This window comes from Chryseobacterium sp. RU33C (assembly GCF_900156015.1).
Taxonomy (GTDB): Bacteria; Bacteroidota; Bacteroidia; order Flavobacteriales; family Weeksellaceae; genus Chryseobacterium; species Chryseobacterium candidae.
The window spans coordinates 57,672-409,597 of record NZ_FTMT01000001.1 but is presented as its reverse complement, the minus strand read 5'-3'; the positions used below and the strand labels follow the sequence as shown (position 1 = coordinate 409,597).

Here is a 351,926-nt window from a genome sequence, read left to right as displayed (position 1 = left end):
AGCTGTTCCAATAATTTACAAAAAGAGGATGGAAAAACCATCCTCTAAACTATTGTTTACAGCGTTGATTGTATTGCTGGTAAGTTGCTCCTCAGCATTGCTTACTTCCTCTTCCAATCAACTGTAAAATATTACGAATTATTTTTGACAAAAACACCAACTATTTTTGACCACATTACCACAAAAAGAGACTACCGTTCGGATAGTCTCTTTTATTTTTATCTGAATAGATTCTTATCTATTAGTTCCTGAACTCCACAACGGAGAATAATCGCTATAAATCACTAAGTTTCCGTCATTTTGTACAGAAAGCTTATTGGCTCCTCTGCGAGAAGTATTTGAACTCCATACCGCCTTATTATAAGAATCATAAACAACCAGGTTTCCATCTGCCTGAAATTCAGCTCTGCTTCCTTTATTATCTGTTCCGGATGCCCAGATAGCATCACCATTATCATAGGATAAAACCAGATTTCCGTCGTTCTGGAAAGTCAAATAATAGCTGCCATTAGGAGAAAACACTTTTCCTCCTTTACGGAATTTGTACCCGGTACTGATATTTCCGTTTCCACGGCCAAAACCATTATCTCTTCCACTGTTTTTCAAATCACTTTTTGACGCCCATAACGGATTGGAACCATTATAAATAACAAGGTTTCCATCGTCCTGAATCGTTAATCTTTCAGCTCTTCTTCCGTTAGTATTAGAGCTAAAAGCCACACCATTTCCCGGAGTATAAACCACTAAGTTCCCATCATCCTGAAAAACAGCTCTCACTCCCTTGTTATTTGTACCTGTATCCCACATTGCAACTCCGGCTCTGTTATATAAAACCAGGTTACCATCATTCTGGAAAGTCAGATAGTATCGGTTATTACTTGCCCAGTATTTTCTGTTTTGCTCTATATTCTGTCCTGGATAAATGTTTTGTGCATTGATTAATAATCCACCAAACACCATCATTAATGCTAATAAATGTTTTTTCATTATAATTACTTTTTGATTGATTGATAATTTCTAAAATTATGCCAAAACATCATTATATTCCAACCCCGATTATAATTAAATGATTTACTGGAAATTAAATTCCATAAAAAAAGCGGCTTAAAAGCCGCTTCATATTTTTACCAACGATTTCCGCCTCCGCCACGGTTGTTACCATAGCCTCCGCCTCTATTGTTGTTGTTACCATAACCTCCACCTCTGTTGTTATCAAAGCTTCTTCTTGGCTTTTCTTCTCTTGGCTTAGCTTCAGATACATTTAGAGCTTTTCCGTTGAATTCTTTCTGGTTAAGAGATTCAATAGCTTGCTTTCCTTCTTCATCACCCATTTCTACGAAACCGAAACCTCTGGAACGACCAGTTTCTCTGTCTGTAACGATTTTAGCTGATGATACATCCCCAAATTCTGCGAATAGATCGTGCAACTCATACTCTTTAGTTGCGTAATTGATGTTTGAAACAAAAATGTTCATTTTAAATAAATTAAAAAATTAATAAAAATTTGGTATATAAAAGAAAAACAACATAAATTAATGAACAAATATTGATTCCAAATATAAACGTATGCAAGATACAATTAAAAATTTCAAATCAAAGCTTTTTTTAAATATTTCTTACATTATGTTTAATCTAAAAATAAAACAAGCACATAAAACAAAATAAAACCTCTGAAAATCAAACACTTAAATAAAAACATATTTAATCATAAAGTTAGTTAAAGGTTTAAAAACAAATGCCAATACTGAGCACTCAAAATCAAGTTACTAAGATACACATCATTCTATTTATCAACTTCCTTGCCCCCCTATTCTACTTAACATTTAAAATGCTAAAACAAAAATATAAAACCATACATCACCAATTATACTAACACACTCATTGAAATTACCGAAGACTGCTCTGTTTTCCAGGCACAGGTTCATCCTGAAAAGAAAGAAAAAACACTCGCCAATCTACCATATGAGAAACTTATAAAAGTTCCTATCAATGTTCATCCGATCATCTAATTTTTAAATGCTATGCTATTAAAAATGAAATTTCAGACAACGAAAAAGAGAATGAAAGACAAAAGTTCTTTTCTAAGGGCCAACGCTGCCTCAGATGTTCTCCTTTAGCGAAAAAGTATGGATTGGGATTCCATCATAATCCGGAATGAAAAGTAACGATGATTGCCATAGAAAGTAAAGAATATCAAACACTGCTGAATGATTCTTCTATAACAAAAACGAAAGCCACGCGCTCCAAAAGAAAATGATTGAGAAAATGAATGATTCTTTTCAGATCAATAAATACTATTCTTTTGAAAAGATCAGCTTTTAACACTAAATTTGTGCTGCAAATTATTAACAGATGAACTACCATACCAGAAAATGGGTAAAGCCCGAAGATTTAAACCCCAATCATTCACTTTTCGGAGGAAGACTTCTTCAATGGATAGATGAAGAGGCTGCTCTTTATGCTATTATTCAGTTAGAAAATACCAAAGTAGTAACCAAATTTATTTCTGAAATCAACTTTGTCAGCTCAGCCAAACAAGGAGATATTATAGAGATAGGAATTGAAGCTACTCATTTCGGATCTTCTTCTATTACTTTAAGATGTGATGTAAGAAACAAAATGACTCATCAAACCATCATTACTGTAGAAAGAATTGTCATGGTGAACCTTAACGAAGAAGGCAATCCTGCTCCTCATGGCAAAACCCAGATAGAATTTGTAAAAGACAGGTTAAACAACAACCTATGAAGATCTTTATAAAAAATATGGTCTGCAACAGATGCATTGCGGCGGTAGAAACTATTTTCCGTAATGCAGAGGTAAAGACAGCGAATGTTTTACTGGGAGAAGTTGAAACAGAATCTGATATTTCTGCTCAAACAATGCATATCATAGAAAAAGAGCTGCTTGATACAGGTTTTGAAAGGATTATGGACTCTGCTCATCAGATCGTAGAAAAAATTAAAAACCTGATTATTGTCAAAATAAGTGATCTTGATATCCCGGAAGACTTCCTGCTTTCTGAATTTTTAAGTTCAAAACTTCACAAAGATTACAGCGCTCTTTCAAAAACATTTTCACAAAACGAAAATATCACATTAGAGCAGTTTTTCATTCTTCAGAAAATTGAAAAAGTGAAGGAGCTTCTTTTATACAACGAATTCAATCTTACCGAAATTGCAGGAAAACTCGGTTATAAGAGTGTACAGCACCTTTCTTCCCAGTTCCGTAATGTGACCGGATTCACACCCACTGAATTCAAAAAGCTCAAAGAACATCATCGCAAACCGCTTGACAATCTATAAGTTTGAGTGTTTAGGAGTAAAGGAATTAAATATTCCTATTTCACTTACAAACTCTCATACCTTACAACTCTCAAACCCTCTTACTCTTATAATCTCCCACCCTCAAACTCTTCCACTCCACCTAATTTTATAACTATTATCCTTAAATTTATAACAACCTTCGTTTTCCATTGTGGAAATTTGCAGTATAAATTTAAGAATCATGGAACAACAGTATAAAATACTCGGAATGACCTGTTCCGGCTGCCAGAAAAAGATATCAAATCAACTGAACAGTGTTGATGGTGTTAAAGCCGATGTTAATCTGGAAAACAATACAGTCACCATCACTTCCGATCATGAAGTAAAACTTTCAGTATTAAATGATGCTCTGGCAGAAATAGGAAAATACATACTTGAAGATCCCAATACTCCTGAGACAGCCTTCGCAAAACCTCAGGACCGTGTATCGCCTTCTTCAGTATACTATTGTCCAATGGAATGCGAAGGAGATAAAGTATATTTCAAACAGGGTGAAAGATGTCCTGTCTGCAAAATGTATCTGGTTCCTATTGAAGAAAAGCTGGCTAAAGATCCTAATCATAAACCAGCTTATTCATCAACCAACCTTCCTGAAAGCTTTAAAGATAGTATAGGGAAGCATTATTGTCCAATGTTTTGCGAAGGCGACAAAGTATATGATGAGAAAGGAAGTTGCCCTGTTTGTCATATGGATTTAGAACCGATTACGGAAGAAATTGCCCAAAAAGCAAATTCGCACCAGCATCACTCTCATTTTCAAAGCCATAGTTATGAAACGCCTAAAGTAACTGATGAAATGGCAGGAAGATATTACTGTCCCATGTATTGTGAAGGCGACAAAACCTACGATTCCAATGTAGGATGTCCGGTTTGCGGAATGGACCTTGTAAAATATCCTGAAAAGAAAACCGCAAAATACACCTGTCCTATGCATCCGGAAGTCATTTGTGACGAACCGGGAGACTGCCCTATCTGTGGAATGGATCTCGTAAGAATGCCCGACAGCAGTGATAATGATGAAGATGAAACTTACAATATATTAAAAAGAAAATTCATTACTTCCCTGGCGTTTACTATACCGGTTTTCATTCTCTCAATGGGAGGAATGTTAATCAACTTTCCTTTCTCTCATCAGATTCAGGGATTTATTGAACTTGCTTTAACACTTCCGGTGATGTTTTATTCAGGCTGGTTCCTGTTGAAAAGAGGCTGGGTTTCATTCAAAACATGGAACCTCAATATGTTCAGTCTTATTGTTCTTGGGATTGCTGCAGCATTTATTTTCAGTATTGTTGCTCTGATATTTCCAGACATTATTCCACATGAAATCCGTGGACACAATCATGAAATCCCATTGTATTTTGAGGCAGTCTGTGTGATTTTAACCCTTGTCATTTTAGGTCAGCTGATGGAAGCCGCAGCCCATAAAAAAACAGGAAATGCCATCAAAGAATTAATGAACCTTTCACCGGATGAAGCTAACCTTATGGTGAATGGTGAAGAAAAGAAAGTGCTGCTTTCTCAGGTAAAAATAGGAGATTTATTAAAAGTAAAACCTGGTGAAAAAATTCCTGTAGACGGAAAAATCACTGAGGGTAATTCTATTGTAGACGAAAGTATGATTACAGGAGAACCTGTTCCTGTTGAAAAAAATATAGAAGATAAAGTATCTTCCGGAACCATCAACGGAAATCAGGTATTCATTATGAAGGCAGAAAAGGTAGGCGATGAAACTCTGCTTTCCCAAATCATTAAAATGGTGAATGAAGCCAGCCGCAGCAAAGCTCCTATCCAGAAACTTACAGATAAGGTTTCAAAAGTATTTGTCCCTGCAGTCATTCTTATTGCTGTGCTTACTTTTGTTTTGTGGCAATTCTTCGGTCCGGAAGGAAAAAGAACCTTATTTGCTTTTGTGAATGCGGTTGCCGTTTTAATTGTGGCTTGTCCCTGTGCACTTGGGCTGGCAACTCCCATGTCTTTAATGGTAGGAATCGGGAAAGGTGCTAAAAACGGAATCCTTATCAAAAATGCAGAAGCTCTTGAGCAGATGAATAAAGTAAATGTTTTGATTACTGATAAAACAGGAACTTTAACAGAAGGGAAACCTTCAGTAGAACATATTGAAACAGTAAACGGAGATCAGCATCAGATTTTAAAACTGGCTTTTTCTTTGAATCAGAATTCTGAACATCCGCTTTCCAATGCTGTCATAAAAAGAGCAAAAGAAGAGAATCTGACGGCTGAAAAAGTAGATCAGTTTGAAAATATCTCCGGAAAAGGAGTCAAAGGAAATATCAACGGCAAGACCGCTTATCTTGGAAATGAAAGTCTATTGACCTCGCATCAGATTATGATTCCGGAGAGCTTAAAACGGAAAGCATTAGAAGTTCAGTCTAAAGCCCATACGATTTCTTATATCGCACAGGATCAGCAGGTGCTGGGATTTGTAAGCTTTACAGATAAAATCAAAGAAAGCTCTAAAAAAGCCCTAAAACAGCTGATGAGTGAAGGAATAGACGTCATCATGATGACAGGAGACAATGAACATACTGCCAAAGCCGTTGCTGATGAGTTAGGAATTAAACATTTCAAAGCCAACTGTCTTCCTGAAGATAAACTGAATGAAGTAAAAAAACTGCAGCAGCAGGGTAAAATCGTAGCGATGACCGGAGACGGGATTAATGACTCTCCTGCCCTTGCACAATCTGATGTGGGAATTGCGATGGGAACAGGAACAGATGTTGCGATTGAAAGCGCTGAGATCACATTATTAAAAGGAGATATCTTAGGTGTTGCAAAAGCTAAATTACTGAGTGAAAAGCTCCTCAAAAACATTAAAGAAAATCTGTTTTTCGCATTCATTTATAATGTTTTGGGTGTTCCGGTAGCGGCAGGATTATTGTATCCATTCTTTGGAATTCTGCTATCTCCGATGATTGCAGCTGCAGCAATGAGCTTCAGTTCATTATCTGTCATCCTGAATTCATTAAGGTTAAATTCTGTAGATCTGGATATACAATAATATCTTCTACATAATATGAATTTATGTGTCCCTTCCAGTGAAAACAGTTTCAACAGGTTTAGCCTGACAATGCTTAAAATTTAGGTTGGTATTCGGGTTGTCACCCTGAGCCTGTAGAAGGGCTGTCAATAAGAAAACCTTTGTTAATCATTAATCTCGAGTATTAATTAAAAGGATAAGCCAATAAATGAGTTTTGTCTTTCTGTAATAACAAAACTCATTTATATATTGATATGCATTATTTTTCCATTAAAACATCAACATTGATGGACGGTTCTCCTGAAGAATATTTTTGCCATTCTCCAAAATAATTTCTGTAGTATGTGTTTTTTGAAAAGGCAAAGATATTTCCCCCAAAATAAAGCTCTCCTTTAAAATCTTCAGAAACACGAAATGAAACAAAAAAATCTTGATCTATCCAGATATTTTTATCTGAAACATCAAGACTTAATGTATTATTTTTAATATCATCCTTGGTAAATGTAAGTTTTAAAGTTTCATTCACCTGAGACTCACCTGGAAGATCATTTATAGAATTTTGAACATCAAAGATAATTGCAACAGGCTGTTCAAAAGAAAAATAAGCTAAGCTGATATTAATATTCTTTATTTTAATTCTTTTATTATTCTTTACCTTAATAGCATATTCCCGGAATAGCCTTTCTGGCTTATCAGAATTGTACCCTCCATAAGAACGCTTTGAATTTTTAGTTCCGAAGTTTTTCGTTATATATTTTTTAGAGATAACATCGATATTGGGAATTTCAATGGATTTATTTTTAAGTAAAACAGTATGATCTGGCAAAACCAAAAAATCAGAAAGTTTCATACGGAAAGTTTCATATCCACTTATCTCTACTTTTACAACTTTACTTTTTGCTATATCCGTAATATCAATAGTATAGTTTCCTGCATGATCGGTAATATCACCTACATTCTCATTTTCCACTCCAATTCTTGCATCCGACACCGGGCCTTCTTTATCTGTTAAAATTCTTCCAGAAATCTTCTGAGCAGAAAATTGCCCGGCCAAAAGAACAATAATTAAATATCTAAAACTCATCAATATCAAAATAATCATGCAATATAGTAACAATATTGAAATTCCAGCATTAGTAGAAAAAAACTATCGTTTTCATATTTATAAATGTTAAATTTTACAGAAAAGCAGATCATAAATTTACAATTCATCAGGTAATGCAAACATCGTTTAAAATAAAGTTCTTAAAATAAACTTAAAAAGAAAAATACCTGCACAGCATGGCATATAATTTGTTAATTTTCAGCTGTTATTTTTAACGATTTTTAACAATTTAATACTCCATTATCTTTATGAAAAAAATTTTTGCGGGAAAGTCAAAAAATATGACTTTTCTAGGGATGGTTGCATTGATGAGTGCAACTTCGGCTTTATTAAACAGCTGTAATTTCAAGAATGAGGTGAACAATGTCCCCGTCGTCAGTTCACAGGAACATCCTTCCGCAGAAATAATCCCCAATAATATGGATGATGAAAGTGTTGATCCGGATAAAAGAGTAATCTACCTTACCTTTGATGACGGCCCCAATCAGGGAACTGAAAATCTTTTAAAAATCCTGGACAAAAGAAATGTTTGCGCCACTGCCTTTCTGGTAGGGAAACATGCTTATGGCAGTAAAAAACAGAAGGATGATCTTCTCTTGCTTAAGCAAAACCCCTTGATAGAACTGGCGAACCATAGCTTTTCCCATGCCCACAACAAATACACAGATTTTTATAAAAATGCTGATGCTGTAGTTCACGATTTTGATATCGCCAAAGACAGCCTGAAACTTACCGATAAAATAGCACGAACTCCCGGAAGAAATATCTGGAGGCTCAACAATATTAATGTAACAGATATTAAAAGTTCTACTGTGGCAGCAGATGGTCTTAAAAAAGCCGGTTATAAAGTAATTGGCTGGGATCTTGAATGGAGGCCTTCTCAAAAAATGACTTTAAAAGGAAGTCATGAGGCCATGATCAAGAAAGTAGACAGCATTTTCCTGAACGATCTTGAGAAAACATCCAGACACCTGGTATTCCTTACTCACGATCAGTATCTGAGAGATGCGGATTCTATCAATGAGCTGGACATGTTTATTGAAAAACTGCAGAAGAGCAACAGGTTTGTCTTCAGAAAAATCTCTCAGTATCCAAAGATCAATGAGGTTCTGAATTAATTTTACTGTAAAAGTACCGTGTAAAATGTATTCATCACTGGCAACTGTCAGGGAATTTTCGGAAATTTGCAACTATGAGTATTAAAGAAAATTATAAAACTATAAAAGACCAGCTGCCATCGGATGTCCAGCTGGTTGCTGTTTCAAAAACACATCCGGCTTCTGCAGTACAGGAAGTATACGATCTTGGACAAAAGGTTTTTGGAGAAAACAAAGTACAGGAACTGATGGAAAAAGCCCCTCATCTTCCTCAGGATATACAATGGCATCTGATTGGTCACTTACAGACCAACAAAGTGAAATACATTGCTTCCTTCATAGATACCATACAAAGTGTGGATTCTGAAAAATTATTAACAGAAATCAATAAAGAAGCAGGAAAGAATAACAGAATCATTAAAGTTCTTCTGCAGGTAAAAATTGCAGCTGAAGAAAGCAAGTTCGGGCTTGATATTTCCGAAGCCAAAGATCTTTTCCAACAATACACTGAAGGCAGATTTCCTCATGTTGAAGTTACCGGACTGATGGGAATGGCTACATTCACTGACGATGAGCAGCAGGTTAGAAATGAATTTTTAACATTAAAGATGCTTTTTGATGAATTAAATCAATTAAAAACTTTAAATATCTTATCAATGGGAATGAGTGACGATTTCCCTATAGCCATTGAGTGTGGGGCTAACTCTGTAAGGGTTGGATCTGCCATTTTTGGGAGAAGAGACTACTCCAAATAGAATATTTAGGTACAGTTTTTGCTAATAATTGAAACAAAAAATTTAAATTTGCAACTATGCAAAAAATCCTTATAGTAGAAGACGAAAAAGCAATCTCGGGAGTACTTCACAGTATTCTTTCGGATGAACTCACCGATTATGAATTTGTTATCGCCGAAGATGGCCTTGAAGGTTACAAACAGGTAGAAAAAGAAGATTTCGCACTGGTGATTTCCGATATTAAGATGCCTAAAGTTTCAGGAACCGAACTTTTGAAGCAGAGCCTTGCATTAAAACCAGAAACTACTTTTATCATGATCTCAGGCCACGCAGATATTGATTCTGCCGTTTCCTGTTTAAAGGAGGGTGCATACGATTTTATCTCCAAACCAATTGATATCAACAGATTGATTACAAGTGTGAAAAACGCATTGGTTAAAGAGACTCTGAAGAAAGAAAACAAAAATCTTCAGACTGAAAATAAAACCTTAAAGAAAAAAGTAAGCAAAAAATACCAGATGATTGGTACATCTCCTGCTCTTCAAAAGATTCAGGATATGATCGAAAAGGTAGCTGTTTCCGACGCCAGAGTTCTGATCACAGGGCCTAACGGTGCAGGAAAAGAGCTGGTTGCTCATGCTATCCATAATCAGAGTGACCGGGCAAGAGGTCCTATGATAGAAGTAAACTGTGCTGCGATTCCGTCTGAACTAATTGAATCTGAACTTTTCGGGCATGTAAAAGGATCTTTTACGGGGGCTATTAAAGATAAACAGGGAAAATTTGAGCAGGCTAACAACGGTACGATCTTCCTTGATGAGATTGGAGATATGAGCCTTATTGCTCAGGCTAAAGTACTGAGAGCGCTACAGGAAAGCAAAGTTTCTCCTGTGGGAAGTGATAAAGAAATCAAAGTTGATGTAAGAGTAATTGCAGCAACGAATAAAAATATGCAGAAAGAAATTGAGGAAGGAAAATTCAGAGAAGATCTTTATCACAGACTTTCTGTTATTGAAATCTATGTTCCGCCATTGGATGAAAGAAAAGAGGACATCAAATTATTGGTTGAGCATTTTTCAGGCATGATTGCTGATGAGCATGGTACTGCTACGAAAAAGTTTGATGATAAAGCTATTGATGCTTTAAAAGCACTTTCATGGACTGGAAATATCAGAGAGTTAAGGAATGTTGTCGAGAGATTGATTATTCTTGGTGGAAACACTGTTTCTGAAGGTGACGTTGCAAGTTTTGTAAGGAAATAATAAACTATTATTTACCATATTATAAAAATTTGCAGTGTTACCACTGCAAATTTTTTTTTGACCCTATTTGAATGATAAACTATATGAATCTTAAAATATTATGAACTTTTTAAACAAAAACTATACAAAGGAATGCCTGACTTTGGCTCTGCCTGTGATGCTTACCCAGGTGGGGCAGGTTTCAGTAAACTTATTCGACAATATTATTGTCGGAAAACTGTTGGGTGCTGATGCACTGGCATCCGTTTCATTGGGAAATGCTGTTTTTTTCTCCATATTTGTGTTAGCCCTGGGGTTTTCATTCGCCATACCGCCATTGGTTTCGGAGGCGCATTCCAAAGAGGATCATGCTACGATCAATTCTGTATTCAGCCACGGTTTTATTATCAATATGTCTGTCGGAATTATTCTGATGGTTATTCTCCTTTTGGGAATGCCACTCCTCTATCATTCAGGACAGCCTGCCAAGATTATTCCTGATACCGTAGGTTTCTTAAGTATTATGGTAGTCAGTATGATTCCATTCATGGCATTTCAGACGCTTCGTGAAGTTTCCGAAGGTTTATCCTATACCATTGGAGTTACCAAAGCAACCATTATTGCGAATATCATCAATATTGCCTTAAACTATGTCTTTATCAAAGGACTTTGGGGAATTCCGGCAATGGGGGTACAGGGATCCGCACTGGCCACCTTGATTTCCAGAATCTTCATGGTGGTTTTCCTTTATTTTGTGTTGGTAAAAGAAGAAAGAACAAGACGTTATATCAAGGACTTTTCTTTAAAAATTCAGGATTTCTCAAAGCAGATGTTTGATAAAATGGTGAGACTTGGATTACCTACAGCTTTACAGATGTTCTTTGAAGTAACCGCTTTTGCCGGAGCAGCATTTATTTGTGGACTGATCTCTGCTCACGATATTGCTTCTCACCAGATTGCTTTAAGCATGGCTTCATTTACCTTCAATTTATGTGTAGGCTTCAGTGTTGCCTCTACGGTAATGATTGGCAGAAAACTGGGGGAACAGAATTTTGTGGAACTGAGAAAAGTAGGAATCAACAACCTGAAAATTGCCTTTATTTTCATGTGCATCTGTGGATTGGTATTTATTTTAGGCAGAAATATCCTTCCGACTTTCTTCACGAAAAAAGAAGAAGTGGAAGTTATTACCCTGGCTGCAAAACTGATGATCATCGCTGCTTTATTCCAGCTTTCTGATGGAATTCAGGTAACAGCTTTGGGAATGCTGAGAGGTTTGCAGGATGTGAAAATTCCTTCTATTTATACCTTCATTGCCTATTGGGTAATTACTATTCCATTAGGATATTTCTTCTGTGTTACTTTGGAAATGGGCGCATTCGGAATGTGGATTGCACTTGGGCTGGGATTAACAGTCTCCGCTGTTTTCCTGGTGAAACGATTCCTGAATATGTCTGCGAAAAGAATTAAGCAGAATTCATAAAACAAAATAGCTGTTTCAGATTTGAGACAGCTATTTTTATATTCTTTCGCTTTTTTGCTTAACCGCAGATTTCACGGATGAGCACAGATGATTGTGCATAATTCTTTTTTATAGATTAAATGATTATAAACCCGTTTTACAAGTTTACCTTTTCTCTTTCTTCACAATTATAATTAATCTATTCTTTTTCCTAAAATCTTCAGACTTCTCTCCACGCCATCCAGAATCGCTACATTAGGAAGACTCCCCCAATCTTCAAATCCAAAATGCCTGAACAGTTTTAAACTGGGTTCATTATGAAGGAAAATAAGCGCTACAAGGTTTTTTACTCCAAACTTTCCGGCGTTATCAATGCAATACTGAAGAATAGTTTTTCCATACCCTTTTCCTCTGGAGGTTTCATCCAGATAAATGCTCACTTCTACCGTCCCATTGTAAGCCGCTCTTTCATGGAATGAACTGAAACTTACCCAACCAACGGTTTGCTCCTGGCTATCTTCAACTACCCAAAGAGGTCTTGTCTGAGGGTTGTGTTCTTCAAACCACTTTAGTTTGCTTTCTACAGAGACTTCTTCAATATCTGCAGTGACCATTCTTGAAGCAATGGTTGAGTTGTAGATGGACACGATTTTATTTAAATCTGCCAACTCAGCATTTCTGAATTTTAATGTTTCCATGAATATTGTAATTCAACTTATTCTCATACAAAAATACTAAATTTTAAAAACACCCTTTCAAAACACATACTTAATTTATTAAATTTTAATATTTAAACCAGCATACCCCTTTGAAATACTATTAAAATACAAGACATTGTATTTGCGAAAAAATTATTTCAAATCTTTTAAAATTCTATTTAAACTTCTTACTGCAATTCCGAGGTAAGCCGCCATATCTTCTTTGGAAATCTGAATATTCTGCTTAGACTGCATTTGAAGCAATTGTTTTAAAGTATGTTCTACCGTATAGAGTTGTTGATAGGAAGCTCTGCTGGATGTATTGATAATTCGTTCCGCAAAAGACTCTAAAAGAAGATTATTCAGTGCGAGATCATTTTTTATCAAAGATCTGAAAGCAGGAATTTTTACTGCGTATGCTTCAACTTCCGTAAGAGCCTCAATACTACACAGGCAGTTTATATTTTTAATCAATTCCACTTCACCGATTATTTCTCCACTTCCCAGAAACTCAACAATATATTCTTTTCCGTTCTCTTCTACTAAATAACATTTGACAATGCCTTCTTTAATCAGCATGACATGAGAAAGCTGATGATCCTGTATAAGCACTTTATCCCCTGCAGAAAAGAGTTTTACTATAATATTATCACTATCATTCTTCTTTTCATACAGATCATTGAGATAGTTTAAAAATGCCTGATTCGTTCTTAACATATTCACCCGGGACAAATGTCCTTTTGTTATTGAGTTTTTATATTGAATTTTGCGGAAAGAAAATTACAAAACAAAAATGAATAATCATATTACTACGATTGCCTTTGATGCAGATGACACACTTTGGATCAACGAACCTTATTTTCAGGAAGCAGAAAAAGAATTCTGCAGGCTGCTTGAAGATTATCTTCCACAGCATTCAATATCACAGGAATTGTTTAAAACAGAAATGCAGAATCTTCATTTATATGGCTATGGAGTAAAAGGATTTATGCTTTGCATGATTGAAACCATCGGTAGAGTTTCTAATAATACAGCATCATTGGAACTAGTAAACAAAGCTATCCAGCTAGGTCAGGAACTTCTTCAGAAACCCATTGAATTGCTTGATGGCGTTACTGAAACCCTTGAAAGCTTAAAGGGAAAATACAGACTGGTTGTCGCTACAAAAGGGGATCTTCTGGATCAGGAACGTAAACTTAAAAATTCGGGATTACAGGATTATTTTCATCACATTGAAATCATGAGTGATAAAAAAGAAAATGACTATAAAAAGCTTCTGGAGCATCTGGACTGCCAGCCTGAAAACTTTCTGATGCTTGGAAATTCTATCAAATCAGATGTCTTGCCGGTATTAGAAATCGGTGGATCTGCCGCTCATATTCCTTATCATATCACCTGGAGTCATGAACAGCATGATGTAAACCTGGAACATCCGAATTTTATGGAGCTTAAGAGTATTGATGAGATTTTGAAGCGCTTTTAACTACAATATAACTAACACCCCAACTTCCTTATTATTTTTTTTAATCAAAAAAAGAGACTGTTGATAGGAAACAGTCTCTTTTATTATTTATTTCTTCAAGCACTTTTCAAGGAACTGATCCTGCTCCCATAAAAGGTGTAAAATATTTTCTTTCGCCTGGTAACTGTGGGCTTCTTTTGGAAGAAGAACCATTTTTACCGGAGCGCCCAGATTTTTCAATGCCTGAAAGTATCTTTCAGTCTGCAATGTAAATGTTCCCGGGTTATTATCTGCATCACCGTGAATCAGAAGAAGCGGAGTCTTCATTTTGTCGGCATGCATGAAAGGAGACATTGTGTTGTAGATTTCCGGAACATCCCAATAGTTTCTCTGCTCACTCTGGAACCCGAATGGTGTCAACGTTCTGTTATAAGCACCACTTCTTGCAATTCCACATGCAAAGAGGTTAGAATGGGTCAGAAGGTTTGCCGTCATAAATGCACCATAAGAATGTCCTCCTACAGCCACTTTCTTTCTGTCGATATATCCTAAATGATCTACCGCATCAATAGCTGCCGCTGCATTGGCAACCAACTGGGGAATAAAAGTATCATTAGGTTCTGTTTTTCCTTCACCGATAATCGGGAAAGCGGCATCATCAAGAACAGCATATCCTTTTGTTGTCCAATACACAAAAGATCCGTAATATGGGAAAGTAAAGTCATTCGGGTTTTGTGTGTTCTGGCCTGCTGTATTCTTATCCTTATATTCAGTTGGATAAGCCCATATTAGCAACGGAAGCTTCTCTTTTTTCGCTTTTCTGTCGTAGTTGGCAGGCAGATAAAGAGTTCCCGTCAAAGTAACGCCATCATTTCTCTTGTAAGTAATCACTTCTTTGTAAACATCTTTGATGCTTTCAAAAGGATTGGCAAAGTTGGTTACAGCTTCTGCTTTATTAGATTTAATATTTTTTTTGAAATAATTAGGATAAAGGCTTGGTGACTGTTGAGTCGTAAGGACTTCACCCTTAGAGGCGTTAAGGATATCAATAATTTCTTCCTTACCGTTTTTTATATTGGAAGTGTAAAGCCTTTTCTTTTTCAGGGATTTTACATCCATTTCATCAATAAAAGGATGCTGTCCGTCTTTGGTAAATCCATCTCCGATCAGATAAGCTTTTCCTCCTTTCATATTGATTACATACCGTCCATATTGGTTTTTCGTTGTGTTAAATCTTCCCGGATCACTGTATACATCCTGATAATTTCTGTCATCAAAAACTTTAGATTCTCCGTTGTTAATATCTATCAGGTAAGACTTTGTATTTCTTGTGTCATACCAGCCTTCAGAAACAATCGCATAATGATCATTGGTCCAGACTACATCTTGATATCTCTGCTTGGTTTTAAAGAAGGATTTTGGTGCTGCTGTGAATGGGGCTTCCCATGTAAATATCTCATCTCTGAAATCTGCTGTTTTAGACTGATCTCCTCCGTCCAAAGCTTCAGCGTAGGTAAGTGTTGCAGGCGCGTCGCTTCTCCACCCCATATTTCTTTTCCCGGTTCTTACCGAAGAGAATCCTTTAGGCATGATCTCATTTAAGGGAACATCATTTACTGTTTTCACAATATTTCCTTTCATATCATAGACAACCGTTGTGGATGGGAATCTACTGAGCGGAACGATATAGGAAAATGGTTTTTTGATCATAGTAGCCAACAGGTAATTTCCATCCGGAGAAAAACTTAAGCCGGCATACATATCCTGATCTTTCAGTTTCTTAAGATTTCCTGTAAGATCTACCTTATAAATTTCAGAAGCAGTAAGGGTCTCAAAGTTCTTTTCGTCCTGAGGATTTTTCAAAAGGTCCTGATACGTTCTGTTTTGAGAAACTTTGCCGTCTGCTGTTGAAACAATAGGGCCTGTAGGAAGATCTTTAGCGGCATCTATAAGAACAGCTCTGTTCTGTGGAAGTGTTCTGATCAGGAAACTTTGAGAATCATTATACCATACATAAGGCATTCCCAGATTGGCATTCAGATTATCTGCTGTAATTTTTTTGGCAGACGCAGTTTCCATATCCACTACCCAAAGTTCTACTCCTTTAACAGTGGTATTGGTAAAAGCCAGTTTTTTTTCATCCGGTGAAAAAGAAACGTAGGTAATTTTTGGATTGGATGGCAGATTTTTTACCTGAATTTCATTTTTATCATTGATTTTTCTGATCTTCAGATTATTTGAATAAGTTGCAGTGCTAGAAATATTAGTCACCGGATTGATTCTTAGTCCTCCAAGTTTCATTTCCTGCTGGCTGAGATCTTCCAATGTTTTATATGTTGGACGATAGGTAAAAACTACCCAGTCTTTTTTGCTGTTCATCAAAACACCCGGAGGTCTGTCATAATCTGCCAGCTTTAAGATCTCAGCAGAAGGTTTTTGATACGTAATATTTTCCTGTGCATCATAAAAATTGAGAAATGCCAGAAGGCAAATAGTCAGTTTTATCTTCATAAAAAATTAATTTTCTACGAATGTAGTGAATTTTAAAAGATTTTTAACACTGAAAATAAGACTCCTTTTAGTGTCATATTTCTTTTTTTTATTATTTATCTTACAAATAATAATATGAGAAATTAAAAAAAATGATCAACGGAGGAAATGCTCCGTTATGTGATAACGGTTTGATGGCTTGCAGAGTAAGAGATGAAAACAGAGCTCTGATCTGAAAATGCTTACCACAGTGCAATTATTAATAACAGAAAAGGCACTTCATTTCGTGAAGTGCCTTCTTTATTTTGTGTTGTTGTAAAATTACCAGTCTGAAGCTCTTTTTCTTCTTTCAATCATATGATCTACTGAAAATTTTCCAGCACCAATTACCATAAGCAAAAGATAAACGGAAAGATAGATAAGGCTCATTTCTCTTTTTTCGAATGAATCTGCTCCATGTACTACAAAAGCAGCAATGATCATGGTAAAGATCAGAAATCCCAGAGAAATTCTTGTAAAAAGTCCTAATATCAGTAGTATTGAACATACAAACTCAGCAAAAACCGTCAGAATCAGAGATACCTGCGGTCCTAATCCCATAAAATCAAAAAACTCAATTTTACCACCTGCCAATAGCATCTGAAGCTTTGGAAAACCATGAGAAAGCATGGCAAAACCAACAAACACTCTCACAGCCAGTAAAATAATATCTTTAGGTATTGAGCTGAAATTTGAATTATTATAGTTCATGTACTAAAAAATTTACACTAAGGTACTAAAAAAATCTGTTAATACAACGGGATTACAGGCTATTTTAGTCTATCTGTAACCGAAATTTTTAAGATCTCTGTCGTTCTTTCTCCAGTCTTTTTTCACTTTTACAAAAAGGTTTAAGTGAATTTTTTTGGTGAAAAACTTTTCAAGGTCTATTCTGGCTTCTGTTCCAACTTTTTTGATAGCTTCTCCTTTATGCCCGATAATAATTCCTTTCTGAGTATCTCTTTCTACATAAATAATAGAGTCTATAAAGATAATTCCTTCTTTCTCTTTGAACTGTTCAGTCACTACTTCTACAGAGTATGGAATTTCTTTATCATAATTCAAGAGAATTTTCTCACGAATAGCCTCATTAACAAAAAATCTTTCAGGTTTATCTGTATACTGATCCTTATCGTAGTAAGGAGGGTTTTCAGGAAGTAAAGATTTTATTTTAGGTAAAATAACGTCTGTATTAAAGGCATTCAATGCAGAAATAGGTAAAATTTCAGCCTTAGGAATTCTGTTATGCCATTCTTCTACCAATTTTTCAAGGCCTGCCTGATCCGTCTGGTCTACTTTATTAAGAAGAAGAAGAACAGGTACCGGGATTTTATTCAGTTTATCTATTAAAAATTCTGATGGTTCTGCTTTATCGGTAACATCTACAATAAACAGGAAAACGTCAGCATCCTGCAAAGAGTCCTTTACAAAATCCATCATTTTTTCCTGTAGTCCGTATTTTGGATCCAATACTCCCGGAGTATCAGAAAATACGATCTGAAGATCATCTTCATTATAAATCCCAAAAATTCTGTGACGGGTTGTCTGCGCTTTCTGCGTTACAATCGCCAGCTTCTCCCCCATTAATTGGTTAAGCAAGGTCGATTTTCCCGCATTGGGCTTTCCAACTATATTTACAAATCCAGCTTTGTGCATAAAAATAATATTACGAACTGCAAAGTTAGTAAAACAAAATTGGTCTTTACGGTTAATCTTAATTTTTAAAGGAAAAAAGAGAGTTATATTTCTAAATATGGGATGAGAAAAGGAGATTTACAGAGAGTAGATTGCTGCGCAAACCACCCCGTCAAAAATTCGTTAAATTTTTGCAACCGCTCCAAATGGAGCAATTACTGTTCTTTCCATTGTAATTTTGACAATAAATAGGTTGAATTCGGAATAATTTTGATCATCTTTATAATAATATTTCTTACAAAAACTAGCGGATAATTTTGTATTGCATTAGTTAAAACTGATATTTTTGACTATTAGAATTCACCTTTATGAATATAGACCAGATTCTTGATAAGGTTTACCTTCTTCCTGAAACCTCAAAAAACAGCTTAAAAGAGCATATTAGTGAAGTTTCCCATCCTAAAGGTTTTTGTCTTATGGAAGCTGATAAAGTGATTCCTTATCTTTATTTTATAAGAAAAGGGATCGCACGTGCTTATTCTTCAACAGCTGACAATGATATTACTTTCTGGTTCGGAAGCGAGGGACAGTGTATTCTCTCGATGAAAAGCTATGTGGAGGACAAACCCGGCTATGAAAGCATTGAACTTCTGGAGGACTGTGATCTGTACAGAATGGAAACAGAAAACCTAAGAAAACTGTTCAATGAAGATATCCATATTGCCAACTGGGGGCGAAAGCTGGCAGAAGCAGAAATGATAAAATCTGAAGAACTGATTATTTCCAGACAGTTCAAAACTTCTCTGGAACGTTATAAAGATATTATGGCGTATCAACCTGAACTGCTAAAAAGGGTTCAGCTGGGATATATTGCGTCGTATCTTGGGATTACTCAGGTAAGTTTGAGTAGGATACGGGCCGAAATCAAGTAGATTAAAAATTGAAGGATTAAATGATTAAAAAATTCTGCGATCCTTAATTTATGTTTGGGTTAAAGCCAACGGAATGATTCTTATATTATAAGCGGACTAAAGTCCGCCTCTATTGATATTGATACTGATATTATATATTCTGTTTTTTCTTCCAGCTTCCAGCTTTCATCTTTTCCTCCGTCTTCATTTTTTAACAATTGTAAAATTTTTTCTCCTGTCAAATTCTGAAATTTGCATTAGAAAAATTTAAAAAATGAATTGGTTAATATTAGTTATCGCAGGATTATTTGAAGTTGCCTTCGCATCATGTCTGGGAAAGGCAAAGGAAACCTCAGGAACTGAAATGTACCTGTGGTATGCGGGATTTTTGATCGCACTGACAATCAGTATGCTTTTGCTGATCAAAGCGACTCAAACACTACCTATTGGAACTGCTTATGCGGTATGGACAGGAATCGGAGCAGTGGGAACTGCCTTAATGGGAATTATGTTCTTTAAGGATCCTGTAAGCTTTTGGAGAGTATTTTTTATTGTAACACTTATTGGCTCTGTGGTAGGATTAAAGGCTGTATCTTCCTCACATTAAAAAGCGCACAAACTTATATCTATAATTAAAAATGGAAACCGTCTTCGTATTGAAGGCGGTTTTTTATTTTATATGGCTGAATATATGTTTTTTTGTTATTTTTAATTTTACCCTGAAGCAAAAGTATACAAAAGTTCAGAGGATTAGATAAACAAATATTCTTTTGTACAATTAACTTCCAGAAGCATTCACCCATTTACTGGTCATTCTTCATATAAAAACCCGTTTCAACTACTGAAACGGGTTTTGCTTTATTTTTTATAAACTACAGGTAAGATTTCATTATGCCTTAACCCGAATTTTTTTATTTCTTCTTCAGAGAATTTCTGTGAATAGAAGTTCGGTTCTACCTGGAAGCCTGCCTGTCTTAAACGGTCAAAATAATCCATTCCGTACCAACGAACGTGATCGTACTGCCCGAAGTGTTTCTGACGTTCTTTTGGATCTTTAATTGTGAAATCTTCATAGGTTTTCTCCAATGAATTTTTCATCGGAACCTGAAGAATTCCCCACCCGCCGGGTTTCAATACCCTGTACAGCTCGCTCATTGCTTTTGCATCGTCTTCAATGTGTTCCAGAACATGGTTACAGAAAACAATATCAAAACTGTCATTTTCAAAAGGTAAATCCAGAATATCGGCCTTCACATCCACAATGGGAGAATATAAGTCTGCCGAGATATAATTCAGATTGCTCATTCTCTTGAATTTCCTTAAAAATTCCTGTTCGGGAGCAATATGGAGAACTTTATAATTCTTAATGAAAAAATCAGTTTCGTTCTGAAGATACAGCCACATCTGGCGGTGTCTTTCCAAACTTAACGTTCCCGGAGAAAGAGCATTTTCTCTTTGTTTTCCATATCCGTAAGGAAGAAATTTTCTGTAAGATCTTCCATCAATAGGATCAAAGAACTGATCTCCTTTGAAAAACTGATAAATAAGCGGTCTTGCCCAGATACTCATTTTAATAAGCATAGGGCGAGGAATTTTATTCAGTAAAAGCTTCGTTACCTTTTTCATTAAAAATCCAGTTGGAACTGCTTTTCTTCATCACTTACAATCCCTAAAGCTTCGTATACATAATCAAATGTAGAAAGCAATACCGGCTTACCATTGATGACTGCCACATCATGCTCGAAGTGAGCAGATGGCATGTTATCTAAGGTAGTTACTGTCCATCCGTCATTATGGAACTTCACTTTTTCAGTTCCCATGTTAACCATTGGTTCGATTGCAATTGCTAAACCGTCTTTAATCACTTTTCCGCTTCCCTGTCTTCCGTAGTTAGGAACCTGTGGATCCTCGTGCATTTTTCTTCCCAATCCGTGTCCTACAAGCTCTCTTACCACTCCATATCCTTCTTTTTCACAATGTGCCTGAATCGCATGGGAGATATCTCCGATCCTCTTTCCTCTGACACACTGCTCAATCCCTTTGTATAGAGATTCTTTGGTAATCTGCAGTAATTTTTTAATTTCAGGCTTTACTTCCCCAATTTCAAAAGTATAGGCATGATCTCCTACGAAACCGTTCAGAATAACTCCACAGTCTACAGAAAGAACATCTCCTTCTTTTACTATGTCATTGTTAGGAAAACCATGAACTACCTGCTCATTGGGAGATATACAAAGAGAGTTTGGAAACCCTCCGTATCCTAAGAATGCAGGTTCAGCGCCATGATCTTTAATAAAATCATGAGCCAGTTTATCTAAATATAAAGTAGTAATCCCCGGTTTAATTTCTTTTGCCAACATTCCCAGTGTTTTCGAAACCAGACGGGCACTCTCCTTCATCAGACGTAATTCGTCTATCGTTTTTAATTGAATCATTGTATTAATTTACCAATGTATTAATGTATCAGTGTAACAATCTTAATTGATAAATTGGTACACTGCTAAATTGTTATATTTTACCAGAAAAGTCCTTTTTTCTTTTCTTTTTTAAGTTTTGAATAGGCAAGAACTTCTTTTCCTTCTACACGGAATTCTATTCTTTCCTGAATAATATTATAGATCTCGCCCCATCCCGGAAATCCTCCTAAGTTTCTGTCATCGATAAACCAGTCTGCATCCAATTTTCTGGACTGATTTTCAGGATCAAAAACTTCTCCTTCAAAGCTTGAGTTCACAGCATAAAACTCGATTCCGTTTTTTTTACAGAATTCTACCGCTTCATCTAATGTTTTTCCGTGTCTGTATGTCCAAAGTATCAATCTGAATCCTTCAGACTGAAGTCTTTTTAAAGTTTCGAATGCAAAAGTTTTCGGTTTTCCAATGGCCGGGTAAGCGTCATCAACAATAGTCCCGTCAAAGTCAACAGCAATCTTTTTATTATTTAACATTTTGTTCTTTTTTTAGCTTTGCAAAGATAAGAAATAAAAAGAGTGCCAAAAAGAAAGGCACTCAATACTTTTATATTTTAAATAATAATACAGATCTTATTAGCTTTTTACCCAGCTAAACTGGAACTGAAGATCCGGAGTGGAAACTCTGTCTGTTATCTTCTGTAGCCTAGCAGGAAGCTTCATCAGGTATTCCTGAGCTTTTTCTGCTTTTTCTGTAAGACCTTTTACGTGCTCAATTTTCCATTCATCTAGAAGGTCTTTCATAATATTGATATAATCCTGACCTGTGTAGACCATACATCTTTGTGCAGCATCTGAGAAATGTCCCCAAAGTTCACCAGCTTTTTGTCCGGACTGTCTCATTAAGTGAGCAGGCATTACAATTTTCTTACGCATCATATCTTCAAATGCAAGAATCATTTCTGAGGGGTCTACTTCCAAAATTTTTGCTACGAAATGTTTGTACGCTTTAGCGTGTCTTGCTTCGTCTGCAGCAATAACACCACACATTTTTGCTAATTTCCCGTTTCCGGATTGTTTTGCCAATGTTCCTACTCTTCTGTGAGAGATATTGGTAGCTGTTTCCTGAAAGCTTGTGTAAATGAAATTTCTGTAGGGGTCCATACTTGTTCCCAAATCAAATCCGTCATTGATAAGATATTGAGTTGTGATTTCCACTTCTCTCATGTTTACTCTTCCGCACAGATAAAGATATTTGTTTAATAAATCTCCGTGTCTGTTTTCCTCTGCGGTCCATGCTCTTACCCAGTTCGCCCAGCCTAATTTTTCTTCCTGATTGATTCCGTCAACACCCATCAACCAAGACTCATAAGAAGGAAGAGCTTCTTCTGTGATACAGTCACCAATCAATGTTACAAAAAGATCGTAGGGCATTTCGCGGGCAAAAGTCTGAATTTCTTCTAAGTCATGTTTAAATTCTTCACTTGAAGGATCTGGTAAATAATCGGAAGGCTGCCAGATTTTTTCAATTGGCGTTAAAAATTTATCAAGAAAAGAACCTACTTCCTTTTCCAATAATCCCATTACTTCTTTCCTAACAAGCTTTTGATACATTTTACTATTCAGTTTTAATTAACAAAGATATGATTTATTTATTATTTAACGCATAATAAATTATGCAAGTCATACATTTTCTGACATAAATCATAAAAAAATGCCGCTACTAAAGCATAACGGCATTTTTTTAATAATATTATTGAATTTTAATTAACCAAAACGTCTCCTGTCATTGCATCTGGTATTTCAACACCCATTACTTTAAGAATTGTAGGCGCTACATCGCCAAGTTTCCCCGGCTTGAGATTCCATGTATGCTCTTTATCCATCACGATAAAAGGAACCAGGTTTGTGGAGTGCTGGGTATTAGGAGTTCCGTCTGCGTTGATCATAACATCAGAATTTCCGTGGTCGGCAAGAATGAAAACAGCGTAGCCATTTTCATAGGCAGCTGCAGCCACTTTTTCAATACACTGATCCACAACCTCGGCCGCTTTTACAGCAGCTTCAAAAACGCCTGTGTGCCCTACCATGTCTGTATTGGCGAAATTTAAACAAACAAAATCAGCGGTTCCCTGCTCCAGTTCAGGTACGATAGCATTGGTAATGTCATATGCTGACATTTCCGGTTTCAGGTCGTAAGTGGGAACATCTTTCGGGCTTGGACAAAGAAGTCTTTTTTCTCCTTCAAACTCCTGTTCTCTTCCTCCTGAGAAGAAGAAAGTAACGTGTGGATACTTCTCTGTTTCTGCGATTCTGATCTGGGATTTTCCATTTTTTTCAAGAATTTCGCCCATAGTTTCCGTCAGTACATTTTCATCAAAAACTACCTGTACGTTCTGGAATGTTTTATCATAATTCGTTAATGTGATATAATAAAGATTCAGCTTTTTCATATCATATTCCGGGAAATCTTTCTGAGAAAGAACTTCTGTAATCTCTCTACCTCTGTCTGTACGGAAGTTAAAGCAGATCACTACGTCATTATCAATGATTTTTGCCACTGGCACTACATTTCCTGTAGCCTCAGTATTCATTAAAATGATGGGTTTCAGGAATTCATCGGTAACGTTGTTATCATAAGAAGTTTTAATAGAAGCCAACGCATCTGTTGACGGCTCGCCTACTCCTTCTACAAGGGCATCATAAGCCAGTTTTACACGTTCCCATCTCTTATCTCTATCCATGGCATAGTATCTCCCAACCACTGTTGCCAGTTTTCCTGTAGTAGCTTCCATGTGCTTCTGAAGCTCATCGATAAACCCTAGTCCAGAGTGCGGATCACAGTCTCTGCCATCGGTAAATGCATGAACAAAAACATTTTCATTTAGTCCGAACTCTTTTGCAGCGGTCAGTAATCCTTTTAAGTGATTGATATGTGAATGTACTCCTCCATTGGAAACCAACCCGATAAAGTGTACTTTTTTATTTTCCCTTTTAGCATATTCAAAAGCATCCTGGATCACTTTTTCCTGCCCCAGTGTTCCATTTTCAACGGCCATATTCAGCTTTACCAGATTTTGGTATACTACTCTTCCGGCTCCCAGGTTCATGTGTCCTACTTCGGAATTTCCCATTTGCCCTGCAGGCAGCCCAACAGCCAATCCACTTGCTTCAAGCGTAGTGTGTGGAAATTTTTGGTAACAGCTGTCTATGAATGGTGTGTTTGCTTTATCTATTGCAGAAACGTTAGGGTTTGTTCCCAATCCCCATCCGTCAAGAATGGCAAGTATTGCTTTTTTCGACATTTTGTAAAACTTTTGTTAGACAAATTTACCTAATTTCCTATGAATAGAAGAATTTGGACTCCTGAATTTTATTTGCCCCCGGTTTCTTTATGAAAAGGCATAAAAAATCTGCGTCTTCAAGAGGATCTACAAGCTCTATTTTTTTTCTATTAGCAGATTTTAATGATGACGCAGATTGGAATTTTATCTTCTATTGGTTATTCTTTAAAAAAGTCATCGAATTTCATATTGTTTTTCTTTGTATATTCTTTTATATAGCTATCCAGAAAGCCGCTTTCTTTCAGAAACAGCAATGGATTTTTAATATTCAGGATATCATGAATTGCCTTATGCTTGTCTGCCCGTTTATTGAAATAAGATTCGGTTATTCTGTAACCTATCCAGTATCCCAGGTCATTGGGGCGATCATCTTTTTTGCTCACTCCGTACAACCAGTCTTTCTGCTCTTCCTGTTTCAGAATGGATACAAATTCTTTAAACAACTGATCAGAATGCGTTTCCCCGTATTGGAACGGTACGGGATTGATATGTTCTCCGGAGATAAACTCCCCTATAAAATCTGCTCCGCCTTCTACCAAACATTGCTTCAGTAAGGTATTCTTTCCTTCTGCGTTCTGTTCGAAATGAATCAGCTCATGGGCAATAAGTCCGGTAACGCCGTCAAGATTTTTGAGCATTTCAGTTCCGATGATAATTCCATCGTCAGAGGTTGTTCCGCCTGAATTGAATCTTCCGTAAACAAAATATATCGGTGGGAATTTTGCCTCCGGATACCAGTATTTCAGGGCACTGTAGATCGCTCTTATCTTTTTTTCCTTTTGCTTTATCCCAGCCAGCACATTGCGGCTTTTCAAATAGTCTTCCCTTCTCTTTTTTACTTTTGAATATAACGAATCGGCATTGATGATTCTGAATTTCGTAAATCCTTTTACTCCCTGGGATCCGTTTTTGACATAATCTGCAAACGGGTTTTCTTTAGAGGTTTCCATCTTGTCAAATGCTTTCCAGAAGCAGTCGGTATCTCTTGTTTCAAAAACTGTACTCAGTGGATCGGTGGAGAAATTTGTCTGCGCTTTGGCAATTCCAAAAGTTAAAGGAAGAAATGCAAAAATGTATCTGGCTTTCATACTAGTTTTTAAATATATTGTATATAACGATCAAAAATATAAAAACTTATGTCTGATTTTTAATTGATTTGTTGTTTCCATACAATTAGCTCTCTCAAGGTTTAAAATCTTAACAGTATTGAAAAATTGAAATTTCGTTACTCATTTCAGTCTATTAATCAGTAAATCTTTTTAATTTTGCTTTATGGATTTACGAGATCAATTGAAGAATCTTTTTCCTGATCATGAAGAGCAGGATTTTGAGATGCCTGAAGAACAATTCAAGCAGAAAGAGCCTTTGGTATGCAAGTTTGAGAAAAAAGGGAGAAATGGTAAGCCTGTAACGATTGTTGAAGGCTGGGAAGGCAGCGAGGAAGACCTGAAAAAAATCTCAAAGAAAATAAAAACCACCTTGGGTATAGGCGGCTCTGAGAAGGATGGAACGATTATCATTCAGGGAGATAACCGTGATAAAATAATGAATATCCTTAAAGAAATGGGATATAAAACCAAACGTGTTGGCGGATAGTTCTAGAAATAGATCTGGGTTTCCGGCAGTAAGGTTTTTAAATTCTCAATGGTAGATTTTTCTATAGGATTTCCTGTGAGTATCAATGTTTTCAGCTTTTTAAGTTGTTTGATTTCTACAGGAATATCTTTCAGATTATTATTGGCCAGATTCATGCTGACGATATTTTTCAGCCCTTTTATTTTGGGTGAAATTTCTGTGATATGATTTCCGCTTACATTCAGAAATTCAAGATTCTTTGCTTTGAAAAGATTCTCAGGGAGTTTTATGATAGCGTTCTGCTGCAGTTCAAGATATTTTAAATTTTCAGGAAAAGACAGGTTTCCAAGATCATTGATCTGATTATCTGAAAGGTTCAAAAATTTCAGGTTTTTGATCTGATCAAGTTTGTCTGCAATAAAGCTGATCTGGTTTCCCTGAAGATTGATTTCTTCCAGTGCGGGAATTTCCATAAGGACTTCCGGAAAGGTATTTAGATTATTGGCATCAAAATGTACTGCTCTTAATTTCTGAAGTTTTGCAAGATTGGGATTAATGCTTGTCAGACTGTTCAGATTCATTGAAAAGGTAGTCAGTTTCTTCAGATTGCCTACCTCATCCGGAATATATTTAATGCTGTTTTCATTCACATTTAATATTTCCAGTTCTTTTAGGGCAAAGAGTTCGTGATCCATTTTCTCAAGCTTATTCGCCATAATATTCAAAAAGAATAATGAATCCAGTTTTACAATCTGAGGAGGAAGGTTAAAAAGACCTTTTTCTCTGAAACTCATACTATAGACTGTTTTTTCACTATTTAAAGCATCTTCAATATTGGTAAACGTAGGATACTTCACCGGATCAATCTGTGCTTTAACCTGTGAAAGGGAGATCATGGAAATCAATAAGAAAAGCTTTTTCATAAACATAAAAAGGTCTGCCGGCAACCCAAGCTGCCGACAGACAAGAATTATAAATAATTTATTTCTTTACAAGTTTAACTGTTTTCTGGAATCCTCCTTCAGCTTCAATATTTAAAACCAAAACTCGCGATCCTTCCAACTGTTGTGTGAAATCAAGGTCCAATGCTTTGTTGGTTCCGTTGAACTTCTTGGTGTAAACGATTTTCCCATCCATGCTGTAAGCTGTTACAGAAATATCTTTCAATCCTTTTACAGAATTGATTTTCACGATTCCTGAGGTTGGGTTTGGTGCTACCGTTACTGTATTTTCTTCAATTTTGCTATCAACAGTTCCTAAAGTTCCTTCAGTTCCAAGGTTATTTTTAAGGGCAATTACAATTGTTGCCGATTTCCCTCTGTAATCAATCGTGTTCCCTGTAGCATCCACATCGGTAGAGATCGTTGAATCCGGATGCTGAATAGAGAAGAAACCGAATTTGTGATCTGGTGTAAATGTAAGTCCTGTAGGTTCTGCACCTGCCGGCATAGAAGCAAATAATCTTACTTTAGGGTTGGCCTGCGTATGATCAGGAGCAATGACCCAGATATAGTTTTTACCTCCATCCTGAAGCACCCAAAGGTTTCCAAGTTCATCGAAAGTAAGGTTGTCATTTCCGTCTCCCCAGGCTTCAGACTTCGTTCCCTGAGCTGTATTGAAAGAATATACAGAAGAACCTCCTCCTACAAATGTTTCTACCTGAGACGCTGTAGTTCCGTTATCCTGCAGACGATATACCCTGTCTAATCCTTTGGCTGTAAAATAGATCTTTCCGTCTAACGGACTGATGTCCACGTCTTCTACTCCATTGAATTTTGTACCCAAAGATTGTGCAAGTGATGCGGTATTGTTCTGGTCTGCTTTCATTTTGTTTGGAACCTGAACCCATGTTGCCGTAGTTCCTGCCGGATCTCCCACTGCAGTTAATCCCTGATCTAATTTTAAAACATAAAGATTTCCGGAAGAAAGATCATTGGGAGTATCCATTACATATTTGTATACCATGTGAGTTCCGCCGTCTTCTCCATAGTAAGCTATAGTTCCTGCATTATTAATTACTACATTTTCGTGGTTCATGATTCCCATCTGCCAAAGTTTTCCTTTGGAACCATCAGTATTTTTAGAAATAACCTGTGCTGTTGCAGGATCAATTTCCACTAACCATCCGTAGTCTTTGTACCCGTCATTATTCACATCATTAGATGTAACAGATTCTTCAGCTGTCACCACAGTTCCCCATGGCGTAATTCCTCCTGAGCAGTTTCTGATGGTTTGTACCAAACTTGGATCTGAAAAACTTACGGCTCTTGATTTTGTCAGCTGCCAAAGCTTTGAAGTTGCATTATAATTAATTTCGGCCATGGTAACTCCTCCAGGATTCGTTTCATGGTTTACCGAAAGATATCCGTTGGTACTGCTTCCTGTTTTTGGAACGTAGCCGGTAAAGTCATTCTGACCTCCTACCATTCCTCCTCCTTCAGTATAGCTGTCTCCTTCTTTTAAAATAAGCTGATATTTATGCTCCGCAGGGATAATTAATTTATTGGTTTGTGCTGTAGGAACAATTGAAGTAAAGCAGCTGATATGTGTTCCGTTACAAGCTACAGGTGTAGTTGTATTGGTGGTTGTTTTCAGATAAGCATCAATTCTTAAATCTGAGCTGGTTGTACTTCTGTTGTGTAATTCAATAGAAAATCTGTTGACACCGTTTACAAATTTTGATTTTGGAATGGAGAAAATATTATAAACACTCTCTGCTGCTCCATCTATAGTAGTACTGGAGAAAGTATTAAATGTAACAGCACCTGCAGGCATATTATCTCTTACAACTTCTTCTCCGTTAAGATATACAATAATACCGTCATCTCTCATTACTCCAAGTTCCATAGTATCGGAAAGTGTTGAAAGATCTACTGTAAAATCTTTGGCGAAATAAGCTGTAGTAAGCCCGGAATTGATGGTAGTCGTTACCGGATCTCCATATCCTAAGGGACCGTTTCCGGTTGTCCAGGTTGAAATATCATATGTTGCAGCATTCCATCCTGCCGGCTGAGCCTGGTTATTATCTTTATACTTCCATGACGCATTCTTATTGAATATCAGAGTCTGCGCCTGAATACCAGAACCGGCCAGTATGGCCAACGCTCCCACTGTGAGTAATTTTTTCTTCATTTTTTATTTTATTTATTAGACTTTGCAAAACTATTTTTTTAGAACTTTTCCTCTGTTAATAGGATTTTAAATCTAAATCACCCAATATTAACTTATCAAAAACCTAATGTTAATGGGATTAATTTTGTGTTAAGTAATCCGGGATACGAGGTGCGGGATCTCGGGTTGGGAGCGAAATGCAATTATTTTATTTACTAATTGTTACCAAACAAGATCTATTTAACACGATAAATCTGCCAGAAAAGAGAAATTTTTATTCGAAACATGAGTATTTTAGAAGATAATTTATTTTAAAAACGAGTTTTATTCTTATCTCTTAAAACTTTATATTTGTTATTATGATTGACACAGCTATGCAAAACAAAAAAATACATCAGGGCAGAAATATTAAACGTTTCCGTGAAATGCTTGGTATCAAACAGGAAGCTTTAGCTTTTGAATTAGGTGACGACTGGAATCAGAAGAAAGTCTCTCTTTTGGAACAAAAAGAAATTGTAGAGTCTGATGTTTTGATGCAGGTAGCTCAGATTTTGAAGGTTCCGGCAGAAGCGATTGAGAATTTTGATGAAGAACAAGCGATAAACATTATTTCTAATACAGCCTCTTTTGATAATTGTCAACAACCAGCCTTTTTTAATAACCAACCCACATTCAATCCCCTTGACAAAATGGTTGAACTTTATGAGCGTATGCTAAAACAACAGCTGGAAATGATTGATAAGTTGGAAAAGCTGATCCAAAACAAATAAAAAGACAGGTTGAGCCAATCTGTAAAGCTTTAGGCTAAATTTTGAAACCTTCATAGATCACATCTATACAAGTTTCAAAATTTAGCCTGTTTTTTATTAAAACCATATCATTCCTACCGAATCTCGGTCTTCAGAAACCCGAAACCCCGAATCTCCATCTTCTCACTCTCAAACCCTCAAACCCTCAAACTCCACCTACTTCGCTTTACTCACATCTGTAAGAGCATTCAGAAAGGCGATAATTTGCTTCTTTTCTTTTTCGTTGAGGTTTAATTTATCCGGTGCCAGCGTCTGGTTTTTAATTTTTAATCCTAATCCTTCTCCGCCGCCTTCATTATAAAAGTCGAGAACATCTTCCAGGGTGTTGAAAGCTCCGTTATGGAAATAAGGTTTTGTAAGCGCAATATTTCTAACGGTTACTGTTTTGAAAGAGTAATCATAAATCCATGATTTTTCTTTTTTTACCGGGCTGTTTCCTCTTCCCAAATCTTTGTCAAGTTCCACAGGAAGCTGTTTGATGGGTCTGGTAGTTATTCCCAGTACTTCGGATTCATTTTCATTAAAAAACGGAGGTACCAATCCGGAAAAAGTGGGTGCAAAATGACAGGTTGCACAATTGGCCTTTCCCATAAACAGGTTGAATCCTTTTTTCACATCATCGGAAACATTGTTTTCATTCCTCATAAAACGGTCAAAATCGCTGTCAAATGAATAGAGTGAAGCCACGTAAGAACTTAAAGCTTTTGAAAAGTTTTCTTTGCTTATTCTGCCATCTTTGAAGGCATTTCGGAATGCTTTTCTATATTCTGGTTTTGTTTTTAATTTCTGAATAATGCTTTCATAGCTTGTATTGAATTCCTGCTCATTATAGATGACATGTTCTGCCTGCTGCTCAAGGTAAAAGGCACGAAGATCATAGAAAAATCTTTTGGCAAAAACAGCATTATACAGAGAGGGAGAATTCCTCAGAACCGTCTTCCCTTCTACATTGCTTTGTGATTTTGCTTTAAGATCTGTAAAAGCATTTTCCTGAAGGTGGCAGGTTGCACAGCTCATTTTCCCATTACCGCTTAAGTTCTGATCATAGAAAATAGATTTTCCTAGTTTACGGAGTTCCGGGTTATCTTCCGGGGACTTCAGTAAAGTATAAAAATAAGGATCTAAAAAGTTGCTGCTGAAAAAGTTTTTGCTGCCCGCATTCCAGCCTGAAAATTCTTTAAGATCGTCCGGTCTTCCGTCCCATTTCCCCAACTCTTCATATAAAGGTTGTATATATTTTTTATAAAACTCAATCCTGTCAAAGGTTTCAAAATCGGTATTTTTTGAAAGGTAGTTAATTGCTTCTGTTAAAGTTTGATTGGCTTTCTGAGTATTATAATTTTTAAAATAAAGATCATCATTAATATACTTCTGCATTCCCGAAAGAGCATGGCTTGTCTCCTCAGAAATGTTAAGAGAACCCGGTGTATCAAAGCCTGAGACTCCAAGCGAGTAGATCCTGATCAGCTCTACACGTAAAGGCAATGTTTTGTTGTTTCCTTTGCTCAATCCATTTTTTAAAGCACTTAGATAAAATCTGGAATAACTGTTGTATAAAAAGGCGGTAATGGTTTTGATCTTTTCTTTCTCGTTTCCTGCCTCTTCTGAAAATATCAGTTCATCAAGCACCTGCAATCCTTCAGGAGGAAGTGTATATGCGGATGTTCCCGCTGCTTCAATATGGAACAATGGCGCTGCGTTAAGGTGGGTTTTTGTAAATTCCGGATAATGGTAAGCAATGTAGAATTCTATTTCTTTGAATGAGTTTCTTGTACTGCTCAGGGATTTCTGCAGTTCTTCTATAGAAATACGGTCTTCAGAGAACTTATCAACATCTGATTTCAGCTGTTCAAGCTTCGTTTTAAAGTTAGACAACCCTTTATTGATAAATGTATTTTCGCTTTCTTTTCCTTTATAAACAGGATTAAAAGACATTACTGCAAATGCTATCAGAAGGACAATTACAAGCAGTGGATAAGCTCTCATGAATTTTTAGCGGCAAAAGTATTGATCTGATGTTATCTCAGTTTTAATAGCAGATTAAATAATGTTTATATTTCTGATAACATATTTTTTACTAATTTTAAACCCCGAAATCAAATTCATTATTCTAAAGAAACGGTTCTTCGAAATACCGAAAAAAATAATGGCGGGAGATTATTGGGAGAGGATATTTTTAATTTAAATTCAACACATCAAAAACAAAAAAATATACATATTATGCTAAACAAACTTGCTGCCTCAGAACTTGTTCTGAATGAAGACGGAAGTGTATACCATCTGAATCTTTTACCTGAAGATATTGCTGACAAAATCATCCTTGTAGGTGATCCTGACAGAGTGGCAAAAGTTTCAAAATACTTTGATACCGTAGAAATCAAAAAAAATAAAAGAGAATTTTATACGCATACAGGAACGCTTCGTGGAGAAAGAATTACCGTAATGTCTACCGGTATCGGAACTGAAAACATCGATATCGTAATGAATGAACTGGATGCTTTGGTGAACATTGACCTTCAAAACAAAGAATTCAAGACTGAACACAAAGCTCTGGAACTTTTCCGTATGGGAACTTGTGGAAGCGTAAACCCGGATGTACAGGTAGACAATATGCTGGTTACTCAGAATGTTGTAGGTTTGGACGGACTGATGCACTTCTATCAGGATTACAACTTCGAAAATGAGTTTTCTAAAAGCTTTATGGAAAAATTCCCTTACGAAAGAATCAAGCCAATGCTTTATTTCTCAGACTGGGCAGAAGAAATGGGAGAATATTACAAAGATGCCAAATACCACGGAAATACGGCAACATTCCCGGGATTCTATGCTCCACAAGGAAGACAGCTTCGTTTAAAGGCAGTAGATGATCAATTCCTGGAAACATTAAATGACCTGGGAATTACCAATTTCGAAATGGAAACCTCTGCGATCTATGCTCTTTCAAAATTATTAGGACACAAAGCCATTACCGTAAACAACGTTATTGCCAACAGAAGACGTGGAGAATTCTCCGCAGACCACCATGCTTCTGAGAAAAACCTTATTGAATGGGTATTGGAAAAAATTATTAAGTAATTATTTTATTTATATAGATAAAAACTCCGGAAACTGTTTCCGGAGTTTTTTGTTTCTTATCCATCCAGCTTTCCATTCCGATTTCCAAATACCGGTTTTTAAAAATAACATAGAGATTCCTGCAGAGTGACAAAGGGGTTTAAAGAAATTCTGGAGGCAAAATAAATCAGGTATTACAAATGAAACGTTCTCGGATCCGGATACTGAAATACATAGTTCAGCTCTGAAACCAACTTTGAAGACAGAACCTTCTTCCCTTTCACCTCAAGCTCTTCATCTTCCGTTATATTTTTCTGAGCATTAATCACCTGACTTTTTGCCGGATGAATGGGAGCTGTAACATTATATAGTTTTGATTGAGTTTTCTTTTCAATCATTTCAGAAATAATCCCGCTGATATCTGCATAATGAATATGATTTACCGCATGATCCAGATTACTAATATTATAGTTTTTCAAAAGTCTGTTATCTCCCATCACACCACCAAGCCTTAAAATATTAAGCTGCGGATATTTATTTCTCAGCATTCTTTCACCCGGTACATTCTCCCAAGGAATATCTTCTTCTGTAAATTCTTTGGGAAAATCTGGATAAACACCCGTAGAACTCATGAGGAACATCTGTCCTTTAAAATCTCCGATAAATGATGACAAATTCTGAATCCGGTTGTACAAAGAGCTTACACAGCATCTTTTTTCAGAAATATGGACTGTAATAATCAAAACATCAATATTTTCAATATCTGACCATTGAGAATAAGGCTCTGTGAGCTGATAATCCGGGAAAGAAGCTATTACCGTATGGATTCCTTTATTATTCAGCTGATCTGATTTGTTTTCTGTTGTGGTTGTTGCTGATAAAACGTATTTTCCGGATAAGGAGGATGCTATTCTCTCTCCCAGCCATCCATACCCTATAATTCCTATTTTCTTCATATTTCAGAGAAGATTTTTCATTTTTTAATAACACAAAAATAGTCTATTTACCCGTGTACAATATCTTATTCAAAAAAAATTCAGATAAGTAATCCCCGGGGCAAGCCCACGAGGTATTTAAATACGCTTAATTATTAAAATTATATAATTAACAATAAACTTCACTAAATCCTGAATAAAAAGCAACTATTTTCCCCGGGTAAAACATTCTTTTATGTGATCATTAACCATTCCGGTAGCCTGCATATGGGCATAAATCACTGTAGATCCGACGAATTTGAATCCTCTTTTTTTAAGCTCACCGGAAATAAGATCAGAGATCTCTGTTGTGGCAGGAATATCGGACAGCTTTTCAGGGTGATTATCAATTGGTTTCCCACCAATAAAATTCCAGATATAATTGGAAAAGCTTCCAAACTCCTTCTGAACTTCAATAAATTTTTGAGCATTGGTAACTGCTGACAGAATTTTAAGTCTGTTTCTGATAATTCCGGGATCATTCATTAATTCCTCAATCTTTTTATCCGAATAGACAGCTACCTTTTTATAATCAAAATGATCAAAAGCTTTTCTGAAATTTTCCCTTTTAGACAAAATAGTATACCAGCTCAGGCCAGCCTGAAAACTCTCCAGAATCAGAAATTCAAATATTGTTTCATCATCATGAACTGGTTTTCCCCATTCTTCATCATGATACTTCCGGTAGAGGTCATCTTTTTCACACCAAGCACAACGGATTTTTTCCATAATTATCATATTTTACAGGTTAAAGTTACTACCGATTTTGAAAGAATATAACAAAACATTATGAAAAGTTTAACACAGGTGTTTAGTTTTAGGAATGGTTATTGTTTATTTATTGATACCAAACTAAAATTTATACTATTATGAACAATTCAGAATACAACAAAGCGGAAAATGCAGTAAACAATGTAGAAAATTCTTTACAGAATGCAACGGACAAAGCCCAATGGAAAATCAATGAATTGGCAGACAAGGCTAAAGATTATATCAATGAGAAGAGGAACAATGATCAGGAAGCCAGCCAGGAAGACTGGCTAGACAGGGTAAAAGCTAATGTATCCGATGCCTGGGAGGATATCAAAGATAAAGCAGATGAAGCATGGGAAAAAACCAAAGATGCGGCAGAAGATGTAAAGGCAGAATGGAATAAGAAAACCAATTAGTATTTCAGTCATATAAATATTTTCAATAAAATGGAGTCTTAAATTGATAAGGCTCCATTTTTTATTATGCCATAAGCACAATTATTGTTACATTTGTAGTATAATAAACATTAAAAAATTATGTCATACGGTTTACTTAAAGGCAAGAAGGGAATTATTTTTGGAGCCCTTAATGAACAATCTATCGCATGGAAAGTTGCTGAAAGATGCCATGAGGAAGGTGCTGAATTTATTTTATCTAACGCTCCTATTGCTTTGAGAATGGGAGAACTTAATGGTTTAGCAGAAAAAACAGGTTCTGAAGTAATAGGTGCTGATGCTACTTCTATAGAAGATCTTGAAAAACTTTTTGATGCCGCTGTTGCAAAATTTGGAAAAATCGACTTTATCCTTCACTCTATCGGTATGTCTATCAACGTAAGAAAAGGAAAACACTATACAGAAATGAATTACGACTGGTTGGAAAAAGGCTGGGATATATCCGCTGTTTCTTTCCATAAAGTAATGCGTGTAGCCTGGGAGAAAGACTGTATGAACGAATGGGGAAGCATTTTGGCACTTACTTATATTGCAGCTCAGAGAACATTCCCGGATTACAATGATATGTCTGATAATAAAGCGTATCTTGAAAGCATCGCAAGAACTTTCGGAAACTATTGGGGAGAAAGAAAAGTACGTGTAAATACCGTTTCTCAGTCTCCAACAATGACTACTGCTGGTAGTGGTGTGAAAGGTTTCGGAGGATTCCTTGGATATGCAGAAGATATGTCTCCGCTAGGAAATGCTACCGCTCTTGAATGTGCAGACTACTGTGTAACTTTATTCTCTGATCTTACTAAAAAAGTGACCATGCAGAACCTTTTCCATGATGGAGGTTTCAGCAGTTCAGGAGTTACTCAGAGAGTAATCAGTAAATATGATGCTGAATAATTAGCAGATTTTTTTTTCAATATAATAAAGGAGTAATCCTATTCAATACAAGCAATGCATTTATGATGCATTGCTTTTTTTACGACAGTAAACAAATATGATGCTGAATAATTAGCAGTTTTTTTCAATACAATAAAGGAATAATCCTATTCAATATAATCAATGCATTGTAAATGCATTGATTTTTCACAACCATAAACAAATACATATTAATAATACAGGCAAATAAAAATATTTATATTAATATTTTATAAGATTAATATAAATTATTTACAAATACTTCAAAATATCCATAAATTAGTATTACCAAAACAACCTATTTTATGGAAAAAAAATTTAAAGCTTGCACTGCAATAGTACTTATTGCTGCATCTTCACTCTTCAATGTTTCCCAAGCTCAGACCTGCCCAAGCTGGGGCCCTTACCTTGAAGGATTTGATATGACGAACTCCGGAGAACTCTGGTATTCTGAAGTGATGGCAGACAACAGTTGTAAAAAGGTTAATACCTACTACTCTACGCTGAATTTTTCTTTGGGTCCGCGGGGCGGATATGCTGGAATTCAGTACAAACAAAACGAAATCTACAATAACATTTTTTCTATGTGGGATCTGCAGGATGCCAACGTTCCTCAGTGTACTACAGAATATACTGCTCCGAATACTTTTGTAGATGGTTTCGGAGGAGAAGGAACAGGTCTTCATACGGATAATCCTATGCCATGGACGCCAGGAATATGGTACGCTACAGTTGTCAGAAGATGGTCTACCGGTGATGGAAAAACCAGAATCGGGTTCTTTATGTTTGATTACGGCACCGGAAAATGGAAACATTATGTTACGATTATCACTCCTGAAAACGATGCAAAATTCACAGGAACCAAACTGGGAGGTTTTGTCGAAAACTGGAATACAGCAGCAAGCAAGGCAACCCGCTGCGGGTATTTCAGAAATTTTTGGAGCATGAATGCACAGGGAAACTGGTCTAAACCTTCAAGATATACCGCTTCTGCCGGAACCGGTTCCTGGGGAGCAGTAACAGCATTCAACAACACAGCAATTAAAGTAACTTCATGTGGAACTGCTCCTGCACCTGCTGGTAGTTCGGTAACATTTAACGGAATTACTCAGAATGGTACTAAACCTTCAACAACGACTCCTGTGACTGTAACAACCGTCACTCCATCTTACAATACCTCTAACAATTCGGTGAATGTCAATTGGACTAACTCAGAAACTACAAGTCCGCAGCTTACTTATAAAGTTTCATTATATACTGAAGCAAGCTGGGCAAATTCTTACACTCCCGTTGCAGTGGTGACAGGTATTCGTCCTGATCAGAGAAGTGCTCAGGTACCACTTCCTGCAAATTCACAACCGGGAAAATACTATGTGAGTGTTGTTTTGGAAGATATTTTTAAACAAACTTCGAATTTCGGGTATAATAATTTAACGATCAGCAGTATTGTAACTGCACCAACTATTGATCCAAATGCTTATTACCGAATAAAATGTGTGGGAAGCGGCCAATACATCAGTCCTGCCAATTACAGCACTGCATCCAATACTAAAATGGTTCAATACCCTTTTAACAGCAATATGGCTCAACAATGGAAACTTCAAAAAACCGAAAATAATTATATTATTATCAATCGTGCTTCCGGGTTAGCTATTAATGTTCCGGGATCCAATATAACTAACGGCACTACGCTGGTACAATATCCTAAACACGGCGGCAACAATCAACAATGGGTATTAAGACCTTATACCTCAAATACGCTTGTCATAGGAACCGCATTATCCAATATGAAAGCCATGGATAATCCCGGCAATTCACAAAATTCGGGTACTAATATCAACATCTGGGATCAGGATATAAACGGTACCGCTGGAGTAAATCATCAGTGGGTGCTTGAACAGGTAACAGCATCCAAGATGTCAGCGAAACCGGAAATGACTTCTACCGCTTATCCCAATCCTGTAAAACAAGGTGAAAATATTACGATCAGTCTTCCAGAAAATGGAAATAACTATGAATTGACAATCATTAACGCGGAAGGATTAATGATAAAATCCCAACAGGCGAAAGCAGGTACAACAATCATCTCAACTTCAGGAATGAGAACCGGAATTTATTTCTATAATGCTCAAAACAGTAACGGAACTATTTCCGGAAAATTTTCGGTACAATAACTTTTACCTGTTTCTAAAGATATTTTAAATGCGAATAATGCGAATCGGCGGCCTCTTCGAGGCCGCCGATTCTGTCAAAAATAATGTTAATATGAAATTATAAAATTACGGTCTGTATAGAGTGTGCGGGGGCATTCAGTTTGGCAGCCATTCCTTCAATCCATAGATTGGTTTCGATATCATTATCTGAATCGTTCATGATAACCGTTACCAGCTGTCCATTTTCATTCATAAATGCAGAAGACGTAAGAGCTGCTCTGTTGGAAGAACTTCCGATCCTCTGCGCATTTGGCTTGATATATTTTGAAACGTGGCCTATATAATAGTATTCATACGTGTAGAACACTTCTCCAGTTTTGGTATCTGCAATAATTGGGGCAAAGCAGAAATTTCCTTTATGATTAGGTCCTCCGGTTTCATCCAGAAGAATGTTCCAGTCTGTCCATAGTGCATTTCCTTTGTTGAAATCATTCAGCATATTTTTGCTGTAAAGCTCTCCCAGGCTTACATCATAGATTTTATCCATACTGAATTGTTCTTTACATCCTTCAGTAAAAGCCAGGAATTTATCTGGAAAAGCTCTGTGTGTTTCTGCTAAATTATCAAAAAGCTGAGTTTTGTTATTCCATGTTTCATACCAGTGATAGCCGATACCGCTGGCATATTTTGCTGTTTCAGGATCACTCAATGTGGTGGTTGCTCTTTGATAAATAAGGTCCCTGTTATGATCCCAGATCATTACTTTTTTATCTTTATATCCGTTTTTCCAAAGGGTTGGGCCAAGATTCTTTTTCAGGAATTCTCCTTCTTCTTCAGCAGTATAGATGCATGATTCCCAGCTTTGGGTAGCCATCGGCTCATTCTGAACGGTTAATCCCCAGATATTGATTCCTCTTTTTTCGTATTCTTTAATGAATTTGATATAATAGTCTGCCCACGTCTGATAGTACTGATTTTCCAATCTTCCACCCTTGTATAAACTTTTGTTAGATTTCATCCATGCCGGTGGGCTCCATGGAGAGAAATAAAAGGTAAAATCATTTCCTATCGCTTTCTGAGCTTCTTTAATCATAGGAATTTTATATTTCTCATCATGAGCAATATTGAAGGTCTTTAAAGACGTATCATTATCCTGTACATACGTATAAGAATCGCTGGAAAAATCACAGGAGTTCATATTGGTACGAACTACGGTATATCCCAATCCGTTTTTCCCAAAATAGGCATCCAGAATTTCCTTTTGCTTATTCTTTGGCATCTTATAGAAAGTCTCTGCTGAAGCATCTGTAATAGCACCACCAATTCCTATCAGTTTCTGATATTTAAAATTAGGAGCCACAAAAATACAGGCTTCAGTTTCTTTAGGCTGCCCGAATTTTTCAAATGTAACAGCTCCTTTATCCACCATCTTCTCATTTGCTTTTGAGTTGGTAAGGATTACTTTAGCTGTTTTTCCTGCATTCTTCTTCCAGTAATGCTGAGCATTGACATTGATGACAACACCTATTACAAAACAACTTACAATTAGTTTTCTCATGATTTTTTCTGTTTCCTGACCCGTCTGGTCCTCATTTTCATTATTTATTCTGGTAGACTCTTACATAGTCTATATAATACTTCTGTGGAAAAATAGAATCATCGATTCCTTTTTGTCCTCCCCACATTCCACCTACAGCGAGATTTAAAATGATATAGTAAGGTCTGTCAAAAGGCCATGCTTCATTACTTTTCTCTTTATTTTCATAGGTGAAAAATTTCTTATCATCGATGTAAACATCAATCTTTTCGGGAGTCCAGTCTGCTTTATAGACATGGAACTTTTCACTGGCATCTTTTACAAACAAAGTATCTGTTTTCTGCGTTCCCTGGATATGGTTGTACTTTTTGGTATGAACGGAAGCATGGATATACCCTTGGTTATAGCCCACATGTTCCATGATATCCAGTTCACCGTCATCCGGCCATTTCTTCATATTTTCGCTCATCATCCAGATGGCAGGCCATGTTCCACGGCCTTTGGGAAGTTTTGCTCTGACTTCTACTGTCCCATATTGAAAGGCAAATTTTCCCTTGGTTAAAAGTCTTGCAGAAGTATACTTACTGTTTTCCCAATTTTCTTTTCTGGCTTCAATGATCAGATTTCCCCTTTCCATTCTGGCATTTTCAAGCCTGTTTCTGGTATAAAACTGAGCTTCTTCATTCCCAAAACCGTTTCCTCCGGTATCATAATTCCATTTTAAAGAATCCGGAAGTCCTTTGCCATTAAATTCATCATTCCAGATCAGGGTTCTGCCAGTATCCGGCTTATGTGATGCACAATTGAGAGCCGAAAGAAAGAATATTCCTCTTGCACAGATACTTATTATATTTCTGAATTTGATTTTCATGTATATTAAGTTTTGGCTAAAGCCAGTTTTTCTGACTTCTTTATTAAGCGGACTAAAGTCCGCTCCTATTGAATTCAATTCCAATCAATTTATTTTGTCCAGTTAATTCTTTTGGTCTGAACATTTTGAGAATTGGTTCCGATCATAATATCGAATTCTCCACCTTCCCAATCAAAATTCAGATCATCATCAAAGAATTTCAGATCTTCCGGTGTCAATTTAAAATCTACTTTTTTGCTTTCTCCTTTTTTGATGAATACTTTCTGAAATCCTTTCAGTTCTTTTACAGGTCTTACTACTTTTCCGAAAAGATCCCTGATATAAAGCTGTACCACTTCTTCCCCGTCATATTTTCCTGTATTGGAAACATTAACGCTGATGTTCAATGTTTGATTTCCTGTAAGAGTTGTGGAACTTAAAGCCATATCAGCATATTTAAAATCTGTATAGCTTAAACCATATCCAAACGGATATTTCGGGTCATTATCCAGATCTATATAGGCTGAAACATAGTTTCTGTCTGTATTATTTTTTGCCGGTCTTCCGGTGTTATAATGATTGTAGTATACAGGAATCTGACCTTCTGTTCTCGGAAAGCTCATTGGAAGCTTACCTCCGGGATTCACAGAACCAAATACAACATCTGCAATAGAGTTTCCTGCTTCTGTTCCCAGCCACCATGTGTACATAATGGCAGGAATATTGTCGGATGCCCAGTTGAAAATCAGAGGTCTTCCGGCATTGATCATCAGAATGACAGGTTTACCTGTTTTGGCAATTTCTTTCAATAAATCTTCCTGAACACCTGTAAAGCCAATGCTACTTCTGCTTTTTGCTTCCCCGCTCATTGCATGACCTTCACCCAGCGTCATGATGACAACATCTGCTTTTTTCGCCGTTTCTATCGCTTCTGCAAACTGGCTTTTATCCTGATCGTCCACATTGCAGCCTTTTGCATATAATAAAGTGGAGTTTTTATCCAGCTGTTTTTTAATTCCGTCAAATTGTGAAACAATTCTTTGGTTGTCATCTTTGAAAGCAACAGACCAAAATCCGTGGTTCGCTACCGTTTCTTTCCCGAAAGGGCCAATCAGCGCAACGGTTTTTGTAGTTTTTGAAAGCGGAAGAATATTTCCCTGGTTTTTAAGAAGAACAATACTTTTGGAACCGAATTCTCTTCCGAATTTTCTGTTTTCCTGATTATCAGTCTGTTCTTTTTGTCTTTTCTCATTACTGAACCTGTAAGGATCATCGAAAAGCCCCATTTCAAATTTCTTGGTCAAAATCCTACTCGCTGCATCATCTAACAGTTTAGGATTTACTTTTCCTTCTTTAACCAGTTTTGGAAGTTCTGCCATATAGACACGGCTTTCCATATCCATATCACTTCCCCCTTTTATAGCTCTTTCTGCGGCTTCATTAGCATCTTTAGCATAACCGTGAGGAACCATTTCCCCGATGCTTCCCCAGTCTGAAACCACAAAGCCTTTATAATTCCATTTTCCTTTTAAAAGATTTCTCTGGATATATTGGTTGGCTGTTGCAGGAATTCCGTTGATATCATTGAAAGAGTTCATGAAAGTGGCCACTCCTGCTTCTGCTGCCGCTTTGAATGGCGGAAGATACGTTTCATTCAATTGTCTGAGACTCATATCTACAGAATTGTAATCTCTTCCGCCTACGGCCGCTCCGTAGGCTGCGAAATGTTTCGCACAGGCCATCACTGAATCCAGACTTCCCAAACCTCTGCCCTGAAATCCTTTGATTCTGGCTAAACCTATTTTTGTCCCAAGGTAAGTATCCTCGCCTGAACCTTCCATCACTCTTCCCCATCTCGGATCTCTGGCAATATCCACCATGGGAGCAAACGTCCAGTGAATGCCATACGCAGCAGCTTCCGTTGCAGCGATTCTTTCTGATTTCTCAATCATTCCAAGATCCCAGATCGCTGCCTGCCCCAAATTTACAGGAAATGTGGTGCGGTATCCATGGATAACATCCTGCGCGAACAATAAAGGAATTTTCAGTCTTGACTGCATGGCCAGCTTCTGAAATGCTCTGGTTTCTTCTGATCCCGCAACATTCAGCATTGAGCCTACCTTTCCTTTTTTAATTTCGTCCAGCACCGCAGCGGAATTAGAATGCTGAGGTCCTGTGGCATATTCAAACCCACTATATTGTACCATCTGTCCTACCTTTTCTTCCATGGTCATTTTAGACAGGAGCTCTGCTACTTTCTGATCGATTGTTTTTTGTCCGTAAGCATTCAGTCCCAATACGGAAAATGCCAGTAAGAAATATACTCTTTTCATGGTATCAAATTAAAAAATGTAGGTTGCGGTAGAACGCCCTGAAATTGTTACAGCAGCGGTTTTCCCGGCAAATTTAATATTAAAATTTTCATCTTCTTTATTATCGTTCTGAACAATTAATACTATTTTCCCAAATTGAGTCTTAAAAGCCGCCGTGGAAAGGTTATCGGTTTGTGAGGAAGCAATACGCTGAGATCCTGCCGGAATAAATTTTGAAGCATGGGCAATAATATAATAGGAAACATTTCTGGTGAAGTTTTCACGATCATAAACTGTGATAGCACCTTTACATTCCGTACATCCGCCCTCTGTATGCGGGGCAAATTCCGGATCGTTGGCAAGATTCCATTCTAAAGCTATCTTGCTCCAGTTTCTCATAGAGCCAATAATTACATTCTTCGTATGCCAGTTGAGGTCTTCAGTAAAAGTTCCTTTTGAACCTGTCCATTGTTCAGTAAAGTATAAATTCTTGTCCGGGAAAGCATCATGTACTGTACTTAAAGCGGAAATATCTCCTTCATACAAATGAAAAGCAGATCCGTCTATATATTGGTGGGCTTCAGAATCTTTTAAAATATCAATTGCATACTCAGGTTTATTGCAATTGTGATCATAGACAACAATTTTGGTGGTAATTCCGTTGGCTTTAAAAACCGGACCCAAATGATTTTTGATAAAATCTCCCTGTTGCTCAGAAGGCATATATAAACTAGGATTATTTCCCGGATGTAAAGGTTCATTCTGCGGAGTTACAGCATCAATGGTGATCCCTTCTTTCTTCATTCCCTGGATGTATTTTACAAAATATTGAGCATATGTACCATAGAATTCGGGTTTTAAACTTCCTCCTTTTGACTTTCCATTGCCTTTCATCCAAACCGGAGCAGACCACGGTGCTGCAATGATTTTAATTTTCGGATTGATTCCTAAAATTTCTTTCAACATAGCAATCAAAGCTTTATCTTTTGCCAGACTGAATTTTGAAAGAGAAGCATCGGTCTGTCCTTCAGGAAGATCATCATAAGAAAACACTTCTCCATCAAGATCAGAAGCCCCAATACTTAGTCTTAAATAGCTGATGGAGATTGAATTTTTATCATTTCCAAAAAGTTCGTTAAGCAGTGCTTTTCTTTTGGAAGGCGACAACCGGTTGATGACCTCAACACTTCCTCCTGTTAATGTATATCCAAAACCATCAATATATTGAAACTTTTGAGTGTCATCAATTTCAATATTCTGAAAGCTGTTGGTGTTATTTACAAATTTAACAGAGGGCTGCTGCTGCAATTTTACACTTTCATTTCCTTTTGTAAGCCAGTACTGCACTTCATTTCCTTTATGTGATGTCAATGATGTACATGATAAAGGAAAAAGTGCCACACCACTAAGCAGTGCGGCACCTCTAAAGAAACTATATAAGTTGTGAAACTTCATATTTTAGTAACCAGGATTTTGTTTTAAAACTGTATTCGGCAATTCATTGAACGGAATTGGAAGAATTTCATTTTTATTGGCTTTAAATCCTTTAAAGGCCAGCTTAGAAGGAGCGTCTCCCCATCTTACCAGGTCAAACCATCTATGCCCTTCTCCTGCAAGTTCTCTTCTTCTCTCATCTTTTATGGCTTGTAAAGAAACAGGAACTGATGCTAAGCCTACTCTCGCTCTTACTGCATCTAATAAAGCCTGGGCTCTTGCTCCTGCTCCTCCTAAGGCTTCAGCTTCCATCAGATAAGTATCTGCTAATCTTATTGCAATATAATTCTGCCGGAAATTAAGCTCTGCCGGACCTGGAAGTGAACTTTTTAAAGCATTTGTAGGTAAGTATTTATTTAAGAAATACCCTGTATCCGCAAAAGCAGGACTGTAAGAGATTTTACCATCTGTTACCAGTTTTTTTGCATTGAAAACAGTAACATCCAGCCTTGGATCTCCCTGCATGAAAGTAACAAAATTCTCTGTTACAGTATTAAATGCCCAGCCTGAATAGATATCCGGAGCATCATTATTCGGGATGTCTTTTAGTGAATAGGAACGAGGTCCTACCATTACGTTGATAGAGTTTCCTTCATCTTTGCCCTGTCCCCAGAATCCCCAATCGGAATTTCCTTTATTGGTATGCATTACTTCCAGAATAGATTCTGTTGAGAACTTGTAAGGATCTGATAATTCAGGTCCTACTTTAAATAAGTCTGCATAATTGGCTACCAGTTTATATCCATATTGGCTGGTTCCTCCGGGAGTACCGTTCACCTCAGCAAACTGAGCTGCTGCTTGGGGCATTTTTTTATCATAAAGATAAATTTTACCTAAAATGGCTCTTGCAGTTCCCTGTGTAATTCTTCCTTTATCATTCCCGCTTGACACCATCATCAGATCCGGAATGGCAGCATTGATATCACTTTCTATCTGAGTATAAACATCACTAGGATTAGCCTGCGGAATATTCCAATAATCATCATCAAATTTTACAGACTTAAGAATTAAAGGAATATTTCTAAACATTCTTAACAGCTCAAAATAATACAAGGAACGAAGAACCTTTGCTTCTGCGATATATCTTTTCTTAAGATCATCACTCATATTAGCTCCGGGAACTCTTTCTATTAATAAGTTAGCCCGTGCAATCCCCTGATAATAGTCTCTCCAGTAGCTTGCCGGCATTGTATTGGGGTTAATCATATAATTATTCAGCCCTTGGATACCTGCTCCGTCATTTGAGTTTCCTCCTCCTGAATAAAAATCATCAGATCCTGCATTAAAGAAAGTAACGCTATTCTCGAACCCACCTGAATATTTTCTTAAAAGATCATATACAGAAACCAATGCACTAAAAGATTGCTGTTCGTTCTGAAAATATAAATCAGTATTAAAAGATCCTGAATTCTGTACATCATCCAGATAGGAATCACTACATCCCATATTGGTAAAACTCAGACCTGTCAGAAAAGCTACAGCAAGTCCTTTATATATAAAATTCTTATTTTTCATTTTGTTTATCATTAAAATTGAATATTAGCACCTATCAGGAATGTTCTCGCCTGCGGATAGTAAGCTCTGTCTACACCAATAATATCCTGTTCGGAATTATTTCTTCCTGCAATTTCCGGATCATATCCTGTATATTTCGTAAATGTAATAAGGTTCTCTCCCGTGATATACAATCTTACTTTACTCATTCCGAAACGTTGGGTAACATCTTTAGGAATGGTATAGCCTAACTGAACAATTTTCAAGCGTACATAATCTCCTTTCTGAAGGTAATAACTGGACATCCATGAATAGTTATGGTTAGGATCATTACGGGTAACTCTTGGATTATCATTGGTAGATCCTTCACCTGTCCATCTGTCTAAGATTCTGGTCTGGTAATTGGCATCAAGCATATCCAATCTTCTTAAACCCTGGAAAATTTTGTTACCAGCCTGCCCTTGCGCGAACATCATTAAATCAAAATTTTTATAATTAAGATTCACAGTAAGTCCGAAAGTATATTTCGGGATAGAGCTTCCCAGGTTTACTTTATCATTGTCATCAATTTTTCCGTCTCCGTTGTTGTCCTGCCAGATAAAGTCTCCCGGCCTGGCATCAGGTAATAATTTTACTCCGTTCGCATTTACATAATTATCAATTTGTGACTGATTTTGAAAAACACCACTATAAGTTTGTCCGTAGAATGATCCGTAAGGCTGTCCTACCGCTACTCTTGATACAGCTCCCATGGTTTGGAAAGAAGCCAGGTTGAAGTATTTAATATCATCTTCCAGCCTAAGAACTTCATTCTTAATGGTAGCGAAGTTACCATTAACTGAAATTCCGAAATCTTCCCAGTTCTTTTTATATCCCAATTCAAGCTCCAGACCTGTATTCTGCATATCTCCTACGTTTGACCAAGGTAAATTCGGAACTCCTACGTAACCAGGGATATTGATTTGTCTAAGAATATCGGTTGTTTTCTTTTTGTACCAATCTGCTGTAAGGGTAAAATTGTTAAATAGTTTCAAATCAGCCGCAATATTCAGCTGGCTGGTCTGCTCCCATTTCAGATTTGGATTTTCCAGTGTACTTGGTGCATATCCAATGATGATATTATTTCCAGAATTGGTATAATTACTTCCTGAAACCATGAAACTTGCAAACCTGAAATTATCCATCTCATCATTTCCTAAAACACCATAACCTCCTCTTATTTTTAAGTTATTAATTACTCTGTTCTCCGGCCAGAAGTTCTCTTTATGAACATTCCATCCAAGGGACATCGACGGGAAAGTTCCCCAATGCTGGTTGGTCGCAAATTTTGAAGACCCATCTCTACGGATCGTTCCTGTAAATAAATATTTATCGGCATAATCATAAATAATTCTACCAAAATAAGACGCTTTACGTGTTTCAATACCATCCCATCCTGTTGCGGTAATATTATCCTGTGGAATATTAAAATTGAAAGAAGCATCCTGCCAATTATCAATAGGAAGATTACTATAGGTTAGACTCGCCCCTCCAGCAATATTGTATCGGTAAACTCCCTGCCCAATCATAATGTTGATATTATGATTTCCAAACTTATTCTGATAGGTCAACGTATTTTCCATGCTCCATTCGAATTTATTTTCGTCTACCTTATTCAGACTGTTGAAGCTGGTATTGTTATAGTTTGGACTTAAATAATATTTCGGAGTAAAAGAACGGCTTCCCCAATAAGATTTCTTACCATTCAGGCTGGTTTTAAATGTAAAATGATCAAGAAACTTAAGCTCTGCAAAAACATTTCCTACAAAATCATCTGACCAGTTATAATTTCCCTGTTGTATGTGACGGAAAGCCTGTGGGTTAGTCATTTCCTGATTTACATATCTTGAAATTCCATAAGGATTGCCATTGGAGTCCCTAATAATGTAGGGATTGGTATAACCACTAGGATCTACCATAGACCAATCTGTTACAACAACCGGCGTGGTAGGATCCAGGTTTACTGCTGAAGCCAACGGTCCTCCAAATTCTTCGTTTGCACTTACTCCCTGAGATTTCACATGGGTATAGGCAAAGGTTTGCCCTATTGTCAGATAGTCTGTAACTTTATGTGTTGAATTAAATCTGGCATTGATTCTTTTGTAATAAGAAATATCACTCAGTACAATCCCTGACTGATCAAAATATCCGAAGGATGTATAATAGGTAGACTTTTCGTTTCCTCCTGTAATGCTTACTTCATGAGAAGATTTTTCACCTGTTCCAAAAATGGCATCCTGCCAGTTGCTTCCTTTTCCAAACGATTCAGGATTTGTAAACCTGGGTACTTGTCCATCATTAACGAAACCTTCATTAATGATTTTAGCATATTGTGTAGCATCTAAGAGATCCAGTTTTTTAGAAGCGTTGGAAAAGCCATAAAACCCATTATAAGAAAGGCTTAGCTTTCCTCTTTTCCCTTTTTTGGTGGTAACCAGAATTACTCCCTTCGCAGCAGAAACTCCATAGATGGCAGATGAAGCACCGTCTTTTAAGACTTCGATACTTTCTATGTCAGACTGGTTAAGCCATCCGATATTATCAACAACGATACCGTCTACTACCCACAAAGGACTGTTACTTCCCGCCCCAAAACTGGTAATCCCTCTTACCCGTACAGTTGCTGCAGCTCCCGGCTGCCCGGAATTAGTCACTACAGAAACCCCGGCAGCCCTTCCTTGTAAAACCTGTTCCGGCTTACCAGAAGGAATATTTTCTATGTCGCTGGCTTTAATGCTTGCTATAGCTCCTGTCACATTACTCTTTTTCTGAGTACCGTAACCGATAACTACCACTTCGTCTATTTTGTTTTCTTTAGCAAGTGTGTCCTTCGCCTTGGTGGTCTGGGCACTGAAGTTGGCCGTAAAATAGAGGACGGCAACCACTCCTACACTTCTTGATATTCTTACATTCATATACAGCTATTGTTTAATTCTCAAATTGAGACAATAAAAATATATTTTTTTTTAATTAATTAACATTCTATTCACAACTATTTTAATTTTTCTTTTATTTTTCAGGGTTAGAAGCCCTATCTTCGCATCAATATTTCATAAAATATCATAAAAAATTAATAAAGTTATCTCCCAAAATGATCGTCAAGCCTTCAAAAATTTCTCTTCCATTAAAACTTACCTTTCTCATTTTTTCAATGGTTCTAAACTGTATGGGACTTGTGATTCTACAGTTGTCAGAAGAAAAAATCACCTATGGAGAACTGGGACTTTTAGAATCTTTCAAAGACTTACCCATTGCTTTTATTTCGCTTTTTGCGGTTAGCTTTATCAATAAAACCGGACCTAAAAAAGCATTGATTCTGGCCCTGGCTATTGTTGGATTCTGTTGCTGCCTCCTTCCTTTTGTAAAAGTTTTCTGGTTTTATAAACTGTGGTTTGCGATTATAGGAGCGTGTTTTGCCATTGGAAAAATCTGTGTTTTTGGAATTATAAGGAATAATATTTCGGATGAAAAATCACTGGCAAAGACCATGAATAATGTAGAAGCTTCTTTTATGATCGGGATTTTCCTAGTGAATACGGGTTTTGGATGGTTAATTTCCAGCCAGTACTCGGAATTCTGGAAGTTTGGTTTCCTGCTGATTGCTTTATTATCTGTATTGACTATTTTTTTGCTTTCAAAGATAGAAATAGTAGAGTCCAGGTCTATGGAAAGCAAGAGTATTTTCTCAGAACTGTCAGGGTTTATCACACCTGTGGTAGCTTTATTTTTAGCAGTGGTCTTTTTTATCGTGTTTGTAGAACAGGGATTCAATTCATGGCTTCCCTCTTTTTATAGAAACCACCTGAAGGTCAATTCTTTTTTTGCACTTCAGGCGACTTCTTTTCTATCTATTTTTTCTTATGCCGGGCGAACAGCTACGGCGAGTATAATTAAAAAGTTTTCATTACCCAGGTATTATATTACTTGTATGGCTCTTATTATCGCCTTACTGATTATTATACTGGGGATACAGTATTTTGATTCCGAAGACTCGAGATTCTTACTTTTTTTATTTCCGGTTATCGGATTGTTTCTTTCCCCCCTCTATCCTGTAATCAATTCAAGAATGATTGCGCAGGTGGATAAAGATAAAATTAATCTTTTCACTTCGCTTATTGTCATTTTTTCTTCTCTGGGCAGCTCCGTCAGTTCTATTATTATGGCAATTTTATTTGAAAAACAATTATTAAACTACTATCCTTTATACATCTTATCTTCCGTAATTCTGCTTTTTGTGATTAGTTTTATATATTTTACTGTCACAAATAGAAAATAGTTTTATTTTTACTGCCATGAAAATCAAAGACACAAAAAGTAAAGAAACGCTACAGGAGCTTATTGACACTAAAGATTTCGTAGCGCATATTTCTGTTGACTGCACTATATTCGGCTTTCATAATAATATTCTGAAAGTTCTGCTTTTAAAATATCATGATCTGGATCTATGGTCACTTCCGGGTGGTTTTGTTTTCAATGACGAAGACCTTAGAGAAGCAGCTGAAAGAGTTTTATTTGAAAGAACCCATCTTAAAGGATTATTTTTGAAACAGTTTCACACCTTTGGAAGAATAGACCGTACAGAGAATAATGTACATCAGATTCTCCTTAAAAATAAAGGAATAACCGTTCCTGAAGATCACTGGATTTTCCAGCGGTTCGTCACAGTAGGATACTGCAGCCTAATTGATTTTTCGCTGGCTGACACTTTTCCTGACGCATTTAATGAAAGCTGTGAATGGTTTGAGGTCAGCAAACTGCCCAAAATGGCATTCGACCACGACAGAATTATAGAGACAGGTCTTGAATATCTGAGAATGAATATCAATACAGAAGTAGCGGCCAGCAATCTGCTTCCGGAAAAGTTTACCATGAAGGACCTTCAGGCTCTTTATGAAACTATCTTAGGCCAGAAATTCAGAAGAAATAATTTTCAGCGAAAAATTTTAAGTTTAAATATTCTGGACAGAATGGAAAAACTCTATGATGGTTCTGCCAATAAAGCACCTTATCTGTATAAATTTAAAACTGAAGTTCATAATTCTACCAATCAGTACCCCATCTCTAATGATGAGGAGTCATAAAAGGCCAAATTTATCTTAATAAATAAAGTAAAAAACCATTATCTGTCTGAAAACCAATACCAAGATAAGTTTTTAAAAAAATTTTCAGGACACCACGAAAAATGTTACTTTTAACCAAATCAAAAAATCATGTCATATTATCCTCTTACAAGCATCCCTGACTATTATGGAATTGATGCTTTGCTTACTGAAGAACATAAACTAATCCGCCAATCTGTAAGAGACTGGGTTGAAAGTTTTGTAATGCCACAGATAGATCAGGCCGCTCAAAATCATACAGATATTCCTAATCTTATGAGAGAATTGGGGAAAATCGGAGCGCTGGGACCTTATATCCCGGTTGAATATGGCGGTTCAGGTTTAGACCAGATTTCTTATGGTTTGATTATGCAGGAGTTGGAAAGAGGAGATTCTGCAGTACGTTCTGCTGCTTCGGTACAAAGTTCATTGGTGATGTTTCCTATCAACGAATTCGGTTCTGAGGAACAGAAAAAGAAATATCTTCCTAAGCTTGCTGCCGGAGAAATGATCGGATCTTTTGGATTGACTGAGCCTAACCACGGTTCTGATCCGGGTTCAATGGAGACTTATTTTAAAGATATGGGAGATCATTATCTTTTGAACGGGGCTAAAATGTGGATCACCAACTCTCCTTTATGCGACATCGCAGTAGTATGGGCAAAAAATGAAGAAGGAAAAGTACAGGGATTAATCGTTGAAAGAGGAATGGAAGGTTTTACCACTCCTGAAACCCACAATAAATGGAGCCTGAGAGCTTCTAAAACAGGAGAACTGGTATTTAACAACGTAAAAGTTCCGAAAGAAAACCTGCTTCCGGGAGTAACAGGCCTGAAAGGACCTTTATCTTGTCTGAATTCTGCAAGATACGGAATTTCATGGGGAGTAATCGGTGCTGCTATAGACTGCTACTGTACTGCTGTTCAATACTCTAAAGAAAGAAAACAGTTTGGAAAGCCAATCGGTTCTTATCAGCTTCAGCAGAAAAAATTAGCCGAATTCCTGACAGAGATTACAAAAGCTCAGTTATTATGTCTTCAGCTGGGAAATCTTAAAAATGCCCACAAAGCAACTCCTGCTCAGATCTCTATGGCTAAACGTAACAACGTACATATGGCAATTGAAATAGCCAGAGAATCCAGACAAATTCTTGGAGGTATGGGAATCATGGGGGAATTCCCAATGATGAGACATGCTGCAAACCTGGAATCTGTAATTACTTATGAAGGAACACATGATGTTCACTTGCTAATCACCGGATTGGATATTACAGGAATCAACGCTTTCTAAAAAGATAAAAATATAAATAGAGAGTCTGGCCAATGGTCAGACTCTTTTATTTTACTCACTTTTTAGAGAATTGATATTCAGTGAATAATTATTGATATTATAAAGTTTTTGTTGTTTTATTAAAATTATTACTTTAATACCACGCAAAAACAAACAATATGAAAAAAATCACAACTTTTTTACTAAGTCTTACAGCTTCATTCTATTTTGCACAGCAGGCTGGTGATATTGTAAGTGCCGAACAGAAACTGGATTTAACGCCTCAGGGAGTCATCAATTTTATCGCCAACAATCTTGGTGATCAGAATACTCCGGAATTTGCAAACTACCTGAACAGCTTCAATCTTGGGCTGAAAGGATACAAAATCACTTATTACACCAAAAATGAAAACAATGTTCTTGTAAAAGCAACAGGATTGCTGATGTATCCTAATGTACTCTTTAAACTCTCAACAGTAGTGTCGGATCACGGAACTACAGACAGCAGGCATAATGTCCCGTCTAATTTGAAAGGAGTATTAACCGCTGGATTTGTTGTTGAGCTATCCTATGTACTCAACGGTTATATTTTGATGGCACCCGACTACGTAGGAATGGGAACCGGAGACGGAACTCACCCTTATGTAGATTATGCCACCGAAGCCGGAGCTACCATAGATTTTATAACGGCCGCGAATAAAGTATTGGCCCAACTGAACATTAAACGCTATGATGAGTATTTCCTGGCCGGATATTCGCAAGGTGCTCACGCTGCTATGTCTACCCTAAAAAGATTAAGCATTTCAAATCCCACTCAAATAAAATTCAAATATGCTTACATGGGAGACGGACCTTATGATTTTTCCGGAGTAACGTTAAATAAAGGAGTCCTGGAAAAAGATATTTATCCGTTCACTTCATTTCTGGCAAATGTTCTTCATACCTGCAACAATACAGGATATAAAACGTATAATAATGATATTTCAGAAGTTATATCTGCTGAATATCTTGACAAATACAATTATCATGTGGTTCAGGATAATGGCGGACTTCTATGGGGTCCTGTTATATGGAGAAAGCTTTTTACAAACAGCTTTGTTAATGATGTTACTAATAATCCTAATAACAAACTAAGACTATGTATGAAGCCTAAGGATGTCTACGACTGGTATAATAAAACACCTATGACACTGGGACATTCTACCATAGATTTAGCTATTCCACCAGAAAACACCTCCAAAACTATTGATGTTCAGCGCGGCTATTATCCATGGTGGGATCTGAATAAATATAAACTGGATTCTTTTTACTGGGGACCATTAGGGCATGTAGGAGGAATTCTGCCATTCACTTTAGCTTCCAATGCTAAATTCAATATGCTGAGAAGTGGCGGACTTTTTAATGAATGGGCGATTGCAGGATCAGTTTTCGGTAAACAGTCAGCAGAGAAAACTTCTGACAGATCTACCCTTTTATCTTCACAGATAAAACCGGATCTGGGCAATATGCAGCTGGTTGAAATTACAGATTTCAATAAAGAAAAAGCTCAGAGCAGAACGGCCAGCAATCAAAATTTATCCACTCTAAAAGATGGAGTCTATTTATTGAAAGTATCAGAAAACAATGAAAATAAAATAATTCCATACATCAAAAACACGCCTCAGCAAGTTGCCGAAAACGAAATTGTACAATCTGTGAATGAATCGGTTTTACAATTAAAAGTAGATCAGGAAGAACTTACTGTTGTACATATTTTTGATGAAAATAAAACGCTGATCAAAAGTATTTCGCAAAAACAATATCGTGAAACCGGAGGAATCAACATTCAGGATATGGAAAACAAAAACTATACGTTTGAAGTTGTTACTCCTTATTACAATCTTCAGTTCAGCAAGGTTGCTGGAGGAACTGTATCATCAGAAAACAGTACTGATATTTATACTCTCAGACAACAAATTATAGCTAAATCCGGGAATGGTATTAAAAACATTAGCATTTACAGTATTTCTGGTGCTCTGATTGTTCAGCAGGAAATTAACAAAACAGTATTTGAATCCGGAAACCTGGAATCAGGAGTATATCTTGTGCAAGTCACACTTTCTAATGGAAAAACTATCAGCAAAAAGATAAAACTGTAAAATCAATCACTCTTCATATCTCATTTCAAGTTAATTTTTGGCACTTCAGCAATGAAGTGCTTTTTGCTTCAGTAATTTAATTATAGATGGTACATTCCCTTAAAACTTAAATCCGACACTAAAATAGATTCTTGAGAAATCAAGCTGGCTGTTTCGGGAAATATTTAAACCAATAGGACCGATAAGAGATTCGTAACCAAGATTCAATCCGTAGCCAAACATATCAAAACTGTCATTAAAAGGCGAAAACTCTTCACTTACCTTTCCATAGCTGAACGAAGGGGTGATATAAAGTTTTTTCATAATTCTGTACTGAAATGAAATGGCTGCCTTCGCCACCGAAGTCATCGGAAGCTCTTTCTGACGAAGACCATTAAATTCAGGGCTTAACAGATCGTAATTGTATTCGCTGCCTCCCAGATTATACTTTTGATTCAAAAACAGATAGGGAACCTGATCTTCTTTCTTTGATCCAAAACTTGTCCCCAAAAATACGTTAGCCTTTACCGTCAGCCTTCTTGTGATCGGATAGAAAAAATTTTCATTTAATGTGAATGAAACAAGGTTTTTAGGCTCGGAATAGTAAGATTCTTTCGGGTTAAGGATCAGATACAGAAGAGGCTGAACCGTGTTCAGGTCATAAAGCTCATACTGATCTCCGTAATAAAATCTTGTACTCAGCTGAAGATGATTTCCTTTTGTAGTAAAATATCTTTTATTGAGATTGTTCTGTTCAAATTTCAGGAAAGTATTGAAATTACTGTGGTTATATAGCTTTTTACTGTAATTGTCCACTTTCGACTGGTCTACTTTATCCAGTAAGCTGTACATTCTTTCTGTACTGAATTCCGTTCCCAGAGACAGATAAGAATTGGGGGTTATATTATAATTCAGAGCAATTTTTCCGGTTATATTACGATACATATGGTTAGGAAAACGGTCACTACCATCTTCACTTATATCATACAGCCTGAAGTTCAGGTCATTACTTTTCAGGTGAACCATCTTGGCTTCCAGATCCAGCCATAGACGCTCTCCGCTATCCAGAAACTGCTGATAAGCAAGTTTAGCTTTAAAACGTTCGGAAACATCTACTGTTGCGAGAAACCTTGATCTGTTCAGCAGGATATTCCTGTACGTATAATTGATGATAATTCCTACAGACTGTTCTGTATCATAGTGCAGTGCCAGTTTAAAAGCTCCTTTTTTTGCTCTTTTCACAAATACATTCATCACAAGACCATCATTTACATTCGTGTAGGTATAGTACACTTTAACGTACTGGCGCATTCCGAATACACGGTCTATGGCTTCATTAACCGTTTTTGCATCGTAATACTTCCCTTCCGTAAGTCCCATCTGCTTTTTCAGTACTTCAATTTCAGCCGCATCAGTAATAGGCGTTCCGTCTTCTTCGTTAAAAGTAAATTTTGTTGTAGGCAGTTTCACCTCTTCAATCATCCTATGCTCATATTGGATTCCGGCTTTTCGCTGCGCCTCTGCCAGAGCTACAAACTCAGGCAGGTGTTTTCTGGCTTCAGTCTCTCCTATTTTGATAATCTTTCTGAATCTGGCAAAATCCTTTGTGGTAATTTCTCCCAATGGATCCACAAAGTCTACGAGAATATTAGAGAGCTCTTTTTGATGTTTAAAATCTTCCACAGAACGGATGGCATGAGTCTGATAAATCATCTTCATCGGATTCTCAATCTCTTTTTTCGTAAAAAGCCTGAAACCGGTATAGCCTCCAATCACAAAATCTGCCCCCATCTCACGAACTTCATTAGCTGGGTAATTACGGTCCAAACCACCATCTACCAGAAGTTTTCCATCAATATAGACAGGAGCAAAAGCAGCAGGAATGGCCAGTGTGGAACGAATTGCCAACGGTAATGATCCTTCTTTCTGCATCACCAGACCTCCGTTTTCAATATCGGAAGAAGTAAGCTGAACGGGAATCCTCAGTTTGCTGAAATCATTAATATGTTTAGCATTGAAAGTAAGCGTATTAAGCACTTCTCCCATGTACTGTCCTTCAATATAAGAACTCGGAAGAGTAGGAAATCCTTTGACAACAGGAAATTCGAGAATATACTTATCATATTCATCTTTCTCGCTGATATTGACTTTATTATAAGGAATTTTATTGCTTAAAATCCTGTTCCAGTCCATTTTATAGATCGTATTCTTCAGCTGGTCAGCATTATACCCCATTGCATACAGACCTCCCAGGATTCCTCCCATACTGGTTCCTGTAATATAATCTACTTTGATTCCCAATGAGTCAATCATTTTCAGAATTCCGATATGGGCAAACCCTTTTGCACCGCCACCACTGAGAGCAAGACCAAATTGGGTATCCTTGGTTACATTCTGAAGCGCAATATTCAGGGAATCGTTTTTTTGCTGAGATTTGATAATAAGAGAGAAAGCAATAGCTAAAAATATCAGGATCTTTTTCATTGGTTCTGCTTAATGTATCTGATTTAAACTTTATAAGTTTTTAATATGTAGTAAATATACACAAAAAGTTACCTGCTTAATGGACTATTCTACGAAGTAAATAAATGTATTTCAGTCTATAAATTAAAAAAATATTCCCTCATTTTTCAGATCAGGCATGTTTTCCAATGCATGTCAGCTATTTTTAATACGTTTTTATGGTTTCCACAAAATTGATATCCGGATTCAGGATTTCAAGAATAAGACTTTTGACAGATTTCATGGCATCATCAATATTTCCTTTATCAAACTGTAACGAAACCATTCCCTTTTTAGCGTCTGCAAAACTCCAGATTCCTGTTTCAATCGGGAACCCCAAAAACTCAGGAAGGTGCTGAACAACGTAATGATAAATACAAAGCTGAAGGGCCTGTTTTCTTTCGCTGTTATGAAAATATTTATCTGCATTATCCTGATCAATCTTTACATTGAGATTTTTAATCTTCGCTGTTTTATAATCAATAATTCTTAGAGTACCGTTCAGTTTATCAATCCGGTCAATGAATCCGAAGAAAGAAATCTTATCATTTCCTTCCAGAGGAAAATCTATATTTTCAAATCTTCTTTCGATATCAATAATCTCCAGTTTATTGCCTTGTTTTATCAGCTTAAGATCATGATTCAATATGTTTTCAATTACTTTTTTGGCAATGGCTTTATGGATATAGTTCATCCCTTTTTCATAAAATTCCGGCTGGTGTTTCAGCTTTTCAATGGCAGTATTTATATATTCATCTATTGCTTTAACTGAACTCTTTAAATCACTTTCCTTTAAAACCTTACCCTTCAATACCTCATATACTTCTTGAAGTGAATAATGGACCAGATTTCCATAATTTTTTATCGACAGTTCTTCTTCAATTTCATCTGTTTCCGAGGTATTTAAAATCTTGGAAAGGTAGAAATCGATCGGATTATAAAGATAACTCGTTAAGTGGGAAGCTGATACTTTTTCCTTCCATTTCTGAAGACGCTGCTGCACAATATGTGTCTTTGCAATTTCGATAGGTTTGGTAGTAATAGGCTCCGAAGAATTTTCAATAATGAGATGTTCAATGTCATGAGAACTTTCCATTTCTATCTGTGTAATGAAACGGCTTTTTTCTCCGGTATTTACTCCTGAACTTAATGCGTTGTACAGCAAATGTACATTCTTCGCATCCTGAATCAGCCTGTAAAAGTGATAGGCATAAATGCTGTCATTTTCCAGGAAAGTATGAAGATCAAAGAACCTTCGGATATCAAAAGGAATATAGGTATTCTGAGAGTTTCCAAGCGGAAGTTTTCCTTCGTTTACAGAAAGCAGAATAACGTTTTCAAAGTTCAAAAGACGCGTTTCCAGTAATCCCATGATCTGTAATCCTCTCAATGGTTCTCCCTGAAAATCGATACTTTCAGAGTTGATATGCTGGTTGATCAGAATTTCCAGCGTTTCCATTTTGATCTCAATATTGTAGGGAGTCAGCTGGTTTTTGATGATTCTGAATGCATTTTCAAAGTGAGAGACATTCTCATACTGAATATCGTCTATTTCAAGCCATTTTACCTGCTGGCAGAACCCAATAAGCATATCCAGATAACCATTGGTTCCTGTTGCTTTTTGAAGAAGGCCGTAGTAAGACAGGCCGCCCAGCAGTTCATGTAGAAGTTTCCTGGAAATATAAACAATATTTCTCTCTTCTATTTTAGCTTTAAAATCATTGATAATCTGTTCATCTTCTACAGATTTTGGCAGTTCTTCCAGAATAGGGAAAACATCTCTGTAATAATAAGACAGTTTGTTTTTCTCCAATTGTTTCTGCAGGTAGAAAAGGCGTTTCACGGCATTGGAGAAAGATAAATTTTTCAACGGAAATCCCATTGTAATATTCAAATTATCAACATCATGCATCACATCAAGACTGGCAGGAAGAAGATTTTCATCAAGGAGTACCACTGCCGTATTGGAATAGGTTTTATTATTGATCTCTTTAAAGATCTCAGGTAATACTTTGGTCTGGGTTACATTTCCGGACACTTCGTACACCTTAATTTTTTTAGGCTGATTAAAATCGTCTTCTATCCACTGAAAAGCTCTGTCATCATCAAATTCTTTCCAGGTTTTATGATTCCTGAGAAATTTTCCGGCCTCCTGTCTTTCATCATTGAAGTAATAGCGGTCTGCCTGAAAGAAACACTGAGCTTTATTCCACTGCAAAAGGCTTCTTACAAGCTTTTCCTCTACCGGAGTAAAGGCATTGAAACCACAAAAGACAAATTCTTCTTTGGTATTTTTAGCAAAGTCTACAATCCTGGCTTTAGCCGCCTCGTGAATCATTCCGGTAGTTGCCCAGTTTTTCTCCTGTAGTTTTTCTTTTAAAACAGGGAGAAAAACGTTCATATTCTGCCAGAAATTAAGAAACTTCTTTCTCGGGACATCATCATCTTCTCCAAGGTCCTGCGCCCATTCTTTGATTCTTTCCTCATCAAACATATACTGCAGAACTGCCTGATCGCTATCTGAAAATTTGAGAATATCATCCCAGTCTTTCTGTAAGGTGGGAAACCATTTCAGGAAATCTGAAAAATCATCTCTTGGAATAAGATTCAGGCTTCGGTACACATCAAAAGAGAAAAGCCACAGCGGAATCCCCTGAATCGTCTGTTGATCGGCAATTGTGTTGATGAGTTCCTCAATCGTAAAAAAGTTGGGAAGAAACCCTGAATAATTATTTTCTTCCAGGATCTGTCTGATAAAAACGATAGGACGTTTTCCGGGCAGAATAATATTAAACGCAGAAAGGTCAGTGTTTTGTGCCAGCAGTTCGTGGATGATCTTATTGAGGAATTTCAAAGGGTTTGGTAGCTTTTTAAGTTGTCGAGTTGTTCAGAAATTGAATGATTATATTCGGTTTGCTTTTCTTTATCGAGTCCGTGACGGGTTTCTCTGTCATACGCCATCTGAAAGTTTTTATAATCAACGGATATCCCGTTATAAATTGCTTTGAAATATTTGTTGTAGTCTCCGGAATTTTTAATTTTTTCAGCGACTGCTTTTCGGAATTTTCTCACAAATAATTCTGCAATATCAAAATGCTTCTGCTCATGGAGGAGAATATAATCATCCATTCTTTTGACATCTTTCCATGATTTATCTTCGTGAAAAAGCGTCTTAATAGTAATGGTAACCGGTGCTTTGGGATCGGAAGATTTTACAGAATAAAATTCCCAGCCACAATGGGTGTATGCTGCCACATCAGGATTCTTTTTCTTGTTAACCGGACTTTTAAAGTTATCCCAGGTTAGCTTTCTGCCTTCCTCCCAGAAAATTTTCTGCCCGGATACAGCCTGAACAGCCAATACACATAATACAAAAGTCAATCTCATTATTCCACTACAATTGTTTTGGTAATCCAGTTGTTGCCTCCACTCCAGAATTTAAAAGTATAAGTCCCTTTTCTTTGCGGGCTGAAGTTAATCTGATTTACTCCTACATATTTGCCTTGTGTACAAGGTCCGTCGGTAATGTATTTATAGGAAGTAACTGTTCTTTCCAGACTGGTATTATAAATATAATCATATCCATAAAAACCCTCACAATGAGACGGATACGTGGAATACGTTTTGATGCTTTGTATCGAAAAAACACTCATGGTATCATGAACAATCTTTACGCTGTCTATTTTGATTTTATCAATAGATTCAATGGTATGATAATCGTCATCATTACACGAAACCAGAAGCACGCTCAACACGAATACTGAAAATCCAATATTTAAAAGTTTTTTCATAACCTTTACTTTTCTGATTATTAATAAATATTAGCAAAAATTATTCCTTATTTACATAAAAATCAGGAATTAAAATTACCTTTTGATACATAAACTACTTTCTTGGTATCAAAAAATTCTTCATCAAAATAGTGTTTGAGATTGAAAATTTCACATTTAAGTCCGGCAAGCTCTTCTGCAAGATCACCTCCTTTTAAATATAAAATTCCGTTATGTTTAGGGTTAAACTGTTCTTTTTCAAACTTTCCTTTCAGCCATCTTAAAAATTCAGGCATTTGGGTTACCGCTCTGCTGACAACAAAATGGAATTTTTCTTTCAGCTTTTCTGCTCTTCCATGGATAGCCGTTACATTGGTTAATCCTACTCCTTCCGATACAGCCTGTACTACACTGATTTTCTTACCGATAGAATCAATCAGAGTAAATTCTACCTCAGGAAACAGAATAGCCAGAGGAATCCCAGGAAAACCGCCTCCGGTTCCGATATCCAATACTTTGGTTCCCGGTGCAAATTCCATCACTTTTGCAATTCCCAAAGAGTGCAGAATATGCTTTTCATACAGCGATTCCATATCTTTTCTGGAAATTACATTGATCTTTTCATTCCATTCATTGTACAGATTTTCCAGTTTTGAGAACTGCTCTTTCTGTTTTTCAGTAAGATCCGGGAAATATTTTAATAGTAACGATGCAGACATGTGAATTATTATAAAGCGCAAAAATAAGTTTTATTTCTCTTGTATTCAAATCTACTTTTCCTGATGCAATTGTAAATTCTGGTTTTTATCAAAATCCATTACTTTGCAATACCCGGAATTACAGGCACACTCAGGTTTCCTGACGGACTCACGCTCTGTACAGCAAAAATGTAATTGTCTTTTGAAAGCGGAAGCTTTACAGAAAGTCCTGTTGTAAATATTCTTTTCTGCCATACCGCACTGTCCGTTTCCCTTGCCAGCACATAATATCCTGCCGGAATTCCGGATTTCGGTTTTTCCCAATGTAAAGTTGTTGAGTTGGTCAGCTCTTTCACATCCATTTCAACTTTCTCCGGTTTTGAAGGAGATTTTGCAAGATTGGCAAGGACTACAATATTGGCTGCAACATTCTTTTTCAGGTATTTAAAATCTATAAATTCAGGAAGGTCACCATACTGCTTATTGTTTTCTGTTCTTATATCCTGATGCTGATGGTCGTAGTTTTCATAATATTCAGTCAGTCTTACAGAAGGAAATCCGTTATTCACGAAACTTGTGTGGTCTCCTCCGCGCAAAAATCTGTCATTTCTGTAGATCAGCTTTATCTCCAATCCTTTGACATATTGTTCTGTAATTTCTTTGATATAACGTGCCAGCTGTCTGGATTCACTGTCGTTTTCAAATCCCAGATTCCTGATTGTCATTGCTTTTTTATCGAGGTCTTTGTAAGGCAGCCCTTCACTGAATACACGAAGAATCCGGGTATTGACCTCTCCGGTTTCTCCTTCTTTGGGATTACCGATCATATCATTGTTCAGAACCGCTTCCAGCTGTAAATTTTCTTTTTTCATTTTTTCTGCCAGCTGCTTAGATCCCAATAACGATTGCTCTTCTCCGGAAAAAGCCACAAAAATAATAGATGCCGGAAATGAAGATGTACTCAGTATTCTTGCAGATTCTATCACAGCACTTACTCCACTTCCGTCATCATTGGCACCAGGCGCAGAGGAAGTTCTGTTCATCACATCGCTCACTCTTGAATCCAGATGTCCTCCGATGAGAAAAATCCTTTTGTCGTTCGGATCTGTTCCTTTCAGAAAAGCAACAGCATTTCCAAGATTTACTACGTTGTCTATTCGTTTTCCATCAGGCTGAATATCTTCCTGCTGAAGATATACTTCCATTCTGCCACCGGAATTTTTAGCATAATCGTTGAATTTTCCGATCACCCATTTTCTGGCCGCTCCTATTCCCTGTTCAGGATCATTTGTAGAGCTTAACGTATGCCTTGTTCCAAAACTTACCATTTTCCGGATATAAGATTTTAGAGAATCTTGATTCACCTGACTCACATATTTTTTCACTTCATCATCTTTTGAATGTTTTTGAGAGAAAAAAGAACATGAAATGAGCAATAAAAAAACAGAATATTTCATAGAACTGATGTTAGATTGTTTAAAGATACAAACGCTAAGCTGCAAAATTATTCCCTACAATAATTTATTTTGAATTACGTTTTTTGAGCTAAAATAGTATTAAATTCAATCTCTTACTTCAAAATAAAACATTTTTATAATCCAATATATGATTTGACAAAAAACTGATAAAAATCTTTAAAACACCCTTATTTTTATTACCTCCACACCACGTTTTTATTATATATTTGTTCAAATTCAAAAAAATACAATGGATAAACTTTCAGATAGAGTAAAAAGATTAGGATACTCCCAGACATTTGTAATGTCTAACAAAGCCAGAGAAATGAAAGCAAGCGGAATAGATGTGATCAGCTTAACTCTTGGTGAACCGGATTTCGATGTTCCGGACAATATCAAACAGGCAGCATTCGATGCCATCAATCAAAATTACAGCCACTACTCTCCTGTTCCAGGATTTCCGGAACTGCGTGAGGCTATTGCATATAAATTAAAAAGAGATAATAACCTGGAATACAAATCTACCCAGATCTGTGTTTCCAATGGAGCTAAACAGGCAATTATCAATGTTCTGGCAGCTATTATCAATGATGGTGATGAAGTTCTTCTTCCTGCACCTTACTGGGTAAGCTATGATGAAATGGTAAAAATGATGGGTGGAACTTCTGTAATGCTTTCTACATCTTATGTTACCGATTTCAAAGTGACAGCAGAACAAATTGAAGAAGCTATTACAGAGAAGACCAAAGCAATACTTTTCAGCTCACCGTGCAATCCGTCAGGAGGATATTATACTTATGACGAATTAAAATCTATCGCCAAAGTAATTGCCAAATATCCTCAGATAACGATAATTTCTGACGAAATTTATGAATACATCAATTATGAAACGAATACCACTTCAATTGCCCAGTTTCCTGAAGTCTATGAACAAACGGCCGTAATCAACGGAATGTCAAAAGCATTTGCTATGACCGGATGGAGAATTGGGTATTCTGCATGTCCTGAATGGCTGGCAAAAGCTTGTGAAAAAGTTCAGGGGCAGATGACCAGCGGGGCTAATACAGTAGCACAGAGAGCTTCTATCGTTGCATTGAAAACAGATCCTTCCGAATACAGATATATGATTGATGCTTTCAAAAAAAGAAGAGATCTTGTCTATGAACTGATCAAAGAAATCCCAGGATTCAAAGTAGTGCTTCCAAAGGCAGCTTTCTATTTCTTCCCGGATATTTCGTACTACATCGGAAAAACCCTTGATGGAACAGAAATTAAAGACTCTGACGACTTTGCCATGTTCCTTCTGGAAAATGCTCACGTTGGGTGTGTAGGCGGATTCTCTTTCGGAAGCCCGGAATGCATCAGATTCTCTTATGCCGCCTCTGAAGAAGATTTAAGAGAAGCAATGAAACGAATTAAAGACTTATTGGAAAAATTCAATTAACAAATTAATAATCCAAAATAAACACGACAGCAATGAATCTGTTAAAAAAACTAACCATCGTTACAAGTATTGCCGCTGCAAGTTTTGCAGGGTATGCTTTTGGCCAGGATTTTCAGTGGAAAGAAGCTACTTCCAATGGCTACAAGTACAAATACGTAACCAATGACCCTACTTCTGCAAGGTACTACACTTTGAAAAACGGACTAACGGTTATTTTAAGCCCTACCAATAAGGATCCGAGAATCCAAACGTATATCGCAACAAAAGCGGGAAGTAAAACCGATCCTGCAGATCATACTGGTCTTGCCCATTATCTGGAGCATATGCTTTTTAAAGGAACAAACCAGTTCGGATCTAAAGACTGGGCAAAAGAAAAACCTCTGCTGGATCAGATTGATGCTCTTTACGAAAAGTACAATCAGACCAAGGATGAGGCTAAAAGAAAAGAAATCTATAAAGAAATTGACAGAGTTTCCGGAGAGGCAGCAAAATTTGCAATCGCAAATGAATATGATAAAATGATGGCCGGGATGGGAGCTGATGGAACTAACGCCTTCACTTCTTTTGAACAGACAGTGTACACAGAAGATGTGCCTGCAAATGTTCTTGACAAATTCCTTGCTGTACAGGCTGAAAGATTCAGAGAACCGGTTTTAAGGCTCTTCCACACGGAACTTGAAGCTGTATATGAAGAAAAAAACAGATCACTTGATGATGACGGAGATAAGGTTTTCGACACCATGTTCGCCAATCTTTTCCCTAACAACAATTATGGTAAGCAAACCACCATCGGAACGATTGAACACCTGAAAAACCCTTCTCTACATGCTATCAGAGAATATTATAACAATTATTATGTCCCTAATAACATGGGAATCATTATGTCCGGAGATTTTAATCCGGATGAAGTAATTGCAAAGATTGATAAGGCTTTCTCTTATATGAAGCCTAAAGCCATTCCTGAATATAAAGTGGGACAGGAAAAACCGATTACTGCTCCGATTGTAAAAGAAGTGGTGGGACCGAATCCTGAAAACGTAATGCTTGGGTTCAGATTTCCGGGAGCTTCTACCAAAGATGCAAGAATGCTGAATCTTGTCGGAAATATGCTTACCAACGGACAAGCAGGATTAATTGATCTTGATCTGGTAAAAAAACAGAAATTACTGGGTGCTTACGCCGGATCTTATGCGTTAAAAGATTATTCCGTTTTACTTTTACAAGGAAAACCGACCGAAGGACAGTCTCTGGATGAAGTAAAGAATCTTCTTCTTCAGGAAGTGGATAAGTTAAGAAAAGGAGAGTTTTCTGATGATCTGATTCAATCTATTGTTAACAACGAAAAGAAAGGTATTATTCAGAAAGATGAAAAATATTCGTCAAGAGCAAGTATTCTGATGGATGAATTTACTTCGGATGTTGACCACAAAGCATCGTTGGAATATGTTGACGAAATTTCAAAACTTACCAAGAAAGATATCATGGATTTCGTATCCAAATATCTTCAGAACAATAACTACGTTGCTGTTTACAAAAGAAAAGGAGAAGACAAGAGCATTGTAAAAGTTGATAAACCAACAATTACTCCGGTTTCTGTTAACAGAGAAGACCAGTCTCCTTTCCTTAAGAAGATTGACGAGATGCCTGAAAATCCTATCGCTCCGGTATGGTTGAACTATGACAAAGACATTGCCAAAAATAAATTAGCTGATGTGGATGTACTTTCTGTAAAAAACACAGACAACGCTTTGTTCAGAATGTATTACCACTTTGATTCAGGAAAATGGAACAACAAAATTCTTCCATTGGCAGCTGAATATCTTCAGTACTTAGGAACTAAAGACAAATCTTCCGAGGTAATCAGTAAAGAATTTTACAAACTTGCTTCAAGTTTCAATGTAGGAGCCGGAAATGAAGAAACGTATGTATCTCTGGAAGGCTTAAATGAAAACTTCGATAAAACAATTGCTTTATTTGAAGATCTGATTAAAAACTGTCAGGCAGACCAGGGAGCTCTGGATGCTTACAAAACAAGGCTGAAGAAGGCCAGAGCCAACGCTAAGCAAAATAAAGGAACCATTATGGCCGGATTGAGAAGCTACGCTCAATATGGTGCACAGAATCCTTTCAACAATGTACTGAGCGATGCTGAACTTGATGCTTTAAAAGCAGAAGATCTGATCAATGTTCTTCATGATCTTTTTAATTTCAAGCATAAAGTATTGTATTACGGACCAAAATCAGGAAATGAAGTGGTAGCATCTTTGAAACCTGTCCACAAACTTCCTGCAAGTTTAAAAGATCTCCCTAAGTCTAAAACTTTCGCTCAGATTCCAACTGATAAGAACAAAGTATTATTTGCTCATTATGATATGGTACAGGCTGAAGTGTTCTGGGTAAGAAATTCTGACCAGTATAATCCTTCTACGACTCCAACAGTAAGTTTATTCAACAACTATTTCGGAGGCGGCATGGGATCTATTGTTTTCCAAACGATCAGAGAATCAAAAGCACTGGCTTATTCTACGTATTCCTATTTTGCACTTCCTAGCAAGAAAACAGATAAGGATATGGTAATGGCTTATGTAGGAACACAGGCAGATAAATTCAATGAGTCTACAACGGCTATGAATGAGCTTTTGACTACCCTTCCGAAATCTGAACAGTTATTTGAAACCGCGAAAAGCGGATTGAAAAAATCTATTGCTTCTGAAAGAATCACACAGGACGGAATTATTTTCTCTTATCTGAAATCTCAAAAGCTTGGAAACAACTTTGATATGAGAAAGAATGTCTATGAACAGGCACCAAAATTGTCTTTTACAGACATCAATTCTTTCCACGACAAGGAAATGAAAAATAAGAATTACACATATTGTATTGTCGCTTCCCAAGACAAAGTGAACGAGGAAGATATGAAGAAATTAGGTGAAGTAAAAAAACTTAATTTAACTGAAATATTTGGTTATTAAAATAAACAAAAAGCCCTTATAAACAGGGCTTTTTTATTTAACAGTATACCAAAAACAATTATAGATTTTATTTATCGATTTCAGCTTGTTCGATAGATGAATCTTTTGTATATTTGCACAAGAAATTTAAATATAAAAACAGAAAAATTATGTCTTTAGTAGGAAAAAAATTCCCAAACTTAACAATTGACGCAATGTCTGAGATGGGTGACGATTTAAGAATCAACATCCTTGATGAAGCAGTAAACAACCAGCAAAAAGTTCTTTTATTCTGGTACCCTAAAGATTTCACTTTCGTATGCCCTACTGAGCTTCACGCTTTTCAGGAGGCTTTAGGTGAGTTTGAAAAAAGAAACACTAAAGTAATCGGTGCATCTTGTGATACTAACGAAGTACACTTCGCTTGGTTGAACACACCAAAAGATAACGGAGGGATTGAAGGAGTAACTTACCCGCTTTTAGCTGATACTCACAGACAATTGGCTAACACATTAGGAATTGTTGATCAGGATTTTGAATATGATGAAGATGGAAACGAAGTTTTCACAGGTTCTAACGTAACGTACAGAGCAACTTACCTTATCGACGAAACTGGAAAAATTTTCCACGAAGCGGTAAACGATATGCCTCTGGGAAGAAACGTAAAAGAATTCTTAAGATTAATTGACGCTTACACTCATGTACAAAAGCACGGTGAAGTATGTCCTGCAAACTGGGAAGAAGGAAAAGATGCTATGAAAGCAGACAGAACTTCTACTGCAGAATACTTAGCAAAAAATTAATATCTTAATTTAAATATAACAATGTAACAATCTAACAGTATAACAATTTGAAAAGTCATTTCTTGAATTGTTAGATTGGTCAATTTTTTAGATTGTTACATTGTTTATTTTTTAAAAAATAAACTTATGTACACAGAATTAACCGAAGATACATTACAGAATATAGTTAATGACAACGAAAAAGTAGTTGTTCAATATGGCGCAACATGGTGTGGAAACTGCAGAATAATGAAGCCGAAATTCAAAAAATTAGCTTCTGAAAATGATTCTATTCCATTTTTGTATGTAGATGCTGAAAAGCTTCCTGAAAGCAGAAAATTAGCAAAAGTAGATAACTTACCTACTTTCGCCATCTTTAAAAACGGAGAACTGGTTAATCAGGTTCAATCTAACCAGGCAGAAAGTTTAATTAACCTATTTAACGAATTAGCATAATGAAATTACCCGTAATCAGACAGTTTTATCAGAATCAGACTCCTGAAAACCTTGAAAAAACATTAGAAGTACTGGAAAGTTTCTGCGAGTTCAGAGGAACAAGTGAAGAAGATCTGAATGTTGCAGGAGAGTTGATTACCAACATCTGCGGAGCTTTGGAAGTTCACGCCAACGTACAGAACGGAATGAGCGAGAAAGATGCTTTGAACTCATTTGCACAAAAGGTTTTAGGATCAATCGACAAATAAGATCCTGCGATTTTTCCTAATCAATAGATGATAAAAAACACAATATACAATACCTGAGGTTTTCCTCATTACTATACTTTTTTCTATTCTTTAGAATCTTTATTTACAACTGTAAAATGTACTTCAGAAGACCTTAACCAGTCACATGACGCTGGAAGTTGCATGAAAATTTCAAAAGAATAACCAATTAAAATCCTGGTGAAAATATCACCAGGACTATAATTTTAAAAGATAAGAGACAGCTCCTATTAGTTTCTTCTGTTCATCAGAATACTTAGAATATACCAGAATAAAAGCATAATGGAAGCAAAAAGCTGTAATGCCGCTCCTACATATTGGTTCGTTCCATAAGAATCTTTCAATTTACTTGTCTGATATAAAATAGTAGCTGAAGCCAAAATTACCATTCCAACAGAGAACCACAATCCAAGGTTAAAACCGAAGATCATCCCTCCTACAATAAGTCCGATAGAAATAAATCCACCGATTACAATGATATTTCTTAAAAAAGAAAAATCTCTTTTAGAAGTGAATGCTACTGCAGAAATACCTGCAAACATTGCAATCGTTAAAGTAGCAGCCTGGAAAATTAGATTAGCTCCTCCTTCAATATTAGTCGCAATAAAAAGCAGTGGCATGAAAATAATTGCCTCTAGTAAAATGTAAAATCCTAATCCCATATATTGGGTAGATTTACTTTGTGAAAGAGACCATTTGGAGGCTAAAACAGAAGCCAGCCAGAAAACCCCGATAATTAGTAACCAGATATATTTTTGTTCGAACATCATGAAAATGACTTCTTTCGGAACAGTTTTTAATAATATGGTTTCAACTCCAATAAATGCAAGAATCGATAATGCAACATGCAGATACGTCTTCTTGTAAAAATTCGCTTTCTCCACATCCGAAGAATGAGCGACTAAAACATCTGTCATCATAGTTAATATTTTTTTATTTAATCGAAAATAAGTTTATTTTGCCGGCAATACACCCAAAATCTTTCCATCATCTTCAAATACAGCCGTTATAGCTTCTTTCGAAGAAGATTCTCCTGAATATTTATATTTAATACTTGGATGATTCAAACCATCCATCGTTTTATAATATCCTGCCTTTAAGATTTCAAGCTTTTTATTGGGATCAATGCCATCTTTAACTTTTTTAAGAACATTATCCGTCACAATTTCCTTCACTTTCTCAGAAAGCAGCCCATCAATAGTCTTTCGGTCAGATGCCTGTAAAGCATCAATAAACTTAAGAAAGTTATCATTATACAAACTGATATTTTCCTTACTGATACTAGCCTGCTGCTCTTTTTTGGGTCCGTTTTCAACCTTTGCTCCGGCGACTTTCTGTGCAAAAATCAACTGCCCGCCCACAAGAGCAAGTCCCAGCAATAATTTTTTCATAGTATTCATTTTGTTCTGGTGAAATAAGTGATGGAAGATACGAAAATCAGACCAGTTCTAAAAATTTCATTGTATCTACATTATCTGCATACGTATCAAGTCCCGGATTTTGTGCTTCACCAAAAGGAATGGCATTCATTTTCAATTCCTCTTTTGCCACTACACACTGAATATTTTCTTCATTTTCTGCAATAAAGTTTTTCACATCATCTAATGATTCATATCTGCTGAAATTGATTACAGAAAGCGGACTGAACAGCTTATCATCCTCTTTCAGCATGACAAAATTGTTATCCCAGAACTTATCCTGATTTAAAAGATAAACCGCTCTGTTATAATCATAATTGTTGGCATATTTATTATGGTTGATAATATCCTGGTATCCTAAGAAATTTTCAAACAATCTGTCTATCACAAAATCCTGCGGAATGAAAATTCTCGTCACATTTCTGCATCCTAATCCAAAATACTGGAAAATATCTTTCGCCAGAAGCTGCAGTTCCTCATCCGTTTCATCACCTTTCAAAACCGCAACAGAGGTTCTGTTTTTACGGATAATACTTAAATGATTCTTGAAATAATATTCCAGATATCTCGCTGTATTATTACTTCCCGTAGCAATAACTGCATCAAAATTCTCCAATTTTTCAACAAATTCAAAAGCTACATTTCCATTGGAAAGCTCATTCCACTTCTTTAATAAAAACGGAATCATATACTTATCCTTTGAAGATAATTTAATGACAGGGATATGATTGCTCAAGATAACAGAAAGCACGTCATGAAAACCAACCAAAGGAATATTTCCCGCCAGAATAAGTCCAACTCTTTTTGAAATTTTTGATATTGAATAATTTCCAAGCCAGTTCTTAATGTTTTCTCCAGTGAGAAGATCTGTCCATTGCTGTAAAGCAAATTTCTGATTATCAATGGTAAACCACGGATTCTCTATTTCTGATCTTTTTAACAATAATTCAATATCAGAATCATCTTCATTGTGATCTTCCGGTTTTTTCGCTAAAAACGCTTTTATATAATCACTTAATTTAATAAGTCCTAAAACTTGATTTTCGGTATTCATAATTACTTTAAAATTGGGTAAAATTTTGTAATTTTGTGCAAATTTAAAAAAAATTAGCGATGGCTATTAAAATAACTGATGAATGCATTAACTGCGGGGCTTGTGAACCAGAATGCCCAAACAATGCAATATATGAAGGAGCTGTAGATTGGAAAGCTTCTGACGGTACGGCTCTTCAAGGTACAATTACTCTGCCGTCCGGACTTACTGTAGACGCCAATTCACCACAGGAACCCGTAAGTGATGATGTATACTTCATTGTAACAGATAAATGTACAGAATGTAAAGGATTCCACGAAGAGCCTCAGTGTGCAGCGGTATGTCCTGTAGACTGCTGTGTGCCTGATGAGGATCACGTAGAATCTGAAGAAGCTCTTCTTAATAAAAAAGCATTCTTACACGGCGAATAAAAAATTCCGTCTCATTTCCGTGAGGCGGTTTTTTTGACCCAAAATCCAATAAATCAAAATAAAGCAAAGGGGATTTAAAACCCTGAAGCATCAAAAAAAATAAAATATGAACAAAAAGCACAACTTCAGCGCAGGACCATGTATTTTACCACAAGAGGTATTTGAAAAATCAGCAAAGGCTATCCTGGATTTTAACGATATCGGATTGTCTCTTCTTGAAATTTCTCACAGAAGCAAGGATTTCGTTGCGGTAATGGACGAAGCGCGTGCCATTGTAAAAAGATTGATGAATCTTGGTGATGATTATGAAGTACTTTATTTAGGGGGTGGTGCCAGCCTTCAGTTTGCAATGGTTCCTTACAACCTGATGAAAGTAGGCGGAAAAGCAGCTTACCTGGATACGGGAACATGGGCAGCCGGAGCCATCAAAGAAGCAAAAAAAGTAGGAACAGTAGATGTGGTAGGTTCTTCAAAAGAAGAAAACTATTCTTTTATTCCTAAAGACTATACGGTAGGTGCAGAATATGATTATTTCCACTGTACCTCCAACAATACCATCTACGGAACTCAAATGAAATCTTTCCCTGAAGTGGATACCCTGATGGTATGCGATATGAGTTCTGATATTTTCTCAAGACAGCTGGATTTTTCCAAGTTTGACCTGATCTACGCCGGTGCTCAAAAAAACATGGGGCCTGCAGGAGTTACTCTTGTAGTTATCAAAAAAGAAATTCTTGGTAAAACAGGAAGAGAAAATATGTTTTCTATTCTGGATTATTCCCAGCACATTGCTAAAGAATCTATGTACAATACTCCACCGGTATTCCCTGTATATGCTTCTTTACTTACCCTTCAATATCTTGAAAGAAATGGAGGAATTGCTGCTGCGGAACAAAGAAATGAAGCTAAAGCACAACTTTTATATAACGAGATTGACAGCAACCCGTTTTTCGAAACTTTCTGCGTAAAAGAAGACCGTTCACTCATGAATGTTTCTTTCAAAATTACAGACGAAAGCAGGAAAGAGGAATTTGACAACGCATGGAAAGCAGCCGGGATCAGCGGATTGAACGGACACAGAAGCCTGGGCGGATACAGAGCTAGTTTATACAATGCTTTACCTATCGAAAGCGTACAGGTTTTGGTGGATGTAATGAAGTCAATAAAATAGCTTATATTAGGCGACCGAAAAATAAAAGGATATCAGACAAAAGATGTCGGATAACAGACCTCAAAATCTAACTTCTGACATCTTCAATCTAACATCAATAAAATACTCATGAAAGTTTTAGCAAACGACGGAATTTCAAAAGCAGGAGAAAATACTCTAAAAGAGGCAGGAATTGAAATTCTCGACAATAGAGTGGCTCAGGATCACGTTATTAATTTTATCAACGATAATAATGTGGATGTTCTTCTGGTAAGAAGTGTAACGAAAGTAAGACAGGATCTGATGGATGCGTGTCCCGGCCTTAAAATTATCGGAAGAGGCGGTATCGGAATGGATAATATTGATGTAGAATATGCCAAAAGTAAAGGTATCAAAGTAATCAATACGCCTACAGCATCTTCAAAATCAGTGGCAGAACTGGTTTTTGGCCACTTTATTTCACTGGCGAGATTCCTTCACGAATCTAACAGACTGATGCCTCTGGAAGGAGAAACTCACTTCAACGCCATGAAAAAGTCATTCAGCAATGCCTATGAACTTTCAGGAAAAACATTAGGAGTTATCGGTTTTGGAAGTATTGGCCAGGAAGTTGTAAAAATAGGAATTGCTTTGGGAATGAAAGTAACCGTTCTGACCAGAAGCCCGAAAACAGAAGTTCTTACGCTGAACTTCTTCGACGGACAGTCTGTGAACTTTGAAATCACCTCCACCAATGATATGGATGCATTCCTTAAAGAGGCGGATTTCATCAGTATCAATACGCCGAAAACGAATGAGTATATTATAGATACCCCTCAGTTTGAAACAATGAAAGATGGTGTCTATATTGTAAATACTGCAAGAGGAGGTGTCATCAATGAAGTGACCCTTATCGATTATATCGAATCAGGAAAAGTAGCAGGAGCAGCATTGGATGTTTTTGAAAATGAACCGAACCCTGAACTACCGCTGCTGATGAACCCTGCATTATCACTTTCACCTCATGTAGGAGGCAATACAGTAGATGCGCAAGAGAAAATCGGTATCGAACTTGCAGAACAAATTATTAAGCTACAAAAAGAAACTATAAGATAAATATGCCTGTTTTTAAACCTTTCCGTGGAATAAGACCTCATAGAGACTTTGAGAGTACTTTCCCTACCCATCCACTGGATAATTTCACCCAGGAAGAGATCGCAGAGAAGGCTCAAGTTGAAAATACTTACATCAATATGATTAAACCTTATGTTGTAAGTAAATCCAAAGATATTGACCGAAACCTTCGAAAGATCCGTTCTACCTTTGAAGAACTTCTGGAAGAAAAGAAATTGGTCCAGGACAATTCGTCTTACTATCTTTATGAGCAGATCTACCCCAACAAACAGATGTTCAGAGGACTTCTGGGGTTGGCAAGTATTGAAGATTTCTGGAATGGAAAAATCAAAAGACATGAAAGTACCATCCCTCAGAAAAAGGAAAAACTGGCTCACTACCTTGAAAAAGTAAACCTGCAGGCAGAACCTGTACTTCTTACCTACCCTGCCAATTCAAAAATTGAATTGCTGATGAACCATGAGGAAAAAAATGTTCCTATCTTCAATCATGTGGATTCTATGGGGATCAGACATAAAATCTGGAGAATAGACAATCGTCTGAAGCTACAGCAGTTTAAAGAAGTTATTGATCAGATTGATTCATTTTATATTGCTGACGGACACCATAGAATTGGTTCTACAGCAATGAATGCCAAACATCATAAGGAGAAAAACAAAAAACATAATGGTACAGAGCTTTACAACTTTGTATATAGTTTCATTGTTTCCAACCAGTCGATAAAGATTCATGATTACAACAGAATCTTACATGATCTGAATGGTATTTCTCCGGCAGATTTCCTGAAAGAACTTGAGAAATATTTCCTGATTCACGAAAAAGGAGAAGCATCATACTACCCTTCTCAAAAATTCCATATTTCAATGTATATGGATGGGAAGTTCTATTCTCTTCACGTGAAGCACGATCTTCGTTCCAAAGAAATGTCTCTGGACAATCTGGATCACCATCTTTTAGATAAGTATATTTTCAAAAATATTCTGAAAATTGAAGATCCGGACAGCTCTGAACTCATCTCTTACGTAAAAGGAACGTCAAACATTAATGGAATCAATCTTTTAAAAGAAAAAGTAGACAATGGTGAAGGTAAGGTTGGTTTCGGAATTTATCCTGTAAGTTTTAATGATATGATTAAAATTTCAGACCTGAAATTAAGCATGCCTCCAAAATGTACATTTATTGAGCCAAAATTAATTACAGCTCTTTTAATGTACGATATGAAACCTTAATAAATTCCTATTTTTTCCCTACTTTTATCAACGGAAAAGATAAGTAAATAATAAATGAAAAAAATATTCATTATACTTCCACTCTTTTTGAGTGGATTTTTATTTTCTCAAAAAAAACCACAAAAAAACCCGGCAAAAAAAGGGACTATTGCCAGATTTAACTATCATGATGAATTCCGAAAAATTTCAGATGAAATTATGACCAACGGCACTGCTTATGATAATCTCGGGGAACTTACCAAAGGCATAGGCCCACGTTTCAGTGCAACTCCCGGATATGCAAAAGCCGTAGAATGGGCAGAAAAAAAGTTCAAAGAAATCGGGATTAATATGATCTGGAGACAGGAAGCCAAAGCACCAGTCTGGATCAGAGGAAAAGAATCTTTACAAATCAAATCCGGAAATGGAGATTGGAAAAGCATCAGAATGCTTTCTTTCGGAAATTCTGAAGGAACAGGCGGAAAAGATCTTGTGGGCGAAATCGTTTTAATCAATTCCACATCAGAGCTGAATGCCATGTCAATAGGCCAGTTAAAAGATAAAATAGTTTTTGTGAATGTTCCTATGGATCCGAAAATTATTAATACAAGTGATTCCTATTTACAGGCCGCAAAATCAAAACTAATTTCCGCTTCAGTAATTGCTAAAACAGGTGCAAAAGCATTAATCATAAGATCACTGACAACAGCCAATGATGATACTCCTCATGCCAAGATGATTTACTACGAACCTGATGATAAAGTTAAAATTCCGGCTTTATCAATTGGTGTAAGATCTGCAGATGAGTTGGAGAAGACATTAAAGAAGCAAAAAGTTACGGCTAAAATCAACATGACCGCCGAATCAAAAGGTGATACTACAAACCCCAATATCATTGCTGAAATTGGAGGTAAAAAAGATTCTAAAGTAATTGTTTTAGGTGCTCAGCTTGATTCTTGGGACGTTGGCGAAGGTGCAGTGGATGACGGAACAGGAGTTGTGCAGTGCATCGAAGTATTAAGGACACTGAAAGCGCTTGGATATGAAAACAACCACACTATCCGTGTCGTTCTGTACGCCAACAGTGAAAACGGAGGACAAGGCCGTGAGATGTATGCTGCTTATGTAAAAAAGAAAGACGAAAAACATGTATTTGCCTTAGGGACTGATGCGGGAGGATATTCTCCACGAGGTTTCTCTTTGGACATGCCACCTCAGAGAAGAAGACTGGTGTATCCCTGGAAAGAATATTTTCTTCCTTATGGGGTTTATGATTTCGACCAGACAGAAGCCATTCAGGATATTTCACCTTTAAAAAAACTGGATATTCCTTTAGCAGAAATTGTCGTGGACACACAGAGGTATTTTGATTATCACCACTCCGAACAGGATACTTTTGACAAAGTAAATAAAAGGGAGCTTCTTCTTGGAGCAGTCGCCATCACACAGATGATTTTTATGGTTGATAAAAACTGGTAACAATGAAAAAGATAGCAGGAACGGCATTATTATTTTTCGGAATGGCTGTTTTTGACCAGACTAAAGAAGATTATATCCAGTTCAGAAAAATCTCAACAGAAATCCTGAACAACGGAAAAGGTTACCATGAGCTGAAAGAGAAACATATTTTCGCCCTGAATCTGATGCCGGAGGTTTTTCTCCACGTGGAATGTATACGAAAATGAATGAACCTCAATTAAACCAGATCAAAAGATCGCTATTTTAACAGCCACCATACCGAACAGGATACTTTTGAAAAAGTGAACCGAAGAGAATTACTATTAGTTTCTGCGGTGATGACACAACTTATTTATATGATTGATAAAAATTGGTAAACAATGAAAAAGATACTAGGAACTTCATTATTGCTTTTTGGAATGGTTGCTTTTGGCCAGTCTAAAGAAGATTCTGTCCAGTTCAGAAAAATTTCTACAGAAATTCTGAACAACGGAAAAGGATATACAGAGCTGAAAGAGCTTACAAAAAATATAGGCCACCGCTTAAGCGGATCCGAGGCCTATGAAAAATCTGTTAAATGGGCAGAACAGAAACTTCGTGATGCCGGAGCTGATAAAGTATGGCTTCAGGAAGTCATGATTCCGGTATGGGAAAGAGGAAAAGAATCTCTGAACATTCAAACCTCCAGTGGAAAATGGAAAAGCCTTAAAATGCTTTCCCTTGGGAATTCTGAAGGAACCGGCGGAAAAGATGTTTCCGGAGAAATCATCATGGTGAAATCTATGGAAGAATATGACAAACTTCCTGCTGAAAAAGTGAAAGATAAAATAGTATTCTTCAACTACCCTTTCAGCCAGTCATTTGTAGAGACTTTCAAAGCCTATGGTGATGCTTCAAAATACAGAACAACAGCAGCTTCGTTAACCGCTAAAAAAGGAGGAAAATTTGCCATCGTAAGATCTTTGTCTTCTGCTTTTGATGACGTGCCTCACACCGGAGCAATGCGCTATGAAGAGAAAGTTTCCAAAATACCTGCGATAGCCATCGGAAGTACGACCGCAGATGAACTGGAGACCTTACTGAAAAGCCAGAAAGTTACGGCAAAACTTAACTCCAACTGTGGAATGAAAGGAGAAAAACTATCCCATTCTGTGATTGGGGAAATTACGGGTAAAAAGGATCAGAGTGTGATTGTTGTTGGTGGCCACCTTGATTCCTGGGATGTTGGTGAAGGTGCTCATGATGACGGAGCCGGAATTGTACAAAGCATTGAAGTTTTGAGAACCTTTAAAAAGTTAGGCATTCAGAATAACCATACCATCAGAGTGGTCTGTTTCGCCAATGAAGAAAACGGAGTAAAAGGCGGTATTCAATATGGAAAAACAGTAAAAGAGAAAAACGAAAAACATCTCTTTGCGATAGAAACAGATGCCGGAGGTTTTGCACCGAGAGGAATTGCCCTGGATATGGATGATGCGAAAAGAAATCAGATCAAAAGCTGGTCGAATTTATTCCTTCCCTACGGAGTTTACAATTTTGAAGAGCGATTTTCAGGAACAGATCTTTATCCGCTTCACGATATGGGAATTCCGGCAGCCGAGCTAATGCCGGATTCGCAGCGATATTTCGATATTCATCACACGGAAGAAGATACTTTCGAAAAGGTGAACCGAAGAGAACTTTTACTGGGAGCCACTGCTTTGACCCAGATTATTTATATGATTGATAAAAACTGGTAAAATATGAAACCGTCTGTAAAGGCGGTTTTCTTATTATAATATTATATCACTCTTTAATTCAATAGGAACGGAATTTATTTTTTAATCAATGAATTTCACATTATTCCATTAGTGAAATTTGTGGAAAAATATTGGTGGTATTTGTGGTTATTAAAATTAAACACAAATTACACCAATGATTTCACGAATAACACAAATTCAATAGGAACTGACTATAATCCTCAGCTTACACGAAGGAAGCCTGTTGATCTTTATAGAAATCTACCACCTGCTTTAACCAAAACATAGAACCAACTTGTTTAAAAAGCTGTGATCTTTCAAATAAAAAACTACTCTAAAATCTGCGTGATATTATTTCACAATCAGTAATTACCTATTAAATGATCTTTTAAATCTTCCTCATTCATTTTTTCATTATTCTACAAATATTTTAAGTTACATAAAAATATAATCTCACCGTAATATTTTCTTCACTTCAGATCATTCAAGTTTAAAAATAGAAAATTTTTCTTTGTTTAAGGAAATAATAGATGAAAACATGCTTCAATACTGACCTCATCAATCCCGTGAAACAAAGTGTTAATCGCAAAAACAGAACTTTGGCATGATATTGGCATCTGATTTTGTGAAAAAAATTTAAAAAAAACACTAAGGATGAAAAAAAAGGTTTTCTGTGGATTTTCAGTTTTTCCACCGATTCAAATTCATATCTAGTATATGATCCTTTTTTTTCTACGATGCCGTAAAAGATACGGGTCCGTGATTAGCTAACCCCCGTTAGTTTTTCACAGCAGTTTTGCACCCCGTATCTAACTGGTATCACAATAACCAAGAATCTTTATTGATTCGAAAAAACAAAAATATCCCGGACTTTGTGCCCGGTGTTATGATATAAATAAATGGCAAAGTCATCGTGAACCTTAGCCCAGTAAAGGAATTTATTCTTTTTACCGTGATGAGTGTGCCTTTATACTATAAATTAATGTATAACCCTTAAAATGTTAGTAATGATGAGAGACTTTTTTGAAATGATTTTTAAGAGAAATGAAGATGCTGCAAAATTGCATATATGGAGCCTAATGCTGGTGTTGAGTTTTGCTGCATTTTCAGTGTTGGTATACGCCTTAAAACCAAGCTTTAACAGCTTAATTATATACCTGACGGCATTTGCCGCTTATATCGGGTTTGGCCTTGTATTCATCAGTTCTTTAGCGGGAACGCGTATGAAGAAAAGATAGCAGAACATATAACTTTTCAATTTATTTTACTGAGAAAACCGTCCTTTTTTGGGGGCGGTTTTTGTTTACAGTCTTACCTCATTTAGTATTATAAATAAGAATCCAGTAATTCCTAACAAAAAAAGCTACTCCTTCCGGAGCAGCTTCCGATAACAAAGTTATCTTAACATCGTAAAAACTTATTCTTTAAACAGATCCTTTCTTATTTCTTCAAGGATTTTCCTGATTTCTGATTTCTTCTTCAACCTTTTTCAACAGGCTCTTCTCTGAAAGTTTAGCAGAGGGCTTTTATTCCAAAGGCTTCGTCTGTTTTTGCAAATTCAGGATGCATACCGTGTTCTTTACACACTTCAGATTCTATTTCGTTCTTTATTTGAGTATAGTTCAGGTCAAACATATTCTTGTATTTTGTTCTTTTAATTGCATGATAAAGATAGAAGTAATAAAGCCTTGCCGAAATCCGTATTTCTACGGTATTTACAAAACAAAAAAACTGCTTTTTCAAGCCATATAATCTCAACTATAAAGCTAATGCTTAACCCCTTTAGAATTTATCCAGAATTTTCTTCGGTAAAACGTTCAAAAGTTCTTTCTTATATTGCTTTTCAAGAATCACAAATTTCCATGCTTTTTTATCTTTTGAAACTGCACAGGCCTTCATATTAGCATTGATGAGATACGAACCTTCATTGGCCAGATATTTAACATTATTTGCACCATATTTAGCTTTTAAAGCACTGTTCATTTTCTTTTTTATTTCATCGTTTAATGAACTTACATTACATTTCAGTTTCAAAAAATAATGGGTAATAGAAAAATATTCACCGGTAATGAGTTCAGGTTTTTCAATATTTCCAAACTTCAGATCCTGTACTTCAATTTTCATGAATGGATTGTTATAGGTCATATTCAAAATCTGCGTCATTTGTTCTTTTGAAACTATAGTGAAGTACTTTGGATATATACAGCTTACTGCCTGATCTATCTGTTTAGATTGAATACCGTTTATAAAATAGGTAAGCGACTTTTTTATCGCAGCGTCATCAGGATTTGCCTTAGTCTGCGAAAAAGTCATAGACGACAGCAGAACGAACAGAAACAGAAGCGATTTGGTTTTCATTTTTTTGATTGTTACGAGTTTTAAGATTAATTTGTATCAGAAAAACAATTAGCCTTTCCAGATAGTCAATGGGTCGTAATCTGTACGCCAATCGTTACAGAATGTATTTAAGTCCAATAAAAAAAGCCATCCTTTCGGACGGCTTTTAATACTATGCTGAAGATTCAATTATTTCACTTTTACAAGCTCAACATCGAAAACTAACCAGGAGTTTGGCGGGATCACTCCTCCTGCTCCTCTTTCGCCGTAAGCCATTGCAGGCGGGATCAATAATGTAGCAGTTTCACCTTCTTTCAATAAAAGGATACCTTCATCCCATCCTTTGATTACTCTTCCCATTCCGATTGGAATTTCGATTGGCTCGTTTCTCTTGAATGAAGAATCGAATTCAGTTCCGTCTACCAATTTACCTGCATAATGTACAGATACGTTATCACCCGCTTTAGGAGCTTTTCCGTCAGCTGTTTTTGTAATTTTATAGTAAAGACCTGATTCAGTTTTTTGCATACCAGCTTTTAGGTTTTCCACCAATTTCTCCTGGTTAGCTTTGAATTCTTCTTCTCTTTTCTTCTTTTCAGCTTCTTCTTTAGCGATAAAAGCTTTATTGTTTTCTGCAATTTTAGCTTTTCCTTCATTGAAAGTTTTAGCCGCATCGTAGTGCTTGTACTCGTCACCTTTGCTGAAAACAGAAACTTTTTCTAAAACGATATCAGTTTTAGGTTTATCCTGAGCTCCTTTCTCAACGTTGGCAATCGCATCAATCACATCATTTCCTTTTACCACTTTTCCGAAGATCGTGTGTCTTCCGTCTAACCAAGGTGTAGCCACTTCAGTAATGAAGAATTGAGAACCGTTGGTATTGGGTCCAGAGTTCGCCATAGAAAGAATACCTTTTCCTGTATGCTTAAGATCGTTTTTTTCATCCTCGAATTTATACCCGGGATCTCCCATTCCAGTTCCCTGAGGATCACCTCCCTGGATCATAAAATCTTTGATTACTCTGTGGAAAATAGTTCCGTCATAGTAAGGAACTCCTTTAGCCTTGGCTTTGTTGTCGATTTTCCCTTCTGCAAGACCGATAAAGTTGGCTACAGTTACTGGTGCTTTCTTGTCCTCAAACTTTACAATTAAGTTACCTTTTGTAGTTTGAAGATTGGCATAAAGTCCGTCATTAAGACCTTCGTAAGTTTCTTTGTCTACGTTCATTTTTTTATAAATTGGGGTACAACTCATCAGCGAAATACTTGCCGCTGCCAGAATTATATTCTTGTTAAACAATTTCATATTTTTATAAAGCTTTTAATTTTATGATTAATGGAATATCGTTGTCTATTTTCTTTTCGTCTCCGTAAGTTCCGTAGGCCAAAGAAGACGGCACCAAAAGTGTTACTTCCTCTCCATCATGTATAAAACGCAAAGCGTTCTCCACTGCTCTCAGTTCATCAAAGTGCCCGAATCTGGCATCTCTTCTTTCAAAAGGCTGATCATAGATTTTAGTCTGATCAAAATCATACAGATCATAAGAATAGGAAATTGTAGTTTCATCTTTCCTTCTTTCCCTTTCATCATAACCTTCTACTGTTACCCAATAATTAAGCTGTGTTTGATAATACTTTACAGACTGGCCGCTGATCCAATCCTGAATCTGCCCACGTTCTATAATGTTAAGATTTTTCATCCTGTTCTTAGAAACATCCAGATCTTTCTGGCTCAAAACACCACCTACAGGAGGATGGGCCGTCTGTGCATTTCTGTTGCAGCTCAACAGGCTTATGGCTGATATGAAGATTATTTTTTTCATAAACTTTTGCGAAAATACACATTTCGCGAATCAATTACAAAACTTGACACACAAATATGTAAATGTTGTAATGTATTGATCTCCGCTAAAACGCTTTGTAAATTTTATGTGAATACTTCAATACGAAAAAGCCGGGAAAACCCGGCTTTCATATCGTTATATCAATAGTATTACACTGTTTCCAATACGTGATCTACCATCACTCTCCATCCGAACGGATCTTCAGACAAGTTGGTCTGCAAGTCTACCAAATCTTTCTTAAGAAGAGCCGCATAGCTTTCATCATCAGATAATCTTGGAAGTTCAAGTTTTTCTCCCTGATATCCTAATGCCTGGAACTGAGTGGTTACTACTGCTGTACCTACTCCCCATACTTCTTTAAGCTCACCTTTCTTTAAAGCTTCAATTACTGTTTTCACAGGAATTGGTTCTACTTTTACTTCGATACCTCTTTTCTTAGCTAACTGAATGAAGCTGTCTCTTGTTACTCCGTCAAGGATTTTCTCAGATGTCGGAGGGGTATAAATTGTATCGTTAATTCTTACAAACACATTCATTGTACCACTCTCTTCGAAATATTCGTGAGTAGCATCATCAGTCCAGATGATTTGCTCATACCCTTCTTCAATCGCCAACTGTGTTGGATAGAAAGAAGCCGCATAGTTACCTGCAGCTTTTGCAGAACCTACACCTCCGTTTGCCGCTCTTGAATAGTGATCAGAAATTTTCACAGATACCGGCTCAGAATAATAGCTCTTTGCAGGTGTTGCAACAATGGCAAACATATATTTATTAGATACTCTTGCTTTCAAAGCTTCCTCAGTGGCAAAAATCAAAGGTCTGATATAAAGTGACATTCCTTCCCCCTGTGGAATCCACTCTCTGTCAATATCTACCAAAGCTTTCAATCCGTCTAAAAACATTTCTTCAGTCACTTCCGGCATAGCAAGACGCTTCGCTGACTTGTTGATACGTTCAAAATTCTTTTCAGGCCTGAAAAGGAAAACCTGCCCGTCTTTGTCTTTATAGGCTTTCATACCTTCAAAACAAGCTTGTCCATAATTTACTCCCATCATGGCAGGTGTAAATGGAATCGGACCGTAAGGAACTAATTTTACATCACCCCATTTTCCGTTTTCATACTCACAAATGATCATATGATCAATGAAAGTACCACCAAATGAAAAATTGTTAGGGTCAAATGTAGAAATTCTGGAGTTTTCAGTTTTTTGAATTATCATTTTTTAAAATTTTTACGATGTTCTACAAATTTAACATAATTTTCTAAATATAAAAATTTTAGAGTAAATTTGACAAAAAAATAGCTTGAAAAGAGAAATAAAGACCACTAACGACGGTAGCAAAACATTGTTTATCAATGATTTAAATGAGAACTATCATTCTCATCACGGAGCCCTGCAGGAAGCCGAACACGTGTTTATCAAAAATGGACTTAATTTATTAAATGATTGCGAAATTAATATTTTAGAACTCGGTTTTGGAACAGGTTTGAATGTTTTGGTAACAATTAATGAATATTTAAAAACTGACAAAAATCATGTCATCAATTATTTTTCGCTGGAAAAATACCCCATAAATGAATCCGAAGTTAAGGATTTGGCTTACTTTGAACTTTTCGATAACCCAGAGTTTAAAAATATTTATCAGAAAATTCATCTGGCAGATTGGGAAAAGTCAGTAGAAATCATTAGTGGATTCAATTTAAAAAAGATAGAATGTGATTTTTTCGATCTGAAAGACATTGATCTGCCAAAAATAAACCTTGTTTACTTTGACTGTTTTGGAGCCAGAGTACAGCCAGATCTTTGGGAAAAGCCATTATTTGAAATGGTTTCTGACAAAATGGCCATTAACGGATTATTAACTACCTACTCTTCTAAAGGCAGTGTGAGAAGAATCCTTCAGGAACTGAATTTCCAGGTTGAGAAAAAGCAAGGACCTCCTGGAAAGAGAGAGATGATTAATGCTATCAAATTATAGGATGGAAGATGGAAGATGGAAGTTGGATGTTGGGTGTTTACAGCCCGCTGCTTAATTAATTTGATTTTTTATTTAAAAATAACAATATATATAAGATATGGTACTTCAACATTATTAAGAATGAATAGTGTTAAAACTTCCGGCTTCGCACTTACAGCTTTTTCTCAACAAAATTTCTTACATTAGCTATACAAATATTATACATTATATATATGATAGATAAGATCAACATTAGAGTGTATGCGTGTGCAGTAAAAGATAAACAAGTTCTGACTTTATTTGAGGAATATGCCGGCGAACCTTTAATGAAATTTCCGGGGGGTGGATTAGAATTCGGTGAAGGCGTACTGGAATGCCTGCATCGTGAGTTTGATGAAGAACTTAACGTGAAGATCAATGTTCTGGAACATCTTTATACTCAGGAAAACTTTCTTGTATCCCGTTTCAGAGAGAATGAGCAGCTTCTTACCATATATTATGTAGTAGATATTGTTAACGAGGAAGATTTCATTATTTTGGATCCCTGCATCGAAAAAACAGAATGGATTGATATAGACAGACCAGACAATCCCTTCCCTCTTCCAATAGATAAGATTGTATTCGATAAACTAAAAGAAAAATTCCTGTAAGTGTTCTTACAGGAATTTATATTATTTCTTTACTTTAAAATCATTGGCTCCTGAATAAGGCTGCAGATAACCTGAGTTCCAGTTGGATTGCAGTAATGATTCTATAAATTCATCACTTCTGTTAGTGTGAGGATTATAGCGTTCTTTCAGATCAATATCAGCCATTTTTCCTTTTACATTCCACCAGAAAGCACTCCATCCACCTCTTAATTCCTTGATAATTTCAAATACATTTTTACCGGTTGCCCTATTCATCAGCTTTGCAAAAACCTGCCCTTCGGTAGTCGTAAGATCTCTTAATTGTTTTTCATATTGGTCAGCAAGCATATTCTGTCTTTCTCTTACAAATTTTCTTTTGGCTTTACTGTCCATGTCATTCATATCTTTCTGGATATCTCTGTACTGCTGGAGTGCAGTAACAAACAAAGGATAAACTCTGTACAGCTTTTTATTCAGGAAGTAATAGTAATTCTTATCCAGCTGGTTATTAAATCGTGGTTTATTTACTAAAACCAACTCATCTAAAACGACTACAGGCTCACCATTGATTTCATACACCTTAATCTTCTGCTGTTCGTCATAATAATATTTATTACCAAACTCATCCACTTTCAGGGATTCAGGCGGGTACTGATTAAGCGGTTTTGCGACAATACCATCCTTCTGGCCAAAAACATTGACTCCAAAAAAGAGAATAAAAAGGCAGATAGTCTTACTAAAATTCATTATTTTTACACTTATAACAACGAAAATTAAACGCAAAAATCATTCCTTTTTATGAAATTTGAAAAGAAATCTTTGAAATTTTTAGAGAAATATTTAAACACTTCATCACCAACCGGTTACGAACATAAAGGACAGGAAGTCTGGATGGACTACATCAGACCTTATGTAGACAAAGTAGAAGTAGATCATTATGGAACCTGCTATGGGATCATCAATCCTGAAGCTGAATTTAAAGTAGTAATTGAAGCACATGCTGATGAAATCTCATGGTACGTCAATTATATTACGGATGACGGATTGATCTACGTGATCAGAAACGGAGGTTCTGACCAGACGATTGCTCCTTCAAAAGTTGTTCATATTCACGGTGAAAACGGAATTGTAAAAGGAGTATTCGGATGGCCGGCTATTCACACAAGGACCAATCAAAATGAACCTACTCCAAAAATCGAAAATATCTTTATAGACTGTGGCGCTACTTCTAAAAAGGAAGTAGAAGAAATGGGAATCTTTGTAGGATGTATGATCACTTACCCGGATGAATTCTTTGAAATGAATGACAGATATTTTGTCTGCAGAGCTCTGGACAACAGAATCGGTGGTTTCATGATTGCTGAAGTTGCCAGACTTTTAAAGGAAAATAAGAAATCTATCCCATTCGGACTTTATATTACAAACTCTGTGCAGGAAGAAGTAGGTTTATACGGCGCGGATATGATTGCTGACACCATCAAACCGAATATTGCTATCGTAACTGACGTTACCCATGATACTACCACTCCGATGATTGAAAAGAAAAAAGAAGGAGATCAGAAATGTGGTGCCGGACCGGTCGTATTTTTTGCACCAAGTGTTCATCATACCATCAGAGAGTTAATTACTGATACTGCGAAGACCAAGAAAATACCTTTCCAAAGAGCTGCCGCCAGCCGAGCTACCGGAACTGACACAGATGCTTTTGCCCATTCTAACGGCGGAGTACCAAGTGCTTTAATTTCCTTACCTTTGCGTTATATGCATACTACAGTAGAAATGGTATCTAAAGAAGATGTAGGTAATGTGATTAAACTTATCTATGAAACGGTACTTAAGATCAAGCCGGAAATGAAACTGAAGTATCATTAATAAAAATGAAAAACATCTTTTATCATCTAATCCGAAAACCAACTTTTATATCAGTTTTAACTGCTGTCTTTTTTAGCTATATCATCTTTTTAGCTGTATATAAAATATTTTATCCTCCCAAAATAGGGTCTGCATATAACATGATCCTTGAGATGTTGTTAATTGTCAGTTTTGTACCTTTAGGATTATTTATAATTGACAGATTATTAGTTATTAAAATTAATCATATCAGATTAACAATCGTAGAAGCTATTATATTCGGATGTATTTCCCTGTATTATTTTTTGGTTGTTAATCCATTTTAAAGAAAGAAATCTAAGTAAAAGTATAAAAAGTAAAAATGAAAACGAAGCTTATTGCTCCATCCCTTTTATCGGCAGACTTTGGGAATCTGCAAAGAGACATTGAAATGCTGAACAATTCTCAGGCTGACTGGTTTCACATTGATGTAATGGACGGAAGATTTGTGCCTAACATTTCTTTTGGGTTTCCGGTAATGAAAACCGTTCAGCAGCATGCTAAAAAATTTGTAGATGTTCACCTGATGATCGTAGAACCTGAAAAGTATGTTGATGAATTCATCAATCATGGTGCTGATCTTGTTTCTGTACATTATGAGGCATGTACTCACCTTCACAGAACCATCCACCACATTCAGAGTAAGGGAGCAAAAGCAGGTGTTGTTTTAAATCCTTCTACTCCTGTATTAATGCTTGAAGACATTATTGCTGATGTTGATCTTGTATTATTAATGAGTGTAAATCCTGGTTTTGGAGGTCAGAAATTTATTGAGAATACTTATAAAAAGATAGCAGAAACCAAAGATCTGATCTTAAGCAACAACTCTACAGCACTTATCGAGGTAGACGGAGGAGTAAATCTTGACAATGCTTCCAAATTATTTGAAGCCGGAGCTGATGTTCTTGTTGCAGGAAATGCTGTTTTCTCAGCTGAAAGTCCGGAAAGAACAATTGAACTTTTAAAGATATAAAAGAATCAAAATAATAAACAAAAGGCAGCCATTGGCTGCCTTTTCTCTTGTCTGGAAATTTAAGTCGTCTTGGTTATAATCTTTTTTCAACTTATTTGAAAATGTTTAAAACTATCTTGCTAACAACACAAAGATCCGAATAAAACCATACGTACACATCCGTATAAACACTTAATTTAGCAGTAAGTATTTTCACTTAATTCCATTATATTTTTCAAAATTCTTTGTTCCAGATACAGGCACAGACCACAAAAATGATAGAAATAACTGAAAAGACTGTTCTGATATTATTCAGAAAATTCCATTTGTTTTCAAAGCTCTCCCGCATCTGACTGAAAATCATCCTGTCAGAGCAGTGAGAACAGCAGCAGTAATGATCAATACCAATATTGTCATTTTCATATCATTTGATTTTTTTCGCCAGAGAATGAAATTAATAGGGATTCCATTTTTTAATGATATTCTGGGCAGTAAGAATCATTTCAGAGTCCCAGTTTTCAGTTTTAAAATAATAAAAATCCAGGTCTTTAATGGTTTCAACATCTGCATTATCATAAAGAAGTTGGGTAAGCCTTGATTGTTCTTCATATAAAACCGGGTCTTCCAAAGGTTTCTCCGAAAGTTCCACTTTCATCTTGCTCCAGTTACTTTTTTCTTTCCCATTCAACTCTGAAGTTTCAATAATGGTCTTAACTTTACTAAAATCATCCAGGAAGTGATCTCTTTCTTCGTCTGTCTTTAAAGTGTGGCCGAGTCTTTCAATGATTATATATTCAAGATTTTCGCATTGTGTAAGTACAGATGGCAGTACAGAAAGAATATCCCGAGGAATAACATCATCATGAGTATCTCTTCTCACCTGTTTTTTTCCATATACACTATCCTGCCAGCTTCCTCCCGAAAGATGAATTTCCTTAACTTTATCCAGCGGGTACAAATCAATGATCTCCTGCATCTCTAATTCAAAATTACAGGATTGACAGTAAATATTATGAAGGTCAAGAATTAGAAAACCGTTTGTATCTTCCGTGAGCTTGTCAAGAAAAACACCTTGTTCTTTCACATCATCAATGGAAAATGAAAATGCCAGATTTTCTATCCCCACGGGAATATTTACGGCTTCCTGCAGCCTGTATAATCTGTCTTTTCCTATTTGTAAAGTTTTGGGGTGTAAAGATACCGGCAACGGTACTCCCTGATGAAAATTTTCGGTATTCATAAAACCAAAATGTTCCGTGATATGATTGTATTTCCGCAGATTAACTTCTTCTTTTAGTTTTTTCAGCCATTCTTCCTGTCTTTCCGTCCACCTGGCATCAAATAAAGAGTAGTAAACCCCATGTCCTATCAAGCGGTTATTTTCAGCGTAAAAATTCAACAGATCCCTAAGCCAATCCGGTTCATTGGCATGATAAAGGGTGTCAAAAGACCACTCCATCACGTCGATGGAATTGTTCTGCAACAATGGCAAAACAGCAGAAACAAAATCCGCTTCTGCCATCATTGATACTCCTAACATTGGTTTTTTCATCTTCTACCCCATTCCGCAAGCCGGGCAGCCATGTCCACGGAGCACAAGTGTATCTTTTTTAACAACCGGCTTGGGTGTTCCTGGTTTTTTCTTTTCAACCGTATCTGTAGAAGTGGCTTTCTTTGCTTTTTTAACGGACTTTTTTGTTTTACCTTCCGGTTTAGTAGTCTGCGCAGATACACTCACCGCTAATAAACTTGCCATTAATATTGCTGGAATTTTCATAATTTCTTTTCAAATCAATTTTACAATAAACGTTCCATTTATAAAAATACAATAATAAGAAACGTTTTGATAACAATTATCAGAAACTATTTTATACTATAATAATTTCTTTATCTATATTTAATGCTAAAATAAATCTGGATATGAAAAGTAGTCTGATTAAAGCTGTTTTCCTTGGGTTGATGTTATCTGCACACAGTATCGACGCACAGGTTCAGGCAGTGGACAACAGCAAAAAAATGGAATGGTTCAACAATGCAAAACTGGGTATTTTTATTCATTGGGGAATCTACTCTGTCAATGGAATATCCGAATCATGGTCCTTCTTCAATAATTATATTAATCACGAGAATTACATGAAACAGCTGAATGGTTTTTCAGCTTCAAAATACCAACCCGAACAATGGGTAAATCTTATTAAGGAATCCGGAGCAAAATATGCTGTCATTACAACAAAACATCATGACGGAGTTTCACTGTGGAACTCCAGAGCAGAAAAAGCGACAAGCATCCCTCAAAACGCTCTGGCAAAAAAGGATGTTTTAACCCCATTTGTTTCAGCTCTGAAAAAATCAGGATTAAAAACAGGACTTTATTTCTCGTTACCGGATTGGACTCATCCGTATTATGATATCAATACCCGGACAAAAAAACGTTACGAATTTAAAAGTGATCCGGCACGCTGGCAGAATTTTATAAGCTATTATCAGGATCAGCTTAATGAGCTTTCTAGACAATATTCTCCGGATCTTCTTTGGTTCGATGGAGACTGGGAACATACTTCCGAAGAATGGAAAGCTTCTCAAACCCTGGATTTACTCAAGAAATACAATTCCAATATCATCATTAATTCGAGGCTTAACAATCACGGAGATTACGATACTCCTGAACAGGGTATTCCTGTTGTCCCACCACAAAATCCATACTGGGAGCTTTGTTACACTATGAATGATTCCTGGGGATATCAGCCTTTTGATAAAAATTATAAGACACCCAACATGATTGTAAGAACACTTGCAGATGTGATCAGCATGGGAGGGAATCTTCTGCTTGATATAGGACCCAGGTCGGACGGAACCATTCCGGAAGAGCAAATTGAAATTCTTAAAAATCTGGGGCGATGGACTTCCAAAAATCAGCATGCCATTTATGAAACCACCCGAGGTATTCCTTTTGACAATTATAAAGGAAAATCTTCTTTATCAATCTCCAAAAAATCTTTATTCCTTTATCTGGAAGAAGCCAAAAACTTTACAAAAATCTATGGAGTGACAACAAAACCTATTTCCGCAAAAATCCTGGGAGATCCATCTGCTGTTATCACAATGGCTTATAATGCTGAAAAAACACTGACACTAAATTTCTCCAATGTAAAATTTGACAAAGATGTCACCGTGGCAGAAATTACTTTTGACACACCTCCTGCATTTCTGAAAGATTTTAAGAAAGAAGATCATCCTCTTTCCGAAATACTGGAAAACAAAAATACCCGGGAAGCAACCTATGATATCGCCAATGCTCTGAACTATGATCAAAATTTACTGACACAAAAAGGTCTTACCTATGATGGTCTCGACATGAAAATTAAAAAAACGCCTAAAACAAATCCAGAAACCACAGAATGGATAAGCAAACATGCTGAAGCTTTATTTGAGACAGGAAAAGGACTTCCTGCTGGTCATTACTCAGGAATGAGCGCTCTGTCAAAAGACAAACAGACTCTTTATCTTTTTGTGGAAGGAGTGCCTACCGGCCCTATTGCTCTGAAAGGAATAAAAAATGAGATTGCCAGAATAAGAGTGGTTGGTGAAGGCACTATGCTGCCTCATACCATCTACAATAAACTGTACTGGAGCGACAGACCGGGAATTATTTATATTGATGTTCCAAAGGAAAAACTTGATAAACAAATGACTGTCATTGCTGTTTTACTGAATAAACCTATGGAACTCTACAGAGAAAATGTGGGAGCTATTGAAAACAACCTTTAATAAATGAAACACCCATTCATATCAAAACAAAATCCGGAGAAATCTCCGGATTTTTTATTTTGTAAGATGATTTTCTTAGAAAATCTCTCTTCCTGAAAAATGAAACTGAGCTTCGATTAATGCATTCTCATCAGAATCTGAACCATGAACCGCATTTTCTCCGATGCTTCTTGCAAACATTTTTCTGATAGTACCTTCTGCAGCTTCTGCAGGGTTAGTAGCACCGATTAATGTTCTGAAGTCTTCAACTGCATTGTCTTTTTCTAAAACTGCTGCAACGATAGGACCAGAGCTCATGAATTCTACTAATTCTCCATAAAATGGTCTTTCAGCGTGTACTTCATAGAATTTTTTTGCATCAGCAACTGTAAGCTGAGTTAATTTTAAAGCTTTGATTTTAAAACCTCCTTCAGCAATCTTACCCAATATAGCACCGATATGTCCGTCTGCAACAGCATCAGGCTTAATCATAGTGAATGTAATGTTAGACATAAATGTATATTTTTTTAATGGCGCAAAATTACAAAAAATATCTTTTATTTTTATTTTAATTTTTTTTTAACATAAAAATAACTTTTATTAAGAAATTGTAACACAAACTTTGGCACAGTAATTGTTTATTATTTTTCGATTCTCATGTTTAATTTGAGTTTTCATGGTTATTAGTTTTTACCCAGCTTCGGCTGGGTTTTTTATTTTCAAAAAATAGTAGTTTTTTTTATTAATTATTTAATTTTATATCTAAAATCGGATTATATTTAATGATTTTCTACATTTTATTTCAATTAGCAAAATAATTTCATTTTTTGAAAATACAATTTCAGAATTGGCAAAAATATGACAAAAGTGGAGTTATCTGCCAAAATTGTAAACCTGAAAAGTAGAGTTATTTAAAAACGAATATTTTTTGGTCTTAAATAAAAAAATATTCGCAGTAAATAATATCCTTTAAAAGCAAGAAGTTTTGAAATCTTAACAAGGGTTTATTTCAGTAAAATAATTTTTAAAACAAAAAAAGAGACCATCCAATGAGAGTCTCTGTATATTTTATTTATAACGAATACATCAAAATCATTTCTGCAGCCAGAGGAAGTTCGTCATTTATCTAATTAGTCTGTAACGTTTAAAATAAAAGATTTTATTGATTATTTTTGAGAAGCTTCTTCTGCCTCATCCATCAGTTTAATATAAGTAGCGTAGCGGGAATGCTGAATCTCCCCTGTCTCGAGAGCATCAATAACGGCACATTTCGGTTCATTGATGTGAAGACAATTGTGAAACTTGCACTCTTCTCTCTTCTTGAAAATCTCGGGAAAGTAATGCTGTACTTCTTCTTTTTCAATATCAATCATTGCAAATTCACGAACGCCGGGAGTATCGATAACGTTTCCGCCAAAATACCAAAAGTGCATCTGTGCAAAAGTTGTTGTGTGCTTTCCTTTCAGGTGAGTGTCTGAAATTTCAGATGTTTTTAAGTTTAATCCCGGCTGTAAAGCATTCACCAATGTAGATTTTCCACAACCTGAGTGACCGAAGAATACAGAGGTTTTATCTTTAAGAATCTCCTGAAGCTGATCCAGATTCAATTTTGAATAGGACGAAATTTCCAAAGTATTATATCCAATTTCCTGGTATAGGAATTCAATGTCCTTTACAATTTCAATTTCTTCTTCGTGTAAAACATCGATCTTATTAAAAAGAATGAGTGGAGTAATATTATAAGCTTCACAACATGCCAGAAACCTGTCCAGAAATCCTAATGATGTTTCAGGATGTTTCAGGGTAAAGATAAAGCAAGCCAAATCAATATTGGACGCAATAATATGGGCTTCTTTTGAAAGGTTTACTGATTTTCTGATCAGATAATTGGAGCGCGGTTCAATTTTTGTGATCCATGCGATATCATCCTGTTCCAGTTGAAACTCAACAAAATCTCCTACAGCAAGTGGATTGGTAAGCCTGGTTTTTATCAATTTGAATTTTCCCCGGATTCTGGCCTCGAAAATTTTATTAGTTTCCAATTCCAAAACCTGGTACCAACTGCCTGTAGATTTAATGATTTTTCCTTTCATAGATAATGCTGGTGCAAATATACGCAATTAGGGCTTAGCATTCAGGAAATAGGTTTAAAAACACATGTTTCAATTGCCCTAAATACCAATGCATAAGCCCTAAGTTGTATTTTTTCTAAAATTTTGGTTTTAATTTTCAGGAATTAAAGCAAAATCCCAATCTTTAAAACGCGCTCCAATTTATCTTTTGTCGATCATAATATTATTCTGAACTTCAATAGACTCTTCGTGAATAGCTTTGAATACTTTTTCAATGAATTCCTGAGACATTCCTGTTTCTTTTGCTTTTTGAGTAGCGTATTCTGTGATTACTTTCCAACGTTCAGGCTGGAAGATCGCAATGTCATTTTCTTTTTTAAGCTTACCGATCTTTTCAGAAATTTTCATTCTTTGAGAAAGAAGTTCAATTAACTGGAAATCAAGATCAGAGATCAAAGTTCTGTGTCTTCCCATCTCTCCTTCAAAACCTGCAAGATTAGAGCTTCTCACTTTCAGATTTCCGATAAGCTCTGCAAGAACTTCAGGAGTAATCTGCTGGGAAGCATCGCTCCACGCTTCATCAGGATTACAGTGTGATTCAATGATTGCTCCCTGGTATCCTACGTTAAGTGCTTCCTGGGTGATATCCGCAAGACCTGTTCTGTTTCCGCAGATGTGAGAAGGGTCGATTAACATTGGAATGTTGGGAAACTGGCTCTTGAAATCAAGGGCAATCTGCCAGTTCGGGTTATTTCTGTATTTTGTTTTCTGGTATGTTGAAAATCCTCTGTGGATTACGCCCAGGTTTTTTATATCCTGTCCTAAAAGTCTCTCCAAAGCTCCGATCCATAATGCTAGATCCGGATTCACAGGGTTTTTCACAAACACAGGCTTATCTGTTCCTCTTAAAGCCATTGCTATTTCCTGTACTGTAAAAGGGTTCACTGTAGAACGTGCTCCAATCCAAAGAACATCTACATCTGCTTCCAGAGCTGCAAACACATGGTGTGCGTTGGCTACTTCAGTTGCTGTTTTAAAACCATACTCTTCTTTTACTTTTTTCAGCCAGTTTAAACCAATCACTCCTACTCCTTCAAAACCGTTTGGTTTGGTACGGGGCTTCCAGATTCCTGCACGGAAAACCGATACATTAGCATTGGATTCCTTAATTCTCCTGGCCGTTTCAAGCATTTGAGCTTCACTTTCCGCACTACATGGTCCTGCAATCATTAGAGGCTGTGTAAGCCCATCGATCCACTCATTTTTTAAATCATTTAAATTCATTATTCTAAATTTTTGTTGTTTTTTTATATTATTTATTCATTGACAGCAATAGCCCTTTGGATTATAAAATTTAATTTATAATTCTTTTCAAAAAATGCCGTTCAAAACTGTTTAAAGGAATCAGGAAAATAATAGGGCTCTACTTCTCCTGTATTTTTTGGAAAGAAATTCAGTTAACAGTACCAATAAAATCGGTAATACGTTCTGAAATTTCTATAATAAGAAGCAGAAAAACTAAAATAACCGCTAAAAAAGTAATTAGCGGGTGCAAAAAAAGACTGATATGTGTTAATCAATTTTTCCATTCTATTCTGGAAATGTCTTGTTTCAGCGTTTCTGGTTGTAATTTGTTTTTGTCAAAAACTTATTTCTGACAGAAATATTTGACAAATATATAAAAATTATGTCAAATCAAACTTCATTAAATCATCAAGATCTTTCAAAAGCGGATTTTTTTCTATAAATTTTTCAAATAGTTTTCTCTTCGTCACTACCTCAATCTTCAGATTATCAACGTCTCTGAAGTATTCTACTTCAATAATATGATTCTGAATTTTTCTTTTAAAATGATTAAAAAATTCTCCACTTATTTTATCAAATTCTACTTTTGCAGAATCTGAAGGGAATAAAACTTTGATTTTATGCTCTCCTGCTTTTTCCAGCTTGAAGGTTTTTACTGCATTGAAAACAAAGTTATTTTTTACCTGGAGCTGCTTAAGCATAATTTTCCATTCCATCTGCAGATCAGTATCTGTAAAATGGTTTTGGGGAAGGTTTTCAGTTTTCACCACAACATTCTCTGCTGTTTCAACTTTATCCTCCTTATTCAGGAAAGAACTGATGCTAAAACCAGAAGAAATTCCTTGTCTTGATAATGGTTTGGTTGTTTTTGTTACTGAAACTGCCTGAACTTCCTGAGAAGCTGCAGATTGTTGTTCTGCTTTAACGTCTTTCTTCTCCGGAGTTTTTTCCGGCATCTTCACCTCCTGTTTCTCACTGAAAAACGGAGCCAGTATCAGGAATTTTTTTTTTTAGTATCGCCTAAATTAGCTGTCAGTGAAGCCAGCTGCATTAATGCAATTTCAACCGTAAGTCTAGGGTTTTTGGAATTTTTATAATTAATATCTGCATGATTGCAGATTTCAATACCATCAATAAGCTGCTGGGCGGCCCATTTCTGTCCCTGCTCTACAAATCTGGCCTTGGTTTTCTCTCCTACTTCTATGAGTTCCATTGTGGAAGCATTCTGTGCCATCATCAGATCTCTGAAATGATTTCCTAATCCGGCAATAAAAATATGAGGATCAAAACCTTTTTTTACAATTTCATTAAATGCGAAAAGCACTTCAGGAATTTTATTTTCCCTGGCGAGATCCACGATATTGAGATATTGATCATAATCCAGAATATTCAATACCTCGGCGGCTTTGGCCAGTGTAATATTTTTCTGGGAGAAAGTAGAAAGTCTGTCGAAGATGGAAAGTGCATCTCTTAATGCGCCGTCGGCTTTCTGAGCAATCAGATACAATGCATCATCTTCATACCGGATATTTTCTTTTTGGGCTATGTTTCTCAGATGATTCTGAATGTCTTCAATGACAATTCTTTTGAAGTCATAGATCTGACAGCGGGATAAAATTGTTGGTATAATTTTATGTTTTTCCGTAGTCGCCAAAATAAAAATGGCATGAGCAGGCGGCTCTTCCAGCGTTTTAAGGAAAGCATTGAAAGCGGCAGAAGACAGCATATGAACCTCATCTATGATATATACTTTGTATTTACCCACCTGAGGTGCAAAACGTACCTGATCTATAAGTTCTCTGATATCATCCACAGAGTTATTGGATGCTGCATCCAGCTCATAGATATTATAAGCAAAGCCATCTTCTGAAACCGAGCCATCTTTCTCATTGATCTTTCTTGCCAGAATTCTGGCGCAAGTAGTTTTACCCACACCACGAGGACCGCAAAAAAGCAATGCCTGAGCTAATTGGCTTTCTTCAATTGCATGTTCTAAAGTATCCGTAATATGGGATTGCCCTACAACCGTATCAAACTCCTGAGGACGATATTTTCTTGCAGATACTATAAAATTTTCCATTGGCCAAAAGTAAGAAATATAGTTTTAATTTGAAAATTAAAAGTTTTCAAATATCAACAAAAACGTATTTTTGCTCAAATCGGAAAACTTTTAATTTCTACTTTTTTTTGCTGTATGCAAAGTCGATCAACTCAACAATAGCGCCTTCAATCTCTTTTCTTCCTTCTTCGGTCTTCAGGTCAATACCGCAGAACTTATTGGCGTTGTATCCTGTATAAAGATTAAGATAGTAAGCACCGGAAACTATTAAAGCCATAATTGCTCTATGCCTTGTTGCTACCCCTTCTCCGAAATAAGGATCTGAGATGTTTCCAAATAAGACTTCTCCTACTTCTTCACGCTGCTCAACCAGTTTCTTAAGAATAGGCTTACTTTCTGAAAGCTCCCAAAGGATAATTTTCTGAAGTTCTTTATTTTTCTTCAGGTTTTCGAACTGATTTAACACTACCATTTTGGTAAGTTCGTGTCCACCGTCAGAGAAATCCATATCAACATCCTGGTTGACCTGGCTCCAGTAATCCTGAGATTTGATATACTCATCGATCAGCTTATCAGTACTTCCAAAGTACTCATAGATTAATTTTTTATCAAATCCGGCTACTGCGGCAATTTTACTTACTTTCAGTCCGGAGTATCCTTTTACTCTTAAAATTTTACCAACTGCAGCAAGCAGTTTCTGTTTTGTTTTTTCTTTGTCCCTAATGGGGCCCTGCACTACTTTTCTAGGCATAATTATTATTTTTTCGCAATATGCAATTTTTTATTTATATCATCAAACGCATTAAGCGTTTTGTCGAGATGTTCTTTTTCGTGTCTTGCCGTTACACTCATCCTGATACGCGCATCTTTTCTTGGTACAGCCGGATAAAGAATCGGATTGGTATAGATTCCTTTTTCTATTAGTAGTTTTCCGGCTTCTCCTGTTACATAGGGATCTCCAATTTTTACGGGGATAATGGCAGAGCAGGTAACACCGGTATCTAATCCTAAATCGTCAAGTCCTTTTTTGAAATAATTGATGTTATCCCAGAGTTTTTCTCTCCAGATAGGTTCTTCGTCAATTAAATCAATGGCTTTAACAATTCCTGAGGATGATGGTGGAGCTGTAGCTGAGAAGATCTGCTGTCGTGAATGGAATCTGATGAATGCAGCTATTTTTTTATCTGCAATGACATATCCTCCAAGGTTTCCGAATGTTTTGCTGAATGTACCTGTGATGATGTCTACTTTATCCAATAACCCAGCCTGTTCCAAAGTACCTCTTCCGGTTTCTCCAAGGATGCCAACCCCATGTACGTCGTCTACCATCAGAAAGGCATTATACTTTTTCACAAGGTCATAGATCTCATTAATACGGGAGGTATCACCATCCTGGGAATACACACCATCCACAATAACGAGTTTCGTACGGTACAGATTTTCAGATACCTTCAAAATGTGTTCCAAAGATTCCAAATTATTGTGCGGAAATGTTTTTTTATTAGTAAAAGCACATCCTTCGTGCACGCTGGCATGTACTGCCATATCTAAAATAGCCAGATCTTCCTTTTGCATTAAACATTGTAAACTCGCACTATTAGCAGTATAACCTGTTGTAAATACTACGGCTTCATCTTCTGTTCTTTTAAAGAAACTTGAAATTTTCTTTTCTAACGCATTGTGGTAATCAAAATACCCGCCGATAAGAGGAGTTGCCCCAGTACCGGTACCATATTTTTCTATTCCCTCAATGGCAGCTTGTTTTACTTTCGGGTGCTGTGTAAATCCCAAATAATCACTTGATACAAAACTAACAAATTCTCTGTTATGGTTTGCAATATTTACATTCAGTATTGCATTGGTTCCTGAAGTATTCTTCAGTCGGTAATTCATGTGTCCATTAGACTTTACATAGTCTAAATATTCATAAAAAATTTCAGCCCTTTGAGCCATATTATTGTCTGGTATATTCTCAAAGTCTTTGATAGTTGCTGTTGTGAAATTGATGCTCATCCTTAATCTTGTTTGTTGTGGTTTTAAAAAACAAATATATAACTATTTAAAGGGGTTAAGCTCCCTTACTAAGATTAAATATTATTAAAGACACAATAATTTATTCTTATACTCTGGAAACCAAACTCAATTGTATATACATGTTTCTTTTTAACATTTATCTTTTTGAATTAATTAGTTTTTTCTTACCTAAATTTAATAAAAAAAGTAAACAATAAAGAAATATTAATAAATAAATAATAAAAAAAGACAGTTATTTTTCACAACCGTCTCATTTATAAAAGATTATTTTCCGGTAATTTTAACATTATAATTCACTAAATTGCCTTTTACAGCAGGAATTCAGCACGATTAAATCCCTACCCAGAGACGAAAAGGGCATCGAAACTCCTGTGGCAGGAATTTTAAAGAATAAAAACAGTCAGTTCAGACGGTATGGGAATCTCTGAATTTTCCAGGAGTGCAACCAGTCATTTTTTTGAAAAATTTTGAAAAATTGGATGGATCGTAAGTAAAAATACGGGCAATTTCTGCTACAGATTTATCCGTAACAATAAGCATATGTTTGGCTTCCCCGATAATTTTCTCATCATAAAAAAAACAGGGATGCTTTCCGGTTTCTTTTTTAATGGTATCGGTAAGATGTTTGTGAGAGACAGCAAGTTTTCCGGCAATTTCATTCAGTTCCAGAAATTCAGGGGCTGTTCCCGAAATAACCTCATGGATATGTTGGTCTAAAAAGGTAAAATACTGATGGGTAATTTCTTCACTTCTTTTCATCATGTATGGTTCTTGCTAATGTGTATTCAAGATATAAAATTAAATATAAGTTACAAAATATTATGGTAAACTTTTCGGATGTTTGAAGCTAAATATTTAAAAAAAACTATCTTTAAAAGCCTGGGTAGAATTTTTCACTTTCAACTTTTCCAGGATATTCTGACGGTGCCTGTTTACGGTATTGATGCTTATAGAAAGAATACCTGCAATTTCTTTACTGGCATATCCCTCTCCTAAAAATTTTAAAACTTCCAGTTCTCCTGGGCTTAAAATATTCTTATAATCAAGTTTATTTTTCACCACCACTTTCCCTTTTATTATATTAACAATCATGAAATCGGGAACATTAGATGAAGTCAGAGCCATATGATAAAGACAGAGAGCAAACCTCAATCGTCCGTTATCAGGTGAATAAATATAAAACATACGGTGTTTTACCCATCTGTATGTATGATTTTTATCTTTCATTCTGATTTTTGAAACGACACTATATCCCGTACGTTCCTGCGTTTCCACTGTATCTTTTTTTGATTAAAAAGATATCCTGAGTGTTTAATAACAAAAAAGAGACTGTTTACTTTTGTACAGTCTCTTTTGTTTTTGAGATAAAAACCGTTTGTGTTCTTAGAATCATTATTTTGACAATAAATCTTCTTAATTGCTGCGAGAATATTTTTGCAAAAATATGAATATCCATAAGCCCTGACAAAGCTATCATGTAGAATAAACCGTCTTTTTTTTGTCGAATTTTTACTACAAAATCATTTAAACAAAACTTCAACTGTTAATCAAAAATTGATAAAATTATTCAAACACAACAATAATTTTTGTTCATAAAATTCTAAAAAAAGCCACAAATCCAGTACAATACTAAGATCTTTAGACGAAAATTTACAATGAATACGGCATAAATTTATCACATATTATTGAAATACGACAAGATTGAAAAAAATTTTGAATCTCTTATTGTCTGCAATACATGATAAAACTTACAGAAAACAGGACACTCAATACCAATTTATCTCCATAATTTCACTATTTTTACACGATCAAAAAATATAAAACACAAAAGACCAGAAAACTTCAATGATAAAAATTTATTCTCAATCGTTCCTACCCTTAAAAAAAACATTGACTTGTACAAATACTATTATTAACCGTCTTCTGCATTAGCAGCAGATATAGATCAGTTTTGCACATATATGAGAGTTTGGGTATTTATTTTTGCTTGTATTTATCTAAATATTTCCGGGCAGCACTACACCTCTATGTGGTACAACATAGACAACGGACTGCCGCAAAGCAGTGCAAAGGCCATTGTAAAAGACAAATATGGCTTCATTTGGATTTCTACTGAAAACGGACTCGTACGGTATGACGGAAGTTCATTTATTACCTTTAATAACTTCAAGGTAAATAATCTACATTTTGGTGAATTTATAGGAGATCCGTGCCTTGACAGCATAACAGTTCTTAATAATTTCCAGAAAAATAAAATTATTATTAAAAACAGGTTTCCCAAACTGGCAGATCTTACTGCCGGTGATAAAATGACCTACTGCAGCGGTAATGATATTCTCCACCGCATTGCCAATAATATCATTACCTCGGATTTCTATAATGACATCCAATATTTTATTCAGCTCAAAAATTCTGTTTATCATTTTACAGAAAAGAATGCCATCATCTATAAGGAAGGAAAAAAGGAAATAAAAATTGTCCTTCCTTTTACCAATGAAGATCTGAATTATATTTTTGTACTGAATAATCACCTGTTCATCAATGATCTGAAAAAAAGAAAAACCTACTCCATCTACAAGGGACGTCTTTCTGTTTCTGATCAACCTACACTTTTTAATCACCCAGACACTAAAATATATTGGCAACAGATTACCAATCAGACATTTATTATCAACCATGATAATATTTACCTTTTGGAAGGAGATGAAAAGGATCTCCGTTTGAAATTTCTTGTCAATTTTGAAGAAATCGGCAATCACTCTTATTGCTCTATGTATTATGATGAGAGTTTCAATAAATTGTATCTGGGAACTCTCAATAACGGACTGAACGTACTTCAGCTTTCCAATTTCAATGTTTCAAGGAAAAATGCTGATTTCTCAAGTAATGTATATTTTGCATCTCTCCCTTTCAGTCAAAATACAATTATTGCTGAGGATGGTACAGAATTCGGAAGAAATGGGATTGTAAACAACCATTTTTTCGGAAACAATGACAACTATGTGATGATGTATGATAATTCCGGAAACATTCTGATCAGGAAACGAAACCGTATTATCAGGTTTTATAAAAATTCTGGATATAAAAAGAAGGATTCATCTTTTGTAAAAAAAGGACTCGAAACGTTTATGAAAAGCGGAAACCTTTATGGAACAACCTTTACAGATCTTTCAGGAACAAAGCTTCATCTTTACAGAAAAGATATATTTAGCCAACCGGATTTCACCTATACTTTTAAAAGTTTTATCAATACTTTTTATCAATACAATGAGAATGAAATTCTGACAGGAAACAGTGACGGACTTTATTCCATAGCATTGGGAAGCAATACTATAACTCCCTTAATTAAAAACATCAATGTCAAAAGTATTATCAGAACAAAGGATAATCTGATATGGATTACTACCAACAAAGACGGATTTTATCTTTTCAGGAATCACCAACTTATCAAGATGCCCAACGACATCAATGATTATCTCCAGTCGGCTCATTATATTCTTGAAGACCAAAAGGGATATTATTGGATTTCTTCAAATAATGGGATGTTTAAGGTCTCTAAAAAACAATTGCTACAGTATGCAGAAAACAAAAAAACTGCGGTTTTTTATTATCGCTTCACTAAAAAAGACGGCTTCCTGACCAATGAATTTAATGGAAGTTCAGAACCCAATGCCTACGCTCTTGAGAATGGGGATTTTGTATTTCCTTCAATGGACGGTTTTGTGTTTTTTAACCCGGAAAGTATTCAGACTTATTATCCGAGAAGAAATAAGATTTACATTGAACGGGTAAAAATAGGAAATTCTGAGCCTCAGTATTTTCACCAGATTCTTAATTTGAAAAATAATTACAAAACTGCAGATATCTTTATTGATATTCCTTATTTTTCCAATCCTGAAAATCTTTATATTGAAGCAAAGATATCAGGAAAAGAAAATACTGAATGGGAAAAGATTGCAACAGGAAAAGAATTAAAATACACGATCAGCAACCTTTCTCCCGGTGATTATACTCTGAGTGTAAGGGTATTGATTTCTGCAGATGGAAGATATGAAGAAAAGACTGTACGCTTCAAAATTCAGCCACTTTTCTATCAGACCTTGTTATTCAGAGTATCTGCTTCCATTGTTATACTTATTTTGATTATCATCATCGTTCAGTTAACCACCAACTTTCTAAGAATAAAAAATAAAGCTTTAAAACAGATTGTTCATAATAAAAATTCTGAACTGAGAGAAACCTCTCTTCACCTGGAGGTTGTTAAAAACAACCTGCAAAAAGAAACCGAATATCAGAAAAAACTGGTGGAAACCATCAGCCACGATATCACCACTCCGATCAGATTTATTGCTATGCTTTCTCAGAAACTTCATGAATCTGATGATGTGGAGCTTCAGAAAAAATACTTTGACAGTATTTATAAATCTTCCGAACAGCTGTATCAGTTTACCCTGAATTTGAAAGAATATACTGAACTTTATAAAGCTGAAAATATTTTTGAAGAAAATGAATATCCAATCAACAGAATTCTGGAAATCAAGAATAAATTATTCTGTGAAATTGCAAAAGAAAAAGGGACTGTCATTACCAATCTTACCAAAGGAATCGTATATTCTAAAGTAAATGAAAGTATTTTAACAGCCATTATTCATAATATTCTTGATAATGCTGTAAAAAATACCTTTGAAGGAAATATAACCCTTATGGTTACAGAAAATTTACAAAAAACCACAATAATAATTACTGATACAGGAACAGGGATGTCTGAAGAGCAGATTTCTGTTTACATGAACCTGTTCAGAAATCCTACATTGGAAACACCTAGTTTTAAAGGAAAAGGATTGGGTCTGCATATGGTTATCCATCTGGTAAAAAAGATCAATGCTGAAATGAACTTCAGACAAAACCAACCTAAAGGAACAATTGTGGAAATAACACTCAATAAAAACTAATCTTTATGAATGAAAGAATTCTAATCGCTGATGATCATTATGTGGTAAGGGCGGGAACCTCTTTGGTTCTTGAAACAGCTTATCCGTTACTGAATATAGATTTTGCGGAAAATTATGAACAGGTGAAAAAGAAGCTGGAAGATCAACGGTATGACCTTATTATTTTAGATATTGATATGCCGGGAACTCAGTATAAGAAGATGGTTCCGGAGCTTAAAGATATACAGAATGACCTTAAAATTCTTATATTCTCAGGATATGACAAAGATGTTGCGATTCAATATATCAGAGAAGGTGCTGAAGGCTATCTGAATAAACAAAGTAGTGAAGAAGAAATTAAGAACGCTGTGAAAACAGTAATTGAGAAGGGATATTTCTACCCTGCAGAACTGATTGGCCTTATTATTCAAAACAAAAGAGATAATCCCGTAGAAAAGTTATCATCCAGAGAATACGAAATTTTCAAACTTCTGGCAGACGGGAACGGCAATCTGGAAATTGCCAACAGGCTTAATATTCAGATGTCTACGGTAAGCACTTATAAAAAAAGAATTTTTCAAAAGCTTAATGTCGGAAATATTGCAGAGCTGATTAAAGTCTATGAAATGATGCATTAAGAAAATGGGGCTGAATTTCTTATCATTCCAGCCCCGGAAAAAACACAAATCTCATTAGATTTTTAAACAGCTAACCCATTGATTTTGTATAGCTTTATATAATCACTGTATTTTTAGAATCTTCGGACAACCTATTAGTACAGCCTCTGTACAGAGAGAAACAGCTCCCTTGTGTTATCAGAAGTATTGGAATCTGTGGTGGTAGCATCGCTGCTTCCCGCTGCAGATTTATTATCCACACGAAATGCATAATACACTCTGTACCATCTTGGTTCCGGCTCTTGTATTGTAATATCAAATGTTACGGTCTCATTATGAGTCTGAGTAAGATAAACTCCATCATCAAACTGCCTGTAAGCTCCCGGTGATAATTTAATATTTCCGTTGTCAGAATCACCGGTATGGGTAGACATTTCCGAAACCCAGATTTTCACATCTGAAGTTCCTACATTATAAAGTCTGGGATTAAAAGTGGTAGCCGCTCCTGTTCCTGCTGAACTGCTGTTAAATTGGGCATCAAGTCTCAGGAAACCTCCCAGAACAGGAAGATCAGTAAGATAGGTACTGGCTAATGTGCTGGCTCCGGAAGGGCCTGCAGGAATACTTCCATGATAGTAGATCAGGTCTCCAATGGTAATGTCGTCATCTTTTCCTCCAAAAGCAAACTTCCAGGTAGTCCCGTTGAACATATAATAGCCGGCTTTATCTACTTTTGCTGTTTTTACAGAAGGGGCAGTTACAGCCTGCGTTACATAGACCAACGCTCCGGTCTGATCTGCCAGATACACATTATCTTTAGCTCTTAACTGATCTCCTGTCATTCTTGGAGCAATCACTCCGTCTGCCGCAGTAGCAACATCTGGTTTCCCCTCTACATGTAGCGTTACTTTAGGAGAGCCTGTATTAATCCCTACCTGGGAAAATACAGCTGCTGAAAAACACATCATTATGCTGGCAAAAGGTAATTTTATTTTTTTCATTTTAGTATATTTGTTTAAAAATTATTTGATTTATTTAAGAATTGAATAAATCATGCAGACCAATTAATCTATCATCAATCAGCCTATGGCTAGCTGGTGCAAAGTTATCTACATTAATAAATCAAATTCACGAATAATCAATGAAAAACCGGAAACAGTTTTACAAAACGCAAACAACTAATAACCAACATATTAAATCAGTCATATTTTGATATTTGACTTTTATAAAACATATTGAAATGATTTAAATTACCTACCGCCACAAATGATTACCGAAAAAGACATAAAAATTGAACAGTACAAAAGACAGCTGGTGTATTATTATAATATTCTGATGTCTGTGATTCTTGCCCTATTTGGATTGATATTTACCTTTATCATTCCGGATAAAATAATGGCATGGTATCTTTTTGGAGGACTTTTTTTACTGGTTTATACTTATCTGATTGTTCGTAAAACCTATTCGGTTAATGTAATGGTGCATTCTTACATTATTATTGCAACACTTTATAATTTTTACATCATGCTGGCTTTCTGGAACAATTCTATAGCAAGTTTTGTATGGCTTATTCCCATTCCTCTGGCAGCCTATGTCTTTTTTTCAAGAAAGTATGTATTTATTTACAGTATGTTTGTTTTGCTGAATATTATTATAGGATATCTTATTTCCAAAACCTTCAGTTTTAAATTTCCGATACACCGGCCTGAAGATGTGAGAATTACCGACACCATCCTTATGATTTCCAATGTAGCCGTAATATCACTTCTGCTCTATTTTAAGGATAAAATAAAACGAGTTGAAATTTACCATGAAATTGAAGAAAAGAATGCTAGTGCTGTAATTCAACCGGTTTCTGTGGCAGAGAAAGCTCCTTTTGCAGATGAACTGTTTGAAAAAATTGAATCTGTGATGAGAGAAAAACAGCTTTATAAAGACGTTAATTTTAATATTTCCAAGCTTTCCGCGGAAATAGAAATCAACAGTAGTTATATCTCAAAATCAATTCGTGCTAAAGGATATCCCAACTTCAATAATTATCTGAATATGCACAGGATTGAATGTGTAAAAAGACTTCTCAAGGAAAATGATCTTGAAAAAGTAACCCTCATGTATATTTATACTGATGCAGGATTCTCCAATCAGTCTACCTTCAACCGGGTATTCAAGCAGATGGAAAATATTACTCCTTCAGAATACATCAGCAGTTTGCAGCTTTAATGATTTATTTCACCAATCAATATCATTGCGATAATGATTTTTAAATTCGGAAAATAATCAGGAAATTTACAGAACTTATTTTTCTGTCAAACCACTGCATTTTAATTGCAAAAAATCATGAATTCATCTGAAAAAGCTCTTAAGGGAAGCTCACGCTTCCAATCTATAAAACTTTGTATTTTTTTTTCAGGACTCTCGGTTTTCGCACAGCTTTATCTTTTCCAGCCGATGCTGCCTATGGCTGCAGAACAGTTTGGGGTATCTGTAGGTGATACTTCCCTGCTGGTATCATCATCTACAATAGGTATGGCATTGGGATTACTGTTTTTTGCTTTTAAAGCCGACAGTTATTCCAGAAAAAACCTCATGGTTTTCTCGTTAATTTCATCTGCAACCTTAACTATTGTTTCTACCTGGATTCCAGACTTGAGCCTCCTTATTGCTATCGGAGTACTGAAAGGCTTTGTTGTTTCCGGGGTTTCTGCAGTTGCTCTCGCTTATCTTACAGAAGAAGTGGATGCGTTGGTAGTACCAGCCGCCATCAGCATGTATCTCAGTGGCAATACAATTGGAGGAATGAGCGGAAGGATAATGGCTACCTTGTTTGCAGGGGAATTCGGTTGGCGGAATGCTGTTCTTCTGATTGGCATAGAAAGTTTTATTCTCGGTGTTGTATTCTGGAAACTGTTTCCGGAGTCAAAATTTTTCAATCCACAGAAAACGGATTATTATCTTAAGGTAAAACAGATGAAGTTTTTCCTTACCAATCCTTATATTCTTCGCTTATATTGTACCGCAGCATTACTGATGGGAGTTTTTGTAAGCGCTTATAATTACCTTACATTCAGACTGGAAGCAAGCCCTTTTTCATTAAGCCACTTTATCATTGCTTTTATCTTTCTGATGTATATTTTTGGAGTTTTCGGAACGATGATTGTAGGCCGTCTTTCAAGAAAATTTCCTATGAATAGCATTCTGAAGGCTTCTATTCTGTCCATGCTTACCGGAACCTCCCTACTATTATCTGAAAATATTTATATCCTTATTTTCGGACTTGGGCTTTTTACCCTTTCATTTTTCGCTGCACATACCATGGCCAGCCAGATGACAGCTTTGTATGCCAAACGTGGGAAATCTTCAGCCACATCTATCTACTGGCTGTTTTATTATTTTGGCTCAAGCATTCTGGGAAGTGGTACCGGTTATCTGCTTCATGCCTATTCATGGACCGTTTTCATAGCAGTTCTTATGATATCTGTTATAACCGCCCTTCTTCTGACCACTTTTAATACAGCTCCAAAAGCAGGAATAAAAAACTAGTACCACATACATACCACACTCTATATTTCATATTCATGTGATAATTCGCTAATAAACGTACTATTTTAACGTATTATTAAATTTTCATATCGAAAATTTAACCTAATCTTTTCCAAAACACGGCATAACAATACAATGTCGGGCATACTATTTGCTATTTTACCGGAGACCATATCACCATTTAAAGTCAAAATATTATGAACGTAGCAGATCTAAAAATCAAGAACTTGGTTGAGTATAAAAATCAGATTTATACCATTACTGAGATCTTTCAAAATGTCGAACAGGCTTATTTTGTTAAAATTGAAAATGATATTCAAAGTATTTCAGTACCGGCAGCAGCAATAAAACCGATTAAAATAACGGAAGAATGGCTTGAAAAGCTCGGATTTTCAAGGACAGACAGTTCAGACCAGAGTATACGGTATGAAAGACCGGAAGCTTTTATAAAATATGATATAGACTTAAGTTCAAGAAAAATAATGGAAGGACTTAAAATATATGGAAATGCTATAAAATGTAAATACATTCATGAATTTCAGAATATTTTCTCAAGTTTATTCGGAAAAGAAACAGCTTTGCATTATGGTTATTTGAAAACAGAATCGTAGTTAAATAGTCCTTAGCTGTTGAAGACCACAATTTATATTGTAAATTGTGGTCTTCTTATATACAATCGATTCATACAATCCCTTAATTTAATATTTACGTAAATTTGTACCTGCCGCTATACGTACAAAATCTAATGATAAATAGAGATCCAATCCTTTTACAGCTGATAGAACATTTTAAAGAAATAGTTACCTTAGAAGATAAAGATATTGACTGTATTACTTCCAAATTGGAAATCATACAGCTTAAAAAGAAAGATTTTCTGCTTCGTGAGGGGCAGGTTTCCAGGCATATGAGATTCATTGCAAAGGGAAGCCTGTCTGCTTATCATATTGATGAAAAGGGAAAAGAAAATACCACTCAGCTGGGTATTGAAAACTGGTGGGTAAATGATCTTTACAGCTATCTTAGCGGGCTGCCTTCAAGAATGTTTATTCAGGCTAATGAGGATAGCATCATCATACAGATCAGTAAAAATAATCTGGAACTATTATATAAAGAAGTTGCTGCTGTTTCAGAATTCTGGCGTCTGAAAATGCAGTCTGCGTATGTTACTTTACAGGAAAGAACCTTTGAACATTCCCGTGTTGATGCCTACACCAAATACAGAACATTTGTCACTACTTACCGTAATATCGAGCAGCGTTTTCCTCAATACATGATCGCTTCCTACCTTGGAATAACTGTAGAATATCTGAGCTATCTGAGAAAAAAACACTTGTCTGACGTTTCTTAAGATTTCTTAAGTTTATTCCGTTCCGGCCTGAATAATTTTGCTCACAGAATTTTAATGAGTGAAATATGAAGGCTAAATTTATCGCCATAACAGCTCTTGCATCAGCATTCCTGAATCTGAATGCACAGAAGATTTCCTATACTCCTGATCTGGTTTTGGGAAACCGTTCCTATACTTATATGCACAATGTCAATTATCAGCTGAATGAGCGGTTGAAATTAAACAATCTTACCCTGTTTGATACAGAATATACCAAGGATAAAGAAAACATATTCTTCATCAGAAATACCCTTTCGTATCATCTTACCAAAAGGCTGAGTGCCAATGCGGCATTTGGAATGAAAAATCCCGGAGCATTTTTCAGTGCTTATCTACAGTACAAAATTATCCGTCCTTCCTATTATCTGTCCTACTCTATAGGAACCACTTATCAGAAAGGATTTTCTCTGGAACAGTCTGTATCTTTTGAGTACACACCTCATCTGACAGAAAATTTCAAGGGATATTTCAGTATTCTGGCTATTGGAAACCTAGATAACAGCGGATATCCCAGAGGCCTTCAGTTTATAAGACTGGGAGTAAAACAGGATAAAATGATGTACGGACTTGCTTCCAACTTTGATCAGTTTAATAACGGAAAAAAGACCCTGAAAAATATCGGGGCATTTGTAAAATATAACTTTTAAAAATGAAGACGTTCCAACTTTTTTTAACTATTAAGATGTTAAGATTATGAAGACAGTTTGCTTAAATTTTAAGTCAGAATGGTTCTTAACTATACTTTAATTATTCAAAATAACAGATCGTGTTATGATTTTCATAGCACGATCTGAATTATTGAATCTAATTATTTTAAATTTTTCTAGACCGCATATTCTACTGAGGCTTCTTTAGCGGCGGCAACCATTGCTATTAAAGCTTTTTCAGTTTCGTCCCAGTGTCTGGTCTTCAGTCCGCAGTCCGGATTTACCCAAAGCTGATTGGCAGGAATTACATTCTGAGCTTTTCTCAGCAGTTCAATCATTTCTTCTTTCGATGGTACTCTTGGTGAATGGATGTCATATACTCCCGGACCAATTTCATTCGGATATTTAAAGTCTGCAAAAGCGTTCAGCAGTTCCATCTGAGAGCGGGAACACTCTATCGTAATCACGTCGGCATCCATATCGGCAATATTTTCAATAATATCATTGAATTCTGAATAGCACATATGCGTATGGATCTGGGTAGCATCTTCCACTCCGCTTGCTGAAATTCTGAAAGCTTCTACAGCCCATTTCAGATAGTCCTGCCAGTCGGTTTTTCTTAATGGAAGACCTTCTCTTATGGCAGGCTCATCAATCTGAATAATTCTGATTCCTGCTTTTTCCAGATCTACCACCTCGTCACGAATAGCCAAAGCAATCTGCTTACATGTTTCTGAGCGGGGCTGGTCATCACGGACAAAAGACCACTGCAAAATGGTAACCGGGCCTGTCAACATTCCTTTCACCCATTTTTCAGTCTGGGATTGGGCATATTGGGACCAATAAACCGTCATCGGAGCCGGGCGGGAAACGTCACCGAAGATCACCGGAGGTTTTACACAGCGGCTTCCGTAGCTTTGTACCCATCCGTTTTTGGTGAATACAAATCCTTCCAACTGTTCTCCGAAGTATTCTACCATGTCGTTACGCTCAAATTCTCCGTGAACCAGTACATCGATACCAATTTCTTCCTGCCAGCAGATTGTTCTCTGAGTTTCCTCTTTCAGTAAAGTATCATACTGTTCTGCGGTCAGTTCCCCTTTTTTGAATTTCGCTCTCCAGCTTCTTACCTCTGTGGTTTGCGGGAATGACCCTATTGTAGTGGTTGGGAATAAAGGAAGCTGCAATACTTCCTGCTGCTTTTTTTTACGGATTTTGAAAGGGTTTATTCTCTGAGCATCTTTTTCAGAAACAGCATTTGCTCTTTGCTTTACCTGGTGATTATGAATAAGAGAAGAAGTTCTTCTGCTTTCAATTGCTTTTTTATTTTCTTCAAATGCTTTAAGAATCTGTTCATTTTCTGTTCCGGAAGCAAGTTCTTTAAGTGTTACGACTTCTTTTACTTTTTGTTTAGCAAAAGCCAGCCAGCTTTTAATTTCCGGGTTAAGATGGGTTTCAAAATCCAGATCACAAGGTGAATGAAGCAATGAACATGATGGAGCGATCAAAATCCTTTCAGATCCTAATTTTTCAACAGCTTTTGTAATGAAAGACAGCGACTTTTCATAATCATTTTTCCAGATATTCCGGCCATCAATTACCCCTAATGAAAGGCTTAAATTTTCCGGAATACTATTCAGAATATCATCCAGTTGTTCAGGATTTCTCACCAGATCAACATGCAATGTATTCACAGGAAGTGAAACGGCAAGTGATGCATTATCTTTTAATCCGTCGAAATAAGTGGCTACAATAAATTTCAGTTTTGGGAATCGTTTTCTGATTTCGGCATACACAAAAAGGTAAGTTTCTTTGGCTTTTTCTGTTAAATCCAAGGCTAAAAAAGGTTCATCAAACTGAATCCATTCCGCACCCTGATCCTGAAGTTTGGTTAAAATCTCCGTATAGACCGGAAGAAGATTTTTCGCCAGATCCAGTTTATCAAATCCTTCTTCTTTTTCTTTTCCCAATAACAGATAAGAAACCAGTCCGATAATCACCGGTTTTGCATTGATTCCCGCTTGTTTTGCTCCTGCAAATTCATTGAAAATTTTATCTGAATTCAGCTTAAACTGTTGGTTATTATAAAATTCCGGAACGATATAGTGATAATTGGTATCGAACCACTTGGTCATTTCCATTGCGGTGATGTCCAGTCCGTCTTTCTGATATCCTCTTGCCATGGCAAAATAAAGATCAAGCTCAGTATTGTTTTTTTTAAGCACTACTTCATGATACCGTGTTGGAATTGCTCCTACTACAAGGCTCATATCCAATACCTGATCATAGTATGAAAAATCATTACACGGGATAAGGTCTATTCCGGCTTCTTTCTGGATATTCCAGTTTTGGGTACAGATAGTTCTTCCGGTGTTCAGAAGCTCTTCCAGAAGGATTTTACCTGACCAATACTGCTCGCAGGCTTTTTTGAGTTCTCTTTTGCTACCAATACGCGGATAGCCAAGGATGTGAGTTTGCATTTTTTTAAACTTTTTAATTAAACTTATTGTGAAAGTCCTTTAAAATGCTTCGTTATGTTTTTGCGGAGGAAATTTCAGGAAATAATGATATAGCAGGCAATGCATTTCCAATTGAGATAAAATACATATCTGATATATCATCTGTATGACCCAAAAGCTTCAGCCCGCGAAAGCATTGTCAATTCAGTAAAGGCAGGTCTCCTGACTTGTAACAGTTTCCGTCATCCTTCCCGTTTTTGGCAGTGGATATGCAAGGACAGAAACTTTTGGCATGTTACTTACAGTTGCGCGACAGCTCGTGATTTGCACACGATTCCCTATTAATCTACCTTAAGTAAAACCTTTCCTGTTTGATGAAGTATCTGCAAAGAACTGTACTTTTACCTCTAACAAAGATTATCAGTAAAAGTTTTTAATTTTGTGTAAAATTAGGAATACCGAATAAAAATACAATTAACAATAAATAATTAAGCAAATTAAACTTTTAAAAATAAAATTAAAAGCATATAATTCTGTAGATTTGACTGTTTTAATCATTTAAAAGAATAATATTCTGTGGAACAACTCGATAATAAGGATTTACAGCTGCTCAGGCTGCTCCAGAAAAATGCAAAATTGACCGTTAAGGAACTTGCAAAAGAAGTGAACCTTTCTACCTCTCCGGTTTTTGAAAGGGTAAAAAGGCTTGAACAGGAAGGTTTTGTCAAAAGGTATGCAGCCATTCTCGATGCTGAAAAACTGAACCGCGGATTTACGGTTTTCTGCCAGATCAAGCTCAAAATTCACGACCGGTCTGTAGGCTATGATTTTGTAAAAGAAATTTTAGAAATTGAAGAAGTTGCCGAATGTTACAATATTTCCGGAGATTTTGATTTCCTTCTGAAAGTTCAGGTAAGAGATATGAAACATTATCAGGATTTTGTATTTAACAAGCTGGGATCTGTAGATTCTATAGGCAGCACTCACAGTACTTTTGTGATGGCTGAGGTAAAAAACAACTATGGATTAACAATATAATTAAATTTATATTAGGGCTTCATTATAAGAATAAAACACCGCCAGATAATGACAGGTCTTATATTGTTTTGAAGCCTCCCTTAGGTTAATTAGCTGCCGGATCAATCATTTCTTCTGTAAGTCCTAATGATTTTAAAAGGTTTTTGCTGTCGAAAAATAATGTTGCATAATGTTTTCCTTTTTTAAAAACCAGTTTTGATCCATCTGGAAATTCACTGTCTGCTGCTAATTTCTGTGTTTTGGCATTGTACTTACTGAACTTCGTTTTACTGTCCTGTAATGTACTTTTATTCAGAACAAGACCAAAAGGAAGTCCCTCAACAATTACAGGTTTATTATCTGAAGCAACAAAAAACATCTCATTCACAGTATTATCTTTTCCCAAGCTGCAATAAAGTTCCAGCCCTGTTTTAATGGGCCATTTGGCATATTTTTCTTCATTGGCATCTTCATAAAAGATGGCTTTTACGTTCAACGCTTTTGAGATTTTATCAGGAGCTTGCGGGAATATAAATTCTGAATTTCTATCCAATAAAGAACCCAAAGCGGCTGTTTTTTGTGAAAATACAGTCACACTTACTACCAGAAAAAGTATGGTTGCAATAAAATTGAATGGTTTTGTCTGCATGAGAATATTATAAAATTTTAAGGATTTGATGGTTAAAGGTATTAAAATTTTGGATACAGCCTCATTTTAAGCAATTCTTACACATTGTATTTCTGTTTTTTACTATTTTCTTTCCTGCAAATTGAATACGGTGCCGGCAGGATCGGTAATCCAGTGCATATTTTCAGGAAGTTCTTCAATTTCGTCACAGGTTTCCATACCGTTTGACAGCAGATATTGTGTAGCGGCTTCTACATCGGGTACGGTGAGCTGAAGCCATGTTTCAGAATGAGTGTAATTGTCTACACAATCCAGCCATATCATATTATGTCCAAATTTCACTTCATGTGTTCTGGAAACAGTGGGATTTTGTATTGGTTTTTCCTCAACCTCCAATTTTAAAATATCCCGGTAAAAAGCAACTGTTTTTTCGTATTTATTTTTGGGAATTTTTATAGCAATATTAATTCCTGCTTCAAATTTTGTATTCATTTTGTAGATTTTGAACGTTATAAATAGATTTCAACCCTCTAATGGCCTTAATTATTTCAAAAAGCCATTCAGATAGTTTAGAATCATTGCCGTCTGCATCATCAGACTTACATGGGTTTGCCCCGGAGCAATAGCCAACTGAGATTTTGGCATTGCACCCATGTCTGCAAAAACGTCACCTCCCAATAATTTATAGGTTTTTGTAAGTTCTGTTTTATCCAGTCCATCATTATCACCGGCTATAATTAAAACCGGTACCGGAATTTTAGAAATATTATCATCACCAAGGTCGAAAGGCTGTCCGGCAGAAGCCATCATCTGCTCCAGAAATTTCGGCCATTTTGTTTTATCAGGTGCTACAGCATTGTAGGCGGTATGCATAGGGCTGTTTGTAAAGAGTTCAGGCTTCATTCCTTCCAGGGCTTTATTCACTTCAGGCAGCCAGCCTTGGGTTTTATAGGTTGATGAGATAATAACCAGTTTGCTAAGTTTTTCCGGACTTTGTATAGCCATCTGATAGGCCACTTCTCCTCCAAAACTGTAGCCTGCAACATCTGCTTTATCAATTTTCAGATAGTCCATTACCTTTGTTACATCACTGGACAAAGTAGCATGTGATAATTTCCTTTCGGAAAAAGGAGTATGTCCATGTCCCTGTAATTCAAGTGCAATTACTTTTCTGTTTTTAGACAATTCCGGGATCAGCTCCCCCCAATTCATATCGATTGTCATAAAGGCACCATGTAGCAAAACAAGAGGTTTTCCTTCGCCATAGACTTCGTAGTAGACTTTGATGCCATTAACAGATGCATAACCGCTTTCAGCAGGTTTTATTTTTTGTCCATATACCTGAGAGTTGGCAAGAATAATAATGAAGAACAATACTGCTGAGAATCTAAATAAACTTTTCATCATATAAGATTTAGAGGATTAATATTAAGTCAAAGTTACCAATCCGATCGGAAAACGGACTTGTCACAGGACAAGATTTTATGAAAATGAGAGAACTCTTTGGGAAGCCGTTTCAAAGCTTACGCAAAAAAATAATTTTACTTAGTTTTATGAAATAAACATAAAAAATACTGCAATTGAAAAAAATAAAATAAATATTTTTTTAATAATTCTAAAATAGTTGATAAAATTTCATTAATTTCGAATTAAGCTAAACGTAAAAATTATTATGAAAAATTTAAAGAAAATCGAAAGACAGGAACTGAAAACAATTAAGGGGGGAATTGACTGCAGAGGCGGTCAGCTATGTTTAATTGGTGGTAAGTGGCAATGTATGCCTTACGACGGATGTGGTGGCGGAAACCAGCCTTAATTTTAAGTTTAACGCAATTACTTGACTATGAAAAATTCTAAAAAAATTTCAAGAGACCAATTGAAAAGTATTAATGGCGGAGCAGCAACCTGCTCTGAAGCGTGTTGCCCACCCCCGGAAATCAAAAGATGCCCTTGGGTGTATTGTGTAGCGCCATGTGAGATTTTAAGCTAAGAGAAGAATCTATTCTCATACTAAGTCCTGTAATTTTGCGAATTGCAGGGCTTTTTATTGCTAGTTACTAATGTAAAAAAACCCTTAAATCAATTGATTTAAGGGTTTTCTTAGCGGAGAGTGAGGGATTCGAACCCCCGGACCTGTTACAGTCAACAGTTTTCAAGACTGCCGCAATCGACCACTCTGCCAACTCTCCTTTAACTCCGGTAATACCGTTGTTTTCAGTGGTGCAAATATAGAAAGTTTTTTATTACTGACAAAATATTTCTTCAATAAAATTCGGATTTCCGGAGTTTTAAAGAGACAGTTCTGTTCCCAGCAAAAGAAAATATGAATATTAAGAACTCAACATCAAACATTTAGATACACACATGAAACATTTCTACTTCACTAATTTTTTTCAAATAATTTTATAAGATTCAGACAGATATATAATTCTGCTCTGTGATGGATTTCATATTTTATTATGGCTAAAGTCTCATCTGATCATCAATGGTTTCAGTAAATATGGTTATTTCTCTTATTTCCCCATAATAATCAAGGAATGACCGGACAATTTTTATTTCCATATCTCCCGTTTTAGCTTCTTCTGTAAAGTGAATGTAAGAAATCTAATGATATCTGGTTTAATGTTAAAAAAATCCCCAATATGTGAGTCCATAATTTGGAAGCTTAGTAAATAAGCAATATTTTAGTTAAAAAATAACCATGATGAAAATAGGAATATGTTTGTGTATTATTATGTCAGCATTTAACAATATCACGGCTCAATCTGCAAAAATTGATACTGAAAAGCTTCTTGAATATTATGAAACACAACGTTATGCTGATGCTGCCCAATATCTTCAGACCATATATTCCGGAGATACACAGGATATAAAGGCTCTTTCACAAATAGCTTATTGTCATATGATGGCCGGAAAACTTCCGGAAGCTGAGAAAAGATATCTGAAAATAAACACCCTTCAACCCAATAATCTCCCTACTTTATTCAGTTTGGCCAGTATTAATTCCAGACGGGGAAATGCTTCTAATGCCAGGAATTATCTTCAGCAGATCATTCAAATTGACAGTCTTAATTTCAATGCTTATAAACAGCTTGCTATCTATGCAGAAACGCCTGAATCTAAACTTAATTATCTCAAAAAAGCCAATGACCTTAATTCTACCGACCCTGATGTGGCTTATGATCTTTCCATTACCTACAGCGGTCTCAAACAATATCTGCCTGCTTATGATGTATTGAAAACAGCCATTGCTGCCGATACTGAAAATTTCACTTTACAGCAGGCTCTGCTACCCGTTGCCAATCAGTTAACCAAGTATCCGGAAGTAATTGAAATCGGTGAAAAGCTCCTGAAAAATCATGCTGATGTTAATGTAATGAACGATATGGGACAGGCTTATTTTTATGTAAAAGATTATCAGAAATGCATTATGCTTTACAAAATGCTGGAAGATATGGGAGTACAAAATGATGGCACATTATATTTTATGGCACTGAGCTATCGTGAACTGAAAGATTATAACAATGCTGCAATCTATGCGCAAAAGACTATTGATGAAGCTATTTCAGACCATACCAATCTTTACTATGCTGCGCTGGCAGGCATTTATGAAGCTAAAAACCAGTATAATGAGGCTTTAACCGCTTATAAAAAGGGATTGACTTTTGGGATCAGCAATATTATTTATTACCGTTTAGGACTTCTGTATGATCTCAACCTGAAACAGCCTAAGAATGCAGCAATATACTATCAGATGTACCTAAAAAATAATCCTGACCAGGAAAAGGAAAAAGACCAGATTGCCTATGCAAAAGGAAGAATGCTTGTCCTAAAATAATACAAAAAATAATGCAGAATTTTGTGACGGGAAGTCATTTTATATCTATGATGTTTATGATGTGTGTCTGGAAGAGGCCGGATTGCTCATCATGGTATTGAAAATATAATATCACCGAGCATTATAGATTTTATCCCGGCACTTATTATGTTTATTATTAAAAGTAAGTATACAAAAGCTAAATTATCATATAACAATATAATAGCCTCAGAAAAACGAAAACCCTTGCCGTTTGGTAAGGGTATATCATTGTTATGTCATTGCAAAGCTTTCTATATTACTCCTGCATAATCTTTTGAACTTCATTAAACTCTTTTTCAATCACATCATCTGGCTTATAAGTGAATAAAGAAACGATCACATTGGTTAATAAAGAAAGTGTAAACCCGGGAATGATTTCGTACCAGTCTTTCAGTGGATGCTGAAGATAGACCCAGGCTAATACAGTAATTCCTCCTACCATCATTCCGGCAAAACCTCCCTGCCATGTTGCCTTTTTCCATAAAAGAGACAGCAGGATCAATGGTCCGAATGCAGAACCAAAGCCAGCCCATGCATTTCCAACAAGATTAAGAATACTATCCTTAGGGTTGAGGGATAAAAGTACCGCAATGACCGCTACAAGTAAAACAGAAAGTCTGCTCGCCATTAATAATTGCTTAGAAGTTGCTTTTTTATTCAGAAAAGCTTTATAAATATCTTCTGTTAATGAGCTTGAAGTTACCAATAACTGAGAAGAAATAGTACTCATTACCGCTGCCAGAATTGCTGTAAGTAAAAACCCCGCAATAAACGGATGGAATAATATACGGGAGAAATAAATGAAAATAGTTTCTGCTTCCGTCTTTGATCCGTCAAATTTCAACATCATATTCATGTCAAACTTTTGCAGATAAGCGATTCCTACCAATCCTATGGCCAAGGCTCCGGCAACAGTAAAGATCATCCATGTAATTCCTATACGTCTTGCTTTGATCAGATCTTTTGGTTTATCAATGGCCATAAAGCGTACCAGAATATGGGGCTGCCCACAGTATCCTAATCCCCATGCCAATAAAGAAACAATACTTACGGTTGTTGTTCCTCTGAACAAATCCAGATATTTTGGATTTTTTGCTTCAATCAGAGAGAATGTCTCTCCCACGCTTCCGATCTGGGTAATCGCTACAATCGGAACAATCACCAATGCCAGTACCATGATGGTGCCTTGTACAAAATCAGTAAGACTTACTGCCAGAAATCCGCCTAGAAATGTATACAGTACTACGACCAGACTTGTCAGGAGTAAGCCTGCCGTATAATCCATTCCGAAAGCGGATTCGAATAGTTTTCCTCCGGATACCATTCCTGCAGAAGTGTACAGGGTAAAAAATACCAGAATGAAAACAGACGACGTGATCTTCAGAAGCTGATTTTTATTTTTAAATCTGTTTTCAAAAAATACAGGTAACGTAATGGCATTCTGTGCCACCTCCGTATAAATTCTGAGTCTTGGTGCTACAATAATATAATTGAGATAAGCACCAATGGTTAGCCCTATCGCAATCCAGGAGCTTGAAATTCCGGACAGATACATCGCTCCCGGAACTCCCATCAAAAGCCAGCCGCTCATATCAGCCGCTCCCGCAGACAATGCTGTTACGGCAGCTCCCATTTTTCGGCCGCCAATTAGAAATTCTTCTGAATTACTTGTTGATTTTCTATAAGAATATATGCCTATACCTATCATTAGTAACAGATACAACCCCACAGAAATCCCTTCATATACTTGCATATCATTATTTTTACGAAGCCGAATATACTTTTTTTTTGAAAAATAGCGAATTTCCTTCTATCACTAAAATCTCATGAAAAGCCTAAAAAAGTCAGAAAACCAATAAAACTTTAAGACATTAAAAACAATAAAACCAAAGATAAACGAAATTCATTCTCAAATCCCAATTATTAAATATCCGCTTACGAAAAAACTACTTATTGCCGGTTTTAAACCTGATAAGAAACTTCTCATCTTTCAGGAGATACCCTTCTTTAGACCTGAAACTTTTATTGGTGAGTATAAATTTATATTCTTTGCCGGGCTTTACATCTACTCCCAAGACCAACGTTTTATCATTATTTTCCATTCCTTTCACTTTGGTCATCGGCATATATTCTTTTCCTTTATCAGAAAGATTGAAAGAATAATATCCGGGAACCATTTCCTGTGAAAAAGTAATTCTGAGCTCTTTGATGTCAGCACTCACGTCTACGGAACCATTGGCCGGCTCTGTTTTCACTACATACGGTAATTGATTTTGATATTCTTTAGCAAGTGTATTGGCTTTTTCTCTGAAAAATCTTGATTTGTCGAGAAAGTCTTCAACCGCTTTATTATCACCATAGTTCAGTTCAATAATATCTTTGATAGCCTGTTTTTTATTTTTTGTATTCTGGTAATACATTTTACTGATTTCATACCCCACATAATATCCTAAATCGGCTCCTTCTCCTTTTTGTCTTCCATTATAAAACCAGTTGGCAAGATTGCCGGTAAACATTTCTTTTTTAAACCGGGCTTTAATTTCAGCTGCATGAGCCATTCCGTAAGAAATATATTTCCTTTGCGGAGATTCCTTCATCACAAGTTCGGCAATCAGATCACATGATCCTTCCTTGATAGCCTGGTTTAAAACCCTGTTTTGATTTCCGTTCTGCTGGGTATGGATGTATTCATGAATATTCAGGGAAACGATATTATCCAGAGACTGATGGGCAAATATACCCTTCAGCCATTCATCTTTAAACTCCGAGACCTCTGTAGCCCCAATTCCGGTGGCAAGTTCAGCACCTACCAATACCATATTTCCGCTCACGGCTCCACCAGAGTTAAGTGCACCAATAGTAAAATACATTTCAGCATCTTTAAGTTCAGGATACAACTCCTTCAGTCTGGTAACACTGGCTTCCAACTCTTTGGTCTTGGTTTTTATCGTTAAGGTATTCGGTCTTACTGAATTCCAGAATTTTGGATACTTTTCTATGACTTTTACATACACACTATCATTATAATCTCTGGCATTCATAAAAGCTTTTAACCCTTTTGTTGCTTTATCAGTATACAATCTTTTCATAAGATCCAGCTTTCCGGAGTAATCATTTGTTTTTTGGATGCTGTCATAAGCCACCCAAAAGTTATCAATATCTGAAGTAAAAATCCTGGTTGATTTTTGTGAAAAAGCAGTTGCAAATACGAGTGAAAAAATAATGGTAGTAAAACGTTTCATGGTTATTTTAATACAGCAATTATACATACAATTATTGTATTTTACAAATATCTTTTACCTTATAAACACTATAGATTTTAAAAGAACTGAAGATAAAATCATATCATAATAACTCAAAAAAAACGGAGCTAAAATTGGTGCCTTATTATTTATTTATATTAATTCCAAATAATTTTAATTCTTTCCATTTTTTTGTCGCAAATATTTAATACTTTAGCTTAATAATTTGAACGAATGGGAATAATCCTTAAACCAATTGATATTGTAGATGACATTTCACAAGAAGATTTCCGTGAAAAATATCTAAAGCCATGTAAGCCAGTGGTAATCAGAAATATGGCAAGAAAGTGGCCCGCCTATCAAAAATGGACGATGGATTACATGAAAGAAGTAGTAGGCGACGTTGAAGTTCCCCTTTATGACAGTGCCAAAGCAGATCCTGCCGCCCCTATCAATACTCCGACTACGAAAATGCCCTTCCGTGATTATGTTGATCTTATTCAGAGAGAGCCTACTGATCTGAGAATTTTCTTCTTTGATCCTATAAAATTTGCCCCCAAACTCTTGGACGACTATGTTCCGCCAAAAAACCTTATGGGTGGATTTTTAGATAAATATCCAAGTATGTTTTTCGGAGGTAAAGGTTCTGTAACTTTCCTTCATTACGATATCGACATGCCGCATATTTTCCACACTCACTTCAATGGAAGAAAACATGTCCTTCTGTTTGAATACAAATGGAAAACACGTCTGTATAAGCTTCCTTATGCCACCTATGCACTGGAAGATTATGATATTTCCAATCCTGATTTTGAGAAATTCCCGGCATTGGATGGTATAGAAGGAATTGAGTGTTTCCTGGAGCATGGAGATACTTTATTCATGCCTACAGGTTGGTGGCACTGGATGAAATATCTGGATGGATCTTTCTCTATTTCACTGCGTGCATGGGATAAAAGCTGGGCTGTAAAGGCACATTCTCTTTGGAATCTTGCCGTTCAGCGTAATTTTGATAATTTTATGAAAGGCCGATACAAAAAAAGGTATATGGACTGGAAAGAAAGAAAAGCCGTAGAAAAGGCCCATATTGCTTTAAAAAAAGGGCTTCCGAAATAGTGATACGCTTTTTTAGATAATAAATGAGTGGATGATTTAACATGAGTCATCCACTTTTTTATTATGTTTTAAGATGTAATACAAAAATTAGTTAAATTGCAAAAACGTTCCCTTAATATCCTTCTATATGTTTGAAAAGTTGATTGATAGTTTTGAAAAGCTGTGCCTGCAGATTATTATTGAAATATTGCTGGTTCCCGTAACCATCTTCAAATTGTTTCACGATCCCCGTCGCTGCTATGATTTGTCTGTTCACGAGATGGAAAAAGAAGAGACTGAACGCTTTCACGACTTCCTCTCTCCTATCAAACTTTCTGTTTATACCTCTGTGATTGTTTCGGTACTTTTAATGGATTATGGTGGTCAGCACAATATTATTTCCAAAATCAAAGGGCTAAGCATGGTAGAAAAAGCGCTCTTTATATTTTTGATGAATAATATTACTGCGGTAGTATTTACTGTTATTATATTATGGTATAAAAAAGAAAAAGTGAATACAGTCACCTTCCGGACGTTATTATTTTCTTTTATTTATACAACGGTGTATACATCTACCCCTCTTTTTATATTAATCAGCTCGGCTATGTTTCTGGGACAAACTATGAATGTAGATGCTTATGTTGACAACCTGGGTAAGATAAAAAACCATGGAACAAGAGATTATATATTTTTTACGGCTTTTCTGGTTTTTATCATCATTGCAATTATCGGGATTTTCAAGCTTTTCAAAGCTTTACACTATATCCTCAAGAATAATTTCAGCTACCACCCTTATATTCTATGGTTTTTTACAGTACTTTTCTTCGTCGTTCAGCTTTATTATACCATGGTATTTATTTAAAATTAATGTATTTTCAAACATACCAGTCTGTTTATTTCTACATTTGTAAAAAGTTTATAACATGCCCAAACCTCGCGAAAGAATAGTAAGCAATGCTATGGTGTTCTTCCATAGACAAGGTTACAACAATACGGGGATTAATCAAATTATTGACAAAGCTAATGTATCCAAGGCCAGTTTCTACCAGTATTTTAAATCTAAAAATGAACAGCCAGCTTTACAGATCGAATGAATTGATAAAAAATGTAAAATAATTGTACAGGATTTACTGAACGCCTCCCATTAATCCTTCATATATGCACATTCCGGATCTTCACTTTTTCTTGAAAACTGACCTTCATTTATTGGTTGAGGTTACTTATCCTGCTAAAACAATCCTGCTTGAAGAAGGAAAAGTTTCAGAAAAAATGTTCCTAGTAAAAAACGGAGCGTTAAGAGTATTTTTCTATCAGGACGGAAAAGAACTTACCTTGGATTTTATAACAGAAAACCAGGCTGTTTCATCTTTTGACAGCTTCCTGAATGGCATTCCATCTGATTTTGTAATTGAAACTCTGGAATCAACTACCGTTTACGAATTACACACTGAAAACTTTCACAGGCTCATGGAAAATCAGGAATTCCAGCATACTTTTCAGCCGCTTTTTTACCAACGTTTCAGTGAAATCAATAAACGGCTGATCTCTTTTATCAGAGATTCTCCCCAGAAAAGGTATCAACAGCTTCTCAAAAACAGACCGGAGCTTCTTCTGCGCTTTCCACAACATTATATTGCCTCTTATCTTGGCATTACAAGTGTTTCATTAAGCAGAATACGCAACCGCAGATAATTTCTTTACAATTGTTATCGTTCAGTCATTCATCTGTAAGGTAATTTTGCTTCAAAATAATAAAGTTATGAAACATTTTATCCGGCAGGTATTTAAAGAAGTATTAGAAAACCCTGTATTTGATGAATTATTAATTGAAAAATATTTTTCAAAGGAATACATTCAGTTTGTAAACCATTCTCAACTGAACTATGAAGAATTTGTTCTGCACATCAAAAAACTCAAAGAAAAAGTAACTGAACAAAAACTTGAGATCATTAACTATGCGGAAAACGGTACTGTCATATTTACCAACCACATCGCAAAATCAAAACTAAAAGACGGAAGTAAGGTGGTACATAAAGTATTGGCGGAATTTACCATCCAAAGTCATCAGATTATACGATGTGATGAATTGACTTTACTTGTAGAAGGAAATCATACTGAAAAGGATTTAGGATCCGAAAAATAAATGACAGCTCTACTACCCTTCAGTATTGCGTTTCTATATTAACAATTCTTAAGAAAACCTTAATTTTCTCTTCAACACATTCACCAAACAGAGGTCTAATTTTGTGGGATTTTTATGTAAAATATTAAAAGTAAAGAAAATTTTTACATCTGCTTTATTTTGTGCCTCTGTTTTTTATATGCCCAAACCGGTTCTTTGTCCGGAAATATCAATGACGACTCAAAAATTGCTCTGCCAAGCGCCAGGATTTCCAACGAATAAAACCAGTATCATCACTCAGAATCCTATCGTTTCAAAAGGATAAAGAACAAAAAGGCTCAAAAAATTGGTACTGACATGTTCTTGATGTTTTCCATGCAAAACTTTGTAGATAAAAGGTAAATGTGCTGCAAAATGAAAGAAAAACATCAGAAGATGCATTAAGAAAAGTAGCACAGCAACTTCCATAATTATTCCCATGAAGGACTCTGTCTGACCCAGCACTATCCATCCGTTTTTCCATAAAAAGCTCCGAGTAACATGACAAAGCTATTGTATAATATGGTAAGCAGCCTAAGATAAAAATCGGATCTTGTAACAGGATGTTTTTTTTCCTGTAACTGACATTTCCGGCAGGTCTTTTCGATAAAAACATACAAACCTATGGAAAACAGGTAAAGGAGAATATTAGCCATCAGACTGAATATGATCCATTCCCGCCATGAAAACTGCCAAAATATCTGTAAATAAACGGAAAGTTCTGCCTGGATAAAATTCATAAGTCCTTCATCCTTCTGTTTGATGTTATAAAGGTATGAATTTCACCGTAAAATCATCCGATAAAGTACATTCCTGATCTTATTTCTGTCTTGCTTTTCTTCTGAGCTCCCGCAGTCTTGACGTGAGTTTTTTTCTCAAATCGTTATGATAGGCGCGGTAATTTTTAATACTGTTTTCCAGATTTTTTTTGTTAAGCAGATATTCCTCATACAGATGACCCAGCTCTGAAATCTGTGTAATCACCTCCGAAGGCTGGCTTTCAGGGTCTTCTGCTGCTTCTATCAGCAGACGGTAATATTCAATACGGCTGGTCAGGTTCATGTGAAGTTTTGGTTCTATTCCATGCATGATTTTATGATTTTATTGTGTTTCTGAATAGGTAAAAGGGTAAAAAAAATTTATACTTTTACTATTCGATATATTATTTTACTTTTGAGTTTGGTTAAAATTTTCTTTTTCTGCCCTTTCTATCCGCATTACTGCTGCATCATAACCGGAGGCACATCACTCTGAAATAAAATTTTGATATTTCCATTCTTTTCGTGAGCTGGCAATTTGAAATATCCTCCGTTCAGAGCAGAAGAGATAAGGGTTTCATTGGGATCTCCCAAAGGTAATAATGGCAGACCGGCAAATTCATTGATACTGATCTGCGGGGAAATTCCACTGCTGTATTCTCCTTCTCCGCTGGCATTAAATACTTTATAAATCACCGGATGAATCTGCCAGGAAATTTTTCTGGGTTTACGCCTGTCTTCCACTACAAATCCTGCCATATCTTTCCCCAGTGTAGTATCTCCTATTTGAATTACCTGCATGTATGGTTTCAGATTGTTCACCACAATTTCGGCTGCAGAGGCTGTACTGTTTGATGTGAGGATGAATACTTTCTGTAATCCTAATGCATTGGCGCGTAAGGTTGCAAAGTCCAAAGCTTTGGGATCATAAGTAATCTGTTGGGCAAATGTTCTTTTTACTTCGCCTCCGTTTTTATTTCCTTTAAAAATGATGAATGGTGAGCCGGAGGATAATCCTGAAGGAATAAGTGAGCAGAGTGCTGCGGCAGAGGATACTGAACCTCCGTAATTGTACCGGAGATCCAGAATTAATTCCTTCACTCCGGCGGCTTTCAATTCCCCAAACTTTTGGTACAAAGTCTGCGTCATTCCGTCCGGAAAATCATAGATGTACAGATAGCCCACTTTTTTACCGTTTTTTTCAAAAATTTTAGATAAAACAGATTGTTCAAAAGAGAAACCATAGTAAACAGTGATGGTTTTTTCCTCCGCAATGCCTCCGTTTTGCCACTTTCCAACGGTAAGTTCTACAGCGGTCTGATCTTTAATGGATGAAGCCATTGCTTCAGCATTCGCGGCAGTCATTGCTTTTCCATTCACTTTGGTAATGATCATTCCTCTTTCCAGCCCGGAATTAAAAGCCGGAGAATTTTGAAGCACCAGCTTAATTACAGTAACCACTTCATTATTGGCAAGCTGAACAACCGTGTAATCAAAACCGTACATATTCCTTATAGATCGTGGATAGGAAGAAGAATCTTCAGTATTTACCATGAAAGAAAACCGATCCTCGGAAGACAGCAGAGTTTTGAAAAAATCTTTTACGGGAAGCTTATAATCCGGCTTTGCTGGCATCTGATCTGCCCAGTAATAGTATCTTTTCATACTGTCCTGAACCCATAGATTCACAGATTCTGTACTTCCCTCAGGAAAAACAGGTACGCTTTCTTCATTAGTATTCGTACACGAAATGAGAAAGACAGCAATAGCAATACATTGAAGTTTTAAAAAATTTTTCATACGTAATTACAGATATTCTACTACATCGATATCTCCTTTTACCACCCATTCTCCATTTTCCATTTTTTCCTGAAGAACAATCATATTGGCACCTGTGTGTTGTTTTATTTTCACCTGAATCATTTTAGATCCTGCGTAAGGCTCTGTAGTTCCCGGCTTGTATAACTCAAGGTATACAGGAGCTGTTGAACTGAAAAAACTATAGATTTTCACTGCAGTAAAATTGTCTTTCCCAATGCTGTCAAACTCAGCAAGCACTACTCCGTTTTCTCTTTTCAGAACGCCTTTTACATCTTTAAGTGAGGTTCCGGAAAATTCGCCAAGATTGGGAAAAATAAATTCAAAACCTACTTTCCCGAAGTTCACCTGCGGTTTTACAGCATAGGTCTGCAGATAAATTCCCGGAAGATTAAAAAAGTAGAGGTCTTTATAATCATTTATATTGTCATATGTAATATTGTATTTTGCAATTTCAGTACCTGTTTCATTGTTATAGACAGATAGTTTATTGGTTTCTCCCTGATCCAGAACAAACTGAAGCTGGGTTTCAATTTTGTTGGTATAAGAAGTTTTACCATCTATAGATACAGGTTGTCCGTTGAACCTCAGCTGAAGAACATCAGGTTTGGAAAATCCTTTGATATTAACCTCTCCGGGTTTCTGTACTTTATCATACAACTCCATTGTATTGTTGTCTGTACATGAAAAAAGTACGGTGAAAAATAGTAGCAATGCGAAGATTTTATTCATCTTTCTTTAATTATTTCATTGTAAAACTTAAAAATATTGCCCAACCCGTGAGCCGGGCAATATATAATTATAAAAAAACTAGTTGGATATGTTCTGGATAGTATTTTTTCAACTCCTATCCATTATTGTATTTTAAATTTCTGGTGTTTCTAGAATCAGTTTCTAAGGCCAGAAAAATTACTTTTTAATAAACTTCAGTCTTTCCGTAGTCTTTCCGTCTGTAATTTCTGCAATATAATGCCCTGCAGTAAGCCCTGCCACATGGATAACCCCGGAATACTTAGTGGTAAGTACTTTCTGCCCTGCTGCATTATAAATATTCACTGCAGTTGTATTTTCTTTCAATGCCGGATTAAGCTGCAGCTGTAAAGATTCTTTTACCGGGTTTTCTGCTATTTGTGTTACAATTTTGTTTCTTTTTACATCCTTAGTTCCCAAAAATGAAGTAGCATAAATTCCTATTTCATCAATATTAATGTTCTGAACGTTATTTCCGCTTGTTTTTCTGTTTGACCACATTCCGATATAGATCTTTTTCCCGGCAAAAGCAGAAAGATCTACAAGGGACTGTACAAACTGGGTAAGATCCGCCGGAAAAGGATTGGCTGAATCACCTACCTGTATTTTGTAAATACTCTGAACGTCATTTCCATCTGCATCTACTGTCATCGCCTGGAAATCCGTTAGCGTAGGAACTTCTTTCTGCGGTGTGCTTACATAGATAAAAAGCTCTCTGGCAACAATAGTATGAGTAGATCTCTGTCTTCCGATATTTGCCGCCAGGGTAATAGTCCCGGTAGTGTTGGTAAGATCAATCTGAGGGGAAATAATCCAGTCATTTTCTGTAGTAAATCCGTTAGCATTTCCAGTTGGAACCGAATTGATAGAATGGCGGAGAACTCCGGCAGTTCCATAGGCCAGGGTAGTTCCGTTATGATAGATATTCTGTCCCTGTACCCATCCGTTGCCATTGTTGTTCAGGTCATGAAAGGTCCATCCCTGCAGATCGGCAGGAGTATCAAAAGAATTACCCCATACCAGAGACTGTGCTGCAGCCAGTTGGGATAAAAACAGAACAGATGATAAAATTATTTTTTTCATAATGCTGATGATTAAAATTTTTGAGATAAAAGCAAGGAATCAGCGTTTGCTGTTCCCTGCTTTTTAAAAGTTTTTATTATTCTACAATGGAGAAATTGTATTTTGTCCAAAGTCCCTGGAAGTTTCCACAGTTTCTTGGAGATACATTCCAACCACCTTCGTTGAAGAAAGGCTGGCTCATCCCCCAAAGAGATGCAGGAGTACCAGTCGCCAGATTAGCTGCAGGGATTCCTGCTGTACCTGTACCTGTAACTGAAGTAGCAAATCCGTGGATCTGGATGGTGCTGTATGCTGAAGCTGAAGAAAGTTCAGAACCTGTACCTTCTACTTTGATTCCCACAGGATAACCTGTTACCACAGCGTTATTTAATGTTAATCTTCCGTGTCTTCTGATATGGATACCGTTTTCATATAAAACGCCTTTAGAAGAATTCTTAGCACCGATAATAGTAAGGTTGTTGATCACCGGATGAGTCAGCAATGTTGTAGAAGAACCGTCTGCATTATTATCAAGCTCGATACCGTTAGAATCCGGGCTTGCTCCGCTAAGACTGTGTGTAGAGTTGTAATCTGCCAAAGCTAATGCACAAGTAATCGTTCCTGTATATCCGTTATCGAAGTCGAAGTTATCATCATCAGCTGCAAAAGAAACCAGGTTTGAAGCGTTTACCGTTCCTCCGAAGAATTCAAAAGAGTCATCTTTTCCGAAAGATACCTGAATATGATCCAGAGTAGTTCCGTTTCCTACTCCTCCTAACGTAAGACCGTTGATTTCGTTACCTGAATTCGGAGCTAAAAGATCATATCCTGCAAACTCGATACGTACATATTTCAATGTTCCCCCGTTATGAGAAGCATTGGTACCTCCGTAATAGAAATCAGGACCGGATAACCCTTCAACTGTTTTTGTAAAAGGAGTGTTTGTAGGCGCATCACCTAATATAACAACCCCTCCGAAATCACCAGGAGCAGCAGTTGTATCTTCGTTTCCGTCTAACAATTTGTAGCTGGTGAAAATGATCGGCTGAGCTTCTGTACCTACTGCGTTGATTTTTCCTGTTTTAGCAATAACCAAAACTCCTGTAGCTGTATTGTTTGCGCTTGGCTTGGCTTTAATGAATGTACCCGGCTGAATTGTTAATGTAGCACCATTTTTTACGGTTACAATTCCATCTAATTCAACTACTCCGCTCCATGTAGTATTTGAAGTAATAGCACCACTTACGGTAGTTACCGGAAGAGCAGAAGCTGTAAGGTACTCAGCAGAAGTAGATTTCATTTCGAATGGAGAAGATGCATCTGCCAGTTGATCGTTTTGACAAGCTGTAAGAGATAATGCTGCCACTGCAATTAGAGTTAGTCTTTTCATTGTTATAATTTTTAATAAATCCGGTTGTGTTGTTTTATACCAGATCAGTTTTTTATTCAGGAATATCTTCCTCTCTATTCCTTCGATTTGTTTTTTGGTGTTCATCCCATCGCTGCAGGAGGAACTGCATTGCGGGAGTTCCCATGGAAACCGTTAAAGCGTGGGAAAAGCTGTTAACGTCCGGTTTTTTCAGAACTTTACTGCTGTGCGCATCATCAGTATTCTTAGTTTTTGACCAGGTTACCGAAACCTGTACGCTGCTATCATGAAGATATCTTTCTGTATTGGTATTTGATCTATTGCTTTCTAAAACATATAGTTTACACTCAGGCTGAACATTCTGCCACTGTAGGCCCTGAACATAATCTTATCAATATTCTTGTCATACCTGTCGGTTGCACCCGGTAAAAGTCCCCATGCTTCCCGTTCCGTTCCGATAGCACTCCCAAGTCCCAGTGGTATCACATAGGAATTGTAATTATTATAGTATTCCTTCACCCTGTTGAATAAGTTTCTTGCATTGAGTTTTAATTCAAGGTTTTTATTGCGTAAAAATTTATACGAGATCTGTGCATCTGCTACGGCGTAAGGGCGCTGTATTTCTTCTCCTTTGTAAGCATATCCAACGGTAATGTACTGGTCACCCTTTGCATTGTATAAAAAGCTCAGTCCCAAGCGATCGCCATCATACGTCAATCCAAGATTATAAGCATAAGGAGTCTGCCCGAACAAAGGACGTTTTACTTCATAGGTTTCATCATTGTCACCTGTTTTGTACAGGTCTTTAAAAGCTACTACCTTCGTGTGATTATAGGTAAAGTTTCCGCTTATGAAAAGTTTTTCCAGAAAAGTTCCTCCCGCAATAAATCCTAAGTTCTTTCTGACTTCTGCCTCAACTCCTGCCAATTTTGCATTTTTTGAATTACCGTTATAGAGATATAGATTCCCTTCACTGGAGATATGCCCTTCACGTTCTATAGGCCTGTCTATATTTTTATAATACAATCCTGCTGAAAATATTTCTCCAAGGCCGGGAAACCATTCAAATTTGAAATCATAATTATTAATAACAGAAGAGGTCATTTCTGTATTATAAATCAAACCATTGGCAACCGGATCAAAATAAGGAAGTCCTGTTCGTTCATTAAACTGCGGACGGATGACAGATTTATTATAGGCAAGTCTGAAATTGATTTTATTCGTAGGGCTGTAAGTAAAATTCGCAGAAGGCATCCATTGCCACGGTTTATCCTCAATGGCCGCCCTTTCAACATTCTTTGTATCACTTGAGTCCAGTTGTTGGGAAATAAGATCATACTTAAAATATTCTGCACGAACTCCCCATACCAATCTTAATTTCTTCCAACGGTTATCAAACATCACATAAAGAGCGTGTTGTTTCACTTCTCCTTCATATTTATCGTTTTTATACAATGCTTTGGTTTCCCACCCTATACCTCCCGGTGCATAGTGAGATCCATTGAACCAATCTGAAAGAGTTCCATACATCGTCAGGTGATTTTTTTCACTATTCGGAACATTTCTGTTCTCATCCACTCGCAGAAAGAATTTTTGTTGTTGGTTGGTATTATTCTTCAATGTACCTGCGTATCCTGTCTTCACCGTATTTTTTAAGTTTCCGAAATCCAGATCCCACTTCACTGAAGCTCCGTAATTGTAATCTGTTTCTTTATTGGCGATATATCCTCTGTAAAAATTTCCTCCGGTATTATAGATTTTATGATAGGTCAGAATTTCACTTCCAATAAAATCATAAAGAGTCAAGTATTGTGTATAATCTTTCGTATCAGAGGTTATCCCGGTTCTTGCTGCAAACCAGCTGACTTCTGTATTGCCTATTTTGTGGTTCCCTTCCAGTTTATTCTGCAAAAGGGTTTGAAAAATCGGGTAATTGGTGTTATCAGTATATGGTCTGTCTAAGTTTTTGATCTGAGCAGGATCATTATTGGGGATGATTCCGTTATAAAAATAATTGTAGGCTAATTCTGCATTGGAAGCCATGGCACTTCCGGTAGTATATTCATTCCAGCCGGTAACTCTTGTCAGGGTATTATCAAAAATATGGGTGTAGGAATTACGGAATGAAATTCTGTTCTTGCCCAGCTGCAGTCCAAAATTTAGCATTCCTGCCAACGTAGAGTTATAATTGTAGGAAGCCCCCTGATTTTTAAAATTATAAAATGGTATAGGAGCTACTCCTTTTGTTTCCCAGTCAGCAATATAAGGTCCGGTGGTATCCAGCCAGTTTCCCCTTCCTGTGTGGTCAATGTCCAGTTTGTTTTGCTCATTTCTGATGACAAATGCTCCGGCAAAACCCCATTTATTATTGTTTTTAAGCGCATACGTTCTTCCTAATGCCAGCTGTATATTAGATCCCATGTCACCTTTTGTTTTATAGGTGCTGAAATTATCATGGGTAAACTGTCTGGACTGTTCAAAAAATCTTGGGTCTGTCCAGTTCATCGGTTCTAATCCTTTGGGAAAATCCCTTGTTCCGTCATCATACCCGAAATAGTCATACTTTCCGCGCTGACGGGTCAGAAATTCTTTGAAGGCCGACTGATCATTATATGAAGTTCCCAATGTTACGGTTGTAAAGTTTTCGTTGGGAATATCCTTGGTTCTTACTTCTACATAACCTCCTGCAAAACTGGCATTCATATCCGGGGTTGCAGATTTGCTTACCACCACACTTTCTACCATGGCAGTAGGAATGATATCAAATGAAAAGTTCTGGTTATAAGCTTCTGTACTTGGCAGGTTGATTCCGTCCATTGCAGCAGTGTTCCAGCGTTCTCCCATAGATCGTACTACTACATATTTATTATCAATGGTGGTAATTCCCGTCACCCTTTTCAAAGTTCCTCCCACATCGCTGTCTGGTGTTTTGGAAATCTGTTCTGCCGAAATACCATCACTCATCTGGGCTGCTTTCTTCTGCTGGGCAAGAAGTCCCGCCTGAGTATCTGCTTTACGGGCTGCTGTAATCACAACTTCTTTGATATCTGTAATTTTATCAGAAGCTTTGTTTAAAGCAAATGAAACCAAGATTGTTTCTTTATTGCTAACAGAAAGCTTTTCAACCCTCAGCGTATTATATTTAGGAGCTTTTATGATCAGATTATGAGATCCCGAAGGAAGCTCTATGGTAAAATCTCCGTTATTGTCAGTCACAACCGTCCTTTGAGCTGCAATAACTTCTGCTCCTGTAATGGGATTTCCCACCTCATCCACTATTTTACCGGAAATTCGTCCGTTTCCCAATACGGAAATAGTAGAACTTTCATATTTTACCGAAATAAGGTCACCATGCAGCCGGTACACAACAGGAAGTCCTTTGGTAATATCTTTAAGACAGTTATTGACGGAAGTATTTTCACATTTTATCCCTCTTATCTTCAGCTCTTTAATATCTACTTTGGAATAAGCCAGTCTCATCCCTGTTTTTCCGGCAAACTCTTCTAAAACTTCAATCAGCGGTCTGTTGGCAGGTACAGAAAATGTTACTTTCTGAACCAGCTCCTGAGCTTCTGCGGCTACAGTAAAAAATAAGGCTGCTATGGTAATCCCACATTTCAAACTTTTCATACTTAATAGTGTTCTCTTGATTATGATTATTTTTTTTTGAATAATGATTTATTTCTTAAGGATATAGGTATTTTCTTTTTTATGTACTTCTAATCCCAGGATGAAGGCTAATGACTCAATATTCTCACCCACAGTACCACCAGTGAAATCTGCAGTGATCTTCTTATCTTCAGCTTCCTTAGGATACTGAACCTTTGTATCATAATTGCTTTCCAGGACGGCTGCTACTTCTTTTAAAGGAACATCGTTAAAGCTCAAATACAATATTGCAGGAGCTTTGTTTACTGGGCTTTTCACAGGTTTCAATGAAATAATTGCTGTAGTATGAGCAATTCCGAAATTGGTCCATTTCTGATTAGGCTTAAGGAAAGAAACCGGAACACCCGGGGAAGAAACAGCCACCTTCCCTTCATAAAGATCAACCGCTTTTTTCTTGCCTGACTGTGAAATTTTAAATACTGTTCCCAATACTTTAGTACTGAAACCATCCGCACGAACGATGAAAGGATGCGTTTTAGATTTTGCCACAGAGAATATAGCATCTCCTTTTAAATCCACCACTCTTGTAGAAGCAGGAAAAGATTTTTCTACAGTCAGTTCAGCGCCAGGCAAAAGAGTAACTACAGATCCGTCTTCAAGATGAACAATTCGGCTGCCGGATCCTGCAAGATAAACATCCGGCTTAATGAACATGGTGTAGGTAAAAACTCCGCCCAATGATAAAAGCAGGATAATAACCGCAGCTATTTTATACAGATGTGTGGTAAAGCTTTTTGCAGATCGGATAGAAATAATATCTGTTTGAGGAAAGTAATACTCCAGTCCGGACAATACTCTTTCTTTGGATTCTTTAAGATGAACAATATCCAGATCTTTTTCTGCAAGATTTTTCCATTGCTTTAAAAGTTCGTTTTCTTTTTCAGAAATTGAGTCTTCCGTAACTTCCCGTTCCCAAAGTCTGAAAACAAAGGCTTCAATATTTTTATAGGTTAAACGTTTTTTCATAAGGTCTTGTCATGTATTCACTGATACTTCTATCTATAAGACCGTGAAAATGAAAAACTTCCCCGGGGCATCCTTAACGTTATATTCACATTACAACCAAATTGTTAATAATTTTCATCAATTTTCACATTTACCCAACATTAGCACCCTATTTAAGTGCTGTTTTTCAGAAATATTTAATCTTATCACACCCAAAGTTCACAAAAAGTTAATTTTACTTTAGGTAATTTTGTATCACAATATGAACCCAACAGATTATACATTATTAAAGAAAATAAAATCAGGCGACCGTCCTGCATTTATGCTGCTGTATGACCGGTATTGGAATAGTCTGTATCGTTTTGTTTTTATACGGACACGGGATAAGGAAGCCTCTGAAGAAATTCTTCAGAACTTATGGATGAAGATTCTTGAGAATACGGATGCCATACAGACCGATGATACAGAAAGTGCCAAAGGCTACCTTCTACGCCATCTTCATTATCGGATTATTAATTTTTATAACAGCTATAAAAAAGCGCCTCCAACTCTGAGTATTGACGAGTTTGATATTCCTAATGAAATAGAAATTGCAGATTCAGAGTATTTTGAAATCCTTGAGGAAAATGAGATCAGTGCTTTATTAACCATGATTGATGAAGTAGTTTCCCAGCTTTCCTCAACGGAACAGCAGGTCTATGATATGAGAATCCGGAAAAACATGTCAGTTAATGAAACAGCAGAAGCTCTGGGCATCAGTAACAAGACAGTGAGTAATAAATTAAGCAAAGCTTTGGGAGAAATCCGTGAACAGCTGAATCCTGAGTATCAGTCTTCTAAAAAAATGGCATCCATACTCTTGCTGATGGAAATCATGATAACATATTGATTTCCAGTTTTATATCAATCAACATTTTTGAGTTTTCTGATATACTCTGAAGGAGTCGTCATGGTTTTCTTTTTAAATGCACTGATAAAAGTTGTTGTACTTTTATAACCCGCTTCTTTCGACATTGTCTGTATGGTATATTTACGGAGAACCGAATTATTCTGAAGTTCACTCACAATATAATCTATTCTCAGATCATTTACGTATTCAGAAAAGCTCATTCCTTTATGCTGATTAATAATCTGTGACAAATAAGCAGTGTTGGTATTGAGCTGCTTGGCAAGATTTGAAAGCTTAAAATTATTGGATAGAAATTTTTTTCCCGACTCAAGATCTTCAAGCTTTTTTAATATCTGATTTACCAGCTCATTATCTATGATAAGCGGTATACCTTCTGTGAAGGGAATTGCATCATGCTCTCTCTCCTGATACGCAGTTCCGGAATATGTATTGCTTTTTCTTTTATAATGATAAATAAACAACACAATAGTAAGTGTTGAAATAAATATAATGACAGTAATCAGTATAAAACTTTTCTTTTCATTTTCTTCAATCATCTTTTTTGAGGATAATATTATTTCCTGCTGTTCATATTTTCCTAAAAAGTAATTTCCAACATGTTTTTGCTGATTTATTCTATCAATCTCAGACAAGCTTATTTTGGCATATTTATATGCATTTTTATTATCTCCGATGTTCTCATAATTAAGACTTAGCAAATGAAGTATTTTAAGCTTATTTTCATAGCTGCATTCCGAATTTTTCTCATTATCTATTTTATTGATATAATAAAAAGCAGAATCCGTCTTTTTAAGATAGGTGCAGGTTTCAGCCTTTCCAACCCATACACATTCTCTGGATAAATTCTTATTCATAAGTTCAGGATTTTTCTCACACCTAGTGAAAAGTGTACCTGCATCATGATACTTCTTTTGCAGTAAAGCAGTATTGGCCTGTCTGTAAAGATGCAGCGCTTTGGAATAGTTTGAAAAATAGGGTGAATCCTTCATTATATTAAACGCCATATTATAGCTGTATCTGGAAGAATCAAGATATTTTTTTTCTCCTGTGCTTTTATACCATTTTATAAAAGCATCTCCTTTAGTATTATAAGTTGCCGCAGTTTCTTTATCATGCAAAAATTTACTGAACAGAAGATGATTGTAATCTTCTTTTATATCTTTCAAACGGCTGTTCAAGATTTCGATTCCCTTTTTATAATTTCCCAGCTCTATATGAGCCACTCCAAAAAGAAGTTTTTGCTTTTTCCTGTAAACAGATTCCATTTCAGATGAAAAGAAAGATAGATATTTGAGTCCCTGCGAAACATTTCCAAGTCTTTTTTCTATATAGAAAAGTCTTGTTACAGCAATATGATTCAATGGTGAATAATATGATTTAAGCTCTTTCTTATTATCGTGTATTTCTTTAATGATACGAAGCAAAGCTTCTCCGGATTGAGGATATTTTCCTTTTTTGTATAAAACTGTTACAGAATCAAGCTTAATCAGCAGGTGATAATGAAGCGGATATCTGGAAAGCCTTTTGAATTGGGTATTCTCATCAGTCAGCTTATAATGTGCCAGATCCCATTGGTCTTTTTGTATCAGGCTGTCTATTTCCCTTGAACTTCTATCCGAAATCTGGCAGTATACTTTTATAGACAAGAGGAAAAATAAAATAAATACTTTTTTTAATACGATCATTGTGTGTTTTATTTTTACAAATCTATGCAGAATTCAAAAAAATAATCAAAATTGAGACTTATAATAAATAAACAGCAATAAAACAAAAGTATATGTTATAACAAATCATCAATTTTATTTCCAAATACTTACCTAATTCATCATTATAAAGTTAAGATATTTTAAAAATATCCCCTGCTTTTTATATGGAACCCCATAGAGAAAAAAAAGAACACAACAATCTATATATCAACTAATTAAATTATTTTTAATTTATAAATCCAAATATCATTTTTATAAATTTGGTCAACTATTTATTTCACTTCCCGATGAATCTATATATGTTTGATAAAAAATCATCAGCAATGAAAAAAATTATCTCTTTATTTGGATTCATACTGGCAATGCATATTTATGCTCAAAGCCCGTTATCCAAATTTTCAGTCACAGTTGCCGGCAGTAATACGGTTAATTTTCTGGATGAAAGTACCGGATCACCAGCCGCTTTTTCGTGGGAGTTCACCGGAGGCAATCCTTCAGTTTCATCCGTTCCAAATCCCAGCGTTACATATAACACGCCCGGGATTTATAAAGCTAAGCTCACTGTAAGTAATGCATCAGGAACTTCAGCTTCTGTAAGAACCATCAAGATTACATCCGGAAGCATAGTAGATCTGGGATCGGGAAGAAATGATGACGGAACCATGATGTCTGATGCCGGCATCCCAGATCCGGATTGGACATACACAGATCCTAACGGAGCTGTAAGTGTACCTGTAACACGTTATACAGCTACTGCAGCAGGATGGTCTTCAGCTTCAACAATAGGGACTGGGGCAGGAATTACAAGATGGATAACAGGTAATAATGTGATTACAGGCTATCATTTTTATGTAAGCAAAGAATTTGAAATCCCTGTAGGAGTTACAACAGCAGTCTTAAATCTGAGATCATTATCTTTTGTCAGAAACTGGACCTACCTTGTTAAAAAAAACACAGACGGCAGTGAAACGGAAACTCTCATTACAGCTACGGCATGGATGAGCGATGGAGCTAGAGGATGGCTAAACAGCCGTAGCCCGGAAGTTCTGAACTATCCATTAACTCCCGGAAAATATTATATCCGGGTGAAAGCCTATACTAATACTGCAGGACAAAGGCAGGCAATAGACGTAAATGCCAGTGTAAATTTTGGAAACTCTGTTTCCATATCTCCTGCCGTAGAGTTTTCTGCAGTTCCTACCTCTTCATATATAGGCAGCAATATACAATTTACCAATCTGTCTCAAGGAAGTCCTTTATCTGTACAGTGGAAATTTGATGACGGAGCAGGATTGATCCATTCAACAGAAAACAATCCGGGAATAACCTTCACTACAGCAGGAAATCACTATGCAGAATTAGAGGCAGATTATGCGGATAATCTTACCTCATCCCTGAAAATTGACAACTATATTCAAATAGCACAGGTAGATACACCCACTTTATCTGTAACACAGCCTACATGCAGTATCCTGTCTGGTTCTATTACTGTAACTTCTCCACTTGATGGAGTAACATATAGTTTTGATAACGGAGTCACATTCCAGGCTTCCAATACCATCTCAGGCTTACCGCAAGGCACCTATAAGGTAAGGATTAAAAATTCTTCAGGAGCTGTTTCGGAAGCTGTTTCCGCTATTATAGAATCTGCTCCATTAATACCTGCTGCTTTTTCAGCTGCTATTACAAATCCTACATGTACTGTAAATACAGGGAGTATTACAGTAAACACTACGGATACTAACCTTCTATACAGTTTTGACGGAGGTGCTACCTACCAGCAGAGTAATACTAAAACCGGATTACAGCCGGGAATCTATCAGATTGTCGTAAAAAACACTAATGGATGCACTTCAAATACAAATGCTATTATTAATGCTGCAGACTGCAGAGACTGGACTAAAGCTCCCAACAGCTATATTTTTGACTCCGGACAGAATAATAATGGCTTATATATCCCTGTAAAAAAAGCATATGCGATGTGGAGTGACGTCAATGGTTTGCTTAATGATCCTTCAACGCTAAACGGATCTTTGCAGGCCGAAGTATATTGGGAAGATGTTCCGGGGTTAATTCGTTCTTCCAATTATATTCTGCCGGTTGAAGGCTCAGGAGATGCTGCAAAAATAAAAGTGGAAGTAGATAAATCAAAAGGAAAAGGAAATGCTGTTATTGCTTTAAAGATAAACAATAAGGTTGTCTGGAGCTGGCATGTCTGGGTTACTGATGATCCTACTAACGGAACTACCTATGGATTTGTTTCTGACAATAATACAACTGCGGGCAGTCCTAATGCCAAATTTACAGTGAATGGCGTAACCCAATCTTTTGTTCCCAAATGGATGGACAGAAATATGGGAGCTACCAATAGAGACTTTATAGGATATGACTGGAATAAATCGGGAGGTCTGGTATATCAATGGGGAAGAAAAGACCCGTTTCCTCCTTTAGAATATAAAGATGGATCAATGTATGAGATCAACGGAACCTCAGGAGTGAAAAAGCATCTGTACGACTATGCTGATGCAGGCACGGCAGATGATATTAAATCCGTACAAAGACCTTTTGATGACATAAATAATAATGTAAAGTACTCCATTAATAATCCTCTGGATCTTATTTATAACAATAAAGCAGGAGGCAGCGCATGGTTCCAGAAAACATTAGATACAGATAACGCCTCAAGAAAAAAAGCAAATTTATGGGGAGATAATTCTGAAAATGCAATGGGAACATCCGGATCAACAGTGAATACCTTCAAGCCTAAGGCACCATACGATCCTTGTCCTAACGGATGGAGAATTCCTTCTCATATCAACAATACTGCAGGAACAACAAATCATTTTTCACCATGGGGAAGAAACAGATACCGGTTTACAGGAGCCAGTAGTGATGTACAGTCAGGATTCAATCTAATAAAGCCAACTACTGTACATCCTCATCTAAACGGAATAAAAATATATGGTGGTCTGGGAATGGATTTTACCAATACCGTTACCGCTTACAGCATGGGTGATTTTTCCAGAAATATGGGAATATATCCTGGAAATGGTAAATATGTAGTTGGAAGTACCGGAGGAACTTATCATCAGGATCCGCATGAGATTGTGGCACATTCTTCAACAATGCTTAATCTCAGCACTGTACAGACTTATTTCTTTTATGCCTTTGCTGATCCGGGAAGGATTGACGTAAGTCCTGATTCAGTAACATTCCCCGGAATGAAAGGAAAATATTATCTTAATCCATTCGAAACGACCAGTACAATGGGAACCGGAGCCTGCAGATGTATGGAAGACAAATACGCTTCAGGTTATGACTTTCCTACTGAGTTTTTTGTAAATCCTTCCATAGTAAATTATACAGAAGGTCTTAATACCCCTAACTCTTATGTAGTGACCAAAGCCGCAACTGAACAAGAAATTCAGGTTCCTGTAAGTAAAGCATTTTCAGTATATAATCAGTATCTTTCTGATCATGGGATGAGAGACTTTGGTAATCTGAAGGTGAATGTTTACTGGACCGACAATACCGCTCTGGTTTCCAATATTAAAATCGTAAACCCTCCTGCAGATGTTAATGCTATAAAAAATGCATATATCTCTGTAAAAATACCGGCCAATCAGTCAGGTAATGCATTAGTGTCTTTACATAACGGTAATGTTGAAAATCCTGTTTACTGGAGCTGGCATATATGGGTGAGCAATACAGATATAGGAGAAATAGCTTATCAGACAGAAGATGTGCTTTTACCATCTAATGCAAATTATGTAAACTTTACCAATTCTGGCTCCCAGCCAATGAAGAGTACGTTTATGGATAGAAACTTAGGAGCAACAGATGTCTTTCCCGTTGTAATTAATCCTTCAGCTCCTACAGGGAATGAACTTTTAATGATTGGCAACTCTGCAGGAATGCAATACCAATGGGGAAGGAAAGATCCTATACCTACTTTCATAAAACCGGGAGTAAATGTATCAGGCGGCTACACCAATACCGGAACATACAGTATATGGAAATCTTCAGGACCTGATACCAATGGAAATATTATTCCATCATCTTATACCGAGATTACAGGCACTTCTTATACGAGTACCTACACGAAACGCCGGGATATTGATTATGGCACAACAGGAAGTACAAAAGCAGAAAAAATCACAAACACCCTGAAATATTCTTCAGAAAACCCACTTGCATTTATGATTCCTGGTCAGAAATATACCAATAGGTCATCATTTAATGCTGCCTATGGACAGGATTGGCTTTATTCTATTCCTAACCAGATGATGGAAAGATGGGGACATGCTACCAGCAAATCTCCTTTCGATCCATGTCCCGGTGGATGGAGAGTTCCTGATATTTCAAACGGCGTTACAGACACTAACGGGAAAGGAGATAAAGGCAGTTCTCCCTGGTTCAATGGATTCTATGCTCCTAATGCAACTGTAGACAAATATAGGATTTTCAGTATGGGAGTATTGCAGAATGTAGGCTATGATATCAAAGAACCTACAGACATCTATAACGGAGGTATTCCTTATTATACCGGTAAAACAGTAAAAAATGCTAACACAGTATGGGGATATCAGCTGGGATCCGACAATACGAATAATCCTAACTCTAAGTACAAGATCGGGAATTATCCTGTAACGGGATACAGAGGTTTCTACAGTAATGAAGCCATATCTTCTGCTATGAGACTTGGAATCTCAGGAGTATGGACAGCTGCTTTACGATCAGCAAATTCATACGGAGCAGCATTCCATTTAGGATTTGATACTCAAAATATTACTACCTCCAAACTTATCTCTTTAAGTGATGCTTATACCGGACATCCTATGAATGCAATGAATGTAAGATGTGTGAAAGAGGAACCAAGATTCGGTCAGGTTTTAGAAATGGCATCGAATATGGGTATGACCAATAAAATCCTGAAAGCAGCGAAAAATAAAATGTCATCTGCTGCTGCCGAAGAAAGAAATTCAGATGTTAAAGTATATCCTAATCCTTTTAATGCGTCCTTTACAGTGAAAGGAGATAATCTGGAATCCTATGAATTGTACGATATGTCCGGAAAACTGATTAAGAGTGGGAATCTTTCTCAAAGCACCATTCAGTCAAACAATCTTAGCCAGGGAGAATATATTTTAAAAATAATAACCATTCAGCATACTATAATTACAAAAAAATTAATAAAGAAATAGAAAATCTGCTTTATTAATTTACTTATCGATGAAGAGAGTGTCCTCAAAATCAGATACACCCTCTGAGAATCAAATATCAATATACTCCTGCTGTATAGGGGTACGAATAAAATCAGCAAATAAAGTGGTTGTCCAAACTTTCAGGACAGCCTCTTTATTTTTATACGAAACCCCAATCATTATAAACAAATTGATTTTCAAATCTTTATGGATTGATACATGCGAACTACTGACTGATTTTATAGACACAGCGCTGCCCTCCCGAAATAATATGGTCTATTCTTTCCACTTTATACTCTTTTCCTATCAGCGATTGGAAATTGGACAATTCTGCACGGCAGAAACCCTGACATTCTTTTGCTGCAGCGCATATCGGGCAATGATTCTCAATCAGATAATAGTCATCACCTTCTTTTTTCCATTCTGCCATATAGCCTTCTTCACTACGCACTTCTGAAAGAGATTCAAGGCGCTGTTCCAGTGATTTTGCCTTTGAAAGTACTTTTTCATAACGTTCATGAGTATTCTTCTCACGGTCACTGATTAATAGATCCAATGCATTTTCACCCAAAAGATTTTTTACTGATTTCAAAATCTGAACTGTTACATCTGCATGGGTATCAGGAAACTGAGCCAATCCTTTTTCTGTAAGAGTATAGTAAGTAGATGGACGACCAACGCCTTCGCTTTTTACCGAAGACCGGATCAATCCTTCCTGAGCAAGATTCAGCAAATGCTTCCTTGCCCCTTCCTTGGTAATCGACAATTCTTCAGCAATAAGAAGCGATGTAGCCTCACCCCTCATCTTTAAAAACATCAGAATACGATCCGCAGCCGGCTTCTTCATTTGACAATATTTAGGTTGTTTTATTTTTCAACAACAAATATAGTCATTTTCTATAACCTCAAAAATTAAAGCTTAAAACAAAGATTTACAATCTTTTATTCATTTCAAATGCAAAATAAATAAAACAACTAAAAAGTTGTTTTATTAAAATATATTTTTACCTTTGTACCACATTAATCAAAAAAATAAATACAATGACTCCATTTTCGTTACCCCAGTTACCTTATGCTTATGATGCTTTGGTACCTTTTATAGATAAACAAACGATGACCATTCACCATCAAAAACATCACCAGGCTTATGTAGACAACCTGAATGCTGCACTGGCACAAACCAATGAAGCCAATCCTGATCTGGATTCTCTACTGCAGAGAATAAGCGAGTATAGTCCTGCTGTAAGGAATAATGGCGGAGGTCATTATAATCATTCTTTATTCTGGGAAATTCTTTCACCACAACCTAAGCTGAATCCTGCGGGCATACTTGATGAAGCTATTGTTTCAACTTTTGGTAGTCTTGAAAATCTTAAGGCAGAAATGAAGAAAACAGGTTTATCACAGTTCGGTTCCGGATGGGTGTGGTTATTTGTAAAATTCAACGGATCACTGGCCATCAGTTCTACTCCTAACCAGGATAATCCGATGATGGATATTCTTTCGATGAACAGAGGTTTCCCTATTCTTGGGATAGACATTTGGGAACATGCCTATTATCTGAATTATCAGAATAAACGTGCAGATTATCTGGATGCTTTCTGGTCTGTACTTGATTGGTCGGCTGTTGAAAGAAAATATGAAGAAGCTTTGTCGAAAGTAAGATAAGTAACACTGAAAGTAAACCAACTATGACTGAGGAAAATTTTATCAATAAAGCAAAGGCTTCAGGCATTATTGCTCTTGACCTTTCAGATTACAAACCGACTACGGAAATTGTAGAACTGGATATCAAAGATCACCTTTTCATGGGAATGATTGTTAAGGAAAAAGAATTTAAAGAATCAATTGCTGCGGTAGACTTTTCTGTTTATGACGAAAAAGCAGTAGCAATCATCTGTTCTACGGATGCTGTCATTCCTCCCTGGGCCTATATGCTGATCATGGAAAAATTGTCTCCCTATGCTTCTTATGTTGATCTAAACAATGCAGAAACTGTTCTCCTGGATCTCTGGAAACGACGTTTCATCTATGCAGACCTGAAACAGTATAGAAATCAGAAAGTGGTTGTACGGGCAAGTACCTCTCATGATCCTTCTCTATATTTATTAGCAGCGGGATTATTGAAACCTCTGGTTAAAACACTGATGTATGGTGAGATTGGCTTACCCAAAGTAATTTTTAAACAATAAAAAATGAAAGCTATTATACTCAACGGATCGCTGGAAAGAAGAACTGTATCTACTTCCGGACTGATTTCAGACTATTTTTCAGAACGTATAAAAATGCTGGGAATTCAGACTGATATTTTTACCCTTGCTGATTCCGGCATTCCTTTATTCGATGTTACACTCACCAAAACTCCTTTGGCAGTAGAGCGTATGATACAGATGTTCACAGATGCTGATCTGCATATCTGGCTGGCTCCTCTTTACCATGGAAGCATTCCGGGAGTGATGAAAAACTGTCTGGACTGGCTTGAAGTAACCGCCAACAGGTACGAGCCTTATCTCACGGATAAAACCGTAGGACTGGTGTGCTGGGCAGACGGGCTGCAGGCCATGCAGGGAATCAACACTATGGATTCTATAGCCAAATCACTGCGTGCCTGGCCACTGCCATTCAGCGTTCCGATTGTCAGATCATCATTATTTGCAGCTGACCCATCCACTCAAATTTCAGAACTCTATTCCGGGAAGTTTGATAAGCTTATCAGCATTGCAACTTCTAAAAAAATTGCCATTATCAACTAAATTACTGCATATTAAAGATTTAAAATAAAAACAGCACACTTTATGCTGTCTATTTCCAAAGAACAGTGTTAAACTGCTGTCATTAAGTTTAGCGGGGATTTCCCAATCGTTCAAGGTTGAAGAAATCTCTTTTTTAAACCCTTTAAATTCAAACCATATGGCTATAAAAATAACAGATGCCTGTATCAACTGTGGAGCCTGCGAACCTGAATGCCCCAACTCAGCCATTTACGAAGGTGCTATCGACTGGCGCTGGAAAGACAAAACAAAACTTTCAGGACATATAACATTTCCTGATGGTACTGAAGGTGATGCCGATGCCTACCATCCGGCTGTCTCAGATGAAGTGTATTATATTGTATCCGGAAAATGTACAGAGTGTAAAGGTTTTCATGAAGAACCTCAATGTAAAGCTGTTTGTCCTGTAGACTGCTGTGTGGATGATCCGGATCATCGGGAAACTGAAGAAGTACTATTGGATAGACAAAAATTCATGCACAGTGCTTAATAAACTTCTATCTTTTATATTTAATTTCAATGGAGGGCGGGCTAAAGCGCGCCCTATTATATTTAGATTCTTTTTCGGTTCAGCTAAAATTTATTTCTCTTTAATTTCAGTACAGACTTCTTGTGTAAAAGGGTTTCTACTCCAGGAATACCGTATGAGAAAGAGAACTGCCGCTACCAAACAGGAATCCCAGGAAAATGGAGAACGGATGCATTCGGAAAAATCAATAATGACAATGCTTTAATTTTTTAACAGTCACCTGAATTCATAAGTAAGAACAAAAGGCTGCCCCATGATGAGACAGCCTTTTTCAGTTCAATAAATCTTTTTTCTCCCCGCTTTTTTAGATCCTGATGTGCGGAGTTTCATTTGTGTTATTTCTTGATCAATTTAGTATTATAAGTATTCTTATCATCTTTTATAGTGATCACATACATTCCTTTTATCAGAGAAGCAACGTTGATCTTTCCTTCAATTTTACCTTGCTGAACTAATCTTCCGTCTGCACTGTAGATTTTGTAATCTGCTTTACCTTTAAGGTTCTTCACTTCTATAAATGTATCCGCAGGGTTAGGATAAATAGATACTTCGGATGATTTTGTGTCAACTATATCTTTAACAGCAAGGTTAGCATTTTCCGAAATTCTAACAGAAAAATCTCTGAAAGACCCTACAGAAACAATTCCTCCACCATTTACAGGTACCGTAGGGCTTCCACAAGGTCCGCTGGCTGCATTAAAGAAAGTACTTGCGACTCTCATTCTCAGCAATTTTTCACCAGAGTATGCCGTATCAGGTACTGTAAATGTTACATTTCCATCACGAAGATAAGCCTGTGCTGCAGCAACATAGGCAGGAAGTGCTCCGTCAGTTGCTACTTTTTCAGAGCTTTCAAATACTCCGTTCCTGTTGTAATCTATCCAGATTTCAAGCCAGTCATTATAATTTCCTCCAGCAAGGTTTCTAAAGCTTGCGGTATACTGAGTTCCTTTTGTTAAATTAACAACTTTGGTTGCATCTTCACTAAAGTCAAGATATGTTTTGTAAACATCCAATCCGGTAAATACATAAGCCAGGTTAGATAATGTCAATCTTACAAGACCGCTATTAAAGCTTCCGCCATTTCCTCCTGTAGTCATTAAACAATAATCTGTACCAGTTCTCAGCCCTTTTGTTTTAAAAGTATAATTAGTTGAGAATGCACCAGGAACAGTGTTCACAACAGCAGCTACCTGTACTTCATAATTGGTTTCATCTTCGAGGTTTGACAGCAATACAGAGTTGACAGCGCTTGTTGTATTCGACCAGCTTGCGGTTCCTACTTTTCTGTAATTGACAGAGTAAGTAGCTCCCGGTACTTTATTCCATGATATTCTCGCCGTTGTTTTTAAAACTTCTGTGTCTATTACAGAAACTCCTGTTGGAGCAGCTGTAGTAGAAGTAGGAGCTGCCCCTACAGTTACAGCAGGAGATACAGCATAGAAAATATTACCTATGGCTGATATTCTTAATTTAACAGCACCTGTTAGATTAGCCGGCATTTGTACAGTATAGCTTCCCGTATTAGGTGTAGAGGCTACCAGATCTGTCCATGTAGTTCCATTATTGGTTGTATAATCTATTTTTACAGCCGCTACATTATAAGGAGCGTTATTGGTGTTTGCAGCATCCCATGTAATGGTGTTGGATGCATCATTATATAAAACAGATGTTGTTGTAAGTCCGCTGAACTTGAAAGGTCCGTCATTACCTACCGTTACAACTGTCTCAGCAGTAGAAGTCATGGGTCTTGATGCATTCTGATCTCTTACGGTTACTGCATAGTTCAGTGTTCTTGGGATATAGGAAACGGTTTCCCATACTTGTTTGTCTGTCAGCACACCATTCATTACGGTTTCCAGTTTAGGAAAATATCTTCTGCTGTTAGCTGTTCCCGGTAAAGATCTTGCGATAGCACCTTCTGCATTATATCCCCATCCGCTATCTCCGGAAATGGTATTTCTGTCTCCTACACTGTTGTATTGTTCCCATGTATAAGTAAAAGGGTCACTTTCTGCATCAGCTGCTACAGCATCAAGATAATAGGCAGTTCCTTTAGGTATAGAATAATTAGCCAGTGGGGTAATCACCGGTGCGGTATTGTTGATGATATCAACAGCAACACCACATCCTACTTTAGCTTCAAGGTTATTTAATACCTGAGAAATAGATTTATAATGGAAATATCCATCCATATTGGCCTGAATATTATCCTGAGTAATTCCCGGATATCCCATGATCGTTGTTCCTCCCCAAGGCTCAACATTGGCACCTGAAGCTTCAGTTCTCATAGAGAAGGTATGGTTGGCTCCCAGCTGGTGTCCCATTTCATGAGCGGCCATTAAATCAAATACTTCTCCTACAGGGTCAGGGCTCATTGAAAAAGCGGCACCTTTTCCTAAAGAAGTATTAGTGGCAGGATTTGTACAAACAATTCCTATTCCTCCGGCATTTCCATTTCTGCTTTGTCCTGCGTTGCAATGAAATACGTGTCCAATATCATAATTGGCATTTCCAACATCATTTGTCAGCTTTTGTTGCAGCTGTAAATTTAATGACGGATTACCCGCCGCCTGAGGTATGTAAAAATCGTTAGCAGGATCTGTATAAATAATTCCAGGAAGATCCAACACATTAAAATGAGCTCCAAAATCTCTCTCAAAAACCCCATTGATCCTTGTCATTGTGTTATTGATAGCAGCGACAGCTCCGGCAACTGTACCCCCGTGAAATTGTGTATATTCACCGGTAACAGCCATAGCCATTCTGAAAGTTCTGTATTTGGTATTGGTAGGTCTGTTGGTAATGCCTACATTAGAAAGCATTTTTTTCCCGTTTTCCTCCAATTTACCAATCTCTTTAAGATCATGCTCCGTATCACATTCAAACCCATGCATGTCTCCTTTCTCCTTTGTTTTATAAAAAACACCATAAGTTTGTTTATCAGCACTTATTGGCTCTATAAACTGGAATATACCGTCTTTAATGATCATAGACTGCATATCTGTAGGGGATGTACTGAATCTTAAATACTTAGAAGCATCATCCACACCAATCCCGACATATGAGCCTAGCTGATATCTGTCTGCAAGTGATTGATCCATTACAGGATTGCTATAGACCGCAAATTTTTCAATCTTGCCTTCTGCTGTTGGTAAAGAAATAATAACAGGACGTGCATTTTTTCCAGTCTCTTCAGCATTTTTCAGCATTTCTCTCAGAGATTTCAAATCCACTCTGTAAGAATGCTGCACTTCTACTCCATCTCTTATCTGTGAAGTTTTCTGAGAGACAGACTCCCATCTCTGGGCATTGAAAACCGTAAAACAAGACGCTAATGCGCAAACAAATAAAATTCTTTTTTTCATAGATTTATTTAAAGTTATTTTGAGAATATAATTTAAAATATTATACAAAAATCTGTTTTAACTTTTGTTTTTTAGAGATCTTAATGACAAATACATTATTATCATAAATTCAACAAAACAAAAAATATTATAAAACATTCACAATAAAACGCAGTACAAAACTTATATATTTTTAATAAAAAACAAAAAAAGAATATACTACACAGATACACTTTTATTCTAAACAACTAAATATCAACAATTTACATTTTGCTTCTTTTGTATTCATTAATCAGCAAAAATTTTAATGATAAAATACTTTAGATATTCTGATCAATATATCCCCGGAAAAACAAATTGAAAATCAGAAAGAAAGTAATACTTATATGTTACTTAAGTACATGAAAAAAGATAAATTATAAATATATGGACTTACAAAATAAAGCAATTTCGAATCGTTATGTCTTTTTTTTTCATAAATAAACTTCAAAAACGCCAAATAGAAACAACTGACTACATATCAATAACTTAAAAAAGCAAACACATGGTGTAGTACCCGTGTAGTAGAGTATTTTTTTCTGTTTACGTTAAAAATTTTCATATTTGAGTACTGAGACCACAAAAAAAACCGAGTGGTGAAAAGAGAATATTTTCGAGTACTGTCTGACCTGATAAATCAGACAGTTTTTTTTTGATTATTTTAAGGTATCAAAAAAATGATAAATATCTGTTTCTCCGGGAATATTCAATTTTTTTCTGATCCTGTATTTTTTCTGCTGAATACTCCTGTGCTGAACCATAGTATAGCTTGCTATTTCTTTAGAAGTAAAATGGAGTTTAAGCATCGCACAAAAAATCAGTTCAGAATTTTCAAGACCTGGATTAATCGTCAAAAGCTGGGCTATAAAGTCAGGATAGGTTTCTTTAAAACGGTTCAAAAATTCAGGATCATTCTTTTTGCCGAGTTCTATGATTTCTTCCTGCTTGTTGTCATTCATACTTATTTTCAGATTTTCAGCTTCTACAGCAAGAATTTTTTTCCGTTTTTTCAAGCCAAGAATAATTCTCCAGGCATATAATCCCAGCAGGCAAAGACCCATAAATGAAAGGGAAACAATCCAGTATATTTTATTTTTATGATGATGGGCATCCTGCTGAGTTACTGTAATAAAAGACTCCATATCCTGATTGATGGTAGCCAGTAAGGATGTATTTGTTCTATAAAAAGCATCTGAATATGCTTTCAAATAAAAATAAGCCTTCTCTTTATCTCCGGTACGTTCATATAAAAATCTGAGATCATTATAAATATACTTGGCATAATACGCATAAATACGCTTCGTTTTCTCATTGATTTTCAAAGCTTTATTAAGAGCTATTTCTGCCTTATCATACTGTTTATAATTAAGGAAATATTCTCCCATAATAGTATTGGCATAGAGTGCTATTCCATCTTCTTTGCCACTGATATTAGCTTTGTTGTAAGCCATCGTTATGTACTTATATGCAGAATCTTTATTTTTATACATATAGACATAATCGCTTATCGCACAATCTGCAAGTCCGGTATTATTTAATTTTTTTGCTTTATGGAAATAGTCGAGTGCTTTTTCATATTCTTTTTTTTGGCTGAGATAAATACCCTGTCTCAGATAAATACTGAAAAGGATATCGTTTTTAAGTCCTGAATTGTTGCTTTTCTTTATATAATTCATTGCTTCATTATTATATTGAAAAGCTTTATCAAGCCTTCGAAGATCCGCATTAAAGCGGCCGTAAACGTTATAAAACCTTGCTTTATGCAGATTGTCTTCCGAATTATCCAGAATCTCTTTTGCGTTATCAAAAAGAATCTGCGACTTCTGAAAATTTTCCAGTGATATATTGAGTTCTGCCAGATTAATATAACACAATGCCTTTCCATCTTCATAATTCATCTTATCGGCTTGTTTATAATATCTTTTATTAAGATTAATCAACGAGTCATACTCTCCGCCAAGTCTGAACTTTTCATTCTGTTTCAGTAAAGCAGTATCAAATTTTTTTTCATCCTCTTTCTGTGTTTGAGAATGGCACGAAACTAAAAGAAAAAGTACAACAGAAAGAAAAATACGTATCATATGTTTCTCTAATTAAGCTAAATTCCTATATACATCTATGGTTACACAATGATCTTCTTACTATAACAATTTTGTATCTTTTAAAAATCCTCACTGGTTATTTCTGATAAGATCAACAAAAAATCTCTTCATAAAACAAGATCCTGCTGTTTTTATTGTGATCTGTTTAATTATTCTTCCAGGTTTTCAAAAAAGTCATAAATATCTGTTTCTCCGGGAATATTCAACCTTTTTCTGATCCTGTATTTTTTCTGTTGCACAGATTTGTGTTGTACAAAAGTATAATCCGCAATCTCTTTGGATGAAAAGCGTAATTTCAGCATTGCACAGAAAGCCAGCTCTGAATTCTCAAGATCCGGATTGATCTCCAGAAGCGACTTAATAAATTCAGGATAGAATTCTTTGAATTTCAACAAAAAAGAAGAGTCATTCTTTTTAGCAAGCTCAATCACTTCATTCCGCTGCTTTGTCCGGACATGGTTTTTCAATGTATCGGTTTGCTCTTTTAAAGTATTTTTCTTTTTTTGTAACCTATTTATTATCTTCCGGACATATACTCCTGAAACCGTAAGTACAGTGATAGACAATGCAATAAATAACGGAAGATCATTTTTATGCCAGTCCGATTCCTGTTTCATTTCCGAAATAAAATCTTCGGTAGCTTTATTCATAACGGCAAATCGTTCTGCATCAAACCTTCCTTCCTCTTCCATATATTTCTTCAGATAAAAATAGGCCTTGCCTCCGTCATTTTTTTTCTTGTATAATTCCGCAAGTGCTTTGTAAACTTCTTTTATATGTGAAGAATAGGTTCGTCTTGTTTTAATATTGATTTCCAGCGCTTTTTTAAGTGCTATTTCAGCTTGTTGACTATTGTCAATTTCATTATAGTAATATCCCATTGTATAATATACCCAAAGAGATTCCACATCTGTTGTTTTCTGGTTGATCATTTTTTCATCTGCTCTGGCAATATATATTCCGGCAGAATCAGGTTTATGGGTAAATAAATAGTATTGGGCTACCATACAATTGGTATATGCCGAATTTTCCAGCACATTTGCTTTTGTAAAGCATTTTAAAGAAGTTCCGAACCATCCTTTCCATGCATAGTAAATTCCTTTGTTGACATACAGTCTTGGCAGAAGTTTTTGGGTGAGTTCCGTTTTTTTTGCCTGCTTTAAATAGTAAAACGCTTTTTTATTGCATTCTATAGCCTTATCATTTATTTCAAGATGAGAATAATACAGACTGTAATCATCATAGAAGACTGCTTTATGATAAGCATTTTCAGAATTGATCAGATCTTTTTCTGCTTTATTGAAAAAAACACGGGCTTTTTCATAATTTCCGGCAGAAACATTTACCCCTGCCATATTCAGATAGCAGAGTCCTTTTCCCTCTTTATATTTTATTTTTGCTGCTTTCTTCAGATATTCCTTATTAAGCTTAACAAAAGCCTCATATTCACCGGAAAGCTGAAGCTCAGAACTTTGAGTCAGCAGAGATAGATCAAAATTTTCCTGGTCCGTATGATGAGATTCATTATGGCATGAAAACATAACCAGAAGCAGAAGCATGCAGGTTGTAAAGGCTGTTATATTTTTTATAGCCTTTGAGTGTATCGTTTTATTTTTAATAATGATTAAATTAATTTTTCCCATCAGCCCCACTTTTCCCTATGTATCTACATATCTACCTATTCACTTATTCAAAAAATAAGTTGATAATTTTCTACCGTTATTTAAATATTATTCCCCAATTAGTGTTATAAATATACATAAATTATCATGTTCATTGTGAAATAAACAAATTATTTCGCAAAAATGTAACATTCAAATAAATAATGTAATATTTCCCCCTTTACACAAAGATTTATAAATCCGGCAGACTGCTTTTATAGGCTTTCTGATCAAAAAATATATGTTGTGTTTACAATAAGACTATCTGAATTGAAATTTGTTACAAACGGATTAAATCGATTTAAAATTTTAATGAATTATTTAAACTTCCGTGGAGGCAGACAATTTAATGATATTGATTTTTTTTTAAGTCGCATCCGGAAATGATAAATATTATCATTTATACAGAAAGACAGGATTTCAGGAGATCTAAGCATCTGTAGTAAGTTTGAGACTACAGGGCATTTCAAGAATTATACATTTCCCATTCATTTATTCTGGACTACAGACGATACCATTTCAGGCCAGAAAAAAACTGAAACTTATTGGCAGCACATCAGCAGTTAAGAAGAGATTACTTTCACCAAACTGATCCCTTCAGAATTAGGATTAAAAAAACTGAGCATTTCGGCTTTTTCAAAAAAATATAAAAGACAGTCTTTGGGAGAATGTGGTGGACAAATTAAACAGTTTTCTTTAAGTACTCAATTATGAATATTTTTTAGAATTGACAATTTATATTTCAGATATTCTGATCTAATTAATTCGCTAAAAAATAAATTTAAAGCAAATAAAAACGGACAGACCATTAAAAAATGATTTGTCCGTTTATGTAATCGTAGAAATACAGTTTTCAAACACGTTTATAGCAGATCTGATGGAAATCGCTCAACTTACTTATAATCAAATATTTATCCGATATACATAGGTAGGATTACACGTTTTAATCCAAAGATCCAGAGTTTTCTAAAAAAGTTTAGACATTTTTATTACTACTTGAATCTGAGATTCAGAGAAATAATATCTGAACTCATTCCTACAGATTTTGTATAATGCCCATACCTGATTTCCAACATATTCAGACGCTCTATTCCAAACAATCCATTTTTAGGATTAAACCGTATTCCTGCTCCGTAAAAATTACTTTTAAAAGTAGAAAGGTCATAATTGCTCGTATAATAATCATCAAAAGCTGTATGCTGTTCATAAGGCGCAAAATATTTTGTCCCTTTCTGTGAATAATACCTATAGAACGGACTTACTGAAACAAAAGGAGATATTTTTACCGGAGTCTCAATATTGAATGTATTTGACCTGATGCCCCAGCTGTCTGTATAATACCGGTAATAGGTTCTGAGGATAAAGCGGTCTCCCAGAAAATAATTGGCACGCACTCCCAGTGGAAGTTTAAATCTCTTATCCGGAAGTGTTTCCTGATGTACAGAGCCATCTGTGAAATAGACCCTGTGAAAAGGCAGACTTAAAAAACCGGTCTGCTGTACAGCATCCGTCAGAAATTCAACCTGAAAATTCTGGTTGATGATCTGAGAATAGGCTAAAGACAATGCAAAAGTATTTCTTCCGCTCGTTCCATAGTTTTCATGCTCTCTGCCTGTTGAATTTCCTGTACGAAGTTCTATAGGAGTTACCAGCTTTACCTGATCAAGATAGGTCTGAAACTTGGCGGTAAACTCCCCCATCCTGTTGGCTGTTTTCTGGGCAAAACCAATATTGGCCCCGTAAGACTGATAATCAAATTCTGTAGAAAATGAGAGTCCTCCGAAGATGGTACTTCCTTTACTTTCATTCTCCCGGCTCCACTGAAACGAAGGATATATTCTTGTATCCGCATGAGAAGCCGAAGAATTGGCTTTAAGATCAATCATATCGGAAGAAGCTGACGTATAATGATCTACTCCAACACTAAGATTGAATTTATTTTTTCTCTGCTTATTGTCATATTTTACCATCGTAACGTCAATTGTATTGGAAAAATCACTAAGCTTTTCCGATCCTACACCTCCTGTCACAGCAGAGTTGTTGCCGTCCTGATGGTAATAGCTGGATACCAGATTGGCTTCATCAAAACTTAATTTTTTTGAAAGTGCTGTATTGGTATTTTCCTGAGCTTTAGAGGTCATGAATCCAAAAAGGATCCAAACACTCATTACAATTTTTTTCATGTGAGATTCTTCTAAATTTTATAAACTGTAACAACTCATTAATTACATCCACATCCACCTCCCACTTTTCCGGAATTAGCTCCTGAAGAACCTTCCCGGTAAGATTGGAAACTAAGTTCTGTTTTCTCTATAGTCCTGTTGCCCAATGCCATTTCAGCATCATTCAGCTTTCCTTTTTCATATTCTTTCAAAGCAGTACAGGAATTAATCAGGCTTATGATAGCAACAGCTACCAGACCTTTTTTTATTTTTTTTATATTGTTTTTCATTGTAAATTAATGTTTTGAGACGAATAGACAGTATTGTCATCATCTATAATGATACATTCCAGCTGGTGGATCTGATTCACCAGATCCAATGCTGCTTTAATTCCCATAATACCGACAGGAGTTGCTATGGCATCTGCTATTTCTGCATTAGGACAGAAAATAGTGACGCTTTTAATTCCTGAAACTGGCATTCCGGTTTTGGGATTGATGGTATGAGAATACTTTTTGCCGTCAATCATGACAAATTTTTCATAATTACCGGATGTTGCCACAGCCATATCTGTAATATTCATGTAAGAAAAAGGTTGTCCGGAATGATCCGGGTCTGCAATTCCTATCGTCCATGGCTTTCCGTTACTCTGCACTCCCCATGCGGTAAGATCACCGGAAGCATTGACAATTCCTGATTCCACACCTCTTTTTTGAAGCATTCTTTTCGCCATCTCAGCGGCATACCCTTTTCCAATGCCACCAAAACCTATCCTCATCCCCTGCTCCTTAAGAAAAACACTCTGATCCCTGGAGTTGAGAATAATATTCTCATAATTTACCAGTTTCAAATGCTCCTTAATAGTCTTCGGATCAGGAAGCTGCTTCATATTACGGTCAAAATTCCAGAAACCTTTATCTATTCCTCCGTATGAAATATCAAAATATCCGTCAGTAATGCGGCTGATGCGAACACTTCTTTCAATCAGATCAAAAACCTCCCTGTCAACCTTTACAGGTTCTAATCCTGCATTATTGTTGATCAGGCTGGTCTGGCTGTTCTCACTGAAAGTAGTCAGCAGGTTTTCAATTCTTTGAATTTCTGCTACCGCCGCATCTATATGCAAATAAGCATTTTTTTCACTTTCGTCTACTACAGTAATTTCAAAAGCATTTCCCATCAGCCTTTGAGGCTTTCTGAATTCTCTAAGCATCTTTTTCTTATTTTCTTTGCTGTTGTATATCCCTTATTTCTTTACTAAAAGCCAATGCGCTTTCAGCAGGCAGCCCTTCCCAGCTTTTCAGCACTTTCCCATCCTGATCCAGCAGAAGAGTATAAGGAAAAAGTCCTTTTGGGTTATATTGATCGGCAAGCCCTGCATTTTCCTTTTTCATATCGGCAGAAAGCTGATTTTTTTTATTTCTAGGAAAGTCGGCATTGACATAGACGATAATATTTTCCGTTTCCAGCTTTTTAAATTCATCGGTTTCGATGATATTCTTATGGAGCTTTATACAAGGTATACACCAGTCGGAACCGGAAAAATTAAGTAAAATAAGTTCTTTATTTTCCAAGGCCTGTTTTTTTGCATTATCTAAACGGTTCTGAGCCTTAATGCTAACGGCAGTTATAACCATGAATATGGCTAAAAATATTGTTTTCATTATTTAAAATGGATAACGATTGTTATAGTAAGTTGAATAATGTACACCTAACATGGCATACAGTACATAACGGCTGACAACAGATGAAAGCCGGTTTTGAAAAAATATCAGGAAAATAAATACCTTGGTGGTTCCCAGGCTGTCCTTAGAAACCCCTTATAACAGAAGTTGTTATTTTTTGATGGTATTTTCCTCGACTTTACTTGTTTAAATTGATCATTCTTAAGTTCAAAATGAAATATGTTCCCAATGATAAAGACCAATGCAAGTGGTGGTGTATGAATAATAAAGGGTAATTTCTGATCTTTACCATAATCACCATCTTTAACGGGATGATCATAGTGTGTTCTCAGAAATGCTGTAAGCGTCATATCCGGGTTCAATTCTTTATGCTCGATGTAATGCTCAATCAGTTCCGGGATTTTCAAAAGCTGATACAATTCGGTTGTAGAAACCAAATATAAAAATAACAACAATATGGAAATCAACTTTTTCACTAATCAAAATTATGAAATATTTTATTACAAATGATTTTTTTATTTTCTTCCCAAATGTCTCTTCACCAACTTATAAACCTCGAACCACAAGACCGAAATAACAGCAACAATCAATGTCATTCCTAATTCTTTTATACTAAGAGCTTTCACACTAAAGAATCCAGATACCGGCTTTACATAAAGAATAACAAACAATAATACAAGTACCAGCACAGAAATTCCTGCCAATAAAAAATTACGATTTTTAAAACTGTCAAAAATACTGTAATAGAAAGACCGGTTTACCAAACTCAGTAATATATTAGCAAATATCAAAGTACTGAACACCAAAGATCTTGTTTTAAACTCATCATTGCCGAGATCAACAGAATATTGATATATCCAAAGTATTCCTGCGGTGATCACCAATCCCTGGATAATACTTACCATAAGCTCTCTCCAGCTCAGAAATGTATCTGTTAGTGCCCTCGGAGGTCTTTGCATAGCATTTTTTTCCATAGGCTCATTCTCATATACAATAGAACATGTAGGTCCCATAACCAGCTCAAGAAAGATTACATGCACCGGAGTAAATATATGTGGAAATACCCAACCCAGAAATAATGGTAAGGAAACAGTAAGTATAATTGGGATGTGAATGGAAATGATATACTGAACGGCCTTCTTTATATTAGCATAGATTCTGCGTCCGGCAGCTATACCGGTAACAAGTTTATCCAGATCATCATTGGTAATGACCAGAGCTGCGGCTGATTTAGCAATTTCAGTTCCTTTATTTCCCATTGCCACTCCGATATGAGCAGCTTTCAATGCAGGTCCGTCATTTACGCCATCCCCAAGCATCGCCACTACATGACCTTGTTTTTTTAATGCTTTAACAACTTCAAGCTTCGCTTCCGGAAACATTCTTGTAAACAGGGTTGCTTTTTCAGAAAGTTTTAATAAATCTTCTTCAGAACTTGTAGTAATTTCACTTCCGTTAATAGCCGGAGCATTGTTTTCAATTCCCGCCTGCAATGCAATAGCCTTTGTAGTATCTGCATTATCTCCTGTAATGACTTTTACCTGAATACCGGCATCGTAAATATGCTTAAATACTTCTTTTATTCCTTTTTTAGGAGGATCATAAAATACGGTCAATCCTAAAAAGTCAAATTTAAAATCCTGTTGCTGATCAGGAAAATCATTTCCTTCAAAATGAGATCTGGCAACACCAAGAACCCTGTATCCCTGCTCTCCAAAGTCTTTAATTAGCTTTCTTATTTTGTTTTTTTCTTCTTCTGAAAGACTGGAAACACTGATGATAGCTTCCGGAGCTCCTTTAGCTGCAATAATCCGGTTTTTCTGTTCGTTTTCAAAAAGATGGGTCATCATCGGTGGTTTGCCTTCCAGCGGATATTCATGAAACAATTGATAGTCTTTTCTCTGATCTGGCTTCCGGGTCTGTTCATAGATCTTATGCAGCGTTATTTCCATGGGATCAAAAGGTACAGGTTCACTGCTCCACATCGAATAATCAATAAGCTCATGCAATTCTGTTGCTCCAAACTCTGCTTCTTCATAAATCCTGTCGGAACAGTAATCATAAAGATGCTTCAACTGCATGGAGTTTTCTGTAATCGTACCTGTTTTATCTGTACAGATCACAGAAACGCTTCCCAGGGTTTCTACAATACTGCTTCTTTTAATGATGATTCCTTCCCTCATCAGCTTCCATGCCCCCAAAGCCATAAAGGTGGTAAAAGCTACAGGAATTTCTTCGGGAAGTACAGACATTGCCAATGTAAGTCCGCTGAGTAAACTGGTCACAAAATCTCCTGTTTTAACAAAACTGAAGATGCATACCGCAAGAAAGATAATGACCCCGATAACAGCCATCCCCTTTACAAAGTTTCTGATCTGAATCTGTAACGGAGATGCTTCTGTTTTTATACCCAGAATAGACTGTCCTATTCTTCCTACTTTAGTTTCCTTTCCAATATTTTCAACCTCAAAAACCGCAAGTCCGGAAACCGTAATTGTTCCGCCATAGACTTTATTATCTTCAGATTTGCTGTCCTTGAAAACAGAAAAACTTTCGCCCGTAAGGGAAGACTCATTGACAGAAAAATCGTTGCTGTGAACAATTCTTCCATCTGCATTGATGAGGCTCCCTTCTTCGGTAATGCACAAGTCTCCGACTGCTATTTCAAAAGTAGGAATCTCTATAATCTTTGAGTCCCTGATCACCTTGCTTAAGGGTTCATTCAGTTTTTCAAGTTCTTCCAGTGCCTTTTTGCTTCGGTTATCCTGATAAAAAGAAATGGCGGTAACTCCAACAATAGCAGCAAACATAAATAAAGCCTCGCCATAATCTCCTGTAAGCACATAAATAAAGGAAACACATATAAGAAGAATCAGCATTGGCTCTTTCAGGATGTTGAGAAGAAGGTCTGCCCAAGATTCTTTCTTAACCGATTCAAGGCGGTTATATCCGTATTTTTTTCTGGAAGCGGCTACTTCAGATTCTGTAAGCCCTTTCAAATCTTCCGGTATATTGTAATTCATACGAAATGAATATGATATTAAATTTACTGATTGTTTTGTTATATCAGGGTACTATTCCTGTTTTTTTAACAGCCTGCTATTCAATCTGCTTTTTCACCTCTTTCACCCATTGTTCTATTTCGGACTTTTGGGTATCAGATAACTTTGCATTCTGATGAACAAAGGTATAAGAGGTAAGAGGCATTTCACCTTCTCTTATGGTTTCTGCAACTTCATCAAGTTTCTTTAATTTTTTTTCTTTTGAATAGCAGTTAAATTCATCAAAATTGAGATGCCTTTTTCCTGAGTTCACATGATCTGCCAGCCACCATTTTACAGGCTGTATGTTATTGTACCACGGATAAGCTGTAGTGTTAGAATGACAGTCATAACAGCTTGTTTTTAATAATCCCTGTACATGATCCGGAACCTGGTAATGTTTTTCAATAGCATTTTCTGAAGGAACCGCCGCTATATTTTTATCAGTATCAAAAAACTGAATCACAATCAGAAGCAGGACTATAAAACCTGCTCCTGTTTTTATTAAAGATGATGTTTTCATAATTTGTATTTATTTATAAATTCTTTTATTTTACTATAATTTTTATTCATCTGCAGTGTTCTTAAGTTTCATAAGAAGTGTATATGCATTCCTGATGACAACTTTTTTATTCTTAAAATCATTAGCATTCATGATCTGTACAAATCCATTTTCTGTTTCACCTACTATTACAGGTGTTAACCGATAGACCTGCTTTTTTTCTTCAACAAAAACAAAGTCTTTTCCTTCAAAATTGACAATACTCTCTTCAGGAACAGCATTGGAAAAAGAAGTATTGGTCTCGATCTCGGCATTCATATACATTCCCGGTACAAGGCTCTGGTCATATTTTTCAAAATGACAGTGTACCTCAGCCCATCCGCCCGGGTTTACATCTTTGCTGATCAGCAGGATTTCTCCATAATATTTTTTATCAGGTTCGGCATTGGTATAGGCAGCAAACCTCTGCCCCTTCTTCAGATTCGCCAGATCTTTTTCATATACTTTAAGATTTAGATGAATATCATCCGGATTAATGAGTTCAAAAAGAACATCGGAAGGATTCACATATTTACCGATATTCACGTTGACCTTGCTTACAAAGCCATTGATACTGCTGTAAACCGGTACACTTTTCTGAATATTTCCCGAATTCAGAGATCCAGGATTGATATTGATAAGACGGAGCTGCTGAGCCAGGGAGTTCATCAGGATCTTCTGGCTGTTCATTTCAGACTGAGCCTGCTGCATCACCTTATCGCTGGTGGCCTGACTTTGGTTAAGGGTTTTCTGGCGGTTATAATCCAACTGGGCAAAATGATTTTTAGACTTTGCCATTAAATAATCCTGCTGAAGCTGGATAAACTGCGGATTTTCTATCACAGCAATCACCTGCCCTTTTGACACCGGTTTTCCCGGAAGCAGGCTGCTCGATTTCAAGTATCCGCCTAAAGGAATACTGACAGAAACCAGATTTTGTGGCGGTACATCTATCATTCCGTTAAGTTTTAAAACAGAGGAAATCTTCTGTAGAGAAAGTACTGTTGTTACTACAGGTGCATTTTTCAGTTGAGCATCGGTAAGTGTTACAACGTTTTCATCTTTCGGACTGGCAGCTGGCGGTTCCTGTTTTACATGATCTTTACACTCATAAAACATGAGCAATCCTATTATTGACAGGGAATATGATATAATTTTAAATGTACGTTTCATTGTTATGGATTTAAAGTAAGGTATTCCAGCTCTATAGCACTCTGATTAAGTTTCCAGACTGCATCGGTGTAGCTGCTTTTTAAAGTAACTGCCTGATTGATGAGGATGACAAATTCCAGATAATTGATCTCGCCTGCAAGAAACTGTCTTTTAGCTGTTTCAGTGATGATATCGGCGTTTTTCAATTCCGAGTTCTCATATTGGGAAACAATGTCAAGGTTAGCCTGATAAATCCCGGATGCCTTTCTGTACTGATTCTGCAGATTGAATTCCATGTTGGCAATATCACTTTCCACAACAGATTCAGCAATTTTTGCGGCCTGAATTCTGGCTTTCTGCCCGCCTGAAAAAACAGGAACCGAAACCCCAAGCTGTACAGAATGAAACTGTGGTGCCCCGTTGTACACTTTATCATCAGCACCCATCCCTCTGAAACTGTTGAGGTTGTAGGCCAACTGAAGTCCGGGAAGCATTTTTGCCTTTTCAAGAGCAATCTGCTGTTCTGAAATGTTTTTCTGTTGCTGTAATACTTTAATAGCCGGATGTAAGCTAAGCTCCTCTTTAAGACCTCCATGATAAATTTTCTGATCTTCAGGAAGAAAATCTGTTTCTGCATTTAAAAGCCACTGAAGCTGATATCCCAGCACAGAAAGCTCCTGGCGTAATTGCTTTAGCTGAATTTCAATGGAAGATTTCTGATTGGAAGCTGTAGTTTTTTCCAGAATATTACTTTCTCCTGCTTTCAGACGGATGTTTGCCTTATCCAGAAAATCAGTGTACAGCTTTAATGTTTCCAGAAGAAGCTTTTCTTTTTGTTTCCCATACAGAATATTATAAAAGGTAAGGCTCACGCTTTTTTTTAGCTCATATTCTTTAAGAGAAACATTCAGCAGAGATTTTTTCCATTCTTCGGTATATACGTTCTTCTGCTTTTTATATACGGTCGGAAATGCTATATTCTGGGATATTCCGAATTTCATATCCGTCAGAGCACTGTTGATCTGCCCATAATCTACTGTGACTCCCGTCTGAGGAATATCAGATGATGATCTGATAAGCGCTTTTGTATATTCTGATTTTAATTTTTCATTTTTAAGATTTCTGTTATTTTTCAAAGCAATATCAACAGCATCCTGCAATGTAACGGGAGTCTGAGAGTTGACCAGCTCCGCAAAACCGAAGAATACAAAAAGAGCCAGAGCGGAAATCTGTTTTTTATTTTTTATTTCTTTCATTTTTAAATCCTTTTTCAATAGTTACATACAATAATGGTAAAACAAATAAGGTAAGAAAAGTTGCCACCATCAGCCCTCCAATAACAACCGTTGCAAGAGGCCGCTGTACTTCTGCTCCCGCTCCGTTGCTGACAGCCATCGGAATAAAGCCCAGTGAAGCGACAAAGGCCGTCATCAGCACCGGCCGAAGCCTCGATTCTCCACCATCAATAATGATTCTTACAATATTTTTAATTCCTTTCTTGTGAAGACGGTTAAACTCTGAGATCAACACAATTCCGTTTAGCACTGCTACTCCGAAGAGCGCAATAAACCCCACTCCCGCACTGATGCTGAAAGGCATTCCTCTAAGCGCCATCAGAAATACACCGCCAATAATAGAAAGAGGAATCGCAGTGTAAATAAGTAAACTTTCTTTAACAGAATTAAAGGCCAGGAAAAGCATGACGAAAATAAGAGCCAGAGCAATGGGAACTGCTATCATGAGGCGCTGTTTGGCGTTATTGAGATTTTCAAACGAGCCTCCATACGTCATGTAATATCCCGTAGGAAGTTTCATCTTCTGATCTACCTTATGCTGAAGTTCTTCTACAATACTCTGAACATCCCTTCCTTTGATATTAAAACCTACAACAATTCTTCGCTGGGCATTTTCCCTCTGAATCTGATTGGGACCATTCTTCACTTCCACTCTGGCAAGCTGAGACAGCGGAATCTGATTTCCAAACGGTGTAGGAACCAAAAGGTTTTTAATATCGGTCACATTTTTCCGGTCTTTGGTGTCCAGACGTACGACCATATCGAAGCGTTTTTCACCTTCAAAAACCAGTCCGGTGCTTTGTCCCGCAAATGCAGTATTCACCACCCGGTTGATATCTGAAACGGATAAATGATACTGAGCAATCAGAGGACGGTTGTATTCTATAATAACCTGTGGCATTCCAGAAACAGGTTCTATGTAAAGGTTCTGGGTTCCTTCTACTGTTTCTATAATTTTCCCGAGCTTCTGGGCATTTTGGGAAAGTACATCAAGGTCTTCTCCAAAAATTTTGATCACGACATCCTGTCTTGCTCCGGTCATTAATTCATTAAAACGCATCTGTACAGGATATTGAAAACTGGCAGTAATACCCGGTACATCCTGCAGCTGTTTACCCATCTTATCAGCAAGCTCCGGGAAAGTGGATGCAGAGGTCCATTCTTTTTTATCCTTTAAAATAACCATCATATCAGAAGCATCCATCGGCATCGGGTCTGTAGGAACTTCCCCACTACCAATTTTTGTGACCACTTTTTCCACTTCGGGAAATCTGGATTTGAGAATGTGTGCCGCCTTTTGAGTACTTTCAATCGTTGTTGTCAGGTTACTTCCAGGTAAAACTCTGGTATCTACGGCGAAATCACCTTCTTCAAGGGAAGGAATAAATTCACCACCCATTTTGGACAAAATGAAAACAGCAGTTATAAATAAGACTGCCACTGTACCAAAAACTATTTTGGGCATTCTGAGAAGTTTGAGCAAAACTGCCAGATATACCTTTTCTACCTTTTTCATCATTCTGTCTGATAATGTAGGCTTACCGCTTCTTTTTCTCAGCAATAACGCGCTCATCATTGGAATATAGGTCAGTGAGAGCAAAAATGCTCCCAGCAGTGCAAAAGCTACGGTCTGGGCCATAGGCTTAAACATTTTGCCTTCGATTCCCTGCAGGGTAAGGATCGGGAGATAGACAATCAGAATGATAATCTGTCCGAAAACGGCACTGTTCATCATTTTTCCTGCAGATTCTATAACCACAGTATCCATTTCTGATTTCCCGACAGAGAAAATCTTTTTAAACTTCGGATTATGACTGAACTGATGTAAGACAGATTCCACAATAATCACAGCTCCATCGATAATCAGTCCGAAATCCAGGGCTCCAAGACTCATCAGATTTCCACTGACTCCAAAGAGGTTCATCATACATATTGCAAAAAGCATCGCCAAAGGAATAACAGAGGCAACCAGCAAACCTGCTCTTATATTCCCCAGAAATAAAACCAGTACAAAGACTACAATCAAAGCTCCTTCCGTAAGGTTTTTTTCTACTGTTCCGATGGCGTTGTTCACCATTTTGGTTCTGTCCAGAAAAGGCTCTATCACCACTCCTTTCGGCAACGATTTCTGAACCTGGGCAATTTTTTCCTTTACATTTTTTATGACCTGATTACTGTTCTCGCCTTTGAGCATCATTACTACAGCTCCTGATACTTCTCCCTGGTCATTAAAGGTCATCGCTCCATAACGGGTTGCAAACCCCGGCTTTACCTCAGCAATATCCCGTATAAACAGCGGTACATCGTTTGTTTTTGTCGCAATAGAAATATTATTGATTTCTTCAATACTTCCTACTAACCCTTCACTCCTGATGTATAGAACAGTAGGCCCTTTCTCAATATAAGCACCTCCGGTATTCTGATTGTTGGCCTGCAATGCATCAAATACGTCATTGATTGTTATTCCATAGGCATTAAGCCTGTCCGGATTTACAGCAATTTCATATTGTTTCAGCTTGCCTCCGAAGCTGCTCACCTCTGCCACTCCCTTTACTCCCAAAAGCTGTCTTCTTACAATCCAGTCCTGAATGGTGCGGAGTTCTGTGATATTGTATTTTTTTTCATATCCTTTTTCAGGCCTCACTACATACTGGAAAATTTCGCCGAGCCCCGTGGAAATAGGTCCAAGCTGTGGATTTCCAATTCCCTGCGGAATAACCGCCTGTATCTGCTGAAGTCTTTCGGCAACCTGCTGCCTTGCCCAATAGATGTCTACATCATCTTCAAAGACAATGGTAACCAGGGAAAGCCCAAATCTGGAGAAACTTCTGATCTCTTTTAATCCTGAAATATTATTGTTGGCCTGCTCTATAGGAAAAGTAACAAGCCGTTCTATATCTGTTGCACCAAAAGATGGAGCAGTGGTAATAACCTGTACCTGATTGTTGGTAATATCGGGTACCGCATCTATTGGCAGCTGGGTTACCTGATAAGATCCCACACCAATGAGTCCCAATACCAACAATGCAATTATGAGTTTATTCTTTACAGAAAACTCAATGATTTTTGTAAGCATATTATGATTAATTAATCTTAATTATCGTGATAAAATTTCCGGTATTCTGATGCATAGATCCATGCATCCGTATTACATACAGATACTTATTAAAAAAAACAGAATACCCTCCCAATCAAAAAATGACTGAGAAAAATAGATTAAGATTGACGAAATCTTGGCGGCTGCCAGATAGAATTAAGAATTTCCTTATTGTAAAGCGCACTTTTGTAAAAAGTCTTCTTGATTTCAATAGGAGTAAATACCTTCTCAATACAATGAAAATCTAAGGAAGGATTAACAGTAAAAACCACAGACAGCAGGCTTGCATGTGATACAAAAGGCAATCTCTGGTCCTGATCATGGTCACTGTCTTTCACAGGATGATCGTAATGGGTTTTCAGAAATGCAGTAAGTGACATTTCAGGATTCAGGTCTTTATGCTGAATATAATGCTCAATGAGCAGAGGCATTTTCAAAAGCTGATACAGTTCGGTTGTAGAAACCAAATACAATGTTAATAACAATATAGAAATCAGCTTTTTCACTCTATCAAAATTACAACTTTTTTCATTAAGAATGATTTTAAATAAGCAATTTCCCGTTCTAGCTTTGTTTCTTCCAATTCATTGCAAAGCCTCAATAACTTTTCCCTTACCGGGTCAGAGGAAATTTGCTTTTCTTTTGTAAGTTTACCCTCTCTGTGAAGTTTTCTTCAAGTGACCAAAATTTCTTTACAGATTCTAAGCTCCTCGGCTACTGAAGAAACATAACCTCTTTGCTCACTTAATGAAACTGCTTGGATCTTAAATTCTAAACTGTAATTTTTCTAACTCTTTTTATAACATTAAATTTAAATAGTATAAGAACCGTGTCCTACAAAGGTAGCAACTCCAGTGCAGAAAGAGTTTCATCTGGAAAATTTTGATTAAATAACTCCACACAAAATATTCAACAATAATAAATTATTATTTCAAATTATTAATCTTTATGACAAAATAGTTCATCACATAATTAAAATTCATTATTTTAGTAGTAAACATAAAAACTAAAACCTGCGCAAATGTGTAAAATATTTATAGTTGACGATGATATTTTCATAGGAGAAATGTTAAAGTATCATCTCCAACTAAATCCTGATTATGAAGTTCTGCTATTCAGCAATGCAAAAGACTGTCTTTCCAATCTTTACCATAATCCTGATATCATATGTATTGATTTTGGATTACCAGACATTCAGGGGGATGAACTTTTTAAACAGATTAAAAACCTATATCCTGAACTTCCTATTATTGTTATAAGCGGACAGGAAAATATTGAAGTTGCCATCAATTTTCTAAAGCAGGGGGCAAAAGATTATATTGTAAAAAACGAGCATACCAAAGAACTTTTGTGGAATTCTATCATGAGATTGAAAGAAAACATCAACCTAAAGCAGGAGGTTGAAGACCTTAAAGATGAGCTCGAAAAAAAATATACGTTTGAAAAAACAATTATTGGGCAAAGCGATTCCATAAAAAAAATATTTTCTAAAATTAATAAAGCACTTACGTCCAACATCAATGTTTCCATTACCGGTGAAACAGGTACTGGTAAAGAAGTTGTTGCTAAGGCAATCCATTATAATTCATCAAGAAAAAACAAACCTTTTATTGCGGTAAACATGGCTGCTATTCCTAAAGAATTAGTGGAAAGTGAGTTTTTTGGCCATGAAAAAGGGGCTTTTACAGGGGCTACAGAAAGAGCCATCGGAAAGTTTGAGCAGGCTAATGGAGGAACTATTTTTTTAGATGAAATTGCAGAACTGGATCTTAATATTCAAAGTAAATTACTACGTGCCCTACAGGAAAGAGAAATCACAAGAGTAGGCGGAAAGCAAAAAATTGAACTCAATGTCAGGATTATTACAGCTACGCACAAAAATCTTGTACAGGAAGTCAAAAAGGGCAACTTCCGGGAAGATCTCTATTACCGGATTATTGGTCTTCCTATTGAACTTCCTCCTTTACGGGAAAGGGATCAGGATATTTTGATTCTGGCCAAACATTTTATAGAGCTTTTCGCAAAAGAAAACAAGGTTAAACCTTTGTCTTTATCTTCGGATGCAAGGAAAAAACTTTTAGCCTATCATTTTCCGGGAAATGTAAGAGAATTAAAGTCTGTTGTTGATCTTGCTTGTGTTATGTCTGATAATCACGAAATAACAGCAGAAGATATTAATTTCTTTAATCTGGAAAAAAAATCAGAATCTTTTCTCAATGAACAAAAAACACTAAAACAATATACTACCGATATCATTTTACATTTTCTGAAAAATAATAATAATGATGTCATTAAAACCGCAAAACTATTAGATATAGGCAAATCAACTATATATAATCTTATTAATAACCTTGAAATTGAAAATAGTTAGATGAAAGTTGCTAAATTACTTTTTACAGACGGAGCATTCAAATCAGAAAGAAATGATGAAAAGCTTAACTACGAGGAAGCTCAAATCATTATAGGATATGGAGCCAGAAGTATTATTGAAGAGGATAGCTTTTATCTTCTTTTAAAGGAAACGTTTCCTAATGCAGAGATAGCCCTGTCTTCTTCTTCGGGAGAAATTTTCTGTAATGAAGTGTATGATGATACGGTAGCTTTAACTATAATCAGTTTTTCAACATCTTACATAAAGACTTCACAGATTGATATTGAAGATTTTTCCTGCAGCTATGATGCAGGAAAAAAATTAATTGAAAACCTTCCTTCTGAAGATCTTAAATGGGTTTTTATTTTATCTGACGGCAGTAAGGTTAACGGCAGTCAATTAGTTCGCGGGCTTAATGCCAGTAGGCCCCAAGAAGTTTTAATTTCAGGCGGTCTGGCCGGGGATGGGGATAAATTTGAAAAAACTGTAGTAGGACTCAACCAGGTTCCGAAACCTAATAAGATTCTGGCCATTGGATTTTATGGAGCGAACCTTGAATTATCTCATTCTTCAATTGGCGGCTGGGAAAGCTTTGGGCTTGAAAGAGTGGTCACCAAGTCACATGATAATATTCTTTATGAAATTGATAATAAAAATGCATTGGATCTTTATAAAAAATATTTGGGAAGATACGCTGAAGAACTTCCCGGCTCTGCCCTTCTTTTTCCATTATCTCTCACCTTATACCAGGACTCTTTATCTGTAGTGAGAACAATTCTCTCCATTAAAGATAACACGATGATTTTTGCAGGAGACCTGCCGGAAGGAAGTAAAGTAAGGTTTATGAAAGCCAACATGGACAGACTAATTGATGCAGCTAATGATGCAGCCCATCAATGTCTTAAAATGAATACACATAGCCCTAAACTGGGAATCATTATAAGCTGTGTAGGAAGAAAAATGGTATTGGGAGACAGAGTTTATGAAGAAGTGGATATAGTGCGGGATGTTTTCAAATCAAATACAGCGCTAACGGGATTTTACTCATACGGAGAGCTATCTCCTTTAAGCCCGTTTGGCGACTGTGCTCTGCACAATCAGACTATTACCATCACCACAGTTAATGAAATTGAATAACTATGGAAATCAAATTTCACAATTTACTCGAGAGACAGATCAATAAATATCTTACGGAAGACTGCAAAAATCATCCGCAATTTAAACGTTTTATTCATGCAGTTAATGAATCTTACAAATCATTTGAAAGGGATAAAGAACTTATGGACTACGCTTTCAAACAAAGTGAAGAAGAATATCAGGAGCTGTATCAAAATCTTAAAAATGAAAATACACTTAAACATGAATCTATCAGCAACCTCTATGAATCATTAAAAATTATTGATTCTGATATTGAAATAAAAAAATCGGAAGATCTTAAAGAACTGTCACTGTATCTCTCTGAACAGCTAAGGAAAAGAAAAAGAGCAGAAGATTATATAAAGCAGCAAGAGGAAAAATATCGGAATATTATTGCTAACATGAACCTGGGACTCATTGAAGTAGATAATGATGAAATTATTCGCTATGCAAACCAAAGCTTTTGTAATGTATCAGGTTTTGAACTGGATGAAGTAATTGGTAAAAACCCAAGTACACTCTTTTTGTACGGAGAAAACCACGTCCGGTTTTTGCAAGAGCAGATAGAACTGAGAAAAAAAGGAATTTCCAGTGTATATCAGCTTCCTGTAAGAAACAAGAGAGGAGAAATAAGATGGTGGGCAGTAAGCGGAGCTCCCAATTATGATGACTTGGGAAATTTGTTAGGTTCCATAGGAATCCATCTTGATATCACTGATCAAAAAAAATTGGAAGAAGAATTAAAACTTGAAAAAGCAAAAGCATTGGAAGCGTCAAAGGCTAAAGAGGTTTTTCTTGCCAATATGAGCCATGAAATACGAACCCCTCTTAACGGTATCATTGGTTTTCTGCGAGAGCTCAAAAGAAGTGACCTCCCTGATGAACAGAAACAATTTGTAGAAAACAGTTATAACGCTTCACAGCACTTATTATCAATTATTAATAACATACTCGATATTTCTAAAATTGAATCTGGAGAAATGTCTTTAGAGCACAAGAGTTTTTCTTTAAAAGACAGCATTCAAAAAGTCATTTCCGTTCTTAAGCCAAAAGCAGAAGAAAAAAACCTTAAAATTATTACAGATTTCTCTGCGGATATTTTCCCGGTTTTAAAAGGAGATTCTCTAAGACTTGAACAGGTGTTATACAATATCATTGGTAATTCTTTGAAATTCACCAACGAAGGGCATATCAAAGTTGAATCTAATGTGCTGAAAAGTTTTTCAAACCAGCAAACCATTTCGATCAGTATTACTGATACCGGTATTGGAATGAGCGAAGAATATGTACGTAATATATTCAATAAATTTAATCAGGAAGACAGTTCAATTTCAAGAAAGTATGGAGGTACAGGTCTTGGAATGTCTATTACCAAAGAACTTGTTCACCTTATGAAAGGAGAAATTAATGTAAAAAGTGAAAAAAACTCAGGAACATGTATTACAATAATTCTGATTTTAGACAGGGGTGATGAAAAAGCCTTAAAAGAAAGCACCTGGAAAAATCAACATATTTCCATTGCAGGTACAAAAGTTCTGCTGGTAGAAGATAATGCACTTAATCAGCTGGTGGCAGAAAGATCTCTTAAACATTTTGAATGTAATGTCGTTAAAGCTGAAAATGGTAAAATAGCCCTGGAAATATTAAGCAGAGAACAATTTGACATTATTCTGATGGATTTGCAAATGCCAGAAATGGATGGTATTGAAGCAACTAAAATATTACGGAATGAACTTGGAATTAAAGCCCCTGTGATCGCACTTACCGCTAACGCTTTTAAAACAGAAATAGATAACTGTATTAATGCGGGAATGAATGATTATATCACCAAACCCTTTAATGAAGAAAATTTACTCAAAATAATTTACAAGTACGTTAAAATCCCTGAAAAAACAATAGAGACAATGTCGGACGCAGGCGAAACTTTCTACAACCTCAAAAATATACAGGTTCTCAGCAGAGGTGATAAAGATTTTATGCGGAAAATGCTATTAATATTTATTGGACAGACTGAAACAATACTTCCATTAATGAAAAAGGCATTTGATGAAAAAAACTATGTTGAAATTGGAAGACTGATGCATAAAATAAGACCTAGTATACAAGCCATGGGAATAAATTCTATTGAAAATGAAGTAAAGCAACTTGAATTACTTACCATAGAGGAAAATAAAGAATTCCCGGAATTATCTTCCTTGTTTGAAAAAATAAAGGAAACCCTTGAAACAGTGGTCACTCAATTGAAAGATGAAATAAGCCAATCTATTTAATCCAAAATCAAGAAGCTATTCCATATTCTGGAAAAAACCATAAACATAAACAACTGACAAACAATAAATTACAAAAAAGGTATAGAAATAGAGATATTGTTTTCAAAATAAATAAAATGGAAGTAAATAATCAAAATTTAAAACTTTTTATTGTAGATGATGACAGGTTTTGTTCAAATGTTTATCAGCAGTATCTGAAAAACCATCATTATGAAGACATTACCTCCTTTAGCTGTGGAGAAGATTGTCTTGATGAACTTTATCAGAAGCCGGACATTATTTTTCTAGACTATAATATGGAAGATCTGAACGGATTTGAAGTTTTAAAAAAAATAAAACGTTTTGATCCCAATATTTACGTTATCATGGTTTCCGGGCAGGAAAATATAGATACAGCAGTAAATGCACTTAAATACGGGGCATTTGATTATTTAACTAAAAATACAAACGTCTGCGAAAAAATGGTAAAAACCATAGAAAAAATTTTAAAAATAAAAGAAGAAATCTCTCAAAGCAAATTAAAAGGCTTTCGCAAATTTTTCTCAATGATATTTTAATAATCTATGACAAAAAAACTCATCATATCATTTATCTTTCTCTTACTGCTTAGTTCTTGTAAGACATATAATGTACTGGAAGAAGAGCAGGCATCCAGAGATATGCAGGATTTCAAATTTAATCCGGAGTACGAATACAAAATACGGAAAGATGATAAAATTACTCTGTCTGTGTGGGGCCAGGATGATTTAAGCGTAGGCTCAGTCTACGGAATTTATAATTCTAACGAAGTATATGGCAAATGGCTTCTGGTTGATAAAAATGGCAATATTGAAATTCCCAGGCTGGGAACCACTTTTGTCGTTGGAAAATCGGTTCCTGAACTGAAAGAGGAAATTAAAACCAGGTTAAAAAAGTGGCTTGTAAATCCAGTCATCGATGTCAAAGTCCTTAATAAAGAAATAACGGTAATGGGTGAAGTAAGAAACCCGGCTGTTATACAGGTAGATAAAGATCAGAATACATTACTTGAGCTGGTTTCAAAAGCAGGAGGTTTTGAAATGTACGCCAACCTCAGGTTAATAAAAATTTTAAGACAGGAGGGAGAAAATGTGAGGGTTACTAATATTGACCTTAGTAAAATGAAAGATGTTCCCAATCAGAATATTGTTCTTCATCCTGGAGATTACGTGATTGTGCCCTCTAAGAAAAGTAAAGATTTTGATAAAAGAATCTCAACCATTATTCCTTTTGCAACCGTTACCTCTGCAGCTGCCATTTTAATAGGTCTGTTATAAAACTTATACCATGAACAACGAAAATGTACGATTCCTGAAACCTCTTTTAAGAGGACTGCCTATAATAGTTCTTGCAATGATAATTTCTGTTTTGGCCATAAAAAAATATCTTAATTACGTTACACCAATGTATGAAAGTACGGCCAAACTAAAACTTGCGGATACACAAGAAGGAGTTCCCAGTGCAAATCTTTTCAAAGACTTTGATGTATTTGCATCAGCCAACAAAATCAGTACAGAAATTGAAGTTCTCAAATCCTCTTCTCTCATCGAAAAAACTTTAAAAAAATTATCCTTTTCCACAGAAATATACCGCAAAGGAAAAATGCAGTCAGTAGAGCTTTTTAACGACTCTCCAATAAAAGCTGAAGCAACAATTGCTGACAAAAAAAACTTTGATAAAAAATTCTCCTTAAATATCCTATCCTCTGCAAACTATATCCTCACTACTTCAGACTCCCCAAAAGAATTAAAAGGGGTATTTGGTATTCCCACCAATATTGAAGGAGGTAAAATCCTGATTACAAAAAATGAAGAATATCTGCTTTCCAAACCTAATGCAAAAATCATTGATCATTACGAACTGGTATTTTTAAGCAGAGAAAAGCTTCTCGAAAAAGTTAATAAAAATCTTGACATTGTAGCCGTAGACAAAGATGTACCGGTTATCAGAATCAATTTTAAAAGCAATGTACCCGCCAAGGCAAGTCTCCTTGTCAATACTCTGGCTGAAACATATATTGAAGATTATATTGAAAATAAATACCGGGCAGCCAATACTACTGTTGATTTTCTAAAAGGAGAAATAGGACAGGCTAACAATAAATTATCCGAAACAGAAAACCGTATTGAAAATTACAGAAACAAAGAAAATATTATCAATATTCCACAAGAGACAGAAACGGACCTGAGAAAGATAGCCCAGCTTAAAATCCAGCAAAGTAATCTCAAAATGAATCTTGATGCCATCAAAAATCTTAACAGCTATATTACAGAAGGAAAAGATAATTATCTTGATCTGGCTACAAACTTTGAAGCATTCAACGATCTTCTTTCTACCGAAATTGTAAAAAACATGAAACAGCTACAGGCAGAAAAAAAAGAATTATTACTTACCTACACTCCTGAGCATGAAAAAGTAAAAATCATTGACACAAAAATTAAAGACCTTACCGATTATCAAACCGAAAGCATAAAAAACACTCAGAAAAATTTACAGATAAAATACAATGATATAGAGCGCGATATTCAGACTGCAGAAAGTGCTTTCATTGGTCTTCCTGAAAAAGAAAAGCTATTGAACATTATGAATAGGGAATTTAATCTCTATGAAAAAAACTATAATTTTCTGAATGAAAAAAGAATAGATGCCGAGATTGCAAAAGCTGCCAAGATCTCATTCCATAAAATTATTTCCCGAGGGGAACTGCCACAGGAACCTGTATCACCAATGCGTTCCATCATTATTATTGTTACTGCCATTATGAGTATGGTTGCTTCTATTTTTCTGATTTACGCAGTACATTTTGCCAAAGCCAAAGTAAATGATATTTCCATCATAGAAAAAAACAGTTCCATACCGATAGCATTCACTACCCCATTTATCAAAAAGAAAGAAAAAATAATGCACCATTTTCTGGAAAATGTCTTGGAGATGGAGCTTAAAGAGATAATAAAGGATAAAAAGCAGATTTGTATTACTTCATATGATAAGGCACAACAGCATGCATTTCATGCAAAAAATATCATCAGAGCACTACAACTGCAATCCAGAAAGGTTTTGTTGGTAGATGCCGCCGGTGTATTAAGCAATTCAGAGGGTGATCATTATATCAATTTATCTGCCGAAGAAAATCTACGGCTGACAGCTAGGGAAGTGAGAGATCTTATCGATGAAAAAATGAAAGAATGTGATATCTGTGTCATCAATAATCAAGCAATAAAGCAGGGCAAGCTTCCTTTACTTTTCATGAATATTTCAGACCAGAACCTGTTCATACTTGACAGCCGGAAAACTGCCGTTAAAAATATAATAAACATTGAACTCTTAAAAGATGAATATAAACTGTCTAATCTTTGGTTTGTTCTGAATAAAGAAGGATACAACCCTAGTCTGATAACTACCATTAAAGGAATTATAAACAAATACAAATCGTGAAAAGATTCCATGAAATATTTAAAAGCGCCTCTGTTTTGGTTTTTACAGATCAGCTTATATTCAGCGGGAGCAATTTTCTTCTGACCTTTTTACTGGTGAGAAAATTAAGTATTTCTGAATTTGGAATATTTTCATCTATCCTTTTAATAACCTATTTTCTGGTAGGTATTTCTAACGCTTTTATTGTTCAGCCTTTTCAGATTTTATCAGCAAAGAATTTCAGTAAAAAATCGCTGGGCTTTGCATTTCTGGCTTCATTGGTTTTGATCTCCATATTCAGCCTCATTATTTTCTTTATTACCCTTCTCCCTATTCCTGCCATAGCATTTTTAAAAAACAATCTTTCTGCTATCATAATTTTCATTTCAGCTTATATTTTACAGGACTTTCTCAGAAAAATATTACTGACCATAGATCATATTAAAATTGTCCTTTTTATCGATACTGTCTTTATTATTATTTTTCCTTTACTTGGATTTGAGACATCCCTTACCTTATGGAAAAGTTTATATATTATCGGTATGGTAAACTTTGCAGCATCTGTTCCCGGCATAGTATACCTTATAAAAAATGCAGACTTCGGTCTTAAAAACACTTCACTTTTACACTATTATTTTGCCGAAGGCAAATGGCTTTTAAGTGCCTCTGTTCTTCAATGGCTTTCGGGTAATTTTTTTACTCTTGCTGCAGGGGTATACCTAGGGATCAATGCCTTGGGAGCATTAAGGCTTGTTCAGTCCTTCTTCGGAATTATCAATGTTATCTTACAAACCATTGAAAACTATTACCTTCCTAAAACAGCTCAGCTTTATTATCAAAATAAAAACCAGGAGAAAAAGGAGCTTCTTCTCAAGATGATGAAAGCAATAGCCGTATTAGCCATTATAATCATTGGTTTTTTCACTTTTTCAGAATCGTTGATTATTATGCTCGGAGGAGAAAAATATCATCAATATGGATTTGTCATTAAGCTGGTTTCAGCATTATATATTGTAATTCTATACAGTTATCCAACCCGGATTTCCATCAGAGTTTTAGAACAAAATAAGGCATTCTTTATCGGATATAGTATATCCTTTGTTTTTTCGGTTCTGAGTTTCCATTTTTTGTTAAAATACGGGCAGCTATATGGTGCTGTAACTGGCTTAGCTATGAACCAGATTATCATGATTGTGTATTGGAAAATAATTCTCAACAAAAAACAAATTTCGGTATGGGCATAGTACATTTAATATTAGGAAAAGCGAATCCCGAAAAAATGAACGGCGTTAATAAAGTCGTGTATAATATCGCTACAAAACAGGCACAAAACAAAGAGAACGTAGAAGTATGGGGTATTTCTGAAAATACAGAAATCAACTATCCCGAAAGAATATTTGTAACCAGGATTTTTAAGAAAAAAAGAAATCCTTTTTCTATTCCTGATGATCTTAAAAAAGAAATTCTGGCCGCTGATCAGGCAACAATTTTTCATTTTCATGGAGGATGGATTCCCTTATTTTCTTCTTTAAGTAAATTATTGAAGAAAAATAACTACCGATACGTAATAACTCCTCATGGTGCATATAATAGTATTGCCATGGAGAAAAGCAAATATACAAAGAAGATCTACTTTGAAATATTTGAGAAAAAAGTCATTGAAAATGCTTGTAAAATCCATTGTATAGGAGAAAGTGAAATAGAAGGTCTCCATTCTGTTTTTCCAACCTCAAAAAGCGTTCTGATTACCTATGGCTATGATAGAATAAATACAGGCTTTTATTCCGGCAATCTCAAAGAACCTATCATTTTCGGATTTGTTGGCAGATTGGATATTCATACAAAAGGTCTGGATATTCTCATTGAGAGTTTCGCTTCTTTTTCCAGCAAAAAACCTAATTCCAAACTCTGGATTGTAGGAGACGGAGCTGAGAAAAATGAGCTCATCCATCTACTGAAATCATATCATATAAGTGATAAAGTAGAATTGCTAGGAAGTAAGTTTGGAGAAGAAAAAAATGATCTGATCAAAAAAATGCATGTCTTCGTACATCCTTCCAGAAATGAAGGCCTTCCTGTCTCAGTCATTGAAGCAGCTGATTTTGGAAAACCCTGTATTGTTACCAAAAATACGAATATCGGACATCTGGTAGAAAAATACAATGCCGGCATCAGTATCGCTGCCCCGGATTCTGCTCTGCTTACCAATTCTTTTATTATGATGTCTGAAATATGGGAAAATCAGGATGAATATAAGAAGATGTCTGAAAATGCCATAAAAATGGTGGAAGAAGCTTTTGACTGGAACAGAATTCTTGAAGACATGAATACCCAACTCTACAACAGATGATATGGAATCCTTAGCGCATAAACATCAGCACTTTCTCAAAAAAACGAATAATCAGCTTTTTATTATCCTGCTGCTGATGGTAGCTTGTTTTTTTACCTGGAGTGAAAATGTTGCCATCACCCGGGGAATAAAAGTAGTGGGAAGAATGGGCGTAATGATCTCTTCTATTCTCGTCTACCAGAAAATTATTAATTATGGAAGTGTCAATTCTTTAGCCTATAAAAATATCTTCTCTCCTATTCTATACATGGCCTATCTTACATTAGGCTTTATATCATTTTCATGGAGTACCAATCCGGGATTCAGTGCCCTGCAGTGGTTTATGACGTTTCAGAGTTTTGTCTTTGCCTACTTCTTTGTAAAAAGTTTAAAAATACTGGATGTGTATTTTGAGGGCCATAGTATTCGTCTTTATCATCTTTTAGGCAACACGGTTTTTGTGCTGCAACTTGTCTTTGTTATCGGAATGTGGATTGCACCAGATGTTTTTTTCCGTCTCACCGACGGAGGTGAAGAAGCCAGACTTGGCGGTACATTAATGAACCCCAATGAACTAGGAATGCTCGCCGGTGTTGGCTGTGCATGTCTTATTTTTGACCTTTACCGCTTCAAAAATAAAGCCTGGACGATTATAAAAATACTGGTCATTATGTATGCCCTTTATATGACCGGTTCAAGATCTTCTCTGATCGGAATCCTACTCATTATCTTTTTTCATATTAATCAGACTAAAAAAAAGACATTAAAATTCGCTATCATTGGGGTGGTGGCTGCAATTACACCTTTTGCTGTTTACAGCATAATCTTAAAAGGCGGAGACCAATCTCGTCTGGAGGAAGTGATGAGCCTTACAGGGAGACTTCCTTTCTGGAAAGCTCTGATTAATGAAGGATTGCCAAGAGAACCCCTTTTAGGCTTTGGATTTATGAGAATAGACTATAAAGAGTTTTTTCAGAGTGCCCACACCTATCCGGGAAAAATGACCCATAACACATTTATGCAGGTTCTTATGAACCTTGGTTTTATCGGGCTCACCATTGTTCTTTTTCAGGTATTTTTTACCCTGAAATCAATACTGTCGCAACCAAAAGAAACGAAGCTTATGCTCATTGGAATTCTAATTCCCATCATAATCAACTCTTTTACTGAGTTTGGAATATTTGGAGAAAGCAACTACGGAATTTTATTTTACCAAATTATTATCTTTTCAGTGACCCTCAAAAACAGTAACTATCTTACCCGGCTGCAAAAAATTGTTCTTAAGAGAAAAAGGCCGGATCTCATAGAAGAAAATTCCATTCTCTAGTTTTTTTTCCATTTTCTGGAAAGTCTAATTTATTTCAAACACTACAAATTACTCATTATCAATAATTTGCATAAATGGCAAGATGTTTATATCCTTTGTTAATATAAAATGGTACATCATGAGAAACTTATTTAAAAACACAGGATACAAGCTGTATTTAAAACAGCAGTCAGGAAGTAAAAGAATCTCGTTTTCTTATATTCCCAACCAGGATGGAAGTGTACGATGGTTTTGGAATTCCGGATCAAAAAAGCCTCTATTCCTAAAGTTTTATAATATAACAACAATTAAAGGAAAATTATTTGCGTTCGTTGTACATATGATATTCTTTCTGTGTCTGCAGAGACTATTATTCAAAAAAGAGACTTTATATTATACTTCAGAAGAAAACCCTTTATTTGACATCATGAATGACTGGGCCATATTTACCGGAACTCAAGGGCCTAACAACAAAGCCGTTTTATTTGCAGACAATTGCTTCTTCAAAATTGCTTCAACAAAAAATGCAAAAAATCTCATCAACAAAGAATATAAAATCATTACCTACTCCGGAATCAACACATTGTATTCAGCACCTTCTGCATATTTAATTAATGATTGTGTACTAAAACTTTCTGATATTTCAAATAATGGAAAGAGGCAAAAAAAATTCAGTGAAGTTCATGCTAAAGCTCTTCATGGAATCAAAGAAAAACATCAGAATATGATTAAAATTTCCAATTGGAAGCATTTTGACACATTGATAGAAAACTTTAGCACCATTGATGATAACCGGATTCCTCCCAATCTGACACGAAAATTGAAAATAATTCTGGAAAATATTGATAAAGATGAAATGATACACTTATCCTTTTCTCATGGCGATTTTACTCCCTGGAACTGCTTTGTAAAAGACGATACACTTGGAATATATGATTGGGAACTAGCTTCATTTGAAAAGCCCAAAGGGTTTGATTTCTTTCACTTTATTATACAGAACGGTATACTGGTACAGCATATTCCCTGGAAAGAAATCTTGGTCCAGATCAGGAAACATAATAAAATTACATTTAATTTTGATGACAATGATCTTAAAAAGTATCTTAAATTCTATCTGCTTACCAATGTACTTTATTACCTGAAACTGTATTCTGAACAAGAGCAATGGCACCTTCAGGTTCATTGGCTTTTAAAAGTATGGTCAGAAGCTTTGAATATGTATCTTACTGAAATCAAAACTGAAAGAGAGCTTCTTATTATGGATATTTTTGATTATCTGTATCATGAGAAATATGCAACCCTGAAATTTCATGATAAAGAACCTGAAAATCTCCCTCTGAACTCTGATATTGATATCGTTATCTCCTGCAATGATGCTTCAAAAATGGCTTTATTTCTAAAACAGAACAGCCTGGTCAACAGAATGAAAATAGTAAAAAAATCATTCATGTACAAAATAAGACTTATAACTCATGATCTTCAGATTCTTAATCTGGACCTTATTTACCAGCTAAAATGGAAAAGTCTTGAGTATATGGAAACAAATGGAATGATAAACCATGCAGAAATGAACAGGTATGGAGTTAAAATATCATCCCCCCAGGATACTGCAAAATACATCTATTATTTTTATACTCTTAATAATAGTGAAATTCCTGATGCATATAAAAATTTCGTATATGAGAATACCTCAGAAAAAATGAGAAAAAGTAAAACAGAATGTATTACAATGATGAAAAGGAAAAGATCTAACAGAGGATTTTTATTCCTTAAGAATCTCTGCTGCTACTTTAAAGATTTTTTTTCAGAAAAAGGATTCATTATTACTTTCAGCGGTGTAGATGGTGTTGGAAAATCAACAGTTATTTCTGAAGTTTCAGAGCTTATTGAAAAACGTTACCGAAGACCTGTAAAAGTTCTCAGACACAGACCTTCTCTCCTTCCGATATTGAGTGTATTTACGAAAGGAAAAGAAAAAGCGCATCAGGACATTGTAAATTCTCTGCCAAGACAGGGCAAAAATGATCATTTTTTCTCCTCATTGCTAAGATTTACATATTACTATACAGATTATATCATCGGGCAATTTATTATTTATCTGAAATATGTATTAAGAGGAAAAATTGTATTGTATGATAGATATTATTTTGATTTTATTGCAGATAGCAAAAGAAGCAATATCAAACTTCCGGAAGGTATCACAGAAAACGGATACCACCTGCTGTTAAAGCCCAAATTCAATTTTTTCCTTTATGCTGACCCGGAAAAAATTCTTGACAGAAAAAAAGAACTCTCCTATCACTCAATATGTGATCTGACGGCATCATATGGCAGATTATTTTCAAAACTGGAAAAAAAAGATCCTAAGATCAAATATCTTTCCATTGAAAATAATGATTTGGACACCACTTTAAGCACTATAATGAACACTATAACTGCTGCAAAATGAAAACAATTGTTGAAAAAATCATTAAACTCAGAAATCCGGATTTTACTTTAGATAAAGCATTAAACTCCGGAGCTGTATTCCAGCTGATTTGGGTTCAGTTCTGGAGCCTGTTCAGAGGACTAAAGATGATATTCTTTTTAAGAAATCCGAAAGGAATGCTTTTGGGAAAACGTGTAGGACTCTTCAATATTTCAAAAATACAATGGGGAAAATTTCTGAGGCTGGGAAATGATGTTTACATTTCTGCACTGGCCAAACAAGGAATAGAATTCGGAAATAATGTTTCTATAGGGGCTTTCAGCAGAATTATAGTTTCTACCTCATTGAATAATATCGGAGAAAAAATAAAGATAGGAAATAATGTGGGTATTGGAGAATTTGCTTATCTGGGCGGTTCCGGAGGTCTTGAAATTGGTGATGACTGTATTATAGGGCAATACCTCAGCTGCCATCCGGAAAATCACAATTATCAAGATCCTGATATTTCCATACGCCATCAGGGAGTAAACCGAAAAGGCATTAAAATAGGCAAAAACTGTTGGATTGGAAGTAAAGTTACAATTTTGGACAGCATAGAAATTGGCTCCGGCTGTATTTTAGCCGCAGGAAGTGTTATTACAAAATCATTTCCAGACAACAGTATTATAGGAGGTGTACCTGCAAAACTAATAAAAATGAGAACTTATGATGACTATCAATCAGACTATACTGGCGACCTGCTATGCCGTAAATCCATTTAAAGGTTCGGAAGATGCCATGGGCTGGAATTTTGTATATCAGATTGCCAGATTCCGAAAAGTGATCGCCATTACAAGGGAAAATAATAAAATCCATATTGAAAAATATATGGCAGAAAATCCTGATCCTGTATATATGAATATCCAATTCCTATATTTTGATCTTCCCTACTGGATGCGTTTCTGGAAAAAAGGAAACTTCGGAGCTATGCTTTATTATTATCTGTGGCAGAAGAACGTTGTTTCTTTCATCAGAAAACAAGAACTGGATTTTGATATCGCTCATAATGTCAATTTTCATAATGACTGGACTCCGAGTTTTTTATGGAAACTTCATAAACCTATGGTTTGGGGACCGGTAGGACATCATCCCCTGATTCCAAAACAATATCTCAAAGACTATTCAATAAAATACTTTAGTAAAGACCGTCTTATCTGGCTGATTAAAAATTGTTTCTGGAAGTTTTCAGTATCGTTGAAAAATACAGTTGAGCATTCAGATCATATATGGTGTATGAATAGTAAAGTTCCCGAAAAACTAAAGATTAATAAAAAGAAATATTCAATCTATCCTTCAGTTGCATCAGAAGACTTTTTCCCAAAAAAAGAACTACTTCCAAAATCAGAATTTAAGGTGATCAGTGCAGGAAGGTTTGTTCCGTTAAAAGGATTTGACTTAACAATAAGATCTTTTGCCCAATTCATTGATCAGATTTCCGAAAAGGATAAAGCATTATGCAAGCTTACTCTTATTGGAACAGGTGAACAGAAAAAATTTTACCAGACCCTTATCAGCAGTCTTGAAATGAATAAATTCATTGAAATCAGGGAATGGATTGACAGAAAAGAACTTATGAAAATCTATGAACAGTCATCCGTATTTTTATTTCCATCACATGAAGGAGCAGGGATGGTAGTTCCGGAAGCACTTTCTTTCGGGTTACCTGTGATATGCCTCGAAAATGAAGGTCCGGGAGAGTTTATTCATCATACCTGTGGTTTTACCATTCCCCAGCAGGAATATAACCAAACTATAGACGGATTAAGTAACGCATTACTCAGATTGTTTCTGGACGAAAAGCTGCAGAAAAAAATGAGTATTGGAGCCAGAAATCATTATCTGGAAAAATTTTCCTGGGAAAAAAGAGGTGAACATCTTAATACAATTTATAATCAGATCTGAAATGAAGAGAATTGTTGCCATCCATTTATTAAATGACTACAGCGGAAGTCCAAAGGTATTGATGCAGTTATTAAAAACCTGGACCCAACACGGTATTGAAACCCACCTGTTTACTTCAGGCGGAAGAAAAGGCTTTCTTTCTGATATTTCTCAAGTGAAAAATCATTCTTTTTGGTATCGTTTTTCGTCCAATCCTATCATAAGAATATATAATTTCTTTGTCTGTCAGTTCCTATTAATGATAAAGCTATTGTTTTTTCTGAATAGAAAGGATATTCTCTATATCAATACTGTTCTGCCTTTTGGAGCGGCTGTTGCCGGAAAAATAAAAGGCTGCAAAGTAATCTATCATATCCACGAAACTTCAATCAAGCCTGCTATCTTTAAGAATTTACTTTTTGGAATAGCAAAATTTACCGCTCATAAAGTTGTTTATGTTTCAGAATTTCTTATGAAACAGGAATCCCTTATCAAAAATCAGGTTCTTCTTTACAATGTATTGGAAAAAGATTTTGTTGAAAAAGCAAATCAATTTCAAAGCCAGGAGAAGACAGTTCCTATAGTTTTAATGATATGTTCTTTGAAAATTTATAAAGGAGTAAATGAATTTTTGCAGCTGGCTCAGAAAAACGCCCATTATATTTTCAAACTGGTTGTCAATGCTTCTGACAAGGAAATTAAGGATTATTTCGGAATGAGAAAAATACCGGAAAATCTAAAAATCTACTCTACCCAAACCAATACACACCCTTTTTACCGTGAAGCCAGTCTCATTGTTAATCTGTCTCATACTGATCAGTGGGTTGAAACTTTTGGGCTGACTATTCTGGAAGGAATGCGATATAGACTTCCTGCTATTGTTCCGCCCATTGGGGGAGTTACAGAGCTTGTGACCAATGGTGAGAATGGTTTTTGGATTAATTCTAAAAATATAGATGAACTATCTGAAAAAATAAACTATATATTGGAAAATAAAATGGTCTATCAATCTTTCAGTAATGCATCTTATGCTAAAAGTCTAATGTTCTCAGAGGAATATTTTGAGAAAGAGTCAATCAATATTATTTCCAGTTTATAATAAATTTTCCATTTTCTGGAATTACGCACAACCTATTTAAAATTATAAAAATTTGATTATCAGATAATTAAACACTAATTTACTTTTGGAACATGAATAGTTATACTATTTTTAAATATAAATAATTATGAAAACAAAAGTAGCAATAATCGGAACTGTGGGTTTACCCGCAAAGTATGGAGGCTTTGAAACTTTGGCGGCTCATCTTGTTGAAGAACTTTCGAATACGTATGATTTTACAGTATACTGTTCGTCAAAAAAATATTCTGGAAAAGAAAGGTGTAAAAGCTGGAAAGGAGCACATCTGAAATATATCCCTTTAGATGCCAATGGAATTCAAAGTATTCTTTATGATACATGGTCTATTATTCATTCTTTATTTTTTAGTGATGTTTTATTGATTTTGGGAGTAGCAGGAGCATGGCTGCTGCCCTTTGTAAAGCTGTTTACCAATAAAAAAGTCATTATTTCTATAGATGGAATTGAATGGAAAAGAGATAAGTGGTCCTTACCTGCAAAATTATATTTATGGTGGGCAGAAAAACTTGCTGTAAAATTTTCTGATATTGATATTTCTGATAACGAGTCTATTCAGGATTACACTTCTTTAAGATACAATACCATAAGCCGGGTCATAGAATACGGTGCAGACCACACAAAAATAAACCTGATGCCTACCCCCGAAAATATTGAAGAATATCCCTTTTTACAGGATGAATATGCCGTAAAAGTATGCAGGATAGAGCCTGAGAATCACGTTCATACTATTCTAGAGGTGTTCAGCGAATTTCCTGAACGTAAACTGGTAATGGTGGGTAACTGGAACAACAGTCAGTATGGGATAGAATTGAAACGGCAATATTCAGATTTTGAGAATATTTATCTCTTAGACCCAATTTATGAACAGGAAATCATAGATCTTATTCGTGGAAATGCTTCCCTTTATGTTCATGGCCATTCTGCTGGTGGTACCAATCCTTCTTTAGTAGAAGCCATGTTTTTAGGACTGCCTATTATCAGCAACGGTGTTTCCTATAACAGAACCACTACAGAAAATCAGGCTTACTATTTTTCAAATGCAGAAGAGCTGAAAAAAATTGTAGCACAACTGAAGAAAGAAGACCTTCAAAACTGTGCCATCAGGATGAAAAGAATAGCAGAACGGAGATATACCTGGAAAAAGATCGCAAGGAAATACCACAATCTTATTGAAGAAGCATTTGCTGCAAAAAGCAAGACAAAAGTATATCCCGCAATTGGTAACCTGGAGAAAAAAATCCTTGAGAAGTACAACTTAGAACATCTGAAAAACATACAGTTATTCAATAATTCCAGTGAAACAGCTTAAAACAAAATACTATGAAAAATTTTATTGAATTATTAATATCGGGAGTTCTTGCATTCGTTTTATCAATTTGTATAATTCCCATAATGAGAATCATGGCGCAAAAATTCAGATTGGTAGATGTTCCCAATACAAGAAAAGTACATTATACTCCTATTCCATTAATTGGAGGTTTGGCTATTGGAATGATTATTTTACCATTAATTGAAATTTCCGGAGACAATGGATGGAAAACAATACTTCCCATTATTGTAACATCTTATATATTACTTATTGTGGGAGTCTTAGATGACAAAACTGATATTAAAGCAGTTCACAAACTAATCATTCAAATTTGTGTAAGCATTATTATAGCAATTTCCGGAATAAGAATTTCATCTTTGTACGGACTCTTTGGGATCTACGAAATCAGCACATACTTCCAATATCTGCTTACCATTCTGGTTATTGTAACAGCAGTTAATGCTTTTAATCTTATAGACGGTGTGGATGGACTGGCAGGCAGTGTAGCAGGAGTAGGATTCTTTCTGTTTTTTATTATCATGTTAATAGAAGGCAACTTAGGACTGGCAAGAATAGCCATACTTTTTGTCGGAAGTATTATAGCTTTCCTGAAATATAATCTTTCTCAGAAAAATAAAATTTTCTTAGGGAATTCAGGTTCTTTATTTTTAGGATATCTGCTGATATGTCTGGGAATTTATATCACAAAGTTTGATAACAATACAACAACATTTCCTTATGGTGTATTTTTTATACTTTTTGTATTTGCTATTCCTGTAATTGATTCTATACGAGTATACATTGATAGAGTATCAAGAGGGAAATCACCATTTAAAGCAGATAAGACACATATTCATCACCATCTGCTTTTATTGGGCTTTTCCCATAAAAAAATAAGTGCCACTTTTATTTTAATTAATATTCTAACATTTGTTATTCAATATATTTTTTTTAAAAGTTATCCTATTTATTCTTCACTTATTTCATTTTGTACATTTATATTAGCTTTCAAAATTATCAAGAGCATGAATCTTTTTACTATATGGAAAAAAAAGATAAAAGATTTGGAATACAGCTAAGGTTGTTTTCGTTATTTATATTTTCATAAGGTATCCATCATAAAGATATTTACTATCATTTTTTAGAACCTCTTGTATAAATTTTCAGGAGCTGTGGAATTTATGGTAATGTTAAAGTTTGTATTATTTTAATCCCACTTATTACTGAAGGAAGATTAAAAACACCATCCGAACTTCCAGTGCAAGAGATATGGAAATATGATGTGGCTAAATTGTATGAATTTGTACAGACAGCATTATAATTTGCTACTAGTGACCCGGCTGGGATTCGAACCCAGGACCCATACATTAAAAGTGTATTGCTCTACCAGCTGAGCTACCGAGTCGGCCACTTACTTTTTTAAGTAAATCCCTTTGTTTAAGGGACTGCAAAGATAGAAACTTTTTCTTTATTTACAATACTTCCGCAACATTTTACGTACTGAATTCTGCTAACATTTACAAAATCAGAGACAAAAATTTCGTGCTCCGGAGCAGGTCTGTTAATTAAACTTCAACAATGAACAAAAAAGCTTCCAATGAAAAAATGAGCAGTTCACGAAGCTCTTGTTTCTCCTGCTCTATTACTACAACAATCTTATTTTCTTAAATTTAAAACAATCTTAAAATCAATAATTTGTTTTTTTCAAATAAATTTACTATATTAACATATGAAAAAAAATGAGCGTCAGGATAATATAACACATGCTGGCAAAATTAACGAGCGAACAAAAGCATTGGAGGTCCTTGAAAAAGCGAAAAAAGTACAGGGAAAAATTACATTTCTCCGTCAGGGAGTCGGAAGAAACTTTAAACCGAAAAATGAAGAGTAAAGATATTGCTAAATTTCAACTGCAATAGAACAAGTACAATCAAACTGGTCTGTAATGAAAATTTGTAATTATCAGCCATTTTGAAACATTATAGTTACCCTATAAATAAAAAACCTGCAAAAATAATTTGCAGGTTTTTTATTGTTTTCTGATGTTTTTAAAAATTTTCATTTTCACATCTTTTGGATTGTGACCCGGCTGGGATTCGAACCCAGGACCCATACATTAAAAGTGTATTGCTCTACCAGCTGAGCTACCGAGTCGGCCACTTACTTTTTTAAGTAAATCCCTTTGTTTAAGGGACTGCAAAGATAGGAAAACACTTCTTAAATCCAAATTTTTCTAAGCTTTTTTACAATAAAATTCACATCAAAAAAGTCAAACACCTGTTTATAAATTAATTACGTTTATTATTTTTTAATGACAATTTCAGAATCTGCAGTTCTTTAATTAAAAATAAAATTTTAACCGATTTTTACAATTCACGAAAATTTTAAAATCTCTCTATTTTTCTTTTAAACTTAACTTTCAGATTTCTTATTCTGATATTCAAAAATATGAATAACCTTATCCATTATTTCCTGACCATGATGTTTTCCAACCAGGTAAAGAGCAGCGTCAATTCCAGCGGTAATTCCAGCAGTAGTTATCAACTGTTCCTGATCCACATAACGAACATTTCTGATCACATTTGCCTGCGGATTATACTGTTCTAAAGTATCTAAAAGCATGCTATGGGTTGTAACATCGTGGTTTTCAAGGATTCCTGTCCCGGAAAGCAGCATACTTCCTGTACATATTGTGAACACAACAGTTCCGCTATCATAATGAGTTTTAATCCATTGTAAAACGGTTTCCTGAAAATCCTTATCCTCAAGATACTTCGTAATGTGTTCAGGATTTGCTCCGGGAACCACAATCATATCCGGCTTAGGACATGTATGGATATCGTAGGTAGGAATAACAGCCATCATATTGGCTTCCATATACACCGGTTCTTTTGTTTTTCCAACTGTAAAGCAATGATAAGAGTTGGGATGTATAGCATCCGCCTTAACGAAAACATCCAAAGGACCATTTAAGTCAAGAGCTTCTACCTGATCATAAATTAAAAATGCTACATTCATTGTTTTAGTGTCTTGTTTCATAATTTTTATATTTTTAAGATGATTATTTTTTGGATAAAGGCATAGTTCTTCCCTACCGACCTTTGAAGATGATCGGTTTCATTTTAAATCCTTAAGAGAAAAAATATTATTCTGTAGTTTTAAATCCTTTCCGGTATTGCGCCGGAGAAAGGAAAATATTTTTAAGGAATACCCGGCGAAGCGAAACGGCGTTGCTAAATCCACATTTAACGGCAATCATATCAACACTCATCTCAGTATATTCCAGCATATTTTTAGCCTGATCCAGCCTCATTTTTTCCAGAAACCGGCCGGGAGTCATTCCTGATTCTTTTCGAAATACTCTGGAAAAATTACGGGGGCTCATGTTCAGTGACTCAGCAATATATTCTACTGTTACAGCTTCATTCAGCTTATCTTTCAAAAAGTCACGCACTTCTTTTGTAAAAGGAGACCTTATTTCATATTCCGGCAGCGCATCTCCAAACTGCGACTGCATTCCGGCTCTTTTTAAAGGCAGAACAAGATGACGGGCAACTTCTATGGCCAATGGCTTTCCAAAATCCTCTTCCAAAAGAGCCAACGCAAGATCCATCCCGGAAGAAACACCTCCCGAAGTATAGATAGGCTTATCCCGAATAAAAAAAGGATTAACATTCACTTCCAGCCTGGGATAAGATTTCTGCAGTGTATCTGCAAATTTCCAGTGGGTAGTCACCTGCTTACCATCCAAGAGCCCTGCTTTGGCCAGAACAAATGCGCCTACGCAAACAGATCCCAGCCGTCTTACGTCTGATTTTATGTTCTGAAGATAATGATAGAGATCGTGGCTGATTTCCTCCAGTACAGTCAACGTTGTCCCTGCTACAAGTAAAGTGTCTACAGGGAAATCGACATCATAAATAGTATGGCTGCATGATAATGGCATTCCTGAACCGGAATAGATAACCTTCTCTGAAGTTCCGGAAACGAGATACACATGATAGCCTATATCTTTTTGATCAATATTCAGAAAACGGTTGGCTGCTGTAAAAACGTCCCATGGCCCGGCGATATCAAGCAGCTGTACCTGTGGCAAGGCCAGAAGTACTATATTTTTCATTCCTGTGTGTTGTCCTTCTTTCTTCATATCTCGTTCTGTATGAGTACAAATGTAGAGAGAAAGTATCTTGTCTGCAATGACAAAAAACATACAATTCCGGCCAGAAGTGCACATCCATTTTCGAACAAAATAAAAGAGACTGCCCTATCAGACAGTCTCAGCACTCTACTATAAAATTAGCTGACAAGCTATACTTTTAAACTATGATTGTCTCACTTATGCAGGTGACAGTCTGCGGGATTTCAGATAAAGAGCGGTACGGTTGAGATAGGGAAAAAGAAAAATCAATAACAGTGAAGCAGCAAGAAGCCACACCATCATTTCATAATAATCCATCGCAAAACGCACATGATCCTGAACATTCATTCTTGTTACCAATAACTTATTGGCAGCTTTTACAGCCTTTTCTTCAGGCATTCCTCCTGCAATAAGCTTAGCCGTCTGCAGACGGAGAAAACTTTTAACTTCCGGATCTGCAGCACTTAAATGATCCTGAAAAGCATTGTAATGACGACTTTTTTCAAAGAGTTCAAAAAAATTGATCAGGGCAATGCTGATACAAAACCCGAGATATCGTATTGCTAATGCTGTTGCAGCAGCGGAAGGCCCAATAACAGCAGGAACGGAAGAAATAATATAAATAATCGTCGGAACCATAATCAACCCCACACCCAATCCCTGAATAAATAACGGAATGTAGTAATTAAACTCATCAGCCTGAACATCAAAAGAATAGTACATTAAGCCATGAAAGATCAACAGCATTAAAAATCCAGGTCCCCAGATATACCGAATATTTTTCTTTTGTAAAACCATACAGCAGGCGATAATGACCCCAACCACCAATCCTGCAAGGTTAAAAATATTAATATAAGAAATATGAAACGGATCCAGATGCAGTTCTGATGCAAAATAAGTGTTGACAATTCCTGAAGCAAACCGGCAGATATACATCACAAAAAGGATAAGCAGACCTACTTTGAAGTTCCTGTATCTGAAAACCTGCAGATCAATATAAGGCCTTTTAATCGCCTGCTGGCGAACTATTGATATCGCCGCCAAAACCATAATTCCGACCACACTTCCCAGAATCCGGTTATCTTCCAGCCAATAATATTCCTGTCCAAAAATAGTTATATACCCGATTAATACCAATAAAGCACTGAATAGCCCAAAACTCTGCCAGTCCAGTTTATACAGATGAAATCTTGCATGGGTTCTGTAATGGCTCATGGCTAAAGTCAGAAAAATAAGTCCCGGAAGATAGGAGAAGATGGCTGTTTTATAAACGATATTAAAATTATAGGAATCGATAAGATCTGCGGTAATGAGATTATTAAACGGCAAAGCACAAATTAAGATTCCAAAAAATACTGAAAAACTGATTTCCCGGCCTCTTTCACTGCTCAGTCGTGTAAAAATAAGGGTTAGTGAAAGGTTTACATTTCCTGCGAATAACATTCCCTGTATGAAACGAACCGGAAATAAAATATAGACCTCCCGCGTGAAATAACAAATGAGACAGGCCAGAATCTGCAGGGTAGTAAAAAGAAGAAAATATTCTTTTGCGGCGAGAAAACTGAAAAATCTTCTTTCCAGGCTGTAAAACCCTACATAACCAGCATAAAACAACGCTACTGAAAACTGGATATCTGCCGGTTCACATCCATAATATCCGGCAGCGGCATTTACATTAGACAATGGCAGAAAAAAGATAATGATTCCCGGAAGCGTCATTGAAAAAAGAATAATCTTCACCAGCCATTCCGGAGCCCATTTTTTGAAATAGGGCATTTTTCTTTTAACCATTGGAATGCTTTTTATTGGCGTATACATTCACATTCATTCCCACTTTCAGAACATCAATCTGACTTCTTTGCCCATCCACTCTGATTCTTACAGGAATACGCTGTACAATTTTCACGTAATTTCCAGTGGAGTTATCCGGTGGAAGCAGTGAAAAACTTGAACCTGTTGCCGGAGAAAGCGAGATGATTGTTCCTTTAAATTCCCTGTCAGGATAAGAATCCGCAACAATTTTCACATGATCTCCGATATGCATATCCCTGATCTGCGTTTCTTTATAATTGGCTACCACCCATTTATCAGTTTCATTATTGACAATAAAAGCCAGTGTCTCTCCGGCATCAATCATCTGCCCAACTTCTACAGTTCTTCTTCCCATTCTTCCGTCATAAGCCGCGGTGACAGCTGTATAACTTACATCCAGCTTATGACGGTCCAGCAACGCTTCCAGTCTTGCAATTTCTGCTAAAACAACTGTTTTTTCTGCTCGTATATCATTAATCTTAGATACCGAAGCCGCATAATTATCCTGTGAAGATTTATAATCGCTTTCATTGACATCCAGTGTTGCTTTCACATCTTCAAGCCGCTGTTTCGTGGCAGATTCTTCATCATACAGCTTTTTATACCGGTTATAATCAAGCTGTTGTTTCCAGACTTTTGCTTTATTGGCATCTACCTGAGCCATTGCTGCTGCTGCTTCCTTTTCTGTAGTGCCAGTAGTACTTTCCAATACTCTCAGTTGAGCACGGGCTTTCTGAATGGCTGCCTGAGTCTGTTTTTCCTGAAGTACATATTCACGGTTATCAATGATTAAAAGAGTATCTCCTTTTTTAACTTCCTGATTCTCCTCAAACTTTACGGCAACAATAAACCCTCCGGCTCTTGAAATAACGGGGTTAACATATTCCTGAACCTGTGCATCATTGGTTTGCTCATATGCATAATAATTTTTTAAGGTAAAACCGCCCCAGACAGCAAGTGCAGCAACAATTACAACTGAAATCGATCCTGTGATCTTCGTGATCATTCTATCGGTGGGAGTATATTTTTTTTTCATGGTATTATAAAACGCCTGTAATGTTTTGTAGTAAATAATAATTGTTTTGTGCCACAATTTTGGCGGCTTCCAGTTCAAATTTTGTCTGAAGCAACTGTATATCTGCATCCAGCAGTTCTGTAATAAGAGAAGTCTGGCTGAAGTATGTATTTTTAATAATACGTGCATTTTCCTTTGCCTGAGCAACATTGGCTTCTGCCACTTTTATCTGTTCTAAAGCTTCCTGGTAACGCAGATAAGCTTCTTTCACCTGTTGTCTTACCTTATCTTCAGTATCCTTGTGTACTTCCTCTTCCTTTTCAAACTCCAGCTGGGCAGCTTTTACTTTATGAGTATTATGGTAAAGAGAAGAGATCGAAAATGAAGCTTTAATTCCAACGATTCCCAATGAATACCAATAAGGATTATAGGGATACAGAAAAATCTGTGGATTGGCGTAATAAAATTCACCATACATCCCGATTTTAGGTCTTATATTCGCTTTTACCTGTTTCAGTCTGATCATACTCAGCGCTGTCTGCTGTTCAGAAACATGATAATCAAAAGAATGATCCAATGCCAGTTTCAGAAACTCATTATAAGTTGTACTCTCATTCCACTGATTAAACGGGGCTTCAGGAATAACAATCTGCTCATCGGGAATACCCAAAATAATATTCAGTTTCTGCATCGCGATAAGAATATCATTTTCTATGGTCACCAGCGCCATTTTTCTTTTGGAAAGTTCCAGTTCAATCCTTAAAACATCACTTTTTAATACCACTCCATTTTTATAAAGAGCCTGTATCTCTTTAAGCTGTGTCTTCTGATCAGTGATATCCTGTTTGATAAGATCTCTGAAAATCAAAGTTTTCTGGAGTTCAAGATAAAGCGCTGCAGTTTTGTAATGAATATCAGAAACTGATTTTTCTTTCTGAATATCCTTAATTTTCTGAAGCGTCTGATTTTCCTTAATCTTAAGATTCAGCTTATTTCCGTTATAAATGTTCAGGTAAAAATCTGCTCCGGCTCTGTAAAGCGTATGAATTACTTCATGCTGTGTTGGCTTGGAAAAAATTCCGTTCTCATAGATGGGAATGTTGGAAGCCTTTTCTGCAGAGCCTTTAACTTCTATTTCCGGAAGGCGCTCTCTTTTGGCATCTTTTACTTCGGCTTCGGCAATGTCTGCGTTGATGGTATTGATTCTGATATGACGGCTGTTTTCTTCCGCTCTCTGCCATGCATCTTTTAAGGAGATTCGTATGGTATCCTTTGCTGGACTGCCGGTCTGAGCTGATATAGTGGAGGAAATCCCCAACATCAGCAATCCGGCGACATAAATTTTCATTTGAATTTTTGAATTATTGCACTGCAAATTTATTGGCAATCCGGAAATTTTATTTATCTAAAATAGTCAACTTTTACATGATTCCGGCCAAATTATTATATTTGTATATTCTTTGGGATTTTAAACTTTTTTATGGGATTAATTGCTGCACTTCCAGACATTGATAAAGACGATAAAAGTGTATTTGTTATGCATGAAAAATCAGAAAAACTGATTCCTTTTCACAAACATACGAAAGGGCAGCTGAGTTATGTAGAAGGAGGCATCGCCTATATTACGATTGACAACAAGACCTATGTGGTTCCGGCAAGACATTTCTTCTGGATTCCGCAGGGAATGGAGCATATTTTAGAAATCGGATATACCGCCACTGTTCTGCGTTCTCTTTATTTCTATGCTCATGATGATATTTCAGATCCTTTCTACAGCAGACTGGGCATTTATCCGGCATCAGAACTCCTGATCCAGATGATCAAATATTCTGAAATCTGGGATGAAAAACACGTAACACTAAAAGATGAAAACTTCGAATTTTTAGTGGCTCTAAAAAAAATCCTTCCTAAAACCCATCAACAGCCCTTGCCTATTATTCTTCCTGCCACCCACAACAAACAGATGATGAAAATTGTATCTTATCTGGAACGGAATATCGGGGAAAAATTGACACTGTCCAATGTAAGCAGCAGATTTGGTTTGAGTGAACGTTCCCTGTCACGCCTTTTCAAGGCGGATATGGATATTTCTTTCCTTCAGTATCTGAAAACATTAAGAATCATCAAAGCCATTGAACTGCTTTTAAATACAGACAAACCCATCAATGAAATTGCCGATGATGTGGGCTACAGTTCCATCAGCGCCTTCAGCGATACCTTTCATGAATTTACCCAGTCGAGACCCTCTGATCTTAGAAAGAGTAATAAGGCGACCCAAAATATTATAAGTTAAACCCATGATAGATGATCTTCATCAGATTTAGAAAAAAATAAAAGACTATTTTATCTTTTATTAAAAATATCTTTCTATATTTGTTCCATAAAACTCAGTAAAATGTTTTCAAAAACGTGCGAATATGCTTTAAGAGCCTTAATCTATATAGCCCAGCAGTCTAAAAATGACAGCAGAGTTGGTATTAAGGACATTTCAAAAAGTATCCATTCGCCGGAGCATTTTATTGCTAAAATTTTGCAGGATCTGAGCAGAAAAGGATTTGTACAATCTGCCAAAGGTCCGAACGGAGGTTTCTATATGGATCATAAAAACTTGAACACTTCCATTGCTGATATTGTCAGAGAAATTGATGGAGATAAGCTTTTTACGGGTTGCGGACTTGGACTTGATCAGTGTTCAGAAACGCATCCGTGCCCGCTTCATGATCAGTTCAAAAGTATCCGACAGGATCTTCGAATCATGCTTGAAACCTCAAAAATTCAGATGTTTGTCGATAATCTGGACTTACAGCTTACTCATTTGAAGGCTTAAAAAAATTTAAACAAATAAAAGATAAAAAGATCTTTTAATATTAAATTATATATAATGAAATCAGAACTTAAAAATCCTCTTGTACTGATGTTATTCTGCCTCATGACCGGAATGTTTATCACCATCAGCTTTCTGGAGACACCATTAAAGTTTCAGGTTCCTGGAATTACCCTTCCGGCGGCATTAGGATTAGGAAAACTCATGTTTGGACTTTCTTCAAAAATACAATGGGGATTTCTTATCGTAATACTGATATTGATGTCCGTCAGTTGGAAAAATTATACGAAGACTGACTTTATCATTCTGGCTGTTATATTTTTATTACTTGCCTTAGAACAGTTCTGGATGCTGCCTGTATTGGATTCTCGTGTCGATTTGCTTTCATCAGGAAAAGCACTATCTCCTACTCCATTACATGACTATTTTATTTATTCCGAAACAGCAAAAGCACTAATGTTCATAACAGCCATCATTTTACAATTCAAAAGAAATACAGTTTAATAATAAAACTATTTATCATGAAAACATTTGTTCAAAATACCATTATTGCATTGACTTTAACTACATTATTATTTTCCTGTTCCAAACCGGAAACGACTCCCATTCCACAGGCTGAACCTTATTCTGAACAACAGGTTATCCAACCACAGACAGTAGAAACACCTCCTGAAATTTCCTCCTCCTCAAATACACCGAAACATGAAGGATTGAAATTAATTGAAGGAACAGATTGTCTTACCTGTCATACAATAGATTCAAAATTAATAGGTCCCTCTTACCAGGAAGTTGCAGCAAAATATTCGGATGCTGATCTTGATATGCTGGCACAGAAAATCATTGACGGTGGCAAAGGCAATTGGGGCGAAATCCCCATGACTCCTCATACAGGATTAAGTAAGGAGAATGCCCGGCAGATGGTAAAATATATTTTATGCCTTAAAAAGTAAAAAAAAAATTTTAAAATAATAAAAGACAAAAAAGTATTATATTATGAATACAAGAACAGACTTTATAGGCAATATGGTTGCTGAAGATTTCAGAACAGCCGCAATTTTTAAAAGACACGGTATTGATTTCTGCTGTAAAGGCGGAAGAACCATTGAAGAAGCATGCAGCCATAAGAAACTTGCTCCTGAAAAAATTTATGAAGAACTGGATGCGCTTCCAAAAAATGAAAGTTTTTCAATCGACTTCAAAAGCTGGCCTCTGGATCTTCTGACAGATTATATTGAGAAAACCCATCACCGTTATATAGAAGAAAAAACTCCTGTTTTGCAGGCATTCCTTGATAAACTGTGTAAAGTGCACGGAGGAAGACATCCTGAACTGTTTGAAATCAATTCTTTATTTAATGAATCAGCATATGATCTGGCTGCTCACATGAAAAAAGAAGAACTTATTCTGTTCCCATTTGTAAAAAATATGGTGAAGGCTAAAATATCCGGAAGTCCTCTTCCAAAGCCTCATTTTGGAACCGTAGAAAATCCTGTTCATATGATGGAACATGAACATACCGTAGAAGGTGACCGTTTCAGAAGGATCGCAGAAATTACAAATGAATACCTTCCCCCTGCAGATGCCTGCAACACTTACAAAGTAGCTTTTGCCATGCTTCAGGATTTTGAAAATGATTTGCATCAACACATTCATCTTGAGAATAACATTCTTTTCCCAAAAGCGATCCGACTGGAGAAAGAATCTGCCGTAGAATCTTAAAAAGAATACAAAATGACACCTAAAAAACTTTGGATATGGCTTGCTGTAGTAATGGCTGCCTCGTTTGCTGTTCTTATCTTCTATGGGACTGAAATTTACAGGAAAATCCCACCCATTCCGGAGAAAGTAGTCAGCACAGACGGAACGGTGATTGCAACCGCACAGGATATTAAAGACGGACAGAATGTCTGGCAGTCTATTGGCGGACAAACAGTAGGAAGTATATGGGGACATGGTGCTTATATTGCACCGGACTGGACAGCTGATTATCTTCACAGGGAATCTCTTCTGCTGCTTGATGAGCTGGCTAAAAAGGAAGGTAAAGTTTACAAAGACCTTCCTGATGATGAACAGGCTAAATATCAGGTACTGCTGAAAAAAGAACTTCGTACCAATACTTTTAACGAAAGTAAAAATGAAATTGTTTTCTCTCCGGAACGGGCTGAAGTGCAGAAACAGCTTTCACAGCATTATTCAAAATTATTCATGAATGATACATCCATGGCAACACTTCGGGATCAGTACGCCATTCCTGAGAATACCATCAAAGATACCGGAAGAATGGCTAAAATGAATGCCTTCTTTGCATGGAGTACATGGGTATGCATTACGGAAAGACCTGGAGATGATGTGACCTATACCAATAACTGGCCGTATGATGAATCGGTGGGAAACGTTCCTCCTCCTTCTCTGCATTTATGGTCGGGATTCAGTATATTGCTTTTACTGGGTTGTGTAGGTCTCCTGGTATTTTACCATGCCCGAAACAAAGAGGAAGAGATCAGCGAGGCACTTCCACACGAAGATCCTTTACGAAATATGAAGCCTACTCCTTCTATGAAAGCCACTTTGAAATATATTTGGGTCGTTGCACTGCTGATCCTTGTTCAAATGCTTGCCGGAGTAGTAACTGCCCATTATGGTGTGGAAGGAAGCGGATTTTATGGAATTCCTCTGGACCAGTTTTTACCACAGTCGGTTTCCAGAAGCTGGCATGTACAACTTGCAATATTCTGGATTGCCACCTCATGGCTGGCCACAGGACTTTATATAGCTCCCGCAGTTTCAGGGCATGAACCGAAATATCAGAAACTGGGAGTGAATATATTATTCGGAGCTTTATTGATTGTTGTCCTGGGATCATTAACCGGACAATGGCTTGGCGTAATGCAAAAGCTTGGCCTGGTAGATAATTTTCTTTGGGGGCATCAGGGTTATGAATATGTGGAGCTGGGAAGAGTGTGGCAGATCTTACTGCTCATCGGGCTTATTCTTTGGTTGATTTTAATGGTCAGAGCATTGCTTCCTGCTTTGAAACGTAAAGATGGAGACCGTCATTTGCTGATCCTGTTTACCCTTTCATCTGTAGCTATTGCTTTATTTTACGGAGCTGGATTAATGTATGGAAGACAAACCCATATGGCCATTGCAGAATATTGGAGATGGTGGGTAGTTCATCTTTGGGTAGAAGGATTTTTTGAAGTTTTTGCAACGGTAGTGGCAGCCTTTTTATTTACAAGGCTGGGATTGTTAAGATTGAAATCTGCTACGAATGCAGTGTTATTTTCTACCATTATTTTTCTTGGCGGAGGTATTCTGGGGACATTCCACCATCTGTATTTCAGTGCTACGCCTACCGCTGTACTTGCTTTAGGAGCAACTTTCAGTGCATTAGAAATTGTTCCGCTTGTTTTAATAGGCTATGAAGCGTATCAGAATTACCAACTGAGTAAATCTACCCCATGGATTCAGGCGTACAAATGGCCTATCTACTGCTTTATTGCCATGTGTTTCTGGAATTTCCTTGGTGCCGGAATCTTCGGATTTGCCATCAATCCTCCTATTGCATTGTATTATATCCAGGGGCTGAATACTACAGCTGTACACGGACATGCAGCTTTATTCGGAGTTTATGGAATTCTGGGAATCGGATTGATGATGTTTGTTTTGCGCGGGCTTTATCCTGACCGACAGTGGAATGATAAATTAATAGGCTGGGCGTTCTGGATGATCAACTTAGGATTGCTGGTGATGGTAAGCATAAGTCTTCTTCCCATAGGAATTATGCAGTCTGTAGCCTCTATAAAAGAAGGTTACTGGTATGCACGCTCTGCAGAATTTATGCAAACAGATATCATGCATTTTCTGAGATGGATGCGTGTGCCCGGAGATATTTTACTGGCCGCTGGTGAATTGCTTTTGGTTATTTTTATCATTGGATTGAAATTCGGCTGGTCGCTGAAAGAAAAACGTTAGGATGAATGATTCAAATCTGATTAAACTTATTTTAATAAACGCAAATTTTCATCTGCAATTCTTATAATTTTAAGAGAGGAAAGATGAGCGAATTTGTCGCAGATTAAGCTTTCTGGTAATACATTCGCTTAAAAATGATCAATGAAATTGATCAAACCCTTTTGCTCCCTCAATATATAGAATCAAGTATTTAATTCTTTGCGTTGATAAAATGAGATTCTATTAATTCATTCTGATTTACATTAAAAAGAGGCTGTCTCAAAAGTCAAACAATCTGACTTTTGTCATTCTGACGAAGGAAGAATCTCCTTGATAACCAAATATATGAGATTCTTCACTACATTTCATTTCGTTCAGAATGACACTTTTGAGACAGCCTCTTTTATTTAAGTTTTATCGTGTCGCTTTCATCATCGCATTCGTGATTTCAATTTCTTTTTTCCCGGAATAGGTGGAATCAAAAGGTTCCATGACATTGAATAAGTACTGATAAAAAGGAGCAATCTGGCGTACATTTTCAGCTTCCTTACCCGCTTTTTCTTTACCCATCTGCTCAAGTCCTTTTATAAAAATACTGAATTTCTTATCAACAGGCTCCATTGATTTTAATACGTAAGCATGGGCTTTTTCATTCTGTCCTAAAGTTTTGTAAGCTTCTGTAACGGCTGCGACAACGAGTGCATATTCCATCGGTTTAGACCTCATCTGTCTTTTGGCTGCTGCTTTAAATGAGGGAGAAAGATTCTGATAATAATCATATTCTTCAAATATTGTTTTTTTGAGCTCTTCTGCCAGCTGAAGTCCTTTTTGATCCTGTCCGGCGACAATATACCCGGTAACCATCGCACTTAGTGAACGTGGATCATTGTATTTTTCCACAGGAATTTCTTTTGCGGCAAGATCCAGCAATTCCAAAGCTTTAGCTTTCTGCCCGCCTGCAACCAATGCGGATACTGCCCTGCTGACAGACATTCTGTAACCCAGAATATTAGAAGTTGCCGTTTCATCATAATAAATACTCAGATCTTTAAAATTTCCCCATCTGAAGTTTTTCACCACCTGATAAAGAGAATTGGCATCTACTCTTCCTTTGTCTCCATCCGGACTCTGAGGGGTATGAATAGGAACCAGCCTGTAGCTGAAACCATCAAACTGAAGATATTCATCCAGATAAAAGATATTTTCACTGTCGTACATTCCGCCTGTAGAGAAATTGACAGGCCTTTTCCAATCAAAATTGGCAAGCATATCCAGCATCATCAGATTGCTTTTGTAAAGGGTATTCGCTTCATAATTGATCATAATCTGATCCACAGTATCCGGAAGATCGGACTGATTAATAATTCCTGCTTTTACTGCATTTTCTTTGTTGACGGGAAGGATAAATTTACTCACCGGAAGGATATTGTATTTTTCATATTGCTTTTCTCCAAAGTACATCTTCAGCAGTTCATCTTTTGCGGATGATTGTAATTTCAGGAATTTCAACGCATCCTTAAGAGTCATTGAATCCTGAGTCAGATACTTTCTGAATTCCTGAAAAGCAGTTTCCGGTGCTCCCTGTTCTTTCAGCATTTGGAAAAGTCCTTCCCAGTCTTCTTTTTTCATCAGATACACCTGATCATTTATCCCGTCTCTATATTCGTCATGCGTTAATTCACCCGGAATTCCTTTTGCATTGTAAGTTCTTCTTTTCACCTGATCAATACTCCATGGAGTAGCCAGGAGGGTAAAGTTGACCGTTTTCACGTCATCTCTGAATCTTTCCGTTTCCTGAATTGCCCATACCGGAAAGGTATCATTATCACCATAAATGAAAATAATATCATCTTTCGGCAGCGATCTTAAAAATGAATAGGCGTAATCACGGGCTGCTGTCTTCTTACTTCTGTCATGCGAAGTATAATTCTGGAATCCCATCATCAAAGGAATTCCTAATAAAATGACTCCCAGAACAATATTAGCAGCATTAGATTTAACCTTAGACTGAATCAGCCAAAGTAATGCTCCCGCTCCAAGACCTATCCAGACGGCAAAGGCATAGAACGAACCTACCATGGCATAATCTCTTTCCCTTACTTCAAATGGTTTTACTCCGGTGTAGAAAACAATTCCCATACTTGTAAGAACAAACAGTGAAAGCATGGCATAAAATCTTCCGAAATCTCTGTTGAGCTGGAAAAAGAAACCAATCAGCCCAAGAATCAATGGCAAAAAGAAAAACCTGACGGTACTTTCATTTTTAAATTGGGCAGGCATATGATCCTGATTACCAAGCAAAGCATTATCAATAAAAGAAAATCCCGAGATCCAGTTTCCATTGGTATTCTCCATATGCCCCTGAAAGTCATTCTGCCTTCCTGCGAAATTCCACATCAGATATCTTACAAAATAATATCCGTTCTGAAATGATATAAAATACTCCATATTCTGAGCGAAGGATGGACGCTGCACCTTGATAAGATCATACGGCTTCACTTTCAGATAATCTTCTGCCGTGATAGAATCTCCTTCATATTTTGCTCTCAGTTCTTCAAAAATCCTTTTCGCTTCCGGATTGTCTGCAATGTCTTCATTATCATAATTAAAAGTAAAATCAGGAGCTCCATATAAAGAAATGTAATTGGCGGTCACCTCTTTATCTTCATTGAACATCCTAGGCATGAAGCTTATGTGAGATTTATTAAACACATAGTTGAATCTTTCCCCGGTTTTTCTGTAAGTTCCGGATTTTTCGTCTTTTTCGTAAATATCTCCGGTGATGTCTCTTTTATAACTTCCGTCTTCGTCTTTTTCCAGTCCGTTTTTATCTAGAAATGCAGTGTAATTCTGTCCGTAAATAGTAGGCCAGTCACCGTATTGCACTCTGTTATAATAATCTCGCATCCCAATGGCTGTATCCGGATCATTAAGGTTCATCGGAGGATTGGCATTGGCTCTTATCGGAATTACCAGCCAGCATGAAAAACCAATGATCATATAGACAATAGATAAAACGATAGTCTGGTATACGTTTCTTTTGGTTTTTCGTGCATATTTAATCAGGAGATAACTGATTGCTGACATAAGAACAAAAGCTGCAATTGTTCCTGAATGAAAAGGAAGTCCTAAACCATTTACAAAGAAAATTTCAAGCTTTCCGAACATTGTCATTATCAAAGGGAAAATGATCTTGAATACGAAGGCAAGAATTCCCAGCGTAATCAGATTGGCCAGTATAAAACTCTTCCACGAAAAAGTATAATTTCGGGTATAATAAACCAGACATATGGCCGGAATAGCCAGCATGCACATCATATGCACTCCTACGGAAAGCCCAATAATAAAGAAAATAAGAATGATCCATCTCTCGCTGTCTGCTGCTTTATATTCATTTTCCCATTTGGTGATGAGCCAGACCAGTAATGCAATAAACATAGAAGCCATCGCATACACTTCTCCTTCTACTGCTGAAAACCAGAATGTATCTGAAAATGTAAAGCATAAAGCGCCAATCACTCCGGCAAACAGGATTGAGATTTCCTGATGTTTTGTAATTTCTTCAACATCTTTATGTAAAAGCCTTCTTACAAAATGGGTAATCGTCCAGAATAGAAAGAGAATCGTAAATGCACTGAACAATGCTGACATAGCATTGATTACAATAGAATAATTTTCAGCATTCCCTAATGCAAAAATACTTGCTACAGCTCCCATAATCTGAAATAAAGCAGCCCCCGGAGCATGGGTTACCTCCAGTTTCACTGCTGAAGAAATATATTCTCCGCAGTCCCAGAAACTCAGGGAATGTTCTATTGTTGAAAGATAAGCAATAAGCGCAACAGCGAAAAGGAACCATCCCAGTACGGTGTTCCATTTTTTAAAAGACCAGTTTTTCATATCATATTTTCCAATATGTATATGACAACTGGGGAAAAGGGTTTATTACATTAATTGGGGAGTTTATTCTTTATTTTCAATTTCAACTTTGGAAAACCTTTTTCTATAGGCTCAAAATACTTTTTAATGCTATTATATTTGTATTTTGAAGTCAGTAGTTCTTCAGTTTTTTCTGAAATCCTTTCATCATGTAAAGTCAGGAGGTTATTTTCAAACTCATATTTTCCAAAATAATGCCGGCTTTCACCATACCAGTATTCATTGATCCTGTAGGTTTTATCTTTATATAACTTAATTTCATATCCATTAGATTTCAATTGATGGTCGGGAGAAATATAACATGAATATTTTACTTCCTTTTCGGATTGAACACTATTAAAATAAAGGTTTATTCCAAAAAGAGCAACTAAAAAAATCAATAATAAATTTGTGACTTTATGCTTCTCTTTATTTTTTGATTCATAAATATAAATCAGAATAAAATTGACAAATATGAGTCCTGCTACTAAAGGAAGAATAATGATATTAGAATTTGACACCGTAAAATCATAATAAGTATGAGTATAATGAATAAGAAGTAAGAAAAGTAAAATTACAGTTCCATATTTAATTAACACTTTCATATCACATTCTCTTCAGTGAGATTAATAGGTATTATTCAATCCTCCATCCAGAGGAATACTTGTTCCGGTAAGATAATTTGAATATTCTGAAGCCAGAAACGCCACCAGATGACCATATTCCTCAGGCTGTCCGAATCTTTTCATCGGAATTTTATTTTCCCTCGCCTTTTTTATTTCCTCTGCTCCTGCACCACTTTGCTGAGCTTCATGAGCCACAAGTTTTTGAATTCTTTCAGTATCGAAATACCCTGTTAACACATTATTTACCGTGATATTATGTTGTGCAATTTCATTGGAAAGTGTTTTGGCCCAGGCAATCACTGCAGAACGGATAGAATTGGACAAGGCCAGATTTCCAATCGGTTCTTTTACGGATAAAGAAGAAACATTAATGATACGCCCGTTTTTCTGTTGAATCATATGGGGCAAAGCCAGTAATGTTGTTTCACAAACGGTTTTGAACAGAAGATCAAATGCGGTCTGATAATCATCACTATTTTTATCCAGTGCTAAACCAGGTTCGGGACCATTGGTATTATTCACCAGAATATCTATGGAATGATGATTAAAATATCCAGATATAATTTTTCTATAACTTTCAAAATCTGAAAAATCTGCTACCAGGTATCCATGTTTCTGATCAGGACTGATAACCGGCAGTGCATAAACGAAATCTTTAAGCTTTGCTTCACTACGGGCCATAACGGTCACATTAGCTCCGCATTTAGCCAGTTCAATGGCAATTCCGGCTCCTATTCCCTGTGTAGCCCCTCCTATTAAAGCATGTTTTGAAAAAAGCTGAATATTCATCTTGATAATGATTACGGATTGATCTCTATAAAGTTATGAAAAGCTTTAGTTTTAAAAAAACTGATTAATGAATATACCAATAGCTTTCTGAATATACTAAAGCACCGGTATCAACCAGTGCTTTAGTATTTGTGTTATTAGAATCTTTCTTGGATAATCATTTTTAGAGAATATTAAAAAGATTAATCTCCGATTCTGAATACCAGTACCTGCGTGGAGGTTGCAGAAAGGCTCATTCCTGCACCTGAACAATTACCTGACTGCCCTCTTCCCAATGCGATCGTCCAGTTTCTGTTGGCCGGAACTGTAGTGGCATAAGTGATTGTTCCTCCATGATTGGAAAGGGCACCCTCCGAATGGGAACCTGTACTGTGGATTCTTGAAGTTGTAGCATTCAGGGGAAAATCTACAAAATAAGAACTGACGGTACATCCTGTAGCATTATGTATTGCTTCATACACAAATGTGATCTGATAAGTTCCTGCCGGAAAAGTTATTGTACTTGTGCCTGCATTATAGGTAAGCCCCGGAATAGAATTCTTTATAACAGTCATAGGTACTACCTGTGATCCTCCTGCTCCCTGTGACTGCAAAAAGTTGGACTGTAAAGTTTCTAATCGGAAAACTGCAGGGCTAGGAATAGATAAAGCTCCCAGCGTACCAATGTTCTTTACAACTCCATTAGCATCAACTACCAACAATGGATCTGTGCTGCTATTTCCGGCTCCAACTCCCTGAAGACGCAATGGGTTTGAACCATTTACATGAAGTTTATTGGTAGGAGCTGTAGTTCCTATCCCCATATTTCCTCCAACAGTAACTGCTACATCATTGGCTTGTTGTGCTACAGATGGTATTCCTGTAGTTGGATTATCCTTTGCACCATCAATATTAAATACTCCTTGTGGATTCGATGTGTTAATACCTACCTGTGCATTAAAAAAAGTAAAATTACTTGTCAAAAGAAGTAAAAGATAGACGAGCTTACGTTTCATAATAAATTTTGTTTAGTTAATATTTAAATGCCTTTTTGAAATATGAAAGTGATTATTTCATTAAAATTCAATAATGATAATCTATTTTTCGCTAAATCAAATATAGCAAATCTCACAAATAAGTGAACCCTTTAAATGAAAAATAAATATGAGTTAAATAGTGGATTGTATTTAAATAATATGTTTTTATTGAATATTTTAAATATCAATTATAAACCTATTTATATCAAAAAATATCTTTTTACAGGATTTTCTATCATGGTCAATAGCTGCCTGCCCCGAGCATTATAAAGTACTTTCCATATTTTTAACTTCTACAGTCAGTAAATAGCTTTTATCATCCTGCCTTTCCATGGATTAACTGTTCTTCTTTTCCATTATCTTGAATTATTTGTTAAATGTAATATATCCAATATTATTACAAGATAAAAATACGCCTTAAGCAACTAAAGTTTTTGTTGCAGAAGCTCATCAATCTGTTTATAAAATGAATCTTTACTGTAATCCGCAAGCCCTTTATGATGCAGGCGTATTTCTCCTTTTCTATCCAGTACAACCGTTGTCGGTAAAGATCCACTATACAATACATCAGGAATATTTCCTGCCGGTGTAAGAAAAGGAACCGTAAAGCCTTTCTCCTTTAAGTAAGATTTTCCAAGAGCGGTATTATCATCCAGGTTTACGGTAAGAAATACCACATCCGGATTATTTTTGTAATGGTCATACATTTTCTGGACAGAAGGAAATTCGGCACGGCACGGAGGGCACCATGATGCCCAAAAGTTAATGAAAACCACTTTATTCTGAAAAGCAGAAATATCTGTTATCTTTCCATCCTCATTTCTCAGCATAAATCCGGCATAGGAAATCTTGGTTGAATTATTTTGCGTTTCTTTTGGTTCTGATATGCTTGAATTGAGAAACCCTGTGGAAGCTACCTGTCTCATCAGCCATGCTTTTGCATCTTTATTTATCAGGATAACAATAAACAATACAGTCAGTATTGCAGTGAAGCCATTTTTCTTTAGCCAGATTTTCAGATTTTCCATATATTTAGCTTAATTCTTTGCCAATATAAGGTTAATATTTTGGTTAAAAGGCTGAAAAGATTGTTTTATCATTTCCTGAAACCTGATTTTCCAATGGATTTAATTCATCATTAATTTGTTATGTGTAACAATTCCTCTATTCATCCAACTAATCGTACATCATCAAAACATCAATTCATATACAAGAGATCTACTACTTTAAAATAAACTAATGCAAACATCCTTTCTAAAAATTACCGCCGCCACTGCTGCACTCTGTTTCAGTACCCTGGCAATGGCCCAGCAAACGTATTCCGTAAGTGGAACCGTGAAAGACAAAAAAAACGGTGAATTGCTCATCGGAGTATCTGTAAAAGTAAATGAAGATCCCACCATCAATGTTATAGCCAATGAATATGGGTTTTATTCTCTTTCCCTACCTCAAGGAAATTATACCATTATTATTTCCACTCCCGGGTATCAAGATTTTGAGCAGAAGGTTAATGTAGATCAGAATATCAAACTCGATCTTCCCCTGCTTCCATCAGAATCTGCAGCTAAAACCATTGATGAGGTAGTGATAACCGGTATTAAAAAGGATAAAAACTTAACCTCAGCTCAGATGGGAGCAGAGACCTTAAGCATCAAAAATATAGAAAAACTTCCTGTTCTATTCGGAGAAAAGGATGTGATGAAAACCATACAGCTTTTACCAGGGATCAAAAGTAACGGTGAAGGAAGCAGCGGGTTTAGTGTAAGAGGAGGTGCTCCAGACCAAAACCTGATCTTACTGGATGAAGCCCCTGTTTATAATGCCTCTCATCTTCTTGGATTTTTCAGTACATTCAACAGTGATGCCCTGAAAGATGCCAGCATTATTAAGGGAAACAGCCCCGCACAATACGGTGGCCGTCTTTCTTCTGTATTGGATGTTAAAATGAAGGATGGAAACAATAAAGACTATAACGTCAATGGAGGAATTGGTCTGATCAGCAGCCGACTGAGTGTGGAAGGTCCTATTCAGAAAGAAAAATCATCATTCATCGTTTCAGGAAGAAGAACGTATGCCGATCTTTTTCTTAAAACCAACAAAGATTATAAAGACAACAAATTATACTTTTATGATCTCAACCTGAAAGCCAATTATCAGATTAATGAGAACAACCGTATTTATCTGTCCGGATATTTCGGAAGAGATGTACTGGGATTGGGAGATACTTTCAATACAGACTGGGGAAATACGACTGCTACTTTGAGATGGAACAGCATTATCAGCAGTAAATTATTTTCAAATACCTCATTTATCTACAGTAATTATGATTATAAAATAAGTCTGAAGAATGATGATACGGTATTTGATTTAAATTCAAAAATCCGTGACTGGAATCTTAAGCAGGATTTTACCTGGTTTGCAGGAAACAAACACTCTGTACGTTTCGGTCTGCAGTCTATTTACCATACCCTTACCCCAAGCAGTGCTTCCGGTACTACAGTGAGCAGTTTTGCAAGAAATCCGAGATATTCATGGGAGAATGCCGTTTACATCAATGATGATTATAAAGCAACGGAAAAGCTAACCATTAATTATGGGGCAAGGCTTTCCATGTTCAGTATATTGGGTGGAGATACCTTCAATACCTATGAGAACGGTGTGCTTACCGACAGTAAATTCTTAGAGAAAGGAAAATTCGGGAAAACCTATGTGAATATTGAACCTCGTATCAGTGCCAACTACCGTATCAACGAAGTCAGCAGTGTGAAAGGAGGCTATTCCAGAAACACCCAGAATCTTCACCTATTGAGCAACAGCAACAGTGGAAACCCTACCGATCAGTGGATAGGAAGCAGCTATACGGTGAAACCTGAAATTGCAGATCAGATCAGCCTTGGTTACAGCAGAAATTTCAACAATAATAATTATGAACTGAACGCTGAGGTCTACTATAAAGACATGAAAAATCAAATCGACTTCAAGAACGGGGCGCAGATTGGTTTTGATACCGGAGCCGATGTAGAAAGTGAATTACTGTTCGGAAAAGGAAGAGCTTACGGTCTGGAACTTATTGCTAAAAAGAAAAGCGGAAAACTGACAGGATGGATCTCCTATACCCTTTCCAAAACAGAAAGAAAGATCAACGGAATCAATAATAACGAATGGTATAACGCCAGGATGGATAAAACCCACGACCTTTCTATTGTGGCCACCTATCAGCTTAATCCAAAATGGAGTTTTTCAGGGCTATTTGTTTACAGCACAGGAAATGCAGTTACCTTCCCAACAGGAAAATATGAACTCAACGGGCAAACCATATTCCAGTACAGCAATAGAAATGCAGACAGAATGCCAGCCTACCACAGAATGGATCTGAGTGCAACGTATGAACCAAGTACCAATAAACGATTCCGTGGTTCATGGACATTTGGTATTTACAACCTGTATGGTAGAGAAAATGCTTATACAATTAACTTTGAAGACAATCCTGACCGTCCCGGAACAACCCGTGCGATGCAGACCTCTTTATTCCGTTGGGTACCCAACATCACTTATAATTTCAAATTCTAAATCATGAAAAATACATTTTATATCATAGTATCCCTCTTTGCATTAACTTCTTGTGAAAAGGAGATCGATCTTGATCTGAATGATCAAAGCGGAAATATTGTCATTGAAGGAAATGTTACCAATCAACCAGGACCTTATACAGTGAAAATCACAAAATCCGTAAGTTTTTCATCACCTAATCAATATCCGGCTGTCACCGGAGCTCAGGTTATTTTAAGTGACGATATGGGACAAACTGAAACCCTTCACTATGTAGGAAACGGAGTCTATCAAACGACTGCTTTTTCCGGAGAGCCTGGCAGAACCTATACTTTGAAAGTAGAGTCCGAAGGAAAGCAATATAGCGCTCATAGTAAAATGCCTGAAGTGGTATATTTTGACGGATTGCAGCAGAGTTCTTTCAAATTTGGAGATAAAACCACATATACCCTGCTGCCATTATTTACAGATCCAATGCCATTGGGAAACCGATACCTTTTCAGCTTTACGATCAATGATCTGACTAAAAAGTACATGAATACTTTTTCAGATAATGTGAATAACGGATTACCCAATCAACAGCCTCTCATTCTTCCTAATGACAATAATAAAGGCAGAGATCATGAAGTGGTAGTAGGAGATAAAATTCATGTAGAAATGCAGTGTATTGACAACAATATATTCACGTACTACAGCTCTTTGCTTCAGATTTCAGGCGGCAATGGCGGAACTGCTACTCCAACCAACCCTCCAAGTAACATCAGTAACGGAGCTTTGGGGTATTTTTCAGCGCATACGACAGATACACAAACTTTGGTCATTGAACAGATGACCACTCCATAAATTTTAAGAGGATATTCCGCTCATTGGAATATCCTTTTTTATTCTCTGTCTTATCTTAGCTTTCTTTTTATAGCATAATACCTGTACAGAAGCTTATCATACCTGATCACACAAAGCAGTAATCCTGCAGTTGCCACCAGTACCTTTAAGCCGATTATCCTGCAACCCAAACCACCTGTTACACATCCTGAAAAAAAGCAGGCAATAATCACCAGTTTCAAGGTGATATTCTTTTTAAGCTGTTTCTTTTCCTTTTCCCTTTCCTTAAAAAAAAGTTTTGACAGTTCTATTCCCAGATCAGTAAATAATCCCGTAAGATGAGTTGTTCTCACTACAGATTGTGATACTCTTGTTACCAATGAATTCTGAACCCCCATTGCAAAAAGTAAAAGCCCTGCAGCCGCATTAGGAGATATTACGATATCCAATGTGTTATTATCTGCTATTCCCACAAAACTTAATATCAGAATTTCGATGACCAAAGGAATAAAATGCGGACGGAACATTTTACGTCCGGAAGAAAATTCGACCATAAAGCTTGAACAGAATGCTCCTCCCAGAAAACATAAAATAAAGATAAGATAAGTAAGGGCTTCACTGTAATGATTAAGAAGAATCTCTTCGGAAAAGAAAGCAAAGTGCCCTGTTATATTGGTGGTAAGCACCTGAACAGATAATACCCCTACAATATTCACGATTCCGGCAACAAATGAAAGTGCTGATGCCAGCTTAAGATTGTGAAAATAAGTTCTGTTTTTTCCCCTGTGTCTGAACATTTTAAATTTCTGTAAGGGCTTTATCTTTAGAAAAAGAACAGCTGGATACAATAAATAAGTAAAAAAAAATAATTAGAAATGTCAGTGTCAAACTGTGAAAAACATGTCCGCTTAAATATTTATCCAGTGTTCTTTATAGATCTACTCTTTCCCCTTTAACGTAAAATCCTATTTTTCAGTAATGAATGATTACTCTGAAAAGGCATCCACAGACCTCAATAAATATTCTGTTTCTTATTTCAGCACCAATTTTATTACTTTTGTAAAAGTAATTCGTTCAGGAAAAAAATCTTGTGATTTGGATCGGTCCAAAATGTGATTTAAATTAAAAACTGAACCTACATTCAATAGCCTGTATAGAAAAAATTATGATCTCAAAATTTATTTTTAATAATCAGTATCTTTTTGATGAACTTCCTGAATATGATAAGAAGCTGCTTACAGGAGCTATGAAAACCAAAAACTACCGTAAAAACGAACCGATATTTACTGACGGAACAAAACCTAATGGTGTTTACTATCTTAATGAGGGTAAGATAAAAAAGTACAAAGTTGATAATGACGGAAGGGAGCAGATTATTTACATTTACAGCTCCGGTGAATTTTTTGGATATTCTGCCATTCTGAGTAATGAATCTTATGGGGATACTACCTCAACCCTTGAAAATTCTGTCATCTCATTTATTTCAAAAGAAAGTTTTCTGGATATTCTGAGCCAGTCATCCGTGCTTTCAAGGCTGTTATTGAAATCTCTGAGTCATGAATTCAGTGTGATGGCGAACCTTATTGCCGTTTTATCTCATCGTACAGTCCGTGAAAGGGCTGCCCTCAGTTTACTTATTCTTCATGATAAATATAAATCAAATGATGCCCCTGATGCCGTAGTGTTCATTTCTCTTTCCCGTGTGGATCTTGCCAATATGGTAGGAACCGCAAGAGAAACTTTAGCCCGCATTATTAATGATTTCAAACAGGAAAAACTGATCAGATCCGAAGGACGGAAAATACAGATCACGGACTTTAAGCGCTTAATTCATATTGCTAATTTTTATTAATAAAGTTATTCAGATTAAAATCTATCGTATCTACTGACAGCCTGTTGTCATAAGCACTCATTACTTTTGTTTAAAATTATTTTAAACAAATAAGTATCCTTATGAAACTTACCTCATTAAGAATTATCAGCAAAGACATTCAATCAGCAGTAGCATTTTATGAACAGATCACGGGTATAGCGGCCACATGGTATACAGAAGATTTTGCAGAACTTTCTGGTAATTCCATTACAATAGCAATCGGAAGTACCAGGACCATGCAAATGTTTTCGGAAAATCTTACAGATTTCGCAGGTTCAAAGTCAACCATTATTGAATTTATGGTTAAAAATGTTGATGAAGAGTATGAAAAGATTAAAAGTAAAGTTTCCAGAATTATTCAGAAACCGACAACGATGCCTTGGGGAAACAGATCCCTTCTATTTTGTGATCCGGACAGTAATATGATTAACTTTTTTACTCCTGTGAGTGAAGAAGCTGTGAAGAAATTCGGCTAAAGTTAAACTACTTAAGTTTTTCAGAGCCAGGCTTTACACATAATAAGTACACCTAAGCTTTGTAAAGTTAAACAACTTTATCATAAAAATAAAACCTTACTGGCCAACAGCGAAGTTTTATTCTAATTTTTTTAAAGTCAATCTTACTGTGCGAGGAACTCAATGGTTTTGCTTACAACTGTGTGGTAATACTGATAAAAAGAAGCATTCCGGATCAGTACCGCTAAATCTTTTTCTCCCCGACATCTTTTATTCTCATCCAAAAACACAAAAAGGAAGCATTATGCCTCCTTTTTGTGTTTGTAATGTAACCTATCAACTGAACCTCACTATATGTGTTTGTGTTTTTTTCTGATCATTTGGCTTTTTTAAGAAGGCCGTTTAAGGTTATTCTTACACTTCTTTAATTTCATCTGTGTTTATTTAATTTTTTTCATCATTTGTGTTTCTATAACTACCATTTATTATTTGTATAGTTATGATCATTTGTTGTTTTTGTGTATGAAACTTCAGAGCTTTAAAAGCATTTCTCAGTTGCTTTTTTATTACTTAAATTTCACAGTACAAAGGAACAACATTCCCAAATAAAATCTTCTATAAACCCCATCGATACATATCGATCAGCTTATAGATATTTATCGATGAGATATAATATTCTGATTCTCTGAAGTGGTGATTACCTTAAAACATTAAAGTTTATGATGGGTTTTGACAAGGTCAACAAGCTCAACCATATTTTCAATCTTGAGTTTTTCAAAGATATTTTTTTTGATGGTGCTTACTGTGTTCTGTTTGATATTCAGGCTGTTTGAAATTTCAAGATTTCCATATCCTTCAGCATACAGTTCTGCAATCTGCAGTTCTCTTTTGGTTAAACTATTGAGCGGACTTATCAGATCAGGGTTGGAAACAAGCTGTATCAATAGGTTTCGTAAAAGAGTAGAAAAATATTCACCCTTTTCAATAAAGGTTGTAATTGCTTCTCTTACTTCTTCCTCTTCACACAGCTTACTCAGGTAACCATCAGCACCGGCTTTGACGAATTTAAGGCCATGCAGCTCTTCTTCAAGTCCTGTAAAAATCAAAATTTTAAGATCAGGATTTACCCTTTTCATCTGTGGTAAAATATGAAGACTGTTTCCGTCCGGGAAATGGGCATCAATGACAGCCATCTCGATTCCTTTTGATTCTATAAGTTCCAATACCTGATGTAAAGATGAAGTCTGATAAACTTTAGCATTAGGAACAATATCACTGATAACAATCTCCATTCCCTGGCGTACAATGCTGTGATCGTCTGCCAGAAGGAATATAATCTCTTTATTTTGAACTGGTGTTTCCATTATTATTATTAAGATTTAAATTGATCCTGAATGTCACTTTGGTTCCTTTATGTAATTTACTTTCAACGGATATATCACCATCGAAAAGTTCTACAATTTCTTTTACCAGATTAAGTCCAAGTCCTGCTCCCAGATTATCAACTTCATCAGACACCATACCCTGATAATAGGGGTCAAAAATTTTACCAAGATCAGATTCTGATATTCCTACTCCGGTATCTCCTACTGTTGTAATCAGGGAAATTTTATTTTCTCCAAGAGGCTCTGTAGCCATTACAAGATCAATCTGCCCGTTTTCTGTGAACTTATTGGCATTTCCCAGAATATTCATAAAAATCTGATTGATTCTGATATTATCCGAATATACTACTAAATGATCAGGAATTCTGTCAGTAACCATAAATCTGTTGTTTCTCGTTTCCAGATACGGAGTAATCACTTTGACAATAGAACTGATTTCATCTTTAAGATTGAAAACGGACTGTATAAGCTCTTTTTCAGCATTTTCATTTTTGGTATATTCCAGAATCTGGTTAGATTGGAGAAGCAAAGTGCTGTTGGTAAACTTAATTGATTTAAGATAATCCTTTATCGTTTCATCTTCAGTAGTTCTGTGGATTTTATCTATGAAAATATTGATGATTTTCAAAGGGGATCTCAAGTCATGGCTTAACATTCCCAGAATCCTGTTCTTGAAATTAAGGTTCTTCTTAATTTCTTTATTGGCAGTATCCAGTTTTTGTTCGTAGACAAATGCCATTCTTGTAAAATACATGATCAGGATAGAAACAATAAACATCAGAATCATCAGTCCCAATACCAGATAAGTCCTTATCCTGTTATTATTGGAGCTCTGTTCATTATACTCTCTTTCCAATTCAGATTTAAAATCCCTGATGGCATTTTCATACACTTCTATTAAGTTATTACTATACACCAACAGCTTACTGAAATTGCTGTAAAACTGTAAATTATTCTTCTGACTAATGGCTGCAAGCAGCTGAACCTTCTTTACTTCGGCAGCATAATGTTTGTCTATAGATTTTATCGTATTGTCCATTTTGGATTTTACCTGAGAAAGATCTATGGTTTTATTATTAGTCATTGTGATCACAGTACTCTCCTTCTGAACATCTACTTTTCCTGTTACGGCATCTTTTAAACGTCCGAAAAAGCCTTTCTTTTTTACAGTATCTGCATAAGTACGGGTTTGAATCTTGAAATCTTCAAAATCATTTTTATACTTAGCCGGCTCATATTGCTTATCCTCAATTTTTGTTGGTGGATTCAGAGAAGTCTGGTACACTGAATCTATTAATGTCTTCAGTTTCGCAGCTTTTAAAGTATCCTGGCTACGGAGGGCCAGATTTTTTTTCAATCTGGGACTTGTATTTTCGTATTCACCAATTTTATCAAAATTAGTCTTAAGTTTTCTCAACGACTTGAAATAGAGCTGTAAATCATTCTTATCCTGAGTGGCCATATATTTTTGAAGATGATCCTGTGCATCCATGAAATCTTTCCTGGAATTATCAGTTAAGCCTCCCAATGCACGGCTTTCCTCAAGCTGATCTTTAATAAATTTCAGCTTCTTTCCGTTAACAAATTCATTGTAGAAAAATATGGCAATAATGATCTGTATCAGTAAGATACAAAGGATCAATGAGTAATGAACAAGTTTTCTCAATTTAAAATTTAAGAATTTATTTTTCATATTTGTTTATCAGTTAAATTAATTTCCTGATGATGTAAGTCCATTAGATATTAGCTTTTAACAATATACCATTATTTTCAATAATTTCATAATAATCATATATCATTCAATTGACAAAGTTAAAGTAATTTTTGTCTTCTTATAATAATGAATATTTGATTAAACCCATAGAATTTATTTTTTTTTACTATTAAAAAGCCTTGTAAACATTCAGTTTTATTTATGTAAATCTTTTTTTTTAGAGCAATTGCAAAAGTTGAGGCTCAGTAAAATATTCTTTTCCTGCATATTTTATTCCAAATAATACATATTAAGTTAAAAAAATGAATGGGAAAATCCATAGATCATTTATTCTTTATACTCTTAATGATTATTGAAACAGCCTTCTGTATATGGATTTTCTATTATTCCGTATTTCTACCCAATGCAATAATTGGTTGTTTACACTCTAAGAACTTATACTCTCTTCTTTGTTAATTTGAGATGCTTATTAATAGTGACAATATTCAATGGAAAACCAGAATATTAACCTGTACCGAAAGATTCATCTTTACACTTAAACTATTGTAGTGGACAAAATTCCGAAAATAGTGAAGATCATTAATGATGGTACATTCCTCCATATTGATGTCTTTACTTTGGGGTTTCCTCCAATACAATTATAAAAATTAAAACAAATAACCTATGATTACAGAAAACTACGACGTAATCGTCATTGGCGGAGGAGCAATAGGACTTGCTACAGCTTATCATCTTGGCCAGCGTCAGGCTAAGACTTTAGTACTGGAACAATATACCTTTGTCAATCAGCTGGGAAGTTCTGCAGGAGTATCACGCCAGTTCCGTATTCCTTATCCTGATGAATATATGGTACAAATGGCTCTGGATGCACAGCCTTATTGGGACGAGCTGCAGAAAAAAACAGATACCCAGCTGCTTGATAAAGTAGGAACACTGTGGTTTGGTGACCCTGAAGTTCATTCCACCGAAGGGAATATTGCTGAAGCAGAAAAAGCTTTAAAAGCTTTAGGAGTTCCTTATACTACTTTAACTTCAAAAGAAATCGAAGAGCAGTATCATTTCAAAAACCTGCCCGATAATTACACCGGACTCTTTCAACCGGATGGTGCCAGCATCAATTTTAAGGCGACTATTGAAACACTTTTAGACCTTTGCCAGAAAGAAGAAACCGTAGAACTCAGAGAAGATTCTCCAGTACTTGAGATTAAACAAAACGGTGATCTTTTTGAGCTAACCACTCCCAATGGAATTTATATCGCTAAAAAACTGGCCATCATTCCCGGACCTTATATCAACAGTGTGATCAACTTGCTTGATTTTAAAATAGAAGCCACTTACTGGAATATGTCTTCTGCTTATTTTAAAAAAACAGATCCTTCTATACAGTATCCAACGTGGTTTGTATTTCAGAATGCAACGGGAGACAATGGCAATCAGTTCTACGGCTTTCCTTCCGTGGAATGGGATCATCCGGAATACATCCGTGTAGCACCTGATTTTGTGATCAAACCTTTGGATGAGCCAAGCGACAGAACATTAATTCCCAATCCCCAGGAACTGGCCTACACTTCCCAATGGATTGAAAATCATATGACTGGGCTAAGCATCATTCCTGAATATACTTCAACATGCCTTATCGCTTTAAGTACAATTCCCAATAAAGAACTGCTGATTGATTTTGCCCCGTCTTATATACCCAACCATAAAAACATTGTGGTGTATGCTACAGGATGGGCTGCCAAATTCACCCCTTTCTTAGGAAAAATTATGTCGGATCTTGCATTAGACGGACATACTGATTTTGATATTACTCCATTCCGATTAGGATATAAATATTTCTTAGCACTTTAAAAATTATAACATCATGAATCAAGAAAACGTCAATAAAAATACACCGCTCTATCCGGGCATGCAGCCTGATCTGAAGATAGAAGTAGCCATTATAGGTGCCGGAACTTCCGGACTATACACTGCTTTTCGTTTGGTAACAGACAATAAGTATAAAGGTCACGAAGTACAGATCTTCGACATGAGCGACAGATTAGGCGGAAGACTGGAATCTGTAATTATGCCGGGAATGAATTTCTGGGGAGAACTTGGGGGAATGCGCTATCTCACCTCTCAGGAAATTGTAACAACACTCATAGAAGGTTACCCGTTGAAAGAAGCAGATCTGAGCAAAAGAACGCCTGTTCTGAAAGATAAAATGACCCCTATCCCATTTCATATGGGAGAACCTGAAAAGCTTCTGATGTACATCCGGAAAGAACGTTTCAAACAGAATGCATGGACAGAAGAACAGAAACATGATAACAAACTAATCACACGCTATTATCTCAATGAAAATGATGAAGGATTCAGCTCCGATCAGTTATTCAATAAAATTATCTATAATGTTCTAATGGCTGATCCATGGGTAGCTGCCACCTATAAAGACCTGATTATTGCAGATCCTAATGGCTATGATTTTACTTTCAAACTGACCAGCCGCGACTGGGATGCAATAAAACCAAGAATGGTTTACAATTTCCCGGGTTCTCCCTATGACAAACGTCTGGTAAATGATATCGGTTTCTGGAACTTAATCAAAGATCAGGTCTCCCAGGAAGGCTACGAATTCTTAGCAAATGCCGGAGGATACTACTCTAACACAATCAACTGGAACTCTGCCGAAGCATTTCCTTATATGGTAGGAGACTTTTCTGCAGACACAACTTACAAAACCATTGAGGAAGGTTACGACAGCATTGCCTATGCAGTAGCCAACACGTATATGGAGTATGAAGGAGCACGCATCTGGTCTGAAAACAAACTGATTACTTTTACCAAAGATCATCATTTGACCGCTACTCATAAATACGAATTAACCTTCCTGAATATACAAAGCAACGAAACATGGAAAGTGTACGCTAATTCAATCGTATTGGGTATGCCAAGAAAATCACTTGAACTTCTGGATCAGAATAATTTCTTCTTTGACGCTAACAGGCATCAGAAACTGAACAAAAACATCCGTTCTATCATCATGGAGCCTGCCTTTAAAATCCTTATGGGCTTTGAACGCCCATGGTGGAGAGAACTGGGAATTGATTCCGGGCATTCCATTACAGATTTACCGATGAGACAGTGCTATTATTTCGGTACTGATACTGAAACCAAAAATTCAATGTTATTGGGAAGTTACGGTGATATGGAAACAGAAACATTCTGGAAAGCCCTATCTGATGATAAAGTTCTGTTTAAAGTAAGAGCTGCAAGATCTGCATCATTGGAAGAATTACATAAGTTTGACGATGTTCAGGCTACAGAATTAATGGTGAATGAATTGATGAACCAGCTTAGAGAACTGCATGGTATAGATATTCCGGAACCTTATGTAACCTACTTCAGAGACTGGACAGATGATCCCTACGGCGCAGGATATCATGCCTGGAAAGCAGGTTTCTCAGTAAAAGATGTGATGCCTTATATGAGAAAACCATTGGTGGATGAACAGATTCATATTATTGGGGAAGCCTATTCTGATCAGCAGGGCTGGGTGGAAGGTGCTTTCTGTGAAGCGGAAAAAATGCTTCAGACCCATTTTAAATTAGACTGGCCATACTGGTTAGATCCTGAATATTATTTAGGATGGTAATCTTGAATACATAATGATAAGATGATGTGTATAGATAAAGCTCCGGAGTATTTCGGAGCTTTATCACATTTAGGGATATAAGAGTTTTTTGATTTATAATCTGTACAATCTGAGGAGCATTATATTCTTATTCCATATCACAATCATTAGTATTTTCTATTTTTCTAAGGGAATCTTGAGATGATATTTTCCTAACTTTTCGGTTTGAAACGAATTAAAGAATACTTCAGACAATTCATTATATTATCTGAAATATTCAAAACCCAATAACTGCAAAATCTCTTTATCATCTTATGACAGATAAAAATTTTAATCCCGGAAAAGGATTTATATTCAGTAAACATGTGCCGGAAGAATTATCACATTTTGACCGGGTCTTTGATGTTTTTAAAGATTTGCTCACCCACACCTCCGGAGATATTGAAGAAGCCTTCGATTGGCTGGATATGCTTGATCAGGAATATGATATTTTCAGTGATGAATATACCCTTCAGGATTTTGAAGAAGACTTGAAAAAACGTGGTTATATCAAAGAAAAAGATCCTGAAGAAGGCAATACGGGAAGTGGAAAAGGTAAAAATATATTAACGCCTAAACTGGAAGCTGCCCTTCGTGAATATGCGCTGGATCAGATTTTCGGAAAACTGAAGAAAAACGGAGCGGGAAATCACCGTACCAACAAAACAGGAATTGGAGATGAGCGTGATGGCGAAAACCGTTCCTTTCAGTATGGAGACGACCTTGCTGCCGTGAATATGACGGAAAGCCTGAAAAATGCACAGATCAACAACGGAATTTCAGATCTGCGCCTTACAGAAGAAGACCTCATCGTAGAAGAGACAAAACATAAGGCTCAAATGAGTACTGTTCTAATGATCGACATCAGCCACTCTATGATTTTATATGGTGAAGACCGGATTACTCCAGCCAAAAAAGTAGCGATGGCACTCGTGGAATTGATTAAAAGAAAATATCCGAAAGATTCCATTGATATCATTGTTTTTGGAAATGAGGCATGGCCCATTAAGATTAAAGATCTTCCCTATCTGAAAGTAGGCCCTTATCACACCAATACGGTAGCCGGACTTGAGCTGGCCATGGATATCCTTCGCAGAAAAAGAAATACCAACAAACAGATTTTTATGATCACCGATGGAAAACCAAGCTGTATTCAGCTACCCAGCGGTGAGTTTTATATGAACAGTTTCGGCTTGGATGAAAAAATTGTTAACCAATGTTTCAACAGAGCAGCACAGGCAAGAAAACTGAAAATTCCGATCACGACATTTATGATTGCACAGGATCCTTACCTCCGTCAGTTTGTGGAAGAATTTACAGCCCAGAACAAAGGAAAAGCATTCCTCACCGGACTATCTGGTTTAGGACAAATGATTTTTGAAGATTACGAAAAAAACAGAATAAGAAGAATATAAAGGTCAGATTTCAGACTTTAAAGCATTACAATAAAATCTTACCCGATAAAGTATTACAAGAAATGAAAAACGATATTACATTTAAAGAATTAAAAGACTCTGGTTATACTCATAAAACGATTAATGAGGAAATTCAGGCCAATTTAATTGCCAGGATTAAAGCTAAAGAACCTGTATTTGAAGGACTTTGGGGTTATGAAGACACCGTAGTTCCCCAATTGAAAAAAGCCATTCTTGCCGGCCACCACATCAATTTACTGGGACTGCGCGGACAGGCAAAAACCAGAATTGCAAGAAGCATGGTTAATCTGCTGGATGAATATATACCCATCGTAAAGGGATCAGAAATTAATGACAGTCCTTTTCATCCTATTTCAAAATTTGCCAGAGATCTGATTGCTGAACTGGGTGATGAAACCCCAATTTCCTGGGTGCACCGTTCTCACCGTTTCTACGAAAAACTGGCTACTCCCGATGTGAATGTGGCTGACTTAATTGGGGATATAGATCCTATTAAAGCCGCTACCTTAAAACTGCCCTATTCCGATGAACGTGTTTTACACTACGGAATGATTCCGCGTGCGAACCGTTCTATTTTTGTTTTAAATGAATTACCGGATCTGCAGGCCAGAATTCAGGTTTCCCTGTTTAATATTTTACAGGAAGGAGATATCCAGATCCGTGGATTCCAGCTGAGAATGCCGCTGGATATTCAGTTCGTTTTTACCGCTAATCCGGAAGATTATACCAACAGAGGAAGTATTGTAACTCCACTGAAAGACAGAATCGGATCTCAGATTTTCACCCATTATCCAAAAACAATAGCTCTTGCCAGACAGATTACAGAACAGGAAGCATTGATTTCGGCTGAAGATAAAGCACAGATCCAGATTCCTGATCTGGCGAAAGACCTTTTGGAAGAAGTTGCTTTTGCGGCCCGTATCAGCGAATATGTAGACGCGAAAAGCGGTGTCAGTGCACGTCTTACCATCAGTGCTATGGAAAATTTAATGGCAGCAGCCAAATTACGTTTAATTGAATCCGGTGCAGAAAGAACTACTGTACGTCTGCTTGATTTTATGTCGATCATTCCATCCATCACAGGAAAGATCGAGCTGGTATATGAAGGCGAACAGGAAGGAGCAGATTATGTTGCCAAAATATTAATTGACAAAGCCGTAATGACCCAATTTGAAAGCCTCTTCCCGCGTATTTCAAAACTGGAAAAAGAAGGGATCAAAACACCATACACTGACCTGATCAGATGGTTCAACAAAAATCATTTAGAACTCAACTACAATGATACGGATGAAGAATTCTATGCTAAACTTGATCAAATAAAACCTTTGACAAATGTAGTGGAAGAAAATGCCTCTGAATTGAGCAAAGAAGATCAGAATTTCTGCAAAGAACTTGTATTATGGGCATTAACCATCAGCAATAAAATTGATAAATCTGAAAATCAGAATGCATTCACTTTTGATTCTCCGGGGATCGGGCAATTCTTACGTAACTAAAAACCAGTAAATAATATTAAAATAAAACCTTCAGTTGATCTGAAGGTTTTTTATTTTTTAAGAAACAAGATCATTTTTATACCAGGTTATCATTTTTAAGTACTGCAGAACCAAAAGGATTGTCAACCAGCCATAGCCACTCTCCTTCTTCATTTTTCTTCATGATACAGGAAGTATTGCCGGTCATATGAATAGGATGCCCATCAGGAGCATTTCCCGTCATTTCCCATTGATCCTGCCACATGGCAAGATCATTCACAACAGTTATATGTGGAGTTTCACCCTGAATATCCATTTTTAAACAGCAAATTTCATGCATCGCCAATGCTATCTGCTCAAGTCCTCTCAGCTCCCGCCCATCTATGTCAATATAAACGGCATCAGGATGAAAACAGCTTAATGCACCTGCAGCATCTCCGTTTTTTATACAGTGACGGAAATAGGCTACAGCACCTGTTTCTGTTTTTCTGTCAAAGTCCTGCATGTTATTTTAAATTTCTGGAGTTTAATTCTTCTTCCAATTGTTTCTTATTTTTATTCCGGCGGCTAACAATAGAACCTACAAAAAATAATGGCAAAACCGTCAGAAATCCGAAACCGCCAGTTATGGTACTATAAACCGAAATACCTACCATTAATCCCAGGAGTACAGCATTGAGAATGTTATTGGATTTCATTTCTTTTTTCTTTTCTAATAATTCATGGTCGGTTAATTGTGAAAATCCTTTTTCCATGGTTTATTTCTAGTTTTTGGTTGTATTTTGTTTTTAAAATGGTAAAAATGATCGTTTACAGATTTATTTTTACCGAAAGCTAAAATACAATATTGCTAAGACATTTTATTATTTCTTTTATTTGTACTTTATTTCAGCCCCTGTATTTCTAAAAATACTGAAGCTTATGGAAGACCACCTGAATTGTATTTACAGAGTTATCAATTTCATGGAAAAGAATTATGACCACCCTGTTTCTGTAAAGGAACTGGAAGATATTTCACATTATTCTTACCGGAATATCCAGCGTATTTTCAAATACAGCTGCGGAGAAACAATAGGTGCTTTCCAGCAAAGATTAAAAGTAGAAAATGCCTATAAACGTATTCTTTATACCCAGGAAAATCTCACCTCCATTGCCATTGAAGTGGGTTTTGCCAATATCGCTTCCTTTTCCAAAGCCTTTAAACAACATTTTGGGATCTCCCCTAAAGCTGCAAGACAAAGTAAAGAACAGCTCCTTTGTGGAGATGCCATCATCCCTATTGCCTCGGAAGTCCTGCTGGAACCCGAAATTGTATATCTGAAGCCTGTGCAGGTATATTACCAGAGCATTAACACCTATTATAACAATGAAGAAATTGAAATCCTGTGGGAAAAATTCATGGAGAATGATTTCCCTGGCTCAGGAGCAGAATATTTCGGAGTTATAGCCGATGAACCTTTAATAAAAACTGAAATCAGCTGCCGGTATGACGCTTGTTCGTCTGTTCAATCCGGAGATAAAAAGCTTCCTTCAAAAATGATATTCGGAGGCAAATACGCCCGCTTTACCCATTCCGGAAGCTACGAAACAATAGACGACACCTATACAAAGATCTATTCCCGCTGGATTTTTAATTCAGGTCTTGAGTTTTCACACACTCCTATCATCGAAAAGTATGAAAGGCATGCTGAAAACGAAGATGATCAGGAAAAGCAGCTGACCTATATTTTATTACCTTTGAAGTAAGTTGTCAATTTGGGACAACTTTAAGAAAAACAATCGATCTAATTTTGCTCTGTTAAAAATAGATCAGTTATGCAAAAAAAGAAAACTATGTTCCCATTATTACCTCTTCTTCTATTATCCTGCTCATCAGCGGAATTAACAGAAATACCGGGTATGGTAAATCCGGAAACAACTGTTTACAAAATGCCTGAAGAATCAGCTCCCCATGAAGGAACCTGGCTTCAGTGGCCACACCAGTATCAATATGGAACTACCTACAGAAACCGTCTGGATGCCACCTGGATAGCAATGACCAGAGAGCTTGTAAAAAATGAAAAAGTTCACATTATTGCTTATAACAATACAGAAAAGAGTCGTATTACAGGGCTGCTCAACACTGCAGGAGTTCCTCTTAGCAACATCAACTTCAAAATTTATCCAACGGATGATTTCTGGGTAAGAGATAACGGCCCTATTTACGTAAAAGATCAGAACGGACAGTTATTTATTCAGGATTGGGGGTTTAACGGCTGGGGAAACAAGGCAGATTACAGCAAATGTAATGCAATTCCTTCTAAAATATCAGCAGATACAAACATTCCAAAAATCAATCTTAACTCAGTGATGATCAATGAAGGAGGAAGTGTGGAAATTGACGGAAACGGAGTTTTGATGGCCTGCAAAAGCTCTATCCTGAATAATAACAGAAATCCTGGAATGACCCAACAACAGGCAGAAGCTATATTTACTAAAAATCTCGGAGTAACCAAATTTATCTGGTTGAACGGAAAAGCCGGCCTTGATATCACAGACATGCATATTGACGGGTTTGCCCGATTTGCCAATTCATCTACCATTATTACAATGACTCCCGATGATCTTGCCTACTGGCAGGTTTCCAATGGAGATATTGATAAACTGTATGATGCTACCACAAAAACCGGAGCGGCTTATCAGTTTGTAAAAGTGCCTTTAACAAGAAATGATGTCATTACTACTTACGGAAAAAATGTAGGTCGTGCCTCTTACATCAATTATTATATTGCCAATAACCGTGTACTGGTTCCTAATTATAATGATCCGAATGATGCGGTTGCCAACCATATCATCCAGCAGCTGTATCCTGGCAAACAGGTAGTTGGAATTGATTGCCGTAACTTATTCGCCAATGGAGGAATGGTTCATTGTGTAACCCAGCAGCAACCTCAGTAAAATAACAGTCAAAATAAAGCCTGCTCATTTTCCGCAGGCTTTACAGATACAGGGCTTCAATCCTCAGAAAATAACGTAAATTTGCTTTATCCATCCCGAAAAAGATGGTTTTCTATTATTCGTATTATGAAAAAAACAGCACTTTCTTTATTGGTTCTTCTGAATATTGTTTGCCAGGCACAAAATTTTGATGTCATTCCCTTAGGAATATATGGTGGTGAGCAGGAAGACAATTTATCATCCTATCTGGTAGGCACTCCGAAAGACAATGCCTTTCTCTGCCTTGATGCGGGTACCGTAAATGCAGGAATCCGAAAAGCAATTGAACTGAAAAGTCTTCAGGGATCAGCAGAAACAGTTCTGAAAGATCAGATAAAGGGATATTTTGTATCACACGGTCATCTGGATCATTTATCAGGCCTTATCATCAATTCTCCGGCAGATTCCAAGAAAGATATTTTTGCTATAGCTCCTGTGATTCAGATTTTACAGAATCATTATTTTATCACAGATACCTGGATCAATTTTGCAGATCAGGGACAAAAACCCATCCTTGGAAAATACCATTACAATGAACTTCAGGAAGGAACCGAAATTCCCGCACCTAAAACACCTTTTTTCATCACAGGCTATGAACTAAGCCATGTAAATCCGTATAAAAGCAGTGCTGCATTGGTAAGAAGAGATGATCACTATTTGCTTTATCTGGGAGATACAGGTGCAGACCGTATAGAAAAATCTGACCGTCTGGATCACCTTTGGAATAGGGCAGCTCCTCTTGTTAAAAAAAGACAGCTCAATACCATATTAATTGAAGTTTCTTTCCCCAACAGCCAGCCGGAACATCTGCTTTTCGGACATCTTACTCCTCATCTGCTGATTGAGGAATTGAGCAAACTCAAAGAAAAGACAGGACAAAGCAGCCTTGAAGGTCTCAATGTCGTAGTTACCCATAGAAAACCTACAGGTGATAATCCTGAACTCATCAAAAAGGAATTATTGAAAAACAATCCTTTAAAAATAAATTATATCTTCCCGGAACAGGGTAAAAAGATTAGTGTGCCATAACAACATGCCAAAAGATGAAGTCTGCTTCCGCTTCATCTTTTTTATTTTCAACGTTACATTCATGACAGAATGATTTTAAAGCAATAAAATTCAATAACTTAATTCTATATATCTGAAATTAACAAGTTTTTTCATGGTTATATTAATTTATCATCGTAATATTGCAATATAAAAATAAAACAATGGGAGTTACTAAAACAGAAATTTATACAGAAGAACAAAATAAGCTGGCTTCTCTTCTTAAAGTTTTGGGACATCCGGCGAGAATCGCAATTTTACAGTATATCATTAATCAAAAAGCATGTATCTGTAATGATCTCGTTGAAGAACTCGGATTGGCTCAGGCCACCATTTCGCAGCATTTAAAAGAGCTGAAGAATATTGAAATTATTAAGGGTTCAATTGAAGGAAAGTCAATTTGTTACTGTATTAATGAAAATACCTGGAAACAGTTTCAGAATGAATTCAACCTGTTTTTTAATCAGGATGTTACTATAAAACAATGCTGTTAAAGGCATTTTTTTAAATAAGTACATCGTAATATTGCAATATAACATTAAAAAATTATAACACTCAATTTTAATCTATTATGAGACTATCAGAAATCAAAGAAATTCTACCTGCACTGGAAAATGTTGAATTTCAATTAGAAAACGGAAGTTTTGTTCCTGAACATTTCCATGTAACAGAAGTGGGGCAGATTATAAAAAAATTTATCGATTGCGGCGGAGTAATCAGAAATGAAAAAACAGTCAGCTTCCAGCTATGGAATGCGGATGATTACGAACACCGTCTGAAACCGGGAAAATTACTTAATATCATTCAGCTTTCCGAAGAAAAACTTGGAATAGAAGACTCGGAAATTGAAGTTGAATATCAGGGAGAAACGATTGGAAAATATGATCTTGAATTTAACGGAAAAAATTTCGTTCTGAAAAACAAAACAACAGCCTGCCTTGCTCAGGAAGCCTGCGGAATTCCTGCTGAAAAACAAAAGAAAAATCTGTCTGAATTATCCGTAAACTCTACATCAGCCTGCACTCCGGGATCAGGATGCTGCTAATTAATTCTATTAAAATATCATGTATCAAGAATTAGTAAACACGGTTCAATCTCTGAAATGGGAAAATACAGATACCGCTAGAAAAGAGATTCTGCAGCCATTGATCAGCTTTATTCAGCAAAAAACAGATAACGGCAAAGAGGTCAATCTGAATTTTATCTGTACTCACAATTCCCGCCGAAGCCATCTGGCACAGATATGGGCACAGGCAGCCGCTTCTTTCTTTGCGATTCCGGAAGTTCACTGCTATTCGGGAGGAACGGAAACAACAGCATTATTTCCTAAGATCGCAGAAGTTTTAGCAGAACAGGGCTTTTCGGTTTTCAGCATTGCTGCCACAGCCAACCCAGTATTTGCAATAAAATATGATGACAACAGCCTTCCATTGATAGGTTTTTCAAAAAAATACGACAGTCCGTTCAATCCTGTATCCGGTTTTGCCGCAATTATGACCTGTTCGCAGGCAGATGGCGGATGTCCTTTTATTCCCGGTGCAGAAAAAAGAATTCCGATCACATTTGAAGATCCTAAGATTTCAGATAACACACCGGAACAGGGAGCAATATATACTGAAAGAAGCTTACAAATTGCACAAGAAATGTTTTATGTTTTTTCTAAAATCAAAAGATAATCATGCAGCCCAGATTACAATTTCCTGACCGTTATCTTACCTTATGGATTTTTCTTGCGATGGGTATAGGGATTGCTTTGGGACATTTTTTCCCGTCTATTCCTACTCTTATCAATTCACAGTCGGTTGGCACTACTAATATTCCTCTGGCAATAGGACTCATTTTAATGATGTATCCGCCATTGGCTAAGGTTGACTACTCTCTCCTGCCATTGGTTTTTAAAGATAAAAAAGTAATTGGAATTTCCTTATTGCTCAACTGGATCATTGGTCCGGTTCTGATGTTTGGTCTTGCCATCCTGTTTTTAAGACATCAAGTTGATTATATGGCAGGTTTGATCCTCATCGGCCTGGCCAGATGTATTGCCATGGTGATTGTCTGGAATGATCTCGCTAAAGGTAACAGAGAATATGCAGCTTTGCTGGTTGCTTTAAACAGTATCTTTCAGGTATTTACTTATAGCTTTCTGGTATGGCTGTTTATCAATGTACTTCCTTATCAACTGGGTATCGCAAGTTTTAATGTAAATGTTTCCATGAAAGACATTACAGAAAGCGTATTGATTTATCTGGGAATTCCTTTTCTGGCAGGCTTTCTCACACGGTATTTTCTGATAAAATCAAAAGGTGCAGACTGGTACAACAGAAAATTTGTGCCTAAGATATCTCCTGTTACACTGTACGCTTTATTATTTACCATCGTACTGATGTTTAGCTTAAAAGGCTCTAAAATACTGGAATTACCAATGGATGTAATTACAGTGGCTGTCCCATTGGTTATCTATTTTGTTTTGATGTTTTTTGTAAGTTTTATCATCAACAAAACATTGAAAATCCCTTATGATAAAAATGCGTCTATAGCCTTTACCGCTACCGGAAACAATTTTGAACTGGCCATTGCTGTTGCAATTTCGGTCTTTGGAATTCATTCACCGCAGGCATTTGTAGGAGTAATTGGTCCTTTGGTAGAAGTTCCGGTATTAATACTTCTGGTAAAAGCAAGTGTACTATTGAAAAGTAAATGGTATCATGATTGATATGAAAAGGTGAAGAACAAAAGCCAAACTGAAAGTTCTTCATCAAAGTAACGATCACTGATATGTATCAGAATTTCTTTAAATTCGTGTATAATATATTATTTTGAAAAGTCAGATTGACTTTAATATTTAACTCACGGATATATTATCGAAAGTTACCTTTTTTTGAACCACCAATTATCATTAAAAAGGGTAATCTTCAGGCCTATTGCAAATGAACTTCTTCGTATCATATTTTCAAGATCAGCACTAGCATAAGATCTTTTAAAGCCATAGTTATACATTCCGTAGGCTTCCAGAAAATTATTGATTGTATACCCCATACCAGCGTTAATAATAAAATCCTGTTTGATAATATGATATTTGGAATTACCATTATCATCATTCAGCCGCCATAATACAAATGTAGTTTTGCCTCCTGCAAGAAAATAAAAATTTTGCTTGTAATTAATTATCTAAGATCATATACTTTTTAAGATTAACACCACCAGAAAAAGACTGAAATGAAAGATTATTATATTTATTCATTTCTGTTGGAATGGATACTTCTATCAAAGGTTGTAAATATAAATCAGCAGAATCGAATACATCATTTTCTGATAAGGCTACATCTGTAGAAATAATAACATTAAAGGTGTTTAAAAATGATTTTTTAGCATCATTAGATCCTATTGCCAATTCATAATTAATACCAGCATTCCACTTTACATACTGGCTACGCCAATCATTTTCCTGTGATTGCAGCCGGTTAAATATAATTAATTGAATTAAAATACATATTCTTAAGAACAAGAATTTTCTACTCTTTATAAAATAAAAAAGGTAATGGAAAGTCATAATTAAAAATTAAATTTAACGGGTGTTCAATGCAAGAAAAGAATAAAACAATTTTCAGAAAACCGAAAACAAACACTTGATTGACAAACAAATACCACTTATGCTTTGTGCCTGTAAAATCAGTATAAACCCTTTAAAGAAATTTCCATGAGTGGATAATATTCTCTGGGATGGTTCTACAGGTTTAAACTTCATGTTTTTACCAACAACAAAGGCAGAATCATTGATTGTAAGATGAATGCTGTAAATGGAGATAACAGAAATCCACTGCAATATAAAACTTCACTAAAACTTTATGGTAAATGGTTTGAGGACAAAGGATAGATTTCATTTTTCAAAAACTGGTAATTCCGGCGTTTACCTTATCAATTAAAACATCCCCGTTTTTGTTTTTAAAACTGCATCTGTTTTTTACTTTGAAAATTATAGTAATACACAATAAATAAATTATTCGTTTCTATGTTTTATGCATCATTTAAAAAAGCAGCCAAAACATATCCCAGATTTTGGCTGTATTTTATAATTGTGTTTTTGAAAGAACGGGATATTATAATTTTTTAAATGATTGTCCGCTATAATATAGTGTTAAACTGGATGATTTAAAGATTTAAAAAATCACAATAAGCAGATTTTAAGTGCTATTAGAGATTGCGATTTTACAAAAATTGTAATTATGTAAAAAGACGGACAATCATAATTTTTAATTACATAGAATTGATTTTAATCATTTGTTTTTTGAATAACATTTTCTTTAGTAATAATTGATATTCAACATATTTACCAAGCATTTTTCGGTAATTTGAAATAACCTCCTTAACGCTAATAAATACAACTTTTAACAACATTAATGAGAAAACGATAAAAGCCTATTGTTTTTTTATTTTAAATTTTTAACAATAATATCTGTAATATCTTTTTCTTTTTCATAATATGCAATTGCAACAGCCATAGCATCTATCTTAAGCAATATATCTATTTTATTTTTCCTGCAATAATTAGAAATTTCCTGTGCTGCCTTATCTGTAATAGAACCTACTTTTTGCTGATAGATCTCGCTATATTCCAGCTGTTTTGCCTGGATTTTTTTCTCCAAAAGCCTTGCCTCTTCTACTAAAAGTTCATGCTTTTTTTTATCAATGTCTGATAATTTGCTTTTAACATCTTCTGAATTGTCAGAAGCTGGAAGCTTATACGGTTTAAGCAGCTGGTTTTCTTTATTTATAAGGGCTTCCTGCTCTGCCTTTATTTCGGCTACAAACTTTCGGTTGATATCATCTGTCTGTTTTTTAGCTTCTGTGTAGCCCGGTATGTTTTCTAAAAGCTTTGCTTCGTTGATAAAAGCGGTTTTCTGAGCTAAAAATAATTGATAAAAAAAACAAAAAACCAGTACAAATAAATGTTTTACATTCTTCATCATTAAATTGGGGTTATAAGTGTTTATAATTGCTTTCATTTAAGATAATAATTTAAATGATTTGTTACACTTTATGTAAAAGGAAACATACCCTTATGAAAAGGAATACGCTTCAATAACTTAAACTATTTTGTTTCATATGTAATCCAAGATCCTTTCAGACTTACATTATGAGCCTTGTTATCATTGCTACTATTAGTAGATAAATTGGTATATCGTAAATATAAATTCTTTGTTACCGGACTTGTTCCGTTAGTATTATCTATGGTATAAACATGTGAAAAACTAGTTCCATTACTCTGCAAAACAGGAGTATTATTTACCAGACTTGTTGAAAAACCAAATTTTTCCACTCTACTGATATTAGTCGTATCATCAGCTAAGATAAATGCTCCTCTTCCCCATTGCTGTCCTGCGATAATATATGGTTCGGATTCTACAAAAACGTTAATCACAACAAGTATTTTACTTCCTGCAGGCGCCGTAATGCTTTGAATAGTGCGTAAAGTACTAGTACTACCTAGGGTTACAACATTATCCATATCCCTAATATTTCCCGTGGATCTTATACGCAAATTATCCAAATTAACTTTCTTTACATTGCCATTGGGTTCAATTAACAAAAATCGATCATCATTATCAATAGTTCCTGAAGCCACTTGTCTTATCCTGATATTCCCATCAATATCTAATTTTCTACTTGGCTGATTGGTGCCAATACCGACATTACCATCATCTCCAATATGCATTCTTTCAGCATTGTCGGCTGAATAAAATTTCGCAATCGCTTTACCAGCATCTTGGTTTTGAACCTGCAAACCACCTGCATAAGTAATTAATTTTCCAATATTCAATGCTCCTCCTTGTATATTTAGTTTTGAAGAACTTACTGGATTCCAAGTACCAATTCCTACGACACCAGATCCATTGATACTAAAATCGTTTCCAAAATTGTCAATATTTGTTTTTTTATTAAGTACTCCTCCCAACTGAATTGTACTACCATCTTTGCTAAGCCCGTTATTAGCCGGATTATCAACCCCTAAGGATACATTTACTTTATTCACGTTTCCATTAGGACCAATTGCTAAAAGGCGGTCATTCTCATTAAAACTAACTTCCGGCATTTCTCTGATCCTGATATTCCCATCAATATCTAATTTTCTACTTGGCTGATTGGTGCCAATACCAACATTACCATCATCTCCAATATGCATTCTTTCAGCATTGTCGGCTGAATAAAATTTCGCAATCGCTTTACCAGCATCTTGGTTTTGAACCTGCAAACCACCTGCATAAGTAATCAAATTTCCAATATTCAATGCTCCTCCTTGTATATTTAGTTTTGAAGAACTTACTGGATTCCAAGTACCAATTCCTACGACACCAGATCCATTGATACTAAAATCGTTTCCAAAATTGTCAATATTTGTTTTTTTATTAAGTACTCCTCCCAACTGAATTGTACTGCCATCTTTGCTAAGCCCGTTATTAGCCGGATTATCAACCCCTAAGGATACATTTACTTTATTCACGCTTCCATCAGGACCAATTGCTAAAAGGCGGTCATCTGAACCAAAAGCCATCAGTGGGGTTTGCCTGATTCTTACTGCACCATTTACATCTAATTTTTGAGTGGGTTCATTAGTTCCTATCCCTACATTTCCGTCTTCATCCAATCTGAACAATTCATTATTAGTGTTACTATGCATTGTCACAACCGGCTTTAATGCATCTTGATTTCTTACCTGCAAACCACCCGCTTTATTCGTTATCTGTCCTCCTACCTGTAAGGCTCCACCCTCTACCAATAGTTTCGCACCTGCCACCTGGCCTGTACTACCAATAGCTAGACCATTAGTTTGTGGAATATTTATAGTAGATGTACCATTTATTGTTGTGTTTTCGATTAATGTGCCTCCTAATTTCACGTCATTTCCTGCCTTAATCAACCCGTTACTGGCAGCTATATTTACACTTGGCGGCAAATCTACCGAACTAGATACACCATTTACATTGCTGGTAATTGTATTTCCTGTTCTGGTAATGACGTTGGTAGTAGGTGCTACCGAAGGTAAATCTACCGAGCTTGATACACCGTTTACATTGCTGGTAATCGTATTGCCTGTTCTGGTAATGACATTGGTAGTAGGTGCTGCTGAAGGCAAATTAACCTTTGCCGAAATGCCATTAATTGTTGTGGTAAGCTGATTCCCTGAAATCGTATTGGTGAGTGAATTGATAATAGGGGTGGCAGCAGAAGATACACCATTTACTGTACTGGTGAGTAAATTGCCATTACTCGCCAACAAATTGCTTGTAGGACTGCTTATTTGTTTCCAGGTGCCTCCATCAATTGTTTTGGAACTATTTTCATAATACCAGTATCCAGGCTTTAAGATTCCTTGTGTTTTACCTATCCCTGCTGTGCCTCCATCTTTGGTATTGTAAACGATCATCCCATCGTAATAGGTCGGGTAATTAGCAGGAAATCCTAACGGGGCAATACCATTACCAAATCCAGTAAAAGTAGACAGATCTGTTCTTGGAAACAGAAGTCCCTTTCCTATAAAAGAGCTTTTATTAATGGCTTCATCTGAAGAAGCATCTATAAAAGCAGAACTATTACTAGCAGCAATTAGTGTGTTCGAATTTACTACCCTTACCTGGGCAAAAGAAAAACTTGCTGCGGTAATCGTAAGTATTGTTGAAATAAATATTTTTTTGTTATTCATTGTAATTATTTTTTCTGATTATGTCTTTTCTGGTATAGCTCTAATTTTGAAGTGATTGCTGAAAATAAAAAGCCGTTATAATTTTTTATAACACTTTTAATCACATCGTTTAATTCTATATGACATTAAGCTGATAACCAGTTTTTTGATTTTTGATTGAAAAGAAAGACTTCTTATTAAAACTAAGAGTAGTAAAAGCTAGAAGGCTGTTGTAACTCGTGACCATTTGTTACCGCCATTAGGTCCTAAGAAAACAAAAATCGCTGCAGTTTGAAGTCCAAGAACGCCTTTTTGCTCTCTGATGGCAGTAGAAGGAATAACATCTAAATTACTCACTGTAGATGCATTTGACACATAAATTGTTTTACCAACCTCTACTCCTGTAGTTGGTAAAGTAAGTTGGGCATTACCTGTGGTCATTTTATTAAATAATATAACATCCCAATCATCTGCCGCATTATATATGAAATTACCTGTTTGTTCTGGAGTAATTTTCTTAACGGTAGAGGGTAACGGGTACGATTTGGCCGTTCCATCTGAAGCTAATACCATCATCCTGTCGGTTGCTGCTGATTCTACTGTTGCACCGTCAACACCAATTACACCTGCCCTTGGCACAGTCCTAAACCTAACATTGCCATTTACATCCAGTTTTTGGGCAGGCGAACTCGTTCCTATTCCTACCTTACCTGTACCTGTGCTACTGAATATCATATTAAAATCACCTAGTGCTACATCCGTACTTTTAGACAAACTCCCTCCCAATTGTACATTATCAGCGGTTATGTTAAGTCCGTTGTTCGCAGTCAATGTAGTTGATGTCACACCCGATCCTACCTTCATCCACTTATTAGCAATTCCATCAAAATAATAGTAACCGGTAGAAGTAATAAATTCTCTTTGTCCTAAATTATTTCCAAGAGTAGCCTCTGTAATGTATATTAAAGCACCCGTCTGGTCATTGCCATAAGTAACCGTTTTTTGTGTAAGTTGTTCTCTGGTAAGACGAGGTGCCTGTAACCCCGTCATATCATTTGCAGTTGGTTTCCCATTTACGTCAAATGTTGTTTTCGGATCTGTAGTGTTAATACCTATCCTACCTTCTTGCGCATAATACAAATTGGCAGCAAGTATTGCTACAAACATTACTTTTTTTCTCATTCTTTTAGTAATTTTTTTGATTAATTAATATTTATTATTGTGTTTTTAATGGCAACTTTTTTAGATCATTTTTAGATAAGGCCTGCCATTTTATTATAAACTTATTTTCACGACCAATTAATGTAATCTTCTGTAATTCTTATTTTTCATTCAACTTTTTCGTAGCTAATATCACTTTTATCAAAGAAAAGTTGAGGCTGCTCTCAACCTCTACATTTCTTTCTAGTATTTTCCTAAAGCAAATTTGAAAGACAGAAAACTGATCAGTATTATTATGCGCCAACTTTGCAAAGTGTGACTTTCTGCCTGAGTAAAAAATGTGACAGTTAACACTGCTGTTATGTATTCAACTCTTGTTCATGATTTCAGACAAAAGCGTTATGAAGGCAAAAAAAATTATAAAAAAAATAGATAGCATTCGTTTAAAAATTAGGGTAATTAAAGATTTGACTGTTTAATATTCTGTATTAGAAAATTTTCGTGCAAAGAAACACCCATTGTTATTCATCTGCCTAAAAAGCAGCTACTCAAGGAGTACTCTTTAATGCAACTCTTTGATTATCAACTCATTAAACACCATTAACATATTGGTTTATCCAGACTGTAAAGTCTGTTTCATTAGAAAGTTTGAGCTTTTTCCGAAGATTATAACGTTTATTTTCTATAGTTCTTAAAGATTTAAATGTATAATTAGCGATTTCCTTACTGGAAAAGCCCAGATAGATATAAGCACACAAAATCAGCTCCGACACTTTAAGATTGGGATCAAGAATTAGCATCTTGTTTAAAAAATGAGGATATGACTCCTGAAATTTCACCCAAAACAGAGGATCATTTTTCTTTGCATAATCAACTACTTCAAGAAAGGATTCATTTACTTTTTGCTCCAACTCAAGAAGCTTATGCTTTTTTTCAGATAGATCATGCAGATATATCTCTTTTCTGTCTTTAAATTTATTTACCATATAAACAGCCAGTAGTATCAGAAAAACCGTAGCAAAGGAAGATATTAGCAGGACATTTCTTTGCAGCTCTATGTTTGTTAATTGCTCTTTTCTTAACAACATGATATCAAGTACCACATCCATATTTTTTCTCCTGATATCTTTCTCTTTTTCTTCGTTTCTAATATATTTTTTCAAATATTCATCATGCCTAGCATCATTATTCAAAAAAGCATAGATACTTGCAATATCCTTATATATAGTTGAGGTGTATTCGCTTCTCAACTTATACTTTTCTATAATATCAATAGATTTCAGATAATAATTTAAAGCTATCTTTGGATCCGAAGCATTGTAATACTTTCCAAAACCATAGTAGCATGAATACAATTCTTCTTTATGGTATTTGCAGGAAGTCCTATAAGATTTAACCAACAGAGAATAGGCTCTTTGCCTGTCATTTTGTTTTATATCACGCAAAGCAGTATTGATATAATAATCTATATAATAATCATAAAAATGAGATTCAGCAAGACTGAAAAGAAGCTCTTCTTCCTTTTTCTCATAGAACGTAAGCGAGTCTTTATTTTTAAGCAGGTCGTGTGTCCGTAAAAGCTGTTGATAATTACGAAGAATGTACGATCTGGCATTACTATCCTTTTTAAAGTTTTTTAAGACATTAACAGATTTATGGCTGCTTTTAAGAGATTCCTTATACATATTTAACTGAAAGAAAACATCCGCATCTACAGTGTGCAGAAATGATATTATATAAAACTCATCATCAGGGCAATACTTAAAACCAATATTGGTGTAATTCAGTGCAATCTTATGTAATCCCATATTGGCACTGCTGGCCGCTAAATAAGCACAGCTCTCTGCCAGATATGGCTTATGATTTATTTTTTTTGCCAGTTCAAAGGATTTGTAAGCCAGTTTAAAAGCTTTCCTGTCATCAAGTTCATCCAAAGAAGAGCCCGCTTCCTGCAGATTTTTTTCAATCTGCTGCTGTTTCTTATTCTGAGAGAAAAGGCTTAAAATTGAAAATATAAAATAGATATTAATAAGTTTTGATATCATATGGTTTTTCTAAAATTAAAAGGGGAGATGGTTTTTCTAAGCCCCTGCGCATATATCCATATGCCATTCAAAATGACATCACAAGCTCATTTTGAATACGGTGTTATCACAGCTCATCCTGCAATAGCGAAATTGACTAAATAAATTTCTTAAAATAATAATACCTAAAAAAAGAACTGCAGAATTCTTCAGGAGCGAAAAAAGGATTTCCCGAGGGAAAAGGAAATCCTGGAAGTTCTTAATAATATTGCAGCAAATACATCCACTGGCTTACATAGACTTTAGACATTGCTCAGTGAAAGATGGGATCCAATGATACATTGAATCCCGGTTTGCTATCAGTACTTCTTTTTAATGTGTGCATTTTTAGAATCATATCATCTTTTAAATACCTATTGAAAAAAAACATTCAACAGATGTGGCGATATAGTTTTTTCCATTTTGAAACGGTATTTCTACTGAGTCTGTATTTATTGGCAATCTGGGTATTATTCAATTTGTTATCATTTTGAAATTTCAAAATTTTTATAATACTTTCTTTATCATAGGAACGGCACATCTGATCAAACATTTCACCAGCTTTATCCTTATTGCCAAAAATGATTTTATTCAAATGAATAATATCAATTGCATACAGCGGCTTCTTATCAAGCAAAGACCTGCATTCTTCAAATTTATGAGGAAATTTTTGTTCAATAATATCCTTGTATATTTTTTTATAGTTTGGGCTTGTTTTTACTTTTTGTATTTTTCTATCCATTTGTATAATGTGGTTTTGGGAATTCCATATTCGTCAATAATCTGAGTCTTGGTCTTCTTTTGGGTTTCTATGAGTTCCAGTATAAAGTAAATGAGCTCCTGGGTATATAAACTCTTTCTATAAACAGGCAAAGCTGATTTCTGCTTTTTTATATGACTCTTTTCCTGCTGTACCTTTGCCGGAGGAGAGTATAATATCAGGTGCTGTGAGTACAGCCTGAAAAAGTCGTATTCCAGAAGCTTACTCCATCTCAAAATGATATAGGCTTCCAGACTTTCAGACTGATACATTTCTTCGATTTCTTTGTCGGAACATTTTATAAAGTTACAGATACGGGATGACTCGATATCAAGTTCTGAAACTTTCTGGTGTATAATAGAACCAATATGTATGTTTTTAATATCTATCATTGATTTCTATAAAAGTATTATGTTATTTAATAACCTGAATCCGGGATAAGAACATTCCATTTTAATCAACATGGAAGATGGCAGTCTGAAGCAGGAAACTATTCAGTTGATAAAGAATAGCTTTTCTACATTTTATTCTTTTAAACATTCATATCATTATATTTAGTAAATAAAGAGACTGACGGCAACTTCCCGATTCAAATAGTTTGAATCTTAATTTTCTTAAACAGAATTCAGGCTAAATATTATTTAACTAAGGTACAGGTACAGGTGCTGTAGCTGCTGTACCCGAGCTCGATCCTGCTAAATTTTGATTTACAGGGGAATTAGTAACAACTTGATTGTTCCTTATAATTAAGGTATTGATTTTCCATGTACCATTCACTGTTCCTGTACCGTTATTGGCTGTAACATTAGGAAAATCGGCAGACAATCTCCAGGTGCCATTAGAAATAAATGCATATACATTCTGCGATGTAAAACGAACAGGGGTTGTCAAAGTAGTTAGCGGCTGGTCAAAAACAGAACCCACTATCACTAAAGTATAATCTGCTGAAGGAATCATTGTATTATAATTTGATACAAAGTCTCCCGCAACATTAGTCAGCTCATAGGTTTGATAATAAAATACCTTTTCTGACTGAGATCCCTTAAAAACCTGACCGGTTGTATTATCTATGGTTAAAAATGCCGAATTTGACGACTCTGGTTGGTTTGCCAATCCTTTTACAATAAGAGAAGGTTGAGTACTTGAATTTTCAATATGAACTTTGGCAACAGGAGTATTTGTTCCTATTCCCATTTTACCGTCTTCTCCAATATGTACAACTCTGGTTCCTTCACTTGCTGTAAAGGTAGCAATAGGTTCTGTACTGTTAGTATTTCTTACACTAAAAGCTGACCCCGTAAAGGTAGACCCTATGGTAAGTTTTTCAGCTATTCTGGCAATCCCATTTACATCTAACTTTTGAGTAGGAGCGGCTGTACCTATACCTATTCTATCATTTGTTGCATCTACACTAAACGTAGTGCCGTCTACATTAAGAACATCTATACCAGTCCCTGCAAATTGCATTTTATTGGCATTGGTAAGACCAGAAACTATGGTGTTTTCAGTCAGGGGACCGCCTAGTTTCACATCATTGCCTGTTTTAGTCAAACCGTTGCTGGCAGTTGGCTGTAATGATGCTATGGTAAACTTCTTAGCTGTTCCGTCACTATCCAGAACCATTATACGATCAGTGTCCGTAGTGGTAGAAGAATTTGGTACTCCTCTAAATCTTACATTACCATCTACATCTATCTTTTGGGATGGTGAATTCGTTCCAAATCCTACATTTCCATTTTCATTCAATCTGAACAATTCACTATTAGATGTATTATACATTGTTGCTACAGGTTTTAATGCGTCTTGATTCCTTACCAGCAAGCCACCAGCATAATTTGCCATCTGTCCTCCTACCTGTAAGGCACCTCCCTGTACCAATAATTTTGCACCTGCCACCTGACCTGTGCTACCAATGGCTATACCATTGGTTTGTGGAATATTGATCACAGATGTACCATTTATTACTGTATTTTCTGTTAATGTACCGCCTAATTTTACATCATTGCCTGTTTTAGTCAAACCATTGCTGGTTGTAATGTTGGGGACATCACCACTGGTTATCAATTTGGTCCATTTAGTTGTTGAACCGTCAAAATAATAAAATCCGGTGGTATTAATATTGGATGCCTGGCCTGTTGCTGTTCCTGTAGAAGCATCATCTATGTATATCAGTGTGGAGGGCTGTATAGAAGCTGTTGTCATACTCAAAGCTCTCTGTCTGTCCAATCTGGGGATCAGCAAACCATCCGTACCTGTAGAGGTACCTACCGCATTTTTTGCGGTTATCTCTAATGTACTTTTTGGACTAGCAGTATTTATACCTACCTGTCCACTAATTGCTATGTATGAAAAACAAGCAATGAGGGGGAAAAGTGTTTTTCTCATGTCTTTAGGTTTTTTGTATTGTTATAAAAAATAGATAAGAATCAATAATTTTTGAAAATGGCAGGTACAATTATCCAACAGCAATTAATTGGTATTTTCTCTAAGTGTACATAATATTCTCAATTAATAGTAATAAAAGTGTTTAAAAGAAGACTACTAGATTATGATAGCTTTAAAATTTGGACAAACATTTATTTATTTTATAAGAACTCACACTGAATCACATATGTGAATATATTTTTGTTGTAAATAAAGGATGTACAAAATCATAGAAAGACTGTGTTTATTCACTATAAACATATTTTAGTTCTTACTCTTTTGAGCAGGTCTTTATCTTTCATATACAGATTGAAGATTAAAAAAATCAATATAGATTCCGAAAGACAAACCTTTGAAAATCAACATATAATAAATTATCTAAGTTCAGTTTCATTCTTTCTTAATTCCTGAATATTCTTATTTAGATCACTTTAATATGTCGTAGTATTAATATTCATAACTCCTAATCCAATTTTCATGGGTTTGAGCAACTGTATAGGTGCTGTCAGGATATGCAAATCTCTTTGTTTATCAATGGAAATAAATTTTGAATTTTCATTTGCAATGTCAAATTTTTGAGTTTCACCAGATAAATTTCTACCTACTTGTCCATTGTCTTTTATATAGGATAGAGCGCTTATTTTCGACAAAAAAAATATTTTCATTTTCTTAATTGTATTTGTCGTTGTAAAAGTACTTAGAGATGGTATCCTTTTAAAAAAAAACAACACTTAATAAGTACCCGAAATTTAAAATCCTCATAGTAAATACTTTACACAATAAAAAAGTAACAACTAAGTACTCCGTACGTACGTAATTTTGTTTAGTAACTTATAATAGCCAATACGATAACTTGAAAAATTTACCTGAAATGGCAACCTGGAATCGATTTATTTATAGCATGAAAAAAACAATGAATATTTTTCAATTAACTATAGCTTTTTGCCCTTTTTCAGAACCAGCTTAAATTTTTATTTTTTTAATGCTTATTAATGCTCTAAAAATATGAGACATTTTCTGATAATTTCTAACAGAACCATATGGAATGTAGGTTGTAGATAAGTGTACAGCTCTTCTGTCCGTTGACTGTTGACTTTATAAAGATTCCGGATAGCGATGGACAGCCAGGAATTTTATCATAGCAATTCCAGCCAAGTGATATATCTGGCTTAAATATTCATTGGTGCCGTAACAGAAAATCTTTTACACAGAGATTTATTGAATGACTGCTTGACAGTAAGCTAAAAAAATAACTTTACAGGAATAAGAATGAGGCATTATTGAAATTTTCCATTTCTTTCTAGCTCTCAATAAGCTAATTTATTTTTTCTATCTTTTCACCTTTTTCAGTACAGTGCTTTTATTCTTGTAAAAAAATATTTTTCAGCTCGGTATAGAAATCATAATCAGTCTTTAATCCCAGCTTTTTTCTTAAAGTATATTTTCTTGTTTGTATCGTACGATATGATCTAAAGGTATAATTTGCAATTTCCTTGGAATTAAAATTAAGATATATATATGCCAGAAGAACAAGCTCACTGGAGGTAAGATTACGATTAATTTCTAAAAGCTTTGAGGTAAAATTGGGATATAAGGTCTGAAACTTTTCAAAAAACAATGGGCTATTATTCTTTGCTTCCGATAATATTTCGTCCAGAGATATTTTCAGTTTTTCTTCAAGTTCCCGGGTATATTGGTTACTGATGATTAGCTGATTTTCTCTCTCATTCAACTGATCTTTGCTGGACTTATCAATCTTTCGATGTTTAAAAAATAAAATAAAAAATACTATCAGAGAAATACCCGTAATAATACATGCTATAAGAAATAAATGATATTTGCTGTCCTCATTTTCCTGATTCTGTTCTTTTAGAATGCCATTAACTGCAGACTGAATACTCTTCTTATCTAATTCCTGAAGATTTTGATGCTCTTTAAGATATTGATCCATGTATATTCTTTCATTTTTCTCATCACCAATAATCCCATAGATAATCGAGATTCTTTGATTAAGATCTTTGGAATCAAAAAGATTTGCTTCATTATACTTTTTCATATCACTTAACGCTGATTTATAAGCATTTATAGCATCAGAATATTGTTTTTGCTTATAAAAGTATTCCCCAAAAGCTTTAAAGGCACTGGATCTTGATATATTTTCCTTTTTTAAAATCTGATATGATTTATTGTAATAGTATACTGATGAATCTTTTTTGCCTGTTTCATAACATATATAACCTTTTATCAGATAAACATCAGTAATTTCAGTCCAGTTATTTTTTTCCGCAAATTTTTCGTAAATATGAATTGATTGATTGATATACTTTTCAGCATATTTAAATTCACCTTTATAAAGATAAAATGAGGCTAACCTTGCATTAATCCGGGAAGATATATGATTAGAATAGATATCATCTTCTTTCTTTGAAACCAGATCAAGAATTTCCAGATATTCTTCCAGCTCCTGGTCATATAATCCCAAAACCAGAAAATTAGAAGCTTTTATCTCTTTGAATAATGTCTGAATCTCTATGTCTTTTTTTGCAGCTGGCTCCCTAAGTCCTTTTTCAATATACAAAAGACTTTCTTTATTAAAGTTCAATTGTTTAAGGCGGCTAGCCATTTGCAGATATGTTTCACATATCACCCGGGAGTTATTCGTTTTTTCAGCTAATAAGCTAGCTTTTTTAGCATAATATAAAGATTTTATATTGTCTTTAAGTATGTACTCATCTGATTGGTCCAAAAGATAATGAATCCTTTGCAATTCCTTTTCCTGACAGTGAGATATTTGAAATACAAAAAATATTGCAAAACATAAAATTCTGATCATAATTATGGCTTTTGCTACTACAAAACTAAATAATATTTTTCGATTTGTACTTTTTTGATATATAAGTCGTCTTGACTTTTTGAAAATATAAAGGAGTTGTAGAAATTTGTGTTGCAAAACATAAAAACTTCTTATCAACCCCATGTACAAAGTACTAAGCAAAGATACAACAGAAATGGAATTAGTCTCTTATCTGCCAACCCCAAAAAGAGGTTTTAAAACAGAAGTTACTTTATGTGAAATCGTTAATTGTATTTTGTATAAGCTGAAGACAGGTATTCAGTGGCATTTGTTACCGATACTTCATCTGTTCAGTGATAAGACGCTACACTATAAAACCATATTTGGTTATTACCGAAAGTGGTGCAAAGAAAATGTATGTAAAACTTGCTGGATAGGCTTTCTAAGCCAGAACAAAGGTAAGGTTGATTTATCCAATAGCAACTTGGATGGTAGTCATACGATAGCTTTAAGAGGCGGAGAGGAAGTGGGGTATCAGGGACGGAAAAAACATAAAACAACGAATGCTCTGTACTTTACGGATAGACAGGACCTTTCTCTTGCCATGTCGGAACCCGTTTCCGGAAATCACCTGACCTTTATGATATTGAGCTCCATTTTGATGAGATTATAAATACTTTACAGAAGGCAAGTATAGATGTGGATGGCATTTTCATGAATGCAGATGTAGGTTTTGGTGCCGAAAATTTACGTAGAATCTGTGAACAAAAAGGAATCATTGCCAACATTGCTCAGAATAAAAGAAATTCAGGAGTAGATAATGAATTATATTTTGATGAAGAATTATACAAAGAAAGATACAGCATTGAGACAACGAACGCATGGATGGATAGCTTAGATCTTTGCTTAATCGATTTGACACTACTGTATCCAGCTGGATTGGATTCAATTATTTAACATTCATTACTATCGCCTGCAAGAAATTTAAAAAGTCAAGATGACCTCATTATAAAAAAATTGGCTACTGTTTTGGCAGCCAATTTTGTAGTTATTTCTATGATATTTCAATCATTCTTGGTGGTTTCTGTTTCGCATCTTCCTTTTTCGGGATGGTTAACATTAAAAGCCCATTTTCATATTTTGCATTAATATTATCCTGATCCACAACATCTTTTGGAAGCTCAAAACTTCTCTGGAAAGATTGGTAACTGAATTCCCTTCTTGTGAAATTTTCATCTTTTGTCTCTTTACGATCTTCCTTCACTGATGAAATAGTAAGCAGGTTACCATCCAGCCTGATCTGAAAATCATTTTTATTCATGCCTGGTGCTGCGACCTGAACTTCATAAGCCTCTCCGTTCTCCTTTATATTTACCGATGGTACGGTTGTACTGGTAGATGAGTAATTGTTATTGCCCCAGTTAAAAAGTTCACGACCAAAAAAATCATCAAAGACATTTGAAAAGCCCAAATTGCTGTTTCCGTTTCTTCTTATTAGATTATTCATTGCAATCATTTTTAATTAAGTTTAACAATCATTAAAAAACACGTCAGCTGGCCAGCTGTATGTAAAAAATTACAAAAAAAATACCATTTGATTGAGTATGAAATTTTTTCCGGTTTTATGTCATTTTTTCAGCATTGGTGACACAAAACCCTGATCCTTAGAATATTCACCACTTTTAATAGTAGTCATACAATCCTAAAGTTCAGGGATGAAGAATTTTCCAAAAAATTCGAAAATTACTTTGGAAAAGATATGACTATCCTGTATAACTTAAATAATATTTCTAATAATAGTCTATTTCTAAAATATAAAACAAACTAAAGTGTAATGCATTGCATTTTTACAATTCAAAAGTATTTTATCTTAATTTTATCTGTAATTTAACAATCTGAGCTAAGTGTCAAATATAGAATGACTTGGTGCATACCTGAGATATATCCATATTGTAACAAGAAAAAAGATATTTAAAAAATTGTAATAAAATAATACAATGAAGAAATCTGTCAATATCAAATTGTTATTAGTCCTTCTTGCCATTGTTTTTGGATTTGATTTAGTATTTATTGCTATGGATCATAGTTCTTGGAGATTTTTTACCAAGCCACTGTTATTACCTATTATTATCTGGTTGTATTTTACTTATTCTAAACAAAATGTATTTCGGATCAACCAATGGTTTTTATCTGGATTAATTTTGAGCTTTTTGGGTGATGTGTTTTTGTTATTTGGATGGGGATTTATGCCCGGTCTGGGAAGCTTTTTGTTGGCTCATATTTGTTACATCATTTATTTTTTAAAGATTAAAAAGAAAAATGTATGGAGTTGGCTTCCCTTTGTTCTTCTATATTTAGGCTCATTTATTTACTATATATATCCTTATTTAAACGAAATGAATATACCCGTGGTGATTTACGGAATTACCATTGCTACGATGCTGTATTTTAGTATCAGTACTTATTCTTCATTATTAATCCTGGGAGCTGTTTTGTTTGTAATATCAGATTCCGTATTGGCCATTAATATGTTCGTACAGCATAGTATTGGGAAAGAACTTGTTGTGATGATTACTTATGTTTTAGCCCAATTGATGTTGGTGTTGGGAGTGGTTGGTATTGAAAAAAAGAACAGAATTATTCGATAAAATCAAGACTTATGAAAAGAAAAGATAACCGTTTTTTTCATAGTATTGGCCTATTCTATCCATCGGATTTTACTGATCCTGTTACTTATTTTATTCCTGTGTTTATCTTGTTGATATTAGGAGAGATATTTTTGTATCAGATTCCTCAAAAAGTATTCACAAAAAGACTCATCAAAGATAATGTATCGAGTATCGGATTGGGGATAGGGGCAGTAATGTTAGACTTTGGGATGAAAGCTATTTCATTATCCTACTTTTTTTGGATTTACAATCATTTTAGACTTACTGATATTTTCGGGATCAAAGATTTCAATAAATTCTTCACTTTAAAATGGCATGCAGATCACTGGTGGCTTTGGTTATTGGTTATGATTGTTCAGGATTTTGGCTTTTACTGGCATCATCGGTTGAGTCATAAAATCAGATTATTTTGGACAGGTCATGTCAATCATCACTCGGCTACTCATTTGAGTCTTGCTATTGCATTGCGTCAAGGATGGTTTGAAATCATATATCGGGACATTTGGTATATCCCTTTTATCATCATTGGTTTTCATCCTATTATGATTGCTATGATGCATCAGTTTAATTTGATTTTTCAGTTTTGGCCGCATACCAATGCTATTGGAAAATTAGGGTGGTTCGATAAAGTATTCAATTCTCCATCCAACCATCGGGTGCATCATTCTCGAAAAATTGAGGATTTAGATAATAACTATGGGGGCATTTTGATGATTTGGGATCATCTTTTCGGCACGTACAAAGCAGAAGAAAAGAAAACGACGGATTACGGAATCTATCATAACATCCATACTTATAATGTTTTTCATATCGTCTTTGATGAGTTTGGAAATATGATAAAGGATGTCCGGAATGCACCTACATGGAAAGCGAAATTGGGGTATATATTTAATGCTCCGGGCTGGCATCATAAGGATAAAGATGAGCGTATTTCTACTTTGAAGCGGGAATTAGAAGAAAAAATGAATTGATGGTTGTCTTGCATGAAAAGTGTAAATTACTGATAAAAACTCTTTATTAATTCAGAAACAGGCATAAACCTTCTACAACTTGTTAGACAAAGTAATGTTAAGAAAATAAATTTTCATTACTCCAATTCAATTGGATTATATGGTAGTGGGTCTGATTTAACAGATATCTGACTACCATCTTCATTGTAGGCTTTACCATGAAAAAAGCCAGGATTATCATTATAGTTTTGTAATACTTTTCTAAATTGTTCTCTTGTTACTGTTAATATTCTTTTTTCGTTCCTCAGATAGATTCTGTTAGGCTTTTTATCCATTGCTATTGCAGTAAAATGGAAATTACTTTTACTATCCTCAATTTCTAAAATTAAACCAGGTAAATTTTGAAAAACATACGGTCCGTTATTAATTGGGATTTCTTTAGAATACCAAGCTGTATATTTTCTACCTCTATATTTAGTTGTGGCTTTATTACATAAGTAACCCAATATATCTTTTGTCTCATTTTCGAGCTTCCATTCTATTACTGGCTGGTTCTCTTCGTATTGATAAGTTACATTTGCTCTATCCTGTACGATAACTTTATTTATTGAAAAATCTTTAACTAAAACATTTTTCCATTTATCAGGTAAATTAAGTGTTTGGTTTAATTCTTTAGCTCCTAGTTTTTCTAAATGACTAAAACTTAACATTAAAGAATCCTTTCGTAAGGAATTAAAATCTGAAAACCTTGAAAAATTCTTTCCCATTTGAAGTAAGCATATTGTTTCCAACTTCTTTTTTTTAGGGTCTTTTACAAATTCTAATTTGTAATAAATATTTTGATAACTACTGTCTATAATTTTTTCTTCATAGGAATCAGGTTTCATAGAGAAATTACCTGTTACAGTAATTTGAGCATTTGAAAAGAATCCAATCACTAAAAAAAATAACCGTAAGAAATTACGGTTACTATTAATCATACCGATTTGTTTTAGCATTTCACATCATTAAAATATTCTGCTGCTTCTTGTAATTCAGCCCAGTTACTATAATTATCCGTGCATAAAGAATAAAAAGCTCCACAAGGTGCAGTAACACCAACCCATTGACTACAAGTTCCTCCTGCTACTTTTTTAAGATCATTTCGAGATAATTTTTTTAATTTTTTCATTTGTATAATATTTTAAATTAGATAGCTAATATAACAATATAAATCATTCTAAAGAGAAAAATTTCATCACGTTAACCAGTTGTGAATAAATGATTTATGCCAACTTGTGCGTTATTATGATTTACAGATATTTGATTTAAAATGATATTGATAGAACTTTAGTTTTATCAAGAATGTGAAGACCCTTTTTAAAAGTTGTACCAGCTTTTTATATGTAGTTTAGCTACCTATATGAATAAGAAGCACCTCCCTTTGCAGACCGGAAATCAAGCAATTTAGGGCACAAAAAAAGGAGACGTTAAAAAAATAAACGTCTCCCTAAGCGGAGAGTGAGGGATTCGAACCCCCGGACCTGTTACAGTCAACAGTTTTCAAGACTGCCGCAATCGACCACTCTGCCAACTCTCCCTAAACTCCGGCTATACCGTTGTTTTCAGTGGTGCAAATATAGAACGATTTTTAATTTCTGCAAAACTTTTCCCACACAAATTTTAACAAAACTTAATAATAGACTAGAAATCAAGGGAATTATTTTTCGCTCTTTCGCAAAAGTTTCAATATAAAAATCTAAAACGACCATGTTTTCGGGAATCCCATTATAGAAAGGCTTTTATATGACAAAACTTACGGCTCTATTTACAAACATCCACATTTTTCACTACATTTGTAAAAACACAGGTATCCTATGACAATGGAAAAACTAAGAACATTAAGAAAACAGAAAGGCTATACGCAGCAGCAGATTGCGGATCTTCTTGCCACCGATGTCTCCAACTACAGCAGAAAAGAAAGTGGAGATGTCAGAATATTTGATGACGAATGGGAAAAACTGGCCAAAGCTTTGGAGGTTTCTGTAGAAGATATTAAGGAAGAGAAAACTTCTCAAATACAGCACAATGACAACCCTACTCTTAATGATAATTCAAGTATCAACTACAATCAGTACTGTAGTATCCCAGAATATATATTAGAAAGCCAGCAGGAATACATTAATCTTCTGAAAGAGCAGATAGAGACTTTAAAAGCAGAAAATGCAAAATACAAAAAGAGATAGTCTCTCCCTACATAAAGGATAAAAAGTGGCTTCCGTTGGAAGCCGTTTTTATTTTATATCTGTGAAAGGCTGCTTATTCCCGATCAACAATAGAAATGAAGCTGTTTTTTAAAAAATCAGACGGATATACAAACTGGTCTCCATCTTCTCCCTTTACTACAATAGCAGCCTGTTCATCGTTAAGGCATTTGTCCAATTGGGTTTTCATATCATTAAGCGCTCCATTGGGAACTTCAATAATGTAGGTTCCGGTAACATGTGTAACTTTTATGATTTTTGTTTCCATTTTGTTTTTAATTAGAAGCCAAATTTAGGAATTTTACAATTCTAATGGAATGCAAATTCAGGATCGTTTTGCCGTTTCACAAATATCTCAATGTTTTTGTTAGTTGTTTCACCATTCTGATTAAATTTTTGATGGATACTGCTGGAAAGTGCAAAGGCGCAAGAAATAGAAATATGAAGACCCTTTTAAGGCGCCAGGATTTTATCTCTGATAAAATTGATACCGTATACTCTCTGCTGAAAATCTCATATTGAGCGAAGTCGAAATGTTCTTGTGCCTTAAAAACTATAGATAGGATTAGAAAAAATTGACTTCTTTGCGATTACCTGACAAAAAATTAATAATAAAATACGTTGTGTTAAAAAAGAATCCATAAATAAACAAAAAAGCGCACCCATAGGGCACGCTTTGTATTGTATAAGCTAAATAAGATTAGTGTAATTCAGCTAAATATTTCTCTGCATCCATTGCCGCCATACATCCGCTTCCTGCAGCTGTAATAGCCTGTCTGTAAATATGATCCTGAACATCTCCTGCCGCAAATACTCCAGGAAGATTGGTTCTTGTAGAACCTTTTTCAGTTACGATATATCCATTTTCATCAAGATCTACCTGACCCACGAAGATATCCGTATTTGGTTTATGACCAATGGCGATAAAGATCCCTTCCACATCTACTGTAGATTTCTCCTGAGTCTGGTTATTGATGATTACCGCTCTTTCTACAAGGCTGTTTTCTCCTTCAATCCCGATTAATTCATGGTGAAATTTCACTTCAATATTCGGAGTACTTTCCACTCTGTGAACCATTGCTTTTGAAGCTCTGAAAACATCTTTTCTCACCAACAATGTTACTTTCTTACACAGTTTTGCAAGGTAAGTAGCTTCTTCTGCCGCTGTATCTCCTGCTCCTACTACCACAACGTCTTTTCCTCTATAGAAGAAACCGTCACACGTAGCACAAGCTGAAACACCACCGCCTGCATATTTTTTCTCATCTTCAAGCCCTAAATATTTTGCAGTAGCTCCTGTAGAGATAATTACTGTTCTGGCAAGGATCTCTTTGTTTCCTGCATATAATTTGTGAACACCGCCTGCTTCCCTGGAGAATTCAGCTTTAGTGATCATTTCGTAATGAACTTTGGTATCAAATCTTTCTGCCTGTTTCTGCAGATCCATCATCATTTCAGGACCTGTAATCCCGGCTGGATACCCTGGGAAGTTATCCACTTCCGTAGTTGTAGTTAATTGTCCGCCCGGCTCCAAACCTGTAAACAATTCAGGTTTTAAGTCTGCTCTTGCTGCGTAGATAGCAGCTGTGAAACCAGAAGGCCCAGATCCAACGATCACACAATCTAAAATGTTTTGCTCCATAATTTGCTTTGTTCGAAAAGATTTAATTTGAATTAGACCGCTAATTTCGGAATTTTTAATTTCTTTTTAAAGTTATTTTAATGATACTTGTCAATATCTGATATGTTGAATTTCAATGGTAGCTGTTCCGAGGTTCGGGTTGGTGTAAATTTAACATTTCTGTTTTCATTTCCTTTACCATCATACCTCAAATTGTGCACCTTGCATCCCGCTAGCTCATCGCTCGCCTCACACCTTCATTTTAATCTTGTCTACATTGATGATCTTGTACACCAGTTCTCTGATCAGCTCAGCTTCTCCCATATTTACGGCTCCCAGTCCTTTTCCTTTCATATCGAATTCACGGAGAATAGAGATGACTCTAGTGGCATGTTTCAGAGGATAAAGCCTGGCACTTTCTGCATAGTCTTTAATAAAATAAGGATTCACTCCCATCTGTGAAGCAATCGTCTGCGGAGACTGTCCTGCCATCGTCTGATAAATAATAACGTTTGAAAAATAATTGTAAAGGCTTGCCAGCATCATGACAAAAGGATTATTCTTCGGATTTTTACCCATAAAATGAGCAATTTTAAAAGCAGCATTGGCATTCTTAGTTCCCAAAGCCTTCTGAAGCTCAAAAATATTGTATTCTTTACTGATTCCGATATGGTTTTCAACAATTGTTCCGTCAAGAATTTCTCCTTCTTTAAGAATCATCTTCAGTTTGTTCAGTTCGTTGGCAATTCTTGAAAGGTCATTCCCCAGATATTCTGCCAGAAGATGAGAAATATTGGGAGCTGTATTGATTTTAAGCTTTGCACATTCATCCGAAATCCATTTCGGAAGATGGCTCTCCTTTACAGATTCACTCAGGAAGAGGGCTTTGGCTTTATCCAGGGCTTTGGCCGCCTTTTTTCTGCTATCCAGCTTCTTGTGCTTATGAGCAAAAACCAAAACTGTAGAAGGAACAGGGTTATCTACGTAAGATTCCAGAATTCTGTTTTCCTCTTCATTGAATCGTAAATCCTGAGCTTCTTTCACAATAATCACCTGCTTATCTCCCATCATCGGAAACTGTCTTGCCAGAGAAAGAACTTCCTGGTAAGAGGTATCTTTTCCGTAAGTAACGGTTTGGTTAAAAGCTTTTTCATCTTCTTCCAAAAAGTTATGTTCAAGGGCTTTTACCGCAACATCAATGAAGTAAGCTTCTTCTCCGTGGAAAAAATAAATAGGTAAAACTTCTTTATTTTTAATATTTTTGAGGATTAAATCTAATTCTTTCATCTTATTAATGGAACTTCCAAAACTGAATTTTCAGGAAACTTTTGATTTTAAATTCAAGAAAGACAAAGATAAGTTTTTTATTTATGATTTGGTTCGCAAAACTTATCTTCTGCTCACTCCTGAGGAATGGGTCAGACAGCACTGGATACATTATTATCTTATCGTAAAATCCTACTCCACATCGGCTCTGATTACCGAAAAAAAGATTGTTCTGAATGGTCTTACCAAAAGAATTGACCTGCTGGTTACTGAAAAAGCAGAACCCGTCATTCTGATTGAATGTAAAGCTCCGCAGATCAAACTAACGGAAAAAACATTTGAGCAAACCGCCAGATACAATTCTGTTATCGGAGCAAAGGAAATTATTCTGACCAACGGACTTCAGCATATCAACGCTTATTATGAAGACGGCCAGTACCAGTTTTACAGACCGGAATAAATAAAAAATACAAAATCATTTCCGTTTTTCACAATGATTACAACTGAAGACGTGATCATTCCCCTCTTCTGGAGGGGTGGCGAAAATTTAAAAATTTTTTGACGAGATGGTTCATAAAAATAGCAGTAACTCACAACAATATTAAATAGTATGAAAATAAAAAATATCATATTCGACTTCGGAGGAGTACTTATGGACTGGAATCCGAGATATTATTTCAAAGATTATTTTAATGATGACGAGAAAATGGAATACTTTCTTGAAAATATCGCACAGGATGAATGGAATATTGAACAGGACCGAGGAAGAAGCCTTGCCGAAGGAACAGAAATTCAGGTAAAGAAATTTCCTGAGTGGGAAAAAGAAATCCGCGCTTTCTATGACAACTGGACAGTAATGCTGAAAAGCGATATTCCGCAAAACGTTGAAGTTCTCAGAAAACTTAAAAATACAGATTATAAGCTATTTGGATTGACCAACTGGTCCGAAGAAACCTTCCCTTACGCCCTGGAAAACTATGATTTTTTCGAGATTTTCGAAGGTAAAATTGTAGTTTCAGGAACAGAAAAACTGATCAAACCAGATCCTGAAATCTGGCATGTTCTGTTAGACAGATACAATATCAAGGCTGAAGAATCGGTTTTCATTGATGATAATACAAAGAATATTAAAATGGCAAAATCGCTGGGATTCATTACCATTCAGGTTTTTCCGGATACAGATTTAACAAAAGAACTGAATGAATTGGGAGTAAAGGTTTGATTCTTTAAATATTTTCTTACTTTTAATCTGTTTTACAACCTACTAATTCACAAACCATTAATTATGATACGTTCTATCTTATTAACTGCAATGATTACGGCTTCGGGAAACCTTTTCAGCCAGAAACTTAAACCTGTTTCCTATCAGGACGGTTCACAGAAACTGAATGGCCTCGTCACTTCCAATGCAGGTAAAAAACTGCCCGGAGTACTGATTCTTCCAGCCTGGAAAGGTATTGACGAAGAAGCTAAAACAGCAGCCATTGAACTTGAAAAGCAAGGGTATATTGCTTTTATCGCGGATATCTACGGTGAAGGAAAAATTCCCACTGACAATGAATCTGCAGCAAAGAGTTCAGGGTATTACAAACAGAATTTTCAGGAATACCAGAAAAGAATTTCGCTGGCTCTTGAACAACTGAAGAAAAACGGAGCAGTTTCTGATAAAGTAGCTGTTATTGGTTATTGTTTTGGAGGTACAGGAGCTTTAGAATCCGCAAGAGGACATCTTCCGGTAGCAGGTGTGGTTTCTATCCACGGAAGTCTGGGCAGAGATCAAAGCCGAAAAAATGAAGCATTGAGTGCTAAAATCCTTATTGAAAATCCTGCGGATGATAAAAGTGTAACTCCTGATGATTACAACAACCTCATCAAAGAAATGAATGAAGGAAATGCCGACTGGCAGATTATCACATATGCCCACTCCAAACATACTTTCACAGATCCGAAATCACCGGATTACAACCCAACAATGGCCAAAAGAGCATGGAATCACACCCTTATGTTCCTGAAAGAAATTTTAAAATAAATATAAAAAAGGCAAATCTACGGATTTGCCTTTTTTATATTTTTGAAATTCTGTTAATCTACTCCTTCTTCTTCCCTGTGCACCAGCTCCATAGAAAATGCAGGAAGACAAATTGCAAGATATTCGCAAGATTCTGAAAACGGATTGCTGTAACGGATTCTTGCTCCTTTTTCAATAAGGATGCTTTGTCCTTTTTCAAGAACAACAATCTCTCCGTCTATTTCAAATTGCTTTTTCCCTGAAATAATATAGGTAAACTCATCAAATTCAGGAGTCTGGTGAGGCTCACTCCAATCCGGAGGTGCTATCATATGGGCAATAGAAATAGTAGAATTCCCTGTAGAGTTTCCCCAATGTTCTTCTATCAGTTTTCCGTCTGTAGTAGGCACTACAAATGGTGATTGTTGGATTTTATATTTCTTCATGTCCAATGTTCTTTTTTGATTTCATAAACAAAATTGGTTCTTGAAGGCTCTGCAAAATAAGCCACTTCTTCTTCAGATATTTTTTGTCCCCCCAATCTTTCCAAAGCTGTCTGCGAACGGAAATTCTCTTTTCCGATATGGAAGTGAACCTTATCTACAAACTGGAAGATATAATCCAGCATCAGCTTTTTAACCTGAGGATTAATACCTTTTCCCCATGATTTTGTTCCGTAGAAAGTATATCCGATGAAAATATGATTATCTCCTTCATCAAAATCATAATAACGGCTGCTTCCCAATACATCACCGGTTGCTTTCTCTATAATTTTGAAAGCACCTTTACTTTCCATAGCTCCCGTGAAAAAGTTTTCAAAAACTTCTCTCTTGTAACGATCTTTGTTGGGATGTTGCTCCCATACTTTCGGGTCAGAAGCTACTTCATACAAAGATTCGAAATCCCCTTGCTGTAAGGGGATTAATTGAAACTCTTCATTCTCTAAAACAGGCTGAACAGAAAAATTCATTATTTAGCTCTTTTTAGTAGAATCAGATTCTATTTTCTTGATTTCTTTCAACTTGTCGGAAATCTTGATTACGGTGTCTAATTTTGATGGTTTCAATGGAACTTCTGCCTGAGCCATATCCCATTTGATTACCAGGTTACCTGAATTTTCATCAGTAGGATTTAAAGTGATTTCAAACCACTCCTGTTTGTCAGCCAGCTTGTTAACCGGCACAGTAACATCTACTACATCCTGTTTAGGATCGTATGTATAAGCTCCCCATTGCTGAAAATCTTTATTCAGGATTACTTTCCATTCTTTTTCTGTAGGAACGATAAATAATCCGTATGTTCCCGCCTGCACTGTTTTCCCACCGAAGTTAACGGCTTGTCCGAAAGTAATTTTCGTAGAAGAATTAGCTCCTGCTCTCCAAACCTGGCCATAAGGAACCAATTCTCCGAAGATCTTACGCCCCTTCACTCCCGGTCTTCCATAATCAATGGTGATTTTGGACATTGAAAACTGCTGCTCTACTTTTTGGCGAGGACTTGCCGCCGGTACAGAATAATCCTGAGCAAAACTGAATGCTGAAACTGAAATGCAAACTGCTATTATTAACTTTTTCACGTGTAAATTTTTGCTTAAAATTACAAAAATCAAAACAAAACAGCTTTCATAAACTTCGTTAATTTTTTTTAACCGATATTTTTCTATGAAGATATTTTTTAACCAAGTGCCTGCAAAAAGTAAAATATCAACTATTGAACAATTTACTTTTGTTAATAGTTTTCTCATTTATAAGTTGGATGGAATGAAAAACAAAATAAGAATAAATTGTTTTTCATAGTTCTAAAATAAAATAGCCTTTTCCAGCTCCAGCAGCTTTTGCTTTCTCCAGATTCCTCCGGCATAGCCTACCAACTCACCGTTTGAACCTATCACACGATGGCAGGGAATTAAAATAGCAATTTTATTGATTCCGTTGGCTGTTCCTACAGCACGTATTGCCTTAGGGTTTCCTAATATTTCTGACTGCTGTTTATAGGTTCTTATTTCGCCCATCGGAATTTCACGCAGCAGCTGCCAGACCTTCTCCTGAAACTCTGTTCCCGTAGTAAATAACGGAACATCAAATTGACTTCTTTTTCCCTCAAAATATTCTTTCAATTCCTTTTCCAGCTGCACAAAATGACGATGTTCCTTTTCTACCATTTCTGCTTTTAAGGCCTTTGATAAAGCCGTCAGCTGTCTCTCAATACTCTTCCGGTCTGTAAATTCAAGCAGACAGATTCCCTGATCTACAGCACAGGCGATCATTTCTCCCAATGGGGTGGATATGTTTTTTTGGTGTATCATTTCCATTCGTTTAAAATTAAGCTTTTTGGAAATCATATATTCTTTTTAATGCATTAAATTTTTTTTATCTGTTCAACATGTCTTTCATTATGATAAATAACAAAACGGAGAGTATCTCCAAGCTTCAGTTTGATCAGTTTTGAAATACTGATATGGGTTTTTGTCTTTTCCAGATCAACATATTGTGCTTTTTCCAATAACTCAAGTAATTGTCCCTGATGGTTAATGAATATATCCACTACCCTTTTATCCAGATTGCTGTGGATCGGATTCATGGCTTTAAGCGTTTTCATTGTATTCAGTTTCTCTTTGGGAAGCATGCTTTTAGCAAAATAATTTCCAAGAATTCCGGGTTTAAAATAGGATTGGGAAGACTTTCCGGCGGAAGAAACAGCCCGGCTGATTTCAGGAATATAAAAATCTCCGTATCGGTTAAGATGTTCCAGACATTCCAATGTACTCCAGCTTTCTGCTGAAGTTCTGAAATTCAGATCATGTTCCGGCTTTACAGACAACATTTCAGCAAAGTGTAAATGCCCTTCTGTCCTAATTGTTAATTCATTCAGTAATTCTGAGGTTGAAATTTTCATTATTTTTTTATACAAATATGCTGATCCGGATGTTCTTAAATCTTGATTGAACTCAAGATTTTTTAAGTCTGGACAAAGTTTCCGGCGACATTCTCAGATAATTGGCGATATATTTATTAGGAACCTCCTGAAATAGCTTCGGACTTCGTTTTAAAACCCTTTCAAAGCGTTCACCAGGCGCATTGATGAGCAGATCTTTTTCTCTTTCAAGCTGCTGTAATACGAGATCTTCCAGGATATTCATCCAGAAATTCATATGTTTCTCATCTGATTGCACAAACTCATAAAAATCCTTTTTCGAAGCCATTTTTACTTTTGTTTTTTTAATCGCCTGAATATAAAGATCGGAAGGTTTTCCTGATAAAAAGGAATCCAGACTGACAATAATATTTCCGGTATATCCAAAACGAATGATCCTTTCTTCATTTTCATCCATCATAAATATCCGCACACTTCCTTTTTCAATAAAATAAATAGAGGTATCTGCACTGCCCGAAATCTTCAGGAAATCATTTCGCTTAAATTCTTTCTTTTCCCAATGGATTCCACTTTGATGCAATTTTTCAACCATTTCATTTTAGTATTTGCTTTTCCAAAGATAATAGGTAATTTTAAAGTTTTAAAACACTAATCACTGATAATGCTTAAAAGAACAGTACTTTTTATACTGCTTTCTGCCGGATTTTATGGGATGAAAGCACAGCAGACCATACCCTTCCGGATCACAAAGCACAATAATATCATTGTCAAGACCCTTGTCAACAAAAAGGATTCTTTGGATCTGATGTTCCAGATCGCCATGAAAGAGTATTCAATTTCTCCCGACAGTAAGCGGAAAGCAGATCATATTGTTTTCAACAAAGAAGAACTCAGTGACCACAATACCGTACAAATTGGAAAAATCACTCAGAAGAATGCACGTTTTTTTGACAATCAGTTAACGGGTCACGAGGCAGACGGAAAAATCGGAACCGGAATTTTTGAAGGTAAAGCATTTAAAATAGATTACGATAACAACCAGTTTGTGATCTATGACAAAATGCCGGATCTAAAAGATTACCAACCTATTAACATCATCCTGGATCATGACAGCTTTTATCTGGCCGCAGATAATATCCTGGATGGAAATCAACAGCAGGAGGCTTATTTTGTTCTACAATCCGGATTTTCCGGAGCTATTCTTTACAGCAATGAGTTTGCTGAAGAAAAACATCTGGAGAAAAAGCTAAAGGTAACAGGAGAGAAAACACTAAAGAATTCTGAAGGTAAAACTTTAACGACCAAACAAGCTGTTCTTCCCTATTTTAAATTGGGAAAAAGTGTGTTTAAAGATGTTTCAGCAGGATATTTCTCCGGAGAACTGAAAACACAAAATGTAAGTTATCTGGGCGCCGATATGCTCCGCAGGTTCATTTGGATCTTTGATGCTGAGAGAAAGATGGCTTACATTAAACCCAGCAAATATTTCTCAGAGCCTTATTACAAAATGAATTAAAATATGATAAACACTTTAATGCTAAAAAAGATCATGAAACCCAAAACGGTTGCTGCTCTTTTACTTTTGCCATTGGCTGTTGTATGCTGTAAGAAAGAAGAGAAAAAAACAGTGACTACAGAAATAAAAACATCGAATGATTCTATAAAAACGGTAAAAACTGAAGAGAAAATTAATTATACCGATTTTAATATTTTCAGTCTGTCCATCATTTCATCCGCAGAAAAGAATACTGATATGGATATTTTCATTTCTGTTTCAGACATCTATAAAGGAGAGCAGCCAATTCCTGCAGCTATTATGAAAAACCAGAAGCAGATGACCTATGAGGAACGCCAGCATTTTGAACTGGATGCACCCAGCAGAAAAAAACTGCTCAACGGAATTCAGCTCACGGAAAATGATTCTCTGTATATTTATGAATATGGCTCTAACAAACTTCAAAGAATGCCGATCAGCCAATTAAAAGCTGTAGCTTATTTAAGTCCTTATTCAGATGATGAAGATTTAGATCCGGATTCTTATATGATGGGATTTCAGGTAGCCACTCACCAAAAAACCACAGACTACGACCGATACAATAATGCCATCGCTTATTTTGGGAATAAAAATCCTTTCGTAGACAATAAAATGAAAGCTGTGAAATGGCAAAAAGCTGATGCAGCTATTTCAAAAAAATATTTTACCCAATCAAAATTAGTTCAGGGAAAAACCTATCAGGCACAATATGAGAACCTGACCTATTATCTGCAGGACTATCTTCAAGAAGGAAATATTGTAGATCGTAAACTGGTTGTCATCAATGATCGTAAAGAAAAAATTGCGGAGAAGACATTCAGTCTTGCAGGAAGTGATGGTGGAGAATTTCTTCCTCTGTACGGTATAGACGCCGATGAAGCCAATATTTTCCAATATACAGGTCATCTTTTCAAAGGAAAACCTCCTGTTATTTTTGGATTCATTGCCCAGTCTTTTGGCTGTCCTTCTATTAGCTTTTTAGATCAAAAAGAGAAGGATTTCCCGATAAATTGTGATAACAGACATTGATATGCGAAGCAGTGAAATGATAAAAAGGTTTTCTTTACACAAAACCTTTTTATTTATCTATCCAGTAATTAAGAACCCTATCCCCTTTAAAATACAACCATTTATACTTATTTTCATAATCAAAATATGTATTGAAGTGAAAATACATTCTCTTATTAATTTCATCAAAGTAAATTTTATTTTCTTTTGCAATGTCAGTACTGCACTTGCCTTCCGAAGAGCTGATCAGGTCACTATTGATAATGAGCTTGAAATTCTGTAAAGGCTTGTATTCGATTGGCATAGATGTTTTTTTATCTAAAAAGAATTCTTTATTGGCGCTGCCGAATCTTGTCTCCTCATCAAATTCAATACTCTGCATTTGTATCGAACCATCTTCTTTTCTTTTAAAATGCCAATAACTTTTGTGACAGCAATCCTTATAAAAAGTAATTACTGACTGATGTTCATCTAAATAACCCAATTTAAAAAAATTAAAAAAGTTAATATTGATATATTCTTCTTTATCAAACAAAGGGTAATCGTAGTTCAGCTTTTTTTTACTTTTATAAGGCTGAATAGTGCTTATGAAAATAACCTTCCTTTCTCCATTATCATTTTTGACCGTATCAATAAATAGATACTGTTGTTCCAGTTTTTCATATTTCACCGGATCCAAGTATAATACATCATTGGTTTTTACTTCTGAATATCTGTTGGGATTATTGGTTCCGTAGAATGATTTCTTAGTATAATATCTGCTCACTTGGCGGGTATAGACCCTGAAATTGGATAAGCTGAGCTCTTTGAATCTGATCTCTTCGTTCTCACTTAATCTTTTAACTTCTTTTTCGGTTTGTTTATAAAAACTTTTACAACTCAACAAAGAAAGCAGAAAGAGGAGTAGGAATGTACTATTTTTCATGATTGGACAGATTAAGATTAGACATAATATATGAGCCGCCTGCTGAAATATAAAAAGGTCTTTGGTTCTGGTGATAAGAGCTTTTTGTGAGATAATGGATTATATTCTGAACTTCGGATAAATTGTAAACGTTATTAAGCCTTATAAATCCATTCCAGTGTTCCGCATTTCCTATCCCGAAATTCCAGAAACCATGATTAAAATATTTCTGCTTTGGATCAGCATAATCCACATATCCGAAAAGAAATTCATCCGCTGTATCAAAAGCAAGTTCTGAATATCCCGTAAACCTGTAGAAACCTGCATTAATATTATTGATTTTACGATCCATGGGTAAATTGATATTGACAAATCCACCACCGGTATAATATCTATCCTCTTTGTCTCCCAAGCCAATTTTTGCAATTGGCCATCCGCCATCGTTAAGATATCCGAACTGAAAATTGTCTATTTTAAAACCTAAAAACCCTACTCTTTGTCTACGTTTACATTTTGGAATGTTGGCAGAAAGATGATAAACCCAGTTGGTTCCAAAAGTAAATGAAGAATTAAAAGGATTCTGTAATGAAGGCTGAGTCAAGTCAGTAAAGTAATAAAGCGGTTTATTCCTGTTTGCAATATATTCCAGAGAATTGTTCCTGAATTCATTGTTGAAGCCAGAGGTTAATGACAATGAACCCGTCAATTGACTTGAAAAGCGTTTCCTGATGCTATCCTGATACGTACTCAAACCTCCGTAACTGATTGTATATTCGGCATTCAGAGCGGGAAGCAATGAATTAAAAGCCATATACCCAATTCCGGTGCTTATCCCAAAACGAATATTGGGAGTACCGTACTGAAATTCTATGATCGCTTTTGCAGCCACCCCGATCTGAATATTCTTCGGTAGAACCGTCTGATTAACGAGCATTTGTGAAAACACAAATGAAGGAAATAAGATCAGTATATATTTCAATATTCTCATACTATTTGGTTTTTGAAATGCTACAGTCCATTTATTTTTTTACCCATCTTCAGCCATTCTTTAAGGATATAATAAGCATCCCAGCCAACTCTGTAGGAAATATCATTTTTATATCCTTTCCGATCAGGAGTTTCTTTATCATCTTCATCAAATTTATTGAAAAGGTGGCAAAAACCAATCTGATGCATATATTCGTGGCACAGATTCACAGCAATAGCATAGGACAAGGGTAATTCCGGCATATCATCAATAATATTTTTATAGTAGGCTGTCGTTACTCCTGTATCAGGACAAGTAGATCCCAATGCCGAATTGTGTTTCTCTTTAAAGTAGACTATCCAATCAACTTTATCTTTTTGATATAATCTTGAATAGATTGCGGTACCTGCAATTTTGGTGGAATCTTTTTTTGAGGGCTTACATTTTTCAGGTTTGCATCTATTCCAGCCCGGAAATTTTTTTTCAGTATATAAAGATTGAAATTCCACTGAATTAAAAACAGCGTTGGCAATGATAAAAGCCTCTTCCAGATTTTTTTTATAAATGCTTTTGTCAAAAACAGTGTTATCAAATGAAAAAGAACGATCATTATCTAAACGAATCTGGATTTTTTGTGAAAACATACAGGTGGACATAAAAAGTAACATCCACATTATCAGAGTTTGTCTTTTCATGGTAATAATTTGTGTTGATTAATCTCTTTAATTTAGTATTTTTTCAGTCAGATTGAATTTATATGACAATATTTCTACAATCAGCTATTCAATGAGTTTCCGTATCTTTATCTAACAAATTTAGATACAAAACCTTATGTTTACCATCCCCCTTTAGGGTGATTTTATGTTCAACGGTAAGCATAAAAAAATAAATCTGCTGATTATCAGATACAAGAGATAATTGCAGCCGGTACGATGAAATGAAGGTACTTGTGAAAGCTTAAGGGATTACAAAACTATTTAATGCATTAGAATTATTTCAATCTATACAGACTGTGTCTTATATTTGAATTTATTTTTCTGATTATCTTTAATGAAATTCTTCCTTCGTCAGAAGCATTTACATTATCTTTTATATCACTGCAGAAGCCATCATAGACATATAGTAGTTGGCGCAGTGTAATGCATTAATTAACACAATTTCTTTCTCCGGAAAGGTTTCAAAGGCAGCAGAGATCGTAATCTGATATTCGTAATTCATAGAGGTCCATTTCAGATGGGGCTTTATAATCATCAACTCAACGCCGCCCTGGTCAGTAAGAACAAATGATTCTTTAAAAATACCTCTGTGTTTGAAAAGATAACCATTCTTCACTCCGTCAAAATAGGTCTGCACCACAATTTCTCCGTTCCAGTTCATTCTGAATTTCAGAAGAACTCTTTCATGATCTTTAAGCTCAATGGTTGTTCCCCAAAAACCTTTTGGCTCCACCTGATAAGTTTGCCCATCGGCAATTTCAATAACAGCATTAAATTTAAACCAGCTAGTATAGATAAGTTTTCCAATTAATTTTTCTTCTCTTATAACCTCAAAAGATAAAGAATTGCTTGATTTTGCGTAATATTCTGCCATGGTTATATTTTGATTTGGTGGAATTTTTATTAGTTTTTAAATAATAATAACAGCTTGAATTTTAACGCTCTAATTTATAAATAATTCGGTAAACATAAATGTATTTTTAAGCCGATATAATAAAAATGATTGATAATTACTTGGAGTTATCTTATTTTCCTTGATCAATTGCGTTCAGGTTTTCATTAAGCAGTTTTTATTATCGTAATAAAAAACCTGATAGACTTCAAAAATCTATCAGGTCTAAATCATTTCCAGATTATTCTTATTAAATCCTTTTAACTTCTAATTAATTTTATACACATAATGATTACTGATATACCTGCTTTTATCCTTCAGTTTTTCAGGATAAAATATTGTTCCATCAATCTCAACACTTTTAATCCTGTATCTCCAGCTTCCATTATGGCTTTTGTAAATTTTTGTTGTTGAATTGGGATAAAGCTCAAGGACAATGGAAGAATCTCTCACTTCTATTTTTTCAAGAGACTTTGGATTTTTGATTTTATAAAAAGCCCGTGGTGAAAGTATTCCATGTTCATAATTAAATCCAATGCTGCCGGGTTCATTATCCATTGCTTTTGAGATGGGATAAGTGTAATTGATCTTTATTATTTTTTTTGAGTCGGTCAGGTTTTGAATATAAAAATCAGTTAACCAGGAACATCCTGAAAGCACTGCTAACAAAATACAACACAGAAATCCTATCGTAATTGACTTTATGCTCATTGGAAGTAATAATTTTAATCGCTTTTGTTATTAATTTATTCTTATAAAATAATTGATAGCCATATTTTTTGGCCGGTTTTCTGTTCCTCCTGCGTTGGCAATAATTAAAGGAACTGTAGTCCTATCATAACCACTAACAATTTGTGAGCCATCAAGATCTCCATCTGCTCCGGAAGTATTTCCCGAAACTGCCAGAGGTGTTGTCACTGCGCCTCCGAAAGTTTGTTGTACAATTTGATGATTATGTTCCTTAAACTCATCCTTCTGAATACTACCACGTACCCTATTGTCAGAAGGGTCTTTTTGATATTGAGGAACTGGAGGAATACCATTTCCAGCTTCATTTGAATCAAATATATTATTTCCACGTAGAAAAACACCTCTTAAATCCGGGACATTATTCAAATTTTGTGCAGCGCGTGCCAATCCACAAGTACTATCAATTCTTCTTCCGTCACAAGGTGCCCATTTTGAATATCTGCTATTCCAGTTCTTATCAGGATTTGTCAGATTATTTTTCGTCACTTCCTGAAATTCTTCCCAACTTAAATAGGAGCAAAGTATTGTCCCTACAGGAAAATCTTTGTTAAATCCACTAGGAAGCCCATTTAATAAACAGTTTACAGGTCCCTTATCTGTGTCTAAGAAAAAGAAAATATCTTTGGACGGGTCGCTTCTTTTGAAAGTAATTGAATTATTGTCATCAAGGATACCGCCTTTATTAAAGCTTTTGCTTATTTCTATCCCGTTGGTTATTTTATAATCTTCAACAACAGGGCTTGGATCCGTACTTGATATTTTGTTATAGAAAATATAAATGGTTATTCCTTCATCTCCTTCCTGAACCACTGTTGATAATCCTTTTTTATTATTTTGAACTTCTAAGCATTTCACATATCCCTCAATAACATCTTTATTGGGCGTATGTAAACTAAAAGAATCAAAGAATGATTGTGAGACTGTAATCGTTTCCAGTGATTTAACCTTCTCCTGAAAATTATTAATTTCATCGTCGGAAGCTCCAAGGTTTAAGACATTTTTAACCATTGATGTAGGATCAATTGCTTCAAAACCAAATGAAAATTTCTTAGCTTTAAAATCATCTTTGAATTTTTCGGATTCATAATATTTCTTCAGATCATAAAGAAAATTACCTGTTTTTACGACATTCAAAGTGGTATAAATTCCACCCTCCAGAAGCTTTGTACATTGATTAGGTTCCATTTGTATAGTTTTTTGAGGTTAGTGAGTGAGTTTTTACATATAATGAAAGTTGTATTATCAAACTTTCATTTGTTATGACGTACCAAAAGTACTCTGTATGAAATCGTATGTCAATTACCCTTTTGTGGTATTATTTTATTAGGTTTGGGCATAAAAAAACCTCATAGATTTCAAAAATCTATGAGGTTTAGAATATTTATTTTAATCGAATTACATCGTCTCCATTTTGAAGCTCATGCTTTCAATTACTTTTAGAATTGCTTCTACCGTATCCATTGACGTTAAACAAGGAACACCGTTTTCCACACTCATTCTTCTGATCTGGAATCCGTCTCTTTCAGCTTGTTTACCTTTTGTTGTGGTATTTACAACATACTGAACTTTTCCTTTCTGGATCAGGTCGATAAGATTTACACTTTCTTCTCCGATTTTGTATCCGATTTTGCAAGGAATTCCTTTTTCTTCAAAGAATTTCGCAGTACCTTCTGTAGCCCAGATTCTGAATCCTACTTCATGGAATCTTGCTGCCAGAGCTGCTGCCTCATCTTTATGCTTATCTGCTACCGTGAACAGGATAGATCCGTGCATAGGAACTTTTCTTCCTGCTGCAACCAATCCTTTATAAAGTGCTTTCTCAAGGGTTGTATCTTTCCCCATAACTTCTCCTGTAGACTTCATTTCAGGGCCTAAAGAGATATCCACTTTCGTTAGTTTAGAGAAAGAGAATACCGGTACTTTTACAAATACGCCTTCTTTGTTTGGAACCAATCCGTTTTTATGTCCTAAATCTTTCAGTTTTTGTCCTAAGATTGCCTTTGTTGCAAGGTTCGCCATTGGCACTTCTGTGATTTTAGACAAGAAAGGAACTGTTCTTGATGAACGTGGATTTACTTCGATTACATAAACATTTCCTTCGAAAAGAACGTACTGGATGTTCATTAATCCAATAACCTTTAATCCTTTTGCCAGTCTCTGTGTATAGTCTACCAAAGTCTCAATCTCGCTTTGAGAGATATTCTGTGGAGGATACACCGCGATAGAGTCTCCGGAGTGAACTCCCGCTCTTTCGATATGCTCCATAATTCCTGGAATCACTACTGTTTCACCGTCACAGATAGCATCTACTTCAATTTCCTTTCCTACCATGTATTTGTCTACCAATACAGGGTGTTCAGGGCTGGCTTCTACTGCATTTTCCATGTAGTGGGCCAGTTCTGCTTCTGCGTATACAATTTCCATCGCTCTACCTCCAAGAACGTAGCTTGGACGCACCAATACCGGATAACCGATTTCGTTGGCAATTTTTATCGCTTCTTCTTTCGAAGTGGAAGTTCTTCCTTTTGGCTGAGGAATTCCCAGTTCCTGAAGTGCTTTTTCGAATTTGTCTCTGTTTTCAGCTCTGTCAAGATCTTCCAGTGAAGTTCCTAAGATCTGTACTCCGTGAGAGGCTAATTTATCTGCTAGGTTAATGGCAGTCTGTCCTCCGAACTGTACTACTACTCCTTTTGGTTTTTCAAGTTCGATGATGTTCATTACATCTTCTTCTGTAAGCGGCTCGAAGTATAGTTTATCAGAGATAGAGAAATCTGTAGAAACTGTTTCAGGGTTGTTGTTGATGATAATCGCTTCATAACCCATTTCTTTGATCGCCCATACTGAGTGAACGGTTGCGTAGTCAAACTCAACTCCTTGTCCGATTCTGATTGGTCCTGAACCCAGTACGATGATTTTTTCTTTGTCTGAAACAACACTTTCGTTTTCTTCTTCGTAAGTTCCGTAGAAATAAGGGGTTTCAGATTCAAATTCAGCAGCACAGGTGTCTACCATTTTGTAAACCGGCATTACTCCGTTTTCTTTTCTGAAGTTGAAAACCTCACGCTCTTTTACATCCCAAAGAACAGCAATATTGATATCTGCGAAACCTAGTCTCTTAGCTTCAATTAATGTTTCTTTATCGAATTTGTTTGCAGCGATTACTTTTTCAAAGTCCACTAACTTTTTCAGTTTCCAGATAAAGAACTTGTCTATTTTACTCCATTCTACGATTTGCTCCCAGTCGTATCCTCTTCTTAAAGCATCCCCGATGATGAATAATCTCTCATCGTCGCATACTCTGATTCGTCTTTCAATTTCTTCAGCAGTAAGTGCCTGAGCCTGCTTGGTTTTTAATCCTAAATGTTTGATTCCTGTTTCTAATGAACGGATGGCTTTCTGTAAAGATTCCTCAAGGTTTCTTCCGATTGCCATTACTTCACCGGTTGCTTTCATCTGAGTGGAAAGTCTTCTGTCTGCTGTTTCGAATTTATCGAATGGGAATCTTGGGAATTTTGTTACTACGTAGTCAAGAGCCGGCTCAAAACATGCGTATGTTTTTCCTGTTACCGGGTTCATGATTTCATCCAGAGTCAATCCTACAGCAATTTTTGCAGCAATCTTTGCAATCGGATATCCTGTTGCTTTACTTGCTAGTGCTGATGAACGGGATACTCTAGGGTTTACCTCAATGATATAGTAGTCGAATGAATGTGGATCTAAAGCTAACTGTACGTTACATCCTCCTTCAATTCCCAACGCTCTGATGATTTTCAGGGAAGCATTTCTCAGCAGCTGATATTCTCTGTCTGAAAGTGTCTGAGAAGGTGCTACTACGATAGAGTCTCCTGTGTGAACGCCTACCGGATCTATATTTTCCATGTTACAAACTACAATGGCGTTGTCGTTTGCATCACGCATTACTTCATATTCAATTTCTTTGAAACCAGCGATTGATTTTTCAATAAGACACTGTGTAACAGGGCTGTGTTTTAGTCCCAATTCAGCAATCTCTTTCAATTCAACCTCTGTAGAAGCGATACCACCTCCGGTTCCTCCCATGGTAAATGCAGGACGAACAATTACTGGATATCCGATTTCATCTGCGAAAGCAAGGGCTCCTTCTACCGTGTTTACGATATCAGATTCCGGAACCGGTTCGTTCAGTTCTCTCATCAGCTCACGGAAAAGGTCTCTGTCTTCTGCTCTGTTGATGGCAGAAAGCTTTGTTCCCAAAACTTCCACTTTGCATTCTTCAAGAATTCCTGATTTTTCCAGTTCTACCGCCATGTTAAGACCTGTCTGGCCTCCAAGAGTTGGTAATAATGCATCCGGACGTTCTTTTCTGATGATGTGGCTTACAAACTGTAATGAAATCGGCTCGATATATACTTTATCAGCGATTTCCACATCCGTCATGATCGTTGCAGGGTTTGAGTTGATCAAAATTACCTTGTAGCCTTCTTCCTTCAAAGACAGACAAGCCTGCGTTCCTGCGTAATCAAATTCAGCTGCCTGGCCGATGATGATAGGTCCTGAACCGATTACTAAAATTGTTTTTATATCTGTACGTTTTGCCATTTTTCTTTTTGTTAATTAGAGTCAAGAACCTAGAGCCAATAGCCAAGATTTCCAGACTTTATTTTAAATTATTTTTAAATGAGTAAATCATTCTTTGAATTTCAGAAACTTCATTGAGTAAAACATTTACTTTTTCTTCAGCTAAAAGATTCAACTCTTTTACCAGAATCAATTGAGTTTGCAATTCAAATGCAGAACCTAAAGCGATAGCAAGAAAATGATTAAACTCTTTATTGCTATTTCTTCCAGAACCTTCAGCAATGTTAGAGGGAATAGAGATAGTACACCTTTTAATCTGTGAAATTAATCCATACTTTTCATCATTACTGATCTCTAGACAAACAATGTATACATGTTTTGCCAATGCAATTGATTTCTGCCAGAAAAGTAATTTTTCAAAGTTGTGCATATATTTTCTCTCTTACGTCTTGACTCTTGGTTCTTGGCTCTTGAATCTTACTTTTTAAAGTCCTCCATCATTTGAATGAACTCATCAAACAGGTAGTTTGCATCTTCCGGGCCAGGACTCGCTTCAGGGTGATACTGAACTGAGAAGCAAGGGTGAATTTTATGTTTCAACCCTTCATTTGTTCTGTCATTCAAAGCGATGTGCGTTTCGATAAGATCTGTTCCTTTTAAGCTTTCCTGATCTACCGCGTATCCGTGGTTTTGAGAAGTAATAGCTACTGTATTTTTCTCCAGATCCAATACCGGGTGGTTTCCTCCTCTGTGTCCGAATTTCAGTTTGAAAGTTTTCGCTCCACAGGCAAGACCAATCAGCTGGTGTCCCAAACAGATTCCGAAGATTGGGACTTTTCCTAATAATCCTCTGATCATATCTAAAGCATGTGGTACATCTTCCGGGTCACCAGGACCGTTTGACAACATAATTCCGTCCGGATCCATCAACAGGATTTCTTCTGCTGTAGTATCCTGGGAAACCACAATGATATCACAGTTTCTTTGAGACAGTTCTCTGATAATTCCCAATTTTGCCCCGAAATCTACCAATACTACTTTAAAACCTCTGTTTGGATTAGCATAAGGTGTTTTTGTAGAAACTTCCTCTACCTGATTGATTGGGAAACTCGTTGCCTTCAATTCTGAAGCTACTGCAGCTTCGTCAGTATCTGCATTTACAATTTTTCCTTTTACTACTCCATGGTTACGAAGAACTCTTGTCAGTCTTCTTGTGTCAATTCCTGAAATTCCTGAAAGGTTTTTCTTTTTAAATAATTCGTCTAAAGTAATCTGAGTACGGAAATTGGAAGGAAGATCGCAAAGTTCTTTTACGATAAGCCCTTTGATTGCCGGCTCAATACTTTCATAATCATCACGGTTAATACCATAATTTCCGATAAGCGGATAGGTCATACAAACTATCTGACCGCAATACGATGGGTCAGAAATCAATTCCTGATACCCTGTCATTCCGGTATTGAAAACTACTTCCCCTGCAGTTTCCAATTCTGCTCCGAAACCTTCTCCATGAAACACTTCACCGGACTCCAGTATTAATTTTTTCTTCATTTTAAACTTTTATCTCTTATTATTTATTATATGTCATTAACAGGTCGCCCTTACAGGGCTTGGATTGTCTACATCCTTTTTTTCATGGGTTTCACCCATTGCTATTAACAGGCCGCCCCTACGCGGCTTCTAAACTTTTAACTTTCGCCCTGGCTCTTATTTAAAAGTATATCCTTTAGTTTCCAATGCTTCTTTCAAAATGGCCATTCTTGCGAAAACACCATTCTGCATTTGCTTGAAAACTCTTGATCTTTCGCATTCTACAAGATCTGAATCTATTTCCACTCCTCTGTTGATGGGTGCCGGATGCATGATGATCGATTCTTTTTTCATGGCCTTTTCTCTTTCTTTGGTCAGTCCATATCTTTTATGGTATTCTGAAGCGGTGAAGCTCATTGCGGCATCGTGTCTTTCGTGCTGGATTCTTAATAGCATTAAAACATCCACTTCGCCGATCAGTTCATCTACTGACATATAAGTCCCGTTGATTAAGGCTCCTTCGTCAAACCACTGTTCCGGTCCTGAGAAGTATACTTTAGCGCCTAACCTTCTTAAAGCCTCCGCATTGGAGTTCGCTACCCGGCTGTGTTTTACATCTCCTACAATTCCTACTTTCAATCCTTCAAACTTTCCGAATTCCTGATAGATCGTCAGCAGATCCAGCATACATTGTGAAGGGTGGTTTCCTGTTCCATCTCCTCCGTTGATCACCGGAATATTAATATTTTTCAGTTCCTCGAAGTATCTGTCTTTCTTATCACGGATCACCACAAGGTTTACTCCTATACTTTCAATAGTCTTTACGGTGTCATAAAGACTTTCGCCTTTGTTTACCGAACTGTGCGATGCATCAAAGGGAACTACCTGAAGTCCCAGCTTTCTTTCTGCAAGATCAAAACTTGTTTTTGTTCTTGTACTGTCTTCGAAGAAAAGATTTGAGCAAAAAACTTCTCCTTCAATTTTAGCAGTTTTACCGTTTGCAAAAGCCAGTGCTTCTGTCAGTATACTGTTGATTCTCTCGGTGCTTAGTTCTGTAATCGTAAACATATTTCTAATTTTTGGACATAAAAAAAGCGAAGACAACAATCTTCGCTAATAACAATAAATATCGTAAAGGGCGCTCTCGCCCGGTAAATCTAATGATATAAATGCTTTTTTATTCATTAGCTGCAAAGATATAACAATTTTATGAACCAGCAAAAATTATGTTTAAAATAAATTAAAAACTTAAGTACTTCCTTATTCTCATTTAAAATTAATATTTTTGTTAGCCACAACTTTATTTTATGGATTTAAAAGACAAAATGATTCTCAGCATTATTCAGGAAGATTCCACACTTTCGGTTAAGGAAATTTCCGAAAAGATAGGCCTTACCTTTACTCCTACTTATGAACGCATCAAACAATTGGAGAAGCAGGGGATCATTCAGAAATATGTCGGGCTTTTAAACCGTGAAAAACTGGGTTTAAATATTGTGGTCTACTGTAACGTCCGTCTTAAGGAACAATCCAAGAAAGTATTGGAAACCTTTGAGAACCATATCGGAAAATATGATGAAGTACAGGAAATCATCAGCCTTTCCGGAGAATATGACTATATGCTGAAGATTATTGCCAAAGACATCAATTCTTATAACGAATTTGCTGTTAATGTTATTTCAAATATTCCCAATATCGGCCAATATCACAGTTCTATCGTACTTCACGAGGTAAAAAAATCTACCAAGTTTAAAATTGATCTGGAATAATCCTTCTATTTTTAAACAAAACTGATTTAAACTTCTTGATGAAAATCTTTGATTTTCTTGCGCCTTGAAATCCTCACACATATTTGTTTTATTCCTTGCGCCTTTTGCGCTTACCAACATATCGTATTTTGAATATTTTATTTTGTTAGAAAAACGCAAAGACGCAAAGAAATTTATCAACTTTATGCTATAAGGCGCAAAGATTTTATCTCCGATAAAATTAATACAGCCAATCTTAATTTTTCAACTATACTCATAGTTTCAAAATCAATCATCAAATTCAAAGAGCAGAGTAAAATCAAGCCATTAAGATCACTTAAGCAGATAAGATTTAAGATTAAGGCTTTCACAACGAAAAGGCAGCAGGCTAAAATAATTTTAGAAATTCCACTGATTTTGCTTAAGTTTTTGCTGACCTTAATGGCTTAGATTCTAACCCAATAATTTATTTTTCAGTTTATTAAACTGATATTCTATTTTATCCAGACAAAGATTCCCAATACTTCCCTGGTGAGTATGTTCAAGGTTTCCGGGTTCAAATTCAAATGCATTGTTTTCGATCTCCTGCCCTACTTTTACATAAGCGTCCCGGAATGAGCTTCCGTTTTTCACTTCTTCATTAATCTTTTCTACGCTGAAAAGATATTTGTACTTTTCATCTTCCAGAATTCCGTCTTTTACCTGAATATTCGGTAAAGTATAGCTTAAAATTTCCAGACATTCCTTTAAAGAATCTATCGCTGGGAAAAGTATTTCTTTCGTCAACTGCACATCTCTGTGATATCCTGAAGGCAGATTGCTTGTCAATAGAATCAATTCATTCGGAAGTGACTGGATTCTGTTGCATCGTGCACGAACCAGCTCAAAGATATCCGGATTCTTTTTATGAGGCATTATACTGCTTCCTGTAGTAAATTCCTTTGGAAAGCTGATAAAATCAAAGTTCTGGCTCAGATACAGGCACACATCGTAAGCAAATTTCCCAAGTGTTCCGGCCAAAGTAGCCATGGCCATGGCCAGCATTTTTTCCGATTTCCCACGGGTCATCTGAGCGTACACAGAATTATAATTCATGGACTGGAAGCCCAGATTATAAGTGGTGCTTTCACGGTTAATCGGAAAAGAAGAACCATAACCAGCCGCTGATCCTAATGGATTTTTATTAATGATATTTTTTACTGAAAACAGCATTTCCACATCATCCAGAAGCGCTTCAGCATAAGCTCCGAACCATAATCCGAATGATGAAGGCATTGCAATCTGCAAATGGGTATAACCCGGAAGCAGAACGTTTTTATGCTGATCCGCCAGCTGAATTAAAATCTGGAAAAACTGATCTGTAAGGGCTGTAATCTCACGGATTTCATCCAATAAATACAATTTGATATCCAGTAAAACCTGATCGTTTCTTGATCTTGCCGTATGGATTTTCTTTCCTGTATCTCCTAATTCTTCAATCAGGATTGCTTCTACCTGAGAATGGATATCCTCAGCATCTTTATCAATTTCAAAAGTTCCATCCTCAATCTGATTTAAAATATGATATAAAACAGACAGCATCTGCTCCGATTCTTCCTGAGTGATAATTCCGGTTTCTGCCAGCATTTTACAATGCGCCACAGAACCTTTCACGTCATATTTGGCTAAACGTTCATCAAAGTCAAGATCTTTACCGACTGTGAAATTATTGACTAATATATTGGTGGCAAGGTCATCCTTCTGCCATATCTTTTTCATATGTAATTGTTTATTTTTTTTAAATCATATGCAATCACCACTTCTGTCTGTTATATTACCAGAAAAATTCGCTGGTAGTGATTCATGATCATATTTGATTTAAAATATTTGTTGGTTTTGACATGCCCGGCAAGGCAATCCTTATTACTATTAACTATAAAAAAACATTTCCTTATGTAAAGCTTTCATTTCTAATTTTCTTTTTTGCATAAATCTTATTAAAAACTAAACTTCAAGTGCCTGCCGGGCGGGGTCAAAACATATATTGAGCTGGAAGCCTGAGGATGGAGACCGGAATTGAATTACAAACTGTAACAAACTTCCAGCTTCCCACTTCATTCTTCCTTTCTTTATAACACTTTTTCTAAGATTCTGATGTAAATTTCTATTCCTTCTTCTATTTCATGGATATAGATAAATTCATCTGCTGTATGAGAGCGCCTACTGTCTCCAGGGCCAATTTTCACTGATGTACAAGGAATAATTGCCTGATCTGAAGAGGTTGGTGAACCGTAAGTTGTCCTTCCGATTTCAACTCCTGCTTTTACGAATGGGTGATCCATTTCGATTTTTGAGGAATTCAGCCTGAATGATCTTGCCGTTAAAGTAGATTTCATCTGAGACTGGATGATATCAAATGCTTCCTGATTAGAATATTCGTCAGTTACCCTTACATCCAACGTGAAATTACAAGACTCCGGAACGACATTGTGCTGTACTCCTGCATGAATTCCTGATAAAGTAACTTTAACTTCGCCCAGATATTCTGAAACCTTTGGAAATTTAAAGTCTAAAATATTCTGCAGATCCTGCATACATTTTATAATTGAATTATCATCATTAGGATGAGCGGCATGAGAAGGAGTCCCTTTCATTTCTCCATCAATCACCAAAAGTCCTTTTTCTGCAATCGCCAGATTCATCTGCGTGGGTTCTCCTACAATGGCGAGTTCTACATTGGGTAGCTGCGGAAACAGAGCTTCAATTCCATTAAATCCTGAGATCTCCTCCTCTGCCGTCAAAGCAATAACTAAATTATATTTTAAATCCTCTTTATCATAAAAATGTAAAAAAACCTGTGCCATAGAAACCAGAGAAGCTCCGGCATCATTACTTCCCAATCCGAAAATCTTGCCGTCTTTTTCAACAGGAACAAACGGATCCAGCGTATACGCTTTATTGGGTTTTACCGTATCATGATGTGTATTCAGTAAAACGGAAGGCTTAAAAACATCAAAGTGTTTGTTCACCGCCCAGATATTGTTTTTAAAACGTTTGGCAGGAATCTGATGTTTTTTGAAAAAATTTTCAATTTCTACCGATGTATTAAACTCATCTTTACTGAATGAAGGAATCTCAATCAAATTTTTAAGCAATCCGACCGCATTATTCAACAGTTCTTCTTTATTATAAACAGATTTCAGTTCCTGCATGATGATTTTCTATATGGTTTTTCAATTCTGTTTCTTTGATCAGAAACACTTTCTCTACATTATTTTTTACAGCTCCAAGAGCATTTTCAAGTTTGGGTAAAATCCCTTTGTGAAGCTTTCCTTCTTCTTTTAATGTGGTGAAATCTTCCTCAGTTACACTTTTAATAACAGATTCAGGATCATTTACATCTTCTAAAACCCCTTCTTTATCAAAACAGTATAATAATTCAACTTCATATTTCTCCGAAAGAGCCTGCGCCATCACAGAAGCAATAGTATCTGCATTGGTATTGAAAAGATTTCCTTTTCTATCGTGGGTAATCGCAGAAAACACAGGAACAAGATTCAGCTTGATTAGTTTTGATACCAGTTTCCTGTTCACACTTTTCTTGGTGATATCCCCCACAAATCCAAAATCGATTTCAGGATGTTCTCTTTTCTTAGCTTTAATTAAATTTCCGTCTGCTCCGGAAAATCCTATGGCATTGCACTTTTTCTGCTGCAGCTTCTCTACAATATTTTTATTGATTACTCCCGCATATACCATCGTTACAATGTCCAGTGTCTCTTTATCCGTAATCCTTCTTCCGTTGATCATCTTTTGTTCGATCCCCAGTTTATCAGCCAGCGTTGTCGCCAGCTTTCCGCCGCCATGAACAAGGATTTTCTTTTCCTGGATTTCAGAAAATTGTTCTAAGAATTGGGTTAACAATTCCTCATCATCAATTAAAGCTCCTCCAATTTTTATGATGTATAACTTTTCTTTCATTGTAAACGTTTTGTGATTTTTACTCTTTTCTATCCTTGTCAAGGTTTTAAACCTTGACAAGGATTATTTTAAGCTTTTAATTCATCTAAAATTTCACTGAACACAGCCTGTGCGGAGAAAATACGGTTTTTTGCCTGCTGGTAAATGATAGAATGATCTCCATCCATCACTTCATCACTCAGTTCCACATTACGGCGAACCGGAAGACAGTGCATTACTTTTGCTTCATTGGTATGGGATAGTTTTTCTTTGGTCAGCATCCAATCCCCTTTCACTTCAGGCATTGCTGCATAGTCATCAAAAGATGACCAGTTTTTTACATAGATAAAATCTGCATCTTTCAACGCTTCATCCTGATCATGAATTACTTTCACATCTTTTGTGAAGTTTTTATCTAAATCATATCCCTCAGGATTTGTAATCACCAACTCAACATCCATTTCCTGCATCCATTCTGCGAAAGAATTTCCAACGGCATGAGCAATAGGTTTGATATGCGGTGCCCAGGTCAATACCACTTTGGGTTTATGGTCTTTTTTCCAGTTTTCTGTAATGGTGATACAGTCTGCTAAACTTTGCAGTGGATGGCGGGTAGCAGATTCCAATGAAATAACAGGTACTTTTGCATGCTTTTCAAACTGGCTTAAGATACTTTCATTCACATCATCTTCTTTGCTTTTCATTCCTGCAAAACAACGCACAGCGATGATATCACAATATTGGTTTAACACTTCAATCGCATCTTTGATATGTTCCACTGTATCACCGTTCATTACTGCTCCGTCTGCAAATTCAAGATTCCAGGCTTCTTGTGCTGCATTTAATGTCAAAACATTCAACCCTAAATTTTGAGCCGCAATCTGACTGCTCAGACGGGTTCTCAAACTTGAGTTTAAAAATACAAGTCCGATTGTTTTTCCCTTTCCTTTTTCTGTTTCGGTAAGAGGATCTGCTTTTATCTGTAAAGCTTTTTTTATGATTTCCTGTAAGTTTTCTACATCACTTACAGAGGTAAATTTTTTCATTTGGTATTTTCTATTTTTTTTCAATGGACATATGGAATATCCATTTCATTTTAAATTGATTTTAAAGATTTTGTTTACACATTTTTGAGAGTTTTAACGCAATAACGGAACGCTTTTCACTGATGTTTTTTCCGTTCGCAAGGACGTTTCACTCAGCAATTGACGGTTGTTTTGTCATTCTGAGATTCTTCACTCCACTTCGTTACATTCAGAATGACAGGTATTGTGTACTATTTTAAGTTTTTTAACCCTTTTGCAGCTTTGTTCTTCAACCCTTAGATATTTCCCAATACTGCTTTCAAAGCATTGATGAAAAGATCCGTTTCCTCTTTTTTGATATTGAGTGCAGGAAGAATCCTTAATACTGTTTTATCATTCGAGTTTCCTGTGAAAATATGATGATCAAACAATAAGCTTTTCCTTATTTCCGAACAGTCTCTGTCGAGTTCTATTCCGATCATCAATCCTTTCCTTCGGATGGATGTAATATGTGGTAAATCTTTAATTTCATTTTCAATATATTCGCCCATCTTCTGAGCGTTTTCGATAAGATTTTCATCTTTCATCACGTCCAGCACAGCAATTGAAGCAGCGCAGGCAAGATGATTTCCTCCGAATGTAGTTCCCAGCAAACCATTGCTCGCCTGAAACTTAGGATGAATCAAAACTCCACCAACAGGAAATCCGTTCCCCATTCCTTTTGCAGTCGTAATAATATCCGCTTCTACACCAAATTTCTGATGGGCAAAGAAATATCCGCTTCTTCCATATCCGGACTGCACTTCATCCAAAATAAGAACAGCATCATATTTTTCACACAATTCTTTGATTTTGGATAAAAATTCCGGTGTTGGAATCATAATTCCGCCTACTCCCTGAATTCCTTCAATGATAACGGAAGAGATTTCACTTCCAAACTTCTCAAAGGTTTCTTCAAGCTGTTGTACATCATTCCATTCTGATCTGATGAATCTTTCTGAAAAGTTAACAGGAGCTACAATTTTAGGATTATCAGTCACTGAAACCGCAGCTGAAGTTCTTCCATGGAATGAACCAGAGAAATAAAGCACCTTGCTTTTCCCGTTATGGAATGAAGCCAGCTTCAATGCATTTTCATTGGCTTCCGCCCCAGAATTACATAAAAAAAGATTGTAATCTTCATATCCTGAAAGTTTTCCAAGCTTTTCTGCCAGTTCAATCTGTAATTCATTCTGAACAGAATTAGAATAAAAGGAAATTTTTTCCAGCTGATCTTTCAGCTTATTCTGATAATGCGGGTGGTTATGCCCGATAGAAATCACAGCATGACCTCCGTAAAAATCAAGATATTGTTCCCCTTTATCATCCCAAAGAAATGATCCCTGAGCTTTTACCGGATTGATGTTGAATAATGGATATACGTTGAATAAATTCATTTTTTGTTTTTTTATCTTTCTTTTGTCTTGAAACAAAAGAAACAAAAGTTCAAGACCTGGAAACTTCCGCTAAAAATTAGTTCTATTCTCTAAAAATTCTAAAACTTGTGCGAAATCCAAATTGGTTCTTCGGTTCTTTATTTTCCTCGCACTTCGAACAGTAGAATTTTCTTAACGTTCATAGAATTAATTTTCTTAACGCTCCATTTTCCTAAGTCGGATTTACTTCTTGTTTAAAATTCTCAATTATTTATTGTCAATTTAGAAGGCTATTGGCTTCAAATTCAGTCCTGCATTTTCATCCCAGTTCATGGCCAGATTCATATTCTGTACCGCCTGTCCTGAAGCACCTTTTAACAAATTGTCAATCGCTGAGTGAATAACGACAACATTCCCACTCTTTTCGATCTGAATCACACAGCGATTGGTATTGACAACCTGCTTTAAATCAACCGCCTTCCTGTTTACGGTAACAAAAGGCTCCTCTGCATAAAAATCCTGATATAATTTTTCTATTTCCGCCAGCTCCCAATCTGTCTTCATGGTGGAACTTGTAAAAATTCCTCTTGCAAAATCTCCTCTCCATGGAACAAAATTCAGGTTTACTTCTTTATTGTTGAATGAAATCAGCTGCTGCAAAATCTCATCGACATGCTGATGAGTTAATGTTTTATAAGCTGAAACATTATCATTTCTCCAAGTAAAATGAGTGGTTGCCTGCAAAGACTGTCCGGCTCCTGTAGAACCTGTAATCCCTGTAGTAAAGACTTCATGTAACATTCCTTTTTCTGCTAATGGCAGCAAAGCCAATTGAATCGCCGTTGCAAAACATCCTGGATTGGCAATACTTTTCGCACCCGTCAGTTGTTTTTTATTGATTTCCGGCAATCCGTAGATAAAATCTCTGTTTCCGAAACTTCCTTCTAAACGGAAATCGTTTCCGAGATCAACCACCAGCGTTTCATCTTTGACAGGATTCTGAGTTAACCAGTTTTGACTTTCTTTATGCGGAAGACACAGAAAAAGAATATCTACATCTTCAGGTTTATCAGTCAAAACCATTTCACAAACCGTCGTTAAATCCGGGTACAGATCTGAAATTTTTGTTCCCGAATTCGAACGGCTATATAAAAAACTCAATGTCACATGGGGATGAAAAGCCAGTAAGCGTATCAGCTCACTTCCTGTATAACCGTTGGCACCAATGATTCCTACTGTTTTCTTCATTTTGATTCTGACAGCATTTTGTTCTGTCTTTCATTACATCGTCCCTTCGGAACTAGTTGATATTTTGATTAATCTGATGGTATATATTTAAAGAGTTGCTGACAATTTTTGTATATCCTTTTACGTCATCTCCCGTCCATGCTCTGTTCGCTTCTCCATAGCTTCCGAATTTGTCGGACATCAGATCATGATCAGATTCAATTCCGTTAAGAATAAATCTGTATGGATGAAGGGTTACAAATACCTTCCCCGTTACTGTTTTCTGAGAATCTACCAAGAAAGACTCAATATTTCTCATCACAGGATCTAAGAAAAGTGCTTCATGAAGCCAGTTTCCGTACCAGTCGGATAACTGCGACTTCATCATTTGCTGATATTTTGAAAGCGTATGTTTTTCTAATAAATGATGTGCTTTGATGATCACGGATGCTGCAGCTGCTTCAAATCCCACTCGTCCTTTAATCCCAACAATAGTGTCTCCCACATGGATATCACGGCCAATTCCATACGCTGAAGCTAATTCTTCTATTTTTTGAATGGCATATACAGAATGTTCAAAGCTTTTTCCGTTCACTCCTACCACTTCTCCGTTTTTAAACTCAATCTCAAGTTCTGAAGGCTGAGTTTCTTTGATTTGAGACGGAAAAGCTTCTTCCGGAAGGTAATTTCTTGACGTTAAAGTTTCCTTTCCTCCTACAGAAGTTCCCCAAAGCCCTTTATTTACGGAATACTGAGCCTTCTGGAATTCCATGTCATAGCCGTGATCTTTTAAAAACTCAATTTCTTCTTCACGGGACAAAGCCATATCACGAATGGGCGTAATGATTTCAATATCCGGACACATCACCTGGAAAATCAAGTCAAAACGAACCTGATCATTTCCCGCTCCTGTACTTCCGTGAGCAATAGCATCTGCCTGTACTTCAATGGCGTATTTTGCAATTTCCTGTGCCTGAATAGTACGCTCAGCACTTACAGATAAAGGATAAGTATTATTTTTTAACACATTCCCGAAAATCAAATACTTCACACATGAATTGTAGTAATCTTCCTGAGCGTCTACGCACCTGTATTCCTTTACTCCAAGGTTTAAGGCTTTTCTCTCCAACTCTTTTTCCTCTTCTTTTGAAAAACCTCCGGTATTTACAGTAACGGCATACACATCATACCCTAGTGTTTCACTAAGATACTTAGCACAGTAGGAAGTATCCAAACCTCCGCTAAACGCTAAGATGACTTTCTTTTTCATCTGGACTCTTTTTATTTTTATTAATGGTCACATGGAATTTATCAAAATCTTTCTGAATCATCCCATCATATTTATTTTCAGGCAGATTATTCACTACCTCCTCTTTTTTTTTATCGTTTTCCGGAACAAACAGCATCGCTGTACACAAACAGTTTTTGCGTTCCTTCATCATTAAAATTTCATAGTTCACACAGTTCTTGCATCCGTTCCAGAATTCTTCATCCTGAGTCAGTTCAGAATAGATCACTGGTTTATATCCCAAATCACTATTAATTTTCATCACTGCCAAACCTGTTGTTAATCCAAATACTTTCGCATCCGGATATTTGTCTCTAGATAACTGGAAAACTTTCTGCTTGATCTGAGTTGCCACTCCCCCGTTCCTGAATTTCGGTGACACAATCAGCCCCGAATTAGCCACAAACTTCCCATGTGACCAGGTCTCTATATAACAGAAACCTACCCACTCACCGTTTTCAGTGGCTACCACAGCATTGCCCTCTGAAATCTTCTTACTCAAATATTCTATAGAACGTTTTGCGATACCCGTTCCTCTACGCTGTGCAGAATCGTACATTTCCTGCTGTATTTCACTCACATACATTAGATGTTCGCATGAGGAAATTTCTATTTCCATTTATTTATCTAAATTTTTTGGCAAATTTAAAATATAATTTCTTTTAAATCCAAATAAAAAAGATATTTTTTTTGTTTTAAAATTTTAAACAGGTAAAATTATCTTTATTGAAAAATATACATTTGCTAATTTATTATATATTTGCTAAAATAATATAGTTATGGAAAATACCTGCCCAAAATGTAAGAGTATCAAAGTAGTTAAAAGCGGCATCATTAATGAAAAACAGCGCTTTCACTGCAAAGACTGTCATTATTATTTTACCGTTAAAAAACTGGGAAAACAAATTGACGATTACTATGTCACCAAAGCGCTTCAGCTCTATCTGGAGGGCCTAAGCTACCGTGAAATTGAAAGAATTATCGGCGTTTCACACGTTACCATAAGTTCATGGATCAAAAAGTACAATATCACAAGACCTCCTCATTCTGAATTCCATCCTGTTTATAAAATATTAAAGCAAAACGAACTCATTGAATATATCGCGCAGGAAGAAAACATTAAAAACTCAGGAATTATCATTACCCAATTCGCAGATAAGTATATGCTGATTAAATGGGAGCGGTTTAAGAAGTAAGCGTAGTGCATGAGGCGAGGTTTCGGATTACAGGATGCGAAATACAAGGTACAAGATTTAATATAACATTAAATATCAATCACTTGAATCATTTATATTAAAACTCCACAGCCTGAAGTCCGAAAGTTTGGAAAATAATAACTATACTATTACCACTAATATATATTAAATTTTCATAAATAAATTATTAATTACAATTTGGTATTCACAAAAAACAACGCCAAAAATTGATAATTTATGAAGAAATTACTTACATTCATTGGATTAGCTTTAATCAGCAGTTCCGTATACTCACAAGGTTCTCCTGATTATGGCAGTGGCTTAAAACTCAACCTCAACCCCAACGGTGATAAATTCGTCAGATTTATTTTATGGGACCAGTTTTGGGTAAGAAATACTTCCATGAACCCCGGAACTATGGTAGGCGGTGAACCCACCGATAATTCATGGAGTCTGGGAAACAGAAGATTACGTGCTTTAGCCTATGCACAGATCTCAAAAAGATATATGATTCTACTCCATTTCGGTATTAATAATCAGACTTTTATTAATGGCGGCGCTTCAGGTACTTCAGGCACAGGAGGTTATGGCAACGGAAAGAAAACGCAGCTATTTTTTCATGATGCCTGGAATGAATACGCAGTTATTTTACCTGGAGAAGCAGGAAAATTCAGTTTATCTTTAGGGGCAGGGCTTCATTATTACATGGGACTTTCCCGAATGACTATGGCATCCACGCTTAATTTCCTTACATTAGATTCTCCTGTTTTTTCATGGCCTTTAATCGATAACTCAGATCAGTTTGCAAGACAGCTCGGAATGTTTGCTAAAGGAAAGTATGGAAAACTGGAATATCGTTTCAGCTTAAACAAACCCTTCGCTACAGATCTTATTCCTATGAATGTAACAGATCCTGCAAAAGCCGTGGCAGTGGACAATAACGGAAATCCCAGTTTCTCAAAAGCGGGATATGTTGAGTATCAATTTCTGGATGAAGAGTCCAATACCCTTCCTTTTAAAGTAGGATCTTACCTTGGAACAAAAAAAGTATTCAACGTAGGTGCCGGCTTTTATCATCAGGCTGACGGAACAAGAACTTCTGTCAATTCAAACATTGAAAAGCATGATATCACTCTTTTTGCAGTAGATGCTTTTGCGGATATTCCTTTGGGCGAAGCAAAAAACAAAATGGCCGTTTCTGCCTATGCCGGATATTATAATTACAATTTCGGACCGAATTATGTAAGAAATCTGGGAACGATGAACATCGGAGCATCAGATCCTAATTTCATCGGCAATAAAGCCATTGCGGGACCGGGAAATCTACAGCCAACCATCGGGACAGGTAATATTATCTACGCACAGGCTGGTTTGCTATTACCAAGCCAGGCAGAAAAGCCAAAAATCAGAATACAGCCTTTCGCGGCTTATACGCACAAAAGTTTTGAGGCTTTTGATAAATCTTCATCCCAGTTTGATGTCGGAGCCAACTGGTTTATAGATGGGCATCATGCTAAAATAACAACACAATATTCAACAAGACCGGTTTATACGAACCCTACGGAAAGCCCTTCTTCAAAAGGAGAATTTATCGTACAGTTTCAAATCTATTTGTAAGACTTAAACCATTAAGAATAATAAAGATTGTAAGATGAATTAGGGATACATTCCCAAAATTCAAATAATTTGACTCTTGTCATTCTGACGAAGGAAGAATCTTACTAACAACCAGTCACACATGAGATTCTTCATTACATTTCATTTCATTCAGAATGACACTTTTGAAATAGCCCCAAAGCATTAAACTTAATTATTTAAAGCCCTTAATGGTTAAAAAAATCAAATTAACATCCTATTCTACTAACATCAAAAACTAATCAATATGAGCGAAAATCATCACGAAAGCTACGAAAATATGACCGACAGGCAGAAAAACCGCACCATCTGGAGCGTGATCACTGCCTCATCACTCGGAACATTAATAGAATGGTACGACTTTTACATCTTCGGGAGTTTAGCCGTTGTTTTAGCGACCAAATTTTTCCCTGCGGATAATCCTACCGCAGCATTTTTATCCACCCTGGCTACTTTTGCCGCCGGATTTGTGGTAAGACCTTTCGGAGCATTATTTTTCGGAAGACTGGGAGATCTTATCGGAAGAAAATATACTTTCCTGGTTACATTACTGATTATGGGATTTTCCACTTTCCTGATCGGATGTATTCCAAGCTATGAAACTATTGGATTTCTGGCACCGGTTTTAGTTTTAATTTTAAGATTACTTCAGGGGCTTGCTTTAGGAGGTGAATACGGAGGTGCGGCTACGTATGTAGCAGAATATGCCCAACCTCACCGAAGAGGTTACTGGACCTCATGGATCCAGACTACAGCAACAGCCGGACTTTTCATTTCATTAATCGTTATTCTGATCACCAAAACAACTCTTTCGGCAGAAGAATTTGATACCTGGGGATGGAGAGTTCCTTTCTGGATTTCCATTTTAATGGTGGCTGTATCCTACATTATCAGAAAGAATATGAAAGAATCTCCTCTTTTTGCTAAGGCTAAAAGTGAAGGTAAAACTTCCAAAAACCCTTTAAAAGAAAGTTTCGGAAATAAATACAATTTCAAGTTTGTACTATTGGCTTTATTCGGGGCTGCCATGGGACAAGGGGTGATCTGGTATACAGGTCAGTTCTATGCAATGAGTTTCCTTCAAAAAGTTATGAATGTAGAATCTGCACAGGTAGATTCACTCATGGCTACCGCTTTGTTTTTAGGAACTCCTTTCTTTGTATTCTTCGGGTGGCTTTCTGATAAAATCGGAAGAAAAGCTGTAATGATGACCGGAATGCTGATCGCTATTTTAGCTTACAGACCTATTTACGACAGCATGTTTAAAAGTGTAAACCTTGAAAATAAAACAGTTGCTGCGAATGGAATTACAGAAAAAAGAACGGCAAAGATCCACAACGATATCGCAACAGACAGTTTAATAACTTTTCACAAAGAAACTCTTTATACAGATGGAACTTTAATTAAAAAAGACAGCATCGTTCACTGGTCTCCCTCAGGAGTTGTTATGAAAGACGGAAAACCTGAAGAAGCCAAAGTTTCTCAAAGTTTACAATTAAGTGACGACACCAAATGGTATCTGGTATTCCTTGTATTCATTCAAGTGATCTTTGTGACAATGGTTTACGGGCCTATCGCTGCTTTCCTTGTTGAAATGTTCCCTGTGAGAATCCGTTATACCTCAATGTCATTACCTTATCACATCGGAAACGGAGTATTTGGAGGACTTCTTCCGGCAGTGGCTACTTATCTGGTGACTACAGGAAAAGAAGCGGGCCACGAGACATGGTATCTGGAAGGACTCTGGTACCCGATTGGAGTTGCAGGAGTATGTTTGATTATCGGATTATTTTATCTTAAAAATAAGAACAACAATCTTCACGATTAAGCACTGAATCACTCAAATTTTTATTAATTTTAAAACTACTAAAATGAACGGACTAAAAAAAATATTAGGCATTCTCTGGATCGCTATTGCGGTGATTGTAGGCTATTTCGGAATTACGGTATTGGGAATCCCTAAAATCGCATCCGGAAAACAGGAAGATCTGGTTTTTGGGATCATCATTCTCTTTGTACTGATGCCGATTATCTCAGGCGGAATGGCTATTTTCGGATATTATGCCTTAAAAGGAGAATATTCCGACCATAAAATTTAAAAGCAAAAAACAGATAATTGATGAATGCAGTCATTCATCAATTATCTTTTATCAAAATCATTTATGAAAAAAAGACACGAACAAAAACTTATCATACTGAGCGTAGGGCTCATGATTGCTTTCAGCATTCCTATTTCACTTCTTTTCAACAGTGACAGGGAAGTTTTGGGCTATCCAATGATCCTTATTTACCTTTTCGTGGTCTGGATGATTTCCATTGTGATTTCTTTTGTAATTGTAAAAAGACATGATGAATAGTTTCGCATTATTTTTTGTCGTTCTGTTTTATCTGGCTCTCCTTTTCTTAGTTGCTCATTTAGCAGAGAAGAAAAGAAGTAAATTATGGATCAATAATCCATATATCTACGCTCTGTCCCTTGCTGTATATTGTACTGCCTGGACGTATTATGGAAGTATTGGCGTGGCAGCTACAAGCGGACTAAACTATCTTCCGATTTATATTGGTCCTATTATGATAATTCCGGCATGGATTTACATCAATACCCGGATTGTAAGGATTTCCAGAGTCAATAAAATAAGCAGCCTTGCCGATTTCATTTCATTAAGATACGGCAACAGCAGAAGCCTGAGTGCTATCATCACTATAGTCTGTCTTCTGGCGATCGTTCCTTATATCGGGCTGCAGATTAAAGCTATTTCTGAAACCTTTCACTTAGTGACAGAAACTCCGATGTCGAAGGATATCCTGACTGATAACGCAACTTTCGTTGTGGTTTTAATCGCCTTATTTTCTTCTTATTACGGAACACGATATGTAGATGCTTCTGAAAAGCGGCTTGGAATTATCTCGGCAATTGCTCTGGAAAGCTTTTTAAAACTGTTTTTTATTATTATTCTCGGATTTTTTGTCATTTATTATGTCTTTGACGGATTCTCAGATATCTATGAGAAAGCCAGTAAGTTTGAGGATTTTAAAGAAAAAAACACCTTCAATGGCATTGAAGGTGCGATGAACTGGATGGTTCTTTGTATGATTTCTGCCACAGCAATCTGCATTTTGCCAAGACAGTTCCACACCGCCATTGTTGAGAACAGACAGGAAAAACATATCAGAACAGCCATTTGGTTTTTTCCGCTTTATCTTTTAATCTTCACTATATTTATTTTCCCGATTGCGTGGGGAGGAAGATTAATTTTTGACGGACAGAAAGTAAATCCCGAATTCTACTCTATTCTGATTCCACAGCATTTTGACAATACTTTAATTACTGTGTTTGTTTTTCTTGGCGGATTGAGCTCATGTATTTCCATGATTATTATTTCTGCTATTACTCTATCCATAATGCTTTCCAACAATCTCATCATTCCATACGGATTACTGGGAAAATTAAAATCTGAAAATGAAGAAAAAAATACCAGAAGCATTACCAATATCAGAAAGTTCAGCATTTTTGCACTGATCATCATGGCTTTTGCCTTCTATAAATATTTCATCCTGAAAACATCACTGGATTCGGTAGGATTAATCTCATTTGTAGTGATTGCACAATTGGCACCTGCATTTTTCGGAGCTTTATTCTGGAGAAGAGGAAGTTATAAAGGTGCTGTTGCAGGACTTTTAGCCGGATTGGCCATCTGTTATTTCGGGCTCATTATTCCCCAGTATTATTTTTCGTACAATCAGGAATTCAAAGGAGTCCTCAGGGAAATGTATAATGCTTTTGGTTTTTTCACCATTCCTTTTTTGGGAAGGATTCCACAGATCTTTTTCTGGTCGATGCTGGTGAACACAAGCTTATTTACAATCGTATCTGTAAGCTCCAAAGGAAATTACCGCGAAAGAAACTTTGCAGAGCTGTATGTAGATATAGACAAGTATATTCAGAATCACGAAAATGCTTTCATCTGGCGCGGAACGGCTTATATTTCGGATATCCAGAACATTCTGGAACGTTTCTTAGGCAAAAATAAAACGGAACAGGCACTAAGAATTTTCAATTTAAAATATAATATTGATTCCAAAACGGAAACTGCTGATTCAAGGTTTATCAAATTCTCAGAAAATCTTTTGGCCGGAAGAATTGGTACTGCCTCCGCAAAAATATTGATAGAAGGGGTAACCAAGGAAGATAAAATATCGTTGAAAGAAGTTTTGAATATCCTTGAAGAATCACAGGAAAATATCAGCTTAAATAAAAAGCTTACCGAACAGTCTGAAGAACTGCAGAAACTTTCTGATGATCTGAGAACAGCCAATGAAAGCCTGATCATCAAAGACCGTCAAAAAGACGACTTTCTGGACTCTGTTGCCCACGAGCTGAGAACTCCGATTACAGCCATCCGTTCTGCGGGAGAAATTTTAGCCGATGATGATGATATTCCTTTTGACATCAAACAGGAGTTTCTGAACAACATCATCACAGAATCCGACAGATTAAGTGAAATCATCAATGACATTCTTTATCTGGACAAATTACAGCATGGTGAAATCTCTTTACATATCCAGGAAAACAATATTGTTGAAACATATAAAAAAGCCTTAAATCCCCTTCTTCATCTTATACAGCAGAAAAACATTCATTTAAGTGAAGTTAATCTTCTGAATCAGTTTATATTTGAATATGATGAAGCGAGAATGATACAACTGTTTCAGAATATCTGGGGGAATGCCTTAAAATTCACAGAAGAACAAGGAACAATTCAAACCAAATTATTTAAAAAAGAGGATCAGCTGACCATCTCCATTTTCAATACCGGAAAGCATATTCCGGAAGAGGATCTGGAAATGATTTTTGACAAGTTTTATCAATCAAAAAATCAGAATATTTTAAAGCCTACCGGAAGCGGACTGGGATTGGCCATTTCCAAAAAAATTGTAGAGGCACACGGAGGAAGAATAAAAGCAGAAAACAGCGGACTGGGCGTAACTTTCACCATCAGCATTCCCGAAAAAACGAAAAAAGAAATTACCAATGAAGTTGAACACCATTAAAACCTTCTTATGAAAAAGATAATCATTGCGGATGACGAACACAAAATATTAATGTCGTTAGAATACAGCTTTAAGAAAAACGGATATGACGTCTATATTGCCCGTGACGGAACAGAAGTCCTTGAATTCCTGAAAACAATGATACCGGACGTGATTCTTCTCGATATTATGATGCCCAACCTCGATGGTTACAGCACTTTAGATCTTATTAAACAGGAAGAAAAACTGAAAGACACCAAAGTGATCTTTCTGAGTGCAAAAAATAATCCCAGAGATATAGAAAAAGGACTGGAAATGGGTGCGGATGCCTATGTCACAAAACCATACTCTATTAAGAAACTGATGCAGCAGATTGAGGAAATGTTTTAAGAGATTGCTTCGCCTTCGGCTAGCAATAACACAACTACTTACCCTTGTCAAGGTTTAAAACCTTGACAAGAGTATTAAACGAAACATACAACTATTTACATGGAAACAGATACATTATTTAAACAAAGTATAGAAAACAAAGAAGACTTCTGGAAAAAACAGGCAGCAGAAATCAAATGGTTTGAATTTCCCCAACAAATTCTTTCCCATGGTGAAAACGATTACCCACAGTGGTTTTCAGACGGAAAGCTCAATATGTGTTACTTATGTATTGACAAACACATTGAAGACGGATTTGGAGATCAGGCTGCCATCGTTTATGATTCTCCCGTAACCCATCAAAAGAAAACCTATACTTTCAACCAGGCAAAGGAGGAAATTGCAAAACTGGCGGGCGGATTGGCCTCTTTGGGATTAAAAAAAGGAGACACCGCGGTCATTTATATGCCTATGATTCCACAGACTCTTTTTGCTATGCTTGCATGCGCTAGAATCGGGGTTATTCATAATGTGGTTTTCGGAGGGTTTGCTCCTCATGAGCTTGTTGTAAGAATTGATGACTGTAAACCTAAAGTTTTGATCACCGCTACAGCGGGAGTAGAAATCGCCAGGAGAATTCCTTATCTGCCACTGGTAGAAAAAGCAATTGAACTGGCACAGGATAAAGTAGATAATATTATAGTATACAACAGAAAACTGGTCGATAATAAGGATGAAATGTTTGAAGGGCTAATCGATTATGAAGAATTAGTAGAAAAGTCAGCTCCCGCAGACTGTGTTTCTGTAGAATCAACTCATCCGCTTTACCTTCTTTATACCTCAGGAACTACCGGAAAGCCTAAAGGCATCGTTCGTGATACCGGAGGTTATGCCACGGCATTACAATTCTCAATGACTTACGTCTATGGTGTTGAGCCGGGAGAAACGTATTGGGCTGCTTCAGACTTCGGATGGGCTGTAGGACATAGTTTTTCTGTGTACGGACCATTAATCAACAGAAATACGACTATTATTTTTGAAGGTAAACCAATCATGACTCCTGACGCAGGCACTTTCTGGAGAATTATTTCAGAATATAAAGTCTCTGTAATGTTTACAGCACCTACTGCGATCAGGGCTATAAAAAAAGAAGATCCTAATGGAGAACTGGTAAAAAAATACGATTTAACCCATTTCAAAAAGCAGTTTCTGGCCGGGGAAAGATGTGATGTGGCTACTTTGGACTGGTTTGCAGAACATATCGGTGTTCCGGCAATAGACCACTGGTGGCAGACAGAATCCGGCTGGCCAATGCTTGGATTACTGACGCATGACGACAGCTATCAGATTAAAAGAGCTTCTGCAGGAAAACCAGTTCCGGGATATGATATTAAAATATTTGATGAAACCGGATTTGAGCTTGATCCTCACCATGAAGGCTATCTGGTGATCAAACTTCCTCTCCCACCCGGCGCGATGCTTGGAATATGGAAAGACTACGCCCGTTTTGAAAGCAGCTATCTGTCTCAGTATAAAGGATATTATTTTTCAGGAGATGGTGCTATTCAGGATGAAGACGGTTATATTTTCATTACAGGAAGAGTGGATGATGTGATCAACGTGGCAGGACACAGGCTTTCCACTTCCGAAATGGAGGAAATTGTTTCCTCGCATCCGGATGTCGCAGAATGCGCTGTGGTAGGTATTGATGACGACTTAAAAGGACAGATTCCTTTTGCTACGGTGGTTTTAAAGAACGGTTCAGCGATCTCTGAAGAAGATATTGAAAAAGACATTATTCAGATGGTTCGCAACAAAATCGGAGCAGTAGCTTTTTTAAAAAATGTAATGGTTGTCAAACGCTTACCCAAAACAAGATCCGGAAAAATTCTAAGAAAGTTGATAAGAACATTGCTTGACGGCAAAGATTTCCAGATCCCGTCCACCATTGATGATGAAAAAATTATTGATGAAATTCAGGGAAAAATTGAGGAATACAGGGCTTAAACCAGAAATTAAACATAAATTTAAAATATAATAAATTCAAATTTCAAAAAACAAAAGGGATATGAGAAATTACCTGATAGAAGATTTACCACAATATTTTGAAGACTATAAAAAGTCTATCAAAAATCCTAAAAAGTTCTGGGATAAGGTAGCGGATCAGAACTTCGTGTGGTACCAAAGATGGAGCAAGGTTGTTAAGTACGACATGAATGAAGCCAAGATTACCTGGTTCAAAAATGCGAAACTCAATATTACCAAAAACTGTATAGACAGACATCTTACCATAAGAGGAGAAAAAACAGCAATCATCTGGGAACCTAATGATCCCAAGGAAGAAGCTCAGCATATTTCCTACCATGAGCTGTATACGCGTGTTAATAAAACAGCCAATATTTTAAGGGATATGGGAATTGAAAAAGGAGACAGAGTCTGCATTTATCTTCCAATGATCCCTGAACTGGCTGTTACGATGCTTGCCTGTGCAAAACTGGGTGCCGTACATTCTGTTATTTTTGCAGGATTTTCAGCTTCAGCAGTTGCATCAAGGGTCAATGACTGTGAAGCCAAAATGGTCATCACATCAGATGGAAGCTACAGAGGAAATAAAGTTCTCGACCTGAAAACGATTGTAGATGATGCGCTTGAAAAAACACCGACAGTTGAGAAAGTTCTTGTTGTAAAGAGAACCCACAACGAAATTACAATGAAAGAAGGAAGAGATTACTGGATGGCCGATCTGTATGAGAAAGCTTCTCCTGATTTCGTTACTGTCATTATGGATTCTGAAGATCCGCTTTTCATTTTATATACTTCCGGATCTACAGGAAAGCCCAAAGGAATGCTTCATACCTGCGCCGGCTATATGGTTTACACCGCTTATACCTTCAAAAATGTCTTTAATTATAAAGAAAATGATATTTACTGGTGTACCGCAGATATCGGATGGATCACCGGACATTCCTACATTCTTTACGGACCATTATTGAATGGAGCTACCACTGTAATTTTCGAAGGAGTTCCTACGTATCCTGAACCAGATCGTTTCTGGGAAGTGATTGAAAAACATAAAATCACTCAGTTTTATACCGCTCCTACCGCTATCCGCTCTTTAGCCAAAGAAAGTACAGAATGGGTAGACAAACATGATTTAAGCTCTCTGAAAGTGATCGGATCTGTAGGAGAACCTATCAATGATGAAGCCTGGCACTGGTTCAATGATCATGTCGGAAAGAAAAAATGTCCGATCGTAGATACATGGTGGCAGACAGAAACAGGAGGAATTATGATTTCACCACTTCCTTTTGTAACCCCAACCAAACCAACGTATGCTACTCTTCCACTTCCAGGCGTACAGCCAGTTCTGATGGATGATAAACGAAATGAAATCACAGGAAACCAGGTAACCGGAAATCTTTGTATCCGTTTTCCATGGCCGGGAATCGCGAGAACCATCTGGGGCGACCACCAAAGGTATAAAGAAACCTATTTCACCGCATTTCCCGGGAAATACTTTACCGGAGACGGTGCATTGAGGGATGAAGTTGGCTATTACAGAATTACGGGCCGCGTAGATGATGTGATCATTGTTTCAGGGCACAACCTTGGGACAGCACCTATTGAAGACAGTATCAACCAGCATCCGGCTGTTGCAGAATCCGCAATTGTAGGATACCCTCACGATATCAAAGGAAATGCGTTGTACGGCTATGTAATGCTTAAAGAAACCGGAGAAGGCCGTGACAAAGAAAATCTGAAGAAAGAAATTAACCAACTGATTTCAGATCAGATAGGTCCGATTGCGAAACTGGATAAAATACAGTTCGTTTCCGGTCTTCCGAAAACACGTTCCGGAAAAATTATGCGTAGAATATTGAGAAAAATTGCAGAAGGCGACTTCAGTAATTTTGGCGACATCAGTACGCTTTTAAATCCTGAAATTGTAGAGGAGATTAAAAACGAAAGAATTTAAATCTAATCAATTTTTTAACCAATAGAAGCCCTGAAAGTCATTTTCGGGGCTTTTTATTTATAGAACAATAAAAAGAATAAAGCAAATAATCATTCTTAAACATCACCCTTATCTATTAAAAACAGAATATTTATTAACAAATTTTATTGGCTAAAATGCAGTGATAATCAGAAAATTATTAGTAACTTTAAGGGTAACTTAAAACCAATTAACTATGTCACATATATTAGCTGGAGTATTTGATTATCACAGCGACTACAAAAAACTGGAAAGTGATCTGGAAAATTCAGGATTTGAAAACTCAGATTACATGATATACCTTAATGATGGTTCCGGTAATTCCCAATATCTGGCAAGTGTTACCGTAAATGATATCAATCAGATTGACCTTGCACGGAGCGCATTTATTCAGAATGCAGCATTGAAATCGTATCTGTTCGAAAATATGAACATTAATGAAACCAATTATGATACGATTAAAAGGTATATTGATGCAAGAAACAGAGCTGAAATTCATAACAGCCCGGAAATTAAAATCAAAACATCAAGCGATGGTATGAATTCTGAAGTGAAATTCTAATCGATATAAAAATCTAATAACCGAAGATCCGTAGTGTACACTGCGGATCTTTTATGTTTGAAAAAACTAAAAATTTTCGTATTTTCGTCTAATTATAGGCATACGCACAAATGAGCTACGATTTAGAACAAGAGAATAAAGAGATCCTTGCCAGATATAAGGATCTGATTTCTAACACATACAGAACATTGGATGAGGAAAACAATAAGCTCATCCGAAAGGCATTCGATATCGCACTGGATGCCCATAAGGATCAAAGGAGAAAATCCGGAGAACCTTACATCTACCATCCTATTGCTGTTGCTAAAATTGTAGCAACAGAGATTGGCTTGGGTGCTACTTCTATTGCCTGTGCGCTTTTGCACGATGTGATTGAAGATTCTGATTACACTTACGAAGACCTTAAAAAAATATTCGGAGAAAAGATTGCCAATATCGTGAATGGACTGACCAAAATTTCCATCATGAACCACCAGAATATTTCTGTGCAGTCTGAAAACTACAGAAAACTGTTGTTGACATTATCCGAGGATTTCAGGGTGATTCTGATTAAAATTGCAGACCGTCTCCATAATATGAGGACTCTGGAAAGCATGGCTCCGGATAAGCAGAAAAAAATTGCTTCGGAAACAGTGTATATCTATGCTCCCATGGCTCACCGTCTTGGATTATATAATATTAAATCTGAGCTGGAAGATCTTTCCTTAAAATATAACAGTCCCGAAGTATACAACGAGATCACAGAGAAATTGGAACTGGCCAAGGAAAGCCGTGAAAGATATATCGAAGAATTTAAGAAGGAAGTATCCGAAAGACTTAATGAAGAAGGCTTAAACTTTAAAATCAAAGGCCGTGCTAAAGCTATTTCTTCCATTTACAGAAAGATGCTGAAACAGGGGGTTTCCTTTGAAGAGGTATTTGATAACTACGCCATTAGAATTATTTATAAATCTGATGCGAAAAATGAAAAATTCCTGGCGTGGAAGATCTACTCTATCGTTACGGATGTATACCACAGTAACCCTTCCAGAATGCGTGACTGGATTACGCAGCCCCGTTCCACAGGATACGAAAGTTTACATTTAACCGTTTTAGGACCGGATAAAAAATGGATTGAAGTACAGATCCGTTCCGAAAGAATGGATGAAATTGCTGAAAAAGGAGTTGCTGCACACTATAAATACAAAGAAGGGTACAAACAGAGTTCTGATGACAGAAATTTTGAAAGGTGGGTAACCGAGATCCGTGAAGTACTTGAACAGCAGCAGAACCTTTCCACTTCGGAACTTTTGGACAATATTAAGCTTAACCTATATTCCAAAGAAGTATTTGTCTTTACGCCAAAAGGAGAAATTAAAATCCTTCCGACTAATGCTACTGCTTTAGATTTTGCCTTCTCTGTTCACTCTGATCTGGGAATGAAATGTCTGGGAGCTAAAATCAACGGAAAACTGGTTCCTATTTCTTACATTCTTCAAAACGGAGATCAGGTAGACATCCTGTCTTCCCAAAACCAGAAACCTAAATCAGATTGGCTGGAATTCGTTGTGACTTCGAAAGCCAAATCCAAAATCAAGGGTTATCTGAACTCTCAGAAAAACCAGCTGGTAGAAGAAGGAAAAGAAATCCTGCAGAGAAAGCTTCGTCATGCGAAAATCAATTTTAATGATGATGAAATTAATAAACTTCAAAAATTCTTTAATTTAAAATCATCTCAGGAGCTCTTCCTTAAATTCCAAAGTAATGAACTGGATGTAAGCAGCCTGAGAAAATATATAGAAAGCAAAAACGTATTCAATAACTTACTTTCAAGATTCAGAAAATCACCTAATAAAAGTCAGCATTTTGAGGACCTTAAAGAGGAAAACCTTGACATGATTGTCTTTGGAAAGGATGAAGAGAAACTTAACTACACCTATGCAAAGTGCTGCACAGTAATTCCGGGAGACAAAATCTTCGGATTTATTACGATCTCAGACGGAATAAAGGTACATAGTGACAACTGTCCGAATGCCATCAATCTGAGAGCACAGTATGATTACCGCGTCATTCCTGCCAAGTGGGTGAATGCGGAAAGCTTCATGAACAGAGTAAAAATTGAAATTGAAGGACTTGACAGAATGGGGATGATTAATGATATCACAACGGTCATCAGTGGAAGTATGGGGATGGATATGAAAAGTATGTCTATTGAATCCAACAATGGTGTTTTCACAGGAAATATCAACCTCGAAGTCAAAAATAAAGGTCAGCTGGAAGAGACCTTTAAAAAACTTAAAAATATTAACGGAGTTTCAAGAGTGAGACGAGTACAATCATAAACATGAATTTATCCCTTTATTTTAAAAATTTTTTCAACAACAGTCAGTCCTCAGGAATTATTCTTATTTTCTGTGTACTGATTTCATTGCTTATTGCCAACTCATCTGCCGCAGAGGACTTTCAGCTTTTTTTAAACCAGAAAGCCGGCACTCATCTTTTTGGATTGGAATATCCTATCAGCATCTGGATCAATGACGGACTGATGGCTGTATTTTTCCTTCTGGTAGGCCTTGAAATAAAACGTGAACTTGTAGAAGGTGAACTTTCATCTTTTAAAAATGCTTCCCTCCCTATTTTTGCAGCCGTTGGCGGAATGCTTGTTCCTGCTGTAATATACAGCATTTTCAATACAGGAACGGAATACAGCAATGGCTGGGGAATTCCTATGGCAACAGATATTGCATTTTCGCTGGCTATCATTTCGATGTTAGGTAAAAAGATTCCTAATTCTATTAAGATATTTTTGGCTGCATTAGCTATTGTAGACGACCTGGGAGCTATTTTAGTAATTGCGATTTTCTATACAGAGCAAATCCACTGGAGCTATCTCCTGTTATCTTTCGGGGTAACAGCCTTACTTTTTATGTTAAACTTTTTAAAAGTAACAAAAACTGTATTTTATATCATTCCGGGATTATTTTTATGGTATTTCCTTCATCATTCCGGAATTCATGCTACGATAGCAGGTGTTGTGCTTGCTTTTTCAATTCCTACGAATGCTTCCAATGTAGAAATCTCACCATTAGAAAAACTGGAGCATCAGCTTCATATCCCGGTAAGTTTTCTGATCATGCCGATATTTGCTTTAACGAATACCAATATCACTTTTTCCAGTGAAATGGTAGCAGGAGTCACAAGCACATTAGGATTGGGAATTATCTGTGGACTGGTATTAGGTAAACTGATTGGTATCAATTTATTTTCATTGATTGCCATCAAATTAAAACTCAGCTCACTGCCTCAAAATAGCAACTGGCTTCAGATGTTTGGTGTAGGATTACTAGCCGGAATCGGGTTTACCATGTCTATTTTTATTGCATTGCTTTCTTTCAAAGGAGAAATTCCGATTCAGGATGAAGCGAAGTTTGCGATCCTGATTGCGTCCTTTATTGCTGCAATTGCCGGATTTACCATACTAAGTGTAAGCTCAAAAGAAGATCCTGAACTGGAGGAGAATTAATCTTTCTTCCGGTTCTCCATTTTTCTTTTGTGTTCCTCATGATTATCAAAGTCCGGTTCAGTAATCTGAGCATGATATCCTGAGGCTTCTTTCCGGATCTCATCAGACAGCAGTTTTTCTATTCTGAGCTTTCTGATCGCCATATTCAGTTCATTCCCGAATAAAAGAAGATATACATTTACATTCACCCAAACCATCAGTAGAATCATACTGCCAATGGAGCCGTAAAGTACATTATACCGTGCAATATCCTTTACATAAATGGCAAAAATATAAGTAGTAGCTACAAACAGTACCGTGGTCAGAATTGCTCCCGGAACCGCCTGCCGGAATCTTGTAATCTTAACAGTTCCCAACCAGTAAAATAGCGTAAGAAGTATAAAATAAAAAAGCGGGAAAGAAACAAATCCGATAATTTTGGATAAGTTATCTACAAGCCATGAAACATCGTAAGCAGGTTTAAAAAGCTTCATTACCACCTCTGTGTAATACACTCCGAAAAGGGTTAAGAAAACGATAGTGATAAAGCCTATGGTGATAAAGAATGAAAGGATAAACTCCTTTACATCACTTAATTTTTCATCTGTATTCTCATTAAACCCGTTAATCAGGGAAAATGTACCGTTCGTAGCAAAAATAAGGGCCAGAAGAATGGTCAGGTTGCTGATTCCTTTCATATTCGGAATGATATTGCTTACGATATACCCTTTTACATCTCCTTCCATATTGGATGGAAAAACATTATGCAGCAGCACATCAAAAATATAGAACTGAAGCTCATCATATAGCGGCATATGAGGCAGTACAGAGAGCAAAAAAAGGATAAAAGGAAACAGACTTATGGTAAAGCTCCAGGAAATAGCCGCTGCTTTTCGCCCTATTTTTCCTTTAAAAATCCCGGAGATATAGATCTGAAACATCTGCCAGAGTGATATTCCCAAAACAGGAATATGAATGCTGTCGAAAAACTCTTGAATCTTTAAAATAAATCTGGGAACCTTTACACTCATCGATCTGTTTGTCTTTATACAAAGGTAGGGGAATTAAATTAAATAGGAAAAAGATAGAACGGAATTAGGCTGCAGATGATAGATGTCAGGGGTAGCAGGGATCAGGGAATAGCTATTTCTAAGAAAATATCAGATTCAGGTTATAGACTTATCCCTTGAATTAATACTCGATATTAATCATTAACAAAGGTATTTATATTCATAACCCTTCGACAGGCTCAGGGTGACAACCCGAATACCAACCGAAGTTTTTCAGACATTATCAGGCTGAGCCTGTTGAAACTATTATTAATAAAAGGGATCGTTGAATCAATTTATTAACCCTTACCTTTAAAGAACTGCCAACAAAATAACCCTGAAATCTCAAAACTTTGAACTTTGAACTTGCCGTATGAAGCCCTATCTTTGCCCTCTGAAACTTCTTACAATGCGAATCAGTTTACTTTGTATCGGTAAAACAGATGATAAAGAAATAGCCTCTTTAATCAATTATTATCTCAACCGTTTACCCAAACACTGGAATTTTGAAATTACAGAAATTCCGGATGTAAAAAATGCCAAAAACCTATCTCCGGACCTTCTTAAAAAAGAAGAAGCCAAGTTATTTGTAAACCATATTGATAAAAACGACCTGGTTGTGATTCTTGATGAAAGGGGAAAACAGTTTACCAGCCGCGAATTTTCCCAGAAAATTGATACCTGGATGAATTCTTCTGTAAAAAAAGTACATATTCTGATTGGAGGAGCTTATGGTTTTTCTGAAGAGATCTACAGCAGAGCCAATGAGAAAATGTCTTTATCCAAAATGACGTTTACCCATCAGATGATCCGCCTGTTTATTGTAGAACAGCTTTACCGTGCCGACCAGATTCTGCAGGGAAAACCTTATCATAACGATTAAAACAAAAGAGGCTGTCTCAAAAGTCAAATAATTTGGCTTTTGTCATTCTGACAAAGGAAGAATCTCATTATAACCAAAAGTATGGGATTCTTCATTACATTTCTGAACTACGTTCGCAGACTTTCAGTCTGTGTTCAGAATGACATTTTTGAGACAAACTCTTTTTTATTTCAGGCTGATCTGCCTCTTTGCTTCACCCACTACAAAAGCAACGGAATTGGCAATATTAAAGCTCCTGATAAGTTTCGACATAGGAATGGTTAAATGATTTTCAAAACGGTCTAAAACCTCTTTACTCAATCCCACACTCTCCTTTCCGAAAACTAACCAATCTCCGTCCTGAAACTCAGTTTCAAGATATGATTTTTCAGCATGTGAACTCATTAAAAACACACGGGACCGATCAGGAATATTTTTAGCCCATTCTTCCACATCTGCATATTCAGAAACATCAAGATGTACCCAGTAATCCAATCCGGAACGCTTCAGGTTTTTATCATTAATTACAAATCCAAAGGGATGAATCAGGTGTAATCTGCTTTCGGTTCCTACACATAATCTTCCGATATTTCCGGTATTATTGGGTATTTCAGGCTCTACAAGAACAATATTCAACATCTCTCTCTATCTCTTTATTCGTTTTTTAGTATGGATTTATTTATATGATCTGGATTGGAATTTTGTAATTTATTTCTTTACACATTTAGCATAAGCATCTGTCAGCACTGCTTTTTCATAGCCTAAAGCTACAGCCTTATCAAGATTTTCGCAGGCTTCCTTAATTTTGGAAGTATCGAACAGGATCATTGCTTTGCTCACATAAGATTGTGCAAATTTCGGGTCTATGGAAATTGCTTTATTGGCATCCGTAAGCGCTTCCTTGTATTTTTTCATTTTAAAATAAACATCTGCACGACCATTATAAAGCAATGATTCCGGTTTTTCGGAAAGAAGTTTATTATAATCTTTTAAAGCTCCGTCCAGGTCACCATTATTTTTTTTCAGATTGGCCAGCCCTGTCTTCGCAAAAAGATTATCAGGAGCAAAAGTCAGAATCTGATTAAGATCTTTGATGGCAAGATCCTTTTTTCCCTGACTGTCGTAAATTTTGGAACGGGTAAGATACAGATCCGGAGTTTCAGCATTCACCTGAAGTCCTTTTTCTATATATTCCAGCGCTTTTACCTTATTTCCTTTCTGACTGTAAAGTGATGAAAGATTGGCATAAACGGAAACAGACAAGGGATTGGCTTTCAAAGCAGATTCATAGGATTTAAAAGCCTGAGTGGTCTTTCCAAGCCTTCTCTGAGCTGTACCCAGATAATCGTAATATTCTGATTGAAATTTTTGGATCTGTTCTTTTTCTGCCAGTTTTAAATATTGCTCTTCTGCACATTTATAATCAGCTTTTTGAAAGCATTCTTCAGCCAGTTTTTTATCCTGGGCATAGAAGTTAATTGAGAAACAGAGGGAAGTTACTACCAGTAAAGTTTTTTTCATGAATTTATAGTTTGTTTGTTGATGACTTTTTTGGCGAGTGCACCAAATATCACTCCCAATAAAGATCCAACAAACGCCCCCACCAAAATATCTATCGGGAAATGCACTCCTAAATATATACGGCTGTAGGAAACCACTATAGCCCATACAAATATAGCATATGGAAACCATTTAAGCTTATTTTTTAACAAAATACTTAAAAAGGATGCCAAAAAGAATGTATTGGAAGCATGAGCAGAATAAAACCCAAACTGTCCACCGCATTTCACAATTCTCATATGATGTTCCAGAGTAGGATCATGACAAGGTCTTAACCTCGCCACACCATATTTGAAGACACTGGCTAACTGATCAGAAACCGTTGCTCCAATAGCCAGAAATATAAGGATAAAAACTAATGATCTTAGTTTGTGGTTTTTGTATAAAAAATAAAGAAATATAATATAAAGAGGCACCCAGATCCAGGTACTGGAAATCAGCATCCAGAACTGATCGAAAGATGAATCCCCCAAATTATTAAGGTAAAGAAATACCTTCTTATCTTCCTGAATGATTTCCTCCATGATTATCTGCTTACAGGTCCTTCGTAAGTCTCATCATCTGCAGGTTTCGGTTTTGGAGGCTCATTGGAAGCCACTGAAGAAGGTTCCGTCAGAATATCTTTCTGGATATCATTCATCGGGTTGAAATCCTTTGCAGCATCTTTTACCTTCTCAATCTCACGCTTGATTTCAGAAACAGGATTATCTGTTTCTTTCATGATTTCGGTTTTAATGTCTTCCACTGCCCCACGCATCTTTCTAACGCCTGCACCTAAGTCACGCGCAATCTGAGGCAGTTTATCCGGACCGAATAATACAACGATTGCAATGGCAATGAGTGCCATTTCTCCAATGCTTAATTCCATGTTGTAAAATTACAAAAGATTATTGCATTTATGGACTGTAAACTAAAAATTTAAACAAATTTTAAGATTTTATAAAGTTCTGGGGATTTCAGGTACGAGTTTAATTTGTTGCTGTTTTTTGGGGTGTTGCAAGTTTCGGGTTACTCATAACCTTAAACTTTGAATCTTAAACTCTCAAACTCACCCCTAATTCCTGCTACCTTTCACCTACTACCTATTAGTTAATAAATATTTAATTCAAAATAATGAGAATTACACAACAATTATGTATATTTATGATACACAACCAAACAAATATTAATTATGAAAAAACTAGTGACTACTTTTAAAGTTTTCGCCGTGCTTTCGGTAATGGCACTTCAAGGCTGCCAGAATGAAAACAATGAAATGAATCAGCAGGAAATGGTTCAGGCTAAGACAGCCATAGATGAGCTGAAAAAAGAGATTACTCCTTCTTCTTCTCAACTTGTTCCTGAAGCAGTACAGCTTCAACTGAATGAATCCACCAAAAATCTTGAAACTTATTTAAAAAATGATTTACAGATTGTGGGAGTGGCTGTATTGGGGAAAATTTCAACCCAACAAGGGGTAGAACTGTCTAAAAAACTGATTACGGATAAAGATCAGTTCATTGCTTCCGGAAATATTATGGATCTATCCTCTGTAAAAATCGGAAAAATTGGAGATTTGTATCATGGTGAGGATTTAACAATCGCCCAACAAGGATTAAAAGAAGCCATCACCGAAGAAGTAAAACCAGGTACCCAGGTTATGGAAGTAACATGGAACGGCAAAAGCGGGAAATTTACCACACTATGTTTTTATGGTGATTCAGGAATCATCTGGGACAATATCTTCGGAGGTCTTGTGATGATGGATACCCGTGGAAGTTCAGAAGCGTCTAACAATCAGGCTTCAAAAGTGGTTTCTACATGGTATAAACAATGGTGGACAGCTAACTGGCTATGGGGATCTAAGCGAGGTGAAGCAGGATATCAGATTACCATTTATTATTCAGGGTCTACGGTGTCCAATGCAGATGTAAGTGACTGGGGATATATCAGTTTAGGAAAAGCAAAAAGCGAAAGTAAAATTACCAAAAAAACAGGCGCTTACGGGCAGTGCCGTTATGCACTGGGACTTTGTACTCCTACAGGTTCTTTGAGCTTTAATTCTACTAATTTCTCTGTATCATTCTCCGGATTAGGCAGTAATATTGTAAGTAACGGGACAAAATCCCTTTATCCATAATTTTCATAAAAATCAGATTTTAATCAAAACGGGAAGCTCGCTGAGCTTCCCGTTTATTATATTTTATAAGTCTTACCAGATTCTGATTTTTGACTTCAATGCTTCTATTGCATTTTCGTTAAGTCCGAATGTATTCATTAATATTTCGTAGAGCTGTATATCATTTTCTATCGTTACAGCTTCTTTTTCACCATCAGCGGATCGTATATTCAATACATGATCCGTATAGGTATAGCGGGCATTTTCATCTACTTTCGAAAGAATCAGCCTGTTCTTAAAATGAGAGTCCGGATGAGTAGACAGATACCAGTTGGAAATATCGAGATCAATGGGTTCTACATGTTCGGGAATAAACCTGTACACCGGAAGCCACTGCTCTTTCCACATCCAAAGTGTATACGTTTCTTTTTTATGAGAAACTTTAAATATTCCGTTGGGTGTTTGCTGCTGATCTTCTTTGTTTAAAAGTATAGGCGAAGTAAGTGTAGCTGTTCCAAATCCGCAATCCACCACATAATGCACTCCTTCAAAATCAACAATAAGCAAGAGATGGGTTTGTGCGGCAATACTGTCTTCCTGTCTTCCCCACACTACTCTTCCCAGCTGGAGCTTTACATGGAATCCCAATGTTTTTAAAACTTCACTTAAAAGCAGGTTTTGTTCATAGCAATATCCACCTCTGGATTCAATAACCAGTTTTCTGAAAACATCATCTGAATGCAAAGAAGGAACAATTCCCGTATAGGAATCAATATTCTCAAAGGGAATATGCTTGGGATGGAGCTGATGTATCTTTCTCAATGTCTCCATGCTCAATTCCGGAGTTCCGGAGAAATGAATCCGTTCCAAATACTTTTCAAGATCCGATGTATTCATAAATTGATTTTTACCTGTTTCAAAAATGAGTAAAACGATTTCACTCGTGTAAAATTATGGAAAAATGTAACTTAGAAATCACCTATAGCACATCAATAGAACAAATCTATGGCTTGTGAAAATCCTTTTCCGAGGTTACATCAACTGAATTTTTATTTCTTTTCTGAAAAGCAGCATAAGTAATCACGACACTGACTGCCATTAAAATAAATGCTAAAAAGAAAGGCGCACCGGAAAATTTGAACGGCGCTTCATCATGCGTGAAATAGTAAAACAAATTAGTCATCATGGGTGGCCCGATAATGGATGTAGCACTCATTAAACTCGTTAATGCTCCCTGAAGTTCCCCCTGTTCATTGGAAGGAACACTTTTCGTGATAACAGATTGTAGAGCTGGTCCGCAGATTCCTCCTAAACAGTAAGGTACCAAAAATACAAACATCATCCAGCCTTCCGAAGCAAAGGCAAACAACAGCATTCCCACAGCATAGAAAGCCAGCCCGTAATAAATACTTTTTTGCTCCCCCAACCTAGGTGTCGTATATCTGATAAGTCCTCCCTGTACAAGACCAACCAACAAACCTACTACTCCCAATGAGATTCCCACCATTCTTTCTGTCCAGCTGAACTTATACATTGTAAAAAAGCTCCAGTTACTCTGTACGGCATGCCCTGCAATATAGATTAAGATCAACGAAGCGATCAAGCCTGAAATTTCAGGATGCTTACCTAAAAACTTAAATGAACCTATAGGATTGGCACGTTTCCACTCGAATTCTCTTCTTTTATCTTTATCCAGACTTTCAGGAAGGATGAAATATCCGTACAGGAAATTAAGCAAACACAAGCCTGCTGCAGCATAGAAAGGAACTCTTGCACCATAATGTCCAAGAACTCCGCCCAGAACCGGTCCAATGATAAATCCCAGACCAAAGGCAGCCCCTATCAGTCCAAAATTCTTAGCCCGGTCTTCATCTGTAGAAATATCGGCAATGTAGGCACTGGCCGTGGTGACACTTGCTCCTGTAATCCCAGCAATAATCCTTCCCAAAAACAACCACCAGATTGTGGTGGCCAGTGCAAGGAAAATATAATCGATTGCAAATCCGAAAAGGGAAATCAGAATAATGGGTCTTCTCCCGTATTTGTCACTAAGGTTTCCTACTAACGGAGAGAATATAAATTGGGTAAATGCATAGGCAAATCCAAGCCAGCCGCCATACTTTGCAGCTTCACTGATATCTGCATGAATAAGTTCCTCAATTAATTTAGGAACAACAGGAATGATGATACCCCAGCCTGTAATATCGATCAGTAAAGTAATAAATATGAAGCCAATAGCCGCTTTTTTCTTTGAATTTTCCATGATGGTGCAAAATTAATCAAATCTGAAAAATAATGATTCTAAATTATGGATAGTTAATATGAATACTAAAAAAATGTAAAGCCAACATGATAATGAATAGCTACTCGTTATTTTTTTGACTTTAACTTTAAAAAAAAGGCCGTCTCTTTCGAAACGGCCTTTACTAATTTATTGTAGTTTGTATTACTTTGAAGCAAGCTCTTCTTTTGCAGAAGTGGATTTTCCATGTACCTCTTCTTCTTTTCCTGTTTTAAGGAAATCATAAGCAATTGCAGACGCAACAAAGATGGATGAGTAAGTACCGAATCCAATACCGATTAACATCGCAAACATGAATCCTCTTAAGTTATCACCTCCGAAAATGAAGATCGCAAGGATCACCAGAATCGTAGTGAATGAGGTGTTGAATGTTCTACCCAGTGTACTTGAAATAGAGTCATCAAACAGACCTGCCAATGTTAAAGATTTTTTCTCTCTCAGGTATTCTCTGATTCTGTCGAAAATAATTACGGTATCGTTGATTGAGTAACCCAATACTGTAAGGATCGCAGCGATGAAATCCTGATTGATCTCCATGTTAAACGGCATGTATTTGTGAAGCAATGAATAGGCTCCCAAAATAATTACCGCATCGTGGAATAGAGCAGCAACCGCTCCAAGAGAGAACTGCCATTTTCTAAATCTTACCAGGATATAGATGAAGATCATTGCTAATGCTGCCAATACCGCATAGATACCGTGAGTCTGGATATCATCAGCAACAGAAGGTCCTACTTTCTCAGAAGAAACAATTCCTGCGTGGTCTTTATCAGCAGATTTGAAATCTTTCAATGTAGTTCCTGCCGGTAAGTTTGATTTTAAGCCTTCAAATAATTTCTGCTCGATAATCTGGTCAGCTTTCAAAGATTCATCTTCGATAAGGTAATCTGTAGAGATCTTTAATTGTTTGTTGTTTCCGAAAGTTTTAGCTTCTACAGAAGAGTTTTTACCATCTTCAGTTTTGAATAATGCTACTAACTTTTCTTCAACATCTTCAGCTTTTACATCTTTATCAAATCTAACGACATAGTTTCTACCACCGGTAAAGTCGATACCGTATTTGAAACCGTGTGTTGCGATAGAAATAATACATACAACTGTAAGAACAGCAGAAATGATGTAAGCATATTTTCTCTTTCCGATGAAATCGATCCAGGTATTTCTGAACAGGTTCTTCGTTGCCGGAGTCCAGACAGAAAGTCCTTTTCCTTTATTTAATCTTGAGAAGATCATTACTCTTGAAAGCAATACAGACGTGAATAATGTCATTAAGATACCGATCATCAACGTCAATGCAAAACCTTTGATAGGTCCTGTTCCGAAGAAGAACAATACAACTGCCGTTAAGAAAGTAGTAGTGTGACCATCAATAATCGCATTTAATGCATGTTTGAAACCATCTTTGTAAGCTTCAAGAATACTTTTCCCGGCGAATAATTCTTCTTTGGTTCTTTCATAAATGATAACGTTCGTATCGACCGCTACTGCCATCGTAAGAACAATACCCGCGATACCTGGAAGCGTAAGGGTAAAGTCTCCCGAATCCATGATACCGAAAATATAGAATAAGTTGATCACCATCGCAATTACCGCATATACACCAGCTCCACCGTAGTAGAAAATGATATAAACGATGATAATCGCAAATGCAATGATAAACGACATTAAACCAGAATCAATAGCCTCCTGTCCTAAAGACGGACCTACAACTGTAGCCTGAACTACTTTTGCACCTGCAGGCAATTTACCAGCACCTAATACGTCTACCAGTTCTTTAGCTTCCTCCTGAGAGAAGTTACCAGAGATCTGCGTTCTACCGTTAGGGATAGCACCTACAACGTTAGGAGCTGTGTATACTCTGTTATCAAGAGTTACTGCAACCGGTTTTCCAACGTTTTTCTCAGTAAGTGTTTTCCATTCTTTAGCTCCTTTAGAGTCCATCTGCATGTCTACCACTACTCTGCTTAGTTCATCGTAGCTGATGTTTGCAGTTTCCACAGCACCGTCTACCGGAGCTTTTTGGTTGATGTTACCTCTGATCGCGTACAATACTAAGCTTTCAGCATCTGTAGATTCAGGTTTGTAACCCCACATGAACTGTGTATATTTAATGTTAGCCGGACGTAAAGACTGCCCTACTTTGCTGTTTAAAATTTTGTTTACAACAGCAGTATCAGATAATTTTACGTTAGCAACACCATTTGTTCTTAATTTGTCAAGCTGTAAAAGGCTCATGAAGTTCACATTCTTTGCAACTCCCATAGAATCTCCTTTTGTAGCAACCATAGTTGTTAAAGTCTGGAAATAAGGGGCAATTTCAGGAACCTGCTGTACTTCCCAGAACTGAAGTTTTGCAGAAGTCTGAAGCATTTTCTTCACTTTATCGATGTCCTTCATACCAGGCATTTCTACAGAAATTCTCGCAGTACCAGGTACTCTCTGAACGTTTGGCTGGATCGCTCCAAGCTTGTCAATTCTCGTTCTGATTACCTCGAAAGCGGTTCCTACAGATGCATCGATTTTTCTTTTAACAATGCTTTTTACCTGATCATCAGGCGTATTGTACTTTACCTCAGTAAGGGTTGTATTTCCGAAAATTTCCGGATCTGCCAACTTAAGGTTTGCACCTTTAGCTTTGTTAATTACATCGAACTGCTCGAAGAAGTTGTCGATGTAAGGTTTAGTAGAATTCTTCTGTGCTTCATCCGTTTTGTTTAAAGCCTCAATAAGGACAGGATTGGTAGAATAATTGGTTAAATCATTCACAAGATCTCTTTGGTTGATCTCCAAAAGAACGTTGATCCCCCCTTTCAGGTCAAGACCAAGTTTCATTTCCTTGTCTTTGGCTTTAGTGTAATAAAGTTTTGTGAATCCTAAGTTCAAAGTATCCTTAGAAAGTCTTGCGATTTCTTTTTGATACTTCTCCGGATTGTCTCCTGCAATAGCAGTTGCCTGCTTTTCAATTTTGCTGGCGTACCATGTTGGTAATAGCTCGTTTAAGCAAATCAACCCTAGTACAATAGCGACAATTGTAATAAGTCCTTTTCCTTGCATTTTGTTATAACTACGTTAAATTAAGTCGGCAAATATAATGATTTTCTTGTATTTTATGAATTTTTAACAACAGAAATGGTTTATTTCCAGATATATTGGCATCGTGATTTCTATTTAAGATTTAACAATTTTTTCATACTATCATCATGAAGTCTTCAAAATCGATTGGTATAAAATTTTCATTTACTTCCTCAACACACTAAATTTCAAAATATTATGAAAAAACTATTTTTTTGCATCAGCATTTTTTCTTCCTTAATTGTTAATTCTCAAAGCATTAATTTGGAAGAATTTGTGACAGGACTTACCAGCCCTGTAGAGATTACGAACGCCAACGACAGCCGCCTTTTTGTTGTACAGCAGAACGGTATCATTAAAATTATTCAACCCAACGGGACTATTAATACCACCAACTTTCTGAATATCGGATCAAAAATTACTTTCGGCGGTGAAAGAGGCCTTCTTGGTCTTGCATTTCATCCTCAATACTCTGCGAACGGGTATTTTTTTGTGTATTATAACAATCTTTCAGGCAATATTATTGTTGCCAGGTACAGCGTCAGTTCAACAGATCCAAATGTAGCCGATCCTGCGTCTGAAAAAATACTGTTGAATATTCCCAAGCCTTTCGACAATCATAATGGAGGAAGCATTCATTTTGCTCCTGACGGAAAACTCTGGATCATCACCGGAGACGGAGGAAGTGGCGGTGACCCGAATAATAACGCTCAAAACAAAAATTCACTACTGGGAAAAATGCTGAGAATAGATGTAGATGCTACCGGTCCTTACAATATTCCGCCTGATAACCCTTTTGCAGGAGCAGGTGTGGATGGCTCAGACGAAATTTGGGCTTATGGTCTTAGAAACGGATGGAAATTTTCCTTTGATCTTACAACAGGAAATGCTATGATTGCAGATGTGGGACAGGGAGCAATAGAGGAAATCAACAAAATGCCCATTACTACTGCCGGATTAAATTATGGCTGGCGCTGCTATGAAGGAAATAACACCTACAATACCACAGGATGTGCAGCACAGGCTACAATGACTTTTCCTATTGCGGTATATGATCATTCGGGAGGAAAATGTTCCATCACGGGCGGTTATGTATACAGAGGAACTCAATATCCTGCATTGCAGGGGAAATATTTCTTCGCGGATTACTGTTCTACCCAAATCGGAGTTCTGGACACCAATAATGCCATAACATGGACTTCTCCTTATTCCGGAAACAACTTTTCTACTTTTGGAGAGGACTATCAAAAAGGATTGTATGTGGCAGCCGTCAACAGCGGAAAAATATTTAAAATTTCAACAGGCACTTTAGGCACTCAGGAAAACACTTTAGGAAGTATCAAAGTTTACCCCAACCCTGCTTCAAAAGAAATTTTCATTGATGGCGTGAAGGATAAAAAAGCAACGTTGGAAATCATCAGTGCAGAAGGGAGAAAAGTATTGGAAACAGATCAGATCACTAGCAGTAAAGGCATCAATATTTCAGGAATACCTGCCGGAGTATATTTTATCAATCTAAAATCAGGGGAATTAAAATCTTATAGCCAGAAATTAATTATTAAATAATAGTCTTTGTAGGCGCAAACGAAACACTATGTCTATAAAAGGATAAAAACTAACCCGAAACCAAATCAAAAGCGGTTCAGATCTGAACCGCTTTTGATTATATTGTCATAGAGAAAATTCTTGTTTCCGGTTTATTTCTCATCATTCTCAGGTCAAAAACCATTGCTACATTTCTTGTGAAAGCTCTACCTGCTTCAGTAATTTTAATTTCGGTTCCGTTGATCTCAACCAAACCATCATTTTCCATTTCTTGCAGCATTTCCAGTGCATTTTCAAGTTCAGGGAAAGAATTGTTAATATCAAAAGTGGTTTCAAGCTGACACATCAGATTCAGAATATGTCTTCTTACAATAAGATCTTCTTCACTCAGTACGTGCCCTTTTACAACAGGAATTTCTCCCTCTTCCACCATTTTCTGATATTCTTCAACGGTTTTTATATTCTGGGCAAAAGCATACCAGGAATCTGAAATAGCAGACATTCCAAGACCAACCATCAACTGGGTTTTGCTTGAAGTATAGCCCATGAAGTTTCTGTGAAGTTTTTTATGAATCAAAGACTGGTACAGATCATCATGCTCTAGAGAGAAGTGATCCATCCCAACCTCAATATATCCTAAATCCTGAAGCAGTCTTTTACCATCTTCATACAAACGGCGTTTTTCTTCACCGCTAGGCAGGTCATTTTCATCAAAACCTCTCTGCCCAACACCTTTTACCCATGGAACGTGTGCATAAGAATAAAATGCAAGTCTGTCCGGTTTCAGCTCCATTGTTTTCCGGATGGTATGTTCCATTGCATCCCAATTCTGGTGCGGCAATCCGAAAACAAGATCATGGCTGATTCCCCTGTATCCTATTTCCTTCGCCCATTCTGTAACGTTTTTCACATTTTCAAAAGGCTGGATTCTGTTGATCGCTTTCTGAACTTTAGGATCATAATCCTGAACTCCAAAGCTCACTCTTCTAAAACCAAGATCATATAGCGTTTGAAGATGTTCCTTCGTGGTATTATTTGGATGCCCTTCAAAAGAAAATTCCGGATGTTCCGCAATCTCTACTGTTGAAAAAATACCTTCCAGCAATGTTCTTAAATTCTCAGGAGAGAAGAAAGTAGGCGTACCTCCACCAAGGTGTAATTCTTTCAGCTTAGGTCTTTCATTGAAAAGATCAAGATAAAGTTTCCATTCCTTTAAAACACTTTCCAGATAAGGAATTTCAACACTATGCTGTTTGGTAATACGCTTATGGCACGCACAGAACGTACACAACGCCTCACAGAAAGGCAAATGGATATAAATAGAAATCCCCTCCTCTGCATTGCTCTCATGAAAAGACCTGATTACAGTTTCCTTCCATTTTTCCGGTGAAAATGTTGATTCATCCCAATATGGAACGGTAGGATAAGACGTGTAACGTGGCCCGGGAATATTATATTTATCTATTAAAGAGTTCATTTTGAAAATTAAAATTTTATAAGGATATGAAATTTAACATAATTAAAATTTCACCTTACAAAATTAACCATTAGTTATGAATTTTAGCCTATGAATTATATTAGGTTCTATTTTATAATGAATCTAAATACGATGAATACTGACTTTCTTCAATATAATGATAAATTCTATATTAACTATTTAAAAATTGTTCATGAGAAGAATATGTCAATCATATGCTTTTATGGTGCATTGCCCATTAAAATGTAAATATTTTCGCTTTTGAAAAATTATCATCCCACATAATGAAGTCATGACCGGACGGTGCCATATCTGTTTCTTTAACTATTGATGGATTGGAAGGATATTTACCAGCTTTCGCATCCCATTTCAAATGTATGAACTTTCCGTTTCCACTCTTTAAAATAAGATCATTCCATCCTGAAGTAATTGCTGCACTTCTGAAAACCGGCGGTCTCATTACCGTAAACCTGTTGATCAGCTTCATATCACTGCTTAGCAATAAAAACGTACAGCCTCCACTTCCACAAAATGCTCTTCCTGAAAGTGAAATGAAATATTCATTTTTTTTATCATTATTGAGGTCTATGGTATAAAAAGAAAACTGGCGGTCGGAAGTTTCCAGGGAGGGCAGATCGTTTTTCAAATAATCCTTGAGATAAAGCTTCAGTTTTTCAGCAGTGGCATTGTCTGTGGTGTCGGGATTATATCCGGATTCTGTAGTCCCCGTCTTGGCAGAATCCACAACTTTTCCTTCAGAAGAAGAAATTACAGGAGCTGTGTTTTCCGGCAGCTTTTTTTCATCTTTTTTACAGGCAGCTAACATTACTGCTGACATTCCAAGACATATAGCCCATTGTTTATTTTTTATCTTCATCATCATATTAATTAATCTTTTTTTGTTCTCGGTGTTACCGAAACTTCTCCGGTAAATTTCAATATACAAAAATAACATTTATTTCTGTAAGGATATCCCAACAGCCTGTTTTATCTGAAATTTCAAGAGAGAAAAATTAAAATTTCAATTTTATGACGGCAATTCTGTTATTTCCTGCAAGTACAACATTGTTACCATCTAACCATTGACACACAAAGAAGCCATTCTCATCGGAAATTCTCTTCCATGTCCTTCCAAAATCTGAAGAGTAACTGATATGCTTGTCTCCCACCGCAATAATCTCTTTTCCTTTTGATCCCGGCTTAATTTTCACACAAGTGGTGTATCCCGCATTTTGCCCTGAAGCCTGAATCTGCCAGGTTCTCCCCCCATCATTAGTGGTAGCAACATTGTTGATATTAGCATCCTGTTTTGTATAATCTCCTCCTGCAGCAATTCCAAAATGATCATTGTAAAAGTCAATAGAATATATCCCCTGTGAAGATTCTCCCTGTATAATTGGAGTATTGAAAACTTCGATATTTTCATCCTTCAGATTCATTCTTAATATTCTTGAAGCTTTTCCTCCTGTTGCAATCCATAAATATTTTTTAGAGGATGAAATATTGGTATTACTTGCAGCAAAAGCAGCTTCACCCTCGTTTAATATTATATTATTCTTAAACATACTCCATTTCCCGTCTTTATAGACCGCCAGCTTCAGCCTCAGATCTTTATCCGAATCACTAAAAGTATAGGCTAACTTATCATTAACGAAATGTAAAGCATCATAAAAAGCTGTTTTTGCTGTATCTTTAAAAACAACCTGTGACTTTAAAGTTTTCTTATCGATAGCAAAGAAACGTCCTGGACTCTCAATATTGATAGCATAAAAAATAGTTTTATTTTGCGCTAATGTTCTGAATTGAAGTTTCTCTTCGGATAATTTTATCTGTTTCTGGCTTTTATAATCTTTAAGATCTACAAACCCAAATTTAGAATCGGTACCACTGTACCAGACCTTGTTGTCATATAATTCAAGAGCTCTGATACTGATCTTATCATTAAGAATGGTTTCAAGGCTTTCCACCTGCTGGGAAAACGCTGTAAGTCCGGTGGACAGAAATAAAATGGAAAAAATCTTTTTCATATTATAATATTGTGACAAAAAAAACCGCCGAAGCGGTTTATATTATTAATCCTGGTTCTGATATTTTTCAGGATTGTTCAGTTTACTGTTTGATTTCCCATAAACGAAATATACTAAACCACCCAGGAATAACCACACAGCCGAAAGCTCCAAAGCATGAGCACTTAAGTTAAAGATCAAATAAATATTGATAAATACTCCCAATGCCACAACTATTTTATAAGCCGGAACTTTGAAAGGTCTGATCAAATTAGGCTCTTTCTTTCTCATCACCCAAACTGCAATACAAACAAGTGTAAATGCAAACAGGGTTCCGAAACTTGTCATATCTGCCAATGTTGAAATAGGGGTAAATGCTGCGATCAAAGCTACTACAATTCCTAACAAAATAATTCCTTTATAAGGTGTTTTTGTTTTTGGATGAAGATCACCGAAGAATTTAGGAATCAATCCGTCTTTTGCCATCCCGATAAAGATTCTGGATTGTCCCATCATCATTACCATTACTACGGAAATTAACCCTACAGTAGCAGCAATTGTTACGATATTACTGGCCCAGTGTTTTCCGGCAATTTCAAAAGCATATGCTACAGGAGCTTTAATAGCATCAGGATATTTCCCTTCCGGGTTAAAGTCTGTATAATGCATCATCCCTGTTAATACAAGAGATACACAAATATATAAAGCCGTACAAACCAATAATGAAGCAATAATTGCGAAAGGTACATCTTTCTTAGGATTAATAGCTTCCCCAGCCTGCGTAGAAACAGCATCAAAACCAATATAAGCAAAGAAAATCGCTGCTGCTCCGGAAATAATTCCTTTAATACCGTAGGCAGAAACCATATCTCCTTCAGAATTTTTAATCTGAATCTGATCCGGAATAAAAGGTTTCCAGTTTTTAACACCGTCTACAGCGTTGTAAAGATCGGTATTAGAGAAAATAATATATATTCCTGCAATAATTACAAAGATAACAGCTGAAGTTTTCATTAAAACGATCAGGTTATTCGCTCCTGCAGCTTCTTTAGTTCCCTTTACCAATAATGCAGTAATTAAAAGAACAAGAATAAATGCAGGAAGGTTCATAGAAAAACCATCTCCGGTATAACTTGCCGGATCTGATGTAAGATAGGCAGGCAAATGAATATTAAAAATCTTTAAAAATTTGTTAAAGTATCCGGACCAACTTACGGAAACGGCCATACTCGCCATGGCATACTCGAGGATGAGACACCATCCCATTGCCCATGCAAAAATTTCTCCTACTGTTCCGTATGCATAGGCATAAGCTGAACCCTCTACAGGAATAATGGATGCAAACTCTGCATAGCATAATGCAGCAAAAACGCAGGCAATCCCTGCTATGATAAAGGAAATAGCAAGAGCTGGTCCTGCATGATAATAGGCTCCTGTTCCGGTAAGAACAAAGATTCCACCACCAATGATAGCACCCACTCCAATTGCTGTTAAACTCCATTTTCCAAGGACTTTTTTCAGCTCACTTTTCTTCATATCTGCCTCATAGGCACTTAGTGGCTTTTTTACCCAAATTTTCGACATGTTTTTTTATTTATTAAGGATTTACGAAAATATAAAAAATTTAGAAACTCTCACGTTAATCGTTAAACTTTCCTCATTTATTTTACATTAAAGGTTTGAAAACCTGAACAACACATTATATAATCCATTTTAAAAAGTCCATATTTTTGCTTATTTTTGATTGCATGAATTTATATGATCTTTTTGTAAAGCCTTATGAAAGCTATGATTCTTTACAAATTATGTTGGAAGCATCAGGTGCAATTTTCGGAATACTGAGCGTATTTTTTTCCATAAAGAAAAATATATGGGTGTACCCTACCGGCATTATTTCAACGCTGATCTATGTATATCTTCTTTTCAATGCCGGGCTGCTGGGAGACTGTATGATTAACGTCTATTATACTGTCATGAGTATTTATGGATGGGTTCTATGGGCAAGAAATTCTGAAGATCATATTCATGTAGAAGTTACATGGGCTACCCGAAAAGAATGGATACATGCAAGTATTCTTTTTGTGATGAGTCTGGCACTTGTTACCCTAATTTATTATTACAAACCTTATATCGATAATCAATTTTCGATGGAAGGAGTCAGTTTGGGATTATATCATCTGGACTGGGCAAACTGGATGGATGTTTTCACTACCTCCATATTTTTGGCAGGAATGTGGTTGATGGCTAAACAACGCATTGAAAGCTGGATTTTCTGGATTATCGGGGATCTTATTTGTATCCCTATGATGATTTTTAAGGGGCTTGGAATCACTTCGGTTCAATATTTGGTATTTACTATAATGGCGATCTTGGGATACGTCAGTTGGAAAAAAAGTTTTAAAGAAAAAAAAGTACAATAAAGTCATGAAAAATTTATTTAAAATAGCATTCAGTATTTTTGCTATTACCAGTTTAACCTCTTGTTTAGCTTATACCGACGGATACGGAAGCAACGGAAGCTATGGGTATGGAGATCCGTATTATAACAACGGATATTACTATGCGCCTTCAGGATATTACGGAAGCGGTGGATATTGGGGTAATGACGGCTATTATTACAGAAGCAATGTTAATTATTACTATGATAATGGTATTCCTTATTACTATGATAGCTACAATAACTCCAGAAGAAAGGTCTACGTAGAAAGAAGGTCTACTTCATCTTCAAGACCTCAGAACGGATTCCAGAATACGCGTACAACGAACAGCAACGGTTCATACAATAATAACGGAGGATTCAACAATAACAGAAACTCCAACAGCAACAGCGGATTCAGAAACCAGAACAATGGTTATCAGAATAATCAGGGAAATCAAAACAACAGCGGTTTCAGAAATTCCAACGGTAACAGTGGATTCAGAAATCAAAACAGCAGTAATCAGAATAACCAGAATAACAGCGGTTTCAGAAATTCTGAAAGCAGCAGGTCAGAATCTTCCGGCGGGGGATTCAGAAATAGCTCGGGCAGCCAAAGCACGAGTTCAAGCAGACAGCAGAGCGGCGGAGGCGGCTTTAGATAAAACGATTATAAATAAGGAAACGAACAGTTAACACTGTTCGTTTTTCATTTTAAATATAGTAATTTTGCTTCTTCATTAACAAAAAAATATGGAATTTTATAAATATCAGGGAACAGGAAATGATTTTGTAATGGTAGACAACCGTGATCTCCAATTTACTAAAGATAAAGATAGTATTGAAAAGCTATGTGACAGACGCTTCGGAATAGGTGCTGACGGTCTTATTCTATTGGAAAACGATCCTGAATATGATTTCAAGATGGTATACTACAATTCTGATGGCGGGGAAAGTACGATGTGTGGAAACGGAGGAAGATGTCTTGTTGCTTTTGCTTTTTTCCTTGACATTTTTGAAGATAAATGCAAGTTCATTGCAACAGACGGAGAACATGAAGCTGAAATCCATAACGGAATCATTAAATTAAAAATGATCAATGTAGATACTGTTTCCCATGACGGAAATGATTTTGTTCTGAACACCGGATCTCCACACTATGTAAAATATGTAGACAACCTGAAAGAGTATCACGTCTATGACGAAGGATATGGCATCAGAAATTCTGAAAAATATAAAGAAAAAGGAATCAATGTGAACTTTGTAGAAAAAATTTCAGATAATGAAATTTTTGTAAGAACCTATGAACGAGGCGTTGAGGACGAAACTTACAGCTGCGGAACAGGAGTTACAGCTTCCGCTTTAACTTTTCTGCAAAAACATAATCTAACCTCTGTAAAAGTTAAAACTTTAGGCGGAAACCTTAAGGTATATGCTGAAAAAAGCGGGGATGCATTCCAGAATATCTGGTTAGAAGGTCCTGCAAAGCAAGTTTTTAGAGGTAAAACAGATCTTCTTTAAAAACAAAAAACTTTTAATCAACATTTAATAAGAATGAAAAAAGCAATTCTCATTGTCATTCTGCTGGCTTTTGTAGTGGCAGGATTTTTTGGTTTGAGATTTTATAATAAATATTTAGGAAATAACGTAGAAAAAGAGGGTTACGTTCTGATTCCTCACAGAGCGGGCTTTAAACAAATCCTAGATTCTATTGCTCCTTATATTAAAGACAGAGAGTCTTTTGAAGCTGTAGCCAAGGAAAAAGGTCTTGATACGAATTTTAAAGCAGGGCGTTACCATATCCAGAGCGGAACAGGCAACAAAAACCTTGTCAATATGATCAAAGCTGGTAACCAGACAGCCAACTCTTACCGAATCGGTGATTTTGGAGATATGTACCAGATGATTGGTAAGGTGACTAAAAAAACGGAAATTGATTCATTACATTTTGTCAATGATCTGGATGCTGTTGCACAGGAGAAAGGCTATAAAAATGTTGAAGATTTAAAAAAATACTTTTTCATTGATACCTATAATTTTTTCTGGACAGTAAGCCCGAGAGAGTTTTTCTCAAAGTTTGAAAATCAGTATAATGATTTCTGGACGAGTGAAAGAAAAAGTAAAGAACAGCAGTCTGGTCTTACAAGAGATCAGATTTATGCACTGGCTTCTATTGTTTATAAAGAATCCGGAGGAAAAAAAGATGAAATGAAAACGATTGCAGGATTGTATTTAAACCGTTACAGAAAAAGAATGAAGCTTCAGTCTGATCCTACGGTTATTTATGCAATCAATAAGCAGACAAATTTTAAAGAACCTATAAAAAGGGTATTTTATAAGCATTTGTCTACACCATCACCTTATAATACTTATGCCAATGCAGGTATTCCTCCGGGGCCCATCTGTGTAGTGGATAAGAATTCAATAGATGCTGTTTTAAATGCTGAAAACAACAATTTTATATTTATGTGTGCTGATCCGGCAAGATTCGGATACCATAAGTTTACTGCAAGTGCTGAAGAACATGCGGTGAATGCAAAGGCCTATCAGGATTGGCTCAACTCAAAAAATATAAAATAGGCTTAGAAAGCACCTAAAAAATTTATACAGTTAGAAAAACAATAAACGACCATAATATTTTGATGATCAGCCTAGTATGGACACTCAAAATATTAAGGGTTATTCTTTCACGATCTTATACAAAAAAATAACCTATGAAGAATAAGACAGAAATTGTCAATATTTTCACCAGAAAAACTTTAGGACTTACCTTAGTACTTTCAGCGGCAGCACTGGCTTTTGCACAGGAGAAAGCTGGAGTTTCAGGGATCATTGTCAACAAAAAAAATCAACCGGTTCCTTATGCTTCCGTAACTTTCAGCAATAAGGCCAACAAGACTTTAAGTGATGCTGTACTGACAGATGAAAAAGGGCAATATACCCTTCAGCTTATGCCCGGAGATTATGAAATTACAGTAGAAGCTATTGATTACAAAAAAAGTGTAGTCAGCAAAAATATTGCAAAAGCAGGTAATATCGGAGCTTTATCTATTGAAGCAGAGCCTTCGTCTACTGCTGATGGCAAAACAAAAGAAATTCAGGGTGTTGTAATTACTGCTTCTGCAGCGAAACCTTATAAAGTAGAGCTTGATAAGAAAACATATGATCCTTCGCAGGATATTGTGAGCAAAGGAGGAAATCTTCAGGATGTTTTAACTAATGTTCCTTCAGTTTCCGTGGATACAGACGGAACAGTTTCTATGAGAGGAAGTACCAATGTAAAGTTTCTTATCAATGGAAAGCCTTCTGCCCTTCTTGGGATAGATGACGGAGCGAATGCACTGCAGAGTATTCCGGCGGATCAGATTGAAAGAATTGAAGTTATTACCAACCCTTCTTCTAAATTTGAAGCAAGTGGTACATCCGGTATTCTGAATATCATCCTAAAAAAAAATAAAAAGGTAGGATTTAATGGTAGTGTGGTTGGATCACTGGGATATTTTCCAAGAACTTCTCTCAATACGAACCTGAGCTGGAGAAAAAACAACTGGACATGGTTCCTGAATGGCGGTGGTGGTTACACAGAAAACAAAACGAAGAATAATTCGGAAACAACCTATCACAATCTCACATTTCCCGATGTGATTGCTTTCCAGCAGCCTAATGATGTTCTTGTTCATCAATTGCAAAACTCCGAGAATAAAACGTATAATAAAAATTATAATGTGAGTGCGGGTTTTGTATATGATTTATCTGATAAGACTTCCATTAATTTCACAGGATTGGTGAGAACATTTGAAGGAGACGGAAATGAACTTCTTGATACCTACGACAGTTTTTACAGGTTTTTCAGAGATTCACCGGATCCGGGCACTACAGCAGGAAAATGGAGTTTATTAAATCCCTATGGAAGAAGAGATTCTAAAAGTATCTTCAATAACCTTGCTTTCCAGGGAGATTTGGGATTAGATCATAAATTTGATGATAACGGACAAAATTTATCCGTATCATTAAGTCTGCAAAGGAACAGAAGTAACAATAATGCGGATATTCTTGAAACTTACGACCTTCGTCCTGATGTGCAGGATATTACAAGAAGATATTCGTTAACTAAAACAATAATCGGTAAAGCTGATTATGAGCTGCCAATAGGAGAAAAATCCAAGCTTGAAGCAGGATATAGATTGGATGTTAATGATAATACTTACAATAATTTTGTAAGCAGTACTTCCAACAATCCTTTTATTCCAAGTTATAATAACAATACAGATTATAAAGAAGTCTTCAATGCTTTTTATCTACAATTTAAGAGTAAAATAGGAGAAAAATTTGCTTATCAGCTCGGTTTAAGAGATGAGCTGTCTAATGTCAGCATTAATTATATCAATCAAAATCCTAATGATAAGCCGTTAGATAAGACCAAAAATTATAATAATCTATTTCCGAGTGTATTCTTAAGCTATGATGTATCTAAAAATAATCAGATTTTGCTTAATTATTCCCGCAGAATAGACAGACCAAGGTCCTTCTTTATGGTTCCCTTCCCGAATTACAGCAACAGCCAGAATATTTTTGAAGGAAACATAGACCTGAATCCCTCATATGTAGATTCATTTGAAGTAGGATATAATATTACCAGAAAAAAATTCACGGTTAATCCTACCCTATACTACAGACACGCAACGGATGATACCAAAATGTTGGTCTACAGACCTGATGAAAGCCTTGGTGTATTTTATACAAAGCCAATCAACTTAGGAAATGATGACCGTTATGGTTTGGACCTGAACTTTACTTATGATCCATTTGCATGGTTGAAAATCATGGGAAGTCTGGACATGTTCGGATATAAAACTACAGGAATTGCTTATTATGATGCTATTGATAAAAATAAGCTGCAGCAAACCCGCAGCATGAATTTCACAGGAGACGGTTTTTCTACCAGAGCCCGTCTTAATACAACATTCAAGCTTGACAAAACGCTAAGTGTACAATTACAGGGATTCTATAGAGGGGCACAGAAAACAGCCAGCCAAAATACAGAAGATATGTATGCCCTGAATCTCGGTGCATCCAAGACTATCTGGAAAGGAGACGGAACAATTTCCTTCAATATTCAGGATATATTCAATACAAGAAGCAGAGAAGTATTTAGTTTCAATGAGGATTATACACGAAGAAACTATATGCAGTGGCAGCCAAGACAGTTTGCTATTTCGTTAACTTACAGATTTAAGCAGGGAGAAAAAATTGAACAACCTAAAAAGAAAAAGGACATCAATTCCAACGCAACAGGTGATGACCAGCAAGGCGGCCCTATGTAAGACAGCAAAAAATCAGGAAATAAGCCTATTCAATAAAAAAAACCTTTATCAAATTTGATAAAGGTTTTTTTTATTGAATAATTGTTATTATAATCCACATGAATGTCAAAATAGATATGACGACTCAGATGTATCAAAAATTATACGTTATATTCATCAAAAAATATCTTGGGATAATATTTACATTGGTTGTATTTACAGAGTAATCATTAATATCTACTTCGGTTATCATTTTTTTATTCAGTATATTTTTCATAAAAAAGGATAATTCCCAATTCCTATTTACAATATATTTTATTGTATTATCAATAAAGAAATAATTTGCTTGGGATTTGGTATTGGGGCGGAAATAATCAAAACTTGCGATGATTGAAAATTTACTAAACGGCCTGGCAATAATCCTAAAACTATTATTAAATGACCTCAAAGTATTTTTTTCTTGATTTTCTACCTGAGTACTGTTTATATTGTAAGTAAATTTATTCTCAAAATTAATTTTAAAATCAAAAACTGTTTTCCAAGAAAAATCATATGTCTGAGTAACATTGTTTATTTTTCTGGTTTCAGAATTATTTAGGATGTTTTCATAATTTGAAAATGTGAGATTTGAACTTAGCTTTAATACACTATCCAGGAATGAAAAATATTTATCATACATAAAGTCAGCACCATAAGTAGATCTTACTTTAGGAGAATAAAAATAGGTATAGTGAGTGATATAAGGTGAAATTGTTATATCTGAAAAATAATTCCCTTTATCACTTGTATAATACAATCCAAAGTTAAAATTTAATTGCTTATACAAATCATTGATAACATAACTTACCCTGCCGTTAAAAGTCTTTTGAAAGCTTAAAGAAGGTACATTACTTATTATATTTCTATTACTAATAAAGACAGGATTTATAAATAGCTTATCTTCTGAAAAAGGCTTCTGCCGATAATCTACAATGCTATTTATGAAAGCTACATCATTAATTTTATATTTCAAATAAAGTTTAGGTTCAAATACAACAGTTTTATTTTCAAGGTTTATATTGTTTAAACTTTGTCTCTGATAGTATAAATTAAAAGAAGGCTGTATATATAATCTTGATATATTGAAATTAGCTTGCCCTGAAAGATATGTGGAAGCTTTTTTATTATTCAATAAATTGCTATAATTATTTTTTTTCGAATTGTTTAAACCCATTACTTCCGAATTAAAGGTATTGGTTTCATTGTTATTCCCAAAGGAAAAGAAATACTTGATATTTTTATATTTAGCCAAATAAGTTAACTGAAAATCCAATACTGATTTTTTAAAATTACTCAATTGGGTATTAAATGATGTATCATTATCAATATTTAAATAAGGAAATGAGAACATATTTTGAGGAATATCATTCCAAGCATAAGTAGTACTGAATTGAAAAGCAGACTTATCATTTAGCTTATATGTAAATTGTAAGTTTTGTTTTAAAAAAGTGTTTTTGGTTAATAAATTGGTTTCAAAATTCCTGTCACCATTTTGTAGAACCGAGCTATATTGTTGGTTACTCTCATTAGATGCTGATAATTTATATTCTAAAAGAGATTTTTTGGTTGTATTTGTTTTACTATCAATTTCTATCCTAAATAATTCAGGTTTCTTTATTGTATTATAGGTATCTGAAAGATTTAAATTATCATCTATAATATGACTCTCATTATAGATATCCTGCATGAGTTTATCTTTCAAATATGAAAGGTTTATCCTTGTACTATTCTTCTTAAATGCCCTAAATATCAAATTATAACTGCTAAAAAAAGCATTATTGCGGTTAGCTCTTGTATCTTCTAGAAAACTTGAAAATGAATTATCATTAATGATTTTTGCCGCAGAATAATCTGAGTTTTTCTGTTGATCTATAGAAAGGTTATTGGAAAAATAATCGTAGGGAGATTGATTAACTCCGATATTATTATAAGAAAGATTTAAAAAAGACTTATACCCTTTTGCAACCTGTAATAAAGTTGAGTTGATAGAACTCACCTGTTTTACATCAGAATCAAATCCACTTGCCCAATCTATATTTCCAGAAAAATCAATCTTTCCTTTTTTGATTTTTAAATTTAAGGCAACTTTATCAGAAGATTCTATTCCCTTTAATAAAGGGTTTTCAGAATAATTTTCTATTGCCTCAACTTTCTCAACAATGTCAACATTAATATTTTTTGTTCCAACAGTATAATTAGTTCCAAACAAATCATCTCCTTCCAGCTTTACAGTTTCTACTGACTTCCCTTTATATTTTATTTCTCCGGTTTTTTCATTTACCGTGATTCCAGGCATTTTTTTTAATACATCCTGAACCTTTTTGTCAGACGGATCCTTGTATCTGGAAACGTCGTATACCACAGTATCTTCTTTTATCTCAAATGATTCTTTTTTTTGATTAATGATGACTTCCTGTATTGTCTTTATTTTTTCGTTCTTTAAAACAAAATCAAGAGAAATTTTTTCTTTATTATCTAATTCTACTTCCTGAACTGATGTTTCAAAATTAGCAGCATTTGCAACTATATAAATCTTTTTATACTTCTTATTGAGAACAAGATTATATACTCCGTTTTTAGTTTGAGTGAATTGATTTATTCTTTCATCATCTGCATTTTCTTTAATGAGAATATTGACAAAAGATATTTTATCCCCCGCCTCAGAAGTAACAATACCAGAAATAGTCTGAGAAAAAAAGCATTGAGAAAACAATAAAAAAACAAGGAACATGCCCGGTGTTCCTTTATTCATTATTTTCTCAAAAAAATGTATAATCATACAATTTTATTTTATTTCAGTAAAACCTAAATCTTCTATTGTATTATCCATTTTAATAGATCCTCCATTCCCATCTTCACTGTCTGCACTCCATTTTTTTATCAACCTCTTCAGATATTCTTTATAATTTTCTTTATACTGATCCCAAGTTATTAATTTTTCTTTTTCAAATGGGTTATTAATAGATGTATTTTTCTCTACTATTTTATATTCCTTTAGTTCAAAAGTATATAAATTATCCGTAGTTTTTGCATATACTACTACACCAGGCAATCCATAAAACTTCCATGGAGCAATATTGAATGAAACTTTAGGATCAAAATAAACAATCCAGGTTTTTCCCCGAAATTCTGTTGTTGCCTCGTTATATTTTTTCCCATTATAAATTACTGTCTCATCTGATATCTTCCATGTAAACTGATCCAGATTTTCTTTAATATAACATGCTTTTGTTAAATAAAAATTTCGGGAAAGCATATTATCCGTTTGTGAATCTTTATAATATTCTGGAGGAGAAGGCATTATAATATTTTTATAATCATCAGAAATATGTTCCACAGTTAATCCACTCTCACTAGATGTTTTTTTCGTTTCTGAAGTATCAATTAACAACTCTTGCTTTGTTTCTACAAACCAGGTTTTATTTTGGGAGCTAAGAATACTATTATATGTCTGGGTAGGCACTTTTGAATTAATTTTGAATATATATATTCCTGTAAATGTCTGAGAACTAAGTATACTAAAGCAAAGTACAAATACCAAAATAAATAATTTATTTTTGTTCATTCCTTTTAAATTAAAAACAAGTTGTTTTGAAATAAAAACAACTTGTTATGTTACATACCAAAAATTGGCTTATTAATTTTTATTCAGTAGCCATTGAAAGATCCAAAACCTTTCTCATTAATTTTTTTGTGCAATTCTGAGAAGCAGTTTCGCAGCTTGTAAAAATACTTCCGGCAGAAGATGTTATAGTAAGAGTATTCATTCCTATCTGAACAGATGTAGAACATGATACAGTACAAAGAGAAGCTTTTTCTTTTGCCGAAACTGAATTTGTAATCTTTTTAGGAGATGAAGCCGGTTCTTTAGGAGTATTTTTAGCGCTAGCTAATCCAGTAATCATAATCATAGTAGCTAAAATAATCTTTTTCATATATGTACAATATTAGATTTTAATTAAAGTTCATATCCAGTTGGTTCCATACCAAAAGTAGCTTTCATTTTCGTGCTACATTTCTGTTGGGCTGCTCCACAACTAGTGAAAAGATTTCCTGCTGACATAGTGTAAGTTATACTTGATCCGTTGCTATTGCTAACGGTAACGCTACAACTTACAGTACAAGTAGCTTTTTTATTTGTTTTTTTTACTTTTTTGGCTGGTTGATTAGTACCTGCAAAAGCTAAACCTGCCCCCAATGTCATACATAACATGGTTAAAATTGTTTTTTTCATGGTTTTTTTAGTTTTTAATTAATTAACGCTCAAAAAGAGTAAAAAATTATCAAATAAAAAAGTAAAATACCTTTTTTTTTATTATGTTAAGTATCACGCACTAACAATCTAATAGTATTTAATTCTGATTTTCAGCGTTTTAAAAGACCAATATGAATAAAAAAAATCTTCATTACATTGAATAAAGATTTTATTTTTTTCTATTTTACAGGTTCTGCTTTGGCATCTTTTTCTTTTTCAGCTTCGTAGATTCTCCTTCTCAGGTCACTGGTGGAAAACCGATGGTCTCTTTTGTTGTAAAAGATCTCAATTCCTTTTTCCTCACAGTATTTTTTACCTGTAAAGTCTCTGTCCATATAATCATCTCCAATAATTCTTACATCAATCACAAATGATTTAAGAATATCCAAAAGGTCTTCTTCTGTGTAATAAGGAATAATCTCATCCACAGCATTCACTGCTTTCAGTTGAATATATCTTTCAACAATAGTCTGGCTTGGCTTATTTTTGTTTGGACGATCGTGAGACGGATCGATTTGAAGTCCAACAATTAAATAGTCACACACGGTTTTAGCTTCTTCAAGCATTTTGATGTGACCTGCATGCAATAAGTCAAATGACGAAAATGTAATACCTATTCTCTGTGTCTTCATATTAATGTTAAATTAAAGCTTCGCTGAAATACATGTTTCTTAAAAAGATAAAACACTTAATTTTCAAGGAAGATGTTTGTAATTTGTTTTATGATCGTTTAAATTATTATTTCATGTGACGTCAGTATTTCTCAACACTTAAGTCTATGAATTTCTGGTTTTCAGATATTTCTGCCATTCCCAAACTGTTCTTAGAGCTTCTTCAAGCGAAGTTTCAGACTTCCAGTGGAGCTCTTTTCCGGCTTTATCTGGATTAGCATACGCAATAGTAATATCTCCCTCTCTTCTGGCACATATCTGATAAGGCACTTCTACATGATTGGCTTTTTCAAATGCTTTTACCACTTCCAGTACAGATGAACCCTTTCCTGTTCCCAGATTGTAGATATCTATCACAGCATCCGATGAAGGATCATCAATGAGTTTCTTTAGTGCTGCAACGTGTGCTTTTGCAAGGTCAACAACATAGATATAATCACGAACGGCAGTTCCGTCCTCTGTAGGGTAATCATCTCCCCAAATATTTAATTTTTCTCTTATTCCTGAAGCTGTTTGCATCACATAAGGTACTAAATTATTAGGAATTCCTATAGGCAATTCTCCCAGCTTTCCGGATGGATGTGCCCCGATTGGATTAAAATACCTTAATAGCGATATTTTACTGTGATAGGCTTTTGCAAAATCAATCAGAATCTGTTCTCCCATTTGTTTTGTTTTCCCGTATACACTTTCAGGCGTTTTCAACGGAGTATTTTCATCTATCGGCATTACATCTGCCTGTCCGTACACGGTACACGATGAGCTGAAAATAAAATTGGAGATCTTTCTTGTTTTAAATTCCTGAAGAATATTAATCAAAGAAAACAAATTATTCTCATAATAGTCTACAGGAATGATCTGGCTTTCTCCTACCGCTTTAGAGGCTGCAAAATTGATACAACCATCAATGTGGTGCGCATCAAAAACCTGAGTAAGAAGTTCTTTTCTTCTTAAATCGAAAGGATAAAAAACAGGTTTCTTACCAGTAATTTCCTCAATGTTTTTTAAAATAAACCTTTCCGTATTGGATAAATCGTCTATAATAACCACTTCAAAGCCGTTATTAAGAAGTTCTACAACAGTGTGAGAACCAATATATCCAAGGCCGCCGGTAACAAGTATTGCCATTTTTATTTTTTAATCTTTGTTAATCTTGATGTTTTCCTATGTTTTCTATTTCATTCGCTCCCGCATATTTTTTCACTTTAAATACATTGACAATCAGTAAATTCAATATGAGTATAATTAGGAATTTAAAAATAAAATTTTCCAAAATATTATATCCATTTAAAAATCCAAATAATAAAGGGTAACCTAAAACAATTATAGATAAAAATAAACTAAGATTTAGGAACAAAATAGCTTTATCATATTTTTCTACAAGATTGACAAATGCAAACGAATTAATAACAAGCGAAATAGCAATAAACAATGTTTTAAACAGGTTAAAATCATTAAATATTTCAAATACGGAAAATGCAGATATTATAAAAAGTAGTAAGCTGGTTATTACCGCTAAATAGTATACCAGCCTATATTTAAATATCTTTTTTTTCATTTATTTCATAAACTCAAGGACTGCATCCGTAATATATTTCAGCTGCTCTTCGTCTAATTCTGTATGCATCGGTAAAGAAATTACCTGATCCAAAAGCTTATCAGTATTCACAAAATCTGCAGCATCACTTTCCTGGAAGTATGCTTTTTGTTTTCTCAACGCCACAGGATAGTAAATCATTGCAGGAATATCTTTTTCCGATAAAAACATCTGAAGCTCATTACGTTTTCCATTCAGAATTCTTAATGTATACTGGTGGAATACATGAGTAGAGTTCTCGGCTCTTTTGGGAGTCAGGATGTTTGGATTTCCTCCAAATGCTTCATCATAAAAATCTGCTGCTTTTCTTCTTGCCTCGTTATAAGAATCAAGGTGAGGAAGTTTTTTTCTTAAAACCGCTGCCTGAATGCTGTCCAAACGTGAGTTTACCCCTACCTCATCATGGTAATATCTCTCGTACATTCCGTGGTTTACAATTCCTCTTAAACGGTGAGCTAATTCATCATTATTGGTAAAAATAGCCCCTCCGTCTCCGTAGCATCCCAGGTTTTTTGAAGGGAAGAAAGAAGTGGTTCCCACAGTAGACATTGTTCCTGCCTGTTTTACCGTTCCATCGGAAAATGTATATTCTGAACCGATTGCCTGGGCATTATCTTCAATAACATATAAATTGTGCTCTTCAGCAATTTTTAAAATTTCTTCCATATTGGCACACTGTCCGAAAATATGTACCGGAATAATCGCTTTTGTTCTGGGCGTAATTGCTTTTTTAATCTGTTCAGTAGAAATTGTGAATGTATCATAATCTACATCTACCAGTACAGACTTTAATTTAAGCAGATGAATTACCTCCACTGTTGCAGCAAAAGTAAAATCAGCCGTGATAATTTCGTCTCCTTCTTTCAGATCCAACCCCATCAGGGCAATCTGTAATGCATCTGTACCATTGGCACACGGAATCACATGTTTTACGTCTAGATAAGACTCCAATTCATTCTGGAAAGACTTTACTTCAGGACCGTTAATAAATGCCGCAGAATCCATTACATTCAAAACTGCATTGTCTACATCATTCTTTATTTTGTAATACTGACTTTGCAAATCAACCATCTGAATTTTTTTCATATACTAAAATATTTCTGTAAAAATAAGGAATTTAAAATCCTATCAAAAATTTTATTGATTTTGTTTTTATCTTTATACAAATAAATTTTATGAAAAAACTTTTACTCTTTTGTTTCCTAACAGGTTACCTAACCGTTTCTGCACAAACGGAGCTTGTTTTTGTTTACTTTACGGATAAGCCTAATAAAGCTGCTTTTTATGCCAATCCGCTGTCAGAGCTCAGCCAGAAATCACTCAACAGACGTACAATGCTGGGAATACCGCTTAATGATCAGGATGCTCCTATTGAACAGTCTTACCTTCAGAATCTTCAAAATTTGGGATTTGTTGTTAAGGATTACTCAAAATGGCTTAATGGAGCAGCTGTAAATGCCACTCCGGCGCAAAAAACGTTATTACAGGCCCAATCTTATGTTTCCTCTGTTGAAAGTTTTGCCAGAAACACTTCTACTACCGTGAAAACATCATCAGGAAAATGGAAAGACGATGCCAGTATCAATAAAACACTTACCAACTTCAATTATGGATCAGGGGCAGGACAAATAGACCAGGTGAATATCCGGCCGCTTCATCTGGCAGGTTATACGGGAACAGGAGTTTCCATAGCGGTAATTGATGCAGGATTCCCAACTGTGAATACAGGAGCTGCCTTTACAAGATTATGGACGAATAATCATATCAAAGCTTCTTATGATTTTGTTACCAAAACCGCAGATATTTATAATACGGCTCTCAGTACTCATGGTTCCGTTGTGTTAGGTGTTATTGGCGGATATCTTCAAAACGTTTTTGCAGGAGCTGCACCTGATGCTGATTTTTACCTTTACCGCAGTGAAAATGCTACCGTAGAGATTCCCGAAGAAGAGCTATACTGGATTGAGGCGGCTGAGGAAGCAGACAGAAAAGGAGTTGAAATCATTACTTCATCATTGGGTTACAATATTTTTGACGAAAGCCGATACAATTATACGTATGCCAATATGGATGGCAATACCTCCTTTATTGCCCGCGGAGCAGGCATTGCTGCTGAAAAAGGTATTTTTGTTCTTGCCGCTGCCGGTAACTCGGGACAACAGCCGTGGCATTACCTTATGACACCCGCTGATAATGCTAAAGTATTTTCTATCGGATCTGTAGATTCTGCCGGAAATGCTTCAGGGTTTTCTTCTTTCGGGCCTAATGCTCTCGGAGTGGTAAAGCCGGACGGAAGTACTCAGGGAACCGGTACGACAACCGTTTATGATAATGCTACCTTAATTGTGAATGGAACTTCAATTGCGACTCCCATTGCTGCCGGCGGTGTTGCATGTCTTATCCAGGCGTTTCCAGCGATGAACAGAGAGCAGATGAGAACAAAGCTGAGACAAACGGCATCACTTTATCCTGCACATTCCGATCAGATGGGATTTGGAATCCTTAATTTCGGAAGCTTATACAATCTTGTTCTGAATACATCTGAAATTGTAAAAAAAGAAACGTATTCTATCTTCCCGAATCCTGCAAAAAACATTCTTAATGTAGCATCAGACCAAGAAGTTCAGTCCCTGGAAATATATGATAATCTGGGAAGATTAATCAGAAAAAGTAGTAATCAAAAATCAATAAAAGTGGAAGATTTCCCCAAAGGGACTTATTATCTGAAAATTCAGACGAAGGATAAGGTTTTCTACGAAAAATTCTTAAAGGAATAATTATTTGTCTCCTGCACATCCAACAGATTGAACAGATTCTATATTCTATTTGATCTGTTGAATGTGTGAAAACTATTTTTTCTCAAACTGCATATCCTATGTTTTGGCTGAAGCCGGAGGATTGGTTAATAAAAAAAGAATGGGCATCCTTCGACTACGCTCAGGATTATAACCCATTCCTATTGATATCCTATTACTTTCGTAATAACTTATGCAGAATTCCTACTGGCATTAATATTTCCGAATAATGAACGCGTCACCAGCTTTTCGTAAGCTTCTTTGTTCCCTTCTCCTTTCTGAATTTTCATCAAAGCATACTGCTGGATACTTAACAGCGGAAGCACAATCTTCTCACGGATCTTCACAGATTTTCTGGATAAAGGATCTTCTTCCTGAAGCATTTTAAATCCTGTCAGCTCCAGCATAATATCTCTTGAAAGCTCGTATTCATCGAAAAGAATATTCCAGAATGCTCCAAATTTCGGGTTATTTTTAATATAATAAGTCAATGGGAAGTAAGACTTGTTCATACTCATCATGGAGTTCAAAACTAAAGTTTTAAAGAAATCCGAACCTTTGTACAGTTCTCTTACCTCTTCAAATCTGCCCTGCTCTTTCATCTTTTGCATTGCATATCCAAAACCGAAAAATCCCGGGACATTCTGTTTTAATTGTGACCATGAGCCTACAAACGGGATGGCTCTCAGATCTTCAAATTTAAGCTCGCTTCCGTTTCCTCTTTTTGAAGGGCGGCTTCCGATATTCGTTTTTCCGTAATATTCAAGCGTACTCATTTCCTGAAGGTAAGGCACAAACATGGGATGCGCTTTCAGATCCGAATATTTTTTATAGCTGATATCTGCAAGCTCTATAATCAAAGCTCTTTCCTTTTCTGTAAGTTCTTTTTTTGAATTTTTAAATACATCATTTTCAACACCTGCTGTCAGAAGCTGTTCAAAGTTGTATTTTGCCTGCTCCTTGTTTCCGAAAATACTGGTAATCGTCTGCCCCTGAATGGTTAATTCAATCTTATTATTGGCAATCGTTTTTCCCTGGGAAGCATAGAAATCGTGGGTTTTTCCACCTCCTCTTGCCGGCGGGCCTCCCCTGCCATCAAAGAAAACAACTTTAATATTATTCTGTTCCGAAAGTTTTGTGAGTACTTCTTTGGCTTTATAGATTTCCCAGTTGGCTTTTAAATATCCTCCGTCTTTGGTTCCATCTGAGAATCCAAGCATAATCGTCTGCTGGTTTCCTCTTTTCTCAAGATGCTTTTTGTAGACTGGATTATGATACAGCTCATTCATTACATTTTCTGCATTGGCAAGCCCTTCCATGGTTTCAAAAAGCGGAACAATATCCATATTGATCTCTTCATCTTTATAACCGCAGATTTTAAAGAAGGCATATACGTTCATCACGTCTTTTACGGCATCAGAATTGGAAATAATATAGCGGTTCATGCCTCGCAGTCCATTCAGATTCTGAATTTCTGAAACCTGAGAAACCGTTAACAAAGTATCTTTTACAATGTCTTCGAAATCATCTGCATTTATTTTTTCAGAAATCTGAATCAGCTTATTGAATTTCTTCTCGTAATCAGCCTCTTCATTTCCATATACTTTTGCATACACCTCATCAATAACTTTCTGGTGAATTCTGCTGTCCTGACGGATATCCAAGGTTGCAAAGTGAGTACCGAAGATCATCACACGGTCTCTGAAATTAATCAAAAGATCTAAAAACAAAGAGTTATGTTCGTTGATCAGTATTTTTTCTGCTTCGGCTGCTTTCTTTAAAATATCTTCTGCTTTAATGTCTTTTCCATCAAAAATGGCAGCATACAGCTCTTCGCTTAATTGGGTTAACACTTCGGAAACGCCTCTGAAACTCAATCTTCTCCTGATAAATTTTAAGTGGCTGTAGTATGATTTCAGAATAGCAGAACGAAGTTCTTCCGCTACTCTTTTCGTTACCTCTGCTGTTACAAAAGGATTTCCGTCTCTGTCACCTCCCGGCCAGAAACCAAGCTGGATAATATCTTCATGAAGGTGAAAATGACCGTTCCCGAAAGTCTTTTTGATCTTCGTAAACAGTTCGCCAATGGTATCATAATATACATATCTCAGATAAGAAATAATACTCAGCGCCTCATCTATTGGAGTCGGTTTTTCTTTGTTGACAAAAGGAGTTTTCCCCAGCTGCTGCAGAAGAGTATCAATCTGAGTCACCGAATCATGGGTAATAGCCCCTCTCAAATCCTGAATAATTCTCTGTACCGAACTTGGATAAAACTGAGTAGGATGCGCAGTAAATACAACCTTAACGCTGAAATCTTTCAATTTCTCGCGTACTTTTTCAATTTTATGATCCTGAAAAGAACGTTCAAAGAGGTTGGTCACCGTTCCATTATCACTTTCTGAATGAAGATTAGGAAATGCTGCATCTTCAATACTGTCAAACAAAACAACCTGTCTTTCTATATACTGGATGATCTTGAAAAGCAGTTCAAGTTTCTGCTCTTCGTTCTGAAGATCGGTATGGTTTTTAAAAAATTCTTCGACGATATTTTCAGGAGTTTTTCCTGCTTCATAGCCAGTTCTGCTTTCTTCATAGAGAAACGGAAGCAGCATTCCGATATTCGTCATTTTATCATAAGGCAGGCTCATAAATAATGAATTGTAGATCTGGAACTTATTTTCCACGATCTGCCTGAATTTTTCTGCGCGTTGGTCATGTATCATAGTAACAAATGTAAGCGATTTTAAAATTAATTTAATTGACAAATGACAAAAATTGAGGGCAAAATGCAAAAAAATAATAGTAAATTTACTCTATACATCATCTGTAATCCATGAAAAAAATATTGACTTTCTTACTCATTACCCTTCTATTCATCTCTTGTGAAAAAGATTGTTACAATGCACCATTACCCATCATTTTTGAGTTCGTCAATTCCAATAATGAAAATCTTATCACCAATGGAACATTAACAACTTATTCTATTCAGGATGAAAATAATGCCAGTGTGCAATTATCCAAAACATCCGATAATAGAATCCTTTTAGAAAACGTAGGTGCTTATAATGGAACAAAAAAGTATAAATTCTTTTCTAATATTAAAGACCTGGATTTTTCAATTCAGTCATCAGAATTTAATGGAGGTTGTGATGGCTATCAAATCAATAAATTAACGTTTACAGGTATAGATATTGATGTAACTGCTGAAAAAGGATATTATAAAATTGTATTGGAATAATTCTCTTTCTTAAATTTGTACAGACAACACATTCTCTATGAAAGTAATCATCGCATTTTCCCTGATTCTCTCTAATCTGCTTTACAGCCAGATCAAGGTTTCCGATGATTATAAAAAAATTCCTGATATCCTTGATACCGCAGAATACCTCTATCCTTTCATAGTTCCTGATAAAGATTATGCTTACTGGCGCGTTCTCAGCAATGATATGGATTATGAAAAAGCAGTTATCTACGAAAGCCAGGCTCCTGATTTTATGACGATCAATGAACCTGTTCCTGAAAGAGGTTTTTTCCAGAAATGCATCGGGAACAATTGTTTTTCATACATTCTTGCGTGTAAAAATGAAAAGTCTGTTTATTTTTCCAGTGAACAGCAGCTGAGAGATTTTATAGGAACTGTTGATAATCTTCCTGAAGCGATTTTACTGGCCAAAACGTATGGTTATTCGGTAGATACAAGCAACCGTTTTACCGGAGCTTATAAAATGGACAACCGTCATTTTTCTATGTATCTTATGCAGTCTAAGGGCTGTCCGGCTGTGAAAGAGTCTTTTTTAGTTACAATCAACAGAAGAACCGGAAAGCTGGAAGCGAAAAGGAATGGAGTATATGCGAAAGATGAAAACTGTACTTCTCTGTAACCGCTTTTTTGGAAAATAGTAAGCTTTTTAGGCTGATAAAGGGAATTAAGGGAAGATACTTTATTGTTAGAACTCATCTATTTTGGATTTGAAAAGTTATCATCTAAAAACAAAAGGGCTGCTTGCCTCAATAGCTTTCATAAAACTGAATGATAGCAATTTTAAAATTTTATTAACTCACTTTTCTTTTTTCATTCCGTAAATTTGACTTAAAATAAATTTAGAACAATGCTTAATTTCGAGTTTAAAAATCCTACAAAAATACTTTTTGGAAAAGGCGAAATCGCTAAAATCTCCAAAGAAATCCCCAAAGACGCGAGAATATTAATGATTTACGGCGGTGGAAGCATCAAAAACAATGGTGTTTACGATCAGGTAAAAGAGGCGTTGAAAGACCATGATTTATATGAATTTGGTGGAGTTCCTGCCAATCCTGAATATGAAATTCTGATCAATGCCCTAAGCTTTATCAAAGAAAAAAACATCACTTACCTTCTTGCTGTAGGGGGCGGATCTGTAATTGACGGCACAAAATTTCTTTCTGCAGCAGCCAATTATGATGGTGAACCGTGGGAGATCCTGAGAAAGTCGGTAAGAACATTTGAAGGACAGGGAATGCCTTTCGGAAGTATTTTAACACTGCCTGCAACAGGTTCGGAAATGAATTCAGGTTACGTTATTTCCAGAAGAGAAACCAATGAGAAATTATCTTCAGGAGGACCCGGGCTTTTCCCGCAGTTTTCTGTACTGGATCCGGAAGTGATCAGATCTATTCCGAAAAATCAAATCGTGAACGGAATCACAGATGCCTATACTCACGTTTTGGAGCAATATATGACGGCTCCTTCTTCTGCGGACCTTCAGGAAAGAATTGCAGAAAGCATTCTGATCAGTCTACAGGAAACCGCTCCTAAAGTACTGGCTGATGATTTCAACTATGATGCTGCCGGAAACTTTATGTGGTGCTGTACAATGGCTTTGAACGGACTGATCCAGAAAGGAGTGATTACAGACTGGGCAGTACATGCTATGGGACACGAGCTGACAGCATATTTCGGCATTGATCATGCAAGAACCCTGGCAATTATTGCACCTTCTCATTACCGTTACAATTTCGAAGATAAAAAAGGAAAACTGGCTCAGTACGCTGAAAGAGTCTGGGGAATCAAAGAAGGAACTGTAGAAGAGAAAGCTGAACTGGGTATTAAAAAACTGGAAGAATTCTTCCACAGTCTTCACATCAAAACCAGACTTTCCGAATATACAGAGGACTTTAAAGGAACTGCTGAAAAAGTTGAAAAAGCTTTTACGGATAGAAACTGGCTTGGCCTTGGAGAATATAAAAAACTGACTCCGCAGGACGCGTATAAGATTGTAGAAATGAGCTACTAGGAATTTAAAGTTTAAGGTTTAAAATTCTAAGTTTAAGGTTTAGTATTTTACATTCTGACTGAAGCCGGAGTGGCTTTTAATTGTATAGGAAGCGGGCTTTTGTCCGCTTCTTTTGATGTTAGATAGAGGGACAATATCTTTTGTCTTTAAATCATTTTTTTATTTTTAAAAGCAATTTATCTGCTTGAAAATACTGATTTCATTCTCAAAATTATTTAATTTACAAACATTCGTTTAAAAATTCACTATTTCATTACAGATATTTCAAATTTATTTATATTTTAGCATATTATTAAATTTGTGAAAATGAAAAAACAGCTACTTTTATTTGCCTTTTCTGCCCTGGCGCTTACTTCTTGTAAAGATGACAATCTTGAAGCTTATGATATGGAAATCATGAAGGGAGACTGGAAGGAAGTTAAAAGAGAAATTATTTCCGGAAAAGATAATAAAACAGTGCTTCAAATGTATCCAAACACCGGATGTGCAACCAAAAATACTCTTTTCTTCAGAACAGATTATTATGTGAGCTATACAGCGTATACAGGAACAGGTGCAGACTGTCAAATGGATCAGAAAAGTGAGGGAAGATACACTTATGATGCTGACTCAAAAGTTATTGGAATTAAACTTGATGATGAGGGTACGGTCAATTACAGAATAGATGTATTGACAGGCAAAAATTTAAAAATGGCTCAGCAGTCAGGACTATTTGATATGGACGGAGATAAAATTCCCGACATTCCTTATATTACCTACGAAAGATAAATTATAAACTCCCGTTAATCGGGAGTTTTTTTATTACTTTTATAGTTAAATTTAAAACTGAATATAATGAAGAAGATTCTATCAGCATTTTTATTGCTGTATTTTGCTATTGCCTTTTCTCAGGAGAAAAAACCCATGTTCTGGCAAGACATCCAGGAGTTTAAAAAGCTTGACCAGCAAAATCCGCCTCAAAAGGATGCTATCCTTTTTCTGGGAAGCTCATCATTCACAAAATGGACGGATGTAGCAGATTATTTCCCGGGTAAAACTATTATCAACAGAGGGTTTGGAGGATCAAGACTTACGGATCTTAATGATTTTGCGAATGACCTTTTAGCTCCTTATCAGCCCAAACAGATCATTATTTACTGTGGCGAAAATGATTTTGCAGATAATCACCAGCTAAAAGCCAAAGTGGTCGTTAACCGATTCAAAAGCTTTTACAGAAAAATACGTGAGAGATTTCCTGATATTGAAATAGATTATATCTCGATCAAATATTCGCCAAGCAGAGAAGTGATCTGGCCTCAAATAAAAATAGCCAACAAAAAGATCGCTGCTTTTATGAAAAAAGAACCCAATGCTGAATTCATTGATGTTACAAAAGCAATGGAAGATGCTGACGGAAACGTAAGAAAAGATATTTTTGTGGAAGATATGCTTCACTTTAAGCCGGAAGGATATAACATCTGGGCTAAGGTGATCACTCCTTATCTGAAATAAAAAATAAGCTGGATTTTCAGGATGAGGACTTGCTTTAAAATAAAAAACGATTCCCGTATCAGGAATCGTTTTTATTTTATTTCTTTCTTTTCGATTTAGATTTTGCTTTCTGCTGAGCCCTGTTGGCTCCAAATTTCTTAGGTGCTTTTCTTTTGGAAGGTCCACCCCAGTTTTCTTTGGTATTTTTAGCCTTTTTCTCATGGAATGCTCCACCGCCATCATTCAGTTTTACCTGTGCAGGATTTTTCATAACGATCTGCTCTTCTTCAGCGGCGATCTTTTTAGGATTGATCTTAACTTCCTCAGGAAATTCATTAAATTTCAATGCCTTATCCATCAAAAGCTCAATATCCAGAAGTAAAGGTTCTTCTTTTTTCGTTACAAAGACCAAAGCTGTTCCTTCTTTATCTGCTCTACCCGTTCTACCGATTCTGTGGATATATTGTTCCGGAATATCGGGTGTTTCAAAATTGATTACATGAGTAATATTTGAAATATCAAGACCTCTTGCCATTACATCCGTCGTAATCAAACCTCTGATCTCTTCATTTTCAAACCTTTTCATTGCTTTTAGTCTGTAGTTTTGTGATTTATTCGAGTGGATCACATCAAACTGTTCAGGGAAAAGCTCATCAATTTTAGTAAAGAGCAAATCGGCATGTCTCTTATTATTATTAAAAATCAATACTTTGGACATATCAGTATTAGTCTTCAGTAAATGTTCAAGTAAATTGATTTTAGTATTAAAGTTTTCAACTTTGTAACCAATCTGCTCTATTTTCTCCAGTGGCGTTCCGGATTTAGCCAACGAAATTTCAATTGGACTGGCAAAATACACATCCAGCATTTCATCTACCGCTTCCGTCATGGTTGCAGAGAAAAGAATATTCTGTCTCTTCTCTTTCATCATTTCAAAAATGTGAGTAAGCTGTGGTCTGAAACCCAGGTTAAGCATCTCATCAAACTCATCAATGATCAGCTTCTGAACTTCTTTCAGAGAAATAGCGTTGTCTATAGAAAGATCCATTACTCTTCCCGGTGTTCCTACCAGAATATCGCAGCCATCGTTGAACAATAGTTTTTGGGTATTGATATTCTTTCCTCCGTATATTCCGATTACTCTTGCAGTGATATTTTCTGTCAGTTTTTCAAGAATTTCTGTTACCTGCACCACCAGTTCTCTTGTAGGAACAAGCACCAAAACAGTTGGGTTTCCTGTCTTGCTGTATTTCCAGGTTTTCAGAACGGGTAAAAGATAAGCTAATGTTTTCCCGGTTCCTGTCTGCGCAATTCCCATTACATCTCTTCCCGAAAGTATAGGCTTTAAGCTCTTCTCCTGAATTGGAGTAGGTTCAAATAATTCCAGATCCGCTAAAACATCGAGAATTTTAACCGGAAGGTCAAAATCCGCAAAAGTGAGTTTTTCCATTTTGCAAAGATAGGTATTTAATTAGAAGTTGAAAATTAGAGGTGGCAGATATTAGACAGCAGGTTTTAGGGAGTAGCTATGTGAATATAGAAAATCGCTGCCAAATACATTGATATTTTCAGCAACAAAGAACCACCAGCAAGAAGTTAACATGCTAATTTACCTTTACACTTTCACTGATTATTTTAATATCATCATCTATCCATTTGCTGGAAGTAACGATAACATACCCTTTCTTTTTCGGATCTTTTCTGATAGGAAATTGCTCTTCTTCCCACTGATTACAATGGGTTGAGATAGGAGGCAATAATGGCTTCCAGTCAGTTTTATCCAAAGTATACACATAAAACGGATGCCAGCAGCTGGTACACCAATTCGGATAAAAGCCAATCTCATCTTTCCCATCGCCATTAAGATCTCCCAGATTATACAGACTTCCCTGGTTTGCGGGTATGATCTTTATAGGCTTTATGTTTTTATCACTGAAATAAATGGTGGTTTCACACTTTCCTTCACATTCCTCACAACATTCGCTGACTTTTGTATAAGCGTATTCTTTTGTTCCACTGCCATCAAAATCTCCCTGAAGTTTCTCTTCATTTGTTTGCTGAGCGAAACTATAAGAACTGAATAAGGCGATTACTGGTATAATAAGTGTTTTCATTGTTGGCTGAAATTACGGGTTGCAGGTATAACAGAGTGTTGAGTAAGAGAAGGGATTTTTGGGTGGATAATTGTTTTTTAAATTACGTTTATTTTCTGGTTACCCTCAGCAGGATGATTACGACCAAAAGGATCGAAAAGATAAAGCCTAAAACCGCTACTACCGAAAGTTCTCCTATTCTGGGTCCTGATTCCGAAGAAAAAACGATAGCAGTGGCTATGATATTTGCCCCTAGAACCATGGCTAGTATAAGATTCACCACACTGGATTTGATGAGCTGGTTGGTCTTCTCTATATTTTTGATTTCGCTGGAAACGGTGAATTTATTATCATCCAGTTTTTGAAGAACGGAACGAAGTTCTTTGGGTATTTCATCTACATTATCCGTGAAATTCATCATCCTGTCCATCCCTGTCTTTAACAGGTTCTTAGGACTTATTTTCCTGGTGAAAATATTTTTGGTGTAAGGATGAAGACTTTTAACAATATCAAGATCTGGATTAATACTCCTTCCCACCCCTTCTATCAGGCTGATTCCTTTGAATAAAAGATAAAAATAATCCGGCATATAGAGCCTGTTATCTTTTAGAATATCCTTCATCTTGTTGATGATTAGCTGTACATTGATATCTTGTAATGATGAACTGTGAACAAAATTCAGAATTTCTTCCACATCATTTTCAAAACGCCTTTCATCAGGTATTTCATAGCTTATGGCCATTTTTTTGAGAGAACGGACTATTTTATGAGAGTTTTTGGCGACGAAGCTTATGATAAGATTTTCAAGAATTTCTTTATCATTAGGCAGAATTTTCCCAATTGCTCCAAAATCAATGAAAACAATTTTACCGTCTTTTCTCACTAAAATATTTCCGGCATGAGGATCAGCATGAAAAAATCCATAGTCTAAAATCTGTGATACAAAAAGTCTTAATCCTGTTTCTGAAACCTTTACAGGATCGATATCATTTTCCACCAGGGCAGATGTATCGGTTACTTTGATCCCATCAATAAATTCCATACAGAGAATATTGTTGTTGGAAAACTCTTCGTATACTTTAGGAACATAAGTTTCTTTATTGTTCTTAAAATTCACACGGAACTGCAGGATATTGTTCTTTTCATTGATCAGGGAAACTTCTTCCAGCAAAGACCTTTCAAAGGTAGAAATAGCCTGTTTCAGATTCAGCTTTTCTCCTATTTCCGAGTAGGCAGATATCAGCTTTTCAATATCTTTAATCAAAAGTAAGTCATCTTCAATGACTGACTGTACATTAGGCTTTCTCAATTTTAAAATCACAGGACTGCCATCCAGCAGAACAGCCTTATAAACCTGCGCAATGGAAGCAGTAGCCAAAGGTTTTTTTTGGATTTCTCGGAAATAATCTTTCACAGAAATATTAAATTCATTTTCCAGTGCTTCCTCTACATCCATCTCTACTGTTTCCACTTTGTCCTGAAGCCTCTGCAGCTCCTGAATCAATTCCGGCGGTAATAGGTCTTCTCTGTTACTGAATGTCTGACCCAATTTTACAAACGTAGGTCCCAGCTCTTCAAGAGCCAGTCTTATTCTTTCGTAAACGGTTCCTTTTGAAATGATTTCATCTGAATTACCGGAGGAAGATTCTTCCTGTTTATTTCCATTCATTCTTGCCAGAATATCTTTGAATCCATATTTACTTAGTACGGAAATCAGTCTTGCGGATCTTTTCAGTTTTCTTTGAGGCTTGTCAAACATAGTGTATCAATAGTAGGTGCAATTTACTCCAAAAATTGTTCCTTTATGAAAAGAATTATGACTACAAAACCGATAAATAAATTAAAAATAATAACACATAATCAATATTTTAAAGAATAAAATACATCAATAACAACAAAACAGCATCATATATTATAAAAATTAATATATTTACAGCGTACAAAATTAAAACAAATCAAAAGTATTAGCACATGAAAAATTTACGTAACAACAAACTTTCAAGAGCGCAATTAAAAGGGATTGCAGGAAGCGGGATCATTATCGGAAACTGCTCCAACGAATGCTGCCCTAAAGATGGAAGACCAAGATGTCCAAAATTGATCTGCCCTGCTGTAGTATGTCCTGAGTATATGTAAGCTGCTCAAAAAAATTTTAGGTAAAATAAAAACAGAATGCTTTCGCATTCTGTTTTGTTATTTAAGATAGGTCTCATAAAGATCTTTTCTGCGGTCTTTCATCACCTGAACAGAACCGTTGTGATGGAGATCTTTCAACAGGTTCAGATCTACATCCACAATCAATGTCATTTCTGTATTGGGAGTCGCTTCTCCTTTTACAGCATTGGATGGGAAGGCAAAGTCGGAAGGGGTAAATACGGCTGCCTGTCCGAACTGAATGTCCATATTATTGACCTTCGGAAGGTTTCCTACACATCCGGCAATGGCTACGTAGCATTCATTTTCAATGGCTCTTGCTGCAGCACAGTGGCGTACTCTCATATAAGCATTCTGAGTGTCTGTCAGATAAGGAACAAACAGTACTTTCATGCCCTGGTCGGCTAAAATCCTCGGTAATTCCGGAAATTCTACGTCGTAGCAGATCACGAGACCTATTTTTCCGCAGTCGGTATCAAATACTTTAATTTCATTTCCTCCTTTCATTCCATAATATCTCTTTTCATTCGGAGTAATGTGAATTTTCCGGTATTCGTCTATACGCCCGTCACGGTGCAAAAGATAACTGACATTATACAAATCATTATTATCAAAAACAGGCATACTTCCGGAAATAATATTCACGTTATAGCTTATGGCCAGTTCTGAAATTTTCTTTTTAATCTGTTCCGTAAGCTTAGCCAATTCTATCATACTGTCTCTTTCAGAAAGATTGTTGAAAGGAGCTAATAAAGGTGTATTGAAAAGTTCCGGAAACAGGACAAAATCGGATTTATAATCTCCCATTACATTCACAAAAAATTCCACCTGTTCATAAAAGGCTTCAATATCTCTGAAGTGCCTCATCTGCCATTGCACCAATCCGAGACGGATAATGCTGTCCTGCATGGTATTCGGTTTTCTGCTGTAATAGATGTTGTTCCATTGTAAAAGAACTGCATTTTCTCTGGATGCTTCATCTTCCGGAAGATATTTTTTCAGGATTCTTATCGGAAGAAAATTATTGGAAAGCTGGAAAGACAATACCGGATCATAAATCTCTTTATCTCTTACTTTCCGGATATATTCTCTTGGAGAAAATTCATGGCTGTATTTGTGGTAATTCGGGATTCTGCCGCCCAGAACAATGGATTTCAGATTTAAGTGTTCACAAAGTTCTTTTCGGGCATCATAAAGCCTTCTTCCCAAGCGCAACTCCCGAAACTCAGGATCTACGAAAACTTCAATTCCATAAAGAACATTTCCCGTGGAAGTATGGGTATTAAATGTATAATTTCCTGTAATATCGCTGTAGGTATGTTCATCCCCGAATTCTTCATAATTGACGATGATAGAAAGTGCTACAGCAGCCAATTTTCCATCGACAGTAATACATATCTGCCCATTAGGGAACATTTTTGTCAGCTTATCAATACTTTTTTTGGACCAAATGGACTCCGACATTTGCGGGTAGGCCCTTTTCATCGTTTCCGCCAGTTCATCATAATCCTGAAGCGTCAGGTTTCTTGTTTCTATTTGCATTTGATGTAATTTTACTTAAATTTAGGGAAAATATTTTACTTATATCCTTATACAAAGTACTTCCCAAACTATTTATACAAAATTTAACAGTGGATATGACCGAAACTTTACAAGCAGCACTTTATTCAAATAATTACTGGAAACATTCTGATTTCAGCTCTGTAATCGAGGTACTTATAATCCATTATAATGCTGATATAGAAATGGATACAGAAAAAAAAAAAAAAAAAAAAAAAAAAAAAAAAAAAAAAATACTATTCTCTGCCTTGAAAATAAAACCATCGGATATATCTGTTTGAATTAATCCTCTGATTTTTATCGAAAGTCAATATGCTTTACAAGTAAAAAATATTCTTCATTCATTTCATGATATAGAATACATTAGTGTTGATACTCTCTCTAATCCATATCTATCTGTAAATCCTGACATTTACAATGTTTATTTTGAATTTATGGAAAATTTGATTTTTTTTTCTGCTGAAGATTTTTATTTTACAATGTCAATTAAAAATGATTCTCGTCCGATTAAATTAAAGATAATTAGCAGGCCGCTCCTCCGGAGCTTTATTTTTATGGGAACTTCTTTTTTTCTACTAACAGCAGATCCCGACGGGATCAAATCCAGCTCCACTGGGAGCTAAAACTGTTAATAGGACATATTTGTTTTAAAATTATAGCTCCGGAGGAGCGGCCTGTTAATTCATGCTGTAAATATTGATATTCTCAATGTATTTATAACTTTTTATCGGAGAGTAATGATTATATTAAATTTTTATTAGCTGATGAAACCATACGCAGTAACTTTATTCATCAGTATCACCATTATTTTTATTTTAAGAATTTTTTATTCAGACTCAATGATCAATCTTTCACATAATTTAAACTTGTTTTCAGCATCTGAAATAAAACCTCAGGAAGTAAAAAGTTTCATTTACTTTTACTTAATGATTACAATGTTAATAAATTACGTTATTTTCCATAAACATATACTCTTCAAGCTGGTATATTGCTTATTAATTGCTTTAAATATTTTACTGATTATTTTTTCCTTGAAACAGTTTTAACAAAAAAATCCCACCCAAACGGGCAGGATTATATCTAAATTCAAGTCAGAAATTATTCCCACTCAATCGTTGCAGGCGGTTTGCTTGAAATATCGTACGCTACTCTGTTGATTCCTCTTACTTCGTTGATGATTCTGCTTGAAACAGTATCTAAGAACTCGTAAGGAAGTCTGCTCCATGTTGCGGTCATAAAGTCGATGGTGTTGGCAGAACGAACTACCGCTGTATATTCGTAAGTTCTTTCGTCACCCATTACTCCTACAGATTTTACAGGAAGAAGGACTACAAATGCCTGAGATACTTTTTCATAAAGATCATTTTTGTATAATTCTTCAATGAAGATATCATCAGCTTCCTGAAGGATTCTTACTTTTTCAGCATCCACAGCTCCCAATACTCTGATTCCTAATCCAGGACCTGGGAAAGGGTGTCTGTATACCAAATGGTGAGGAATTCCCAATTCTTCTCCTACTCTTCTTACTTCATCCTTGAAAAGCTCTCTTAATGGCTCTAATAATTCAAATTCCATATCTTCAGGAAGTCCTCCCACATTGTGGTGAGACTTGATTACTGCAGATGGTCCGTTGACAGACTGGCTTTCGATAACATCAGGATAAATAGTCCCCTGAGCTAAGAATTTAGCACCTTCAATTTTGTGAGATTCTTCGTCAAAAACATGGATGAATTCGTTTCCGATGATTTTTCTCTTCGCTTCAGGATCGTCTACTCCGGCTAATTTTGTTAGGAATCTTTCTTTGGCATCTACCATTTTAATGTTCATATGGAAATGCTCTCCATACTGATCCATTACTTTTTTGCCTTCATCCTTTCTCAATAATCCCGTATCTACGAAGATACAAGTCAACTGATCACCGATTGCTTTGTGGATCAAAACAGCGGCTACAGAAGAGTCTACACCGCCTGAAAGACCAAGGATTACTTTATTATCTCCTACTTTCTCACGGATTTCCTCAACTGTTTTTTCAATATAGTTGGTCAGTTTCCAGTTTTTCTCTGCATTACAGATGCTGAAAACGAAATTTTCAAGCATTTTCCCTCCTTCTTCTGTATGAGAAACTTCCGGGTGGAACTGAACGCAGAAGATTTTTTTGTCTTCATTGGAGATAGAAGCAATTACGCCTGATTTTGCATTTAATTCAAAACCAGCAGGCAATTCTCCTACTTCGTCAAAGTGGCTCATCCAAACTACAGAGTTCTGAGTAACTCCTTTCAATAAAGAACTTTCTTTAACGATCTCTAAGTTGGCTTTACCGTATTCTCCTTTCTCTCCTTTGTTTACTTTTCCTCCTAAAAGGTGAGCCGTCATCTGCATTCCGTAGCAGATTCCCAATACAGGAACTCCCTGCTCATATAATTCTTTTTCAACCAGGTGGGCATTTTCTGCATTTACAGAACTTGGTCCACCGGAAAGGATGATTCCTTTTGGCTGTTTAGCTAAAATATCTTGTAATGGTGTATTGTAAGGCAAGATTTCAGAGTATACACCCATCTCACGGATTCTTCTTCCGATAAGCTGGTTGTACTGGGATCCGAAATCTAAAATAATAATACCGTTGTTCATTTTTGATAATTGATAAATGATGATTAATTATAAGCTTTAAGCTACAGGCTTCATGCTATAAGCTTTTTATACTGCAATAAGCATACTGCCTGTAGCTTAAAGCTTATTGCTTATTTAACTGTTTTACAAAAAAAGACTTGGAATGTATCCAAATCTTTTCTCGTGATTTTTATTAAAACTTTCCGATGTCTTCTCTGTAGAAGCCGTAATCGAAATGTACGTGACCTGCGTCTTCGTAAACTTTTTTGCGGGCATCTTCGTAAGTAGCTCCTGTAGCCACAATGTTCAGTACTCTACCTCCATTGGAAACTACTTTATCTCCTTTGCTGATTGCTCCTGCGTATAACAGTTTACTGTGTTTCAGTTTATCTTCACCCGTAATTTCGAAACCTATTTCGATGTTTCTCGGATAACCTCCGGAACACATTACCAAACAAACTGCTTTTTCGTCTTTAAACTTAAGCTCAATGTCTTTTCCTTCCATACAATCCTGGATCACATCAAGAAGATTGTTTTCCATTAATGCCATCAATACCTGAGTTTCAGGATCTCCGAATCTCATGTTGTATTCAAGAAGGTAAGCTCCGTTTTTCGTTACCATCAATCCAAAGAAGATGATTCCTTTAAATCCGAAACCTTCAGCTTTAAGACCTTTAACAGTAGGTTCTAAGATATTTTTCTCAAAATCTGCATAATGCTCCTGAGTAAATTCCGGGCTTGGTGCTACGGAACCCATACCTCCCGTATTAGGTCCTGTATCTCCGTTTCCAGCTTTTTTATAATCTTTAGCCGCTACACAAGGGAATAATTTTTCCCCGTTAGAGAAAGCAATGATAGACGCTTCAAAACCTTGTAAATATTCTTCAATAACTAAACGAATACCAGCATCACCATAAATTCTTCTGATCATGAAATCGTGGATTGTAGCTTCAGCTTCTTCAAGGTTGTCACAGATAACCACCCCTTTTCCGCCTGCTAAACCGCTAGCTTTGATTACCAAAGGATATTGCTGTGTCTGCACATACTCTTTAGCGTCATTGTATGAATCAAATACGACCGCTTTAGCTGTTTTGATATCATAGGTCTGCATAAATTTCTTAGAGAAAGCTTTACTTCCTTCCAGGCTCGCTACTTTTTGATTAGGCCCGAAAACTTTAAGATCATGCTTTTTAAACTCATCCTTGATACCCGCTACAAGAGGAGCTTCAGGACCTACGATCGTAAGATCAATTTTTTCTTTAATCGCGAAATCTCTAAGTTCTTTGATTTCTGATAAATGAACATTTTTCCCTATTACATCGGTAGTAGCATTCCCGTTGGCAAAAAACATTTTAGAAATTCTTGAGTCATTCTGAAGCTTTGCCGCTAAAGCAGATTCTCTACCGCCTTCACCTATGATTAATATTCTCATACTTTATATTATTATCTAGTCTTATTTTACAAATATATAATTTTGAATGCTAAAAATACAATCCCTAATTATTTTTTAATTCTATTTTAATTAGTGGAAAAAGTGTCTGACACCTGTAAACATCATTGGAATATTGTGCTCGTTTGCCGCCTCAATACTATCCTGATCTTTTACACTTCCACCCGGCTGAATGATTGCCTTGATACCTTCCTGAGCGCAGAAATCTACCACATCACGGAAAGGGAAAAATGCATCTGAAGCCAGAACTAAATCTCCTGAGAATTTCTCTTTTGCTCTTTCGATAGCCTGCTGAGTTGCCCAGATTCTGTTGACCTGTCCGCCTCCGATACCGAATGCCTGAATTCCGTTGGAAACTACAATTGCGTTAGACTTCACATATTTTACGACTCTCTGAGAGAAAAGTAATGCTTTTTTCTGTTCTTCTGTAGGCTGTACTTCAGTTACCACTTTGATATCATCTGAAAAGTGAAGGTCATTATCCTGGACAAGGATTCCTCCGTCTACTTTCACCCAAGTTTGTTTGTCTGAAACCGGGTTTACGATTTTGATAATTCTCAGGTTTTTCTTTTTTCTTAAACCGTCAAGGGCTTCTTCATCAAATTCAGGAGCCATTACAATTTCAAGGAAAGTTTTGTTGAGTTCTTCCGCTGTTGCTGCATCAATCTTATAGTTCATTGCAACAATTCCGCCAAAGATGGAAACCGGATCACATTCGAATGTTTTCTGGTAGGTTTCCAATGCTGAAGTACCAATGGCAACTCCGCAAGGGGTAGAGTGTTTTACCGCACAACAGGCCATTTCTTCTTTGAACTCAGTGACTACTTTCCAGCAAAGGTCCATATCACGAAGATTGTTGAAAGAAAGTTCTTTACCTCCAAGCTGTTCGAAATCTTTCATCGCTCCGTTCTCGAAAGTAGAAACGTAGTAAGCTGCTGTCTGGTGAGGGTTTTCTCCGTATCTTAGATCCGCTACTTTTTTATAGGAAGCATTCAGATAAGCAGGATATTCTTCATCTAAAAGCATTCTTGAAATTGCTGCATCATACGCAGAGGTAAGATTGAACACTTTTCCTGCCAGCTTTTTACGGGTTTCGATGTATGTATCTCCGTTTTGTTCCATTTCAATTTTCACTGCTGCATAATCTTCCACATCAGTGATAACTGTAACAGAATCAAAGTTTTTAGCTGCAGAACGAAGCATTGAAGGGCCGCCGATGTCAATAAACTCTACTTTCTCATGTAAAGAAATATCCTTGTTTACATTTTCAAAGAAAGGGTAAAGGTTTACAATCACCATGTCAATCAGACCAATTCCGTGTTCCTGAACGGTTTTCATGTGCTCTTCGTTGGTACGGACAGCCAGCAGTCCACCATGAACTTTCGGGTGTAGAGTTTTCACTCTTCCATCCAACATTTCAGGGAAATTGGTTACCTCATCAATCTGAATAGGATTTAAACCAGCGTCTTTCAAATGTTTGAACGTTCCTCCTGTTGAGATCAACTCATAATTCTGAGCTTCCAAAAACTGTGCGAATTCAATTAATCCACTTTTGTCAGAAACACTGATTAAAACTCTCTTTTTACTCATTTTACTTTCAATTTTTTACTTTTTACAGCTATTTCAAACTGTGTCCGGGTCTTTCACCTCCGAACTTACTTTTATTTTACTTAGATTTCTTTTATTAGTATAACAATGTATCAATTTAGTAATGTAACAATACCTTCAACATTGGTAAATTGGTACACTGATACATTGTTATATTTATTCATTTCCCAGAACCTTATTGATGGCTAGCGGGAAAATTTCATATTCAATCTGGTGAACTTTCTGAGCCAGCGTTTCAGGAGTATCTTCAGTGGTTACTTCAAAAGACTTCTGAAGAATAGCTTCTCCTTCATCAATGCCCGGTGTCACAAAATGTACAGTCGCCCCACTCTCTGTTTCTTTGGCTTCAATGACTGCATTGTGAACGTTCATTCCCCACATTCCTTTTCCTCCGAATTTCGGAAGCAAAGCCGGGTGAATATTGATTATTTTACCATTCCAGTTTTCACAGAATTCAGATTTTAAGATGGATAAAAATCCTGCCAATACAATAAGATCTGTATTTTCAGGGATTACTTTAGCCAATTCACTGCTGAAATTCTTTCCTCTCGGAATCAATATGTTTTCTATATTGTGATTCTTTGCTCTTTCCAGTCCGAAACATTCTCTGTCAGCTACCACCAAAGTTACTTTTGCATTCCGGATTTCTCCTGAGTCAATAGTATCAATGATTCTCTGCAGATTGGTTCCTGAACCGGATACGAGTACAACGATGTTCTTCATATTTCTAATTAGCCCCGATTGCAGCGGCATCCTTTTTTTGTTGCGGCCGCAGCGAAGCGGAGGCCGTGACGAAAAAGATATAGCGGAAAGCGGGATTAAGCTTCTAAAACTTTAAATTGATTTTCTCTGCTCCTTCAGTGATTACTCCGATTTCGTAAGCGTCATCCAAAAGGTGCAATACTTTTTCAGCATGTTCAGCATCTACAACGATTACCATTCCTACACCCATATTGAATGTTCCGTGCATTTCTTCACGTTTTACTCCACCTCTTTTTTCAAGCTCAAGCATCACACTAGGAATTCTGATTTTTGATTCGTCAATAGAAGCGCAAAGTCCTTCAGGAATAATTCTAGGAACGTTTTCATAAAGACCTCCTCCTGTAATGTGAGCAATCCCTTCTACTTTTACTTCTTCCAATACTTTGTGGATGTCTTTATAATATAGTCTTGTAGGAACTAAAAGTGTTTCGTATAATGGTTTTCCTTCAAACTCTTCTTCAAAGTCCGGGAATACTTTTCTTACTAAAGAGAATCCGTTTGAGTGGAATCCTGAGCTTGGTAATGCAATAATTTTGTTTCCTGCCTTGATCTTAGAACCATCAATGATCTGATCTTTTTCTACGATTCCTACACAGAATCCGGCAACATCATAATCTCCAGGCTGGTACATTCCAGGCATTTCAGCAGTTTCACCACCAATCAGCGCACAGTTGTTATCCTTACAAGCGGCAACCATTCCTAAAACGATTTCTGCAGCAATTTCTGAATCCAGCTTTCCACAAGCCAGATAATCTAAAAAGAATAACGGTTTTGCTCCGTGACAAAGAATATCGTTGGCACACATTGCGAAACAATCTACCCCAATAGAATCATATTTTTTAGTATCTAAAGCTACTTTCAGCTTTGTTCCTACTCCATCTGTTCCTGATACAAGAACCGGATTTTTGTATCCCCCGATTTCATAGAACGCCCCAAAACTTCCCAAATGATTCAGTACATTGGAATTGTGGGTTTCACCAACCGCTTTTTTGATCTTGTCGACGGTTTTATATCCTTCTTCTTTGTCTACTCCTGCTGATTTGTAAGTGTTGCTCATGTCTAATAATTTAATAATGTAACAATATATCAGTTTAGCAATGTAACAATAGCTTCACTTTGGAAACCGGAGAATTGGTAAATTGGTACATTAGTATATTGGTACATTTTATTTTAATAATTACTTTTATACTCGATTTTAGAAAACAAAAAAGCCGACAATCTTTTCAGATTATCGGCCGTTATTTTATCTCAGAATTTCAGAGTCCACAACTTTCCCTTTATGAGAAAAACATTGTTTATAGGAGGTCTGAATTTTCATCTCTTTTCTTTTTGCAAAAATAGTAATTTTAAACGAATATTCAAATTCTATTTTTCAAGGATTGTTTCAATGGCTGCAATCTTCTTAATTTTTTCTTTTAACTCACTGTCTTTCTCTTCATTAGAAATTTTCTGAGCTGCTTTATCAAAGTTATCATTAAAGAAAGGAAGAGAAAAAGTCTCTACCACATTTCCTCCATGGAAAGGAAAACGCTTTGACGCAGCTTCCAAAACACCTGCTCCACCTCTACCTCCGGGAGATGTAGACATCAATAGCATAGGTACTTCGTTCCAGACAGTTCTGTCTTTGATTCTGGATACCCAATCGAACACATTTTTAAATGCTGTAGAATACGTTCCGTTGTGCTCTCCCAAAGAAACCAGTAATACATCAGCACCGTCAATTTTTGCTGCGAAATCATGAGCTTCCTGTGGAACACCACCTGCTAATTCTCTTTCGTGTTTATAGATTGGCATTTCAAAAGGATTTAAATCAATTACTTCTACTTCTGCATTTTCAAATAATGTTGATGCATAGGCTACCAACTGTTTGTTTATTGAAACTTCTGAATTACTTCCTGCTATGGCTAAAATTTTCATATATGAGGCTTATTTTTAAGGTTACAAATTTAGTTTTTTATTTAAGATAAGACGGCAGCTCCATTGGGACTTCCATTAATAATATTTCGGTGTCTTCCACGGCTTCGATATTAAAACTCTGGGTATCCCAGATTCCTAATCCGTCTCTTTCGTTCAGAATACGGTCTCCTATTTTGGTACTTCCTTTTAAAACGAATGCATAAACCCCGTTTCCTTTTTTGTTGAGCATATAATTTTTACCATTTCCTTTTGTAAAATTCGCTAAGTTGAACCATGCATCCTGATGAATCCAAACTCCGTCATCATTTTTATTGGGAGATAAGATCTGCTGGAACCCGTTGATCTTTTCACCTTCTTTAATGCTTTTCTGATCGTATCGAGGTTCAACATCCAATTCTCTTGGGAAAACCCAGATCTGAAGGAATTTTACTTCTTCATCTTTATTTTTATTGTATTCGCTGTGCTGTACACCGGTTCCCGCACTCATCACCTGGATTTCTCCTTTTCTGATCACCGCTGTAGTTCCCATTGAATCTTTATGCTCCAGATCTCCTTCCAAAGGGATTGAAATAATTTCCATATCCCTGTGCGGGTGTGTTCCGAAGCCCATTCCCTGAGAAACGGTGTCATCGTTCAATACTCTTAAAACACCAAAGTTCGTTCTGTCTCTGTTTTGATAGTTGGCAAAACTGAATGTATGGTAAGAATTTAACCATCCGTGGTTGG

General features: G+C 36.1%; 303 protein-coding genes, 4 tRNA genes, 3 pseudogenes and 1 riboswitch (1 of these 311 only partly in view). Of the genes and pseudogenes, 136 read left to right on the top strand and 174 right to left on the bottom strand.

Features of this window, described 5'->3' with window-relative positions; genetic code table 11:
• Positions 1–234 precede the first annotated feature (234 nt).
• Together BW946_RS01790 and BW946_RS01785 are read right to left on the bottom strand one after the other, a co-directional pair.
• Positions 235–987, bottom strand: coding sequence for a hypothetical protein (locus BW946_RS01790; RefSeq protein WP_076594522.1), 753 nt, complete (start codon positions 985–987; stop codon positions 235–237).
• A gap of 137 nt (positions 988–1,124) precedes the next feature.
• Complete coding sequence (locus BW946_RS01785; protein WP_076594521.1) at positions 1,125–1,475, bottom strand: RNA recognition motif domain-containing protein; 351 nt, start codon at positions 1,473–1,475, stop codon at positions 1,125–1,127.
• Between the two features lie 369 nt (positions 1,476–1,844).
• Between BW946_RS01785 and BW946_RS21870 the strand changes: the two are divergent.
• From BW946_RS21870 to BW946_RS01765, 4 genes and pseudogenes are all read left to right on the top strand, one after another.
• Positions 1,845–2,257, top strand: a pseudogene (locus BW946_RS21870) (DUF6157 family protein).
• A 95-nt stretch (positions 2,258–2,352) separates the two neighbouring features.
• Positions 2,353–2,748: an acyl-CoA thioesterase gene (locus tag BW946_RS01775; protein WP_076594520.1), complete on the top strand. Its 396-nt coding sequence runs from the start codon at positions 2,353–2,355 to the stop codon at positions 2,746–2,748.
• Positions 2,745–3,305, top strand: a complete 561-nt coding sequence (locus tag BW946_RS01770; RefSeq protein ID WP_076594519.1) for a helix-turn-helix domain-containing protein — start codon at positions 2,745–2,747, stop codon at positions 3,303–3,305. Before BW946_RS01775 ends, BW946_RS01770 begins: the two co-directional genes overlap by 4 nt.
• Positions 3,306–3,507: 202 nt before the next feature.
• Complete coding sequence (locus BW946_RS01765) at positions 3,508–6,348, top strand: heavy metal translocating P-type ATPase (RefSeq protein WP_076594518.1); 2,841 nt, start codon at positions 3,508–3,510, stop codon at positions 6,346–6,348.
• Positions 6,349–6,586: 238 nt separating this feature from the next.
• Here BW946_RS01765 and BW946_RS01760 read toward each other — a convergent pair whose 3' ends face one another.
• Positions 6,587–7,411, bottom strand: a complete 825-nt coding sequence (locus tag BW946_RS01760; protein ID WP_083688764.1) for a hypothetical protein — start codon at positions 7,409–7,411, stop codon at positions 6,587–6,589.
• A gap of 269 nt (positions 7,412–7,680) precedes the next feature.
• Between BW946_RS01760 and BW946_RS01755 the strand changes: the two genes are divergently transcribed.
• The 4 genes from BW946_RS01755 (at position 7,681) to BW946_RS01740 (ending at position 11,987) form a co-directional block, all read left to right on the top strand.
• Positions 7,681–8,550 carry a polysaccharide deacetylase family protein gene (locus tag BW946_RS01755; RefSeq protein ID WP_076594517.1) on the top strand — a complete coding sequence of 290 codons (870 nt, stop codon included), beginning with the start codon at positions 7,681–7,683 and terminating at the stop codon, positions 8,548–8,550.
• 74 nt (positions 8,551–8,624) lie between these two features.
• Positions 8,625–9,284, top strand: coding sequence for a YggS family pyridoxal phosphate-dependent enzyme (locus BW946_RS01750; protein WP_076594516.1), 660 nt, complete (start codon positions 8,625–8,627; stop codon positions 9,282–9,284).
• 56 nt (positions 9,285–9,340) lie between these two features.
• Complete coding sequence (locus tag BW946_RS01745; RefSeq protein ID WP_076594515.1) at positions 9,341–10,525, top strand: sigma-54-dependent transcriptional regulator; 1,185 nt, start codon at positions 9,341–9,343, stop codon at positions 10,523–10,525.
• A 100-nt stretch (positions 10,526–10,625) separates the two neighbouring features.
• Entirely contained in the window at positions 10,626–11,987 is a 1,362-nt protein-coding gene (locus BW946_RS01740) for an MATE family efflux transporter (protein ID WP_076594514.1), read from the top strand.
• A gap of 173 nt (positions 11,988–12,160) precedes the next feature.
• Here the strand turns inward: BW946_RS01740 and BW946_RS01735 are convergent, their stop codons facing one another.
• Positions 12,161–12,664, bottom strand: coding sequence for a GNAT family N-acetyltransferase (locus BW946_RS01735; RefSeq protein ID WP_076594513.1), 504 nt, complete (start codon positions 12,662–12,664; stop codon positions 12,161–12,163).
• 153 nt (positions 12,665–12,817) lie between these two features.
• A complete protein-coding gene (locus tag BW946_RS01730) occupies positions 12,818–13,381 on the bottom strand; it encodes a Crp/Fnr family transcriptional regulator (protein WP_076594512.1) in 564 nt (187 codons plus the stop codon).
• 76 nt (positions 13,382–13,457) lie between these two features.
• Between BW946_RS01730 and BW946_RS01725 the strand changes: the two genes are divergently transcribed.
• The gene (locus tag BW946_RS01725) at positions 13,458–14,147 is read left to right on the top strand and encodes an HAD family hydrolase (RefSeq protein WP_076594511.1); all 690 of its coding nucleotides are present in this window, start codon (positions 13,458–13,460) and stop codon (positions 14,145–14,147) included.
• An 87-nt stretch (positions 14,148–14,234) separates the two neighbouring features.
• On the opposite strand, the gene BW946_RS01720 is transcribed toward BW946_RS01725, so the two are convergent.
• From BW946_RS01720 to era, 3 genes are all read right to left on the bottom strand, one after another.
• Positions 14,235–16,637 (bottom strand): alpha/beta hydrolase family protein, encoded by a 2,403-nt coding sequence (locus BW946_RS01720; RefSeq protein ID WP_083688763.1) that lies wholly within the window; start codon positions 16,635–16,637, stop codon positions 14,235–14,237.
• Between the two features lie 300 nt (positions 16,638–16,937).
• A complete protein-coding gene (locus tag BW946_RS01715) occupies positions 16,938–17,366 on the bottom strand; it encodes a DoxX family protein (RefSeq protein WP_076594510.1) in 429 nt (142 codons plus the stop codon).
• Between the two features lie 69 nt (positions 17,367–17,435).
• Positions 17,436–18,311 carry a GTPase Era gene (gene era / locus BW946_RS01710; RefSeq protein ID WP_076594509.1) on the bottom strand — a complete coding sequence of 292 codons (876 nt, stop codon included), beginning with the start codon at positions 18,309–18,311 and terminating at the stop codon, positions 17,436–17,438.
• A 347-nt stretch (positions 18,312–18,658) separates the two neighbouring features.
• Here era and BW946_RS01705 point away from each other — a divergent pair, with 347 nt between their 5' ends.
• Positions 18,659–19,222: a Crp/Fnr family transcriptional regulator gene (locus BW946_RS01705; RefSeq protein WP_076594508.1), complete on the top strand. Its 564-nt coding sequence runs from the start codon at positions 18,659–18,661 to the stop codon at positions 19,220–19,222.
• A gap of 80 nt (positions 19,223–19,302) precedes the next feature.
• Here the strand turns inward: BW946_RS01705 and BW946_RS21320 are convergent, their stop codons facing one another.
• Positions 19,303–19,443, bottom strand: a complete 141-nt coding sequence (locus tag BW946_RS21320) for a hypothetical protein (RefSeq protein ID WP_170872042.1) — start codon at positions 19,441–19,443, stop codon at positions 19,303–19,305.
• Positions 19,444–19,475: 32 nt separating this feature from the next.
• Between BW946_RS21320 and BW946_RS01700 the strand changes: the two genes are divergently transcribed.
• Positions 19,476–19,808 (top strand): DMT family transporter, encoded by a 333-nt coding sequence (locus tag BW946_RS01700; protein ID WP_076594507.1) that lies wholly within the window; start codon positions 19,476–19,478, stop codon positions 19,806–19,808.
• A gap of 251 nt (positions 19,809–20,059) precedes the next feature.
• Here the strand turns inward: BW946_RS01700 and BW946_RS01695 are convergent, their stop codons facing one another.
• The 6 genes from BW946_RS01695 to BW946_RS01670 all read right to left on the bottom strand — a co-directional run bounded on the left by BW946_RS01695 (position 20,060) and on the right by BW946_RS01670 (position 26,043).
• Positions 20,060–20,827, bottom strand: a complete 768-nt coding sequence (locus BW946_RS01695) for a class I SAM-dependent methyltransferase (RefSeq protein ID WP_076594506.1) — start codon at positions 20,825–20,827, stop codon at positions 20,060–20,062.
• Positions 20,827–21,636, bottom strand: a complete 810-nt coding sequence (gene map / locus BW946_RS01690) for a type I methionyl aminopeptidase (RefSeq protein WP_076594505.1) — start codon at positions 21,634–21,636, stop codon at positions 20,827–20,829. Before map ends, BW946_RS01695 begins: the two co-directional genes overlap by 1 nt.
• An 80-nt stretch (positions 21,637–21,716) precedes the next feature.
• Positions 21,717–22,148 (bottom strand): BT0820 family HAD-type phosphatase, encoded by a 432-nt coding sequence (locus BW946_RS01685; protein WP_062670258.1) that lies wholly within the window; start codon positions 22,146–22,148, stop codon positions 21,717–21,719.
• Positions 22,149–22,247: 99 nt separating this feature from the next.
• Positions 22,248–23,225, bottom strand: a complete 978-nt coding sequence (locus BW946_RS01680; protein WP_047431293.1) for an acyl-ACP desaturase — start codon at positions 23,223–23,225, stop codon at positions 22,248–22,250.
• 149 nt (positions 23,226–23,374) lie between these two features.
• Positions 23,375–24,916, bottom strand: a complete 1,542-nt coding sequence (gene gpmI / locus BW946_RS01675) for a 2,3-bisphosphoglycerate-independent phosphoglycerate mutase (RefSeq protein ID WP_076594504.1) — start codon at positions 24,914–24,916, stop codon at positions 23,375–23,377.
• 197 nt (positions 24,917–25,113) lie between these two features.
• Positions 25,114–26,043 (bottom strand): DUF2268 domain-containing putative Zn-dependent protease, encoded by a 930-nt coding sequence (locus tag BW946_RS01670; protein WP_076594503.1) that lies wholly within the window; start codon positions 26,041–26,043, stop codon positions 25,114–25,116.
• Positions 26,044–26,227: 184 nt separating this feature from the next.
• On the opposite strand from BW946_RS01670, the gene BW946_RS01665 reads away from it, so the two are divergent.
• Positions 26,228–26,551, top strand: coding sequence for a translation initiation factor (locus BW946_RS01665; RefSeq protein WP_034696743.1), 324 nt, complete (start codon positions 26,228–26,230; stop codon positions 26,549–26,551).
• Positions 26,552–26,553: 2 nt separating this feature from the next.
• On the opposite strand, the gene BW946_RS01660 is transcribed toward BW946_RS01665, so the two are convergent.
• Both BW946_RS01660 and BW946_RS01655 read right to left on the bottom strand, forming a co-directional pair.
• On the bottom strand, positions 26,554–27,453 hold the full coding sequence (locus BW946_RS01660; RefSeq protein WP_076594502.1) for a leucine-rich repeat domain-containing protein: 900 nt from the start codon (positions 27,451–27,453) through the stop codon (positions 26,554–26,556).
• A gap of 58 nt (positions 27,454–27,511) precedes the next feature.
• A complete protein-coding gene (locus tag BW946_RS01655) occupies positions 27,512–29,662 on the bottom strand; it encodes an alkaline phosphatase PhoX (protein WP_076594501.1) in 2,151 nt (716 codons plus the stop codon).
• 338 nt (positions 29,663–30,000) lie between these two features.
• On the opposite strand from BW946_RS01655, the gene BW946_RS01650 reads away from it, so the two are divergent.
• The gene (locus tag BW946_RS01650; protein WP_076594500.1) at positions 30,001–30,411 is read left to right on the top strand and encodes a helix-turn-helix domain-containing protein; all 411 of its coding nucleotides are present in this window, start codon (positions 30,001–30,003) and stop codon (positions 30,409–30,411) included.
• A gap of 195 nt (positions 30,412–30,606) precedes the next feature.
• On the opposite strand, the gene BW946_RS01645 is transcribed toward BW946_RS01650, so the two are convergent.
• Positions 30,607–32,436, bottom strand: coding sequence for a cytochrome-c peroxidase (locus BW946_RS01645; protein ID WP_076594499.1), 1,830 nt, complete (start codon positions 32,434–32,436; stop codon positions 30,607–30,609).
• 234 nt (positions 32,437–32,670) lie between these two features.
• Here BW946_RS01645 and BW946_RS01640 point away from each other — a divergent pair, with 234 nt between their 5' ends.
• Complete coding sequence (locus BW946_RS01640; RefSeq protein ID WP_076594498.1) at positions 32,671–33,525, top strand: nucleoside phosphorylase; 855 nt, start codon at positions 32,671–32,673, stop codon at positions 33,523–33,525.
• Positions 33,526–33,698: 173 nt separating this feature from the next.
• On the opposite strand, the gene BW946_RS01635 is transcribed toward BW946_RS01640, so the two are convergent.
• A complete protein-coding gene (locus BW946_RS01635) occupies positions 33,699–34,460 on the bottom strand; it encodes a Rossmann-fold NAD(P)-binding domain-containing protein (RefSeq protein WP_076594497.1) in 762 nt (253 codons plus the stop codon).
• A gap of 186 nt (positions 34,461–34,646) precedes the next feature.
• On the bottom strand, positions 34,647–35,207 hold the full coding sequence (locus tag BW946_RS01630) for a DNA-3-methyladenine glycosylase I (protein WP_076594496.1): 561 nt from the start codon (positions 35,205–35,207) through the stop codon (positions 34,647–34,649).
• Between the two features lie 140 nt (positions 35,208–35,347).
• Between BW946_RS01630 and BW946_RS01625 the strand changes: the two genes are divergently transcribed.
• The 3 genes from BW946_RS01625 to BW946_RS01615 all read left to right on the top strand — a co-directional run bounded on the left by BW946_RS01625 (position 35,348) and on the right by BW946_RS01615 (position 38,769).
• Positions 35,348–35,647, top strand: a complete 300-nt coding sequence (locus tag BW946_RS01625; protein WP_076594495.1) for a DUF883 domain-containing protein — start codon at positions 35,348–35,350, stop codon at positions 35,645–35,647.
• A 120-nt stretch (positions 35,648–35,767) separates the two neighbouring features.
• Positions 35,768–36,577, top strand: coding sequence for an enoyl-ACP reductase FabI (locus BW946_RS01620; protein ID WP_062670284.1), 810 nt, complete (start codon positions 35,768–35,770; stop codon positions 36,575–36,577).
• Positions 36,578–36,900: 323 nt separating this feature from the next.
• A complete protein-coding gene (locus tag BW946_RS01615) occupies positions 36,901–38,769 on the top strand; it encodes a DUF3472 domain-containing protein (RefSeq protein ID WP_076594494.1) in 1,869 nt (622 codons plus the stop codon).
• Positions 38,770–38,866: 97 nt separating this feature from the next.
• Here BW946_RS01615 and BW946_RS01610 read toward each other — a convergent pair whose 3' ends face one another.
• The 6 genes from BW946_RS01610 to BW946_RS01585 all read right to left on the bottom strand — a co-directional run bounded on the left by BW946_RS01610 (position 38,867) and on the right by BW946_RS01585 (position 49,389).
• On the bottom strand, positions 38,867–40,306 hold the full coding sequence (locus BW946_RS01610; RefSeq protein WP_076594493.1) for a glycoside hydrolase family 30 protein: 1,440 nt from the start codon (positions 40,304–40,306) through the stop codon (positions 38,867–38,869).
• Between the two features lie 40 nt (positions 40,307–40,346).
• On the bottom strand, positions 40,347–41,156 hold the full coding sequence (locus BW946_RS01605) for a glycoside hydrolase family 16 protein (RefSeq protein WP_076594492.1): 810 nt from the start codon (positions 41,154–41,156) through the stop codon (positions 40,347–40,349).
• Between the two features lie 89 nt (positions 41,157–41,245).
• The gene (gene bglX / locus BW946_RS01600; protein ID WP_076594491.1) at positions 41,246–43,468 is read right to left on the bottom strand and encodes a beta-glucosidase BglX; all 2,223 of its coding nucleotides are present in this window, start codon (positions 43,466–43,468) and stop codon (positions 41,246–41,248) included.
• 9 nt (positions 43,469–43,477) lie between these two features.
• Positions 43,478–44,902, bottom strand: a complete 1,425-nt coding sequence (locus tag BW946_RS01595) for a glycoside hydrolase family 30 protein (protein ID WP_076594490.1) — start codon at positions 44,900–44,902, stop codon at positions 43,478–43,480.
• Between the two features lie 3 nt (positions 44,903–44,905).
• On the bottom strand, positions 44,906–46,456 hold the full coding sequence (locus BW946_RS01590) for a RagB/SusD family nutrient uptake outer membrane protein (protein ID WP_076594542.1): 1,551 nt from the start codon (positions 46,454–46,456) through the stop codon (positions 44,906–44,908).
• An 11-nt stretch (positions 46,457–46,467) separates the two neighbouring features.
• Positions 46,468–49,389: a SusC/RagA family TonB-linked outer membrane protein gene (locus BW946_RS01585; protein WP_076594489.1), complete on the bottom strand. Its 2,922-nt coding sequence runs from the start codon at positions 49,387–49,389 to the stop codon at positions 46,468–46,470.
• A 176-nt stretch (positions 49,390–49,565) separates the two neighbouring features.
• On the opposite strand from BW946_RS01585, the gene BW946_RS01580 reads away from it, so the two are divergent.
• The 4 genes from BW946_RS01580 (at position 49,566) to BW946_RS01565 (ending at position 54,980) form a co-directional block, all read left to right on the top strand.
• On the top strand, positions 49,566–50,750 hold the full coding sequence (locus BW946_RS01580; RefSeq protein ID WP_076594488.1) for an MFS transporter: 1,185 nt from the start codon (positions 49,566–49,568) through the stop codon (positions 50,748–50,750).
• Between the two features lie 16 nt (positions 50,751–50,766).
• Positions 50,767–51,555: an NUDIX hydrolase gene (locus tag BW946_RS01575; protein WP_076594487.1), complete on the top strand. Its 789-nt coding sequence runs from the start codon at positions 50,767–50,769 to the stop codon at positions 51,553–51,555.
• A 129-nt stretch (positions 51,556–51,684) separates the two neighbouring features.
• The gene (locus tag BW946_RS01570; protein ID WP_076594486.1) at positions 51,685–52,863 is read left to right on the top strand and encodes an acyl-CoA dehydrogenase family protein; all 1,179 of its coding nucleotides are present in this window, start codon (positions 51,685–51,687) and stop codon (positions 52,861–52,863) included.
• A gap of 158 nt (positions 52,864–53,021) precedes the next feature.
• Positions 53,022–54,980 (top strand): T9SS type A sorting domain-containing protein, encoded by a 1,959-nt coding sequence (locus BW946_RS01565; RefSeq protein ID WP_076594485.1) that lies wholly within the window; start codon positions 53,022–53,024, stop codon positions 54,978–54,980.
• A 99-nt stretch (positions 54,981–55,079) separates the two neighbouring features.
• Here the strand turns inward: BW946_RS01565 and BW946_RS01560 are convergent, their stop codons facing one another.
• The 6 genes from BW946_RS01560 to BW946_RS01535 form a co-directional block, all read right to left on the bottom strand.
• Positions 55,080–57,443, bottom strand: a complete 2,364-nt coding sequence (locus BW946_RS01560; protein ID WP_076594484.1) for a patatin-like phospholipase family protein — start codon at positions 57,441–57,443, stop codon at positions 55,080–55,082.
• A 184-nt stretch (positions 57,444–57,627) separates the two neighbouring features.
• Positions 57,628–60,315: a PD-(D/E)XK nuclease family protein gene (locus BW946_RS01555; protein WP_076594483.1), complete on the bottom strand. Its 2,688-nt coding sequence runs from the start codon at positions 60,313–60,315 to the stop codon at positions 57,628–57,630.
• Positions 60,312–60,848, bottom strand: coding sequence for a DUF922 domain-containing protein (locus tag BW946_RS01550; RefSeq protein WP_076594482.1), 537 nt, complete (start codon positions 60,846–60,848; stop codon positions 60,312–60,314). Before BW946_RS01550 ends, BW946_RS01555 begins: the two co-directional genes overlap by 4 nt.
• Positions 60,848–61,252, bottom strand: coding sequence for a hypothetical protein (locus tag BW946_RS01545; RefSeq protein ID WP_076594481.1), 405 nt, complete (start codon positions 61,250–61,252; stop codon positions 60,848–60,850). The genes BW946_RS01550 and BW946_RS01545 overlap by 1 nt, the downstream gene beginning before the upstream one ends.
• Before the next feature lie 62 nt (positions 61,253–61,314).
• The gene (gene rsmG, locus BW946_RS01540) at positions 61,315–61,950 is read right to left on the bottom strand and encodes a 16S rRNA (guanine(527)-N(7))-methyltransferase RsmG (protein WP_076594480.1); all 636 of its coding nucleotides are present in this window, start codon (positions 61,948–61,950) and stop codon (positions 61,315–61,317) included.
• 98 nt (positions 61,951–62,048) lie between these two features.
• On the bottom strand, positions 62,049–63,386 hold the full coding sequence (locus BW946_RS01535) for a M20/M25/M40 family metallo-hydrolase (RefSeq protein ID WP_076594479.1): 1,338 nt from the start codon (positions 63,384–63,386) through the stop codon (positions 62,049–62,051).
• 250 nt (positions 63,387–63,636) lie between these two features.
• On the opposite strand from BW946_RS01535, the gene BW946_RS01530 reads away from it, so the two are divergent.
• From BW946_RS01530 to BW946_RS01510, 5 genes are all read left to right on the top strand, one after another.
• The gene (locus BW946_RS01530) at positions 63,637–64,830 is read left to right on the top strand and encodes a pyridoxal phosphate-dependent aminotransferase (protein WP_076594478.1); all 1,194 of its coding nucleotides are present in this window, start codon (positions 63,637–63,639) and stop codon (positions 64,828–64,830) included.
• 32 nt (positions 64,831–64,862) lie between these two features.
• Positions 64,863–67,802, top strand: a complete 2,940-nt coding sequence (locus tag BW946_RS01525) for a M16 family metallopeptidase (RefSeq protein WP_076594477.1) — start codon at positions 64,863–64,865, stop codon at positions 67,800–67,802.
• A 149-nt stretch (positions 67,803–67,951) separates the two neighbouring features.
• Positions 67,952–68,584, top strand: a complete 633-nt coding sequence (locus BW946_RS01520) for a peroxiredoxin (protein ID WP_034698496.1) — start codon at positions 67,952–67,954, stop codon at positions 68,582–68,584.
• Between the two features lie 126 nt (positions 68,585–68,710).
• Entirely contained in the window at positions 68,711–69,019 is a 309-nt protein-coding gene (locus BW946_RS01515) for a thioredoxin family protein (RefSeq protein ID WP_034698499.1), read from the top strand.
• Positions 69,019–69,267 (top strand): DUF6952 family protein, encoded by a 249-nt coding sequence (locus BW946_RS01510; RefSeq protein WP_002980002.1) that lies wholly within the window; start codon positions 69,019–69,021, stop codon positions 69,265–69,267. The genes BW946_RS01515 and BW946_RS01510 overlap by 1 nt, the downstream gene beginning before the upstream one ends.
• Before the next feature lie 248 nt (positions 69,268–69,515).
• Here BW946_RS01510 and BW946_RS01505 read toward each other — a convergent pair whose 3' ends face one another.
• Genes BW946_RS01505 through BW946_RS01495 form a run of 3 tightly spaced genes read right to left on the bottom strand, consistent with a single transcriptional unit; the run spans position 69,516 to position 71,757 of the window.
• The gene (locus BW946_RS01505; RefSeq protein WP_076594476.1) at positions 69,516–70,205 is read right to left on the bottom strand and encodes a Bax inhibitor-1/YccA family protein; all 690 of its coding nucleotides are present in this window, start codon (positions 70,203–70,205) and stop codon (positions 69,516–69,518) included.
• Positions 70,206–70,238: 33 nt separating this feature from the next.
• Positions 70,239–70,676 carry a peptidylprolyl isomerase gene (locus BW946_RS01500; RefSeq protein ID WP_228402409.1) on the bottom strand — a complete coding sequence of 146 codons (438 nt, stop codon included), beginning with the start codon at positions 70,674–70,676 and terminating at the stop codon, positions 70,239–70,241.
• Between the two features lie 46 nt (positions 70,677–70,722).
• The gene (locus BW946_RS01495) at positions 70,723–71,757 is read right to left on the bottom strand and encodes an acyl-CoA reductase (RefSeq protein WP_076594474.1); all 1,035 of its coding nucleotides are present in this window, start codon (positions 71,755–71,757) and stop codon (positions 70,723–70,725) included.
• 59 nt (positions 71,758–71,816) lie between these two features.
• On the opposite strand from BW946_RS01495, the gene BW946_RS01490 reads away from it, so the two are divergent.
• The 8 genes from BW946_RS01490 to BW946_RS01455 all read left to right on the top strand — a co-directional run bounded on the left by BW946_RS01490 (position 71,817) and on the right by BW946_RS01455 (position 80,073).
• Positions 71,817–72,167: a 4Fe-4S binding protein gene (locus BW946_RS01490; protein WP_076594473.1), complete on the top strand. Its 351-nt coding sequence runs from the start codon at positions 71,817–71,819 to the stop codon at positions 72,165–72,167.
• A gap of 106 nt (positions 72,168–72,273) precedes the next feature.
• A complete protein-coding gene (serC, locus tag BW946_RS01485; protein WP_076594472.1) occupies positions 72,274–73,338 on the top strand; it encodes a 3-phosphoserine/phosphohydroxythreonine transaminase in 1,065 nt (354 codons plus the stop codon).
• Positions 73,339–73,446: 108 nt separating this feature from the next.
• Positions 73,447–74,412 carry a D-2-hydroxyacid dehydrogenase gene (locus tag BW946_RS01480; protein ID WP_076594471.1) on the top strand — a complete coding sequence of 322 codons (966 nt, stop codon included), beginning with the start codon at positions 73,447–73,449 and terminating at the stop codon, positions 74,410–74,412.
• Between the two features lie 2 nt (positions 74,413–74,414).
• Complete coding sequence (locus BW946_RS01475) at positions 74,415–75,659, top strand: DUF1015 domain-containing protein (protein ID WP_076594470.1); 1,245 nt, start codon at positions 74,415–74,417, stop codon at positions 75,657–75,659.
• Between the two features lie 54 nt (positions 75,660–75,713).
• Positions 75,714–77,117 carry a M28 family peptidase gene (locus BW946_RS01470; protein ID WP_083688762.1) on the top strand — a complete coding sequence of 468 codons (1,404 nt, stop codon included), beginning with the start codon at positions 75,714–75,716 and terminating at the stop codon, positions 77,115–77,117.
• Positions 77,118–77,119: 2 nt separating this feature from the next.
• On the top strand, positions 77,120–77,323 hold the full coding sequence (locus BW946_RS21580) for a hypothetical protein (RefSeq protein WP_076594469.1): 204 nt from the start codon (positions 77,120–77,122) through the stop codon (positions 77,321–77,323).
• Positions 77,324–77,476: 153 nt separating this feature from the next.
• A complete protein-coding gene (locus tag BW946_RS01460; protein ID WP_083688761.1) occupies positions 77,477–78,835 on the top strand; it encodes a M20/M25/M40 family metallo-hydrolase in 1,359 nt (452 codons plus the stop codon).
• A 1,007-nt stretch (positions 78,836–79,842) separates the two neighbouring features.
• Positions 79,843–80,073 carry a hypothetical protein gene (locus BW946_RS01455; protein ID WP_136521593.1) on the top strand — a complete coding sequence of 77 codons (231 nt, stop codon included), beginning with the start codon at positions 79,843–79,845 and terminating at the stop codon, positions 80,071–80,073.
• A 274-nt stretch (positions 80,074–80,347) separates the two neighbouring features.
• Here BW946_RS01455 and BW946_RS21760 read toward each other — a convergent pair whose 3' ends face one another.
• The 5 genes from BW946_RS21760 to BW946_RS01430 all read right to left on the bottom strand — a co-directional run bounded on the left by BW946_RS21760 (position 80,348) and on the right by BW946_RS01430 (position 84,235).
• The gene (locus BW946_RS21760) at positions 80,348–80,470 is read right to left on the bottom strand and encodes a hypothetical protein (RefSeq protein WP_262484556.1); all 123 of its coding nucleotides are present in this window, start codon (positions 80,468–80,470) and stop codon (positions 80,348–80,350) included.
• A 147-nt stretch (positions 80,471–80,617) separates the two neighbouring features.
• On the bottom strand, positions 80,618–81,193 hold the full coding sequence (locus BW946_RS01445; RefSeq protein WP_076594466.1) for a hypothetical protein: 576 nt from the start codon (positions 81,191–81,193) through the stop codon (positions 80,618–80,620).
• A gap of 168 nt (positions 81,194–81,361) precedes the next feature.
• The gene (locus BW946_RS01440) at positions 81,362–82,399 is read right to left on the bottom strand and encodes a peptidylprolyl isomerase (RefSeq protein WP_228402413.1); all 1,038 of its coding nucleotides are present in this window, start codon (positions 82,397–82,399) and stop codon (positions 81,362–81,364) included.
• Positions 82,400–82,481: 82 nt separating this feature from the next.
• A complete protein-coding gene (locus BW946_RS01435) occupies positions 82,482–82,994 on the bottom strand; it encodes an FKBP-type peptidyl-prolyl cis-trans isomerase (RefSeq protein WP_076594465.1) in 513 nt (170 codons plus the stop codon).
• Between the two features lie 170 nt (positions 82,995–83,164).
• The gene (locus BW946_RS01430) at positions 83,165–84,235 is read right to left on the bottom strand and encodes a branched-chain amino acid aminotransferase (RefSeq protein WP_076594464.1); all 1,071 of its coding nucleotides are present in this window, start codon (positions 84,233–84,235) and stop codon (positions 83,165–83,167) included.
• A gap of 85 nt (positions 84,236–84,320) precedes the next feature.
• Here BW946_RS01430 and mnmD point away from each other — a divergent pair, with 85 nt between their 5' ends.
• Both mnmD and BW946_RS01420 read left to right on the top strand, forming a co-directional pair.
• Positions 84,321–84,995, top strand: coding sequence for a tRNA (5-methylaminomethyl-2-thiouridine)(34)-methyltransferase MnmC2 (mnmD, locus tag BW946_RS01425; protein ID WP_076594463.1), 675 nt, complete (start codon positions 84,321–84,323; stop codon positions 84,993–84,995).
• A gap of 212 nt (positions 84,996–85,207) precedes the next feature.
• Positions 85,208–85,624, top strand: a complete 417-nt coding sequence (locus BW946_RS01420; RefSeq protein WP_076594462.1) for an NUDIX domain-containing protein — start codon at positions 85,208–85,210, stop codon at positions 85,622–85,624.
• A gap of 21 nt (positions 85,625–85,645) precedes the next feature.
• On the opposite strand, the gene BW946_RS01415 is transcribed toward BW946_RS01420, so the two are convergent.
• Positions 85,646–86,350 (bottom strand): DUF4294 domain-containing protein, encoded by a 705-nt coding sequence (locus BW946_RS01415; protein WP_076594461.1) that lies wholly within the window; start codon positions 86,348–86,350, stop codon positions 85,646–85,648.
• 51 nt (positions 86,351–86,401) lie between these two features.
• Here BW946_RS01415 and BW946_RS01410 point away from each other — a divergent pair, with 51 nt between their 5' ends.
• The gene (locus tag BW946_RS01410; RefSeq protein ID WP_076594460.1) at positions 86,402–87,475 is read left to right on the top strand and encodes a chryseobasin maturation metalloprotease ChrP; all 1,074 of its coding nucleotides are present in this window, start codon (positions 86,402–86,404) and stop codon (positions 87,473–87,475) included.
• 340 nt (positions 87,476–87,815) lie between these two features.
• Entirely contained in the window at positions 87,816–88,466 is a 651-nt protein-coding gene (rpe, locus tag BW946_RS01405) for a ribulose-phosphate 3-epimerase (protein WP_034698534.1), read from the top strand.
• A 433-nt stretch (positions 88,467–88,899) separates the two neighbouring features.
• On the opposite strand, the gene BW946_RS01400 is transcribed toward rpe, so the two are convergent.
• A complete protein-coding gene (locus tag BW946_RS01400; RefSeq protein WP_170872041.1) occupies positions 88,900–89,985 on the bottom strand; it encodes an MNIO family chryseobactin maturase in 1,086 nt (361 codons plus the stop codon).
• A 15-nt stretch (positions 89,986–90,000) separates the two neighbouring features.
• On the bottom strand, positions 90,001–90,222 hold the full coding sequence (locus BW946_RS01395; protein WP_076594458.1) for an MNIO class RiPP chryseobasin precursor ChrA: 222 nt from the start codon (positions 90,220–90,222) through the stop codon (positions 90,001–90,003).
• 143 nt (positions 90,223–90,365) lie between these two features.
• Here BW946_RS01395 and BW946_RS01390 point away from each other — a divergent pair, with 143 nt between their 5' ends.
• Complete coding sequence (locus BW946_RS01390; RefSeq protein ID WP_076594457.1) at positions 90,366–92,213, top strand: alpha-L-fucosidase; 1,848 nt, start codon at positions 90,366–90,368, stop codon at positions 92,211–92,213.
• A 75-nt stretch (positions 92,214–92,288) separates the two neighbouring features.
• On the opposite strand, the gene BW946_RS01385 is transcribed toward BW946_RS01390, so the two are convergent.
• From BW946_RS01385 to BW946_RS01345, 9 genes are all read right to left on the bottom strand, one after another.
• Entirely contained in the window at positions 92,289–92,705 is a 417-nt protein-coding gene (locus tag BW946_RS01385) for a nucleoside-diphosphate kinase (protein WP_034687444.1), read from the bottom strand.
• A 653-nt stretch (positions 92,706–93,358) separates the two neighbouring features.
• Entirely contained in the window at positions 93,359–94,285 is a 927-nt protein-coding gene (gene rsgA, locus BW946_RS01380) for a ribosome small subunit-dependent GTPase A (protein ID WP_076594456.1), read from the bottom strand.
• A gap of 180 nt (positions 94,286–94,465) precedes the next feature.
• Positions 94,466–95,548 (bottom strand): chorismate mutase, encoded by a 1,083-nt coding sequence (locus tag BW946_RS01375; RefSeq protein ID WP_076594455.1) that lies wholly within the window; start codon positions 95,546–95,548, stop codon positions 94,466–94,468.
• 401 nt (positions 95,549–95,949) lie between these two features.
• On the bottom strand, positions 95,950–96,525 hold the full coding sequence (locus BW946_RS21615) for a hypothetical protein (RefSeq protein WP_083688760.1): 576 nt from the start codon (positions 96,523–96,525) through the stop codon (positions 95,950–95,952).
• Between the two features lie 38 nt (positions 96,526–96,563).
• The gene (dnaX, locus tag BW946_RS01365; protein ID WP_076594454.1) at positions 96,564–97,649 is read right to left on the bottom strand and encodes a DNA polymerase III subunit gamma/tau; all 1,086 of its coding nucleotides are present in this window, start codon (positions 97,647–97,649) and stop codon (positions 96,564–96,566) included.
• A gap of 97 nt (positions 97,650–97,746) precedes the next feature.
• On the bottom strand, positions 97,747–98,379 hold the full coding sequence (locus BW946_RS01360; protein ID WP_047375406.1) for a TetR/AcrR family transcriptional regulator: 633 nt from the start codon (positions 98,377–98,379) through the stop codon (positions 97,747–97,749).
• Between the two features lie 5 nt (positions 98,380–98,384).
• The gene (locus BW946_RS01355; protein ID WP_076594453.1) at positions 98,385–99,641 is read right to left on the bottom strand and encodes an aminotransferase class I/II-fold pyridoxal phosphate-dependent enzyme; all 1,257 of its coding nucleotides are present in this window, start codon (positions 99,639–99,641) and stop codon (positions 98,385–98,387) included.
• A gap of 426 nt (positions 99,642–100,067) precedes the next feature.
• Entirely contained in the window at positions 100,068–100,424 is a 357-nt protein-coding gene (locus tag BW946_RS01350; protein ID WP_076594452.1) for a helix-turn-helix domain-containing protein, read from the bottom strand.
• Between the two features lie 93 nt (positions 100,425–100,517).
• The gene (locus BW946_RS01345; protein WP_228402406.1) at positions 100,518–100,937 is read right to left on the bottom strand and encodes a response regulator transcription factor; all 420 of its coding nucleotides are present in this window, start codon (positions 100,935–100,937) and stop codon (positions 100,518–100,520) included.
• Positions 100,938–101,689: 752 nt separating this feature from the next.
• Here BW946_RS01345 and BW946_RS01335 point away from each other — a divergent pair.
• On the top strand, positions 101,690–104,614 hold the full coding sequence (locus tag BW946_RS01335) for a sensor histidine kinase (RefSeq protein WP_170872040.1): 2,925 nt from the start codon (positions 101,690–101,692) through the stop codon (positions 104,612–104,614).
• Positions 104,615–104,619: 5 nt separating this feature from the next.
• The gene (locus BW946_RS01330; protein WP_076594449.1) at positions 104,620–105,231 is read left to right on the top strand and encodes a response regulator; all 612 of its coding nucleotides are present in this window, start codon (positions 104,620–104,622) and stop codon (positions 105,229–105,231) included.
• Positions 105,232–105,365: 134 nt separating this feature from the next.
• On the opposite strand, the gene BW946_RS01325 is transcribed toward BW946_RS01330, so the two are convergent.
• A complete protein-coding gene (locus BW946_RS01325) occupies positions 105,366–106,211 on the bottom strand; it encodes a hypothetical protein (protein WP_076594448.1) in 846 nt (281 codons plus the stop codon).
• A 265-nt stretch (positions 106,212–106,476) separates the two neighbouring features.
• Between BW946_RS01325 and BW946_RS01320 the strand changes: the two genes are divergently transcribed.
• From BW946_RS01320 to BW946_RS01300, 5 genes are all read left to right on the top strand, one after another.
• A complete protein-coding gene (locus BW946_RS01320; protein WP_076594447.1) occupies positions 106,477–107,430 on the top strand; it encodes a helix-turn-helix domain-containing protein in 954 nt (317 codons plus the stop codon).
• A 117-nt stretch (positions 107,431–107,547) separates the two neighbouring features.
• The gene (locus BW946_RS01315) at positions 107,548–108,750 is read left to right on the top strand and encodes an MFS transporter (RefSeq protein ID WP_076594446.1); all 1,203 of its coding nucleotides are present in this window, start codon (positions 107,548–107,550) and stop codon (positions 108,748–108,750) included.
• Between the two features lie 197 nt (positions 108,751–108,947).
• The gene (locus BW946_RS01310; protein WP_076594445.1) at positions 108,948–109,361 is read left to right on the top strand and encodes a hypothetical protein; all 414 of its coding nucleotides are present in this window, start codon (positions 108,948–108,950) and stop codon (positions 109,359–109,361) included.
• Positions 109,362–109,495: 134 nt separating this feature from the next.
• Positions 109,496–110,098, top strand: coding sequence for a Crp/Fnr family transcriptional regulator (locus BW946_RS01305; RefSeq protein ID WP_076594444.1), 603 nt, complete (start codon positions 109,496–109,498; stop codon positions 110,096–110,098).
• Positions 110,099–110,163: 65 nt separating this feature from the next.
• Positions 110,164–110,784 (top strand): hypothetical protein, encoded by a 621-nt coding sequence (locus BW946_RS01300; RefSeq protein WP_076594443.1) that lies wholly within the window; start codon positions 110,164–110,166, stop codon positions 110,782–110,784.
• Positions 110,785–110,960: 176 nt separating this feature from the next.
• Here the strand turns inward: BW946_RS01300 and metE are convergent, their stop codons facing one another.
• Positions 110,961–113,264: a 5-methyltetrahydropteroyltriglutamate--homocysteine S-methyltransferase gene (gene metE / locus BW946_RS01295; protein ID WP_076594442.1), complete on the bottom strand. Its 2,304-nt coding sequence runs from the start codon at positions 113,262–113,264 to the stop codon at positions 110,961–110,963.
• Between the two features lie 173 nt (positions 113,265–113,437).
• Positions 113,438–113,624, bottom strand: a riboswitch (cobalamin riboswitch).
• Between the two features lie 195 nt (positions 113,625–113,819).
• On the opposite strand from metE, the gene BW946_RS01290 reads away from it, so the two are divergent.
• Positions 113,820–114,281, top strand: a complete 462-nt coding sequence (locus tag BW946_RS01290; protein ID WP_076594441.1) for an Lrp/AsnC family transcriptional regulator — start codon at positions 113,820–113,822, stop codon at positions 114,279–114,281.
• 85 nt (positions 114,282–114,366) lie between these two features.
• Here BW946_RS01290 and BW946_RS01285 read toward each other — a convergent pair whose 3' ends face one another.
• The 3 genes from BW946_RS01285 to BW946_RS01275 form a co-directional block, all read right to left on the bottom strand.
• The gene (locus BW946_RS01285; protein WP_076594440.1) at positions 114,367–114,909 is read right to left on the bottom strand and encodes a hypothetical protein; all 543 of its coding nucleotides are present in this window, start codon (positions 114,907–114,909) and stop codon (positions 114,367–114,369) included.
• Between the two features lie 102 nt (positions 114,910–115,011).
• Positions 115,012–115,380, bottom strand: coding sequence for a VOC family protein (locus tag BW946_RS01280; protein WP_076594439.1), 369 nt, complete (start codon positions 115,378–115,380; stop codon positions 115,012–115,014).
• Between the two features lie 51 nt (positions 115,381–115,431).
• Positions 115,432–116,292: an alpha/beta fold hydrolase gene (locus BW946_RS01275; protein ID WP_076594537.1), complete on the bottom strand. Its 861-nt coding sequence runs from the start codon at positions 116,290–116,292 to the stop codon at positions 115,432–115,434.
• 268 nt (positions 116,293–116,560) lie between these two features.
• Between BW946_RS01275 and BW946_RS21315 the strand changes: the two genes are divergently transcribed.
• Together BW946_RS21315 and BW946_RS21865 are read left to right on the top strand one after the other, a co-directional pair.
• Positions 116,561–116,704 carry a bacteriocin-like protein gene (locus BW946_RS21315; protein WP_002980068.1) on the top strand — a complete coding sequence of 48 codons (144 nt, stop codon included), beginning with the start codon at positions 116,561–116,563 and terminating at the stop codon, positions 116,702–116,704.
• Positions 116,705–116,731: 27 nt separating this feature from the next.
• Entirely contained in the window at positions 116,732–116,878 is a 147-nt protein-coding gene (locus BW946_RS21865) for a bacteriocin-like protein (RefSeq protein WP_410493433.1), read from the top strand.
• 114 nt (positions 116,879–116,992) lie between these two features.
• Here the strand turns inward: BW946_RS21865 and BW946_RS01270 are convergent.
• Positions 116,993–117,077: transfer RNA gene (locus BW946_RS01270), tRNA-Ser, on the bottom strand.
• Positions 117,078–117,589: 512 nt separating this feature from the next.
• On the opposite strand from BW946_RS01270, the gene BW946_RS01265 reads away from it, so the two are divergent.
• Positions 117,590–118,726 (top strand): tetratricopeptide repeat protein, encoded by a 1,137-nt coding sequence (locus BW946_RS01265; protein ID WP_139325951.1) that lies wholly within the window; start codon positions 117,590–117,592, stop codon positions 118,724–118,726.
• 277 nt (positions 118,727–119,003) lie between these two features.
• On the opposite strand, the gene putP is transcribed toward BW946_RS01265, so the two are convergent.
• Positions 119,004–120,500, bottom strand: a complete 1,497-nt coding sequence (gene putP / locus BW946_RS01260) for a sodium/proline symporter PutP (RefSeq protein ID WP_076594437.1) — start codon at positions 120,498–120,500, stop codon at positions 119,004–119,006.
• A 193-nt stretch (positions 120,501–120,693) separates the two neighbouring features.
• Positions 120,694–121,989 (bottom strand): Ig-like domain-containing domain, encoded by a 1,296-nt coding sequence (locus BW946_RS01255; RefSeq protein ID WP_076594436.1) that lies wholly within the window; start codon positions 121,987–121,989, stop codon positions 120,694–120,696.
• 234 nt (positions 121,990–122,223) lie between these two features.
• Here BW946_RS01255 and BW946_RS01250 point away from each other — a divergent pair, with 234 nt between their 5' ends.
• From BW946_RS01250 to BW946_RS01230, 5 genes are all read left to right on the top strand, one after another.
• Positions 122,224–123,105 carry a cupin-like domain-containing protein gene (locus tag BW946_RS01250; protein ID WP_076594435.1) on the top strand — a complete coding sequence of 294 codons (882 nt, stop codon included), beginning with the start codon at positions 122,224–122,226 and terminating at the stop codon, positions 123,103–123,105.
• Between the two features lie 127 nt (positions 123,106–123,232).
• Positions 123,233–123,946 (top strand): hypothetical protein, encoded by a 714-nt coding sequence (locus BW946_RS01245; RefSeq protein ID WP_076594434.1) that lies wholly within the window; start codon positions 123,233–123,235, stop codon positions 123,944–123,946.
• A 61-nt stretch (positions 123,947–124,007) separates the two neighbouring features.
• Positions 124,008–124,178 (top strand): TetR/AcrR family transcriptional regulator, encoded by a 171-nt coding sequence (locus tag BW946_RS01240; protein ID WP_228402404.1) that lies wholly within the window; start codon positions 124,008–124,010, stop codon positions 124,176–124,178.
• Between the two features lie 64 nt (positions 124,179–124,242).
• Positions 124,243–124,776, top strand: a complete 534-nt coding sequence (locus BW946_RS01235; protein ID WP_076594433.1) for a Crp/Fnr family transcriptional regulator — start codon at positions 124,243–124,245, stop codon at positions 124,774–124,776.
• A gap of 67 nt (positions 124,777–124,843) precedes the next feature.
• Positions 124,844–125,227 carry a hypothetical protein gene (locus BW946_RS01230; RefSeq protein ID WP_076594432.1) on the top strand — a complete coding sequence of 128 codons (384 nt, stop codon included), beginning with the start codon at positions 124,844–124,846 and terminating at the stop codon, positions 125,225–125,227.
• 482 nt (positions 125,228–125,709) lie between these two features.
• Here BW946_RS01230 and BW946_RS21575 read toward each other — a convergent pair whose 3' ends face one another.
• The 8 genes from BW946_RS21575 to BW946_RS01185 form a co-directional block, all read right to left on the bottom strand.
• Positions 125,710–125,985: a hypothetical protein gene (locus BW946_RS21575; protein WP_076594430.1), complete on the bottom strand. Its 276-nt coding sequence runs from the start codon at positions 125,983–125,985 to the stop codon at positions 125,710–125,712.
• A 79-nt stretch (positions 125,986–126,064) separates the two neighbouring features.
• The gene (locus BW946_RS01215) at positions 126,065–126,334 is read right to left on the bottom strand and encodes a hypothetical protein (RefSeq protein WP_076594429.1); all 270 of its coding nucleotides are present in this window, start codon (positions 126,332–126,334) and stop codon (positions 126,065–126,067) included.
• A gap of 128 nt (positions 126,335–126,462) precedes the next feature.
• Entirely contained in the window at positions 126,463–127,803 is a 1,341-nt protein-coding gene (locus BW946_RS01210; RefSeq protein WP_083688759.1) for a S41 family peptidase, read from the bottom strand.
• A gap of 6 nt (positions 127,804–127,809) precedes the next feature.
• Positions 127,810–128,553, bottom strand: coding sequence for a hypothetical protein (locus BW946_RS01205; protein ID WP_228402402.1), 744 nt, complete (start codon positions 128,551–128,553; stop codon positions 127,810–127,812).
• A 177-nt stretch (positions 128,554–128,730) separates the two neighbouring features.
• The gene (locus BW946_RS01200) at positions 128,731–129,654 is read right to left on the bottom strand and encodes a T9SS-dependent choice-of-anchor J family protein (RefSeq protein ID WP_076594427.1); all 924 of its coding nucleotides are present in this window, start codon (positions 129,652–129,654) and stop codon (positions 128,731–128,733) included.
• 76 nt (positions 129,655–129,730) lie between these two features.
• Positions 129,731–131,023, bottom strand: a complete 1,293-nt coding sequence (locus BW946_RS01195) for a hypothetical protein (RefSeq protein WP_076594535.1) — start codon at positions 131,021–131,023, stop codon at positions 129,731–129,733.
• A 306-nt stretch (positions 131,024–131,329) separates the two neighbouring features.
• A complete protein-coding gene (locus BW946_RS01190) occupies positions 131,330–134,632 on the bottom strand; it encodes a TonB-dependent receptor (protein WP_076594426.1) in 3,303 nt (1,100 codons plus the stop codon).
• 48 nt (positions 134,633–134,680) lie between these two features.
• Positions 134,681–135,637, bottom strand: a complete 957-nt coding sequence (locus tag BW946_RS01185) for a FecR family protein (protein ID WP_076594425.1) — start codon at positions 135,635–135,637, stop codon at positions 134,681–134,683.
• Between the two features lie 241 nt (positions 135,638–135,878).
• Here BW946_RS01185 and BW946_RS01180 point away from each other — a divergent pair, with 241 nt between their 5' ends.
• Complete coding sequence (locus tag BW946_RS01180; protein WP_076594424.1) at positions 135,879–136,505, top strand: RNA polymerase sigma factor; 627 nt, start codon at positions 135,879–135,881, stop codon at positions 136,503–136,505.
• 14 nt (positions 136,506–136,519) lie between these two features.
• Here the strand turns inward: BW946_RS01180 and BW946_RS01175 are convergent, their stop codons facing one another.
• The gene (locus tag BW946_RS01175; protein WP_076594423.1) at positions 136,520–138,211 is read right to left on the bottom strand and encodes a helix-turn-helix domain-containing protein; all 1,692 of its coding nucleotides are present in this window, start codon (positions 138,209–138,211) and stop codon (positions 136,520–136,522) included.
• A 344-nt stretch (positions 138,212–138,555) separates the two neighbouring features.
• Between BW946_RS01175 and BW946_RS01170 the strand changes: the two genes are divergently transcribed.
• The gene (locus tag BW946_RS01170) at positions 138,556–143,436 is read left to right on the top strand and encodes a PKD domain-containing protein (protein ID WP_170872038.1); all 4,881 of its coding nucleotides are present in this window, start codon (positions 138,556–138,558) and stop codon (positions 143,434–143,436) included.
• 226 nt (positions 143,437–143,662) lie between these two features.
• Here BW946_RS01170 and BW946_RS01165 read toward each other — a convergent pair whose 3' ends face one another.
• A complete protein-coding gene (locus tag BW946_RS01165; protein WP_076594421.1) occupies positions 143,663–144,283 on the bottom strand; it encodes a helix-turn-helix transcriptional regulator in 621 nt (206 codons plus the stop codon).
• Between the two features lie 194 nt (positions 144,284–144,477).
• Here BW946_RS01165 and BW946_RS01160 point away from each other — a divergent pair, with 194 nt between their 5' ends.
• The 4 genes from BW946_RS01160 to BW946_RS01145 all read left to right on the top strand — a co-directional run bounded on the left by BW946_RS01160 (position 144,478) and on the right by BW946_RS01145 (position 146,697).
• Positions 144,478–145,104 carry a superoxide dismutase gene (locus tag BW946_RS01160; protein ID WP_076594420.1) on the top strand — a complete coding sequence of 209 codons (627 nt, stop codon included), beginning with the start codon at positions 144,478–144,480 and terminating at the stop codon, positions 145,102–145,104.
• Positions 145,105–145,127: 23 nt separating this feature from the next.
• Positions 145,128–145,628 carry a DUF2480 family protein gene (locus tag BW946_RS01155; protein ID WP_076594419.1) on the top strand — a complete coding sequence of 167 codons (501 nt, stop codon included), beginning with the start codon at positions 145,128–145,130 and terminating at the stop codon, positions 145,626–145,628.
• Positions 145,629–145,631: 3 nt separating this feature from the next.
• Entirely contained in the window at positions 145,632–146,189 is a 558-nt protein-coding gene (locus BW946_RS01150) for an NADPH-dependent FMN reductase (RefSeq protein ID WP_076594418.1), read from the top strand.
• A 157-nt stretch (positions 146,190–146,346) separates the two neighbouring features.
• A complete protein-coding gene (locus tag BW946_RS01145) occupies positions 146,347–146,697 on the top strand; it encodes a 4Fe-4S dicluster domain-containing protein (protein ID WP_076594417.1) in 351 nt (116 codons plus the stop codon).
• Between the two features lie 374 nt (positions 146,698–147,071).
• Here the strand turns inward: BW946_RS01145 and BW946_RS01140 are convergent, their stop codons facing one another.
• The 13 genes and pseudogenes from BW946_RS01140 to BW946_RS01080 form a co-directional block, all read right to left on the bottom strand.
• Complete coding sequence (locus BW946_RS01140) at positions 147,072–150,104, bottom strand: reprolysin-like metallopeptidase (protein ID WP_076594416.1); 3,033 nt, start codon at positions 150,102–150,104, stop codon at positions 147,072–147,074.
• A 674-nt stretch (positions 150,105–150,778) separates the two neighbouring features.
• Positions 150,779–152,203 (bottom strand): tetratricopeptide repeat protein, encoded by a 1,425-nt coding sequence (locus tag BW946_RS01135; RefSeq protein WP_076594415.1) that lies wholly within the window; start codon positions 152,201–152,203, stop codon positions 150,779–150,781.
• 170 nt (positions 152,204–152,373) lie between these two features.
• Entirely contained in the window at positions 152,374–153,867 is a 1,494-nt protein-coding gene (locus BW946_RS01130; RefSeq protein WP_139325949.1) for a tetratricopeptide repeat protein, read from the bottom strand.
• 1,010 nt (positions 153,868–154,877) lie between these two features.
• Complete coding sequence (locus BW946_RS01125; RefSeq protein WP_076594413.1) at positions 154,878–156,068, bottom strand: DUF3570 domain-containing protein; 1,191 nt, start codon at positions 156,066–156,068, stop codon at positions 154,878–154,880.
• A 38-nt stretch (positions 156,069–156,106) separates the two neighbouring features.
• Positions 156,107–156,337, bottom strand: a complete 231-nt coding sequence (locus BW946_RS01120) for a DUF4266 domain-containing protein (RefSeq protein ID WP_076594412.1) — start codon at positions 156,335–156,337, stop codon at positions 156,107–156,109.
• Complete coding sequence (locus BW946_RS01115) at positions 156,334–157,260, bottom strand: FAD:protein FMN transferase (protein ID WP_076594411.1); 927 nt, start codon at positions 157,258–157,260, stop codon at positions 156,334–156,336. Before BW946_RS01115 ends, BW946_RS01120 begins: the two co-directional genes overlap by 4 nt.
• A 7-nt stretch (positions 157,261–157,267) precedes the next feature.
• A complete protein-coding gene (locus BW946_RS01110) occupies positions 157,268–157,711 on the bottom strand; it encodes a thioredoxin family protein (protein WP_076594410.1) in 444 nt (147 codons plus the stop codon).
• A 107-nt stretch (positions 157,712–157,818) separates the two neighbouring features.
• On the bottom strand, positions 157,819–158,208 hold the full coding sequence (locus tag BW946_RS01105; RefSeq protein WP_076594409.1) for a hypothetical protein: 390 nt from the start codon (positions 158,206–158,208) through the stop codon (positions 157,819–157,821).
• 39 nt (positions 158,209–158,247) lie between these two features.
• Positions 158,248–160,755 carry a cation-translocating P-type ATPase gene (locus BW946_RS01100; protein ID WP_076594408.1) on the bottom strand — a complete coding sequence of 836 codons (2,508 nt, stop codon included), beginning with the start codon at positions 160,753–160,755 and terminating at the stop codon, positions 158,248–158,250.
• A 76-nt stretch (positions 160,756–160,831) separates the two neighbouring features.
• Positions 160,832–161,296 (bottom strand): heme-binding domain-containing protein, encoded by a 465-nt coding sequence (locus BW946_RS01095; protein WP_076594407.1) that lies wholly within the window; start codon positions 161,294–161,296, stop codon positions 160,832–160,834.
• Positions 161,297–161,338: 42 nt separating this feature from the next.
• Complete coding sequence (locus tag BW946_RS01090) at positions 161,339–162,487, bottom strand: efflux RND transporter periplasmic adaptor subunit (RefSeq protein ID WP_076594406.1); 1,149 nt, start codon at positions 162,485–162,487, stop codon at positions 161,339–161,341.
• Positions 162,488–162,489: 2 nt separating this feature from the next.
• A pseudogene (locus BW946_RS01085) lies at positions 162,490–166,837 on the bottom strand (CusA/CzcA family heavy metal efflux RND transporter).
• A 140-nt stretch (positions 166,838–166,977) separates the two neighbouring features.
• Positions 166,978–167,364, bottom strand: coding sequence for a hypothetical protein (locus tag BW946_RS01080; protein ID WP_076594405.1), 387 nt, complete (start codon positions 167,362–167,364; stop codon positions 166,978–166,980).
• A 515-nt stretch (positions 167,365–167,879) separates the two neighbouring features.
• Here BW946_RS01080 and BW946_RS01075 point away from each other — a divergent pair.
• The 15 genes from BW946_RS01075 (at position 167,880) to BW946_RS01005 (ending at position 187,577) form a co-directional block, all read left to right on the top strand.
• Positions 167,880–169,229 (top strand): sigma-54-dependent transcriptional regulator, encoded by a 1,350-nt coding sequence (locus tag BW946_RS01075; RefSeq protein ID WP_076594404.1) that lies wholly within the window; start codon positions 167,880–167,882, stop codon positions 169,227–169,229.
• Positions 169,230–170,366: an FIST signal transduction protein gene (locus BW946_RS01070; protein WP_076594403.1), complete on the top strand. Its 1,137-nt coding sequence runs from the start codon at positions 169,230–169,232 to the stop codon at positions 170,364–170,366.
• 2 nt (positions 170,367–170,368) lie between these two features.
• Positions 170,369–172,636, top strand: coding sequence for a response regulator (locus BW946_RS01065; RefSeq protein WP_076594402.1), 2,268 nt, complete (start codon positions 170,369–170,371; stop codon positions 172,634–172,636).
• A gap of 116 nt (positions 172,637–172,752) precedes the next feature.
• Positions 172,753–173,193 carry a response regulator gene (locus BW946_RS01060; RefSeq protein ID WP_076594401.1) on the top strand — a complete coding sequence of 147 codons (441 nt, stop codon included), beginning with the start codon at positions 172,753–172,755 and terminating at the stop codon, positions 173,191–173,193.
• 6 nt (positions 173,194–173,199) lie between these two features.
• Positions 173,200–173,931, top strand: a complete 732-nt coding sequence (locus BW946_RS01055) for a polysaccharide biosynthesis/export family protein (protein ID WP_076594400.1) — start codon at positions 173,200–173,202, stop codon at positions 173,929–173,931.
• Between the two features lie 10 nt (positions 173,932–173,941).
• Positions 173,942–176,089, top strand: coding sequence for a GumC family protein (locus tag BW946_RS01050; RefSeq protein ID WP_076594399.1), 2,148 nt, complete (start codon positions 173,942–173,944; stop codon positions 176,087–176,089).
• Positions 176,086–177,312: a lipopolysaccharide biosynthesis protein gene (locus BW946_RS01045; protein ID WP_076594398.1), complete on the top strand. Its 1,227-nt coding sequence runs from the start codon at positions 176,086–176,088 to the stop codon at positions 177,310–177,312. Before BW946_RS01050 ends, BW946_RS01045 begins: the two co-directional genes overlap by 4 nt.
• Positions 177,303–178,418 carry a glycosyltransferase family 4 protein gene (locus BW946_RS01040; RefSeq protein WP_139325948.1) on the top strand — a complete coding sequence of 372 codons (1,116 nt, stop codon included), beginning with the start codon at positions 177,303–177,305 and terminating at the stop codon, positions 178,416–178,418. The genes BW946_RS01045 and BW946_RS01040 overlap by 10 nt, the downstream gene beginning before the upstream one ends.
• A gap of 1 nt (position 178,419) precedes the next feature.
• Positions 178,420–179,724: an O-antigen ligase family protein gene (locus BW946_RS01035; RefSeq protein WP_076594396.1), complete on the top strand. Its 1,305-nt coding sequence runs from the start codon at positions 178,420–178,422 to the stop codon at positions 179,722–179,724.
• Between the two features lie 118 nt (positions 179,725–179,842).
• The gene (locus BW946_RS01030) at positions 179,843–182,152 is read left to right on the top strand and encodes a hypothetical protein (RefSeq protein WP_076594395.1); all 2,310 of its coding nucleotides are present in this window, start codon (positions 179,843–179,845) and stop codon (positions 182,150–182,152) included.
• Positions 182,149–182,892 (top strand): acyltransferase, encoded by a 744-nt coding sequence (locus BW946_RS01025; RefSeq protein WP_076594394.1) that lies wholly within the window; start codon positions 182,149–182,151, stop codon positions 182,890–182,892. Before BW946_RS01030 ends, BW946_RS01025 begins: the two co-directional genes overlap by 4 nt.
• Positions 182,837–184,072, top strand: a complete 1,236-nt coding sequence (locus BW946_RS01020) for a glycosyltransferase family 4 protein (RefSeq protein WP_083688756.1) — start codon at positions 182,837–182,839, stop codon at positions 184,070–184,072. The genes BW946_RS01025 and BW946_RS01020 overlap by 56 nt, the downstream gene beginning before the upstream one ends.
• Before the next feature lies 1 nt (position 184,073).
• On the top strand, positions 184,074–185,150 hold the full coding sequence (locus tag BW946_RS01015; protein ID WP_076594392.1) for a glycosyltransferase family 4 protein: 1,077 nt from the start codon (positions 184,074–184,076) through the stop codon (positions 185,148–185,150).
• A gap of 127 nt (positions 185,151–185,277) precedes the next feature.
• On the top strand, positions 185,278–186,498 hold the full coding sequence (locus BW946_RS01010; RefSeq protein ID WP_076594391.1) for a DUF1972 domain-containing protein: 1,221 nt from the start codon (positions 185,278–185,280) through the stop codon (positions 186,496–186,498).
• A gap of 11 nt (positions 186,499–186,509) precedes the next feature.
• A complete protein-coding gene (locus tag BW946_RS01005; RefSeq protein ID WP_083688754.1) occupies positions 186,510–187,577 on the top strand; it encodes a glycosyltransferase family 4 protein in 1,068 nt (355 codons plus the stop codon).
• Between the two features lie 253 nt (positions 187,578–187,830).
• On the opposite strand, the gene BW946_RS01000 is transcribed toward BW946_RS01005, so the two are convergent.
• A tRNA-Lys gene (locus tag BW946_RS01000) sits at positions 187,831–187,903 on the bottom strand.
• Between the two features lie 324 nt (positions 187,904–188,227).
• Between BW946_RS01000 and BW946_RS21305 the strand changes: the two genes are divergently transcribed.
• Positions 188,228–188,389, top strand: coding sequence for a hypothetical protein (locus BW946_RS21305; RefSeq protein ID WP_156106559.1), 162 nt, complete (start codon positions 188,228–188,230; stop codon positions 188,387–188,389).
• Positions 188,390–188,579: 190 nt separating this feature from the next.
• Here the strand turns inward: BW946_RS21305 and BW946_RS00995 are convergent.
• The 6 genes from BW946_RS00995 to BW946_RS00970 form a co-directional block, all read right to left on the bottom strand.
• Positions 188,580–188,652 (bottom strand) — tRNA-Lys (locus BW946_RS00995).
• 258 nt (positions 188,653–188,910) lie between these two features.
• Positions 188,911–189,537, bottom strand: coding sequence for a DJ-1/PfpI family protein (locus BW946_RS00990; protein WP_076594389.1), 627 nt, complete (start codon positions 189,535–189,537; stop codon positions 188,911–188,913).
• A 106-nt stretch (positions 189,538–189,643) separates the two neighbouring features.
• A complete protein-coding gene (locus tag BW946_RS00985) occupies positions 189,644–190,618 on the bottom strand; it encodes a GlxA family transcriptional regulator (protein ID WP_170872035.1) in 975 nt (324 codons plus the stop codon).
• 216 nt (positions 190,619–190,834) lie between these two features.
• Positions 190,835–192,427, bottom strand: a complete 1,593-nt coding sequence (locus tag BW946_RS00980; RefSeq protein WP_076594534.1) for an MFS transporter — start codon at positions 192,425–192,427, stop codon at positions 190,835–190,837.
• On the bottom strand, positions 192,420–193,484 hold the full coding sequence (locus tag BW946_RS00975) for an HlyD family secretion protein (RefSeq protein WP_076594533.1): 1,065 nt from the start codon (positions 193,482–193,484) through the stop codon (positions 192,420–192,422). The genes BW946_RS00980 and BW946_RS00975 overlap by 8 nt, the downstream gene beginning before the upstream one ends.
• 4 nt (positions 193,485–193,488) lie before the next feature.
• The gene (locus BW946_RS00970) at positions 193,489–194,811 is read right to left on the bottom strand and encodes a TolC family protein (protein WP_076594387.1); all 1,323 of its coding nucleotides are present in this window, start codon (positions 194,809–194,811) and stop codon (positions 193,489–193,491) included.
• Positions 194,812–194,943: 132 nt separating this feature from the next.
• On the opposite strand from BW946_RS00970, the gene BW946_RS00965 reads away from it, so the two are divergent.
• From BW946_RS00965 to BW946_RS00940, 6 genes are all read left to right on the top strand, one after another.
• On the top strand, positions 194,944–195,756 hold the full coding sequence (locus tag BW946_RS00965; RefSeq protein WP_076594386.1) for an AraC family transcriptional regulator: 813 nt from the start codon (positions 194,944–194,946) through the stop codon (positions 195,754–195,756).
• 102 nt (positions 195,757–195,858) lie between these two features.
• Positions 195,859–196,290, top strand: coding sequence for an RrF2 family transcriptional regulator (locus BW946_RS00960; protein ID WP_076594385.1), 432 nt, complete (start codon positions 195,859–195,861; stop codon positions 196,288–196,290).
• Positions 196,291–196,344: 54 nt separating this feature from the next.
• The gene (locus BW946_RS00955; protein WP_076594384.1) at positions 196,345–196,791 is read left to right on the top strand and encodes a hypothetical protein; all 447 of its coding nucleotides are present in this window, start codon (positions 196,345–196,347) and stop codon (positions 196,789–196,791) included.
• A gap of 17 nt (positions 196,792–196,808) precedes the next feature.
• Entirely contained in the window at positions 196,809–197,237 is a 429-nt protein-coding gene (locus tag BW946_RS00950) for a c-type cytochrome (RefSeq protein WP_076594383.1), read from the top strand.
• A gap of 43 nt (positions 197,238–197,280) precedes the next feature.
• Positions 197,281–198,006 carry an iron-sulfur cluster repair di-iron protein gene (gene ric / locus BW946_RS00945; RefSeq protein ID WP_076594382.1) on the top strand — a complete coding sequence of 242 codons (726 nt, stop codon included), beginning with the start codon at positions 197,281–197,283 and terminating at the stop codon, positions 198,004–198,006.
• A gap of 12 nt (positions 198,007–198,018) precedes the next feature.
• Positions 198,019–200,262 (top strand): nitric-oxide reductase large subunit, encoded by a 2,244-nt coding sequence (locus tag BW946_RS00940; RefSeq protein WP_076594381.1) that lies wholly within the window; start codon positions 198,019–198,021, stop codon positions 200,260–200,262.
• A 393-nt stretch (positions 200,263–200,655) separates the two neighbouring features.
• Here BW946_RS00940 and BW946_RS00935 read toward each other — a convergent pair whose 3' ends face one another.
• The 5 genes from BW946_RS00935 to BW946_RS00915 form a co-directional block, all read right to left on the bottom strand.
• A complete protein-coding gene (locus BW946_RS00935; protein ID WP_076594380.1) occupies positions 200,656–204,141 on the bottom strand; it encodes a glycosyltransferase family 117 protein in 3,486 nt (1,161 codons plus the stop codon).
• 50 nt (positions 204,142–204,191) lie between these two features.
• Positions 204,192–204,764, bottom strand: coding sequence for a hypothetical protein (locus BW946_RS00930; protein WP_076594379.1), 573 nt, complete (start codon positions 204,762–204,764; stop codon positions 204,192–204,194).
• Between the two features lie 21 nt (positions 204,765–204,785).
• Positions 204,786–205,574, bottom strand: a complete 789-nt coding sequence (locus tag BW946_RS00925; RefSeq protein WP_076594378.1) for an SDR family oxidoreductase — start codon at positions 205,572–205,574, stop codon at positions 204,786–204,788.
• A 182-nt stretch (positions 205,575–205,756) separates the two neighbouring features.
• Entirely contained in the window at positions 205,757–206,569 is an 813-nt protein-coding gene (locus BW946_RS00920) for a hypothetical protein (protein WP_076594377.1), read from the bottom strand.
• A gap of 446 nt (positions 206,570–207,015) precedes the next feature.
• Positions 207,016–207,618 carry a TlpA family protein disulfide reductase gene (locus BW946_RS00915; protein ID WP_076594376.1) on the bottom strand — a complete coding sequence of 201 codons (603 nt, stop codon included), beginning with the start codon at positions 207,616–207,618 and terminating at the stop codon, positions 207,016–207,018.
• 211 nt (positions 207,619–207,829) lie between these two features.
• On the opposite strand from BW946_RS00915, the gene BW946_RS00910 reads away from it, so the two are divergent.
• Both BW946_RS00910 and BW946_RS00905 read left to right on the top strand, forming a co-directional pair.
• Positions 207,830–210,160 carry a TonB-dependent receptor gene (locus tag BW946_RS00910; protein ID WP_076594375.1) on the top strand — a complete coding sequence of 777 codons (2,331 nt, stop codon included), beginning with the start codon at positions 207,830–207,832 and terminating at the stop codon, positions 210,158–210,160.
• Between the two features lie 3 nt (positions 210,161–210,163).
• Positions 210,164–210,982: a DUF4249 domain-containing protein gene (locus BW946_RS00905; RefSeq protein ID WP_076594374.1), complete on the top strand. Its 819-nt coding sequence runs from the start codon at positions 210,164–210,166 to the stop codon at positions 210,980–210,982.
• Between the two features lie 50 nt (positions 210,983–211,032).
• On the opposite strand, the gene BW946_RS00900 is transcribed toward BW946_RS00905, so the two are convergent.
• A complete protein-coding gene (locus tag BW946_RS00900; RefSeq protein WP_076594373.1) occupies positions 211,033–211,758 on the bottom strand; it encodes a YoaK family protein in 726 nt (241 codons plus the stop codon).
• A 368-nt stretch (positions 211,759–212,126) separates the two neighbouring features.
• Between BW946_RS00900 and BW946_RS00895 the strand changes: the two genes are divergently transcribed.
• Together BW946_RS00895 and BW946_RS00890 are read left to right on the top strand one after the other, a co-directional pair.
• The gene (locus BW946_RS00895) at positions 212,127–212,813 is read left to right on the top strand and encodes a Crp/Fnr family transcriptional regulator (RefSeq protein WP_076594372.1); all 687 of its coding nucleotides are present in this window, start codon (positions 212,127–212,129) and stop codon (positions 212,811–212,813) included.
• A gap of 101 nt (positions 212,814–212,914) precedes the next feature.
• Positions 212,915–213,310, top strand: a complete 396-nt coding sequence (locus BW946_RS00890) for a VOC family protein (RefSeq protein WP_076594371.1) — start codon at positions 212,915–212,917, stop codon at positions 213,308–213,310.
• 689 nt (positions 213,311–213,999) lie between these two features.
• Here the strand turns inward: BW946_RS00890 and BW946_RS00885 are convergent.
• Positions 214,000–214,653, bottom strand: a complete 654-nt coding sequence (locus BW946_RS00885) for a response regulator (protein WP_076594370.1) — start codon at positions 214,651–214,653, stop codon at positions 214,000–214,002.
• Positions 214,631–216,340 (bottom strand): sensor histidine kinase, encoded by a 1,710-nt coding sequence (locus BW946_RS00880; RefSeq protein ID WP_228402400.1) that lies wholly within the window; start codon positions 216,338–216,340, stop codon positions 214,631–214,633. The genes BW946_RS00885 and BW946_RS00880 overlap by 23 nt, the downstream gene beginning before the upstream one ends.
• 711 nt (positions 216,341–217,051) lie before the next feature.
• Here BW946_RS00880 and BW946_RS00875 point away from each other — a divergent pair.
• The 4 genes from BW946_RS00875 (at position 217,052) to BW946_RS00860 (ending at position 222,975) form a co-directional block, all read left to right on the top strand.
• Positions 217,052–218,239, top strand: a complete 1,188-nt coding sequence (locus BW946_RS00875; RefSeq protein WP_076594368.1) for an FAD-dependent oxidoreductase — start codon at positions 217,052–217,054, stop codon at positions 218,237–218,239.
• Positions 218,240–218,252: 13 nt separating this feature from the next.
• Positions 218,253–220,025 (top strand): flavin monoamine oxidase family protein, encoded by a 1,773-nt coding sequence (locus BW946_RS00870; protein WP_076594367.1) that lies wholly within the window; start codon positions 218,253–218,255, stop codon positions 220,023–220,025.
• A gap of 293 nt (positions 220,026–220,318) precedes the next feature.
• Positions 220,319–221,458: a vWA domain-containing protein gene (locus BW946_RS00865; RefSeq protein ID WP_076594366.1), complete on the top strand. Its 1,140-nt coding sequence runs from the start codon at positions 220,319–220,321 to the stop codon at positions 221,456–221,458.
• 62 nt (positions 221,459–221,520) lie between these two features.
• Positions 221,521–222,975 (top strand): sigma 54-interacting transcriptional regulator, encoded by a 1,455-nt coding sequence (locus BW946_RS00860; protein WP_076594365.1) that lies wholly within the window; start codon positions 221,521–221,523, stop codon positions 222,973–222,975.
• A gap of 76 nt (positions 222,976–223,051) precedes the next feature.
• Here the strand turns inward: BW946_RS00860 and BW946_RS00855 are convergent, their stop codons facing one another.
• A complete protein-coding gene (locus BW946_RS00855; RefSeq protein WP_076594364.1) occupies positions 223,052–223,459 on the bottom strand; it encodes a YybH family protein in 408 nt (135 codons plus the stop codon).
• A gap of 1 nt (position 223,460) precedes the next feature.
• Positions 223,461–223,709 (bottom strand): hypothetical protein, encoded by a 249-nt coding sequence (locus BW946_RS00850; protein WP_076594363.1) that lies wholly within the window; start codon positions 223,707–223,709, stop codon positions 223,461–223,463.
• Positions 223,710–223,875: 166 nt separating this feature from the next.
• Between BW946_RS00850 and BW946_RS00845 the strand changes: the two genes are divergently transcribed.
• The 7 genes from BW946_RS00845 to arsB all read left to right on the top strand — a co-directional run bounded on the left by BW946_RS00845 (position 223,876) and on the right by arsB (position 229,690).
• Complete coding sequence (locus tag BW946_RS00845; protein WP_139325947.1) at positions 223,876–224,700, top strand: AraC family transcriptional regulator; 825 nt, start codon at positions 223,876–223,878, stop codon at positions 224,698–224,700.
• Between the two features lie 69 nt (positions 224,701–224,769).
• Positions 224,770–225,891, top strand: a complete 1,122-nt coding sequence (locus tag BW946_RS00840; RefSeq protein ID WP_076594362.1) for an agmatine deiminase family protein — start codon at positions 224,770–224,772, stop codon at positions 225,889–225,891.
• Positions 225,892–226,017: 126 nt separating this feature from the next.
• Positions 226,018–226,959 (top strand): 3',5'-cyclic-nucleotide phosphodiesterase, encoded by a 942-nt coding sequence (locus BW946_RS00835; protein ID WP_076594361.1) that lies wholly within the window; start codon positions 226,018–226,020, stop codon positions 226,957–226,959.
• Positions 226,960–227,141: 182 nt separating this feature from the next.
• Positions 227,142–227,471, top strand: a complete 330-nt coding sequence (locus BW946_RS00830; protein WP_076594360.1) for an ArsR/SmtB family transcription factor — start codon at positions 227,142–227,144, stop codon at positions 227,469–227,471.
• Between the two features lie 77 nt (positions 227,472–227,548).
• Positions 227,549–228,022 (top strand): DUF6428 family protein, encoded by a 474-nt coding sequence (locus BW946_RS00825; protein ID WP_076594359.1) that lies wholly within the window; start codon positions 227,549–227,551, stop codon positions 228,020–228,022.
• 19 nt (positions 228,023–228,041) lie between these two features.
• Positions 228,042–228,653, top strand: coding sequence for an arsenate-mycothiol transferase ArsC (locus tag BW946_RS00820; protein ID WP_076594358.1), 612 nt, complete (start codon positions 228,042–228,044; stop codon positions 228,651–228,653).
• Positions 228,654–228,655: 2 nt separating this feature from the next.
• Positions 228,656–229,690 (top strand): ACR3 family arsenite efflux transporter, encoded by a 1,035-nt coding sequence (gene arsB, locus BW946_RS00815; protein WP_076594357.1) that lies wholly within the window; start codon positions 228,656–228,658, stop codon positions 229,688–229,690.
• Between the two features lie 155 nt (positions 229,691–229,845).
• Here arsB and BW946_RS21300 read toward each other — a convergent pair whose 3' ends face one another.
• Entirely contained in the window at positions 229,846–230,013 is a 168-nt protein-coding gene (locus BW946_RS21300; protein WP_170872033.1) for a hypothetical protein, read from the bottom strand.
• Positions 230,014–230,137: 124 nt separating this feature from the next.
• Positions 230,138–230,527, bottom strand: a complete 390-nt coding sequence (locus BW946_RS00810) for a hypothetical protein (RefSeq protein ID WP_076594356.1) — start codon at positions 230,525–230,527, stop codon at positions 230,138–230,140.
• A gap of 165 nt (positions 230,528–230,692) precedes the next feature.
• On the opposite strand from BW946_RS00810, the gene BW946_RS21860 reads away from it, so the two are divergent.
• Entirely contained in the window at positions 230,693–230,851 is a 159-nt protein-coding gene (locus BW946_RS21860; protein ID WP_083688752.1) for a transposase, read from the top strand.
• Between the two features lie 553 nt (positions 230,852–231,404).
• Here BW946_RS21860 and BW946_RS00800 read toward each other — a convergent pair.
• The 9 genes from BW946_RS00800 to BW946_RS00760 form a co-directional block, all read right to left on the bottom strand.
• Positions 231,405–231,980: an OmpH/Skp family outer membrane protein gene (locus BW946_RS00800; RefSeq protein ID WP_076594355.1), complete on the bottom strand. Its 576-nt coding sequence runs from the start codon at positions 231,978–231,980 to the stop codon at positions 231,405–231,407.
• An 86-nt stretch (positions 231,981–232,066) separates the two neighbouring features.
• Entirely contained in the window at positions 232,067–234,676 is a 2,610-nt protein-coding gene (locus tag BW946_RS00795) for a hypothetical protein (protein ID WP_076594354.1), read from the bottom strand.
• A 198-nt stretch (positions 234,677–234,874) separates the two neighbouring features.
• Positions 234,875–235,705 (bottom strand): hypothetical protein, encoded by an 831-nt coding sequence (locus BW946_RS00790; protein WP_139325946.1) that lies wholly within the window; start codon positions 235,703–235,705, stop codon positions 234,875–234,877.
• A gap of 701 nt (positions 235,706–236,406) precedes the next feature.
• Positions 236,407–237,861: a helix-turn-helix transcriptional regulator gene (locus BW946_RS00785; protein WP_076594352.1), complete on the bottom strand. Its 1,455-nt coding sequence runs from the start codon at positions 237,859–237,861 to the stop codon at positions 236,407–236,409.
• A gap of 409 nt (positions 237,862–238,270) precedes the next feature.
• Positions 238,271–238,621 carry a hypothetical protein gene (locus tag BW946_RS00780; RefSeq protein ID WP_076594351.1) on the bottom strand — a complete coding sequence of 117 codons (351 nt, stop codon included), beginning with the start codon at positions 238,619–238,621 and terminating at the stop codon, positions 238,271–238,273.
• Positions 238,597–239,031: a transposase gene (locus tag BW946_RS00775; RefSeq protein WP_076594350.1), complete on the bottom strand. Its 435-nt coding sequence runs from the start codon at positions 239,029–239,031 to the stop codon at positions 238,597–238,599. The genes BW946_RS00780 and BW946_RS00775 overlap by 25 nt, the downstream gene beginning before the upstream one ends.
• Positions 239,032–239,284: 253 nt before the next feature.
• Positions 239,285–241,024, bottom strand: a complete 1,740-nt coding sequence (locus BW946_RS00770) for a hypothetical protein (RefSeq protein WP_076594349.1) — start codon at positions 241,022–241,024, stop codon at positions 239,285–239,287.
• 470 nt (positions 241,025–241,494) lie between these two features.
• Entirely contained in the window at positions 241,495–241,728 is a 234-nt protein-coding gene (locus BW946_RS00765; protein ID WP_076594348.1) for a hypothetical protein, read from the bottom strand.
• A 695-nt stretch (positions 241,729–242,423) separates the two neighbouring features.
• Positions 242,424–243,686: a helix-turn-helix domain-containing protein gene (locus tag BW946_RS00760; protein ID WP_139325945.1), complete on the bottom strand. Its 1,263-nt coding sequence runs from the start codon at positions 243,684–243,686 to the stop codon at positions 242,424–242,426.
• A 352-nt stretch (positions 243,687–244,038) separates the two neighbouring features.
• On the opposite strand from BW946_RS00760, the pseudogene BW946_RS00755 reads away from it, so the two are divergent.
• Positions 244,039–244,858 (top strand): annotated as a pseudogene (locus BW946_RS00755) (IS5/IS1182 family transposase).
• A 53-nt stretch (positions 244,859–244,911) separates the two neighbouring features.
• Here the strand turns inward: BW946_RS00755 and BW946_RS00750 are convergent.
• The gene (locus BW946_RS00750; RefSeq protein ID WP_076594531.1) at positions 244,912–245,364 is read right to left on the bottom strand and encodes an Hsp20/alpha crystallin family protein; all 453 of its coding nucleotides are present in this window, start codon (positions 245,362–245,364) and stop codon (positions 244,912–244,914) included.
• A gap of 490 nt (positions 245,365–245,854) precedes the next feature.
• Here BW946_RS00750 and BW946_RS00745 point away from each other — a divergent pair, with 490 nt between their 5' ends.
• Both BW946_RS00745 and BW946_RS00740 read left to right on the top strand, forming a co-directional pair.
• A complete protein-coding gene (locus tag BW946_RS00745) occupies positions 245,855–246,505 on the top strand; it encodes a lysoplasmalogenase (RefSeq protein WP_076594346.1) in 651 nt (216 codons plus the stop codon).
• An 11-nt stretch (positions 246,506–246,516) separates the two neighbouring features.
• Positions 246,517–247,497, top strand: coding sequence for a sterol desaturase family protein (locus BW946_RS00740; protein WP_076594345.1), 981 nt, complete (start codon positions 246,517–246,519; stop codon positions 247,495–247,497).
• A gap of 116 nt (positions 247,498–247,613) precedes the next feature.
• Here the strand turns inward: BW946_RS00740 and BW946_RS00735 are convergent, their stop codons facing one another.
• The 3 genes from BW946_RS00735 to BW946_RS00725 all read right to left on the bottom strand — a co-directional run bounded on the left by BW946_RS00735 (position 247,614) and on the right by BW946_RS00725 (position 249,055).
• Positions 247,614–248,456, bottom strand: a complete 843-nt coding sequence (locus tag BW946_RS00735; RefSeq protein ID WP_170872032.1) for a GLPGLI family protein — start codon at positions 248,454–248,456, stop codon at positions 247,614–247,616.
• A gap of 11 nt (positions 248,457–248,467) precedes the next feature.
• Positions 248,468–248,647 carry a bacteriocin-like protein gene (locus BW946_RS00730; RefSeq protein ID WP_076594343.1) on the bottom strand — a complete coding sequence of 60 codons (180 nt, stop codon included), beginning with the start codon at positions 248,645–248,647 and terminating at the stop codon, positions 248,468–248,470.
• A gap of 323 nt (positions 248,648–248,970) precedes the next feature.
• Positions 248,971–249,055, bottom strand: a tRNA-Ser gene (locus tag BW946_RS00725).
• Positions 249,056–249,338: 283 nt separating this feature from the next.
• On the opposite strand from BW946_RS00725, the gene BW946_RS00720 reads away from it, so the two are divergent.
• Positions 249,339–249,701, top strand: a complete 363-nt coding sequence (locus tag BW946_RS00720; protein WP_317043132.1) for a helix-turn-helix domain-containing protein — start codon at positions 249,339–249,341, stop codon at positions 249,699–249,701.
• Positions 249,702–249,774: 73 nt separating this feature from the next.
• On the opposite strand, the gene BW946_RS00715 is transcribed toward BW946_RS00720, so the two are convergent.
• The 3 genes from BW946_RS00715 to holA all read right to left on the bottom strand — a co-directional run bounded on the left by BW946_RS00715 (position 249,775) and on the right by holA (position 252,627).
• A complete protein-coding gene (locus BW946_RS00715) occupies positions 249,775–249,987 on the bottom strand; it encodes a glyceraldehyde-3-phosphate dehydrogenase (protein WP_076594341.1) in 213 nt (70 codons plus the stop codon).
• A 432-nt stretch (positions 249,988–250,419) separates the two neighbouring features.
• Positions 250,420–251,361, bottom strand: coding sequence for a thioredoxin-disulfide reductase (trxB, locus tag BW946_RS00710; RefSeq protein WP_076594340.1), 942 nt, complete (start codon positions 251,359–251,361; stop codon positions 250,420–250,422).
• Positions 251,362–251,589: 228 nt separating this feature from the next.
• On the bottom strand, positions 251,590–252,627 hold the full coding sequence (holA, locus tag BW946_RS00705; RefSeq protein ID WP_076594339.1) for a DNA polymerase III subunit delta: 1,038 nt from the start codon (positions 252,625–252,627) through the stop codon (positions 251,590–251,592).
• A 7-nt stretch (positions 252,628–252,634) separates the two neighbouring features.
• Here holA and BW946_RS00700 point away from each other — a divergent pair, with 7 nt between their 5' ends.
• The 3 genes from BW946_RS00700 to BW946_RS00690 all read left to right on the top strand — a co-directional run bounded on the left by BW946_RS00700 (position 252,635) and on the right by BW946_RS00690 (position 254,635).
• Positions 252,635–253,066 carry a type I restriction enzyme HsdR N-terminal domain-containing protein gene (locus BW946_RS00700; protein ID WP_076594338.1) on the top strand — a complete coding sequence of 144 codons (432 nt, stop codon included), beginning with the start codon at positions 252,635–252,637 and terminating at the stop codon, positions 253,064–253,066.
• Positions 253,067–253,216: 150 nt separating this feature from the next.
• Complete coding sequence (locus BW946_RS00695) at positions 253,217–253,828, top strand: HAD family hydrolase (protein ID WP_076594337.1); 612 nt, start codon at positions 253,217–253,219, stop codon at positions 253,826–253,828.
• Positions 253,829–253,891: 63 nt separating this feature from the next.
• Positions 253,892–254,635, top strand: coding sequence for a dienelactone hydrolase family protein (locus tag BW946_RS00690; RefSeq protein WP_076594336.1), 744 nt, complete (start codon positions 253,892–253,894; stop codon positions 254,633–254,635).
• Positions 254,636–254,688: 53 nt separating this feature from the next.
• Here BW946_RS00690 and BW946_RS00685 read toward each other — a convergent pair whose 3' ends face one another.
• From BW946_RS00685 to BW946_RS00660, 6 genes are all read right to left on the bottom strand, one after another.
• A complete protein-coding gene (locus tag BW946_RS00685) occupies positions 254,689–255,060 on the bottom strand; it encodes a cupin domain-containing protein (protein WP_076594335.1) in 372 nt (123 codons plus the stop codon).
• Positions 255,057–255,584, bottom strand: a complete 528-nt coding sequence (locus tag BW946_RS00680; RefSeq protein WP_076594334.1) for a GNAT family N-acetyltransferase — start codon at positions 255,582–255,584, stop codon at positions 255,057–255,059. The genes BW946_RS00685 and BW946_RS00680 overlap by 4 nt, the downstream gene beginning before the upstream one ends.
• Before the next feature lie 3 nt (positions 255,585–255,587).
• Entirely contained in the window at positions 255,588–256,190 is a 603-nt protein-coding gene (locus BW946_RS00675) for a DUF2911 domain-containing protein (RefSeq protein WP_076594530.1), read from the bottom strand.
• A 222-nt stretch (positions 256,191–256,412) separates the two neighbouring features.
• Complete coding sequence (locus BW946_RS00670; protein ID WP_076594529.1) at positions 256,413–256,925, bottom strand: methylated-DNA--[protein]-cysteine S-methyltransferase; 513 nt, start codon at positions 256,923–256,925, stop codon at positions 256,413–256,415.
• Positions 256,926–256,972: 47 nt separating this feature from the next.
• Positions 256,973–257,509 carry a DinB family protein gene (locus BW946_RS00665; RefSeq protein WP_076594333.1) on the bottom strand — a complete coding sequence of 179 codons (537 nt, stop codon included), beginning with the start codon at positions 257,507–257,509 and terminating at the stop codon, positions 256,973–256,975.
• Between the two features lie 52 nt (positions 257,510–257,561).
• On the bottom strand, positions 257,562–258,080 hold the full coding sequence (locus tag BW946_RS00660) for a Crp/Fnr family transcriptional regulator (RefSeq protein ID WP_076594332.1): 519 nt from the start codon (positions 258,078–258,080) through the stop codon (positions 257,562–257,564).
• Between the two features lie 69 nt (positions 258,081–258,149).
• Here BW946_RS00660 and BW946_RS00655 point away from each other — a divergent pair, with 69 nt between their 5' ends.
• Positions 258,150–259,004 carry a hypothetical protein gene (locus BW946_RS00655; protein WP_076594331.1) on the top strand — a complete coding sequence of 285 codons (855 nt, stop codon included), beginning with the start codon at positions 258,150–258,152 and terminating at the stop codon, positions 259,002–259,004.
• Positions 259,005–259,037: 33 nt separating this feature from the next.
• On the top strand, positions 259,038–260,051 hold the full coding sequence (locus BW946_RS00650) for a hypothetical protein (RefSeq protein WP_076594330.1): 1,014 nt from the start codon (positions 259,038–259,040) through the stop codon (positions 260,049–260,051).
• A 49-nt stretch (positions 260,052–260,100) separates the two neighbouring features.
• Here BW946_RS00650 and BW946_RS00645 read toward each other — a convergent pair whose 3' ends face one another.
• The 10 genes from BW946_RS00645 to BW946_RS00600 form a co-directional block, all read right to left on the bottom strand.
• A complete protein-coding gene (locus BW946_RS00645; RefSeq protein ID WP_076594329.1) occupies positions 260,101–260,955 on the bottom strand; it encodes a hypothetical protein in 855 nt (284 codons plus the stop codon).
• A complete protein-coding gene (locus tag BW946_RS00640) occupies positions 260,945–261,922 on the bottom strand; it encodes a polymorphic toxin type 23 domain-containing protein (RefSeq protein WP_139325944.1) in 978 nt (325 codons plus the stop codon). The genes BW946_RS00645 and BW946_RS00640 overlap by 11 nt, the downstream gene beginning before the upstream one ends.
• A 20-nt stretch (positions 261,923–261,942) precedes the next feature.
• Complete coding sequence (locus BW946_RS00635) at positions 261,943–262,596, bottom strand: hypothetical protein (protein WP_139325943.1); 654 nt, start codon at positions 262,594–262,596, stop codon at positions 261,943–261,945.
• A 394-nt stretch (positions 262,597–262,990) separates the two neighbouring features.
• Positions 262,991–263,491, bottom strand: coding sequence for a hypothetical protein (locus BW946_RS00630; RefSeq protein ID WP_076594326.1), 501 nt, complete (start codon positions 263,489–263,491; stop codon positions 262,991–262,993).
• A 285-nt stretch (positions 263,492–263,776) separates the two neighbouring features.
• The gene (locus BW946_RS00625) at positions 263,777–264,220 is read right to left on the bottom strand and encodes a hypothetical protein (protein WP_076594325.1); all 444 of its coding nucleotides are present in this window, start codon (positions 264,218–264,220) and stop codon (positions 263,777–263,779) included.
• A gap of 30 nt (positions 264,221–264,250) precedes the next feature.
• Positions 264,251–265,444, bottom strand: a complete 1,194-nt coding sequence (locus tag BW946_RS00620) for a hypothetical protein (protein ID WP_076594324.1) — start codon at positions 265,442–265,444, stop codon at positions 264,251–264,253.
• 210 nt (positions 265,445–265,654) lie between these two features.
• Complete coding sequence (gene carB / locus BW946_RS00615) at positions 265,655–268,837, bottom strand: carbamoyl-phosphate synthase large subunit (RefSeq protein WP_076594323.1); 3,183 nt, start codon at positions 268,835–268,837, stop codon at positions 265,655–265,657.
• Between the two features lie 58 nt (positions 268,838–268,895).
• The gene (locus BW946_RS00610; RefSeq protein WP_076594322.1) at positions 268,896–269,246 is read right to left on the bottom strand and encodes a four helix bundle protein; all 351 of its coding nucleotides are present in this window, start codon (positions 269,244–269,246) and stop codon (positions 268,896–268,898) included.
• 47 nt (positions 269,247–269,293) lie between these two features.
• Positions 269,294–270,367, bottom strand: a complete 1,074-nt coding sequence (locus tag BW946_RS00605) for a carbamoyl phosphate synthase small subunit (protein WP_076594321.1) — start codon at positions 270,365–270,367, stop codon at positions 269,294–269,296.
• A gap of 156 nt (positions 270,368–270,523) precedes the next feature.
• Positions 270,524–271,414, bottom strand: a complete 891-nt coding sequence (locus BW946_RS00600) for an aspartate carbamoyltransferase catalytic subunit (RefSeq protein WP_076594320.1) — start codon at positions 271,412–271,414, stop codon at positions 270,524–270,526.
• A 239-nt stretch (positions 271,415–271,653) separates the two neighbouring features.
• Between BW946_RS00600 and BW946_RS00595 the strand changes: the two genes are divergently transcribed.
• The gene (locus tag BW946_RS00595; RefSeq protein ID WP_002980286.1) at positions 271,654–272,115 is read left to right on the top strand and encodes an Lrp/AsnC family transcriptional regulator; all 462 of its coding nucleotides are present in this window, start codon (positions 271,654–271,656) and stop codon (positions 272,113–272,115) included.
• A gap of 432 nt (positions 272,116–272,547) precedes the next feature.
• Here the strand turns inward: BW946_RS00595 and argH are convergent, their stop codons facing one another.
• The 8 genes from argH to BW946_RS00555 all read right to left on the bottom strand — a co-directional run bounded on the left by argH (position 272,548) and on the right by BW946_RS00555 (position 281,607).
• The gene (gene argH, locus BW946_RS00590; protein WP_076594319.1) at positions 272,548–273,852 is read right to left on the bottom strand and encodes an argininosuccinate lyase; all 1,305 of its coding nucleotides are present in this window, start codon (positions 273,850–273,852) and stop codon (positions 272,548–272,550) included.
• A 350-nt stretch (positions 273,853–274,202) separates the two neighbouring features.
• A complete protein-coding gene (locus tag BW946_RS00585) occupies positions 274,203–275,285 on the bottom strand; it encodes a M20 family metallo-hydrolase (protein ID WP_076594318.1) in 1,083 nt (360 codons plus the stop codon).
• The gene (argB, locus tag BW946_RS00580) at positions 275,260–276,054 is read right to left on the bottom strand and encodes an acetylglutamate kinase (RefSeq protein WP_076594317.1); all 795 of its coding nucleotides are present in this window, start codon (positions 276,052–276,054) and stop codon (positions 275,260–275,262) included. Before argB ends, BW946_RS00585 begins: the two co-directional genes overlap by 26 nt.
• A gap of 68 nt (positions 276,055–276,122) precedes the next feature.
• Positions 276,123–277,079, bottom strand: a complete 957-nt coding sequence (locus tag BW946_RS00575) for an N-acetylornithine carbamoyltransferase (protein ID WP_076594316.1) — start codon at positions 277,077–277,079, stop codon at positions 276,123–276,125.
• 275 nt (positions 277,080–277,354) lie between these two features.
• The gene (locus BW946_RS00570) at positions 277,355–278,494 is read right to left on the bottom strand and encodes an aspartate aminotransferase family protein (RefSeq protein ID WP_076594315.1); all 1,140 of its coding nucleotides are present in this window, start codon (positions 278,492–278,494) and stop codon (positions 277,355–277,357) included.
• A 261-nt stretch (positions 278,495–278,755) separates the two neighbouring features.
• Positions 278,756–279,721, bottom strand: a complete 966-nt coding sequence (argC, locus tag BW946_RS00565) for an N-acetyl-gamma-glutamyl-phosphate reductase (protein WP_083688750.1) — start codon at positions 279,719–279,721, stop codon at positions 278,756–278,758.
• Between the two features lie 52 nt (positions 279,722–279,773).
• Positions 279,774–280,970 carry an argininosuccinate synthase gene (argG, locus tag BW946_RS00560; protein WP_076594313.1) on the bottom strand — a complete coding sequence of 399 codons (1,197 nt, stop codon included), beginning with the start codon at positions 280,968–280,970 and terminating at the stop codon, positions 279,774–279,776.
• Positions 280,942–281,607 carry a GNAT family N-acetyltransferase gene (locus tag BW946_RS00555; protein ID WP_076594312.1) on the bottom strand — a complete coding sequence of 222 codons (666 nt, stop codon included), beginning with the start codon at positions 281,605–281,607 and terminating at the stop codon, positions 280,942–280,944. The genes argG and BW946_RS00555 overlap by 29 nt, the downstream gene beginning before the upstream one ends.
• Positions 281,608–281,767: 160 nt before the next feature.
• Here BW946_RS00555 and BW946_RS00550 point away from each other — a divergent pair, with 160 nt between their 5' ends.
• The 12 genes from BW946_RS00550 (at position 281,768) to nhaA (ending at position 297,277) form a co-directional block, all read left to right on the top strand.
• Positions 281,768–282,184: an IS1/IS1595 family N-terminal zinc-binding domain-containing protein gene (locus BW946_RS00550; protein WP_076594311.1), complete on the top strand. Its 417-nt coding sequence runs from the start codon at positions 281,768–281,770 to the stop codon at positions 282,182–282,184.
• A gap of 237 nt (positions 282,185–282,421) precedes the next feature.
• A complete protein-coding gene (locus BW946_RS00545; protein WP_076594310.1) occupies positions 282,422–283,801 on the top strand; it encodes a porin in 1,380 nt (459 codons plus the stop codon).
• A 265-nt stretch (positions 283,802–284,066) separates the two neighbouring features.
• The gene (locus BW946_RS00540) at positions 284,067–285,647 is read left to right on the top strand and encodes an MFS transporter (protein ID WP_076594309.1); all 1,581 of its coding nucleotides are present in this window, start codon (positions 284,067–284,069) and stop codon (positions 285,645–285,647) included.
• Positions 285,648–285,690: 43 nt separating this feature from the next.
• Positions 285,691–285,918, top strand: a complete 228-nt coding sequence (locus tag BW946_RS00535; protein ID WP_076594308.1) for a DUF6814 family protein — start codon at positions 285,691–285,693, stop codon at positions 285,916–285,918.
• Between the two features lie 63 nt (positions 285,919–285,981).
• Positions 285,982–286,176: a hypothetical protein gene (locus tag BW946_RS00530; RefSeq protein ID WP_062670711.1), complete on the top strand. Its 195-nt coding sequence runs from the start codon at positions 285,982–285,984 to the stop codon at positions 286,174–286,176.
• Complete coding sequence (locus tag BW946_RS00525; protein WP_076594307.1) at positions 286,169–288,871, top strand: sensor histidine kinase; 2,703 nt, start codon at positions 286,169–286,171, stop codon at positions 288,869–288,871. The genes BW946_RS00530 and BW946_RS00525 overlap by 8 nt, the downstream gene beginning before the upstream one ends.
• Before the next feature lie 9 nt (positions 288,872–288,880).
• A complete protein-coding gene (locus BW946_RS00520; RefSeq protein ID WP_076594306.1) occupies positions 288,881–289,240 on the top strand; it encodes a response regulator transcription factor in 360 nt (119 codons plus the stop codon).
• Positions 289,241–289,339: 99 nt separating this feature from the next.
• On the top strand, positions 289,340–291,226 hold the full coding sequence (locus BW946_RS00515) for an AMP-binding protein (RefSeq protein WP_076594305.1): 1,887 nt from the start codon (positions 289,340–289,342) through the stop codon (positions 291,224–291,226).
• A 61-nt stretch (positions 291,227–291,287) separates the two neighbouring features.
• The gene (acs, locus tag BW946_RS00510; RefSeq protein WP_076594304.1) at positions 291,288–293,195 is read left to right on the top strand and encodes an acetate--CoA ligase; all 1,908 of its coding nucleotides are present in this window, start codon (positions 291,288–291,290) and stop codon (positions 293,193–293,195) included.
• A gap of 214 nt (positions 293,196–293,409) precedes the next feature.
• Positions 293,410–293,775, top strand: coding sequence for a hypothetical protein (locus tag BW946_RS00505; RefSeq protein ID WP_076594303.1), 366 nt, complete (start codon positions 293,410–293,412; stop codon positions 293,773–293,775).
• A 110-nt stretch (positions 293,776–293,885) separates the two neighbouring features.
• Positions 293,886–296,096: a RelA/SpoT family protein gene (locus tag BW946_RS00500; protein ID WP_076594302.1), complete on the top strand. Its 2,211-nt coding sequence runs from the start codon at positions 293,886–293,888 to the stop codon at positions 296,094–296,096.
• A 2-nt stretch (positions 296,097–296,098) separates the two neighbouring features.
• Positions 296,099–297,277 (top strand): Na+/H+ antiporter NhaA, encoded by a 1,179-nt coding sequence (gene nhaA / locus BW946_RS00495; protein WP_076594301.1) that lies wholly within the window; start codon positions 296,099–296,101, stop codon positions 297,275–297,277.
• Here nhaA and BW946_RS00490 read toward each other — a convergent pair.
• Positions 297,274–298,287 carry a YihY/virulence factor BrkB family protein gene (locus tag BW946_RS00490; RefSeq protein ID WP_076594300.1) on the bottom strand — a complete coding sequence of 338 codons (1,014 nt, stop codon included), beginning with the start codon at positions 298,285–298,287 and terminating at the stop codon, positions 297,274–297,276. The two genes, nhaA and BW946_RS00490, sit on opposite strands and share 4 nt — an antisense overlap.
• A 427-nt stretch (positions 298,288–298,714) precedes the next feature.
• Between BW946_RS00490 and BW946_RS00485 the strand changes: the two genes are divergently transcribed.
• Entirely contained in the window at positions 298,715–299,188 is a 474-nt protein-coding gene (locus tag BW946_RS00485; protein ID WP_076594299.1) for a 23S rRNA (pseudouridine(1915)-N(3))-methyltransferase RlmH, read from the top strand.
• 165 nt (positions 299,189–299,353) lie between these two features.
• Here the strand turns inward: BW946_RS00485 and BW946_RS00480 are convergent, their stop codons facing one another.
• From BW946_RS00480 to BW946_RS00465, 4 genes are all read right to left on the bottom strand, one after another.
• Entirely contained in the window at positions 299,354–299,806 is a 453-nt protein-coding gene (locus BW946_RS00480) for a tRNA (cytidine(34)-2'-O)-methyltransferase (RefSeq protein WP_076594298.1), read from the bottom strand.
• A 69-nt stretch (positions 299,807–299,875) separates the two neighbouring features.
• The gene (locus BW946_RS00475; protein WP_076594297.1) at positions 299,876–300,688 is read right to left on the bottom strand and encodes a tetratricopeptide repeat protein; all 813 of its coding nucleotides are present in this window, start codon (positions 300,686–300,688) and stop codon (positions 299,876–299,878) included.
• Positions 300,685–301,251, bottom strand: coding sequence for a phosphatase PAP2 family protein (locus BW946_RS00470; protein ID WP_076594296.1), 567 nt, complete (start codon positions 301,249–301,251; stop codon positions 300,685–300,687). Before BW946_RS00470 ends, BW946_RS00475 begins: the two co-directional genes overlap by 4 nt.
• Positions 301,252–301,253: 2 nt before the next feature.
• Positions 301,254–301,595 carry a Sec-independent protein translocase subunit TatA/TatB gene (locus BW946_RS00465; RefSeq protein WP_034696279.1) on the bottom strand — a complete coding sequence of 114 codons (342 nt, stop codon included), beginning with the start codon at positions 301,593–301,595 and terminating at the stop codon, positions 301,254–301,256.
• A 303-nt stretch (positions 301,596–301,898) separates the two neighbouring features.
• Between BW946_RS00465 and BW946_RS00460 the strand changes: the two genes are divergently transcribed.
• Positions 301,899–302,846 (top strand): hypothetical protein, encoded by a 948-nt coding sequence (locus BW946_RS00460; RefSeq protein WP_076594295.1) that lies wholly within the window; start codon positions 301,899–301,901, stop codon positions 302,844–302,846.
• Between the two features lie 72 nt (positions 302,847–302,918).
• Here the strand turns inward: BW946_RS00460 and BW946_RS00455 are convergent, their stop codons facing one another.
• From BW946_RS00455 to secD, 3 genes are all read right to left on the bottom strand, one after another.
• On the bottom strand, positions 302,919–303,722 hold the full coding sequence (locus BW946_RS00455; RefSeq protein ID WP_076594294.1) for an arylamine N-acetyltransferase family protein: 804 nt from the start codon (positions 303,720–303,722) through the stop codon (positions 302,919–302,921).
• 106 nt (positions 303,723–303,828) lie between these two features.
• Positions 303,829–305,088, bottom strand: coding sequence for a TCR/Tet family MFS transporter (locus BW946_RS00450; protein ID WP_076594293.1), 1,260 nt, complete (start codon positions 305,086–305,088; stop codon positions 303,829–303,831).
• A gap of 183 nt (positions 305,089–305,271) precedes the next feature.
• Positions 305,272–308,181 carry a protein translocase subunit SecD gene (gene secD / locus BW946_RS00445; protein WP_076594292.1) on the bottom strand — a complete coding sequence of 970 codons (2,910 nt, stop codon included), beginning with the start codon at positions 308,179–308,181 and terminating at the stop codon, positions 305,272–305,274.
• A gap of 216 nt (positions 308,182–308,397) precedes the next feature.
• Between secD and BW946_RS00440 the strand changes: the two genes are divergently transcribed.
• Complete coding sequence (locus BW946_RS00440; protein WP_076594291.1) at positions 308,398–309,765, top strand: PQQ-dependent sugar dehydrogenase; 1,368 nt, start codon at positions 308,398–308,400, stop codon at positions 309,763–309,765.
• A 97-nt stretch (positions 309,766–309,862) separates the two neighbouring features.
• Here the strand turns inward: BW946_RS00440 and hemN are convergent, their stop codons facing one another.
• The 4 genes from hemN to BW946_RS00420 form a co-directional block, all read right to left on the bottom strand.
• Positions 309,863–311,221, bottom strand: a complete 1,359-nt coding sequence (hemN, locus tag BW946_RS00435; RefSeq protein WP_076594290.1) for an oxygen-independent coproporphyrinogen III oxidase — start codon at positions 311,219–311,221, stop codon at positions 309,863–309,865.
• 238 nt (positions 311,222–311,459) lie between these two features.
• Complete coding sequence (locus BW946_RS00430) at positions 311,460–312,101, bottom strand: hypothetical protein (RefSeq protein WP_139325942.1); 642 nt, start codon at positions 312,099–312,101, stop codon at positions 311,460–311,462.
• A gap of 133 nt (positions 312,102–312,234) precedes the next feature.
• Positions 312,235–313,248, bottom strand: coding sequence for a WD40/YVTN/BNR-like repeat-containing protein (locus tag BW946_RS00425; RefSeq protein ID WP_076594288.1), 1,014 nt, complete (start codon positions 313,246–313,248; stop codon positions 312,235–312,237).
• Positions 313,249–313,293: 45 nt separating this feature from the next.
• The gene (locus BW946_RS00420) at positions 313,294–314,811 is read right to left on the bottom strand and encodes an amino acid permease (protein WP_076594287.1); all 1,518 of its coding nucleotides are present in this window, start codon (positions 314,809–314,811) and stop codon (positions 313,294–313,296) included.
• A gap of 164 nt (positions 314,812–314,975) precedes the next feature.
• Here BW946_RS00420 and pnuC point away from each other — a divergent pair, with 164 nt between their 5' ends.
• The 5 genes from pnuC (at position 314,976) to BW946_RS00395 (ending at position 320,967) form a co-directional block, all read left to right on the top strand.
• Positions 314,976–315,647: a nicotinamide riboside transporter PnuC gene (gene pnuC, locus BW946_RS00415; protein WP_076594286.1), complete on the top strand. Its 672-nt coding sequence runs from the start codon at positions 314,976–314,978 to the stop codon at positions 315,645–315,647.
• Between the two features lie 4 nt (positions 315,648–315,651).
• Positions 315,652–316,308, top strand: a complete 657-nt coding sequence (locus BW946_RS00410; protein WP_076594285.1) for a hypothetical protein — start codon at positions 315,652–315,654, stop codon at positions 316,306–316,308.
• Between the two features lie 88 nt (positions 316,309–316,396).
• On the top strand, positions 316,397–317,164 hold the full coding sequence (gene dapF, locus BW946_RS00405; RefSeq protein WP_076594284.1) for a diaminopimelate epimerase: 768 nt from the start codon (positions 316,397–316,399) through the stop codon (positions 317,162–317,164).
• Between the two features lie 33 nt (positions 317,165–317,197).
• The gene (mltG, locus tag BW946_RS00400; RefSeq protein WP_076594283.1) at positions 317,198–318,223 is read left to right on the top strand and encodes an endolytic transglycosylase MltG; all 1,026 of its coding nucleotides are present in this window, start codon (positions 317,198–317,200) and stop codon (positions 318,221–318,223) included.
• A 134-nt stretch (positions 318,224–318,357) separates the two neighbouring features.
• On the top strand, positions 318,358–320,967 hold the full coding sequence (locus BW946_RS00395) for a TonB-dependent receptor (protein WP_076594282.1): 2,610 nt from the start codon (positions 318,358–318,360) through the stop codon (positions 320,965–320,967).
• Positions 320,968–321,100: 133 nt separating this feature from the next.
• Here BW946_RS00395 and BW946_RS00390 read toward each other — a convergent pair whose 3' ends face one another.
• The 8 genes from BW946_RS00390 to BW946_RS00355 all read right to left on the bottom strand — a co-directional run bounded on the left by BW946_RS00390 (position 321,101) and on the right by BW946_RS00355 (position 328,594).
• A complete protein-coding gene (locus tag BW946_RS00390) occupies positions 321,101–323,737 on the bottom strand; it encodes a TonB-dependent receptor (protein ID WP_083688748.1) in 2,637 nt (878 codons plus the stop codon).
• Positions 323,738–323,770: 33 nt separating this feature from the next.
• The gene (locus BW946_RS00385) at positions 323,771–324,550 is read right to left on the bottom strand and encodes a GLPGLI family protein (RefSeq protein ID WP_076594280.1); all 780 of its coding nucleotides are present in this window, start codon (positions 324,548–324,550) and stop codon (positions 323,771–323,773) included.
• Positions 324,551–324,629: 79 nt separating this feature from the next.
• Positions 324,630–324,920 (bottom strand): hypothetical protein, encoded by a 291-nt coding sequence (locus BW946_RS00380; protein ID WP_076594279.1) that lies wholly within the window; start codon positions 324,918–324,920, stop codon positions 324,630–324,632.
• A 23-nt stretch (positions 324,921–324,943) separates the two neighbouring features.
• Entirely contained in the window at positions 324,944–325,219 is a 276-nt protein-coding gene (locus tag BW946_RS00375) for a hypothetical protein (RefSeq protein ID WP_076594278.1), read from the bottom strand.
• 200 nt (positions 325,220–325,419) lie between these two features.
• A complete protein-coding gene (locus tag BW946_RS00370; protein WP_076594277.1) occupies positions 325,420–325,872 on the bottom strand; it encodes an adenylyltransferase/cytidyltransferase family protein in 453 nt (150 codons plus the stop codon).
• A 144-nt stretch (positions 325,873–326,016) separates the two neighbouring features.
• A complete protein-coding gene (gene galE, locus BW946_RS00365; protein ID WP_076594276.1) occupies positions 326,017–327,039 on the bottom strand; it encodes a UDP-glucose 4-epimerase GalE in 1,023 nt (340 codons plus the stop codon).
• A 19-nt stretch (positions 327,040–327,058) separates the two neighbouring features.
• The gene (locus BW946_RS00360; RefSeq protein WP_076594275.1) at positions 327,059–327,469 is read right to left on the bottom strand and encodes a hypothetical protein; all 411 of its coding nucleotides are present in this window, start codon (positions 327,467–327,469) and stop codon (positions 327,059–327,061) included.
• Positions 327,470–328,594, bottom strand: a complete 1,125-nt coding sequence (locus tag BW946_RS00355) for a DegT/DnrJ/EryC1/StrS family aminotransferase (protein WP_076594274.1) — start codon at positions 328,592–328,594, stop codon at positions 327,470–327,472. It lies immediately after the preceding gene.
• Between the two features lie 89 nt (positions 328,595–328,683).
• Between BW946_RS00355 and BW946_RS00350 the strand changes: the two genes are divergently transcribed.
• Positions 328,684–330,285 carry a S8/S53 family peptidase gene (locus tag BW946_RS00350; RefSeq protein ID WP_076594273.1) on the top strand — a complete coding sequence of 534 codons (1,602 nt, stop codon included), beginning with the start codon at positions 328,684–328,686 and terminating at the stop codon, positions 330,283–330,285.
• 209 nt (positions 330,286–330,494) lie between these two features.
• Here the strand turns inward: BW946_RS00350 and BW946_RS00345 are convergent, their stop codons facing one another.
• Positions 330,495–333,029: a phosphoenolpyruvate carboxylase gene (locus tag BW946_RS00345; protein ID WP_076594272.1), complete on the bottom strand. Its 2,535-nt coding sequence runs from the start codon at positions 333,027–333,029 to the stop codon at positions 330,495–330,497.
• Between the two features lie 110 nt (positions 333,030–333,139).
• Between BW946_RS00345 and BW946_RS00340 the strand changes: the two genes are divergently transcribed.
• The 5 genes from BW946_RS00340 (at position 333,140) to BW946_RS00320 (ending at position 337,070) form a co-directional block, all read left to right on the top strand.
• Positions 333,140–333,544 (top strand): hypothetical protein, encoded by a 405-nt coding sequence (locus tag BW946_RS00340; protein WP_076594271.1) that lies wholly within the window; start codon positions 333,140–333,142, stop codon positions 333,542–333,544.
• Between the two features lie 37 nt (positions 333,545–333,581).
• On the top strand, positions 333,582–334,187 hold the full coding sequence (locus BW946_RS00335; RefSeq protein WP_076594270.1) for a hypothetical protein: 606 nt from the start codon (positions 333,582–333,584) through the stop codon (positions 334,185–334,187).
• A gap of 228 nt (positions 334,188–334,415) precedes the next feature.
• Complete coding sequence (locus BW946_RS00330; protein WP_076594269.1) at positions 334,416–335,579, top strand: iron-containing alcohol dehydrogenase; 1,164 nt, start codon at positions 334,416–334,418, stop codon at positions 335,577–335,579.
• A gap of 306 nt (positions 335,580–335,885) precedes the next feature.
• Entirely contained in the window at positions 335,886–336,347 is a 462-nt protein-coding gene (locus tag BW946_RS00325) for a lipocalin-like domain-containing protein (RefSeq protein ID WP_076594268.1), read from the top strand.
• 66 nt (positions 336,348–336,413) lie between these two features.
• Positions 336,414–337,070, top strand: coding sequence for a GDSL-type esterase/lipase family protein (locus tag BW946_RS00320; RefSeq protein WP_076594267.1), 657 nt, complete (start codon positions 336,414–336,416; stop codon positions 337,068–337,070).
• Between the two features lie 76 nt (positions 337,071–337,146).
• Here the strand turns inward: BW946_RS00320 and BW946_RS00315 are convergent, their stop codons facing one another.
• The 3 genes from BW946_RS00315 to BW946_RS00305 form a co-directional block, all read right to left on the bottom strand.
• Positions 337,147–338,499 (bottom strand): DEAD/DEAH box helicase, encoded by a 1,353-nt coding sequence (locus BW946_RS00315; protein ID WP_076594266.1) that lies wholly within the window; start codon positions 338,497–338,499, stop codon positions 337,147–337,149.
• Between the two features lie 154 nt (positions 338,500–338,653).
• Entirely contained in the window at positions 338,654–339,163 is a 510-nt protein-coding gene (locus tag BW946_RS00310; RefSeq protein ID WP_076594265.1) for a hypothetical protein, read from the bottom strand.
• An 88-nt stretch (positions 339,164–339,251) separates the two neighbouring features.
• Positions 339,252–340,901 (bottom strand): ABC1 kinase family protein, encoded by a 1,650-nt coding sequence (locus tag BW946_RS00305; RefSeq protein ID WP_076594264.1) that lies wholly within the window; start codon positions 340,899–340,901, stop codon positions 339,252–339,254.
• Positions 340,902–341,113: 212 nt separating this feature from the next.
• On the opposite strand from BW946_RS00305, the gene BW946_RS21295 reads away from it, so the two are divergent.
• Complete coding sequence (locus BW946_RS21295; protein ID WP_168801959.1) at positions 341,114–341,278, top strand: hypothetical protein; 165 nt, start codon at positions 341,114–341,116, stop codon at positions 341,276–341,278.
• 57 nt (positions 341,279–341,335) lie between these two features.
• Here the strand turns inward: BW946_RS21295 and BW946_RS00300 are convergent, their stop codons facing one another.
• The 8 genes from BW946_RS00300 to BW946_RS00255 form a co-directional block, all read right to left on the bottom strand.
• Entirely contained in the window at positions 341,336–342,838 is a 1,503-nt protein-coding gene (locus BW946_RS00300) for a bifunctional GNAT family N-acetyltransferase/carbon-nitrogen hydrolase family protein (protein WP_076594263.1), read from the bottom strand.
• A gap of 1,116 nt (positions 342,839–343,954) precedes the next feature.
• A complete protein-coding gene (guaA, locus tag BW946_RS00285) occupies positions 343,955–345,502 on the bottom strand; it encodes a glutamine-hydrolyzing GMP synthase (RefSeq protein WP_369073657.1) in 1,548 nt (515 codons plus the stop codon).
• 154 nt (positions 345,503–345,656) lie between these two features.
• Positions 345,657–346,895 (bottom strand): phosphoribosylamine--glycine ligase, encoded by a 1,239-nt coding sequence (purD, locus tag BW946_RS00280; protein WP_076594259.1) that lies wholly within the window; start codon positions 346,893–346,895, stop codon positions 345,657–345,659.
• A 90-nt stretch (positions 346,896–346,985) separates the two neighbouring features.
• Positions 346,986–348,503, bottom strand: coding sequence for a bifunctional phosphoribosylaminoimidazolecarboxamide formyltransferase/IMP cyclohydrolase (purH, locus tag BW946_RS00275; protein WP_076594258.1), 1,518 nt, complete (start codon positions 348,501–348,503; stop codon positions 346,986–346,988).
• A 174-nt stretch (positions 348,504–348,677) separates the two neighbouring features.
• A complete protein-coding gene (gene purN, locus BW946_RS00270) occupies positions 348,678–349,244 on the bottom strand; it encodes a phosphoribosylglycinamide formyltransferase (RefSeq protein WP_076594257.1) in 567 nt (188 codons plus the stop codon).
• 103 nt (positions 349,245–349,347) lie between these two features.
• Positions 349,348–350,340: a phosphoribosylformylglycinamidine cyclo-ligase gene (purM, locus tag BW946_RS00265; protein WP_076594256.1), complete on the bottom strand. Its 993-nt coding sequence runs from the start codon at positions 350,338–350,340 to the stop codon at positions 349,348–349,350.
• Between the two features lie 308 nt (positions 350,341–350,648).
• Entirely contained in the window at positions 350,649–351,200 is a 552-nt protein-coding gene (locus BW946_RS00260) for an NADPH-dependent FMN reductase (protein WP_076594255.1), read from the bottom strand.
• A gap of 37 nt (positions 351,201–351,237) precedes the next feature.
• Positions 351,238–351,926, bottom strand: partial view of a pirin family protein gene (locus tag BW946_RS00255; protein WP_076594254.1) — the 3' portion only. It continues 40 nt past the right edge of the window; the window shows 689 of its 729 coding nt (coding positions 41–729); the start codon falls outside the window, past its right edge; its stop codon occupies positions 351,238–351,240.

Bases quoted from the DNA above. Each gene is read 5' to 3' on its own strand.
- pnuC (WP_076594286.1), top strand. From the start codon at position 314,976: ATGAATTTATATGATCTTTTTGTAAAGCCTTATGAAAGCTATGATTCT.
- BW946_RS21760 (WP_262484556.1), bottom strand. From the start codon at position 80,470: ATGTTTGACCTGAACTATACTCAAATAAAGAACGAAATAGAATCTGAA.
- BW946_RS01550 (WP_076594482.1), bottom strand. From the start codon at position 60,848: ATGAGATTGACTTTTGTATTATGTGTATTGGCTGTTCAGGCTGTATCC.
- BW946_RS00900 (WP_076594373.1), bottom strand. From the start codon at position 211,758: ATGTTCAGACACAGGGGAAAAAACAGAACTTATTTTCACAATCTTAAG.
- BW946_RS01265 (WP_139325951.1), top strand. From the start codon at position 117,590: ATGATGAAAATAGGAATATGTTTGTGTATTATTATGTCAGCATTTAAC.
- BW946_RS00410 (WP_076594285.1), top strand. From the start codon at position 315,652: ATGAAAAATTTATTTAAAATAGCATTCAGTATTTTTGCTATTACCAGT.
- BW946_RS01750 (WP_076594516.1), top strand. From the start codon at position 8,625: ATGAGTATTAAAGAAAATTATAAAACTATAAAAGACCAGCTGCCATCG.
- BW946_RS01670 (WP_076594503.1), bottom strand. From the start codon at position 26,043: ATGAAAGCCAGATACATTTTTGCATTTCTTCCTTTAACTTTTGGAATT.
- BW946_RS00525 (WP_076594307.1), top strand. From the start codon at position 286,169: ATGAATAGTTTCGCATTATTTTTTGTCGTTCTGTTTTATCTGGCTCTC.
- BW946_RS00650 (WP_076594330.1), top strand. From the start codon at position 259,038: ATGAAACCCAAAACGGTTGCTGCTCTTTTACTTTTGCCATTGGCTGTT.
- BW946_RS01510 (WP_002980002.1), top strand. From the start codon at position 69,019: ATGAAATTACCCGTAATCAGACAGTTTTATCAGAATCAGACTCCTGAA.
- BW946_RS01775 (WP_076594520.1), top strand. From the start codon at position 2,353: ATGAACTACCATACCAGAAAATGGGTAAAGCCCGAAGATTTAAACCCC.
- holA (WP_076594339.1), bottom strand. From the start codon at position 252,627: ATGAAAGAATTAGATTTAATCCTCAAAAATATTAAAAATAAAGAAGTT.
- BW946_RS00990 (WP_076594389.1), bottom strand. From the start codon at position 189,537: ATGAAACAAGACACTAAAACAATGAATGTAGCATTTTTAATTTATGAT.
- BW946_RS01150 (WP_076594418.1), top strand. From the start codon at position 145,632: ATGAAAGCTATTATACTCAACGGATCGCTGGAAAGAAGAACTGTATCT.
- BW946_RS01030 (WP_076594395.1), top strand. From the start codon at position 179,843: ATGAGAAACTTATTTAAAAACACAGGATACAAGCTGTATTTAAAACAG.
- BW946_RS00345 (WP_076594272.1), bottom strand. From the start codon at position 333,029: ATGATACATGACCAACGCGCAGAAAAATTCAGGCAGATCGTGGAAAAT.
- BW946_RS00485 (WP_076594299.1), top strand. From the start codon at position 298,715: ATGCGAATCAGTTTACTTTGTATCGGTAAAACAGATGATAAAGAAATA.
- BW946_RS00970 (WP_076594387.1), bottom strand. From the start codon at position 194,811: ATGAAAATTTATGTCGCCGGATTGCTGATGTTGGGGATTTCCTCCACT.
- argC (WP_083688750.1), bottom strand. From the start codon at position 279,721: ATGAAGAAAACAGTAGGAATCATTGGTGCCAACGGTTATACAGGAAGT.
- BW946_RS01195 (WP_076594535.1), bottom strand. From the start codon at position 131,023: ATGAAAAGACTAACTCTAATTGCAGTGGCAGCATTATCTCTTACAGCT.
- hemN (WP_076594290.1), bottom strand. From the start codon at position 311,221: ATGAACTCTTTAATAGATAAATATAATATTCCCGGGCCACGTTACACG.
- BW946_RS00455 (WP_076594294.1), bottom strand. From the start codon at position 303,722: ATGAATACATCGGATCTTGAAAAGTATTTGGAACGGATTCATTTCTCC.
- BW946_RS00780 (WP_076594351.1), bottom strand. From the start codon at position 238,621: ATGGATAGAAAAATACAAAAAGTAAAAACAAGCCCAAACTATAAAAAA.
- BW946_RS01415 (WP_076594461.1), bottom strand. From the start codon at position 86,350: ATGAATTTTAGTAAGACTATCTGCCTTTTTATTCTCTTTTTTGGAGTC.
- BW946_RS00385 (WP_076594280.1), bottom strand. From the start codon at position 324,550: ATGAACAAAAATAAATTATTTATTTTGGTATTTGTACTTTGCTTTAGT.
- BW946_RS01145 (WP_076594417.1), top strand. From the start codon at position 146,347: ATGGCTATAAAAATAACAGATGCCTGTATCAACTGTGGAGCCTGCGAA.
- BW946_RS01250 (WP_076594435.1), top strand. From the start codon at position 122,224: ATGGGAATAATCCTTAAACCAATTGATATTGTAGATGACATTTCACAA.
- BW946_RS01765 (WP_076594518.1), top strand. From the start codon at position 3,508: ATGGAACAACAGTATAAAATACTCGGAATGACCTGTTCCGGCTGCCAG.
- BW946_RS00845 (WP_139325947.1), top strand. From the start codon at position 223,876: ATGGAAGACCACCTGAATTGTATTTACAGAGTTATCAATTTCATGGAA.
- BW946_RS00505 (WP_076594303.1), top strand. From the start codon at position 293,410: ATGTCACATATATTAGCTGGAGTATTTGATTATCACAGCGACTACAAA.
- BW946_RS01470 (WP_083688762.1), top strand. From the start codon at position 75,714: ATGAAAAAAATATTCATTATACTTCCACTCTTTTTGAGTGGATTTTTA.
- BW946_RS01720 (WP_083688763.1), bottom strand. From the start codon at position 16,637: ATGAAGATAAAACTGACTATTTGCCTTCTGGCATTTCTCAATTTTTAT.
- galE (WP_076594276.1), bottom strand. From the start codon at position 327,039: ATGGCAATACTTGTTACCGGCGGCCTTGGATATATTGGTTCTCACACT.
- BW946_RS00260 (WP_076594255.1), bottom strand. From the start codon at position 351,200: ATGAAAATTTTAGCCATAGCAGGAAGTAATTCAGAAGTTTCAATAAAC.
- BW946_RS01615 (WP_076594494.1), top strand. From the start codon at position 36,901: ATGGAAAAAAAATTTAAAGCTTGCACTGCAATAGTACTTATTGCTGCA.
- BW946_RS00550 (WP_076594311.1), top strand. From the start codon at position 281,768: ATGGAAAATACCTGCCCAAAATGTAAGAGTATCAAAGTAGTTAAAAGC.
- BW946_RS01705 (WP_076594508.1), top strand. From the start codon at position 18,659: ATGAATATAGACCAGATTCTTGATAAGGTTTACCTTCTTCCTGAAACC.
- BW946_RS01135 (WP_076594415.1), bottom strand. From the start codon at position 152,203: ATGATACGTATTTTTCTTTCTGTTGTACTTTTTCTTTTAGTTTCGTGC.
- trxB (WP_076594340.1), bottom strand. From the start codon at position 251,361: ATGGAGCAAAACATTTTAGATTGTGTGATCGTTGGATCTGGGCCTTCT.
- BW946_RS01755 (WP_076594517.1), top strand. From the start codon at position 7,681: ATGAAAAAAATTTTTGCGGGAAAGTCAAAAAATATGACTTTTCTAGGG.
- map (WP_076594505.1), bottom strand. From the start codon at position 21,636: ATGATTCAATTAAAAACGATAGACGAATTACGTCTGATGAAGGAGAGT.
- BW946_RS01060 (WP_076594401.1), top strand. From the start codon at position 172,753: ATGGAAGTAAATAATCAAAATTTAAAACTTTTTATTGTAGATGATGAC.
- BW946_RS00810 (WP_076594356.1), bottom strand. From the start codon at position 230,527: ATGACTTTCCATTACCTTTTTTATTTTATAAAGAGTAGAAAATTCTTG.
- purH (WP_076594258.1), bottom strand. From the start codon at position 348,503: ATGAGTAAAAAGAGAGTTTTAATCAGTGTTTCTGACAAAAGTGGATTA.
- BW946_RS00390 (WP_083688748.1), bottom strand. From the start codon at position 323,737: ATGAATAAAGGAACACCGGGCATGTTCCTTGTTTTTTTATTGTTTTCT.
- BW946_RS00470 (WP_076594296.1), bottom strand. From the start codon at position 301,251: ATGGAGGAAATCATTCAGGAAGATAAGAAGGTATTTCTTTACCTTAAT.
- BW946_RS21865 (WP_410493433.1), top strand. From the start codon at position 116,732: ATGAAAAATTCTAAAAAAATTTCAAGAGACCAATTGAAAAGTATTAAT.
- serC (WP_076594472.1), top strand. From the start codon at position 72,274: ATGAACAAAAAGCACAACTTCAGCGCAGGACCATGTATTTTACCACAA.
- BW946_RS00980 (WP_076594534.1), bottom strand. From the start codon at position 192,427: ATGGTTAAAAGAAAAATGCCCTATTTCAAAAAATGGGCTCCGGAATGG.
- BW946_RS01605 (WP_076594492.1), bottom strand. From the start codon at position 41,156: ATGAAAATCAAATTCAGAAATATAATAAGTATCTGTGCAAGAGGAATA.
- BW946_RS00645 (WP_076594329.1), bottom strand. From the start codon at position 260,955: ATGAAAAATAGTACATTCCTACTCCTCTTTCTGCTTTCTTTGTTGAGT.
- BW946_RS00340 (WP_076594271.1), top strand. From the start codon at position 333,140: ATGAAAAAAATATTGACTTTCTTACTCATTACCCTTCTATTCATCTCT.
- BW946_RS01035 (WP_076594396.1), top strand. From the start codon at position 178,420: ATGGAATCCTTAGCGCATAAACATCAGCACTTTCTCAAAAAAACGAAT.
- era (WP_076594509.1), bottom strand. From the start codon at position 18,311: ATGCACAAAGCTGGATTTGTAAATATAGTTGGAAAGCCCAATGCGGGA.
- BW946_RS00740 (WP_076594345.1), top strand. From the start codon at position 246,517: ATGAAAAGAAAAGATAACCGTTTTTTTCATAGTATTGGCCTATTCTAT.
- BW946_RS21575 (WP_076594430.1), bottom strand. From the start codon at position 125,985: ATGAATTTTATCCAGGCAGAACTTTCCGTTTATTTACAGATATTTTGG.
- BW946_RS00925 (WP_076594378.1), bottom strand. From the start codon at position 205,574: ATGAATATTCAGCTTTTTTCAAAACATGCTTTAATAGGAGGGGCTACA.
- BW946_RS01050 (WP_076594399.1), top strand. From the start codon at position 173,942: ATGAACAACGAAAATGTACGATTCCTGAAACCTCTTTTAAGAGGACTG.
- BW946_RS00940 (WP_076594381.1), top strand. From the start codon at position 198,019: ATGACACCTAAAAAACTTTGGATATGGCTTGCTGTAGTAATGGCTGCC.
- BW946_RS01395 (WP_076594458.1), bottom strand. From the start codon at position 90,222: ATGAAAATTCCAGCAATATTAATGGCAAGTTTATTAGCGGTGAGTGTA.
- BW946_RS01505 (WP_076594476.1), bottom strand. From the start codon at position 70,205: ATGATGACAGATGTTTTAGTCGCTCATTCTTCGGATGTGGAGAAAGCG.
- BW946_RS00360 (WP_076594275.1), bottom strand. From the start codon at position 327,469: ATGAAAAAAAAGATATTTAAATATAGGCTGGTATACTATTTAGCGGTA.
- BW946_RS01650 (WP_076594500.1), top strand. From the start codon at position 30,001: ATGATTGACACAGCTATGCAAAACAAAAAAATACATCAGGGCAGAAAT.
- BW946_RS00825 (WP_076594359.1), top strand. From the start codon at position 227,549: ATGAGACTATCAGAAATCAAAGAAATTCTACCTGCACTGGAAAATGTT.
- BW946_RS00745 (WP_076594346.1), top strand. From the start codon at position 245,855: ATGAAGAAATCTGTCAATATCAAATTGTTATTAGTCCTTCTTGCCATT.
- BW946_RS01095 (WP_076594407.1), bottom strand. From the start codon at position 161,296: ATGAAAACATCATCTTTAATAAAAACAGGAGCAGGTTTTATAGTCCTG.
- BW946_RS01330 (WP_076594449.1), top strand. From the start codon at position 104,620: ATGAATGAAAGAATTCTAATCGCTGATGATCATTATGTGGTAAGGGCG.
- BW946_RS00850 (WP_076594363.1), bottom strand. From the start codon at position 223,709: ATGGAAAAAGGATTTTCACAATTAACCGACCATGAATTATTAGAAAAG.
- BW946_RS00535 (WP_076594308.1), top strand. From the start codon at position 285,691: ATGAACGGACTAAAAAAAATATTAGGCATTCTCTGGATCGCTATTGCG.
- BW946_RS21305 (WP_156106559.1), top strand. From the start codon at position 188,228: ATGAAAAAAAATGAGCGTCAGGATAATATAACACATGCTGGCAAAATT.
- BW946_RS01740 (WP_076594514.1), top strand. From the start codon at position 10,626: ATGAACTTTTTAAACAAAAACTATACAAAGGAATGCCTGACTTTGGCT.
- BW946_RS00660 (WP_076594332.1), bottom strand. From the start codon at position 258,080: ATGGTTGAAAAATTGCATCAAAGTGGAATCCATTGGGAAAAGAAAGAA.
- BW946_RS00430 (WP_139325942.1), bottom strand. From the start codon at position 312,101: ATGATGAAGATAAAAAATAAACAATGGGCTATATGTCTTGGAATGTCA.
- purD (WP_076594259.1), bottom strand. From the start codon at position 346,895: ATGAGAATATTAATCATAGGTGAAGGCGGTAGAGAATCTGCTTTAGCG.
- BW946_RS00555 (WP_076594312.1), bottom strand. From the start codon at position 281,607: ATGGAAATAGAAATTTCCTCATGCGAACATCTAATGTATGTGAGTGAA.
- BW946_RS00490 (WP_076594300.1), bottom strand. From the start codon at position 298,287: ATGAGTGTAAAGGTTCCCAGATTTATTTTAAAGATTCAAGAGTTTTTC.
- BW946_RS00460 (WP_076594295.1), top strand. From the start codon at position 301,899: ATGAAAAAACTAGTGACTACTTTTAAAGTTTTCGCCGTGCTTTCGGTA.
- BW946_RS01620 (WP_062670284.1), top strand. From the start codon at position 35,768: ATGTCATACGGTTTACTTAAAGGCAAGAAGGGAATTATTTTTGGAGCC.
- BW946_RS01435 (WP_076594465.1), bottom strand. From the start codon at position 82,994: ATGAAAAAAATAATCTTCATATCAGCCATAAGCCTGTTGAGCTGCAAC.
- BW946_RS00585 (WP_076594318.1), bottom strand. From the start codon at position 275,285: ATGCAGGAACTGAAATCTGTTTATAATAAAGAAGAACTGTTGAATAAT.
- BW946_RS00610 (WP_076594322.1), bottom strand. From the start codon at position 269,246: ATGCACAACTTTGAAAAATTACTTTTCTGGCAGAAATCAATTGCATTG.
- BW946_RS01490 (WP_076594473.1), top strand. From the start codon at position 71,817: ATGGCTATTAAAATAACTGATGAATGCATTAACTGCGGGGCTTGTGAA.
- BW946_RS00440 (WP_076594291.1), top strand. From the start codon at position 308,398: ATGAAAAAACTATTTTTTTGCATCAGCATTTTTTCTTCCTTAATTGTT.
- BW946_RS01305 (WP_076594444.1), top strand. From the start codon at position 109,496: ATGATAAATAGAGATCCAATCCTTTTACAGCTGATAGAACATTTTAAA.
- BW946_RS01005 (WP_083688754.1), top strand. From the start codon at position 186,510: ATGAAAAATTTTATTGAATTATTAATATCGGGAGTTCTTGCATTCGTT.
- BW946_RS01685 (WP_062670258.1), bottom strand. From the start codon at position 22,148: ATGTTAAATAATAAAAAGATTGCTGTTGACTTTGACGGGACTATTGTT.
- BW946_RS01440 (WP_228402413.1), bottom strand. From the start codon at position 82,399: ATGAACGTAGACAAAGAAACTTACGAAGGTCTTAATGACGGACTTTAT.
- BW946_RS01210 (WP_083688759.1), bottom strand. From the start codon at position 127,803: ATGAAAAATTTTTTAAAACTTCAATGTATTGCTATTGCTGTCTTTCTC.
- BW946_RS01375 (WP_076594455.1), bottom strand. From the start codon at position 95,548: ATGAATTTAAATGATTTAAAAAATGAGTGGATCGATGGGCTTACACAG.
- BW946_RS00670 (WP_076594529.1), bottom strand. From the start codon at position 256,925: ATGGAAATGATACACCAAAAAAACATATCCACCCCATTGGGAGAAATG.
- BW946_RS01175 (WP_076594423.1), bottom strand. From the start codon at position 138,211: ATGATCGTATTAAAAAAAGTATTTATTTTATTTTTCCTCTTGTCTATA.
- BW946_RS01110 (WP_076594410.1), bottom strand. From the start codon at position 157,711: ATGAAAACAATATTTTTAGCCATATTCATGGTTATAACTGCCGTTAGC.
- BW946_RS00425 (WP_076594288.1), bottom strand. From the start codon at position 313,248: ATGAAAAAGATTTTTTCCATTTTATTTCTGTCCACCGGACTTACAGCG.
- BW946_RS00335 (WP_076594270.1), top strand. From the start codon at position 333,582: ATGAAAGTAATCATCGCATTTTCCCTGATTCTCTCTAATCTGCTTTAC.
- BW946_RS01360 (WP_047375406.1), bottom strand. From the start codon at position 98,379: ATGCCTAGAAAAGTAGTGCAGGGCCCCATTAGGGACAAAGAAAAAACA.
- argH (WP_076594319.1), bottom strand. From the start codon at position 273,852: ATGAAAAAGATATGGCAGAAGGATGACCTTGCCACCAATATATTAGTC.
- BW946_RS01635 (WP_076594497.1), bottom strand. From the start codon at position 34,460: ATGAAGAAAATAGGAATTATAGGGTATGGATGGCTGGGAGAGAGAATA.
- BW946_RS21315 (WP_002980068.1), top strand. From the start codon at position 116,561: ATGAAAAATTTAAAGAAAATCGAAAGACAGGAACTGAAAACAATTAAG.
- BW946_RS01480 (WP_076594471.1), top strand. From the start codon at position 73,447: ATGAAAGTTTTAGCAAACGACGGAATTTCAAAAGCAGGAGAAAATACT.
- BW946_RS01455 (WP_136521593.1), top strand. From the start codon at position 79,843: ATGATGAGAGACTTTTTTGAAATGATTTTTAAGAGAAATGAAGATGCT.
- BW946_RS01500 (WP_228402409.1), bottom strand. From the start codon at position 70,676: ATGAAAAAATTATTGCTGGGACTTGCTCTTGTGGGCGGGCAGTTGATT.
- BW946_RS00750 (WP_076594531.1), bottom strand. From the start codon at position 245,364: ATGAATAATCTAATAAGAAGAAACGGAAACAGCAATTTGGGCTTTTCA.
- bglX (WP_076594491.1), bottom strand. From the start codon at position 43,468: ATGAAAAGAGTATATTTCTTACTGGCATTTTCCGTATTGGGACTGAAT.
- purN (WP_076594257.1), bottom strand. From the start codon at position 349,244: ATGAAGAACATCGTTGTACTCGTATCCGGTTCAGGAACCAATCTGCAG.
- BW946_RS01165 (WP_076594421.1), bottom strand. From the start codon at position 144,283: ATGAAGAAGCCGGCTGCGGATCGTATTCTGATGTTTTTAAAGATGAGG.
- BW946_RS01430 (WP_076594464.1), bottom strand. From the start codon at position 84,235: ATGATAATTCAAAAAACTGAAAACTCCAGAATTTCTACATTTGACCCT.
- metE (WP_076594442.1), bottom strand. From the start codon at position 113,264: ATGCAAACTCACATCCTTGGCTATCCGCGTATTGGTAGCAAAAGAGAA.
- BW946_RS00350 (WP_076594273.1), top strand. From the start codon at position 328,684: ATGAAAAAACTTTTACTCTTTTGTTTCCTAACAGGTTACCTAACCGTT.
- BW946_RS00325 (WP_076594268.1), top strand. From the start codon at position 335,886: ATGAAAAAACAGCTACTTTTATTTGCCTTTTCTGCCCTGGCGCTTACT.
- BW946_RS21615 (WP_083688760.1), bottom strand. From the start codon at position 96,525: ATGCCGGAAAAAACTCCGGAGAAGAAAGACGTTAAAGCAGAACAACAA.
- BW946_RS00965 (WP_076594386.1), top strand. From the start codon at position 194,944: ATGGGATTAATTGCTGCACTTCCAGACATTGATAAAGACGATAAAAGT.
- BW946_RS00635 (WP_139325943.1), bottom strand. From the start codon at position 262,596: ATGAAAAGACAAACTCTGATAATGTGGATGTTACTTTTTATGTCCACC.
- BW946_RS01160 (WP_076594420.1), top strand. From the start codon at position 144,478: ATGACTCCATTTTCGTTACCCCAGTTACCTTATGCTTATGATGCTTTG.
- BW946_RS01235 (WP_076594433.1), top strand. From the start codon at position 124,243: ATGCACATTCCGGATCTTCACTTTTTCTTGAAAACTGACCTTCATTTA.
- BW946_RS00765 (WP_076594348.1), bottom strand. From the start codon at position 241,728: ATGAAAATATTTTTTTTGTCGAAAATAAGCGCTCTATCCTATATAAAA.
- BW946_RS01655 (WP_076594501.1), bottom strand. From the start codon at position 29,662: ATGAAGAAAAAATTACTCACAGTGGGAGCGTTGGCCATACTGGCCGGT.
- BW946_RS00620 (WP_076594324.1), bottom strand. From the start codon at position 265,444: ATGGAACCTAATCAATGTACAAAGCTTCTGGAGGGTGGAATTTATACC.
- dnaX (WP_076594454.1), bottom strand. From the start codon at position 97,649: ATGGAAAATTTTATAGTATCTGCAAGAAAATATCGTCCTCAGGAGTTT.
- BW946_RS01335 (WP_170872040.1), top strand. From the start codon at position 101,690: ATGTGGTACAACATAGACAACGGACTGCCGCAAAGCAGTGCAAAGGCC.
- BW946_RS00975 (WP_076594533.1), bottom strand. From the start codon at position 193,484: ATGAAAAAAAAATATACTCCCACCGATAGAATGATCACGAAGATCACA.
- BW946_RS01570 (WP_076594486.1), top strand. From the start codon at position 51,685: ATGTCATATTATCCTCTTACAAGCATCCCTGACTATTATGGAATTGAT.
- BW946_RS01625 (WP_076594495.1), top strand. From the start codon at position 35,348: ATGAACAATTCAGAATACAACAAAGCGGAAAATGCAGTAAACAATGTA.
- BW946_RS00630 (WP_076594326.1), bottom strand. From the start codon at position 263,491: ATGGCAGAATATTACGCAAAATCAAGCAATTCTTTATCTTTTGAGGTT.
- BW946_RS00395 (WP_076594282.1), top strand. From the start codon at position 318,358: ATGAAGAATAAGACAGAAATTGTCAATATTTTCACCAGAAAAACTTTA.
- BW946_RS01280 (WP_076594439.1), bottom strand. From the start codon at position 115,380: ATGAATACAAAATTTGAAGCAGGAATTAATATTGCTATAAAAATTCCC.
- BW946_RS00875 (WP_076594368.1), top strand. From the start codon at position 217,052: ATGATTACAGAAAACTACGACGTAATCGTCATTGGCGGAGGAGCAATA.
- BW946_RS01400 (WP_170872041.1), bottom strand. From the start codon at position 89,985: ATGTTAGGAGTATCAATGATGGCAGAAGCGGATTTTGTTTCTGCTGTT.
- BW946_RS01320 (WP_076594447.1), top strand. From the start codon at position 106,477: ATGATTACCGAAAAAGACATAAAAATTGAACAGTACAAAAGACAGCTG.
- BW946_RS00885 (WP_076594370.1), bottom strand. From the start codon at position 214,653: ATGGAAACACCAGTTCAAAATAAAGAGATTATATTCCTTCTGGCAGAC.
- mltG (WP_076594283.1), top strand. From the start codon at position 317,198: ATGAAAAAAGCAATTCTCATTGTCATTCTGCTGGCTTTTGTAGTGGCA.
- BW946_RS01205 (WP_228402402.1), bottom strand. From the start codon at position 128,553: ATGAATAAAATCTTCGCATTGCTACTATTTTTCACCGTACTTTTTTCA.
- BW946_RS00770 (WP_076594349.1), bottom strand. From the start codon at position 241,024: ATGAGAAAAACACTTTTCCCCCTCATTGCTTGTTTTTCATACATAGCA.
- BW946_RS01065 (WP_076594402.1), top strand. From the start codon at position 170,369: ATGGAAATCAAATTTCACAATTTACTCGAGAGACAGATCAATAAATAT.
- BW946_RS00830 (WP_076594360.1), top strand. From the start codon at position 227,142: ATGGGAGTTACTAAAACAGAAATTTATACAGAAGAACAAAATAAGCTG.
- BW946_RS00915 (WP_076594376.1), bottom strand. From the start codon at position 207,618: ATGGAAAATCTGAAAATCTGGCTAAAGAAAAATGGCTTCACTGCAATA.
- BW946_RS01125 (WP_076594413.1), bottom strand. From the start codon at position 156,068: ATGAAAAAAATTGTAATGAGTGTTTGGATCCTTTTTGGATTCATGACC.
- BW946_RS00310 (WP_076594265.1), bottom strand. From the start codon at position 339,163: ATGAAAACACTTATTATACCAGTAATCGCCTTATTCAGTTCTTATAGT.
- BW946_RS01120 (WP_076594412.1), bottom strand. From the start codon at position 156,337: ATGAAAAACAATATAAAAAAAATAAAAAAAGGTCTGGTAGCTGTTGCT.
- BW946_RS01025 (WP_076594394.1), top strand. From the start codon at position 182,149: ATGAAAACAATTGTTGAAAAAATCATTAAACTCAGAAATCCGGATTTT.
- BW946_RS00575 (WP_076594316.1), bottom strand. From the start codon at position 277,079: ATGAAAAAATTTACCTCTGTAAGTGATGTAGAAAACTTACAGGAAATC.
- BW946_RS01630 (WP_076594496.1), bottom strand. From the start codon at position 35,207: ATGGAAAAAATCCGTTGTGCTTGGTGTGAAAAAGATGACCTCTACCGG.
- BW946_RS01070 (WP_076594403.1), top strand. From the start codon at position 169,230: ATGAAAGTTGCTAAATTACTTTTTACAGACGGAGCATTCAAATCAGAA.
- BW946_RS01090 (WP_076594406.1), bottom strand. From the start codon at position 162,487: ATGAAACGTACATTTAAAATTATATCATATTCCCTGTCAATAATAGGA.
- BW946_RS01640 (WP_076594498.1), top strand. From the start codon at position 32,671: ATGCTAAACAAACTTGCTGCCTCAGAACTTGTTCTGAATGAAGACGGA.
- BW946_RS00515 (WP_076594305.1), top strand. From the start codon at position 289,340: ATGGAAACAGATACATTATTTAAACAAAGTATAGAAAACAAAGAAGAC.
- BW946_RS00355 (WP_076594274.1), bottom strand. From the start codon at position 328,594: ATGAAAAAAATTCAGATGGTTGATTTGCAAAGTCAGTATTACAAAATA.
- BW946_RS01350 (WP_076594452.1), bottom strand. From the start codon at position 100,424: ATGATGAAAAGAAGTGAAGAAATTACCCATCAGTATTTTACCTTTTTA.
- BW946_RS21580 (WP_076594469.1), top strand. From the start codon at position 77,120: ATGAAAAAGATAGCAGGAACGGCATTATTATTTTTCGGAATGGCTGTT.
- BW946_RS01695 (WP_076594506.1), bottom strand. From the start codon at position 20,827: ATGAAAAAGGTAACGAAGCTTTTACTGAATAAAATTCCTCGCCCTATG.
- BW946_RS00655 (WP_076594331.1), top strand. From the start codon at position 258,150: ATGCTTAAAAGAACAGTACTTTTTATACTGCTTTCTGCCGGATTTTAT.
- BW946_RS00640 (WP_139325944.1), bottom strand. From the start codon at position 261,922: ATGAGAATATTGAAATATATACTGATCTTATTTCCTTCATTTGTGTTT.
- BW946_RS01475 (WP_076594470.1), top strand. From the start codon at position 74,415: ATGCCTGTTTTTAAACCTTTCCGTGGAATAAGACCTCATAGAGACTTT.
- BW946_RS21300 (WP_170872033.1), bottom strand. From the start codon at position 230,013: ATGGGGTATACAATCAATAATTTTCTGGAAGCCTACGGAATGTATAAC.
- BW946_RS00600 (WP_076594320.1), bottom strand. From the start codon at position 271,414: ATGTTTACGATTACAGAACTAAGCACCGAGAGAATCAACAGTATACTG.
- BW946_RS01785 (WP_076594521.1), bottom strand. From the start codon at position 1,475: ATGAACATTTTTGTTTCAAACATCAATTACGCAACTAAAGAGTATGAG.
- BW946_RS01100 (WP_076594408.1), bottom strand. From the start codon at position 160,755: ATGAATTACAATATACCGGAAGATTTGAAAGGGCTTACAGAATCTGAA.
- BW946_RS01055 (WP_076594400.1), top strand. From the start codon at position 173,200: ATGACAAAAAAACTCATCATATCATTTATCTTTCTCTTACTGCTTAGT.
- BW946_RS00920 (WP_076594377.1), bottom strand. From the start codon at position 206,569: ATGAAACGTAAGCTCGTCTATCTTTTACTTCTTTTGACAAGTAATTTT.
- BW946_RS00790 (WP_139325946.1), bottom strand. From the start codon at position 235,705: ATGACGGGGTTACAGGCACCTCGTCTTACCAGAGAACAACTTACACAA.
- BW946_RS01245 (WP_076594434.1), top strand. From the start codon at position 123,233: ATGTTTGAAAAGTTGATTGATAGTTTTGAAAAGCTGTGCCTGCAGATT.
- BW946_RS00865 (WP_076594366.1), top strand. From the start codon at position 220,319: ATGACAGATAAAAATTTTAATCCCGGAAAAGGATTTATATTCAGTAAA.
- BW946_RS01525 (WP_076594477.1), top strand. From the start codon at position 64,863: ATGAATCTGTTAAAAAAACTAACCATCGTTACAAGTATTGCCGCTGCA.
- BW946_RS01595 (WP_076594490.1), bottom strand. From the start codon at position 44,902: ATGAAGTTTCACAACTTATATAGTTTCTTTAGAGGTGCCGCACTGCTT.
- BW946_RS01155 (WP_076594419.1), top strand. From the start codon at position 145,128: ATGACTGAGGAAAATTTTATCAATAAAGCAAAGGCTTCAGGCATTATT.
- BW946_RS00695 (WP_076594337.1), top strand. From the start codon at position 253,217: ATGAAAATAAAAAATATCATATTCGACTTCGGAGGAGTACTTATGGAC.
- BW946_RS01665 (WP_034696743.1), top strand. From the start codon at position 26,228: ATGGATTTACGAGATCAATTGAAGAATCTTTTTCCTGATCATGAAGAG.
- BW946_RS01410 (WP_076594460.1), top strand. From the start codon at position 86,402: ATGAAATTTGAAAAGAAATCTTTGAAATTTTTAGAGAAATATTTAAAC.
- BW946_RS01010 (WP_076594391.1), top strand. From the start codon at position 185,278: ATGAAAACAAAAGTAGCAATAATCGGAACTGTGGGTTTACCCGCAAAG.
- BW946_RS01645 (WP_076594499.1), bottom strand. From the start codon at position 32,436: ATGAGAGCTTATCCACTGCTTGTAATTGTCCTTCTGATAGCATTTGCA.
- BW946_RS01610 (WP_076594493.1), bottom strand. From the start codon at position 40,306: ATGAGAAAACTAATTGTAAGTTGTTTTGTAATAGGTGTTGTCATCAAT.
- BW946_RS00320 (WP_076594267.1), top strand. From the start codon at position 336,414: ATGAAGAAGATTCTATCAGCATTTTTATTGCTGTATTTTGCTATTGCC.
- BW946_RS00300 (WP_076594263.1), bottom strand. From the start codon at position 342,838: ATGCAAATAGAAACAAGAAACCTGACGCTTCAGGATTATGATGAACTG.
- BW946_RS01185 (WP_076594425.1), bottom strand. From the start codon at position 135,637: ATGAAAAAACGTTTAACCTATAAAAATATTGAAGCCTTTGTTTTCAGA.
- BW946_RS01300 (WP_076594443.1), top strand. From the start codon at position 110,164: ATGAAGGCTAAATTTATCGCCATAACAGCTCTTGCATCAGCATTCCTG.
- BW946_RS01275 (WP_076594537.1), bottom strand. From the start codon at position 116,292: ATGAAAAGTTTATTTAGATTCTCAGCAGTATTGTTCTTCATTATTATT.
- BW946_RS00330 (WP_076594269.1), top strand. From the start codon at position 334,416: ATGCTTAATTTCGAGTTTAAAAATCCTACAAAAATACTTTTTGGAAAA.
- BW946_RS00595 (WP_002980286.1), top strand. From the start codon at position 271,654: ATGGATTTAAAAGACAAAATGATTCTCAGCATTATTCAGGAAGATTCC.
- BW946_RS01285 (WP_076594440.1), bottom strand. From the start codon at position 114,909: ATGCAGACAAAACCATTCAATTTTATTGCAACCATACTTTTTCTGGTA.
- BW946_RS00450 (WP_076594293.1), bottom strand. From the start codon at position 305,088: ATGGAAAATTCAAAGAAAAAAGCGGCTATTGGCTTCATATTTATTACT.
- nhaA (WP_076594301.1), top strand. From the start codon at position 296,099: ATGAATTTATCCCTTTATTTTAAAAATTTTTTCAACAACAGTCAGTCC.
- BW946_RS00315 (WP_076594266.1), bottom strand. From the start codon at position 338,499: ATGGAAAAACTCACTTTTGCGGATTTTGACCTTCCGGTTAAAATTCTC.
- BW946_RS00700 (WP_076594338.1), top strand. From the start codon at position 252,635: ATGGAACTTCCAAAACTGAATTTTCAGGAAACTTTTGATTTTAAATTC.
- BW946_RS00775 (WP_076594350.1), bottom strand. From the start codon at position 239,031: ATGATAGATATTAAAAACATACATATTGGTTCTATTATACACCAGAAA.
- BW946_RS00680 (WP_076594334.1), bottom strand. From the start codon at position 255,584: ATGAATTTTTCTGTTCAGCCTGTTTTAGAGAATGAAGAGTTTCAATTA.
- acs (WP_076594304.1), top strand. From the start codon at position 291,288: ATGAGAAATTACCTGATAGAAGATTTACCACAATATTTTGAAGACTAT.
- rsgA (WP_076594456.1), bottom strand. From the start codon at position 94,285: ATGAAAGGAAAAATCATTAAATCTACAGGCAGTTGGTACCAGGTTTTG.
- BW946_RS00835 (WP_076594361.1), top strand. From the start codon at position 226,018: ATGAAAAAAACAGCACTTTCTTTATTGGTTCTTCTGAATATTGTTTGC.
- BW946_RS00950 (WP_076594383.1), top strand. From the start codon at position 196,809: ATGAAAACATTTGTTCAAAATACCATTATTGCATTGACTTTAACTACA.
- BW946_RS01020 (WP_083688756.1), top strand. From the start codon at position 182,837: ATGATGACTATCAATCAGACTATACTGGCGACCTGCTATGCCGTAAAT.
- BW946_RS01200 (WP_076594427.1), bottom strand. From the start codon at position 129,654: ATGAAAAAAATAATTTTATCATCTGTTCTGTTTTTATCCCAACTGGCT.
- BW946_RS00500 (WP_076594302.1), top strand. From the start codon at position 293,886: ATGAGCTACGATTTAGAACAAGAGAATAAAGAGATCCTTGCCAGATAT.
- BW946_RS00910 (WP_076594375.1), top strand. From the start codon at position 207,830: ATGCAAACATCCTTTCTAAAAATTACCGCCGCCACTGCTGCACTCTGT.
- BW946_RS00420 (WP_076594287.1), bottom strand. From the start codon at position 314,811: ATGTCGAAAATTTGGGTAAAAAAGCCACTAAGTGCCTATGAGGCAGAT.
- argB (WP_076594317.1), bottom strand. From the start codon at position 276,054: ATGAAAGAAAAGTTATACATCATAAAAATTGGAGGAGCTTTAATTGAT.
- BW946_RS00665 (WP_076594333.1), bottom strand. From the start codon at position 257,509: ATGAAAATTTCAACCTCAGAATTACTGAATGAATTAACAATTAGGACA.
- purM (WP_076594256.1), bottom strand. From the start codon at position 350,340: ATGAGCAACACTTACAAATCAGCAGGAGTAGACAAAGAAGAAGGATAT.
- BW946_RS01760 (WP_083688764.1), bottom strand. From the start codon at position 7,411: ATGAGTTTTAGATATTTAATTATTGTTCTTTTGGCCGGGCAATTTTCT.
- BW946_RS00785 (WP_076594352.1), bottom strand. From the start codon at position 237,861: ATGATATCAAAACTTATTAATATCTATTTTATATTTTCAATTTTAAGC.
- BW946_RS00955 (WP_076594384.1), top strand. From the start codon at position 196,345: ATGAAATCAGAACTTAAAAATCCTCTTGTACTGATGTTATTCTGCCTC.
- BW946_RS01520 (WP_034698496.1), top strand. From the start codon at position 67,952: ATGTCTTTAGTAGGAAAAAAATTCCCAAACTTAACAATTGACGCAATG.
- BW946_RS00685 (WP_076594335.1), bottom strand. From the start codon at position 255,060: ATGAAGAAATATAAAATCCAACAATCACCATTTGTAGTGCCTACTACA.
- secD (WP_076594292.1), bottom strand. From the start codon at position 308,181: ATGCAAGGAAAAGGACTTATTACAATTGTCGCTATTGTACTAGGGTTG.
- carB (WP_076594323.1), bottom strand. From the start codon at position 268,837: ATGGCAAAACGTACAGATATAAAAACAATTTTAGTAATCGGTTCAGGA.
- BW946_RS01190 (WP_076594426.1), bottom strand. From the start codon at position 134,632: ATGAAAAGTTTGAAATGTGGGATTACCATAGCAGCCTTATTTTTTACT.
- BW946_RS01790 (WP_076594522.1), bottom strand. From the start codon at position 987: ATGAAAAAACATTTATTAGCATTAATGATGGTGTTTGGTGGATTATTA.
- arsB (WP_076594357.1), top strand. From the start codon at position 228,656: ATGCAGCCCAGATTACAATTTCCTGACCGTTATCTTACCTTATGGATT.
- BW946_RS01310 (WP_076594445.1), top strand. From the start codon at position 108,948: ATGAACGTAGCAGATCTAAAAATCAAGAACTTGGTTGAGTATAAAAAT.
- BW946_RS00605 (WP_076594321.1), bottom strand. From the start codon at position 270,367: ATGAAGAAAAAATTAATACTGGAGTCCGGTGAAGTGTTTCATGGAGAA.
- BW946_RS01445 (WP_076594466.1), bottom strand. From the start codon at position 81,193: ATGAAAACCAAATCGCTTCTGTTTCTGTTCGTTCTGCTGTCGTCTATG.
- dapF (WP_076594284.1), top strand. From the start codon at position 316,397: ATGGAATTTTATAAATATCAGGGAACAGGAAATGATTTTGTAATGGTA.
- BW946_RS01420 (WP_076594462.1), top strand. From the start codon at position 85,208: ATGATAGATAAGATCAACATTAGAGTGTATGCGTGTGCAGTAAAAGAT.
- BW946_RS01725 (WP_076594511.1), top strand. From the start codon at position 13,458: ATGAATAATCATATTACTACGATTGCCTTTGATGCAGATGACACACTT.
- BW946_RS00985 (WP_170872035.1), bottom strand. From the start codon at position 190,618: ATGAAAAATATAGTACTTCTGGCCTTGCCACAGGTACAGCTGCTTGAT.
- BW946_RS01215 (WP_076594429.1), bottom strand. From the start codon at position 126,334: ATGCATGGAATAGAACCAAAACTTCACATGAACCTGACCAGCCGTATT.
- BW946_RS01535 (WP_076594479.1), bottom strand. From the start codon at position 63,386: ATGAAATATTCTGTTTTTTTATTGCTCATTTCATGTTCTTTTTTCTCT.
- BW946_RS01700 (WP_076594507.1), top strand. From the start codon at position 19,476: ATGAATTGGTTAATATTAGTTATCGCAGGATTATTTGAAGTTGCCTTC.
- BW946_RS01495 (WP_076594474.1), bottom strand. From the start codon at position 71,757: ATGAATACCGAAAATCAAGTTTTAGGACTTATTAAATTAAGTGATTAT.
- BW946_RS01460 (WP_083688761.1), top strand. From the start codon at position 77,477: ATGAAAAAGATACTAGGAACTTCATTATTGCTTTTTGGAATGGTTGCT.
- BW946_RS00475 (WP_076594297.1), bottom strand. From the start codon at position 300,688: ATGAAAAAAACTTTACTGGTAGTAACTTCCCTCTGTTTCTCAATTAAC.
- BW946_RS01385 (WP_034687444.1), bottom strand. From the start codon at position 92,705: ATGTCTAACATTACATTCACTATGATTAAGCCTGATGCTGTTGCAGAC.
- BW946_RS01140 (WP_076594416.1), bottom strand. From the start codon at position 150,104: ATGAAAAAAAGAATTTTATTTGTTTGCGCATTAGCGTCTTGTTTTACG.
- BW946_RS00720 (WP_317043132.1), top strand. From the start codon at position 249,339: ATGGAAAAACTAAGAACATTAAGAAAACAGAAAGGCTATACGCAGCAG.
- BW946_RS01075 (WP_076594404.1), top strand. From the start codon at position 167,880: ATGTGTAAAATATTTATAGTTGACGATGATATTTTCATAGGAGAAATG.
- BW946_RS01115 (WP_076594411.1), bottom strand. From the start codon at position 157,260: ATGCTTAGAGAATTCAGAAAGCCTCAAAGGCTGATGGGAAATGCTTTT.
- BW946_RS00480 (WP_076594298.1), bottom strand. From the start codon at position 299,806: ATGTTGAATATTGTTCTTGTAGAGCCTGAAATACCCAATAATACCGGA.
- putP (WP_076594437.1), bottom strand. From the start codon at position 120,500: ATGCAAGTATATGAAGGGATTTCTGTGGGGTTGTATCTGTTACTAATG.
- ric (WP_076594382.1), top strand. From the start codon at position 197,281: ATGAATACAAGAACAGACTTTATAGGCAATATGGTTGCTGAAGATTTC.
- BW946_RS01515 (WP_034698499.1), top strand. From the start codon at position 68,711: ATGTACACAGAATTAACCGAAGATACATTACAGAATATAGTTAATGAC.
- BW946_RS00715 (WP_076594341.1), bottom strand. From the start codon at position 249,987: ATGGAAACAAAAATCATAAAAGTTACACATGTTACCGGAACCTACATT.
- BW946_RS00905 (WP_076594374.1), top strand. From the start codon at position 210,164: ATGAAAAATACATTTTATATCATAGTATCCCTCTTTGCATTAACTTCT.
- argG (WP_076594313.1), bottom strand. From the start codon at position 280,970: ATGAAAAAGAAAGTCATCTTAGCGTTTAGCGGAGGTTTGGATACTTCC.
- BW946_RS00370 (WP_076594277.1), bottom strand. From the start codon at position 325,872: ATGAAGACACAGAGAATAGGTATTACATTTTCGTCATTTGACTTATTG.
- BW946_RS01255 (WP_076594436.1), bottom strand. From the start codon at position 121,989: ATGAAACGTTTTACTACCATTATTTTTTCACTCGTATTTGCAACTGCT.
- BW946_RS01015 (WP_076594392.1), top strand. From the start codon at position 184,074: ATGAAGAGAATTGTTGCCATCCATTTATTAAATGACTACAGCGGAAGT.
- BW946_RS01590 (WP_076594542.1), bottom strand. From the start codon at position 46,456: ATGAAAAATAAGAATTTTATATATAAAGGACTTGCTGTAGCTTTTCTG.
- BW946_RS01170 (WP_170872038.1), top strand. From the start codon at position 138,556: ATGAAAAAAATTATCTCTTTATTTGGATTCATACTGGCAATGCATATT.
- BW946_RS00625 (WP_076594325.1), bottom strand. From the start codon at position 264,220: ATGAGCATAAAGTCAATTACGATAGGATTTCTGTGTTGTATTTTGTTA.
- BW946_RS00795 (WP_076594354.1), bottom strand. From the start codon at position 234,676: ATGAATAACAAAAAAATATTTATTTCAACAATACTTACGATTACCGCA.
- BW946_RS00895 (WP_076594372.1), top strand. From the start codon at position 212,127: ATGATCTCAAAATTTATTTTTAATAATCAGTATCTTTTTGATGAACTT.
- BW946_RS01730 (WP_076594512.1), bottom strand. From the start codon at position 13,381: ATGTTAAGAACGAATCAGGCATTTTTAAACTATCTCAATGATCTGTAT.
- BW946_RS00570 (WP_076594315.1), bottom strand. From the start codon at position 278,494: ATGAATTTATTCAACGTATATCCATTATTCAACATCAATCCGGTAAAA.
- BW946_RS00855 (WP_076594364.1), bottom strand. From the start codon at position 223,459: ATGCAGGACTTTGACAGAAAAACAGAAACAGGTGCTGTAGCCTATTTC.
- BW946_RS01130 (WP_139325949.1), bottom strand. From the start codon at position 153,867: ATGGGAAAAATTAATTTAATCATTATTAAAAATAAAACGATACACTCA.
- BW946_RS01180 (WP_076594424.1), top strand. From the start codon at position 135,879: ATGAACCCAACAGATTATACATTATTAAAGAAAATAAAATCAGGCGAC.
- BW946_RS01530 (WP_076594478.1), top strand. From the start codon at position 63,637: ATGGATAAACTTTCAGATAGAGTAAAAAGATTAGGATACTCCCAGACA.
- BW946_RS00760 (WP_139325945.1), bottom strand. From the start codon at position 243,686: ATGGCTAGCCGCCTTAAACAATTGAACTTTAATAAAGAAAGTCTTTTG.
- BW946_RS01315 (WP_076594446.1), top strand. From the start codon at position 107,548: ATGAATTCATCTGAAAAAGCTCTTAAGGGAAGCTCACGCTTCCAATCT.
- BW946_RS00870 (WP_076594367.1), top strand. From the start codon at position 218,253: ATGAATCAAGAAAACGTCAATAAAAATACACCGCTCTATCCGGGCATG.
- BW946_RS01560 (WP_076594484.1), bottom strand. From the start codon at position 57,443: ATGAAAAAGATCCTGATATTTTTAGCTATTGCTTTCTCTCTTATTATC.
- BW946_RS01660 (WP_076594502.1), bottom strand. From the start codon at position 27,453: ATGAAAAAGCTTTTCTTATTGATTTCCATGATCTCCCTTTCACAGGTT.
- BW946_RS00375 (WP_076594278.1), bottom strand. From the start codon at position 325,219: ATGAAAAAAACAATTTTAACCATGTTATGTATGACATTGGGGGCAGGT.
- BW946_RS01390 (WP_076594457.1), top strand. From the start codon at position 90,366: ATGAAAAGTAGTCTGATTAAAGCTGTTTTCCTTGGGTTGATGTTATCT.
- BW946_RS01355 (WP_076594453.1), bottom strand. From the start codon at position 99,641: ATGAGCATCAATTTCACAACAGCAACTATCAAAGACTTTGAGAATATA.
- BW946_RS00380 (WP_076594279.1), bottom strand. From the start codon at position 324,920: ATGAAAAAGATTATTTTAGCTACTATGATTATGATTACTGGATTAGCT.
- BW946_RS01770 (WP_076594519.1), top strand. From the start codon at position 2,745: ATGAAGATCTTTATAAAAAATATGGTCTGCAACAGATGCATTGCGGCG.
- BW946_RS00730 (WP_076594343.1), bottom strand. From the start codon at position 248,647: ATGAAAAAATTAAAAAAATTATCTCGAAATGATCTTAAAAAAGTAGCA.
- BW946_RS01545 (WP_076594481.1), bottom strand. From the start codon at position 61,252: ATGAAAAAACTTTTAAATATTGGATTTTCAGTATTCGTGTTGAGCGTG.
- BW946_RS00840 (WP_076594362.1), top strand. From the start codon at position 224,770: ATGCAAAAAAAGAAAACTATGTTCCCATTATTACCTCTTCTTCTATTA.
- BW946_RS00465 (WP_034696279.1), bottom strand. From the start codon at position 301,595: ATGGAATTAAGCATTGGAGAAATGGCACTCATTGCCATTGCAATCGTT.
- BW946_RS00820 (WP_076594358.1), top strand. From the start codon at position 228,042: ATGTATCAAGAATTAGTAAACACGGTTCAATCTCTGAAATGGGAAAAT.
- BW946_RS00935 (WP_076594380.1), bottom strand. From the start codon at position 204,141: ATGAAAAACTGGTCTTTTAAAAAATGGAACACCGTACTGGGATGGTTC.
- BW946_RS01575 (WP_076594487.1), top strand. From the start codon at position 50,767: ATGAAAATCAAAGACACAAAAAGTAAAGAAACGCTACAGGAGCTTATT.
- BW946_RS01240 (WP_228402404.1), top strand. From the start codon at position 124,008: ATGCCCAAACCTCGCGAAAGAATAGTAAGCAATGCTATGGTGTTCTTC.
- BW946_RS01230 (WP_076594432.1), top strand. From the start codon at position 124,844: ATGAAACATTTTATCCGGCAGGTATTTAAAGAAGTATTAGAAAACCCT.
- BW946_RS00860 (WP_076594365.1), top strand. From the start codon at position 221,521: ATGAAAAACGATATTACATTTAAAGAATTAAAAGACTCTGGTTATACT.
- BW946_RS00890 (WP_076594371.1), top strand. From the start codon at position 212,915: ATGAAACTTACCTCATTAAGAATTATCAGCAAAGACATTCAATCAGCA.
- BW946_RS00800 (WP_076594355.1), bottom strand. From the start codon at position 231,980: ATGAAAGCAATTATAAACACTTATAACCCCAATTTAATGATGAAGAAT.
- rpe (WP_034698534.1), top strand. From the start codon at position 87,816: ATGAAAACGAAGCTTATTGCTCCATCCCTTTTATCGGCAGACTTTGGG.
- BW946_RS01040 (WP_139325948.1), top strand. From the start codon at position 177,303: ATGGGCATAGTACATTTAATATTAGGAAAAGCGAATCCCGAAAAAATG.
- BW946_RS00545 (WP_076594310.1), top strand. From the start codon at position 282,422: ATGAAGAAATTACTTACATTCATTGGATTAGCTTTAATCAGCAGTTCC.
- BW946_RS00520 (WP_076594306.1), top strand. From the start codon at position 288,881: ATGAAAAAGATAATCATTGCGGATGACGAACACAAAATATTAATGTCG.
- BW946_RS00540 (WP_076594309.1), top strand. From the start codon at position 284,067: ATGAGCGAAAATCATCACGAAAGCTACGAAAATATGACCGACAGGCAG.
- BW946_RS01680 (WP_047431293.1), bottom strand. From the start codon at position 23,225: ATGTATCAAAAGCTTGTTAGGAAAGAAGTAATGGGATTATTGGAAAAG.
- BW946_RS00305 (WP_076594264.1), bottom strand. From the start codon at position 340,901: ATGTTTGACAAGCCTCAAAGAAAACTGAAAAGATCCGCAAGACTGATT.
- BW946_RS01580 (WP_076594488.1), top strand. From the start codon at position 49,566: ATGATCGTCAAGCCTTCAAAAATTTCTCTTCCATTAAAACTTACCTTT.
- BW946_RS00530 (WP_062670711.1), top strand. From the start codon at position 285,982: ATGAAAAAAAGACACGAACAAAAACTTATCATACTGAGCGTAGGGCTC.
- BW946_RS01745 (WP_076594515.1), top strand. From the start codon at position 9,341: ATGCAAAAAATCCTTATAGTAGAAGACGAAAAAGCAATCTCGGGAGTA.
- gpmI (WP_076594504.1), bottom strand. From the start codon at position 24,916: ATGTCGAAAAAAGCAATACTTGCCATTCTTGACGGATGGGGATTGGGA.
- BW946_RS00960 (WP_076594385.1), top strand. From the start codon at position 195,859: ATGTTTTCAAAAACGTGCGAATATGCTTTAAGAGCCTTAATCTATATA.
- BW946_RS01585 (WP_076594489.1), bottom strand. From the start codon at position 49,389: ATGAATGTAAGAATATCAAGAAGTGTAGGAGTGGTTGCCGTCCTCTAT.
- BW946_RS01715 (WP_076594510.1), bottom strand. From the start codon at position 17,366: ATGAACTATAATAATTCAAATTTCAGCTCAATACCTAAAGATATTATT.
- BW946_RS01565 (WP_076594485.1), top strand. From the start codon at position 53,022: ATGAAAAAAATCACAACTTTTTTACTAAGTCTTACAGCTTCATTCTAT.
- BW946_RS00690 (WP_076594336.1), top strand. From the start codon at position 253,892: ATGATACGTTCTATCTTATTAACTGCAATGATTACGGCTTCGGGAAAC.
- BW946_RS00930 (WP_076594379.1), bottom strand. From the start codon at position 204,764: ATGAAAGTGTTAATTAAATATGGAACTGTAATTTTACTTTTCTTACTT.
- BW946_RS00735 (WP_170872032.1), bottom strand. From the start codon at position 248,456: ATGATTAATAGTAACCGTAATTTCTTACGGTTATTTTTTTTAGTGATT.
- BW946_RS01325 (WP_076594448.1), bottom strand. From the start codon at position 106,211: ATGAAAAAAATAAAATTACCTTTTGCCAGCATAATGATGTGTTTTTCA.
- BW946_RS01735 (WP_076594513.1), bottom strand. From the start codon at position 12,664: ATGGAAACATTAAAATTCAGAAATGCTGAGTTGGCAGATTTAAATAAA.
- BW946_RS21295 (WP_168801959.1), top strand. From the start codon at position 341,114: ATGAAAAATTTACGTAACAACAAACTTTCAAGAGCGCAATTAAAAGGG.
- rsmG (WP_076594480.1), bottom strand. From the start codon at position 61,950: ATGTCTGCATCGTTACTATTAAAATATTTCCCGGATCTTACTGAAAAA.